Source organism: Halomonas sp. WWR20 (genome assembly GCF_054602495.1).
Genome location: NZ_JBTRHR010000001.1, coordinates 230,687 through 692,059 on the forward strand (window position 1 = coordinate 230,687; position 461,373 = coordinate 692,059).

Sequence of the window (461,373 nt, forward strand, 5' to 3'; positions counted from 1 at the left end):
GGAATCAACGGCACCGGCATCGCCAACGATGCCGCCGGTCGCGGTCTGTCGGTGATGCTATGCGAGCAGTCGGATCTAGCCAGCGCAACTTCCTCGGCCAGCAGCAAGCTGATTCACGGCGGGCTTCGCTACCTTGAGCATTACGAGTTCCGCCTGGTACGCGAGGCGCTCCACGAGCGCGAGGTACTGCTCGAGAAGGCGCCCCACATCGTCTGGCCATTGCGCTTTATTCTGCCGCACCGCCCCCATCTGCGCCCGACCTGGATGCTGCGCGCCGGGCTGTTTCTCTACGACCACCTCAGCCGCCGCGACAGTCTGCCCGGTGCCAAGGGGCTCCGGTTCGATAATGCCAGTCCGCTGCAACCAGCGATCAAGAAGGGCTTCGAATACTCTGACTGCTGGGTAGACGACGCGCGACTCGTCGTTCTAAACGCTCTGCAAGCCCGGAACGCCGGTGCCGAGATCATGGTGCGCACGCGCTGCACCGCCGCGGCCGAGGAAAATGGCGTCTGGAGGATCACCTTGGAGAACACCCTGACCGGCGAGACTTTCACCCGTCGGGCACGGGCGCTGGTCAACGCCACAGGTCCCTGGGTGGCGTCATTCATCCGCGGCAGGACGGAGCGCAAGTCGCGCTACGGCATCAACATGATCAAGGGCAGCCACATCATCACCAAGCGCATCAATGGCGACGACCGCGCCTACATCCTGCAGAACAAGGACAACCGCATTGTCTTCGTGCTGCCCTATCAGCGCGACTATAGCCTGATCGGGACCACCGACGTCAGCTACACCGGCGATCCCTCGTCGCAGATCAAGATCAGCGACGAGGAGATCGACTACCTGCTCGATGTGATCAACGCTCACTTCCGCGAGCCGCTCAGCCGCGACGATATCGTCACCAGCTACTCCGGGGTACGACCGCTGTGCGACGACGAATCGACGCTACCCTCGGCGATGACACGTGACTACACGTTGGAACTGGACGATCTCGGCGCCCCTTTGCTGTCCATCTTCGGCGGCAAGATCACCACCTTCCGCAAGCTGGCCGAGGCGGCCATGGCGCAGCTCGCGCCCTTCTTTCCCAACATGGGCAACCCCTGGACCCACGATGCCAAGCTACCGGGCGGCGACATCGAGTCTCGCGAGGCCTTTACGTTCCAACTGCTTCGGGATTACCCCTTCCTCGGCGAATATCGGGCCCAGCGCTTCGCCTCGAGCTACGGCAGCTTGTGCCGGCATTTTCTCGACGGCGCCCGACATGTCGAGGATCTGGGCGAGGAGTTCGGCGCCGGCCTCACCCGCGCGGAAGTGGATTACCTGATGAATCACGAATGGGCCCAACATGAAGATGACATTCTCTGGCGGCGCACCAAGCTCGGCTTGCGTTTCACGCCTGCGCAACGTGAGCGCCTGAGCGCTTACCTGGCCAATCGGTTGACCTTGTGCGTGGCCTAAAGGAGCTCCCGGCGCATGCTTCTGTTGCGGTTGATCCATGTCCCGTTATGATGAAGATGCCGCAACGACCGAGCAGGTAAACTGTCTCGATACTCGCTCGGCATACTCCGTCAGGCCATGGGAGCCAGAACATGCTGCAAATGGGACTCGCTGGATTTGCGGGCCTGCAACTGATTGCAACGCTGATTCCCCAGTTGCGAATTCGCCACTGGTGGGTGCGCGGCTTCGATTTTCCGCGTATGCAAATCGCCGTGCTCGCCCTTATCACCGCAGCTGCACTGCTGCTGACCCGGCCATTGTCCCCCATCGGCGCTTGGGGGTTGGCATTCAGCCTGCTGGCTTTCGTACTCCAGGGCTGGCGCATCATGGCCTGGACTTGGGCCTGGCCCCGCCAGGTCGTGGACGCGAGCGATGACCCTCCGGAACGCTGCTTCTCGTTGCTGGTCTCCAACGTGCTGACGCCCAACCGCAACGCCAAGGGACTGACCGATCAGATCCTGCGCCAGGACCCCGACATGATCCTGACATTGGAGTCGGATAAATGGTGGGAAGAGCGCCTCGATGAAGCGCTGTCAGATGGCTGGCCTTATGCCGTGCGCATCCCTCTGGATAACCTGTACGGCATGCACCTCTACTCTCGCCTGCCGCTGGAGGAAACCGAGATAAAGTGGCTGATTCAGGAAGACATTCCCTCGATACATACCTGGGTGCGTCTCAGAAACGGCCAACGGGTGCGCTTCTATGCCGTACATCCGCGCCCGCCAGCGCCTTCGGAAAGCGATGAGTCGTTGTGGCGCGATGCCGAACTGTTACTGGTCGGCAAGGCCATTCATCAAGCCTACGTGCCGACTCTGGTTGCGGGAGATCTCAACGATGTCGCCTGGTCGCGAACCACCAAGCTATTCTGCCGTATCAGCGGTATGCTCGACCCGCGCCGTGGACGTGGCCTGTTCAATACGTTTCACGCCAACCACCGCTGGCTGCGCTGGCCGCTGGATCACATCTTTGTCAGCGACCATTTCACACTGGCGGGGATGCGCCGTCTGGAGAACTTCGGCTCCGACCACTTTCCCATCTATATCTCGCTGTGCTATCGCCCGTCACGCGCCGATGAAAATACCGTCATCGAGGCAGACCGGGAAGAGCGCCTCGACGCCACCGAAACCATCGCCGAAGCACGCTCACAACCGAGCAGCCTGAATCGCCCGCGTAAAGGCGGATAGCCCCTGGTATATCAAGTGTTTGTTAGTACCTAGCAGCAGCGCCCCGGTAATGCGGGGCGCTGTTGTTTTGGTTTAACGGAGATACAGAGCTTATTCAGGAATTCCGCCCTGGGTCAGCTGAGCGGGGTCGAGCAGGCGCTGCAGCTCGTCTCGACTCAGGTCGGTTTCCTCCTCGGCGACATCCAGAATGGGACGTCCCGCCTGGTAGGCCTTCTTGGCAATGGCCGCCGCCGCGTTATAGCCGATGACCGAGTTCAGCGCGGTGACCAGAATAGGGTTCTTGGCCAACGGTGAACCGATATTATCGCGACGTACCGTAAAGGTGGTGATGGCGCGGTCCGCCAACAGGCGACTGACATTGCTCATCAGGCGAATCGACGTCAGCACATTGCTCGCCACCAGCGGCAGCATGACGTTGAGCTGAAAGTTACCACTCTGCCCGGCCACCGTGACCGCCGTATCCAGCCCCATCACCTGCGCCGCCGCCTGGGTCGCCGACTCGGGTATCACCGGATTGACCTTGCCCGGCATGATGGAACTGCCCGGCTGCAACGCTTCTAGCTCGATCTCACCCAAGCCGGCAAGCGGGCCGGAGTTCATCCAGCGCAAGTCGTTGCTGATCTTCATCACCGCGCAGGCGAAAGTGCGCAGATGTCCCGATAACTCTACCGCGGCATCCTGCGAAGCCAGACTGGCGAAGAAGCTATCGTTGGGCTGGAAATCGAGGCCGGTCTGCTCGCTGAGTGCCTGGGCCATGCGGACGGCGAACTCGGGATGGGCGTTGATTCCGGTGCCCACCGCCGTGCCGCCCTGCGCCAACCGGGTCAGGCGTGTCTGGCCGCTTTCGAAACGCTCGATGGCCTGAGCGACCTGGCTGGCCCAGCCGCCAAGTTCCTGGCTCATGCGGATCGGCATGGCATCCATCAAGTGGGTGCGGCCGGTCTTGACCACATCGTCCACCTCGGCGGCCTTCTGCTCGATGGCCTGCTGAAGATGACGCAGAGCCGGCAACAGCTGTTGATTGACTTCCACCGCAGCGGCCAAATGAATAGCGGTGGGAATCACGTCGTTACTGGATTGGCCCATGTTGACGTGATCGTTGGGGCCGACTTTCTCCCCGCCACGCGAGGCCAGATGCGCGATGACCTCGTTGACGTTCATGTTGGTCGACGTCCCGGAGCCGGTCTGAAAGATATCGATGGGGAACTGATCGGCATGCTCGCCGTCGATCAGCTGTTGAGCCGCATCGATGATCGCCTTGGCATAACCTTCGTCCAGCAGGCCCAGCTCACGGTTAACCTCGGCCGCGGCACGCTTGATGCGCGCCACCGCCTGTATGAACTCACCCGGTAGCGGCTGGCCGCTGACCGGAAAGTTGTTGATGGCCCGCTGAGTCTGGGCGCCGTACAAGGCGCTCGCGGGGACTTCCAGTTCCCCCATGCTATCGCGTTCGATGCGCGTCTCGCTCATGTCATTCTCCTGTCCGGTTGAGCCTGGGGCGTATCTGAAAAGTAGCCGAGCGCAGCCGGATATGAACACGCGCAGACACCTTTCAGACAAACCGTAAAGCCTCTGGCCCATCAAGGCCAATGGGGCGTGTCGATGAACATGATAGGCTATGGAAAAAGACGTTTTCCGTTTTTTCCTGTCTCAGGCCTGCATGCTCGGCATGCTGTTTCCCAACCTTGCGGTGCAGCTAACATCTTTCAAGAAGATTGTCTCATGTGGCAGCGTGCCCGAGTGAAATAAGCGTCGGCTTTTAGCCAATGAGCCTTGGGATCGGGCCGGGATATCTCTGCTGGAGTCCGGCATCAGTCAGCAGGTAGACCTCCCGCTGCCCATGATTCACTTGAAGCTGCTCGGCCGCTGGGTTGATCTTGGCCAGGTGGTTCGCAAGGTTTGAGAGTCCTCGTCATCAACCAAGTCAACCTTGGTGATCAACAAGCGATCGGCGGCAGCGACCTGCCGCTGCGACTCCCGGTACGTCGCAGCGTCGAGAATCCGTTTACCGCATCCACCAGACAGATGACGCTATTCAGGCGGAACCTATGCGTCAGCCAGTGATCTGTCATCAGGGTGTGCAGTGTCGCACCTCAACCAACAGATCCTCGCGCAGAGTGCAGCAGATGCAGCCATTGCTCATCTCGACGAGACGTTCCTCGGAACGGTTGAGGGCGATCTCGCCCTCAACCGTCGGTGCGCTCTCGCCGGCAGAGGCGCCGCGTATCAGCGACGCGTCAATGTTGACTTCGCTCATATCGTTGACGATCACCGCTGTGCCGCCCAAGGTAATGTTTGTTTCTTCTCGGTCACTGGGCGATTGCCATAACCCCAGGGAAGCCAGTACGGGTCTTGGCCTTGGTCCCTATCCTCATGAAGCCGCTCCGCAGCGAACCACCCCGTCGGCCAGCTGGCGCAGCAGTTGCGGATAGAGTTCGTCTCCAAGCGGCAGGTCCGTTCCCAGCGGATCGACTACGATGGATGTATCGACGCCTGTATCGCCGAAGACGCTCTCCATCAGCGCCGGGTTGAACTGAGGTTCACTGAACACACAATCGATGTTCAACTCATCGACCAGATTGCGTAGCTCCTCGATTCGCGCGGGGCTGGGTTTGCGCGCATCGCCCAAAGAGATCGCACCGGCTGCCGAGATGCCAAAGCGGTTCTCGAAATACTGGTAGGCATCGTGGAAAACGATGAAGCGGGTATCGCGCGCCTCAGCCAGCTGTGTTTCCAAGGTGTCGGTCAACGCCTCGAGATCGGCCTTGCCGAGACGCGCATTTTCCCGATAGCGGGCCGCATGCTGCGGATCGAGCTTCGCTAACGATTCGGCAATGGCGCCGAGCCAGGTCTGGGCGTTCACCGGATCGAGCCAACCATGGGGATTCATGCCCTCGTCGACATGGTCATGACCGTTGGCGGCACCGTGGTCGTGGTCGTCATGACCATGATTGTGTTGCTCGAATGTCGCCCCCTGACGGTATTCGAGTTGTCGTGTGCCGGGCACCTCCATCAACTGCACACTGACAGCATTATCACCCAAGGTTTCTATCGAATGCGTCAGCCAGGGGGTCAGATCTTCACTGATCCAGAACACCGCATCAGCACGATCGAGCGCACCGGCTTCCGAAGGGCGCATGGAATAGTGGTGGGGCGAGGCACCCTGCTGGATCAGCAGGTCAGGCGATCCCAGTTCTCCCATCACGCGATCGACCAGCGAGTAGACCGGCGGGATATCCACCGCAACGGATGGCACGGCAGCAGCGGCGGCCGCAGGCGACATCACTAGCGCCACCAGATATTTGCTGAAACGGAACGTCATGAACACCTCCATATTGCGATAAGCGGAAATTGAACGGTAGAATGTTATGTTATAACATAACATTTATACAACGCTACAGACACCTCATCGGCCCCACTTTCCTATTTATCCGGTAAATGTCATGAGATTGCTGTCGATCGAAAACCTGGATGTCGCCCTCGGCGGCCATCGCGTGCTGGAAGACATCCACCTGACCCTCGAGCAGGGCGAGATCGTCACCATCGTAGGCCCCAACGGCTCGGGAAAAACGACACTGCTGAGGAGCATCATCGGCTCGCTGGCACCGACTCGCGGCCATATCGACAAGGCCCCGGGGCTGACTATCGGCTATGTTCCCCAGCGCCTACATCTCGATGCCACATTGCCGATGACGGTAGCAAGATTGATGAGTCTGCCTCGCAGACGCTCTTCTCATGAGATTGGCCAAGCGCTTGAGCGAGCGGGTGTCACCGACCAAGCCAACTGTCAGATCAGTGCACTGTCGGGCGGTCAGTTTCAGCGTGCTCTGCTGGCTCGCGCCTTGCTGGAGTCCCCCGATCTGTTGCTTCTCGATGAGGCCACCCAGGGGCTCGATCACCGCGGTACTGCCGATTTCTATCGCCAACTCGAGCGGGTGCGTCACGACTTGGGTTGTGGCGTGCTGATGATCAGCCACGAGCTGCACGTGGTGATGCGGGCCTCGGACCGCGTCGTTTGCCTGAATCGCTCGGTCTGCTGCGCGGGAACACCCGCTCGAGTTGCCGCCTCCCCGGAATATCGAGCCATGTTCGGTCACGCAAGCCAGGATGCCTTCGCCCTGTACCACCATGATCATCGCCGTTCCAATGCCCCGTCGGAGCTTTCCTCATGATCCTCGATGACTTCCTGGTTCGTGCCACCCTGGCTGGGGTCGGCGTCGCTCTGGCTGCCGCACCGCTCGGCTGCTTCGTCGTGTGGCGGCGTATGGCGTTCTTTGGCGATGCCACCGCACATGCCGCCATTCTCGGTGTGGCGCTTTCCCTGGTGCTGTCCACCTCGATCTTTGCCGGCGTGTTGGTCGTCTCGCTACTCATGGCCATGATCGTTTCCCTGCTGAGCGGCAAGGGCTATGCCATGGATACGCTGCTGGGTGTCATGGCTCACTCGGCGCTCGCTTTCGGATTGGTCGCGGTCTCCTTCTTGTCCGGCGTGCGCATCGACCTGATGGCGTACCTGTTCGGCGACATTCTCGCCGTCGGCAAGGTCGATCTCGCCGTCATCTGGGGAGGCGCCGTCCTCGTCATGGGACTGATGGGATGGCGCTGGTCGCGCCTGCTGACCGCCACGCTCAATACGGACCTTGCCTATGCCAGCGATATCGACCCGAAGCGCGAACGACTGATCCTGACCTTGTCCCTCGCCGTGGTCGTTGCGGTAGCGCTCAAGGTCGTGGGCGTGCTGCTGATCGCCGCCCTGCTGATCATTCCCGCCGCCGCGGCGCGGCCCCTTAGCCGTACACCGGAAACTATGGCACTGCTCGCTGCGGCAATCGGTGTCACCGCCGCTACTGGCGGACTGAAGGCGGCCTACTGGTTCGATACCCCGACGGGGCCCACCATCGTCAGCCTCGCGGCCATTCTGTTCGCCGTTTCAAGCTTGGCCGGAGCCGTGAGGCTCAACGCCTCACGTGCCACGTCGTCTTATGACGAGCATCCTTGAGTACAATGCCCTGAGCCGCCAGCTCATCGCGAATCTCGTCGGCTCGCGCAAACTCACCAGCCTGCTTGGCGGCGGCACGCTCGGCTAACTACTTCTCTGCCCAGTTCCACTCACTACGCGCGACCGCATCATGGGCATGCAGACTTTCGGCATGGACTACACGTAATTGGAACCCACGGATCCCCGCCTGCTCGCGCAGGGCCTGGTGCAGGCGGCGTGCCGCGTCCTCACAGAACATCAAGTTCTGGCCATTGGCCAAGGCAAAGGCCTGCTCGTCGATTCGCTTGACCGCCGTCTGCAAGGCGGTGCCAAGCGCGCTCTCGATGCGATCCACCAACGCCATCAGCGGCAGGTCGTCGAGGTCGTCGGCCAAACGTATCGATAGGTGGGCCTGGCTGCGCTGGCTGTGTGGCGTGGCCAGAATGCCATGCTCGCTACCCAGCCACGCCCGGACCCCGTCGCGAGTCACTGGCATACCGGTGAAGTCCTCGTCGAACGCTTGCTGGATCAATTGGCGCGCCAGGGCAGCCGAACAGGGACAGGTCGAGGAGTACCCTACGGTCAGATCGAGGATTGCCTGCAGACCCTGGTCATCACGTCGACAACGCAACGTGAAGGGGTAGGCTTTCCATCCAGAGAGAGGACTGATCAGTGCCGGTCGCTTGAGCAGCGCTTCACCGCTCAGGTCGAGAAAGGCGATATCGGACAATCCCTGGTGGCTATCCAGAAAAGTCTCCAGCACCGCCGTCACACGCGAGAGCGACAGTTCCTGGTTTTCCAGTTCGGCCAATGCCAAGTAGAGGCGCGACATGTGAATCCCGCGCGCCATGGCATCCGCCAGGTTGACCCCTGCGGAGGCTCGCCCAGCAATACTTTGCCCAGCTACACGGAGCGGTAGTGCGATCTGCTCCATGCCGACCCAGTGCAAGGCGCCCTGGCAGGGATCCGAGACAGCGGCAATGTCGACTAGGGTTTGCTGATCCATGGCCGGTCACTCCAGCAGCTGATTGGGTTTGAGGGGACTAGCGGCATTTCGCCAAATTCGTTGATGATCACCAAGGCATCGCCATTTCGGACTGGCGTACAAGGTGATTGGGTAACGTCGTCTTGCCACTGCCCAGAAAGCCGGTCAGCAAAGTGACCGGGAGCAGATCGGGTTTGTCGGGTCGAGTAGCGTGTACGCACTGAGCGGTCCTGGTGGCTGGCGCAACGTATCGAGCACTCGCTGCTGCTTGGCATTCAATGGCACGTTGGTCTGCATAGCGACCTCAGAGGTGCTCCGGCCTCTGCTCCTTGATAAAATAATACGTTATAACATAACAAATCAGGTTTGCGTTATCCATACCCGACGCGAGCACCATGTCCAGAGGCGGAGCATCACACTCATACCTGCAATATCCTATGGTCGATCACCGCATCATCACCGACTCAAGGAATGGCAACATAGTCACGTTTCGCTCTAACCTCTCCTCGGCGGACGCCAGCCTTGAAATGGAGAGATGCGCCAAGACAACTGTCATGAGCTTTACCAACGAGCAATGAACTGAGAAGTGATGCTCATGGAGAGACTGGCTTAGTTGGAGAAGAGCGCAAGAAGCTTAAAAGTCATTCCGTTCACTAAGTAGGATTTAGTTATGTGGATGCAAAAGGAGGTCAGCTTGAAGCCCCGCTCGCGCGGATTTCATCTGATCACTGAGGAAGTCGAGCGCGCCATAGGCGAGCTAGACCAGATCCAGACCGGCCTGCTGAGTGTCTTTATCAAGCACACCTCGGCCTCACTGACGATCAATGAAAATGCCGATCCGACAGTGCGGGCGGATTTCGAGAGTTTCTTCAACCATGCGGTGCCTGAAAATGAGCCGTACTACCAGCACGTTTTCGAGGGCAGTGACGACCTACCCGCACATTTAAAAAGCAGCATCCTGGGCCCAAGCGTACAGATCCCCATCACCAACGGGCATCTCAATCTGGGGACTTGGCAAGGAATCTATCTTTGCGAACACCGAAACCATGGCGGCAGCAGGAGCGTAGTCATTACCGTACATGGAGAGTGACAGAGATATGGACAGTACCTGGAGAGCGATGTCCATGACCGAAGAGAGCGACATGAAGCGCCTGCAACATCGCGACCATGGCGGTGCACGCAAGCTCATCGCCACACTAAACGGTGAATAGTGACTCGCTACCAGCCCAGCGCCTGTTTGACGAAGGGAATGGTCAGCTTGCGTTGGGCGGTGAGCGAGGCGCGGTCCAGTTGCGCCAATGCCTCGAACAGTTCGGAGAGCCGACGGGGGCCGCGATGCAGAATATAGCGGGCCACCTCGTCGGGCAGCTGCATGCCGCGTACGCGCGCGCGCAGCTTCAACGCCTCGAAGCGCCCGTCATCGTCGAGATGATGCACATGGAAGGTCACGCCCCAGGTGAGACGCGAGGCGAGATCGGGCAGATGAACATTGAGCTGCCTAGGCGCGGCATCGGCGGCAATGACCAAACGCTTGCCGGCATCGCGCATGCGGTTGAAGAAGTGGAATAGCCCCTCCTCCCAGCGCTTGCGTCCTAGTACCACCTCGAGATCATCGATAGCCACGATATCGAGCCGTTCGAGATCCTCCAGCACATGCGGCGGGAAATGCCCCAGATCCAGCAATGGTAGGTATAACGCCCGTCGGTCACGGTCGCTCGCGGCATGACATGCCGCCTGCAATAGATGGCTACGCCCGGCGCCCTCACTGCCCCATAGAAACAGGAAGGGTTCGCCGTTTTCATCCAACTGGGTTCGCAGCCTTTCGACCAGCGTCGCGTTCTCGCCTGCCTGGAAGTTGGCGAAGGTTGCATCATCACGCAACCCTAGCCCAAGAGGCAACTGCCCGGACCCTGATGTCATGGCGCTTCCTCGTCGCTGCCGATATCCCGACCGTAGCGGGAGCCATATAAGTCGCTGTTTTTATAGCGGTCGAGCATAAAACGCAATAGTACCATGATGACGGCCGCTACCGGCAGTGCCAGCAGGATGCCGGTAAAACCGAACAGCTGCCCGCCCGCCAGTACGGCAAACACTACCGCCACGGGGTGCAAACCGATCTTGTCGCCCAACAGCAGCGGCTGCAGCAGAGTACTCTCGGCGATCTGACCCACGGCGAATACCACGCCCACGCCCAGCAGAGGCAACCATTCGCCGAACTGGAAAAACGCCACCACGGCGGCGATGGTGATCCCCACGATAACTCCCAGGTAGGGCACGATACTGGCAAGCCCGGCCAGCATGCCGATCAACAGTCCGAAGCGAACCCCGAGCAAGCTCAGGCCCACGGCGTAGATCACCCCCAGGCTCAGCATGACCAACAGCTGGCCACGCAAGAACGCTGAAAGCACTTCGTCGCACTCCTTGGCAAGCCGCGTCGCCGAAGGTTCGATGCGTCGCGGCAGCAATTCCTGAAGACGTGCCTTGAGACGATCCCAGTCAAGCAGCAAATAGAACGTCACCACGGGAATCAGCGCCAGGTTACCTATCCATATGGCAAGGGCCAGACCCGAGCGAGAAACCTGTGCCAGCAGCGCGGCGGCGAAGGTTCCCGTTTCCTTCCAGTTGTCCATCAATGTACCGCGCATCTGATCGAAATCCGCCGTGAAATCGAGCCCCGTCAAGGATTGGACCTCCGGCAATACTCGTGTCTGTACCCAGGTAAAGATCAAGGGCAATGATTCGATCAACTGCCCCAGCTGACGCCCCAACATGGGAATCAATACCAGGCTGGCCAGGACCAAGGCGCCGATGAGAATCAAAAACACCACACTGACCGACAGACGTCGCGACAGCCCCTTCGCCTCCAGCCGGTCCGTCAGGGGATCGCCCAGGTAAGCCAGGATCATGCTGACAAAAAACGGCATGAGAATCGGTTCCAGCAGGACCAGCAGCCAAATGACTGCAGCGGCTCCCAGCAGAGCCCACCATTGCAGGCGCGTCATCGTGTTGTCTCTTCCTTATCCACATGAAGTCATTTTACGCACACCTCGCCATGGTGCACCGGTCGGTCGATGCATCCCGCTTCAGGCCGATGCACCGCCCTGGGGGCAGTGATACAATATGCCCCCTCACTCTCGTCAGGCTCACTTTTTCACAGGCATGCCCATGACCCGCAGCTCGTCTGATACTCCACAGTCCTCCCCGGCCACGTCAGTCTCGCTCAGCTACAAGGATGCCGGCGTGGATATCGACGCTGGCAATGCCCTCGTCGAACGCATCAAGGGCGTTGCCAAACGCACCAGTCGTCCCGAGGTGATGGGCGGACTGGGCGGATTCGGCGCACTCTGCCAGTTGCCCAGTGGCTATCGCGAGCCAGTACTCGTGTCGGGCACCGACGGCGTCGGCACCAAGCTGCGCCTGGCCATGGATCTCAACCGCCACGACAGCATCGGTATCGATCTAGTCGCCATGTGCGTCAACGATCTGGTCGTCGCCGGCGCCGAGCCGCTGTTCTTTCTCGACTACTATGCCACGGGCAAGCTCGATGTTGATATCGCTGCGGATGTCGTGACCGGCATCGGTGAGGGCTGCGCCCAGGCCGGCTGCGCCCTGGTAGGCGGCGAAACCGCGGAAATGCCGGGCATGTACGCAGGCAGCGACTATGATCTGGCCGGTTTCTGTGTCGGCGTGGTGGAAAAATCCGAGATCCTCGACGGCAGCAAGGTGGCCGAAGGTGATGTCCTGCTGGGCCTGGCCTCTTCAGGGCCACACTCCAATGGCTATTCGCTGATTCGCAAGATACTTGAGGTCAGCCAAGCCAGCCTGGATCAAGAACTCGATGGCCAGCCACTGCGCGATGCACTGCTCGCGCCGACGCGCATCTACGTCAAACCGCTGCTATCGTTGATCAAGGACAGTGATGTCGAGGTGCATGCTCTGTCACACATCACCGGTGGCGGCCTGCTCGAGAACGTTCCGCGCGTCTTGCCCGAGCATCTCATGGCCAGTATCGACGTCGATGCCTGGCAGCGTCCCGCCATCTTCGACTGGCTGAAGCAGCAAGGCAATGTCGCCGAGCGCGAGATGTACAGGGTGCTAAACTGCGGCATCGGCATGGTACTGGCGGTCGCACAACAACAGGCCGATCAGGCCATTGATCATCTGCAGGCAGCGGGCGAGACCGTGTACCGGCTGGGCACGATCACCGCTCGTGATGGCGAAGAAGAGCAGGTTCGGCTGGAGAATCTACCGACATGAGCAACACGACCGACACCATCACCGATTTCCAGTCCGAGAGTGTCGATACCCGCCGGATCGTGGTGCTGATTTCGGGCAATGGCAGCAACTTGCAGGCGTTGCTCGATGCCCAGGAACATGACGAACTGGGGGGCGAAATCGTCGCCGTCGTTTCCAACAAGGCCGACGCCTACGGACTGGTACGTGCCAAGGAAGCCGGCGTGCCGGCAGTGGTACTGCCCCATCGCGAATACGACAGCCGCGACGCCTTTGACGGCGCCCTGATCAAGGTCATCGAGCGCCACGACCCCGATCTGATCGTCCTGGCCGGTTTCATGCGAATCCTGACGCCGGTTTTCGTCAAGCGATTCTACGGGCGTATGCTCAACATCCATCCCTCGTTGTTACCTTCCTATCAGGGCCTGGACACGCATAACCGGGCCTTGGCCGACAAGGTGGAGGAGCATGGCGTCAGCGTACATTTCGTCACCGACGAGCTGGACGGTGGGCCCGTGGTCATACAAGCCGCCGTGCGTGTCTCGCCGGGCGACACGGTCGAGACGTTGACCGAGAAGATTCACGCCCGTGAGCATCTCATCTACCCCATCGCCGTACGTTGGTTCATGACCGGACGCTTGCAGCTCGGGGAAGAGGGCGCCGTGCTCGACAGCACACTGCTGCCCCCTCAGGGATTGCGCTTATCGCATGAAGATGCCGCCGAGGAGCTCGACGAGAACGAGTGAGCCGCCCCTCTCGGTTTCCAAGCGCTGCAGGATAGACCTGCAGCGCTTTTTTAATGGCGACAACGCGCCCTCCTACGCCGCTGGAGCCACTGCTGCCTGCCAGCGCACGGCAGGCAGATCTCGGGCTGGCAGCGCCTGGTGAGATTAGAAGGTCAGGCTCGCTCCCAGACGGAAGTGAGCGGTCATGTCGTCCCAACCCTCGGCTCCCACGCCGGCCTCTAGCATGGCCGAACGCCCCAGTGCCATACGCCAGCCGGTATCGACACGCAGGTAATGATCATCCTCCCGGGACTGGCGCTCCCCGGACCAGTGATTGGTGGGCAATGAGGTCAGCATGACACTGGCGCCATCCCGGGAATCCTCAAGGTATTCGCCCCAGGCGAACTCGCCGAACACCCCATAGCCATTCTGCAGGGCCCGATCCATCATCAGCCCCAGCTCGAGGCGCCGATCTTTATGCTGCTGCTTGGATACCGTCAAGGCATTGGCGGAAGAGCCGGATTCCTGGTAAGCGCCGATATCCGCTTGTGCATGGCGATAGCCGACGAAAGGCGCCGTGTACCAGGGCGAATCAGCCGAGGTCAGGCGATAATCGAGACGAGCCTCGGCCGCCCAGCCATCGGCATCGGTTGCTCCGCTTAGCACACGCTCCGCCGTCCCCAGCGTGACATGCCGATGCAGATCGAGATCGAAATCACCGTAGCTGGCGACCAGTTGCAATCCCACGCGCCCAATATGCTGGCGGGCAAACAGGCTGAAAGCCTGCCCATCGAGTTCAATGTCCCCCGGCTCGTCGATTTCGGCATAGCGCTGGCCGACGGCGATACCGGCCCAGCCGAGCCCCAAAGGCAGCACGGCGCCGACACTGCCACCGCGCTGGGTCATGTCCGAGGCTCCTTGCCCATAGAACTCGTCGGTATCGGTGTGACGATAGTCGCCATGCACGAAGATTCGCAGGGCGTCGCGCTGTACCCCGGGACGCAGCTCATCGCTCACCACCTGCTGCTGGGCATTCAGCGCCCCGGTGGCCAACTCCCCCGCCAAAGACACTATCCGCGGCGCTTCGATCAAGGCCTGTGCGTAGTCGGCGAATATCTGCTGAGCCGCCGTGGTGGGATGCACCGTATCGTTATAGAACAGCTTGGCGGGATCAGGGCTGCCCGATGCCAAGCCATAGGCGCTGGTATCGCAAAGCGCATCGCTGAAGCAGACATCGGTCAACGCCACATCGGTGGCAAACCCGAAATCGGCGGGCGCCGTCAGTACTTCGGATACCAGCCCGCCGACATCCAGCCGGATAATATCGACATCACCATCGTAACGCGCCAGTCGGGTGCCCAGCGCCTGGTTGAAAACATCATCCAGCGCGGAGAAGCCCGCACGCTGACCGCTGAGCAACCCGGCGGGCGTCAGCCCCACATCGGGCAGGTTGGAAACGACCAATGTCCTGGCACCCGCCGCGACCAAGGCATCCACAGCACTCGCCAGCGTATAAGCCGAATTCACCGCCGAGGCGGGCCCCGTCACCAGCCCCTGCAGGAAATCGTTGCCGCCACCGTTGAGGTAATACAACGCCTCAGGATCTGCCGAGTCGTTGGCAACCAAATAACCGTCACGCGTGCGCGATACGCCAGCGGCCGAGACCACCGAGCCCTGAGGCTGGGTGATCGAGGCCAGTATTTGCGCCGTGGTATAGCCGCCCGTGGCATAGTTGGTGCCGTCGGGTAGACCGATCTGATCACGGATGATCGACGTCGACGGCAATAACGGCCCCAGTCCTAGCGCTTGGGCGAGACGCTGGGTCATCACCTCTCCGTAGGGCGACGGCGCTTGATAACGGGGTCCGAGCCGGTTGGTAAAGCGCAGGCCAGCGACCTCGCCCAGAAGCAAACTCTGCGGATCGGGGAATTGGCCGGAGTCGCTGAGGCTGTCGCCAAACACCACCAACTGGGAATAGGCGGATGCGGGAGCCGAAGCGACAAACACCCCCAGCGCCACCAGCCGGGAGAGGCAACGGACAGGCTGGCCGAACCAGTGCTGGACAGTGCGAACGGAGTGCTTCATGGCGGTATCGTCCTTGTTATTATCGAGTACGGGACGGCATGCCGGTATCGTTGACGGCCATCCCCGTTATGGCCTATCAAACGTTTATTTGAACGCCAAGGTAATACGACTTCAGTCGGGTATGGCTGATAGCAACAGAAACACCTCCGGCCCGTTTACAGGCCGAAGAGAGAAAGCATTCAATCCAACCGCAGGAATATCGATACCGGAATAACGAGACTGATGGTCAGGCCCTGGGAAGCGTCACCCCACGCTGGCCCATATACTTGCCGCCGCGATCCTTGTAGGACACGTCACAGATTTCGTCGGACTCGAGAAACAGCATCTGCGCGACTCCTTCGTTGGCGTAGATCCTCGCCGGCAGGTTGGTGGTGTTGGAAAACTCCAGGGTCACGTGCCCCTCCCACTCCGGCTCCAGCGGTGTGACATTCACGATAATGCCGCAGCGCGCATAGGTGGACTTGCCCAGGCAGATCGTCAGAACGCTGCGCGGAATGCGAAAATACTCCACCGTGCGCGCCAGCGCGAAAGAGTTGGGAGGAATAACGCAGGCATCGCCTTTGACATCGACGAAACTCTTTTCATCGAATGCCTTGGGGTCGACGATGGCCGAGTGGATATTGGTAAATACCTTGAACTCATCGGCGCAGCGTACATCGTAACCATAGCTGGACGTCCCGTAGGAGATGACTCGCTGACCGTTCACATGACGGACCTGATCGGCCTCGAAGGGTTCGATCATGCCCTCGCTTTCCGCCATGCGGCGAATCCACTTGTCGGATTTGATACTCATTGGGCGTCCTTGAATCTGCGTGGAATTGCGGATATGCCAAAGAAATAAGAAAGGGCCGTTATGATAACGGCCCGATGCAGGTTACAAAAGCGTCTTCCCTCGGTGCGAGGCGAATGGCGCCTGTCAGTCGCTGAACGAAATGGTGGGTCCGTCCTGCTCCTGCTGACTCTCGACCCCTTCGACCACCGCACGCGCCACGCCACGAAAAATTGCCGCCACCTCCCCTTCCGGTTCGGCAACCACGCTCGGTCTGCCACCGTCGGCCTGCTCGCGAATCGACAGTTGCAGCGGCAACTGGCCCAGCAGTTGGGTCTGGTACTGCTCGGCGATGCGCTCGCCACCACCGCTGCCGAAGAGAGGTTCGGTGTGGCCGCAGTTAGTGCAGATGTGCAGGCTCATGTTCTCGACTACGCCCAGCACCGGCACGTTGACCTTGCGGAACATCTCGACGCCACGCTTGGCATCCAGCGTGGCAATGTCCTGGGGCGTCGTCACGATGACGGCTCCCGATACCGGCACCTTCTGGGCCAGCGTCAACTGGATGTCTCCGGTGCCCGGCGGCATATCGATGAACAGATAGTCGACATCCTCCCATGTCGTCTGGGTCAGCAACTGCTGGAAGGCGCTGGAGACCATCGGCCCACGCCATACCATGGCTTCATTGATATCGACCATGAACGCCATGGACATGGCCTGGATACCATGTGCCCTGATCGGCTTGAATCGATTTTCGCCCGCTTTTTCGGGACGCACACCCGGCATGATGCCCAGCATCTGCGCTTGACTGGGGCCATAAATATCGGCGTCCAGCAAGCCGACACGATAACCTTCCGCCGCCATGGCCAACGCCAGGTTGGCGGTCACGGTGGATTTGCCCACGCCCCCTTTCCCGGACGCCACAGCCACAATGTGCTTCACTCCTTCGATCACTGCAGGACTCCTTCAAGCTCACTTCGTAAACGTTCAGCTTATCATTCTTTCTTGGGTTGTCATGCTTGACCGAGTATTTTAGTCAACTTTGTTGAAACGTACATCGAGCGCCATAAAAAGCCCGGATGTCATGACATCCGGGCCAGGGGCCTTTTCGTCTTGTTGCAGCGTTGCCCGTCGACTTTTCAGACAACCTGAACCGACTACGCTGTCATCTCATCGGCACGGTATCACTTCATCGATTCCATGTTCTTCTCGGCAGTCATGCCCGCCTTGTCGTCCAACGTACCGTTGAGCACGTCTTCGGCCTTCGCCTGGCGATTTACCACCGAACTGGTCCACTGCCCCCATACGCTCGGATCGATCTGGTCGCCATTGTTGCCGAGCTTCTGCAGACGCTGCTTGTCCTCGTCGGTCAGCACCTGCTTGGGCAGCGGCTCGAGATGGCGCACATCATCGGCACTCATGCCGATCATCTGGCCGACACGCTTGCCGTAGTCGTCGTGAACCAGGAACAGATGCCACATCATGCGCTCCTGTACGTCACGCTCACACTGCTGCAGCATCCCACCCAGCACGTTGACAAGCTCATCACGCTCCCAGTCCATCATGGTGTTGTAGCGGGCGCGAGCCTGGATGTAATCGTTACGGCGCTCGATCACGCTGCGCGTCAGCCGGCCTTTGAGCTCAGGCGGATTGTTGGGCCGGTCCATCTCCGCTTCGTGCAGCCCGTTGTGGATCGACGGTTCGAAGTTGATGTGCGGATTCTGACCCGGCGCGCGATCGACATAATATTCCATCTGGCCGCCACGCTGATTGGTCGCCACATTGGCGTTCTTGGCCTGGTTGACCGGCAGCTGCAGGTAGTTGGGACCGACGCGATAGCGTTGAGTGTCGGAATAGGAGAAAGTCCGGCCGATCAGCATCTTGTCGTCGGAGAAGTCGAGGCCATCGACGAGCACGCCGGTACCCATGGCGATCTGCTCGTTCTCGTTGAAATGGTCCTGGACGTTGCGGTTGAGGGTCATGACGCCGATCTTGCGCAGCGGAAAGTCGTTTTCCGGCCAGATCTTGGTGTCGTCGAGCGGGTCCCATTCCAGTTCCGGGTGATCATGGTCTTCCATGATCTGGACATAAACGTCCCACTGAGGATAGTTGCCCTGCTCGATGGCCTCGTAGAGATCCTTGGAGGCGGAGCCGAGATCCTGTCCCTGTACCTTGGCCGCTTCTTCCTCCGTCAGGCTGGCAACGCCACAGCGCGGATGGAAGTGATACTTGACCAGTACCGTATCGCCCTGCTCGTTGACCATCTTGTAGGTGTTGACGCCAAAGCCTTCCATATGCCGGTAGGACGCCGGAATACCGCGCGGGCTGAACAGGTGCGTCAGCATGTGCATCGATTCCGGCGTCTGGCTCATGAAATCCAGTATGCGGTTCGGTTCCTGACGGAAGGTGACCGGATCGGGCTTCAGCGAGTGAATGACGTCCGGAAACTTGATGGCGTCGCGGATGAAGAAGATCGCCAGGTTGTTGCCAACCAGGTCCCAGTTGCCTTCCTCGGTATAGAACTTGACTGCGAAGCCGCGCGGATCGCGAGCCGCTTCGGAGGAGTCGCGGCCACCGATGACGGTCGAAAAACGAATCGCCAGATCGGTTTTCTTGCCCGCCTCTTGAAACAGCTTGGCGCGTGTGTACTTGGAGGCCGGCTCGTCGCCGATCTGGCCGGTCGCCTCGAACTCGCCGTACGCGACGAAGCCGCGCGCATGAACGACACGCTCAGGAATACGCTCACGGTCGAAGTGACTGATTTTCTCGAGGAATTGATAGTTTTCCAACGTCGCAGGGCCACGGCTGCCGACCGTGCGCTGAGACTGGTTATTACTGACAGGATGACCTTGACGGTTCGTCAGGACCCGATCAGACGAGCGCTGCTTATCGTCCGATTGCATAGTGAACTCCTCTTTATATTGGCTTCGCGTCTTCCATACACGGTTCAAGACGTATACTGGCAGCTTCAGAGTAGCAGGAGCTCACAATAATTATTGATGGGGACTTTTGATGGCGCTCATTAGTTTAGGCAATCAGTTACGCCACGCATCGCCAGCCTCACCGTGCAGGCCGGCATGGGACGGGACTTACCGCAGAAAACAGGCTTTGTCCGTCTTCATCAATAGTTGACCTTGCCGCGCAAGGCCTTGTGCTGCCCTTTCTTGGTTTTGCTATCAACCCGCCGCTTCTTCGAACCCTTGGTGGGCTTGGTCGCGATACGTTTCTTGGGGGCATACATCACGCTCTTGACCAACGCCTTTAGACGACTCAGTGCTTCGGCTCGGTTTTTTTCCTGAGTACGGTGCTGCTGGGCCTTGATGATGACGACCCCGTCCTTGGTGATGCGCTGATCGTTCAGGTTCAACAGCTTTTCCTTGAAGCCCTCGGGCAAGGAGGAGGCGCGAATATCGAAACGCAGGTGCACTGCGGAGGAAACCTTGTTGACGTTCTGGCCCCCGGCTCCCTGGGCACGTACGGCTTGGATATCGATTTCATTGTCGGCAATAGCGACTTGCTGGGATAATTGCAGCATGTATTTCCCTAGTGAGCACGCCGGTTAACGTTTCTCGGCTTTTCGCTTAACCGACACGATATGCGTGTATCGATGTGTCGGAGTTGCTGTATGGATTAATTTTTAAGATAACGGTATAAAAAACCAGCATGATTCTACCATGCCTCATTAGAGGCTCCGGGAAAACCAGTCGGGCAAGGCTGCCGTTAAAGTATCCCGCATACGCCAAGTATGCGAGCCGGGCCAGTAGATTCGTTGGCATCCGGGACAGCGCCTCACTGGCCCGGGAAGTGCCAAGGCCGCCTCAGGCACGAACATGGCGATCTCACGGTCGTTCGCCTCGCGCAGGCAGGCATTGCAGACCAAACAGCGCGTGAATAGCTGGTCTGGCGGCGAAAGCCGACAGGACTCGATGACCTCACGCAGTTGCGCAAGCGGTGCATCATGAGTCACTAGTTGTGATTGCGCCGGACGCAAATACGTCACGAGATGGCGATCGCGTGTCAGCAGGACGCGTGATTCCTCGTCCGCAATCCGAACCAGGGCGTGATCGTTAAGGGAACAAGCGTAAAAGGTGTCAAAGCCCAGCACGCGTAGCCAGCGTGCCAAGCGGCCCAACATTTCGTCGGCCAGAAAGCGCGTTTGGCTATGAGGAGGCGTCATTACCGGGCTCCGCAGTTTAATTCGTATCGGGGTTCATTGACTTATCGTAGCCGTTACCCTCTCTCCCCTGTCGGGTCAATCGTTGGCATCGTCCGAGTTTTCGCTCTGCACCTGCAGCTTGCAGCGGATGAAATCGCTATGGCTGACAAAGAGCAGATCCGCCAGCTTGCGAATTCGATGCTCCTCGTAGGCATCCAGTTCCTGATCGGCATATGCCAACCGCCACATTAGCTCTACCAGCGCGACCTTGTCAGCGTAGTCGTAACGTTCGTTGATAAGATGCACGAACTGAAAGTGGTCTACCGCCTGGTCGGCTTCCTGCTCGGCCAGCGTCATCAATTCATCAACCTCATCCTGACCCAACGCGAATCGCGTCTGCAGCATGCTGCGCAGTGCCGCCAGCTCGCTAGGGTCGGTGTGATAGTCGGCGCGCACGATCTCGCAGAGTAATGCCGCTGTTGCCAGCTCCAGGGTCAGGGAACGATTTTCTGCCATTCCCGGTCCAGCCAGCCGGCGACTGAAGAACTGCTGTATGGCTTCAAGCATGATCCATCCTCATAATATTCACGGTTGTTTAGGACACGAGAATAGTGAAAGGTTCGCACTTGTCAGGAAAACGTAATGCTGCGAACACAATATGGGTTTCATACCGCCGGGGATATCCCGCGCACGGGCAATAAAAAACGCCACGGCACTACTTAAATTAAAGCGTTAGTAGGCCGTGGCGTTTGTGAATTGCTCAGCGAGGGGGGTTGTCTGAAAAGTCAGCGAATGATGGCCAGGCAAGGCAAAAACTGATGGGAAAATGGAGTTTACGTGAAGTAAACAAGCATCTCGACTCAGTTTTTAACCCTGCCTGGGCGAGCACGGGCACTTTTCAGGCAGGTTCTAGAATTCCGCCCACTCATCTTCAGTCTGCTCAGTGGTTGCCAAGCGGCGGGAGCCGGTCGAAGAGGCATTCGTCGACGCGGCGGATTGTGTCCTGGCAAGCCGAAGGTCAGCGGCCGGGGGGGCGTCGTGTGAGGCTTGCACTGCCGATAGACGGAAGATGGCGACGGCCTCTTCGAGGCGTTGCGCTTGCTCTTCGAGCGATGCTGCTGCCGTGGACGCTTCCTGTACCAGTGAGGCGTTCTGCTGAGTGACCTGATCCATTTGCGAAACGGCTTGGTGGACCTGCTCGATACCTTCGCTTTGCTCCTGCGAGGCAGCGGAGATTTCATCGATGATGTCCGTGACCCGCTTTACCGAAGCCACGACGTCACGCATGGTGGTCCCGGCATCCTCGACCAGCGTTGCGCCCTGCTTAATCTGGGTCGTGGAGGCACCGATCAACGTCTTGATCTCCTTGGCGGCTTCGGCGCTGCGACTTGCCAGGGTGCGCACCTCGCCCGCCACGACCGCAAATCCCCGTCCCTGCTCGCCAGCACGAGCCGCTTCGACCGAGGCGTTGAGTGCCAGGATGTTGGTCTGGAAGGCAATCGAGTCGATCATGCCGATGATATCGGCGATTTTCTTTGAGCTATCCGAGATGCCATGCATGGTAGTGATGACTTGGCCGACGACTTCACCACCACGTCCGGCGGTAGTCGAGGCCTCATTGGCCATGGCGCTGGCCTGACGGGCATTATCGGCGTTCTGCTTCACGGTGGCAGTCAGCTGCTCCATGCTGGCGGCGGTTTGTTCAAGCGAGGCGGCTTGCTGCTCGGTCCGTGAGGAGAGGTCCGCGTTGCCGCTAGCGATTTCACGAGTGCCGGCATGAATCGAACCGCTGCTGTTACGCACTGTAGCGACCGTTTTGGCCAGCCCGCCCTGCATCTGCTGCATGGCGGCGAACAGTTTACCCATTTCATTCCGGCCATGATCGGCGATATTCCGGGACAGGTCGCCCTGGGCCATATGTTCGAAGTGCTCGACGGCCTCGTTGAGCGGACGGATCATCACCCGAATCATCGCGACACGTACCAGGATCACGATTGCCGCCGCCGCGATGATGGCCATGAGCCCAACGACTTCAAAGATATCCATATCCCGCTCAAAGTTTGCCATCAGCGTACTACCGCGTGCATCGGCATAATCGATGAAGTCTTGCGTCACGCGCTTGAACTCCGCCTTGCTGGCCTCGACTTGAGGCTGAAGGTCATGGAATACGTCGATATCGTTGCGCGATAACGCCTGTCGCTGCAGGCCTATGCCTTGGGTGAGTTGCTGATAGGCAGTTTGAATAGCCTGCGCGAAAGGCTTGCCCTGCTCCGTCTTGGGTGCGGCGATATACTGGTCGTAACGCTCTTGGGCCCGCTGCATGGCGACATCCGACTCGGAGAGGTAGGCTTGGGCCTGCTGATGCTGCCCCCTCGCGTGATAATCCACGAAGCGCTCAAGATTCAATTGGGTGTCGGTAATGTGTGCCCGGGTCAGGTTGACGGCATTTAACTGATCAACGTTGACCTTATCGAGCATGACAAGCGATCGGCTTCCCAGGCTACTGGCGGCGTAGCCCAGCCCTCCCACCACAAGGATGATTATCGTAAACAGCACCAGCACCCCAGTCAGACTGGTGCTGATGGACAGATTGCGTAGTGCACGGTTCATAGCTTATCCCCACAATTCATGACGGCTTGCCACGCCGATTCTTTTAAGGCTGTCGAGCCGGTTTGCCGCTCCAGCGCGGTGACTTCTCAAGAGCCAAGCACTGCGTAAAACCGACGAAACCGAAGGTACTGGTGCATGAGCACGGTCAGTTCGCGGGGCGGTTGTTGTTACCTACAATGTACCGTCGAGCATACCCAGTTTTCACGGATGGCCGCGCCACAGGCGCTGCCTCCGTCGTTAGGGTTATCGGCGCAAGGATGGGAGACTTAAATATTAAAAACAAACTCGTAAACGATTTTTAAACGAAATGAGTAACCAAAATCCCGTGGCTCCGGTTTTCAGGCAATTTATCTTTGTCATTCAGTGGATAAGGGACAGGCCATTGCGCTGTCGCCGGGCTTGTGGTGTTCCTGATAGGCTAGTTCGGGCGTTGCGGAGCATAATCGGACTATCGGAACAGATCATTCAAAGACACAGATAATTTTCAGGCAGGGCCACACCGTTGCGAACGGTGCCATTTGGACAGGAGTCGCATGAGCGAAGAGAGACAAGGCTGGCCACGGCTTAGCATCACGGCACCTCGCATTTTACGTTTCGCCCTGCGTGTGTTGGGGGCTTTTCTCAAGAATCGAGGCGTACTTCTGGCCGGGGGCGTCGGTTATAACGTGCTGCTCTCGGTCGTCCCTCTGCTGGCCATCATCTGCGTGATGCTCACCCATGTGGTAGATGAGCAACGATTATTGGCCATCCTTGCGATACAAGCGCAACATCTTGCCCCGGCCCATGCCGACCTGGTGTTGGACGCCGTGCATGCATTGGTCGATTCCCGAGATGTCATAAGCATCGTCGGGATCCTGGCGCTGCTATTCTTTAGCTCGTTTGCGTTTCGCATGCTGGAAGATTCCATTGCCATCATCTTCCATCAAGTCGATACGCCTTCACCACGCAGCTTTTGGATTTCCGCGCTTCTGCCTTACGCCTTCATGTTGGTGCTGGGCGCAGCCCTATTACTCCTCACCCTGCTGGTAGCCGTTGCCAATGCCTTCAACGAGACCCTGGTCGCCCTGTTCGGCGAGCAGTTGTCGCTGGCGGGGGTTTCCAAGGCAGTTCTCAATCTGATCAGTTTCATCGGTATGTTCGGGCTGTTCAGTGCCATCTACAAGGTACTGCCCGTGGCGCGCATCAACCTGACACGCGCTCTGGTCGGCGGTTTTGTCGCCGCCATGCTATGGGAGGGGGTGCGGCTGATACTGGTGTACTACTTCGCCAACATCTCTCTGGTCAATGCCGTCTATGGTTCACTGGCTACCATTATCGTATTGCTGCTCAGCCTGGAGATCGGTGCGATGATTTTACTGCTGGGCGCCCAGGTCATCGCCGAGCTGGAATACAGCGCCAGAATGGGACTGCCCTGGCACTGCAATCCCCGTCAGAAAGCGCGCCGTCGATGATCCGTCTATCGATATTATCCAAGCGCTTCGATAATACTCTTGGTCACCCTGGCGGTGGCGATGAGCTTGCCCGCCGAGGTCGCCGTGACATCGATAAAACACAGGCTTCTGCCCTGTTTGACGATACGGGACTCCACTACCACGCTTTCACCGTGCTTCGCGGCCCGCATCACCGAAACGTGAATATCATGCGTGACCGCTTCCTGCGCCGACGTGAGCTCACTCAGCAGCCCCGCGTAGGCACAGACATCGCATAGCGTATACACCACGCCACCATGTAAGACGCCGGCAGGGTTAATGGCGTTTTCATTGACGTCGAATACCAAGCGTCCCTGCCCTTGGTTGGACTCGAGCGTTTTGATACCCAGGTATCGATGCAAAGGATGCTCGAGTACAGCTTTGAGTCTTGAATGCATGAATGCTCCCGAGCAGTCAGATCGACAGGCCGCAATCCCAGGGAAGCTCGTAAAGCGGCCCCTGTCAGTGACTCAGACCAACATATAAATCACGAACCCGAATGTTAATAACGTAGACAGTATGGCGAGCAGCGCCATCAGACCATCGTGGGCAATCAGCGCGAGACCGAAGACCGTCAGCGCAACCCCCGCGCCATTGGCACTGAACGGGACCAACTCCATCAAGGGCATTCCCAAGGCAATGATTACACAAATACCGGCGGTCACGTAGGTTCCGGCATGCTGAGTGAAGAATGTCAGGCGTGGGCGTAGGAAACGATCGATGAAGCGTGCCGGTGGCAGCATCCACTCCAATGCCTTATCGAGCTTATCGTGGGCCACGGAGCGCTTGAGCATCCATTGAGGCAACCAGAAGTGACTGCGACGAAGCAGCAGCTGCACCGAGATCAACAACACCAATACGGCCATGAGGGTGGGCACCCCCGGTATGCCACTGATAATGGGCATCAGCGTGACCACACCCGCCAACAACAACAATGGCCCAAACGATCGCTGACCGATCGTGGCCACGATATCGCCCATGGTGACTTGGTTGCCTCCCTGACCGGCTTCACCAATCCGTTTCAGTAGCTTTTCCAGACTGTCGATCTGCTGCGCTTCGCCTTCGTTCTCCTGCTCCTGCGGCTTCTCCATAAGCCCAATGTCTCCCCCTTTGCTCTGCCAAGAGCTTTGTCTCAAAAACAGCCACAGTATAGCCAACCGTGGAATCCCGGTCCGTGCGTGAGTTAGAGCAAGAGATTGGCTTATATGAGACTTCATTTGCATTGACTCTTCTCGTCAAGAACGTAATCTCTTGCTTACGTAAAATAAAAGTAACGAAAGGTTGCGGAATGAAGCCTAAAAAATGGGATCTCTGGATTATTCTGGTCTGGGTACTGGCCAGCATTTCCGCATTGTGCGCAACGTTCATCATCCTACGCTATGGCACGCTTAAATTGCCCAGCGGCACAGGAGGAGCCTATGCGCGTAACGGCTACAACTATTTCATCATTATTGGTCTGGCTGGACTGGCGGTCACCATTGTCCTGCTAGCCATTATCAGCTCGATGATCAATGACGATTTCAAAAGTGCCATTAGCCTCTATCACAAGCTGAAGCGGGATAGTGAAAGCTCCCGCACCGCGGCAGATAGGTCAGCCGATACTCAAAAGGCCGACACCAAGTTAGCCCTTAGAGTGCTGCGCATGAGTTACAACAGTCCGTTGCGAGGGCATATTTCCGAAAAAGCCGTGATTTACAATATCAACCATCAGCATGTCACCACCGCCGCCGAAGCCAATCGCGCCTTGGTGAAAGGCCCCAACGAAATACTCTGGAAAAACTCCCAGGGCAAGTTGCAAACATCGACAATCGAAATCAACGACAATGATTTGAGAGCCCACTTCGAACAGCGCTATCGGCCTGACTAGCACCGCTCCTGCTTCGTGCCGAATGGCTTAGTGGCTTAGACAGAAAAAGCCGCGACACAGCTGGGCTGCGCGCGGCTCTGACTATGGGGGCGACCGTTATGAGCGGCTGGTCACTTCGAGCAGATGATAACCGAACTGCGTCTTCACAGGTCCCTGAACGGTATTCACATCGGCGCTGAACACCACCTTATCGAACTCGGGGACCATCTGGCCCGGACCAAACGTGCCCAGATCGCCGCCACTGCGACCTGACGGGCAGGTCGAGTGCTGCTTGGCCACTTCCGCAAAATCGCGCCCACCTTCAATCTCGGTCTTCAGGGCCTCACACTTCTCTTGGCTATCCACCAGGATATGTCGCGCTGTTGCCTGTGCCATCGTCGTTCTCCTTGAGTTCGTGGCCAAAATGGCCAGTCACGCATCCTGACGGCAGGACGGCAGACTGACAAGTCTTACCATGGGTCATGAGGGGCGCGAAAGGCCGCTTTTGGCTGATTCAGTCTACCTGACAAGACCCCGCGCCCCTGCTCTGGCAACATGTCAGTCACGGAAGCCCGACTCAGCGGAGATCTGACATGATGAACCTCACCCAGACACCTATCACCCTACTGCTGTTGATCGCCAACGTGGTCATCAGTCTGTACGCCCTGAAGCGCGGGTCCCGCCTGATCAGCCGCCTGGCTCTCAGTCCCGAACGGGTCCTGCGCCATGGCGAGATCTATCGCCTGGTCACCGCCGGATTCGTGCATGCCGATGGCGCCCATCTGCTGGTCAACATGATCACGCTCTACTTCTTCGGGCCCTGGATGGAAATCCTGCTGGGGCCGGTCGGTTTCCTGGTTCTCTATTTCGGCTCCGAACTGGCCGCCCACGGGCTGTCATTGATCATCCAGCGCGGCAACCCCCGCTACTCGGCGGTCGGCGCCTCGGGCGCCATCAGCGGCGTGCTGTTCGCGTTCTGTCTCTACCAACCCTTTCAGCTTCTCTACCTCTTCTTCATGATCCCCATTCCCGCCATCGTCTTTGCGATCGGCTTCGTGGCGATTTCCATGTATGCGATGAAAAATCGCGGCTCGACTCAGACCGGCGGTCTGGCGCACGAGGCTCACCTGGGAGGCGCCTTGGGCGGCGTGGTGATCGCTATCCTGCTCGACCCGGCGGCCCTGACAGTGTTCCTGCGACAAGTGGGGGGGTGAGTACCGAACCAGCATGGCATGGCATTGCATGACATATTCGTCTCGACGGCACTTATCGTGGCGCGCGCCGTTTATCCTGAAGTTCAGTGCACAGCAGGCCATAGATGGCGTGCGAAAAGAGGTTTTCCCCTACCCTCTCAACGTTGCGTAGCGTGCCTTCATGATGGAATCCGAGCCGCTCTGGGATAGCCCGGCTCCGGACATTTTGCGTGGCGCAGCGAATCTCCACGCGCTGAAGGCCCAGGTCCTGAAACCCCAGGCGAATCAGGTCGGCTACCGCCGACGTCATCAATCCCCGTCCGGTGAAAGCCGCGCCAAGCCAGTAGCCGATATGTCCGATGCCGCTGGCCTTATCGATCCGGTTAAAGCCAAGAACGCCGGCGATGCCGCCCTGGTAGAGCAACACTTCATGAAGCGCGGTGCCCTTCGCGAAGCTTTCCAGGTTCGACTCGATAAATCGCTTTGTGTCGCTGACGTCTTTCACGGCATCAAGCCAAGGGAGCCATACTTGCAAATATTCCCGGTTCTGGACGGTTAAGGCGAACAACTCCTGGGCATGCCGAGGCACGGTGAGGGCCACCTGGCTCTTTGCATCGATAGTGCGGAAAAACATAGCCACCCGCCTCCCGGTCGATTAAATTTTGGTTATATACGACATTGAAATTAACAGAACGGCCCGAGCTCGGGAATAAAGATGGACAATCCAGAGGAACTGCTAGCCCAGTATCAAATCCGGCAATTCTTAGCCGACGCAACGGCAAGTTGACCAAGGGCATCGACGAAGCAAGCCAGCGCAGGTGACCACGTCGCTTGAGGCAGTGTCACCAGATAAGTATCAACGTTCGCCAGTACCCTCGGTATCGCCACGCTATGCACGCCAAAGCGTTGTCGATGCGCCTCCACCGTGGCTTGGGGCAACAGGGCATACCCCATGTCTGCCGCAACGCAGCCCAGCATGGCATCTAGCGAGCCGAACTCGAAGATCCGCCCGGCCGAGACCCCACTGGATGCCAGTAGCAGCTCGATCCGCTGGCGATAACTGCATCCTTGGCGAAAGGCGAGAAACGGCACTGATCGCAGGCTCTCCGCTGAGGGTAAGGTATCCATGGGCTGCGCAGATACCAGAACCAACGTCTCGGAGAAAGTCTTCAGGGCATGCAGTCGCCCATGTTCGACAGGACCGGCGACGAATGCTCCCTCGAGCCGTCCCTCCAGCAGGCTCGCCACAAGTTCTGCGCTAGACCCGGTCTGGAGCTGGATATCGACTTCGGCATGCTGGGTATGGAACATCGACAGAATCGGAGGTAGCCGCAAAGCCATCGTGGTTTCCATGGCCCCGAGACGAAGACAGCCGCGAGGGGGCACATTTCCCTGAAACAGACCAAGCGCCTCATCGTGTGCTTCCAGGATCCGTTGGGCATACGGCACCAGGCTCTGGCCAGCAGAGGTCAGCCTGGCCCGGCCGTTACGGTCGATCAACTGGGCTTCCAGCTCTTCTTCCAGTTTCTTGATATGGGCCGTGACATTGGACTGCACCGTGTTGAGGCGCTCGGCAGCAGCGACGAAGCTTCCCGTTTCGACCACAGCCATGAACAGGCGCAAGGATTTGAGCTGCATGGCAACCTCCAGCCGATTATCACGAAACGGGATGATGAGTATCTCTACAAATCATTTCTAATGAAACCTCGCTCACTCTACGCTTCAAGCCAAGGAGGAGCGACCATGCTTGTCAGATACGATTATCCCGCCCTACTCACCGGGCTCATGGCCACCCTGGTCGGCATTGGCATGGCTCGTTTTGCCTACACGCCACTATTACCGGCCTTGGTCGCTCACGGCTGGTTCTCCGCCAGTCAGGCCGCCTATCTCGGGGCCGCAAACCTGCTTGGCTATCTCATCGGCGCGTTATCGGCTCACGCCTTGTCGGAGCGGTTCTCGACCCGATGGGTGATGGCGGGCGCCTTTGGCAGTACGGCGCTGAGCTTCCTGTTATGCGCCGGGCCTGGGGCTTTCGCATGGTTTTTCCTTTGGCGGCTTGTCTCAGGCATCGCCGGGGCCATTCTAATGGTCGTTGGTCCCTCGCTGGCCTTGTCTGCGACACCGGCAAGTCGTCGACCACTCATCGGCGCCCTAGCGTTTACCGGGATCGGCTTGGGAGCGCTGCTTTCCGCCACTGTCGTGCCGTCATTACTGCACTTCAGCCTGCCGGCTGCCTGGCTGGCTCTCGGCATGCTCACCGCTCTGGCCGGGCTAGCCGGCTACGGGGGCCTGAGCTGTCTGCCCCAAACCTCTGAACAGACCACGGCCGCAGGCGGCACACGCCGAGCCACGGGGTTTACCCTCGTCGTCATACTGGTAACCGCCGCCTATGCCCTGGATGCAGCAGGCTTCGTACCGCATACCGTGTTCTGGGTCGATTACCTTGGCCGGGAAGCCTCCTTGGGCACGCGAGCAGCTTCCCTGCAGTGGGCTATATTCGGCGTCGGCGCGGTCCTGGGGCCACTGTTGGCTGGCATGGCGGCACGTCATCTGGGATGGCATATCAGCCTGGCCCTGGCGTTTCTGGCCAAGGCGCTCGCAGTCGCCCTTCCGTTGATCTCGGTAGCCGTCATCAGCCGATCGGCATCCTCACTGGTCGTGGGGGCCATGGTCCCCGGCATCGTGGCCCTGACGTCGGGGCGCCTGGCCGAATTGGTCGGCCCCGCGAACCACAAGCGTCTATGGGGACGGGCGACCGCCGCTTTCGCCGCGGCACAAGCACTCTCCGGCTATGGCATGTCTGCCCTTTATGACACGCTGGGCACTTATGCGCCCCTGTTCGCCATTGGCAGTGCCCTGCTGGGCGGTGGTTTTGTTCTCGTTCTGCTGAGCCGGGCCGCCGAAGGGCGGAGTCGGACTCTCCCTTCCCTTTGATCTTGAATGTGAAAACGGTACCTGAACGTGGCCTCGCCTTATGCCGTGTGCTCCGCATCGTCGCCCACGAGAAGAGATAGAGCGGGATATTGGGAACGACACGCTTTCCAGACAGCAGATAGCGTTAATATCTGTCTACCATATCGGTGAGCGACGCCCTAGCAAGGCAATCGGGTTACGCTTGGCTAGCTGTCAGGAAGAACGGCGGTAGTGTCAAACTTGCAGCGTTTGCGGGATAGCAGCGTACGAAACTTGCGCACATTGTCATCGGCATACAGTACCGTATCGCAGAAACGGTCGTAGGCGTCCATATCAGGCACCGTCACGATCAGCACGAAATCACATTCGCCGGTAACCTGGTAGCACTGTTTGACCTCGGATGCCGCAAGAGCACGATCCAGAAAGCGTTTGTAAAGGCTCTTCCTGTCCCGCTCCATGGTGATCTCGACCACTATGTGAAGGCAGCGCCCCATGGCTTCGGGGCTCAACAGGACAACCTCGCGCTCGATAATGCCCGCTTCACGCAGCCGTCTGACACGCTTCAAGCAAGCGGATGGCGACAGGCCAACTTCGTCGGCAAGGGCCTGATTGGTCACACCAGCATCCCGTTGAAGTCGCTCGAGAATACGACGGTCTAGGTTATCCATGTCAATAATATTGCGTTAGTGAGGGCTCTTTCGATACAAGATAAGCGCTTGGATAGGACTTGGAAAGAATATTCTTCGCAGCCTCCATTATGATATGCGCTTGCGAATTATTCAGTCTGGAGCTTTCCCGCCAATGCCCCGCTACCTTACCGCTGTCTACGCTCTGGTGATCGATACCACGCGTGTGTACTTCACCCTGCTCAAGGTGCTTATTCCAGCGATGTTGGTGGTGAAGGGGCTAGAGATGATCGGCGCAATCGCCTGGTTAGGCGCTGCACTCTCACCTCTCATGAGTTGGCTCGGGTTACCTGATGCTCTGGGCATCGTATGGGCAACAACGCTAGTGACCAACATGTTCACCGGTCTTGTGGTGTTCTACGAAGTTGCAGGCGACCTTTCCCTCAACGTGGCCCAGGTCAGCGTGCTAGGCACGTTGATGCTCGTTGGCCATGCACTCCCCGTCGAGGGGGCCGTCGCCCGCCGTGCCGGCGTGCCCTGGTGGGCGACACTCGTATTACGTGTTGGCGGTGCATTGATCCTGGGCGCACTATTGCATTACACCTATGCCTCAATCGGCCTCCTCCAGGAGCCCGTCGAGTTAGTTTGGCGGCCCGACCCGGTGCCAGACACGTTAGAGGCCTGGTGCCTTGCTCAGATTCAGACACTCGCCATGATCTTTATATTCATTTTGGGTCTCATGGCGCTTTTGCGAATGCTGCGCCAGTTGGGGTTAGAGCGATGGATCCACCTCGGCTTATCGCCCTTACTGCGTCTGCTGGGCATTGGTAAATCAGCAGCTAATGTCACTGTCATCGGCTTTACCTTGGGGCTGAGCTATGGCGCAGGTTTACTGATTCGTGATGTTGAGACCGGAGTAATGACAAAACGAGACAGTATTCTCGCGCTATGCTTCCTCGGGCTCTGCCACAGCATCATCGAGGATACACTCCTGATTCTTCTAATCGGTGCAGACTTATCAGGGATATTTTGGGCGCGAATCGCATTTGCTTTTAGCGTGATTGCCTTACTTTCGCGGATTCGCTGGCCAGGTGGGCGCTTAGCCATTGAGTAGCGTTGAGTGAGACAGTCTTGATAAACGATGAGAACAGGTCGTGGCCAACCTCGGTGGCATTGCCTTTCGAACAGCCACCCGCAAGGGCCTGAAACCATCGTACGATTGATCTCGGATAAATATATAAATACAGCGCGACCCACATCAAGCTAATCTTCGGCAGGGCAAATTAGTGCTCTTGTTCCATCTTTGCGCGTGCTTCGTAAAGAAAAGGTCGGATCGAAGCGACCAGCCGTTCTGCGGCGCTGTAGTTCACGTTGTGCCCCCAGCCGGGAATCACGGTGATTCTATCCGTCCGCAGCAGTCGAGCCATCTTGTCGAGCCAGCGCTGCGATGCGATCAGGTCTCTCCCGCCGCGCACCAGCATGACCGGTTGCGTCAGGTCCGACAGCTTGGCCTCGACCGGGTCTTCCATCATCGCGCGAGCCTCAGGCAGCAACCGTGACCCCATGCGGGCATAATCCCGAATGAAATGGCGAATCAACGTCGGCCGCTCGAAGGAGCACGCCACCACGGCGCGCAGGAACTGGACCGGCAGCCCATGTACCGCGGGATCCCGCGTCGGCCCGATCAGGACCAGCCGCTCGATACGCGCAGGCTGACGAAGCGCGGCCTCCACCACAGTCTGACAGCCCAGCGAATGCCCCACCAGCATCGCCCGTTCGATCCCCATGGCCTCCAGCCAGCCAATCAGCGCCTTGGCAAGCCCCGCGATATCCAAGGGATGTGAAGGCGTACCGCTTCTGCCATGACCCGGCAGATCGGGAGCGTAGACATCGAACTCTCTTCCCAGACGCTCGAGGGTCGGCCCGAAATAGGCGCCCGACACTCCCAGGCCATGAACCAGGACAACGGGCAGTGCCCTGCGCTCCGCTGAGGTGATATAGCGCGCGTAGAGAGAACAGCCATCAACGCTGACCATGCACTCTCCCGAGCGACCCCGACCAGGCCGGCGAGCACCCCCGAGCGACTCATTCCGACGCTTCATCAGGCCCGAGGCGCTCCAGTTTCGGTCAGCGACCTGGACAACAGCCAGCGATAGATGCGCTCATCGGCGTAGGCCCGCCGGGCCGAGCCGACATGATCCTCTCCCTCATCCAGGTAGAGGCGTTCGCCTTCCTCCGATATGGAACCCACTGCCTGCAGGCCGAGCGAGTGGATGAATCCCGCCTTGCTCCTGCGTGCCGCCTGACCGAAGGAGAGCCAGACCGGGCATCGCGGGTCCTCACGAGGTACTCGCGTGGGGTCCACCGGCCATGACGCCGCCCATATTTCGGACTGCGCGACAGCCAAATCGAACACACCGTTGCCCCCGAAGCTGAAGCCGCTCAGGTACGTCTGACGGGGATTACCGCCATGTTGCTTCCGTACGCTTTGCACCAGGCTCTGCACCTCGGCAGCGTGGCGATGCCAATGATCGCCCGCGACAGGCAACTGCGGCGCTATCAGGATGAACGCCTCGCGTGCCAGCGACGCGCTCGCTGGCGATAGAGGACCATGCCGGGTTAGAGCGGCTTGGATATCCAACGGCGCGGCTTCGTCGTAGCCGTGAAGAAAGCACAGCACCGGCCATCCCGGTGCAGGTGCCAGCGCCGAAGGCACCGAAAAGAGTGTCCTCAAGGATTGCCCCTCGATGAGGCGCAGGCCCGAATCGTCCATATCTCACCTCTTGTTGGTCGGCAAACCGGCGCCTGATGCCCCAGGCGACACGACTTCCCAGTCTTCGACGCTTCCTTCCACCTCATCGAAAAGCGGGTGCAGTTCGATCGTCTTCACATCGCTCCACTGTAGGTACGACGCGGGACTTCTCGCTTCCAGCTTGTTCAGCAGATGCTGGAATTCGTATGCCAACTGTCCGCGGGTCACCATCAGCCGCCCCGGAGGGTCCTCCTTGACGATCTTGCTTCTGTCGAAGTTGTAGCCTCTGCGATCGGCTTCATCGACGACACCATTCAAGTAACCGGCAATCGCGCCAACGGGATGCGCCGCAGACCTGAATCTGATCAGTTGAGGATGGTTGCGGTAGCCTCGGGTCTGGCCCAGCAGCACCTTCTGGGCCAGAAGGCCTTCTCTCCAGAGGGCCAGCAAGCCCTTGGTATCCAGATAATGCGGATGTATCGACCAGAGCCTCATGTTTATCCTTACGTACGCTCATGTAGACAGACGTCAGTCGGTGAGTAGCTCAGCCCGGTTCGATATCACGCGGCCCGGGCGTCTTGACGCCTTCGAGGCTCGACCTGCCCTTGCCGGCAAGCTGCGGGACTACGCTGAACGAGCCATCGGTCTCCAGCACAACGGCTTGTACGTCATCCATTGCCGCGAATCCTGACGCCCGCATCGCCGAGCGGACTTCATCCTCGGTCACTCGCGCCTGCTTCAAGGCGGCCGGCAAGTAGCTGCCCTGGTAAAACAGCAACGCCGGCTCTCCCGTCACTACTTGGCGTACCCAAGGGACACGCACGCTGGTCCAGGTCACGGCGTACTGCATGCCGATCAACAGAGCAAAGGCCAAGACCCCCTGCGAAAGCGTCACGTTCTTGCTGAGGATGACCGAGGCCAGTGTCGAGCCCAAGGCCACGGTCACCACCAGATCGAAGGCGTTCATCTTGGAGAGCGTACGTCGTCCCGAGAGGCGCAGTAGCGCTACCAGGCTGGCATAGGCCAGCACGGCAAGCACCCCGGTACGCACCACCGCCTGCCAGCTATCGAAGAAAATCAGATCCAAGCTTATCTCCTGCTTTTCGGTTGGGTATCAAGTATTACACGTCAGTAAGAGTAGCTTAGGGTGTGAACTAGAAGGCGTTGGACCCTCAAACGATGCAAACAGATACCAGAGCCCGGCCCGCTCGGCATTCGATACGCCGCCGGGTCTGCTGGCTACTCGGCCAGAACTGCCTGGCAGGCCGGCGGCAAGTTACGCCTCGGGCTCGGGTAGGTCTTTGTGCGCGGCGTCGACGGAATCCCCTGACAACCGTCGCCGGGGGGTGGCTCAGCCTGTCCGACGCACTCGGTTTCCCCCGGCGGACAGTGCAACCGCACATGCAGATGATCGTCGTGGAAGGGCCACGGGCGCACCCGGCGCAGCCAGGCGCGATCGTCCCATTCGCGCTGACAGAGGTCGCGCTTCACCGCGCCATCGACGAAGATCCGTGCCACCCGCGGATCGTCGGCCGCGAGGTGTACGAGTTCGGCGTGTCTTTCGCTCCAGCGGACATCGAGGCGATGGGTTTGCGGGTCGACCAGAATCGGCTGCTCGAGCCCTTCGCGCTCGCTGCGGTCGAGTGCAGGGAAATCGAGGCGGTACCAGATGTCCACGTCCAGTCCGCTCTGGTGGCTGACATGACCGTAGGACATCGGGCCGCCGCGCGGCTGGGCCATGTCGCCTATCAGGATCGGGCCGAACCCGGCGTCATCGACGCGGCGGCCGAGATCCTGAATGTAGTCGATCAGGGTGGGATGACCATAATGCCGGTTGCGTTTGAGGTCCACCGCCTGATAGCCGACCCCTTCGCCGGGGAGCTGCTCGGCGCCGATCAGGCAAGCCGCGCCGTATTGGCCGATGATACGCGGCTCCCCGGGCAACGGGCCAGGCACTTGCGACCAATCATCCGCGGCGATCACGGGCAAGCTCCAGAGCCCACTGGCCGCAGTCACGATAAATCCACTCAAGACGAATCCAAGCACGGCAGATAACGTGAACCTCGTGCAGCGCGGAGGTTGTGGAAAAGGCAAACAATGCATGGGCCAAGCGTCCTTGATGTGTTCTCAACTCAGCGTGTTTGACGGGCCAGCCACTCGAGCCCCGGGCGATAGAGCATATCGTGCCCACCTTCGAACAGCACCAGCTCGGCGGGGCCTGATTGCAGGTACAGCACTACCGGCGCATCGGCCTCGGCGAAGCGTGGAAATTCACGCCCCTGATGCATCGAACGCTCACGCAGTGCCTCGGGCACTTGCCGGGTCTCCATGAGCTGATCGATCAACTCTTGCGACACACGGTCTTCATCCTCGGCCAGATCGTTGAAGGCGTGAATCGCCTGGGCGGGAGGTACGGTCTGGTCATCGATACCATGGGCAATAAGCACACGGAGTTCACCGGCCACTTCGGGCAGGTGCGCCCGCGGGCTGCGCTCGACGCACTCCTCACGGGCCACGGTTCCCTCACGTGGCGCGCCACCGCATGCCCCGGCAATCTCGTCCGCGTAGGGCTTGTCATGCTCAGCATTCCATTGATACCAGGGGATCAGATCGTAGACCGGGACCCACGCCGAGACGCCCGCAAACACCTCAGGGTTCCGACTGGCCAGATGCAGGGCATTCATTGCCCCGCCGGAATAACCCAGAAGATAAATGCGCGACGCATCGACATTGGCATTTTCACGGGCATATTCCAGGGCATCTTCCATATCGGAGATGGCAAGATCGGAAGCCGTCGACTCGGGGCGACCATCATTCTCGCCACGGAAATCCGGATGCATGAACACCCAATCGTTGGCTACGGCAAACTCGGCGACAGGAATGTCGATATTCTGCAGGTAATTGATGCTCCAACTGTGCAATACCAGCAGCAGTGGTTTTTCCTCACCCGATCCAGAGTGGTAGAACAAAGCCGGCTGGTTGCTCCCATCGGCGGATGACGGAATCTCGATCTGCTCGATGTCAGGGACCCGCTCGCGCCAGGAGGTCAGATCGGCAGCGACAAGAGAGCCCGGAAACCCCGTGGCACTCAGATAATCGCTGGGATGCTCCACTTCAGGCTCGGCGGCATATGCCTTACCCATGCCGATGCTGGCGACGGCAAGGCCCAACGCCAGCAGCAAGGCCAGGCTACGATGACCGAAGCGACGTTGGAGACCACCGCCAAATTGGAGTGCCGCATCCGTCCATGGTGAATAAGAGCAGTGGCGTAAAGTCTCCATCGCAGCGTCTCCTGGTGGCGGGCTTATCCTTGCCCTGTTGGCCTCCAGTCTAGTTGCCACTGCCGGGGTTGCCAGCGTGCCGGGAGCGAAGGAGCCGGCTAGAAGAGCCCCAACTGACGATCGATCAGCGCCTCGAAAGTGTCGCCGACGAACGGCAGGATCGCATCGGCCACCGGCTGCAACTGGCGGGTCAGGTAATGGTGGTAGTCGATTGCAGAACGCTGCGTTTCCAGCGGCTCCGGCCCCGCCAGCGTCATCACATAGCTGATCCAGCCGCCGTTCTGATACTGGCGTGGACGGCCTAGTTGGGCGTTGTATTCGTCGGCGAGCCGTGCCGCACGTACATGGGGCGGCACGTTGCGCTGGTAGTCGTCGAGCTTGCGACGCAACCGCTTGCGGTAGATCAGCCGCTCATCGAACTCGCCATCCAGCGTGCGACTGACATAGTCGCGCACGAAGTCGCAGTAAGGCTCGTTCACGAAGATGCGCCGGTAGAGCTCCTGCTGGAACAGCTTGGCCAGCGGCGACCAGTCGGCGCGTACCGTCTCCAACCCCTTGAACAGCAGCCTCTCGCCGCCTTCGCCATCGCTCACCAGCCCGGCGTAACGCTTCTTGCTACCCGCCTCGGCACCGCGAATGGTCGGCATCAGAAAGCGCCGGAAATGGGTCTCCAACTGCAGCTCCAGTGCACTCTCCAGAGCGTATTCTTTCTGCAAATGTTCACGCCACCAACGGTTGACGCGCGCCACCAGTTGCTGCCCGATCCGTGCAGCCTCGTCGTCTTCATGGGCACGTCCCAACCACACGAACGTCGAATCGGTATCTCCATAGATAACGGTATATCCCTCGGCCTCGATCAGCTCGCGGGTGCGGTGCATGATCTCATGGCCGCGCAGCGTAATCGACGACGAGAGCCGCGGATCGAAGAAGCGACAGCCCCAGGCGCCCAGCACACCGTAGAAGGAATTCATGATGATCTTCAACGCCTGGGAAAGCGGTGCGTTGCCATCGCGCTTGGCAGCCTCGCGCCCCTGCCACACCCGCGCCACCATCTCGGGTAGCGCATGGCGCGTGCGTGAAAACCGCGCGCCGCGAAAGCCGGGCACCATCTCGTCCTGGGGCTCGCGCAGGCCCTGCACCAGTCCCACCGGGTCAATCAGGAAGGTGCGGATGATCGAGGGATAGAGACTCTTGAAGTCGAGCACCAGCACCGAGTCGTAGAGACCGGGGCGTGAGTCCATCACGAAACCGCCGGGGCTGTTCTCGCCGCGCGGGTCACCCAGGTTGGGGGCCACGAAACCGAGCCGATGCATGCGCGGCAAATACAGATGCGAAAAGGCCGCCACCGAGCCGCCGCTACGATCGACAGGCAGGCCAGTGATCGTGGCCCGCTCGAGCAGGAAGTCGACCAGCTCGGTCTTCTCGAATATCCGGGTGACCAGTTCGCAGTCCTTGAGGTTGTAGCGGGCCAATGCCGGTTTGTCCTCGGCGAACATGCGGTTGATGTCGTCCATGCGCTGGTAGGGATTGTCGATGGCCTTGCCCTCCCCCAGCAGCGTTTGGGCGACGTGCTCGAGGCTGAACGACGCAAAGCTCCAGGTCGCCGAGCGCAGCGCCTCGATGCCGTCGATGATCGACCGCCCGGGTGCAGAGGCGAAGAAATGGTGGGCATTGCTGCCGTGAGCGCGCCACTCCATCGGTTCACCACCACGCCCCAGCAACAACGGTACGCCCAGCGCCTCGGCATGGCGCTGCAAGATGCGCAAATCGAATTGCACCAGATTCCAGCCGATGATGGCATCCGGGTCATGCTGCGCCATCCATTCGTTGAGACACGTCAGTAGCGCCTTGCGGCTGTCGCAATACTGAAGGGAAAAGCCAAGGGAAGGATGGATCTCATGGTCCTGCCCGAGCATGAACACCTGACGCTGTCCGCAACCCTCCAATGCTATTGAGTACAGCTCACCGCGCTCACTGGTTTCGATATCCAGCGAGACCCACTTCAAACGCGGACGATAGTTGGGCGCGGGTTTCAGGTGCGTAGCGGCCAACGTGCCGTCCGCCACTTCCTGTCCGGCAAAAGCTACCGGCGCAGTGATGAAGCGCTCCATCAGGTAGCGCTCCGGCGGACGGATGTCGGCCTCGTACACCTCGACACCCGCCTCACGCAGGCGCCGCTCCAGATTCATCAATTGACGATGCTGGCGGCAGTACAATCCCCATACCGGGCGGTGCTGAAAATCGCAGAGATCCAGTGGCCGTAGCTCGATGCCGCGCTCGCCATGCAACAGCGCCTCGACGTGGCGACGCTGCTCGGCGGGAATGAACGCCACCGAGGTCTGCACCGGCAGGCACACGTATCGCGGCCCGGCATCCGTCGCCAGCCAGAACGATACTTCGATGCCTTGCGGGGTATCCCGCCAATGGCGGGTGAGAACGAAGCCTTGTAGATGCACGGTCAACTTCAACTAGGATGCCAGGGTGGAAATTTTACCGGGTATCACAAGGGCTGTCCCGGCCAGGATGCCAAGCGCGGGTATCGGGCGAAAATCCGCAACCGGAACGGACAAGAAAGATTGGCATCGCGTGAAGGCACCCTCTACTATGCGTCACATCCCGGCTGGCGGCGTCACGCCATCGCGTCTCAATGAAAGAAGATTATCTAGACTGCGAAAAAAACTTGAGCCTTGTTTCCGAGTTGGCCATTATCGGCGCCCTCTCGCCGGGCTCATCGGGGCTGGGTGAGACCATGACCAAGGTGACATCGGACCGGGTAGGTTGCGTGACCGACTTCCGACTAGCCTCGAACACTATTGAATTTCCGATCTGGAGGCGAACGCATGAGCAAAGCCTTGATTATTGGCGCCGGCGGCGTCGGTGGTGTCGTGACTCACAAGTGCGCGCAGCACCCCGAGGTGTTCCACGAAATCTGTCTGGCCAGTCGCAACGAAGCGAAGTGCAAGGCGATTGCCGACCAACTGGACCGTCCCATCCAGACCGCGCAGGTCGACGCCGATGACGTCGAGGCGCTGGTGGCGCTGATCGAGTCTTTCAAACCGGACGTACTGATCCATGTGGCGCTGCCCTACCAGGACCTGACCATCATGGAAGCCTGCCTGCGGACCGGCGTGCCCTATCTGGACACCGCCAACTACGAGCATCCGGACGAAGCCAAGTTCGAGTACAAGGAACAGTGGGCATTCCAGGAGCGCTTCGCCAAGGCCGGCAACATGGCCACGCTGGGTTGCGGCTTCGACCCCGGCATGACCAATATCTACTGCGCCTACGGCCAGAAGAACCTGTTCGACGAGATCCACCGCATCGACATCCTGGATGCCAACGGCGGCGACCATGGCTATCCGTTCGCCACCAACTTCAACCCGGAAATCAACATTCGCGAGATCACCGCGAACGGTCGCTACTGGGAAAAAGGCGAGTGGAAGGAGACCGCGCCGCTGGCCGAGAAGCGCAAGTTCGATTTCGACGGCATCGGCGAGAAGGATATCTACCTGCTCTATCACGAAGAGCTGGAATCGCTGGCCCAGAACATCAAGGGGCTCGAGCGCATCCGCTTCTGGATGACCTTCTCCGAGAAGTACATCACGCATCTCAAGGTGCTGGAAAACGTCGGCATGACCCGTATCGAACCGATCGAGGTCAACGGTTGCAAGATTTCACCGCTGCAGTTCCTCAAGTCGGTGCTGCCCGACCCGGCCTCGCTCGGCCCGCGTACCAAGGGCAAGACCAACATCGGCGTAATCCTCGACGGCATCAAGGACGGCAAGCGCCGCAAGGTGTACATCTACAATATCAGCGACCATGAGGCGAGCTATCAGGAGGTCAAGTCCCAGGCGATCTCCTACACCACCGGCGTTCCCGCCGTGACCGGCGCGATGCTGATGCTTCAGGGTATCTGGAAAGGCGACGGCGTGTTCAACGTCGAGCAGCTCGATCCGGACCCGTTCATGGAGCGCATCGGCGACATGGGTCTGCCGTGGCAGATGGTCGAGCTCGACCCCAACGACGACCCGCTGGGCTGATTCGTGATGGCGGAGACGACGACCTACCCGTTCGACATTCATTCCTGCCCGTCGCCGGCTTATGTGGTCGACGACGCCCTGCTACGCCGTAACCTGGAGCGCCTGAAGGCGGTCCAGGAGCGCAGCGGGGCGAAGATCCTGCTCGCCCTGAAAGGCTTCGCCATGTGGGATACCTTCCCCTTGGTGAGCCAGTACTTGGTGGGCACGACTTCCAGTGGGCAGGATGAGGCACGCCTCGGCTTTGATCACTTCGGCGGCGAGGTCCACGTCTATTCTCCCGCGTTCACCGAGCCGGAGATGGACGTGGTGCTGCACTATGCCGATCACTTGAGCTTCAACTCACCGGGCCAGTGGCGCCACTTTCGCGACAAGGTCGCGGCGGCGCCACGCCAGATCTCCTGTGGGCTGCGGGTCAATCCCGAGCACTCGACCGGTGAAGTCGCTCTCTACGACCCCTGCGCACGCGGCTCACGACTCGGCACGCGGGCCGTGGACGTCACCCCGGACGTAGTAGAGGGTCTCGACGGGCTGCACTTCCATACGCTTTGCGAGCAGAATAGCGACGCGCTGGAAGCCACGCTCGAGGTCTTCGAAGCCAGGTTCGGCGAGTATTTGCCCGACCTGCGCTGGGTGAATTTCGGTGGCGGCCATCACATCACCCGTGCCGACTACGACGTGGAACGGCTGGTGCGGATCATCCGTGACTTCAAGGCGCGCTATCCGCACCTTGAGGTCTATCTGGAACCGGGTGAAGCCATTGCCCTGAATACCGGCTTTCTGGTGTGCAGCGTGCTGGATATCGTCGACAATGACGGCCCCATCGCCATTCTCGATACCTCCGCCACCGCACACATGCCGGACGTGCTGGAGATGCCCTATCGCCCCGAGATCATCGGTGGTGATCTACCGGGAGCGAAGGCGCATACCTACCGCCTGGGCGGCACCACCTGCCTGGCCGGCGATGTGATCGGCGACTACTCGTTCGACGCGCCGCTCGCCATCGGCGACCGGCTGGTGTTCACCGACATGGCCCACTACACCATGGTCAAGACCACCACCTTCAACGGCATCCGCCTCCCGGCAATCTGCCGAGTCGACGAGACCAGCCGCGAGATACGCACGGTCAAGACCTTCGGCTACGTGGATTACATGCAGCGCTTGAGTTGAACCATAACGGGGAGCGGTCGCTGTCGGAATGATGGCGGTCGCTACCGGAATGGTGGCGTCGCTGCTTGGTGGTCGATCTCGTGGTACGGGTCTTTTCAGTGGCAGGAAAGCCCCAAAGATTTTTATGATATCCCTAACCACTTCTTTGCGGGACCAAGCATCTACTCTCCTCGCCACATTAGCTAACCTACCTTGACTTTATGGTGGAGAAGTCGTAACAAGGTGTTGGTCCCTTAGCAGCAGCGTTATGTTATAAATTTTTTATACCTTATTATTTCCTTCGTTTATCTTCTTGCCCCCAGACTAAAGGTTGAGGGGGCAGGCCTGTTAGGCTAGCTACAAATATTTATTTTGTAAGCCATTCTCTAGCCTGCTCATGGGATTTCAATGGAGCGCCAGGGAGATTTTTAGAACAACATATATTTTACCAACCTTATATAGATATAATTTATCTTTAGCTTAGTGTTTTATTTGAAAAAACGGTTATTCTTTCTCATTTGTGTTCCGCCTAGAGCAACTTTTTCAATCCAAATGAGTCAGCCCTGTTGCCAAGCCGAAGTCGATACCAAACTGTAATGCTACAACCATACCATCGTCATTGAGGCGTCTAGCTCCAGGATTGAAGAAATTACTGGGATTGACAATGTATTGCACTGATGGCTCAAGGAACATATAGTGAGGCAAGCCAAGATGGTAGTTCATTTCGAAGCGATGCACTCCGCTTGATTCGGCAGTATCCACGCCTCCTTGTGCAACACGCGCCTCACGTTGAGCTTGACGCTGACGGTCGCCGAGGCGTGCGTAGCTCACCTTTACGCTTGCCATGTCTGATAGACGGTCGAAAGGATTAAGATAGGTTACACCGGCCTCGGCAAATGCCTGATAAGGCTGGTTCTTACCGGGTGCCGCTTCAAGCGATCCAAATAACATAAGCGCTTGCGGATCTTCAAGCAGGTTTCTCCCGCCATCAGGTCTCCAGATAGCTTGCCGGAACTTGAGCATAACCCCCCCATTACCGTCTTGGTCCAATTCACCGGTTCGCGGGTCGTATTGATCACTCGTATTATAAAAGCCGATAAGTTCATACTGTCCTGGGTATGCTGTATTCATAAAGGTAGTTTTTCGGCCGACTGCGGCGAGGAGGCTGGCTCCTGCCGAGTCTGAGGAGCCCCAATCAAAGCCGTGCCCCTTATCTAGATACTGGTTAGGGTCGGACTCGAAGGCACCCAGCTTGATGTAGCCGCCACCATCTAGGACGAGTTGACTGAACGCCCCCCAAGAGCCATAGGGAGGAGGTAGTATTCCTGTAGAATTATCCCAGATAGGGTCGTTGCAGGTGATAACATTGGAGCAGTTGCTTTTAAAAAAATAGCGCCCTGCGTTGGTTCTTCCAATCACGGTCTTTAGCCGATTATTAAAATAATCCTGCTCGTAAGAGAACTGAGACAGATAGCCGCTAGAGATATCATTGCGCGCCGGCGAGCCCCCAAAATAACTACTAGCGGCTCCCGCATAAACGGCTCCAGTAGGCTGGCCAACATTGTAGTTATCAGGAAAAAAATGTATTCGAAGTGGAATGTGGCGTTGCTAATCCCTAGGAGCTTTTCCAGGTTGAGATCGGCACCCGCAAATATATTGTTAGTAATTGCATATTCGTTCTCCCGCGGCCCTGTTGAAGGGTTACTGACCCATAGTGACCAAAGTGAAAGATGGGGTGTGATGCCGATGGTGCCGAGCTTTTTTCCTAATCCATTGAATATGGGTTTACCTTGAGTTAGCTGAGGCGAGTCTCGATTATTATCGAGTCGTTCCGATAGCTCGGAGGGCTCTGAGGATTGTGCCCATGATCCCATCGGAAATAATAGCAATGCCACTAATAGCAATTTAGCCTTTGTTAAAATTGATGTAGTACTTTTTCCTATATTTTCATTGGACAAGATACCTTGTCTTTCGGGTGCTTGGCGGGAGCAGGGTAAATTATTCATTTTTGTCCTTATTAGATTTTTAGAATTAATAAATTCTTAACTCATGCTACGCTATGTGGTTATGATTTGTCATACCAGCCTTGTAATAAGGCGCTGCAATCATGTGTGGCCGGTAGAGACTGTGTTATCTGCAAGCATCTTTCCTTGAAGTCTTTGTGTAGCTTTTAACTCTTGGATTATAGATACCAAACTATTCTAAAAAGGCAATTCAATTTTACGGTAATTTTCAATTATAAAAAAATAATCATTATACTTATTCCTCTGGTTGTTTTGGCCTGAGTCGTTAATTAATATTAAGTGTAATTAATGTATGGCACGACCACATTAACTAACTAATCACTTGACTACTCGCGCGCCTGTCTAGATATTTTCTAATTATAGAGAACAAAGGATATTTACATATTTCTAGAACGTACACTTCTTGTTCAAGAGAGAACGTTTTTCATGAACGCGGGCGTTTCTTTAAACCCTGAAAAGCATTAATTTTTTCCAGCACTGCTCGCTGATCCTTCAGAAAATATCTGGGGAGACACTTTAAAAAACAGTATAACTATCTATGGAGATGGCACCATAATAGTACAGAATATTTATTTGTGGAGCCAAGCAGGTAGCGTCAAGTAATAGGGGTAGGAGGCTATCCGCCACGTAGCTGGGGCTTCGGTGGCGGAAGAAGAGCTTAAGGGGTTCAGAGTTCGTTGGTTACGAGTCTGCTTAGTATACCTTCCCAGCAAGGAGTGGGTGAAAAAATACACAAAGCTTTAAAAGCATTTAATTACCCTTGTGCAATTACTTTCTATGTTAATCAACTAAATCGGATAATGGCGAGGGCCGAGTTGTACTGTCATCCAGCGCAGCTCGGTGAACTCCTCGATCCCCGCCTTGCCGCCGAAGCGTCCGTAACCGCTCGACTTGACGCCGCCGAAGGGCATCTGCGGTTCGTCGTGCACGGTCGGCGCGTTAATGTGACAGATGCCCGACTCGATCTGGCCGGCCACCCGCAGGCCGCGTGCCGTGTCGCGGGTAAACACCGCCGCCGAGAGTCCATACTCGCTATCGTTGGCCAGGCGAATCGCCTGTTCTTCATTGGCAACCCGCATCATCGCCACCACCGGCCCGAACGACTCCTCACGGTACAGACGCATCTTGTCGGTAACGCCGTCGATCAGGGTCGGCTGCATGACCACACCCTCCGCCTTGCCGCCCGAGACCAGACGTGCCCCCTGGCTGATGGCGTCGTCGACCAGGCCATTGAGTTTCTCGCCCGACTCGCGGTTGATTAGCGTGCCCAGCGCATTGCTCTCGTCACGGGGATCGCCGGCTCGCAGGTTGACGGCCTTGGCTGCCAATTTCTCTGCAAAGGCATCGGCCACCACGTCGACTACGATCAACCGCTCGGTGGACATGCATATCTGCCCCTGATTGAAGAATGCGCCAAAGGCGGCCGCCTCGGCGGCGGCATCCAGGTCGGCATCGTCGAGCACGATGAAGGGCGCCTTGCCGCCCAGTTCCAGCAACGCCGGCTTGAGTTGGCGCGCGGCCTTCTCGGCGATGATCCGCCCGACCTGGGTCGAGCCGGTGAAATTTATTCGCACCACCGCCGGGTGTTCGATCAGCGCCGAGACCACGGCGGCGGCCTGCTCCGGGGCGTTGGTGATGACATTGACGATCCCTTCGCCGAACCCCGCCTCGATAAGGACCTCGCCGATTAGGTGATGGGTCGCCGGACACTGCTCAGAGGCCTTAAGGATTACCGTATTACCGCAGGCCAGCGGGGTTGCGATGGCACGAGTGCCGAGGATGATCGGCGCATTCCAAGGGGCTATGCCGAGGACCACCCCGCACGGCACGCGAATGCCCATAGCCAGATTGTCGGGGATATTGGAGGGAATGATATCGCCAGTGACCTGCGTGGTCAGCGCAGCGGCCTCGCGCAGGATGCTGGCGGCGACCATCACATTGAAACCGGCCCAACCGGGTGTGGCGCCGGTCTCGTCGACCATGCGCTCGATGAAATCGCTCTGACGTGCTTCCATTAGTTCGGCAGCCTTGAGCAACTTGGCGCGGCGTTCACCGGGCCCGGTCTTCGACCAGGCCATGAAAGCCTGACCCGCGGCCTCGGCGGCCTGGCGGGCATCGTCGGCCGAGGCTGCAGCGGCCTGAGTGACGGGCTCGCCGCTTAGTGGGTTAACACAAGCAAACCGGGCTCCAAATGCGGCCTCTTGCAATCTCCCAGCAACTAGTAAATCAACCATTTCCATAATTTCCTCATTTTTATAATATAGTCAATGAGACCATAGGGGTGGACGATAAGATAATAAAGTTCAACTTTCGACTGCCATGATAGTAGATGAAGCTGGAGCGGTTTCTTCGAAACCGAGACAGAACATGCCGCCGATGAGTGCAGCCCCGGCAGCGATCCAAAGCGTAAGTTCAAGGCCCCAAATATCTGCTAAGATTCCGGTGATCGATACGACTACGAAACCGCCAATAATCTCGCCGTTTCCTAACACTAGCGAGATGGCACGACCGGAAAAGCGTGACGGCACTGTTTCGGAGGGAATAACACCTGATAGCATAGGATAGCATCCAACCACCGGCAGGAAGCCCAGGAATATCAGGCTTGTTAAGGCAAAGAAGGAGTCCTCAACATAAAGGCATGCCAAGGGAGCGATAATTCCGCCTAAGCACCCTAAGCAAGTAGCATAACGGCGCCCGATGAAGTTGGAAATCCACGGTAGAGCGAATGCCGAAAGAAAGCCAGCCACACCAAACATGCTCATTACCACGCTCATGTTAGACGCGGAAATGCCTTTTACCTGTATTAAATAAAGTGGGATAAAGGTTAGGAGTAGGTACATCCAGGAGGCGATCAGACTCGAAACCAAAAGGCTGACACGTATGTTCCGATAACGTAATAGAGAGACTAATTCAGAAGTAAATGCAGAAATTCCTCCAGTAGGGCTCTCTTTAGGCGGCTTATCCTCTTTCGGCTCACGTACATAGCGGTAACATAGAGCTGCAAGTAGTAGTCCAGGAAGCCCAGCAATGAAGAATGTTATACGCCAGCCTACACTTTCGGCGAGGGCCACCAAGATCAGAGGTGCACAAATAATAAAAAAACCATTGATAAAATTTTGCAATATAGTCATGTTCATTGCCCGCCGTTTCGGCGACGAGGCCTGCGCCATCAGGGATTGAGCTAATGGTAAGATGGGACCTTCTGCAAAACCCATGAGAATACGCATCATTAACAAAGAAAGAAAACCACCGGCGAGCCCAGAACCAAAAGAACATAAACCGAACAGAGCGATTAGCGGAATAAGGAATATTTTACGTCGCCCTAACGCGTCAGATACTGCACTGAGAATAAAGCCTGAGACCGACCAAGTCAGTGCCAAGCCCGATGTCAAAAGACCGATCTGGGAGTTGCTTAGGGACAGATCTTTTTGAATAAATGGTGCAATATAATTCAGTGAAAGCCGATCAAAATAGACAAAGGCGAAAGTAAAGCCCATCAACGCAAGAAGCTGGTTTTCGTAGCTTGCTAGCTTTGCGGTTCTCATAAAATAAACCTTTTTATATATTATATAATCAAACTGTTTGTTCCCGCACTGTTACTCTTTCGCTCCTCGACTGTATCCTTCGCCAGCCCCGTCAAAAAAGCATAAGCACGAAAAGGAAACTGTAGAAAGAAGCGGGCAAGATATTGCCCTCTCTTCCATTTATTTCGCTGATAAAAAGTGTTCTTCAGCTATCCAGCAACCATGAATACCATTGCGTAACGCTAAAGGCATCAGTAAGCGAGCGATAGGCCCCTTCTTAAGGTCATGAGCATCGAAGATCGCCAGCTCGCTTCGTTGAGTTCGGTAATTATTAAGTACGCTTAATAAGTACCCTTCCGCTTCTTTCGTTGCGCCAGGTAATGGTACAAAGGTTGGCTCTTGTGCTGCATACCCCTCTCCTACAAAGTAAGAGTCAGTTTCCCCTGTCTCGACATCTATTCTCATAATCGTATTAAACACAAACCCCATCTCGGCCTCGTTATTAGAAATATGCCGACTGAAATCATTAACACCCAGAAAGCCTTGAGTATAAAAATGTAGAGCAAAACGATCATCGATCACGGGAACTTCGCAAAACTGGGAAAAAATCATATGCTCAGAGAAGGCTTCTTCATCGCTAGCTAAATCTAGGGTCCAGCGCAATAACTGGGGAGTGGCTTTTTCCTTGTCTCGTGGCGAGCCGTCAATGTTAGGAAAATAAGGAAATGGCTGTTCTCTCGCTGCACAGAGATCAATGTAAATAAAAGACCCTTTATTATAGGCGTTCATTACATGAAAGGCCCAACGTGCGGGGCCTCGGAACCAGCGTACGCTTTCGGATTGCGTCTTGCGGGAAAGCACGGCGAGATAAGTATCTTGACTTTCGTCCCATACGAAAATAGGACCGCCACGTTTTAGTCGCTCATCATTACTGGTAGTCGGCATGACAAGAAGAATAATGTAGTCTTCCGTTACGGCAAAATCGTGCATCATGCTAGCATACGGTGGCATTAACCATTCTTCACGCGTCACTTGGCCATCTGCGTTGATCCAGTACAAGGCGATGTCGGGACTCGCCTCACCTTTAGCCGCCGAGCCGTAGATAAGTAATTCTCCAGTCACTGGATCTACTTTAGGGTGTGCCGTCATCGTACGGCTGGTTAGCGCCCCTTCGAAGTCCCATTCTCCGAGAGTAGCTAACGTAATTGGATCGATTTCAACCGGACGGCTGTCCTCCTTGAGGGCGAATAATCTTCCCCCATGCCAGAGTAAGCTCGTGTTCGCAGTGCCCCGGCTAAGGCCGGCTACGCTTGGATCATCAGTATAAGGATTTCGGTAATCGCCGAACAGTCGGCCTCCAGCATCGTATTCGCGCTGAAAGCGCTCGGTTCTTACGAAACGGTTGCGAAAACTAACTTTTCCATTTTTAAAATGGAATACGCTAACCATACCGTCGCCGTTTATAAAAGGATCATCCTCACCATTTCTGCGAGGATACTGCGGATCAGGACCAACGCGAAAAAACATACCTTCAAGTGCTGCCGGAAGCTGGCCTATTACAGGCAAGTCGTGGATTTCGCACTCGACACGCGAAGGGGTTAAAAAGTCTTGATTAGCTGGAGTCGCTGGAAAAGGTTGGCTCATGACTGTTCTCCTCGTTGGCGATAAGGCTTAAGCCTTAACGATGCTAAAGACACTGCACACACACCGCTTCTCTGCCAGCGAACCGAACGTGTCCGTTAAGGAACCATTATCACTTTTTTATTATTCGCTATAACAACGATTTGGTGCACTAATAGCCAAGCTTGGCGAGGCGATACCAGTATAGTATCTGTTGGCTGTCTCTGTAGTGAATGAGATAAAAAATGCAAGGAGTTATGACAATGAGAGTCGACAGATTTGAAAACAAAGTAGTTCTAGTGACCGGCGGCAATAGCGGCATAGGCTTGGCAAGTGCTAAAGCATTCCATCAGGAAGGGGCCAAGGTAATCATCACAGGAAGAAACCCTGATACCTTGGAGAAAGCTTCCTTAGAAATTGGCGAAGGTACTTTAGCACTGCGTTCTGATATTGCAGATCTAAATGCGTTGGACACAGTAATGGAAACCATCCGGCAAGAGCACGGACGCCTGGACGTCCTTTTCGCTAATGCTGCCCTCGGCAAACTCTGCCCCTTCGATCATGTAACTGAGTCGTTCTACGATGAAGTCATGAACACGAATCTGAAAGGCACTTTCTTCACTGTTCAGAAAGCTGTTCCACTCATGCCTTTCGGTTCCGCCATTGTGCTCAATTCGTCGATAGGGGCGCGTGAGGGCAAAGCTCACAGTAGCGTTTATAGTGCTAGTAAGGCAGGCGTGCAGTCGCTTGGTCGAACGCTAGCAACAGAACTTATTCAGTCTGGTATACGGGTCAATGTATGTAGCCCTGGCCCCATCGATACTCCACTGCCTCACCGTATGACAGAGTTTAGCCATGAAGAAATCCTACGTATCAAAGAGGACATGAAAGAGTGGACATTGTTAAAACGCTTAGGCACAGCAGAAGAGGCTGCGGCCCCGGTGCTGTTCTTAGCCTCCGATGAAGCTTCCAATATTGTTGCAATTGATCTCGTAGTCGATGGCGGTGCCACTAATCTCTAACAACACGGCCGGGCGTTGGCCGCCCGGCTACTCATCGAAGGATGATGCCTTTTTAATCAAAGGGCTTTTGAGTCACAGGATGAGGGTAATGAAAAGGAATAACCCGAGTGTCCGGCCATAACACTACATCCTCTGAATTGCGCAGGGCATCAGGGCCTTGCGGATCATCAGGGTAGAGGGTGTTTAGCATGGGTTCGGCGTAGGCAGTACGAGTGTTCCTCCAGCCCTCACTGAATGAGGCATTAAAAAAGGCATTATAGTTAAGAATTTGGATTTTCCAGACTCCATTTTCTTTAACATAAGTATTTTCGTAAATCCCACCTTCCCAGAATTGCGGCACTTCCTCCACGGGACTCTGTTCGTGAGTACCGCCTTGCATAAAACAGCGGAACCGCCCTCTTGCTGTTTTTCCATCTGGAGCGACCGTAACAATATCTTGAGCAATCATATGTTCTAGGAGGCTGCCATAGCTAGGCCCATTAGTACCTTCTGCAAATTTATCACGGAACCATCCACAGTAAAGCCGGCGCGCACCTTCTTTACCCTTATAGATCCCATTGAGAAAATATACTTCGCTATCTTTTGACAATAGATCAATCACCTCATCATAAAGACATTTGTCTAAGTAGTAGCCATACTTATGATGGAGACGGCGAATTTCGTTATGATCTTCCAACAACCGGACCTGTTGAGACAGGTTATCAATCTGGCTTGCCATTGCTTGGAGCTGTTTTTGGATAGATGCGTTTGTTTGCTGGTTATTATCCATTTTGTTTAGTCCTTGTTTATTATTTGTTTGTCGATGAAATAAAATACATCAAGATTGGCAGCAATTTTTAATATTCTATGACATATCGAGCACCTCATCCATGTACGCCCAATAAGTAACCGATAGTTAGCCCACTGTCACTCCCCCATCGACGGGCAAGGCCTGGCCAACAATATATGATGCATCAGAGGAGGCTAGGAAAAGTACGGCTCGGGCAATCTCCCCCGTATCGGCTGTGCGACCAATAGGAATATCTGACATTAGCTTCTCTTGCATACCCGGTGCCGAGAATGTTTGGCGTAGCATATCGGTTTGGGTTGCTCCAGGGCATATGGCGTTGACTCTCACCCCGCAGGCGATAGCATCAAGTGCTGCCGCGCGGGTCAGCCCGATTACACCATGTTTACTGGCACAGTACGCAGCAGAACCCTGCGCACCTAAGAGCCCTCCCACAGAGGCGATATTAATTATCGCCCCTGTGCCATTTGCTCGCATAGACTCCAACTCACTTTGCAAAGAGTAGAAGGTGCTGGATAGATTCACCTGTAACACGCGCTGCCAATCGGATGAGGTTATTTGGGCAACATCAGTGCCCACAGGGCCAGCAATGCCCGCATTGTTGCAAGCGATATCGAGACGTCCGTAACACTCTAATGCAATCTTCACCATTCGCTGGCATTCATCAGCATTGCTAAGGTCTGCATGCACAGCAATCGCTTCTCCGCCAGCATGACGTATCTCCTCGGCCACCTCAAAAATAGCCTTATCGATATCGACTAGGACAAGAATTGCCGATTCAGCGGCAAAGGCCAGTGCAACGGCCTTTCCTATGCCCCGAAGCGCACCACTAACTAACGCGACCTGGCCATGAAAGCGATATGAGTTATTAGAAGGGGTCATTGATGGCATCCACCGGGATTGCTTGGAACACATCCCAATGTTCCACTACTTTGTCTTTTTCAACGCGGAAGATATCAATCATTGATAGCCCTGGTGTGCCGGGCTCCTCAATAACATGTAAGTGCATGATGACAAAATTACCATCAACCCAGACTCGTTTGGTTTGTGTCCAACGCTCAGGATATTTTTCATAAAGTTCGCGTGTAAATTGCTTTATTGCCTCACGGCCCTGAGGGATAAGGGCGTCATGCTGTATATAATGGTCGTCCCAGTATTTTTCAGCGCCTTCAAAGTCGGGCGTTTCTCGATACATCATAAGATCGTAGTAATCCATAACTATGTCTTTGTTACGCTGCTCGGCGTCGCTAAGCTCACGCTCAGAATGTTGAGCTGCACTGTACATATCACCAACCACTTTGCCATTCATTGGGCCACCCCACTCGTAGATTAAGAAAGAAATACCGAGGCGATCATGACTCGGTTAAATGTTGGGCATGTGTTTAGCCAACCTACGAGTCCGCTACGCACTGCTCTACTCGGTCTCCTGCCCATGACATGTCTCGGTGCCACGAGCTGCAGTAACTATAGGGCTCGCAGCTTTAGCTTCCTGTTTTCGGAACGTACAGAACTTGTCTGGAAGGGAATATGCACGATTAATTGTGGAGGGGAGCTAGACAACCGTCTGTTGAAACTCAGTCAACTTATGCGAGGATGGCCAATAGACTATAGTAGCAACCTCATTGACAACCTATCGAACTATACTGAATCTGTGTCATTTATCTCTGATATTGGTTGCATTAGGAGCATCACAAGAAGAGCCAAGTGAGAGAAAACCTAGTTTATCGATGACCCTGCGAAGGGGTTCCAGAGGAACAATAACAATGAACGCACATAAATTATTCTCCACTGATCTCATTCAGCCTCAGGAAAGAATAAACCATTGGACGCGTTTTTTTTATGAGTTCATATGCACTAACGGCCTTCAGCGTACACATTGGCAGTCGCTGAAATTGTTACAAGGTATCAATAGCAAACAACCCAATTTCCAAGCGCGGGCAGAGTACGTTAATATAGGAGATTTGCGCATCTGTAAAATCAATGCGAACCAACAACATTTTCGCCGCGATAGCAAGCCTACCATGGAGCCAGCCTCCCCAACTCCATACCAACTTATTATTGTTCAAACATATGGTAAGAGCGAGTTCCTACATAACGGAAAAACATCAACCCTCTCTGCGGGTCAATGGGCAATTTATGATACCCGAGGGCCTTTTGCGACCCGCAACAACGGTGAAGTAGAGCAGTTTCTGCTGCTTATCCCTGAAAATGAGATAGGCGTGCGCAAGTCTGGCAACAGCTCGCTGATCGCAAACGCTTTTTCTGCTAATGAGGGGATTGGCTTAATCGCAGCACAATTTTTACAGTCGGTTTTTTGGGAGTCGACAGCTTGTAGTGAACGAGCTGCCCAAGCAATAGCCTTGTCTACCGCGAGATTGTTTAGAGAAGCCGTAAGCGAGAAAGAAGACACACAACCTTTGCTGTCTAAAAAGGCATCCTTACGCACGCAAATCATTTCTTTTATTGAAAATAATCTTAGCGATCCCGATCTATCTATAGATATTATGGCAAATGCCTTCAATTGCAGCAAGCGCAATTTACATAAAGTCTTCTCAGATAACGGCCATACGATACATGCTTATATACTTCGTCGCCGCCTGGAATGTTGCCGTGATGAGATAGTCGATTTGAGCTCGGGGACCTCATGCTATATAACCGAAATTGCCTATAAATGGGGTTTCAACAATCCATCTCATTTCAGCAAATCTTTTAAAAATGAATACGGCCTTTCACCTCGAGAATACCGATTAGGTTACGGCAATATGTCCCCGCCGATAGATTAGCTGCTAGACAGTTCCGCTCACCACGTCAGGCCTCGCTAAAGACTGAAACCGTTTCGAGTTTTTACATCAGGATCTGAAGTGGCATTGTTTAAGCTTGACCGATCAGTGCGCTACTAACTGTTTGGTCCCGCAAAGAAGTGTTCCGGATCGCCATAAAGTCTCTGGGACTCTTCCTGCCACTGATCAAGGATAAATCCTATAAGCATCTTACCTTTTAGCGCTCTGAGTGGCCAAGTGCTGTTATAGGCCCATAGATGCTTGTAGGCCTCTATCCCGGCCTTCTTCGAAACTGCACGTCATTGTCCTTCAGTACCATGCAGACGCGGCAAGGCAGGGCTCTCAGCGTGTTTAAAGTCGGCAGCGATCTGCCGCGTCACCTGCCTATATAACGGTGCGTGAACGAACTTGGATGCCTGGTCCACCGCCACAAGTAGATAAACCTTGCCTTCATCAATGCATATTTCACTGATGTTGATATGCAAGTAACCGGTCGGATAAAGATTGAATGGCTGCTTTTCGCGCTTCTGTCCGGCAACGGCAACGGCAACTGGCTTTGCTAGTTTGAACCATAACGGGGAGCGGTCACTGTCGGGAACGGCAAGCGGCCGCTTCTTGGTTCCACCATGTTCACTATCCGACACTCAACCCCAACAGGCCTGGCTATAACTGGCCTGCTCGGCGGCTTTTCAGACAAGGCCTAGCGACTCGTTAGAATCCTCTAACGACTGGCCTAACATCACGCAGCCAGTCATTTTCATTAACTTTAATGAAACTCCATTCGGCATGAATAGCATTTCTTGAGGCTTTTCGCATACGCCTAGCCGAGTATAGAAGCGTCCTGAGCGATCAAGCCTGGACGAAAGCTGGACTACGGCTGGTGGACGGATGCACCCGACCGCCAAGCGGGCTACAATCGCCCTTTCGTCCTAGCTCATGCCCGAGTCCTAGTGGCGCCCGAATTCTTCGTTTCTACCAGTCACAGAGCCGCCATGCCCACTACCGCCAATGCCCAGCGCAAGATCCTGGTTACCAGTGCCCTGCCCTATGCCAACGGCTCGATTCATCTAGGCCATCTGCTCGAGTACATCCAGACCGATATCTGGGTGCGTTTCCAGAAGAGCCGCGGTCACGAGTGCCATTATGTATGCGCCGACGATGCCCACGGCACGGCGATCATGTTGCGTGCCGAACAGGAAGGCATCACCTCGGAGCAGCTGATCGAGCGTGTCTCACAGGAGCATCAGGCGGATTTTTCGCGCTTCGGTGTGGCCTTCGACAACTATCACTCCACGCATTCGCAAGAGAACCGCGTCCACAGCGAGCGCATCTACACTGCGTTGCGTGATGCCGGTCACATCTCGACCCGCGACATCGAGCAGATGTATGACCCGGTCAAGGGACTGTTCCTGGCCGACCGCTTCATCAAGGGCACCTGTCCCAAGTGCAAGACGCCGGATCAGTACGGCGACAACTGCGAGGCCTGCGGCACGACCTACACCCCGGCGGAGCTGATCGATCCGGTTTCGGCGATCAGCGGCGCCACACCGGAAGTGCGCAGCTCGACGCACTACTTCTTCAAGCTGCCCGACTTCGAGGAGTTCCTGAAGCGTTGGACGCGCTCCGGCCGCGTGCAGCCGCAGATCGCCAACAAGCTGCAGGAGTGGTTCGAGACGGGTCTCAATGAGTGGGACATCTCCCGCGACGCGCCCTACTTCGGCTTCGAGATTCCCGGCGCACCGGGCAAGTACTTCTACGTGTGGCTGGATGCGCCGATCGGTTACCTGGCGAGCTTCCAGAACCTGTGCGATCGCGAGGGTCTCGACTTCGACAGCTACTGGAAGAAGGACTCCGATGCCGAGGTGTATCACTTCATCGGCAAGGACATCGTCTACTTCCACGCGCTGTTCTGGCCGGCGATGCTCGAAGGCGCGGGCATGCGCACCCCGACCGGCATCAACTGCCACGGCTTCGTCACCGTCAACGGTGCCAAGATGTCCAAGTCGCGTGGCACCTTCATCAAGGCCCAGACCTACGCCGAGTACCTGAATCCGGAGTATCTGCGTTACTACTTCGCCGCCAAACTGACCTCGCGGGTCGATGACCTTGATCTCAACCTGGAGGATTTTGCCTTCCGCGTGAACGCGGATCTGGTGGGCAAGGTGGTCAACATCGCCAGCCGCTGTGCCGGGTTCATCAAGAAGCTCGGCGGCGGCCAGCTCGCCGCGACCTGCGCCGAACCGGAAATGGTGGCGCGCTTCATCGCCGCCGGCGATGAGATCGCCGAGGACTTCGAGGTGCGCGAGTTTGGTCGGGCGATGCGCAAGATCATGGAACTGGCCGACGAGGCCAACACCTACATCGCCGACAAGGAGCCATGGGTGCTGGCCAAGCAGGAAGGCCGCGAGCAGGAGGTCCTCGACATCTGCTCGGTGGGCATCAACCTGTTCCGTCAGTTGATGATCTATCTCGCCCCGGTGGTACCGGCCATGGCCGACGAGGCGCGCGCCTTTCTCAATCTCGACAGCCTGGACTGGTATACCCGCCATGACGTGCTGGAAGGGTATATGATCAACAAGTTCAAGCCGCTGATGACCCGCGTCGAGCGTGACCGGATCGATGCGATGATCGAGGCTTCCAAGGAGGATCTGGCGGAGGAGAAGAAGTTGAAAGAACAAGCCAAGGGCCCGCTGGTCGACAATCCCATTGCCGACGAAATCGGCTTCGACGACTTCATCAAGGTCGACCTGCGCGTCGCGCGCATCGCCGCTGCCGAATATGTCGAAGGCGCCGACAAGCTGCTCAAGCTGACCCTCGACCTGGGCGGCGAGACACGCACCGTGTTCTCCGGTATCCGTTCCGCGTATGCGCCGGAAGCATTGGAAGGTCGCCTGACGGTGATGGTCGCCAACCTGGCGCCGCGCAAGATGCGCTTCGGCGTCTCCGAGGGCATGGTGCTGGCCGCCGGTGACGACAACGGAATCTACCTGCTGCAGCCGGATTCCGGCGCCGAGCCCGGTATTCGCGTTACCTGATACGACTCTTTGACACCCGCCAGCGAGCGCATCATGCGCTCGCTGCTTTTTTCCGCTACGCTCCGATTCTTCCGCGCTCCGCCCGGCCCTGCTGTTCCCCATCCAAGCCATGTGGCTGCAGCGCATTCGACGAATGGATGGCAAACCCCGCTCAAGATTGCCTCTCTGCTGCCGATAAGTCCTTGGCTATATCACGACTCACCTCAACGTGAGACGCCCCCCGGGACGCCCAACCCAGCGATCGAGATTCTATGAATCGAGCCCTGTCCTCTCTGCGCAACCGCTTCTTCCTGGCGTTGGGCGTCGTATTACTGCTGGCCCTGACGACACTGGGGGTAATGACACGCCTGTTCGTGATTCCCGAAATGCTGGCCGAAGAGGAGCGATACGCCAGTCTAGAGCTCGACAAGGCCCAGCGAGTGATCGATAGCGAACTGGCCCACCTCAGCCTGCTGACCAAAGATTGGGCGACCTGGGACGATAGCCATGCCTTTCTGCAGGGCTTGATGCCCGGCTATCTTACGTCCAACCTCAGGGATGCGATGGTCTTCGAGGACGCCAACCTGCGCCTGATCGCCTATTTCCGACCCGATGGCTCGCCCTACCGAATCGCCGGCCTCACTCCCAGCGACGGTGCCTATACCTCCTGCCCTGCCGATAGCGGTGAATGCGCTTGGTCTGCACCTATCGTCGAAGTATTACGTGATCAGATCGACAGTGGCGCCGCCAGCCAGGCAAATACCTGGCTGCTGGCCAAGCCGGAACAGGCACTGATCAGCCTGTGGCCGATCGTCAAGAGCGATGGCAGCGGCCCCGTTGCCGGCTGGCTGGGCATGGTACGGATCATGAACAGCCAGTGGTTCAAGCAGCTCAGGAATGAAACCGGGCACAATATCTCCGTTAAGGTCGTCAAGGGATCCGAGGCCAACCCCAGGACGATGCTGGCACGCAGAAGCGCTCAGCATATGGTCGCCACGCGTTCGCTCAAGTCCCTGCCCAGCCATTATCGTCTCAACATGCAAATGATCCTGCCCCGTCAACGCTTTCAGAACAGCATGGGCGCATTTCGCTTTACCCTGTACTGGACCGTCGGTCTGCTGATACTGGTGGTGATGGTCGTGCTGATGCTGCTCGAGCGCATGATTCTGACTCCCTTGCGTCAATTTGCTGTTTTCACCCGAGCCCTGCGGCGCCACAACCTCAATGCTTCTCCCCCTGCCTTGCTGCTGAAGCGACGCGACGAAATCGGTACCTTGGTCCGCCAGTTTCACCGCTTACTCAAGCACCAACAGCGTCAGACCTCAGTACTCGTCGAGCTGTCGCAACAGGACCCGTTGACCGGGCTTGCCAACCGGCGCCTGTTCGATAGCTTCCTGCAAACCTCGCTGAACCGCGCTCAACGTGAACGGCAGTCGCTCGCCCTGCTCATGATCGACGCCGACCATTTCAAAGCCTACAACGATCATTACGGTCATCAGGCTGGCGATGCCTGCCTGATAGCGCTTGCCAAGGTGATGACGCAACACTTCACCCTTCGCCAGCAGCTGGTTGCACGCACCGGGGGCGAGGAGTTCATCGTCATCCTGCCGGTAGCGGCACCCGATGAGGCCCTGCAACAGGCAGAAGCGCTGCGTCAGGAAATCGAGCAGCTCGCCATGCCCCATACCGCCTCTCCCACCGCATCGGTCGTTACCGTCAGTATCGGCGTCGGCGTATCGGCTCCGGACACACCCTATACTTGCGAGTGCCTGCTGCGGATTTCCGATTCGGCGCTATATGTCGCCAAGCAGGCCGGGCGCAACCGCGTCAGCCACGAGCACACCGAAGCCGTCACTTGCCCCTAGGCTGAAGCCGGCCGGTATACGCTGGTCGGAGGGGGGCGTATAATCTCGAGCCTGATATCACGCTGTTGGCGCTACGGCTTGGAGTTTGGGCTTGGCGACCCGGCGAATAGCCGTCTCGACATGACTCGCGGGTTCCATGACCGATTATTTCCTGATTCTGATCGGCACCGTCCTGGTCAATAATTTCGTCCTCGTACAGTTTCTCGGGTTATGCCCCTTCATGGGCGTTTCCAACAAGCTGGAATCGGCGATAGGGATGTCGTTGGCGACGACCTTCGTCCTCACCCTGTCGTCGATTGCCAGCTACCTGACCTACCATTACCTGCTGGCCCCTCTGGGGCTCGCGTACCTGCGCACGCTCGCCTTCATCATGGTGATTGCGGTGGTGGTGCAGTTCACCGAGATGATGGTACGCAAGACCAGCCCTCTGCTGTATCAGGTGCTGGGCATCTTCCTGCCCCTGATCACCACCAACTGCGCCGTGCTCGGCGTGGCGCTGCTCAGCTTGAACCGGCAATCGAGTTTCATGGAAGCGACGCTCTACGGTTTTGGCGCAGCGGTGGGATTTTCGCTGGTGCTGGTACTGTTTGCCGCCATGCGTGAACGCCTGGCCACCGCCGACGTCCCTCGCCCGTTTCAGGGCGCCGCCATCGCCATGATTACCGCCAGCCTGATGTCGCTGGCCTTCATGGGCTTTACCGGCCTGGTGCAGCTTTAAGAGTACGGCTTTAAGAGTACAGTTTTGAAGAGTCAGGCTTACAGAGCTCGGATTTAAAGGGCTCTGGTTTGGAAAACGCGACTTTAAAGCGCAGGGGCAGTGTTTCCTGCCCGTGGCTTATGCGAACGAGGAGTGAACATCGCTCATGCTGGAATGGCTCACCGAGCACGGCGTACTAGCCGCGATAGTGGCCCTGTCGGGATTGGCCATGACCTTGGGGGCGCTGCTCGGCTACGCCGGGCAGCGCTTCAAGGTCGAAGGCAATCCGATCGCTGCCAACATCGATACCCTGCTGCCGCAGACGCAATGCGGCCAGTGTGGCTATCCCGGCTGCCGGCCCTACGCCGAGGCTATCGCAAAGGGTGACGCCATCAACAAGTGCCCGCCGGGTGGCGAGGACACCATCGTGGCATTGGCCGACCTGCTTGGCCGTGAGGTGCTGCCGCTGGATGGCCCGGATGGCGAAACGACCGACAGCCAGCCCAAGGTCGCCTATATCCGCGAGGACGAATGCATCGGCTGCACCAAGTGCATCCAGGCCTGCCCGGTGGATGCGATTCTCGGTGCCGCCAAACACATGCATACCGTGATCATCGATGAATGTACCGGCTGCGACCTGTGCGTCGAGCCCTGCCCGGTGGATTGCATCGATATGCTGCCTCGCACGCAAGGCCTGGACGACTGGCGCTGGGATGCCCCCGCCGTGGGCGGCGGGATCATCGCTTCCGACCGGGAGGTGGCACATGGCTAGCCATTTTACCTTCCATGGCGGCGTACTGCCGCCGACACGCAAAACACTTTCCAACCGGGCCCCGCTGCGCCAGGCCTCGCTACCCAGTCGAGTCATCCTGCCATTGGGCCAGCATATCGGCGCCGCTGCGCAACCGGTGGTTCGTGTCGGCCAGCGTGTTCGCACCGGCGAGCTGATAGCCCGCGCCCAGGGCATGATCTCGGCCCCGGTGCACGCCAGTATCAGCGGTACGATCAGCGCCATCCAGACGTACCCGGTTCCGCATCCCGCCGGCGGCGAAGCACGTTGCATCGAGATCGAAGGCGACGACCGTGACGAACGCCTCACTATGACGCCCCTGAACTGGCGCGTTTGCCGGGACGATGAAGTGATCGCGCGACTGCAGGAGGCGGGCATCGTAGGCCTGGGGGGCGCCGGTTTCCCGAGTGCGGTCAAGGCGCGGGTACGCGAACGCCATGCCATCGACACCTTGATCGTCAACGCCGCAGAATGCGAACCCTACATCACCGCCGATGACCTCACCCTGCGCCACTATGCCGCCGATGTCCTTGACGGGGCTCGGCTGCTTGCTCAGGTGTCGGGGGCCCAACGCGTTCTCGTCGGCATCGAGGACGACAAGCCTGAAGCCGCCGCAGCACTGCAAGCGGTTCTTGACGCATCGTCCGACGAGACGCTTCCCATCACGCTGCACCGCGTTCCCACCCGCTACCCCAGCGGCGGCGAAAAACAGCTGATCAAGCTACTAACCGACCGTGAAGTTCCCAGCCGGGGACTGCCCGCCGATATCGGCGTACTGTGCCACAACCCCGGCACGTTGCTGGCCGCCATCCGCGCGGTACGCGACGGCGAGCCGTTGATTTCGCGCGTCGTGACCTTGACCGGCGAGGCGCTGGAGCGCCCCGGCAACGTCGAGGCACGGCTGGGCACCCCGATCAAGGACTTGCTGACAGGTGCAGGACTGCATACGCACCGACTCGCACGGTTGGTCATGGGCGGTCCGATGATGGGCTTCGCCCTGGAAAGCCTAGCATTGCCGATACTCAAGACCAGCAACTGCCTGATCGCCGGCAGCATCGAGGAGTTTCCCCCGGCACCCGCCGAACAGCCCTGTATCCGCTGCGGGGCCTGCGAAGCCGTATGTCCGGCCAGCCTGCTGCCGCAGCAGTTGTACTGGTTCGCCAAGGGACGCGAGCACGACAAGGCCGAACTGTTCAATCTCTTCGACTGCATCGAATGCGCTGCCTGCGATTATGTCTGTCCCAGCCATATTCCGCTGGTGGAGCACTACCGCAAGAGCAAGGACGAGATTCGCGTGCGTCGACAGGAGGCGCGCCGCGCCGAACATGCGCGTCACCGCTTCGAGTTCCGCCAGGCGCGGCTAGCACGCGAGGAGGCGGAAAAGGATGCCAAGCGCCTGCAGCGCGCCCAGGCGCTCAAGCGTCCGCGAGATGCATCGGCGCTGTCATTAGCGACGCCCCCTGCGCCGACTTCCGAGCGTACCCAGAGCGCGTCTGTCGCACCGGCCTCTCGGCCCCCGTCGCAACCCCAGATCAGGAATCTGAAGATCGCCCAGGCCGCGGCCCGTGCCGCAGTGAAGAAAGCCGAAAAGGCCCTGGCGCGGTGCGAATCCGGCGAAAGCGATGCCGGTCAGCTCGCCGATCTGGAAACCCAACTCGCCACGGCCAGAGAGCATCTGCAGACCGTCGAGACCCGTCTGACAAGTGCCCAGGCCGACGACGCTCCAGCGGGTGATTCCCCTACGCCCGCGACCCGGAACACGCGGGTTAGCGCGTCCGGCGATTCAGCGGAATCGCGCTCCGCCGCGGAACAGACCGCCCACGACAAGGCGCTGAAACAGCGCAGGATCGCCGTCGCTGCCGCGCAGGCGGCGCAACGCAAGGCGCAGAAGACTTGGGAGACGCTCGACGCTAACAGTGATCCGCAGGTACGCGATGCGGCACGCCAGAAGCTTGAACGCACCACGGCCAACCTTGAGCGCGCCCAGGCCGCCATCGGCGAGCGGCAAACCGGCCCGCAAAACGGCGATGCAAGTGACAGTCGCGAAAGCTTCGCCCCCTGCGACAGCCGCCATCAGGAGACGGAGACATGAGCCTGATCCACGCGGGATCCTCATCCGCCGCCCGCCCACCGATACCCACGTCCACGGCACGCATCATGGCCTGGGTCCTGCTCGCCACGCTACCGGGTATCGCCACACTCACCTGGCACTTCGGCTGGGGCGTGCTGATCAATGTGCTGTTTGCCGCGCTGACCGGCGTGCTGCTGGAGGCCACCATGCTGGCCCTGCGCGGGCGCCCGGTAAAGGTTACCCTGCGCGACAACAGTGCACTCGTGACCGGGGTGCTGCTCGGGGTTGCGTTACCGCCGCTGGTGCCCTGGTGGCTGATCGTGGTCGGCATGGCGGCGGCTATCGTCGTCGCCAAGCACCTCTATGGCGGGCTGGGTCAGAATCTGTTCAATCCCGCCATGGTCGGTTATGCCCTGTTGCTGCTGGCCTTTCCGCTGGCCATGACCCAATGGGCGCCGCCGCATGGGCTGCTGGGTGCCGACGCCATCTCTCTGGGTCAAGCGCTGGGCCACGTAACGGGGCTGAGTGCCCCGGCCGACGCCATGACTGGCGCCACGCCACTCGATGCCTTCAAGCATAAACCGGCGACCCAGATGGCCAGCGAATTCTGGGCCGGCGCTCCGCTACCCGACGGCACCCTGTCCGCCTGGCAGCATGCCGCGCTGGCCTGGCTGGTCGGGGGTGGCCTGCTGCTCTATAAGCGGGTGATCGATTGGCGCATTCCCGTGGCCATGCTGGGCACTCTCACCCTGGTGGCTTCGCTACTCTACGCCGGCGAGCCCAGCCATCACGCCAGCCCCTTGTTTCATCTGCTGGGCGGAGCGTCAATGTTCGGCGCCTTCTTCATCGCCACCGACCCGGTCAGCGCCGCCACCAGCCGCAAGGGCAAGTGGATCTACGGCATCGGCATCGGTCTGCTGGTGATGCTGATTCGGGTCTATGGCGCTTACCCGGACGCCGTTGCCTTCGCCGTGTTGCTGATGAACTTCGCCGTGCCCTTCATCGATTACTACACGCAGCCCCGGGTCTACGGCCACGCGCGCCCCAGGCGCGGCATCAAGGTGCCCCCCCTCGATGACGACAGGGACACGCCATGAGCGAACTTATGCGCAGCATCATTCGCAATGCCGTGGGGCTGGGGCTGTTCGCGCTGGTCACCGTCGGTGTGATTGCCGTCACCCAGGCCTTTACCGCCGAGCGTATCGCTGACAATCGCTTGGCAAGCGAGTATCAAGCGCTGGGACAGGTGATTCCCGACACGCTTCACGATAATAACCTGCTCGACAGCGTCATGCTGTTGCCTGCAGCTGACGCGTTGGGCCAGCCCGCTCCCTTTACCGCCTGGCAGGCCCGACGCCAGGGCGAGGTCAGCGCCGTGATCCTGCCGGTCGTGGCGCCCGACGGTTACAGCGGGGCCATTCAATTGCTGGTGGGCATCGACACGACAGGCCGGTTGACCGGTGTCAGAGTGTTGCATCACCAGGAAACGCCGGGGCTGGGCGACAAGATTGAAGTGCGCAAGTCCGACTGGATTACCCAATTCACCGGCTTGTCGCTGGACAACCCGCCGCCACCGCAGTGGGCCGTGGAAAAGGACGGTGGTCGCTTCGACGCCTTTACCGGCGCGACCATCACGCCGCGCGCAGTCATCGGTGCCGTACGCCGCAGCCTGGAATACTTCGCCACTCACCGCGAGAGGCTATTGAGCGAGCCCCGGGGAGACGCCACATGAGCCAATTCAATACCCTGATGCGCAACGGACTGTGGGCGAACAATCCCGCACTGGTGCAGTTGCTGGGGTTATGCCCGCTACTGGCCGTGACGACCAGCGTGGTAAATGCCCTGGGGCTGGGATTGGCGACGCTGCTGGTCATGGTCGGCGCCAACGTTTCGGTGTCGCTGATTCGCCACCACGTGCCGGAAAACGTGCGTTTGCCGGCCTTCGTGATGATCATCGCCGCGTTCGTCACCTGCGCCGAACTATTGATGCAGGCCTACACCTTCCGGTTATATCAGGTACTCGGCATATTCATTCCGTTGATCGTCACCAACTGCGCAATTCTTGGTCGTGTGGACGCCTTCGCCTCGAAAAACGCGCTGCTGCCCGCGGCGACGGATGGCTTGATGATGGGGCTCGGCTTCGGTGGCGTTCTACTGCTGCTCGGCGCTCTGCGCGAGCTGTTTGGCCGGGGGACGTTGTTCGCCGACATGGATCTGCTGCTCGGGCCGATCGCCTCGGACTGGCAACTGAACGTATTTCCCGACTACGATTTCCTGTTTCTGGTGCTCCCGCCGGGGGCCTTTTTCGCCACCGGATTGCTGATTGCGCTCAAGAACGCCATCGATGACCACGCGACGCGCCGTCGCAAAATACCGCACGCCGCCAGCCCCCGCGAGAGTCGCCGGGTCAGGGTCACCGGTATCATCAAATAATTCCGGACGAGTCATGAACGCCGAAAAACGCTACGAAATCTTCGCCCGGCTGCGTGAGCACAATCCCGCGCCGACCACCGAACTGAACTGGGCGACGCCCTTCGAATTGCTCACCGCCGTGCTGCTTTCCGCCCAGGCGACGGATGTCGGCGTCAACAAGGCCACCGCCCGCCTGTTTCCCGCCGCCAACACGCCACAGGCGATCCTCGATCTGGGTCTCGAGGGGCTCAAAGAACATATCAAGACCATCGGTCTGTACAACACCAAGGCCGCCAACCTGATGAAGACCTGCCGCATACTCGTCGATCAGTACCAGGGCGAGGTGCCGCAGACCCGGGCGGCACTGGAGTCGCTGCCCGGCGTGGGGCGCAAGACCGCCAACGTGATTCTCAACACCGCTTTCGGCCATCCCACCATCGCCGTGGATACGCATATCTTCCGGGTTTCCAACCGCACCCGCATCGCTCCGGGCAAGGATGTGGTCGAGGTCGAGAAGAAACTGCTGCGCTGCGTACCCAAGGAATTCAAGCAGGACATCCATCACTGGCTGATTCTGCATGGCCGTTATACCTGCGTGGCGCGCAAGCCGCGTTGTGGCAGTTGCGTCATCGAGGATCTCTGCGAGTATCCTCATAAGGTCGAGATTGCCTAGCGCCTGACGCCAGCGTGTGCCAGACAAAGCATAATCTGTACGCCGCTGTGAACACTCGGGTATCCTTGGCGGCCCGCCTCCACCCGGTCCGAGTTCTACTGGATGACGCTGAATCTGTTCAAATTCGCCCTGTTGCCACCGCTGGTCAATATACTGCTCATCGTGACGGGTATCCTGCTATGGCGGCGAATGCCCTGGTTGAGCGGCGGACTGATTGCATTGGGCGTGGTCAGCCTGATCCTGTTGGCCACACCGGTGATCAGTCATGCTCTTCGTCATGGATTGGAGAATTACCCATCGCCAACGGCGCAACGCTTGGATGAAGCCGAAGCGATCGTGATCCTCGGCGGTGGACGCGATTACGCTTCGCCGGAATTCGGCTGGGGCGATGCACCCAATAATGCCAGTTGGCGGCGTCTGGCCTACGGCGCCAAACTCGCACGTGATACGAAGTTGCCGATTCTCGTCAGTGGAGGCAAAGGGTTCGATGAGCCCATGGCCGAAGCGACCCTGATGGCCAAGGCGCTTGAAGAAGTCTTTGACATACCGGTGCGCTGGCGCGAAACGGCCAGTCGTACGACTGCCGAGAATGCCCGCTTTACCGCGCAGCAACTCGACACGGCGGGAATCAAGCGCATTGTGCTGGTCAGCCAGGCCTGGCATTTGCCGCGTGCCGTTTCCGCTTTCGAGGCGGAGGGTTTCGAGGTGATTCCCGCCCCCACCGAATTCGCCAGTGCCCCGCCTCCGGGCATCATGGCCTGGATACCGCGCGCTTACCATCTACGCCAGAGTACCCAGGCCCTGCACGAATGGTTGGGACGTGCGGTGTATCACTTGCGGCGCTGATCTGACCGCCGCTCACTGGCGCCGATAGATGATCCGCTTGGTGCCACTGTCGCAGCTGCCCACGACTTCCCCTTGCGGGTCGGCTTCACTCGGCCCGACATCGTTGGCCAGGCGCGCCTGAGGCACGATGTCCAGCGTATAGTTCTCGGCACCCGAGGCCTGGATTTTAGCGTCGATTTCGGCACGCAACTCCTTGCAGGGCCGTATCTCCCGTTCTGCCGTTGCCTTATCGATTCCGACGGTGGCGGGTTTTTCCTGGTTGGTCGCCTCATTCTGGGCCTTCTCCAGCGTGGTCTGCGCCAGTGCCGGCAATGCCAGGCCGCTTATCAAGATCATCATGACCAATCGCGACATCCTATGTCTCCTCTCTTCCTGATGGGTAACATGCCCTTGGAACACTCCAAGCTAAGAACAACTTGCGTCCCAGGTAAAGCTTCCCGCCTCGTAGCAGCCTCCCTCATGAGCGAGATCAACTCGACATACGAAATTCGCCCCCCTTGTGCATGGCGCGCTGGTAGGCGGGCCGTTCGCGCATGCGCGCCAGGCATGCCGTAACGTTGGGGTGCTGGTCGAAACCGCCGCGCGCTTCGAGTGCCAGCAACGGGAAGCTCATCTGAATATCCGCCGCGGTGAACTGATCGCCGGCGAACCAGGTCGAGCGCCCCAGTTCGCTTTCCCAGAAAGCCAGATGCTGACGGATCTGTGGCTCGAGGAACTTATCCCTGACCCCGTTGGCCAGCACGCGTCCGATGGGCCGGATCAATGCCGGCACCGGCGGCTTGTCGAGCCGTGAAAAGACCAGCTTCATGACCAGCGGCGGCATTGCCGAGCCTTCGGCATAATGCAGCCAGTAACGATAACGGCGGTAATCGGCGCTACCGTACGGCGGAATCAGGCGGTGTTGGGGGTCATAGGTGTCGATCAGGTAATCGATGATCGCGCCGGATTCAGCAACGGTAATATCCGCATCGGTAATCACCGGTGACTTGCCCAGCGGATGGACCTTCTTGAGTTCCGGCGGCGCCAACAGCGTTTGAGGATCGCGACGGTACTCGACGAGCTGGTAATCGAGCCCCAGCTCTTCAAGCAGCCACAGTACGCGCTGGGAACGAGAGTTCTCCAGATGGTGGACCTGGATCATGCGAGCATCCTTATACGAGACGAAAAGAGACCGACATCATGGCGTACCCGCACTCGACATACCATGATGGCCCTCCGCTTAGCTTCCATCCTCCGATGCCGGTAAGACTTGATTAGCGAACAGCATAAAAAACGGCACTTCCCAGGAAGTGCCGTATGTCATGCGCCGATCAGTGCTTTCAATCGTTGAACAGTTCTTCACCACGATCGTCGATCAAGCGTTTGGCCTTGTCGAGGGTCAGTTCGATACACTCCAGACGGTCGGAGACGATATCCGAACGCTCGAAACGATACTCGCGAGGTTCGCCGTCGTCGACGGGCTGACGAATCCAGCCACTGACGCGATACTGACCTCCGGCATCCTGCGGGTCCGGGACGATTTCGAATCCCTTGTAGTCCGTCGCAGGCACTTCCTCGGCGTTGACGTTACCGCTGCGAAACAGGCCATCAATGAGATTTTTGAGCATGCTCTCTCCTCCTTGATGATGCACGAATGGCTTAGCTGGCACTGCGCCCCTTGCCGGCGGCAATGCGCAAGCGAAGCGCATTAAGTTTGATGAAGCCTTCGGCATCCTTCTGATTATAGGCCCCGGCGTCATCTTCAAAGGTAGCAATCGACTCGTCGAACAGCGATTGTTCGGATTTGCGGCCCACCACACTGGCGCTGCCCTTGTAGAGTTTCATCCGCACCACGCCGTTGACGAAGGCCTGCGTCTCGTCGATCGCCGCCTGTAACATCTTGCGCTCGGGGCTCCACCAGTAGCCGTTGTAGATGACCTCGGCATACTTGGGCATCAATTCATCCTTGAGGTGGGCCGCTTCGCGATCGAGGGTGATGGACTCGATGCCGCGGTGAGCACGCAGCATGATGGTGCCCCCCGGGGTTTCGTAGCAACCGCGGGATTTCATGCCCACATAACGGTTTTCGACGATGTCCAGGCGACCGATGCCGTTATCCCCGCCCAGCTTGTTGAGTCTGCTCAGTACCTCGTGCGGTTTGAGACGTTCGCCGTCGATGGCCACGATATCGCCGCGCTCAAATGTCAGCTCGACATAGGTGGGCTCATCGGGCGCGGCTTCCGGCGAGACGCTCCAGCGCCACATATCCTCTTCGGCCTCGGCCCAGGGGTCCTCGAGAATGCCCCCCTCATAGGAAATGTGCAGCAGGTTGGCATCCATGGAATACGGCGACTTCTTCTTGCTCTTGGAGAAGTCGACGGGAATTTCATGCCGCTCGCAGTAGTTCATCAGCTTTTCGCGCGACGTCAGGTCCCACTCGCGCCACGGCGCAATGACCTTGACGCCCGGCTTGAGCGCGTATGCGCCCAGTTCGAAGCGCACCTGGTCGTTACCCTTGCCGGTGGCCCCGTGGGAGATCGCATCGGCGCCGGTTTCATTGGCGATTTCGATCAGCCGCTTGGCGATCAGCGGCCGGGCAATCGAGGTACCCAGCAGATACTCGCCTTCGTAAATCGTATTGGCGCGAAACATGGGATAGACGTAGTCTCGCACGAACTCTTCACGCAGGTCCTCGATGTAGATTTCCTGGACGCCCAGCGCCTTGGCCTTGGCACGTGCCGGTTCGACTTCCTCGCCCTGGCCAATATCAGCGGTAAATGTCACCACCTCGCAACCATAGGTTTCCTGCAACCATTTGACGATGACGGAAGTGTCTAGGCCGCCAGAATAGGCAAGGACGACCTTTTTCACATCGGACATGCTGGGCTCCTTAGTTCAGTGTCAGGCACGCACAGTGCCACAATCGCCTGATTATAGCGCTGCGAGCGGCACACGAATACCGACGACCGGGACGTAGAATAGCCAAAATGCTACAATCCCCGACACTTCACGGGGGAGCCGGAGTCTCCCCTGCCAAGCGGCGATTCGCCGGGCAGTCACACGGGATGGAGCAAGGGCATGACCGACGCCAGCACACGCGATTTGATGGCTCAACGATTTCGCAGTTATCTACCCGTCGTGGTCGACCTGGAAACTGGCGGTTTCAACGCCCAGCAAGACGCCCTGCTCGAAATTGCAGCAGTCACGCTGACCATGGATGATCAGGGCAATCTACTACCCGACGCCACTTACGCCTTCCATATCGAGCCCTTTGAGGGCGCCAATGTTGAACAGTCGGCATTGGACTTTACCGGCATCGACCTGGAGAGCCCCTTCCGCAAACAGGTTGCGCTTAGCGAAGCCCAGGCATTGGGCGAAATCTTCAAGCCCATTCGCAAATCGGTAAAAGCTCACAACTGCACACGAGCGATTCTGGTAGGCCATAACGCCGCCTTCGATCACACTTTTCTCAATGCCGCTATTGCACGCTGCGGCATCAAGCGCAATCCGTTCCACCCCTTTTCCAGTTTCGATACCGCCACGCTTTCCGGCCTGGCGTACGGACAGACGGTACTGGCGAGGGCCTGTCGTGCGGCCGGCATCGAATTCGATAACAGTTCCGCCCATTCCGCACGCTACGATACCGAGCGCACCGCCGAGCTGTTCTGTGCGATCGTCAATCGATTCAAGGATCTTGGCGGTTGGGGCCTGGCGCAGCGCGAACAGGGAATGGAAGAGAGTTGATCTATCGGTGCTGGCAGAACCTGCCTGCCAGCACCACGGTCAGTTGCGTGAGTTGCGCAAAAACCTGCTACGTATCGACTCGGCCGCTTAGCGCGATTCCCAACCGGCCGGCATGTCGAGTCCCTCTCCATCGGGGCCCGAGTCGCCTACACCCGGCTTATCGAGAATTTGCACGGTACTGGCCTGCGGCCCTTTCTCCCCTTCCTCGGGTTCAAAACGCACCTGAGTCCCGGCCGTCAGCCGATCGAAGTCATTGTGCAACACTGCATGACGGTGAAAATAGATCTCCTCGCCATCGAGGCTCTTGAGAAAGCCGTAGTCATCTTCAGGAAAGAGTCTGGCTACAATGGCCACGGGCGGATTGGTGACATCGTTGTGATGCTTGACGTCGCCATTGCGCTTGGATACCTGCTTTTTCAACTGCTTTTCCATCGCCTCGAAGGCATGGCGAATGATGGGGCGCAGTTGCACTTGAGGATCCGTAACCCGATCCGTCTTTTCGGCCACCAGCTCCCCTTTGGCGGGTAGCGTCACCTCGATCAGGGTACGATAGGGGTTGCCGGTCCGGTTGTTGTTCTGAGTCTGCTCGATCACCACACGGCAGCCGATGATGTCATCGCTGAAGTGCTCGAGCTTATCGACACGGGTCTTGATATATTCGTCGATCCAATCGGAACGGGAAACACCGTTATAGTTGATCTCAAGTGGAATCTGCATGCGTAACCTCCCTGGTCATGCGCGAGTAGTAAATCAATCGGACTTGTCGAATGACTCCTCAGCACAGCGTGGTAGCGTCAGCATGGGTTTTCAACGTCAAATTGCGTGCGGACTCAGCCACTTCAAAGAAAAGGCCCGCAAGCGGGAAAGCTCGCGGGCCCTAATCAGCGCATGACCGCTAAACGCGCCTCGATCTCAGGCATCGCCCTTTTCAGCGGTTTCGCTAGCCACACTCTTGACCAACGGCTCGAGCTCGCCGTTCTGATACATCTCGACCACGATATCGCATCCTCCCACCAGCTCGCCGTTCACCCATAGCTGGGGAAACGTCGGCCAGTTGGCATGCTTGGGCAATTCGGCACGAATATCGGGATTATCGAGAACGTTGACAAAGGCGAAGCGCTCGCCACAGGCCATCAAGGCCTGAACCGTTTGTGCGGAAAAACCACATTGCGGCAGCTGCGGCGTGCCCTTCATGTAGATCAGGATAGGATTTTCACTGATCTGCTGCTTGATGGTTTCGATAGTATTGCTCATGGGAACTCCTCAACAGGGGACTGCGATCCACGAATGGCAGTCCCGCGTGGCTTCACGTCTAGGACAGCGTAGACCCATTTTACTGATGCAGTGCCCCGAATACACCCTCTGCGGCTTATGCATTGCGTACCAAGCTCCGTCTAGCTAGGATGATTCTTTTCGCACGGCCCGTGTCAAGACGACGGGATGCATCGGGTCCGGGCGCCGCAAGTGCATTTGTATCGATACGAAGTCGATGTAGACGCACTTACGGCGCCTTTTTCGTTGCGGTCCCTGCCCCATCAATAATGACAGCGCAGGCCGCAGGCCGATACCGAGCATTCCGGCGCACCCTGCCAGGCAGCGGTGCCGTTGCGCTCCGTTTATTTCTTGAGGATCCTTTGTCATGGCGACACGCCACTTTCTGACCTTGTTGGACCTGAGCCCCGATGAGCTGGCCTATCTCATTCAGCGGGCAATCACTATCAAGAATCGCCTGAAAACACATGGCCCCACTTATACGCCTTTTACGAACCGCACCCTGGCGATGATTTTCGAGAAGTCCTCGACCCGCACCCGCGTGTCGTTCGAAACCGCCATGGTCCAATTCGGCGGTCATGCGCTGTTTCTATCGCCGCGCGATACGCAGCTGGGGCGCGGCGAGCCCATCGGCGATACCGCTCGGGTGCTCTCCGAGATGGTAGATGCCGTCATGATCCGCACCTTTTCGCATGCCGGTCTCGAAGAGTTTGCCCGCGCCAGCAGTGTGCCGGTCATCAATGCCTTGACGGACGACTTTCACCCCTGCCAGTTACTGGCCGATGTCATGACCTGGGCGGAGCGCCGCGGCCCCGTACGGGGCAAGACCGCCGTCTGGATTGGCGATGGCAACAACATGTGCCACTCCTGGATCAATGCCGCACGTCAGTTCGATTTCAAGTTGCGCGTATGCTGCCCCGAGGGCTACGACCCCGATTCGGCCATCCTTGAAGCCGCTGGTGAGCGCGTGACGCTGATGCGTGATCCGCGAGCGGCCGTGGAAAATGCCGATCTGGTCACTACCGATGTCTGGGCATCGATGGGCCAGGAGGAAGAACAGGCCGCACGCGAACGCGCCTTCGGCGGATTCCAGGTCACGGAAGCGCTGCTGGACTCCGCCGCCGCCGACGTCCTTTTCCTGCATTGCCTGCCCGCCCATCGCGGCGAAGAGATTAGTGCCACATTGCTCGAGGATCCGCGCGCCGTCGTCTGGCAGGAAGCGGGTAACCGCCTGCATGCTCAGAAGGCATTGCTGGAGTTTCTCATGCTCGGTCGCGTCGAGTAGCGGAAATGCTTGCCGAAAGCTCGACAGGAAACGACCACAAGCCACTATTGCAGGTCGAGAACCTCGAGTGCCGCTACGGGACCAGCGTCGTGGTTCAGGAGACGAGTTTTGCCTTGGCCCAGGGGGAGATCGGCTGCTTGCTAGGCCCTTCGGGAAGCGGCAAGACCACGCTTCTGCGCGCCATCGCCGGCTTCGAACCCCTGTGCCGCGGGGCGATTCGCCTCGCGGGACAGACGCTGTCATCCTCAGCCATACAGGTGCCGCCCGAAAAGCGCCATGTGGGTATGGTCTTTCAGGATTACGCACTTTTCCCGCATTTAAGCGTTGCCGATAACATCGCCTTTGGCCTTCAACGTCACACTGCGTCCACGCGCCACTCCCAGATCGCCGAACTGGTAGGCTTGATGGGACTCGATCAGTTCGTCGGGCGGTACCCTCATGAGCTCTCCGGCGGCCAGCAGCAGCGTGTCGCCCTGGCGCGCGCTCTGGCGCCACAGCCACGCCTGCTCCTGCTTGATGAACCCTTCTCCAATCTGGATGCAGAACTTCGTCGTCAGCTCAGCCAGGAAGTGCGGCAGCTACTGAAACGGCTAGGCATCACGGCGATCATGGTCACTCATGACCAGCAGGAAGCATTTACCATGAGCGACCGGATCGGAATACTTCATGCAGGCCGCCTCGCCCAATGGGCCAAGCCCCAACATCTTTATCAAACCCCTGCGACACGCTTTGTGGCACGCTTCATCGGCCAGGGATTCTTCTTACCGGGCGTCATGGCGACTCATGACTCCGTCATCACCGAGTTCGGCATCATTGCAGTTCAGCATACTCAGGCTTGTGCCCCGCAGTCGCCTGTCGATGTCCTTCTACGTCCCGAAAATATCGTTCAAGACAGCAATAGCGCTATCTTGGCGACGGTTGAACAGAGCACCTTCGCCGGCGCCACGACGTACTACCGGCTTCGCCTCCCCTCCTCCTGTCTCATCGAGGCTTCCTTCGATAATCGCGAGGTATTCGCTTGCGGCGAAAGAATCCCGATCCGCCTTGAGAAAGCCCATAAGCCCGTCGTGTTCAAGCGCTGATGCCTCCCGATCAGGCCGCGCCATACGCCCCGCAAACATACTTATTAAGCCTAAAGTCTAACCAGTTAAGGGTTCACTTTTCGGTGAGCCAAGCATATACACATAGCATCACTCAAATAACATATGCACGATAAAAAGAGTTACTCACTGGATAAGCACCGCCAGGCTTTATTCGAACCAACCCTATATTCAGTCACTGTAGAGGGGGCTACCCGAGAAGAAAGCACCGACAATAAAAAATAAGAGAGCAGGCTCATGTTATCTCGCAAGCAGCGCAATATCACCCTAATGTCCGCATGGTTGCTGGCTCTCGCAGCAGCCCCATACGCAACGATACTGGTGGTTACCTTCAACCACGAGCATCCTGGAGAGGTGTTTTCCGGGCTGGGATTTCTAGCATATGGGATCGTGTTGTTTACGAGTGCCTTCTTCATGCTGACCCTACTGGCATGCAAACTCAGCAATGATCTTGATGAGACGGTAGAATGTCTCAACAGTGAGCGAGAGAAGCTCGCTGAGATGAAAAAGCACTATTCGGAAGACCTCACGCCAGAGAGCCAAGAACACGGGCTCAAGATCTTGCGTATGTCCGAAGACAGTCCAATTCGCGGCAAGGTCACCGAGAAGGCGGTTATTCATACCATCAATGGACAGCACCCCACGTCAGCCGCCGAAGCGAACAGCGCTCTCGTCTTGGGGACCAACCAGATCGAATGGGCGGATACGCGAGGCAAGGTTCATCACAGCAATTTTCTCTGTCGAAAAGCGGACTTGAAAGCCCAGTTTGAACAGACAACGGCTATCAGATTGCAGGACATTGCCTGACGAGCAGCAACACTGTCTTCCTTGCAAGGACCAGCCATGAAAAAAAGCCGCTTGAGCGGGTGCTCTAAGCGGCTGATTTCAAGATTTTTTTTGGTGGAGCCTATCGGGATCGAACCGATGACCTCAACGCTGCCAGCCTTAGCGTTTTAATATAAAGGGAAGCGCACCTTTCGAGACGTGGCAGATTCGTCACATGCAACAACGCTATTACTGGCGTTACGCTCGGTGATCACCTGTGGGTCCATTCAACATCGGCCACCCCTCGGCACTCCATGATGAGCCACGATACGGCGACCTGTCCGGGCCCGCCGAACAGCTCGAATGGAACGCAGCGCACTTATTCATTCACGTTCGAAGAAGTCTCTTCTCGCTTGAGTTGCTTTAGCCAGCGCTGCTTGGCATATCGCCTCAGATTCTGGACGTTGTCAGTCTCGTCGACAATGTCCTGGCCCAGGATGGTCTCGATTACATCCTCTAGCGTAATCAGGCCGACCCAAGTGCCATGATCATCGTAAACCACCCGGATATGGCTGCGGTCCGCGAGCATGGAGGTAAACACGTACTCGATACTGTCCGTTTCCTGAGCCGAAGCGATGGGGTGCATCAGCTCCTCCATGGTCATGGCATCATCGGCATGATAGGTATCCGCCTTGTGAACATATCCGAAGGCCTGTTCGCCAGCATCCATGACCGGGAAGCGTGTGAACGGAGTTCGCCCGTAGCGGGTATCGAACTCAGCGACAGTCGTCAGCGGTGCAACTGTCTGACATACGGTACGAGGCGTCATTGCGCTTTTGACGCGAATCTCATGCAGATTGAGGATATTGGCAATGGTCCGTGCTTCGCCGCTGTCCAAGGCCCGCTCTTCCAGACCGATCCGGGCGAGTGCCTTGATTTCACTGCGCATATCCACGTCGTGCTCTGATTTACCGATACGGTTGGTAATCCGCTCGGAAAGCCAAATAAAGGGGTACAGCGTCAATATCATGAAACGCAGCATTGGCGGCAAAAGGGGTGCCAGGCCTCGCCAATAGGTGGCGCCGATGGTTTTCGGAATGATTTCCGATAGCACCAGAATCAATAGCGTCATGACAGCGGACGCCACTGCGATGTAGGTTTCCCCATAGAGCACCGAGACCTGAGCACCAACACCGGTAGCGCCGACTGTATGGGCAATGGTGTTCAACGTCAGGATCGCGGCCAGTGGCCGGTCGATATTCGACTTCAGCTTGGCAAGCGCATCGTGCAGCTTGGGACGGTCGTCCTTGAGCTGAGCAATGTAGCTAGGGGTCAGTGATAGTAGTGCCGCTTCGAGGATCGAGCAAAGGAAGGAGAATCCAATAGATAGGATAGCAAAGGCCGCTAAAAGGACCATGTGTACTCACGGTTAGGGGTGAGGCACCATTTATCCAAGCCCATACATATATGTCAATAGTAAAAGTTCCACAATCAACCCCCGCACTGCCAGCCTTCGTCGTCCCTGCTTTATGAAGCAGGCGAAACAACCTCGGCTCGCCTTCTGACTCGTTGATCCCCATGGCCTCAATATCCCCCATGGCATCCCTTCTCTCTTATCCGTAATGTCATGGCATCATTAACTCATGTTAAGCCGAGTTTCGTTCGGTAACAGTTCTCTGCTCGCTACTGTTCCGGTGTCCCTGTACGGTGTGAACCACGGTAAGCAGCGGCCAAGGACAGGTCGCCAGTTCAAGGACAGAGCGCGGTCAGGAAGACCGATTGCTTGGGAAAGAAGGCATCAGAGGCAGGACGCCACCGAAGCCAAGGATCCCAGAAAGACTTACCCCTTCAGCAGCGCTAGTCCCTGCTTCGAGCCCGGCCACATTGGCCGGGCTTTATTACGTTGCCCTTCGCCATTCGGTATCTTTTCCCCTGCTGCTCGCTGGCGATCTCGGTCATCGACCAACTTGCATATTCTCGTAACACCGCCTGGGCCTGCTCCACTAGTTCTGGGTCCTTGAGCGCCCCCGATGCGGGCACATGATGACCCCAGGGCCATGCCACCCCAAGGATATGAACTCTCGAGAATTTGCCAAGCTACGCCCCAAGATTCCGAGCATCAAAGTCATGCCGAAAGGCACGCAACCGACTTTCCACGAAGTCCGCTCGGGGCTCGAAACTGCTAGAAGACAGCGGCGTTGCGGTTGGAGGTACTCAAGTTTCGACGGGCCACGCTGACGAGGATATGACTCAACATTACTCGACGGGCATGACATCAGATGGCAGGGAGCGAAGCGCGCAGCATGGAGGCGCTGCCAGGGGCGGGATAAGAGCGTCCCACGCGTGATAGTTTTACCTGTATTTCCCTTGTTTTTTTACCTGCCATGAAAAAAGCCGCTTGAGCGAGTGCTCTAAGCGGCTGATCTCGAGAATCTTTTGGTGGAGCCTATCGGGATCGAACCGATGACCTCAACGCTGCCAGCGTTGCGCTCTCCCAGCTGAGCTAAGGCCCCGCATTTCATCCACATGAGGATGAAACGTCTGCCTACGGCCAAGAGCACTTTTCCTGCCTCATCCGAAGACGAGGCGTATCTTAGGGACCCGCCCTTTCGCTGTCAACCGTTTTTCAATCCGAACGAGGCTTGAGGCCTATTAGCATTATCCGCTATAGCATCGTCGGCTAAATTCAGCGTATGCTCGAAGATTAATTGAGCAATGATTTGTTAAGAAAGTCCTTAATGCAAAGCAATGACGAACATCACTGCTACGATGCTGCCAGTCTTGCCAAACGGCGGCCAGCTCTTGCATATGACTTAAGGAGCCGCCTTGATCAAGGTTCTAGTCGCAGGCGACCATCATCTGGTGCGCACCAGCATCGCCAAGGTAATCGACTCACATGTAGACATACAGGTCATCGGCGAATCGGCCAGTAGCGAAAACACCCTCCCCCTGGTCCGCAAACTGTGCCCTGATATCGTTCTGATGGATCTGCGCATGCCCAGCATCGGCGGGCTTAGTATCACACGCAAGGTCATACGCAGCATGCCCCATGTCCAGATCATCGCCTTGACGCTTTCCCCCCAACCGGCCTTTACTCAGCGCTTGATGGATGTCGGGGCGGCAGGCTGCATCAGCAGCGTGACGGAAGTCAGCGAGCTGATTCGTGCCATTCGTAGCGTCTCGGCAGGCCAACGCTACCTTAGTCCCGATGTAGCGCAGCAGATCGCCCTGGCTAAGGTGGTCCGGCACACAAACCCCTTCGATCATTTAACGCAGCGCGAATTGGAAGTTGCCGTCATGATCATCAATTGCCATAAGGTAAAAGAAATTGCCGAGTGCCTTTTCGTGAGCCCCAAGACAGTCAATACCTACCGCTATCGCGCCTTTGAGAAACTGGATGTGCATACGGATGTTGAGCTTACCCACTTGGGGTTACGCTACGGATGGGTAGAAGGTTACAGCGCCACGGTGCCCTTTGGCTGCACCTAGGAATACTGCGTCTCAGGCAGCTTTGGTACACTAGTCACCATGACTAACGAACACGTGAAAAAGGGTACGGAATTCGATGCCCGGCACTTCCTGAAGACGGTAACCGAATCGCCCGGCGTCTACCGCATGCTCGATGAAGAGAACAACGTTCTTTATGTCGGCAAGGCCAAGCGGCTCAAGGCCCGCTTGGCAAGTTACTTTCGCGGCACGCTTAACGTCAAAACCCAGGCGCTGGTGGCCCGGATTCGCGACATTCAGGTCACCATTACCCGCAGCGAAACCGAGGCTCTACTGCTTGAGCAGACGCTGATCAAACAGCTACGTCCTCCCTACAACATCTTACTGCGTGACGATAAGTCTTATCCATTCGTCTTCGTCTCGGACCGCCACCCCTATCCTGCGCTCGAGTTCAAGCGCGCCAGACAAAAACGCAACGACGGACGTTACTTAGGCCCTTACCCCAGCTCCAATGCGGTTCGGGAAAGCCTCTCGTTGATGCAAAAGGTTTTCCGCATCCGTAACTGTGAGGACAGTGTTTTTGCTCACCGCACGCGCCCGTGTCTTCAATACCAGATTCAACGCTGTAGCGCTCCATGCGTCGATTATATCCTTGAAGAGGATTACCGACGCGATGTCGAGCACGCCATCATGTGTCTTGAGGGGCGTAGCGAACAGGTCACCGAACAACTGACCCTGAGGATGGAAGCGGCAAGCCAGGCACTCGAATTCGAAGAAGCGGCACGTCTACGCGATCAAATTCAACAGCTGCGCCGCTTGCAGGAGCGTCAGTTCGTCAATACCGAAGCCAACGACGCCGATATTTTCGCGCTCGCCGAGCGCCCCGGCGCTTTGTGCGTCAGCGTATTGACGGTGCGCCAAGGACAGATGCTCGGCGCTCGTCACCATTGTCCCGAAAACGGCCTCGACCTCACCGCTGAAGAACTGCTCAGCGAGTTCGTCAGTCAATACTACCTGGGGCAGGAGCACGAACCTCCCGGTGAAATCATTACCAACCACCCGCTGGCGGATAGCGACATCCTGCAGACGGCGCTTTCGGAACATGCCGGCAAGCGGATCAGGTTGGCGTACCAGGTCCGCGGATACCGCGCACAGTGGCAACAGTTGGCGCATACCAATGCCGAACAGCATCTGGCGACACAGTTAGCCAACCGCGCCCAGCTTTCGCGACGCTTCGAGGCACTACGTGAAGCGTTGAGACTGGAAGTCACTCCGGCCCGCCTTGAATGCTTCGATATCAGTCACAGCCATGGCGAAGCGACAGTCGCCTCGTGTGTCGTGTTCGACCAGGACGGCCCCGTGAAATCCGACTATCGACGCTTCAATATCGAAGGAGTGGCGGCAGGTGACGACTATGCGGCCATGCGTCAAGCGTTGACCCGACGCTTCAAAAGGCTCCAGCAAGGCCAGGGCAAACGGCCTGATATTCTGCTGGTCGATGGCGGCAAGGGACAGTTGAACATGGCCCGCGAGGTTTTTGATGAACTTGATGTCAGCGATATTTTCCTGCTCGGCGTCGCGAAGGGCACGACCCGTAAACCAGGCCTGGAGACACTCTTCATCGAAACGCCAGAACGAACCCTGAGTCTGGATAGTGGCTCGCCTGCTCTACATCTGATTCAGCATATCCGTGACGAGGCTCACCGCTTCGCCATTACCGGACATCGTCAGCGTCGCGACAAGCAGCGGCGCACCTCGACATTGCAGGATATTCCCGGCGTCGGGCCCAAACGCCGACGAGAGTTGTTGCGGTTTTTCGGTGGGCTGCAGGGGGTACGCCAAGCCACGCGCGATGACCTGGCGCGGGTGCCGGGCATAAGTGAGCGTATGGCGTCAGCCATTCATCAGGCACTGCATGGATGAGAAGCGCATGGCCATATAGAATAGACACTTCTCTTACCGGCAAGGACTCATGGCGCACCGATGAACATTCCTAACATTCTGACCTTGGCCCGAATCGTGTTCATCCCGTTGCTGGTGATCGCCTTCTATTTGCCGTATTCCTGGAGCCTGCTGGGCACTGCCGGGCTGTTTGGCCTAGCGGCCCTTACCGACTGGCTGGACGGCTATTTGGCCAGACGCTTGAACCAGAGCACTCCATTCGGCGCCTTCCTGGATCCGGTGGCGGATAAGCTGATGGTTGTCGTCGCTCTCGCCTTGCTGGTCGAGCGCTATGAAGCCATCTGGCTCACGTTGCCGGCACTGGTGATCATTGGCAGGGAAATTGTCATTTCAGCGCTGCGTGAGTGGATGGCAGAAATCGGCAAACGCGGCCGGGTTGCCGTATCCTGGATAGGAAAGCTCAAGACCACGCTGCAGATGGTTTCATTACTGCTACTACTCGGATTCACGCCCGGCACCTTGATTGCCTATATCGGAGTCGCAACGTTATATGTCGCCGCGGCCCTGACATTATGGTCGATGGGACAGTATCTCCGCGCCGCCTGGCCGGAGCTCTCGCGCTCCATGTGACGCGAGGGCAAAAAACGTTTGACATACACAGGCTTATCCGTAGAATACGCCCTCAAGTCAAGCGGGAATAGCTCAGTGGTAGAGCACAACCTTGCCAAGGTTGGGGTCGCGAGTTCGAATCTCGTTTCCCGCTCCAAGACGTAAAGGCTGGATGGCAGAGTGGTTATGCAGCGGACTGCAACTCCGTGTACGCCGGTTCGATTCCGACTCCAGCCTCCATATGCTGCATCAGAAATCCTTCCGCAGCCGCGCCCGGATGGCGAAATTGGTAGACGCAAGGGACTTAAAATCCCTCGGAGGTTACTCCGTGCCGGTTCGACCCCGGCTCCGGGCACCAAAATCAATAGGTTAGCCCGACCTCATCTTCTCCTCTTATAAAGTTGTCCATGTTTTGTCCGCCTATGTGGGGTAATTTACCTGCGATTTCGGCCCAACATTCGGATCCGCATGAGCATATCGGCTCATGACGACCAGCGGCGAATACCCCAACAGACTCTGAATACTTGCATCGACACCCCTGCTTGAGCCAATAGGCTCGCATATGTATGGCGCAAGTCGGAAAGCGTAGCCCCGGTCTCTTGATTACCTCGCGTGCAGCCTCGGATGCTTTGCGTAACCAGTGCGGCGTTGTGTTAAACGGCAGCATCGTTACCAGACATTCTCCGTCGAGCGGCGGCAGAATTGTCCGCGTTCGTACTCCTTGGAAAGACTGATGCCAAGGCGTTCAGCTAATGGTGGCTGCCAGTAGCTTCTCCACGGCGTACCTCTCAGGCGTTAAAAACCGTCTCTAGAAGACCCGGGGCGATTCAGTTCTCGACTTGTGGGTCTTCTTCGCTGAGGTCTTTGGCGCAGTCGCTTAGAAGCGTAGCCTTTCCTCTCGACTTGTTGGGGGCCGGCTGTTCATACCACCTCCCACTTCAGCACTTGCCGTCTTGCCCATGCCCAGGCATACGCCACGCCTTGCTCTGTCTCGAGAAACGCCGCCATTGCCTCGCCTGATGCGTACTCATTGAAGCGCTCCGCTGCCCAGCCGTCACCGCCGATGATGCTCTCCATCATCTGCTCGACTTTATCCGGCGCGCCGTGCATGTCTTCCGGCAGCACATGGTTGTAGCGCTGCTGCGCGATGCTCATTGCCTGACTCATCCCGGCCTCCTTTGCTCGCTCTCGATCACCCGCAGCGTGCGGGCTAACGCCCGGCTCTCACCCCGGCAGTACCCGCCGCGGTCCATGAAGCCGAGAAGCTCGACCGCCTCTTGCCTCAGCTCTGGCGATGTTCGATCAATCATTCCGATCAGATCTCGCTTCCCGAGCAGCGCTATGTCCTGTTCAAGCTGCACTTGTGCGTTCATCTTGCTCTCCTCTTGCTCCACCTGCGCCAATGCAGGTCCATGCTTCCCTCATCCGGCCAGTGTTTCGCCGCCTTATAGCCCGCCTCAAACGCCGCCTGAAGGTCGTCTTCAAGCGCCTCTAGCGCGCTCCTCACGGTCCGTTTGTCGATGTAGCCGTGCGTCACGTCCTTATCGTTTGTCTCGACCAGTTCCCGTAGCCGAGCGATGACGCTTACGGGACGAATTCCGGGGGTTAGCCAGTGATGTCAAGTCGTCACACAGCAGCATCAGCAGTGACCCTGTCATCGGGACGCATTCCTGACGATTCCGGCTTTCACAGAGACGCCATGGGTGACCTAGGCAAGACATTTTTGGCCCCCTCTTCGGCTCTTAATCTCTGGCTCAGGTCAGCGACTTGATTGAGAGTAGAGCTATGTGCGTAATAACCAATTGAGCAGACGCTTTCCGCCGCCTCTAGCCGGCCGAGTAGTTCAATCACGTAGCACGGCGCCCATCTGCCGTCGCTGTCCCGAAATTCGCATTCAACTCCTGCGAGCGGCAAACCTTCCCACTCCACTCGCTCGTGCTCCCCTCCAACGTATACTCCCTGCCGATACGCTTGCCTTCCTGTTGCAGCCGGCGCCAAATCTTGAAGCGATGCCAAAGATTCAGATGCAAAAAAGCCCGCTCAGTAGCGGGCCTCTTTGCCTTACGGTCTATCAGGCGAACATGGTTTCCACGATGGTCCGGGTCAGTCCGCCCTGGCGGATGGGATTGGTTGGAGTAGCGCCGGTGTAAGCCAGCTTCTCAAATGCGCACTCTTGGCTGTTGTAGATGTAGAACGGCACCGTGTCTGCCGTATTGCAGTTGACGGTGCACTTGCCCACACTTGCGTGATAAATCCCGTTCGGCCGCGTGACGTGCAGCCCGTGCCCGCCTGGAGACTGATTGAAAATTGAAACCTGATTGAAGTGAGTGCCAAAAACCGCTTCATCAATGATCAGGCCATGGCCATGCGAGCGCCGGACGTTCAGGTTTCCAACATTGATGATGCCCCCGGTGGCTACCTTCACGCCGTAAATAAGGCCCTTTGTCTCGTCCTGGTTCTCGGAATTGAACCGGAAGGCCGGATTGCCAGAACTAACGGACGTGTACCGGGTGTCGAGCGCCGTAGTTACGATAGTGTCGATCACGATGTCTGTACCGTCCTCGAACAGCACACCGCGCGGCGACAGATCCTGCTCGAATACCGAGATGTACACGTTTTGGCACGGCGACCCGCCTAAGCGAGAGAACATCATCCCAGTACCGGCACCAATAGCGGAGAGACGACCGCACTTCTCGCCGTCAGTAGCGCCAAACTCAAAGCCGATAGCATCATATTCGGCGCGGATGTTCACCCGCATCGAGTTTCCACTAAAGCCGTGGCCCTGACTCCAGAAGGGATAAACAAGCACGTTATCCATAGTGGACACGTCCGTACTCTCGCCGATCCGGACACCGGCCTTGATAGGCGTGATGTTTAGGCGCTCCAGGCGGTGGCGCTCATGGTTCATGAACTCGACGCCAATGTACGAATTGATCAACATGCAGTCCGTCACCACTAGACCTCGTGGTTTCTCGTCGGGATCCGCCTCGGCAAACGTAGGTGCGTAGACTTTCGGATCGTACATGGTCCGGTTGCTGACGAACGGGTTTGGCCATTCATCGGCGGATACCGGCCAGGTATTGAAATCCTGCCCGCGATAGAAGACGTTGACACCTTGGATGGCGGTGTTATTGCGCATCCCGAACAGGGGGCGATCAGTAGGGAACGACTCGTCTACGATAATCCAGACGCCGCCCTGCGTGTTCTCGCCTCCGGCTAAATAGCGATCAATCTTATTTGAGTCACCGATAAACTGCGTGCCATCTGATAACGCAATGGGTTCGCTGATGATGTAGCGGGTCGGTGCGTGCAGACGTACCGGCTTGCCGGATTGTGCCGCCGCTTGAAATGCTGCCGTCCAGTCGTCGCCGCTGGCTTCGTCAGCCTGGCGAAAGTCGTTAATGCTGAGCGTGTAGCTAGCCATGGAAGGCTCCAGTGTTGGGGTTGGGTCGGTAGGCTCCGGCTCTGCCGCATCTGGCGTCACCGAGATTGTGAACAATGCTGTATAGCTGTTGCCGTCCGGGTCCACCGCCGTGATGGTCAGCGGCACCGTAGGCTCCGTGGCAACATCCAGGGATACGCCGGTTTTAAGTTTTAGGTCATGCCCGCCATCGGGAAATGATTTCATCTCAAAGCGATCATCGCTAAGCGTGAACGTCCATTCCGTGCTGTCGCTGTCGGCCACGGTGAGGTCGGCTACACCCGCGCCATCGCGGTGTTCGTCTACGTCAGTGGTGGATAGCGATATGGCGGTAGGCGGATTGGTGGCGGGTACATCGGGAGCCAGGCTGTCCAGGATTGCAGTGGACTCCGCAAGGTGTTGGCGCAAAGCGTCGACTTGCGCCTGCGTAATCATTGGCATGAATACTCCGGTTGTGATGCAGCGAAATGCACCCTGAATAGAACTCGTGCATTTTTGAGACATTTCAAATCAAGGCGCGGGATTCGTTTCACCACGCCGCAGCATCGCTCGCTTTTGCCCACGCCAACGGGCATGAAATGCCGCCGCTCTCTGGGCGTTGCGGGCGCCCTCTGCTGTCTTGACCGCTGCCGGGTTGTAGGGGCGAGATGCGATCACCGCCTGATGGTTTTCTTTTTCTTCTGCTTGCTTTGCAGCACGCCTGCTCTCTCCTGTGCTGCCTGCTCACGCTTCAAAGCTTGCTCTTGCGCCGCGATCAGCTCGGCATCGGCTGGTGCTGTCGGTCGTGTCATGACTGCCTCCTGGACACAAAAACCGCACTAGGCGGCGTAAGCGGTCTTGCAAACCATGCGATTGGCCCAGCATCTTCGGTATCGCCAATCGCTATCAGGAACCAGCCCTCGCCATCCGGCCTGGTTGGCTCCCAGTCGGAGCGATCGGGGTCGTCGTCAATCATTCGCTCCATGCGCTCATCGCTGAATCGTTCTCCATCATGCATCATGGGTGACGGCTCCCCTTGCGGTACAGCTAGGCACTCCCAACCTTCTCAACCGCCACCCTGATAGCCAAATATTCTCCGACTTTAGTCAGGGCGCTAGACCGCCTTCGCAGCGGGTCGCGCCAAATCTTGGAGCGATACCCAAGATTCAGATGCAAAAAAGCCCGCCAGTGGCGGGCCTCTTTGCCTGGCTGGATCACATCATGCGTGTGGCGCTTGCCTTGAGCGTGCGATTCCCGCTTCCGGTGTAGCTGACAGCGATGTCATTGCCGTCATTGATGATCACGGATACGTCAGCGATGGCGGCTGTCATCGGGATAATGTAGTCCGTATCAGCGGATCGGGTGACAAAGTAGACCGCTTGCTTCTGGCTCCCCGGGTAGGACGCCAGTCCAACCGTCACCATGTAGCCGGATAGTTCGCCGGACAGGTTGGCATCCAATGTCACGGATGGGGCGGCCATGTATCCCGTCTTGGCTTCTAGCCGTTCCGCGCTATCGCCGCCTGCCATCTGCGTGGTCAAGGATCCGGATAGCTTGGATTGGTCACCCGATGTGCCCTGCAGTAGATTGGTGCCGACGTGGATCTCGCCCTCAAACGTGCCACCGTCAGTGTTGCGGATCAACAGCGGGACATCCCGGATGATGTTGCCGTCTACCAGTAACGACTTTGACCAGAACGTCCGCAGGAAGCCCTTGATGCCGCAGATAGTGTTATTGGTCAGCGTAATGTCATTGCAGAGGAAGCAATAGATAAAATCGCATCCCTGCTCATCATTGTAGTCGTCCGTGGTATACACGGTATTGCCGCTGATAGTGGCGGCATGGAAGGCCCGGTTACCATCTACGTTGCCATCGCCGCCCAGGTTGATAACGGCGTAATGCGTCGGGTTGACCATAGTATTACCGGTGATCGTCAGTGAGTGAGGGCCGATCAGGTTGCCCGGGTAATTACCATTGTTCAGATCACCGTGGCCATGAAAAAGCAGTCCGCCGCCGTAGACCGTATTGCCCGTGTATGACACGTTCATGCAGTTGAAAAGGTCAAAGAAATTGTGTGGCCGGTCGCCTTCGGTGGCATCCGCCGTGTTGTCGGCAATGACGATATTGGTCGTCTTCGCAATCTGACAGTACTCCCTGCCAGCTTGCTGCGTCTTCACGTAGTTGCCGGTAAATCGAGCATTGCAAGATCCGCGCCCAGGCACCGGGATGACATCATAGCCGCCGCCGTTCACGCGGTATACGTAGCCTTCGCCATTGCCGAGGAGCGAATTGCCTTGCACCAAGCTGCTGGTTGCGTGATGGATGTGAAACGCCTTCGGGCACTGGCCAGTGGTGCGCGTGTCGGACTCGACGCGATTACCATAAAGGATGGCGGCAGCGATGGACGTCTGCGCGTCGGATCCTGGATGCACGCCTTCCGTGGTGATGCTGCGGCCAAAGGCGCCGGCAGCGGTGAAGCCTTCAAAGGTGCAATAAGACACGACGCACTGGCGCATGCAGCCATAGCCATGCAGGCAGCGGGTAGGTTGAGATGTGTCCAGGTTCTTGAAGTGAATTCCCGAAATGTAAAGGGTCAGATCCAGAGAGGAATAATCATCTTCCTGCATCATCAGCATGAATGGAGTCTTGGCACTCAAGCCTTGGTCGCCACCGGAACTCTTGGCGCTGTTGTTGCTGCACTGCACGACGCAAAGGCCTGGCGTGCCGACAATCACGACGTCCTTGCCCGCGATAGACATGATGGAGTCACTGGCCAACGTGTAAACGCCCGAACCAAGGTTTAAACCCTTGCCAGCGTTCTGCGCATCGTGCAGCGCCTGGCGGAATTGCACGGTGCAATCGTCAGGATCTGGGTTGTATGTGGAAAAGTCGATATAGCCGATTGATGGTGCCATTGTGGGTCACTCCCGATTGTTGGTTCGTAGGGGTCAAGTGGAATCGGTTGGCGTTGGCATGGATGCCACCGGTTGTGATACAGCGAAATGCACCCTGAATAGGGCTCTTGCATTTTTGAGACATTTCAAATCAAGGCGCAGAATTCGTTTCACCACATCGCGGCATCGCTTTCTGCCAGCTCTCAGCGGGCTCTACCCGCCTCTTGAGCCTGCGCCAGGGGCTAGCCTCTCGGCATGTCCTGGCGTTCCCGCTAGGGCTCGATGTGCTCGCCTACTCGGCACTTGCCGGTAGTCGCCTCTATGTCCCGAGGAAGGAATCCAAATTGGTAAAGAGCGGCGGCCTTCCTTGGCCGTACTGCGTGCTTCCATGCAGATGATTATGCGTATACTCATAGAGTCAGTCAATTCGAATACTCATATATTTCTCCTAAAAACTACCCGATTTCTCATATCTCGCTGAGAGGAAAAGAAAATTTAGGGACAAAAAACCCGCCTCGATGGGCGGGTTCTTGGAATTAGTAAGAGATTACTGCGTGTTAAGCGAGGTCAGGATGGGTGAAAGGTACTGCTGAACGATCCACCAACCAGCTCCAAGTATGCCCAGCACACATAACAGGGCATAGACAGCCAGCTGGCCTTTTGTGAGGCAATTATTCAGCTTGTCATCGATCTTTTCCAAGCGCCCTTCAATCTTGGCCAGGGACACTTTGATGTCGCTCATGTCGGACTCAAGCTTAAGGATGCGCGGCTCCAAGTATTGCATTGGCGGCTCTCCCCCATCTCCGGTACCACCTCCGGGTGGCTGGCGATCAGGGCCAGTGAAGTGAACTACATTATCCTTCATTGTTGCCTGCCCGCGCCCGTTGTTCAAGCGTCCAGTTATGGATGCGGTTCGCCCAGAATTGCCAACCGTAGCCGCATGACTCGCAAAAGGCCATGCATACCGCATGGGCGGAGCTCTTCCTAGGGGCCAACATGGGATGCCCAACAAGGTGCGCCGCGCCTTCTCCAGAGTCAGCCCCTACCAAGGGAAACTCCGTGCTGCCGCACGCGGGGCAGGATAGGTTGGGGCACTTCTCGCGTATGTACGCTGCCAGCTCATAGCCCGTGACATCAAAGATGTCCGGAGAGGGGTTTCTTCCATCGGGAATCATTTGGCGCAGCCCCCAAAGGAAGGCCGTTCCAGCGAGGGAATGTATCTTGCCATCAGTCAAACACCTCCCACCAGAACACGCGCCCGATGATGTGCGGGCTGTCTTCGTGGCCTAGCGCATGGACCTCTTCGGGGTACTCGGCGGCATTGTCACTAACAAGGCGTATCCGATTGAGCGGCAGGCGATAGACGCGCTTTACGCGCAGCATGCCACCGTGATCAATGGCGTAGATCTTCCCATCGATGATGTTCTTGCAGCCCTTATCGATAGCAATTGGCGAGCCATCGCGGATTGTAGGCTCCATCGAGGTGCCGGCTATTGTGGCACAAGCGCCTTGATCGGGCTGAACGCCGGCCCTGGATAATCGAGAGAGGCTAAACCGCATGCTATGGCCATAATTTTCAATGACTTGAGTCCGCCCATCACCGGCCGCGAACTCGACTTCACGAAAACATGGTAACTCAATTTCATCAGGAGCCAGCGGAGTATGGCCTTCGACTAACTCCGTTTTATGAAATATCAGCTCATCACCCTGGGATGCCCCGCTTCCTTCAAACATCTCACCCTGCCCTGTAGCCAGCCAACGAGGGTTCACACCGAGCGCTGCGGCGATAGCAATGGCATGGCTCGTCCCCCGGTGCTTGCCGCGCTCCAGGTTAGAAATAGTAGTTTGATCTACGCCCGCGCGCTTGGCCAGTTCTACTTGGCTGAGCTTGGCATGCTTCCTGGCGCTCTTGAAGCGGTCTTTGAATTCCATGCGCTCATTATTATGCGTTGACTCATAATCTTGCAAAGGAGTTTTCTCATAATATATTATATGAGAATGCGCATACAGGACATCATCATGGCAACGTTTCCGAGCACCTTGTCTCGTATTTCGGCGCTCAAGCCAAGGCTGCCGAAGCGCTGCAGATCAATCAAAGTGCGGTTTCCAACTGGGTTCGCGGCAAACATGGGATGTCTCCTGTCATCGCTATGCGAGCCGAGGTCCTTACAGCCGGGAAATTCAAAGCCTCCGATCTGTACCGCCGTCTCGACGACAACGACGCCATGCCTCTGCGTTACGTGGACATGGTCAGCATCTTCTGGGGCGTAGATCGCGCTAGCCAGGAACGGATAATCCAGCCCTTTCTCGATCACCTGGGGATGGTTGCGGTAGATCGCGTGAAAGCCGAAACGGTAGAGCGCGAAGACATTTTCGGTGCAGTGCTGGACAAGCAAGCGGAAGGCGGACGCCTAGCAACCCTGATTCATCAGGCCATTGCTGACGACGAGATCGACGAAGAAGAAGCGGCACAACTGGGACGAGCAGTTCCGCCACATCGAAGCGGCAACGGCTCAGCTAAAAGGCGCAGCTCGAAGCTAAGCGTAAGCCTCGTCTGCAAGCGGTAGGTAAGCAGGCATGAAAAAGCCCGCAGGTTTGGCGACCAGGAGCGGGGCTTCAACAACACAACGAATGGTGAAGATTATGGATTACCTCTCCTCGCAAATGCCACCTCGTTTATTCGACCACGCAATACCGTTGCTCAGTGCGGCGTTGGAGTCTTGAGATGAGCATGCTTCTTATGGCCAAGGCATTCAGCCTTCAGGTAGGCAACGCCAGCCGTAAGCTGGTTTTGCTCAAGCTGGCCGACAACGCCAACGATCAGGGCGAATGCTTCCCTTCTTACCAGCATATCGCTGACCAGTGCGAAATGGGTCGCAGCACCGTAAAGGGCCACATCAAGGCTCTGGCAGATGCGGGCTACCTAGTAATCCAGGAGCGTAAGCGCCCCGGATACCAGAGCAGCAATGCCTATAAATTAACACTTGATGAAGGCCAAAAGCTGGGGCGCAGCAAGCCCAAGCGCCCCGGCAAGTCTAAGGGGTCAGCCGCTGATCGGGGTCAACCGCTGTCATCTGATGTATCAGCCGCTGACCGTGGTGTATCAGCCGCTGACCTACCCTCCCGGTCAACCGCTGACCCCATAACCTGTCACTCTTTTGAATCTGTCAGTGAACCTGTCAATGAACCGTTGGCAGCTGGCGCTGACGCGCAGGCCGCACCGTCAAATGTGGTTGCTTTTCGCCCTGCTGAACAGCCGCGTTGCCATATCCCTGACGACCTGCCTGGGCCGAAGAATCCGAGCAAGAAGACTTACAAGGCTTGGGTCAACTACGCCGTGACCTATGAGCGTCGCTACGGCGCATACCCGCTTTGGAATGCCAAGGTTGCCGGTCAATTCTCCCAACTGGTCGACCGGGTTGGCGCTGATAACGCACCCGGCGTCGCCTCGTACTACCTGAGCCTAAACACGCAGTTCTACGTCACCAAGGGGCACTGCGTCGGCACCCTCCTAGCCGACTGCGAATCGATCTACACGCAATGGGTCACTGGCCGCCAGATGACCGCAACACGCGCCCGTCAGCTGGACGGCACGCAAGCCAACATGAGCGCTGCTGACGAAGCCAAGGCGCTGCTGAACACAACCTGGAAGGATTGATCCATGCCGCTTACAAAACAAGACGCCGAGCAGTTGCTGGAACAGCTCTACGCCACTGCTGAGTTGCTGGGTAGCGAGATCAAACCGGGTGCTGCAAGCCTGATGATCCGCGACCTGCGCAACCACTCTGCGCAGGAGGTCAAGAAGGCGCTTGCCCGCTGCCGTTCTGAGCTCACTGATCGCCTGACGCTGGCCGCGATCCTTGAGCGTATCCCTAGCGCCAATGCATTCCTCTCGCCTAACGAAGCTTGGGCGCTGGCCCTGACCTCTCTGGACGAATACGAGACGGTCGTATGGACCAAAGAGACCGCCGAGGCGATGGGTATCGCCCAACCGATCCTCGACCTGGGCGACAAGGTCGGAGCCCGCATGGCATTCATCTCTGCCTACGAGCGCAAGGTTGAAGAAGTCAAGACTGAGCAGCGCCAGCCGGAATGGCAGGTATCCCTGGGCTACAGCCCCGAGCGCCGCCAAGAAGCCATCCAGCAGGCCGTTAGCAAGGGGCTACTCCCGGCACCCAAGGTTGAGCACCTGCTGCCCGCGCCAGTCGGTTTCGATGAAGACACTGCCGATACACCCGAGGAAACGAAGAAGCGCCAGAAGAACATCCGCTACTTGCGCGACTTGCTGAACGGTATGGATGAGGGAAAGCGTAGTGCTGAGGAAGAGCATGCGCACCAGATCGAGGAGCGCCGCAAGGAACTCCTGGCTCAAGCCGAAGAGCAAGAGCGCCAGCGGAGGTCCGCATGATCCGCAACGTACTGGCCCGCGTGTCTATCACGATCTTTGCCGTGCTGATGCTGGCTACGGCGCTGAGGGGATTGGCATGAATACTTCATCTGCAGCACTCAAGACAGCATGCAGCTCGGGCATTGCTGCCGTTCAGCAGCGAAAGAGCCTCGCGATCATCGCCGCTATCGGATGGGTCACTCGCCAGCGCCTGGTTGATCTCACTCCGTACACGATCAACGTCATCTGCCCTCGTGTACTGGAGCTGATCAGTCGCGGGCTAGTCGAGCGCGTTGGCGAACCAACGAGAAGTACAGCAAGCAGGTTCTGGCGATCACGGATAATGGCCGAGAATGGCTGGGGAGGAAGGCATGAAACCTATCGAGTCTGGATGTTTGGCAATCGTGGCAGGAGACGCGGCCGATCCGCAAAACATCGGCGTGACCGTTTCCGTCGAGTGCTACCTGGGAAGTGCTTCTTCAGCAATAAGTTCCACTACCGGGGATGAAGTTGACATATTTGGAGACGACAAGGTCTGGCTGGTCACTGGGAATCTCGTAAATCAGCAATGTCCAGATGAGTGCGGCTGTGATTGCTATACGGCAGATTGCCTCCTCCGCATCGATAGCGACGAACTGATCGAGCAGAAGCATGCTGAGAGATGTCGGCTGAACCCTTCCGCAGTCATCAAGTATAACCCCATCGCCGGCAGCGAAGCGTCTCAGTGACATGGCTACGGCCGTCGTCTGCACGGATTATCAGCGGAAGGAATCGAAGCGATGATCGTAGGAATCGACCCGGGCCAGTCTGGTGGTATTGCAGGTACCGCTCCGACAGGGCAAACAGATGCGCGCCTCATGCCTCTCACCGGCAAGGAAGTTGACGGCCACGAGCTGACAAACATGCTGCGCGGTCTATGTCCTTCCCTCGTGATCCTCGAAAAGATCCATGCAATGCCCAAGCAAGGCGCCTCCAGTACGTTCAAGTTCGCCATGGGCTTTGGGTTGGGCCTGGGGAATGAACAGAGCTACTTCAAGAGCAAGGCCGCAGCGCAGAAAGCAGCGGAACAGCACGCAGAAGAGGTGAAAGCATGATTGCATCAAATCCGAAAATCGCTTGGGCCATGGCCACTGACTCCTCTGTCCGCTGCGCCCCTGGCCCTTGGGATGAAGAGATGGCAGGCGGTGGATATGGCGCCATGACGTCTCTGGAGCGTAAAGCGGAGTACGCCCGCATATTTACCCGCATTCAGCTTATGGAGCGTGAGGAGCCCGCTGCTGCGGCTGTCGGGCATGTGATCTGCAATGCAGATACCGAGCATAGTAACGTATGGATCGATAACGCTGTTGATGCACTGATGGATCGCGTCGTGATCTTGATCCCTAACTGGGAGGATGGCCGGGCGTGGCGCGAGCGCAAGAAAATGCGCGTTCCTTATCTGATCCGTATTGCCTTACTCGAACGTCGGGAGAACCTGAGCGGCGAGCGTCCAGCGTGGCAGCCTGAGCGTATCGGAGCGGTGATGGCGAACCGGTATGGCATGAGCATTACCACTCGCAAGTGGCATCAGGATTGGCAGCCAGTATGGAGCGTTATCCAGGCGTGCATCGATGCCATGGAAGCGGATGCGCTCGAGCCTATTAGTGACGTTATTAGAAGCATGATCCGTCGCCAGCGTATAGCTGTTTGAGCGCATAATTGCGGGATATAGATTTATCGAGCAACAAGTGTTGTTTTCTAAGCCCCGATGCGCTATATTATTTCTAAGTTGTCCGGTTTTTACGCTAAACAGCCACGATACATTAAAGGCTCGCCACATCGGCGGGCCTTTTCGCGTTTGGGCCACCTATTCCTCGCGTCACCTGGCGCTTGTCGCTATCCCTTGTGACCTTTTATTTCCCCGAGGTAGCCCATGCAATTTCTCTCTGAGGTTCCTCAGCAGGGGCCGGCTGCGTATACGCCGCAACCTGTACGGCTGGCATGGGCTGCCCGTGTCAATGATCAGTTCGCTAAGCGAGTCGTGGAGATGTGCGACCACTTCGGTTGGTCGCTCGATCATGCCGGCTACTTGATGGCGTGCATCGCGTTCGAGTCAGGGCGCACGTTCAGCCCATCGGTACGCAATACCGCGGGCAGCGGAGCAACAGGCCTGATTCAGTTCATGCCTACTACCGCTCGTGGCCTGGGCACTACCACTGATGACCTGGCCGGCATGACCGCTATTCGCCAGCTCGACTACGTGCAGGACTACTTCACGCCCTACTACTGCCGCATCTTCACGCTCAGCGATATGTACATGGCGATCCTCTTGCCCAAGTACGTTGGCGAGCCCCGTGGAAGCATCTTGTTCTCGGGTGGCATCGCTTATCGACAGAACGCCGGGCTTGACGTCAACGATGACGGACGGGTCACCAAAGACGAAGCCAGCACCAAGGTGCAGGCAATGCTTATCGAGGGCCAGCGAGCGGAGAACTCGCGGCTCATTCTTCCCGATTAGGTACGCAGCGCACATAGAGGTGCGTATGACCCCACAAACGAGACTTCTTATGCCATCACGTGACCCGAGCAACTGGCAGGCGCTGATAGGCGTATTGGCTAGCATCTGGCCTCATGTTTACGCAGCTACCCTAGCGTTCGTGGTCGCGCTAGTCAGGTCGCTGCACTCAGGTGGCAAGCCATTAAAATCATTCCTCGAGGCGCTGCTCTGCGGTTGTCTCACTCTGGCGCTAAAGCCAGTCCTCGATTACGCGGGCATAAGTCCGGACCTGGCCGTTGCCATTGGAGCGGGCATTGCTTTCCTGGGCGTGGAGTGGCTGCGCGAACGGGCCGAAGGGCTCATGGATAAGGTGTTTGGCAAATGGTTTGGCAAATAATCAAACGCATATTTGGCAACGTTCTGCCCTGGCTATTGGCTGCTCTGCTCGCCTTCGGCGTATATCAGCACACAGTCGCCAAGCGCTACAAGGCAGAGCGCGATACCGCTACGCAGCGGGCCGATACCTTGCAAAGCGCACTGGCATGGCAGCAGGCGCAAGCCTCAGCACTCAGCCGCGCCCTAACAGAACGTGATGCCCAGCTAACCCGCAGCCAGCAGACCATCATCAATAAGCTGGATAGCCTCGACACACTGGAGCGAGACGATGAGCCGACACGCGACTGGAGTGCTGAGCCTGTTCCTAGCGCTGTTCATGACTGGGTGCGCAAGCTCTCCGAAGACGATGATCCTGACGCCTGACGTGCCGGGCTATCTGCTCTCCCCCTTGCCCGCGCCCCAGGCCGACATCGACACGAACCGCGATGTCCTCGACCTGCTCGCTGACTATGAGGCGTTAAGGCGTAGGGCCAATGCAGACCGGGTAGGAATAGCCGAGATCCTGCGTCAGATGGATGACGAGGATAAGTGAAACCCAGCGGTAGCCAGGAGGTGAATCCAGTTGGCTATCTATCAAGGCCCGCCGTCGAGAGACGCCAAGCAGTGACCAACCGCACGAGAAAGGTCGTGCGGCCCCTTTTCCAAGCCCCGCCATTCGATGGGGCTTTTTCGTGAGCGGCATGCACCGCCGCTAGATGCACAGAGCCTTCCGGTATGAGTCATGGGGCAAGCGGTGGTGCTTACTCTGTGGCCGCTTTAACCCGATGGACATGGTCCAGCACCAGAAGGGAAGCACCATGAGTAACATCTTCCCTTTCGACTACCAAGGCAGAGCGGTCCAATTCAGCACTAATGGCTAGATCAATGCCACTGATATTTCCAGACGCTTTGGTAAGCGCCCTGCTAAGTGGCTCGAACTGCCCAGCACCAAAAAACACATTGCTACTCTAGCTAGAGCGCTCGGCAAGAGCAATGTCCGAAATCGGACTTTGGGTTAGCGCGAACCATGAGGGGTGGCGACAGTCCTGGAACACGGCTTCATTCAAAACTCGCTGTTGCCTTTGCTCGTTGGCTGGATGATGACTTTGCGATCTGGTGCGACCTACACATTGATGCATTTATACATAGGGAGCTTAACGCTCAGCAACAGTTCGATGCAGCGTGCAAGGCGCTTGATGATCAGAATGAGCGCGGCAGCATGGCGGTGCGTGAACTGGCCAATCATCGCTGGACCAAGCTGCCTTTGGAGGCGCACATGGAGCATTGGGGTGATCAGCTACGGATGACGCTTGCACTGGACGCGGCCTGAATCGTCCACCGGCTACGATCGGGCCATCTGGGTGCGCATTCATGAGTGCGAGCGGATTGATGTGACTTCGAAGGAAACGAAAGGGAGGCGACTGACATCAGGGTTGCTGCACTGATGTCAGTCACCAACCAGCAGCCTATGCCTGCCAGCCAAAGTCTCCCACTCTCACGAGAGCCGGGGAAGCCTAGCGTATCTGACAAGGACAGACAATGCACGACATCCGCTGCAGTAACTGCAACAAGCTTCTTCTGCGAGTCGATGAGTACACCTTGCTGAAAGTGAAATGCTCACGTTGCAAAACAGTAATTCTTTCAAAGTCGAGAGATTACCCTTCCTTAGCGCCAAGAGTGCCAAAACCAATCTGGAGTCAGAAAATGGCGCTCACAGTTGAAGAACATAATGACTATCATGAAATCATCCAGGCAATATTCGGCGGTACCGTTGGATCCACGCCTGATCAAGTCAACGAAGAAGTAGCCGACATCGTAGATCAGGTCATTGACGAGATCTACGAATGCTCGCAAGGTATGGTGGTGGCAGATGCATTGCTGAACTTCTGGTTCCCGCAAGCTAGCTTTCGAGCATTGGCAAGCACGACAAAGACGGCGATCCAAGACCTTATGAAAGTTAACCAAGGCTTCCGTTACACTCTATGTGCTAACGCAACCCGGCTGAACTGGAAGTCTGCACTGACAATCGCGCTGATGGGACCCGGCTGAACTGGAAGTCTGCACTGACAATCGCGCTGATGGGACCCTAGTGGACACTGCAGGGGGATAGATATGCGAGAGATTTGGTCGCTGGTCATGTACCTAATCGATAGGTTACTGACTATTGTATACTCTTTTCCGCGGAGCAATGGCCGGTTCACTGGGCTTCTCGAAATCGTCTCGCTGGTACTGTTCATTGTTATCATCGCATCTTACTTCTTGTTGTAATTTGAATGGCGCCCTGCCTTGGCGGGGCGCCGCCTTTAGAGGCAGATACTTATGTCATGCGCTGGATGTCGACGCCGTTGAGAGTTCGCGAAGAAGTACTTGGAGGACCTAAGGGTCTTTTACTTCGTAAACAAGCTGAATACGCCCCCTATCTACTACGCAACAACATTCAAATAAAAACTAGTTAGCAGCTTGAGTTATTTCTGTCTATAAAGACCATGGTTCTACATCTTCCGACGCTGTGGTGATCTTAGCTTTGAAGCACCATATTCGAAAGGCTCGGGCCCTTCTGGGTCCTCCTCGATTAAAGTTAGGTTGCCAACCCTAGAGGCTGTGGGTTGGTTAGCTCAGAGAGCGCGGCGAAGAATCGAAGCGGTCCAGCTCCATAACTGTGAGCCATGGCCTCAATGAGCAACAAGCGATATTCGTGCTGAGTATCTGATTGGTCTAAACGGCACCCAAGCGGCCGTACGAGCGGGATACAGTGAGAAGAATGCCAGCAGCAGCATCACACAACAGGTGCGCCAGAAAACCCCAGTTCAGGAAGCGATACAGGAGCAGGTCGCCTTCAACTCGACCTTGGAGAAGTACGGAAATGACATTCAGAGATCAGACAGCCGCACACGCGTCGACGAGTGGTGGCTTGGGATGGGCCGCCTGTCGCCTACAATAAAATACCGGAAGCCAGCGAGGTTTTAAGCGCTCAGAATACCGGCGCCCCATGGGTTCACTCTACCATCGTTCCAGGCAGCTTATTCACTGCATCCACTGGCGCCGCGCCCACAGCATACTAACTTGCTCTTGATGCAGGCCTTCGTCAAACCGCCATCAGTCATAACCGCAGAAATCCTTCCGTCGAGTATTGAGGCGTACCGCATAGCCTCTTCGCTCGCCGAGCATTTGAACTATTACCAAGATACCCAAGCAGCCTCGATGACTCACATCGGGCCGTCCAGCGGCTACTGCCAAGTCAACGTCAGCGTGCCTTAAGTGGCTGACTGACAAGCCAATCCGTAGGCCATGATTTTCCTAGCCCAGCCAAGCGCTGGGTTTCTTCGTTGTGACGCAGTTTGCATTTCATATTCCTCAGTCACGGCTACGGATCAGAAAGTAATATATTAGAAACTCTAAGTGGCATCAGAGCCGGCACTCACGCCGGACCAACTATCGGAGCATAAAATGGCAACTTTAGGCAGCGTTAACGTAACGGAATTTCACAATGGCGGTGACGATTGGGCAGCCGCTTTTCAGGCAGCTATTGATACTGGCAAGGCGGTGGTAGTACCTCGCGGTTATTATACCATCACACCACCACTGGTTATTCCTGGCGGCTGGTGCGGAATCATTCGAGGTGAAAACCAGATCGAATGCATTATCCGCAATTCCGGAGCTAATCAGGATCCAGACACTTATATGTTCGAATACAACCGGGACGGCGGCTTTTCCTGGGGAATCATTGTCGAAAATATCCACCTTCAAGGAATGGGATTCGAGAATGGTGCCTTCTTCCTCAAGGAGTGCGCATACCCTCTGTTCCGTAACGTTAACATCGAGGGCTTCAACGGCAGCGCGCTCGCAATTGATAAATGCCAGGATGGCAATTTCCAAGAGTGCAATATACAGAGCAGTGGCCGGAATGTTGGTGATTCCAGCCAGAACAGCGAGACAACACATCCGGCGATTAACCTATTCACCACTGTGGCGGGCGATGCATGCAACATGCTTCGCTTCACTGCCTGCCAAATAGAAAGTAACCGATGCTCCCCTTATGTCAGAGTCGACAAAGGTATAGGGATAATGTTTGTCGACGTGCATGGAGAAATTCGCCGCTCGGAAGAATGGGAAACGCGGGACTTCCTGGAGAACAACGGCGCCGACGTCACATTCACAAACTGTGCCTTGGACAGGTTCCGTAATGCACTGGTTCAAAACGGCTATGGCCGCGTAACGGTAACTGGTGGTCGCAAGTTTGGGAGCATTGACGCCACAGGGGCGGACGGAAAAACAGGACGCCTAGTCGTTAGCGATACGCAAGTTGGCGACATAAAGCTCACCTCATGGAAGGGTGTTCATTCTGTGCGCGGCGTAGAAATGGGCGCCCTATCGGTTAGATATGGATCCGGATCGTTCAATGTGTCCGATTCAAAGTTATCCAGTGTGGATGTTCAACTTGTCGGCGCGGGAGCCAGGGGCGTCAAACTGCGCGACTGCTTTGTACAAGGTAACGTTAATTTTTCGTCGTCTTCCCGCCTAGGGGCTATGATTGACTGTTCTGTCGAGGGGGACTGCACTTTCAAGTCAAATAACGGTGACTATGTCCGTAATCGTGTCACCGGGACCGAAACACTAGCCTAATCGCTGCTGGATAAATCGGCCGCCGCAATGGCGGCTTTTCTATTCATCCCAAGCTAGGGAAGTAATCCAGCGCTACCGTCATCAAACCGCCAATCACTATTGTCAACTGCCAACGCAAGCGCCATCTGCCTGGCTTGGATTAAGGCTAATCACTATTAACCCGCCATTGTGCGGGTTTTTTTATGTCTAAACCCACACGAGGTAGTAACCATGGCTGAGGCGAATCGCGTTCGCATCGCTTATCGCGCAAGCGGCTCCACTGATTCCTGGAACACCATCAACCGCACCAACGATGCGCTGGATGCCGGCAGAGGGCGCCGCCAAAGAAGCTGCCGCAGTAATGTCCGATGACTTGCAAGGGCTTTAAATCTCTTGGTTCGGCCATCGCAGAGATGCCTTCAGGGTGGCGACGCCGGGCTTCTTGGTGGGCTGAGAACGGCCACCGACTATACCACCGCGTCATTACCGTGTGGAACGGAATGGGGATACGTTCGACACTACCGAGCAAGGTAAGGAGTTCGCCGTCACAGTAGACAATGGCTGACGGCCTCAGTGCTCTTAGAGACGTTGCGATTGGCGTTGCGGCGATCCTTGGTGCTCGTCTTGTAGGCTCCCTCGCCGAGTCCACCGCCTCCACTATCAAGAAAATCGCTGCCAACATTGCGGATGCAAAGGCCGAAGCTACAGCTGCCCAAGCGGTAACACGTCGCACAGGAGCTGAACTGGGCGCATCAAAGGCATTGCTCAGCACTGCTCGCCTAGAAGCTCAGGCTACGGTGGGCACCAATGCTCACACATTCACCTTACAGCAATTTAAAATCCCTCGGAGGTTGACTCCGTGCCGGTTCAAGTCCGACTCCGGGCACCACACGCCTTCTTGCCTCCCCCATTCATCTTCGCCCTCATCCCTCGTGTTGTTAAGATTTGTAGAATGAATATCGCTCGGTCCACATCTGCGCTTTCGCCCCCTTCCCCACTGGCGCTATGCTTACACCAAGTACAATTACTAACAAATCGACACCATATATTAAGTATATAGTCTCCCGTTGACACGGAAATACTACTATTCTTAGCGTTGATCTGATGATGGAACATCAAGGGAGCCGGCCACACATGTCAGCACTGAAACAGAAAAAGGGACTTCACCGCTGTCGCGTGTGTGGCACAGAAGTATTCATCGAAACTCCACCGCCCAATCGTCCTCCCTGCCCCGTATGCGCTGTAAAAGACTACGAACCGCTAAAAGTCCCACGCCAAGAACAGGCGGCGAAAGCATTAGGCCATATGCTCGACCAGCGGGATTCGGAAAGAGTCTAGACTCATCCATACCATGCCAAGAACGGAATAAGGTACTCGCTTAGTCCGGCAAACTCGCTGTTTCACTAATTTTTTGCCGCACCCAACCAACGCTTGCCGACTTTTCAGACAAGCCATAATTTCCTTTCAGCGATGTTTTCTGGTATTAGCATTTTTACTTTATCAGCATTTCTTGAATTAAATTATATCTTAGCCACGCAACAGACTTACAGCACCGGCCGGTCCGCTGGCCTCCAAAAGAATTAGAACCAAAGCATTACTTTTTGGAAAATAAAACCATTTTTCTAAAAAATCATTGTAACTCATACAGTTAATCAGACGCTCAATAGGGCGAGGTGTTTTTCTCTTCCAGAACAAGTTGACCACTGCCTACCTATCTCACGTATCCTTACTTGCTGGGGAAATGCAAAGCAATAACAAGGCTATAAAATGATTAGACATGATATTTTAGGCAGAGGGATTTACCTTTACAACGAAGGTGAGCTCATAAAGCGACATGAGGAACTTGACGATCTTGTTGAGTTTGACATTAATTCTTTTAGTGAAGAAGAGGCACTAAAAAAGGTCGGTTACAAGCTTATTGATTCTATAATGGATGTCTATAGCGTATATGGCACCACCGAACACTCCACTATCGATGCCGAAATCAAAACCAGCCTCAAAGGAATACGCTATATTATTGACGTCAACATCGACGAAGATGCTTGTTATTATATTCTTGTAAAAGATAATCTTCGGGATTATCTGGCGATACTCGCAATGCTGCAGCCTCTCGCCATACACAAGAAGATGGTACAGGAAAACGCCTCTCATCATTCTTGAATGTCTTTTTACTCTGTCGGATAGAATGCCCGGCGCCAAGGGGCAGCTGGGCAATTAAAAAGTATATGCGGTGCAAATAAAACTTATCAAGCGTTGGCACGATACGGACAGGCACGACGCTCAGAACCGCCCAACACTTGCTCAATGACCTTGCCAATCTCCGAGGCCAGATGGCATCATTTAGGTTTTCTTCCGCTTCCCATTAGCGGGAGCCCTAGGTCTCGACAGGCTATCATTCTTGCTCATTTTTCTTCTTCGCCATATTGAAGTGCAGTGTGTTTATCGGCCCCTACACACAGTGTGTGCCGCAAGCATGCAGCATGAGGACCGCCGGTGATGAGGCTTCGCTTACGCGACCCTTACTACATTTATTATCATCGGCATCGCATGCATCTGGTGCGCTCCACACTCGCGCTGATCATCACCTACACAATAATTCGTGCTTTCGACATCCCTCATGGAAGTTGGGCCTTGGTCAGCACGTTGATGGTGATGGGCAATCTCCCGCATATCGGAGGCGTGCTCGACAAGGGCGGGCAGCGTTTGCTCGGAACCGTCCTCGGCGCTGCCTGCGGTTTACTGCTTATCGTTGCCCCCCTTCCCTATCCCAGCATGGTACCGGCATTGACTCTTGTCGGCATTGCGTTAGCCACCCATGCCACCTTTGCAACACGCTATTCCTACAGCGCACTGATATTCGGTATCACCCTGCTCATGGTCGTCGGCGATGGGCAGCACGAGTTATCCATAGCGCTCTGGCGCGCTTTCGACGTACTTATCGGCACATCGGTTGGCATGCTAGTGACGGTGCTTGTACTACCGCAGAAAGCCACCGACGTGATGCGTTTCCTGCTGGCAGACAACCTCGACAAGCTTGCACGGCTTTATCATATCCATACCAGCGCTCGAACGCGTGATGATATCGATACTCGGCAACTGCTTAAGATCATGACCACCCAACTGGTCAAGCAGCGCAGTATGGTGGACGCTATTCATAGCGAGAGACGTCTGCACCGAGACGAGCTCGAGGATATTCTCTCGTTGGAGCGGCGGATGCTTTCCACTATCGAGCTACTGCTGGAAACGCACTGGACAACCCGGGCGGGTCATGACCTGATCATGGGACTCGAGGGGTTACGTGAAGAGCAGCATTGCCTCGCACGAGCGCTGGGCAGCTTGGCGTTCCAGGTACGCACCGGTCAGCAGATTGAGGTAACAGTGGTCGCCTTCGACCTGCAGCGTCATGCCGAAAAGGCGCGCAATGTCTATTCCGACAAGGGCCGGGCCTTGTACAGCCCAAGCGGATATCTATGGCTCAATCGCGAACTCGCTCGCCTGACATGGGAAATGGCAGACATCCTGGGTAGCCTGAGACACCTGCCTAGCGCCCGGCTGCGCCGTCGCGCCAAGCAGCACACCTTGATTAGCGATGCAAAGCGGATCGTATCCTCCGAAGCCGCGCACCCACCAGGAATCCGCAATGATGAATCGACTCGATCATGACGTCCTGATCATCGGTGGCGGCATCGCAGGCCTGACGTTGGCCTTGTCGCTGGCTGACTCACGCCCCGTGACGCTACTCTTCGCATCATCCGGGTTGAGCGGAGCAAGTCCCTGGGCTCAAGGAGGCATCGCAGCCGTACTTTCGCCGTTGGACAGCATTGACGCTCATATCCGCGATACGCTCGTGGCGGGAGACGGACTTTGCGACGAGCCGGCCGTACGCATGACCGTGGAGCACGGTCCGAAAGCCATTGAATGGCTGATTGCCCTGGGTGTGCCTTTTACCCCGGCGCCTGACCCCGATGCCGCTTTCCCCTTCCACCTGACACGTGAAGGCGGACATAGCCAGCGACGTATCATTCATGCCGCGGATGCCACGGGAAGAGCCGTCATGGATACCTTGATGATGCATGCGCATCAGCATTCCGCCATTCGCATCATCAACAATCAAACCGCTTTTACCTTGCTACAGGATGAAGCCGGCCATTGCCGAGGCGCGTTATGTCTAGGCCCGGACGGTGGTGTAACCCAGCATTTTGCCCGCGAAACGGTTCTTGCCACCGGCGGAGCCAGCGGGCTGTTTCCACATGCAACGGTCTCATCGCCGGGATTGGGCGTCGGCATGTCCATGGCAGCCGAGGCGGGAGCCACACTCAAACATCTGGAATTTCAGCAATTTCACCCCACCTGCCTGTACGATGTGCAGGGAGAGCCGTTCTTGATCAGCGAAGCGGTACGCGGCGAAGGCGGACTGCTACGCACCCCGGACGGTCAGCGCTTCATGCCGGATCATGATGCCCGAGCGGAACTGGCCCCACGTGACATCGTCGCAAGAGCCATCGATGCGCAGATGCAACACCGTGGCTTCGAATACGTCCTGCTCGATGTTACACATCTGCCAAGCGATAAAATCGTCGCGCTTTTCCCGACCATTCATGCCCACTGTCTGGCTCGGGGGCTGGACATGACTCGACATCCCATTCCGGTGGTACCGGCGGCTCACTACAGCTGTGGCGGCGTCGCCACCCTGCTAGAGGCCAGCACCGACGTCCCCCGTTTGTCTGCCATCGGCGAAGTGGCCTGCACGGGGTTACATGGCGCCAATCGCATGGCCAGCAACTCGTTACTGGAATGCCTGGTGTTCGCACGCTCGGCGGCGGATCGATTGCGTACCAGGCGTCCCCGCTCTAATGCTGCGGTGATGACGCCGGTATTGGGAAAATCTCCCGACGCTCCCGATCGGGAAATCGAAGGAATACTACAAGCCATACGCAGAATAATGGGCAGCCGCGTAGGAATCGTGCGTTGCGATGCGGGATTGAAAGACGCCCAGCGTCGGCTGGAAGAACATGGCGAACGCCTGGACGCGTGGTGGAGAGTCTATTCCCCCTCACACATACTCGCCGCCGCAAGACACGCCGCCAGGCTAGCCAGTCTAACGGTAGACGCCGCGCTGGCGCGGCGCGAATCATGCGGATTGCATTTCAACCGAGACTGCGCCAGGCAGACCGCCGATCGGCCCTTGCCCTCAGAACGGCAAAGTACCCTCATCCGCCCCTGAGGGGGGCCAATTCAGCGTTTGGCGTAGCTGGCGCATAGCGGTACGCGAGCTGCTGTCAGGCCATAGCCAATATCGACGCCCGCCAATATCCAGGCCAACCAATGCAGGGCCAAGGCGAACGACTCTTAACGACACTCGACGCCAGGTACCTTCACGCAGTTGCTGCTCCCAATGCCACGCCGTGCCACTACAAACTTGGCGTAGCCGCCAGCGCCGCGGCCGCCCGCCCCAAGCCGCAAGACATAACCCCGTCAAGCATGACGAAAGCAATAACCACCACGGTCCCAGCCAAGCGAGCAGACTCAGGACGCCTGCCGCGACGGCGCCCTGCAGAGCCATTCCCACCCTAGAGGGTACGATACTGATCGTTGGAAGTGGTTTCGGCATATTCGACGATCATCTTTACCATCCTGCGCAGCTCATTGTCCTCGGGCCATTCCCGACGCATCAGCCAGACGAAGAGATCCTGGTCTTCGTTATCGATCAAGACTCGATAAAGTTCCTGATCGGCTTTTGAAAGATCCCGGTAGCGATGCTCCAGAAAGGGGACCAGCAACAGGTCCAGCTCCCACATGCCCCGCCGTGAATGCCAATAGAGCCGCTTGATATTGACGTCTTCGGTCACGAACGCCTCGCAGTACTGCGTGATGAATGGACCACGAGTATACCCGAGCCATTAAGTCAACGACATGCAACCTCACTATCGCCACTGCAGCTTTATGAACAGTTTGGCTAATGCGTTGTTTTATCTGAACTTGAGCAGTATGCTGAAGAAAATAACAACGCACGGGAACGGCGCTTAAGTCATATGTGACGCGCGCAGCCGCGCATGGAGAAAATCGATGACCAAATCCGAACTGATCGAACAAATAGCGATGCGGCAGCCCGAGCTGTCAATCAAGGAAGTCGAAGCGGCGGTTCGTATCATGCTCGATGATATTACCGATGCCTTGGCTGATGGCGGGCGAGTCGAGATTCGAGGCTTCGGCAGCTTTTCCCTGCACTTTCGCGAACCCCGTGTCGGTCGTAACCCAAAGACGGGCGACCCAGTCGAGCTTGACGGCAAATACGTGCCGCACTTCAAACCGGGCAAAGAGCTTCGCGAACAGGTCAACGCCAGCCGTGCTCTAGGCTATTGAACCCTGCCGGCGATTATCCGGCGGTGATAGCCCTAGCCCAACACCGACCTAGGTCGTATGCTTCGCCATGGGTCGATGGAGCTTAGGATGGTAATATCAGACAATATGCGCGATTGATCTGGCGGGGGACATCAACGGAGCCGACGACGACGCTCAGGGAAGGAAATCGCCTCTATAAGTTTCGCCGCGAGTATACGACCGCTATGCTCTGTAACTCAAAGTAGGAAAGGAAGCTGCTATGCGTTGGCTCAAAGGCGTCTTGCTAGCCATTATTCTCATCGTTGTCTTATTGTTCGGCATCTTGTTTGCGGTCAACAACCAACAAGCGTTGCCATTGAATCTGATATGGGTGGAACTGCCGCCGGCCTCGCTTTCGCTCTGGCTACTCGTCGCGCTGGCCTGCGGCGTGCTGTTGGGCATGCTGGCCATGACCGGCCTGTATCTTCGCCTGCGCACTCTGCTCACGCGTGCCCAGCGGCATAATCAACAGCAGCGCAAGGAGCTCGATCGCCTGCGTATCCAGGAGTACAAGGAAGTTTCCTAAATGCTTGACCCTCTGCTGCTAGCCCTGCTGGTGGCAGCGATCGCCATCGGATGGTGGCTAGGCCGCGTTGAACATGGAAGCCAGCGAAAACGCTCCCGGGATGACCGTGCCCTGTCCCGAGATTACTTCGTGGGTCTCAATCACCTGCTGAACGAACAGCCCGATCGTGCCATTGAGACCTTTGTTCAAGCCTTGGAGGTCAACAGCGATACCATCGAGACGCATATTGCCCTTGGCAACCTGTTCCGTTCACGCGGAGAGGCGGATCGCGCCGTCAAGATTCATCAGAACCTGCTTGCACGTCCCACCCTGACGTCTCAGCAAAGCGGGCTCGTCCAGCTTGAGCTATCAAGAGACTTCCTCAATCTCGGCCTGTTGGATCGGGCCGAGCGCCTCCTGCACGCCATGATCAAGGAAACCAGCGATAACGATTTATCGCTGGCAGCCAAACGCTTGCTGATCGATCTATTGGAACGCGAACGCGAATGGCAGGACGCGCTCAATATCGCGCAGCCACAACTGGTTCGACAGGACCCCGATATCCGACGGGCGGCAGCTCACTGGCTATGTGAAATGGCCCAGCAGGATCGGCACAGCGCTAGCCCGGCCTTGGCTCGAAAACATTTGCAGCAAGCGTTGAATATCGACGCTCAGTGCGTAAGGGCCAACTGCCTACTCGCCGAGCTAGAAGAGGAAAATGGTCACTATAAGGCCATGATACGTATCCTGCAGCGCGTTCCCGGTCAGGATCGAGATTTTCTACCGGTCATTCTCGATCCAATCCGCCAAGCCTTTCTCATGCTCGAAGATGAGAAAGGCTTGCAGACGTTTCTGGAACAACAGATCCAGGAGGCGCCCTTCACCAGTGTCATCATCATGCTGGCCGAGACGCTATACCATCATGAAGGGCCGGAGGCCGCCACCCTGTTTGTCAGCGACCAGCTCCAGCGTCAACCGAGCTTGCGTGGCCTCGATTACTTGATGGACCTCTATCTCACCGAGACCGATGCCAAAGAACGTAAGCGGATTCTGCTACTCAAGCAACATACCCACAAACTGCTTGAGACGCGTCCGCGCTACCGCTGCCATCGCTGCGGATTAGGCGTCGCTCAACTTCACTGGCAATGCCCGAGCTGTCGCAAGTGGGGAACCAGCAAACCGATCACCGGATTGGAAGGCGAGTAGTCATGCCTTTCGCAGCAGACCGGCGCCAGCCGATGGCCTCTAGGCGCGCTTAATAGCCGATTTCCCGTTCGATCGCCGCCAGGGCCGCCATGGGGTCGTGCGCCTGAGTAACCGGACGGCCGATAACCAGATGCGTACTTCCTGCCTGAATGGCCTGCGCCGGTGTCAAGGTCCGCCGCTGATCGCCGGCCTGAGCGGACGCTGGCCGTATGCCTGGCGTCACCTTGAGAAAGGCCTCGCCACATATTGCCCGCAACCGCTGTGATTCTTGCGCCGAACATACCACTCCTGCCATCCCGCTTTCCTGGGCCAGACAAGCCAAGCGCTCTACCTGACTCAACGGCTCCAGGTCCAGTCCTATTTCCGCAAGATCGACACGCTCAAGGCTGGTCAGCACTGTAACGGCAATCAGATGAGTGGTCAGATTACGCTGCGCCAAGCGCTCTCTGGCCGCCTCCATCATCCGGCGTCCGCCACTGGCATGCACATTGACCATCCACACGCCCCGTTCCGCCGCGGCCTCTACGGCACCGGCCACCGTATTCGGAATGTCATGGAATTTAAGGTCGAGAAACACGTCGAATTGGCGTTCATGCAGGGCATCTAAGGCTTGAGGGCCTTCTCGCGTGAACAACTCCTTGCCTACCTTGACGCGGCATCGCTTCGGGTCAAGCGCATCAGCCATTTGCAATGCAGAGGTTAGATTCGGGTAATCAAGGGCAATGATCAGGGGGGATTCGGGGGAAGGCATGACCGCTCCGGGCAACTCAGATAAAGGCGCATTGTACCCGAAGCCACCGCAGGGTTCCGAGACGCAGGACTTCTTAAACAGACCGCGCAGGTACGCTTCAGTTTCTTTTTGTCACATATTTCTTACATAAAACCCGGACAAATGCCGATGCAGCACAAGATGCTAGCTCGCTACGGTAGAAGACCCTTCAACCGCCGCTCACTCAGGATCATCCGCAGGGAACCCTCAATGAAAAAACAATTCAGTGCACTTCTGTTAGCATGCTTGCTCGGCACAACGGCACTCGCAAGTGCCGAGGAAACGGTACAAAGCGTGAACCTCAACCAGGCCGATATCGAGACCCTGGCGCATCTACCCGGCATCGGCGAAGTCAAGGCACAAGCGATCGTGAAAGATCGCGAGGAAAACGGCCCCTACCAAAGCGCTGAAGATCTGGCGCGCGTCGATGGCATCGGCCCTGCGACAGTCAAACAGATCGAAGATTACGTCAGTTTCTGAGCCTCAGCCTTGGCGCATGATTCCCGCGCCTAACGCTTCCTGGCGGAATTTCCGTCAGGAGCCATCACCGCTTTGCTGAAGGGCTAACGCCAGGAAGGCCTCAGGGCGACTTTAGTCAGCATTCGCCGTTCTAGAGTGACAGCGCTGCATTACCGGTACATCTGCTGATTCGCTGCTGCCTATTGGATCGACGCCGTCCCGATACCCCCATCTTGTAATCGTTACGGATGCCACCATTTAATGGAGATCACGCGTCTTCAGGAATGGTCATGCCTTTATTGTTTCTCATTACTCTCTTTGCGCTATTAGATTTTGTCGTTCTATTCGCTATTGGCGGCCAGATTGGCCTGCTAGCGACATTATTGCTGGTGCTGCTGACCGGAGGCATCGGCCTCCATCTGATACGCCGCGAAGGGGTTTCAACATTGCAGCGGGCTCAATTACGTTTTGCTCGAGGGGAAATCCCCTCCGATGAACTCATTACCGGAGCGGCATTGATCTTTGGCGGAGCCTTACTCATGGCGCCTGGATTCCTCTCCGACACGCTGGGGCTACTTTGCTTGATACCTCGTTCTCGACAACTGCTTGGGCGCGGTCTCGCGCGGGCTACTGCCAAGCTGGGCATTTTCCAGCAACAGTCCTTTCGTTATACGCAAGATGACTGGGCGAATGGCGCCCGCACTTCCCAGACCCAGTCCCATCGTGACCCTCAGGACGACGCAGACAAGACGCCACTGGAAGGGGATTTCATATCCAAAGACGAGCCGAGACATTAAAAAAAATCATTGCCGCCCCCTTGAAAGCGGCCTAGCCGACCCAATCAAGGGCACAGCACACAAGTTCGGCCGCAAGGCCATATAACCGAGAAGGCTCTGCCTTCACCCTGAGCCATGCTCAACAGGGATATGCATTCAACACATGCAAACATCAGGAGAACGTGAGCAATGAACATCCGTCCCTTGCACGATCGCGTCATCGTCCGTCGCGTGGAAGAAGAACAGAAGACCGCTGGCGGCATCGTGCTTCCGGGTAACGCCCAGGAAAAACCGACCCGAGGCGAAATCCTCGCCGTCGGCAACGGCCGGATTCTCGATAACGGTGAAATCCGTCCGCTGGATGTCAAGGTCGGCAATACCGTGATTTTCAAGGAAGGCTTTGGCGTCGAGAAGCAGAAAATCGATGGCGAAGAAGTTCTGATCATGAGTGAGTCGGACATTCTGGCCGTTGTTGAAGGCTGAGCCCGGCTTAGCATTCGGTGATTGCATTACGTTTCAAGCACATCTGATTTAGGAAGATCGAAAAATGGCAGCGAAACAGGTCAAGTTTTCTGATGACGCTCGTAAGCGTATGGCTCGTGGTGTCAACGTCCTCGCCGATGCCGTCAAGGCAACGCTAGGACCGAAGGGCCGCAACGTGGTTCTGGAGAAATCCTTTGGTTCACCGACCGTGACCAAGGATGGCGTTTCCGTCGCCAAGGAGATCGAACTCAAGGATCGGTTCGAGAACATGGGCGCCCAGATGGTCAAGGAAGTCGCTTCCAAGACCTCCGATGTAGCGGGTGACGGTACCACTACCGCAACCGTTCTGGCACAGGCCATCGTCAACGAAGGTCTGAAAGGCGTCACTGCCGGCATGAACCCGATGGATCTCAAGCGTGGTATCGACAAGGCCGTAATTGCCGCCGTCGAAGAGATTCGTCAGCTGTCCGTGCCCTGCACCGACTCCAAGGCCATTGCCCAGGTTGGTACCATTTCCGCCAATGGCGATTCCCGCATCGGTGAGATCATCGCCGAAGCCATGGAAAAAGTTGGCAAGGAAGGCGTCATCACCGTGGACGAAGGTCGCGGCTTCGAAGACGAGCTGGAAGTCGTTGAAGGTATGCAGTTCGATCGTGGCTACCTGTCTCCGTACTTCGTGACCAACCAGGACACCATGGCGGTGGAACTGGAAGATCCGTATCTCCTGCTGGTCGACAAGAAGATTTCCAACATCCGCGAGTTGTTGCCGGTGCTGGAAGCTGTCGCCAAGGCAGGCAAGCCGCTGGTCATCATCTCCGAAGATATCGAAGGTGAAGCGCTGGCTACCTTGGTGGTCAACACCATGCGTGGCATCGTCAAGGTTGCCGCAGCCAAGGCACCGGGTTTTGGCGACCGTCGCAAGGCCATGCTGCAGGATATCGCCATCCTGACTGGCGGTACCGTCATCTCCGAGGAAGTCGGTCTGACGCTTGAGCAGGCCAACCTGGATCACCTGGGTAACGCCAAGCGCGTCACCATGTCCAAGGAAAACACCACCATCATCGATGGTGCCGGTGTCGAGGGTGATATCGAAGCTCGCGTCAGCCAGATCCGCGCGCAGATCGAAGATACTTCCTCCGATTATGACCGCGAGAAGCTCCAGGAGCGTGTCGCCAAGCTGGCAGGTGGTGTAGCGGTTATCCGCGTCGGTGCCGCCACCGAAGTCGAGATGAAGGAGAAGAAGGCGCGTGTCGAAGACGCCCTGCACTCCACTCGTGCTGCCGTCGAAGAAGGCGTCGTGCCTGGGGGCGGTACCGCTCTGATCCGTGTTCTGACCAAGATCAAGGATCTCAAGGGCGACAACGCCGATCAGACGCACGGTATCGCCATCGCGCTACGCGCCATGGAGTCTCCGCTGCGCCAGATCGTCACCAATGCCGGTGAAGAAGCCTCCGTCATCATCAATCGCATCAAGGATGGTGAAGGTAACTTCGGCTACAATGCGCAGACGGGCGAGTACGGCGACCTGTTCGAAATGGGCGTATTGGATCCGGCCAAGGTGACTCGTAGCGCCCTGCAGTCCGCAGGTTCCGTTGCAGGCCTGATGATCACCACCGAGGCGATGATCGCTGAGGATCCGGAAGAGAAGCCAGCCGGTGGCGCTCCGGACATGGGTGGAATGGGTGGAATGGGCGGCATGATGTAAGTTAGGCCCAGCCTGCCGAATCATCAGCAGTCATAAGCTGCTGCTGTAAAAAGCCCCGCTTCGGCGGGGCTTTTGCGTGTTAAGTCAGTGCAGAAAGCAAACCCAGATTGAGTGGGTTTAGGGTAGTTTTTTACCGCAGGGGCCGCTAGGCTTTTGCCACTCTCGAATTTGGCTGACTCATATGCTCGACAATCTCCGCATCGTCCTCGTCCAAACCTATCATCCCGGTAATATCGGGGCCGCAGCACGCGCCATGAAAACCATGGGACTGCGTCATCTGACACTGGTCAATCCGCGTTGCTTTCCGGACGATGAGGCCTTCCGGCTCGCGGCGGGTGCCACCGACATTCTGGAACAGGCCCGTATCGTCGATTCCCTGCCCGAGGCAGTCGCGGACTGCGTCCAGGTGGTAGGCGCCAGTGCCAGGTTACGCAGCCTGCCGCTACCCCACTTCGATGAACCCGATAGCATGGCCCAGCAGTTGATTGAGACAGCACAGCTCGCCCCGGCAGCCATGGTCTTTGGCCGTGAGCGGTTTGGGTTGACCAATGATGAAATCCGCCATTGCACGCATCAGGTGAGCATACCCGCCAATCCTGACTATGGGGTATTGAACCTCTCGCAAGCGGTTCAGGTGCTTTGCTACGAGGTATTCCGTGCCTGGCGCCGCCGGCCGGATAGCGAGTCTTTACCGCCCCCTGCCAGTGCCTCCTTGCCGACTCAGGCGCAGATGACGCATTTTTATGCCCACCTACATCGTGCCCTGCACAGTTCGGGATTTCTGACCCAGCCTCATGCTCGAACCGAAGATCATCTGCATGCGCTCTTTGCCCGCGCACAGCCGACTCGCAAGGAGCTCTCCATACTGCGCGGTGTACTCGCCACGCTGGAAGGCAACCCGCCGGATAAGTCCTAGCGATAGGCACGTGTCACATCACTTTTCTGACATAAAAAAACCGCTGCCCGAGGCAGCGGTTTTTATAGCTTGATGCTTCGATCAGGTGGCTATCTCAACGGAAACAACCATAGAGACAGCAAGAGATCGCTTCACCGACAGACAGAATCAGTCCTGACCCATCTGCTGCTTGATCAGATCACCAATGGTGGTCGGACCCGAGGTGTCGGATTCCTGATCGCGCGGCTTGCTGATATTGCTGCGACGCGGCTCAGTCTGATCCTTCGCCTTGATCGACAGGCTGATCCCACGGCTCTTGCGATCGACACTGACGATTCGCGCTTCGACGCTGTCGCCCACGTTCAGTACGTTGCGAGCATCTTCGACACGGTCTGCGCTGATCTCGGAGGCCTTCAGGATGGCGACGACATCGGTAGCCAGCTCGACCTGAGCTTCCTTGGCATCGACTTCAACGACACGCCCGGTGACGATGGAGCCCTTGTCATTGACAGCCAGGAACTCGGAAACCGGATCGGTTTCAAGCTGCTTGATGCCCAGCGAGATACGCTCACGCTCCGGATCGATGGACAGAATGACCGCTTCCGCTTCATCACCCTTCTTGAACTGACGTACCGCTTCTTCGCCAGTCTCGCTCCAGGAGATGTCGGAAAGGTGGACCAAGCCGTCGATGCCGCCTTCCAGACCGATGAAGATACCGAAGTCGGTGATCGACTTGATGGTACCGGAGACACGGTCGCCCTTGTTGTACTGGCTGCTGAAATCTTCCCACGGGTTGGTGGTGCACTGCTTGATACCCAGGGAGATACGACGACGCTCCTCGTCGATATCCAACACCATGACTTCCACTTCGTCACCGACCTGAACGACCTTGGACGGGTGGATGTTCTTGTTGGTCCAGTCCATTTCGGAGACGTGAACCAGACCCTCGACACCCTCTTCCAGTTCGGCGAAGCAGCCGTAATCGGTGAGGTTGGTAACGCGGGCGTTGACCTTGGTGCCTTCCGGGTAGCGCGCCTTGATGTTGACCCAGGGATCTTCGCCGAGCTGCTTGAGACCCAGGGAAACACGATTGCGCTCGCGGTCGAACTTGAGCACCTTGACGTTGATTTCGTCGCCTACGGCCACGATCTCGCTCGGATGCTTGATACGCTTCCAGGCCATGTCGGTGATGTGCAGCAGGCCGTCGACGCCACCGAGATCGACGAATGCGCCGTAGTCGGTGAGGTTCTTGACGATACCCATGACCTGCTGACCTTCCTGAAGCGTTGCCAGCAGAGCTTCACGCTCGGCGCTGTTTTCGGCTTCGAGTACGGCGCGACGCGAAACGACGACGTTGTTACGCTTCGGATCAAGCTTGATGACCTTGAAGTCCAGCTCTTTGTGCTCGAGGTGCGCAGTATCGCGAACCGGACGTACATCGACCAGCGACCCCGGCAGGAAGGCGCGAATGGAGGCTACATCGACCGTAAAGCCACCCTTGACCTTGCCATTGATCACGCCCTTGACGACTTCGTCCTTCTCGAAGGCTGCTTCCAGCTCGATCCAGGCTTCGGCGCGCTTGGCCTTTTCGCGGGACAGGCGGGTTTCACCGAAACCGTCCTCGACAGCTTCCAGAGCAACCTTGACTTCATCACCGATGCCGATGGACAGTTCGCCGTTATCGTTACGGAACTGCGCTGCGGGAATCTGACCTTCGGACTTCAGGCCAGCGTTGACGGTGATCCAGTCACCATCAATGTCAACCACGGTCGCCATGACAATGGCACCGGGTTCCATGTTGATGTCTTGGAGAGACTGTTCAAACAGTTCAGCAAAGCTTTCGCTCATGATATTCCTACGTGATCAACGTTTTGAGTGGCGGTCGCGCCGCCTTCCTCCGCGCCACCAGCGAGCACGGGCCTTATTCACACATCCCCGGGGATGTTAACGCTGGTTCGACCTGCGCAGGCTTTCAGGGGTTGCCCGCACACGCCATGACATCTGACCGGGGTCTCCGGAAGGGCACTGTCGTCATGCCCGAACCTCTATGCCGCAGGATGATAGCCCCGCTCGGCAAGAAGTCCCTCGATGCGATCCACCACGTCCGGTATCGCAAGCCTCGTGGTATCCAGCTCAAGAGCATCGTCGGCCGGCTTGAGTGGCGCCACTGCGCGCTGCATATCGCGCGCATCACGAGCCTGTATTTCTTTCAAAAGACTCGAAAGAATAGCAGTTTGACCCGCCTGTTGCAACTGCAAGAAGCGCCGCCGGGCCCGTTCCTCGGCGGATGCCGTCAGGTAAATCTTGAGCTGTGCCTGAGGAAAAACCACGGTGCCCATGTCGCGGCCATCGGCCACCAGACCCGGCATTTGGCGAAAGTGGCGCTGACGCGCCAACAGTGCCTGTCGCACCGCCGGCAGCGCAGCAACCTGCGAAGCACTGTCGCCGACCTGCTCGGTACGGATCGTCGCGGAAACATCCTGCCCCTCGAGTACGACCCGCGTCACATCTCCATCGGCAAGAAACGCCACGTCCAGGGCCCCGGCACGGTTCGCCAAGGCGGCTTCGTCATCCAGTGCCACGTTATGCTTCAATGCTGCCAACGCCGTCAGACGATACAGTGCGCCGGAATCGAGCAGGTGCCAGCCGAGCCGCTCGGCGATCAGCCGGCTGATCGTCCCCTTCCCGGCACCTCCGGGCCCGTCGATGGCGAGAACCGGCACGCTCTGGTGTTCCTGGGCCTGACTCATGCGCCCTCCCGTTCTTCCACCTGCAGCCCCACCCGGCCGGCCAAGGCGACAAACCCCGGAAAGGACGTCGCCACGTTGGCGCAATCGTCGATGATAATGGCTTCCCGGGCGCGTAGCGTCGCGACGGCAAACGCCATGGCGATGCGATGGTCGCCCAGGCTGTCGACACGCCCGCCCGCATAATTGGGGCCATCGTTGCCGGTGCCGTCATGGCCGACAATGTCGATACCGTCAGGATAGACCGTATTGGTCACCCCCAGCACACTGAGGCCGTCAGCCATGGCCTGGATGCGATCGGACTCCTTGACACGCAATTCCTCGGCGCCCCGCAGCCGAGTGGTGCCTTCGGCATTGGCGGCCGCCACGAACAGCGCGGGAAACTCGTCGATGGCCAGCGGCACCTGATCCACGGGAATGTCGATACCCTTGAGCGGCGCATAGCGGATACGGATATCGGCGACCGGCTCGCCGCCCACTTCGCGCTGATGGCTGAGTTCGAGATCGGCACCCATCAGGCGCAGGACATTGATCACACCGATACGCGTCGGATTGATGCCGACATGTTCGAGCACCAGATCGGAACCGGGTGTAATCGCCGCGGCCGCCAGAAAGAATGTCGCCGAGGAAATGTCGGAGGGCACATCGATAGGCCCGGCACTCAGTCTGCCGCCCCCCGAGAGGATGGCCAGATCACTTTCGCGCCGCACCGGATAACCAAAACCGTTGAGCATACGTTCGGTGTGATCGCGGGTCGGCGCCGGCTCGCGCACGCGGGTCTCGCCCTGGGCATACAGACCCGCGAGCAACAGGCAGGATTTCACTTGGGCGCTGGCCATGGGCATGTCGTAGCTGATGCCCTTGAGCGATTGCCCCCCCTTGATCTTGAGCGGCGGCCGTCCGCCATCGGCAGTCTCGATCACCGCGCCCATGGCACGCAGCGGATCGGCGACGCGCCCCATCGGACGCTTGGTGAGCGATGCATCGCCGGTCAGCTCCGTATCGAAGGCCTGCCCTGCCAGCAACCCCGCGAACAGACGCATGGCAGTCCCCGAGTTCCCCACGTACAGCGGCCCCGCCGGCGCCTTCAGCCCCTGCAGTCCCACGCCATGGATCGTGACGCGGCCCTGGTGCGGCCCCTCGATGACCACGCCCATTTCGCGAAAGGCCTGCAGTGTGGCCAGGCTATCCTCGCCTTCGAGGAAGCCCTGGACTTCCGTCACGCCCTCGGCAAGCGCGCCCAGCATGATCGAGCGATGCGAGATCGATTTGTCGCCGGGTACCCGGATACGACCTTGCACCTGCCCGCCGGGCATGACTCGATAGTGGATATTGCGTTGTTCCATCGCCTGATAACTCGTCTGGTTCAAAAGCGTATCGAAATAGTGTCGTGCATGGCTGGCACGGTCGAATATGCCCAGCATGGTATCGCCGTCGCCGCTGGCCACGGCCTGTCGCAGCCGCGTTACGCCGGCCTCGAAATCGTCCAGCGCCGCCAGTACCGCATCGCGGTTGGCAGTAAAGATGTCGCGCCACATCACCGGGTCGCTGCCGGCGATGCGCGTGAAGTCGCGAAATCCACCCGCGGCATAGCGAAAGATATCCAGACGCTGATCCTGCCGCGCCAGCGTATCGACCAGTGAGAAGGCCAGCAGGTGAGGCAGATGACTGGTACGCGCCAAGACTTGATCGTGTCGCTCCACCTCCATCTCCAGCAGTTCCGCATCGCATGCGGCCCACATGGCGCGTACCTGCGCCAATGCCCGAGGGTCGGTGTCCATCTGCGGCGTCAGGATGACCTTGTGATGACGGTAGAGGCTAGGATTGGAAGCGGCCACGCCACTCTTCTCCGAGCCGGCGATGGGATGGCCGAGCACGAACCGCACGGGAAGTGCGCCAAATACCCGTATCGCGGCATCACGGATCGCCGCCTTGGTGCTGCCCACATCGGTCACTACCTGATCGGCAAGGCACGGCGCGAGCTCGCTCATCACCGCTTCCATGACCATCACCGGCACTGCAAGTACAATCAGCGAGCTGCCGGGCACCAGCGCCTTGAGCTCGCTCCCTCCGGCATCGATCACACCCATTTCCACGCCCCGGGCGATCTCGCCGGGATCGCGATCGCAGGCGACGATCTCGCCGCGATAGCCGGCGGCCTTGAGTCCTGCAGCCAGCGAGCCGCCGATCAACCCCAAGCCAACGATGAGAATACGCGGCATGTCCGGAAGCGGCGGCGTCGACATTCGCCCCATCCTAGAGCACACCCGCCGGGTAGGAGCCGAGAATCTTCACCTCGGCGGCACGCAGACGCACCTCCTCAAGCATCGCCATGATCTGCGGCTGCTCGCCATGCCCCTTGAAATCGATGAAGAACACATAGTTCCACACCCCCGAGCGCGAAGGACGCGTCTCGACGCGGGTCAGATCGACCTTGTGGCGGTGGAAAGGCTCGAGCAGGTCGTGTAGCGCGCCGGGCTGGTTGCGCATGGCCACGACGATGGAAGTCTTGTCTTCGCCGGACATCGGCACATCCTGGTTGCCGATGATCAAGAACCGCGTGGAGTTGTCGGGACGATCCTCGATCTTCTCGGCGATCCTCTCGAGTTCATACAGCTTGGCGGCCATGTCGCCGGCGATGGCCGCGCTGTGCCATTCGCTCTTGATCAGCTTGGCGGCCTCGCCATTGGACGACACCGGCACCCGTTCGGCATGCGGATAGTGCGCGTCGAGCCATTTGCGGCACTGGGCGAAGGATTGCGCATGTGCGTAAATACGCGAAATCTTGTCCTGCCGCGTGTTGCTGGACATCAGCAAGTGGTGATGAATGCGCAGCACCACCTCACCGCAGATACGCATGGACGAGTCCATGAACGAATCCAGGGTATGATTGATGACCCCCTCGGTGGAGTTTTCCACCGGGACCACGCCATAGTTCACCGCGCCGGCCTCGACCTCGCGGAACACTTCGTCGATGGCCGCCATGGGCAGGCTGATCGCACTTTCGCCAAAGTGCTTCAGCGCCGCCTGCTGGGTAAAGGTCCCTTCCGGCCCGAGGTAAGCGACCTTGACCGGCTGCTCCAGCGCCAGGCACGCCGACATGATCTCGCGGAATAGCCGGCCCATCTCCTCGGCATCCAGCGGGCCGCTATTGAGCGCCATGATGCGCCTGAGCACTTGTGCTTCGCGCTCGGGGCGGTAGAACGTGGCATCAGGATCGGCCGCCGTCTTGATCTTGGCGACCTGCTGGGCGCAACTGGCCCGCTCGCTGATCAGCTTGAGAATCTCGTTGTCGAGACTGTCGATGCGCTGGCGCAGAGAGTCGATATCCGGCAGGTTGTCACTCATGATTGTCTCCTGACTCAGGCGCGGCGCTGTTCGAAATCGGCCATGAACGTGACCAGCGCGTCCACCGACGCCTCCGGCACGGCATTGTAAAGGCTGGCACGCATGCCACCCACGCTACGATGTCCCTTGAGATTCAGCAGCCCACTGGCCTCTGCCTCGGCGAGAAATGGCGCATTGAGGCGCTCGTCGGCAAGCACGAAGGGCACGTTCATGCGCGAACGATTGGCCTCGGCGATGGGGTTGGAGTAGAAATCGCTGCTCTCGATGGCCGCATACAGCTTGCGCGCCTTGCGTGCGTTGATCTCGTCCATGGCTGCCAGCCCCCCGATGTCGTCCTTCAGCCACTCGAATACCAGCCCCGCCAAGTACCAGGCATAGGTCGGCGGCGTGTTATACATCGAGGCGTGCTCGGCCATGACCCGATAGTTGAACATGGTAGGCGTGTCGGGCCGGGCGCGCTCGAGCAGGTCGTCACGCACGATGACCAACGTCAGCCCCGCCGGGCCGATGTTCTTCTGCGCCCCGGCATAAATGACCCCGAACTTCGACACATCCAGCGGACCGGACAGGATCGACGACGACATGTCGCAGGCCAGCGGCACCGACACCTCGGGCACATAATCGAAGGCCAGGCCGCCGATGGTTTCATTATCGGTGTAGTGCAGGTAGGCGGCATCGACAGACAACTGAATCTCTTCGGGACGCGGCACCGCAGTCAACCCATTGGTCTCACTGGACGCGGCCACATGGGCGCCACCGAGGTGCTTGGCCTCGGTGATCGCCTTCTTGCCCCAGATTCCCGTATACAGATAGTTGGGAGTACCGCCCTGCCCCAGCAGGTTGTAAGGCAGCATCGCGAACTGAGTCGAGGCGCCTCCCTGCAAAAACAGCACCTTGTAGTCTTCCGGCACGCTCAGCAGGTGGCGTAGATCGGCCTCGGCCTTTTCGGCGATAGCCACGAACGCATCGCTGCGGTGGCTCATCTCCATGACCGACAGGCCGCGCCCATGGTAATCGAGCATTTCATCACGGGCACGCTCGAGCACGGCGGTCGGCAATGCGGCGGGGCCGGCACAGAAATTATGATGGCGTATCATCGGCGTGGTATCTCTATGGAAAACGACCGCAGATAACTGCGGTCGTGGTGGATCATTCCTCGGTATCCGGCGTATCACCGGTCGGCGCGCCAGCCTCATCGTCGATAGGCGTCATGACACCCTGGTTGGTCACGTCCCGGGCCTCGCCGGGCACGCCGACGTCCAGCGTCGCATCGTCGTCCGGCACCTCTTCACCCGGTTCATCGACGCGCACGGTGGAGACCAGATGCTCGCCCTCGCCGGTGCGAATCAAGGTCACGCCCTGGGTGTTGCGCGAACTGATCGAGACTTCGCTGACCCGGGTGCGTACCAGCGTGCCCTTGTCGGTGATCAGCATCATCTCGTCGCTGTCGCGAACCTGCATGGCCGCTACCAGCGCCCCGTTGCGCTCACTGGCCTGCATGGCGATCACGCCCTGCCCGCCGCGCCCGCGCAGCGGGAACTCCGCGAGCCGCGTGCGCTTGCCATAGCCGTTCTCCGAAGCCGTCAGGATATAGATCTGCTCGTCATCCCCCGGCGCCGCGCCGCCTGCGTCAAGCGTCTCGCCGTCGCTGTCGAGATCGGCGTTCTCGTCGATCACCGTGGTCTGCGGAATGATAAGGCTGATCACTTCGGCGTCGCCGAGCAGGCGCATGCCACGCACCCCGCGCGCGGTGCGGCCCATGGAGCGCACATTGCGCTCCTCGAAGCGAATGGCCTTGCCGTTGGACGAGAGCATCATGACATGATCGTCGCCGCTGGTAATCGCCGCGCCCACCAGGCGGTCGCCCTCCTCCAGATCCAGCGCGATCAACCCCACGCTGCGCGGCCGCGAGAACTGATCCAGCGAGGTGCGCTTGACGGTGCCCTTGGCGGTGGCAAAGAAGATGTAGCTGTCCTCGCGGTACTCACGCACCGGCAGGATCGTGCTGATCGCCTCGCCGTCGTCCAGCGGCAGCAGATTGACCAGCGGCTTGCCCCGCGAGCCGCGGCTGGCATTGGGCATTTCGTAGACTTTCAGCCAGTACACCTTGCCGCGGTTGGAAAACAGCAGCACGGTATCGTGGGTCGAGGCGACCAGCAGGTGCTCGATGACATCCTCGTCCTTCATGCTGGTCGCCGACTTGCCACGTCCGCCACGCCGCTGGGCCTGGTAGTCGGATAGCGGCTGTGTCTTGGCATAGCCGCTGCGCGACACGGTGACCACCATGTCCTCCTCGTTGATGAGGTCCTCGATGGTCAGATCGAGCCGGCTGGTCTGAATCACCGACCGGCGCTCGTCGCCGTACTGGTCGCGAATCGCGATCAGCTCTTCGCGGATGACCTCGAGCAGCCGATCCGGCGAGGCGAGGATATGCGACAGCTCGGCGATACGCCCCAGGATGCCCAGATACTCGTCGAGCAGCTTCTCGGTTTCCAGCCCGGTCAGGCGATGCAGACGCAACTCGAGAATCGACTGCGCCTGCGCCGGAGACAATCGGTACTCGCGTTGATCGTCGGACAGCCCGAAGCCCTCTTCGAGATCCTCAGGCTTGCAGGACGTGGTCCCGGCGCGCTCGAGCATGCCGGTCACCTGCCCCGGCTGCCAGGCCTGGGCGATCAGCTTCTCCTTGGCCTCGGCGGCGGAGGGCGAGGCCTTGATCAGCGCGATCACCTCGTCGATGTTGGAAATGGCCACCGCCAGGCCTTCCAGAATATGCCCGCGCTCGCGCGCCTTGCGCAGTTCGTACAGAGTGCGCCGGGTCACCACTTCGCGGCGGTGGCGCACGAAAGCTTCGAGCATCTCCTTGAGGTTGAGCGTCTTCGGCTGACCGTTGTCCAGCGCCACCATGTTGATGCCGAATACGTTTTCCAGCTGGGTCTGGGCGAACAGGTTGTTGACCACCACCTCGCCACTCTCGCCGCGCTTGACCTCGATGACCACCCGCAAGCCATCCTTGTCGGACTCGTCACGCAGCTCGGCGATGCCCTCGACGCGCTTTTCCTTGACCAGCTCGGCGATCTTCTCGATCAGCCGCGCCTTGTTCACCTGATACGGCAGCTCGGTAACGATGATGTGGTCGCGACCGGTCTTGTCGTCGTGCTCGATGGTATGGCGCGCGCGCACGTAAATACGCCCGCGTCCGGTGCGATAGGCATCGAGGATGCCGGCGCGACCGTTGATGATGCCCGCCGTGGGGAAATCCGGCCCGGGGATGTGTTCCATCAACTCATCGATGCTCAGCGTGTAATCGCCCAGCAGCGCCAGACAGCCGTTAATGACTTCGCGCATGTTGTGCGGCGGGATATTGGTCGCCATGCCCACCGCGATACCCGAGGAACCGTTGACCAGCAGATTGGGCACCTTGGTCGGCAGCACGTCGGGGATACGTTCCGTGCCATCGTAGTTGTCGACCCAATCGACGGTATCCTTCTCGAGGTCCGCCAGTAGCTCATGCGAGAGCCGGGCCATACGAATCTCGGTATAACGCATCGCCGCGGCACTATCGCCATCGATCGAGCCGAAGTTGCCCTGCCCATCGACCAGCACGTAACGCATGGAAAAGTTCTGGGCCATGCGCACGATGGTGTCGTATACCGCGCTGTCGCCGTGCGGGTGATACTTACCGATCACATCGCCAACCACACGCGCCGATTTCTTGTAGGGCTTGTTCCAGTCGTTGCTCAACTCGTGCATGGCGTAAAGTACACGCCGGTGCACCGGCTTAAGCCCGTCACGTACATCCGGCAGCGCACGGCCGATAATTACGCTCATGGCATAATCGAGATACGACTGTTTGAGTTCGTCCTCGATGTTGACTGGCAGAATCTCTCTGGCGATCTCACCCATGGGTCGTCAAATCCTTAGCACCGCGCATCCCATCTGGCGATGGTCATCACAGCATTTAATGAAGCTTCGTGAACGGAGCCGCGTAGGGCGGCTCCGGATCACGTCATGATACCATTTTGCAGGCCAATGCGGCAGGCGCAGAGCGCGACTCTCACATCATTGCGTCATGGCTTTCAAAGGCTGGGGCGAGGCCTCGACCACCAGTGGCCGCAGCTTGTCGAGCAGGTCATTTTCGATGGCCATGGCACGCCCCGTATGCGTATCGACCAGCAAGAAGGTGAAATCGGCATCGGCGATACGCTTGCCGGTAACGGCATGACGGATGTCCTGATGCATCACCGCGCTGCGGTGCTTGAGCTGCGACAGCGAGGTGAAGATCTCCAACTCGTCGTTCATCACCGCCGCCCGGCGGTAATTGATATTGAGATTGGTGGCCACCACCGCCAGTCCCTCGTTGAACAAGGCAGCCAGATCGAACATGTCCTCGAAATAGGCCCAGCGCCCCTCCTCGAGAAATTCCAGATACCGCGCGTTGTTGACATGAGCGTAGCCGTCGAGATGAAAGCCACGCACCCGGATGACGGAGCGACTGATGCGGTGATCCATACCCTTCCTTGTCGTATCGTTGTTCGTTATGAATGGCCATGCAGATATTTGCGTACACCGCTTGATTCTAGCGCCGCCGCCGACCCAACAGAAAGCGCTAAAGTAGCTATTTCTCGGATCACATACCACGTGAGATTCCACGACAGTGGCATGGTGATCCCCGTTTCGCCATAATGTGCCTCCTTTCGGACGGGACGGGACCATGTGGTTCAAGCATTTACATCTGTATCGATTACACGACGCCGCGACCCTCGACCTTGACGTCCTGGAGGATGCCCTGGCCGAGTACGCCTTTCGGCCCGTCGGCCCGACGGAAGCCAAACGCCTCGGCTGGCATGCCCCCGCCGGACGCGGCAGCCAGCAGCGCGCCCATGAAATCCAGGGCCAGCGCCTGCTTTCCGCGCTGCGCCAGGAGCGCCTGCTGCCCGGTTCGGTGGTCAACGAGGAAGTCGAGGAGCGCGCCGCCGAACGCGAGACCGCCGAAGGCCGTCCGCTACGCCGCCGCGAGCGCCAGGCCCTCAAGGAGCAGGTCATCGAGGAGTTTCTGCCGCGCGCCTTCACCCGCACCCAGCGCGTCGACGTATGGTGGGACACGCGGCGCCAGCTGATCGCCGTCAATGCCTCGAGCCGCAAGCGCGCCGAGGATATTCTCGATCTGCTGCGCCAGACGTTGGGTAGCCTCAAGGTCACACCGCTGGCCAGCAAGACGCTGCCCACCCGCGCCATGACCGAATGGTTGCGTGACCCCGGCAAACGCCCGCCCGCCATGACGCTGGGGGATCAGGTCGAACTCAAGGCGCCCGCCGGCGACGAGGGCGTGCTGCGCGCCCGCCAGGTCGACCTCGACAGCGACGAGATCCAGACCGTGCTCGAAGGCGGGCGTCAGGCCAGCCGACTGGCGCTGGAGATCGAAGGTCAGCTCAGTCTGGTGCTGCACGACGATCTGGCCCTCAAGTCGCTGCGCTTTGCCGATGCCGTGCTCGACGAAGCCAGTCAGAGCGATGACGGCGACGACCCCGCGCTACGCCTGGAAACCGACTTCGCGCTCATGACCCATGTTCTCGCGGAGTTCATCGAACAACTCATCGACTGGCTGGGCGGTGAAGCCGACTCGGCCCTGCCGACATCATGACACAACCACAGACATCAGCGCCGCCTCAGGACCCGTTTGCCAGTATCCGCCCCTACCACGACGACGAAGTCGCCGCGGTACTCTCGCGTCTTGCGCATGATGACGAGCTGCTCGACGCGATTACCCGCTTTCGCCTGCCGCGACTGGCGCGCTTCGCGCCGCCCGTGGCACGTGCGCTGGCCAGTTTCGGCCTGCAGCGCGAAATGCGCGGCGTCGACAGCGTGCAGACCTTCCAGCAGCGTATCGCCAAGTACATGGTGAGGATGATCAACACGACCACCGACACCTTCGAGGTCGAGGGGCTGGACAAGCTCGATCCCGGCCAGGCCTATCTGTTCATCGGCAATCATCGCGACATCGCGCTCGACCCGGCCTTCGTCAATTACGCGCTGTATCAACAGGGGCGCGACACCGTGCGCATCGCCATCGGCGATAACCTGCTGCAGAAACCCTTCGTCACCGACCTGATGCGGCTCAACAAGAGCTTCATCGTACCGCGCTCGGCCAAGGGCAAGCGCGCCATGCTCGCCGCCTACCAGGCGCTGTCGGGCTATATCCGCCACTCCATCGTCGAGGACAACCACTCGGTGTGGCTGGCCCAGCGCGAGGGCCGCGCCAAGAACGGCATCGATCACTCCGATCCGGCGATCATCAAGATGCTGACCATGGCGCGGCGCATGGCGGACAAGAATACCGACTTCGGCCATGCCATCGCCGAGCTCAAGCTGGTCCCGGTGTCGATCAGCTACGAATACGATCCCTGCGACCTGTACAAGGCGCAGGAGTTGCATGCCATACACGCCGAAGGCCGCTACGAGAAAGTGGAATTCGAGGACATCCGCTCCATCGTCGCCGGCATCACCGGACAAAAGGGCCGCGTCAAGCTGGTGTTCGGCTCCCCGCTGGGCGTCGACTGCGATACCCCCGAGGCCGCCGCCCGGGAGATCGACCGCCAGGTGCTAGAGCACTACCACCAGTTCCCCAGTCACCACCTGGCATTGCAGGCCAGCGGCCTGGCGCCGGATCTCGTCGATCTCAGTCAGGTGCGCGAGGCCGATCGCACACGCTTCAATGCGCGTCTGGCGAGCGTCCCCGAGCACTTGCGCGACTGGTGGCTGGCACAATATGCCAACCCCGTGCTCAACCGCGCGGGTCGCCTAAAGGAATGACCGGAACGGGGGCCGTGCCGATGGGCCTCCGTCGGCATGGCCCCTCGATTCACGCCTTTGCACCACGCCGAACGCCACCCCCGATAGCCGTGGTCGCTGCGGGGCGTGACGCAAAAACGCCGAATGGTCTGCCGCACAAGCGTTACGGCGCTCTTGAATCAGCGGTAACGCGAGCACATCCTTATCATGTACGGCAAACGATGTGGTTCTCTTTCCGCTCCGACGAGATTTAACATGGCGCGACCCCCCGATTCCTCTTCACCGGCCAGCGTCGGCAGCGATAACGATGCGCAGATGACTCGCGAGGCGCACCGCGTCACGCTGATCGGCGCAGCGCTGGATACGCTGCTGGGCGTGTCCAAGATGGTAGTGGGAGGCGTGGTCGGTTCAAGCGCCTTGATCGCCGACGGCGTGCACTCCTTTTCCGACCTGGTCACCGACGGCTTCGTGCTGGCCGCCATGCATTATGGCCGCCAGGCCCCCGACTCCAACCACCCCTACGGTCACGGCCGCATCGAGACGCTGGCCACACTGTTGCTGGGCAGCGTGCTGATATTCGTCGCCGGCGCCATCGCCTGGGACAGCGTGTCGCGACTGATCGAGGGCGTGCCGATTTCGCAACCCGGCCTGTGGGCCATCGCCCTCGCCGGGGTGGCGCTACTCGCCAAGGAGTGGATATTTCGCTTCACGCTGCGCGTCGCCCAGCGGGTCGGCTCGAAGCTGCTCGAAGCCAATGCCTGGCACTCGCGCAGCGATGCGTTGTCCACCGCGGTGGTGCTGGTCGGGCTTATCGGTGCCCAGTTCGGCCTGGGCTGGCTGGATGCCGTCGCCGCGCTGACGGTCGGCGTGATGGTCGGCAAGATCGGCTGGGACCTGCTATGGGAAGCCAGCCAGGAGCTGGTCGATACCGCCCTGCCCGAACAGCGCCTGCAGGAGATGCGCGAGACCGTGCTCGGCGCGCCGGGGGTGTGCGGGCTGCACAGCTTGCGCACGCGCACCGTGGCCGGCAACGTCATGCTCGATCTCCACTTGCTGGTCGCCCCCCGACTGACAGTCTCCGAAGGCCACGAAATCGGCAACGAGGTGTCTCGGCAGCTGCGGTTAAGCTATGCCGACTTAAGCGATATCATCGTGCATATCGACCCGCAGGACGACTCGCATCTGGGCGACGCCACCACCTTGCCCGCCCTGCCGCTGCGTGCCGATGTCGAGGCGGCACTCGATCAGCGCTGGCATGTCCTGCCCGCCTGGCAGCACCGCCTGGCGGTCGATCTGCACTACCTCGACGACCTTGTCGAAGTCGTGCTGTACGTTCCCGAGCACGTCAATCATGCCCCCCTCGAGGTCCTCGCCAAGGAGCTACGCCAGCGCGCCCGCGACCTCGACTGGCTGGGCGAGTTGCATGTCTGGAAAGGCCCGGCCGGCCAACGACGCTGACAGACACGCCAACCGCGCGTTCTTGCGCGACGCGACTGCCGCCAAGCCTAAAATCGTAGTGGACGACAAAACCCACAACAGGCTGTGCGCAGTGTGTCGCGCGCCGCCAGCTGTGCTAACTTCCGCTTCAAAGCGCTTTCAGTCACAAGAGAGGTCTTGGCTGAAAGTCGACGAGCGAAGCTGAGACAAGATGAAAAAAGCTGAAAGAGCGGAGTTTACATGGGGTAAATGAGCACCTTGAAGCTTTTTTCAACGCCGTATCAGCAAGCGCAGACACTTTTCAGTCAGACCGTAGGGAGATACCCATGAGTTCCGCCTCTGAAATGCAGAAAAGCCGTGCTATCAGCGAACTACGCGGCTTCATCAAGAAACTCTTGCAGGACCCGCAGATTCTCGAACAGTCGCTCACCGTGGCGCGACGCCACTATGGCGAGCATGGGGAGAGCACGGGCAATAGCCAGGAGATCATGGCGCGGATCGCCAACGAGATTTCCGACACCACCAGCGTGCACATTCCCGAATCGCCGGAAGAGCACTCCGATGCCGATCGGCTGTTTCTGGAAGTGTTGAAGGAAGTGGTGGATGAGGAGAAGGCGCTTTATTGAAAAATTTGAGCGCGGCGAGATGCCGCGCTCAAGATTGAGTTAGATATTAAGAGCAGGTACCTTCGCCAGTATTACCCTGAAAAGCAGTGGACAAGTACTGTTGCGGTATCGTTGTACCGTTAGCACCAGCGGCCCACCGACCAGCTCCATTTCTATACATGGTCAGAACTTTGCTTTCCAGGCCAGATGAAACCTCAGTTGCATTCATGGTAGCCATGATACAACCGGCGCCTCCTGTTCCTGAGAAGAATTTTATTTCTTTCACATATTGGCCTAGTGCAGACCCTGCACCTGCAGAACTCGTGTTGCCGCCTAAATCAATTGCGCGCTGTCCAGTTGTAGACCCATCTGGGAATGCACCTGTTTGGGCGACGTACTCCTCAACGCCTGTCTTAATCCCCCCCATTAAATTTATTGCTTCGGTAACTTGTGAACGCGCCACATAATTCTGATATTGCGGAATCGCGATGGCAGCGAGAATACCGATAATCGCCACCACGATCATGAGTTCAATCAGCGTAAAACCGCTCTGTCTACGTGCCATGTTACCTTCCCTTGAAATGCCTGCCGTGTCGTTCATTGCCTGCCGGCATTTGCCGGCCCACTGTTAAGCCCTGTCCGAAAAATGGCTGCGCTCACTCATACGGTGTTAAAAATCAGCTCAAAATACTCATTTACGTCAGTAAGCTCCGCTTTCTCGCTGATTTTTGCCTTGTCTGAGCATCGCTCGCCGGTTTTTCAGCCAGAGCTTCGGTGCCAAAAAACTACCACCTTCGCGTTGCGCCAATTCGTCGGTTAGCCCATCGCAACCCCGCCTATTTCACCCTGACGCCCGGTTTTGCCTGTTTTTCAGGCCAACAGCCTGTCGGTTCAGGTCTGCCCGCCCCGGTGGCCTACCCGCGCCTGCCGTACTGCCACGTCTGTCAACGGCGTAGCGCAGCGGCCCCAACAGATCGTATCAATAGCACTCACAAAATTACACAACATAACGCAACAATACCTCGTAATAATGCATTACAGTTTGCTTAGGCTGCGTCGATAATCGTTAGAGAGAGGCTCATCCTCCCGCGGGAGGCGCCTCATGCGCTAAGATAGCCGGCGCGCCATTCGCCGCCGCGCAGTACAGGCACCGACAGGCCTTTTTCAATCTCCCCGATAGCGGGCCAGACACACCCCAGGAGTCCCATGTCCGATTCGCTTTCCGAAGCTACCGTTTCCGCCAACGACACGCTACGCGGGTTGGCGGCGCGCCTGGTGGGCGAAGGCCTGTTGGATGCGGCGGCGGCGAAGCAGGCCCAGCACGAGGCGCAACTGGCGGAAATTTCCCTGCTCGAGCATGTCATCACCAATGGCTTGGCGCCGACTCGTGAAGCCACTGTGGCCGCAGCCTACGAATATGGCCTGCCGTTCGTCGATCTCGATGCCCTGCGTCTGGATGCGCTGCCCGCCTCGGAGGAGATGTCGGAGAAGCTGCTGCGCAAGCTCGGCGTACTGCCGCTGGCGATCAACACCCACCGCCTGACCGTCGCCGTGCCCTACCCCTCGACGCTTAACCGGCTCGACGAGTTGCAGTTCTCCACCGATCTTATCGTCGAGGGGGTGCTGGCCAGCGTCGAGCAGTTGACGCCGATGCTCGAGCGCTATCTGTCCCATAACGAAGGCAACGGCCTGCTCGATGAGCTCGGCGATGTCAGCGAGGCGCTCGATGCGCTGGAATCCGCCAGCGACGAAGAAATCGAACTCGAAGATCAGGACCTCGGCGCAGGCAATCAGGATGCCCCGGTGGTGCGCTTCGTACAGAAGATCCTGCTCGACGCCATCAAGCGCGGCGCCTCGGATATCCATTTCGAGCCGTACGAGTCGACGTATCGCGTGCGTCTGCGCATCGACGGCATGCTGGTCGAGGTCGCCCGCCCGCCATTCAATCTGCGTACGCGCATCGCCGCGCGTCTCAAGGTCATGGCGCGCCTGGATATCTCCGAGCGGCGCCTGCCGCAGGACGGCGCTATCAAGCTGCGCCTGACACAGAGCCGCTCGATCGATTTCCGTGTCAACTCGCTGCCCACCGTGTTCGGCGAGAAGATCGTGCTGCGTCTGCTCGACCCCGCCTCGGCACGCCTGGGCATCGACGCATTGGGCTTTTCATCGGCACAGAAGGCACTGTTTCTGAAGGTCCTCGCCGAGCCCCAGGGCATGATCCTGGTCACCGGCCCTACCGGCAGCGGCAAGACGGTCACCCTTTACACCGGCCTGAACATTCTCAACACCTCAGAGCGCAACATTTCCACCGCCGAAGATCCGGTGGAAATCAAGGTCGAGGGCGTCAATCAGGTCAATGTACAGCCCAAGGTGGGCCTGGATTTTGCCAGCGCCTTGCGTGCCTTCCTGCGCCAGGATCCGGATGTGGTGATGGTCGGCGAGATTCGCGACCTGGAAACCGCCGAGATTGCCGTCAAGGCCTCGCAGACCGGCCACCTGGTGCTGTCGACGCTGCATACCAACTCGGCGGCGGAAACCCTGACCCGTCTGCGCAACATGGGTGTGGCGCCGTTCAATATCGCCAGTTCGGTGTCGCTGATCATCGCCCAGCGCCTGGCGCGCAAGCTGTGTCCACAGTGCAAGGCTCCCGCCGACATTCCTCAGGAGGCGCTGCTCAAGGAAGGCTTCAGCGAGGTGGAGCTGGCCAGCGCCACACTGTTCAGCGCCGTGGGCTGCAGCCACTGCACGCTGGGTTACAAGGGCCGCGTGGGCATCTACGAAGTGGTGCCGATCAGCGAAGCGATGAGCCGCCTGATCATGACCGAGGGCGGCGCGCTGGAACTCGCCGAGGCCGCCCGTCGCGAGGGCCACCCCGACCTGCGCCGCAGCGGTCTGCAGAAAGTGCTTCAGGGCATGACCAGCCTTGAGGAAATCAATCGGATTACCATCGACTGAGTAACGTCTCGCTAGAACTCCAAGGAACGCCATGGCCACGCGTAGCGCACGCCGAAAGGCCCCCAAGCGGGTCACGATTCATCGTTGGAAATGGAAAGGCAAGAACCCCCGCGGCGAGCTGGTCAGCGGCGAACTGGTCGCCGCCACCAAGCTGGAGGTGCGCCAGACCTTGGCCCGTCAGCAGATCGTCGTCAAGCGCATCCAGCGCAAGAGCGGGCTGTTCGGGCTGGGCAAGATCAAGCCTCGCGACATCACGCTGTTCGCCCGCCAGATGGCGACGATGATCCGCGCCGGGGTGCCGGTGCTGCAGGCCTTCGGCGTGGTCTCCGAGAGCCTCAAGAATCCGGCGATGCGCAATATGGTGGAGACGCTGATGAACGAAGTCGCCGCCGGCTCGAGTTTTTCCGAAGCCCTCGCGCAGCATCCCGCGCACTTCGATCGCATGTTCGTCAACATGGTCGCCGCCGGCGAGCAATCGGGCACGCTGGACCGCATGCTCGAGCGGGTCGCCTCCTACAAGGAGAAGATCGACTCGCTCAAGGCGCGGGTACGCAAGGCACTCTATTATCCGGTGGCGGTGGTCTTGGTGGGCATCGGCGTGACCGCCCTGCTGCTGATCAAGGTGGTCCCGCAATTCGAGAGCCTGTTTCAGGGCTTCGGCGCCGAGCTGCCGGCCTTCACGCGCATGACCATTGCGCTCTCCGAGCTGGCCCAGCAGTACTGGCTGTACGCTTTAGGCGCGCTGGCCGCCGTGATATTGGGGATCCGCCTGGGGATCAAGCGTTCGCCGGGCTTTGCCTATCGTATCGATCAGTTGTTGCTGCGCCTGCCGGTGATCGGCGATATCCTCGACAAGTCCTCGGTGGCACGCTTTTCACGCACGCTGGCGACGACATTCAACGCCGGGGTACCGTTGGTGGAGGCGCTGGACACCGCCGCCGGCGCTACCGGCAATCGGCTCTATCAGCGCGCCATCACGCGTATCCGTGAGGATGTCTCCAGCGGCCAGCAGTTGCACTTTGCCATGCGCAACGCGGGTCAGTTTCCGGTCATGGCGATCCAGATGGTCAGCATCGGCGAGGAAGCCGGCTCGCTGGATGCGATGCTCAACAAGGTGGCGGACTTCTACGAGGAGGACGTCGATAACAAGGTCGACGCCCTGACATCGCTGCTCGAACCGTTCATCATCGTCGTGCTGGGTGTGCTGGTGGGCGGGCTGGTGATCTCGATGTATCTGCCGATATTCGAAATGGGTTCCGCCATTTAGGCTTATCCAAGCCCACTGCAGCTTCCGACCATTCAAGGTGTTATTTTGCTAGCCGATCTTCCTCCGCTTCTGATGTGGCCACTGGTCTTCTTGCTGGGCCTGGTGCTGGGCAGTTTTCTCAACGTGGTCATCGCGCGCCTGCCGATAATGCTGATGCGCCAGTGGCGGGCCGAAGCCCGCGAGGCGCTGGAAATGACCGCCGAGGAGTCGCCGCGCTTCAATCTGCTGTTGCCCGCCTCGCAATGTCCCGCCTGCGCCACCCCCATCGCCTGGCACGACAACGTTCCCCTGCTGGGCTGGCTCAAGCGCCGCGGGCGCTGCGCACGCTGCATGACCCGCATCAGTCCGCAATATCCACTGGTGGAGCTGGCCGGCGGCATTCTTGCCGTCGCGGTGGTCGCCCTGCACGGCCCGACACTGGCCAGCCTGGCACTGTTCGGCGCCTGCCTGACACTCCTCGCCCTGGCCGTCATCGATTTTCGTCTGCAGCTGCTGCCCGATCTGTTGACGCTGCCGCTGCTGTGGGCCGGACTGCTCTATCAATGGCTCTTCCAGCCGCTGCTGCTCGAAAGTGCCGTGCTGGGCGCGATGGCCGGGTATCTGGTGCTATGGAGCTTCTACTGGCTGTTCAAGCTGATCACCGGCAAGGAGGGCATGGGCTACGGCGATTTCAAGCTGCTCGCGGCCCTCGGGGCCTGGCTGGGCTGGCAGTCGCTGCCGCTGCTGCTGATTCTCTCCGCCGGGCTGGGCGCGGTGGTGGGTATCGCACTGCAGCTCGCCATGCCTCGACTGCGTGGCGCGCCAATGCCGTTCGGCCCGTATCTGGCCTTCGCCGGCTGGATCACGCTACTCTGCGGCGAGCCGCTGATTGCGGCCTACCAGAGCTGGCTGCTAGGAGGAATTGGATGACCGTACCGCTAATCATCGGCGTGACAGGCGGCATCGCATCGGGCAAGACCACCGTCGCCGAGGCTTTCGCCAAGCGGGGGATTCCTTGGGTGGATGCAGACCATGTCGCCCGAGAAGTCGTCGAGCCCGGCGAGCCGGCGCTCGAGGAAATCGCTGAGCGCTATGGTCGCGAAGTTCTGGATGAGCAGGGGCGCCTCAACCGGCGCCGGCTGCGCGAGATCGTGTTCGGCGATCCCGCCGAACGATCCTGGCTGGAATCGGTCACACATCCACGCATCCGACAGCGCCTGCAGGCACATCTCGACACCCTTCGCGCTTCCAGCGCGCCTTATGGCCTGCTGGTGTCGCCGCTGCTGTTCGAGTCGGGCCAGGCGGCGCTAGTGGATCGGCGGCTGGTCATCGATGTTCCCGAGGTCCTGCAGATTGCGCGTACCGCCGCACGCGATGACGTGGATGAAGCCCAGGCGCGGGCCATCGTGGCCGCTCAGATGTCGCGTCAGGAACGCCTTGCCCGGGCTGACGATGTCATCGACAATCAAGGCGATCCCCAGCGACTGCATGAACAGGTTGCCGAACTCGACCGCTTCTACCGTCAACTTATCGACCCTTCGCAGACAGGACATCTCTGACCACGACATGACCGACACGACCCGCAACTCCCAACGTCCGCTTGAAGTGGCCTGTCCACAATGCCGCACCAAGGTCGTGTGGACGACCGATAACCCCTACCGGCCCTTCTGCTCCAAACGCTGCCGCCTGCTCGATCTCGGCGCCTGGGCCGACGAGTCCCACCGTATCGCCGGGGAACCGGCCATGGACGAGGCCGACCTGGATATGCTGATCGACCGCCTGGAGCGCGGTCCGCGAGAATAGACGCAAGCCTCTCTTCCCCGGATCAGCCGTTGCTCCGCAGCTGTGCCAGATGCATGCAAAAAGCCCGCATCAGTGATGCGGGCTTTGCGTTTTATCAATGGCCGCGTTTCGCGCCCGGCTACTTCCAGAAATCGCGGATCGAGGCAATGCCCTGCGCGCCCACAGCGCGGGCGTGGTCGGCATCGTGACGCGTCATGCCCCCCAGGGCGAAGACCGGCATGCCGGCCGTTTCCACCAGCTGCTGGAAATCATGCCAGCCCAGCGGCGCGGCATTGGGGTGCGTCGGCGTGACCCGGAGCGGTGACAGCGTCACGAAATCACACCCGATCATCGCCGCCTGATTGAGCTGAGAGCGGTCATGAGTCGAGGCGGACAGCCACTTGCTTTCCTCGATGGGGCGGCGCTCGAGCTGCATCAGCCGTTCACTGGTCAGATGGATACCGTCGGCATCGACCCGCTCCAGCAATGTCGGCTCGCCGTTGAGCATCAGCCGCGCGCCATGCTGGTGACACAGCGCCAAGACCCGCTCGGCACGTGACAGGTAAGCCGTCTCGTCGAGTGACTTGGCCCGCAGCTGCACCAGACGCACGCCGTCTTCGACCAGGGCACGCTCCAGGCGAGACAGAAACTCTGCATCCTCGGCCTCTTCGCCGCTGATCAGGTACTCCTGGGGAAGCGCCACCGCCCGCAGAATGGGCAGGTTGGCCGCCGGGAAGGGATAGTTGACCAGGTCCTTGATCTTGACCCAGCGCACCGCCTGACCTTCGCGCCCGAAAGGCTCACCCGTGAAGTCGTGCACTTGCCACACGTCCAGCAGGATATGCTTGTCGGGATATTCATGATGCACGCGGATCAAAGGCTGGGCACGCTGGATCTGGATGCCCAGTTCCTCGTACAGTTCGCGCTTGAGCGCCTCGAATCCCGTCTCGTAGGGGGCTAACTTGCCCCCCGGAAACTCCCATAGCCCGCCCTGATCGACGGTCGAGGGACGGCGCGCGATCAGTACCTGACCATCGCTGCGGACGATAGCGGCTGCCGCGACGTGTACCCTTCTCTTCACCATGCCTGTCTTCACCTTGATAACTCTTTTAACGGTCTGCCTGAAAAGGGCTACGCTCGCCGTCTTTCAGCCAAGCGCCAGCAAGCTGCGATCGACCAGCCACGTCATCCTCGAATCAACTCCGATAATCGGCATTGATCGAGACGTAGTCGTGCGAAAGATCGGATGTCCAGACGGTCGCCTGGGCGTCGCCGCGCCCCAGGTCGATACGGATGATAATTTCCTCACCCGCCATGACGGCACTGCCCGCCTCTTCCGTATAGCTTGAAGCGCGTCCGCCATGTTCGACCAGACGCACGTCACCCAGGTCGATCACGATTCGCGAGACGTCCAGCGCCGTGACCGGCGCACGCCCGACGGCGGCCAGAATGCGCCCCCAGTTGGCGTCCGAGGCGTACAGCGCCGTCTTGACCAGCGGCGAGTGCGCCACGGTAAAGGCGACATCCAGCGCTTCCTGCTGGCTACCGGCGCCCTTGACGTCAAGCGTGACGAACTTGGTGGCACCTTCGCCATCGCGAATGATGGCCTGCGCCAATTCTACCAACACTTGCGTGAGTGCTGCGAGAAAACGCGCCTCGTCGGCGTCGCCGCGGACCTTTACCCCTCGGCCGGTGGCGATCAGTGTACAGGCGTCGTTGGTCGAGGTATCGGAATCCACGGTGATGCGGTTGAAGGAAACCTCCACCGCCTCGCGCAGCAAGTCCTCAAGCCGGGACTGCTCGATATCCGCATCGGTGGCCACAAAGCCCAGCATGGTCGCCATGTTGGGCTTGATCATGCCCGAGCCCTTGCTGATGCCGTTGATGGTTACCGTTGCGCCGGCGATCTCGCAGGTCACGCTGGCGCCTTTGATCCGCGTGTCGGTGGTCAGTATGCCCTCGGCGGCATCGCGCCAACCCTCGGCATCGAGACTCTCCAGCGCCGAAGGCAGCGTCGCCGCGATACGCTCGACCGGTAGCGGTTCACCGATCACGCCGGTGGAATAGGGCAACACCGTCTCGGCAGCGACGTGTCTCAACGCCGCCAGCGCCTGACAGCAGGCCTCGGCATCACGCATGCCCTGCTCGCCGGTACCGGCATTGGCATTGCCCGTATTGATCAGCAGATAACGTGGCGCCGCCTGGCCCAGATGGCGCCGCGCCACGTGTACCGGCGCGGCGCAGAAGGCATTGCGCGTGAAGGTTGCCGCCGCACGCGCGCCCTCGGGTATTTCGATGACGACGACATCGCGTCGTCCGGGCTTCTTGATGCCCGCCTTCGCGGTTCCCAGCCGAATACCTTCGATGGCTGGCATCGTCGGAAAGAACGCCTCACCCACCGCCATAACCCATTCTCCTTGGGGCGCACTGCGCCACGTTCAGTTCAAGCTCAGTTCAGTTTGCCGTGGCACTGCTTGTACTTCTTGCCCGAGCCGCACGGGCAGGGGTCGTTGCGCCCCACCTTGGGCCCTTCGCGGCGCGTCGGCTTGGCAGCAGCAGCGGGAGTCTCGCCGGTGTCCGCCGTACCTTCGGCGGCTTCACGTGCCGTGGCCACCGTATCCTCGTGCAGCGTCTGGCTGGCAGCCTGCTCGCGCGCCAGCGTCTCGCGCCGCTGACGCTCCAGGTCGTCGACTTCCTCCTGGCGACGCACCTGAACATGACTGAGAATACGCGTCACGTCGTGCTTGATGTTGGTCAGCAGCGACTGGAAAAGCTCGAAGGCCTCGCGCTTATACTCCTGCTTGGGATTTTTCTGGGCGTAACCGCGCAGGTGGATCCCGCGCCGCAGGTGGTCCATGGCCTGCAGATGCTCTTTCCAGCGGGTGTCGAGCACCTGCAGCATGACCTGCTTCTCGAAGCGGCGCATCAAATCGGGACCGACAGCCTCGAACTTGGCGGCATAGAGTTCGCGATGCCGCTCCTGAAGCCGGTTACGCAGGGTTTCTTCGTGGAAGTGCTCATCCTCTTCGGCCCACTGGACCAGCGGCACCTCCAGGTTGAACTCCTGCTTGAGATATTGCTCGAGTCCCGCCAGATCCCATTGCTCCGCCAGGCTCTGCGGCGGCACGTACTCGCTGATCGCCTGATCGAGCATCTCTTCGCGAATGCCGGAGACATTGTCCGAGACGTCATCGGCGGCCAGGATGTCATCGCGCTGTTCATAAATGACACGACGCTGGTCGTTGGCTACGTCGTCGTATTCCAGGAGCTGCTTGCGGATGTCGAAGTTGCGGCCTTCGACCTTCTTCTGGGCGCGTTCGACGGCGTTGGATACCATCTTGTGTTCGATCGCCTCGCCACGCTCGAGCCCCAGCGCCTGCATCAGTCGCTGCACCCGATCGGAGCCGAACAGGCGCATCAGATTGTCTTCCAGCGACAGGAAGAAACGGGTGGAACCAGGATCGCCCTGGCGTCCGGCACGCCCACGTAGCTGATTGTCGATACGCCGCGACTCGTGGCGCTCGGAGCCGATCACATGCAGCCCGCCGGCTTTCAGAACCGCATCGTGATTCTGCTGCCATTCGGCCTTGATGGCCTCGACTTGAGCCTCGCTGGGCTCGTCGAGCTTGGCGACTTCCGCCTCCCAGTTACCGCCCAGCATGATGTCGGTACCACGGCCGGCCATGTTGGTGGCGATGGTCACCGCGCCGGGGCGCCCCGCCTGGGCGATGATCTCGGCTTCGCTCTGGTGTTGCTTGGCGTTGAGGACGCTATGCGGTATCTGCTGCTCGCGCATCAGTCGCGCCAGGTATTCGGAGGTTTCGATCGATGCGGTGCCCACCAGAATCGGCCGCCCGGCTTCGCGCTGGACTTTGACGTCCTCGATGATCGCTTCGAATTTCTCTTCGGCGGAGAGATATACCAGATCGTTCTGGTCCTGACGCGCCAGCGGCCGGTTGGTGGGGATGACCACCACGTCCAAGCCATAGATCTGCCGGAACTCGAAGGCCTCGGTATCGGCGGTCCCGGTCATGCCGGAGAGCTTTTCATACAGCCGGAAGTAGTTCTGGAAGGTCGTCGAGGCCAGGGTCTGGCTCTCTTTCTGGATGGCTACGCCTTCCTTGGCCTCCACCGCCTGGTGCAGTCCTTCGGACCAGCGCCGCCCCGGCATGGAGCGACCGGTGTGTTCGTCGACGATGACCACTTCGCCATTGTTGACGATATAGTCGACATCACGATGGTAGAGGTAACGGGCGCGCAGCGCAGAGTGGATATGCTGCAACAGCCCCAGGTTCTGGGCCGCATAGAGCGAGTCCTCGGCATCGAGCTGCCCTTCGCGGCGCATCAGCTCTTCGACCTTGAGGTGTCCCTCCTCGGTCAATTCGACCTGCTTCTGCTTTTCGTCGAGGGTGAAATCGCCGCTGGAAGGATCTTCGTCATCGGTGCACTGCTGCAACTCGCCCGCCAGGCGATCGATCACCTTGTACAGGTTGACGTTTTCCTCTACCGGCCCGGAAATGATCAGTGGCGTGCGCGCCTCGTCGATGAGAATCGAGTCGACCTCGTCGACAATCGCGAAGTGCAACGCGCGCTGCACCTTCTCCTCCATCGAGAAGGCCATGTTATCGCGCAGATAATCGAAGCCGTACTCATTGTTGGTGCCGTAGGTGATATCGCAGCGATAGGCCTCACGTTTTTCGGATGGCGTCTGCCCGGAGTAAATCACTCCTACCGTCAGCCCCAGGAACTCATACAGAGGACGCATCCATTCGGCATCGCGGCGGGCTAGATAGTCATTGACCGTGACGACATGCACGCCCTTGCCGGGCAGCGCATTGAGATAGACCGCCAGCGTCGCCACCAGCGTCTTGCCCTCGCCGGTCTTCATCTCGGCGATACGCCCCTTGTGCAGGCTCATGCCGCCGATCATCTGTACATCGAAATGGCGCATGCCCATCACGCGCTTGCTGGCCTCGCGCACCATGGCAAAGGCCTCGGACAGGAGCTTGTCCAGTTCCTCCCCGGCCGCGAGACGCTCGCGGAATTCTACGGTCTTGGCCTGCAGCGCGGCATCGTCAAGCGCCTCGAACTGGCCTTCGAGCGCATTGATGTCCTTGACGAGCTTCCCCATGCGCTTGACTTCCCGGTCGTTCTTGGAGCCGACCAGTTTACGTACAATGGTATTTAACATGTGTTGTCCTGAAACGCTGAATACTGAGCCGCTGGACCTCCGGGTCCGGAACGCCTCGAAAGCTTGGTTATGACAAGCGAAGTTTCACAACAACCGGGGGGCCACGCCGGGACAGGACATCATGATCGGCACTCGGCACATGCCAGGGAGCAGGGCTCAGCGCGATGATTCGGGGAATGGGAAGACGGCTTGCGAACGAGGGACAGACACGCCGCTCGGCAACCCGGCGCGACTCGGCACGGATCGCTTCTGGCGCCATTAAGCATATCTGCGTCAAGCGCTCCGCGATGCGCATCGCCTCTGCCTGCACCAATCCGGCAGGCAGCAGGCAGCTGACCAGCAGGCTGGCCAACCACCATTGGGTGCGACGCCGCCCCGTACCGCGTGGCGCGCTATTGTGCGAGTCTTGGTTGCCGCTCGTCATGCTGATCCGCTCATGATAGATTGCGCAGACATTCCGCTTCCTTCGCGCGTGCAAGCCCATGAGTATAAAGGCTAAGCGTTTCCGAGCCCAGTCCATGTCCGCCCTGCTTAACAAGCCCGGCGAACTGGGCAACCTGATGCGGGTCGCCCAACTGCTGGATCGCGCCCAGAATCACCTCCGAACGCATCTTCCCGAAGAAGTTCGGGAACACATCTTTATCGGCGGATATCGTGACGGTCGCCTGACGATCATTACCGACCGCGCCGTGTGGTTGACATGGCTACGCTACGAGCAGAGCCGGCTGTTGACCCTGTTGCGCCAGCTTCCCGAACTCGAAGCGGTGATGGCCATTACGCTCAAGGTGCGTCCGGTACGCCCGCCCAAGATCATGCCGCGGCAAGTGCGTACTCTCTCTAGCGAAGCCGCCAGCCAGCTCGAAGCGTGCGCCGCCGACACCGAAGACCCCCGCCTGAAACGTTCCCTGTCGCGCCTGGCCGCGCATGGCCGTACACCCTCTCAGGATTGATCCGCAGTGGCGAGTCATTTGACAAAAAAGCGCCGACCCTAGGGTCGGCGCTGCAAGCCTGTCATACGTACGTGCAACCATTGCGCGGCTTCCCTTCACTCAGGGCATGGCGGGTGCCGCGTAGGAAATCGGCGCGAGCTGGGCCTCGTCTTCGTAGGTGACAACCTCCCAGGCATCGGGCTGTTCAATCAATGCGCGACACAGCAGGTTATTGAGACCATGACCCGACTTGAAGCCCCGGAACTCGCCAATCAGGCTATAACCCAGCTGGTAAAGGTCGCCAATCGCATCCAGCACCTTATGCTTGACGAATTCGTCTTCGTAACGCAAGCCGTCGTGGTTCACGATACGGTAGTCGTCGACGACGATAGCGTTATCCAGGCTACCGCCCAGTGCTAGATTTTGTGACCGCAGGAATTCGAGATCACGCATGAAACCGAAGGTGCGTGCCCGGGAGACTTCCTTGACGAAGGAAGTCGTGGAAAAATCCACGCTGGCGGTCTGTTTCTGCTGCGCAAACACGGGATGGTCGAAATCGATGGCGATGCTGACCTTGAAGCCATTGTGCGGCAAGAAGGATGCTTCCTTCTCGTTGTCCTTGACCGTAATCTCACGCTTGATACGAATGAATTTTTTCGGCGCGGCCTGCTCGGCAATGCCGGCAGATTGAATCAGGAATACGAAAGGCCCAGCACTGCCATCCATGATCGGGACTTCCGCGGCGCTAAGCTCGACGAAAACGTTATCGATTCCCAAGCCCGCAAAGGCGGACATGAGATGCTCGACGGTAGCGACTTTCACCCCATCGCGTGACAGCGCGGTACATAGCGTCGTGTCGGTAACGCTCTCCGCGTTGGCCGGGATGCGCACCTCGGGATCCAGATCGGTGCGCACGAAAACGATACCGGTATTCACCGGCGCGGGACGCAAGGTCAGATAGACCTTCTCTCCCGAGTGAAGGCCGACACCGGTGGCACGTATGGTGTTCTGTAGGGTTCTTTGTTTGATCATGGGCGTAGGGCCAGGCTGCAGATTAATTATGAAACGCTGTTCACTATATCACCGAACGGAAGTTTCAACAAAAAATATCGCTCGGCCCACACTCCCTGTGCGCAATAGTCCTTGAGACTGATTTCGGGCTCAGTCCGCCTGTCGACGCAAGAAGGCCGGAATATCCAGATAATCATCGAGTTCCTGAGATTTACGCCGGTCCTGCTTGGCCTTGCTGGCCGCTTCCTGCTCGGCTTTCGCGGCTTGCTGGCGCATCACCGTCGGCTGCTGCAGCTTGCGGTAGTCGGATTCGGGGCGCGCCATCTGTGCCGACTCGCGCGGCACGGCCTTGTCCTTGCGTCCGTCGAGTCCTGCGGCCACCACGGTGACACGCAGCTCATCGGACATTTCCATGTCAATGGCCGTCCCGACCACGATAGTGGCATCTTGAGAGGCGAACTCCTGCACCGTGGCCCCGACATCGTTGAACTCGCCAATGGACAAATCGGGCCCGGCGGTGATGTTGACCAGAATGCCGCGCGCGCCGTGCAGGTCGATGTCTTCGAGCAGCGGGCTGCGAATCGCTTTTTCGGCCGCTTCGCGAGCGCGATTCTCGCCGGTGGCGGCGCCGGTGCCCATCATCGCCATGCCCATTTCCGACATGACCGTGCGCACGTCGGCGAAATCGACGTTGATGATGCCCGGACTGGTGATCAGTTCGGCAATCCCCTGCACTGCCCCCAGCAGGACATCGTTGGCGGCACTGAACGCCGTCAGCAGGCTGGCGTTCTTACCCAACACGGAGAGCAACTTTTCATTGGGAATGGTGATCAGCGAATCGACATGCTCGGACAACGCCCGCATGCCCTCTTCTGCGGCCCGCATTCGCTTGGGGCCTTCGAAGGGGAACGGCCGCGTGACGACAGCCACGGTGAGAATACCCAGCTCTTTCGCCACTTCGGCGACGACCGGTGCTCCACCGGTGCCCGTTCCGCCCCCCATGCCGGCGGTGATGAATACCATGTCGGCACCCTGCAGCAGCTCGGCAATGCGCTCGCGGTCCTCCATGGCGGCCTGACGACCGACTTCAGGGTTGGCGCCCGCCCCCAGCCCCTTGGTAATTTCACTGCCGAGCTGTAGAACGGTCTTGGCGGCGACACGCTTGAGTGCCTGAGCATCAGTATTGGCGCAGATGAACTCGACGCCTTCAATGTTGCTTTCCACCATGTGGTTGACGGCATTACCTCCACCGCCCCCCACACCGACTACTTTTATGACTGCGCTGCTGGAAGGTGCGTTATCTACCAGTTCGAACATAGCCCCGTCTCCTGTGGCCGCCAGATTGCGACCCCTAATCAGAAATTTCCTTTGAACCAGCCTCTGATACGTTCCAATGCCGATATATCATCCTTGACACCATGCCGGGAATAGCCTTCTTCGCTCTCCCTACGGGGCTGGGTCGATACCGCACGCGCATGCTTGGTACTTTTCATTCCGTAGAGTAGCAAACCTACGCCTGTGGAATAAATTGGATTACGCACAACATCGGCCAGCCCCTTCACGTTATGGGGACAGGCAATGCGTACCGGCATATGAAATATCTCTTCAGCCAGCTCGACGACACCCTCCATCCGCGACGTACCGCCGGTCAGAACCACTCCGGCCGCCACTAAATCTTCATAGCCGCTGCGTCGCAGCTCTTCTCGCACCAGCGTGAAAAGCTCTTCGTAGCGCGGTTCAACGACTTCCGCCAGTGCCTGGCGCGACAGGTCCCGCGCCGGTCGTTCACCGACACTTGGCACCTTGATCATTTCGTCGCTGCTGGCCAACTGCGTCAAGGCGCAGGCGTACTTGACCTTGATATCTTCTGCGTACTGCGTCGGCGTGCGCAATGCCATGGCGATATCGTTGGTCACCTGATCTCCGGCGATCGGAATGACCGCGGTATGACGAATGGCACCCTCGGTAAACACCGCGATGTCGGTCGTCCCTCCGCCGATATCTACCATGCAAACGCCCAGCTCACGTTCATCTTCCGTCAATACGGCATGACTTGAGGCCAACTGCTCGAGGATGATGTCGTCGACTTCGAGTCCGCAGCGGCGTACGCATTTTTCTATATTCTGTACTGCATTGAGCGCAGCCGTGACCAGGTGGACCCGCGCTTCCAGGCGCACTCCCGACATTCCCAGCGGCTCGCGAATGCCTTCCTGGGTATCGATGGCGAACTCCTGTGGCAGGACATGCAGGATGCGCTGACCTTCGGAGATAGCCCGGGCGCGCGCCGAATCAATAACCCGCTCGATATCGGATTGAGCGACTTCACGTTCCTTGATCGCCACCACCCCATCGGAGTTCATCGAACTGATGTGACTGCCGGCAATGCCCACATATACCGAGTGAATATCACATCCCGCCATCAGCTCGGCTTCTTCGATAGCGCGCTGAATCGACTGGACAGTCGACTCGATATTGATGACCACGCCCTTCTTCATCCCACGAGAAGGATGAGAGCCGATGCCGGCGATCTCAAGCCCGCCATCATCCGTGGGTTGGCCGACGATCGCCACGACCTTGGATGTTCCAATATCCAGCCCGACCACCATATTGGAAGCGTTGGATTGTCCTGCCATAGGTCGGGATCACTCCTCAATCTCTGCTGGGTTGGAAAAGCGTTTTTTACGAAAACAGGTACTCAGCCGATTATATGAACTACCCGGCTAATTGCACCAGCCTAACAAGAAAACATCAGCGAGAATACGATGATTTTTCTCGAATAGGAAACCGTCAGGCCGCGAATCATGGGCATTGGCGTTAAAAAAGGCTGAAGCCGATCATTCTTCAGAGACTGACGCCTCTGTCTCGCCATGCCAGGCGACAGCTACACCATTTGGATAGCGAAGATCAATGTAGCGAATCTGCGACGCCTGATTTCCCAGCTGACGCTGCCAGGCAACATTGAAACGTGCAAGGCGTGCATCGCGGTCATTGCGGCCGAGCATGACCCAGACGCCATCATTGACCTGAAAACGCCACGCGCCACGCGCCTCAAGCCGCAACTGGGTCACCGATAGGCCCAATTCATCCAGACGATTGCGCAACGTGTCCAGATAGGCCAGAACCTCCGGACCACTGCCCTCGGGACCGGAAAGATCGGCCATGCGCTGGTCGAGGCGGGTGACCGGCCCGGCGAGAAATGCTTCACCACGCGGATTCAGCAATGCATCGTCATTCCAGCGCGCCACGGGCACTTGCTCGAAGAGTTCGAAGCGCAAGGTATTGGGCCATTCGCGCGAGACCCGCACTTCGGACAGCCACTCGATGTCGCGTGCCCGCCGGCGCACTTCCCCCAGGTTCACCGACAACCAGCTCTCCCCACTGACCAGGGGCGCGAGATGCTGCTGGAGATAGGCCGCGCTGACATAATGCAGCTCGCCACTGATCGAGACACGTTCAATGGGCCGGTCCAGCCAGAGCCAGAGCGCACGGCCTCCGGCCCCCAGCAGAACAGCGATCAGAATCAGCCCCAGCAGGGTGCTCCGCAGCCCCGAATCGGTCATCGAGCGTCAATCCTCGAAGGCGGTGTCGAGAATACGCAACACCAGTTCGTCAAAGTCGATCCCGGCATGCGCAGCCGCCTGGGGAACCAGGCTGTGATCCGTCATCCCCGGCACGGTGTTGACCTCGAGCAGCCAGAAGCTCCCCTGAGCGTCGCGCATCACGTCGACCCGTCCCCAGCCCGCGCCCCCTACCGCCTCGAAGGCGTCACGGCTCAACTGCCCAAGCTGCGTTTCCTCGCGCTCACTCAGCCCGCACGGCAGCAGATAACGCGTCTCATCGGAATGGTATTTGGCCTGGTAGTCGTAAAAACCGCTGGGCACTTCCACGCGTATTGCCGGCAAGATGCTGTCGCCCAACAGCGACACGGTATATTCCGGCCCGGAAATGAACCGTTCCGCCATGACCGCGGCATCGAAACGCGCTGCCTCGCGATAGGCACTCTCCAGGGCGTCCTGACTGTCGACGATGCTGATCCCGAGCGTCGAGCCCTCATGCACAGGCTTGACCACCATGGGTAGCCCCAACGTTTCTACCACCCGTGACCATTCGGTGGTTTCGCTCAGTGTCAGGCTCTCGGGCGTGGGCAGGCCATGCGCTTGCCACATCCGCTTGGTGCGCTGCTTGTCCATGCCCAGCGCCGAGGCCAGCACGCCGCTGCCGGTATACGGGATATGCAGCAGTTCAAGCGCGCCCTGTAAGGTACCGTCCTCACCGCCACGCCCGTGCAGGGCGATAAAAACCCGGTCCGGTTCCAGCGCTTCCAGCCCGGTCAGACCGCCAGCCGCGAGGTCGAAGCTACGGGCATCCACACCACTGCGTAACAAGGACTTGAGTATCGCGCTGCCGCTGACCAGCGACACCTCGCGCTCGGCGGAGTCACCCCCGAACAGCACTACCACGCGACCATAATCTCGACGTGTCGGGGCACTGACCGCCGGAGAGGACGGGGTCTGGGATGCTGCGCTCATAGCGTTACCTCATTCAGCTTCAATCCGCTTCCGGCCAGTTTCAAGGCGATGCCGCCCACATCGCCGGCTCCCTGAGTGATCAGGATGTCACCGGGGCGCAGGACGTTACGCAAAAGTTCAGGCAGTTCCGCCTTGTCCTCGACGAACAGGGGATCGACTTGGCCACGATGGCGCACGGAACCGGCCAGGGTACGCCCTTCGGCCCCCGGAATGGGCGCCTCGCCAGCACTGTAGATGTCCAGCAGCAACAGCGTGTCGACGCCCGACAGCACACGCACGAAATCCTCATAGAGATCGCGGGTGCGTGTGTAGCGGTGAGGCTGGTACATCATGACCAGGCGACGCTGCGGCCAGCCGGCACGCACCGCACGGATAACCATCTCCACCTCGCGCGGATGGTGGCCATAGTCGTCGACCAGCATGACCTCGCCTTCCCCGCCAGGCGCCGGGAAATGGCCATGCACCTGAAAACGACGCCCTACGCCGGCGAACCCTGCCAGCCCTCTGACAATCGCTTCATCCGCGAGCCCCGCATCGGTCGCCACGGCAATCGCCGCCAGCGCGTTCAGCGCGTTGTGCTCGCCGGGCATATTCAGGCGCACCTCGAGCGGCGCATGCCCCTCCGGGCGCAACGCGGTAAAGCGGATCTCACCGCTTTCCTGCACGAAGTCATCAATACGGTAATCGGCATCCGTGCTGAAGCCGTAAGTGGCGAACTGGCGCTGAACCTGTGGCAGCAGGGAGCGCACATTGTCATCATCGATACACAGGATGGCCATGCCATAAAAAGGCAGGTTGTGCAGGAACTCGATGAACGTATCCTTTAAGCGCCCGAAATCCCCCCCATAGGTCGCCATGTGATCGGCATCGATGTTGGTGATGACCGTGGTCATGGGCTGCAGGTGAAGAAACGACGCATCGGACTCATCGGCTTCGGCGACCAGATACTCCCCTTCGCCGAGCCGTGCATTGGTTCCGGCACTGGTCAACTTGCCACCGATCACGAAAGTCGGATCGAGTCCGCCCTCTGCCAGCAGCGTCGAGGTCAGGCTGGTGGTCGTGGTCTTGCCGTGCGTGCCGGCAATCGCGATACCATGGCGAAAACGCATCAACTCGGCGAGCATCTCGGCGCGCCGAACGATCGGGATCCGATGTTCCCGCGCCCAGGCGGTTTCGGGATTGTCACTATCGACTGCCGTGGAAACCACGACCACATCGCAGCCGTAGGCATTTTCCGCCGCGTGGCCAATGGCGATGCGTATGCCGCAGTCCCGCAGATGAGCGGTGACCGAAGACCTCCTGAGGTCGCTGCCGCTGACCTCGTACCCCTGATTGCACAACACTTCGGCGATGCCACACATGCCGGCACCACCGATCCCCACGAAATGGATACGGCGAATGCGGCGCATGCCCAGCTTCGACATTTGCGGGCGCGCTACGTTGCTATCGGTCAAAAGCTATCTCCATGCATCCGGACACCATCTGGACGACTGCGTCGAGCCGCGCGCAGGCGCGGGCCGAAGCCGCCATGCTGGCGAGAGTATCGGGTTCGAGAAGCGCGGCGAGCGCTTCGGCCAAAGTAACGGGATTCATCGACGACTGCGGCATCAGATGCGCCGCCCCGGCGCTGACCAACTGCTGAGCATTGACGGTCTGATGGTCGTCCACCGCATGGGGAAACGGTACCAGCAAGGCGGGCTTGGCGGCGGCGGCCAGCTCGGCAATGGTCAATGCGCCCGCCCGACAGACGATCAAGTCGGCCCAGGCATAGGCGTCGGCCATGTCGTCGATGAAAGCACTGACGTCGGCCTCTACGCCGGCCCGACGGTAAGCGTCTCGCGTGGCATCATCCTTGTCGCGCCCCGCCTGGTGGCGAACCACCGGCCGCGCCGCGACAGGCAAGCGAGCCAGCGCTTCGGGCAGGGTCTCGTTGAGCGACTGCGCCCCCAGCGAGCCCCCCATGACCAGCAGCCGCAGCGGACGTGTCCGCATCTGTTCAGCCTGACGCGGCACCTCCCCCAGGGCGGCGATCTCGTCGCGCACCGGATTGCCGATGACCACGGCATCACGTGCCTTGAAGGCACCGGGAAAGGCGGCGTAAGCGCGCCGAGCCAAGCGTGCCAGCCACTGATTGGTCATGCCGGCGACGGCATTCTGTTCATGGATGATCAGCGGACGGCGCATCAGCCAGGCCGCCAAGCCGCCGGGACCGCTGGCAAAACCGCCCAGTCCGACCACCAGTTGGGGATCGAAGTCGCGAATGACCCGGCGCGCCTGCATGACGGCACGTCCCAGACGATAAGGCGCCTTGAGCCAACCCGCCGCACCATTGCCACGCAAGCCGGCGATATCGACACGATGCAGGAGAATCCCCGCCGCCGGTACCAGGCGGTTCTCGATGCCCCTCGGACTGCCCAGCCACTGCACCTCCACCCCCTGCGCCATCAAGCCTCGCGCCAGCGACAGGGCGGGAATGACATGCCCCCCGGTACCGCCGGCCATGATCAGGGCCCGGCGCTGTGTGTGTTCGCTCACTGAGGCTCTCCCTGGGGATGTTTGGGCTTGACCGGCGTTCGGCCGCGCACCCGTTGTCGCGTTTCGGCATCGACACGCAACAGCAGCGCCACCATGATGCCGCTGACGACCAGGCTCGAGCCGCCATAGCTCAGTAGCGGCAATGTCAGCCCCTTGGTCGGCAGCATACCGGTGCTCACGGCGATATTGATAAAGGCCTGGGCCCCGAATACCAGCGCGATACCGTAACTGAGATACGCGGCGAACGGCAAACCGGCGAGTTCGGCCTTGCGCCCGATCCGAAAGCCGCGAAACACTAAAATCGCGAACAGCATGACCACGCCGACAGCACCGATCAGCCCCAACTCCTCGGCAAGCACGGCAAAGACGAAATCGGTGTGCGCTTCGGGCAGGTAAAACAGTTTCTGAACGCTATTGCCCAGGCCCAGACCCAGCCAGTGCCCGCGGCCAAAGGCGATCAGCGCCTGAGTCAGCTGGTAGCCGGTGTCGAACTGATCCGCCCAAGGATTGGCGAAGCTGGTAATCCGTTGCATGCGGTAGGGTTCTGAAATCGCCAGGAATACGGCGCCGGCCACGACAACGATCAGCAGCAGTCCGAAACGCCACAGCGGCGCCCCCGCCAGTAACAGCATGCCCATCATGCAGCCGGTCATGACCACGACGGCGCCATAGTCGGGCTCGAGAATCAATAACACGCCGAACACCGCCATGATCAGTAACGGCCGCAGGAAAGCGCCCCAGGCACGCCGAACCTGAGGCAGATAGCGCTCGAGATACCCCGCCAGATACACGATCAGACACAGCTTGGCCACCTCGGAGGCCTGCAGGTTAGCGATGCCCAGCGGAATCCAGCGCTTACTACCGTTCACCTCGCGCCCCACCAGCAGCACAGCGATCAGCAGCGCGACCCCCAGCAGCAGTAGCGCAGGACCATTATCGCGCCAGCGAGCCAGGGGCACGCGCAGCATGACCAGCGCCGCCCCCAATGCAAGCAGCACGAAGACGCCATGCCGGAAGCTGAAGTAGAACGGATTGCCGGTGAGTCCGGTGGCAATCTCGGTAGACGCAGAAGTCACCATGACCCAGCCGATCAGCAGCAGCGAAAGCGCCGACAACACCAACCAGCCATCGGTGGGCTGATGTCGGGTGGAGAGTCGCGCGCTCCAGGTATTCAGCATGCCGGCACTCCCTGATCCCAACCTTGAGCGTCGAGCCAACGGCGAAACGCCTCACCGCGGGCCATGTAATTCGGAAACTGGTCGAGACTGGCGCAAGCCGGCGACAACAGCACGCAGTCGCCGGGACGCGCAATCTGCTCGGCACGCGCCATGGCAGCGGGTAGATCGGCGACATGGGTAATAGCGACAGAGTCCTTAAGCGTCTTGGCCATGCGCGGCGCATCGGCTCCGAACAGCACCGCTTCACGAGCATAGCGGGCCAGAACGGGCGCCAGCGGCGCGAAATCCGCGCCCTTGCCCATCCCCCCCGCGAGCAAGACCAGCTTGCCTTGCAGCGTTGGGCCCAAGCCGGTAAGCGCCGCCAGGGTGGCAGCGACGTTGGTGCCCTTGGAATCGTTGATCCAGCGCACGCCCCCATGCTCGACGATCAGTTCGCCCCGATGCGGCAAGCCTGCGAAACGTTCGAGCACGCCGCGCATCGCCGCAAGCGGCAACCCCAGATGCGTCCCCATCGCCAGGGCCGCCAATGCGTTGGCCTGATTGTGGCGTCCAGGCAGACGTACCGCGTGCGCCGGCATCAGGGGACGTTCGCCATGCATCAGCCAAGGTTCGCGCTCCGGCCTTGCCAGATGGCCGTCAGGCTCGCCAATGCCCCACTCCCCGGCCCGGGGCGGTTGTGTGGTAAAAGCGTCCACCGGTATCTGGGTATCCTCGGGCCAGGTCAAGCGATCCTCGGCGTTGACCACGGCGTGCCGCGCCCCATTGAAAATGCGCTGCTTGGCACGCCGATACCCCGCCATGTCGCCATGTCGGTCCAGATGATCCTCGGACAGATTGAGAAACGCGACCGTCTCGGCGCCTAGCCAGGGCGTGGTTTCGAGCTGGAAGGAAGAGAGCTCGAGCACGAACAGTTCGGCATCGGGATGCTCGGCCAGCAGATCCAGTGCCGGCGTGCCCAGGTTACCGCCCACCGCAACACGCAGCCCCGCTTCACGGGCCATCTCTCCCAGCAGCGTGGTGACGGTGGACTTGGCGTTGGCGCCGGTGATAGCCGCGACCGGAGCCTGACACTCACGCCGGAACAGAGCGATTTCGCCGACGATACCCGGGCCGGCTGAATCCACCTCTTTCACGCTCAGTTGTTCCAGGCCCGGCGTGAGGGGATCCACCCCCGGACTCAGCACAACCTCATGCACCTGGTGGAGATCGAGTGAGGTGAGCGGACCGCAATGGATCTCGATTTGCGGATGCTCGGCACGAAACGCCTCCAGCCCCGGGGGTTGGGGGCGAGTATCGGCCATCATGAAGGGCGTCCCCTGGCGCTGCAGGTGCCGGGCAATGGCCCGTCCCGAGACACCCAGCCCGACTACCAGCGTATATCCGCGCGGCACTCGCATGTCACCTCCCTCAAGCATCGTCGCGGCCGGCCTGCGCCACGCCGCCATTGTCTTTGGCGCAGATAGCCTCAGCGGATTTTGAGTGTTGCCAGCCCCATCAGCACCAGCACCACCGTAACGATCCAGAAGCGCACGATGACGCGCGGCTCCGGCCACCCCTTGAGCTCGAAGTGATGATGCAGCGGGGCCATGCGGAAGATACGCCGTCCGGTCAGCTTGTACGATCCGACCTGAAGAATGACCGACACGGTTTCCATGACGAACACGCCGCCCATGATGAACAGCACGATTTCCTGGCGCACGATGACTGCCACCACACCCAGGGCCGCGCCCAGCGCCAGCGCCCCGACATCGCCCATGAACACCTGCGCCGGGTAGGTGTTGAACCACAAAAAGCCCAGCCCGGCGCCGGCGATGGTACCGCAGAATACCGCCAGCTCGCCCGCGCCCGGCACCATGGGTATATGCAGATACTCGGCGAACACCACATTGCCACTGGCATAAGCGAACACCGCCAGGCCCAGCGCCACCATCACGGTAGGCATGATCGCCAGACCATCGAGCCCATCGGTGAGATTCACCGCGTTGGAACTGCCGACGATGACCAGGTAGGTCAGCACGATATAAAACAGCCCCAGTTGCACGACGACTTCCTTGAACAGCGGCACGATCAGGCTGGTTTCGACCGGGCTGGCCGCCGTGAAATAAAGGACGATCGCCGCCCCGAGCCCGAACACCGATTGCCAGAAATATTTCCAGCGCGCCGGTAACCCGCGCGGATTCTTCTCGACGACCTTGCGATAGTCATCCACCCAGCCGATGGCGCCAAAGCCCATGGTCACGGCCAGCACCAGCCACACATAGTGATTGGTCAAGTCCCCCCAGAGCAGTGTGCTGACGCCGATCGCCATGAGAATCATCGCGCCGCCCATGGTGGGTGTGCCGGCCTTGGAGAGATGCGATTGCGGTCCATCGTCGCGTACCGCCTGGCCGATCTGGCGCTCGACCAGGCGCCGGATCATGAGCGGTCCCAACCACAGGCATAACAGCAAGGCGGTCAGTGTGCCGAGAATGATGCGCAGGGTCAGGTAATTGAAAACGTTAAAGGCGCTCTGGTACTGCGCCAGCAGTTCAGCCAAAAAAAGCAGCATGTGTCGCGTTCACCTTGAAGTCTCTGCACGCAGTTCGGCTACCAGACGTTCCATGCCGGCACTGCGCGACCCCTTGACCAGCACGCTGGCTCCCGGGGGCAGAGAGTCGCGGGCATAGCGCGTCAGCGCCGCCCAATCATCGAAATGACACCCGCCTTCGCCGAAGGCTTCGGCCGCCGCTCGTGCCGGCGCACCAAAGGTGCCGAGAAAGTCGATCCCCAGTTCCCGTGCGGCACGCCCCACCTCGGCGTGCAATTGTTCGCTTTCCGCGCCCAGTTCCCCCATCGCGCCCAGGAAACACCAGCGCGGCTCCGGCATGTCGGCGAGCGCCTGCATGGCGGCCCGCATGGCGCCGGGGTTGGCATTATAAGTATCGTCCAGCACCCATGAGCCCCGGAGTCCCTGCAGCCGCGAGAGACGCCCCTGCAATGACCGGCAGGACTCGAGCCCGTCAACCACATCCTGTTGCGAAACGCCCAGTGCCAGCGTCGCCGCCGCTGCCGCCAGGGCATTGAGAACGTTATGACGCCCCAGCACCGCAAGGCGTATCCGCTGAGCTTCACTGCCCTCAACGACAAGCGTGAAAGCATAACGCCCCTGCGCGTCGCAGGCCAGATTACAGCCCCGCACGCGCGCCGCCGCCGAGAATCCGAAATCGACAACCTCACGCTGGCCGGCCAGCGCCCGCCATAGTGGATAGAAACGATCATCGCGGTTGAGCACCGCGATGCCGTCATCATTCAATCCCGCCAGGATTTCCGCCTTGGCCTGGGCAATCTGTCCCATGCCGCCGAACTCCCCGACATGGGCGCCGGTAACGTTGGTAATGACCGCTACACGCGGGCGCGCCAGCATGGCGGTCCAGGCGATCTCACCCAGATGGTTGGCGCCCAATTCGATCACCGCGTGCCGGTGTTCCTCGCCCAGCCCCAGCAACGTCAGCGGTGCGCCAATGTCATTGTTGAGATTGCCCTGCGTGGACAGCACCGACGATGACCGGCGCAGGATGGCCGCGATCATCTCCTTGACGGTCGTCTTGCCGCTGTTGCCGGTCACCGCGATCAGTTCTCCCGCCCATTCCAGGCGCTGCGCACGGGCCAGCAGACCCAGCGCCAGACGGGTATCGGGCACCACTATTTGCGCCAGAGCATCCGCAACCGGACGCGACACCACCGCGGCCACCGCCCCGGCATCGCGCGCCTGAGCGAGAAAGTCGTGGGCATCGAAACGCTCGCCGACCAGCGCGACAAAGACGTCTCCCGGCCCCACCTTGCGAGTATCCGTAACGACACGCGCGACTTGGGCATTACCGGGCGAGACTGCTCCCAGAGCGGCGGCCACCGCATCCACACTATTCAGACGTCGCCGACTCATGCGTTCGTCTCCCGGCTCGCAAGCGCGAGCGCAACGACCTGCTGATCGGAAAACGCATGGCGAATGCCGGCGATCTCTTGATAATCCTCATGGCCCTTGCCGGCCACGAGCACGATATCGTCCGCCCCGGCCTCGTGCAGGACCCGTTGCAATGCCGCTTCCCGCCCCTCTACGCACCACGCCGCGTCTCTTGCTTCGGGTGACAGCCCCGCAAGAATCTGTTCGCGAATCGCTGCCGGCGTCTCGCTGCGCGGATTGTCGTCGGTGATCACCAGTTGATCGGCCAGCGTCGCAGCCGCCTGCGCCATCAACGGGCGCTTGCCGGCGTCACGGTCCCCTCCGCAGCCGAACACACACCACAAGCGTGCGCCCGCGTGGCGCGGCAAATGCTCGCGCAATGCTTCCAGCGCGTTACGCAAGGCATCCGGCGTATGCGCATAATCGATCACCACCGTGGGGGCGTCGGCATGGCTCAGGCTCTGCATGCGCCCCGGCACCGGCGCGAGGTGGGATGCCGCGTCGAACACTGCATCGAGCGACTCCCCCATGCCGTAGAGAATAGCCATGGCCAGCAGGGCATTGTCGAGATTGAAGCGCCCCAGCAATGCCAGCGTGAGTTCCCGCTCGCCTTCCGGCGTGGCGATCAACGCCTGCTGCCCCGCGGCATGCGGCCACCAGTCGATGACCCGCAGCGTCGTCGCCTCCGCTTGTCCGGTCGCCAGCACACGCACCCCGGGCTTGAGACCGGCGAGCATCAGACGCGACAGGGGATCGTCACCATTGACCACCGCCAGCGTCAGCTCCTCGCGCCGAAAGAGACGAGCCTTGGCCGCCGCATAAGCGGCCATGCTGGCATGGTAGTCGAGATGATCGCGGCTCAGATTGGTAAACGCCGCCACCTGTAACCGGCAGCCTTCGATACGCTCCTGGTCAAGGGCGTGAGATGACACCTCCATCGCCACGCGCGTCACCCCCTGTGCGGCCATGCTGCCCAGCATGGCTTGCAGTTCGAGCGGCCCCGGCGTGGTCTGCTTGCCCGGCGTCAGCCGGCCAGGGCGGCCATACCCCAGGGTTCCCACCACACCGGCCGGCGCTCCCAAGGCTTCGGAAAGCGCCGCGATATAGTGGGTGACCGAGCTTTTGCCATTGGTCCCCGTCACGCCGATTAACGCCAGCGTCTCCGGCACGGCAAACAGGTGGCGCCCCAACTCGCCCAGCGAGGCCCGCAGCCCTGGCAATGCCAGTATGCGGGGCTCGCTGCCATCTCCGGTTTCACCGTCACACAGCACGCCGGTCGCACCGGCGGCCAGCGCCGTAGCGGCATACTCGCGTCCATCGCGATGAATTCCGGGCACGGCGATGAAGACGTCGCCCGCCTGTACCTCGCGACTGTCCACGACCAGGCGCACGCTGGCCGTTTCTGCCAGCCATGTCGGGATCTCCGCGTCCGGCCATAGGCGGCGAATCGCGTCAGCGAGAGCGTGTGCGCTCGTATTCATGAAGAGGTCTCCCTTGAATCCGGCGGCACATCCAGCAGACGCAGCGCCTTGCCCACCACGCGAGCGAAGACCGGAGCCGCCACCAAGCCACCGTAGTATTCCTGCCCCTTGGGGTTATCGACCATTACCACGGTGACGATGCGCGGATCGGAGGCCGGCGCAATGCCGGCAAACAGCGAACGGTACGCCGTTGTCTGGTATCCGGCCTTCGTGACCTTGCGCACGGTGCCGGTTTTGCCCGCAATACGGTAACCGGGCACCATGGCGTGCGAGCCGCCGGCACCGGGCTGTACGATCTTCTCCAGCATGCCCAGCAGGTTATGGGCGATCTGCGCGGACATGACCGGCTCTCCTGCAGGGGGCGAAGAGAGCTTGAACAGAGAGGGCGGCAGACGCTTGCCATCATTGGCGATGGCGGTATAGGCACTGGCCAGCTGCAGCGGCGACACCGCCAACCCATAGCCGTACGACATCGAGGCGCGCTTACTGTTCGACCAGTTATAGGGCGTCGGCAAGCTGCCGGTGGTTTCGCCGGGAAAGCCGGTTCCCGGGGCCTGCCCCAGCCCGAGGGCATGATATTGGTTCCAGATGGCGTCCTCGGGGAGTTGCAGCGCCACCCGCGACATGCCGATATTGGAGGAATGCAGCAGGATACCCCCCATATCGAGCTTGCCGTAGTTGCGGAAGTCGCGAATGGTAAACCCATCGACACGCATGTAGCCGGGAGAGGTATCGACAACGGTTTCGGGCGAGAACTTGTCGGTGGCCAGCGCCGCCGACATCGCCAGCGGCTTCATGACCGAACCGGGTTCGATGCCGTCGGTAATCGCCTGGTTGCGCAACCCACGCACATCCAGCCCGGTCCGATTGTTGGGGTTGTAGGACGGCAGGTTGGCCATCGCCAGCACTTCGCCGGTATGCGCGTCCATCATCACCAGCGTGCCGCCGTCGGCGTCATGTTCGGAAACCGCCGCCTTGAGCTCACGATACGCCATGTACTGCAGGCGCAAGTCGATCGCCAAGCTGAGATCCTTGCCCGGGCGGGCCTCCTTGATCAGGTGCAGGTCCCGCACTAGCCGCCCCTTGCGATCCTTGAGCACGCGGCGCTTGCCGGGCTGGCCGGCGAGGAAATCGTTATAAGCCAGCTCGATCCCCTCCTGGCCACGATCATCCACGTTGGTCACACCGACCAGTTGGGCGGTTACCTCGCCCGAGGGGTAATATCGCTTGTACTCATTCTGGGCATAGACGCCCGGCAGCTGTAGATCGAGTACCGGCTGCGCGGCAGCGGGCGTCAGCTGACGGCGCAGGAACATGAACTCATGATCGGCATAACGTGCGATGCGGGCGTTGAGTTCATCGGGGTCCACTTGCAGCGCACGTGCCAGCACCATGCGCTGGATGGGATCTTCGGGCAGTTCCTGAGGATTGGCCCATAGCGTCACCACCGGCGTGGAAATGGCCAGGGGGTCACCATTGCGATCGGTCACCATGCCGCGGTGGGCGCCGATGGTCTCGACACGCAGCGTGCGGGCATCGCCCTGGCCCTGCAGGAAGCTGCGATCGATGACGTGCAGGTCGACGATGCGTCCCACGAGAACCGCGAGAGCGGCCAGAATCACGATCAGCATGAACACATAGCGCCCACGCCCCAAGGGCGCGTCAGGCGCCGCGGATCTGGCGGTCGCCGCACGCCGCGCGTCGCTAGTCATGGACGAATCACCTCGACTTGCGTGACATCGGGTACATACATCTCGAGGCGCTCGGTGGCGAGACGCTCGACACGCGACGGGGACGACCAGGTACTCTCTTCCAGCAGCAACCGCCCCCACTCGGTCTGCAACTGGTCCTGTTCATGCTCGAGGCCCTGCAGGCGGGCATACTGGACCCGCGTCAGATGGGAACTGGTAATCACCGCCACCGCACTGGCCAAGGCCACCACAATCAGCAGCAACAAGGCGATATGTCGCCAGTTCGGGCGTACGGCAAACGGCCAGTTACCCATCCATGAGTGCGAATGTCCTGTCTGGGCAGCCATGGGATTCCTCAGGCGATCTTCTGGGCGATACGCATCACGGCACTGCGCGCCCGTGGATTCTCGTCGACTTCGACGGGCCCCGGACGCTGCGCCTTACCTACCGCGACCAGGCGCTTGTTGAGCTGGTCCTCGCGAATCGGCATGCCCCGCGGCAGGTGCGTATCACCGCGAGCCTGATCACGGATGAACCGCTTGACTCGACGGTCTTCCAGCGAATGGAAGCTGATCACCACCAGCCGTCCCCCCGGCATCAACGCCTCGAGCGCCGCGTTCAACGCCGCATCCAGTTGCTCGAGCTCGCCATTGAGATGGATGCGGATTGCCTGGAAGACGCGGGTTGCGGGGTGTTTGCCCTTCTCCCAGGCCGGATGCGCCGCCTTGACCAGCTCGGCGAACTCCACGGTCCGCAGCAGCGGCGCCTGGCGACGCCGCTCAACGATGACCCGTGCAATACGCCTGGCGTAGCGCTCTTCGCCATAGGTCTTGAAGACATCGGCCATCTCGCGCTCATCGACACGGGCCAGCCACTCGGCGGCACTTTCGCCCTGACTGGGGTCCATGCGCATGTCCAGCGGTCCATCGCGCAGGAAGCTGAACCCGCGCTGCGGATCATCGAGCTGCGGCGACGACACGCCGATATCCAACAGCACGCCCGCGAGCTGGCCATGCACGCCCTGTTCGCGTGCCAGATCGCTCAGCGCAGCGAAAGCGGCGTGATGAATGGAGAAGCGCGGATCGACAATCGATTGCGCCTCGGCCAGCGCCGCGGGGTCGCGATCGATAGCCAGCAGGCGCCCCTCGGGCGCCAGACGCTCGAGAATTGTCCGCGAGTGGCCGCCGCGCCCGAAGGTGCCGTCGAGATAACATCCCCTCGGATCCTGAACCAGCGCCTCGACTGCGCCCTCGAGCAGCACGCTGGCATGACGATAGGCGGGGGCACTCGAAGCATTGGAACGGTGCGACATGAATCACTCAGACAAAGGAAAATAGAAATGGATGGGAGCCGGCCGGTAAGCCGGGTTCTGTCGTGGACAGTCATTCCTCTAGGAGCCGCGTCACCACGGCCCTCAAGCAACCTACCCGAACCCAGTGCGGGCCACACCGATGGGTTCCTATTTGGTCTTGCTCCAGGTGGGGTTTACCTTGCCACGCACTGTTACCAGGCGCGCGGTGCGCTCTTACCGCACCCTTTCACCCTTACCGGCAGCTTGCGCTGCTTAGGCGGTCTACTCTCTGCTGCACTTTCCGTCGGCTCGCGCCGCCCAGGCGTTACCTGGCACCCTGCCCTATGGAGCCCGGACTTTCCTCCCCCGCAGTCGAAACTGCAGCGGCGACTGTCTGGCCTGCTCCCAAGCGCGCAAGAATAACAGTCGCCCGCCGACCTCTCAAGCGCCATTCTTGAGCGACAGCGCCCGCTGGTACCAAAGGTTCTTGCGCCCTCCCAGCACCTGGGTGGCGATGGCCGCCGCCGGCTTGACGCCGACACCCTCGGCAAGCAGTGCCGCCAGCAATACGTCGGCCTGCACCGTCTGGGCCGCCTCCTGCGATTTTGCTGGCGCCCCGGCCACCATGACCACAAACTCGCCCCGCGCCTGATCGGGATCCTCCTGCATGCGCTCGAGCAACTGCGCGGCGTTGCCGTCGAGAAAGGTTTCGAAGGTTTTGGTCAGCTCGCGCCCCAGGACGACGCGTCGCTCCCCGAAGACCTCGGCGAGGTCCCCCAGGGTATCCTTGATCCGATGCGGCGATTCATAGAAAACCAGGGTTTCCTCGCGCTCGACGCGAGCCGCCAGTGCATGGCGCCGCGTCCCGCGCTTGGCGGGCAGAAAGCCCTCGAAAGTGAATCGATCAGTTGGCAACCCCGCCGCCGACAATGCCGCGATCAAGGCACAGGGGCCGGGAATCGGCACGATACGATGCCCGGCCTCACGCAGGGCGCGCACGACGACGAAGCCGGGGTCGGAAATCAAAGGGGTCCCGGCGTCGCTGACCAGCGCCACCCGCTGCCCGGCCTCGAGATGCTGTTTCAGGCGCTCGACACGCGAGGCTTCGTTATGCTCATGCAGGGACAGCATGGCGCATTCGACGCCCAGATGGCGCAGCAGCCGGGCGGTATGCCGGGTATCCTCGGCGGCCACCAGATCGACTTCAGCCAGCACCCGAGCAGCACGCGGGCTGAGATCCTCGAGATTCCCAATCGGTGTGGCAACCACGTACAATACGCCTTCAAACGACTCGGTCATGGGATAACATCCGGATAATCAGATTCGAGGGAACCGCCAGGCTTAGCAGTGACTGGGCGAGCCTTGGTCTGACGAACAGCGCCCGCGTGTGGAGGAACGGTTTGCAACATAGCCTAAAACGACACCAAACAGTGCATCAGCGATAGCGTGACAGCCCATAACGATGAAACAGGAACCGGCGCCAAATCGTCGAAGTCAGGCGCCGGCGTTCTCGGTCGCCCCGCGAATCAGGCGCAGCGAACTCGAACTCCGCCAAACATAGGAAATGACATTATGCGCAAATCGCTGCGAAGCCTGGCCGGAATGTTCATGGCCGCCCTGCTCTTGGGCGGCTGTGCCAGCCAGCCGGGGCTCCTCGAACCGTTCAAAGGCCCCGGCGCGGAAGAACTGCTCGCTCAAGCGGAGAATCAAACCGGACAGCAAGCCGCCCAGACCCGCCTGCAGGCGGCGGACATCCTAGCACGTCAGGGGAACGACGCGCAGGCGCTAGAAGTCGCGACACACCTCGATGCTCGTCAGCTGAGCGAGGCGGACCAATTACGGTGGGCGCTACTGCTTTCCGATGTCGGCCTCCGCCAGGACGACGCCCGGAGCGTTATTCAGGCAACGCAAATCCTTGAAAGCGATCTCGAGATTCCCTTACGCGACGCACAGACCCTACGATATCGCCGTGGGGTGGCGCTGAGCATGGTCAATGAGCTGCAGGCCTCGCTACAAACGCTGGTGGCCTTACAGCGCGATAACGCACCTTTCGAACTTAACGATGCCATCTGGAAAGGGCTGTCACGTTTGAATACCGACCGCCTTGCGTCACTGGAGCTAGGCTCGGACTCGTTGGCCCAGGGCTGGATCGAGCTGGCGCAGATTTATCGGCGCAACGATAGCGACCTCAGCCGTCTCTTTCGCGCTATCGACGAGTGGCGCAGCCGTTATCCCAACCACCCAGCGGCACGGCGTCTGCCAGCCGATCTGGCGGCCCTGCGCGATCTGCGGGGCAGTGAAGTCAGGCACATTGCCGTGTTTCTCCCTGAGTCGGGCCCCTTGGCCAACGTGGCCAGCGCCATCCGCAACGGCATCCAAACGCGCCATATGAACGCCTTGAATCAAGGCGAACAGACACCGCAGATTACCTACTACGACACCCGCCAAAACGCGCTGGATGCGCTTTATGCGCAGGCCGTCATGGACAGCGCCCAGGTCGTCATCGGCCCTCTCGACAAGACTGAGGTCACCCAATTGGAGACCCGGTCGCATGTACCGCTGCCTACGCTGGCACTCAATTACGGCGAAACCCCGCACAACCAGGCCAGCCAACTTTACCAATACGGTCTGTCCGCCGAAGACGAAGCTCGCCAGGTCGCTCAGCGGGCACGTCTGGACGGTCACCAGCGTGCCGCCATCCTGGTGCCCGACAACGACTGGGGCGCTCGCGTGCAGGATGCCTTCCGTCACGCCTGGGAGACCCAGGGTGGGCAGATCGCCTCGGCCGTCAGCTATGACCCCAAGGCGTCGGTGGCCAGTGCGGTGCAGTCCCTGCTCGGTGGCAAGGGCAACCAGAGAGGGATCGACATGCTGTTTCTGCTCGCCTTGCCCAGCTACGCCCGCCAGGTTCCTCCCACGCTGGATTACTACTACGCCAGCGATTTACCGATTTATGCTACCTCACATCTGTATGAAGGTCGCCCTCAGCCGCGCGTGGATAGCGATCTTGACCAGGTACTCTTCGTCGAGATTCCCTGGCTGATTCCGGATGCTGCAGCCGGCGGCGAAGATACGCTGCCTTACGCCACCAGCTATCGCGAACTGCAGGATGACGTCGAGCCAGGCATACTCAAACTCAACGCGATGGGTGTGGACGCCTATGAGCTGGCCCGTCGACTGCCGCTGCTCGAATCGATGCCCAACAGCGAAGTCTTCGGCGCCACCGGCCGCCTCGAGGTAAGCGCTGACGGACGCATCCGCCGGACCCTGCCCTGGGCCCAGTTTCAAAATGGTATCCCGCAGCCGCCGCTTATCGAGATCCAGCAATTGAACACCGCTGATGCCCCGTCACGCTAACCCACGCGCTTTCGGCGAAGCCGTCGAAAGCGCCACCGCCGATTGGTTGCAGCAACGGCATGGCCTGGTGCCAATCAGCCGCAATCAACATGCGCGAGGCGGGGAGCTGGATCTGATCATGCGCGATGGCGAACAACTGGTGTTCATCGAGGTTCGCCATCGCACCAGCACGCGTTACGGACATCCGCTGGAAACCGTCACCGCGGCCAAACAGCGCCGGATCATTCTAGCTGCACGTTTTTATCTGCAGCGCAACGGGCTATCATGCTCCTGCCGATTCGATGTCGTTGGCGTCACCGGTACGCCTCCCGAACTGACATTCGACTGGATACGCGCCGCCTTTGATGCTTTTTGACCGCCACCTGAACAAGGCCCGCCATGGATTTTCAAGAACGTATTCTTGACCATTTCAATGCCAGCGTTGATACCAAGACCTATGCCAGCGAAGTGCTGCCACCTTTCATTGAGGTCGCCAGCCAGATGATGGTTCAATGCTTGGTCAGTGAAGGCAAAATTCTCGCTTGCGGCAACGGCGGCAGTGCCGGTGACAGCCAGCATTTCTCCTCGGAGCTGCTCAACCGCTTCGAACGTGAGCGCCCCAGCCTCCCGGCGATGGCGCTTACCACGGACACCTCGACGCTGACTTCCATCGCCAACGATTACAGTTACAACGAGATTTTTTCCAAGCAGATCAGGGCGCTGGGCCAACCGGGGGACATTTTGCTGGCCATTTCCACCAGTGGAAACTCCGCCAATGTCATCCAAGCCATTCAGGCCGCCCATGATCGCGACATGAGCGTGGTGGCCCTGACGGGAAGGGATGGAGGCAACATGGCCTCCCTGCTCGGCCAGGAGGACTGCGAAATCCGCGTTCCCGCCACGTCTACGGCCCGCATCCAGGAAGTTCACTTGCTGGTGATTCACTGCCTGTGCGACCTGATCGATCAACAGCTTTTCGGCAGTATCGAGTGATGATTATGAAAAAAGCCTTATCTGTTTCCGCCACCCTGAGTCTGTTGCTAGTGCTGGGTGGCTGCGCCAACACCCCATCGGCGCACGAAGACTATGGTACGCGTACCTTGGGTATGCAGGTCGAAGATGAAAGCATCGAAAGCAAGGTGTACAACAACCTCATTCAGACCGACGCCCGCTTTCGCGACGCGCGCATCAGCGTCGACAGTTATAATGGACGGGTGTTGCTGACCGGACAGGTGGCCAGTGAGGAATTGAAGACACAAGCGGGCCAGATCGCTGAACAGGTTCGCATGGTGCGGCAGGTCTACAACGAACTGGCTGTTGCCGCCAATGCACCGGTCGGCCAGCGCATGACGGACACCTGGCTGACCACCAAGGTAAAAACCCAGTTGGCCAGCGATGAAAGTATCGATTCGGGACGCATCAAGGTGGTAACCGAAAACAGTACCGTTTATCTGATGGGGCTGGTCAACCACCAGGAAGCTGAGCGGGTCGTGAATGCCGCCTCCCAGGTGGGCGGCATTCAACGTATCGTCAAGGTCTTCGAATATCTCGACTGACTATTTTACGACCCGCAGCGACGGGCGCCCCTTCTTCTCCGGGGCGCTCTCGCCATCCTCTTCCACGTTATCCGGCGATGTATCGTCGGCACTCTCGCCACTCCCGTTACGCTCTTGAGTCTCGACACCCTCGAGGTTGGGCCGCTCGTTATCGTGCTCAGAGGACGCATCATGGCCCGGCATGACCGGTTCGTGACCGAACACCATACCCACCCCGTTCTCACGCGCATACAGCGCGATCAATGCTTCCATGGGCACTACCACCTGCATGGGCTGACCACCGAAACGTGCGCCAAACATCACCGCGCTGTTCTCGATGGCAAAATCACGCACCGCACTGGGCGCCACGTTGAGTACTATCTGACCATTCTGTACAAAACGTCGAGGCACCTGAACTCCTTCACGTTCCGCATCCACCACGATGTACGGGGTGTGGTCGTTATCCAGCAGCCATTCATACAGGGCCCTTGCCAGATAGGGACGACTGGAAAGCATATCGTATCCTCCTTGTCCACCAGCATGACAGTATAGGCGTCATGCCTGGCTCAGGAACGCATTTCCCGCTCAGCTTCCAAGAGCGAGGCCTTGAAAGACTCGCGACTGAAGAGGCGCTCCATGTAACTCATCAGCGGCTTGATCTGTTTCTCGGGCAGCTCGATGCCCAGCGCGGGTAGACGCCACAAGATTGGCGCGAGACAGCAATCGACCAGAGAGAACTCCTCGCTCATGAAGTAAGGCATATCCTCGAAGATAGGCGAGATACCCGCCAGGCTTTCGCGCAGCTCCTTGCGTGCCTTTTCGGCGTCCTTCTTGGCCCCCTGCTGGATGACCTCGATCATCGGCGACCATTCGCGCTCGATGCGGTGCATCCAGAGGCGGCTCTGCGCACGAGCCACCGGATAGACCGGCAACAGCGGCGGATGCGGGAATCGCTCATCGAGATACTCCATCATCACCTTGGACTCATAGAGCACTAGCTCACGATCCAGCAGCGTCGGCACGCTGTTATACGGATTGAGGTCCGCAAGCTCTTCAGGGCGGTTCGACTCGGATATCTCGATGATATCAACGGCTACCCCCTTTTCCGCCAGCACGATACGCACGCGATGGCTGTAATGATCATCGCTGCCGGAATAGAAGGTCATCGACGACCGCTTGGCCACTACACCCATGAAATCTTTCCTCGCATTGGTTCAAGCCATGATGATAACACGACACACTTGGCGCATTGCGCTCTTGTCGTCTGAGTGAGCGATACACAAACGCTGCCCCCAAAGCGCCACACAGTAAACACACAAAGGCGTACGGCCCGAACAGCCGTACGCCTTTTACCTTCCGACTACGCCGTCAGTGAACGTCGCGCCAGTACTCACGCTTGAGCAGATAGGCGATTACACCAAAGATGACCAAAAAAATCAGCACTTTAGGCCCTAAAGACTCTGCTTTCAATCTAGAGGGCTCGCCAACATACGCCAAGAAATTGGTCAGATCATATGCCGTCCGCTCAAACTCTTCCGGCTCCATCTGCCCCGGCTCGGTCACCTGCAAGACGTTACACGACTTGTAAAGCCCCGATAGCGGGTCCAGCTCTGCCTCAGGCATCGCCTTTGTGGTGCTGGCACAGACGATCTCCTGGACCCCCTGCAACGGTTCCAGCACGTTGGGCATTCCGACATCGGGGAATACGGCGTTATTGACGCCCCATGGACGGTCGGGATCGCGATAGAAGCTCTGTAGATAAGTATAAATCCAGTCCGTGCCGCGCAGACGCGCCTCCAGAGTCAGGTCCGGCGGCGGCGCACCGAACCAGTTGGCGGCGTCTTCGGCATGCATGGCGTTGCGCATCTGGTCGTTAAAGGCCAGATCCTCGGAGAAAATCAGGTTTTCCGTCACCAATTCCTGAGGGATATCCAGATCCTCCGCAGCACGCGCGAAACGCTGATACTGCAGGGAGTGGCATCCCATGCAGTAATTGACGAACATCTTCATCCCACGCTGCAGAGAGGCCTGATCATGCAGATCGGGGGTCATGCTTTCCAGATGGGCATGACCACCTTCCGCGGCCAGCGCAGAAAAGGGCACCAGTGCGAACAACAGTGCAAATAGTCGCTTTTTCATTAGCCAGTCACCCTTTTCGGAACGATTTTGGTCTTCTCGAACCTGGTGTAGAACGGCATCAATACGAAAAAGGCGAAATACACCAGTGTGGCGATCTGGGCAATCAGCGTCCGGGTTCCGGTCGCCGGCAACGTGCCTAATACTCCCAGCACCACGAAACTGACTGCGAACAGCAGCAGCATCAGCTTTGAAATCCAGCCCTTGTAGCGCATGGAGTTGACCGGAGAACGATCCAGCCACGGCAGCACGAACAGGATCGCAATAGCGGCCCCCATCACCACCACGCCCCAGAACTTGGAATCGAGGCCGAGGAAGTCGAAGGTCACCGCACGCAACATGGCGTAGAAGGGCGTGAAGTACCATACCGGTGCGATATGTTCAGGCGTCTTCAGCGGATTGGACGGCTCGAAGTTGGGCTGCTCGATAAAGTAACCGCCCCCCTCGGGGAAGTAGAAAATCACTACGCAGAAGACGAACAGGAAGACGGCGACCCCGACGATATCCTTGACGGTGTAGTAAGGATGGAACGGAATGCCATCAAGCGGCTTGCCGGCTTCATCCTTCATGGCCTTGATGTCGATACCGTCGGGGTTGTTGGACCCCACCTCGTGCAGCGCAATCAAGTGAAGCACCACCAGGCCGAGAATCACGATAGGCAATGCCACGACATGCAGCGCGAAGAAGCGGTTCAGGGTAATTCCGGAAATCAGGAAGTCGCCACGCACCCATTGGGAGAGGTCGTCTCCGATGACGGGAATCGCGGAAAACAGCGAGATGATGACCTGCGCGCCCCAGTAGGACATCTGCCCCCAGGGCAACAGGTAGCCCATGAAGGCTTCGGCCATCAGCGCCAGATAGATACACATGCCGAAGATCCACACCAGCTCGCGCGGCGCCTTGTAGGAACCGTAGAGCATGGCCCGGAACATGTGCAGATAGACCACCACGAAGAAGGCCGATGCTCCGGTGGAATGCATGTAACGGATCAGCCAGCCGTACTCCACATCACGCATGATGTATTCGACGGAGGCAAAGGCCCCTTCGGCGCTGGGATTGAAGCTCATGGTGAGCCATACCCCGGTCAATAACTGATTGACCAGCACCAGCATGGCCAACGAGCCGAAGAAGTACCAGACATTGAAATTCTTCGGGGCGTAGTATTCGGCCAGGTGTTCCTTCCACATCTGGGTGGCGGGGAAGCGATCATCGACCCAGCGCATGAAGCCTTTTTCCGCCTTAGCGCGATTCGGATTACCCATCAGGCCGCCTCCTCGTCTTCACCGACAACAATGATGTTGTCGCTATCGTATCTGTGTGGCGGAACTTCCAGATTCAGCGGAGCAGGTACGCCGGTGAATACGCGCCCAGCCAGATCGTAGCGCGAGCCATGGCAGGGGCAGAAATAGCCGCCCGGCCAGTCGCCGCCGAGATCGGCAGCTCCCGGTTCGGGGCGGTACGTCGGTACGCAGCCAAGGTGGGTGCAGATACCGATAAACACCCCGACTTCGGGCTTGATCGAGCGTAGCGGCCCGCCGGCATAGGCCGGTTGTTGCGCGGCCTCGGAGTCAGGATCACGTAGCTGGTCGGGGTCGATACTCTGAGTCTGCTCAATCATTTCCGGGCTGCGCTTGAGCACCCAGATTGGACGTCCACGCCATTCGACGGTCACCTGCTGCCCATCGTCCAGCTTGGAAATATCCGCCCTTACCGGAGCGCCAGCGGCCAATGCCCTGGCACTTGGCTGCCAGGAAGCCACAAAGGGGACCGCCGCCCCGACAGCGCCCACCGCACCGACTACGGTAGTGGCACCAACGAGGAAACGGCGTCGCCCTTTGTTTACGCCGTTGTTTGTCATTCTTTGGTTTCTCCAGTCAACTTACCGGATGCGCAAGCCGACGCACGCCCGGATACAAAATGCTGCTCATGGTAAGGAAATTATGGTAAGAAAACGCGCCTATCAAAACAAGACGAAGCCGCCGTTCCTGCAGCGGCAAGCTTGACACAAGTCATTGAACGCTCATAAAAAAAAGCGCCCAGACTCTGTCGAGTCTGGGCGCGCTGTCGCATGCTTGAAGCGGCTGTCTTAACGCTTGGAGAACTGCGGACGCCGACGAGCTTTGCGAAGACCCACTTTCTTACGCTCAACTTCACGAGCGTCACGCGTGACATAACCGGCGGCACGTAAAGGCTTACGCAACTCTTCGTTGTAATCCATCAACGCCCGGGTGATGCCGTGACGAATCGCACCGGCTTGAGCAGAGCCGCCGCCACCCTTGACAGTAATGTAAACATCAAACTGACCGGTAGTTTCCGTCAACTCCAGTGGCTGACGAACAACCATCTGCGCAGTGACGCGACCGAAATACTCGCCCAGCTCGCGGCTGTTAATGGAAATCTTGCCGGTGCCCGGCTTCAGGAACACACGGGCGGTAGACGTCTTGCGGCGTCCGGTACCGTAATACTGTTGTGCCATGGTGGAGAAACCCCTCAGATGTTCAATTCTTGCGGCTGTTGCGCGGCGTGCGGATGTTCGGTGCCGGCGTAAACCTTGAGCTTGGAATACATGGCACGACCCAGCGGTCCCTTCGGCAGCATACCCTTCACGGCAGACTCGATAACGCGCTGCGGCGCATGATCGATCATCTTTTCGAAGGACATGGTGCGCAACCCACCCGGGTAGCCGGTGTGACGATAGTAATTCTTGGCCTGCGCCTTATTGCCGGTCACATGCACTTTTTCCGCATTGACGACCACGATGTAATCGCCGGTATCGACATGCGGAGTGTATTCCGGCTTATGCTTGCCGCGCAGACGGCGAGCAATCTCGGTAGCCAGACGACCGAGCGTCTTGTCAGTCGCGTCGACGACATACCAGTCGCGCTGGACGGACTGCGGCTTAGCACTGAACGTCTTCATGAGTTAATCACCAAATAAAAAATCGATTGGGTCGTACACCTTGCGGCGTCGGACCAGTCCCTATTTTTCTTGGTTGCCTTGGCCTGTAGGCCAGGCAACGGTCGAGCGAGGGCGCATTATACATGCCCATCCCAATAACGTTAAGGGGTAATTCACTCTGGCACGCCTACCGTCAGGCGACGCCGCTCAAGGTTTATGCGGCAATGCCAAGTACTCCTTGGACTGCATCTCCTGCAGACGCGACAGGGTTCGCTTGAACTCGAACGTCAGATTGCCCTGAGTGTACAGCGACTCGGCAGGCACCTCGGCCGACATCAGCAACTTGACACCGCGATCGTAGAACTCATCGACGAGATTGAGAAAGCGCCGAGCCTGATCTTCCTTTTGTATGCCCATCTGCGGGACATTCGACAGCAATACCGTGTGAAATTCCCGGGCCAGCTCGATATAGTCGTTCTGGCTACGCGGCCCATCGCACAGTTCGCGAAATTCGAACCACACCACGTCTTCATACAGCCGCCGCGCCCGCAGCACCCGATGATTGATGGGAATCTCGGCATCTCCTTCGCCCCAATTGCCGGCAATGGCACAAAAGCTCTGTTTCAGTTCCGCTTCGGCCGTGGCGTCGAGGGGATAGTGAAATATCTGAGCGTGCTCGAGGGCTCGCAATCGGTAGTCGATGCCCGAATCGACATTGACCACTTCGCAGTGACGCTTGAGCAGGTCGATCGCCGGCAAGAAACGCGCCCGCTGCAGGCCGTCCTTGTACAGTTCATCCGGCACGATATTGGATGTCGCCACCAGTACGACGCCCTGGGCGAACAGCGCCTCGAGCAGGTTGGCGAGAATCATCGCATCGGTAATGTCCTTGACGAAGAACTCGTCGAAGCAGATCACCCGCGCTTCCGCCGCAAACTTGGCAGCGATCAGTGTCAGTGGATTCTTTTCTCCCTTGTAATGCGTCAGCTCGTTGTGTACCCGCTGCATGAAGCGGTGAAAATGCGTACGCATCTTGTCGGGAAATGGCAGCGACTCATAAAACGTGTCGACCAAGTACGTCTTGCCCCGTCCCACGCCGCCCCAGAAATACAGCCCCATGACGGCCGGCGGCGCGTCGAACGGCTCCGGCCCCTTCTTCTTGCCGAACAGCCCCGCCACCTTCGACTTGAGGCCATTGCTTGAAGTGCCACTCGGCGTCGGCTTCGGAGTGCGCAGCAGCGCCTCATACAGCCGCTGCAGATGCTTGACGGCGTTCTCCTGCGCGGCGTCATACTGGAAATCGTCCCGCTGCAGATCCTGCCGGTATTTTTCCAACGGTGTCGGGGCTTGGGCTGTACTGGGTGGCGTAGTGGCACTCATGGAAACTAGACGATCCTCGGGCTGCAATCACATGTTGGCTCATTATACGCATCACCTGGCATCATGGCAGCGTGACATCCGCACACGTCGACACCACTCATGTTTGACCCAGGACACAACGGAACCGATATAATGGGCCTCAACGCCCGGTCGCATGCAGGAGCACGCGATGCTCCCGTGCTTGACCCGTGACCACAAGGAGAGCGCAGTGAACGAGAGCAACATCGACTGGATCCTGGCCATTGCCTGCTTTCTTGCAGGTATCGGTATCGGTGCACTCGGATACCATCTATTGAATGCCAACGTGGCACGCAATCAGAAAGTCCGCCAACGGCTGGCCGAAACCGAGCTTGAGCTCAGCCAGGTCAAGGATGCACTGAACGATCATTTTGCCAAGGCAGCCGATCTGGTCACCAGTATCCAGCGCCAGAGCCAGGAGCTCGAGCAGCAATTGTCCCTGGGGGCCGACCGCCTGTGTGACGACCTGCAACTCAAGCGTCGCCTGCACCAGCAGAACCAGCCGGACAGCGAAACGACAGATGCCGCCACTACCCCCCAAGTGCCACGCGACTATGCGGATGGCAACCAGGGCACGCTATCGGAAGACTATGGTCTCAGGCGCCAACTGGAAACCGAGCCGGATATCCCGCCGCGCTACTGAGACTTTGCCTATCCTCCTGCTCACCTGACATGAGCCTGTAAAAATCAAAAGAGGCCACTCCAAAGTGGCCTCTTGCGTAATTGGCGTGCTTATCAAGCGGGGTTGTCGATATCGACGAACCGATGCTCGATGGCGAAACGTTCTGCCAGCCACTCCCCCAGTGCCTTGACGCCATAACGCTCGGTAGCGTGATGGCCGGCCGCCACGTACGTTATTCCCATCTCACGGGCCATGTGAGTGGTGCGCTCGGAAATCTCTCCCGAAATAAACGCATCGGCACCGGCCTGCCAGGCGGCGCTCAACATGTCCTGAGCTCCCCCCGTACACCACGCTACGCGCCGAATCGCCCGCTCATGCCCGGCGATAACCAACGGCTCACGTTGCAAGCGCTCATGAATACGTCGGCCCAAAGCGGTACTGTCCATCTCGCTATCCGGGGCACCCAACCACACCAACCCTTGCCCCAGCTCGCCATCGGCGCAACCTTCAACCGTAAAGCCCAGCTGACGCCCCAGGCAGGCGTTATTGCCCAGGCCGACGTGGACATCCAGCGGCAAGTGATAGGCCAGCAGATTGATATCGTGTGCCAGCAAGGTTGCCAGACGCCGGCGCTTCATGCCGATCACTTCGACGGGTTCGTTCTTCCAGAAGTAACCGTGATGCACGAGTACCGTATCGGCCTGCCAGGCGACGGCTTCGTCCAGCAATGCCTGGCAGGCGGTCACACCGCTGAGGACCCGTCCGATCCGTTCGCGCCCCTCGACCTGCAAACCGTTGATCGTATAGTCCTTGATGCGCGACGGCTGCAGCTCCGTGTCAATAGCCTCAAGCAGGGTGTTGCGTGCAATCATCGGGGTTCTCCAGGCGCAAAGTGACAGGGGATGTTACACTCGGCCTCATTGTAACGGCTGTGTCGGCAGCCATCGACCCGCCCGCCGTCGACAAGGAATCCTTTATGCATCGTCCCTGGGCGCCGTTTGTCTGGCCCATCATCAGCGGTGTTCTGCTGGCTATCGTGTTGCTCGAGTTGTTCCCCGGATTGCTGGGAAACGCCCCTTCCCCGCAGCCAGCGACATCGGCGCCGCAGGGCGCCTACTCGACAACACCTCCCCCCGCCGCATCTCAAGAGGCACCCGATATTGTCGAGGCCCCCGTGCTGGGAAGGCAGCAGGGGCCTGCCAGCTATGCCTCGGCCGTCGAACAGGCGGCTCCTGCGGTGGTCAACATCTACTCGTCGCGGATGGTCGAACGCGAGCAGCACCCGCTGATGTCGGATCCGTTTTTCAATCAATTCTTCGATGATGACATGCCCCGCCGTCAGCGCATGCTGTCCAGTCTGGGCTCTGGGGTCATCGTCAGCCGCGAAGGCTACGTGCTGACCAATCATCATGTCATTCGCGGCGCCGACGAAATCCAGGTGGCCCTGCGCGACGGGCGGGAAACCCTCGCCAAACTGGTGGGAAGCGATCCCGAGAGCGATCTGGCCGTGCTCAAGATCGATCTTCCCAAGCTACCGGTCATTGCCCTGGGCGACTCGGAACAGGCCGCCGTGGGAGATGTGGCCCTGGCCATCGGCAACCCCTTCGGCTTCGGACAGACGGTGACGATGGGCATCATCAGCGCTCTGGGGCGCAACCATCTGGGCCTGAACGCCTACGAGGACTTCATCCAGACCGACGCCGCCATCAATCCCGGTAACTCGGGAGGCGCGCTGGTCAACAGCGAAGGCGCACTGGTCGGCATCAACACGGCCATCTTCTCACGCTCGGGCGGCTCGCAAGGGATCGGCTTTGCCATACCCGCCAATCTGGCCCGGGAAATCCTCGACGCCATCGTCACCCGGGGGCGCGTGATCCGCGGCTGGCTGGGAATCCAGGCCCAGGAAATGACCCCCGACCTGGCGGCATCGTTCGGACTCAATGCACTACGCGGCGTGGTGATCACCAGCGTACAAAGCGAGGGTCCGGCGGCGCAGGCCGGCTTGCAGACGGGAGACGTGCTGCTCGAGATCGGCCAACAGCCGATCGTGGATGCTCGCGAGGCGATGAACGACATTGCAGAGATCGAGCCCGGCACCTCGTTGCCGCTGAAGGTGATGCGCAATGGCGAAATTGACAGTTTCACCGTCACGGTCGGTGAACGCCCCGCGCTCTCTACTACCCCCTAGAAATCGTGGGATGTGCAACGTTTCGGCCCCGCAGGCGATACTGCCTGCGGGGCCGAAACGTCGATTCATAGAAAGCTTGGGAAATCAGGACTCGCGAATGCGATTCTCTGCCGAGCGCGCGTGAGCCGTCAGCGACTCGCCCCGGGCGAGTACCGAAGCGATTTTCCCCAGACGCGAAGCGCCTTCCGGCGAGCAGTGAATCAGTGACGAGCGCTTCTGGAAATCGTAGACCCCCAGCGGCGAAGAAAAGCGTGCCGTTCCCGAGGTCGGCAATACGTGATTGGGTCCCGCGCAATAGTCGCCCAGCGCTTCGGCCGTGTAGCGCCCCATGAAGATAGCCCCGGAATGCCGGACGTTATCCGCCATCGCCTCAGGATCGGCCACCGACAGTTCAAGATGTTCCGGCGCGATGCGGTTGATTATCTCGATCGCTTCATCGCGGTCACGGCACAACACCAGCGCACCGCGGCGCTCAAGCGATGTGCGAACGATCGCCTCGCGTTCCAGCGTCGGCAACAAGCGAGCGATGGCGTCCCTCACCGCTTCGAGGTGATTCGCGTCCCAGGTCACGAAGATCGCCTGGGCATCTTCATCGTGCTCGGCCTGGGAAAACAGATCCATGGCCAGCCACTCGGGATCCGTTTCTCCATCGGAGACCACGAGAATCTCCGAAGGACCGGCAATCATGTCGATCCCTACCTGGCCGAAGACCGCCCGCTTGGCCGTGGCCACGAAGATGTTGCCGGGACCGACGATCTTGTCCACCCGCGGCACGCTCTGGGTGCCATAGGCCAGCGCCGCGATGGCCTGGGCGCCCCCCACGGTAAAGACATGATCGACCCCAGCCAGATAGGCGGCGGCCAGCACCAGCTCGTTGAGCACGCCATCCGGGGTCGGCACCACCATGACGATTTCCTTGACGCCAGCCACGTGGGCGGGAATGGCATTCATCAGCACCGATGACGGATAGGCCGCCTTGCCGCCCGGCACATAGATCCCGGCCCGGTCCAGCGGGGTGACTTTCTGCCCCAGCACGCTGCCATCCGCCTCGGTGTACTGCCACGATTCGGGTTTCTGCCGCTGATGATAATCGCGGATACGCTCGGCAGCCTGCGACAAAGCCTCGCGCTGTTCACTCGGCAACCCCACGTACGCCTCTTCCAGGCTTGCGGCGCTCAAGGTCAGCTCGGCCATGCTCGACACCTCGAGCCGGTCGAAACGATTGGAATACTCGATCAGCGCCGCATCGCCGCGTTGCCTGACGGCCGCCAGGATTTCCTGTACCCGCTGCTGCACTTCCGCGTCGGAGACCCCCTCCCACGACAGCAGGGAGTCGAGGCGAGCATCGAAATCGTCATCGCGCGTGGAAAGGCGCGTGATACGGGGAGAATTGTGGGTCATGGCATTCACCTGAGCATTGTTGGCGTCACGCCTCGTCACGCCTCGAGCGACGCGCCTGCACGGCGTCGCTCAGGCGAGCGAGCAAGGGTTTGAGGCGATCATGTTTCATCGTCATGGATGCCTTGTTGACCACCAGACGAGTACTGATGTCGGCGATCAGCTCGCGCGGCTCCATGCCGTTGGCACGCAGGGTATTCCCCGTATCGACAATATCGACGATCTCATCGGCGAGATTCATCAAGGGCGCCAGCTCCATCGCACCGTAAAGCTTGATGACTTCAGCCTGAATCCCCTGCTCGGCGTAGTAGCGGCGCGCCACATTGACGAACTTCGTCGCTACACGCCGTCGTGCCCGTGCCGGCTGGGCGCCCTGAATACCGGCCGTCATCAGGCGACAGTGGGAAATGTCCAGGTCGAGCGGCTCGTAGAGCCCCTCGGCGCCATGCTCAAGCAGCACGTCCTTGCCCGCCACCCCCAAGTCCGCGGCTCCCAGCTGAACATAGGTCGGCACGTCCGTGGCACGGATCACCACCAGCTTGACGTCCGGCAAGTTGGTATCGAACAGCAGCTTGCGGCTCTTGCCGAAATCATCGGCCGGTGTGATGCCGGCAGCCGCCAGCAGCGGCAGGGTTTCCTGCAGAATACGGCCCTTGGACAGGGCAAGAATCAGTTGCTTACTCATGGATCACAATCGCAGTTCGGCGGCATGTTGGTGACTTACGGCCCATCGTGGAAACTCCCTATCCGGACTCGCCGGTGGCTTCAGTCACGCCGATGCCCTCGGGCAGGCGTGTTGGTTAGCCAGGCACACGACGAATTTTAGCGCCCAGTAACTGTAGTTTCTCTTCAATACACTCATACCCGCGGTCGATATGGTAGATACGATCGACCAGCGTTTCCCCCTCGGCCATCATCGCCGCCACGACCAGGCTTGCCGAGGCGCGCAGATCGGTGGCCATGACCGGCGCGCCGGACAAGTGCGCCACACCGGTGACGATCGCCGTGTTGCCTTCAAGCGCGATCCTCGCACCCATTCGGCCAAGCTCCTGAACATGCATGAAGCGATTTTCGAATATGGTTTCCACCACCGTGCCCGTTCCCTCGGCGACAGCGTTCAGCGCCACGAACTGCGCCTGCATGTCGGTGGGAAAGGCCGGGTATGGCGCGGTGCGAATATTGACGGCCTTGGGACGCCGTCCGTGCATGTCCAGCTCGATCCAATCGTCGCCACTGGTAACCGAGGCCCCGGCCTCCTCCAGCTTGACCAGCACCGCCTCGAGAATATCGGCGCGCGTCTTGCGCACCCGAACCCGGCCTCTGGTCGCCGCCGCTGCCACCAGAAACGTACCGGTCTCGATGCGGTCGGGCATCACATCGTAATGACAGCCATGCAGGCGCTTGACTCCCTCGATGACGATAGTCGCGCTGCCATGCCCCCGAATATTGGCACCCATCGCGATCAAGCACTCCGCCAGGTCCACCACCTCGGGCTCGCGCGCCGCATTCTCAAGAATCGTGGTGCCCTCGGCCAGGGTGGCCGCCATCAATAGATTCTCGGTTCCGGTGACGGTGACGGTATCCAGGACGATATGCGCGCCCTTGAGCCGACCCTCGACGCGCGCCCGAATATAGCCGCCTTCGACAAGAATCTCGGCTCCCATCGCCTCGAGACCGCGAATGTGCAGGTCCACGGGGCGGGTACCGATAGCACATCCGCCCGGAAGCGAGACATCGGCGGAACCGAAGTGAGCGAGCAGCGGCCCCAACACCAGGATCGAGGCACGCATCTTCTTGACCAGCTCATAAGGCGCGTGGCAATCCCGCACCTGAGAGCCATCGAGCTGGATACTCATTCTCTCGCCCATCACGGGCTCGACCCCCATCCGGCCCAACAGCTCGAGGGTAGTCGTAATATCCTGCAGGTGGGGCAGGTTACCGATAATAACCGGCTCGTCCGCCAGCAGCGTGGCAGCCAGAATCGGCAATGCGGAATTCTTGGCCCCGCTTGCCCAAACCTCACCATCGAGAGGCCCGTTGCCGGTGATGATCAACTTGTCCATGACGTTCCGCTTTAGGTGCTGGCGTTTTCGGGCGCCTTTTCCCACTGTTCCGGGGTATAGGTCTTGATGCTTACGGCATGTAGCTCACCACTGGCAATCTCTTCGGAAAGCGCACCGTAAATCAGCTGCTGACGCTTCACCGGGGTCAGGCCAGAGAACACCTCGCCCACCGCGATGACTTGGAAATTGCAGCCCTCCCCCTGGATATGGAACTGACAATCATCGATACGAGACTCTAGCAGCGTCTTGACATCATTAGGTTGCATGGATCGTGATGACTCCTGTAAACGACACGAATGCACCGCAACACATCCGCGCACTAAACTAAAAAAGGATGCCTATAGTAAAGGAAAACGGGCGCCTCTGGCGACGCCCGTCTCGACGACATGAAAATTCACCCGGATCAGGCAGGCTCAGCATCCGTAGGCGTCTTGTTGCCTGGCAGCAGGCATTCGAGTTCGGCAATGGCGGCCAGCCTCGCCAAGGGGGCCGATAACGAGACCGAGGCGATGGTCACCCCGTGCGTCTTGGCGGTACGTATCCACTCCAATAACACACTGAGCACCGCGCTACTGGCTCTCTCAACTCCGGTGAGGTCGAGCGTCACATGCGTTGAGGCCGATTGCTTTCTGAGCCACTCGTTACCGGCAGCGGCCAGCGGTGCCGCGGTCTCGAAATCCGCCTCGCCGCTGACCGTCAGCCGGCAGTCGTCACACACCTCCAGACGACCGTCCTCACGATCCAGCAGCACACTCATTGCTGACCGCCCTGCTCCAGCTCCTCGGTAGCCACTTCCGGCGACCAGTTGGCGATCACCGCATCGATATCCCGGTTGTTGTCACGCATTGCCTGGTCGAACTGGTTGCGGAAGGTCAGTCCCAGATTGATACCGTTGACGATGACATTGACGACCCGCCACTCGCCATCCTGCTGGCGCAAGGTGTAACTGACCGGGTAAACCTCCCCGCTGGTGGAGACCACTTCCATCGCCACGCTGGCCTGATCCTCGTACCGGCTGCCCTGCTCGTTATCCAGCACACGCAAGGTGTCGTAGTCGAACGTCACCAGCCCCTTGGCGTACGTATTAATCAAGGTCTGACGAAAGGTGTCGACGAAGCGTGAGCGCTGCTCGGGGGTGGCATTGCGGAAATAGCGTCCCATGACGCTGGCGCCGATGTAGCGAAAGTCGGCAACGTCTCTAAGACTTTCGTCGACCAGGGCCCGGAGCTCATCCTCATGCTCGACATAATAATTCTGGCGCCCTTCAAGCTTTGCCATCAAGGCATCGACGTTCTCGCGAATCAGCTGCTCGGGGGATTGCTGAGCATGGGCTGTCAGAGACGTCAACGTCAGACAGGCGATCAGCGCCAGCAGTACGCGACGCCATGCAACCGATGGAAACTGGGTCATGTTGCCTCCTTGAGATGTCATTCCTGAACCATTCCGGACACGAATTGCTGGATGAGTTCCTCCAGGACAAGCGCCTTCTGAGTATCGCGCACAGTGTCTCCATCCTCGAGGGTTTCCGGGTCTCCGCCCACGCTCAAGCCGATATACTGCTCGCCCAGTAGCCCGGCGGTCAGAATCGCAGCCGTGGTGTCGCGCGACAGCTTGTTTTCCAGATCGCCATCCAGTTCCATCGTGACGCGGGCATCGTACCATTCCGGATCAAGCTCGATCGACGTCACGCGCCCTACCGTCACACCCGACATGGTCACTCGGGAGCGTGCCTTCAAGCCACCGATATTGGCGAAGTTGGCGTGCAGGGTAAACGTTTCCTCGGGCAGGCCTAGTCCCAGGCCGCTGACACGCAAGCCGAGAAACACCAGCCCCAGGATCCCCGCCAGCATGAATACGCCGACCCCAAACTCCATCATCTTGCTGCGCTTCATCCAAGTTCTCCAAACATCAGCGCGGTCAGCACGAAATCCAGTCCGAGCACCGCCAGCGAGGCATAGACCACAGTACGCGTCGTGGCCCGGGATATACCCTCCGATGTCGGGATCAGGTCATAACCCTGGAATACTGCAATCCAGGTCACCACCAGCCCGAACACCAGGCTCTTTGCCATACCGTTCATTACATCATCGAAGAAATCGACGCTGTCCTGCATGTTGCTCCAGTAGGAGCCTTCGAAGACGCCCAGCCATTGCACGCCCACCAGATAGCCGCCCCAGATACCGACAACGCTGAACCCCACGGTCAGCAGGGGCAATGACACGAAACCCGCCCATAGGCGTGGCGCCACGATACGCCGCAACGGGTCGACACCGATCATTTCCATGCTGCTCAACTGCTCGGTGGCTTTCATCAAGCCGATTTCGGCGGTTAGCGCCGAACCCGCTCGCCCGGCAAACAACAGCGCCGCAACGACCGGCCCCAGTTCACGCAGCAGCGACAGGGCAACCATTTGCCCCAGTGCGTCTTCGGCCCCGAACCCCTCCAGAATCGTGAACCCCTGCAGGGCCAGAACCATGCCGATGAACAGCCCCGAGACCAGAACGATTGCCAGCGACATGACGCCGACGAAGTGCATCTGGCGCAGCCAGAGATGCCACCCCTCGCGCGAGGGAATCGAGAGGGCAGCCTGGGCCAGAAACATTCCTGCCCGCCCCAGGGCATACAAGAACTCCAGGGTACCGCGCCCCAGCGAGGCGACACGCCGCATCATGGCCGTCTACTCCCTGTCGACAGGATATCGGAATAGAAATCGGGCGCCGGATAGTGGAACGGCACCGGCCCGTCAGGCTCGCCATGCACAAACTGCTTGACGCGTGCATCTGCATTCACATTGAGCGTTTCGGGCGTGCCATGGGCCATGACCTGCCCATCGGCGATTATGTAGACGTAATCGGCAATCGTCAGGGTCTCCTTGATATCATGAGACACTACGATGGCGGTCAGCCCCAGCGCCTGATTGACACGTTTGATCAGCTGCACCAGCACCCCCATGGAAATCGGGTCCTGTCCCACGAAGGGCTCATCGTAGAGAATCAACTCCGGGTCAAGCGCCACTGCGCGCGCCAGCGCCACCCTGCGAGCCATGCCGCCGGACAGCTCGGACGGCATCAGATCGCGCGCCCCGCGTAATCCCACCGCCTGCAGCTTCATCAGTACGATGTCACGAATCATGGCTTCCGACAGGTCGGTATGCACCCTGATCGGAAAGGCCACGTTCTCGAACACGCTGAGATCCGAGAAGAGCGCCCCGCTTTGAAACAGCATGCCCATGCGCCGGCGTAAGCGAAATAGCGCTCGCCGCGACAGCCGGTGGACATCATGCCCATCGATACGCACACTTCCCGCATCGGGCACCAGCTGACCGCCGATAAGCTTGAGCAACGTGGTCTTGCCCGTCCCGCTGGGCCCCATGATGGCGGTAATCTTGCCCAATGGTATGCGCAGATCGACGCCGCGGAAGATCTCGTTCTCGCCGCGGGCATAGTGCAATCCCTCGATCTCGACCAGTACCGGGTCGTCCATACGGCTCCTGCTCTCAATCAAAAATTATCGAACATCGTATCCTAACCCCATCTTGCTCGCCAGCATTTACCTTGCATCCCCATCGCTCGATGCGTTTAATGAACGCCCATTCGCCTATTGATGGACTTGCATGCTGCTTTCACTGGTTGCGATCATCGTCGGCCTGCTGGGCCTGATCTGGAGTGCGGATCGCTTCGTGGAAGGCGCCGCAGCTACTGCGCATCGTGCCGGCATGAGTAAATTGCTGGTGGGATTGACGGTGGTGTCCATCGGCACGTCCGCTCCGGAAATTCTGGTGTCGCTGATGGCTGCGCTGTCCGATAAGCCCAACCTGGCGACCGGCAACGCTCTGGGCTCCAACATTGCCAACCTCGGGCTGGTGCTTGGCGCCACCGCGCTGGTGGCGCCGATTCCCGTTCACGTCTCACTCGTACGGCGAGAGCTGCCCCTGCTGATGGTGGCAACCCTACTGGCGGGCATCGTCCTCCTGAATGGGAGACTGGGCATTGTCGATGGCATCGCATTACTGGCGATGCTGGGTATCAGCCTATGGTGGCTGATCCGCACCGACAGCGCTGCCGGGACTGAGGAGCATGTGCCGGACATGGGGCCGGGACGCGCCCTGACATGGCTGATCGTCGGCCTGGTGCTGCTGTCGCTCAGCTCGCGCCTGCTGGTCTGGGGCGCCTCCAACGTCGCCTCGGCCTTTGGCGTCAGCGATCTGGTGATCGGGCTTACCGTGGTCGCCATCGGCACCAGCCTTCCGGAACTCGCCGCCAGCGTGGCCAGCGCCCTCAAGCGACAGCACGACATTGCGATCGGCAACATCATAGGTTCCAACCTGTTCAATATGCTTATCGTGCTTCCCGTGCCAGCCCTGCTGGCTCCGGGGCCCACCGATTCCCAGGCGCTTACGCGCGACTATCCGATGATGCTCGGACTGACGCTGCTGCTTGCCGTCGTCCTGATCATGCGCCGGCATGCCTCGCTGGGCAGGCCCACCGGTAGCATATTGCTGCTGGCTTACCTGGGCTACACGACCCTTCTTGTGCTAGGCGCCATCCCGCAAGACCAGGGCACTTGAGCCAGCCATCGCAAGAGGCAACAATCACCCCATGAGCATAATGACCGATTACGACTTTCGCGCCAGCGCACGGCGCACGCTGACGCTCGAACAGCAGGCCATCGCCGCGCTGATTGCCAAGCTGTCCGAGGATTTCGATCGCGCCTGCCACCTGGCGCTAGCCTGCCAGGGGCGGGTCGTGGTTACCGGCATGGGAAAGTCCGGCCATGTCGCGCGCAAGATCGCCGCCACGCTGGCCAGCACCGGCACCCCGGCCTTTTTCGTTCACCCCGGGGAGGCCAGCCATGGCGACCTGGGCATGATCACGCCCAAGGATGTGGTACTGGCGCTGTCCAATTCCGGCGAGACCGGCGAAGTGACGGCGCTGTTACCGCTGCTCAAACGCATGGGCGCGCCACTGATCAGCATGACCGGCCGCCCCGGATCGACACTGGCTCGGCATGCCGATGCCCACCTCGATGCCGGCGTCGAGCGTGAAGCCTGTCCGCTGGATCTGGCGCCGACGTCATCGACAACCGCCGCGCTGGCACTCGGCGATGCTCTCGCAGTGGCCCTGCTCGAGGCCCGCGGCTTTACCGCCGAGGACTTCGCCCTTTCCCACCCCGGCGGCTCGCTGGGACGTCGCCTGCTGCTCAAAGTGGAAGATCTCATGCATACCGGCGAGCGCCTGCCGAGCGTGGCATTGGGCAGTCCACTACGTGACGCCCTGCTGGAAATCACCCGCAAGGGGTTGGGGTTCACCTGCGTGGTGGATGATCAGGGCCATCTGGCCGGCGTCTATACCGATGGCGACTTGCGGCGTACGCTGGATCAGCATGCCGACTTGCGCACCCTGAGGGTGGACGAGGTCATGACGCGTGGCGGCAGAACCATCCGCCCCGAACTACTGGCCGCCGAAGCGGTGCGTATAATGGAAGATCACCGAATCACTGCCCTGGCGGTCGTCGATGATCAGGAGCGCCCCGTCGGCGCCCTGCATATGCACGACCTGCTGACCCACGGCGTCATCTAAGGAGAAGGAATTCATGGCTCAGGACACCCGCTTACTCGACAAAGCCCGCCAGATCCGCCTACTGGTACTGGATGTGGACGGCGTCATGACGGATGGCACCCTGTATTTCCAAGCCGACGGGCAGGAGCTCAAGGCATTCAACATCCTCGATGGCCAAGGCCTCAAGCTGCTGCGCCAGAGCGGTATGCATGTCGCTCTGATTACCGGCCGCGAATCCTCCATGGTGAGCCGTCGCGCCGATGAACTGGGTATCGAGCATGTCGTGCAGAGTCGTTCCGACAAGCTTGCCGCCCTGACGGAGCTACGCCACACGCTGGGCCTGGAAATGCCCCAGATCGCCTATTGCGGTGACGACCTTCCCGACCTCGCCGCCATCTGCCGTGTCGGCCTGGGTATCAGTGTGCCCAATGCGCCGCAGTACGTTCGCCAGAACGCCGCCTGGGTCACCGAACGGCATGGCGGCCATGGCGCGGTCCGCGAGATTTGCGACCTGCTGCTCGAAGCGCAGGGTCATTGGGCCTCGGTGCTCGATACCTACCTCCACGGCCAGCTTCGAGGCTGATCGTGAAGATGCGGTTCTCCCCCCGCCTGCGTTCCCGCGTGTGGCTGGCCTTGATACTGGTCGCGCTCGGCGCCGTGCTCGCCGTGTTCGAACAGCGCGACGCCATGCGCCCAGGGCCGGTCCCCAGCGACGAAGCCGGTGAGCCCGACTACTTTCTCGAAGGGGTCACGCTGACGCGCTTCGATAACCAGGGCCAGCCTTATCAGCGCCTCGAGACTCCCCGGCTCGTGCATACCCCCATCGACGACGTGATCCGCACCGTCAGTCCCCAAGCGCGCCTGCTCGACGCCCAGTCACGTGTCTGGGTCGCCAGCGGCGAACATGGACGACTCGGCCCTGATGGCCGACATCTCACCCTCGAAGGCCAGGCTCGCCTGCAGCAACCCGAAGAGGGCTGGCGGCTCGACACGCAGACCCTGCACTACGACAGCGTCGAGGCGCATGCCTGGAGCGATAGCGAAGCCACGCTACATCAGCACGACCAGCGCGTGAGCGGCGAACGCTTCGATGCCTGGATCAATGAAGAGCGCATGCGCCTGACAGGCAACGTGCGCGGTCATCATCCACCGCTTGCCGAGGATCCCTCATGATTCGAACTTTCATCGCCGTCTTGACGTTTGCCCTGCTGGGCTTCATCTCGGCCCCCGCTTTTGCTCTCGAGGGAGATGCCAGCGCGCCCATCGAGATCGCCGCGGACCGCCTGGAACTCAACGACATTCAAGGTACGGCCGTCTACAGCGGTAATGTCGATATGCAACAGGGCAGCATGAAGCTGCGCGCCGAACGCGTCGAGATCCAGCGCAACGATAGCGGCGAAGTCACCCAGGTCACCGCCACCGATAGCGCCGATCGCGCTTATCTCGAACAGCAGCCGGCGCCTCAGGAGCCTGTCGTCAAGGGCTGGGGCAAGACCATTATCTATCATGCCGGCGAGCGTCGGGTGGAACTCGTCAACCAGGCCGAACTCCACCAGGGCGGCGACACCTTCAACGGCGCCTACGTGGAATACTTTCTCGACCAGCGTCAGGTTGAGGCCCGCTCTGATGCCCAGGGAACCGACCGTCAACGCGTACGCATGACGCTTACGCCTCAGCAGCAATAGTCCGACGCTGCCTGTCGCCCCCTATCGGCATGGCAGCCTCACGAGCCTCTGACAAGGAACCTCTCATGAAGACCCTGAGCGCCGCCAATCTGGCCAAGAGCTACAAGGGCCGCCGGGTGGTCCACGACATCAGCCTGACCATCCGCCAAGGCAGTATTGTCGGCTTGCTGGGTCCCAACGGCGCCGGCAAGACCACCTCCTTCTATATGATTGTCGGCCTGGTCCGCGCCGATGCCGGCGACGTGCGTATCGATGACCAGGACCTCTCGCGAGCCGCCATGCATAAGCGCGCCCGGGCCGGTATCGGCTACCTGCCCCAGGAAGCCTCGATTTTCCGCAAGCTGTCGGTGGCGGACAATATCATGGCCATCCTCGAGACCCGCTCCGATCTCGGCAAAAGCGACCGCAAGGCACGCCTCGAAGAGCTGCTCGAGGAGTTTCATATCGGTCATATTCGCAACAACCTAGGCATGAGCCTGTCAGGAGGCGAGCGGCGACGGGTGGAGATTGCCCGGGCGCTTGCCACCGAGCCGGCATTCATCCTGCTCGATGAACCCTTTGCCGGCGTCGACCCCATTTCGGTGGGCGAGATCAAGAGCATCATTCGCCAGTTGAGGGATCGCGATATCGGCGTGTTGATTACCGATCATAACGTTCGCGAAACGCTGGATATTTGCGATAACGCCTACATCGTAGGCGATGGGCGCATTATTGCCGAAGGCCGCACCGAGGCGATCCTTGCCAATCAGCGCGTACGCGATGTCTACCTGGGTCACGAATTCCGGCTCTAATGCGCTCTCCAAGCGTCGCCAGCTTGACGCCTATACGCTAGCGGTCAACGACATGCAACAACTCCGACGATCATGGCATGATTGTTGCTTACCCACTTGCAAGTCATGCTCCGCGCAGATAACGTAGGTTATTCATTAGCGGCAAGTGACCCTTCATCACCATGGCCATGAAACCTACGCTGCAGCTTCGTGTCGGCACTCAGCTGACCATGACCCCTCAGCTCCAGCAGGCGATTCAGCTCCTTCAGCTTTCGACATTGGACCTGCGCCAGGAAATTCAGCAGGCCCTGGAATCCAACCCCATGCTGGAGCTCGACGAGGCGTTTGGCGAACAGGAAACCCTCGAAACTCCGGAAGACGACTGGGCAAGCGACATTCCCGAGGAGCTTGCCCTGGACAGCGAATGGTCGGACACCTATCAGGACGTAGCTCCTGCAAGCGGATCTTCGGGCAGCAGCGAGGACGGGCCGGACTTCGAACGTAACGCCACCAGCATGAGCCTGCGGGATCACCTGAACTGGCAACTGGCGATGACCGACTTTTCGGACCGGGATCGACTGATTGCCGAGAGCCTGATCGATGCCGTGGGCAACGATGGCTATCTCAACGCGCCCTTGGACGAGTTGACGGAAGGCTTGCGGGATCAAGGGCTCAGCGGCCTCAGACTCAGCGATGTCGAGCATGTGCTGATGCACATACAACAGTTCGACCCTACCGGCATCTGCGCCCGGGATCTTCGTGAATGCCTGTTGCTGCAGCTTGGCAACCTGCCCGAGAACACGCCATTGCTGCCCCAGGCCAAGCGCCTGGTGCGACAGTTCCTCGACGTGCTGGCCAGCAATGACCGCAAGCAGCTCAAGCGACGGCTACGCCTGGAGGATGACGAACTCGACGCGGTCATCGCCATGATCCGCACGCTGGACCCGCGTCCGGGACAGGGCTTTGACGATAGTGGCAGCGCCTATGTCATCCCCGACCTGGTGGCCCGTCATAGCCGGGAGGGCTGGCGCATCGAGCTCAACCCCGAAGCGCTGCCCAGGGTGCGCATCCAGCCCGATTATGCCGCCCTGATCAAACGCGCCGACAAAAGCGACGACAATACTTTCATGAAGCAGCATCTCCAGGAAGCCCGCTGGCTGCTCAAGAGCCTGTCCAGTCGCAACGACACCCTGCTCAAGGTGGGACGCGAGATCATGACCCGCCAGTTCGACTTCCTGACCCTCGGCGAAGAGGCCATGAAACCGCTGGTGCTCGCCGATATCGCCCAGACGGTGGACATGCACGAATCGACGATTTCCCGGGTGACCACGCAGAAATTCATCCATACCCCACGCGGCGTCTTCGAGCTCAAATATTTCTTTTCCAGTCATGTGGGCGGCGTGGGAGGAGAAGGCGACGCCCATTCCAGCACCGCGATTCGCGCGCGTCTGAAAAAGCTGATCGGGGACGAGCCGCCACGCAAGCCCCTCTCCGATAGCAAACTCGTCGACTTGCTGGCGGAGGATGGCATCCAGGTTGCACGTCGTACAATCGCCAAGTACCGCGAAGCGATGGGCATCCCCCCTTCCAGCGAACGCAAGCGTCTCGCCTGACGTGGCTCAACCCGAGCGCAGGGGTATGCAGCAGCATAAAAAGGATTACAATCAAATCGCACCCGTTGGAAAAGGAGCGTGCCATGCAAGTCAATATCACCGGCCATCATGTTGAAGTGAGTGACGCCCTGCGTAACTATATGAACGAAAAGCTCGCCCGAATGGAACGTCACTATGACAACATCACTCTCGCTCATGTGATGCTTTCCGTTGAAAAGGAACGCCAGCAAGCCGCTTGCACGCTCCATGTAGCCGGTGCAGATCTGCATGCCGACGCGCAGGACAATGACATGTACGCCGCCATCGACGCCCTGGCCGACAAGCTCGATCGCCAATTGGTCAAACACAAGGAAAAAGCTCAGGCCCGTGCCCAAGGCACCGACGCCCGCTAGCTCCCTACCATGACATTGGAAAACATCCTGCCCCCCGAGCGCACGCTGTTCGATGTGACCGGGGGAAGCAAAAAAAGGGTGCTGGAATTCTTCAGCACCTTTATCGCTCAGAACACGCCCAGCCTCGACAGTCAGGAAGTCTTCAGCCGCCTGATCGGCCGAGAGCGTCTGGGCAGTACCGGCATCGGTAACGGTGTCGCCATCCCCCATGCGCGCAACCCGCACTGCAAAAACCCGATTGCCGGTTTTCTGCGCCTGCAGCAGCCTATCGATTTCGACGCCATCGACGGCGAACCCGTGGATCTTCTCTTCGTTCTGCTGGTACCCGAGCAGGCCGATGATACGCATCTGTCGCTATTGGCCCAGGTTGCCGGAATCATGAACGATGCCTCGACCCGGACGAGGCTGCGCAAGGCACAGAGCCAGCGCGAACTGTATGACATCCTGATCCATGCGATCCGGCAACCCGAACCCGGCAGTTAAGGATCGCGCATGCAGCTAGTCATCATCAGCGGCCGTTCCGGTTCAGGAAAATCCGTAGCGCTGCAGGCACTTGAAGATCTCGGCTATTACGCGATCGACAACCTGCCTGCAAACCTTCTGGTCTCCTTGATCAATGAGCTGCAAACGGCTCCCGCCACGCGCAACAATATTGCCGTGAGCATCGATGCACGTAATCTTCCCGAGTCGCTGGAACGCTTTCCCGCACTCCTCGAGGGGGTTCGTGAACGCGGCATCGACAGCCAGGTCGTCTACCTGACCGCCGATTCCAAGATTCTGCTGGAGCGTTATTCGGCGACCCGCCGCCGCCATCCGTTGACCCGCGGCAGCGAAATGAGCCTGGCGGAAGCCATCGAGCACGAACAGCACTACCTGACGCCGATCCGCCTCATGGCGGATCTGGTCATCGACACTTCCAGTCTCTCGGTGCACGACCTGCGCGGGCGTATTGCCGAGCAGGTCGCACGTCACACCGGACGCAACCTGACACTGACGTTCGAGTCGTTCGGCTACAAGAAAGGCGTGCCGCTCGATGCGGACATGGTGTTTGACGTGCGCTGCCTGCCCAACCCCTACTGGGACCCGCGGCTACGGGCCTTCAATGGGCGTGATGTCGAAATCATCCGGTTTCTGGAGGGCTATCCCGATGTCCTCGCCATGGGTGATGATATCCGCGACTGGCTGGAACGCTGGATGCCGGCCTACCTGGCCAGCAACCGCAGCTATTTGACCGTGGCGGTGGGCTGCACCGGCGGTCAGCATCGCTCCGTCTACCTGGTCGAACGCTTAGCCACGCACTTCGCCCAGCAAATGTCCGGCGTCCGGCTACGCCACCGTGAACTGGGCGTTCAGAGCGCACTGCAGGCCCCCTAACATGCCCCGACGTGAAATGACCCTGATCAATCGACGCGGCCTGCACGCCCGCGCAGCCACCAAACTGGTTCAGTGCTGTCAGCCCTACCAGGCAAAGGTCAACGTCGCCCACGGTTCGCGTATCGCCGACGCCGCCAATATCATGTCACTGCTGATGTTGGCCGCCCCCTACGGCAGCGTATTGGAAGTCAGCGCCGAAGGTGAAGATGCCGACGCCGTGCTGGAAGCGCTGACGACCCTGTTCGAGTCCCGCTTCGAGGAAGACGCCTGAGCCTGAGCCTAGACGCTACACTCCACCTCACTCGTCTTGGCGGCCGCAAGCGTATTTTACGAACAATGTTTCTTTTCGCTCATCTCGCGTCTCGACGATGGTAGAATCGACCTCACCTACGTGCCGTTATAAACGTGCGCGCCCCGCGAGAATCGACAGAAGGTACCGCTGCCGATGAGCACCGATCCCGAGAAGCTACAGCCCCGCCTGGCCAGGCTCAATGAAGCGCTGGAGAGTGGCGCCTTGGACCAGGCGCGCCGCATGCTCAATCGTGGCCTGGCTCCTGTGGATGTCGCCCACCTTCTCGAATCGACGCCGCCTCGCGAGCGCAACCTGCTCTGGGAATTGATTGATCCCGAGTTGCAGGGCGAAGTGCTGCAGTATCTCAACGAAGACATCCAGACCGAATTCCTCAATCGCATGGACGCGGAACAATTGCTTTCCGCTACCGAGGGGCTGGATATCGACGATCTCGCCGACATCCTGCAGCGTCTGCCCAACACCGTCATCCTCGAAGTGCTCCAGTCGATGGAGACCCAGGAACGCCAGCGTATCGAAACGGTGCTCTCCTATCCCGAGGACACGGCCGGCGGGCTGATGAACACGGACACCATCACGATCCGTCCCGACATTACGCTGGATGTGGTGCTGCGTTATATCCGCCGTCACGAACGATTGCCCGACTCCACCGATACGCTGCTGGTCGTGACCCGCCGGGATGAACTGATCGGCGCTCTGCCGATCAATCGCCTGCTGGTGTCGGATCCTTCGATGTCGGTACGCGAAGTCATGGAAACCGATACCGTGGCCATCCAGGCGACGACGGCGGAAACCGACGTCGCCAACCTGTTCGAGAAGCTCGATCTCATTTCCGCCCCGGTCGTCAGCACCGACGGCAGGCTGCTCGGGCGTATCACTATCGACGATGTCGTCGATGTCATTCGTGGCAATGCCGAACATCGGGTCATGAGCATGGCGGGGCTCGACGAGGACGAAGACACCTTCGCCCCGGCGCTGCGCACCAGCCGTCGCCGCGCCGTGTGGCTGGGCATCAATCTAGCGACCGCCTTCATGGCCTCGGCCGTTATCGGCTTGTTCGAAACCACTATCCAGCAGGTGACGGCACTCGCCGTGCTCATGCCAATCGTCGCCAGCATGGGCGGAATCGCCGGCTCCCAGGCCCTGACCGTGCTGATTCGCGGCATTGCCCTGGGCCACGTCTCGGGCAGCAATGTCCGCTGGCTGCTCAACCGTGAGCTCATCGTCGGGCTGATCAATGGCATCCTGTGGGCGCTTGTCGTCGCCGTCATTGCCGTCGTCTGGTTTCGAGATGTGACATTGGGCTGGATCATCGGCACGGCAGTGATCATCAACCTGCTCACCGCGGCGCTGGTCGGCACGCTCCTGCCGGTACTGCTCAAGAAAATCAGGATTGACCCGGCGCTCTCGGGCAGTGTCATTCTGACCACCGTCACCGATGTCATCGGCTTCATGGCCTTCCTGGGTCTGGCTACCCTGTTCTATCTATGACGCCGCGGCATCTTCCGCAGCAGCATTTTCCTTCTAAAAAAACTACGCCCTGCAATCGCAGGGCGTGTTAATAGGCTTCGTGGGGTTTGTCCTCACTCACCCGCAACCGTCATTTCTCGGATCAGCCAGCTCCCGGTGTGGATACTACCCCGGGTATCGATATCCTCGCCTACGGCGCTCAGGTTAGCGAACATGTCGCGTAAATTTCCGGCAATGGTAAATTCCTCCACAGGATACTGAATCTTGCCGTTCTCGACCCAGAATCCCGCCGCGCCGCGGGAATAGTCGCCACTGACGCTGTTGACTCCCTGCCCCATCAGTTCGGTTACCAGGACCCCGCGATCCATGCGCGCCAACAGCTCTTCATGCGAGGACAGCGGTGCCTCGAGGCGAACGTTACGCGCGCCACCGGCATTGCCGGTCGTGGTCATGCCAAGCCGCCGCGCGCTATAGGCGGAGAGCATATAGCTGGCGAGCCGGCCCTCGTCGACGTACACGTTATCGCGCGTGGCCACGCCATCGTTATCGAAGGCCGCACTCGCCATCGCGCCAAGCTCACGCGGCTTTTCCATCAGGCTGAACCATTCGGGAAAGACATTTTCCCCCAACTGGTCGCACAAAAAAGATGCCTGACGATACAACGCCCCGCCGGCAATAGCGCTCAGAAAATGCCCGATCAGTCCACTGGCCAGATCCGGCGCGAACAGTACCGGCAAGCGCCCCGTCGCCGGGCGCGATGCGCCTAGGCGCTTGAGCGTCTTTTCCGCGGCGCTGCGCCCTATCTCTTCGGCACTGCGCAACTTGTTCGGGTCGCGTTCGCTGGAGTATTCGTAGTCACGTTGCATGCCTTTATCGTCACCCGCAATCAGCATGCACGACAGCGAATGGCGGCTACCACGCTGGCTACCCAGAAAACCGTGACTGTTGCCATATACCCGGACCCCTTCGCCACTGGAGAGGCTGGCACCGTCGGAGTTGGTGATGCCCGGTATCTCGCGCCCCGCCGCCTCGCACGCCAAGGCGCGCTCGATGGCGTCCTCGGTCGTCAGAGACCAGGGGTAGTGCACCTGCAGATCCGGTAACTCCCGAGCCATCAATTCCGCCTCGGCCAGCCCCGAGGCCGGGTCTTCGCCGGTATAGCGGGCGATATCCAGCGCCTTTTCCACCGCGGCGCGAATCGACATCTCGGAGGCGTCGGACGACGACGCACTGCCTTTGCGCTTGCCGACGTAAACCGTCACCGCTATGCCCTGATCGCGCGACAGCTCGACGGTTTCCACTTCGCCCAGACGCACGCTGACACCGATGCCCTGGTCGACGCTAGCACCAACCTCGCAGGCATCGGCGCCTAGCTGTTTGGCCAGCTCAAGGGCCTGCGTGACGCGCGCTTCCAGACGCGACTGCTGCTCGAAAGCATCGAAAGCCTGGCTCATGGTGTGCTCCTGTATTCTTGCCCTGATGGGAAAGGGGGCGGGCTGGTATACTGTCCCGCTCTCCCCAACGATATTGGTAGTAAAATGGCATTCGACCACTCCGCCGACCAGGACGGCCGACCGAGCAAGACCCAGCGCAAGCATGAGATGCACGCCCTGCAGGCACTGGGCGAAAAGATTATCGCGCTGACCGACGCCGAGCGCGCCCGTCTACCGCTGTCCGACGACATGCTCGCCGCCGTGGAGGAAACGTCGCGGATTCGCTCCCATGAAGGCCGCCGGCGCCATATGCAATACGTCGGCAAAGTCATGCGCGGCGAAGATCTGGACGCCATCCGTAACGCATTCGAGGCCTTCGACCAGGAAAGTGCGCGCCGCGACCTGGCGTTCCACCGAATCGAGAAGTGGCGCGACCGGCTGATTGCCGAAGACGCCGAAACCGTCGAGGCTTTCATCGCCGAGTACCCGAGTGTCGATCGTCAAGCGCTGCGCCAGTTGATCCGCAACGCCAAGCACGAGCGCGAACTCGACAAGCCGCCGACCAACGCCCGCAAGCTGTTCCGGCTTCTGCGCGACACCGCCGGCCTGTAGTCCAGGCCGGTCCGCAGAACGAATCCATCACCTCAGGCGCTGGTGCCGCCAACCGTCAGCTCGTCAAGTTTCAGCGTTGGCTGGCCGACCCCCACCGGCACGCCCTGCCCTTCCTTACCGCACACTCCGATCCCGGTATCCAGTTCGAGGTCGTGGCCGATCATCGAGACACGGGCCATGGCCTCGGGGCCGTTACCGATCAACGTGGCGCCCTTCACCGGGGCGGTAATCCGGCCGTCCTCGATCAGGTAGGCCTCACTGGCCGAGAACACGAACTTGCCGGAGGTGATATCGACCTGTCCGCCACCGAAGCTGACCGCGTAAATGCCTCGCTTGACGCTCTTGATGATCTCCTCGGGGTCATGCTTACCGGCCAACATATAGGTATTGGTCATACGCGGCATCGGCAGGTGCGCATACGACTCGCGTCGCGCATTCCCGGTAGGCGCCATGCCCATCAAGCGTGCGTTCAACTTGTCCTGCATATAACCGGTGAGGATGCCGTCCTCGATCAATGGGGTATAGGCGCCTGGCGTGCCTTCGTCATCGATACTCATCGATCCGCGCCGATCGGGCAGCGTCGCATCGTCGACCACGGTGACGCCGGGTGCCGCCACGCGCTGCCCCATGCGTCCGGCAAAGGCCGAGCTGCCCTTACGATTGAAGTCTCCTTCCAGGCCGTGCCCTACCGCCTCGTGCAGCAGAATCCCCGGCCAGCCGCTGCCCAGCACCACCGGCAGTTGACCGGCCGGCGCATCGACGGCTTCGAGATTGACCAGCGCCTGACGAACGGCTTCTTTGGCGTAGCGCTCGGCGACGGCCTCATCGCGCAGACGCGACATGGCGTAGCGTCCGCCTCCCCCGGCACTGCCGCGCTCGCGACGCCCGTTGCGCACCGCGATGACGCTGACATTGAAACGCACCAATGGCCGGATGTCTGCGCCCAGCGTACCGTCACTGGCCCTGACCAGCATCACCTCGTATTCTCCGGTCAATGAGGCACTCACCTGGGAGACGGCGGGGTCGGCTGCGCGAGCGGCGCGGTCCGCTTCCTTGAGCATGGCGATCTTATCCTCGGCGGACAGGCCGGTCAGTGGATCGACCCCCGCGTAGCGCGCGACGGCCATGGGCGAACTTACCGCCTGGATCCGCTGCGTGGCACCGCTTCTCGCGATGCCCGAGGCGGTACGCCCCGTTTCCGCCAGCGCCTCGCGGGTAATCTGATTGGAATAGGCGAAACCGGTCTTCTCCTGCGCCAGCGCGCGAACGCCAACACCGCCATCGATACTGTAGCTGGCATCCTTGACCTCACCATCCTCCAGCACCCAGCTCTCATGCCAGCTGCGCTGAAAATAAAGATCGGCATAGTCGATGCCAGGGCCCATGGCGTGATCCAGAGCAGGCTCCAGCGCGGCGATATCGAGGCCACCGGGAACCAGCAGAGTGGAAACCGCCTCGTTGAGGACGTTGTCGGACTGTGGCGTCATTGGATACTTTCCTGGGTAATCTGCGGGGACGACCAAGGGCCGTGCACGCGATAGTGAATCTGAGTGGCCTGATCGAGCCAGTGCCCGAAGACCTTGTGCGCGATGAACAACCCGGCCCCTACCTGCGGCGCTCCAATCAGCAGAGCCGCCAGCGGCAGGTTCTGGCTAACCGGTACGGTAATGCCCAGCCGCATGTCCAAGAGCTGCTTGAGCAGGTCCACCTCACCTTGAACAGAGAAATGGGTTGCGACGCCGTCGATTTCAACGGCGTCCCGCGTTTCCAGACGTCCCTCATAGAGCGTCGCCTGGCCCTCGACACTGTTAAAGGCGGTGCCTTGGCGAGTCACGTCGGAGAAATCCAGGGCCAGACGTCGCAGAATATTGTCGAAGTTGAGCAGCCCGAGCAGCTTGGCGGAAGCAGAATCGATGTTACGGAAACGCCCGTTTTCCAGCGTCACCCCCAAGCTGCCGCGCGAGCGCTCGAAGGCGAACTGCCATGGCGCGCCAGGCCAGGCCAGTTGAGCCTCGAAAGTGGCGCTTTCGCTGCTCACGACTGGTGGCTGTCCCAATGCCTTCAGCGTACGCTCGACCTCGCTCCCTGTCATGTCCATACGTGCCCGGGTCAGGCTGGAGGTATTGCCCGACGCTTCCCAGGTCAACTCGCCACGCGCCGTCATTCCGCCGATGACCAGCGTCAGGGGCGCGACGTTCAAGCGCGTCTCGGATGCCTGCCACTGCGCGTCAAGCGGCCCGAAGATTTCACCATCATGCTGTAGTGCCGCAATGTGCAAGCGTCCGGCCGGCAGCGCCCCGGCCGCTTCGGCAAACGGCGCTGGCGCGGGGGCGACTGCGACCTGTTCGGTCAGGGTGATCGGTGCCGAATCCACCGGCTCTGACGTCTCCGGCCACAAGGCATCCAGATTCAGGCGAGTCAGATCGATATCAATTGGCGTGGCGTCACGCGGGGCCCATATGGCCTGCCCCTGAGCGATATCTCCCTTGAGGCGCACTCTCCATCCCGTCTCGCGCGGCTGTGCATCGACCGCCATCTCGCCCAGGCAGCGCTGCTCGACATACACACAAGGTGTCGACACACTGAGACTCTGCAGTATGACCGGCTCGGCGGCCAGTTCCTCGGGCAACGCCTCCTGCGGCTGCAGCAAGGACGAGAAGTCCACCTCGGCGAGCGCCTCGACCCATTGCCGAGGCGCGACTCTTTGCGGCTGCCAGGCCACCTGCCAGCCGATGGCTTGCGGCCAGCGGGGAGACTGCGGCCACTGCTCGAGCCACACTTGCCCCTGCCGGCTTGTCCCCACTTGGCGCCAGCGCGCATTTGCTCGATCGGCCACATGGACATGCCCACTGCCTGCGGCGATATTCGCCTCGACGCCGAGCGCCACTTTATCCTCGGAGCGCTTGCCGAAGGGCGCCGGAAGTGCAATGGCCAGCCCCTGGAGATCACTGTCGAGATCGAACGTGGCATCGTTCTCCTCATCGAAGACGATACGCGCCTGGTAGGGAAAATATCCCGAAAGCAGCTGTTCCGCCCCGCCAAGCCCGGCCCAATCCAACAGACCGCGAGCGAGCGCGCGCCCCTCGATACGGATACCTTCACCGCCAATATCGAATTGCGCCTGCAAAGGCCCTTCGAACGCCCGGGCCCCCAACGTTCCGGTCAAGACATCATCATCGCCCTGATGGCGATAGCGTAAGGCGCCATTGATGCCATCAAGCACCAGGTCCATATCCTGCAGGTCCAGATGCCCCTCGGCGACCCGGCCTTCCACGTCGACCGCCACCGCCTCGGGATCCTCGATAGGCAACGAGACATGCAGCCCGGCGTCCAGTTGTCCAGTACTCTGCCATTGCGCGAAGGTTTCACTTAACGCCTCCAGCGGCGCCGCGGCCAGAAAATCGAACAGTGCGCCACTGCTGCCCGTGACATCGCTCTCGATCGTCAATTGCTCGTCGACTATGGAGACCCGGCCATTGCGCGCATGCAATCCCATCATGCTGGCCTGTTCGATCTGCGCCCGCAGCGTCTGGTTGTTCAGCGTCAATGTACCCTTCACGTTTTCGAGTAACGGCCAGTCAGGCGCATACTGCAGTCTGCCATCCTCGATATTCAGCACCAATGACAAGTGATCGTCGGGGTTGGCGAACATCTCGCCCTCCGGAGCCTCGCGCTGGGTCAAGGTCTGCGACAAAGAGAGTTTCGCTTGCGTCACGAGCCCCCCCAGGTCGCCGGACAGCCACTCTTGCAGCTCGGGCTCCAACACTTCGTCGGGGAGCCAATCGATAATGGGTATCCGGCGCGCATCCGCGTGAGTGAAGCTCAGATCGAGATCCAGATGTCCAGGCCCGGTCTCGCGCAACGCGGCCTTGAAAGTGCCTTCGGCATCGGCCCCGCGCCAGCCAGCATGCAACTCCTTGCCCTGAATATCGGCACCGCCCTCGACGAGTGTCCAGCTCACTTCCCCCCGCCCGTAATCCAGATCCAGCGGTGCCGAGAATACCTTTGGAAACGCCAGGTGCAGGTCGTCTCCGCCGCGAAAGCGTACCTGGCCGTCGCGGCCCTGAAACTCCACCCAGGCATCCAATGGCCCCGCACCCGGCACGCCGTCCCAGGCGGTGGCCTGCGCCCCTACCAAGGCCAGTTGGCCCCGCCAGGTTCCCTGACGGCGTCCCAGTTCGGCGCCTTCGACATGTCCTTGTGGGGCCAACTGGGTCAGCGCCCGATCAATTTCGGCAGGCAGCGGCAACAGCCGCCGCCAGGGGGCCAATGGCTGCAACTCGAAGGCGGAACTGCGCAGCCACCATTGGGTAGCGTCCCAGTGCGCATTCAGACGCGCCGGCCAGGGTGACTCGGCATCTTCTTCACGGCGCAAAGACACCCCATTGGCCCAGGCATCCCACCCCCCATCCTCGGCACGCATGGCCTGGGCACGTAAGCCGAGATCACGCAGTATCAGATCGGCATCACCCTTCGTGTCGGAGAGCGTCACTTCGGGCATGTCCAGGCGCAGGCGCATATCCTGCGCCTGGCCTTTTTGCCAGCGCGCCCATAGCGTGGCATCACCCTTCACCTGTTGCAGCGTGAAGCGCTCCTGAGCCGTCAGTACCCGGCCCAGCGCCAGCAAGCTATCGGCATTCATGTCCACCTGCAACGCAGCGTTGAAATGCGCCAGCCCCGACCGACCGGACGACACCTCGAGCACGGCGGCAAGCGCCGTCTGCGGCTGTCCTTCGACCTGCAATCTCCCCTCGAGATGGGCGCGCCCGGCATCGCCTGTCAGTAACAACTGCGGCGCAACCAGCGTCACCGTTTCATCCAGGCCATGCATCAATACGCGCACCTGCTCGACCTGCATCCGTTGGCGCAACAACGCCCCGACCCAGGAATCGATCCGCGCCATGTCGACAGGCATGCTCGAAGTGTCGGCATCAGGAGTCTCGGCCAGGCCCGGCCAATGCCAGGCGTGGTCGGACGATTGGTAGAAATGCAGCGTGACGCGTTGCGCATGCGCCTGGGCAACGACGGGGTAACCCGCCCATAACGAGGCTAGAGTGTCCAGCCGAGCCTGCGCACTATCGATATCGAGCAACGGTTTACCGGCCGGCGAGGTCATGCTGAGGCCGTGAAGGTCCAGTGTCGGGTCAAGCCTCTCGAAACGCCCCTGCAGCGATTGCAGCGCCACCTCAGCGGAAAACTGGCGGGACAGCAGCGCCTCGATCTCCCCCCGAGAGTCTTCTATCTGCGCCATGCCCAGGCGCATCATCACCACGACGATGGCAACGCCGGCCAGCCCCAGGGCCAGCAGCGTAATGGCCCAGCGCTGCAGGACACGATAGGGGCTCATACGCTCACATCAGCACGATATCGTACTGCTCCTGTGAATAGCGCCCCTCGACCTGAAAGCGGATGGTCTTGCCGATAAAGGCCTCGAGATCGGCCACCGCAGCCGACTCCTCGTCGAGCAGGCGATCGACGATCGGCTGCGACGCCAGCACCATGTAGGTATCGGGACTGTAGGCGCGCTCCTCGCGCATGATCTCGCGGAATATCTCGTAGCACACGGTTTCCGGCGTCTTGAGCATCCCGCGGCCATGACAGGTCGGACAAGGCTCGCAGAGGGTCTGCTCCAGGCTCTCGCGGGTACGCTTGCGCGTCAGTTGTACCAGCCCCAACTCCGTCACACCGGTCAGCTTGTTCTTGGCGTGGTCCCGCTCCAGGGACTTCTCGAGGACGCGCAGCACCTGGCGCTGATGTTCGGGGTCTTCCATGTCGATGAAATCGATGATGATGATGCCCCCCAGGTTACGCAATCGCAGCTGGCGTGCGATGGCCGTGGCCGCCTCGAGATTGGTCTTGAAGATGGTTTCCTCGAGGTTTCGATGGCCGACATAACCGCCGGTATTGACATCGATGGTGGTCATCGCTTCGGTCTGGTCGATGACGAGATAGCCGCCCGACTTGAGCTGCACCTTGCGCCCCAGGGATTTCTGGATTTCATCCTCGACGCTGTAGAGATCGAAGATCGGCCGCTCCCCCGGGTAATACTCGATGCGATCCTCCACACCGGGCATGAACTCGCTGGCAAACTCCTTGAGCTTGACGAAGTTCTCCCGCGAATCGATGCGCACCTTCTCGATTTCGTCACGCATGACGTCACGCAGCGTCCGGATGAACAGCGGCAGGTCGTCATAGATGGGACTGGGAGCCGCAGCGGTGATCTTGCGCTCGCCGACCTTGCGCCACAGGCGCAGCAGAAAATGCATGTCGGCGCAGAGTTCCTCCTTGCCGGCGCCCTCGGCGGCCGTGCGAATGATGAACCCCCCCGGCACCTCACCCGCCTGCTCGGCATGGCACTCCTCGACGAGCGTCCGCAGCCGTTCGCGCTCGCGTTCATCCTCGATGCGCTGCGACACACCGGTATGCGGCGAATCGGGCATATAGACCAGATAGCGCGACGGCACCGAAAGATGCGTGGTCAGGCGCGCGCCCTTGGTGCCGATCGGGTCCTTCGTGACCTGAACGACCAGCGGCTGACCTTCATTGAGCAGTTGGTTGATGGAAACCTGCTCGGCGGGCGGCGTATTGGGCGGCAGCACTTCGTGAACATGAATGAAGGCGGCACGTTCCAGGCCGATATCCACGAAGGCGGCCTGCATGCCCGGCAGCACTCGTACCACCTTGCCTTTGTAGATATTGCCGACGATGCCCCGGCGCCAGCTGCGTTCGATGAAGGCTTCCTGCAATACGCCATTTTCAACGACTGCAACCCGGGTCTCCATTGGCGTTAGATTGATTAGAACCTCACCGCTCATGCAGGAATCCTTATGCTGGCTGTCATGATGCTATGTCAGGATTATGACATAGCTCGCCGCCCCGCCCACAGCGGTACTCCCTGCGCCTCGAGCAGCCGAGCAGTTTCAAACAGCGGCAAGCCGACCACCGCAGAGTGACTGCCCTCGACACGCGAGATGAATATCGATGCCAGCCCCTGGATCGCATACGCCCCCGCCTTGTCGGCCGGCTCGCCGGTGGCCCAGTAGGCGTCGATTTCGGCACGCGATAGCGGCCGCATGGTGACCCGCGTGGTCACGCAGACGTCGAGCATTCCCTGGGGGCCGTAAACCGCAACGCCGGTCAGCACGTCATGCGCGCGCCCCGCGAGTTGCATGAGCATTTCACCGGCATCCGCCGCATCGCGCGGCTTGCCCAGAATCTGGCCGTTCAGAACCACCGCCGTATCCGACCCCAGCACGGGCAGCTGCGATTGCCGCGCGCCCGCCTGCGCCTTTCGGCGCGCCAGGCGCACTACATAATCACCAGGTGCTTCCTTGGAATGCGGGGTTTCATCGATATCGGCAGGGGCGACTTCTACTGCCACACCTATCGAGGCCAGCAACTCACGCCGGCGTGGCGAAGCCGAAGCCAGGCACAGCACCGGCTGCGTGAAATCCTCCATGGTAAACTCCTGCAGCGAATCCCTTGAATCAGTGAGTCAGCCAGACGTGCCGCTCAGGCGATATTAAAGCGCCGACGCAGTGCCTGCAGCATCGTGAACAACCATGGCCACAGCATGGCACCGATGAGTGCCGGCAGCAGGAAAGCCAACTGGATCGATACCGGCCCGAAAATCGTACGCAACCACTGCTCGATGAGCTGCACGATCCCCAGCAGCACGAAAATCATGACCGCTTGCTGCCATATGCTGTAGGCCCGCAGACGCTGATAAAGCAGCAGACACATATACGCCAGCAACGACAGGGTCAGGGCATTCTGACCCAGCGGGGCACCTTCGATCAGATCGAGCAGGATTCCCAGGATGAAACCATGGAAGACGCCCACCCGTTGTGGCGTGGCGACGCACCAATAGGCCAGCATCAAGCCCAGCCAGTCCGGGCGCCACATCAGCCAGGCATCCGGCAAGGGCATGACCTGCAGACACAGCCCCAGCAACAGCGTCAGCCAGATCGTCACCACACCGGACAGGCGCTTGGCCATCAAGGTTCCTCCTCGGTCTCGACCGGCTGCTCGGCATCAGCCATCTGCACCTCGTCAGTCGCTGCCGCCTTATCGTCATCGGCAGCTAGCGAGGCGCCGTCCTGTGGTGCATCCTCGGGAGCGTCGGGCATGGGCGGGGGGAAAAGCAGCAGGAAGTGACGCGAACGCTCAGGCTGGGCCAGCGGTGCAGCATCCACCTGGGCGAACGGTTCATGGGGCTGCTGCGTCACGCGGGTAACCTCGGCCACCGGGTAGCCTTCCGGAAAACGCCCACCGAGACCGGACGTCACCAGCAGATCGCCTTCGCGAATATCCGCCGTCGCCGGCACGTGCAGCACGCTCAGGGTATCGAACTTGCCGGTGCCTTGAACGATGAAGCGCAGCCCATTGCGGTTGATCTGTACCGGGACGGCGTGACTGGCATCTGCCAGCATCAAGACGCGGCTGGTGTAGGCAGAGACAGCGGTAATCTGGCCGATCAATCCCGAGGCATCCATGACCGGCTGCCCCGCATAGGCGCCATCGCGACGCCCTCGGTCGATGACCATCTGTTGAGTAAACGGGTCGGAATCCAGCGCCAGCAGCGAGGCGGTGATGTAAGGTACGTCGTTTCGGCTAGCGGCATGCAGCAGTTCGCGCAGGCGTACGTTTTCCGCCGTCAGGTTGGCCATGCGCTGGGCGCGATGAGACAGCGTCAGCAATTGCTCGCGCAGGCGCTGGTTCTCCTCGACCAGATCACTCTGTTCCGAAAAGACCAGCGCCCCCCAGGACAACATGTCACTCGGTTGACTGACGGCCCATTGGACCGGCGCCACCACCGTCGTCAACTGGGAGCGGAGATCTTCAAGGATGGGAAAGCGATGCTCGGCAAACATCAACGCAAAAGCCGTTACCGCACATAGCAGCATGCGATAACTGGGCACAGGGCCTTGCGTGAACAGAGGTTTAATAGGCCTTCCCCCCGCAGGCCGACGGCCACCGGTACACTTAAGCTACCCATGGCCGCGGTCAGATTCAGTCGCTGGATAGCAGCTCGAAAGTATGCTGATCGATCATTTCCAGTGCCTTGCCACCGCCGCGTGCCACACAGGTCAAGGGATCCTCGGCCACGATGACCGGCAGACCGGTTTCCTCGGCGATCAGCTTGTCGATATCGCGCAGCAATGCTCCACCACCGGTCAGCACCAGACCACGCTCGGCAATATCGGAGGCAAGTTCCGGCGGGGATTGCTCAAGCGCACTCTTCACCGCGGCCACAATGGATGACAGTGGATCTTGCAGCGCATCGAGAATCTCATGGGAATTGAGCGTAAAGCTGCGCGGCACGCCTTCGGCCAGATTACGGCCACGCACGTCGATCTCGCGCAGCTCACCGCCGGGGTAGGCGCAACCGATCTCTTCTTTGATACGCTCGGCCGTGGCCTCGCCGATCAGGCTGCCATAATGGCGGCGGACGTAAGCGGTGATCGATTCGTCAAAACGATCGCCGCCGATGCGAATCGACTCGGAGTAGACCACACCGTTGAGAGAGATAATCGCAATCTCGGAGGTGCCACCGCCGATGTCGACCACCATCGAACCCTGCGCTTCCTCCACCGGCAGCCCTGCGCCGATGGCAGCGGCCATGGGTTCTTCGATCAGAAACACCTCGCGGGCGCCCGCCCCTTCGGCAGACTCCTTGATCGCCCGCCGCTCGACCTGGGTCGACATGCAGGGCACACAGACCAGCACGCGCGGGCTTGGTGTGAGAAAAGTGCTCTGATGGACCTTGCGGATGAAGTGCTGAAGCATCTGTTCGGTCACGGTGAAGTCGGCAATCACGCCATCCTTCATCGGACGGATAGCCGTGATGTTGCCCGGGGTACGCCCGAGCATACGCTTAGCGTCCACGCCCACCGCTGCGACGCTGCGCATATTGCCCGATTGGCGGATGGCGACCACGGAAGGCTCATCGAGCACAATGCCGCGACCGCGCACGTAAATCAGTGTGTTGGCGGTTCCCAGGTCGATCGACAGATCGCTCGAGAACAGCCCCCGTAAACGTTTAAACATGGAAGTCTTTCACCTAGTGCAGACCGGAACCCTGTGCGGACGCAAACGGTATCATTGCGGGGGGAAGGCAGCAAGCGAGAGAGCCTGTCAGCAAAGGGCAAATATGGTAACTTCTATGGCTCTTTTCAAGAGAAACCCCTGCCAGCCCGTTTCTCGCCTGACTCCAGCAACCTTAATCATTACAGTTTTCATGCAGAACGTTTTCATGCAAAACAAGGGACAACCAATTTATGGCGCTTGAACATGCAGACGTGACCCGCGCGGCGCACCTCGCCCGTATGGGTCTTGGCGATGACGAAGCCGCCGGCTACGTGGATGACCTAACCCGCATTCTGGAAATGGTCGACCGTCTGCAGGCGGTCGACACACAGGGCGTTGCTCCGCTGGCGCACCCCCTCGATATGACACAACGGCTGCGTGCCGACGAAGTCACCGAGGTCAATCGGCGAGAGCACTATCAGGCCCATGCCCCGGCAGTCTCGGATGGCTTGTATCTGGTGCCTCGCGTCGTCGAGTGACGGCAGTTGAACGTCGACTCACACCGAGGCCCTCCTCCGCGGAAGCCGTATTATGAAACACGACTCAGGGAGCGTTATCCCCCATGCATGATAAGACTCTCACGGAACTCGCCGCGGGACTCGCCGCCGGCGATTTTACCAGCCGTGAGCTGACCGAGACGTTGCTTACGCGTATCGAGCGTCTTGATGGCCAACTCAACAGTTTCATCACCGTCACTGCCGAGCAGGCCCTGAACGCCGCCGACGCCGCCGATGCCGCACGCGCCGCGGGACAGGCCGGCCCTTTGACCGGCTTACCGTTGGCATTGAAGGACATCTTCTGTACCCAGGGCGTGCGCACCAGTTGCGGCTCGAAGATGCTCGACAACTTCATCTCGCCCTACGATGCCACGGTAGTAGAAAAACTCGCTGCAGCGGGCACCGTGAGCCTGGGCAAGACCAATATGGACGAGTTCGCCATGGGCTCCTCCAACGAGAACAGCTATTACGGCCCGGTGAAAAACCCCTGGGATCTATCCGCCGTTCCCGGAGGCTCCTCGGGAGGCAGTGCCGCAGCCGTAGCGGCAGGCCTCGTGCCGGCCGCGCTGGGCACCGATACCGGCGGCTCGATCCGCCAGCCGGCGGCCTTCTGCGGGATTACCGGCCTGAAGCCCACCTATGGCCGTGTGTCTCGCTACGGGATGGTGGCCTATGCCTCCAGCCTCGATCAGGGCGGCCCCATGGCCCGCACTGCGCAGGACTGCGCCCTGCTGCTGAACAGCATCGCCGGACATGATCTGCGCGACTCCACCAGCGTCGCCCGCGTGGTCCCCGACTACCAGGCCGAGCTCGGCGCTTCCCTATCGGGGCTCAAGATCGGCCTGCCCAAGGAGTACTTCGGCGACGGCCTGGACCCCGCCGTGGAAACCGCCATCCGCGAGGCCATCGACGTCTACCAGTCGCTAGGGGCCACGGTATGCGAGGTCAGCCTGCCGCACACCCACCTGGCGATTCCAGCCTACTATGTCATCGCCCCGGCGGAAGCCTCCTCCAACCTGTCGCGCTATGACGGCGTGCGCTTCGGGTATCGCTGCGAGAACCCCACGGACCTCGAGGATCTCTACAAGCGCACCCGCGGGGAAGGCTTCGGCGAAGAGGTCAAGCGACGCATCCTGATCGGCACCCATACCCTTTCGGAGGGCTTCTACGACGCCTACTATCGCAAGGCCCAGCAAGTACGCCGCCTAATTCGCCAAGATTTCCTGGATGCCTTCGAGCAGTGTGACGTGCTGATGGGCCCGGCCGCACCGACGCCCGCCTTCGACCTGGGCGCCAACAAGGACCCGGTGCAGATGTACCTGCAGGATATCTATACCATCGCCATCAACCTGGCCGGCATTCCCGGTATCAGCGTCCCCGCCGGCTTCGTCGGCAGCCGACCGGTCGGCCTGCAGATTCTCGGCCCGCACTTCGCCGAGAGCCGCCTGCTCAACGTCGCGCATCAGTTCCAGCAGACCACTGACTGGCACCGCCAGCGGCCGGCGTTCGTCAAGGAGACCGCATGATGCAATGGGAAACCGTTATCGGACTTGAAGTCCACGTCCAGCTTGCCACCCAGTCGAAAATATTCTCCGGCGCCTCTACGGCTTTCGGTGCCGAGCCCAACACTCAGGCCTGCGCCGTCGATCTCGGTCTGCCCGGCGTACTGCCGGTGCTCAACGAGGGTGCCGTGGCCATGGCGGTGAAGTTCGGCCTGGCCATCGATGCCGAGATTCCCGAAACCAGCCTTTTCGAGCGCAAGAATTACTTCTACCCCGACCTGCCCAAGGGCTACCAGACCAGCCAGATGGCGCAGCCCATCATCGGCCGGGGCAACGTCGAGATCACTCTCGATGACGGCACCACCAAGGTCGTGCGCATCCACCACGCGCATCTCGAGGAGGATGCCGGCAAGTCCCTGCACGAGGACTATCACGGCATGACCGGCATCGACCTCAACCGCGCCGGCACTCCGCTGCTGGAGATCGTCTCCGAGCCGGACATGCGCTCCGCCAAGGAGGCCGTGGCGTACATCCGCGCCCTGCATGCCATCGTCACCTACCTGGGCATCTCGGATGGCAACATGGCCGAAGGCTCGATGCGCTGCGACGTCAACGTTTCGGTGCGCCCCAAGGGCCAGGAGGCGCTGGGCACCCGCGCCGAAGTCAAGAACGTCAACTCCTTCCGCTTCGTCGAAAAGGCCATCGCCTTCGAAACCGAGCGTCAGATCGAGCTGATCGAGGACGGCGGCCAAGTGCTGCAGGAGACGCGCCTGTACGACCCGGAGTTCGACGAGACGCGCAGCATGCGCACCAAGGAGGAAGCCAACGATTATCGCTACTTCCCTTGTCCCGACCTGCTCCCGGTGCTGCTCGATCAGGCCTATGTCGATCATCAGCGCGGCAGCCTGCCGGAGCTACCCACCGAAAAGCGGCGACGCTTCGAGGCGCAACTGGGCCTGTCGGCCTATGACGCCAGCGTGCTCTCCTCCAGCCGCGCCATGGCTGAGTATTTCGAAGCCGTGAAAGAGGTGTGTGGCGACGCCAAACTGGCCGCCAACTGGGTACAGGGCGAGCTTGCCGCTCACTTGAACCGTGAAAACCTCGACATCGACGACAGCCCCGTCACCGCGCGACAGCTCGGCGAGCTTGTCGCCCGGGTCATCGATAACACCATCAACGGCAAGGCAGCCAAGCAGGTCTTCGCCGCACTATGGGCAGGCGAAGGCAAGTCCGCCGACGCGATCATCGAGGCTCGGGGTCTCAAGCAGGTAACCGACACCGGCGCCATCGAAGCGATGATCGATCAGGTGATTGCCGATAGTCCGGTGCAGGTGGCGCAATATCGTGAAGCGGAGCCGGAAAAGCGCGGCAAGATGATCGGCTACTTTGTCGGTCAGATCATGAAAGCCTCACGCGGCACCGCCAACCCGCAACAGGTCAACCAGTTGCTCAAGGAGAAGCTCGACCGTCTATAAATGACCGATGCCCCGGACGCCGTCAGGCGCCGGGGCGTTGTGGCATACGCCGTGTATCGCGCCTTACTTGAGCAGCCACGACAGCACCAGCAGCAGCAGCAGGATCCCTGCAATTCCCTGCCAGAAATTCGCCGGTTCTCGCAGCACCGAGCGCGAAGAGGCTTGCGGCTCTCCTCCACGTGGTTTGTACGGTCGCAGCGCATAGGCAAACTCCGACAGACGCCTGAAGCGCAAGGCGCGCTGCGGGTCGAGCGCGCGACGCAGTGCGTCATCCAGCTCGGGACTTATCTCGGGGTTGTACAGGCGCGCCCGACGATAGGTCATGCGCTCGAGGTCCGTATGGCTACGCAACTGGTCCGGAGGCAGCTCATACGGTAAATGATCGGTCAACAGCCAGTAGATCGTGGAGGCCAGTGAATATTGGTCGCTGCGCCGACTGACGCTGGTATCCAACGCATATTCCGGTGCACTATGCTCAGTCAGTCCGACTTGCCGGGCGAGCTCACGGGCCGCCGCATGGCTCTCCCCCTCACGCAGGTGACAGGCGCCGAAATCGATCAACACCAGTTGCCCGTGTCGGTCGATCAGCATGTTGCGCGGATGAATACTCTGGTGCAGCACATCGCGGCGATGCAGCGCCTGCACGGCCTTGCTCAGCTGTCTAGCGATATCCAGACGCTGCTCGAGGCTGGCCTGAGGATGACGGCGTAGCCAGTCGGTCAGCGTTTCGCCTTCGACATACGCCATCAGATAGTATTGATGGCGCCGCGACCGGGAAGGCTCGACCACCCGGGCCACGAACGGCGAATTGACCCGCGCCACAACCCATTGCTGCAACGCGAAATGCTCCAGATAGGTATTGCGCAACGACAACTCGGGACTCGGCGCCTTCATCACCATCTCGCGTCCGCTCTTGGTATCGCGCACGCAGTAAACGCGGGCCTTGGCGGTCCGGGAAAGGACCGTCAGGACTTCCAGCCCATCGAGCCGATCACCGGGCGCCAGCTCCGCCGGCACCGGCAGGTCGCTGTACAAGCGCCCCGGCCGGTCGGGCTCCTCCTCGGGCAACCGGTCGACGCGCACCAGTTGAAAGCAGAACTGGTCGGCGCCATAACCGCGCTCCACTGCACGCGCCCTGGCGGCCTGCGCCAACCGCTCACAGGCGGCATCCAGATCGCTGACGTCACTCCGAATCAGTTGCACGTAGTCCGAAGGCATCAAGGTGCCGCGCACCGCCTGGGTCGTGAACAGGAACAGATCGCCCTGCTTGAGCGGCTGCTTGACGTAATCGATATCGAGACTGCCATCCATGCCCAATGCCCGCGAGGGGTAGCGATAGCCGCCCAGGTCGGTCACGTGCTCCCGCGAGAGCTGCTCGAACTCTGCGCCGCGCAGCCGAAACACCAGAGTGTCGCCCATATGGAAGAGATGCGCCTCGCGGCCACGAAACACTATCGCCGACAACGAGCAAATATAACTCCCGCCCTCGATATAGCTGCTCTGACTGTAACACCAGCCGTTGAGCGCCAGCAGCACCCGCGTCGCTGATGTCTTGACGTCCCAGTGATCGGGCGTGGAATAATAATCCGCCAGGAAGCCGCGCACGCTCAGGTCGCCGGCCTGCTTGGCAATGGAATTGCGCCAGGTGGAGTCACTGATCAGCGCACAGCCGCCTTTGCTGGAGAGCTGAGTGTCCTGGGGTATCTGTACCGACATGGAACTGCGATGACGCCGCCTTTCCGGTGCCACGAAGGCCTGACCGTAACTCAGAGATAACGCACTTCCTGCCAATGAATCTTCTCCTTTGCCGCCCACCGGCGACCGTTTCGCTTGCCGCGCCCCAGGATATACCCGCAACACCTTGCGGTTATGCGTCTATCCTACCCAGCAGCCAGGGTTTACGACACGCGCCCTTCGCCGGATTGGTAATCATCGGGCGCTGTTCGTATAATTCGGCAGATTTTCTCTCGCTGGCCATCAACCCGCAAACATCAAGGACTCGAACATGAGTTTCGACAAGATCCCCGCCGGAAAGGAACTCCCCAACGACGTGTACGTGGTGATCGAAATCCCCGCCAATCACGCGCCGATCAAGTATGAGATCGACAAGGACATGGATACGCTGGTGGTGGACCGCTTCATGGCCACACCGATGTTCTATCCCGCCAATTACGGTTTCATTAACCATACGCTGGCCGATGACGGTGATCCGCTCGACGCGCTGGTCGTTACGCCGTATCCGGTACAGGCTGGCAGCGTCATCCGCGCGCGCCCCGTCGGCGTGCTCAACATGACCGACGAAGCGGGAGGCGACGCCAAACTCGTCTGCGTACCGCATCCCAAGCTTTCGGCGCTCTATGACGATGTGCAGGAAGTGACCGACCTGCCGGAACTGCTGCGCCAGCAGATCGCCCACTTTTTCGAGAACTACAAGGACCTCGAAAAGGGCAAATGGGTCAAGGTCGAATCCTGGGAAGATGCCGATGCCGCCCGTAAGGCGATCGAGAAAGCCGTCGCCGCCTATGCAAAGCAGTAACCGCTGAACGGGCTCAGTATCGAGCCCTACATTGAATGCCCAGGCCGCCGGCAGTGATAGTGTCGGCGGCCTGACATTTTACCGTCCACGTCCTGGCGTGACGCGTCACCTCCCGCACGCGACTCTGCCATACCTTTCTTGTCCGCCCTGTCGCCATTCGCTCAAGTAGAGGTCAGCTGCTGGCGCAACTGCTGAACCAAGGATGTGGCGCGCAGCGTATAGTTGGCCATCATCAGCGAATGATTGGCAAAGAAGCCGAACCCCGACCCGTTCAGCACGACCGGACTCCACAGACGCGCCTGCGAGGCTTCCAGCACCGCGAGCAACTGCGTCACGGTACTCTGGGCTTGCGAAGACAGCTCATCGGAAAAGTCGCGACGCATGGCCTTCATCAGTTGCTTGAGTGCCCAGGCATTACCGCGTGCCTGGTAAAAGACATTGTCGATCTCGAACCAGGAGTTGTGCGACTGCGCCATGCCCTGCAGCTCGGCATCGCGGACGAGCCCATCGCCGACGCTGGCCGCCAGCTGCCGGGTCTGGGTTTCAAGCAGCGCTTCGACCTTGGACAGCCAGGCGTCCAGTGCCTGCACATCCGTGTTGAAGGTGGCCTGGGTACCACCGTCTCGCAGCTGCTGCAAATAAGCGGTTATAGCGTCGCCAGCCTGCGCGTAGCGCTCTTCTGCCGAAGGAAACAGCCACCGGTTACTACTGGTGTCGAGCGCCTCGCGGGCCTCACCCAGCGCGAAATACCCATTGGACAAGCTATCGTCGAGCGTTGCCGTCATGGTCCGCACCTGGGTCAGCACCCCGAGCTCCCAACTGGGCATGTTATCGAGCCATACCCCCGGCGGCATGACATCGTTGCGCAAGAAGCCGCCGGGCTTGTCGAGAAGTGTGGAAATCAGTGTCACTGTCGTGGCGACCGTGACTTCTCCCGGCGCGATTGGCACGCTTTGCTGCTCCGCTAGAGCCTTGGCGGGATTCAATGTCTCGCTGGCGATCTCCTGCTGCAAGTCGGTGGCCCCTTCGGGGCGTACATGCGCAGTGCCAGCCCCCTGCGCCACGCGCTGCACCGCCAGTGCCGCGGTAGGATCGACACTGTTCTCGGTATTCGCGCCAGGCATCGCCAGGCTCTGGGCAGGACTGCTCGCGGATGGCTCGCCCGGCGTCGGTGCACTGCTGAGCCTATCGTTGGCGGGATCCTGCACGGCCAGTGCCGGCGCGGGATTAACCGCCTCGAGCGGCATGCCGCGCTGCTCGGCCACCGCCCTGTCGACATCGAACTCCTCGGGCGTGCGACTCCACCACAGCCCTAGCACCAGACATACCAGCAGGTAAACGATCACCAGCGTCAACAGCGGTTTCCATATCCAGCCATACTGCGGCGTTTCCAACACTTGCGTATTCCGGCTGCGATCCCCTTTGCGAAAAAGCGCCATATGTCGACATCCTTGACTTGTGAGGGTTGGGCTAACGGTTTGCTTATCCTATCATGCGTCATCGTCAAAGCTCCCGGGTTGCACGTCGATTGCCTGAAAGCATCGCACTCAGCCGGAAAGCCAACGTTCTCAGCGATATGCCTTGTGGCAATTCCCGACAGGAACTTAGCGCCTGCGTTGCGGTCGCATTTCGGGCTTGCCGCGTTGCCAAGGATACTGCCGCACCATGTTCCGCCTTATCGTCTTGCTGCTGATCTGCCTGGCACCGCTCCCTGGCCAGTCATTCGCCAGCGACTTGTTTGCCAACAGCCCCAACCGCAATCTCTTCAGCGACAGTTCCCGCGAACAGTTCCTGCCTGTCGACCAAGCCTTTCAAGCCAGCACCTGGCATGACAACGAACGGGTTTACGTCGGCTTTCGCAACGCCGAAGGCTACTATCTCTATCGCCACCAGTTCGCATTGGAAAGCCGTGACGCCAACGTGGTGCTGGGCGATATTTCGCTACCGCCGGGCGAGTTCAAACAAGACCAGTTTCTCGGTGAGGTCCATGTCTTTTATCACCAGGTCGTGATCAGCGCACCTATCGAATCCTCGCCGCCGCCGTCCGCCATCGCCGATGGCCCGGTGCCCATTCGCGTCACGTTTCAGGGCTGCGCCGATGCCGGGCTCTGCTATCCTCCCGAGCATCTACAACTCACCGCATTGCCGGGATCCCCGCCCGCCGAGTTTTCTGCGCCGCCCACCCCCCCGGCCAACAGCTTGACGGCGTCATCTGCAAGCCTCCCCCCTCCGCTGAGCGAAGATTCGCAGTTTCGCAGCTTGCTCGGCAATGCCAATCTTCCCGCGATGCTGGGGCTATTCTTCCTGGCCGGCCTGGGATTGACCTTTACACCCTGCGTTCTGCCGATGATCCCTATCCTGTCATCCATTATCGTCGGCCAGCGCGCTTCGCGCCTACGCGCCTTGACGTTATCGGTCAGCTACGTTGTCGGCATGGCCGTGACCTATGCTCTGGTGGGCACCCTGATGGGACTTTTCGGCGCCGGACTCAACTTACAGGCACGCCTGCAGTCCCCCTGGGTGTTGATACCGTTCGCCCTGCTGTTCGTGGGGTTTGCGCTGGCCATGTTCGGCGCATTCAACCTGCGCCTGCCCGGCCGGCTGGCAACGCAGCTCGACAATTGGCAGGCCCGGCTTCAGCGTAGCGGCCCGGTGGGGCTGGCGGCGGCCGGCGCCCTGTCGGTACTGGTGGTATCTCCCTGTGTCTCGGCGCCTCTGGCCGGCGCACTGATGTTCATCTCCACGACCGGCCAGGCCAGTGTCGGTGCCAGCGCCCTGATCGCTCTAGCTCTGGGCATGGGCGTGCCGCTGATATTGGTCGGCACCCTGGGCCCCACCCTGCTGCCGCGCGCAGGTGCCTGGATGAATGGCGTCAAGTACGCCTTCGGCGTGCTACTGCTGGCGGTCGCACTCTGGCTTATCGAGCGGCTGCTGCCGGGACCATTGTCGCTGCTGCTGTGGGGCGCGCTCGCCATCGGTACGGCGCTGGCACTTGGCGCCCTGACGCTCCATCAACCCAATGGTTGGCCCAGGGTTCGTCAGGGCGCTGGCATCACGCTGCTGGTGTGGGGCATTGCCCTGGTCTGGGGGGCGGCCGCTGGCGCCCATGATCCACTGCGTCCGCTGGCCGGCTCCGGCCAACGAGCCACCAGCACTCCCGACCTCGCATTTACCACGGTCACCACCCTCAAGGCATTGGATGCCCAACTGGCCCAAGCCGGGGAACGTCCGGTATTCGTCGACGTAAGCGCCGATTGGTGCATCTCGTGCAAGCTCATGGAGCGCGATGTATTTCCCGCACCGCACGTCGCCGAACGTCTCCAGCCTTTTGTCCTGATTCGTGCCGATGTCACCGACAATACTTCAGCTTCACAGGCGCTGTTGTCACGCTTTGGCCTGTTCGGCCCGCCAAGTCTGTTGTTCTTCCGCCAGGGTCAAGAGCTCGAAACGGCACGCATCCAGGGAGAAATTCAGCGGGACGCATTGGCAAAACACCTTGAACAAGTGCTGAACACGTTCGACACTTGAAAACGATGTTTTTAAAACCAAACGTCGTCGAACGGTCGTTTAAATAGCCTTTCTTTGTTCATGATCCTCGGCAAACTGGACAGTCCTGAGATTTTTCGGCACACTCCGGCAACATTGCCCGAACGCCCCTGAATAAGCGTCTCGTGAGGCTAACACGCAGGATCATGTAGCGAATCAGGCAACATCCGGACAGGTTGACAGCATCATCACAGGGATATCTATGGCTCGGCTGCTCGTACTCAACGGCCCCAATCTGAATCTGCTCGGCACGCGCGAGCCCGACATCTATGGCGCCACCACGCTTGAGGACATTCGGCTGCGCCTAGCCCAGCGTGCACTCGAAGCCGGGCATCAGCTCGACTGGTTGCAGTCCAATGCCGAACATCTCCTGATCGAACGTATCCACGCCGCACGCAGCGATGGTACCGACTTCATCCTGTTCAACCCGGCCGCCTTCACCCATACCAGCGTCGCGCTGCGCGATGCCCTGACTGGAGTGGCCATTCCGTTCATCGAGCTGCACCTTTCCAACGTGCATGCTCGCGAGCCTTTCCGGCAACACTCGTATTTTTCCGATGTGGCCAAGGGCGTCATTGCCGGCTTCGGTGCCGACAGTTACGAACTTGCCCTGGAGGCGGCGCTGCGTCAGCTGGCCTAGCGCCAGCCGCCGCGTCTGCCGTTTCACATACTCACACACCCGATCGAGACAGTCTCATGGATATCCGCAAGGTCAAGAAGCTGATTGAACTGTTGGAAGAGTCCAACATTAGCGAAATCGAAATTCAGGAAGGCGAGGAATCGGTTCGCATCAGTCGTCATCCGCAAGGCTTTGCCGGGCAACAACAACCCATGATGCAGATGATGCCGCAGTCCATGCCCCAGGCACCGACCAGCACCCCGGCGCCCATGCCCGCTGAAGCGGAGCCGGCCCAACCGACCGGGCATGCCGTCACCTCGCCGATGGTGGGGACTTTCTATCGTGCCCCGGCTCCGGGTGCCAAGTCTTTCGTCGAGCTGGGTCAAAGCGTCAAGAAAGGCGATACCGTATGTATCGTCGAGGCCATGAAGATGATGAACCAGATCGAAGCCGACAAGGACGGTGTCATCGAAGCCATCCTGGTCGAGGATGGAGAACCGGTCGAGTTCGATCAGCCGATGCTCATCATCTCCTGAAAACCTCAGACACTGGCGGACATCCATCATGTTGGACAAGGTACTTATCGCCAACCGCGGCGAGATTGCATTGCGTATCCTGCGCGCCTGCAAAGAGCTGGGCATCAAGACCGTGGCGGTGCACTCCAAGGCCGACCGCGAGCTGATGCACGTGCGTCTGGCGGACGAAGCGGTGTGCATCGGCCCGGCATCCTCCGCGCAATCCTATCTCAACATCCCGGCGCTGATCAGCGCCGCCGAAGTCACCGACTCGACTGCCATTCACCCCGGCTACGGCTTTCTCTCCGAGAACGCCAATTTCGCCGAGCAGGTGGAGCGTTCGGGATTCGTGTTCATCGGCCCACGCCCGGAGACCATCCGTCTGATGGGCGACAAGGTCAGCGCCATCGAGGCCATGAAAGCGGCAGGTGTGCCTACCGTGCCGGGTTCCGACGGTCCGCTGTCCGATGACGAGGCGGAGGTTCTGAGCACTGCCAGGCGCATCGGTTATCCGGTGATCATCAAGGCCGCCGCTGGCGGTGGTGGACGCGGCATGCGCGTGGTGCATAGCGAGTCCCACCTGCTGTCATCGGTCAGCGTGACCAAGACCGAAGCCAATGCGGCCTTCGGCGATGGCACGGTGTACATGGAAAAATTCCTCGAGAATCCACGCCACGTCGAGGTCCAAGTACTCGCCGATGGACAGGGTAACGCCATCCATCTTTACGATCGCGACTGCTCGCTGCAACGCCGCCACCAGAAGGTTCTGGAAGAAGCGCCGGCGCCGCACCTCGATCAGCAGGCCCGCGCCCGGGTTCTCAAGGCATGTACCGATGCCTGTATCGAAATCAACTACCGCGGCGCCGGCACCTTCGAGTTCCTCTACGAGAACGGCGAATTCTTCTTTATCGAGATGAACACCCGCGTACAGGTCGAGCATCCGGTCACGGAAATGGTCACCGGCGTGGATATCGTCAGGGAACAGCTGCGTGTCGCCTCGGGGCTGCCGCTGTCCGTCTCGCAGGAAGACATACAGCTCAATGGCCATGCCTTCGAGTGCCGCATCAACGCCGAGGACGCGCGCACCTTCATGCCCTCCCCCGGCAAGATCAGCCTCTACCACGCTCCCGGCGGGCTGGGGGTACGCATGGACTCGCATCTTTACACCGGCTACACCGTGCCGCCGCACTACGACTCGCTGATCGGCAAGCTAATCGCCTGGGGCGCCGACCGCGATACGGCACTGACGCGCATGCGCAATGCCCTTGACGAGCTTCTCGTGGAAGGTATCAAGACCAACATCGATCTGCAGAAGGATCTGGTACGCGATACAGCTTTTCAGCATGGCGGCGTCAATATCCATTATCTGGAAAACAAGCTCAGCCTCTAGGATGCATGCCCGCCATTCTTCGCACTCACGGGGCGGCAAACGCCGCCCCGCCTGCTTTTCGAGGTAACCCATGACCTGGCTGCAACTCAAGGCGCGCATCGCGCCGGAATATGCCGATACGCTCGAGGAGCTGTTGCTGGCCGAGGGCGCCAGCGCCATCACCCTTCAGGACGCTCATGACGAACCGGTATTCGAGCCCGAACGCGGCACCACGCCGTTATGGCCGGAAACCGTGCTCACCGGGCTGTACGACGATCTCGAAGGGATCGAAGCCATGCTCGAGCGTGTTCGCCTGGCCTGGTCCGCCACCCTGCCGGATGAGCCCTGCCCCGAAATCGAATACGAACTGCTGGCCGACCGCGACTGGGAGCGCGAATGGATGGACGGCTTTGCACCGCTGAAGATGGGCGAGAGGCTGTGGATCGTTCCCAGTTGGCACGCGGCGCCGGAGCCCGACGCGGTCAACCTGCTGCTCGATCCCGGTCTGGCGTTCGGCACCGGCACTCACCCGACCACGGCATTATGCCTGCAATGGCTCGATGGTCTCGAACTCACGGACTGCCGAGTCCTCGATTTCGGCTGCGGCTCGGGCATCCTGGCGATCGCTGCGCTCAAGCTCGGTGCATCACACGCCATCGGCACGGATATCGATCCTCAGGCACTTCAGGCCAGCCGGGACAACGCCGAGCGCAATGCCATCGATGAGCCGGACTTGGCGTTGTGCTATCCGGAGCAGCTGCCCAAGGCGACATATGACGTGGTCATCGCCAACATCCTTGCCGGCCCGCTGGTCGAGCTTGCGCCGACCATCGCCACGCAGGTGGCGCCGGGGGCAAAGCTCGCGCTGTCGGGCATCCTTGAGCATCAGGCCGATGAGGTGCTCGAGGCCTATCGCCAGCAGGGCCTGCATATGCACGACCCGGTCGTTCAGGATGGCTGGGTGCGCTTGACCGGCTATCGCCCCGATACGACCGATTGAGCCTTCAAGAAAAGCGTCGCGGCCGGTATCATATGCCCCCCTTGGAGCCAGAGCCGCCGCTGCGATGCTCATGACCACGACACCAGACGACTTTCCGCCATCGCGCTTCACCCCACCCCTGCCTCGCATCGGGTCCTACGAGTTGCCCAACCGGGTCATCCTCGCCCCCATGGCCGGCGTGACGGATCGACCCTTCCGGCAGCTGTGCCGCGAACTGGGCGCAGGTCTGGTGGTCTCGGAAATGGTCACCGCCGACAGCCGGCTCTGGCATACGCGCAAGTCGCGCTCGCGCCTGGATCATCGCGGAGAGCCCGGCCCCCGCGCCGTGCAGATCGCCGGAGGCGACCCGCAGATGCTCGCCGAGGCGGCCCGGCTCAATGCCGAACACGGCGCCGAGATCATCGACATCAATATGGGCTGTCCCGCCAAGAAGGTCTGCAACAAGGCCGCCGGTTCGGCATTGCTGCGTGACGAGCGGCTGGTGGGCGAGATTCTCGAGGCCGTCGTCCAGGCCGTCGACATTCCGGTAACGCTGAAGATTCGCACCGGCTGGTGCGACAACAGCCGTAACGGCATACGCATCGCGCAGCTGGCCGAAACCAACGGTATCCAGGCGCTGGCCGTCCACGGACGCACGCGTGAGCAGCGCTATAACGGCGTCGCCGAGTACGACACCATTGCCGCCATCAAGCAAGCCGTGGCAATACCGGTATTTGCCAACGGTGACATCACGGATGCGCCCAAAGCGGCGGCCGTCCTCAGCTATACTGGTGCGGATGCCGTGATGGTTGGCCGTGGCGCGCAGGGTAACCCATGGATTTTTCGCGAAATCGATCACTATTTGCGAACGGGCGTCATCTTGTCACGCCCCACCGATGCCGAAACGGCCGATATAATGCATCGTCATCTCGAGGCGTTGCATACGTTTTACGGCATTCACATGGGCGTACGTATCGCTCGCAAGCATATTGGCTGGTACCTGGCCACCCGCAAGGATGACCGGGCTCTCAAAGCGCACTTCAATGCTTTGGAGGCACCTGCCGCTCAACATCATTTCGTGGACGAACTGTTTCGCCGCCCCCCGGGGTTGGCAGCAGACGGAATCAGTGCAGCATGACTAGCAGGCAACCCCTTAACATCGACCAGGACCCGCTCGACGTCGCATCGCATGCATTGCCTCCCCGGCAGCAGACGCTACGCGAGTCGGTTGAGCAGGCCATGCAGCGCTATTTCGCCCACCTCGATGGCGAAATCGCGACCGACCTTTACGCCATGGTGCTTGCCGAAGTCGAGGCTCCCTTGTTGGCCGAGGTCATGCGCTACGCCGACGGCAACCAGACCCGTGCCGCCGAGATACTGGGGCTCAACCGCGGCACACTGCGCAAGAAGCTCAAGCAGTACGCACTCATCTGAACCGATGTTCACGCGGGGGAGCCCTATCCGGTTCCCCCGCCGTGTTATACAAGCGCGTACCGGGCCACTGCCCGGTGCTATCGATGTTATCGAGCAAGAAGCCCATACGGCGACGAGTGGAGAACCATGGCTGAACAACCTCAAGGGGTGCGCCGCGCCCTGATCAGTGTGTCGGACAAGACGGGCATCGTGGAATTTGCACGCGACCTGACCGCGCAGGGCGTGGAATTACTGTCCACCGGCGGCACCTTTCGCCTGCTCAGGGACAACGCGATTGCTGTCACCGAAGTCTCCGAGCACACCGGTTTTCCCGAAATCATGGATGGCCGGGTCAAGACGCTGCACCCCAAGATCCATGGCGGCATTCTCGGCCGGCGTGGCCAAGATGATGCAGTGATGGCCGAGCACGGTATCGATGCCATCGATCTGGTCGTGGTCAACCTCTACCCCTTCGAACAGACTGTCGCCAACCCCGACTGCGACCTCGAAGAGGCGATCGAAAACATCGATATCGGTGGCCCCACCATGGTGCGCGCCTGCGCCAAGAATCACGCGCATACCACCATCGTGGTCGACGCGGCCGACTATCCGCGCATTCTCAAGGATATGGCGGCCCACGACGGCGTGGTCAGCCATGGCACACGCTTCGATCTGGCGGTCAAGGCCTTCGAGCATACCGCCCGCTATGACGCCGCCATCGCCCACTATCTGGGGGGCCGCGTCGCGGGCGGTGAGGACGAGTTCCCACGCACCTACAACGTGCAGTATCACAAGAAGCAAGGCATGCGTTACGGTGAGAATCCGCATCAGCAGGCCGCCTTCTACGTCGAATCCCATGCCAGCGAAGCCAGCGTCTCCACCGCCGAGCAACGCCAGGGCAAGGCGCTCTCCTTCAACAACGTGGCCGACACCGACGCCGCGTTCGAGTGCGTCAAAGCGTTCACCGACACGGCCTGCGTGATCGTCAAGCATGCCAACCCCTGCGGCGTCGCCACCGGCAAGAGCGCCCTGGAAGCTTATGACAAGGCCTTCAAGACCGACCCCACCAGTGCTTTCGGCGGCATCATCGCCTTCAACGTCCCGCTGGACTCCGATACCGCCCAAGCCATTATCGAGCGCCAGTTCGTCGAGGTGATTATCGCCCCCGGCATTTCCGAACAAGCCGCCACGATCATCTCCGCCAAGCCCAACGTGCGGCTGCTGGATGTCGGCGCGCAGTGGCCGGGCACGCGGGTCCGCGCGCATGATTTCAAGCGTGTCACGGGGGGGCTGCTGGTTCAGGATCGCGACCTGGGCATGGTCGGACGCGATGAGTTGAGAACCGTGACCGAACGGGCCCCCTCGGAGCAGGAGTTGCTCGACCTGGCATTTGCCTGGAAAGTCGCCAAATACGTCAAGTCCAACGCCATCGTCTATGCCAAGCACGGCCAGACCATCGGCGTCGGAGCAGGCCAGATGAGCCGCGTCTATTCCGCCCGCATCGCCGGCATCAAGGCGGCAGATGAGCATCTGGAAGTTGCCGGCTCGGTAATGGCCTCGGATGCCTTCTTCCCGTTCCGTGACGGAATCGATGCCGCGGCAGCCGCCGGTATCACCGCCGTGATCCAACCCGGCGGCTCGATGCGCGACCAGGAAATCATCAACGCCGCCAACGAGGCCGGTATCGCCATGGTCTTCACCGGCATGCGTCATTTCCGGCACTGATCGACACGGATACGGCGCCCAACCCGCCAATCAAAAACCGCCTGCGAGAAACTCGCAGGCGGTTTTTCATGGTCAACCGTCAGCCCCCGACCCACACCTCGACAGCGGTCAGGGGCCGGCGTCCGATGTGATCAACCGAGATCCAGACATAGATATTTCGTTTCCAGATACTCCTCGAGCCCATACTTGGAACCCTCACGCCCGAGTCCCGAAGCCTTCATGCCGCCAAAGGGTGCACTGGCATTGGAAATCAGGCCGGTATTGATACCGACCATACCGTACTCCAACGCCTCGGCAACACGCCATACCCGGCTCAAGTCGCGCGCATAGAAATACGCCGCCAGGCCAAACTGCGTATCGTTAGCCATGTCCACGGCGTCTTCTTCGTCATCAAAGGCAAACACTGCCGCCAAGGGGCCGAAGGTTTCTTCGTGGGCGACCTTCATCTCGCTGGTGGCATTGCTGACCAGCGTCGGCGCGAAAAAGCGCCCGCCCAGCGGATGGGCATACCCCCCCAGCAACAACTCGGCCCCCTTGTCCAGAGCGTCTTGTATGTGGTCGCTGACCTTGGCGACAACATTGTCATCGACCAGCGGCCCGATATTCACGCCCTCTTGCGTTCCGACACCGACATGCAACTCGGCATTCATCGCCGCCGCCAGTTTCTCGCTGAAGGCATTGACGACGCTCGACTGCACCAGGAAGCGGTTGGTACACACGCAGGTCTGCCCTGCATTGCGGAACTTGGAGGCCATGGCGCCTTCCACGGCAGCATCGAGATCCGCGTCCTCGAAAACCAGAAACGGAGCATTGCCGCCGAGCTCCAGCGAAATTTTCTGGATATGCTGCGCCGCACCCTGCATCAGCTTGCTACCGACCTCGGTGGAGCCGGTAAAGGTGATCTTGCGCACCAGTTCGGATTCGGTGAGCGTCGCGGCGATTTCGCTGGCACGCCCCGGCACCACGTTGAACACGCCGCGCGGAACCCCGGCGCGCTCAGCCAGCGCCGCCAGCGCCGTCGCCGAGAAAGGCGTCTGGCTGGCCGGTTTGATGACCATGGTACAGCCAGCCGCCAGCGCGGCTGCCGCCTTGCGGGTAATCATCGAGCACGGAAAGTTCCAGGGCGTAATGGCGCCGACCACACCCACCGGCTGCTTGGTCACCAGAATGCGCTGGTTGCCCTTGGCCGCTGGAATGATATCGCCGTACACGCGCCGAGCTTCTTCCGCGAACCAGCGCATGAAGCTTGCCGCATAGACGATTTCTCCTGCCGCCTCCTTGAGCGGCTTGCCCTGTTCGGCCGTCATGATGGCCGCCAGTTCATCCTGATGCTCGAGCATCAGCTCATACCAGCGCATCAATATGTCGGCTCGCTCAAGCGCCGTCATGGAGCGCCACGCCGGCAATGCGGCATCCGCCGCGGCGATCGCACGCTGCGTCTCGGTGCGCCCCATTTTGGGCATACGCCCGATAATTTCGCCATCGGCCGGGTTGTCGACCTCGATCTGTTCGCCACTGTCCGCTGCCACCCAGTTACCATCGATATAGGCGAAGGGACGAAACAGTGGGCTATCTTGCAGAGGAACCATGGCGGTCTCCTTCTTGAGGACGCCACGCAGTAGATGTCCGGTGACGTCGCGAATGAATATTCCTGGCGGACGCCCTGAAGCCGGCGTTATCCGCATCACACGACTTGCTACAGAATGACGGCTGTTGCCGATGCACGCCAGTTTAGATGCCGTGTCTTCTGTAATCGCCGTCTAGGGAGACGCGATCAGCGCTGTCAGAAGGCTGATGACCAGAGCCAGGCCAATGGCGGCCCAGCAAAAGAGCCGACCCTTATAATGTTGAGGCGCGCGATGAATCTGGCGCAGCCCGACCAACGCGAGAACCGCGGCGACGATTTCGACAACCGCCGCCAGGCGATCGAAGAACAGCCCGACGATCGCCACCACGATCGCCGCGACCGCCCAGAGGGAATAAGTCTTGGCGAGGGTTTGCCCCGTGGCGCTGCGGACATGCTGCGCCTCGCGCTGCGCCACCGGCGCGTTGAACACGTGCACAGCCTGATCGTCGCGCACATCGAAACGCACGGCGATCCCCGGCGCCGGCAGACCACGTCCCCGCCAATGGCCGAGCGTAAACGAATAGCGGCTGCCGTCAGCCGTGCCGACGATGCCCGTGTGGGTTTCGTCATCAAAGGAAACCAGTTCACCGTCCAAATCTGCGCCTCTCCCGTCGGTGTTCGCTCATGGTCATGCTACGCGTTGTCAAAAAGGCGGACAAACCCTGTCGCATCCGTCCTTGATCATTCTCGAACCCGCGTCTTGTGCAGCGTCTTTTGCCCAGGCAAGCCCGGACATCACATCCAACGCCGCTCGGACAGGGAAATGGAAACCGAATCGGCGAAGCGCAACGCATAGGGTTTGTCGATCTCCACCCGCGCCGTCAATACCCTCTCGTAGGACATGATGATATCCAGCACTTCACGTGTCATACGCTCGAGAAGCTGGAAGCGGTGAGCCTCGACGTGAGCGATGACATGCTTGGTGATGGTGCGATAGTTCAACGCCTGATCGATATGATTGAACTTCACGGCCTCGCCCGCACGATAGCCGATGGTGGCGTTGATAATCACGTCCTGACGATTCTGTATTTCTTCATCCTTGATGCCGATAAAGGTCCGAAGGCGCAGGTTCTTGATCCTGATCGTTGCCAGATCCTGCTCAAGCGGGGGATCGTTGGGGGCATTCGCCGGCATGGCGTTCTCCAGGCGGCTCAGCTGTTGATTAACGTCAGAAACTCCTGACGTGTCGGCTGATTGTCACGAAATCCGCCCAGCATCACCGATGTCGTCATGCTGGAATTCTGCTTCTCCACCCCGCGCATCATCATGCACATATGCTTGGCCTCGATCACCACCGCGACACCGTGCGCGCCGGTCACCTGAATGACCGCCTCGGCGATTTCGCGGGTCAGGTTTTCCTGTATCTGCATACGGCGCGCATACATGTCGACGATGCGTGCAAACTTGGAGAGGCCCAGCACCTTGCCGCGAGGCAGATAACCGATATGACATTTGCCGATAAAGGGCAACAGATGATGCTCACACATCGAGTACAGCTCGATATCCTTGATCAGTACCATCTCGTCGGTCTCGGAGGCAAACACCGCGCCATTGACCAGTTCTTCAAGCGATTGCGCATAGCCGCGAGTGAGGAACTGCATGGCTTTTGCGGCACGCTTTGGCGTATCGCGCAACCCTTCCCGGTCGGGATTCTCCCCAAGCCCTGCAATGATGTCGCGATAATGGTTGGCCAGTTCTTCCGTCATTATTCCGCCTATGTCTCTTCAGCACCCGAGGGATTCATGTGGGTCCAGCGACTTGCCGCCCAACCTGCGTGGAAAGGCCGCCCCATGCCAGAGGCACATTCTACCCTAGACAAGCTTCAACGCGGACCCCGCAGCGGCATCCCGTCGAGAGGCCCTCACGGCTATGGTAAAATGCAATTGGAAGCCGCTTGTGCTTTAGCCGTGCATGACCGCCGGGGCAATAGACGGCATCATCGGCTGCCGTTCAGGCCGATCTCCATGGGAGGGTGCAGTTGCCTGAGGTCATCTCACCCTATGTGACAGGACAAGACGTCGAGATAATGCCGATATGATGAAGAGATTTGTTTGTGCCTTGCTGGCTGGCCTTTCCATGCCCGCCGTCGCTGCAGATGCGACCATGTCCTTACCCGCCGATGCACGTATCGAGGTACAGGCCATCGATAACGTGACACTGACTGCCGATGAGCCCCAAAAGACCAATGTCCTGCTGCGCCCGGCGAGCCGCGAGGGAGCCGCGCATTCGCTGCCCGAATATTGCCTGATCATGGCCAACGCCAGCATCGACGGCGCCCGGATGCGAGTTGTAGCTCATGCCGTGACCTGTATCGACGCCGAGCAGGACGAGCCCGATATCTTCAGCGGCCACCTGACGGCTTCCGCGCAGGAACGTGACGGCAGCTACGGCCTCGATGTCTGCGAAAACCAGCGCGAAGAGAGTTGTCAGCGAGCCGTTTTGCAGCCCGCCCATCACTTCCAGCTAGTGGTCAGCGAGGATACCCAGATCCCTGCGCTTGAGAATCCCTCCAAGCAACTCAACGAGCGACGCCGCCACGCAGAGGCTGAGGGCACGGCCAATCCACTACCCGCCGAACGCCCCGAACCTGCCGAGGCGCCAAACGCCGACTGACCGCGGATCCGATCGGCATGCCCTTCGCATCGACTCTCCCTGTGAAGGGCAACGCGCCTCCCCCTTCTTGAAAACATCTATCTCACACACCGGAATCCGCCAGCCAGCGTGGCTCCTCAAGCGCTGAGCGTTGCTGTTCCAGTGTGCGGATATGCTGATCCCAGTAGTCCTCGCTGGCCACCCACGGAAAAGCCCGGGGAAAGGCGGGATCTTCCCAACGGTGGATCAGCCAGGCGCTATGGCGCATCAGCCGCAACGTGCGCAGCGCTTCGATCCACTGTAGTTGGCGGCGATCGAAATCGCAGTATTGTTCATACCCTTCGATAACTTCCGACAGCTGCATCTGCGCCTCCTGAGCATCCTGGGCCGTCAGCAGCATCCATAGATCCTGCACGGCGGGTGCCGTACAGCAATCGTCGAAGTCCACCAGGGTAAAACTGTCCTCACGCCCCAACATGTTGCCCAGATGGCAGTCACCGTGCACGCGCTGCAAGGCCGTTTCCGGCCAGGTGTGGTGCATCAGTAATGTCTGCAGCGATCCACTGATGCGTTCGTAGGCCTGCCGCTGTCGACGGTTGAGCCACGAGCCCGCCAGTATCCGCTCCCGGCTCTGCTCGGCCAGCGTCCGCGGGTCCAACACGATGCGGTGGGAGAAAGCGCGTTGCTGGGCGACGGCGTGCATCCTGCCGATGACCTCCCCGAGCGCAAAGAGATGCGCCGGATTTTCGAGTTCGGGAGCCTGGCCGCTGACATGGGGAAACAGCGCAAAACGAAACCCGAAAGCCTGGTGCAGGCTTTCGCCTTGAGCATCGCGCCAGGGCGACGAAACCGGCACGCCGGCGCCGTCCAGCTCCGCCAGAAAGGAATGCTCCTCACGAATCTGCATGTCACTCCAGCGCTCTGGGCGATAAAACTTGGCCACCCAGCGCCGCTGCTCATCGTCATGCAGATAAAAGACTCGGTTTTCGTAACTGTTCAGGGCGAAAGGTTCGCCCGGTAGCCAGAACCCCAGAGACTCGATTGCCGCCACGATACGGGCCGGCGACAGATCTTCGAATGGATGCGGTGTCAATGCCATGAGTGTCCTGTTGATGTTCTACGGTCTGCTAGCGACCCGCAGAGTTTACGCTAGCCGGATGCGATACGCGGCCTGCCTGACGGATTCTTTGCGCTTTATCGGTGCAATGCCGGTGTCCGCGCAATCGCCCAGGCTTCGATATGCCCTGCCCCGGCACTGCGGCAAGCCTTGGCCAATGCCCCTAATGTCGCGCCAGTGGTCATGACGTCATCCAGCAGTACCACATGCGCCGGCAGCGGCGACCTCAACACGAAGGCATCACGCAAATTACGCTGTCGCTCACGACGGCTTAACCCCCGCTGGGGGTCGGTCAGACGCATGCGTTGCGCGGCGATAAGCGGAACATTCAGTGCCGCGCCTATCCGCTGTGCCAACCAGCGGGTCTGATCGAAGCCCCGTTCGCGAGCTCGCCCTGTATGCAGCGGCACTGCAATCAGCGCCTCGGGGAGCGCCTCGAGGCCCCGCTCCCGCCAGGCCTGCGTAAACAGTCGCGCCATGATCTCGCCGGCACGCGGCTGGGCGGCGAACTTGAAGCGATGCGTCAATGCCGCAACGTGCCCCTCGTAGCGCAGGGGCGCAAAAGTGGTATCGAACGGCGGCGGCTGTCTCAAGCATCTACCGCATAACGCCCCGGCCGCCGCCGGCAGTGGCTCGGCACAGCGTGTGCAGGGATGTCGATTCCATGGCAATTCGTCGAAGCATGCCTCGCACCAGGGTAGGCTGTCCTGCGTCTCGCCGAGACAGAAACAGCAGTGCCCCGGAAGCGCGATCTGCAGTGCCCGATTGAGCTGTCCCAGCGCCCCCCTGGGGGGCCACTTCAATTGCCCCATCGTCCCCCAGATATCCAGCATAGGTTTTCTCCGCCATGGAACCGCCACGGCCATCCGATACGAAATCACAACAGGTACTACTTACTCTACCAGAGAGTCGCCTCGCCGCTCTCATGCGTTGCCTGCATCTGCCTGTGGCCTCATGCCGCACGGCAATGCCATTGACTTCACTGAGGGCATGGGTAGAATATGCGCGTCGCAACACGACTGCGGATGTGGTGGAATTGGTAGACACGCTAGATTTAGGTTCTAGTGCCTCACGGCGTGGGAGTTCGAGTCTCCCCATCCGCACCATAAAAGCCTTTATAGACAACTGCTTATAAATGGCGAATGACCGAAAGCCCGCCCTATATCGTCTGTTTTCGGCTCACATGGCCAGCTTTTTCCGACTGAATTCTCGCTACGCCTCGCGACTCAGCGGGGCGTTTCTCGGTCAGGCACGTCCCCTCGAGGCGTTCGAGACAGCCGAAGAGTTAACGATGATTTCGCATGAGGACGGCAGCGTGATCCTGCGTTGGAATCCTGCAAAAGCCAGAACATAGCCGCCCCCAGAAATAAAAAAGCCCGGCCGCTGGGGCCGGGCTTTGATCGCTACTTCCTTGCTGCTTACCATGAGCATCCTGCCCGCGCATCCTTGATTCTTGAGCCGTCCGTGTGCTCGTTCTTCCTTGCTCAGGCTTCCTGCCGATGAGGCTCATAGTGCCCGTAAAAGAACTGCAGTGCGCTAACCCAGGTAGTTGCAATGTAACTAAATCGCGAGCATCTTTTTAGCTAATCAACAAATAGATAGCCAATCAACAAATAGATGATTCTGTTCACCCGTCGCCAAGCACAAAAAAACCGCTCAAGACGGCTATTTGTTTGGCGATTAGCACATGATGGCCTAATCTCGAAGTGAAGCAACGCCGCCTAGGGAAGGTTGGCTATGCCATACAGCCTCGCATGATGCGTGCAGGGCAGGCAAACCCGCCCACGTTGACTCACGTGCCGATAGCCCCCATGTTTAGAGGGTATCGCCAGTGACAAGGAGGTAAGTATGAAACGTGCTATTGGAATGGCAGTGGCCAATTGGCTAAGAAAGCCTGAAAACCGGCAGAAGGCCAAGCGTACCGCGCAAAAGTTCTGGAACAAACGCAAAGGCCCCGGAGATAACAATAATCCCGGCAATCATAATCCCTGAATCATGACCAGACCCCGTCGACTCCGACCTTAGGCAGTATATGGTTGTATGAGGCTTGGCCTGCGATGGCCGGGCCTCATCCGTTTTTGTCTCGTCTAGAGCCTCTTGGCATCACTCGTCTCAATGGGCCGTGGTCAGCTTTCAGATATTTACGGTGCTCAGGTCAACGGGCATCAGCGGCAGCCTCTCATGGCGAAGAGAAGATGAGGGTAATGCACATACCATCTCCTCGCTCAATCAATAGCTTAGTCGGCTTAAACAGGGCCTTATTCAGCGATTGAACATTCAGGAAAGCGTTAAGATGCGCCTCGTAACACACGGTTTCATTACCAATCCCTTGCCCGCCTTAATGCGGGCTTTTTTATGCTTATCATCACTGTCGCTTCGTTCGCCCATGAGATACCTGCGCTAGAGGAATCTGTCGACCCTGGCTGACGGTAAATGCTTCTCGCCTGCCATCGACCCTGCTCAAGGTACTCATTTACACCGCGTAAACGCGCGTGCGAGCCCAGTCCGTTCTTTCGCCGATTTTTGTCTTGTCTGGGCTTCGCTCGTCGATTTTTCAGACAAGACCTAATGAACGGTGTCCTACAAGGGATTGATCAACGTCTCATCGCCCTCTCCGCTCGGGCGGTTCACCTGCGTACTGACCGGCCAGTGGGTGATCAGCTCGGCATCGAGATGATGCACTACGTTACGCAACGTTTCGCGGTCGGTAAGGCCGGTGTCAAGCCATAACGCCAGGCTTTCATCGTCCAGAATCAACGGCATGCGATCGTGTATGTCGCGAGCCGTCCCTCGCGCCGGCTCGGTGAGAATCGCGCACCCGACACCACCGTCCTCACGTTCGGCCCAGATACCGGCCAGGAAAATCGGCTCGCGATCCATACGGCATAGAAAATGCGGCTGCTTGGGTGTCGTACTCTTGTCCCATTCGTACCAGCCATCAGCGGGAATCAGGCAACGGTGTTTCTGGAATGCCGACTTGAAATAGCCAGACGAGGCGACCGTCTCGGCACGGGCATTGATTGGCTGACTCGCCTTACCTTTCGCCCATTTCGGCCGGTATCCCCACCACATCTCATCGAGTGTCGCCGGTTCATCATCCGAATCTCGGCGTATGACGCTAATCCAAGTTCCCGGCGGCACGTTGTAGCGCCGTGTCAGCTTGCGCTCGACCATGGGAATACCCAGCTTGGCGGCAAGCTGGGAGTCGCTGCTGTAAAGCGCGAACCGGCCGCACATGAAGGTCTCTCCCCGAAAAAACACTTCAAGCGTGGGGGGTATTGGGTTGCTCGGCAAGCAGGATTCACTGACATCTATCACAACGCGCTATCACAAGCATGGAGGGAAAAAACGGAACAGCGGATGAGGCGCGAAGGGATGGAGTGGGTGCACTAGTGGCCAAAGTGCTTGTTAATTTCCTATCCTGACGCGAAGCCCTTTTTCAGCGTTTTGTTGATCTTCCCGGCAGCAACTACAGTCTGAGAAAGCAACGTTGCAGGAAGCAGCATGATTCAGGAGCGGTACAATGATCACAAAGGAAGCCATCGACCTCGCCCGCAAGGCTACCCGGCGCTCTTCAATGCATCAGGGCAATGCCGAGGCGGAAAACGGCGCGCTTCATGCCATAGGCGCGGAAATCGCCCGGCTTGCTCAGTTCGGCACTGAGACAGATGCGGATGAAGCAATCGATCAGGCTGTGGCTCGCTACAGCGGCGTCGGGCTGGATCGTGAGCTCGCCGAACATGCCTATCACTGCGTAATTCGCCAAGAGATGCTGCGGCGGGATAGCTGAACGCGACTGCCACCGCGTCTTGCTGTTGCGAATGCTTAATGTTCGCTACCTTTTTGTGAAGATTCCTTATGCCTTGCCCCTTGTCGCCAATACAGGAGCGCACCATGTCAGCAGAGAGCGTCAGCCAGGAAAGAATGACCGAACTGTTGAAAGGCTGCCGCGGAGGTGAGCGCGTCACCGTTGACTACGACGGCGCCACTTACACCGGCCACGTCGCTGGCACCTCCGGCGTCGGTATCATCTTCAAGGCAGCGGATGTGTCTGACGAAGACGACAGCCATCAGCCAGATGTGCCCTATGACATCAACGGCGTCGAGATACAGTTCATCTACGTCAGGGAACTGGAAAAGGATGGCGTCACCTACACGCCCCTCTTCTAACCTGTCCATGCTTCACAATGGGACATCATACTTGGAGAACATCATGACAGTGCAGCCACCGGCACACGGCACTCCGCCGCTACGTGAATCTCCCCAACTTCAGGAGGCTCCACCGCCCGGCCCGCCGGGTGAGGTGCCTCCGCCTCGGGACCCGCCGCCTCAGGAACCCCCCATCGAAGAGCCGCCACCGATTGAGGAGCCTCCCGACGAGGAACCGCCTCTGGAAGAGCCGCCACCGCCTCAGGAGCCCCCCGATCAGGAACCGCCCGTAGAAGAGCCCCCTGCCGAGGAACCGCCATTGGGCAATCCTCCGCCCGGGTAAACCGAATATTGTCAGCCGCAGAGCGCCACGCGGGCTGAATTCTCGCGAATGTCAGCCCTGCGTGTAATGGTTACACTTCGGCAACCGAGCGCATCGAGCCGTGCTGCTGTGCAGCTTGGTGCCAGGAGAAGGCCTTCTCGAGACAGTGAGGTGTTTGGCCACCGCGCTGACAGGCGGCTTCGAAATACGCACGCAAGGCAGGACGATAGAAGGGATCGGCACAATTATCGATGATGGCAACGGCTCGCTCCCGCGGCGCCAGGCCACGCAGATCTGCCAATCCATGCTCGGATACCAGAATATCCACGTCATGTTCGTTGTGGTCGACGTGGCTGACGAACGGTACGAAGCTCGACAGCTCGCCATCCTTTGCCGTCGATTTGGTAATGAACACCGACAGCTGACCGTTACGGGCAAAATCCCCCGAGCCACCAATGCCATTCATCATGTGAGTGCCATTGACGTGGGTGGAATTGACATTGCCGTAGATATCCACCTCCAGCGCCGTATTGACGGCGATGATGCCTAGACGACGGACGATGCCGGGGTGATTCGAAAGCTCCTGGGGACGCAACACGATACGGTCACGATAATGTTCGAGGTTGCTCCACACACGTTTGCCGCACTCCTCGGAAAGGGTGATCGAACTCCCCGAGGCAAATACCATCTTGCCGCTGTCGAGCAGATTGAAGGTACTGTCCTGAAGGACCTCGGAGTACATGGTCAGGTTCTCGAAAGGCCCCTCGATCAACCCATTCATGACCGCGTTGGCCATGGTGCCGATGCCCGCCTGCAACGGTAGCAGCGAAGGCGTCAAGCGTCCGACCTCGACTTCGTGCTCGAAGAAGCGGATCAGATGGCGTGCTATCTGCTGGGTATCCTCATTGGGCTGCTGCACGTTCGACGGGCTGTCCTCCCCTTCGGTCAGTACGATCGCCGCGATCTTGCTCGGATCGATGGGAATGTAATGCGTGCCGATACGAGTGTCGGGTGCGGTGACCGGAATGGGCTGGCGGCTGGGACGCATCTGCGGAATGTAGATGTCGTGCAGTCCGATCAGGGCCTCGGATGCCGAAAGGTTCAGCTCGATGATGACCTTGTCTGCCAGAATGGCGAAGCTTGCCGAGTTGCCGACGGAGGCGGTGGGCACGATGCCGCCATCTTCGGTGATCGCGCATGCCTCGATGATGGCGAGGTCCAGCTTGCCGAGCTGCTTGTTGCGCAGCAGTTCCACCGTTTCGGAGAGATGCTGGTCGATGAACATGACCTCGCCATTGTTGATGGCACGGCGCAGGGTCGCGTCGACCTGAAACGGCATGCGTCGTGCCAGGACATGCGCTTCGGTCAGATGCTTGTCGATGTCGTTGCCCAGCGAGGCGCCTGTCATCAGCGATATCTTCAGCGGATCCTGCCTGGCCCGGTGCGCCAGTGCCAGCGGTACGTCCTTGGCTTCGCCGGCGCGAGTGAAGCCACTCATGCCGATGGTCATGCCATCCTCAATCAATGCCGCCGCCTCTTCAGCCGACATCACACGATCGCGCCAGCCGGCCAGGCGGCAGCGCTGTTCAGCCAATTCCTTCATACCCACCCCTTTGTGATTACGACCTTAGTCGCCTATGGCATGACTGCCGGCATAGTGACAATTTCATGAACATTGCCCCATAGAACTTTAGTCTCTCATAGACAACGATAATCGCATTCGCAGCAGCAGCCAACATCGGTTCTGTCCTGTCGCGTCGTGCGCTGCGCTTGTCTGATCGCTCGAAGAGTTCCTACAGTAGGAAAGATGCTTTCGATCTCAGGGAGGAAATGGCATGCAACGTCGATCCAAGATCATGGGCGCCGTGGCGCTGGTGACGTTACTTACCGGCATGACGGGCGCCTATGCGCAGCAGGGCAATTCCAACGACGACTTTGGCTTCTGGGATACCGATGACTCCGGCGACATCAGCCGCGAGGAGTGGGACGGCGGTATCGCCGAGACGAACACCGACGTTCAGGACGGCCAAGTCGGCGATACCGGCGGACAAGGCGAAAACGCTCTCTACAACACTTACAAGGATTACAACAGCATTGATGAGAATAAAGACAGCATGATTGATCCACAGGAGTTCGAGCGCTTTCGCAACAATATGCGCGAAGAGTGATCGATCCATATCAATGGGCGGCCCAGCCGCCCATTGATATATCGGGTTAAGTGTAAGAAATCCTGACGCCCTTCTGCACGCACTCTTTCATGATGCCGCGCGTACTGGCGGCAATATCGTTGGCCACGAACAGTTTCTTGCGTTCGTCCTCAAGGAAATCAGGGCCGAAATTCTGAGTCAGATGCAGCGAGGCATAATGGTTAGCGTCGAAGCTCTCTTGGCTGAAATACCAGTCACCCGCGACATAGCCGCTGACTTGCGTATAGCGTGAGAAAGCCCATGCCAGCTTATGCTGGATAATGTCTTTCTCCTGCTCATTTTTGGCCGGGATATAGTAGCTGATCACCACTTCGCCAATGTTCACCTGGATCCTTATCACCATTTTGGTCGCGAAAGCGGCAATCTCGTAATACGCATCGATCTCACCGGGATTGTGCATGATGCGAATCTGCGTATTCGAGCGCCGGGGGACGGACTTGAGGGAGGCGTCATTGACAGACTTCTCCTTCCATGGCTCGAAATCGGCGCGAGGATAGTCGATCAGGGAACAGGCGCGGGGAAAGGTCTTGTAGAAGAAGGCCTCCGAGCGTTTCTGTAGCCCCGTGGAGTTCACGTCCTTTTCCGAGAAGAACACCACTAATGAAATCACGATGCCCGAGGCGGCAATTTGCCCTAATGATAACCCCGCCAGGATCCAGTCCTCCTTGTTCCCTCTGCCGATGTATTGATAGCTGACCAGCAGCGAGATGAACAGCGCCAGAACCAGTACCAACAGCGCAATGGTCTTGACCCAGCGGGGAACGTAGACAAAGTTTCTCGAATCCATGATTAGACATGCCTGAAGAACGTGCGAAATGAAGCGATGCCGCTTGGCGAACCAGGCGGCGGATGGCGCTCGACGCGTACCGTTTCGATGGTAACCCATGCCATGGGACAAATGACACGAACAAAAAAATGCCCAGCAGGGGATGCTGGGCCTTGGAGCTTGGCGCTCCGCAATGGGTAAGATGTAAAAGGATCCTGGCTATCGTGGCATCCTGCCTTGCATGCCTCCTTCCCTATACTCGATCTTCCTGATCGCGCACTTCCTATACTGGCGGCCCTGCCTGGCCGCTGCTTACCGCACGTCTCCAACCTTAGTAGCCCCTGCCTGATGTTGCAAACGCATCGAGACGCAAAAACCTTCATCGAGGGGCAGCACGTCGTCAAGACTCAACTCAGCGTGAAGACCCCGCCAAGGACGGCGATAGCGGCACCCAGCAGGCGACTCCAGCGCGCTTCACGGTTCATCAGCCAGCCTCCCAGCGCCTTGCCGCCCCAGGTGATGGCCAGCGTCGACAGCGAAAAGCCCAGCAGATAGGTCACGAGCGACGCGCTATGCGGCAACTCGCTGCCATGCGCATAGCCGTGGAACAGCATGAAGCCCACGACCAGGATGCCCCCCAAGCCATTAGGCAGCCGGGTCAACGTGGCGATGAGCACCCCGGCCAGCAACACGGACATGGCAATCCCGGTCTCGACACCCGGCAGTGCCAGCCCGCCCCAGGCCAGTGCGGCACCCAGCCACATTCCGCTCAGTACCAGCAATGGCATGAAACGCCGCTGCACGCCGGCTTGACGCGCGCTCCACAAGCCGACGGCCAGCATGGCGAGCAAGTGATCCACCCCCAGCAACGGATGCGACAGACCGGCCATGAAGCCACCGTGACCGGCACCATCGTGGCCGGGGTGGCCGAAGGCGGTCGCGGCCGTCAGCACCAGTACGGGCGCCAGGGCGAGAGCGTAACGAGTGGCGTTACCTGACATGAAGTTCTCCTCAGGGCAGTGAAAGTAAAGTATCGGTTCAGGAAGCGGCCAGCGCCTCGGGGCGCCGTTCGGGCAGCATGCCGCGATCGAGAATGAAGCGGATAATGGTCTCCAGCCCCACCCCGTCATGCAGATTGGTGAACACGAACGGTCGTTCGCCGCGCATCTTGCGCGCATCGCGGTCCATGACCTCCAGCGAGGCGTGCACGTACTCGGCGATGTCGATCTTGTTGATGATCAGCAGATCCGACTTGGTGATGCCCGGTCCGCCCTTGCGCGGGATCTTGTCCCCGGCGGACACATCGATGACATACAGGGTCAGGTCGGACAGCTCGGGGCTGAAGGTCGCCGACAGATTGTCGCCGCCGGATTCCACCAGGACCAGTTCCAGATTGGGGTGCCGGCTATGCAAGTCGTCGATGGCGGCCAGGTTCATCGAGGCGTCCTCGCGAATCGCCGTATGCGGGCAACCACCGGTCTCGACGCCCAGGATACGATCAGCGGCCAACGCATCATGCTTGAGCAGGAAATCGGCATCCTCGCGGGTATAGATATCATTGGTGACCACGGCGATATCGTAGTGATCGCGTAGGGCCAGGCAGAGCTGCTTGAGCAATGCCGTCTTGCCGGAGCCGACAGGGCCACCGACCCCGATGCGCAGACAATGATTCATGGTGTTTACTCCTTTGTTTAATGACCGCTCAGCTACGAAATAGACGCGAATATTGGGTTTCATGATGTGCGCTGGCCAAGGCCAGCCCCGGCAGTGCCGGACCGAGCTCATCGTCATCCAGCGCCAGGGCCGTATCGACAGCCGTCACCAATTGCGGCCGCAAGCGCTCGATCAGGCGCTGGGCCGCCGTCTGCCCCAGCGGCAGCGCCTTGCAGGCCACCGCCAGTTGGTTTTCCAGCCAGGCCCAGGCAAACCCGAGCAGGCTGTCACGGACCGGGATACCACGCTGCTGACTGGCAAGCGCGAACATCACGGCGTAGGTTGGCTGGGACGGCAGCGCCGGCGAGGTCGGCAACTGATCCAGCGAACGCAACAGGCGCACCATGGCCTCGCCGAGGCGGAAGTCCTCGGCGGCCAGCTCGGCGGTTTCGCGATTGGCCTGCAACCAGTCGTTCCACTCCATGAGAGCCGCGTCGTCGCTGGCCTGCCAGGCTGAGTACAGACGCGACAGCACCGGCAGGTCGCAGCGGGTCAGGCCATCCTCGAGCACGCCTTCCAGCCACTCGCCGAGGGTGACCTCGTCGCTCACCCAGCCCAGCTCGAAGGCACTTTCCAGCCCCTGCGACCAGGCAAAGGCACCGATCGGCAATGCCGGGCTGACCAGTTGCAGCAGCCCCAGCAGGGCCAAGTCGTCGCTGCCGGCCTGGCCCTGCGGCGTAGGTTCAGTGGGCATGGCCATGCTCGTGGTCATGGCGGTGGTGGCCATGTGAATGGCCGTGTCCGTGAGCATGCCCGTGGCTGTGGCCTTCGCCCTGGGAGTAAGCGCCCGGCTCGGGATCGAACGGTGCCTGGTGATGCTCGAGCGTCGCCCCCAGGCGTTCGGCCAGTTCCTCCAATACGTGATCCGGCGGAAAACGCACCCAGCCCTGCCCTGGTGAAGAGTGTTCGTCACCGCCAATGGCCAGCGAGACATGCCGGTTACCGAGGTGATAGCACAGCCGCGCCAGCGCCAGTGCGCCTTCGATGCGCGCGGTGACCACCGGCTCGTCGGCCGCCTTGACCCGGATCACCTCACCGCTCTCGGCACGCAGCCCCTCGCCATCGCGTAGCACCGGGCCCCGGTCGAGAAACAGGCCCAGCTCATGCCCGGCGTCGCTCACCGCCTTGAGGCGGCCGCGGCAACGCAGCTCGAACGGCAGCGTCACGCTATCGCCGGCCTGTTCCGCCGCGACCGGCCCCAGGCGTTCAATCAATCTCAGCATAACGGTTCCTTCATTCTTCACGGCGAGGCGCGAGGCGCCGCCCCAGGATGGCAAGAGAGGTCGGCTGACCGTCGAGGTCCGCCACCTCCGGCAGCAGCCCCCAACGCTCGAATCCGCAACGCTGGAACAGGGCCAGGCTCGGAGTATTGTGTGCGAAGATGAATGCCAGCAGTGTCTGGCGCTCGAGTTCGGTGGCAGCGACGATCAGTTGCTCGAGAAGATACTTGCCGTATCCCCGTCCCTGTTGGCCCTCGGCGATGTAGATACTCGCCTCGTTGGTCGCGGCATAGGCGGCCCTGCCATAGAAAGGACGCAGGCTCGCCCACCCGGCAATCTGCCCCTCCACCTCAAGCACCCATAGCGGGTGCGCGTCATCATGGGCGTCGAACCACGCCTGACGCGCCTCGACCGTGACCGGGACCAGATCGGCCGTGGCCAGTCGCCCCGGTATGGACTGGTTGTAGATTTCCACGATGCGTGCCAGCTCGTGGGATTGTGCACGCCGAAACATAGTGAACTCACTCAAAACAGGTGATAACGCTGGGACAACGGCAATTCCGTCGCCGGCTCGCAGGTTAACAGTTCGCCGTCACAACGCACCTCGTAGGTCTGAGGGTCGACCTCGAGCTGCGGACAGGCGTCATTGAGCTTCATGTCGCCCTTGCGCACGCCGCGCACGTTCTTGCACGCCGCAAGCCGGCTGGCCAGCCCCAGGCGCTCCTTGATGCCGGCATCGATCGCCGCCTGACTGACGAAGCTCAGCCGGGTGGCACTGGCCGCCTTGCCGAAAGCGCCGAACATCGGTCGATAATGCACTGGCTGCGGCGTAGGTATCGAGGCGTTGGGATCGCCCATGGGCGCGGCGGCGATCATGCCGCCCTTGAGGATCAGCGCCGGCTTGACACCGAAGAACGCCGGGCTCCACAGCGTCAGGTCAGCCAGCTTGCCGGCCTCCACCGAGCCGACCTCGTGGGCGATGCCGTGGGTGATCGCCGGGTTGATGGTGTACTTGGCGATATAGCGCCGGGCGCGGAAATTGTCGGCGCCGCGCTCGGCGTCTTCCGGCAACAGCCCGCGCTGCACCTTCATCTTGTGGGCGGTCTGCCACGTGCGGCAGATCACTTCACCGACGCGCCCCATGGCCTGGGAGTCGGAGGCGATCATCGAGATCACGCCCAGGTCGTGAAGAATGTCTTCGGCGGCGATGGTCTCGCGGCGGATGCGCGAGTCGGCGAAGGCCACGTCCTCGGGAATGTTGGGATCAAGGTGGTGGCAGACCATCAGCATGTCGAGATGCTCGTCGATGGTGTTCACCGTGTAGGGCCGCGTGGGGTTGGTCGACGACGGCAGCACGTAGTCCCTGGAACAGGCGGTGATGATGTCCGGCGCGTGGCCGCCGCCTGCACCCTCGGTGTGGTAGGTATGGATGCCGCGCTCCTTGAACGCCGCCAGGGTGTCCTCGACAAAGCCCGACTCATTGAGCGTGTCGGTGTGGATGGCGATCTGTACGTCGAATTTCTCGGCCACGCTCAGGCAGTTGTCGATGGATGCCGGAGTGGTGCCCCAGTCCTCGTGCAGCTTGAGTCCCATGGCGCCGGCCTCGATTTGCGCTTCCAGCGCCTCGGGCAGGCTGGCATTGCCCTTGCCGAGCAGACCGATGTTCATCGGTAGCGCGTCCACCGCCTGGAGCATCTTGCCGATGTGCCACGCGCCCGGCGTGCAGGTAGTGGCGTTGGACCCGGTAGCTGGACCAGTGCCACCGCCGAGCATGGTGGTCACGCCGCTCATCAGCGCCTCTTCTACTTGCTGCGGGCAGATGAAATGAATATGCGCGTCGATACCGCCGGCGGTGAGGATCTTGCCTTCGCCGGCAATGATCTCGGTGCCGGGCCCGATGACGATGTCGACGTCCGGCTGGGTGTCGGGGTTGCCGGCCTTGCCGATGGCTTTGATCCGCCCGCCCTGGAGACCCACGTCGGCCTTGACGATGCCCCACCAGTCGAGGATCAGGGCATTGGTGATCACGGTGTCCATCACCGTGTCGTCGTGACGCTGGCTCTGGCCCATGCCGTCACGGATAACCTTGCCGCCGCCGAACTTCACTTCGTCGCCGTAGTGGGTGTGGTCCTTCTCGACCTCGATCCACAGTTCGGTGTCGCCCAGCCGCACGCGATCGCCCACTGTCGGGCCGTACATGTCGGCATAGGCCTGGCGCGTGATCTTCATGGCTGACCTCCTTGGTCCGCTGAGTCGAGGCTGCCCATGACGTCGCCACGAAAGCCATAGATATACCGCTTGCCGACAAAGGGAATCAGCGTGACCTCACGGCTCTGGCCAGGCTCGAAGCGAATTGCCGTGCCTGCCGCCACGTCGAGGCGATAGCCGCGCGCCTTGTCGCGGTCGAAGATCAGCGCCGGGTTGGCCTCGGCAAAATGATAGTGCGAGCCGATCTGGATCGGCCGGTCGCCGGTGTTGGCAACCTCAACGGCGATACGCTCGCGCCCCGCACAGAGCTCGATCTCGCCATCCTTCAATTGGTATTCACCGGGAATCATTGGAACCTTCCCTCTACGTTATGGCTGTTTCAGCAGCTAAAACTGAGCGAACGAAGGCCAGGCAAGGCGGCGAGCGGCAAAAAAGCGGAGTTTACTCTAGTAAATGAGCATTTTTTGTCGCGAAGCCAACACAGCATGGCCGAGTGCAGCCTGTTTTAGACTATTGGGCTATGTACCGTGACCAGCTTGGTGCCATCTGGGAACGTCGCTTCGACCTGAACTTCGTCGACCATTTCCGGGACGCCTTCCATCACCTCGTCACGCGTGAGGATTTCGCGCCCGTAGCCCATCAACTCGGCCACGCTCCTGCCGTCGCGGGCGCCCTCCATGATCTCGGCACTGATCAGCGCCACGGCCTCGGGGTAGTTGAGCTTGAGGCCGCGAGCCTTGCGGCGTTCGGCAAGCAGCGCGGCGGTGAATAGCAGCAGCTTGTCCTTGTCTCTGGGGGTCAATTCCATGGCGGTTGTCCCTTCTTCTATGTTCCGTTGAAAACTAGCGTTGTCGGTAGACTCAAAAACCCAAGGGCTCAGGTAAGCCAGATACGCGGCACGCAGGCATCACGCCCGCAGAGTGAAGGGCGCAGCACGCCCCAGGCACGTTGGCAAAGGTCCCAGGCCTCGTTGCGGGAATCGCCGAGGTAGCGCAACAGCAGCACGTCGTGGCGCAGCGTCACCGCCCAACGCGGCGAGGCTGGCAAGGCCTCTCTCAGCGCTTCGATGCATGCAGAAGGTGACTCGAGCCCCACACCCCACAACGTGGCCTGTACCGTCGCCCCGCCCTGTCCCCAGCGTCCACGAAAGCGCGGGTGCGCAGGATCCAACGGCTGACGCTCCAGCCACAACGGTCGGCCATCGCGGCTCAGGCAAAAGCGCTGTTCGATCCGTCCGCTTTCGAACGGCAAGCGGCTGGCAGGCCGACCCAGCGCGAGAACTTCCCAGCCCAGGCAGCGGGCATCGTCGTCCAGCGCGATCTCGGTGGTCTGCACCCCACGCGAGCCGTCGAAGCACAGGGTTTCCTGGGGTAGCCATTCGAGGCAGCCACCACTGGCCACATTGAGCCGTACATGCTGCCCCCAGGCCACACCCTGGCTATCGGCCCGGTAGAGCTTGGCCGCGGCCGGCGTGGTCAGCAGCGCATGCGCCCCGGTTTCTACCGCAGCGTCGATGCGCAACTCGTCGCCGCTGACCAGCCCGCCGGGAGGATGCAGCAGATAGACGTGGCAAACCCCGCCTTCGGGATAGAACGGCCGTTGCACGCGCAACGGTCCGCGATGCCGTGCGCGTACCAGCCGGGTGCGATCGCTGTCGCCGCGCATGTCCCGGCGAAAGCCCAGCTCGAGCTTGGCCGCCCAGCGCCGCGTGGCATCGAAGCGATGACCGTGGTCGGCATCACGCACGGCACCTTCCCAGGCTGTTTCGTAGCAACTCATACCGTCAGATGCTGTTTGATCAGTGCGTCGGAAAGCTCTGCGACCGTACCCTGCGCCACCGGCCGTCCACGATCGAGAATCACGAAGCTATCGGCGAACTTGCGCACGAAGGGCAGCTTCTGCTCGGCCAGCAGCACCGTCATGCCATCCTCGCGGTTGAGCTTGCGAATCACCTCGCCGATCTCGCTGACGATGTTGGGTTGAATGCCTTCTCCCGGCTCGTCGAGAATCAACAGCCGCGGCTCGATCACCAATGCGCGGCCGATGGCGAGCTGCTGCTGTTGGCCGCCGGAGAGATCGCCGCCGCGGCGTTGACGCATCTCCTTCAACACCGGAAACAGCTCGTAGATGCGCTCGGGGATGCTGCGCCGTTTGTCGCGGCGCGCCGCCAGCCCGGTGCGCAGGTTCTCCTCCACGGTGAGCATGGGAAATATCTGGCGCCCCTGCGGCACGTAGCCGATGCCCAGCCGCGAGCGGTCCTCGAGGCGCTTGCGGGTCAGCTCCGTCTCGCCAGCGTAATGAATCGAGCCGCTCTCGATCGGCACTTCTCCCATCACGCTCTTGAGCAGCGTGGTCTTGCCCACGCCATTGCGCCCCATCACGCAGGTACATTCGCCCCGGGCCACGTCGAGGGACAGGTCCCACAGCGTATGGCTTTCGCCGTAAAACTGGTTGAGCTTGTCGATCTGCAGCATCAGGCCTCCCCTCCCTCGTCCGAGCCCAGATAGACCTCCACCACGCGGGGATCGCTTGCGACCTGATCCATGCTGCCCTCGGCGAGCACGCTACCCTGATGCAGCACCGTGACCTTGCGGGCAATGGAGCGCACGAAGCCCATGTCGTGCTCGACCACTACCACCGATTGCTTGCCGGCCAGACCGGTCAGCAATTCCCCGGTACGCTCCATTTCCTGCTCGGTCATGCCCGCTACCGGCTCGTCGACCAACAGCAGTCGGGGCCGCTGCATCAGCAGCATGCCGATCTCCAGCCATTGCTTCTGACCGTGCGACAGAATCCCCGCGGGACGCTGGCGGGCCGCCTCGAGTCCGATCAGTGTCATCACCTCTTCGATACGCTCGCGCGCCTCCCCGGAAAGCCGCGCAATCAGTGTCGGTAGGACGCGCTTGTCGGCGCTCATCGCCAACTCGAGATTCTCGAATATGGATAATGCCTCGAACACCGTGGGCTTCTGGAACTTGCGCCCGATTCCCAGCGTGGCGATCTGCGGCTCGCTCATGCGCAGCAAATTGTGACGGCTGCCGAACCAGACCTGGCCGCGATCGGGACGGGTCTTGCCGGTAATGATATCCATCATGGTGGTCTTGCCGGCTCCGTTGGGCCCGATGATGCAACGCAGCTCACCATCATCGATGGTCAGATTGAGGTTGTTGATGGCCTTGAAGCCGTCGAAGCTGACGCTGACGTCCTCCAGATACAGGATCGGCCCGTGGCGGACATCCACCGGCGATTCGCTGGGCACCAGGAAATCGAAGACCCGGTCGCGCTGGGCCAGGGATTGCAGAATACTCATGCCGTGGCCTCCTGGCGCGTTTCAGACGTGGACTCGGGAAGCGTCTCGCCGGGCTTGCGCCGGCGCCCTTTCATCAACCCGGCCAGCCCTTGGGGCAGCAGTACGGTCACCACCACGAACAGCCCGCCGAGCGCGAACAGCCAGGCATCGGGCATGACGCCGGTGAATACCGTCTTGGCGTAGTTGATCAATATCGCGCCGATAACCGCGCCATACAGCGTGGCACGCCCGCCCAGCGCGACCCAGACGACGATCTCGATGGACAATAGCGGCGAGAATTCACCGGGATTGATGATGCCCACCTGGGGCACGTAGAGCGCACCGGCGACACCGGCAAGCATCGCCGAGATCACGAAGACGAACAGCTGGACACGCTCGACGCGATAGCCTAGAAAGCGCGTCCGCGCCTCGGCATCGCGTGAGGCCACGCAGACTCGCCCCAGCTTACTGGCGACGATGGCCCGGCACAGCCAGTAGCCGATCATCAGCGCGATACCCGAGGCCACGAACAGCCCCAGGCGCGTCGAATCGCGACTCAGACTGAACCCCAGCAGTTCCTTGAAGTCGGTCAGGCCGTTGTTGCCGCCGAACCCCATCTCGTTGCGAAAGAACGCCAGCATCAATGCAAAGGTCAGCGCCTGGGTAATGATCGACAGGTAGACCCCGGTGACCCGCGAACGAAAGGCCAGGAAGCCGAACACCAGCGCCAGCAGGCCCGGCACCAGCAATACCATTAAAAAGGCGAACCAGGCCATGTCGAAGCCATGCCAGTACCAGGGCAGCGAATCCCAGTTGAGAAAGACCATGAAATCGGGCAAAAGCGGATCGCCATACACGCCGCGATCGCCGATCTGACGCATCAGGTACATGCCCATGGCATACCCGCCCAATGCAAAGAAGGCGCCGTGGCCCAGACTCAGGATGCCCAGGAAGCCCCACACCAGATCCAGCGCCACGGCCAGCAGCGCGTAGCAGAGATACTTGCCCAGCAGCGTCACCGTATAGGTGGAGACGTGCAGTGGATGCCCGGTGGGAAGCAGCAGGTTACAGGCGCAGACGACGATCAACGCCGCGATCAGCACCCCGATAAAGATCTGCGTGGAACGCTCCAGTGCGGGCTGTTTCAACCAATGCATGTCTTAGCCCTCCGCCGCACGGCCCTTTTGCGGAAACAGTCCGCGCGGGCGTTTTTGAATGAACAGGATGATGAAGACCAGCACGATGACCTTGGCGAGCACAGCTCCCGCCCAGGGTTCGATGACTTGATTGATCAGGCCCAACGACATGCCGGCGACCAGCGTGCCCCACAGATTGCCCACGCCGCCGAACACCACCACCATGAAGGAGTCGATGATGTAGTTCTGGCCCAGATTGGGCCCGACATTGGTGAGCTGCGACAGCGCCACCCCGGCCAGCCCGGCGACGCCTGAGCCCAGTGCGAAGGTCAGGATATCCACGCGGGTAGCGCGGATACCCATGGCACGGGCCATGGTGCGATTCTGCGTCACGGCGCGCACTTCCAGGCCCAGGCGGGTCTTGCGCATCACCAGCATCAGCCCGGCAAACACCACTAGGGCGAAGCCCAGTACATAGAGACGATTGAGGGTCAGCGACAGCGCCTCGTTGATCACCAGCGAGCCGCTCATCCACTCCGGCGTCACGACCATGCGGTTCAGTGGCGAGATCAGCGTGCGCACCAATTGCTGCAAGATCAGGCTGACACCGAAGGTGGCCAGCAGCGTTTCCAGCGGCCGCCCCTTGAGGAAGCGGATCACGCTGCGCTCGATGATCACCCCGGCCAGCGCCGCGACCAGAAAGCCGGCGGGAATCGACAGGATCAGTGCCAGCCCCGGCTGACCCGGCAGCAGTTGCTGCAGCATCCAGGTGGTATAGGCGCCGAGCATGATCAGCTCGCCATGCGCCATGTTGATCACCCCCATCACGCCGAAGGTGATCGCCAGACCGATCGCCGCCAGCACCAGTACCGAGCCCAGGCTGAGGCCGAAGTAGAGCGTCTCGGCCACACGGTTGAGCTTGAGCTTCTGTTCGATGCTCGCCAGCGCCTGCTGAGCCGCCTCGGCCGCCGGCCCCTCGCCGTTGGCCACCTGGCTCAGGGAGGCGCGCACCTTGGGATTGAGGCTGCCCGAGAGCGTCGCGATGGCGGCATCGATCGCCGCGCTGTCGCCATGCTGGAGACGATAAAGCGCCAGGGCCTGCGCCAGTTTGGTGCGCACTTGTGCATCCTGCTCGGTCTCGAGGCGTGCAGCGAGCGGCTCGGCCAGGTCGGTATCGACCTCACCGAGCAGGCGATCGGCACTCGCCAGTCGTTCCTCTGCGCTGGAGGCATCAAGATCGAGAATCGCCATGGCACTGCGCAGCTGGTTGCGCAGTGCATTGTTGATGGTGATGCGGTCGATGTTGCGCCGCGAGACTTCGCCCAGGGGCGCGTCGTCGATAGCGTCGATCACCGTCCAGTCACGGCCGCGATTGTCAGTGACAATGACGAAACGCCCGCTGTCCTCGAGGCGCTGCAGCTTGCCGTCGAGCAGGGCGGTCAGCCAGATCCGCGTACGCGGATGGCCGCTGGCGATCAGGTTCTGTATCGCCTGCGCCTTGTCGGCATAGGAGTCGGCCGCCAGCGCCGCAAGCTCTGGAGGCGTCTCCTGTTGGCGTGTCTGCCCGGCCGCGTCGTTCTGCTGAGCCAGGGCGGGTGTACCCAGCATCAGCAAGCCGTACCCGAGCAGCGCTAGCGTTGTGATGATCCGCAGAAGCATCATGCGGGTGTCCTTTGAGTGGCGTGGAATGTCATGAGGTGGCGAAGGCCAGCTGCACGAGAAGCAATCACATGCAGCCGGCCGATCCAGTCTTGTAACGTCTTATGCGTTACTGGCTGGCGCTCTGCGCTTCGCCACCGCCACAGGTCTTGTCGACGACGTTGTAATTGCCGCACTCCATCGGCTTGCGCCAGTCGCTGATCAGATCGCGCGAGCCCGGCAGGTAGTCGGACCAGGCATCGCCGGCCACGGTGGAGGGCGTCTGCCAGACAATGGAGAACTGGCCGTTGTCCTGAATCTCGCCAATCAATACCGGTTTGGTGATGTGGTGGTTGGGCATCATCGCCGCATAGCCGCCTGAGAGGTTGGGCACGCTCACGCCGATGATGGCGTCCTTGACCGCATCGACATCGGTGGTGCCGGCCTTGCGTACCGCTTCCAGCCACATGTTGAAACCGATGTAGTGCGCTTCCATCGGATCGTTGGTCACGGCATTGTCGTCGCCGGTGTAGGCGATCCAGTTATCGATGAAGTCGTAGTTGGCATCGGTATCGACGCTCATGAAGTAGTTCCAGGCGGCCAGGTGACCGACCAGCGGCGCCGTGTCGATGCCCGAGAGTTCCTGCTCGCCCACCGAGAAGGCGATGACCGGAATGTCGGCGGCGTCGATCCCTTGGTTGCCCAGCTCGCGATAGAACGGCACGTTGGCATCGCCGTTGATGGTCGAGACCACGGCAGTCTTCTTGCCGGCACTGCCGAAACGCTTGATCTCGGAGACGATGTTCTGCCAGTCGGAGTGCCCGAACGGCGTGTAGTTGATCATGATGTCTTCCTGCGCCACGCCGTGATCCTTGAGGTAGGCCTCGAGAATCTTGTTGGTGGTACGCGGGTAGACGTAATCGGTCCCGGCCAGCACCCAGCGTTCGACGCCGACATTGTTCATCAGATAGTCGACGGCGGGAATCGCCTGCTGGTTGGGTGCAGCGCCGGTGTAGAAGACATTCTCGGAAGACTCCTCGCCCTCGTACTGGACGGGATAGAACAACAGGCCGTTCAACTCCTCGACGACCGGCAATACCGACTTGCGCGATACCGAGGTCCAATTGCCGAAGATCACGTCGACCTGGTTCTGCTCAAGCAGTTGACGCGCTTTTTCCGCAAACAGTGGCCAGTTGGAAGCGGGATCGACCACTACCGGCTCGAGCTGCTTGCCCAGCAAGCCGCCCTGCTCGTTCTGCTGCTCGATAAGCATCAGCATTTCGTCCTTCAGCGTCGATTCGCTGATGGCCATGGTGCCGGAAAGAGAGTGCAGGATACCGACCTTGATGGTGTCCTCCTGAGCGAAGGCCTGGCCGGGCAGCGCCACGCTCAGGCTCAGCAGCGAGGCAGCAGCCAGCCAGCGAGGGGAAACGTTCACCTTTTTCACAGCAATCTCCTTGCGCAATGATTGTTATGGCGGGGTATCCAGCGATGATGACGCCATCCGAGATAACCTCTTTCATTGCTTCGCAAGGCGTGTGCCAATTTAGTGCATTTCTATATTAAATCCTTTATTTACAATAAGTTGTTAATCTCCTGATGAATCTCTAACGTCACCGGATGCACCAACAGAGCGCAGCGCACCTCTTTTGTGCACCACATCAGATGCCGCGCATCGACATGCACCAGCACCACGCATAAACGACAACACCGGCCCAGGGCCGGTGTTGTGTTCGGGCGTCGTAACGTTGCCTCACTCGGGATAGAAGGCCTCTTCGGGCAGACGCATCAATTCTTCGGCCCCGGCCATGATCTGGCGCTCCAGGGACTCCGTGCGCGTCAGCAGTCGCGTCAGGAAATGCCGGCCCACGGTCAGCTTGGCCTGATAGAAGGGCCGCCCCGATGGGCCGTCTTCGGCCAGACCCGTCTGCGCGGCGCGGGCCGATTTCCACCACATCCAGGCGTAGGCGACACAGCCGAACAGATGCAGGTAATCCGCCGCCGCCGCGCCAAGCTCCTCGGGGCGCCCCTTGGCCTGGCCGAGCAACCAGTCGGTCACACTTTCCAGCCGCGCCAGCTCACGCTCGCAGGCCTGATGGAAGGGCTTTAACGTATCCGAGGGCTGCGTGCCGATATCCTCACGCACCAATGCGGCGAAACGCTCGATATAGGCGCCCTGGTTGCGGAACAGCTTGCGCCCTACCAGATCCATGGCCTGGATACCGTTGGTGCCCTCGTAGATCATGGCGATGCGTGCATCGCGCACGAACTGCTCCGCGCCCCACTCGACACAGTAGCCATTTCCCCCGTAAAGCTGCTGCGCTTCCACCGTGGCCTCGAAGCCGCGATCGGTCAGGAACGCCTTGGCCACCGGGGTGAGCAGAGCGACCAGATCGCTCGCCTCGGCCCGTACCGCAGCGTCGGGATGGAACTTGACGCGGTCGAGCTGCATGCCGACGAAGGCGGCGAACATCCGCCCCCCTTCGTTCCAGGCGCGTACGTCGAGTGCCATGCGTCGCACGTCCGGATGCACCAGAATGGGATCCGCGGGCTTCTCGGGTGCCGCCGGGCCGTTGGGCGCGCGGCTCTGCAGACGCTCGCGGGCGAAATCCATGGCGCTCTGGTAGGCCACCTCGCCCAGCCCCAGCCCCTGAATGCCGATCGACAGGCGCTCGTAGTTCATCATGGTGAACATCGTCGCCAGCCCCTGATGGGGCTCGCCGATCAACACGCCCTCGGCACCGTCGAAGTTCATCACGCAGGTGGCGCTGCCCTTGATGCCCATCTTGTGCTCGATGGAGCCGCAGCTCACCGCGTTGCGCTCGCCCAGGCGGCCTTCACTGTCGACCTTGAACTTGGGCACCAGGAACAGCGAGATGCCGCGCGAGCCTTCCGGCGCGTCCGGCAACTTGGCCAGCACCAGATGCACGATGTTCTCCGCCATGTCGTGCTCGCCGCCGGTGATCCAGATCTTGCTGCCGGTAACGGTATAAGTATCGCCACCGGCTGGCACGGCGCGGGTCTTGATCAGGCCGAGGTCGGTGCCGCAATGCGGTTCGGTCAGGCACATGGTGCCCATCCACTCACCCGAGTACATCCTGGGCAGGAAACGCTGCTTGATCGCTTCGGGAGCGTGGCTGTCGAGCAGCAGCGTGGCGCCATTGTTGAGCGCCGGATACAACGCAAAGCTGGTATTGGTGGCGTAGAGCATCTCCTCGAAGGCCACGGTCAGCATCTTGGGCATGCCCTGACCGTCATAGTCGGGATTGCCGCCCAGGCCGAACCAGCCGCCCTCGGCCAGGGTGCGGAAGGCCTCCTTGAACCCGCTGGGAGTGAATACCTGGCCATTATCGAAACGACAGCCCTCGGCATCGCCGCTCATGTTGAGAGGAAACAGCTCGGCCGACGTGACCCGCGCGCCCTCCTCGAGGATGGCATCGGCCAGCTCTGGCCCCAGCTCGGCCGTGGCCGGCATTTGCGCCCATAGTGCTCCAGCCTGGAACACTTCGTTCAATACGAACCGCATGTCGCGCAGCGGTGCCTGATACTTGGCCATGACAGCTCCTCGGCGGGATTCAAACGAACGATTGAATCCTAGCCGAAGGGATAAGGCACGTCACGCCGACCTTTGGCGTAGAGAGAAGAAAAGAGACAGAAGCACCGTCCCGCCGAGTCCAGCGACTCGACGCCTTCAAGGCGAGGGGTGCTTGCCCTCCTCCCACCCCAGGCTGGCGCCCTGCGCGGGCGTGAACCAGGCAAGACGATGATGCAGGGTGACGACATGGCCGACGATGACCAGCGTCGGTGGCTTGACGCTGTCACGCTCAAGTCCCGGTGGCAGCGCGGCCAGACTGCCCACATGAATACGCTGACGTGCCGTGGAGCCCTGTTCGACCAGGGCCAGGGGAGTCTCTCCCGGCAAGCCATGGGCCTGAAGTCGTTCGCGAATCACATCGAGCGCGCCGAGCCCCATGTAGAACACCAAGGTCTGCTCGGGACGCGCCAGCGATGCCCAGTCGAGATCGCAGCTGCCATCCTTGAGATGGCCGGTGACGAAGCGTACCGACTGGGCATGATCGCGGTGGGTCAATGGAATGCCGGCATAAGCGGCGCATCCCGAAGCGGCCGTGATGCCGGGCACTACGTCGAAGCCGATGCCCGCTGCCGCCAGGGTTTCCAGCTCCTCGCCTCCGCGGCCGAAGATGAAAGGATCACCGCCCTTCAGACGCACCACGTCGTACCCCGCCTGAGCCCAGTCGACCAGCGCCTGGTTGATGCCGTCCTGAGGCACGCTATGCTGCGAGCGGGCCTTGCCGACATAGAGTCGCCGAGCCCGCGGGTTGGCCAGCGCCAGAACTTCGTGACTGACCAGGCGGTCATGAATGATCACATCGGCCTGCTGAATGCGCCGGAGCGCCTTGAGCGTGAGCAGTTCCGGATCCCCCGGCCCGGCTCCCACCAGCGACACATGTCCGAGACGCCCCGAAACGTGCTCATCAGCGCGCGCCGCAAAGCCACCGATCCGCGGGGGCAGGCGCACGCTCGAACGCGCGGGCAACGCCGGCGCATGCACCATGACGCCTGTCTGCCGCGCCGTCTCGACCCAGCGCGTATCCAGCGCCTCCTGTCCGGTGGCCACCAGCCATAACTGGCCAGGTGCCGGGGTCGGCTCCTCCGCGCCTGCCAGTTGCCATCCCTGAGCCTCGGCCAAAGCCTCCAGCTCCGGCAGGCAATGGTGAGCATGTACCCGCAGACGCGGCACCAACCCCGCCAGCGGCGTCGCCAGCAGCAACGCTTCGCGTCCGCCGCCAATCAAGCGAATGTCGAGTTGCCGGGGGTCACACTGCAGGGAAAGGAGTTCCATATCGCATCGCTTATATCCAGGAGCGGGCAATAATGGCGTTTTTTATAGCCAAAAGTAAGTCTTGGCCCATCCGACGAAGGAAACATTTGGTTGGAAGGATATAACCGGGGCGGGCACTGCAGGCGGACCGGATGTCGGCCGCATGGGCGGCCGACAGTCAGAGCTTACGTATTGAGCGTTTCCATCCCACCCATGTAGGGGCGCAGCGCCTCCGGCACGGTGATCGAGCCGTCGGCGTTCTGGTAGTTCTCGAGCACCGCCAGCAGGCAGCGCCCCACGGCCAGCCCGGAGCCGTTTAAGGTATGCAGCAGTTGCGGCTTCTTCTGCGCGGGGCTGCGGAAGCGCGCCTGCATGCGCCGGGCCTGGAAGTCCTCGCAGTTGGACACCGAGGAGATCTCGCGATAGGTCGTCTGACTGGGCAGCCACACTTCGAGGTCGTAGGTCTTGGCGGCGCCGAACCCCATGTCGCCGGTGCACAGCGTGACTACCCGATAAGGCAGGCCCAGCGCCTGAAGCAGTGCCTCGGCATGGCCGCGCATCTCTTCCAAAGCATCGTAGCTGGTCTCGGGATCGACCATCTGCACCATCTCGACCTTGTCGAACTGGTGCTGGCGGATCATGCCGCGGGTATCCTTGCCATAGGCACCCGCCTCGCTACGAAAACACGGGGTATGCGCGGTCAGCTTCACCGGCAGCTGGCCGGCCTCGAAGATGTGATCGCGGGCGAAATTGGTCAGCGGCACTTCGGCGGTGGGAATCAGATAATACTCGTTGTCGCCTTCCAGCCGGAACAGATCCTCGCCGAACTTGGGCAACTGGCCGGTGCCCATCAGCGAATCGCGATTGACCATGTACGGCACATAGCACTCTTCGTAGCCATGCTCGAGGGTCTGCTTGTCGAGCATGAACTGGGCGAGTGCGCGATGCAGCCGCGCGATCGGCCCGCGCATCACGGCGAAGCGCGAACCGGTCAGCTTGGAAGCCATCTCGAAATCGAGATACCCCAGCTTGGCGCCCAGATCGACGTGATCCTTGACCTCGAAATCGAATTCGCGCGGCGTGCCCCAGCGATGCAGCTCGACGTTGTCGGCCTCGTCCTGGCCCTGCGGGACGCTGTCGTGCGGCAAGTTGGGCAGACTGGCGGCAATCGCCTCGAGCCCCTCCTGCACCTCGGCGAGCTGACGCTTGGCGGCATCGAGGCGCTCGCCCATGTCGCTGACCTCGGCGAGCAGTGGCTCGATGTCCTGACCGGCCGCCTTGGCCTTGCCGATGGCCTTGGAACGCACGTTGCGCTCGTTCTGCAGCTGTTCGGTCTGGGTCTGCAACTCGCGACGCTGCGATTCCAGCGCCTCGAGTTTCTCGGTATCGAGCGTAAAACCACGTTTGGCCAAGCGTTGCGCCACGTGTTCAAGATCGCTGCGAAGCAGTTTGGGGTCGAGCATGGAAGCCTGTCCGTCGAGTCGCGTGAAAGAATGCGGGAAATGAAATCAGTCCATTATTGTAGGGAAAACCACCGCTCACGGCCACGCTCGCTGACGCTGTGGTGCCGGGTCGGGTACACTAATGCGAGCAATGATTCTTCCAAGCTGGCTGCGCGGCGCCTGACACCGCTGTCGACGGTCACCTGCAACGCTTGATGTCGAGATTATGATCGCACGCCTAGACTCTCTCTCGCGGATCGACACCCGCACCCTGCGCTTTCTCGAGGCGCTGCGCGCCGCAGGCTTCAGCGGCGACATTGCCCCGGATTACGCCAACCGTACGGTGCTGGCCACCGATAACTCGATCTATCAGCGCCTGCCTCAGGCGGTGCTCTATCCACGCGACGCTGACGATCTGCAGCGCATCGCCCGGCTGGCGGCGCGCGACGAGTTCCGCGAGATCAGCCTGGCCCCGCGCGGCGGCGGTACCGGGACCAACGGTCAGTCGCTGACCGAAGGCGTGATGGTCGACGTGTCCCGCTATATGAACCGTATCCTCGAGATCGATGTCGAGAACCGCCGTGTGCGGGTCCAGGCCGGTGTGGTCAAGGATCAGCTCAATGCCGCGCTCAAGCCCCACGGGCTGTTCTTCGCCCCCGAGCTCTCCACCTCCAACCGCGCCACCCTCGGCGGCATGATCAGCACCGATGCCAGCGGCCAGGGCAGCCGCGAATACGGCAAGACGCGCCACCACGTGCTGGAACTCGATACCGTGCTGCTCGGCGGCGAGCGCTGGACCAGCCGACCGCTCGAAGGCGCCGAACTCGAGGATATCTGTCAGCGCGACGACACAGTGGGCGACATTCATCGCACCGCTCGCGAGATCATCGACACCCAGCAGGCACTGATCGAGGCCAAGTTCCCCAAGCTCAACCGTTGCCTGACCGGTTACGACCTCGCACATCTCAGGGATGCGGAAGGTCGCTTCGATCTCAACAGCGTATTGTGCGGCTCCGAAGGTTCGCTGGGCTTTCTCTGCGAGGCGACGCTCAATGTGCTGCCGATCCCTAAGCATTCGACGCTGGTCAACGTGCGCTATGCGAGCTTCATGGACGCCCTGCGCGACGCCAAGGCGCTGATGGGACTTGAGGAGAGCCGGTCGCAGACGACCCAACCCCGCCCCACTTCCATCGAGACCGTCGACGACAAGGTCCTCGCCTTGGCGATGGAGGACTTCGTGTGGGACAGCGTTGCCGAGTTCTTTCCTAGTGGCGAGGCCCGCGCCACCGCCGAGCAGGAAGCCGATACCGACGATGTGGCCGTCGCCGCGATCGCGACACGCGCCGAGGCCCGTACGGCGCCGGTGATTCGCGGCGTCAATCTGGTCGAATTCAATGCCGACGATCCCGACGCGCTGGAAGCCAAGATCCAGGCGTTTACCCAGCATCTCGAAACCGACAGCAGCGTCGAGCGCCTGGGCTATACCCTGGCGCAGGGGCGCGAGCAGATCGGCCGCGTCTACGCCATGCGCAAGCGCGCCGTGGGCCTGCTGGGCAACGCCAAGGGCGAGAAGCGCCCGATTCCCTTCGTCGAGGATACCGCGGTTCCCCCCGAGCATCTGGCCGATTACATCGCCGAGTTCCGCGCCGCGCTCGATGCCCGTGGGCTGGAGTACGGCATGTTCGGTCATGTCGATGCCGGCGTGCTACACGTACGCCCGGCCATCGACATGAAGGATCCCGCGCAGGAGACGCTGATCCGCGAAATTTCCGACGAGGTCGCCGCGCTCACTCACAAGTATCACGGGCTGTTGTGGGGCGAGCACGGCAAGGGCGTGCGCTCCGAGTACACGCCGAAGTTCTTCGGCGAACTCTACCCCAGCCTGCAGCGCCTCAAGGCCGCCTTCGATCCGCACAACCAGTTGAATCCGGGCAAGATCGCCACGCCGCTTTCTATCCGGCCCGATGCCGCCGGTACGGCCGATAGCACTGCCGAAGAAACGGTCAAGTGGATCGATCCGGGGCTGCTGACCATAGACGGCGTGACCACGCGCGGCCAGCTCGACCGTCAGATCGACGAGCGCGTGTGGCAGGCACATGCCAGTGCGGTCTATTGCAACGGCAACGGCGCCTGCTACAACTACGATCCGGCCGATGCCATGTGCCCGTCGTGGAAGGGTACGCGAGCGCGCATCCACTCGCCCAAGGGGCGCGCCAGTCTGATGCGCGAATGGCTGCGCCTGCAGGGCAACGCCGGCACCGACGTCGTCGAGGAGTCGCGCAGGAAAAAGGCCGAGGGCGCTTGGGGCTTCGTGCGCGACCTGCCGCTGCGGCTGCGTAATTCCTGGCGCCAGGGACGCGGCGAGGAGGATTTCTCCCATGAGGTCTACGACGCCATGGCCGGTTGCCTGGCGTGTAAATCCTGCGCCGGACAGTGCCCGATCAAGGTCAACGTGCCAGAGTTCCGCTCGCAGTTTCTTGAAGTCTATCACGGACGCTACCAGCGTCCGCTGCGCGACTACCTGATCGGCGGGTTGGAATTCATGATGCCCACGCTGTTGCGGGTCGCACCGCTTTACAATGCCCTGCTCCAGCACCGGCTGGTCGATCGCCTGATGGCCGAGCGGATCGGCATGGTCGACAGCCCCTCGATTTCGCGCGCGAGTCTCGCCAAGCAGCTCAAGGCCTGGGGGATCAGCGAAGCCACGCCCACGGCGCTGGGACTGTTGACCGAACGCCAGAAGGCGCGCAGCGTGATCCTCGTTCAGGACGCCTTCACCAGCTATTTCGAGTCGAAGCTGGTGATGGATATCGTCGAGTTGCTGTCGCGTCTCGACATCCGCGTATTCGTCATGCCATTCAATGCCAACGGCAAGCCGCTGCAGGTTCAGGGCTTTCTGGGCAAGTTCGAGCGCACCGCCGCCAAGCAGGCCGAGCACCTGCGTACCCTGGCGCGCTTCGGCGTGCCCATGGTAGGCGTCGACCCCGCCATGACGCTGACCTACCGTCAAGAGTACGTGAAGGCTTTGGGGCCGGACGCCACGCCCGAGGTGCTGCTGCTTCAGGAGTGGCTGGTGTCGCTGGGCCGGCGGTGGGTGCCCAATGGTGTGGTCCTGGAGGATCCCAAGTTCCGCCTGCTCTCGCACTGTACCGAGAAGACCACCGCCCCAGGCTCGCCCAAGGCCTGGCAGCAGGTGTTCGCCGCCTTCGGACTGGAGCTGGAACTGGTCGCCACCGGCTGCTGCGGCATGTCCGGCACCTACGGCCACGAGGCGCGCAACCGCGACACCTCCGAGCGGATCTACGACCTCTCCTGGCGAGAGGTGACGGAGAACCCGGCCAATGCCGGACGCCTGCTCGCCACGGGCTATTCCTGCCGCAGCCAGGCCCAGCGTCTGTCGGGCGAGACGCTGCGGCATCCACTACAAGGGTTGCTTGCAGCACTCAAGCGCGCCAGTTGAAGCATGCGGGGCGGGTAACCTCCGTCCCGCCACTTTCCCACCGGCAAGGAGGCCCATCCATGTCCCGAACGCTCATCGTCATCGGCGTGCTCATCGTGATGGTCGGGCTGCTGTGGCCGTGGCTTTCGAAACTGCCTTTCGGTCATCTGCCCGGCGATATCGCCATCAAGCGTGAAAATTTCGCCTTCTACTTTCCCATCACGACCATGATTCTCCTCAGTGCGCTGATTTCCGCCGTGTTGTGGCTGTTCAACCGCTGATTGTGCGGGGTGTCAGCGCTTCCTCACGTTCCTAGGACCGCTGACGTTTGTCCTATTCAAGACCTGCGCAACTTGGACATTGCGGGAGCCATTTTCTAGCTTGAGTAACAGATCAAACGGAATTCACCGGTGAGGCATGCCCTAAGGAGAGCACCGGAACGACAAGGAGACGGAGTTTCATGGAAACCCCAATGGAGCCTTACCGTTGCCTGACCGCTGCAGAGCTGTTGAAACGCCTGCAGCGCTCGGAGGTAACCGCGGTGGAGCTCGCCGAGACAGCACTCGAACGCATCGCGGCGCTGGATGACGAGGTGAATGCTTTTCGTCAGGTGGATCGGGACAAGACCCTGGAAATGGCCCGGGCCGCCGATGAACGTTACCGCTCGTGGCAGACCATGGGGCTGCTCGATGGCCTGCCGGTGGCGGTGAAGGATGCGTTCGACCAGATCTCCTGGGCCACCCGCGATGGCTCCCGCCTCACCGACGACAGCCCCAGCAAGCTGGATGCCCCGACAGTGGCCGCCTGCCGGCGTAACGGTTTCGTCCCGGTAGGCAAGACCAACATGTCGGAGTTCGGCTGGAAGGCGGTCACCGACTCACCGCTTACCGGCGTGACCCGCAACCCCTGGAACCTGGACAAGACGCCGGGAGGGTCTAGCGGTGGCAGTGCCGCCGCCGTGGCGATGGGGATCGTGCCGTTGGCGTTGGCGGCGGACTCCGGCGGTTCGACCCGCATTCCGGCAAGCTTCTGCGGCGTGGTCGGCTTCAAGCCGACCCATGGCCGCGCGCCCATGCATCCGGGCAGCCACTACGGCAAGCTCTCCCAGCCGGGTCCCATGGCTCGCACGGTACGCGATGCAGCGCTACTGCTGGATGTCATGACCGAATCCGACCCCAGCGACCCCCGCCTTCAGCCCATGCCGCGCTGCTACCGGGACGAACTGAGCGGTGATGTCGGTGGGCTGCGCATCGCCTACAGTCCGAGCCTGGGCCTGGATCTCGAGGTCGATCCCGAGGTCGCCGCCGCGGTAGAACACGTCGCCGACAAGCTTGCGGAACTCGGGGCGCGAGTGGTCCGAGCCGATCCAGATATCGGTGAGCTGCGAGAGCATTATCAGCGGCTGTTCTTCACCACCTCATCACTGATGATCCGCGACTGGGACGAGGCGGCGCGGGCACAGATGGACCCGCAGCACCGCGAGGTCGCCGAGCAGTGTGCCCGGCTCAGCGCCCTGGACTATCTGGAAGCCGACCAGGCGCGGGTCGAACTCATGCACCGTACAAGCTTCTTCCACCGGGATTACGACCTGATTCTCTGCCCCACCGCTCCGGTACGACCGTTTACCGCTGGCCGCGAGGTCCCCGAGGGCTGGCCCCACCTGCGCTGGACCAGTTGGGCGGCGTTCACCTGGCCTTGGAACATGACCGGTCAGCCGGCGATCAGCGTACCTTGCGGCTTCACCCGTGACGGGCTGCCGATCGGTGCACAGCTCATCGGCGCCCGGCACAGCGATCATCTGGTACTTCGTGCCGCGCATACCTTTCAACAGGTGCATCCGCTGACCGACCGGCTGCCGCCGATGGCCAAGGTTGACACCGCTTCGGCCTGAGTGAGCGCTGTTAGCGGGCCTTGCCGGGCGTAGAAAGAGGATGGATTCGCAGCAGATTCTCGGCAATACGGTTGTCGGCGCCAAAAAGCTCGGGGCGATAATACGCGGGATGGATCTCGCAGTGCGCACCTTCGACCCTGGCCACCGCCTCGAACAGAGCGCGCGAGACAGTGTTGGTAGAACTGACGGTGACTTCCAGGGTCGTGACGTGGTGGCAAGCGGCACGCGCCAGGATGTGCTGAATCATACGCAGGGGGAGGCGTTGGCCACGGCCATGCTCGTGCACGCCGATCTGCCATAGAAAGTAGGTGTCAGGCTGCTTGGGATGAATGTAGCCCGTGACGAAAGCCACCAGTTCGCCATTCTGTTCGGCGATGGCGCTGGTTTCGGAAAAATGATTGCACTGCAGCAGGTTGCAATAGACCGAGTTCTCGGCAAGTGGCGGCACCCGGCGCACCAGATCATGCAAGCGTGTCCCGTCTTCGACTACGGGTTCGCGTACGATTACCTCGGCACTCGAATCTCGTGGCGTGTGCATCGGTCTCCTCCCTAGACGTCTGCCAAGCGATACAGGAGTGACAGTAGCAAGGCCGGTCCATTTCCAACAACTGTTGAATTCGCCGCGGCAGACCTGGCAGAAGGCTCGCAGCCGATCACTCCCCCATAGGCTGGCCGCTCGCTTCGCGGCCGCCGACACACCAGACAGGCGTTATAGCGCAATACCAAGCGGCGGGAGAGGGAGAGACTGGGGGATCGGCGCAGATTAAGGGCCACCCTTACCCGGTGGCCCCAAGCGATACACCATGTTCGTTAAAACTCGCTCCACTCTTCGCGGTCCGTCTTGGGGCGAGGGCTCGCTGACGTCGTTGAAGCCTCCGGTAGCGCCAGAGCGCGGCTCGGCGCATTGGCCGTCTTCGCCGCAACTGCGTTCAAGGGGGCCGCCTGAGAATTGATCCGGAACGTGGCAATCAGCTCCGCCAGCTGCTTGGCTTGCTCTTCCAAGGAAGCTGCGGCGGCACTCGTCTGTTCGACCAGAGAAGCATTTTGCTGAGTCACGGAATCCATCTGCGTCACCGCAACATTGATCTGCTCAATGCCACTGTCCTGCTCACGTGTGGCCGAAGAAATCTCGTTCATCAGCCCTGACACTTGACGAATGGCATCCACGGTGTCGTTGATCGTCTGTCCGCTACGTTCTGCCTGTTCGGCGCCGCTGACGATGCGTGACGTGGTTTCCTCAATCAAGGCACGAATCTCCTTGGCGGAACTCGCGCTACGGCTTGCCAGCGTCCGAACCTCACTGGCGACGACGGCAAAGCCCCGCCCCTGCTCTCCGGCACGCGCCGCCTCGACCGAGGCATTCAAGGCGAGGATGTTGGTCTGAAAGGCAATCGAGTCGATGGCCGCAATGATGTCCTGAATCTTGCGTGAGCTATCGGCGATCTCGCGCATTAGCTGAACGGTCCGCTGAACTTCTTCTCCACCCGCTTCGGCGGCCCGAGAGGCATGGGTCGAGAGCCGATCGGCTTCAGCGGCCGTCTCGGTATTCTGACGCACGGTGGACGCCATCTGCTCCATGCTGGAGGCGGTCTCCTGCAAGGCAGAGGCCTGCTCTTCGGTGCGGGACGATAAATCCTGGCTTCCGGTCGCGATTTCGCCTGCGCCCGTAAAAACGTTCTCACTGTTACGCCGCAAAGACAGCACGAGATCGCTGAGCTTGTCCTGCATGTTCTTCAGCGCACTGAAAAGCCTGCCGATTTCATTGGTGCCTCGGTCTTCGATATTCGCTGTCAGATCACCCTGCGCGATACGGTCGAAATGCCCGATCGCCTCCTGAAGCGGGTTCACAATGGTGCGAATCATCCCGATACGTACGGCCAACGCAGCGAGTATCGCCAATGCAAGCAGAGCGATCGCGATAACTTCAACGAGAAGGCTCGAACGGGCATCCTCGGCAATAAGCTCCTCGCCACGCGCCTCGACATATAAAATAAAGTCACGTGCCGCCGTATCGAAGCTGGCAAAAAGCTCATCGACGCGCGTCTCTTGAGCCTGTATCTCGTCGGGATTGGCGTTTTCCAGCAACACCATCAACGTATCCGAGACAAGAGCGGTATACGCCGAGTTGATAGCATCGACGTAGGGATCACGGCGGCTATCATTGCCTACTGGCACGCTCTGGAACGCCTCAAAGCGCTGCTGAGCTCGCTCAAGTGCCGTCGCGGCACGCTGCTTCATTTCCCTGGCGCTGTCATAATTGGCTTGAAGGCTGAATCTGGCGTACTTGTCCAGCATTTGTCGTGCACGTAGCAGATTCACCTGGGTTCGATTAAGCGTGTTGGTCTGCGTTACGTTGATCTCCGCCAGCTCGTTTATTGCCTTCGCACTGATGCTGTTTGAGTAAAATCCCAAGGCACTGATCGCCCCGATTATCACCACCAACACCATCAGAACTATTGTCAGGCTTTTTCTGACTGATAGATTTTTCATGCGTTACCTGCATCACTCTATTGTTGCGTTATAAATGCCTGGTTTGGCATACCCGAGCTGTGCATATCGGCTGCTACGCTAAAAAGCTAAGGATTCTTGGTCGGCCGCCCCGGCCTCGTCTACGATTTCGTCGCCGCCTGGATCACCCTCGAGGTCCACTCCGCGCCCGAGGCCGTGGGGCTGACGGCAGCTTTCGCCCAGGCGCTGAGCGAAGAGCAGATCCGTTATCACATCATCGCCGGGTTCTATCACGATCACCTGTTCGTGGCTCACCCGGATGCCGAGAAAGCGATGGCGACATTGCGCGCACTGTCGCATCGCTCAGGCCGTTAAGTTCCGATCAATTACCCGCCCGACGCTGCAGTGTCTTGCAAGCCCCCCCACACGACGCTAGGCTGCGCGCTCTTTTTTCGCCCTGGAGCGCGACGATGCAGCATTCCGCCCTTGCCCTGACGGCGATTGGACTGCTGGCGCTGATTTGCCAGTGGGCCGCCTGGCGTCTGCGCCTGCCGTCCATTCTGTTGTTGTTGCTTGCCGGGATCCTCTCGGGGCCGGTTACCGGGCTGCTGGACCCCGACGCCCTGCTCGGCGAACTGCTGTTCCCGCTGGTGTCGCTGGCGGTAGCGGTGATTCTCTTCGAGGGCAGCCTGACGCTGGATTTCAAGGACCTGCGCGGCCACGGCCATACGGTGCGCCGCCTGGTGACCTGGGGCGCGCTGGTGACCGCGCTGATCGCCACCGGTGCGGCACATTTCCTGCTCGGCCTGTCCTGGGAAATGGCCAGCGTACTGGGGACGTTGCTGGTGGTCACTGGCCCTACCGTGGTCCTGCCATTGGTACAGACATTGCGCGCGCGTGCCCACCTGACCCAGATCCTGCGCTGGGAAGGCATCCTCATCGATCCGGTGGGCGCCATCGGCGCAGTATTGGTCTACGAGTTCGTCGCGCTGGGCCAGACGAACGGCGCCGCCACCCACACCTTGCAGTTGTTCGCCCAGACCGCCGCTATCGGCTTCGGCCTGGGAATGGGCGGCGGTTATCTATGGGGACAGGTGTTACGCCATCACTGGCTGCCCCAGCACTTGCACAATTTCGGCACGCTGATGGTGGTGCTCACCCTGTTCACCGCCTCCAACACTCTGTTCCACGAATCCGGACTACTGACCGTGACCGTCATGGGCGTATGGCTGGCCAACATGCGCGGCGTGCCGACCCAGCAGATCATCGAGTTCAAGGAGACGCTCTCGGTGCTGCTGATTTCGGGGCTCTTCATTCTTCTCGCCGCTCGGCTGACGGCCGAGCAGCTCGCCCTGCTGTCGTGGCCGGCCTGGGCGTTTCTGGTAATACTGGTATGGGTGGCACGCCCCTTGTCGGTGTGGCTATGCACGCTGGGCAGCGGCCTGCAATGGCGCGAGAAGGCATTGCTGGCCTGGCTGTCGCCACGGGGTATCGTCGCCGCCGCCGTGGCCTCGCTGTTTGCCATAAAGCTCGAAGAGATCGGTGTCCCCGGCGCCGAGATGCTGGTTCCCGTCACTTTTCTGGTCATCATCAGCACGGTGGTGATCCAGAGTCTGCTGTCGCGCTCCATCGCCCGCCTGCTGGATGTCAGCCAAGCGCCGCCTTCGGGATTTCTGATTATCGGTGCCAACCCGACGGCGCGCGCCATCGGCAAGGCACTGGTCGACGCCGGCTTCACCGTGCGTCTGACCGACAACAACTGGGATGCGGTGCAAGAGGCGCGCATGGCGGGCCTGCCGGTGTACTACGGCAATCCGCTCTCCGAGCATGCCGCCCAGCACCTGGAGCTGACCGGTATCGGGCACTTGCTGCCTCTCTCCCCCTACCGGGAGTTGAACAATCTCGCCGCCCTGCACTTCGAGCACCTGCTCGGGCATGGCAAGGTCTTTCGTCTGGCGGTGGATGTCGGCAAGAACGCACGCCGCCATCAGGAGCAGGCGCTGGGCCATCTGCCGCGCCTGTTCGACGAGGACACCACCTATGCCCGCCTGTCGAGCTTGGTGGCTCAAGGCGCCAGGTTGCGTAGCACCAAGATCACCGAAAGCTTCGCTCTCGAAGACTATCTGGCCCTTCATCAACGTCGGCTAGTGGCATTGTTCAGCATCAGCCGCAGCGGCCGGATCCGGGTCGCCACGGCCGAAACGCCTCTCGCGCCGAAACCGGGCGAGACATTGATCAGTCTGATCTTTCCTGACTCGCCGGAGAACCTTGTGACGGGATAACGGCCTCGGCCACGTATCGTTATCGTAGCAGCTCGGTCCCGTCGCGGACCGCTGCATGTTATGGTCGGGAAAATTGCCGGCCGGAGAAAAGACCGTGAAAAGGAATGTGTTCCGTCATCTGACAATGTTGAGCTGTCTGTCGGCAGGGGCGGCTTGGGGCCAGGACACCGCCGAAACGTTGACGACGGTCGAGGTCAGCGCCCCCCGCCTGGAACGTGAACTCTACGCGACACCCGCCGCCGTCTCGATCCTCGACGAGCAAGCGATTCAGCGCGGCCAGCAGCGCGTACGCCTCGACGAATCGTTGCGCATGGTGCCCGGCGTGTTCCTGCAGAACCGCAACAATTTTGCCCAGGGCCAGCGCATCGCGATTCGCGGCTTCGGTGCACGAGCGCCCTTCGGCGTGCGCGGAATCACCGTGATGGTCGACGGGATTCCCTATACGCTGCCCGACGGCCAGGCCCAGCTCGACGCCATCGACCTCGACAGCGCCGAGCGCATCGAGGTGATCCGCGGTCCGGCCTCGGTGCTTTACGGCAATGCCGCCGGCGGGGTGATCTCGGTCACCACCGCCGACGGGCGCGGCAGCGAGACAAGCCCCACGCTGCGCGTGGAAGGCGGGAGTAACGGTTATCGCAAGCTGGCCGTCCAGGCCGGGGGACAACAGGGCGAGTGGTCTCATCATGTCAGTCTTTCGGCACTGAATTTCGATGGCTATCGCGACCAGAGCCAGGTGGAGAAGTACCTGCTCAACGCCAAGCTGCGTCGCGAATTGGGCAGTGACCGCGCCCTGACGGCCATCGTCAACCTGCTCGACAATCCGCGCTCCGAGGATCCCGGGGGACTGAATGCCGGCGAGGTGGCCGAGGATCGCCAGCAGGCCGCACCCAACTCGCTGGCCCTGGACGCCGGGCAGAGTGTCGATCAGCAGCTGCTGGGGCTGCAATATGAAGATCTTTCGATGGGGCCTGGCGAAGTGTATGTCAGAGGATTCGTCTCTCAGCGCGATTTCGAGCAGCAGTTGCCCTATGTCGGCGACAGTCTGATCGATTATCAGCGCAACTATTACGGGGGCAGCGCCGAATACCATCATTCGCTAACGCTTGGCGACATGCCGCTACGCTATGTGACCGGTGTCGACGTGGCACGCCAGGAGGATGACCGTGGACGCCACGATGTCGATGACACGGGGCAGACTCTCGACGAGGTGGCGGACGAGACGCAGACGGCCACCTCGGCCGGGGTCTTTCTGCAAGGCGATCTCGAGCTGACCGACCAAGTCACACTGTCATTGGGGGGACGCTATGATCGTGTCGCACTCGATATCGATGATGATTTTCTCAGCGACGGCGACAACAGCGGCGAGCGGACATTTCGTGAGTGGAGCGGCTCGGCCGGGCTCAGCTATCGTTATCTACCCACGCACCAAGTCTATGTGAACACCGGCACCGCCTACGAGACTCCGACTTTCTCGGAGTTCGCCAACCCCTACGGTGGAGGCGGCTTCAACCCGAACATCGATCCGCAAAAAGCCTGGAACCGTGAAATTGGCCTGCGTGGCAACTTCGCCAATGGGCTCGATTACGACGTGGCGCTGTTCTCGGTACGGGTGCGCGACGAACTGGTGCCCTACGAGATCAACGGACGCACATTTTACCGCAATGCCGGCGACACGAATCGTGACGGTATCGAAATGGCCTTGGGCTGGCAGTTGACGCCCCGCTGGCGCCTCGATAGCGCATTGACGTTGGCGCGCTACGAATTCGACAGCTTTGCTGCCGACGATGAGGAGTATGACGGTAATCGTCTTCCCGGTCTGCCGGAGAAGACCTGGGTCAACCAACTCACCTGGCAGGGACTCGAGCAACGTTTCGCCACGCTGGAAACCGAGTACATCGGCGACCTTTACGCCGACAACGCCAACCAGGTCGACGTCGACAGCTACTGGCTGGTCAACCTGCGCGCCGGTGACGGCTGGCGTCTGGGGGGCAGTGATACACGACTGTCATTGTATGGCGGGGTGCGCAACCTGTTCGACGAGGAACACTTCGCCAACGTACGCATCAATGCCAACTACGGGCGTTACTACGAGCCAGTACCGGGCCGGACCTTTTACGCCGGGGTGGAGGTCGGTTTCTAGAGACATTTCCCCATAACATGGGCCGCTCGGCAATCGCGAGCGGCCCCCTCAGCGACTTAGAAAAACAGCCTGCGCAGGGCATCGCCGGGATCGGCCTCACGCATGAACGCCTCGCCGACCAGGAAACCGTTCACGTTATACTCGCGCATATGCTCCACATCGCCGCGAGAATAGATTCCCGACTCGGTCACCACGACGACATCCGGCGGGATCCTGCCCAGCAGCTCGAAGGTCGTATCGAGCGAGGTTTCGAAGGTGCGCAGGTCGCGATTGTTGATGCCTACCAGCGGCAGGCTCAGCGCCATGGCGCGCTCGAGTTCCAGCGCATCGTGCACTTCCACCAGTACGTCCATGCCGAGCTCTCCGGCCTGCTGGTAGAGGTCCTTGAGACGCGCATCGTCGAGTGCCGCGACAATCAGCAGGATACAGTCGGCCCCAATCGCCCGGGCTTCCGTTACCTGATAGCCGTGAGTGATGAAGTCCTTGCGGATCACCGGCAGCTCACAGGCCTCGCGGGCCGCCACCAGATAATCCTCGTGTCCCTGAAAGAAATCCGCATCGGTGAGTACCGACAGGCAACTCGCCCCGGCATTGGCATAGGCGCGGGCAATCGCGGCGGGCTGGAAATCCTCTCGGATCACGCCCTTGGAGGGCGAAGCCTTCTTGATCTCGGCGATGACCGCCGGATCTCCCGCCTGAATGCATTCGGTTAACGCCTTGACGAATCCGCGCGGAGCACTCTGCTGGCGGGCACGCGCGAGCAGTTCCGACTCCGGAACCCGGACTCGACGCTCGGCAACCTCCTGCTCCTTGCGCGCCAGAATCTTGGCCAGAATAGTGGGCAGTGCCGGATCGTTATCGTAATGCATGTTGTGTCCTTGGGCCTGGGCCTGTCGCTATTCGGAGAAAACGCGCGAAAATAGCGCCAGCTCCTTCATTTTTTCCAAAGGTAGCTTGGATGCCTGGGCGTCCTGCGCCATCAACACCCCCTCCTTGATGCTATCCGCGACTCCCGACACGTACAATGCCGCCCCGGCATTGAGCGCCACGATATCCGCGGCGGGTCCCTCCCCGGTCAGCGCCTCCTTGACCAGCCTCAGGCTGTCCTCGGCGGTCACGACCTTGAGCGGTGCCAGTGCCTGACGTTCGATGCCGAAATCCTCGGGTGCAATACGATATTCCCGAATCTCGCCGTCACGCAGCTCGGCCACCCGGGTGGGAGCTGCCAGCGAGATTTCATCCAGGCCATCATCGGCGTGTACCACCAGGACATGCCGACTCCCCAAGCGTTTTAGCGCTTCGGCCATCAGCGGCACCAGGGTCGCCTCATAGACACCCAGCACCTGATTGGGCGCACTTGCCGGGTTGGTCAACGGTCCCAGGATGTTGAAGACAGTACGCACGCCCATTTCACGACGCGGCCCGATCGCATGGCGCATGGCCTGGTGATGCATCGGTGCAAACATGAAACCGACGCCGACTTCCTCGATACAGCGGGCGACCTGACGGGCATCGAGGTCCAGCTTGATGCCGGCCACGTCGAACAGGTCGGCACTGCCCGAAGACGACGACACGCTGCGGTTGCCATGCTTGGCGACGCGCCCCCCCGCGGCTGCGACGACGAAACTGGACGCCGTGGAGACGTTGAACAGGTTGGCACCATCGCCTCCGGTACCGACAATGTCCACGAGATTCCCGGTATCGACCTTGACCGGCAGCATCAGTTCGCGCATGACCTCTGCGGCGGCGGTGATCTCTTCGGCAGTCTCGCCCTTGATCGATAGACCGATCAGAAAACCGCCGATTTGAGCGTCGGTCGCCTCTCCCGTCATGATGGTGCGCATCACCGCATGGGTGTCTTCAAAGCTCAGGTTCTGGCGGCGCATTACCGCACCGATGGCATCCCGCATCTGCATGGCGACGTGTCCTCTCTCTTAGGCGCGGCGTTTCAGAAAATTGGCGAGCAGCTCATGCCCTTGCTGCGTCAGGATCGACTCCGGATGGAACTGCACGCCTTCGATGTCCAGTGTCTTGTGACGCAGGCCCATGATCAGCCCCGGCGTGACATCATCCTCCCCCGCCCAGGCGGTCACCTCGAGACAGTCCGGCAGGTCCTGGGAATCGACTACCAGCGAATGGTAGCGCGTCACCTCCATCGGGTCGGGAAGCCCTTCGAAAACCCCCTGATGGCCATGATGGATCGTCGAGGTCTTGCCATGCATGACCTGAGATGCCCGGATCACCCTGCCGCCATAGACCTGACCGATCGCCTGATGCCCCAGACAGATGCCCAGGATCGGCAGCTTGCCGGCAAAATGACGGATCGCCTCCAGGGAAATGCCGGCTTCGTTGGGCGTACAGGGGCCGGGAGAGATCACCAGGTGGCTCGGCGCCATGCGCTCGATGTCCTCCAGCGTCAAGGTGTCGTTGCGTACCGTCTCGACATCGGCGCCCAGTTCCGAAAGGTACTGCACCACGTTGTAGGTGAAGCTGTCGTAATTATCGATCATTAGCACGGACATAGCGATAAATCCTTGAATGTATTGAATGTATCTTTCTCGATGAGCTATCCGGCACGCCACCCAGATCGTTCAAGTCGTCATCGCCAACCGTGAAGGACACCAGACACAAAAATGCCGCCTCACGGCGGCATTTTCCTTCAAGACGAGTGAAAGCGCCGCGCTAGATTAAGCGCGCCACCACTGCAGGCTTGAAATCGGGTGTACGAATGTTTGCATGCCCTAATAGTGCGGATTGGAGAATACCGTGTCAAGGAGAGAGACCTGGCTCAGCCTGCTGGCCGGCAGTCCGGAAGGGCTTGTGCCACCCGTTTGAGTGCCCGCTCGCCGTGTGCTCCCCGCGTCACTTGCTGCCACCATAGTTCATGCACTGCACGAACCCGCACCACAATCTCGTCCAGGCCCAGCACTTGGGCCATGGCCAGACGATGAAGGCCGCGGTTGACCTTGAGAATCTCGCCGTGGCGGTCGATCACCACGCCCAGCGGATCCTTCCCCAGCCCCTTGTCGAATCCCTGGCCCGCCATATCTTCCATATAGCCGATATAGACCTGCAGATACTCCAGTATCTTGTCCGGAGTGTTGAGCAGTATACCTTTCTGGTGCGAGCGAAACGGTTTATCCGCCTCCAGGCGCTGCAGGAGCTGTCGATAAGAAGCACTCCGGGCCAGATCTTCGCGATGCTGCCAGATATCCTGGATAAAGACGTAGCGGGAACCCTCACGGAAATCGTAGCGAGTCAGGTCCCAATCGCCCTTCCAGATAAAGGCGCTGGCCGCCCGGCTTCGATCCCGCCCGTTGGGAAACGACGCCTTCATCGAAAGCGATCGCTTCAACCCACATGGGTTGACATGCAGCTCCAGCACAGGGCCAAGATAGGCGCTAACGCTTCGATAGGGGAGTCCCATGGCTTCGACCTGACGGCCGGGTGGGCCCTGTTTCAACCAACGTTCGAACAGACGGTCTTCTACCGGCCGCACAAGCCGGGCCGTGAACGACTCGCGCGCAGCATAAGCCCAGCGCGTGCGCAGCATGCTCCAGCGTAGACGGGGGTCGTACAGCGCAGGCTGGACCTCCTCGCCAGAAGGTGTTCTAACAGGCATTTCGTTGCTCTGCTCCCTCCCCCACCAGGTCACTTCGATTCCACATTCGACAGGCACTCGAACGTATTTCAAGTGATGCCGCATCAGAGGACAGGGTATGAATGCTATTAAGAGTATCTTAAGATATCACATCCCCTACGCATGATGCTGTGCCCATCCCCTTGCCTTAGAGGATGGAGATACCTTTAATACATACAAACGAAAAAACCTAAGCCGACCTTGAAAAAATCGAATCAGCAACCGCTGGCGGCCATCGCCATTCGCCAAGTCGAAAAGAGCACCGGCGCCAGTCGTAATGCTTTCGAGCAAGCAGCTGCCCTTCAAGAACTGGGGTATCGTACGGTGATCCTTGCCGAGCGAGGCAAGCCGGAACTTGCCGCACGTTTTGGCACACAGCTCGTACGCTTGCCACGCTGGCCATTCAAGGGTCCCTTTCGCCGCTTCTGGTTCAACCGAAGGGTCAAGTCCTGGTGTCAACGCCACCCTCCCGACCTGCTGATCAGCCATGGTGACGTCGAAAGTCCCGATGTCGTATACATGCACAACTGCGTGCACCTGGCCAGCCAGCGCATTCATGGCCAGGCACTGCCCTCGAATCATGAAGTCGCGGCCATTCACGATCATGTCTTGACACGCGGTCAGTTCAAGCGAGTGGCGGTCAACTCGCAGATGATGGCCGACGACTTCAAGGCGCGTTATGGTCTTGACGATCGCCAGCTCGAAATCAGCTACCCCGGTTACGATCCCGAGCAGTTCAATCCCGACAGCGCGCGTCGCGATCGGCAGGCCACGCGCGCTTCGCTCGGCGTTGCCGAAGACGAGTACCTGCTCGGGCTGATCACTTCAGGCAATTTCAAGAAGCGCAACGTGGCGGGATTCATCGATATTGCCGCTCGGCTGGACAAACAACTTCCAGCGCGCTGCCGTTTTCTCGTCGTCGGCAAGGACGACGCCTCTGCCTATCAGCGTCAAGCGGAATCGCAGGGCCTGGGCCAGCGTTTCATCTGGCGATCCACCGAGCCCCAGGTGGAGCGTCTGTATGGCGCACTCGACGTTTTCGTCCTCCCGGCCCATATCGAGGAATTCGGCCGGGTCGCACTCGAGGCCATGGCCTGCGGCACGCCTGTCATGTTGTCCGCCTGGGTTGGCGCCGCCGAGCTGATTCGGGATGCCTTTCCCGAGCTGGTACTGGGTGACGACAATGGTGTCTGGGCGACACGTCTCGAGACGCTGCTGCGGGACGCCGAATATCGCGAGCGGCTCGGGCAGCGCCTCGCTGCTCTGGCAACGGAGTACTCGCATCTGCGCCAATACGAAAAGCTCAAGGGCTCGTTTCGTCGCCTGATCGCCGAATCGCAGACAGCGATATGATTTACTTGGAAAAGAGTCAGCTGATCGGTCGCGGAACGGAGCGCGAATGCTATCGTCATCCGCAAAACTCCAGCCTTTGCATAAAGGTCACGCATAACCATGAGAATGACAAGCAGCAGAACGCCAAGGATTACGCCTACTTCAAACGGCTGGAACGTAGACGTGTCGATTGGTCCCATCTGCCGCGCTGTCACGGCTGGGTCGAAACCGACCGTGGCCCAGGCCTCGCGTTCGACCTAGTCCAGGACAGCCACGCTCAGCCGCTGCCCAGCCTGAAACAATTGCTGGCCAGTAAGCGTCTCGATCTCAAGGAACTGCATCCCGCTCTGGACCGACTACATCGCTACCTGCGAGACAACCGGATCTTCATCAGCGACCTGCGCGACAGCAACATCGTCGCGGATATCGCCCAACCGGGCACGCCGAACCTCTACATCATCGATGGCGTCGGCGATCGCGACTTCATCAAGCTCGCCGCCCACGTAGCACCGCTCGGGCGCAGGAAGGTCGATCGGCAGTGGGCGCATTTCATGCATCGCATGGCGCGCTGGCAACGATCAGCCCCCTAGCGTCCCCGCCGGGCGATGTCGTCCATGAAGTCCACCAGTTCCGCCCCATAGTGAGCGATATTGAAGTCACGGGCGATGCGTGTCCGCGCCTGCCGTCCCATCCGGCGCCGCAACTCGGGCGATTCGGCCCACTCGGCCAGCACTTGTGCCACTTCGCTAGGCTCGAGGATTCCCGCCTGGACAATGGCGTCCCGATCCGGTGCGTAGACCTCGTCCGGCCCCTGCAGGCATTCGCGACCGTAGCGGCCGAGTTCGTGACGCGCGCGACGAGGCAATAACACCGCACCGTTCTCCTCGTGGACCACCTGTTCGGCCAGGCCATCCACGCATCCCACCAATGTCGGCACGCCGTGAGCCAGCGCTTCCTGCGCCACGTTGCCGAAGGGCTCACGCCAGGAAGGGCAGATAAAGGCGTCGAGACCGCAGTAGAAGCTCGCCATATCGTCAACCAGCCCGCAAAAGCGCACGCTCGCCTCAAGCCCCCAGCGCCGGGCCTGCTCGCGCAGCAACGACTCCAGCGGCCCTTCGCCGGCAATCCAGAGCTCTGCATGGGGGCAACGCACCTTCAATTCGGCGAACGCTTCCAAGGCCACCATCGGCGCCTTGAGCGCCACCAGACGACCGGCAAAACCCAGGCGGAAGCGGTCTGGCGAATGGGCCGCCTGACGCTCCGGCAGTTCAATGGTGTTGTACAATACGCGCGAAGGAAGTTGTGTATCCAGTCCCCATTTAAGCTGCAGCATGCGCAATGCGGCATGCGAGTTGCCCAAGACGCCATCCAGACGAGCCAAGTATCGACGCAAGGAGGGTTGGTCATCGGCGAGCCAGGCGCTTCCTCTCTCGAAATGCACCACAGGAATCGTGTCGGGGAAGAACAACGGATGGTTCATGATCTTGCCCCATACCAGGATCGCCTCGATCTCCAGATTCTGGAGCATGCGTTGCTGATACACGCCTCGCAGTTGCGTGAAAGGCCGAGGAATCTTGATGCCCCGCGGCCCCTTGAGACTATGCAGGCGGTGCGCCTCGAGGCCTGCGTAGGCGGGCCTGAGCAATGGATGCAACGCATCGGTCTGCTTCAGTACATGATGATCGTACTGCGCGGCGTAATGCGTAAAGAAGCGGGTAAAGTAACGCTCGATTCCGCCCAGATTCCTCAGGCTTACGAGGTGACCGATACGCGGCCCCTGCAGGGCGGATACGATAGTGCCAGCGGTTTCACTCATCCCCACCTCCTTGATCAGAGCGACTCGCGCGGCCGGTGGCCATCGACGGCTCGGTCATGTCGAGAAAGCGCTCGGCGACCCGGGACGGCAGAAAATCCTGAAGCCAGGCGTCATTCACGACGGGCTTCGGGCCTTTCAGGCTCGCCTGGATCTTCTCTGCCAGTGAAGCCTCATCGTGGGCCGCGATAGCCTCTTCCAGCTCTCCCTTGAGCACCTCGCGAATGCCCCCAGGGCAATCAACGGAAACAACGGGAGTTCCGCATGCCAAGGCTTCAGTCAGCACGATGCCCATTCCCTCCACACGCGAACTCAGCACGAAGAGACGAGCATGCCGCATCCAGGGATAGGGGTTGTCCCGATGCCCGACGAAACGCACTTTTTGCGCAATTCCCAAAGAGGTTGCCAGTTCTTCCAGTGAAGCCCTTTGCACTCCATCCCCGACGATCACCAGCAGTTCGGCAGGATTGACCCTTGCGTAGGCCCGCAATAGCAAGGCGTGATCCTTCTGCGGCACCAGGCGTGCCACGTTGACGATGTACGGCTCGTCAGGCATATCAGGCTCGTTTGCAAGCATATGCTGACGGATGCGGCCTACCGGGCAGGGATTGACGATCACCGCCAGTGAGGCAGGCTGAAATTTCCAGCGTTTCTGCCCTTCGCGGACAGTTTCCGCTACACCGTGGGAGACCGCGACGAGATGTTTGCTTGAAAACAGGCACTTGGAAAATAGCTTCTGTTTCCAGGGCATGCCCTTCAAGGGCAGATTGTTTTCCAGCACGAATCGGGCTCGGTCGTCGCGATAGCTCCATACCAGCTCGAAGGTTCCCACACCGCGGAAAATGATCCGATCCAGACGACCGTAACGCTGTTCGAAACGCCATAGCCACAAACGAAACAGGTAGCCGCCCAAGAAGCCCGTCCAGACGAAATACGAGCGACGTATCAGCGGATTAAGCAACAGCCGCGTCACGATTTCTATAAGAAAGCCGACTCCGGTCAGGCGCTGCCACCAGCGCAGGGCAAAAACGTGCATCTTGACGTTGGGATTTTCAGGTGCCAAGCCATCGCTTCGCTTGCGATACACCATCAGATGGCTTTCATGTCCCGCCTCTGCAAAGGCGTCGGCCAAGTGACAGGCAACCCGCTCCATCCCTCCCATTTTCAAGCTTCTGACGACGACCAAGGTACGCAATCAGCTTTCCTCGCTTCCACAATGTTGCATTCGCCTGGGTTCGGGGGTTCCGCTGCCTGCGGTCAGTTGCCATCGCCAGTAATGCGTCACCAAACCACCCAGAACCAGGTTGTGCATATAGACCCCTGTCCAGAAGGAGTTGTAGGACTCGAACTGGTTGACGATCACCCAGTAGACAAAGAAGGCAGCCCCGAACAATGCCATGTCGCCCGGCATGACGCCGCCCCGCCATGCCAGCCAGGTCGCACGCCCGACCCATACGGCCAAGACGGTGAACACGGCAAGCCCCAGCGCCCCGTAGGCCACCCAGACTTCGAGAAAATAGTTGTGCAAATGGCCGTATTGCTGCTTGATTGCCTCGGGCAGCCACGCCGTCTGGTCAATGGCCAGACTGCGTCCGTCACTCCCCCAGCCTACGAGGGGACGCTCGGCAATCCACTCGCTGGCGGCCCGCCAGGTCTGGACACGGATACCGATACTGGAATAGGGCACCTCGGCAATATCGCCAGACGCCAACATCGCAATGACCGCACGCTCCTGTTCGAGACGCGCCTCGATCGTATCGTAGGCTAAATCACCGACCCCCACCCCCAGGACGACAAGTATCGCCGTCCCCATCAGTAAATTCCTTTGGGTAAGTTTCGTATCTTGCCTACGCCGGGATGCCCATAGCCACAGCCCCCCCATCACGGGCAAGGCGATCACCAGGGCCAGCCACACGGCACGGGTCTGAGTGATGACGATCCCTGCCAGGCAGATCGTGACAACCACGCTCCAGACGATTAAGCGCCACAATACGAGCCGTTGGTAATAAATGCAGCGATGCGAGAAAGCGACCAGCCCCAGCAGTCCCGAGCCGAAAAACATCGAGGTATGCTGGGCGTTGCGGATATTGAAATCGACACGCACCCCTTGCAGCCCCAGCCACCATTCGGAGAGACCATTGCCTTGAACGAACAGCGCTGCGAGAAACGCCATCAATGCCAACGCCCAGATCAACAACGTATTGCGAGTACTGCCGCCCAGCCACCACGCTAACGCAATGAAGATGAACAACTTGGCGAGGCGGTCGATCTGCGGATTGTCAGCAATCCACTGAGGATGGTGATAGTAGCCCAGCAGCCAGGACAGCGCCTGAACCGCAATGGCCGCGAGCAGCAGCCAAATTGCCGCACTCCCGCGTAGACCACGCCCCCAGATCAGCAAGGCGGCCAGGCCCAACACGGCCATAATCGTTTCCGCGGGACTCCCCAACGGGGGCCACATCACCCGGCCGAGGGCATACAGTACCGTGCAGAACACGCCCACCGCCCACAACACTTGCGGGCAATGCCATGCGACCGCCGGCCGCCATGGGTTAAAGTCACCCAGCTTCATCCGCGTTTCTCGAATCCTTCCCGTAAAGGAGCGCTACCTTAGCAGAAGGCCGAACCCCAGCTAAAGCGTTTCTTGCCGGCGTTCGAAACGGGAATGAGACAGCCATCAAGCACTGCACATCGCTTTCTTTCGGACACGCCGGAGATGCAAGACGCGCACGAAAATAGCCCGCCGACCAGCGACGGGCTAACGAGACAGCTACACGAGAATCACATAATGCGCAGGCTCGGCAACTAAGTCGAAACCGATGACATTCATGGCCGTCTGGCGGTTCCCAGGTTGAGCTTCAAGGCAATGCCCGTTTCCTTGTCCAGACCACAGACGTTACGCGCATGGGTCGTCATGTCGGCTTCCAGATGATCGAACGCCGAAGGGTCGTTTTCCTGCATCGCGCGCAAGTCGTTTTCGGTGAGGTCCTTGCCGCCAATATAATCGTTGCCAGCCTTTCTCAGCGCCGTGCCGGTTTCACCGGTAGTCAGCGCACGAAAGGTATCCTCACCCATTCCAGCATTGTGAATCGTAATATCCATGTACGATCCTCCTTGTATCTCGAGTGCTTACGCCTAGAGCCTAGCAATCACCCACTTGATCGCAACCGCAGAGAGGCCAGGCTTCAGCGAGATCAGCGAGGGTCATTTCAGGCGTTGAAAAGCAAAACAGGCTCGGCTAGCGCTGGGACAGCCACCGCAATGGAAAGTCTATGCATTATGCGAGTCAGGAGGAGACAGGCTAAAAAGTGGACAGCGGGCTCGCAGGCCCGCGTCGGCTTACGTCAGGTTATCCAGGCCGTGTTCGGCCATGGCTACGGCGCGGAACAGGGCACGGCCCTTGTTGAGGGTTTCCTGCCATTCGAGCTCGGGCACCGAGTCGGCGACGATTCCCGCGCCCGCCTGGATATGCAGTTGGCCATCCTTGATCACCGCAGTGCGAATGGCGATCGCGGTATCCAGGTTACCGTGCCAGGAGAGATAGCCCACCGCCCCGGAATAGACACCCCGCTTGACCGGTTCGAGCTCGTCGATGATCTCCAGTGCCCGTATCTTGGGAGCGCCGGAAACGGTACCCGCCGGGAAGGTGGCACGCAGCACGTCCATCGCCGACAGCCCCGGCTTGAGACGCCCGGTGACGTTGGAAACGATATGCATGACGTGGGAGTAACGCTCCACCACCATCTGATCGGTTACCTTGACCGTGCCGGTCTGACTGATACGCCCCACATCGTTGCGCCCCAGGTCGATGAGCATCAGGTGCTCGGCAATCTCCTTGGGGTCCGCCAGCAGGTCGGCTTCAAGCGCCTGATCCTCTGCCTCGTTGTGGCCGCGCTTGCGGGTCCCGGCGATGGGGCGCACCGTGACCTCGCCATTCTCCAACCGGGTCAGAATCTCCGGCGACGACCCCACCACATGATGATCGTCGAGATTGAAGAAGAACATGTAGGGCGACGGGTTGAGGCTACGCAGGGCGCGATACAGGTCCAGCGGCGGCGCCTGGTAGGGAATCGACATGCGCTGCGAGGGCACGCATTGCATGACGTCACCGGCCAGCACATATTCCTTGATGCGCTCGACCGCGGCCTTGAAGCCTTCTTCGGTGAAGCCCGAGGTGAAGTGGCCCTCCTCCACTGCACTACGCCCGGTCCCGTGACTGCGGGTATTGAGGTTGGCACCGCGCAGTTGGCCTTCCAATCCCTCGAGACGCGCCAATGCATGCACATAGGCGTCGGGCAGATCCGGATCGGCATGCGTCCACAAGGTTAAGCGCCCGGACAGGTTATCGAACACCACCAGCTCATCACAAACCATCAGCAGGATGTCGGGCACGCCGATGGGATCGGGCTTCTCCACGCCGCTCAGGCGGGGCTCGATATAGCGGATGGTGTCGTAACCGAAATAACCGACCAGGCCGCCGTCGAAGCGTGGCTGACCGTCTAGCGACGGAACCTTGAAACGGGCCTGGAACTGTTCGATCCACTTTAGAGGATCTTCGACCTCGGTGACACCGATCTGCTCGCCGCGCAAAATATGCCGTATCACCTGGCCGCGTACTTCGATGCGTTCACGGCAAGGCAGCCCGATGATCGAATAGCGCCCCCACTTCTCGCCGCCCTGCACGGACTCGAGCAAAAAGGTCCAAGGCGCGTCGGCCAATTTGAGATAAGTGGACAGGGGGGTATCGAGATCGGCCAGCACCTCACGGGTGACCGGGATTCGGTTATAGCCGGCATCGGCCAGCTCGGCAAAGCGCTCAGGGGTCATCATGGCCCGGGGTTCCTCGGTTAGGTTCGGTCAGATCAACGTACGGCGGCAATGGACAGCGTCACCATCGCCAACGCTTCACTTCACGCATCAGAGCGCAAGCCCTCTGAGAGATCCGGGAATCCAACGTCATGAACGCCTTCCGTGAGAGTTCGGGTACCAGCCGGCAACCCTAAAACAGTTCTTGCAGCGATTCAACTATCGCATCGGGATGGCTCGCAGCCACCGGCTCGCCATGATTATAGCCATAAGGCAGCGCAAGGGTGCGAAAGCCGGCTCGCTTGCCGGCCTCCACGTCATGTCGCGAATCGCCCACCATCAGACAGGCCCGTGGCGCAATATCAAAGTGTGCCGCGACGTGCAGCAGCGGCGCAGGATCGGGCTTCTTTTGCGCCAGTGCGTCACCGCCCAGCGTCAGCGAGAAATACCGGGCCAGGGAGAAGCTTGCCAGTATCGGCGCGATGAAGGCCTGGGGCTTGTTGGTGACCAAAGCCAGAACGACCCCTTGGTGACTCAGCGCTTCCAGCCCCTCGCGAACCCCGGGATACAAGGTCGACAGCCTGCTCGGCGCCTGATGGTAATGATAAAGAAACCGCTCGTGTGCGGCATCCAGCCGATCGTTGTCGGGCGTGTCGCCGAGACGGTGACGCAAGGCCCGCTCGACCAGCTTGCGCGAGCCGTTGCCTACCCAATCGCGTACCGCCGCCTCCCCCGCCATTGGCAACCCAAGGTCGGCCAGCGAGGCATCGACGGCCACCGTCAAATCCGGCACGGAGTCGACCAGGGTTCCGTCGAGGTCGAACGTCACCAGGCGAATGCCGTCGAGGATGGAATGCATATGGATCTCCCGTAGCGAGCTGATCGGATGAATAACGAATGTAATTTTACAAGATCCTTACGCCATTGCGTGTAGCGCCGTGTTTTTTCGATGTTAGCGGCGTTATCCTATGTCCCATTATCGCCGACTCCAGGCGTCACGACTGCGGCCGAACGAGAGCCAAGGAAACGTCTGCCTGACCCTGGCGAGTTACGTTTATTCTTTTCAATATTATCAGGAGTCATGCATGTCCACCCCACGCATCGTGGTGGTCGGCGGCGGCGCTGGCGGGCTTGAGCTGGTCACCCGGCTGGGTCGCAAGCTCGGCAAGCGCAAGCAGGCCGATATTTTGCTGGTCGATCGCAACCCTACCCATATCTGGAAACCCCTGCTCCACGAAGTCGCCACCGGCGTTCTCGACTCCGGCCTCGACGAAGTGTCCTACCAGGGGCACTCCAAGGCCCACGGCTATCGTTTCCAGCGCGGCGTATTGAGCAATCTGGACCGCGAGGCCCGCACCATCACCCTGGCACCGATCATCGATCACGACGACACCGTTATCCTGCCCGCCCGCACCCTGGAATACGATTATCTGGTGCTGGCACTGGGCAGTGTCTCCAACGATTTCGGCACGCCCGGCGTCGCCAAGCATTGTCATTTTCTCGACAGCCCGCAGCAGGCCGAGGTATTTCATCATGACATGCTCAATACCTTCCTGCGCTACAGCGACCCGGAACGCCGTGTGCATCCCAAGCTCGCGGTGGGTATCGTAGGCGCCGGGGCGACCGGTGTGGAATTGGCCGCCGAACTGTTCGGCGCCTCCAAGATGCTACACAGCTATGGCTTCACCGCACTCGACAGCGGCCAGCTGGAAGTTCATCTGATCGAGGCGGCACCGCGTATTCTTCCGGCACTGCCGGAACGCATCGGCAATGCCGTGCATACTGAGCTGGAGCGGCTTGGAGTCAAGATTCACACCGACACTCGGGTCAACTGTGCCGAAGAAAGCGGCTTCATGACCGCCGACGGCACGCATATCGAGACCGACCTCAGCGTATGGGCGGCGGGGATTCGCGCGCCATCGTTCCTGTCGGAACTGGGGCTGTCCACCGAGCGCAACCACCAAGTCAAGGTCCATCCGACCCTGCAGAGCATCGACGACGAGCGCATCTTCGCCATGGGCGACTGCGCCTCCTGTCCCCAGCCGGGCGACAAGCGTGTTCCCCCCCGCGCCCAGGCGGCTCATCAGCAGGCCAATCATCTGTATCGCAACCTTCAGGCGGCGCTGGGCGCCAAGCCATTGCAGGATTTCGTCTTTCACGATCGCGGCTCGCTGATCTCGCTGGCCCACTTCGAAGCCGTGGGCAGCCTGATGCGCGGCGCCTCGGCGCGCAGTCTGTTCATCGAGGGCCGCCTGGCGAAGTTCTTCTATGCCTCGCTGTATCGCATGCACCAGTTCGCCATTCACGGTGCGGTCAAGACCGGCATGACCGTAGTCGTCGATGGCCTGAACCGTTATCTACGCCCACGGATGAAGTTGCATTAACCCAAGGGTGGCGACCATGATCGGAACACTTTCCGGTCATGGAGTCCGCCATGCAGCACTTCTTCAATCAATCCGCCCACGTGGTCGATGACGTACTCTTCGCCGCCAGCCACGTGGCGCCTTTACGTATCGCGACGCCCGAGAGCGGGGTCAGAATCCTGATCCGCGCCGATTGGTCGCGTGACCGCCAAGGTCAACAACAGGTCGCGGTGCTCTCCGGGGGTGGCGCCGGGCACGAACCCTCCCACGCCGGATTCATCGGCCACGGCATGTTGACCGGTGTCGTCTCGGGAAGCCTGTTTGCCTCTCCCAGCGTTGACGCGGTTCTAGCCGCGATACGGGAAACCTGTGGCAGCGCGGGCTGCCTGCTCGTCGTCAAGAACTATACGGGAGACCGCCTCAACTTCGGCCTTGCCGCGGAGCAGGCCCGGCGCGAAGGGCTAAGCGTTGCCATGATCATCGTCGGCGATGACATTGCCCTCCCCGGCTCGCCGCAACCCCGGGGCATTGCCGGAACCGTACTGGTCCACAAGGTGGCGGGCCATTACGCTCAGCAGCAAGCCTCGCTAGAAGAAGTCCATGCGCAAGCCAACCGGCTATGTGAGCGTATGGCGTCCCTCGGCATGGCATTGGCACACGCGGCGCTACCGGGCCAGCCGGCCAGTGAATCGGGCCCGGAACTCGGCCTGGGAATCCATAACGAATCCGGCACCCGGCAGGTGGATCCCCAGAGCGCCCAGGCCGCAATGGAAATGGTGCTAACCCCATTGATGGCCCACTTGGAAGCAGCGGGACATCAGCAGCGCTGGATAGCCCTTCTCAACAATCTAGGTAGCTGCTCCACTCAGGAGATGGGGGTGCTCGCCCACGATCTGATCACCCAACTGGGCATGCAGCGCTTGAGCCACCTGATCGGCCCGGCTCCGCTGATGACCTCGCTGGACATGCACGGCTTCTCCATCACTCTACTGGCCTCGGACGATGCACTGCTGGAAGCTCTCTGCGCCTCAACCGAAGCTCCTGCATGGCCCGGCCTCTCCCGCGTACGCACACCCGAAACGTTTACGCCGGCTCTGACCAACGCGGACGCCGGCCTGCAAGACAACGCACCGCAGGACGCGTCCGTCACGCAGGCGCTGCATCAGATCATTGCGACACTGCACCAGGCACAACAGCCCCTGGATGCGCTGGATGCCAAGAGCGGTGATGGCGATGCGGGCAGCAGCATGGTGGAGGGAGCCAACGCCATTCAGCGCGCCCTCGACGCAGGTCAGTTGAACACGGCACAGCCGGACAAGCTTTTTGCCGGTATTGGCCAGTGCCTCTCTCTGGGCATGGGAGGCTCGAGCGGCGTACTGCTCTCCATTCTATTCACTGCCGCCGCCGCTGAAACGGCGCAACACTCGCTCGTCGATGCCTTGCAGAAAGGCGTGGCGCGCATGCAAACCTATGGAGGCGCCCGCCTCGGCGATCGCACCATGCTGGATGCGCTGATTCCCGCCCTTGAGGCATTACAGACGGGGCAATCCCTGCAGGAAGCCGCAACAGCAGCCCGCCGGGGTGCTGATCGTACGGCAGCGATGGGCCACGCCCAGGCGGGCCGCTCCGCTTACGTGCCGGAAAGCGCACTCAAAGGGGTCGTCGATCCCGGCGCAGAAGCCGTGGCTCGTGTCTTTGCCACACTGGCAGAGGCGCTATAAGGCACGCAAAACACGGCCTCGCAAATGACGATGCCCCACCTCCAAGGCGGGGCATTGGACGCAAGCCGTTCAGCGTTGCTGCTCGACGATCCAGGCTCGTTTGGCCGCCGGGTCCAGCGTCTTGATATAGGCCTCCAGGCGCAGCGCATCACTGCGACTCCCCACTGGCTGCCAGTGCCGCAACGTCAACGGGCCTTTACCGCGCAAGGCCCGTGCGCCGCGTTTTCCATTGCAGTGCTCTCGAAAGCGACGCTCGACATCGGTCGTGATGCCGGTATACAGCGCGCCTGCCGCGGTCTTGATCATATACAGATACCACACGGCTTGCGGTGCCCGCGCCTCCTCGGCCGTCACGCCCTCCGCCGGCTCCCGGGAGGCCTCGCTCACGACGCTGCCTTGCCCAGTTCGTCGCGTAGCGCCTGGATGATGCTGTCGTAGTGATGCGGGTCCTCTTCCCGGCGCGCCTTGAAGATGGCCGACCCGGCCACGAAAGTGTCGGCCCCCGCCCGGGCGATTTCGGCGATATTGTCGACCTTCACGCCCCCATCGACTTCCAGGCGAATCTCACGGCCGCTGGCATCGATACGCGCCCGCACTTCGCGCAGCTTGTCGAGCGTGGCGGGAATGAACGACTGTCCGCCAAACCCGGGATTGACACTCATCAGCAGAATCATGTCGACCTTGTCCATGACGTAGTCGAGATACGACAGCGGTGTGGCCGGATTGAACACCAGACCGGACTTGCCGCCCCCATCGCGGATCAGTTGCAGCGAACGGTCGATATGCTCGGACGCTTCCGGATGGAAGGTGACGTAGGTCGCGCCGGCATCGAGGAAATCGCCGATCAGCCGATCCACCGGCTTGACCATCAGGTGCGCGTCGATCGGCGCCGTGATGCCGTACTTGCGCAGCGCCTCGCAGACCATCGGCCCGATGGTCAGGTTGGGGACGTAATGATTGTCCATCACATCGAAGTGAACGATGTCCGCGCCGGCGGCGAGGACGTGGTCGACTTCCTGCCCCAGGCGAGCGAAGTCGGCGGAGAGTATCGAAGGGGCGATCTTGAAATCGGGCATGGTGTGTTCCGCAAATCGGGGGCCAAGAGATAACGCAGAGGGGCATTCTAAAGGAACGCGACGCCGACTGCATGACGCCATCCGTCGCCACACTTGCCGTGGGGCATGAAGCGCCCTCACTCAAACCAGGCAAGCCTGTCGAAGCGGCTATACTCCATCGAGGCACAAGGCACACAACGAGGAAAGACCATGCGTATCGGGTTTCCAGGCTGGCAACGCTTTTTCGCCGCGATAGTCATCTTCAGCACCTTTTCCATTCCGGCGTTCGCCCAGCAGGCGATTCTCGAAGGTGAACGCTTCCACCCCGAAGAGGGACAGCATGGCATGGTGGTGACCAGCCACTACCTGGCCAGCCAGATCGCTCGCGACGTCATGGCCCAGGGCGGCAATGCGGTGGATGGTGCGGTGGTGGCCGGCTTCGTGCTGGCCGTGGTGCAGCCGCGTTCGGGCAATATCGGCGGCGGCGGGTTCATGCTGATTTCCGATGAAAAGAGCGACAAGGTCATCGCCATCGATTATCGCGAGAAGGCCCCCGCAGGCGCCTACGAAACCATGTTTCAGGACGAACAGGGCAATGCGGTCTCCGAGCTGTCACGCTATACGCATAACGCCTCCGGCGTGCCGGGCACGGTGGCCGGCCTGGCACTGGCCCTGGAGAAATACGGCACTCTGACGCTGTCCGAGGCACTGGCACCGGCGATTCGTCTCGCCGAGGAGGGCTTCATCGTACCGCCGCGCTTTGCCGAGGGACTCCGTGCGGCGCATGAGCGCCTGGCCAGGTGGGACTCGACGCGCAACGTATTCTTCAAGCAAGACGGCAGCACCTATGCCGTCGGCGATGTCTTTCGTCAACCGGATCTGGCCGCGACGCTCAGACGCATCGCCGAACACGGCCCGCGCGAATTCTACGAAGGCGAGACGGCAAAGCTGATCGCCGCGGAAATGCAACGCCACGGGGGGCTCATGACCCGCGAGGACCTGGCCAACTATCAGCCGACGATACGTGAGCCCAGCCATGGCAACTATCGCGGCTACGACGTCTACGCCATGAGCCCGCCTTCCTCCGGCGGCGTACATATCGTGCAGATCCTCAACATCCTTGAGGGTTATGACATTTCCGCGATGGGCTTCAACTCGGCGCGCACTATCCACGTCATGGCCGAGGCCATGAAACGCGCCTACGCCGACCGCTCGCAATATCTGGGTGACAGCGATTTTGTCGACGTTCCCCTACAGGGCCTCACGTCCAAAGCCTACGCCGATGAGCTACGTGCACAGATCGACCTCGGCCAGGCCACGCCCAGCGCCGAGATCGCTCCCGATAACCCGTTACCCTATGAGTCCAACGAAACCACACATTATTCCGTCGCCGATGACAATGGCCTGGCGGTATCCAATACCTATACCATCAACTTCAGTTATGGCTCGGGTATTGTCGTCGACGGCGCGGGCTTCCTGCTCAATAACGAGATGGACGATTTCTCGGCCAAGCCGGGCGTGCCCAATGCCTACGGGCTGATCGGCGGTGACGCCAACAAGATCGAACCCGGAAAGCGCATGCTCTCCTCCATGACCCCGACCATCGTCAAGCAGAACGGCAAGAACTTCCTGGTCACCGGGAGCCCGGGCGGCTCGCGCATCATCACCACCACCTTGCAGGTAGTGATGAACGCCATCGATCACGACATGAATATCCAGACGGCGGTCAGCGTGCCGCGCATTCATCATCAGTGGCTACCCGACGAAATCCGTGTGGAGCAGGGCATCAGCCCCGATACCGTGGGCCTGCTCGAGGCCATGGGTCACAACGTCAGCCGCCAGGATGCCATGGGCGCCGCGCAGTCGATCATGATCCGTGATGGCATGTTCTATGGTGGCGGAGACCCGCGCCGCGCCACCTCCTCCGCGCTCGGATTGTAAACTCGCCGCTTCCCCGGGGCCTGGATGTTTTCAGGGTCCCGGGGATTTTCTTATCCGGCTCACGACCTTGGTGTCATCGACACTCCATCCGCGACATGGCACAACCAAGATTTCCCCTGCCGGATACCTCTCATGCCGATTGTGGTTATCGCTGTTGCCGAGCTGCTCGGTACCGCCTTGTGGTTCACTCCCAATGCGGTAATGGCTGATTTGGCGTCACTTTGGCAACTGGCCCCGGCAGACCTGGGCTGGTTGACCGGTGCCGTGCAGATCGGTTTTCTCTGCGGCACTCTGGGAATAGGGCTGAGCGGCCTGGCGGATCGGCACGATGCCAGCCGTATCTTTGCCGTCAGCTGTCTGCTCGGCGCCCTGAGCAACGTCGCCCTGCCCTGGGCCGGCGGACTGTGGCCGGCCATGGGCCTGCGTCTGATCACCGGAATGGCATTGGCCGGCATCTATCCGATCGGCATGAAGCTGATGGTCGGCTGGGCACCGGGGCGCACCGGGCTGGGGCTAGCCTGGCTGGTGGGCATGCTGGTCATCGGCACCGCCATGCCGCATGCCCTGGCGGGTTTGTCACTGGACTGGGACTGGCGCCTGAGCGTGGCGGGCGCCTCGTTACTGGCGCTGCTGGGGGGGGCGCTGATCTGGCGTCTCGGCGAAGCCCCCGGCTTACGCAAGGCGGGCCTGGGCAATACTTCCCGCCTGGCGGGGCTTGGTGCCTTCCGTATTGCCGGGTTCCGTCGCGCGGCAGGGGCGTACTTCGGTCACATGTGGGAGTTGTATACGCTCTGGACGCTGATTCCGCTACTGCTGCTATATCGGCTGCCGCAGCTCTCGATCCAGGCGTCGGCTCTCGGGGCCTTTGCGCTGATCGCTGTTGGCGGGCCTGCCTGCTGGCTGGGCGGATGGCTCAGCCTGCGCCTGGGTAGCCGACGCGTCGCGCAGTGTGGCCTGACGGGATCCGCCATTTGCTGCCTGCTCTATCCTTGGCTAGCCAGCGGCCCGGCACTTCTGGTCATTGGCGTCCTCGCCCTGTGGAGCCTACTGGCGGTGATCGACTCGCCGCACTTTTCCGCGCTCTCCGCCATGGCCTGTCCACCCTCTCTGGTAGGCAGCGCCCTGACGTTGCAGAATGCGATCGGCTACGCCATCACCGCGGCGTCCCTGGCACTGCTGTTGCCTTGGTGGCCAAGCTTGGGCCCTCAACTCGCCTGGGCATTATTGCCCGGCCCGTTGCTGGGGCTCTGGGCCCTGCGTCACCCCGTGACGAGCTCCTCCTCTTCCCCCTGAAATGTCCGGCAGAGAAACGCCGGGAAGACAGCAATATGGAAAGCGGCCACTCTTATATTCAAATTAAGAATAAGAAATGGGATTGTAATTCCTTTGCGCAGTAATTAGCCTTATCCGCATTCTTCTATTCTTTGCAGGAGCAGGCGTTCTATGTCTTGGTTTCCCACTGCACGACACTTCATCGCGTCTACCGTTATCGGCACGGGCCTGATTGCCGGTGTCGCTGCGCCAGCCAGCGCCGCCGAGCGAGAACTGCTCAACTCCTCCTACGATATCGCGCGCGAACTGTTCGCCACGATCAATCCGCATTTCGTCGAGTGGTGGCAAGCCGAACATGGCGATGAAGTGACCGTCAAACAGTCCCACGGCGGCTCCTCGACCCAGGCCCGCGCCATCATGCAGGGGCTGAAAGCGGATGTGGTGACCTATAATCAGGTCACCGATGTCAACGTACTGGCCGAGGCCGGTCTGGTGGCCGAGGACTGGCAGCAGCAGTTACCCAACAATGCCTCGCCCTACTATTCCACCACCGCGTTCCTGGTCCGCGAGGGCAATCCCAAAGGCGTCGAAAGCTGGGACGATCTGGTCAAGGAAGGCGTGGAAATCGTGTTCCCCAACCCCAAGACATCGGGTAACGGCCGCTACACCTACCTGGCAGCCTGGGCCTATGCCGATCAGGCGTTCGACGGCGACGAAGACAAGATTCACGAGTTCATGAGCAAGTTTCTTCGTAACGTCAAGGTCTTCGATACCGGCGGCCGCGGGGCCACCACCACCTTCGTCGAGCGCGGCATCGGCGATGTACTGATCAGCTTCGAATCGGAAGTCAACAACATCAGCAAGGAGTATGGCGAGGACGGATACGATGTCGTCGTTCCGCCAATCAGCATCCTCGCGGAATTCCCGGTGGCGGTGGTCGAGGAGTATGCCGAGCGTAACGGCAATACCGACCTGGCCCACGGCTATCTCGATTATCTGTATACCGAGGAAGCCCAACGCCTGCTGGCGGGCTTCAACTACCGTGTCAACAGCGACACCGTCAGCGAAGAGTTTGCCGAACAGTTCCCCGAGACCGAGCTGCTGCGCGTCGAGGATGTTTTCGGCGGCTGGCCGCAGGCCATGGAGACGCACTTCGCTTCCGGCGGTGAGCTGGATCAACTACAGCGCCGATGATCGCGTCTACTTTCATGACCCCCTCCCGGTCGAAACGGGTACTGCCGGGCTTTGGCCTGTCGCTCGGCATCACCCTGACATTCGTTTCGCTGGTGCTGTTGCTACCGTTGACCAGTCTGGTGGGTCAGCTCTCCGAGCTGACCCTGGCGCAATATTGGGCGGTGATTACCGAGCCGCGGATCGTCGCCAGCTACAGCGTGACGATCTTCGCCGCCGCTGTGGCGGCAATGGTCAATGCGCTGTTCGGCCTGCTGATGGCCTGGGTGCTGGTACGCTACGAATTTCCCGGCAAGCGCCTGGTCGATGCGTTGATGGATCTGCCCTTTGCGCTACCCACGGCCGTCGCCGGGATCACCCTGGCCACGCTGTATTCGAGCAGCGGCTGGGTCGGCGGCCTGCTTGAGCCGCTGGGCCTGGAAGTCGCCTACACCTGGGTGGGCATCGCTCTGGCGATGGCGTTTACCAGCATTCCGTTCGTGGTACGCACCGTGCAGCCGGTCCTCGAGGACCTACCCGGCGAGATCGACGAAGCCGCTCTCACGCTGGGGGCCAGCGATGGGCTGGCCTTTCGCCGTGTGATCCTCCCGCATCTGTGGCCGGCGCTGGTCACCGGCACCGGTCTGGCCTTCGTACGCTCACTGGGGGAGTTCGGCGCGGTGATCTTCATTGCCGGCAACATGCCTTATGAGACCGAAATCACCTCGCTGATGATCTTCGTGCGTCTGCAGGAGTACGACTATGCCGGCGCCTCGGCGATCGCCTCGGTGGTACTGGCGGTATCGTTGCTGTTGCTGCTGGTGCTGAATCTCTGGCAGGGGCGTTTCATCAAGCGCCTGCATGGAGGGAAAGGCTGATGTATCGCATCGGTGACGCGCCACGCATCAGGCGCATCCTGGTCGGACTGGCACTGCTACTGACCGCGCTGTTCCTATTGCTGCCGCTGGTGGCGATCTTCGCCCAGGCCTTCGTCGGCGGCTTCGACGTGTTCTGGTCGAATCTGACCGACACCTATACCTTGGCGGCGATCTGGTTGACGCTGTTCGTCACGCTGCTGACGGTCCCCGTCAATCTGGTCTTCGGTGTTTTCCTGGCTTGGCTGATTACCCGTTTCAGTTTTCCCGGTCGACGCGCCCTGCAGACATTGATCGATATTCCGTTCGCGGTATCCCCGGTGGTCGCCGGTCTGGTCTATCTGCTGCTCTACGGACGCAACGGCTGGATCGGCGGTTGGTTGGACAGTCACGATATCCAGCTGATGTTCGCCTGGCCGGGCATCGTGCTGGTGACCATCTTCGTCACCTGCCCGTTCGTGGCCCGTGAGCTGATCCCGCTGATGCAGGCTCAGGGGTCGCGCGAGGAAGAGGCGGCGGTCACCTTGGGCGCCTCGGGCTGGACCATCTTTCGCCGCGTGACGTTTCCCAACATTCGCGGTGCGTTGCTCTACGGCGTGGTACTGACCAATGCGCGTGCCGTCGGCGAATTCGGAGCCGTGTCGGTGGTCTCGGGCGCCATCCGCGGGGAAACCAACACCCTGCCCTTGCATGTCGAATTGCTCTATCAGGACTACAACACCGTGGGAGCCTTTACCGCCGCTTCACTGTTGGCCCTGATCGCTCTGCTCACGCTGGCCGCCAAGGCCGGCCTGGAATGGCGCGCTGCGCGCCGGGAGAATGCCGCATGAGCATCCGTCTGACGAATATCGCCAAGACTTTCGGGCGCAATGTTGCACTCGAACCGCTGGATCTGGACATTCACGATGGCGAACTGGTCGGCCTGCTGGGGCCTTCCGGCTCCGGCAAGACCACGTTGTTGCGGATCATCGCCGGCCTGGAGCAGGCCGACAGCGGCACCATCCGCTTCGGCGAGCGCGACGTCACGCATGTTCACGTCCGTGATCGGCGTATCGGCTTCGTCTTCCAGCACTATGCATTGTTCCGTCACATGAGCGTATTCGATAACGTCGCCTTCGGCCTCACTGCGCTACCCAAGCGGGAGCGTCCGTCCAGCGGCGAGATCCGCCAGCGTGTTCAGCGCCTGCTGGAAATGGTCAAACTCGAGGAGTTCGCCAAACGCTATCCGGCCCAGCTCTCCGGCGGCCAGCAGCAACGCGTCTCGCTGGCCCGCGCCCTGGCCTTGAAGCCCGACGTGCTGCTGCTGGACGAGCCGTTCGGCGCTCTGGATGCCAAGGTGCGTCAGGAGCTGCGCCGCTGGTTGCGCCATCTGCACGACGAGCTGAACTTCACCAGCGTGTTCGTGACCCACGACCAGGAAGAGGCGCTGGAGCTTTCGGACCGCGTGGTGGTCATGAGCAACGGCCGTATCGAGCAGATCGATGCGCCGGACACTCTCTACCGTAGTCCCGCCAACCGCTTCGTGTTCGAGTTTCTTGGCGACGTCAACCGACTCGAAGGCGATGTGCGCGAAGGCGTGCTGACCTGTGGCGATGCCCGGCTGCGTGTCGAGGGTATGCAGGATGGCCGTCAGGAGCTGTTGCTGCGTCCCCATGAAGTCGCGCTTGCCGACAAGCCGCTGTCGCATATCCATCTTCCGCTCAGCGTCACCTCGATCTCACCGGTCGGCGCCGAGGTGCGCGTGGAACTGGAAGCCAACTGGCTGGGCGAGCCGTGGCTGGCGACCATCAGCCACGCCGACTTCGACCGCCTCGCCGTCAAGCGAGGGCAGCGCCTGTTTGCCCAGCCGCGTCGCTGGCACCGTTTCGAGGACGAGCGGACCGCCCCGCTCGAGTCCCTTGCCGTGACCTGAGGTGCCTATCCCCAACCCGCGGACATCCGGCTATACTCGAACGCCTCACGCCTACATGCGTGGGGCGTCGTCAATTCGCAAGGGAGTATAGGAATGCAATTACGTTGGCGTTCGGCATTTAGCGTGCTGACCCTCGCAATGTTCATCCTGGCAGGCTGCGCCCAAAGTCCCCAGGTACTGCGGGTCAATCCCAAGGTCAGTGGCGATTTCCTGCAGATGGGCCGCGGTCAGGAAGTGTCCGTCACGGTAGTGGATGGACGCGAATCGGATGTCCTGGGTACTCGCTCCGGCTCGGCTGCCTCGACAGCGACCATCAGCGTTTCGCCGCATGACGTGGTCCCCAAGCTGCAGGCCCAGGCAGAAGCCGCCCTGCGCAGCATGGGCTTCGCTCCCACCCAGCAGGACAATGGCCAACCCAGTCTGACCCTGACATTGCAGGAGCTGAAGTACATGCAGGGCAACGCCGATAAGCCGCTACTCGAGGCGGCCCATCTGCGCGCGGTTATCCAGGCCAAGGCCGTCAATGGCCGTGACACTTATGCCGCCACCTATACCGCCAAGCGCGAACAGAGCTATGCCATCAAGCCGGACTGGGAAACCAACAACCGCATGGTCAGCGATCTGCTCAGCGATGCTCTGAGCCGCGTGTTCCGCGACCCGCAGATCGGCCGCACCCTGGAGCGTTGAGCGGATCTCATCGTCTCACGCGCACGGCTCTTCTTCACGTAGTCTATCGCTCATCCTCCCGGCCCAGGCCGGGAGGCGCACTCTTGTCAGCCAGGCATGACCTTGCGACACCGGCCGGGTTCTCGCTATGGTGAAGACGGTAGAATTCTTATTGCCCACACGGAAGAGGCAACAGCATGCAGTTGGATATCATCGATCCCCCCATCGAGCGTGCCAAGGATCTGCAGCCTGGCGATCAGGCCTTGGCACGAAGTGCCAACCAGGCGCTGACATTGGAAATCGTCACCCGACATCCCGATGGTAGTTACACTACCAAGCTCCTCGCCGGAAACCCGCCGGGCGAGCCCACCGCGGACGATGCCACCCTGACGGCCCAGTGGTTCAACTTCGTCAAGATCAGGCAACAGGGCCACGACGATTGGGACGAGGGCCTGACCTTTCCCGATGAGAAGCCCGAGAGTTATTGATTGCACCCCGGTGCAAGGCTTCGTACATGGATAAAAAAAGCCCAGCGTCACTAGCACGCTGGGCTGAACAAGTTAAGGATATCGCCGTCTATCATAAGCCCGCCTCATCCGCTCGAAACGGTGAGTAAGCGCTATCTTCATAGCCAATTACCTCACTCATTGCTTATCCGCACCTGATGCCGGTGCCTCTTAGGCGTGAATCTAGTTACTGGGCAATATCGGTACCACTGCCCATGGTGCCCCGCATTTTAGTGGCCAGCTCGTTGAGTCGCTGAGAATCGCTATACAGGCCTTCGCTGATCGGCCGGTCGATGTACACTGCGCCACTTTGCTTATCCATGACTTTCAAGCGTAGAAAGCCGCCCGAACCCTCCTCCTTGACGACCACCTGATAATCGTTGAAAGCATCCATCAGCAGCCGTGACGCCTCTTCGGGGGTTAACGTTTCCTTATCCATATGAAACGCCTCTTCTCGGTGGAAAATAGTTGTTATTGCCTGAGTATAGGCACCTTCCTCGTTTCGCGTGCGCCGTCACTCGATCCCGCTCGTACCCCGCCTACAGCCGAGCACCGCCTAGCATGGCATGGACGCTCTCCTTCACCTTTGGCATGAGACTTCCCGCACGATAGGCAAAATTCGTTAATCTAGCCTCTCTCGACACGCTGGATACGACGACAGGCGACAAGGCCATGAAATATATGAATACTCGCTTACTCACCCGGGCCCTTGCCCTCGGAGCTGCGCTGTTTGCCGCGACGCCCTCGATTGCGGTGGCGGCACCTCAAGGCAAGACGGATTGCATCGCCCCCGCCCAGCCCGGCGGTGGCTGGGACTTCACCTGCCGTTCAGTGGCCCGCACCCTGCAGGAGCTGGAGTTGATACCCACCGGCATGCAGACCACCAATATTCCCGGTGCCAGTGGTGGCGTAGCCTTTAGCCACGTTCTGGCCAAACGTCAGGGCGATGAGAACGTGATTATCGCCGCCTCGACGGCTACCACTACACGCCTCGCACAACGCCGCTATGCCGAAGGCGAACCTGACCAGGTACGCTGGGCCGCGGCCCTGGGCGCCGATTACGGCATCATTGCCGTCCCGACGAATTCGCGCTTCAAGGACTTGCCCTCTCTGCTCGAGGCCCTGCGTGACGACCCGCGTAGCGTCAGCTTCGCGGGTGGCGACGTGGCGGGCGGCTTCGACCATCTCAAGGTATTGATGGCCGCCCGTAAGGCGGGCGTCGAGGGCCTGCGCCGCATCAAGTATCTGGCCTTCGATTCCGGCTCGGTAGCGATCACCCAGTTGCTCGGGGGACATATGGATGCGTTTACCGGCGACCTGTCGGAAGCCTTGAGCTTCGTCGAAAGCGGCGATCTGCGCCTGTTGGGGGTATTTTCCGAGGAACGCCTACCCGGGGAGTGGCGCGACATTCCCACCGCCCGGGAGCAGGGTATCGACGTGGTAGCTCCCAACTGGCGCGGGTTCTATCTGCCGGGAGGCGTCTCTGATGAAGACTACCAATGGTGGGTGAAGACCTTCGATACGCTGTATGACTCCGAGCAATGGCAGGCGGTGATGCAAGCCAACGGCTTGTTGCCCTTTCATAAATCCGGCGAGGAGATGCAGCGCTTCGTCAACCAGCAGGTAGACGATATTCGCACACTCTCCGACACCTTGGGGCTGGTGCAGTAACCGCCGATACAGGTAGAGGCGTCACTCGGTGCGACCTATCGATCATGCTAGACTCACGACATGACGCTCCTACAATCTGGCCCCTGACATGGCGCTTTATCTCCTGGTCTTCGCCGTCTGCCTGCTGGTTACGGTAGCCACCGTGACATTGCTGATGCTGTCACGCACGCCGCGCTATCGCACCGAGGCCGAGGACCTGATCGATCTCTTTGATCAGGTCCTCGGCAATCGTGTCAGCGAGGCACAATGGCACACGGTCATCGGCTATCCCATCCGCCACGATGATTATCTGGAGGGGGTACGCCGACGCGCTCAACACCTGATGGAACAATACGGCCGCCCTTGGCAGGTGGCGCAGGGCGGTTCGCTTTTTTCACGCACCGGTCGTGAAGAAATCAGGGCGCTGCGGGACCATCTGGCGGCCCATACCGCTCTCGGTGAAGCCCGTTACCGGGCGTGATATCCTTGTTGCGCGGGCCTTAAGACAATGAATGTAGGCCCCTTCCGTTCGCAGGAGGGTTGAGATATGTCCAGTGTCATTCGCCTGACGCCTCTCGACAACACCATCAAGCACCACGATCATGACTACCACCAACTCGTTATCGGAGTTGCGGGCCATGCAGAATTCGAGATCGAGGGACTCGGCGGCACGATCGCCCCGCTCTCCGGCTGTATCGTGCCCGCCAATCACGTGCATTATTACGAAGGCATCGGTGAAAACCGCCAGTTGATTTTCGATCTTCCCGACGATGCCCCCTGCCTGAGCGGCGCACAACGCAAGCTGGCCCAGCTGTTCGATGCCCCACGCTACTTTGCCTTGGATGACCCTCTGCGCGCCTACTGCAATTTTCTGGTACAGGAGCTTTCTCAACCGCATCATGTTCCGGGTGACTCGCTGGCCATGACCTTTCTCAGTTGCCTCCACGCCCGGCTGCATCCGGCGCTCCCCTTAGGGAGTGGACGCCTTTTGGACATTGCCGCCCTGGAGCGCTTTGTCCAGCAGCATCTCGCCGAGCGTCTGAGCGTAGCCGACCTCGCGCAGCAGGCCTGCCTCAGCGAGGCGCACTTTCGCGACCGTTTTCGTACCCAGACGGGACTCTCGCCCTACCAGTACGTGTTGCGTCAACGCCTCGAAGCGGCCCGCCAGCTATTGCTCAATACCCGACTACCATTGAATGAAATTGCCGCACAGACCGGATTTACCCATCAGAGCGCGCTTTCCCATGCATTTCGGCGCGTCCATGGTCACCCCCCCACCACCCTTCGCCAGCCTTCTCGCTCAACGATGCCCCTGCAGGCCCGGGCACAATGACACCTCCCTTCGTTGCGTGAGGCCAAGCAACGGTATTCCCCGGTTTTAACAAATCCTTCCGCGAAATTGGCAAGACTTACCCCCTCTTCCACTCTACAGTCGAGAACAGACTGCCTATAGCAAATGTTTCGGGCGTAATGCCGCGGTGTTACCACACACCCGTCTACGGCGGCGTTATTTCAGCGGCGAGAATGGACGGGCTCGCTATTTATGGCGAGCGTGACAACGACAATACGCAGCAGCTCTTCACGGGGACCCAATCATGTTGGATGCCAACACTATGCTGGATGCCGCCACCTGGCGGGATGAGATGGACACGCTTTTCCGTCGTGTCAGCGAACACTACATCGTTGATGAAGACGCCTATGTCGGCGAGATGGTCAAGCTGCTCTCGGTCGATGAAGAGGATTTCCGGCGTGTCGCCACCAAGACGGCCGAGCTGATCCGTGAAGTCCGCGAGATGGATACCGCCGTCGACTCCATCGATGAGCTGCTCCAGCAGTACAGTCTCGACACTCAGGAGGGTGTGCTGCTGATGTGCCTGGCCGAAGCCCTGCTGCGCATTCCCGACAAGGATACCGCCGATGCGCTGATCGAGGACAAGCTGGGCGTGGCGGAGTGGAAGAACCACCTCGGCCAGAGCGAGTCGTGGTTCGTCAACGCCTCGACCTGGGGCCTGCTGATGACAGGACGGGTGATCAAGCTGGACCAGCCTCGAGACGGCAAGCCCGCCAGTTTCATCAACCGGCTGACCAACCGCATGGGTGAGCCGGTCATTCGCAGTGCGATGTATCAGGCCATGAAAATCATGGGGCGGCAATTCGTGCTTGGACGCACCGTTGACGAGGCACTGAAACGCTCCAGACCGTTATTCAACAAAGGCTATACCTACTCCTACGATATGCTGGGAGAGGCCGCACGTACTCGAGACGATGCGCGCCGCTATTTCGAGGATTACGCCAGCGCCATCAAGCGCGTCGGGGAAACCAGCAAAACCCTTTCCGCCAAGACGCCTGCCCCGTCGATTTCCATCAAGCTTTCCGCTCTGCATCCCCGCTACGAGTTCGGCCGTCGCGAGCAAGTGCTTGAGGAGCTGGTGGCCACGGTCAAGGAACTGGCCGCCATGGCCCGCGAACGCGACGTGGCCATTACCATCGATGCCGAGGAGGTCGACCGCCTCGAGCTGTCGTTGGAAGTCTTCCGCGCCGTTTATGAAAGCGATGCGTGCAAAGGCTGGGGCCACTTCGGCCTGGTGGTACAGGCCTACTCGAAGCGCGCATTGGCCGTACTGCACTATCTCAACCGCCTCGCCGACCGGCAAGGCGATGAAATTCCGCTACGCCTGGTGAAGGGTGCCTACTGGGATACCGAGATCAAGGAATCCCAGCAGCATGGCGTGGACGGCTATCCGGTGTTCACCCGCAAGGCCAACACCGATGTCGCCTACCTGGCCTGCGCGCACTTTCTGCTTTCGGAGAATACCCGCGGACGGATCTTCCCGCAGTTCGCCACACATAACGCCCATACCATCAGCGCGATTCTCGAAGTCGCCAACCCGGTCAACCGCGCTTTCGAATTCCAGCGCCTACACGGCATGGGCGAGGCGCTCTACGATGCCGCACTAAGGCGCGCGCCCCAGGGCACCTATTGCCGTATCTACGCCCCGGTCGGTGCGCACAAGGACCTGCTGCCCTACCTCGTGCGTCGGCTGCTTGAAAACGGTGCCAACTCCTCTTTCGTCCATCAGCTGGTCGACCCCCGTGTCCCGGTGGAAACGCTTTGCGTACATCCCGTGCAGTCGCTCAAGCAATACTCGCGCTATGCCAACCCACGCATACCGCTGCCGCGCGACCTCTACGGTGAGAAGCGTCGCAATTCGTGGGGCGTGAATCTCAACATCAACAGCCAGTACCAGCCGCTGATGGATGAGATGGCCACGTTCATGGATAAGGAGCACCACGTCAAACCGCTGGTAGCCTTCGATATCGCCGATGACCCGGCCCAGCGTCACGAAGTGCTCTGCCCCTTCGATACCCGCCAGCGCATCGGCAGCGTCCAGTGGACCACCCAGGCGCAGGCGCAACAGGCGCTGGATGTCGCCTGGGCCGCTTACCCGCGCTGGGAGATCACCCCGGTGGAGGAGCGTGCAGCGATCATCGAACGTCTGGGCGACCTCATGGAGAGCCACATGGCGGAGCTGATGACGCTATGCTCGCGCGAAGGCGGCAAACTGCTGACCGATGGCGTCGACGAGATCCGCGAGGCAGTGGATTTCTGCCGCTACTATGCCGTCCGCGCCCGGGAGCTGCTCGGCGAGGCGACACCGCTGCCCGGTCCGACCGGCGAGTCCAACGAGCTGGTGCTCTCCGGCAAGGGGGTGTTCGCCGCCATCAGCCCGTGGAACTTTCCGGTCGCGATCTTCTGCGGCCAGATCGTCGCCACCGCCGTGGCCGGCAATACCGTGCTCGCCAAGCCGGCGGAACAGACCTCACTGGTGGCCCACCGTGTCATCGAGCTGCTCTACGAAGCCGGCATGCCGCGTGACGTGGTACAGCTGCTGCCCGGCGATGGACCCACCGTGGGCAGCGTGTTGTCCTCCGACCCGCGTATCACCGGAGTGGTGTTCACCGGCGGCACCGATACCGCGCAGATCATCAATCGCGCCTTGGCCGCCCGGGAGAGAGCCGCGCTACCCACGCTGGTGGCCGAGACCGGCGGGCTGAACGCGATGATCGTCGACTCCACGGCACTGCCCGAACAGGTAGTCGCCGATGTCGTCGCCTCCGCGTTCCAGAGTGCCGGCCAGCGCTGCTCGGCGTTGCGGGTACTGTATCTGCAGGACGACGTCGCCGAGCGGGTCATCGAAGTACTCAAGGGTGCCATGGCCGAATTGCATGTCGGTGATCCACGGCAGCTAGGAACCGATGTCGGTCCGGTCATCGATGAGGACGCGCGCCGAGGCCTCGTGCAGCATATCGAGACCTTGAAGAGCGAAGGTCGCCTGATCGCCGAGACACCGATGAAGCCCGAGCATACCGCGCACGGCACCTTCGTGGCCCCCGTGGCGTTCGCCATCGACGGCATCGAGGCGCTCGAGCGCGAGCAGTTCGGCCCGATCCTGCATATCGTCCGCTACAAGGCGAGTGATATCGACAAGGTCATCGCCACCATCAATGCCACCGGTTACGGGCTGACGTTTGGTATTCATAGCCGCAACGAGTCTGCTGCGTATGCCATCAGTCAGAAAATCCGTGCGGGAAATGTGTATATCAACCGTAATATCATCGGCGCAGTAGTCGGTGTACAACCTTTCGGTGGGCAGGGACTTTCGGGTACCGGTCCCAAGGCCGGCGGACCGCATTATCTGTTAAGCTTTGTTACCGAGAAGACCCGCACTATCAACACCGCCGCTCTAGGTGGCAACGCGTCTCTGCTGGCACTGGGCGATGAATGAGTCTGCCAGCACGGCCGTCGGACGAAGCATCAGGTCGCTTCGCTCAACAACAGGCAGTATCTGCCAACCCAGGCTATTTAGCCGCGATGCCTTTCGCGGTTGATGATGCATTGGCATGGTCTGGTACTGTCTGCAGGACGGGAACCTGGAAACGCCGCGATGACAGCAGCGTTTCCAGGTTCGACAACAATAATCTAACAGGAACAACTGACGATGGTTGAAAACAACATTTCCATAGGCATCACGTTCGCCGTATATCTGCTCGTGATGCTCGGCATCGGCATCATTGCCTACAAGCGCACCACGAACCTCTCCGACTATATCCTCGGGGGTCGTTCGCTGGGTCCCTGGACATCGGCCATTTCCGCTGGCGCCTCCGACATGTCCGGCTGGCTGCTGCTCGGTTTGCCAGGAGCGGCCTACGTTAGCGGCGTCTCGGCAGGCTGGATTGCAGTTGGCCTCTTGGCGGGGACCTGGCTCAACTGGCTGATCGTCGCCCGTCGGCTACGCGTCTACAGCTTCGTCGCCAGCGACTCCCTGACACTGCCGGATTTCTTCGCCAAGCGCTTTCGCGATAATTCTCACCTGCTGCAGGTGATATCGGCACTCTTTATCCTGCTGTTCTTCCTCTTCTATACCAGCTCTGGTCTGGTGGCGGGGGGTAAGCTGTTCGAAACCGTCTTCGGTCTCGATTACACCTTGGCAGTGACCATCGGGACCATTGCGATTATTTCCTACACCTTCTTCGGCGGCTTCCTCGCGGTATCCTGGACCGACCTGATCCAGGGGCTGATGATGGCCGTGGCCCTGCTGATCGTGCCGGTGATCGCGCTGACCGATATGGGAGGTTTTTCCGAGGCGGCGTCGCGTATCACCGCCGAGAATCCCCAGTTGCTCGAATGGTTCCGTGACGCATCCAGCGGAGAAGCCCTATCCATCATCGGCGTCGTCAGCTCGCTGGCATGGGGGCTGGGTTACTTCGGTCAACCGCATATCCTGGCACGCTTCGCGGCCATCCGCAGCGAAAAGGATATTCCCGCCGCCCGTCGCATCGCAGTCATCTGGTCGGCCCTCGGCCTGATCTGTGCCGTGGGCATCGGCCTGCTGGGGCTGGTCTATGTCCCGCGCGATCTGGCCGATGGCGAGCGTATCTTCATGATCATGGTCAACTTCATCTTCCATCCGCTAGTTGCCGGGGTCCTGCTCGCCGCCATTCTGGCCGCCGTGATGTCGACCGCCGACTCCCAGTTGCTGGTGTCCTCTTCCGCGCTGACCGATGACTTCTACAAGACGATCTTCCGTAAGAATGCTTCGCAGAGAGAACTGGTATGGGTCGGTCGCCTGTCGGTCGTGGGCATCGCCGTCGCCGCCTATCTACTCGCCCTGGATCCGGATTCCAGTGTGCTTAACCTGGTGTCCTATGCCTGGGCCGGATTTGGCGCGGCCTTCGGCCCGGCATTGATCATGGCCCTGTTCTGGCGCCGCATGAACCGCTGGGGAGCGTTGGCCGGCATCGTCGTCGGCGGTGTCACCGTGGTGGTCTGGAGCAAGCTCACCGGAGGTCTCTTCGATCTCTACGAGATCGTCCCGGGTGTCGTGTTCGCCTATCTCGCCATTGTGGTGGCCAGTCTCGCCACCGAGCCCCCCGCTGATGTCATCACCGCTGAGTTCGATAGCGTCAACCAGACCTAATCGAAATCAGCCGACCCTCAGCAGGCCGCCGCAAGGCGGCCTGTTGCATTGCGTCATTCGAAGCCGTGTGGGCAGAGCCGTTAGAGCCGCTGTTTCTGGGGCGAAAAGAATGTTCCATTAACGGTGTACGCAAGTTATCAAACGCTGTTTCAAAATTTTACTCGACAAGGAAACAGTGTTTCCTATACTTTAGGGGTATTCGCTTCATTGCTGAGACTCAAGGAGAGACTCATGACCAAGACACAACTGTTTTCCGCTGCGGTACTCGCCGGCGCTTGCGTGTTCGCCACCCAGACGGCGATGGCTTATGGCCAGGGCGATATCTTCGTACGTGCGGGTGTTGCCAAGTCCAGCGCAGATGACGCTGAGATCCGCAACCAAGATTTGGACCTCAACGACGAAACCGGTTTCGTGGGCGGAGTCGGCTACATGTTTCATGACAAGCTGGGCCTGGAACTGAGCAGCTCCGAAAAATTCGAGCACGAATTCTCTGGCGGCTCTTTCGAACAGCGGCCAATCAACCTCATGGTGCAGTACTACCCGTTAGGCGGGATGGACGCACGCATTCAGCCGTATGTCGGAGCAGGCGTCAACTATACGCGCTTTTCCGATGAAAGCCTGGACGGTGGTAGCCTCAACATGGACCACTCCTGGGGCGCGGTCGGCCAGCTGGGTGTCGATCTGACGATCATGGAAAATGTAGCCTTGAACGGCTTCGCCACGTACACCGATGTGGATTCCGACGTCAATGCGAACTATGGCGGCAACTCCGCCTCGGGTAAAGCCGAGCTGGATCCGGTCACCATCGGCGGTGGCATCACTTTCCGCTTCTAACCCTAAGCTAAGCGGTTCAGTCTTATCCATCGCCGGGCCTTGCGCCCGGCGATGGCGTTTATGCTCTCTTGATATCGACGATGCTCTCTCGATACCGACGCAAGCCTTGCGCTGGATCAAAATGCCTTCCCGCAACAGTAATAGACTTCTACCACGTTGGTAGTACCTCTTCCGAGTAAGGCATTCATAAGGAACAGCACCATGCGCAAATCCCTTCTCACCTCTACGCTAGCCACCGGCCTCATGATTGGCGGCCTCGTCATCAGTAGCCAGGCTCTCGCCTACGGTGCCGGTGACATCTTCACCCGCGTCGGTGTGGCCAAGGTTTCGCCGAAAAGCGACAACGGCACTCTGAATGGAGGGATCGATGTTGATGTACAGGATGATCGGGGTTTTGCCATCACTTTCGGTTATCGCTTCCTCGACAAGCTGGGTGTCGAGCTGCTGGCCGCCGACCGTTTCGAACATGACATCGAACTCAACGGTGATACTCTCGCCTCGACCAAGCATCTGCCACCGACACTGACCCTGCAGTACTATCCGCTGGGCGGCACGCAGTCTCGTGTGCAGCCCTATGTGGGTGCCGGCATCAACTACACGCATTTTTCGGATGACAAGAGCGCGCTGGGCAACCTCGAGCTGGACGACTCCTGGGGCGCAGCCGGTCAGGTGGGTGTGGATCTGCTGATCAACGAGCACTGGGCACTCAACGCAGCGGCCTGGTATCTGGACATCGATACCGATGCCAGCCTCGATGGCAACGACCTCGGCACCGTGGATATCGATCCGGTCGTGGTCATGGGCGCCCTCAGCTTCCGCTTCTAACGCACCTGTCTTCATTCAGACGCCAGGGCTGGGACCTTGGCGTCGTGCAAAGCAACGCCCAACGTCCTCAACGGGGCGTGTGACTCGCTAATCCGAGCATGGCCAACGTGTCTTCACACAGGCCTTCCACCGTCTCTACCCGCGTTAACCGCGCATGGTACTCGCTAGAGAGGAAGGGCTGCCCTGCCAATAGATGTGTCAGGTATTCCTAGGCAGGTTTCAAAGCCGGCAGGGTCAGGGCCGGCAGGGCGATATAAACCCAGGCCGGTATATCGCCTTCCACCGAATGTACCGTCAACAGCTCGCGTGCGTAAGCGTGCGGATGCCCCTCGAAAGGATCCATGCGCCTAATCTGTGAGTCTTCCCTCAACTCATAAAGCACGCCCTCTACCCGCGAGCCGGCCTGCGGCATGATATTGGCGTGAGCAATGCCCGGAACGCGAGAAGCCCGCAATGTCTTCGATGGACTGCGTTCACCGCGCAAAGACCTGCTCGGGCAACTGCTGGCTTGCTGTACTAGCGTCAAAACCATGCGCCTCTTCCTGACCTGGGCGCGCGAGACCGGTATCGTCGACGTCGATGCGCTGTTGGAACAGTACCCCGCCCGCACCGGCGGCAGAAGGCGCTGGATGAGCCGGCTCAATGACGGCACCTTATTGAGCCTGAGCCCCCGGATAAACGCTATGCCGACACCGTCCGTCTGTTGCTGAATATCGCCCCGGTGTGTTCGATTACGATATCTTCGCCATGAAGGGTGGCACGGCCATCAACCTATTCGTGCACGACATGCTTCTGCGCCGCCTCGGAATTGGGCCACCCTCAACGGGTAGCTCCCGGCCCGCGCAGACGTATAACTCCCCAGAAACCTTCAAACGGCTCGCAGCGGTTTCACCGGGAATGATACGAAAGGCTTGATTTCCTTGAGCACGAACATACTCTGCATTTCCTTGATGCCGGGCAGCTGCCGAACAATGGACATCGCAAATTCGGCGAACGAGTCCAGATCAGGCGCTACCACCTGCAAGAGGAAGTCGGCATCGCCACCGATGCTATAGCACGCAACGACGTCCTCCAACCGCATGACTTCCCGCTCGAACTTCTTGGCCTCGGCCTCGCTGTGACGATCGATTTTGATCCGTATGAACACCATGACTCCCAGCCCGATCTTGCGTCGATCCAAGACCGCCCGGTAACCCTGAATGTAGTGCCCCTCCTCCAACTGTTTCACCCGACGCCAGCATGGGGAGGCAGACATGCCAACCTGCTCGGCCAGCATCTGGTTGGTTACCCTGCCATCTTGCTGCAGGGCAGTAAGAATTTTGACATCTATCAGACTCAATGCTTGATCGGTCATAAATTTCATTTGATGGCTGTATGTAGGTAAATCCTACCTATTCTTGCATGAAGTGCAATAAGAATAGAAAGCTCTTTCCAGCTCAAATGACATAGAATTTCTTATATCAGGTCGTTAGGCGCAATAGCTGTTGAGCTGCACTCTTTATTGAATGCAGGGTACGTTGTTGAGCCGATCAACCAAGTAGATAGCGCCTTTTCGAGGCGCGATGTGAGGATGAAAGATGATTCTTCATCTAGTGGTTTTCAAGCTAAACAGCCCTTTTCAATGGTGCGATGACGAGGTTGCCGATGCTGAAGCGTCAACACGCGAGCATCCAAACCACATTAACGAAATACGTGGCTGGTTTTGTGCTCGGAATATCAGCCCCCGCGAACAAGCCATGGACTTCGTCGTGATGGGGCTATTTGAAAGCCTAGAAGACCTTTCGGCATATCTGAGCCATTCCGACCATCAACAGGGCGTTCGGAAGTGGAAGAAAATTGCCAACTGGAAAGTAGTTGACATTGATCTCGGCAGCGACATGACAAGGTGCTTCGGGTTACTGAATGGGCTGGCTGACATCAGTACAGCACTCGCATACAGCTGAATATTTTTTGAAAACAAAGGAGAGATCAATGGATTTCGATGCGGCCATTCATAAGTGCGTAATTTTGGTCGACAAAGCGCTAGGATTGGGGCATGCCGCCAATGCCGTCAGCGTCATTGGCGTCAGCATGGGACGCTCAGTAGAAGGTCTGGTTGGGCCAGACATGCAAAGCAGGGACAACGTAAATTACCCCGGCGTCATCTATGCCCCCTTGCCGATATTATTCTCTAGCAACGAACTACTGCATGAGATCCTAGAGAAAGCGCTGGTGGATGATGAAATTCACAGCATCCCGTTTAGTGCCTTGGCGCAATCCTGCAAAACCTATCAAGAGTACGAAAAGCGTATTTCAGAAGCGGACAGCTCTTCCATTGAATTGGTTGCCGTTGGATTGATCGGACCAAAGAAAAAAATCAGCAAGTTCACTGGCAGTCTTCCACTGTTCAAGTGACAAGGGGGTTATGGTGTACGCCTTATTCAAACCTAATCTTTTGGAACTGGCTCGTGCGGTTCATGAACAACATGAGCTATTCGAAGGTGGCGGAATTTATGCCGAAGAGCTGGATAACATCCAGCTTGAGCGACTTAAAAGCACACTTCGCCATGTCTGGGAGAATACGCCTTTTTACCGGAGCACCCTGTCTGCTCTGTCTGATGCAAACATAGACAGGTTGGATTGGAACGCGTTTCGGAAACTGCCGTTCACTACCAAGAATGATTTGCGCGCAGCAGGGCATGACATAGCTGCTGCGCCGCTGACTGGAGCCTGGATCTACTACGAGACCACGGGTACCACTGGCGCGGCAACTCCCTGTCCGCGCAACGAGCAAGATTCCATATTCAACAACACACCGCTGATACTTCGTTATGGCGAGATTTTCCGTGCCCACGGCCAGCAGCATATTGTCGGCGTGATGGGGCCTACGGAATTACATTCGACTGGTGATACTTTCGAGGATGTATGCCGCAGTTTGGGCCACACCGTCGTGAAAATGTGGCCGCGTTCGCCCGTTGTAGGACTGGACCGCGCAGTGGCACTGATCAAGGAGTTGAAGGTCACCGCTCTGGTCTGTACGCCAGCCATCGCCATCAGTCTGGCCAAACATCTAGTCCAAAGAGATCGCGCGCCCTCCGCTCTTGGAGTGAAGCTGATTTTCACCTTGGGCGAACTGACCACACCTGCCTTGCTGCGCAATATTGGCGAGGTTTGGGGCAGTGCCGTCTACAACTGCATGTATGCCTCACAGGAGTCGTCGATCCTGGCCGCGAGCGACAAGGATGGAAACCTTTGCACGATCCCCTTGAACGTCGTCTATGAGGTGATCGATCCACTGACGGGGCAAGTCTTGGAGCCTGAGAACGGCAGAATGACCGGCGAACTGGTTATCACCCACCTGTACCAGGGGCAAAAGCCCCTGATCCGCTATCGCACCGGCGATATGGTCAGAGCCCAGGTAATGGACAAAGGCCGATGGCACATCATCCCCGTCGGCCGGATCAGAGACACCTTGGCGATCAACGGCCGCAACCATTGCGCCTACGACATCGAAGCCGCACTACTCGAAGACCTTAAGGGTTGCCTGGACTATCACATTCAGGTGGAAACCGTTGCAGGTGCCGATCAGCTGAGCGTTACGTTGGAGCTGGACAACAACAGCGCAGCCCAGAACGACCTAGAGTCGATCGCCAGTTCCATGGCGGACAAGCTCCACGCCCGTGTTCGCATCACGGTCGGCTCGACCGATGCCGTCACGGGTACCGCGGCGATGGTCAGTTGGAAGGCCGCCAGACTCCATGACAAGCGCCAGGACAGTGACAACCAGGAGCGCGAAACCGCATTGAAGATTGCTGCACAGAGGGCCTGACCATGGCTGACTTGTTAGGAGGTGCCTTGTCCGTCCCGCGCAAGCCCCACCCCTGCGTGTACCTGGATGGAGAGGTCGTCGCGGCGGCAGAAGCTCTGCTGCCGATAACGACCCAAGCGTTCAATTACGGCACCGCCGTTTTCGAGGGCATTCGCGCTTATGTCACCGGCAATGGCGAACTGAATGTCTTCAGACTGGATGATCACCTGAAACGGCTGGAGAGTTCAGCCACGCTCCTGCAATTGGACCTGCCGCGACGCCCGGCGATAAAGGCAATCATTCTCGATCTGCTGCGGCGTAACCAAGCTTCGACCGACAGCTACATTAGACCGATGGCCTACAAGAAGGCGTTGATGCCCGGCTTCGGTTTTGGCGTCAAACTAACCGGCGTCAGCACTGGTCTAGCAATCAATACCCTAGCCATGGGGACCTACATGCCTGCAGACGGCATTCGTTGTGCCGTTTCGAGTTGGCGGCGTATTCCCGATTTCTCACTCCCTGCACGGGCAAAAATCACCGGCAGCTATGCAAATTCGGCATTGGCCATGGAGTCGGCGCAGCGCATTGGGTGTGATGACGCATTGATGCTGAATGTGCATGGCAACCTGGCTGAATCGACAACTTCCAACGTCTTTGTCGTAAAAGATGGCCACCTTATCACTCCACCATTGAGTGCCCACATTCTCGAAGGAATTACACGCGATACGGTCATTACCCTAGCCAGAGACGACCTGGGGCTGAAGGTCATCGAGCGGGATATCTCGTTTTCCGAACTATTTTCGGTCGACGAATGTTTCCTGTCCGGTACGGGCGTTGAGGTCGTGCCAGTCACACAAATCGACCACTTCCAACTACAAGAAAGTGGCGTGGGGGAAATAAGTACTGCAATCAGGACGCTCTACTTGGAGACCGTAAAAGGTCTGAATACTAAATATGCACATTGGCTGACCCCGGTATCCAATTAATCACACTGGAGGCTCGTGACTATGGACAGCAGATTCCTGAATTTGGGTATTGGCGATTGGCGCGATGTCATCATTCACACATTGGGGCCCAGCGGAACCAGCAGTGAAGCCGCCGCCGGATTCTTCGCCGAATGGTTCGAGCAACGATATCCCGGCTCACGTGTGCAGCTCAAACTCAGTGATTCCTACGAGCATGCCCGTTCCAGCATGGAAGAAGACACCCCAGCGGGGTTGCTCGTAGCCAATGCCTATCCAGAAATTCACAACTTCTACATGGCACCGCAACTAAGCCTGGTCGCAACCTTCGTATTCGACACGCCTTTGTACGGGTTGGTGAGCAAGGGACCATTGACTACCAGCAAGCTAACCGTCGCAACCCATCCAGCGCCGAGGCTCTTGATCGAGGAGTTATTGCCCCAGTGGTTGGAAGTCGATTCCGTGACCCTCACGCTTTCCACCAGTGCCGCCGCAGCCGCGGTCGCCAGGGGCGAGGTGGATGTGGCACTGACCACGGAAGTGGCGGCCAACATCCATGGTTTGCATTTCATCTCCAACACCCGTCCGATCAGAATGCTCTGGTCTGTCTTCGCGCGCGCCCGCTGGAGCACGCGGCTGGCCGAGGCCAGTCCGTGCAGGTCAAGCACGGAGCCGGCCCTGATCAGACTGCTATTGGACTAGCCTTGGAGGTCATGATGCCCAACTTGAAACTACACACAATCGACTCGGCACCGGAAAAAAGTAAAGCGCTACTCCAGAGTTCGATCGACAACTTTGGCTGGATTCCCAACCAGAGTGCCTATATGTCGGAGTCACCGTCATTATTAGCGGCCTATCAGCGAGCGCATGATTTGTTCATTGACAGCTCGTTGAACGAAGAAGAAAAAGCCGTTGTATGGATAACCTGCGGTGTCGAAAACAACTGCGCTTATACGGTTCAGGCTCATGCCTTCATTGCCCTAGCCAAAGGCGTGGGAGCGCGCGTGGTCGACGCCATTGCTCATAACCCAGCCAGTCTCGACGCTCGGCTGCGGGCGCTGCACAATTTCACTCTGCAAGTGATTCACTGCCGCGGTCGCGTGGAAAAGCAGGCAATTGATGCCGTCCTGCAGGCTGGTTTCAGCAAACAGAATATGTTGGACGTGATTCTAGGAGTTTCACAGAAGAACATGTCGACCATCTTAAACAGTATCGCCGGCACGGAAATCGATGATCGCTTTAAGTGGGATGCCTTTCGAGGAATCAAGCAGAGGGGCGAGGCTTGAATGATGCTTCACGTGGATGGCGATTCGGTCAGGAAACTCTTGGATTTCAAACTAGGTCTCTGGCTTAGCGAGGAAGCGTTCAGGCTGCACTCCTCGAATCAGGTAGAGCAGCCGCTGCGTACAATCGTCAGAGGAGGCGAAAACGAGCTGATGGGAGTCATGCCTGCCTACATCAAATCCGGCCCCTACCAGGGATTCGGTGTGAAATCGGTGGTAGTTAGGCTGGGGACCGAGATTCGTGGCCCGTCTCATATGGGAAGCGTCCTGATCTATGACGAACCCGGAGCATCTCCGGTGGTTGCAGTAGATGCCGGGGCGATCACTGAAATCCGTACAGCGGCAGCTTCGGCATACGCGACGAGCATTCTTGCGGCGCCCAGCACCAGCCGCCTAGCCATTCTGGGCACGGGCTTACAGGCCCGCGCCCATCTCCTGGCAATGCAGGCCGTCAGGCCGATCAAACAACTTTCTGTATGGGGACGCACCGAAGCCGCCCGCCAAGAATTTGCCGCTTGGAGCAAGCGCTACTGCGATTTTCCGATCTCGACTCACGCCACGGTGGCCAAGGCCGTGCACGACAGCGATGTCATCTGCACAACCACAGCGGCCCGCTCGCCCATCCTGACCCGTGCTGATCTGCCCGCATGTTGTCACATCAACGCAATTGGCTCTTCAGCTCTCGGCTTTCAAGAACTACACGAAGATATATATGAGCACAGCGCCTTGTTCACAGATTGCAACCTTTCGGTACTTGCCTCATCCGAATGCGTGATCAAGGCCGTTCAGAAAGGTCTGTTGCCTGCGCAAGAGGTCGGGATAGAAATCGGCATTCTCCATGCCAATCGCGCGCTGATTAGTGAACGAAGCGTGAGCATCTTCAAGTCGGTCGGATTGGCAGTCCAAGATTTGGTCTTCTCCCGTGAGGCCATAAGGCGATGCCTCTCCACATACCGCTGACACCTATAACCATTTTCATTAGGACCGTGACATGCTCGATCTAACACAGGTGTTTTCCTATTCGGTGGCGCTGGGCATCGCTGCTGCCGTTCCCGGTCCGGGTTTGGCCGCTCTGATCGCTCGTAGCGTCGGTGGTGGTACCTTGTCGGGCTTTTGCCTGCTGCTCGGCTTGATCCTTGGCGATCTGATCTATCTGTCTTTTGCAGTCTTTGGCCTGGCGATGGTCGCCGAGCACTTCAACGCACTGTTTGAGGTAGTGCGCTGGGGAGCAGCGCTGTATCTCTGCTATCTGGCTTGGCAGTTCTGGTTCGCTAATCATCAAACGGTAGAAGTGGGTAAGTCGACGAAAAAGAGGGAGCTCCTATCGGCTGCACTATCTGGGCTGACCATTACGTTGGGCAACCCGAAGACCATCGCTTTCTACCTAGCGATCTTGCCGCTGGTCATTGACCTACGGGCGGTTTCGTTACAAACCTGGGCGGTGGTGCTAGTGCCCCTTACCGTCCTGGTGTTATTGAGCGTTGGCGCGCTGTTCATTGTCGCTGCAGTGCGTGTCCGGCATCTGCTGTCCAGCCCGCGAGCTCAACAGCACTTGTTCCGTGGCGCGGCGATGATCATGGTGGCTGCGGCAGCTTCCATGCTGCGTCGCTGAGGTGGATAACTGAAGTGGTCCAATTGGAGCGGATATCCCGACAAGCCTCATATAAGGGCGGTAGAGGTGTTCATAACCAAGAAGACGCGACGTCGGTTTTCCGAAGAATTCAAGGCGGATGCGGTGAGCCTGGTGACTGACCAGGGGTATTCCATATCCGAAGCCGCCCGGCGCCTGGGGGTGGAACGCAGCGTGCTGGATCGTTGGTGCCGTAAGTATCGTCAGCGGGTATCCGATGCCCCGAGCCAGTAAGAAGAGGATCGTGACGCCGAGATCAAGAGGCTCCGCGAAGAAGTCCATAAGCTTCAGGTTAAAAATGATATTTAAAAAAAGGCGACGGTCAGAATGCCGCATCACTTTTTCGCCAAAGAGTCGAGCTGAGGTTCCAGTTCGTCGAGTCGGAGAAGGCCGCCTATCCCGTGGCCGTGCTGTGTCGGGTCATGCAGGTCAGCCGGAGTGGGTTCTATGCCTGGCGACGGCGTGGCCCTGATGACCATCGTCAGGCCCTGCATCGTGAGGTCAAAAGGATTCATTGCCAGAAGCGTAGCAGCTACGGCAGTCGACGCATGGCCAGAGAGCTATGCCGCCGCAGATACGACATCGGTCGCTACGCCTGTGTAGGAAGCGGCATAGAGGCACAGCAACGACGCATTGGCGTAATACGACCGACAGTCAGCACACCTTGCCGGTGGCACCCAACCTGCTGAACCGCCAGTTCATTGTGGCAGTACCAAACCAGGCCTGGGTGGCCAATATCACATCGATCTGGACACTGGAAGGCTGGCTCTATCTAGCGGCGATCCTCGACCTTCATGACCGGCAACTCGTAGGCTGGGCAATGGCGGACCACCTGCGCACGCAGCTGGTGCTTGATACTTTAGAAATGACCATGGGTCGCCGGAAGCCCTAGAGAGGGCTGCTACATCATAGTGACCGCGGCAGTCAGTACGCGTCGTATGAATACAGATCCATGCTGGTTCGGCAAGGGTTCCAGGTCTCGATGAGTCGCAAGGGGAACTGTTGGGTAACGCCGTCATGGAGCGCCTCTTCGGCTCACTGAAAAGCGAGTGACTGGCCAGCGATACGGGAGCCGTCAGGTAGCACGGCGAGACGTGATCGAATACATCGAGATGGAGTACAACAGTTGCCGACTTCACTCGACCCGGGGCTACTAGACGCCGAGGGAACTCGAAATGGCAAATGCGGCTTGAGAACATGTCCTCTCTGACTTGACTAAAACATTTCTCCGTCGTCGGGCCTTGCGCCCGGCGGTGTTTCGTCTCCCCCCGCCACGCCAACCGAAGCTTGCGCTTGGATCAAAATGCCTTCCCGCAACAGAAATAGACTTCTACCACGTTGGTAGTACCTCTTCTGAGTAAGGCATTCATAAGGATCAGTAACATGCGCAAATCCCTCCTCGCCTCTACGTTAACCTTGTCATCAGTAGCCAAGCTCTCGCCTACGGTGCCGGTGATATCTTCACCCGCGTCGGTGTTGCCAAGGTTTCGCCGAAAAGCGACAACGGCACTCTGAATGGAGGGATCGATGTCGACGTACAGGATGATCGGGGTTTGCCATCACTTTCATGGGCGCCCTCAGCTTCCGCTTCTAACGCACCGGCCTTCATTCAGACGCCAAGGCTGGGACCTTGGCGTCGTGCAAAGCAACGCCCAACGTCCTCAACGGGGCGTATGACACGATAATCCGAGCATGGCCAACGTGTCTTCGCATAGGCCTTCCACCGTCTCTACCCGCATTAATCGTGCATGGTACTCGCTTGAAAGGAAGGGCTGCCCTGCCAATAGATGTGTCAGGTATTCCTGGGCAGGTTTCAAAGCCGGCAGGGTCAGGGCCGGCAGGGCGATATAAACCCAGGCCGGTATATCGCCTTCCACCGACTGTACCGGCAACAGCTCGCGTGCGTAATCGCGCGGATGCCCCTCGAAAGGATCCATGCGCCGAATCTGTGCGTCCTCCATCAACTCATAAAGCACGCCCTCTACCCGCGAGCCGGCCTGCGGCATGATATTGGCGTGAGCAATGCCCGGAACGCGAGAGGCCTTGTTAAAGCTCAACCGATAACCTTCGAGCGTACCTTTCATCGCACGGTAGGTCGCCCCGATACGGGCCGCGACACGTTCGGGATTCATGTTGCTGCCGTAAGCGAAGTAATAGGTCATTCAGGCCTCGGTGATTACGCGATCGATCTCGGCAATGGCGCTGACTACGGTCACCCGTGCGCTGGGCGAGGCCCCCTGTAGCCAGGCTTCAGCAGCGGGGGCGACATCGCATTTCGCCGGTAACGGCGCGTTAGCGTCGATCAACGCCTCCAACCTGGGAATAAAGACATACCTTAGCCACTGAGGCAGCTCCATGGTATCCACACAAAACGGCTCGCGGCTGTCGAAGGCGGCGGCCGTCGGTGAGGGGAAGCGCCAGAGATCCGCGCTCTTCAGCGTGGCCTCCAACCGTTCCAATGCCTGGGAAAGTTCGGTATGTGCGCTCATGAAAGTCTCCTCTATCTCATCATTTGTTAATCATTATCCCGTGCAACTCAAGGCCTGGCCACCGACTCGCGTTACTCGTGTCCCTTCATCCCCGTTGCACCACGCCACATGGCAATTCACAGAAACCTTGCAAGAGCGTGTGGATAACCTATGGAAAAGCCTCACAAGCCTCGATAGCCCGGCGGCTTCAGATGATTGCTTATTTTTTAACCACAACTTCACCGAGGAAACTAGGCTCATATTCAAGCTTAGAAGACCAGAAAAATCCCGGGGCAGGCGCTGGAATGCCTACCCGCGTCAGGTTACAGTGCGCGGCCCGATACGGAGAGAGTCTATGCAACCGATCCTCACGCTGACTGATTTTTTCACACGTACCGGGGCCGAGGTACGTTTTTACGACATGGGGCGACGCGTGGCCCCTTTTGACGCCACGCGACTGGCCGAGTTCGAGCGCGGCGAACTACCGTGGCCCCTACCCTGGCAAGGACAAGCCCGCTTCGCCTGCGTGTTTCGCCTTGGTCATGACGAGATGGAGCCACTGATCTGGTTTCTGGCTCTGCCACTCGACGAGGAAGGACGGCTCAGCCCGGCGTCACGCGATGCGTTTGTCAGTCGCCTGATCGAGACGCTGGGCCATACGGCAGAGCGTGTAGATCAGCAGCAAAACGGCGTCATGGATAACTTGATGAAGGATAATCCGCTGGCCTTCACTCCTGAGCTGACGCAGCAGGCTATGCTCCATGCACGGGCCTCTCTTGATCTGGCACGTCCCGCTAGCCAGCATTACGAGATGGCCGAGGCCTACCTGACGGGAGCCCAGCAGGTGGATTGGCAGTTTCTCGGCCTGCAGGGGATCGCCGACTTCGTGGTGCGCCATGATGCCGAGCACGCCGACATTCTGGCCCAGCGTTTGGCGGAACTGCCAGTCGAGGTATTACGCCCGCTCTGCTACTGTATGGAGCATACCGGGCCCTCGGAAATGCTGGGCAGCGCACTACGCAAGCGCGGCGAGCACGCTTGCCGGGAAGGCGACATGGAAACCTTTCATGCCATCGTGCGTACATTGGGGGCCTGTCAGGCGCCCCTGGCGGGGCAATGGTATGATCGGCTACTGGAAGAGGAACGCAGTGTGAGCGCAGACCTGCTTATCGCCATTGCCGCACGCGGCTGGGAACACCTGGAGCATCCCCAGCGTCTGCCGCGCTTCTTGTCACGACTTGCCGAGTGCTCGCAAATCAATTTTGCGGTACTGGTGCGTGACCTGGCGCTCATCCCGCGCCTGCGTCTGCCCGTATTGATGATACTGCGCCACGCCGAACCAGCGTCCCCCATAGGACAACGTCTGACCGAACTGAGTCGATAAACGATGAAAGCATTGCCCTATCAGGCCAAAGCCGTGATCGGTCGCCGCGAGATGGTCACACTCCCCGAGCTGAACCTGACGCTATGCTGCAAGGTGGATACCGGTGCAAGAACCTCAGCGCTGCACGCCGAACATATCGAACCTTTCGAACAGGAGGGCTACCTGTGGGTCAGCTTCGTTACCCACATCGGCGGTACCGATACCCCGGCGCATGAAGTCCGCCTGCCACTGCATGACAGGCGCAAGGTCAGAAGCTCCAATGGCCATGAGCAGTGGCGCTATGTGATTCGCACCCGCATGCTACTCGGCGGACTCGATTATCCCGTGGAACTCACCCTGACCGACCGGCGTAGCATGCGTCACCCCATGCTGCTGGGCCGGCGCGCCATGCGCCGCTTGCTGGTCGCACCGGGAGCCGCTTTCCTGCATGGCGAGCCGTAATGCTTCGCTTGGCGATGAGGAGGAGGCAGGTTGTCGAACCTCGCCCTCCACATTCGGCCCACCTGCCTGTGCTAATCCAAAGTTGCCTTACAGCCCAAGAAGCGATCTAGGACGCGCCACATGGCATCGACTAGCGCCTCACTTTGACACGTCTATCGCACCTTTTTCGAATCATGGGAGAGCTACATGCAAATCGGCATCCTGTCGCGCAACCGTAATCTTTACTCCACCCGACGGCTGGTCGAAGCCGCGGAACAGCGCGGCCATAGTGCTCGCGTCATCGATACGCTGCGCTGTTACATGAACATTGCCTCGCATCGTCCCTCGATCCATTACAAGGGCCAGGAGATAGAGCCTTTCGATGCGATCGTGCCGCGTATCGGCGCCTCGGTCACTTTCTATGGATGCGCGGTCCTGCGCCAGTTCGAGATGATGGGCACCTACGTGCTGAACGATTCGGTAGGCATCACTCGCTCGCGCGACAAGCTTCGCTCGCTTCAACTGCTATCACGCAAGGGGCTGGGGCTGCCCATCACCGGTTTTGCCCATTCGCCCGACGACATTCCCGATCTGATCAAGATGGTCCGGGGCGCACCGCTTGTCATCAAGCTGCTCGAGGGCACCCAGGGCATCGGCGTGGTGCTGGCCGAAACCAATCAGGCCGCGGAATCGGTCATCCAGGCCTTCATGGGCATGAAAGCCAACATCATGGTTCAGGAATACATCAAGGAAGCCAAAGGCGCCGATATTCGCTGCTTCGTGATCGGCGATAAGGTCGTCGCCTCGATGAAGCGTCAGGCGGCGGAAGGCGAGTTCCGCTCCAACCTGCACCGAGGTGGCAGTGCCAGTGTTATCCGCATTACGCCGGAAGAGCGCTCTACGGCCATACGTGCCGCCAAGGCCATGGGACTTCTCGTCGCAGGCGTCGACCTGCTACGTTCCAACCATGGCCCCGTCATCATGGAGGTCAACTCGTCTCCGGGTCTGCAGGGTATCGAAACGGCCACCGGTAAGGACATTGCGGGGCTTATCGTCGAACATCTGGAAAAGAACGCCCATACGCCACGCAAATCGCCACCCCCTAAGCCCAAGGGATAAAGATCTGCGATGCAAAATGCAGGAGGATAATAACTCTGGAAAAATATCTTGCCGCCGGGGTAGCAAAACAGCGTTTCCACACGCACAATTTGTGTCACCGGAGGAGGTGACCGCCCATGTTTCTCGATAATCGCCAGGTGGCGATGGATAGCGTTCTGGAAGCGCTAGCCGATAGCCTCGACTACTTTCAGGATAATCTCGAACGCCTGCGCCCTGCCCTGCGTGATACGTTGAAGCCGTATTATGACGAGCGCGAGAGAACCCTGCGTGAAATCCAGGCCCTGGCCAAAGAACATCTCGATCTACTGCCGCGGGATGCGGATGTCGAACGTGACGATTACTTATGGCTCTGGAGTCGCATCAAGAGCTTCGTGGGCGATGACAGTCAGGTGTTGATCGGCGAACTGCTCGAACAGGAGCGTGTTTTGATGCAGGCGCTTGGCACGGCCTTCACCCATCCGTTACCCGACCCTATCGAACCGGCTCTTGAACAGTGCTGGAAGAATTGCCGTGGCCTGATTCGTGAGCTCAACCGCTTTCAGAGCCATAAGCAGCGGCGCTAAGCTAACGCTGGTCCGAAACGTCCGCTGCCGACGCAGGCAGTTGCACTGGCTCGAAAGGCCCCAGGAAGTGGGGTTCGCGCCCCCAAAGGTAAAGATCCCCCACCGTCGCGGCACGTGCCAGCCATTCCCGCAACCAGAGCTGCCAAGCCCCAGTCGCGGGTTTACCGGGTACCGCACATCCTTGTGCCTCGATGCCTACAGCGTCGGCAATGAACAATGCTCGAGGTAGATGCCACGCCTGCGAGATCAATAACACACGCCGCACCCCAAATACCTCCCGGGCCCTGACGATGCTGTCGAACGTGCTGAACCCCGCATAATCGAGCGTCATGGCGTCGTTGGGCACGTTGTATGTCCGCAGGTCGCGCCACATGGTGATCGGCTCGTTATAAAAGCGCGTACGATTGTCGCCGGATAACAGCAGGTGCTGTACACGCTGCAACCGCAACAACTGAGCCGCCGCGGCAATGCGCGCCGAAAAATAGGGATTGCGTCCACCGCCACGCAGCCCTCTGGCAGTACCGAAGACCAGCCCCACAGGCTCGGCGGCACACAGCGGCAAGTCCTGCTCGATACGGGTATGGGTCTTGGCGACGACCCAGAGGTTAATCGCCACTATGGCCAGGCCAACCACGAGCAATCCGCCGAACAGCATTTGTAATAGGCGCTTCATGACACGCCATATGCGAATCTTCACCCGTCGGGCCACTCCCAGCCATTTGCCCTGCCTCAGGGCTATTCACGACGCCACGAACGAAAGCAAGGACTAGGCTCGTATCCGGCATGCCAATGCGTTCAGCCCATTAGGCCATAAAGCAGAACTCACCGACACCGCGTGAAACGCCGTTATGCCGCAGGCAAACCTTCTGCACCGCGGCCCGACAAGTAACGCCGTGTATAGTGTCTTATGGTGTAGTGCTTCAGCCTAGCTTGGAGAAGGTCCTAGAACATTCCCAGCTCAAGACGGGCTTCCTCACTCATCATCTCCCGGCTCCAAGGTGGATCGAAGACCGTTTCGACATGCACCTTGGAAATCTGCGGGGCCCCCAGGATCTTGCGCCGAGCATCTTCGGCGATGACATCGCCCATGCCACAACCTGGCGCCGTCAGGGTCATGCGGATCGTCACGATCTTCTCACCGGACAGCAGGTGTTCGATACGGCACCCATACACCAGCCCCAGCTCGACGATATTGACTGGAATCTCGGGATCGTAGCATGTTCGCAACTGGTCCCAGATGAACTGCTCCAGCGCCTCTTCGCTGGCATTTTCGGGCAGGCTGGGCCGTGGCAGGGCCTCGAGCCCCAACGCGTCCAAGTTGTTTCCCTCAATCAGAAACAGACGGCCCTCGAACGCCACGCTGACCGTACTACCCTTGGCCTGCATGACGCTGACCGTGCTGTCTTCAACAAGCGTCACCACCTTGCCGAAGGGAATCGAAATCGCTTCAACATCGCGTTGCAGGGGCATCTGCTGCCCCTTGTGAAGACTTTCCAGTTGATCCATGCCGTCTCCGTTAACGCACCATCCCGATGACGCGGTTAAGCGCCTCGACAAATTGATCGATCTCTTCCGGGGTATTGTAGGCGGCAAACGATGCGCGGCAGGTCGCATCGACACCGAAATGCGCCAGCACCGGCTGTGCACAGTGATGCCCGGTGCGGATCGCCACGCCGAGCTGATCGATCAGCAAGCCGATATCCTGAGCGTGTGCCCCATCCACCACAAAGGACACCACGCCGGCCTTGTCGGGGGCGGTACCCAGAATCCGCAAACCGTCTATAGCGGACAGCTGCTCGGTGGCATGGGTCAGCAGGCGCTGCTCCCAGGCACTGATCAGATCGATGCCGATACCTTTGACCCAATCCAGCGCGACGCCCATGGCAATGACTTCGGCGATGGCCGGGGTGCCAGCCTCGAACTTGTGCGGGATAGTGTTGTAGAGCGTACCGCTGTCAAACGACACCGTACGGATCATTTCGCCACCGCCCTGCCAAGGCGGCATCGCCTCGAGCAATGCCGACTTGGCATAGAGCGCGCCCACCCCTGTCGGCCCATAGACCTTATGGCCCGAAAAAGCATAGAAGTCCGCGTCGATAGCCTGCACATCCACGCGCTGGTGGGGAACCGCCTGAGCCCCATCCACCAGGATCAACGCCCCGTTGGCATGCGCGACTTCCGCCATTTCGCCCACTGGATTCATTGTCCCCAAGGCATTGGAGACATGATTGACGCATACCAGCCGTGTTCGCTCGCTGAACAGATCCCCATAGGCCGTCTGATCGAGAACCCCACGTTCATCGACAGGGATAACCTTGATCACGATCCCCAACTGATCGGCCAGCAACTGCCAGGGCACGATATTGGAGTGATGTTCCATCAAGGAAATCAGCACTTCATCGCCGGCCTTCAGATTAGCCCGCCCCCAGCTGTTGGCGACCAGATTGATCGCCTCGGTCGTGCCCCGCGTGAATACGATTTCGCGGGTTTCCTCTGCGCCCAGTACGCCACGTACCTTTTCGCGAGTCCCTTCATAGGCCGCTGTCGCCTCGTCGGCGAGAGTATGCAACCCGCGATGGATATTGGCGTTGTAACGGCTATAGTAATCGCTGATCGACTCGATGACCGCCCGCGGCGTCTGACTGGTAGCCGCATTGTCGAGGTAGATCAGGGGTTTGCCATGCACTTGGCGCTCCAGGATAGGAAATTCCCGGCGTACCTGCGCCACGTCCAGCGTCAGATCGCTAAAGGCGGTCATGTTCAAGCCTCCTCTGCAACGTCGGCAGCTTCGACCAGTCCCGCCAGATTAAAGCGCTCGGGCAACTTGCCGGCCACGGCTCGTTCGACACGCTCAACGATCTCCGGCAGCGTTACCTGCTCCATGACTTCACCGGCAAATGCCAACGTCAGCAGTCCGCGGGCCATTTGCTTGCTGATACCGCGGGTACGCAGCGCATAGATCGCCTCTTCGTCGAGCTGACCCGTGGTGGTGCCGTGAGAGCACTTGACGTCATCGGCATAGATCTCGAGCTCTGGCTTGGTGTCGACCTCGGCGCGGTCGGACAGCAGCAGATTGGCATTGCTCTGGTACGCTTCGATCTGCTGACTGCCGCGTTTGACGATAACCTTGCCGTTGAAAACCCCGCGCGCACGGTCGCCGAGAATGCCCTTGTAGTTCTCATTGGAGAAGGTGCGCGGAGCATTGTGATTCACCAGCGTGTGGTTATCGATATGCTGCCGCCCCTGGCCGAAAAACAGGCCATTGTAGTTGGCTTCGGCGCCTTCGGCATTGAGATCCGCCACCAGATCGTTGCGCACTAACGCTCCGCCCAGGTTCAGGTTGAACGAGGCAAAGCGGCTGTCACGACTCTGATCGACATGGATGCTGGCCACATGCAGATCGTCGGTCGACGCCTCCTGCAGCTTGTAGTGCTTGAGTATCGCCCCGCGTTCCAGCAGCACTTCGGTAACCACGTTAGTGAAGTTGGCCGCCTCCGGCTCGCCGGCGTAGTGCTCGATCACTGTCGCCTCGCTACGCGCACCACCCACGATCAATACGCGGGGATGGCTCATTACCGGCACGCTATTCTTGCGCGACACGAAACACACATAGATCGGTGTCTCGATCACGGTTCCGGGCGCAAGACGCACCACGACACCTTCATTAGCGAAAGCAGTGTTGAGCGCGGTAAATGTGGAGAACTCAACACCTGCCAGCCGCCCCAACGCCCCGCCGACGGCCTCATGATTGGCTTGCATGGCGACCGAGAGCGGCTCGACACTGGCCCCCGCCGGTAAGCTGCCCAGGTCAGAAAGCTCTGCCGAGAAGATACCGTCGACAAACACCAGCCGATGCGCATGACTGGAAAGCTTCAGCTTCTCGAAGCTTTCCCGCTCAAGCTGTGCATCCTGGGCCAGAACGAAATCGTTCTGTGCGATACGGCGCACATCGGTGTACTTCCACGCCTCATCGCGCTGAGTGGGGAACCCCAACGCCTCGAAACGAGCAGCCCCGGCCTGACGGCGAGCCGCGACCCACGTCGGGTCGGAGGATCCGGGACGTTCGGCAAGGCGCTGCAGAAACATTTCCGGTGCACTCATGCCGCAGATTCCTCCAGTAGCCATTCATAACCACGAGCCTCGAGCTCGTGCGCCAGGTTTTTATCGCCCGTTTTGACGATGCGGCCATCGACCAACACATGCACCACGTCGGGCACGATATAGTCGAGCAGGCGCTGGTAGTGCGTCACCATCAGGATCGCGCGGTTGGCGTCACGCAGCGAGTTGACGCCCTCGGCCACGATTTTCATGGCGTCGATATCGAGTCCGGAATCGATCTCGTCGAGCATCGCCAGCTTAGGTTGCAGAACCAGCATCTGCAGGATCTCGTTGCGCTTTTTCTCACCGCCGGAAAACCCCTCGTTGACTGCGCGCTGCAGAAAGCTCGGGTCCATTTTCATGAAGGCCAGCTTTTCCTTGACCAGCTTCATGAAGGCCGGCGCCGGCATCTCACCTTCGCCACGCGCTTCGCGCTGGGCATTGAGTGCGGCTTTCAGCAGATAGATGTTCTTCACGCCCGGGATCTCGACAGGATACTGAAACCCCATCAGTAGACCGGCCTGGGCGCGTTCCTCGATTTCCATCTCGAGCACGTCGCGGCCTTCGAAAGTAATCGAGCCACTGACCACCTCGTAGCCCTCCTTGCCGGCAATGACTGCAGACAAGGTGGATTTGCCCGCCCCGTTGGGCCCCATGATGGCGTGAACCTCGCCCGACTTGATGGTCAGGCTCAATCCCTTGAGGATTTCCTTGCCTTCCACCGTAACGTGCAGATCTTTGACTTCGAGCATGTTAGTACCTTTGATCCGACGGGCCGCCTCCCAGGCGACCTCAATATTGAATTCCCGGCATATCCGGAGAAACGCACCGCGACAGCCGAACAGGCGCAACCTTAGCGCGCTTTCGCTGCTGGCTTACCCGACGGCGCCTTCCAGAGTGACGTTCAGCAACGCTTCCGCCTCTACCGCGAACTCCATCGGCAGCTCCTGGAAGACGTCCTTGCAGAAGCCATTGACGATCATGTTGACGGAGTCCTCCTCCGAAATGCCGCGCTGACGGCAGTAGAAGAGCTGGTCTTCCCCGATTTTCGACGTCGTCGCCTCATGTTCGAGCGTCGCGGTGCTATTGCCGATTTCCTGATACGGGAAAGTGTGCGCCCCACAACGATCACCGATGAGCAACGAATCACACTGGGTGAAATTACGCGCGCCCTTGGCTCGCGGCCCGATCTTGACCAGCCCGCGATAGGCCTGGTCGCTGTTGCCGGCCGCGATTCCCTTGGAGACGATGGTGGAGCGGGTACCTTCACCGATATGGATCATCTTGGTACCGGTATCCGCCTGCTGACGTCCATTGGTCACCGCGACAGAATAGAACTCGCCGACACTGTCCTTGCCGCGCAGCACGCAGGAAGGATACTTCCAGGTGATAGCGGAGCCGGTCTCGACCTGGGTCCAGCTGATCTTGGCGCGATCCCCACGGCAGTCGCCTCGCTTGGTGACGAAGTTGTAAATGCCACCCTTGCCATTCTCGTCACCGGGATACCAGTTCTGCACCGTGGAATACTTGATGTAGGCGTCTTCCAGCGCCACCAGCTCGACGACTGCCGCATGCAACTGGTTCTCGTCACGCATCGGTGCCGTGCAGCCTTCGAGATACGAGACCTGAGCCTGCTTCTCGCAGACGATCAAGGTCCGCTCGAACTGTCCGGTGTTGGCGGCATTGATCCGGAAGTAGGTAGATAGCTCCATCGGACAGGTCACGCCCTCCGGCACGTAGACGAAGGAGCCGTCTGTAAATACCGCCGAATTGAGCGCCGCGAAGAAATTGTCCGCCTTGGGCACTACCGTTCCCAGATACCGCCGTACCAGCTCGGGATATTCGCGAATCGCCTCGGAGATCGAGCAGAAGATAACCCCGGCTTCACCCAGCTTTTCCTTGAACGTCGTGGTGACCGAGACGGAATCGAACACGGCATCCACCGCCACACCCGCCAAAGCGGCCCGTTCGTGAAGGGGAATCCCCAGCTTTTCGTAGGTTTCAAGCAACTTGGGATCGACCTCGTCAAGGCTTTGCGGCTGATCCTCTTTCTTCTTGGGCGCGCTGTAATAGGAAATGCCCTGATAATCGATGGCAGGATAATTGAGATGCGCCCAGGAGGGCTCTTTCATCTTCAGCCATTGATGATAGGCATCCAGCCGCCATTCCAGCATCCATTCGGGCTCGCCCTTCTTCTCTGAAATAAACGCGATGACGCTTTCATCAAGGCCGGGCGGTACCGTATCGCTTTCGATGTCGGTCACGAATCCCTGCGTGTATTCGCGACGAACGAGCTGTTCCATTTCCTGACTTGCCATGGTTTTCCCCTCCCGGGCGGTATGCTGTCGAACAGGATACGCGGTCGATTCTCGGGCGCTTAGACCTTGGCCGAAGTGGCCAGCGTCACGCTCTGTATAGGTAGTTGCACGGGTAATTTGATCGGTGAGGCCTGGGCCAGATGGGCTAATGTCACGCTATCCAGCAGGGCGCGAATCGCTAACGACACACGCTGCCAATTGTCCGCCACACCGCAAGTCGCGACCAGGTCACATCCCCCGTCGGCGTGACTGCATTCAGTCACCGCAACAGGCCCCTCGATGGCGGCGATGATGTCGCTGGCGGTAATACGGCTGGCCGGGCGCGCCAAGCGGTAGCCGCCCAGCGAGCCGCGACGTGACTCCAGCAAACCTGCCCGAACCAGCATTTTGAGCGTCTTGCTTACCGTTGGGTAAGGTAGCTGCACTGCCTCGGAGAGTTCCGCGGCGGCATGCGCCTGCTCCGGATGACGTGCAATCTGGGCCATCACCACAGCGGCGTAATCGGTCAGCTTGGACAGCTTCAACATGCCTGCTCCACCATGTTGGATTCGGGACCATTTTAGTCCTATATGAGGCCCATGTGAAGCCTCGCGGCCTTGCAGCGCCATGGTCGGCACACCAGACAGCGATGAAGCACCACCAGGTTAAATAAAATTATTAAATATTAACAAAAAATAACCTTAATTAACTTTATTACTTGGGTCTATCGCTAACCCCTCACCACACTTAAGGAAAGAAAATATGTGAGCTTTTTACTCACTTACCGATGCAACTTATGCAAACTATTTCAGGCACGCGATGATGATAATGCCTCCTCGATGGATGTCATCCTTGCGTAGCCAACCCTCCCCTTCATAGAAAGCTTTTTACGCCCTTGGAGGAGCCTTCCATCGCACTTACACGCGTATGCACATTGCTCAACGGCACAATGACCCGCCATGGTTGCCAGCAGAATAAATGCGCCTATACTGCGGCTTTCAGCGTAGCCAAGCGGCTCAAGGTTCTTCGCCCCCAGGTGCAGGCAAAACCGAGCCAAGCAACTTCTGGCATGTGTAGTGACTTGTGCTAGCTTGATAGGCGCAGCCTCGTATCGCTTCCTCCTGAAGCAAATAGCCCATTTAAATGAGGAAAACGATCTAGGCATCATGTGATTATTGGCTAGCCAAGCGCAGTGTTTACCCCTGCACGTCAGCGGCACGACGCAAGCTGTTTTTAAGCAAATATCTACAGAAAGCGTATTAGGTTTTGTAATACAGGGTTCTCGACTTGAAGCTTACGTATGAATTCAGTAAGGTGAGGTTATACTTTCGACCAAGTCGATCACGCTTAGCCTTAAATAGGGAATAAAGGTTAACCAACAGGGAGGTTAGAGATGAGAATCACGATTTTTGGTACGGGTTATGTCGGGTTGGTGACCGGTACATGCCTGGCGGACGCGGGCCATGAAATCATGTGCGTGGATGTCGATGCCGACAAGGTGGCCCGTATCAAAGCGGGAGACATCCCCATCTATGAGCCGGGCCTGGAGCCGTTAGTAAAACGTAACGTCGAAGAAGGACGCCTGTTTTTCACTACCGATGCCGCAGAGGCGGTGGCATTCGGCACCTTACAGTTCATTGCTGTCGGCACGCCTCCCGATGAAGATGGAAGTGCTGACCTCAAATACGTGCTGTCCGTAGCGCGCACGATCGCCGAAAACATGCAGGACTACAAGCTGGTCATCGACAAGTCCACTGTGCCTGTCGGCACGGCAGACAAGGTCAGCGATGAAATACGCCAAAGCCTCAAGGCACGTGGCAGCGACCTCGAATTCGACGTCTGCTCAAACCCCGAGTTCCTGAAGGAAGGCTCCGCCGTCAAGGACTTCTCCCAGGGTGCGCGGATCATCGTTGGCACGGATTCAGACCGGGTCAAGCTACTGATGCGCGAATGCTACGCGCCTTACAACCGCCGTCAAGAAAAGCTGATGTTCATGGACGTGCGCAGCGCGGAGCTGACCAAGTACGCAGCCAACGCCATGCTCGCCACCAAGATCAGCTTCATGAACGAAGTCTCCAACCTTGCCGAGCGCCTGGGAGCAGATGTCGATCAGGTCCGTCGCGGTATCGGCAGCGACCCGCGTATCGGCTACGAATTCATCTACCCCGGCTGTGGCTATGGCGGTTCCTGCTTTCCCAAGGATGTCCAGGCTCTGTCGCGCACGGCCGGCCAGATCGGCTATGATGCCGAACTGCTCAATGCCGTGGAAGCCGTCAATCATCGCCAAAAAGCCACACTCTTCGGCAAACTTGCTCAAGCCTTTGACGGTGATCTGAAAGGCAAGACGATTGCCGTTTGGGGGCTGGCCTTCAAACCCAACACCGATGACATGCGCGAAGCTCCCAGCCGCACTCTCATGGAGGCGCTTTGGGCAGCCGGTGCCAAGGTCAAAGCCTACGACCCGGAAGCCATGGACGAATGTCGTCGCATCTATGGCGAGCGCGACGATCTGGACCTGGTCGAAAGCCGCAACGCCACCATCGAGGGCGCCGATGCGCTGGCAATCTGTACCGAGTGGAAGGCCTTTCGCACCGTGGATTTCGCTTGGCTCAAGAGCCAGCTTACCCTGCCGGTGATCGTGGATGGTCGTAACCTCTTCGAACCGCACAGTGTCAAAGCCGCTGGCCTGCTCTATTATGGAGTGGGGCGAGGCGACTCTCTAAACATGTCGCATGACAAGAGTCATAAGGCATCGACAGAGACAGCCTCGAGCGCTACGCAGCAAGCTGCTGGGGCCTGAGCGGCGGAGTGACACCGCCAGTCAGGAGGTGGAAGGCTTGAGGTCATCAGGCCTTCCATTCTCGAGGCAACGAATACGAAAGCGTTTAAGCCAGGTTTTCACGACACAAGGATGCGGTACTGAGCTGTTGTTTAGCTTCGTTACCGATATCGGACTCTGGTTTATATCCATGCACCGTTATGCAAATGACAGGATGTTATATGCACACACGGCATCTCTCCCATAAGCCATGCACGGGGAGACCAGTTCGGTTATCCCGCTTCGACCCTATAAACCGTAGGCCGCACGTTTCGGTGCCGTACATAGCGCTACCGGCTTGCCACTCAAGATAGTTATTAATGCAGAAACTGCAGCGTTAAAGTTAATTGCATCAATGAAAATACTTTAAATCGCACAACCAAGCTTGGCCGACATGACCATAGGCTAAAGCGCAGTTATGTATTTCGTCGTTACTGCTACAGCACTTCGATAGAGTTCTCGATTCGAGAGTGCCCATGTATCGCAGCGGTAATATGTCGCCATACTCTGGCCGAATTGAGGGGCAGAATACATGTCCGAACCACCCAACACACAAGCTCAGCCGACAAAGGCATCATGGGTGACAGAACTTGCGACTCTGTTATTCATGGCGGCACTGCTCATATTGTTGGTTTCCGGCCTCCCCCCGGAAGTCTTTTCTCCGCATTCCAAGAGCTTCATTCTGGCGATCGGTCTGATCGGAGCTTGGCGCTATTCATGGTGGCTGGTGCAGGCGGTCCGCTCCGTGTGGTACAACCGCCACGTATTTCCCAAGCTGCGCGCTCAGGCCAATGCGGCAGGCGCTACGCAAAAACCCGACGCTCTCTATATCTTGTGCACGTCCTACCGTATCGAATCCGAAGTCACTTTCGCCGCATATGATGCCTTGGTGAAAGATGCGGCGCATTATGCGGTGCCTACCACGATTTTTGCGGCCATTGCCGATCGCAGCGATGTCGATATCATCGATCATGTCATGTCGGAAAATCACTGGCCGAGCAATGTTGAAGTCCGTTACATGTTCCAGAAGGGCGACGGCAAGCGTTCGGCCATGGCTGAGGTGCTGCGTGCGATTTCACGCCGCATGCCCACACACCGTACGCTCGTGATCACCATGGATGGCGACATTCGTATCGAACCCGGTACGCTGTCGCGCTCGCTGTCCTTCTTTATGATGAAAGATGATCTCGGTGCCTTGACGACCAATAACAACTCCGTTGTCACCGGCAATGACGTCACCAAGGAGTGGTACGACCTACGCTACGCTCAACGCCATCTGGTGATGAGCTCCATGTCGCTCTCCGAGCGCTTGCTGGTACTGACGGGGCGCTACAGCGCCTTCCGCGCCGAGCTGGCGACGGACCCCGGCTTCATCGATCTGGTCGAGAACGATCACGTCGAGCACTGGCGCTTCGGTAACTTCAAATTCCTGTCCGGTGACGACAAGTCAACCTGGTTCTGGCTGCTCAAGAATGGCTGGAAAATGCTCTACATTCCCGATGTCTATGTGACCGGGTTTGAGGAGCTCCCCGAACGCAAGCGCTTCTTCAAGTCTTCCATGGACCTCATGCGGCGCTGGTTCGGCAACATGCTGCGCACCAGTGACCGGGCCATACAGCTGGGACCACGTTCCATGGGAATGTTCACATGGTGGAGCCTGGTCGATCAGCGTCTTTCCATGTGGACGACGCTGATCGGGCCTTCGGTCGCCATCATGCTCACCCTGTTCGTACGCCCGTCGTTCATTTTCGCCTACATGCTGTGGATCCTGTTTACGCGGAGTATGGCGACGATGGTCCTTGCCGCGCAACGTGGCCGTGTCAGCCTGCTATGGGTGCCATTGCTCTACTACAACCAGATCCTGGGCGCGGCGCTGAAAACCTACGTCAGCTTCCGGTTCAACCGCCAAAAGTGGTCACGTCAGGGCATCTCGGCCGGCGAGCCCGATGATCTCAAGGCAGCGCGTCGTCAGCGCCGCATGGGCCATCTGATGCATGGACTGTTCATGGGCACTTTACTGCTGATCCTGGCACTTTCCGTGGGCGTACTCGCACCGCCCGACAGGATATCCCTCGCCGCGATGCAGAAAGATGAAAGCCCGCTCGGCAACGAAGGAAGACAGGCGCATACCGACAGCTACTGGGTCGCTTTGGCCCTGAAAGATGCACCGAGAGGTGGCGAGGTACGCCTGCCGGCCGACACCATCACGCTCGATGCCGAGCTCACCGAGCATTTGGCTACGACCGATCAGGTACGGGCTGCCTGGTTGCGTGGCGCCGGCGCGACGCAGCTCACCGTCCTCGAGGTTACCCCCGAAATCGCCGAGACGATCACCGATGCGCGGGGTCGCTCTCTGGGTGATGGCGGCTCGCTCCGTTGCGAACGGCAAGCCGCCTGCAACATGCACGTCAAGCAGAGCCTCGTAAGGCTATCTGACATGGAAGTAAGGCTGCGTCACGAACCTTCTTTGTGACGCCCCCAGAACGAATTGGATTCAAGAGATAACGCGAGGAGATGAACGATCATGGCTGATCACACCCCCCCAAACGGTAGTCATCGTCAGGACGGACGCGATAACGACGACACTTCACACCTGGATGGATCCCATGAACACCAGCTAGGTCATGAGCGTCGCGACGAGCGGCACTTCATTCGTGTCCAGGTTCCCTTTAGCGTCAAGTTCGAGGACGGCCGCTCCTTTTCCGGACAGGATCTTTCGCTGGGCGGGTTCTCCCTCGTCAGCCAAGAGCCGTTTGAAACCGGCCAGGTAGCCTCGGTCTCCTTGCTGATCACCGCCGGTACCGCCGAGCTTATCGTGCCTGCGACAGCACGTGTCATTCGTGATGAAAACCAGGGCAAGCATGAGACGGTCGCTTTCGAACTCACGCAAATCGACAAACGCCATCGTGAACTGCTGCGTCGCGTCATCCGCGCGCATCTCAGTGGACGCTACGCCAGTGTCGAGGCTCTGCTTGACGAAGAGGACCCGCAGACGCCTCACAAGCGCAATAAGGCGAACGCCAACGCGAATCCTCAACGCCAATCCAAGCCCTGGGGGCGCTATGTCGCCTTGATTCTGGCGGCTCTGGTGCTATTTGCCGTTGCCGCGGCTACCGCGTATCGCAATTTCATGCTGATCGAACCCGACTTTGCTGCCGTCACCGCTCCGCGCATCGATATCCTCTCGCCTGGTGCAGGACAGCTGAGCGAGCACGATCTGCAACCCGGCGACCGGGTCCAGCGCGACCAGCCACTCGCCCGAGTCAAGGATAGCGATCTGGAGACCGACCTCATCCTGGCGCGCGCGGCGCATAGCTACAATGCCCAGTTGATCGATAACATGCGCGAACGCTTTGACGATCCTAGCGTTCAGCAGGTCAGCATGGCTCAATCCACGACGCCGTCCGATGGCCGCCCCCCCAGCTTCGAAACGGTCTCGCCCGAAATCGCCAAGGTACGAATCGAGCAGTTCGAGACTGCCAGAGATTATGAGAACGCACGTATTGACGCTCTGGAAGCACGCATGGCCTCCAATACGATTTACAGTCCCTGCGATTGTCTCGTCGCCTGGGCGCTGAGCAGTGGCGGTGGAACTTATATCAACGAGAGTGATCGCATCATGACACTCATCCGGACCGGCCCCGATGAAGTGATGGTCGAAGCACTGGTGCACATGGACAAGATTGGCGATATCGAGCCGCATCAGCTCGCCTATATTGCCCTGCCCAACGCCTCGGAGCCTATTGCCGCACGTGTACGCTCGGTCGCCCTGGACGTGGAACGACAGCCACGCGCCGGTTTTCCGGAGTGGGTCCGTCAGCAGCAGAACGTAGCCAGCGTGCTGCTGGTTCCCGAAGAGCCCTTGCCTGCCAGTGCTGTCGGCGTCCCGGTGGATGTCAGGTTCTCCGAGGCTCCCGTGCTTGATGAGACGGTCGAATGGGTCTGGCAAGGTGGCCGAGCAGTCGCTCAGCAGACGGCACACCTGTTCAGCACCGCCAAGGCCAAGATATATGACGCGGTCCAGTAGAGACTGATGTCCGGGGCCGGCTTCGCGGCAACAGCCACGACTACTGACGCCGGCCCCAAACCGTCACTGCCACGCGCTTTATGGCCACATGGTAATGACAACCGCACGCAGGCCAGCCAACGTGCTGTCCCTTATGCCAGCCAGCAGCTAAAGGAGTCTGCAATGCCACGCATGCGCCCAGACCTTCCCCGTCGGCAGGATGCGCCAACGCGGCAGGTTACCCGAAAACGCCAAGTACCTGTCATGGTACTGGCCATGATCGGGATGCTGGGAGGCCTGACCTCTCATGCTAACGCCGATAGCGATCAGCAAAAGGGCAACGCGTTGTCCCAGCCTAATGTCGCCGCGTGTTCGGCACGCTATCCTCTGGTAGCCGCCCTCACCCCTGCGGCTGGTGTCACCCCCCCCGAGCGCGCTATCGAAGCCGGTTACCAGGCCGAGAAGCACTGGGGCCTCGATCACAATGTCACGCTGCTCTCCCCTGCCGAAACCGGATTGACCGAAGCCGGGTTACGCGTCCTCTACCCGGCCGGTACTTCGGCACCCAGCGATCAGGGCAAAGGTGGCGCAGGATTCTACGCCCGTGTCGGACAACTCCAAGGAGCCGAGCATGCCTGCCTGCGCTACAAAGTCCGTTTCCAACCTGGCTTCGATTTCGTCAAAGGCGGAAAGCTACCCGGGCTTTATGGCGGACAAGCTCCCAGTGGCGGTGACGAAGTCACCGGCAGCAATGGCTTTTCCATGCGCTTCATGTGGCGTAAGGAAGGCCAAGGTGAGCTTTATGAATATATCGTCAACAAGGACGGAAAATACGGCAAGTCGGTGGGGCGCGGTAAATGGATTTTTCCCACCGGGCGCTGGGTCAGCATCGAACAGGAAATCATCCTTAACGATCCCGGCCAGGATAATGGCATCGCTCGCGTATGGATCGATGGCGAACCGCAGTTCGAGCAGCACGGTATTATTTATCGCACGACCCAGGACGTTACCATCGATGGTTTGATGTTTTCGACTTTCTTCGGAGGCAACGGCAAAGGATGGCGTACACCTCGCGACCAGATCGCCGACTTCAGCGATTTCGAGATATTCGCACCACGTCGCTAGAGCGATTTCGCCGGGAGCGATGACGATCATTGACCTGCCGTAATGCAAAGGAATGCGGCTGCCCCGTGTCTGGCAGTAGCCGTCATGATTCATAGGATGATCTCTGTTATGCGTTTACTATCCGCTTTATTTCACGGTTCGGCACGCTTGTGGCTCTGGCGCATGGTCGCGCTGTTCAGTGCATTCAGCCTTGCCGTACCGGCCTACGCCTTGACCTACGAAGCGCGGCAAAAGCTCGACCTTTCACAATACGAGGTCAAGGATACCGATGCCTCTTATTTTAACGTCGATGCCCGCCTCGAAACACTGGCCAATACGCAAAATCCCCTGCTGCTCGGGCAGATGGATAAGCTACATATTGGCGCTAGCTGTCAGCAGTTATTGGATATTCCTCCGCTCGACAAGCGTATCCGTATGCCGGGCTTTTATCCCAGTCCCGAGGCTTGGCGCTTGGCATCGGAACCCATGTTTCAGTTCGAGGATACTGTCAGCGGGCTGGCCGGCTCGTTCATGTCCACCGGGGATATCTATTATGGCGAATGCCTGATCCGGTTTCTGGACCACTGGGCACAAAACAATGCTCTAATGGATTTTTATTATGCCAGCGATGACCGCCAGGCCTGGTACGCGACGGAGTCGATGATGTTTGCTGCCGCCATGGCCTACTCCATCGTGCGTCCTCGCGTAGACGGCATGACGGAGGAGAAGTCGCGTATAAACGACTGGTTGAATCGGCTGGCGCATAAGCACTCCAAGATCGTGGGCGGCCTGAACGGCAGTTGCTGTAACAACCACTTCTATCGGCGTTCGATTTATTCCTCGATGATCGGCGTACTGACCAATGACAACGAGCTGTTTCGCTTCGGTGTAAGCTCCGTCTACTCCGCACTCAACGACCTGACCGAGGAGGGTGCATTACCTCTGGAAATGCACCGAGGCCGTAGGGCCAGCCACTATCAGAATTATGCGCTGCTTTATTTAATCACCAATATGCAGATTATTTCCCGTCAGGGCTACGATATTTTCAATCTGGAAGTGGCGGGTCACACCATTAAGGATGCCGTCGATTTCGATATGGCAGTCATCGCCGACCCCAGCCAGCTCAAGGATTATGCGCCCCATGAGCAATACCGTGGCTTTCTCGAGGACGGCCAGTACTTTGCCTGGATGGAGTTCTATTTAACCCACTTCGACGATCCGCGCATCGAAGAGTTCATTCGAAAGTACCGCCCGATAGACAACCGCGGCGCAGGGGGTTATGTCACTTTGTATTTCATGGATCCCGAAGCTCAACAGCAGGTCATCATCACCGATACGGTCAAGGAAAAGGCCGACATCCTCCTGCCTGACGCACAGTAACGCCTCAGCATGCCGGGCGGAGCCAAGAGCATAAGTCCGGCTTGCTCATGATAGGAAAGGTTTCATTATTCTCTGAACAGTTCAGAGACAAAAAAATAGAGTCCAACGCCATGTAGAGAACTTTTTCTATAGCCAAAGGACTCGGCTCTGGGACTTAAATCAACAGTCTCTCGGGCACGCAGGGAACGCATCGGCCGTGCGGTTAAGTCAACCGTTTCGATCTATCGATCACAGGATGATCATTCGCTATGCGTTCCAGACTCGGTTTTATAGGTAACATTGCAGGTTGTGGGAGATATATTCTGCTCGCATTCAGTATATTTGGCGGCGCCGATCAGGCCTATGCGCTCAGTTATGAAGAGCGCCAGCGGTTGGATCTTTCTCAATACACCGTCACGGACACCAATGCTTCTTATTTTGATGTCGATGCGCGCCTTGCCACACTGGCCACGACACAAAACTCGATGCTGCTGGGACAAATGGACCAGTTGGAGATAGGGGCCAGTTGCCGGCAACTGTTAGAGATCCCGCCACTGGATAAGCGCATCCGCATTCCAGGCTTCTATCCCAGCCCCGAAGCCTGGAGGCTGGCATCGGAGCCTTTGTTCCAGTTCGAGGAGAATGTCAGTGGTCTTGCCGGCTCGTACGTTTCGACGGGTGATACCTATTATGGCGAGTGTTTGATCCGCTTTCTGGATCACTGGGCACAATCCGATGCCTTGATGGATTTCTATCACGATCCCAGCGATCGTCAGGCGTGGTATGCGACAGAATCGATGATGTTCGCCGCTGCCATGGCCTATTCCATCGTTCGCCCACGGGTGGAGGGGATGGATGAAGAAAAGGCTCGCATCAACGATTGGCTGAATCGCCTGGCACATAAACACTCGAAGATTGTCGGCGGCGAGGCGAGCTGTTGTAACAATCACTTCTATCGTCGTGCCCTTTATGCTTCGATGATCGGTGTGCTGACCAATGACGATGAGCTTTTCCGCTTCGGCGTCAGCGCGGCCTATTCCGTTCTAAGCGACATGACGGAGGAAGGCGGTATCCCCTTGGAGTTATCTCGCGGGCGCCGGGCCACCCACTATCAGAATTACGCCCTGCTCTATTTGGTAACCAATTTTCAGGTCATTTCCCGCCAGGGTTACGATATTTTCAATCTGGAAATCAATGGCCATACCCTCCATGACGCTATTGACTACGCAATGACCATCATCGAAGACCCTAGCGCGTTAAAGGATTATGCTCCTCATGAGCAGTACCGTGGTTTTCTTGAAGATGGACAGTATTTCTCATGGGTAGAGATATATTTATCTCATTTCAATGATGCACGACTCGAGGAGTTCATAAGAAAGTATCGTCCCATCGATAATCGCGGTGCAGGGGGCTATGTGACGCTTTATTTCATGGATCCTGACGCTCAACAACAGGCTGTCGTAAACGACACGTTGAGAAACAAAGCCGATATCATCGTGCCTGATGAGCAATGATGCGGCTAGAAACCGCAGCAAAGTGATGCAAGGAGAGCACGCTTATGTCTGAGGAAGGCGCTGACACCCCTTATCGCGCTGTACGCGTGATGGGGATCATCATGGCGACGTTCTGGCTGAGCGGCTGCGCAAGCCAAGGCGGTCACCGTATGGAGGAGGTCACGGCTCGAGTCGATCCGCAATATTATGACTGGTTCGACGGTGGGACGCCTGTCGAGATGAGCTCTTTCGACTGGAACCATATCGAGTTTGCCCACCAGGCCCTTGCTGCCGGGAATCCAACGGAAGCGGTTGGAATCCTGCAATCAATGATGGAAAAGGGATTTGCTCCCGGGTACTACGAATTGGGCCAAATGTATGAACAGGGTAACGGTGTCAGTCGTGACCCGGCCATGGCTGCCCAATTGTATGGCGAAGCCATTCGTCGTCCCTCCTCCATTCTCGACAATGCCTCGCTGCGCCTGGCCCGGCTCTATCGAGAAGGCTTGGGCGTCGAGCGTAACGAGACGCTGGCCTACCTGCTGACGCGCCAGGCCGTGGAAGAAGGCGATACCGCCAGTGCCCGGCTGGATTTGGCTGACATGCTGGTTTCTGGAGAAGGCACCGTCGTCAATCTCCAGGAAGCTCGGCTGCTGTATCAAGCCGTCGCGGAGGCGGGGCATCCCCGCGGATTTTATGCCTTGGCCCAGGCCCATTCTCCAGGCGGCTGGCTAGAAGAGGACCGGGATGCAGCAGATGCCTATGTTCAGCGCTATGTAGACACCCTGCAACCTCGCGCTGAAGCCGGTGAAACCCGAGCCATGATCAAGCTTGCCCGGCTTTATGCCGACGATGGCTTGCGCCCTCAACCCGATACACAGCGCTATTGGTGGCTTCAGGCGGCCCAGGCCGGGGATACCGATGCCCTGGGAGAAGCCGGTGAGCTGCTGCTCGGTGAAGGGCAGTCGAGCAAGGGCTTGAACATGCTGCAGCGTGCAGCCGAAAGCGGTGATGTCGAAGCGATGGCACACCTGGGCAGGGCCTACCAGGGCCGCTATGGTGTGACGCCGAATCCCGCACAGGCCGAGCATTGGCTGGCCATGGCGGCTGAACGAGGCTCGGCCAGCTCCGCTGCGGCCCTGGGCCGTATGTACCTGCATGGTCGGGGTATCAGGCGCGATCCCGCCAAGGGGGTCCGCTACCTCGAGCAGGCCGTTGCCCAGGGACATACAAGTGCCCGAGCCGACCTCGGTGAAGCGCTGCTCGGTGGCAAGGGTGTCAGGGCGAATCCCAAGCGAGGCATTGCCCTGCTACGCCAGGTAGCCGACGGCAACGCTTCCGTCCAGTTGACGCTGGGTCAGGCCTATCTTGAGGGTAGCGGCGTGCCACAGGATCCCGAGCAGGCCCGGCATTACCTCACCCGATCGGCCAAGAACGGCGACGCTTACGCCGCGCAGTTGCTCGGAGAAGCCTACCTGACGGGCCAAGGCATGCCGCAGGATTCTCGCCAGGCCGAGGAATGGCTTTCGCGTGCCAGTCAGGCAGGCCGCCTGTCGGCACGCGCCCTGCTCGGGCAATCGCTGCTGCGCGGCGAAAACGGCCTGCCCCAAGACGTCGAGCGTGGCCGGCAATTGCTGCTCAGTGCGGCGATACGTGGACATGCCGGCGCCCAGGCCACCCTAGGGCGTGAGCTGCTGACCGGAGAGCATCTTCAGGTGAATCGCCGCCAGGGCGTGGAATATCTGATCAAGGCCGCGCAACAGGGCCACCCTACAGCGCGTCTCGCGTTGGCCAAGGCCTATCTATGGGCTAACGGACTGGAGAATGCCAATCAACAGCAGGCACTGCTGTGGCTGGACAAGGTCATCGATGGCGATAGTCAGATGGCACTGGAAACCATGCGGCAGTTGCTGACCGGGGATAACGCAGTGGCCATTACGGTCTTGTGATTTACGTCTAACGGCTCCATCGCCAATCAAACACGCAGGCCAACGCAACGCAACGGTCTTCTCATAGACTGCAAGAACAGCCATCATGAGTCATATCGTCGTAGGCCAAGGAAGGAATACACCATGAAAGACCCGATACTCGCAAATCTTCGCCAACCGCGCGCCAGCGCCGTCTCCACGCTGCTGCTGATCACCGGCATGGCATGGCTGGGAGGATGTGCCACCGGCGGCGGCACACAAATGGACGAAGTGCAGGCGCGTCTCGACCCCCAATATTACGACTGGTTCGATGGCGGAACGCCGGTGGAGATGAGTTCCTTCGACTGGAACCATATCGATTTCGCCCATCAGGCGCTGGAAGCCGGCAACACCGAGGAAGCCATCGGTATCCTGCAAGCCATGCAAGCCAAAGGTTTCTCTCCCGGCTATTATGAGCTGGCGCGCATGTACGATGATGGCATCGGCGTGGCACGCAATCCCGCCAAGGCGGCGGAACTCTATGGTGAGTCGATCCGTCAGCCCTCTTCCATCCTCGATAATGCCTCGTTACGCTTGGCGCGCCTCTACCGCGACGGCGATGGCGTCGAACGTAACGATACCCTGGCCTATTTCCTGATGCGCCAGGCCGTCGAGAATGGCGATACCGCCAGTGCCCGGCTGGATCTGGCCGAGATGCTGGTGGCCGGACGAGGCGCTTCCGCCGATCCTCAACGGGCCGCAGAACTCTATCAGGAAGCCGCCGAACTGGGCGGTACCCGAGGGCTATATGAACTGGCCGAAGCCCACGCACCCGGCGGATGGCTTGAAGAGGATCCAAAGCTTGCCCAACAGTATGCGCAACGCTATGCGGAGACTCTGCAGAAACCGGCCCAGGCCGGCGATACCCAAGCCATGGTCAATCTCGCCAGACTCTATGCCGACGATGGCCTGCTCGGGCCACAACCGGAGCTGCAGCGAAAATGGCTGATGCAGGCGGCCGAATCGGGAGACCCCGACGCATTGGGCGAAGCCGGAGAGCTGCTCCTGGCCAGCGGCGATCCACAGCGCGGCCTGTCCATGCTCCAGCAAGCGGCCGAAGCCGGTGACATAGAGTCCATGACGCACCTGGGTAAAGCCTACCTGGGACAGGAAGGCGTACCCGCGGAGCCTGCGCAGGCGGAACGCTGGTTGAAGGCTGCAGCCGATCAGGGCTCGACCAATGCCGCCATCGCACTCGGCCGCGCCTACCTGGCCGGTGACGTTCTCATGCATAAGCCCGAACGGGGCATCGAACTGCTGGAGCGCGGTGCCGAACAGGGCGATGCGCTGGCCTATGCCGTACTCGGCAACGCCTACATGGAGGGTAACGGCGTTCCCGCTCAGCCATCCCGTGCCATCGACTATCTGCGTCGGGGCCATGAAGCGGGACATCCCTACGCCACCGCTCAACTCGGTGCAGCCTATCTGTCTGGCCTCGGCGTCGCACCAGACCCGGCACGTGCCGAAGCACTGCTGCGCGAAGCCGCCAACCAGGGACAGACAACCGCCGCGCGCCAGCTGGGCGAAGGATACCTGGAAGGCAACACTTTACCGTTTCAGCCAAGCGAGGCTGAACGCTGGTTGCGTCAAGCCGCCGACGAGGGAGACATCACCGCCGCCACCAAGCTGGCCGATGCTTACTTAAGCGGCAAACTTACCGACGGACGACCAGACCAAGCCATCGCCATGCTGGAAGAATCAGCCCACCAGGGCGATGGTTACGCCATGGTGGTATTGGGCCGTGCCTACCGTGAAGGGACCGGGGTACCACGTGATTTCGCCAAGGCCGAGGAGTGGTTGAACAAGGCTCGCCAAGCCGGTCATCCCTCTGCTCAGGAAGCTTTGGCACGCACCTACCGTGAACAGGGGAGACGCGGCAATATCAATGCCCTGCGCCAGGCCGCCGAAATGGGCGATGCCCCCGCCATGGCTGACCTGGGTCGAGCCTACCTGAACGGCGCCGGCGTGGCCCGCAACCCACGTCAGGCGCGCCAGTGGCTGACGCGAGCGGCGGATACCGGTCATGCCGGCGCGATCGCCACGTTGGGGCGTATGTACCTGGACGGCGATGGCGTCGCACGCGATCCCGCCAAGGGCATCAACTACCTAGAGCGGGCGATTGCCCGTGGACACAGTGGCGCGCGCGCCGACCTGGGCGAGCTACTGCTGACCGGTGAAGGTGTACCGGCCGATCCTGAGCGGGGGCTTTCCCTGTTGCGCAGTGCCGCGTCAGCGGGCAACGCCTCGGCCAGAATGGTGCTGGGTCATGCGTACTTGACCGGTGAAGGGGTCGCCCAGGATACCCAGCAAGGCGTAAAGCTGCTCAAGCAGGCCATCGCCTCGGGCGATCTCACCTCGCAATATTACCTGGGCCGCGCCTATCTGTATGGCGATTACGGCGTTGTTCAGGATATCGATCAAGGTCTCGAAATGCTGACCCAGGCTGCCGACCAGGGGCATGTGGCGTCCATGGCCACACTGGGCAGAGAGTACTTGCGCGGCGATATTCTTGCTCAGGATCGCGACCGTGGCGCGGAATACCTTTTCCAGGCCGCTCAGAGTGGACATCCGACGGCACGTCTGGCCCTGGCCAAAGCCTATCTCTGGGCCAATGGCCTGGAAAATGCCAGCCAGGAACAGGCGCTGCTCTGGCTGGACAAGGTGATCGACGGCAACAGCCAGACGGCACTGGAGATCATGCGCGAACTGCTCACCAACGATAAAGCCATCGCTGCCGCCACCGAGCAGGCCAACCGCATCTGACCAATGTTACTGCCAGTACTCGCTCAAGGAGCGTGCTGCAAAAAGCCGGCGAATAGATCGCCGGCTTTTTTGTCTCTAACGGATAACCCGGTCACTCGGTTCTGCTCGGTTATTCTTCGGCAAAGGGATTGCGCAACACGATGGTCTCGTTACGGTCCGGGCCAGTGGAAATGATATCGATGGGTGTGCCGACTTGCTGCTCGAGATAGCTGATATAGGAGCGCGCATTTCTGGGCAGCTCCTCGACACGCTTGATGCCCAGAGTCGACTCGCTCCAGCCCGGCAAATCTTCATACACAGGCTCGATGGCTTCGTAGCCCTCGGAATCGACCGGCGTATCGAGCATGTCACCATCCTTGCTGCGATAGCCGACACATACGCGGATATTCTCCAATCCGTCGAGCACATCCAGCTTGGTCAAGCAGATCCCCGAGACTGAATTGATCTGCACGGCATGGCGCAGCGCCACGGCATCGAACCAGCCACAGCGCCGGGCACGCCCCGTGGTAGCCCCGAATTCATGGCCTTTTTCGGCCAGATGACGACCAAACTCATCGAACAGCTCGGTCGGGAACGGACCGGAACCCACCCGGGTGGTATAGGCCTTGGTGATCCCCAGCACATAATCGAGATACAGCGGCCCAACGCCGGACCCCGTGGCAGTGCCCCCCGCCGTCGTGTTGGAGCTGGTGACGTAGGGATAGGTGCCATGGTCGATATCGAGCAGCGACCCCTGGGCTCCTTCAAAGAGAATGTTCTTGTTCTCTTTGCGCAGGTTATGCACCAGGCTCACGGTATCGCATACCATCGGACGCAGCTCTTCGGCCATTTCCATGGCCTCGTCCAGCACCTGCTGGAAATCGACCGGCGCCTCGCCATGATAGTGCTGCAGTACGAAATTATGGTAATCCAGCACCTCGCCCAGTTTGGAAGCGAAACGCTCACGATGCAGCATGTCCCCCAAGCGCAAACCGCGCCGCGCCACCTTGTCCTCATAAGCCGGTCCGATGCCGCGCCCGGTGGTACCGATCTTGGCCACGCCACGCGCCTTTTCACGCGCCTGGTCCAGGCGAACATGATAGGACAGGATCAGTGGACAGGCCGGCGACAGACGTAGCCGCTCCCGCACCGGTACGTCCTTTTCCTCGAGCTCGCGGATCTCCTTGATCAACGCCTCGGGAGACAGCACCACGCCATTGCCGATGACGCAGATCTTGTCATTGCGCAAGACACCGGAAGGAATCAGGTGCAGAACGGTCTTTTCACCGTCGATTACCAGCGTATGGCCTGCGTTGTGTCCGCCCTGGAAGCGCACGACCGCCGAGGCCGACTCTGTCAGCAGGTCAACGACCTTGCCCTTGCCCTCATCGCCCCATTGGGTGCCGAGTACGACTACGTTCTTGCCCATTGCTCTCGTCTCTTGAACTAAACCGTCAAACGAAGACTCAGGAATCGGCAGTCACCTCTCCGGCGCTACCGGCTCCGACTCATTCCAGAGGTGAAACCTGCCAGTCCGTGCCCACCTGCACCAGGCGGCGACTGCAGCGGTGCGCCTCGGGTCCGGCCTGCTGTCCCGGCAAACTCTGGACGACCCGCTCTCCCGCGCTGCGTAACCGTGTGATGGTGGCACGCAGCTCGACGGCATCGACAGCCGGAGCCCAGATCCCTTCATGAGGCGGCTCACGCTCGGCCAGCGATGCCAGCAGCTTGAGATCCATGGAGAATCCGGTGGCTGGCCGCGCCCGACCGAAGGCGCGGCCCGTATCATCATAGCGCCCGCCCTTGGCCAGCGCCTGCCCGTATCCCGGCACGTAAGCGGCAAAGACCATGCCGGTGTGGTACTGGTAACCGCGCATCTCGGCCAGATCGAAATACATGGCCACCCCGGGATGTTCGTCAGCCACCCCCTGATATAGGGTATCGAGTTGATCCAGCGCTGTGGCCACCGCGGCAGGCGCTCCGGCAAAGACGTCGCGTGCTTGCGCCAGGACTTCGAGCCCGCCGTGCAGTCTCGGCAATTCAGCAAGCATGCTCGCCAGTGCCGGATCGCTCACCGCCTCGCTCACCCGCCGCTCGACCTCGGTATAGGCCTTGCGCTCAATGGCTTCGAACAGCGCACGTTCACGTTCGGCATCGATGGCCGCGGACTCGATCAAGGCCCGGTAGATACCGATATGACTAAGAGCCAGATGCACTTCCTGCGCCCCGGCGGCGGACAGACTCGACAGCGCCAGACGCAAGATTTCGAGATCGGCTTCCAGGCCGGCATGCCCGAACAGCTCGACCCCCACCTGCACCGGGCTACGCCCGCCCTGATGCTTGTCCGCCTTGGCGCGCAACACGTTGGCGCAATAGCACAGTCTCACTGGCCCCTGACGCCGAAGAGAGTGTGCATCCATGCGCGCCACTTGCGGCGTCACATCGGCACTGGCCCCCATCATGCGACCAGTCAGTTGATCGGTCAGCTTGAACGTTTGCAAGTCCAAATCGGTCCCGGTTCCGGTCAGCAGCGATTCGAGAAACTCTACCGGCGGCGGCATGACGAGGTCATAGCCCCAGCAGTGGTAGAGATCGAGCAGCGCCCGGCGCAGCTCCTCCATGCGGGTCGCCTGCGGCGGAAGCACCTCGTCCATGCCGTCGGGAAGCAGCCAGCGGTCAGCGATGGTCATTTGCCTGTCCTGCCAGAAATGGATGGCCTGTCAAAAAGCCTGTCAAAAGAAAGCAATGCGGGATACCGGAGCCAGTCCGGAAACACGCGAAACCGGCAAGGCCGCATCTGCCTCGGACATGCTGCATATCCTTCGGCGGCGGTCTGCGCGGCACAAAAAAACCGGGCCACGCCCGGTATTGAAAGTCTATCACGTTTGGCCTCCGAGTGTACCCCGCACGGGGCACCCGGAGGTCAACACGCCGGCTTAGTTGCCTTCGCTCGTATTGCCGGGCATGGGGCTTTTCAAGTAGCGGAAGAAGTCGCTGCTCGGCTCCAGCACCAGCACGTCATCCTTGCTGTCGAAGCTCTCACGGTAAGCGCTGAGGCTGCGATAGAAGCGGAAGAACTCGGCATCCTGCTGATAGGCATCGGCATAGATGGATGCCGCCTGGGCATCGCCTTCACCGCGTAGCGTCTGCGCCTTGGATTGCGCTTCGGCGATCAATACCTGGCGACGACGGTCGGCATTGGCCCGAATCTTCTCGGCCTCCTCCTCCCCTTGTGCCCGGTATTCGCGCGCTTCGCGATGACGCTCGGTCTGCATGCGCGCATACACCGCCTGCGACACCTCTTCGGGCAGATCGATCCGCTTGATACGGATATCCAGGATGGCGATCCCCAGCTCCTCGCGCAGCAGCTCGTTCAGCGCCTGGGTCGGCCCCTGCATCAGGTCGTCACGTTTCTCGGAAATGATCTCGGAGAGTTCGTAACGACCGAACTGGTTACGCAGACTTTCGTCAACGCGCGGTTCGATCAACCGTTCGGCGACCTGTTCGCTACCCGATGTCGCCTCGTAGTACCGTACCGGATCGACAATCTTCCACTTCACGAAAGAATCGACGATCACCGCCTTCTTCTCGCGGGTCAGATAGCGGCTGGCATTGGCATCCAGGGTCAGCACACGGCTGTCGAACATGCGGATGGTGTTGTAGACCGGCAGCTTCGCATGCAGACCAGGCTTGATGTTACCTTCCACGACTTCGCCAAAGCGCAGCTTGATGGCCCGCTCCGTCTCGTCGACGATATACAAACTGCTGCTACCCACCCAGGCGACAACGGCCACACCGGCAATGATAAGCAGGGCTTTGTTGTTAATCATTAACGGCCCTCCCGCTGGATCGTGTCGTTACGCTGATTGCCTAGCCGCTGGATCACGCCAGGCTGGGCCGCATCGTTCTGCGTCCCGCTAGCATCGGTGCTGTCATTGGCATTTTTCCCACGCGCCTGGCTGGCCGCACCGGTCAGCTGGTCGAGAGGCAGTACCATCAACGGGCTACTTTGGTCGACATCAATCAGCACCTTACTGGTATTGCTCATCACGTCACTTATGGTGTCGATGTATAAACGATCACGCATGATCTGCGGCGCGGTGCGATATTCTGTCAGCAGCGAGTTGAAACGGTTGGTTTCCCCCTGCGCTTCGGCAACCACCGCCTCGCGATACCCCTCGGCCTGCTCGATCAAGCGCTGAGCGTGCCCCTGGGCCTGCGGGATGATCGCATTGGCATAGCCTACGGCATCGTTGATGGTCCGCTGGCGATCCTCGCGCGCCTTGATCACGTCGTCAAAGGCATCCTGCACCGGGTCGGGAGCGGATGTCGACTCGACGTTGACCGCCTGAATCTCCATGCCCAGCCCGTAGCTATTGAGATAGGTCTGCAAACGGCTGGAGACGGTATCGGCCAGCAGTTCACGTCCCGAGGTCAGGATAGCGTTCATATCGGTGCTGCCCACTACGTGGCGCAACGCCGAGTCGGCAGCGTTTTCCAGGCTGGTCTCGGGCGTGCGAACGTTGAGCAGATAGTCGCGCGGCTCGGCGACCTGATACTGCACGGACATTTCCACTTCGACGATGTTTTCATCCTGGGTCAGCATCGACTTGTTCAATGCCAACGAGCGCACCTGCGTCACGTTGACCTCGCGAACGTCATCGATCAACGGCGGATTCCAGTGCAGCCCTGGTCCCACCGTATCGAGATACTTGCCGAAGCGCAGCACGACGCCCCGCTCGGCCTGATCGACGAGATAGAACCCCGATGCGGCCCAGATGGCGAGCGCCACCACGGCCAATAACCCCGGCAAGGCAAAGGTGTTGCGACGGCCATTGTCACCGCCGCCACTGCTGCCGCCACCGCCACGCTTGCCGCGGCCCCCGAGCATGCGATTGAGCTTGTCCTGGAACTTCTTCAACGCTTCGTCGAGATCCGGCGGCCCTTGATTGTTGCCGCCGTTGCCGCCGCCTCCCGGGCGACGCCCCCCACCACTCCAGGGGTCCTGCTTGTTCCCACCACCACCACCAGGCTCATTCCAAGCCATACGTTGTCTCCACTATGCGTTGATTGCGATGCTAAGAGTCACCGCCACGTCCAGAGCGCTCCGTCAGGTGCGTTCCCACTCCGGTACGTCATCATCCTTGAGCGGTAAATAATCGAGCGCATTTTCTCCGAGTCGAGCCAACAGCTGGAGAAAGTCTCGCTTCGGCAGACGGATATCCAGCAATATTTGGCCCCGCTCGTCAAACTGTTCTTCACGGACGGCATTCAAATCATGCAGCCCGGCACGCAAGCGCCCCTGTTCAGGCGCTAGCGTGAGTCGTGTTTCCAGCACATCGTCCGCCAGCAGCTCGCTGAGTGCCTGCCCCAGCAACGCCAGCCCCCGGCCCTCCTGAGCCGAGAGCCACACGACCCGGGGCAAGCCATCGCTGCCATGTTCGATACGAGGCGCCATGTCGAGCAGGTCGATCTTGTTCATGACCAGAAGGCGTGGAACCTCGTCGGCACCGATCTCCTTGAGCACCTGATCGACCTGAGCCACGTTGATGTCCCGATCGGGATCGGCGGCATCGATGACATGCACCAGCAGCGATGCTTCGGCAGCTTCCTGCAACGTGGCCTGAAACGCCTCGACCAGCTTGTGCGGCAAGTGACGAATGAAGCCGACCGTATCGGCCATGACCACCGGCCCTACATCCGGCACCTCGAGACGGCGCAAGGTCGGATCTAGAGTAGCGAACAGCTGATCCGCGGCATAGACCTCGGCGCTGGTCACGGCATTGAACAGCGTCGACTTGCCGGCGTTGGTGTAGCCGACCAGCGAAACACTGGGAATTTCGGCCCGTTCACGGGCACGGCGGTTCTGGTCGCGTTGCTTGCGGACCTTGTCGAGGCGCTTGTGAATCGACTTGATCCTTGCCCGCAGCAGGCGCCGGTCGGTCTCGAGCTGGGTTTCGCCCGGTCCGCGCAGCCCGATACCGCCTTTCTGACGTTCGAGGTGCGTCCAGCCGCGTACCAGACGTGTAGACATGTATTCCAGCTGCGCCAGCTCGACCTGCAGCTTACCCTCGTGCGTCCTGGCCCGCTGGGCAAAGATATCCAGGATCAGCCCGGTGCGGTCGAGAACCCGGCACTTTAGCGAGCGCTCGAGGTTACGTTCCTGGGAGGGGGAAAGGGAATGATTGAAAATGACCAGTTCGGCCTGGTGCAGCTCGCGCAATTCGCGCAGCTCCTCCAGCTTGCCGCTGCCAATAAAGGTTCTGGGGTCGGGCCGATGCCGGCTTCCCTGCAACAGGGTTGCCGGCTCGGCCCCCGCGGAACGCACCAGCTCCAGGAATTCACCCGAATCTTCGCGCTCCTGCTCGTCATGAAAATCCACATGGACGAGAACTGCCGTTTCACCGGCATCGGGACGTTCGAAAAACAATCAGTGCCTCACGATCAAATTTCTTGATCCGCCGGTGCATTGGGGTCTTGAACCGGCAGTCGCACGTTACGCGACGGCACAACCGTCGAGATCGCATGCTTGTAAACCATCTGGCTCACGGTATTGCGCAGCAGAATCACGAACTGATCGAAGGATTCTATCTGACCCTGCAGTTTAATACCGTTGACCAGGAAGATGGATACCGGAATGCGCTCCTTGCGCAGAATATTCAGGTATGGATCTTGAAGGGACTGCCCTTTGGACATTTTGCTCTCCCTAACTCTGTCTCTAGTTTATGGTTCGTTTTTAAGTCGTCTGCCGTCTCCGGGGATTCCGGCAGTCTCATCGCTACGCCGGGCCAAGCCCTCGACATTTTACGTGACCGGGCATCTTACGCTAAGTACCGCTTTCGCGCACGATTTTCAGGACATCACCGACAGGATCCGCCCCCAGCGAGTCGACCCAATGCACGTCTTTCCAGCTCCGCAACCAGGTAATCTGGCGTTTGGCCAACTGTCGGGTCGCCACTATCCCCTTGTCGCGCAGGCTCGGGTAATCATGAATGCCATCAAGATACTCCCACACCTGACGATAGCCTACACTCTTCATCGAAGGGAGCCCCAGATGTAGCTCCGGGCGACGCTTCAGCTCCGCCACTTCCTCAACGAACCCCTGCTCCAGCATACAATCGAAGCGAGCCGCAATACGCGCGTGCAATACACTCCGTTCGGCTGGTACGAGTGCTATGGACAGCGTTCTCCACGGAAAGTTTTCCGCTCGCTGCTCCTGCCACAGCACACTCATGGGCCGGCCGCTGACACGATACACCTCCAGTGCACGCATCAGCCGCTGCGGATCGTTGGGGTGAATACGTGTCGCCGCCGCGGGATCGACCCGCGATAACTCGGCATGTAACGCCTGCAGGCCGTCGCGTGCCGCCCAGTCAGCCAGCTCGGCCCGCACCACGGCATCGGCGCCGGGCAGATTGGCCACCCCCTCCAGCAAGCGCTTGTAGTACATCATGGTACCACCCACGAGCAGCGGAATGCGGCCCTTGGCGCCGATATCCTGCATTTCGCGCCAGGCATCCAGACGGAACTCCGCGGCACAATAGGCATGTTCGGGATCACGGATATCGATCAGGCGATGCGGCGCACGTTCCCGCTCGGCGACACTCGGCTTGGCGGAGCCGATATCCATGCCCCGATAGACCATCGCCGAATCGACACTGATCAGTTCGCAGCCCAGTCGCTCGTGCAACGCCATGGCCAGATCGGTCTTGCCGGAGGCCGTCGGCCCCATCAGCAGAATGGCCAGCGGTCGGGTGTCCATCCTCATTGTCCGCGCAGAAACAGCTTGTCGAGTTGGCTCATCGACATTTCGGTCCAGGTCGGCCGGCCGTGATTGCATTGGCCGCTGCGCTCGGTGCGTTCCATATCCCGCAACAAGGCATTCATCTCCGGAAGCGTCAACTTGCGGTTGGCGCGCACGCTGCCATGACACGCCATGCTCGCCAAGAGCTCATTGATATGCACTTCGACTCGGTCGGAGCGTCCGAAGCGTTCCAGATCGCTGAGCATGTCGCGCACCAGTGCCTCGACGTCCGCCTGTGCCAGCAGCACGGGAACCTGGCGAACCAGCAGCGTTTCCGGCCCCGCCACATCGAGCTCGACGCCGAGGCGCACGAAGGCGTCGCGCTCGCGCTCCGCCGTTTCCACTTCACCGGCACTCACGGCCAGGGACACCGGGACCAGCAACGGCTGAGCCTGCAGCGCCCCGCCGTGGACCTGAGTCTTCATGCGCTCATAGGTAATCCGCTCATGCGCCGCATGCATATCGACCACCACCAATCCGCGCGCCGTCTGCGCCAGGATATACACCCCATGCAACTGGGCAATGGCATAGCCCAGCGGAGGCGCCTGAGCGGCATCGGGCTCGGAGAAAGAGGAGGCATCGGGCTCGGGGAAAGAGGAGGCATCGGGCTCGGGGAAAGAAGAGGCATCGGGCTCGGCTAGGGAGCGCGCCGTCTCCGACTCGGGCCGTGACGGTGGCGATGATGCATGCGCTGCCTCACCCAACACCGCCGTATCGGTCTCGCGTATCTCGCGAGGCGCGACCTGCGGCGTCAACAGATGCGCCTCATGTTCCGGATGCAGCGCGTGGTAGCTCGCCATGAACTCTCTGACGCGCTCGGCGCCTGGACGAGAGGCACGATGCTCGTTATCGCGGGAATACAGCGCCATAGGCTGCTGTTGCCAACGCGGCTCGGGTGACGCCCGGTCGTCTGACACTCCGGTGGCCGGCACTCCGGTGGTCGTCGAAGCCCCCGGCGCTTCTGGCGCCCTTGCAGCACCCTGCTGCCCCCCGGCCTCGAGCGCCTCAGGCGAGTCCGGTCGTGGTGCGTTGGGCCGCACTTCGGCCAATGCGCGATGCAAGCTGGAAAACAGAAAATCGTGTACCAGACGCCCGTCGCGAAAGCGCACCTCATGCTTGGTCGGGTGCACATTGACATCGACCACCCGTGTGTCGAGTTCGAGGTACAGCACGAACACCGGATGCCGCCCATGAAACATGACGTCGCGATATGCCTGGCGCACCGCATGCGCCACCAGCCGATCGCGCACGACGCGTCCGTTGACGAAAAAGTACTGCTGGTCGGCCTGGGCGCGCGAATGCGTAGGCAACCCGACCCAGCCCCACAGGCGTAGACCCGAAGCCTCGAGATCCAGATGCAGGGCATTGTCGAGGAACTTGCTGCCGAGCAGTGCCGCCACGCGGCGCTCCATGGCGTGCTGGTCGTCGCCGGCACGCAGCTGGTGCACGGTTTTTTGATTGTGACGCAGTACCCAAGCGATATCGTAGCGCGACAGTGCCAGGCGCCGGAACGCCTCCTCCACATGCCCGAACTCGGTCTTCTCGGTGCGCATGAACTTGCGCCGCGCCGGGGTATTGAAAAACAAGTCGCGCACCAGCACCGACGTGCCACGAGGATGCGGCGCGGGCGAGACGCGCGGTTCCATTTGCCGACCCTCGGCGACCACGCGCCAACCGCCTTGAGGGTCTGCTTCGGCGTTAGACACCAGTTCCAACCGGGAGACCGAGCTGATCGAGGCCAAGGCCTCGCCACGAAACCCCAAGCTGGCGACTTCCTCCAATTCCTCCAGCGAGAGGATCTTGCTCGTGGCATGACGTGACAGCGCCAGCGGCAGATCCTCCTGGGCGATCCCCGAACCGTCGTCACGCACCCGTATCAGACGCGCGCCTCCGGACTCGAGCTCGATCTCGATGCGCTGGCTACGCGCATCGATGGCATTCTCGACCAACTCCTTGACCACCGAAGCGGGGCGCTCGACGACCTCACCCGCGGCGATCTGGTTGGCCAGGCGCGGATTCAGTATCTGAATGCGCCGGGCCTGAGGTATACGGTCGTCTGTGCTGCTCGGGGAATTTGTCATGTCTGCGGAATTCTCAATACCTGCCCCACCCGTACCACGTCGCTCTTGAGTTCATTGCTCTGCTTCAACGCCTGCAACGATACCTGATGGCGCGCGGCCACTTCGGAGAGCGTGTCGCCCGGCTGAACGCGATATTCGTTGGCACCGCCTCCCCGCCCCTGATCACGCTGCCAGGCCAGCAGGCTGCTGGGCGGCGGGTGCTGCTGAAAGTGGGCGCGAATGCCTCCCAGAATGGCCTGTGCCAGCTGTATCTGATGCTTTGCGGAGCGCAGCTTGCGCTCTTCGCCGGGGTTGGAAATGAACCCCGTTTCGACCAGCACCGAGGGGATATCCGGCGACTTGAGCACCACGAAGCCGGCCTGCTCCACCCGCGAACGGTGCAGGCGGTTGATCCGCCCCAATTGATCGAGCACCTGGGAGCCGACCGCCAGCGAATCGTTCATGGTTGCCGTCATGGTCAGATCCAGCAATACCCCGCGCAGCACCTCGTCCTTGTCGGTCAGGCTCAGGTTACCCTCGACCCCTCCGATCAGGTCCGAGCGGTTTTCGGTCGCCGCCAGCCACTTGGCCGTCTCCGAAGTGGCGCCACGCTGGGACAGCGCGTAAACCGAGCTGCCGCTGGGTTGACGGCTCTTGACGGCGTCGGCGTGGATCGAAACGAAGAAGTCGGCCTTCTGCTCGCGTGCCAGCAGCGTACGTTGGCGCAACCCGACGTAGTAGTCACCGTCGCGGGTCAGAAACGCCTTGAATCCCGGCGTCTGATCGAACAACGTCTTGAGCTTGCGCGCGATATCCAGCACGACATCCTTCTCACGTGTGCCGCTGGGGCCGATCGCCCCGGGATCCTCCCCGCCATGCCCGGCATCGACGGCGATGATGATATCGCGCTTGGGATGCGGCTGGGCCTGGGTCTTGGCATTCACGCTGGGCTCGGTGGGCGCCACGCCGGAAACCTGGGACTGGGCCAGAGCCCGCCCAGCGGCGATTTCCTGCTCGCGAATCTTGGCCTCGATGGGATCGATGGGGTTCTCGATAGCGCTTTCACCGGGATATTCCAGATCCACGACCAAGCGATGGCCATACTGCGCGTTGGGGGCCAGCGTGAAATGTCGCGGTACGACCTTGCGCTTGAGGTCCAGCACGACACGCAGTCCGCTCCCGTTGCGCACGCCGGTACGTATCGCCTCGATGGCGCTGTCCTGTAAATCGATCTGAGCCGGGTCGATCTGCAGATGACTGTCGTCGAGATCGATGACCAGCCGCCGGGGGTTGTCCAGGGCAAAGATATTCGCCTTGGCCGGTTCGGACAGGTCGAAGACCAGACGCGAATGATCCGGAGCCGCCCACAAGCGAACGTTATTGACATCGTTGGCCTGCGCCGTTGCGGCGAACAGCAGCACTACAAGCCCCAGCAGGGTCAAAAAAAGCCTCGCTCGCCTCCATTGCGGCAAGCATGCCCGCCAGCGTGGCCATCGGCAATTGTTCAGCATCATGTTTCCTTGTCGCCGATATTACGCGCGTCAGCGTGCTGTTCCAGCTGCGCGATCAACGCTGCACCATACTCGCTCCCCGCCTCGAGCCACGCCTCACGCCCAGTGCCGACCACCACCAGACGCACCGTCAGATCCGGCGTCGGCAGCCAGCCGGCACCACGGCTGGGCCACTCGATCAGGCTCAGACTGTCATCGCCGAGCATGTCGCGAGCGCCCATGAATTCCAGTTCCTCGGGGTCGCCCAGGCGATAGAGATCGAAATGCTGGACATGCTTCCCGTCAAGCTCGTAGGGCTCCACCAGGGTATAGGTGGGACTCTTGACCGCGCCCCGATGGCCATAGGCGCGCAGAACACCACGCGTCAACGTGGTCTTGCCGGCCCCCAGCTCGCCTTCCAGGTACACACGGCCGCGGCCCCCCAGAGCATTGCCCAGGGCCTCGCCAAAAGCGACCTGGGCTGTTTCGTCAGGCAATGTGATGCGCATACGGTATCTTTGATTACGGGTTGGCCAATTTTCGGACATAGCATGCCAGATCACTGGCAAGCAGACCACGCTCCCCGGCATCTCGAGCCGCGTTATCGGCCGCCATGGCATGCAAGACAACCCCGACACGGGCAGCATCGCCGGGCGCCAGCCCCTGACCGAGCAACGCCCCCAGCACCCCGGACAGGACATCGCCCATTCCGCCACTGGCCATCCCCGGATTCCCGAAAGGGCATACCGTCACGCCCTCGGCGTCGGCCACCAGCGTACCGGTCCCCTTGAGAACGATGGCACCGCCATAGCGACGCTGCAACTCGGTGGCCGCCGCGTGACGGTCATGCTGGATATCACCGGCCGAACACGCCAGCAGACGCGCCGCCTCGCCGGGGTGAGGGGTCAGGATCCAATCCTCGCGCCGCGCCGTGGCGGAACCGGAAGACGCGCAGGTATCATCGCGTGCCAACAGGTTGAGCCCGTCGGCATCCACGACCAACGGCTTGCTCGCATTGAGGGCCGCCTGCCACAGCCCCTGGCCCCAGGCGTCCTGGCCCAACCCCGGCCCCAACACGAGCACGTCCGCCATTTCCAGCAACGCCGCCAGGTCCGGCGCCCCGCGCACGCTGCGCACCATGACCTCAGGCAAGCGTACCAGAGCCGCCGCCACGTGCGCGGCATCGGTCGCCAGGCTGATCTTGCCGGCGCCAGTGCGCGCCGCGGCCTCACTGGCCATCAGTGCCGCGCCACCGAAGCCGGCAGCGCCGCCGACAACCAGCACATGGCCGTTATGTCCTTTATGACTGCCGCGCGGGCGTGGCGGCAGGAAGTCCGTCAGCAGGTGATCATCGAGCAGTTCGGCGGCGGGCACGAGATCGTCATGAGTTCGCGGCTCAACGCCCAGTGGTGCCAGGCGCAACTCGCCGACATGATCCGCCGCCGCCCCGGTGTGCAGGCCGAACTTGTCGGCAATAAAGGTCACCGTCAGGGTCGCCCGTACGGCAACGCCCAGTACGCCTCCGCTGTCCACCGACAGTCCCGAGGGGGTATCCACCGCCAACACGGGAATGCTACTAGCATTGATCGCCGCGATGGCACTGTGAAAAGGCTCGCGAACCTCGCCGGACAGCCCGGTTCCCAGCAGGGCATCGACGATGACGTCACCCTCAAGACTCATCCCCGCCTGCCAGGGCAGCGTCTCGAGCCCGGCGGCACGGGCCATGGCGTAGGCATGTGCGGCGTCGCCTGTCAGCTCGGCAGGGTCCTTGATTGCCACCAGTTGCACCTGGAACCCGGCGCTGGCCGCCAATGCCGCAACGATATAACCGTCGCCGGCATTGTTACCCGTCCCGCAGGCCACACTGAGGCGATGCGCCTGTGGCCAGCGTTCGCGCAGCATGTCGAAGGCCGCCATCGCCGCGCGCTGCATCAGGGCAAGGCCGGACACGCCGCCGGCGATGGCGCGTCGGTCGAGTTCACGGGTCTGGTGGGAGAAATACAGCGGTTTCAGGGTCGAAGTCGGCATCCTGTCCTCCACGGTAACGTCGCCTCGATGTGACGCCACCATAAGCTTGATGTAGGGTGAGCGCCCGCATCGGCGAGAGTACACTCTATTCCATGTCCGAGAGTATCGATTACCCCCGTCTGGCCAGCACCATCAAACAATGGGGCCGAGAGCTGGGCTTTCAGCAGGTCGGCATTGCCGACACCGATCTCGAGATGCACGAGCGCTATCTCGAGCGCTGGCTGGCGGCGGGCCATCACGGCGAAATGGGCTTCATGGACAAGCATGGCACCAAGCGCACCCGGCCCGACCAACTTGTCCCCGGCACCCTGCGGGTCATCAGTGTACGCATGGATTATCTGCCGCCCGAAGTGGAGACCACCCGCGTGCTCGGCCAGGGCGAGCGCGCCTATGTGTCGCGCTATGCCCTGGGCCGTGATTATCACAAGCTGATCCGCAAGCGTCTGGCCGAACTCGCCAGAAAGATCGAAACCGAGGTCGGCGCCTTCGGCTATCGGGCTTTCGTCGACTCTGCACCCGTCATGGAGCGCGCCCTGGCACAGAAGGCCGGACTGGGCTGGTTCGGCAAGAACTCGATGCTGCTCAATCCTCAGGCAGGCTCGCTGTTCTTTCTCGGCGAGTTGTACACCGACTTGCCGCTGCCCGTCGACGAACCCTTCGACAGCGAGCACTGCGGCAAGTGCTCGCGCTGTCGCAGCGCCTGCCCCACCGGTGCCATCGTCGACGACAAGGTCGTCGACTCGCGGCGCTGCATCTCCTATCTCACCATCGAACTGCACGGCGCGATTCCCGAAGAGTATCGCGAGGCGATGGGCAACCGGGTCTACGGCTGCGACGACTGTCAACTGGTGTGTCCCTTCACCCGTTTCACCCGCGCCAGCCATGAAGAGGATTTCGCCCCCCGTCATGATCTCGACCGCGCCTCGCTGGTCAAGCTGTTCGCCTGGAGCGAGGAGGAATTCCTGAGCCGCACTGCCGGCAGCGCCATCCGCCGTATCGGTTACGAACGCTGGTTGCGCAACCTCGCCGTGGGCCTGGGCAACGCGCCCTGGAGCGAGAGCGTCGAAAGCGCGTTGCGCGCCCGGTTGTCCTACCCTTCCGACCTGGTCCGCGAGCATGTCCGCTGGGCGCTGGCGCGCCAGCGGGACAGACGCCGCGCACTCATCGCGCACAGCTAAGTACTATTTTACTTGGCACTTAGCGGAAAAACCTTTCATGAGCTGGCGAGCAAAGGCCAGACAAGGCGAACCCGTGCGAAGAAGCGGAGTTTACTGGAGTAAATGAGCATTCTGATCACGGGTTCAACGCCGTATGGCCAACGCGCAGCAGATCATGAACGGGTTTTGAGGAAAGTCTTGCGATAGTGGGCGAGTTCCGCCAGCGATTCGCGAATATCATCCAGCGCCTGATGCGTGTTGCGCTTGGTGAAGCCTTCCAATGCCTTGGGGTTCCAGCGTTTGGCCAGTTCCTTGAGCGTCGACACGTCCAGATGGCGGTAATGGAAAAAAGCCTCCAGCCCTGGCATTTCGCGCTCCAGGAAACGTCGATCCTGATGCACGCTGTTACCGCACAAGGGCGAGCTGCCCGGCGTGACGAAGGCGCGCAGGAATTCCAGCGTCTGGCGTTCAGCCTCGGCGGTGTCCGCGGCGCTGTTCTTGACCCGCTCGATCAGCCCCGACTCGCCGTGGGTGCGGGTGTTCCAGTCATCCATCGCCGCGATCAAGCTGTCGGGCTGATGGACGGCAACGACCGGACCTTCGGCGATCAGGTTGAGATCGGCATCGGTGATCAGTGTCGCCACCTCGATGATCCGCTCCTTGTTGGGGTCGAGTCCGGTCATTTCGAGATCGATCCACACCAGCAGATCGGAACGCGGCTCTTGGGGCTGAATGTCGCTCATGCAGGCACTCCTTGACGAATGGGTTATCGGTGCAAGCGGACAATAAACGTTGTGACCGCTACAATGCCGGGCATTGTACGCTCTCCCGAGGTCGCATGAGCAAACGCAAGCTGTCCCGCCAGCAACGCTGGCGCATCGAGAAGGTCCAGGCCGAACGCGCCGCCCGGGCCGAGAAGAAGTCCTCCGTGGATGATCTGAAACTGGATGCCGGCGAATATGGTCCGGAACGCCCCGGACGGGTGATCGCCCACTTCGGCCGCACCCTGGACGTCGAAGCCACCGACACCCAGGAAGTGTCGTCGCTGCATCGCTGCCATCTGCGTGCCAACCTGGACGCCCTGGTTACCGGCGACTGGGTCGTCTGGCGCGAGGCCAGCGACACCAGCGGCGTGGTGGTCGCCAAGGGCGAGCGCGACAACGTGCTCGAGCGCCCCGACTCCCGTGGCCTGCTCAAGCCGGTGGCCGCCAATATCGACCAGATCCTGATCGTCTTCGCCGTGGAGCCAGCCCCCTACGCCAACCTCATCGACCGCTATCTGATCGCCGCCGAGGCCACCGGCATCGCACCGGTACTGGTCCTCAATAAAATCGACCTGTTACCGGCGGAAGGCGGTGCGCTGCGTGAACTGCTCGACCGCTACTCAGCGTTGGGGTACCCGGTGGTCAGCGCCACCACTCAACACCCCCAGGGGCTCGATGCCCTGCACGCCCGGCTTACCGAGCGCACCTCGGTATTCGTGGGCCAGAGCGGGGTCGGCAAGTCTTCACTGATCGGCCGGCTGCTGCCCGATGAGGAACTGCGCGTCGGCGCGCTATCGGTCGACTCGCGCAAGGGAACGCACACCACCACCACCGCGCGGCTCTATCACCTGCCTGCCGGAGGCGATCTGATCGACTCGCCTGGCATTCGTGAGTTTGGCCTCACTCACCTTGACGAACACCAGGTCACCGAGGGCTTCATCGAGTTTCATGAGTTTCTCGGTCATTGCCGCTTTCGTGACTGCCGCCATATCAACGAGCCCGGCTGCGCCCTGCTCGAAGCCGTCGAGCGAGGCGATATTCTCCCCGAGCGCTTTGCCAGCTATCGTCAGATTCTGGCCTCGTTGACGCCCCAGTAATTCAATAACAACCCTTAAGGACGACCCAGCATGCCTGAGCTGTTCGATGTTTATCGCGGAAGTGTCCAGACCTGGGAATGCGACCAGATGGGCCATCTGAACGTGCAATTCTATGTCGAGAAAGCCACCCTCGCCCTGGCAGTGTTCGCCGAGCGCCTCGGGCTGGGCCCGGCGTTCATTCGCCAGCAGAGCGCCAAGCTGGTCGCCTTCGATCAGCACATCCGCTTTCTTCGCGAGCAGCATCCCGGTGCAGCATTGAATATTCGCGCCGGGGTGCTCGAGGCCGGCCCTCAAGAGATCCGCATCTATCTGGAAATGACCAGCCGCTCGAGTGGCGAGGTCGCCGCCACCTTCGTCACTCGAGCGCATCTGGCCGACACCGAGAGCCGTGAGGTCCGGCCGATTCCGGCCCATGCTCTGGAGATGGCCGCCGCCCTGCGCTGCGAGTTGCCCGAGCACGGCCAGCCGCGCGGCCTGGAACTCAATCCGCCACGCTCAGCCCCCACACGGCAGGAAGCCCAGCGACTGAACATGCCCGTGACCTACCTCAATACTGTCAGTCCCGCCCAGTGCGACCGCCAGGGCTTCATGGCCACCCGCCATTACATGGGCATCGTCGCCGAAGCCGTCCCCAACCTGCTGGTGGAAGCGGGCGGCGACGATCGTTCGCGCGGCCGGATCGGGGGCGCCGCACTGGAATATCGCTTCGTGTACCACCAGGCACCCCGCGAGGGCGATGTGATCACTCTGCACAGTGCGGTAAAAGAGGTCGGCCCCAAGGCCTACAAACTCGGTCACTGGCTACTGGATGCCAGCACCGGCGCTGCCCTGGCGACATCCGAGGCGGTAGTGGTGCTTTTCGACCTCGACGCACGCAAGGCCGTCACTATCCCCGACGATCGTCGTGCCGCACTCGAACGACTTATCGTGCCGGGATTGAGCGTTTGAAGCACTCGCCTTCGCGATAGCCTCCGGCAGAACACCGGAGGCGCTTTTCCTGCCAGCGACTCACGCCTCGAACAGCATCCGCTTCAACCTTCGAACAGCAGCAACAACGACAGCACGAACAATACCCACATGGTGGGCTTGATCTCGTGACGCTTGCCCACGCCCAGCTTGATCAATACGAAGGACAGAAACCCGAACACGATACCGTGGGTAATCGAATAGGTCAGCGGAATCAGGACCATGGCCAGAAAGGCCGGAATGGCATCATCGAAGCTGTGCCAGTGAATCTTGCGGATCGGCTCCATCATGAACACGCCCACCAGAATCAGTGCCGGGGCCGTGGCGATCCCCGGCACCAGCGACAGCAGCGGTGACAGAAACAGAAACGGCAGGAACAGCAGCGCCGCAACCACCGCCACCAAGCCTGTCCGCCCGCCCTGGCTGATACCGGCAGCGGATTCCACGTAGGCGTTGGCCGGGCTGGTCCCCAGTGGGCCGGAGAGCAACGCGGCACCGGCATCGACGATCATCGACTGACGGATGTTGCGCGGGTTGCCGTCCGCGTCCTTCAGGTTCCCGGCCTCGGATACCCCCATGAAGGTCGACAGCGCATCGAAGAAGGTGGTGAACAGCAGCACGAAAATGAATGGCGCATAGGCTATCTGCAGCGCGCCCCAGATATCCAGCGCCAGCAGGCCGCTGAAATCCGGCATGGCGAAGATGCCGTTGAAGTTGACCAGGGTCGGCGAAGCGATATCCTCGGGAAAGTAACGGCTGCCATTGCCCCATAACCGGCCTATCGGTATCGCGGCCAGCGTAGTGAAAGCAATGCCCAGGATCAGTGCGCCCTGCAGCTTGCGCACGACCAGCACCGCCGTGACCGCCAAGCCGACCAGGAAGGTCACCAGCACCGGGTCGAGTGATGCCATGCCCACCACCGTGACCGGGTTGGGCACCAGAAACTTGGCATTGACCAGGCCGATCACGCTGATGAACAGTCCGATGCCGCTGGCAATCGCATAGCGCAACTGCTCGGGAATCGCGTCGATGACCTTTTGGCGCACGTTGAACACCGCCAGCAGCGCGAACAGCACACCGGCCCAGAACACGCAGCCCAGCGCCGTTTCCCAGGCGACGCCGCCGCCCAGCACCATGGTGTAGGCGAACAACGCGTTGACACCCATGCCCGGCGCCACCAGCACTGGGTTACGTGCGTAGAACCCCATCATCACGCTGCCGAAGAAGCTGACCAGCACGGTGGCGGTGAGGGCGCTGGAAAACGGCACGCCAGCGGCGTTGAGAATCGAGGGGTTGACCACGATGATGTACATCGAGGCCAGGAAGGTGGCGATCCCCGCAAGGATCTCGATGCGCGGGGTGCTGCCCTGGGCGCGAATGCCAAAGAGTCGTTCGAGCACGACGAAGTCTCCACGATGTGAGTATGGGAATGACGGGACGCCACGGAGTATACCTATCGTCGCCCTCCCCCTCACCTCTATGTCCGGTACGCTCCTCGTCCTCTCCCGCTGGTTTATGCCATTATCAGTCCCATGCGTCTCCGCTCGCGCAACATTTCATGCTTACCATCGCCAGGAGTCCCTCATGAGTTCCGAAGCCCCCCCGCTAGCGCTGATTGTCGAACCTGATCAGCTCGCCGAGCATCTGGACGACCCGCAGCTGCTGATCATCGACGTACCGCTCAAGGCCGAGAGTTACGCCGAGGGGCACGTGCCCGGCGCGGTATTCCTCGATTATCGCAAGCTGCTGGCCTGCACCGGCAAGGTGCCCAACGAGGTACCCGATGAAGCCGCTCTGTCTCAGCTGTTCTCGTCGCTGGGCCTGACCCGCGATACCCACGTGGTGGCCTACGACGACGAGGGCGGCGGCTGGGCCGGGCGCCTGCTGTGGACGCTCGAGCTGATCGGCCACACGCGTTATTCCTATCTCAACGGCGGCATTCATGCCTGGCGCGGCGAGGGCCAGCCCGTCGCCACTGAGCCGTCCGCACCGACGCCGAGCGACTATCAGGCGCAGTATCTGCGCCCCGAGGTCATGATCCGCCGCGAGGAAATCGTCGAGCGTCTGGGCGAGAGGAATCTGGCGGTGTGGGACGCCCGCTCCCCGGAGGAGTACCGTGGCGAGAAGGGCCAGAACGCGCATCTGGGACATATTCCCGGCGCGGTCAATATCGAATGGACCCGCGCCATGGACCCGGAGCGTCAGCTGCGCATCCGTGACTATGCCGAGCTGACCACCGAACTCGAGGCCAGCGGCCTGACCGCCGACATGGAGATCGCCACCCACTGCCAGAGCCACCACCGCAGCGGCTTCACCTGGCTGGTGGGCAAGGCACTGGGCTTTACCAACATCCGCGCCTATCCCGGCTCATGGCAGGAGTGGGGCAACCGCGACGATACGCCGGTCGAAAAGTAGCGAACAGCGCTCCCTCCCGATCTCTTGCCCCTCACTACACGCTCACCGCCCGAACATACGCCATAGGTTGGTCACGCTCGGGCGGTGAGGTAGGGGCCCAGCACCCGCTCCACCAGCGCAGCGACGAAGCGCTGATCGATGTCGCTGAACGACACCGTCACATGGTAGTAAACCGCGCCGTAGATGAGATCCAAGGCCAGTTCCGGCTCGACTTCCGGTCGTAGTTCGCCTCGTTCGACCGCCGCCTCGATGGCTTCGAGCCCCAGACGGCGCCTGGGTGCTATCCACCGCTCCAAGAACGCCTCGCGCAGGTCGGGTTCTGCTTGTGCAGCCCCCAGCAACTCCCGCAATAGTTGCCCACGCGATCCCTTTAATGCCTCCACCAATGCCCCGACGCTTTGGCAAAATTTCTCGACGATGGGCAGTTGCTCGTCATAGGCAATCGTCGGCCCCACCTCCTCGAAGAAGGCGTCCATGACGATCGCCGCGGCATTCGGCCAGCGCCGGTAGAGCGTCGACTTGGCCACCCCCGACTCGGCGGAAACGCGCTCGACGGTGGCGTGCTGGATACCCCCTTCGAGCGCCAGGTCCAATGCGGCCCGCATGGCCTTGGGGGCCGCCGAGGCACTGCGCGGCCGACCCGGTCTTGGAAAGGAAATTGAAGACATTGATGACACCCTTGCCGAAAGCCACTCGAGAGGATTAGGATATTTCTTTATACGAAACGATTCGTATCGGACTTCATCTTTAGCGGCTCAAAGATACCACGACACGCTTCGCAGCGGCTATTTCGCGCCTTGCGGGACTTGTAACGTCAATCAGCTAGCCGAGATTGCCGACTATGCAGCGCTACGATGTTGCCATCATCGGTGCCGGCCCCGCGGGCTTGGCCGCCGCACAAAGACTCTCTCGCCGGGGGCGCCGGGTCATTCTCATCGACCAGGGTCACGAAATCGCCGGGCGGGACAAGATGGTGGAAGCCGAATTGACGCAAGGCCATGGTGGCGCCGGTCTATACTCGGACGGGAAATTTTCGTTCTTCCCTTCCGCAACGCACCTGTGGCGCTTGCCCAGGCGTGAAGCGCTGCATGACGCCTATGCCTGGACCTGTGATTTACTCAACGCCTATGGCCTGGATACCCCACCCTTCCCGGCCGATGCCAGTGCCTATACCCCAGGTGTCGGCGACTGGGTGCTCAAGGACTATCCTTCCGACTATCTTTCACTACAGGCGCGCCTGGAACTGGTGTTCGATCTGGTGAACAGTCTCGACGCCGAAATTGCCCCTCGGACTCGCGTGACGAGCTTTCATTATGATGAGCCGGCAAGACAACACTATCTAGGACTGCAAGGCACCCGGCGGTACTACGAAATCGCCACACGAACATTGATCTGGGCGACCGGCCGTTTTGGCGCTTTCGAGCTCGGTGACAAGTTCACGAAAACCTTCCACCGACTGGAGGTGGGGTTTCGCATCGAGCAACCCAGCGACCTAGCCTTCTTTCAGCCTCTCTCCAATCTGGATCCCAAACTGACACTGCGTTCCGCATCCAATGCCACCGAATGGCGAACCTTCTGTGCCTGCCGCAACGGCCGAACCGTTTTCACCCAGACCCAGGGGTTGTGGACGGTCTCCGGACATTCCGATGGCCCGCCCTCGCAGCGATCCAACGTCGGCTTCAATACGCGCATCCTTGATGAAACCCTGGCAAGGCGAACCATCGAAACAATCAGAACCGCAATGCGCGAGCCCAGCGCCTATTACGAGATCCCGCTCAAGGCATGGCTCGAAGGGCAAGAAGACGCCGTTTCGACGATGGACACCGTTTACGGTAAAGAGGTGGCCACGGCCATGCTCCAGGGCTTGAGGCAACTCATTCACCGTTTCCCAGCCATCGAGCATGACGAGACGAGGCTGATCGGCCCGACCCTGGAAGGGGTCGGCTGGTACCCGCAGGTCGATGGCACGTTACGCATCCCGAATCGCCCCACCTGGGTCGTCGGCGACGCCTGCGGCTTGTTCCGTGGTATCGTGGCGGCATTCATCAGCGGCCACTACGCGGCCAGTTCCGTTCTGAAAACCTTGGAGCGCCCTTCCTGATGGCTCAGCCTCGTTCCCGCGTCGGTGTCGGCGTTATCGCCACTCGCGCCAATGGCGACATCCTGCTCGGCTACCGCATCAAGGCCGGCGAAACGCCCACCTGGTGCCTACCCGGCGGGCACGTCGAGCCTGGAGAAACCTTCGAGGCAGCGGCACTGCGGGAGCTTCAGGAAGAGACGGGCATCACTACCCGACAACCGGTCGAGATCTTCGCCTTCCTGCAACAACTGGATAGCGACTGCACGGCGATCACCGGCGCGGCGCAGGTATCGCTTGGCGACGAAATCGCCGAGCCTCGCGTGACCGAGCCGGAAGTCTTCTCCCAATGGCGATGGTTCCACCGCGATGACCTGCCACAACCGCTCTTTCCCGCTAGCGAAACGATGCTAAAGGTGTGGGCCAAAGCTCCCTGCCCTAGTGGCTGGTGGATTTATTCCTTGTGCTCTGCCGATTGATTGGCAGTCAAAGCAGACCTATCGACGACGACTCCCAAGCCCGAATGAACCGTTCAATTTATAGAATCACCTCAGTCGCTACTAATCCCTTCATCCTGATCCCTCTCGTACATGGACACTGCTCTCAGGCGGCTACAAGGGCAAGGTAACCGGTTGCAACGGTGGAGTTTCTAGGGGGGACAGTACAGACTCTTGCCTTGACTCCCGTACTGGGAAGCGATACATTTCTCCCGTATTGGGAGAATACAATGAGAGTTATCTCAAAAAGCACTCTGCGGGCGTTCTGGGAGCAGGGATACGACGACGCAAAGACACCGCTCACCGAGTGGTACAACATGATGTCGAAAGCAACTTGGGCCACCCCCCAGGAACTCAAAGCCGAGATCCGTACCGCTAGCATCCTTAAATCGGGAAGAGCCGTATTCAACATCGGCGGTAACAAGTACCGGGTAATCGTATCGATCAGGTATGCGCAACAGATCGCATGGGTACGTTTCGTTGGTACCCACGCCCAGTATGATCGAGTAGATGCGGAGACAGTATGATGAATATTCAGCCTATCCATAACGACGCCGACCTTCAGGCCGCTTTTGCCCGCCTCGATGAGCTTTGGGACGCAGCCGATGGCACGCCCGAGGCCGATGAAATCGAGGTGCTGTCCATTCTCATCGAAAAGTACGAGAACGAGCATTATCCGATCGGGCCATCTGATCCCATAGAGGCCATCAAATTCCGGATGGAGCAGCAAGGGCTCACCCAGCGCGACTTGGAAGCTTACATCGGTCCAAGCGGGCGAGTGTCCGAGGTGCTGAATCGTAAGCGTCAACTCAGCCTCAACATGATCAGGCGCCTCCACGATGGGCTAAACATTCCGTACGAGAGCCTGATCGGTGAGGTTGCGGCTTGACCCTATCAACCTCCTGATGGCTCAGGCTCATCCTTCCCGAGTGGGCGTTGGCGTCATCGTCACTCGCGCCAATGGCAACATCCTGCTCGGCCACCGCATTAAGACCGGTGAAACACCCAGCTGGTGTTTGCCGGGAGGCCACGTCGAACCCGGCGAGACATTCGAGACCGCCGCCCTGCGCGAACTTCACGAAGAAACCGGCATTATCACGCAACGACCGGTCGCCATTTTCGCGATCCTGCAACAACTGACCGCTCGTCACACGGCGATCACCGGCGCGGCGCAAGCATCCCTCGATGACAACCTCGCCGAACCACAAGTGACCGAGCCGGATGTCTTCGCCCGCTGGGCGTGGTTTCCACCCTCAGACCTTCCCACTCCTCTATTTCCTGCAAGCGAAGCAATGATCAGCTTATGGAAGGGCAATCAATGCCCAGATGGATGGTGCGCTTACAGCGTCCAATGAACTCAGCGTAGTCTTCCGGCAGAGTTCGCCACTTTAGAATCTTGCGCGGCCGCCAGCCAGGCCCGTATCTACTGTACCGAACATGACCAAGGCCTTAGTACATGGCATTGAGCATCGCCCGATTAAGCCCCGACGCTTACAGTTCAACGGCACGATCGAACGCCTCAACGGCCACATCAGTAACGTACTGGCCACGCGGAATTATCGAGTCAGCCGATGATCTTGACCGCCTGCTAGCGTGGCACTGGAAAGAGTCCTTATCGATTTAACGGCGTGGGCGGTAGGTGTAGTTGTTGGACTGCTTACGAATATGTAATACTCAATACCCTCACGGAAACATGGCCAATCGCTCTAAACCGGTTCGGGGAGAGAATCCGAAAAGAAGATTTATATTCTCAACTGCGACGTGCGCGCCCCCCTTTCCTAAACTATCTAAAACAGACACTGTGACAGCTCGACCCCTTTCGCGATCAACATTGACACCAATAAAACAATGATTAGTGCCAGAGACAGCCTTCACCCAAGGATAAGCAGTATAGTCCCATTCATCACCAATGTTTATGTCGCTATCGACAACATGCACAAAAGAATTGTCGGAATATTTTTTCATATATGCATCGATTAGCTCATTCCGCCCTATCGCAGGATCGATCCGAAAACTAGAGATACATACTATACCTCTAGTGATAGGTATGTATACAGGTGTAAAATGAATAGAAATATTGTTCTTTGACGTAACGGCATTTAGCTCCTGCTCTACCTCGTAAGTATGCCTGTGATCTACAGCGTTATAAACTACAGCATTATCACCAAGGACAGGATGATGCCCAGACCTCGTTAGGGCCGCTCCCATGCCCGCTGATCCTGAAAGGCCTGTGACGAAAACTTCATCAGCGAGCAGAAAGCCGCTTTCTAGTGCTGGTAATATTCCAATGATCATCGCTGAGGAAAAGCAACCCGGATTAGCGATTAATGAAGCAGATTTAATCTGTACGGAGTGCAATTCGGTAAGTCCGTACACCGCCTCAGTGACCAGTTCTGATGCATTATGCTTCTGACCGTAAACCTTCTCCCAAATATCGACATCTTTTAGGCGAAAGGTTGCACCTAAATCTATAAATTTTATTTTTTTGGAAATGAATACTTTAGCCCACTTTGCAGTCTCTTCAGGTGGGAGGGCAGAGACCACCACGTCCACGTCAAAGTTTAAAGCATCATAGGAAGATGCAACTTTAATATTTGGCAAAAAATTTGGATGGACGTCAGAAAACAGAAAGCTTTCTCTACTGACACACCATGATATAGAAATATGGGGATGTTCGATCAGAACGCGAACAAGTTCACCACTCATATACCCACTGGAACCAAGAACGCCAACTCTAATTTTAGACATTTTCCCCTCTAATCAGCAGGTAGCTTATAAACTGAATGCAGCGAGACCGGCTTTCCGCAGGGATTATAATTGTCTTGCGTGAGCCTTTGGATGCTTATTCCACCAAGTTCAGCACTAATAACTCTCATAATCCAACCATGGTATCAGGCTTAATTTGATATTGATCAGAACCTAACAAGCGCGGTTCCACATTGACAGACACCGGGACGTGCGGGCTTTCAGTCAAAGGCGTTGAGATTCCCAACCTTTACCCACGCTACCGCCGAGAAGAGATTGGACATTTCTCCTTCTCGCCACGCTGTTTTCCATCTAAGCGAAAATGTCTCTAAAAAAATATACGATACGCATCGATTCATTTTATTTCAACTACGATTTCAAGAAATTTTTTCATCAATGACGTCAGGAGACTCTTCGATGTCGTTTCGCTGAAAGACCGACAGAGCCCGCCGGGGCCGGATACGAAGCATCGAGAGATTATGATGAGTTGTCTCGGTAGCGGTCAGGCTCAAGGGCAAACGCCCTTTGCCGTAGAGCCTTTTACGAAAGAGTATTGCCGGGCTTGTCATGTCGCTAGGCCAGTGCATCGAAACTCAAGGCTGCATTGATCAGGTTACTCGGCGGGCCATGGTGATTTCTGGTATGAGGTGATGAGGAGGTAGGAAGAGTGGCTGGCGACCAATATCTCGATAAACAGGATATGCCATGATCGCTTCTTCCCCACAGGCCCTGCCGCAGCCAAAACCTGAAACCTCCGGCCCGCTGCACAGGTTGCTGCGCCAAGGGTCCCAAGATTTAATTACCAAGATCGCGTCGTGATCTTACTCACTAATCGTGAGCACATATCTATGCGACCTTTCTGGCCTCGAAGGCCTCGGGACTGAACATCTCATTGCATTGTACTGGCGCTACCTCGCCCACTGCGCGTAGTTTCCGCAGACAGCGCCTCCCTGTTTCCGGCAAGCGATGCCGTGATCAGCCTATCACAGAGCCCCCTTGTCCCGAGGGATGGCAAGCTTACAGCGTGTTGCAACTCGGCGTAGTCTTACAAATGTGTCGCTCACCTGGAACTCATTCTCAGACGCTTTTCGATTTCGGAGAGCGTACATGAATGCCGCAAAAACTCCAGGTGAGTCACTTCGAAGTTCGTTCTTCAGTGGTCATGAGAACAAAGGAGCCAGTGACTCCCAGACCAGTACAATCGACATGACAATAATGAGCACCCCGCCAATCCTGTTGATCGCCCGCAAGTTCATCCTTTTCATGATCACATTTCGGCTGAGGATATGTGCTGTCATGACCCAGACCAAATCGATCATGATACCCAATAGAATAGGTATGGACGAATAAAGGAGCAGCACAGAAGCGGGGTTTCTTGCGCCTCCTGCCAAGAAACTTGGCACCACGACGCCGAACATAATCAAGGCCTTGGGATTTGTAAAACCTACTATGATCCCGGAGACAAGGGAGCGGGGGTTAGCGGCTTGATCATTGCCTTCCGCCTTATTAGGTAGATCCCGCATGCGGAGGTATTGTAAACCAATTATGATCAGGATCAGTGCGCCAATCAGGCGAATCACCAAGAGTGTATAGTCACTCCGGGTGATCAGCTCGCCAAGCCCAAATGATAGAATGATTGCGACCAGTGACATTCCCAGGGCATTGCCGAATACGCTACGTGCAGCATGAGCGCGCCCCGCAGCAATGACCTGCCCAATGAGGAACATGACGCTGGGACCGGGGGTGGCGATGAGTACTGCGCTGGTGAGAATCAATCCCGGCATACCACTCAAAAGGTGTCCGTCCATCATCTATATCCATTACATCATCCATACCCATTGCAACCACGCCATCTCTTTCACGGGCGTTTGTGCTTTTATTCTTGCAATGGCTGCCGGACCAACGATTGCGTAGCCAAGACGCACAATAGCGATGCCACAGTTTTTCGACAGGCTCCTGTAGCGCCCGGCAATACATCAGTTGGATTTACCCTTGAGAAACGGCAAACGGATACCTGGAACTTCCTGGCGTCGAACCATTTGTTTGCCATGCAGAAGGATTCAGCGTATGGAAATATCGTACCCAATCCTGAGCTTGCCTTTCTTCCTCTTGATTCCTTTTATTTCAATATCACCAAGCTCCGACGTTGAACTGACGTGCGTGCCGCCACATGGAATGGAGCGGTAGGTCTCGATGGAACAGACACGATTGGTATAAGGGTCATCCCTGATGGCTACTTTCAGGTCGGCCTCGATTGCCTCACGCACCAAAAGTTCCACCTCGGCCTGGGTAATGTCGGTTTGAGTTTCTTCCCGAAACTCGACGCGCCCCTCCCCTGGCCAGTGATGGCCAGAAACCGCGACCAGACCAGGGAAGCGGACTTCGACGACACCCGCAATGAGATGGCCAGCACTATGCATGCGCATGTTGATCATGCGCTGCTCTTCGTCGATGACAAAGGGGAGTTTCATGCCAGGCTGGATCTGACCCGCATCGCTGACGATATGATCGATCTGCCCATCCGGTGAGAAACGGGTATCGAGCACCTCTACATCTCCAATCCTCCCTCGATCCCCTTTTTGGCCTCCTCCTTGGGGATGGAACCAAGTTTCGGCCACTCTAATAATTGGCTTTTCGCTGGTTACGACCGAGGTGACCGTGACTTCACCGGTCAGAGCTGGATCTTCAAGATAACGCCGTACAGTCATGACACTCCTCTCAAGGCTTTACTCGTTACACAGAATGGAAATTCGCTTTATCGAACATTTATCAACCTAAAAATAGCGCACCCCATATCGTTATTAATAGATTCGACCAAAGCGCTGACAACCAGCTAACTTCTACTAATGGATATTCACTTCAAACACAACCCCACTATGCCGAGAATCAAAATATTTTAGCCAATACTTAGGAAAAGTTTAATTATTGTTTACTGCCTGCCCGCATAAAAGCAACCGATCTAAATCCAGCGACCAACATCAAATACAACCCAAGCGCTAGCTCAGGTTACCTTAAAAGCAGAACCGTCAAATAATACCCTCCGATAAAAACAAAAACAACGCCAGGAGCAATATTAAAAAACCTCTTATGAGATATTTTATTTGAAGAAAAAAAGCTGAACATAACAGCCATGGCATTAAAGACCAAAAAGCTAATAAAAATCAGCATTGAGAAAGCAAGCATTTTATTTACTATGCCGCTATAGTCAGCCATCATTGGAGTAAAAATTGCTGTAAAGAAAACGAGAGCCTTAGGATTCGAAATATTAGTAAGCAATCCATATCTAAATGCATTAGGCAGGCTATATGAATAGCCCTGAGAGCCCTCGTCTTTATCGTTCGCACGATTGCCTATAGGAAAACATTTCAAAAGATTGAACACTCCCAGACCAATAAGAACTAAAGCACCTATAACAGGCAGCATATTCCTCAGGACAGGAACAGTGTTTAAGATTGCCGTAATTCCAATCAATGAAAGCAAGGACCAGATTGCTACTCCAAGCGTAACACCAGTGGCAGTTCTAAAACCGGCACTACGACCATATCTAATCGTACTTGAGGCGATGGCTACAATGTCGGGCCCCGGAAGCGCCATAACCAAGGCCCAATTGATCATATCAGCGATCATTATGAGAACTCATTTTTCAAAAAAACTATCCGCTCATGTAGCCGCTTTATTTAAGACCATATCATTAAATTTCCGTTGGCGTTAATTCCTATGAAGAACGATAGTGTTATTCTCCTCCCTTCACTCCTGTTAGATTCAACTCTATGGTAGTTTCTTGGATCAAAGAAAATGGCATCTCCTATTTCAGGTCGAATGGAGATGGCAGGCTCATTTTCTACTAAGCATTCTGAATAACCATATCCATCACGATGCTTTTCATCGCTCGGGAGCCATTTACGGCGAAAATCTGTTACCTCACCACCCTCTCGGGGCATGTCTATAAAACAGTTAAAAGCCATTTGAACCACTGGGGAACAGTCTAGACTGCCTGGCAGCTCTCTTTCAATTTCATCAAAATGAATACGTGCGCTGCTATTTATCTCACGAATCATACCAGCAAAAAGTTTTTCTCCTCCGATCGTTGCCTTTTCTATCGGAGAGCCCCAAGCCCTAGATAAAACTCTGACCGCAACATCTAGTGGATCGCCGGCTGCTAAGAGGCGGGCTCGATGATCATTAGATTGGTCTCGATGCTGCCAATAATCTTCACCAAGCTTAGCATCTAAATAGTAGTCATAGACAGCTGGGCCTAACTTAGCTATGCGCGGCGTTACCACTTGTTCATCATAAGCACCAAGTTCAGCATTTTTTAGATTGATACTAATTGCGCTACACAAGTCATAGCTAAAGAAATTTCTTACCCTCAATACTGATGCCGTCCCAGTTACCACCCTGATTAAGTCTTCTTTCTCTAACTGTTCACTGCATATCGGTTCAAAGAGAGTATGTACAGGAGTAGGCGTGCCAGAATTAATTACCATTCTTCATCTCCTAAAACCTGATAGTCAAAAGCCAAATAGATAACGTTAATTTTGCTATCTTGTTGCTAGTGCGTGACGCACACGTCTAAAAGACAACATGGGGTAAACCCAAACCACGTTACCGCTGAGCAATGCACAGTACTCATCCAGAGCCTTGCCGGTACCGCTTCACCTTCACCAGCCAAAAGCATTACTTCTTTTTAGATACGAAACGTCTCGTTTCTTTAGACATTAATACCTGAATACTCGCAGATCAACCTCAATTTACAAGATCTGCTTAAATTCTTTTAACTTATTGAATTAAAATTAATTTAATCAGTCGACGTATCCAGTCATGGCGTCACTGTATGTTCGCCAAGGACATGCATCAGCGGGTAGCGCCCACCGGAGGGTGGATATGAAGCATCGGTAAGATACGGTGAGTTTCTTGGCATTCAGTGAGGCCTAGGGTCGAGCGCCCTGGGCCGTGGAGCCTTTTGCTGAAGGGGCTCGGGTGGGCTGGCTTACGTCAGCTCGCTCATCCGCTGCTGGTGCCATCGTCTCAGCACGCGGGTGCGAGGTGAATGGCGACGTGGAAATGGCAGGCTAATAGGGCAGAGCCAAGACAAAAACGCCGAAAAGATTGTCCCGCCAAGTACATTACCTTCACGCAGCGAGACGTATTCATGCGCTGACAGTACGAACCTCCAGGTTGACCTTCAGTGTCTTGCGCAAAGCCCCGGTGATCGCGGACAGATTATCCATGCCGGGATTGCCCTCCGAGGACAGCATGCGATGCAGGCTCTTGCTGGGCTTGCCGGTTTCGTCGGCCAACGCCTCGAAGCCCAGGGTTGCATTGATCAGATCGCGCAGCATCAAGCGAGCGGTGTCGGGCTCGCCATTGAGAAACAGTGTGACGGCCTCATCCAGCATGGCTTTCGCAAACGCTGGATCGTGCCCGACGCGAGCCCCGATTTTGTCTTGAAATCGCGGGCCAGTACCATCTCACTTCCCTCCTTCTTCGCCTGACGTTTACGCCGTTTGTATTCGTCGCGCAGTGCCTTGACATGATCGATATCGGTCTGCTGGCGTTTCTTCATTTAGTCGCCTGGGTTCTCGACGATCACCATAGCCACTCTATTGCACCATCGCGTCGCTGCGACTATCGTGGCGGGCTCATCCGTGCCAGGAATCTGCAACGTGGATCGCGATCAGCTGTTTTCCCTCATTCAGTATCCCCTGCCCCACCATCTGATATCGCGTCTGGTAGGGCGGATCGCCGAGAGTCGCTCCACCTGGCTGAAGGACACGTTTATCAAGCGCTTCATCCGCGCCTACAACGTCGACATGAGCCAGGCGCTGGAGCCCGATCCCGCAGCCTATGCCTGCTTCAACGACTTCTTCACCCGCGCGCTGAAGCCAGATGCCCGCCCTGTCGGGCCGGGGCTGATCTCGCCTACCGACGGCACCCTGGCCCAGTTTGGCCGTATCGATGATGGCACGCTGCTACAGGCCAAAGGGCACACCTATTCCCTGAACGCCCTGCTCGGCGGCGATGATCGGCGCGCCGAGCCCTTCCGCCACGGCAGCTTCGCCACCGTCTATCTCGCCCCGCGCGACTACCACCGCGTCCACATGCCGGTTGGCGGCACGCTGCGCGAAATGGCCTACGTACCGGGCCGGATCTTTTCGGTCAACCAGGCCTCGGTCAGTCATATCCCCGACCTGTTCGCCCGTAACGAGCGCCTGGTCTGCATCTTCGATACCGAGTATGGTCCCATGGCCATGGTGCTGGTGGGCGCGATGATCGTGGCGGCCATCGAGACCGTGTGGGCGGGGCAGGTCACGCCCAAGACGGGGCAGGTGCAGACGACTCGCTACAACGAGCCGATCACGCTCGCCAAGGGCGACGAGATGGGCCGCTTCAAGCTGGGTTCCACCGTGGTGATGTGCTTCGCCGACCAGATCGATTTCTCAAGCGAGCTCAGCGACGACTTCATCGTACGCATGGGCCAGTCTCTGGGAGATTGGCCGACAGCAGCCGAGGGCACACCCGCCGACTGATCCGGTAGGTCGTCGTCGCGACAGCGGCATGCCCCACTCGCCATCGTCGTACCAAGGCACTCTCGCCTCAGCGAATGCGTGCCTCACTTTCCGGATCGAACGCCACCATCCGCGCCACGTCGAAGGCAAAGGGAGTACGCGCGCCTATTTCGATCGGCGTGCCCGCGCGCATTCGTGCATTGACTTCACGCCCGCCGAGCTGCGTTACCGCATAGAGATCGGCGCCGGTCGGCTCGAGGATATCAACGCTCAACTCCGCTTCATGAATGATGCCGTCCTGATGATTGGCGCTGCGCGGGTCGGTGATCGCCTCGGGGCGCAGACCGAGAATCACCTTACGCCCCGTATAGGCCGTCAGCGCCTCGCGATCACGTACTATTGGCAACCTGAGCGGGGGGCCGTCTGCGGTCTCGATCGCGGCCACCAGTGCTTCCTCGCCCTGCTCGACACTCGCCTCGATCAGATTCATCGACGGTGAGCCCATGAAGCTGGCGACGAATAGATTATTGGGGTCGTCATAGACCTCATGCGGCGAGCCCAACTGCTGAACTTCTCCGCCACGCATCACCGCGATGCGCGTCGCCAGCGTCATCGCCTCGATCTGATCGTGTGTCACATAAACGATGGTGGCCTTGAGACGCTGGTGCAATTGCTTGATCTCGGTACGCATGTCGAGACGCAATTTGGCATCCAGGTTGGAAAGTGGCTCGTCGAACAGGAACAGCTGCGGTTCGCGAACCAGTGCGCGCCCCATCGCCACGCGCTGACGCTGCCCCCCGGAGAGCTGGGCCGGTTTGCGATCAAGCAATGCCTCGATCTGCAGCAACTGCGCCACGCGCTGGATCGCCTTCTTGCGCTCAGCCTTGGGCACCTTGCGCATTTCCAGTCCGAAGCCGATGTTCTGCGCTACCGTCATGCTGGGATAGAGCGCGTAGGACTGAAACACCATCGCGATGTTGCGCTGCGATGGATGCACATGACTGATGACTTCACCGTTGAGGCGCAACTCACCCTCGCTGATCGAATCGAGCCCGGCGATCATGTTGAGCAAGGTCGACTTACCGCAGCCCGACGGGCCGACCAGGACGAGGAAATCGCCTTTCTCGATCGTGATGTCGATCCCCTTTAGGACGGTCGTGTCACCGAAGCGCTTCTTGACGTTGTCGATATGCAGAAAACTCATTTTCATCAGCCCTTGACCGACCCGGACATGAGCCCGCGCACGAAATATTTACCCGCCAGTATGTAGACGATCAGTGTCGGCACGGCCGCGAACATTGCCGCCGCCATGTTGACGTTGTAGGCCTTGACCCCGGTGGAGCTGTTGACCAGGTTGTTGAGCGCCACCGTGATCGGGGCATTATCGCCGGAGGTGAAGGAGACGCCGAACAGGAAATCGTTCCATACGTTGGTGAATTGCCAGATTACGGTGACGACGATGATCGGCCCCGAAGCGGGCAGCAGAATGCGGAAGAAGATGGTGAAGAAACCGGCGCCGTCGAGCATCGCGGCACGGATCAACTCGTTGGGGAAGGTCTCGTAGTAGTTGCGAAAGAACAACGTGGTAAAGCCGATGCCGTAGACGACATGCACCAATACCAGTCCGGGCGTGGTGTTGGCCAGGTGCAAAATGCCCAGCACACGGGCCATGGGCAACAGAATGATCTGAAATGGAATGAAGCATCCAAACAGGATCAGGCCAAACACGATCTGATGGCCGCGAAAGCGCCACTTGGTCAACACGTAGCCATTGAAGGCGCCGAACAGGGCGGAAATGATGACCGCCGGTATGACGATCTTGAGACTGTTGAAGAAATAGCCGTTGATGCCGTTGCAATCGAGGCCGATACAGGCACTGCCCCACGCCTCGCGCCATGGCCGGAGCGTCCACTGCTCGGGCAGGGCCAACATATTGCCCTGGTGGATTTCGGCCAGCGTCTTGAATGAAGTCGTCAGCATCACGTAGAGCGGCATCAAGAACAGCACCGCAAACACGATCAGCACCATATAGAGAAAAGCGCGCTGCCACATCCCGGCACGCGACGTCGGAGCGGGCGTCATCATGAACGCGATCCTCGCAGCTCGGAATACAGATACGGCACGATCAGCGCGGCGATGACCGCGAGCATGAACACTGCGCTGGCCGCGGCGATGCCCATCTCGTTACGCGAGAAGGCGTAGGAGTACATGAACGTCGCCGGTACCGTAGTGGCATTGCCCGGTCCACCGCCGGTCATGGCCACGACCAGGTCGAAGCTTTTGATCGCCAGATGCGCCAGCACTACCACCGCGCTGAGAAATACCGGACGCAGCTGCGGAATGATGATGCGCAGGTAGATTTTCCAGGCCGGTGCGCCGTCGATCTGCGCGGCCTTGATTATCTCGCCATCGATGCCGCGCAATCCGGCAAGAAACATCGCCATCACGAAGCCGGTCGCCTGCCATACCGCGGCGATCACTATCGTGTAGATCGCCATATCGGCATTGATCAGCCAGTTGAAGCTGAAGCTGGTCCAGCCTAACTCATGCATGGTCTTCTCGAGCCCCAGTCCGGGATTCAGGAACCACTGCCAGGCGGTGCCGGTGACGATGAACGACAGGGCCATCGGATAGAGATAGAGGGTACGCAGCACGCCTTCGGCACGAATGCGTTGATCAAGCAGAATCGCCAGCAACAGTCCCAGCACCGTACAGCTGACGATGTAAAGCAAGCTGAAGATCCAGATATTGTGCAGCGCGATACCCCAGGTCCACGAACTCCACAGCCGCGACCATTGATGCCAGCCAACCCAGGTATAGTCGGGTAGCATGTCCGAGGCGCTGAACGAGATATAGGTCGTCCATAGAATGAAGCCATAGACGAAAAACAGTACGAGAAAGAGTGAGGGTGACAGCACAAGCTTCGGCAACCAGGCCTGCCAGCGCGCACGCGCTCCTATCTCGCGTTTCGAAGATGAACGAGGCATGACAGCGTTCCTAACGTAAGAGAAGAAAGCCCGAAGAAAAAGCCCCGCGTGGCGGGGCTCTTTTGCCGTTAGGCGCTGGCGCTCTTCACTGCACGGGCGAGTTCCTCGGCAGCGGTCTGGCTGTCCATATTGCTGTTCACGAAGGACGAGACGATATCGAACACGGCGTTCTTGACCGAGGCGGGAGCCCCATAGCCATGGGCGAGGCTACCCATCAGCGTATCCTCGTCGGCGGCTTCCTTGACCTCCTCGTAACCCTTCTGGGCACAGGCATCGAGTTGGTCGCCGGACAGATCCATACGTGCCGGGACCGAGCCCTTGATCTGGCTGAACGCGATCTGGAAGTCGGGCGACATGATGGTCTTGGCCATGGTCTGCTGAAGTTCGTGCTGCTGCTGATCCTCGGTCTTGAACATGATCAGCTGATCGCTGTTGAAGGTCACCGCGCCCTGCGTGCCCGGCGTGCGGAAGCAGACGAAATCCTGCTCGGGCTCAAGCCCTGCATTGTCGAACTCGCCCTTGGCCCAATCGCCCATGATCTGAAAAAGTGCCTTGTCGTTGATGATCATGGCGGTGGCCAGATTCCAGTCACGTCCCGATGAATTGCTGTCCTTGTAGGCCAGCAGCTCACGCAAGCGATCGAAGGATGCGACCATGGTGTCGGAATTCAGGGCATCCTCGTCGAGATCGATTAACGCCTGGCGATAGAAGTCCGCCCCACCGGTGGCCAGCACGACGTTTTCGAAGACCGTCGCGTCCTGCCACGGCTGCCCGCCGTAAGCCAGGCCGGTATAGCCGGCCTCCTTGGCTTTCTCGAGCGAGGCGATGAAGTCTTCCCAGGTCTTGGGCTGCTCGATGCCCAACTCATCCATCAACGCCTTGTTGCCCCACACCCAGTTGGTGGAGTGAATCTCGAACGGCGCACCGACCCAGTGGCCCTCATATCGGACGAAATCCTGCAGCGCCTGGGGCAGCACCTCGCTCCAGTTCTGCTCCTCGGCGACCTGGTCGAGATGGGCCAATGCATCACGCTGGGCCCAGTCGCGAGCGTCGAAACCTAGAATCTGCGCCGCCGTCGGCGGATTGCCCGAGGCCACGCGCGAGCGCAGCACCGCCATGGCATTGGTGCCTGCCCCCCCGGCGACCGGCATGTTCTTCCAGCCGATGCCCTCTTCGGCAAGCTCGTCCTTGAGCACCCCGAGGGCCTTGGCTTCACCACCCGAGGTCCACCAGTTGAGCACCTCCACCTCGGCGGCATGAGCCGTTGGCGCGGCCAGCACGAGCGGAAAAAGTACGCAACCGAGTCCTTTCATCGCGTTGGAGATTGTTTTCATGCACCACGCTCCATTTTGTTTTTATTACCAAACCGATAATAGCCCGGGTCTAGACTGTTGTGTTTCAGCGCCGATATTCATTAGGTTTGCCGGAAATACTATTGCGAGTTAATCGCTGGACGACAATTCAACTAACGTCTTTAATTAAAGTATTCCTTACCCCGCAAACGATAGATTCCAAACCTCCTGTATGCGAAGGAGCCTTGATGCACTCCCCCTCCTCTTCGGCTACAAGTTGGCTGAGCGCTCCGGGCCATCAACGCTGGCTGGCTCAGCAGGGCGATGCCCTGATCGCCTTCGGCAAGGCCGCACGCCGTGACGAAGGCGGTTTCGGCTGGCTGGACGACGCTGGCTGTCAGGACCCCACCATGCCCCCGCAGGCGCTGGTCACCGCACGCATGACCCATACCTTCGCGCTGGCGACTCTGCAGGGCATTCCCGGCGCCGGTACGCTGGTGGACCATGGCGTGAAGGCCCTGCGCGAGCTGTTCATCGACCAGGAATATGGCGGCTGGTTTCCCGAGCTCTCCGGGGATGACGCCCGTGCCGCCACCCGCAAGGAAGCCTATCTGCATGCCTTCGTCGCTCTGGCGGCCGCATCCGCGACCGCCGCCGGCCGACCCGGTGCCCGCGAGTTGCTCGACCAGGCCGTGGAAGTGATCGAGGCGCACTTCTGGTCCGACGCCGAAGGGCGGGTCATGGAGGGCTATACCCGCGACTGGTCGCAGAGCGAAGCCTATCGCGGCGCCAACAGCAACATGCACTGCGTCGAAGCCTTCCTGGCGCTGGCCGATGTATTGCAGGTCCCGCTGTGGCGTGAACGCGCGCTCAGCATCGCCCAGCATCTGATCCATGCAGACGCGGCCGGCGCCGGTTATAGGGTCGTCGAGCATTTCGATAGCCAGTGGCAGCAGCAGCGCGATTACAACCAGGACAATCCGTCCGATCCGTTTCGCCCCTACGGATTCACCCCAGGCCATGCGCTGGAGTGGTCACGCCTGCTGCTCAACCTGGAAGCCGGCCTGCTGCGTGCCGGACAACCCGCCCCGGCCTGGCTGATCGAGGATGCCCAGGCATTGTTCGATACCGCCGTTGCGAGCGGCTGGCATGTCGATGGCGCGCCGGGGTTCGTCTATACGCTGGGCTGGGAAGGCAAGCCGGTGGTCGCGAATCGCATGCACTGGGTCGCCGGCGAAGCCGTTGTGGCGGCCGCGGCCTTTATCGTGCGCACCGGCAACCCACGCTATGAGCAGCTCTACCGCAGCTGGTGGGACTATATCGACACCTATCTGATCGATCATGCCCGCGGCAGCTGGTTTCACGAACTGGACGCGCGCAACGTGCCCTCGTCCAGCGTATGGACAGGCAAGCCCGATATCTATCATGCCTATCAGGCGACGCTGTTCCCGATGCTACCGCTGGCCCCCACGGCGGCGACCGCACTGGCCGGGCTATACTAAATACACGCAAAGCGAGCTTCAGCAATCCTGCCAGGCAAAGGCCATCACTTCACTGACCTGAGCCTTGCCCAAAGCCAGCTGGAGAAGTCTGTCCACCCCGAGAGCCACACCGCTGCCCGCCGGCATACCCGCGCGCAGCGCTGCCACCAGACGCCGGTCGACGTCGATCTCGGGCTTGCCCAATCGGCGCCGCATGGCGTTATCTTCTGCAAAGCGACGGGCCTGCTCCTCGCCGTCCGTCAGTTCATCGTAACCATTGGCGAGTTCCAGCCCCAGCCGGTAGACCTCGAAACGCGACGCCACCCAGGCGCCATCCTCTGGGTCACGATGTCGTCGGGCCAGCGCGGCCTGGCTGGCCGGATAATCGATGACCACGTCGAGCCCCTCGCGACCCAGCATCGGCTCGATGACCACGCTCATCAGCAGATCGAGACATTCGTCACGCTCGGCCGCAGTCATGTCGAGGTCGCCGCGTGTCTGCGCCAAGTGGCGTAATGCATCGAGCGGGGTGGTGAAAGGGTCGACGCCCAGCTGCTCGCGAAACAGCACACGATAACGGCGCAGCCGCTGCGGCCCGGGATCAAGCGGTAACACGCTGCGGATCAGGGCGTCGGTCTCATCGATCAGCGCCGCCAGGGAGACGCCTGGGCGATACCATTCCAGCATGGTGAACTCGAGATTGTGGCGCCGCCCGACCTCGCCATCGCGGAAGCTGCGCGAGAGCTGAAAAATCGGCCCGCTACCCGCCGCCAGCAGGCGCTTCATGTGGAATTCCGGCGAGGTCTGCAGCCACAACCGTTCGCGTCCCTTCGGCGTCAGTGCATGCAACGACAACGCATCCAGGTGCGGATCGGTCGTCCCTCCATGTCCCAATATCGGCGTCTCGACCTCCCAGACGTCGCGCGCCTGAAAAAAATTGCGGATGACACTCAGCAAACGCGCTCGCTCGCGCAGCGTTTCGACCGTCGCGCTCGGCCGCCAGCCGTCGGTTTCGTTCATGACTTGGTTCCATCGAAAACGCCGAGCACATGGCTCGGCGTCGATCATCGGCAACACAGGGTGCTTCTTAGGCGCGGCTGACGTACTCGCCGCTACGTGTATCGATTTTCAAGACTTCGCCTTGATTGATGAACAGCGGCACGCGCACCACCGCGCCGGAAGACAGCGTGGCGGGCTTGGAGCCCCCTTGCGCGGTATCCCCCTTCAGGCCGGGATCGGTCTCGACGACTTCTAGCTCGATGAAGTTGGGCGGAGATACGGCAATCGCGTTGTCGTTCCACAAGGTAACGGTATACGGAACCTGTTCCTTGAGCCACTTTTCGGTATCGCCCAGCGCGCGCTTTTCCACCGCGTACTGCTCGAAGGAACCATCGGTCTTCATGAAGTACCACATGTCGCCATCGTTATAGAGATACTCCATCTCGATATCCATGACATCGGCGCCTTCCAACGACTCCCCCGACTTGAAGGTACGCTCCCACACCCGGCCGGTGTTCAAGTTGCGCAACTTGACCCGGTTGAAGGCCTGTCCCTTGCCCGGCTTGACGAATTCATTCTCGAGAATGTTGCAGGGGTCGCCATCGAGCATGACTTTCAGACCGCCCTTGAATTCGTTGGTAGAATAGTTCGCCATGAGTCCTCGCTATTGAGTACGTCGCGGGCCGGACCCGCAACCATCCATCCGTTGCGCGAAACGCCCGTGGCGCTTCGCATACAATGACCAAGTGGGCCGCATGATAACCCGAACCTTCCTTCCTGTGCAGACCATTGCCCGCGCCGATGACTGGCGTGCCCAGTTGCGCAACGCCATTCGCGATCCGCAGGAGTTGTGCCGCCGCCTGGGCCTTGATCCCGCCTGGCTGCCAGGCGCGCGTCAAGGCCACGAGCTGTTTCCGGTACGCGTACCGGAGGCTTATCTGGCCCGCATCCGCCCGCATGATCCTCACGACCCACTGCTGCGTCAGGTTCTGCCCCTGGAGGAAGAGCGCGACGTCGTGGCCGGCTTCGTCAGCGACCCGCTCGAGGAGGCCGAGCATACGCCGCGGCGGGGATTGATCCATAAATATCACGGCCGGGTGCTGCTGATCGGCAGTCCGACCTGCGCCATCAACTGCCGCTACTGTTTTCGCCGCCACTTCCCCTATGCCGAGAATTCGCCCTCGCGGGCCGAGTGGCAGCCTACGCTGGATTACCTGCGCGAGGACAGCTCGCTTAACGAAGCGATCCTGTCGGGCGGCGACCCGCTGGCCGCCAAGGATGAGCGCCTGGCGTGGTTAGTCGAACAGTTGGCCGAGATTCCCCACCTCAAGCGGCTACGCATACATACTCGCCTGCCGGTCGTCATTCCCGACCGAGTCGATGACGCCCTGCTCGGCTGGCTTTCGAAAACGCGGCTGCAGAAAGTCATGGTGCTGCATATCAACCATCCCCAGGAGATCGACGCCGCGGTCATCGAGGCTCTCGCCCGGCTGCGCGATGTCGGTGTCACGCTGCTCAACCAGAGCGTGCTGCTGCGGGGCGTCAACGATGACGTCGACACCCTCGCCCAGCTCTCCGAGGCACTGTTCACCGCCGGGGTAATGCCCTACTACCTGCACGTGCTCGACCCGGTGACCGGAGCGGCCCACTTCGATGTCTCCGATGCCGAGGCACAAGCGCTGATGGCAACATTGCGTCTGCGCCTCGCCGGGTTCCTGCTCCCACGCCTGGTCAGGGAAGTGCCCGGAGAGGGGTCGAAAACGCCGCTCTGATCGATACAGCGGATCGTCTACCCATTTCAGCGCCTGTCCTCGGTCATATCACGCCAGGACGCCTCGAACGGCGAAGTGGACCAAGCGGGCTGAGCAGCCGGTTCAGGCAGTACCGAGCGCTTTCTTGACGTAGCCCTGCTCGCGTTCTGGCAGCGCGATGGTGGCGGCAAGCTCATGCCCGTGCGGTGACATCTTGCGCCAAGTCTTCTGTACGATGCGCACGATCTTCTCCTCGTCATGGCCATTGGCGAACTCGGCGAAGTAGTACTGCAGAAAGACCAGGCAGGCGGTGTCTTCCAATGCCTGGGCATCGGCATCCTGGCGCAGGTTCTCCTTGCGAATCAGACTCGCCACGCGCCCGCAGGTCGCTTCGTCGTAGCCCACCTCGCGCAGGATCTGTGCGGCCTCTTCCGCCTGGGTACGCCCGAGCTCGCGACGCCAAGTCAGATACCCGGGCCGTCCCTCGGGATAATCTTCCCGCGGGCTCTGCCAGCGCCTTAGATGCTGCGCCCGCACCGCCAGACGCAACGTTTCCGAAGCGTCAGGCGCCACACGCGCCAGCCAGTCGCTCATGCGCCGTGCGTACAGCAGCTCGTAGGGATAGGCCTTCCCCTCCACCATTTCCTCACGAGCATCTTCGCCGTGGGCGGCATCGAGGCGTTCGATGGCCCTATTAAAACGATCGGATGACATGCGCATTCCCGTTGGTCAGTGTGGAGTCACTATGCTGACACGGCATTGGCATCCCGCCAACGCCAGCAGTTCCGCATGAAACATTTACTTGGCATCGCCGTCGGTGCCGCGGCCGCTAGTGATAGAGCGTCGCGTCATGCCGCAACCAGCCATCGACATGGCGCCCTTGCGGGTCACGATGCGTCCAATGCACCACGCCCCCTTGCGCGTTCCACTCGTACTCGCCGTAAAACTCGACCTTGTCGCCGAGCTTCAGTCCGGGGATGCGCGGCGCCAGGTCGATATTATGCGCGACGAGCAGCGTCTGGCCACTGGCCAGGCGCAGGATGAAGCGCTGATGACGACTGCCCCGATTATCCTCCGCGAGGATAGTGCTGACCTTTCCATGCCCTTGCACCTGAACATCGCTACGCCGGTCTTCGAAGGACTGCCGCGGCGTAAGCGCAGCCTCCGAAACGATCTGATGAAGCGACGCCGTCGGTGTACCGACATGCTCGGCAAGGTATCCGCCGCTCACCAGCGCCAGGATCACCACGAGCCAGTATTTTTTCATACATCCTTTCTCACGACAGCGTGTTCAGGCAAGTGCTTGCATACGAGCAGAACCTATCCAGACAGACGGGGCCGGTACATCCCGCCTGTCGGGCGGCTGGTCGTTACGCCGGATCAGCTCAGCGTTGCCGTCGTAACATTGGGTGCCGGGACTTGGCCCGCGGCATGGTGACGATTGAGCGCCGCCAGGACGGCCTTCATCGAGGCACTGGTGATGCTCTCGTCGATCCCCACCCCGAATACCGGTTGCCCCTCGATGCGCACTTCGACATAGGCGATGGCCTCGGCATCCGCCCCCTGGCCACGCGAGTGCTCGTGGTAATCGATTATCTCGACATCGAGGCCGTGGCCGCCCAGTGCCTTGACGAAGGCTGCCAGCGGCCCGTTGGCCTCACCCGAGACCGACTTGCGCTCGCCCTTCTCGGTGATGACCGCGTCCAGCCGAATACGCGCGCTGTCGGGCTCCGAGGACAACTGGTGGCTGACCAGCGCATAGGGCCCGGATGCCGTCAGGTATTCATCCTCGAAGGCCTGATAGATCATTTTCGAGGTGATTTCGCGCCCGGTGCGATCGGCCACCTCCTGCACGACATGGCTGAACTCGATGGAGAGCCGGCGCGGCAGCTCGATGCCGTGCTCCTGTTCCAGCAGATAGGACACGCCCCCCTTGCCGGACTGGCTGTTGACGCGAATCACCGCCTCGTAACTGCGGCCGACGTCCATCGGGTCAATGGGCAGGTAAGGCACCTCCCACACGCCGTCGCCCTGTTGGCGCCGTGCCGTCAGTCCCTTTTTAATGGCGTCCTGATGCGAACCCGAGAACGCCGTAAAGACCAGATCGCCTACATAGGGATGGCGCGGATGCACGGGCAACTGATTGCAATACTCCACCTCACGCATGAGCGGGGTGATGTTGGAGAAATCCAATTGCGGGTGCACCCCCTGGGTATACAGGTTCATCGCCAGGGTCACGATATCCACGTTACCGGTACGCTCGCCGTTGCCAAACAGGGTTCCCTCGACCCGATCGGCGCCGGCCATCATGGCCATTTCCGCCGCCGCCACGCCCGTGCCCCGATCGTTATGCGGATGCACGCTGACGATCAGGCTGTCACGCTGCTTGACCTGACGGCAGAACCACTCGATTTGATCGGCATAGTGGTTGGGGGTGGCGACCTCCACGGTGGCCGGAAGATTGACGATCATCGGCCTTGCAGGTGTCGGTGCATAAACGCCCATGACCGCCTCGACGATCTCTACCGCAAAATCCAGCTCGGTGGAGGTAAACACTTCCGGCGAGTATTCGAACTGCCACTCGGTTTGCGGATGCTCGGCCATGCGCTGCTTGATCAGTGCCGTGGCCTCGGTGGCGATCTGCTGACACTCGGCCTTGTCGACATTGAACACCACCCGACGAAAGACCGGCGCAGTGGCATTGTAGACGTGCACGATGGCACGTTTGGCGCCCTTGAGCGCCTCGAAGGTGCGGTCGATAAGGTGCGGGCGGGCCTGGGTCAACACCTGGATGGTGACATCGTCAGGCACCAGATCGTTGTCGATCAGTTCACGCACATAGTCGAAGTCGACCTGCGATGCCGACGGGAACCCGACCTCGATCTCCTTGAAGCCGACCTTGACCAGCATGTCGAAAAAGCGCCGCTTGCGCTCGAGATCCATGGGATCGATCAGCGCCTGATTGCCATCGCGCATGTCCACGCTGCACCACTGCGGCGCACGGGTGATTCGCTTTGACGGCCAGCGGCGGTCGGGCAGGTCGACGGCCTCGAAGGGACGATATTTTACGGAAGGATCTTGCAACATCATGGCCTGGCTCCTCGGCACAGCGGTTGAGTGATCGACGATACATGACAATATCCTGCCCCGCGGCAGGAACGGCATTGATCAGAGGATACCGCAGACTGTCCGGCACGGCTTCTCGCTGATCGGTCTCGCCGATCCGACATCACATGCCTCCCCGTTTCCATAGCGCCACCAGCTCGCCAGGCGTTTTTTCTTCGTCGATCACGACCGTCCAGCGTGGCTGAGCATCCTCCTCCACGGCCAGGCGAAAGGCCCGGCGGTCGGCCCCACATGCCGGCTCGTCATGCTCACCACGCTGTGCCGCCTGGCTGAGCAATTCATGCAAGCGTCGGCGCTGGTCATCGCTGCACTGCGCGCAGGGAATACGCCGCGGCGCGGCCAACCCCGGAAAATGCGCGAGGCCGCCTTCGCGGCTGACGGCAATTACGCTGGAAGCGGTTAACGGCGGAGGCAACGAGGCACTCATTTCAACACACCCACCTCGCGCCAGGCGGAATCGACGGCATCGACCTCTCGGCTGAGGCGGCCGAAACGGCGATCCGCATTGTCCCGCGTCAGTTCAGCGAAGGAGGCAAAGTCGATCTCTCGCGTCAGACGCGAATCGCGCAGCGTGTCGTACCAGATACGCCCGGCACTTTCCCAGGCATACCCGTCAAGCGCCATGGCGGCCAGGTAGAAGGCATGATTGGGGATGCCCGAATTGATGTGCACTCCACCATTGTCGGCCTGGGTGTCGACATAATCGTTCATATGTCCCGGCTGGGGATCACGCCCCAGCACCGGATCGTCGTAGGCCGTACCGGGGGCGGCCATGGAGCGCAGCGCCCGGCCGTTAACCCGTTCCGTCAGCAGCCCGTCGCCGATTAGCCAGTCGGCTCGGGTGGCGCTATGCCCCAGGTGGTACTGCTTGACCAAACTGCCGAAAACATCCGACAACGACTCGTTGAGTGCCCCGGACTGGTAGGCGTAGATCAACCCGGCGTCACGCTCCGTCACGCCATGCGTGAGTTCATGCGCGACCACGTCCAGGGCCAGGGTAAAGCGATTGAACAGTTCGCCATCGCCATCGCCGAAGACCATCTGTGCACCGTTCCAGAACGCATTTTCATATTCCTGACCGAAATGCACGCTGCCGATCAGCGGCATGCCGTGCGCGTCGATGGAGTCGCGTTGGAACACTTCCCAGAAGAAGCGGTAGGTTGCCCCCAGGCCGCGATAGGCCTCATCCACCGCTGGATCGCCGCTTTCCGCCTGGCCCTCTTCACGCACCAGCGTGCCGGGTAGCGTTTGAAGATGATTGGCGGAGTAAATGTAGCGCGCCGGCTGACCCGGCCGGGAACTGGCATCGGGCCTCGGTGCGGCAGTGGCCGCCATCCTCGGCCGCAATTGCTGGTCCGCCTGCAGGGTATGCTGAGCACGTTGCTGCAGACGCGGACTGCCATGAATGACGATACGTTCGAGTACGTAAGGCGGAATGAACCCCTGCACAGCAGGAAGAAAGGCACGTGCCATGAATGACCTCCTGTCAGCTGAAGACCGGAAAGATTCCCGGAATCGCCCCTGTCAGTGTGGCTCAAGATGGATCGCGCGTGGATACCTTCCGGACATTTCCTGATCTTCCCGCACCGAGAAACTCCGGTTCGGTGTCATGGAGCCAGGGCGAAGCGCAGCGCACGCTGAATAGCGATCATCAATACCGAGGCATGATCTTCTTCCGGGAAATTATGAAAAGTCACCTGCTCCTCTCCCAAGACGCCGCTGAGTTCCCGCGCCATCGCCTGCGCCTTGGGTATCATCTGACGCTCCCGGCGTCGCTGCATGAGCTGCTCGTAACCGGGGGCAAGACGCTGCCAGGGAGCCGCCTCGCCCTCCCACTCCCCGACCGCGACGAATACGCGAGCCTCATGACCCGACAACGCGGCTACCCGAGCGCACAAGCTGGCCTCATCCCACCATATCGAGGGGCTGATCGCGGCATGGGTCTGGAAAGCGCCGGGCCGGGACATCAGTGCATGCAGCACGAAGTAGCCGGCCAGTGAATGGCCAAACAGAATCTGCCGCGACGCATTCAGGACGAATTCCTCGCGCAGCCCGATGGCCAGCTGATCGACGATGAACGACAGGAACGCCTCACCGCCGCCGACACGCGTCTTCGCAATCATAGTCGACGGGCCGAACGTGTAGTCGCGGTAGCGACTTTCGGTCGCGTAGAGATCGCCATCCGCGTGCGCGATACCGACCACGGCCGCCGCTCCGATGCCCGTGGCGTCCGGACGGCGGCTGCCACGCTGAATCGCTTCGACGAAGGTCGCGAACAGGGCATTGGCATCGAGAACGTAGATCACCGGCCAGCCGTCCGCCGGTGGCTGGCCAGGAGGAATCCATAGGCTAATCTGGTAGCTGGCCCCATTGGCCTCGGCATACAGCGTGCGCGTCTGCGTATTCGCGAGCCTCACCGGCTGAAGATCGGTCATCTCGTTTCTCCCGGCTCCAGCACGTCATCGATCGTAATCTGCAGCGCGCCTTGGAAGCTGCGGTCGACACTGGCACGCACCCCATAGACACGGGCCAGCGTCTCCGGCGTGATGGCCTCGACCGGCGTGCCGGTCGCCGCCACCCCCCCGCGTGACAGCATCACGATGCCGTCCGACCAACGCGCCGCGATGCCCAGGTCGTGCAATACCATCAGCACGATCATGCTGCGCTCGCGGGCCAGCTCGTGCACGAGTCGCATGACCCGGAGCTGATAGTGCAGATCCAGCGCACTGATCGGCTCGTCGAGCAGGAGCACACGCGGTTTACGTGCCAGAACCTGGGCCAACGAGACGAGTTGGCGCTGGCCACCGGACAGGTGATTCAGGCTTTCCATTGCCAGCTCGACAATCCCGACACGTTCAAGCACCTCGACGGCACGCCGTTCCAGCGTGCCGCGCTGCAGGATCATGTCGTCCGTGGGCGAGGCGCGCAGTGCACTGATCACGCTTTCCAACACGCTCAGCGCTACGCCTTGAGGCAGACTCTGCGGCATATAGGTCACGCGACGCGACCACTCGACCAGCGGCCGCCCGATCAACTCGTGTCCTTGCAGCCGCACCGACCCCGTCGCCGGCTGCAGCCCGGCCAGCGCACGCATCAAGGTACTCTTGCCGGCGGCATTGGGCCCCACCAACGAATACACCTCGCCAGCCCTGATCGCCGGCAGGCTGATGTCCTGCAATATCTTGCGCCTACGATACCCCGTGGATAGCCGGCTGACCTGCAAGCTGTCGTCGCTAGCGTTCACGCGGTTCTCCCCGGACGCCAGAATATGAGAAACAGAAACACCGGCACACCGACGATGGCGGTGACGATGCCAACCGGCAGCAACACGCCGGGCACCAGCACCTTGCTCGCCGCCGACGCCAGCGACATGATCAAGGCGCCGGTGAAAAGACTGGCAGGCAACAGAAAGCGATGATCCTCGCCCAGCAGCAGCCGGGCGATGTGTGGCCCGACGAGACCAATGAAGCCGATCGTGCCGACGAAGGCAACGGAGGTCGCCGCCAGCACACTGACACGTAACAAGGACATGAAGCGCAGCCGCGCGACATTGATACCGAAGCTTCTCGCACGATCCTCGCCCAACCGTAGAGAGGTCAGTCGACCCGCCGCATGTATTGAAAACGGAGTGACGAGCAGTAGCGCCACGCCCAGCACGCCGACATTCGCCCAGGTCGCGCGGGACAAGGAGCCCATGCTCCAGAAAACCAGTTGCTGAAGTGCCGCCTGGGAGGAGACGAACTGGACGAATGCCACCAGCGCGTTGAAAACGAACACCAGGGCGATCCCCAGCAGTACCACGGTCTCGACGCCGGCATCGCGCAAGCGCGACATCAGCTGCAACAACAATACCGAGCCTAGTGCGCACAAAAACGCATTGAGTGACACCATCCAGTCCATGGGCACGAACGGCAGGCTGATCCCCAGCACGATGGCCAGCGCCGCACCGAAGGATGCCGCCGAAGAGACCCCCAGCGTGAACGGGCTGGCCAGCGGATTGTTGAGGACCGTCTGCATCTCCACGCCTGCCAGGGACAATGCGGCGCCCACCAGCAAGGCCATGAGGGCATAGGGGATACGCACCTGCCAGATGATTGCCAACTGGGGCGCCGACAAGTCATCCGGCGAAATCAAGCCGGCCAGGAGCTGATCGGGCGTCAGCGCTGACGGCCCGGTCGTCAGATCCAGCACGAAAGCGGCGACGCACAGCACCGCCAGCCCCGCCAGGATCGCTATCCGGAACACCACCGTACGGCGGTAGGAGACCAGCACCGAGGCCGAGTTGCCGGATACATCTTTCACAGTGGTCCCATCCAATTGAGCTGCCTCTTCCTATCAGTCACACCCGGCAAGGACGCCAGGCCAAGAATGCCGACTCGCCAACCTACTTCAGATCGATCCAGCCCACGCCTTCATAGGGTACCGCCAGGAAGCGACGGTTGATCGTTTCCAGCGTGTGGCTGGGGTCTATGTCCTGAAACAACTCGGGGTGTACCCACTTGGCAAACGCTTCGACGGCGACGATATCGATCGGTGAATTGAGCAACTGGTGGGCCAGGCCGTGCACATTGCCTTTTTTCACCGCCGACAACTGAGCGATGCCTCGACGCTGGGTGATGGCTTGTAATGAAGCCTGGGCATTGTGCCTGTCGATGCCTCCGCCCAGCACCAGCCCGCCCGTTTTCTGCAGATCCGGTCCGCCGGTGGCGATGTAGACCTGCGGATCGCTGGCGATGATGTACTCCAGATTCAGCTTGCCGGCGGCCTTGTCCAGTACGTCAGCGCCGATATTGTGCCCGCCGACGAAATCGATGTAGTCGCCCATGCCGCCGTTGCCCGGCGAAAAGCAACAATCGTTGGTAATGCCGGCATGCGCTTCCACGAATACGCTCGGCCACTGCGCTGGAGGAATTTCCGCAACGCGTCGGGAAATTCGCTGCAGATGCCGGTTCCGAAATTCTATGTAAGCCTCGGCCTGGGCTTCGTTTCCGGTCAGGCGCCCCAGGATACGCAAACTGCGGCTCTGGTTCTTGAACGGATCATTGAAGAAATCGATGAACACCACCGGAATACCGGCCGCCTCCAGCTGCGCCACCTGCGCGTCGCTAGGGCCACGGCCGAGCGATATCAACGCCACGTCAGGGGCCGCCGCCAGCACCGACTCCATATCGAAGTTTTCCGCCGAGCTCGCGACTCTCGGCAGGGTGTCCAATACCGGAAACGCCTCGCGATAGCGTTCATAGGACGCCTGGCCGAGGCGGTTGATATCTTGCGGCCACGCGGCCAGCAGGCTCACAGGATCCGTATCGATCAGGGATAGTGCGACAAGATAACGCCCGTCATCGATGGACAGCGTATCGACCTGATCGGGGACTTCGACCGTTCTGCCTCGCAGGTCGACGATCTCTTTTGCCTGCGACGGCACGGGCATCAGGCCCGCCAGCACTATCAGCAGGTAAGCGCAAATCGCGGCGGGATGGCGCGCGCGTATCATCATGAAACCTCCCATAGGGGAAAAAGCTGGCGTCAACCAATACCTGTCTGGCGCGATGCCTTGTAGGACATCTCGTCAGGCACGCAGCGTGGCCCCGCCATCGACGTAAAGATCGCCCATGGCGATATGTCCGGCCTGATCCGACAACAGGAACATCACCGCATGAGCCACATCGTCGGGCATGGCCAGCTTGCCGAGTGGAATCCCCGCCTTGTAGGCCTGCGGCACTCCTTCGATGACCCGCTGTGCGCCGTCATCATCGTCCCACATGCCGGTCTGCATCGGGGTCAGCGTCGAGCCAGGAGCCACGATATTGCAGCGAATGCCCAGCGGGGCCAGTTCCAGCCCCAGACAGCGGGTGAACATCGTCGCGGCGGCCTTTGACGCCGCGTAGGCGGCCATGGCGTGGCGCGGCACCCCAGCGGCATTGGAGCCCACGGTGACGATGGCGCCGCTCCGGCGCGGCGCCATCATGCGCGCCAACGCCCGCGAGACATGGAATACCCCATCGGCATTGACCGAGAAGACGCGCCGCCACTCTTGATCGTCGATCGTGTCGACGGTACCGGACTGCAACACGCCGGCGACATTCACGCCAAAGCCGATCGGGCCGATATCGCGCTCGATCCTGGCGACCAGCGCATCGACCGCGGCCGAGTCGGTGACATCCAGCGCCTCGGCATGGATAGCAGGCTCGCCTGCCATTCCCTCCAACGCCGGCGCGACCAGGTCAGTGGCGACCACCACGCTGCCACTGGCCTGCAACAACCGAACCAACGCCGCCCCGATGCCCCCGCCAGCGCCGGTCACCAGCGCCACCTTACCCTCGAATCCACTCAGTTTCATGGCGTTTCTCCTGTCGACGCATCCCATTGCCGCAACCTTGCCGAGAGCAAGGGCGCGATTCGCGCGGCGGCGTCGCGGCCGGTCATCTCGGCATGCAGGAACGGCAACTCGATCGCTTCCACCGTCGAGGCATAGGGTTCCCAGAGTTGCGCTTGCAGTTGCGGCCGTTCGGCGTGATCACGCCCGGCCCGCAGGTGCAGCAATGGACCGTCGTATAGTACATGATGATGTCCGCATACCAACCGATTGGTGCCCGTGACTGCGCGCACCACACCGTCGAGCGTCGGCTCGGGCAGGTTGCCGAGCGTACTCTCGCCTCGGCGCAGGAAAGCGACCACCTTCTCGCGGGTATCCAGCTCCGGATGGGCTTGCGGGTCGTAGCCGGCGATCGCCAGCAGGGCGCGCAATGCGGCGACCGGATCGGGCTCGGGTTCGGCGCGCCAGCATTCGGCGGGATAGGCGTCCAAAAGTGCCACCAGCCCGACCTCGCGCCCCTGGGCTTGCAGCCTTACCGCCATGGCCTGGGCAATGATGCCACCCACCGACCAGCCGAGCAGATGCACCGGGCCATGCGGATGAATCTCGCCAAGATGCCGGACGTAGTCCTCGGCCAGCGCATCGACGCTCGACGGCAGCGCTCGCGCCGGGTCCAGTGCCGGTGACTGCAATCCGAACACCGGACGCGACGGCTCCAGGGCACGTGCCAGCTCCCGGTAGTTCCAGGCGATCCCACCGGCCGGATGTATTGCAAACACCGGGGCCAGGTCGGACGTTTCCGGCGTCAGCCGGACCGAGGGGCCGAGCCCATGATCGGCGGCGGCGGTCGCCGGCGTGTCGATCAATGCCGCCAGCCCCGCCACGGTCGGCGAGGAGAACACCGCGCCCAGGCCAGGATCACGGTTCCAGCGTTGCTGGATCGCCAACAACAGGTGGACTGCCGACAGCGAATCGCCCCCCAACGCGAAGAAATCGGCATCGGCGCCGATCGCCGTATCTGCGCCAAGCACCTGCGCGAACAACGCCGCCATCTCACGCTGCGTTTCGGTACGCGGCGTGTCGCCCTGGGTCGACGCCAACTGCGGGGCCGGCAGCGCGTTGCGGTCGAGCTTGCCGTTCGCGGTCAGTGGCCACTCGCTCAGGGCAACGAACGCCGCAGGCACCATGTAGTCCGGCACGCGTGCGGCAACCTGGGAACGCAGCACATGCGGATCGCATTCGTCATTCATCTGTACGTAGGCAACCAGGCGCGGTTCACCGGGAAGGTCCTTGCGCAGCATGACTTCCGTGCGAGTCACACCCGGCGCCGAGCTCAGCGCCGTTTCGATCTCGCCCAGTTCGATGCGCAGGCCACGCAGCTTGACCTGGTGATCGCTGCGACCGAGAAATTCGACCGCGCCGTCCATCCGCCAGCGTGCCACATCCCCGCTGCGATACAGGCGCGCACCGGCGACGAACGGATCGTCGATGAAGCGCTCTGCGGTCAGTTCGGCGCGTCCGAGATAGCCACGCGCCAGTTGAACACCGCCGAGATAGAGATCGCCGGTCACGCCCGGCGGCAATGGCCGCATCTGCCCATCGAGTACGTATAGTCGGGTATTCCATACCGGAAAGCCGATCGGCACCGGGCGCGAATCGTCGTCGCGTCCCGCCGGCCACCAGCTCACATCGACGGCGGCCTCGGTCGGGCCGTAGAGATTGAACAATTCGGCATCGATGAGCGCATGAAAGCGGTCGCGCAACTCGGCATCCAGCGCCTCTCCACTGACGAATACCTGGCGCAGCGGCAAACCGTGCGCTTCGGGTGCGGCCAGGAATGCCGCCAACATCGACGGCACGAAATGCAGCGTGGTGATGTCGTGCTCGCGAATCAGCCGCGCAATCGCCTGCGGATCGCGATGCGCCTCCGGTGGTGCCACCACCAGCGTCGCCCCGGCGACCAGCGGCAGGAAGAATTCCCAGACCGAGACGTCGAAGGTGGCCGGGGTCTTTTGCAGGATGCGCGCGTCGGCCCCGATACCGAACTGTTCGCGCATCCATTCGATACGGTTGACGATGGCGCGGTGCTCGATCACCACCCCCTTGGGCTCGCCGGTCGAACCCGAGGTGTAGATGACATAGGCGGCATCTTGCGGACGCACGCCGGCATCGAGTGAGGCGTCGGGTTCCTGGCGCCATTGCGCCGGGGGCAACACCGGCCAGCCGCCGAAGCGCTCGGCGGCATCGGTCTCGGCCAGTAGGCAGACCGGGCGCGCCGAGTCGAGGATACGCCCCAACCGCTCGTCGGGATGCGCCAGATCCAGCGGCAGATAGGCGGCGCCGGCACGCTGAATGGCCACCAGCGCGATCACCAGTGCCAGCGAACGTGGCAACGCCACGGCCACCAGCGCTTCACGGCCCACGCCTTTCTCACGCAGTTGTAGCGCCAACGCCCGCGTGCGCCGTTCGAGTTGCGCATAACTCAGCGTCTGCCCCGGGAACTCCAGCGCGGTGGCCTGCGGTGTCGATGCCATTGTCGCCTCGTACAGCGCGACCAGCGTGGTATCCGCGACCGGGTGCGCGGTGGCATTCACGTCATGGAGATAACGCTGGGCTTCTTCCGGGGTTGCCAGCGGGATGTCGGCCAGCGTGCCGCCACTCTCGTGCGCCTCGCACGCGCCGGCCAGAAACGCCGGCAGCCGTGCCGCGTGCGCCTCGACCTGCGCCGGCGTATACAACGCGGGATTGGCCTCGATCTCCAGATCCAGTACCGCCTGGGCATCGCCCCGGAAACCGAGCGTCACGTCGTCGACCGGGCCGGTGCACAGGATTTCCAGCCGGGTCCGCACGTCCGGCAGGCACAGCGGTCGGTAGAACGGCTGCACGTTGATCAATGGCCCGTATAAACGCCGCTGGCCGCCGATCAGGCCAAGATCGCGGCGTAACTGCTCGCTGCGATAGCGACCATGACGGCGGCCTTTCAGCAGGGCGCCGGCCGTTGCCTTGACGAAGTCACCGAGCGAGGCGGCGGGTTCGGCGACGCGCAACGGCAATACATTCATCACCATCGCCGGAACCCGCGCCGAGGCGCTGCCCAGACGCCCCATGTACGGGACGCCGACCACCGTCTCGGCGGCATCGGCATGGCGGCGACAATATTCGGCCGTCAGCGCGGTCAGCAGGTCCGGCCAGGGCTGGCCAAGCTCTCTAGACAGCGCCAACAGACGACGACGCAGCTCGGCATCGAGCGGGCATACCAGGCGCAGGCAGTCGCTCGCTGGCGAAGCCAAGCCGGGCCCCAACCCCGCAGGCGGTGGCGAATCCGCCATCGCCTCATACCAGTAAGCCGCATCGCGCAAGCGACGTTCGGATTCGCGATAGGCCTGATCCTCGTCTAGGACCGGCGTCAAGGGCGCCAGCGATGCTCTCTCACCCCCCGCCCCGCCGCCTGTCGCATATAACTCGGCGACACGCTCGCCGAACAGCGCCATGCCGTAGCCGTCGGTGGCCAGGTGATGCACCCGCAGGTACCAGACAAAGCGACGCGGGCCGAGCACGAACAAGCGTTGCTGGGCCAGCCGGTCACGCGTGGGATCGACCGGTGTCAGGCGATCTGCCCGCATCATCTCGCCTACGACAACGTCGGGATCGGCGCGGGCGGACAGGTCGACGACCTCGAGATCCGGCCGGCAGGCGTCATCCACCCATTGCCGAGGCCCGTCCTCGCCGTCGCCCATCCGCAACGCCAATGCATCGGCCTCGGCCACGGCACGGTTGGCAGCCTCCGCGAACGCATCGACATCGAGTTCACCCTCGATCCACAGTGCGTGTGCGGTATTGAACGCCGGATTGTCCGGCGCCAGCCGCTGCGCGTACCAGAGGCCGGACTGCGCTTCGGTCAATAGGCGCGAATGCAGCGCTCCGTCAGAGCTGCCCATCGTCACACCGTATCCTGCCCCTGCTTTCGCTGTACCGTCTGCCACCATTCGCGCAGGGTCAGAGATTCGGCCAAATCGGCGAATTCCAGCGCCACGCCGGTGTCGCTCCACGCCATGGACAGGTTGAGCATGCGCATCGAGTCCAGGCCAAGATCCAGCAAGTTGTCGTCGTCGCCAATCGTTTCGGCCGGCTCATCGATCATCCGCGCCACGTCCTCACGCATGCGCTCCAGGGTCAGCGGCCCCTTATCACTCGTCATTGCAATGTCTCCAGCAACTGTTCTGTCATCATCGGTACACCGCAGGTACGGGCAATCCAGCGCAACGCGCTGTCATGGTCGGCACGCGAGAAGTCGGCCAGCGCATCAGCGGCGATGAACGGCTCGATGTCACGCTGGAATGCCTCGGCCACGGTGACGGCACAACCGATGTGGGCGTAGACACCGGTCACCAGCAGTTGGTCACGTTCGCGCACGCGTAGCATCGTCTCCAGATTGCTGCGCTGGAAGGCGCTGTAACGGTGCTTGACCAGCACATGATCGTCGGGGGTCGGCGCCAGCGCATCGACGATCGCTTCATGCTCTGGCACCGCACGCATTCCCGGCCCCCACAGGTCGGCCTGCAGCCCGCGATCGCGCCGATCCTGGTCACCGCGCTGTGCGGTGTAGAAAATGGGGACTTCAAGCGCGCGACAGCGTGAAATCAGACGCGCCATGTTGGCGACCGCCGGCGCCAGCGGGGCGGCGTTCGCCTCGTATGCCGCGAGGAAGTAGCGCTGCATGTCATGCACCAACAGCGCCATGCGCTGCGTCTCCGGGCGCCACGGCGCACGTGGCTCCGGCAATTCGTCCGGTGTCGGCAATGCATAGCCGGCAATCGTCGGCAGTCCCATCAATCCCTCTCCTCGTCCTGGTTGAGCCCGCTCTGATCGAGAAAATGCTGGCGTAGCTGGGCGCGCAGCTCACGACGGCTGACTTTGCCTACTGCGGTGGTGCCGAAGGCATCGACGAACACGATCTGATCCGGCACCTTGAACGCCGCCAGCCCAAGCTCGCGCGCCCAGGCCTTCAATGCAGCCGCACGAGGCCGCTCGCCGCGCGCGATGACGAAGGCACAACTGCGCTCCCCCAGGTAGTCGTCGGGAATCGAGACCACGGCGGCGTCGAACACCGCCGGATGCGTCAGCAGGTGATCCTCGATCTCCTCCGCCGATATCTTCTCGCCGGCGCGGTTGATGTGGTCGGTTGCCCGGCCCTGGACAATCAGATAGCCACCGGGCAGTCGCTGCACCATGTCACCGGTCCGGTAGTAGCCATCCGCGGTGAAGCTGCGCGCGTTGGCGGCAGCGTCGTTGTGATAGGCGCGAATGGTATACGGTCCGCGCACCAGCAGATGTCCTGCCGTCCCCTCGGGTACCGGCTCTCCCTGATCGTCGACGACCAATATTTCGTCGCCCGGACTGATCGGCCGCCCCTGGGTGTTGAGCACGATATCGTCGGGATCGTCCAGGCGGGTGTAGTTGACCAGCCCCTCGGCCATGCCGAAGACCTGCTGCAGCTTGCAGCCCAGCCCTGCCACCACCCGACGCGCCGCCTCGGTTACCAGCTTGGCACCGCCCACCTGCACCACTTGCAGGCTCGACAGGTCGTGCGCAGCTCTGGCCGCGGCATCGGCCCACAACAGTGCCAGCGGCGGCACCAGGCCGACGCAAGTCACCCGCTCGCGGGCAATCAGCGGGAACGCCGCATCCGGCCCGGGACCGGGGCTGAGCACCACGCGCGCGCCCGCGTACAATGCGCCCAGCCAGCCCGGAGAACTCATCGGAAAGTTATGGGCGGCCGGCAGCGCCACCATATAGACGCTGTCGCGATCGATGGCGCAGATCTCGTTGCTGGCGCGAAACGAATAGATATAGTCGTCGTGAGTGCGCGGAATCAGCTTGGACAATCCCGTGCTGCCACCCGATATCTGCAGGAAGGCGACCGACTGCGGGTCCGGGTCGCCAGGCAACTTGTCAAGGTCACCGTTGAGCGCGGCCAGCGACACGAACTCCTCGGCCTCGCCGGCGATCACCACGTGACGTATAGCGGGCACCTCGTCACGCAGCTTGCGAGCCAGGGTACGGTAGTCGAAACCCTCGTAACGCTCTGCCGCTACATACGCGCTGGCATCGGCCTTATTTGCGAAGTGCGCGATCTCGGTGATCCGATGCGCCGGCAGCGCGTATACCGGCACCAGACCGGCACGGAACAGACCGCAGACCAGCGTGATGAACTCGGTGACATTGCCCAACTGCACCACGACCCGATCCCCCGGACGCAGGCCGAGCTCGATCAGCCCGGACCCGATGCGTCCGGCCTCGTGCCAGAGCTGTGCATAGGTGTAACGCGCATCGCCTGCCACTACCGCCACGTCATCCGCGAAGCGTTCGGCACGCTCGCGCAGAAATCCGGGGAACGTCTCGCCCCGCCAGTATCCCGCGGCGCGATAGCGTTCGGCGAATGCCTCAGGCCAGACCTGCCGCAATGGCAGACGTGTATTCGTGGTATCGCTCATCGAATCCTCGGTTTCGTTAGACTGCCTGCGTTTCGTCGATGCCGAGCGCATGCAACAACGCCATGAACTTGGCCGACGTCTCCTCCACCTCGAGTGCGGGCTGCGAATCGGCGACGATCCCCGCCCCGGCGAACAGGCGCAGGGTCCGGTCCTGCACGCGAGCGCAGCGAATCGAAACGTACCAGTCTCCGTCGCCTTGCGCGTCGACCCACCCCACCGCACCGGCATAGAAGCCACGCTCGACCAGCTCCAGGGACCTGATCGCTTCCAGCGCAGACTGACGTGGCGTACCACAGACCGCTGGCGTGGGGTGTAGCAGTCCGGCCAGCGCGGCACACGACATGGCAGGCGCCTTCAGCGTGCCGACGATGCGCGTCCCCAGGTGCCACATGGTTTCGGTGGAGTGAAGAGACGGCAGCGACGGCGCCTCCAACTCACTGCACAGCGGCGCCAGGGTTTCCACAATGGCCTCGACGACGTAACGATGCTCGTCGAGATCCTTGGACGACGCCTGCAGTGTTTCCGCTACGCGGGCATCCTCGCTGGCATCCGTGCAACGCCGTGCGGAACCCGCCAACGGGTGGGAAACCACGGTCCGCCCGCGCCGGGAAATCAGCAGCTCCGGCGAGGCCCCGACCAGCCAGGCCGGTGCCTCGCCATCGGCCACCGGCAGCGGGACCACGTAGGTGGCCACGCTGGGGTCACGCCCAAGGAGCGAGGCCAGCGCAAGCGGATCGACCGTTTCCGAGGCCTGCACCCGCAGACTACGGGCCAGTACCGCCTTGCGGAGTTCTTCTTCACCGCACTGCAGTCGCGCGACGCAACGTGCGACCATCGCGGCATAAGCATCGGCCGTCGGCTCCGCGATGACGTTGCCGGAAAACGCCGGGAGCGCCTCCCTGGCAGGCATGGCGGGCAGTGACAACCGCTTCGGTTGATATAACGCATCGTCGGCATGCGGATCGAACGGCAAGGCACCGACCAGCAACGACGGCCCGGGACGAGACACCGAGAAGAACGCCTGCACGCGCTCTTCCAACGTGGCGGCCGCCCCGCCGGGCAACCGCTCACAACAACCGGACGCCTCCAACGAGTGCCGCGGCGCACGCAACATGAATCGCGCCGGATCCTCGTCATCTCGCTGGCTGATGTCATGACGAAATGGTGCGACAGTCATTGAACCTCTCCAATGCGATCAGGGCCATGCAGGACGACGGCTAACGCAAGCGCCATCAATAAAATTCCCACCAGCAGGTAGGGAGCGCTCGGCCACCACTGGTATAACAACGTTCCCGCCAGCGGCCCGCCGACCATTCCCAATCCTTGTACCGATGCCACCAGCCCCGCCGCCGTCCCCTGCTCGTGAGCCTCAACCGAGTCCGCTGTCATGGCCTGTAACGCAGGACGAACGAAACCCATGCCCAGCCCGGCCAGACCATACACAGCCAATAACTGCCATTGCGTTTCCACCAGGGAGACGCAAGCGAATCCGATGCTCGACAGCAGCGCCCCTGTCACCATCCAGCGAGTCGGTGCCAGCTCGAGGCGCGTCATCGTCCACTGAGAAAGGATTAGACCCACCCCGACAGCCGTCAGGGCGAGACCAGCGACTCGAGCCCCCTGGTCAGGGGACAGCTGCAGACGATCGATCGCGAAAAAACCCACGGTAACCTGAGCCACAGTCACCGACATCATCGCAACGAATGCGGCATATATCGGCAACCGAAGGCGCTTATCGAACCACCCTACCTTCGGTTTTTCCTGGAAATAAGCAGTGGACTCAGGAACAGAACCCGGCAGCTTCCACCAGACCAGAATCAGCGAAAAAAGCGGCAGAAGTGCAGCGCCATAAAGCACCCAGGAAAGATCGTATAGAGCGCCCCAGCCTGCGATGACCGGGCCGGCAACCATGCCAACAGCATTGGCGGCCCCCAGCTTAGCCATGACCCCAGCACGCTTCCCTGGTGGCATATGATCGGCCACATGGGCCGCAGCAGCAGGCGGAACAGCGGCGTAAAACACCCCCACCAAGGCACGGGCCCCAACGAGTATGGCAATGGAAAAGACAACGGCGGGTGGGTTCTGCAGCGCAACGTCGACAAAGATCGCCAGCGCAGCATAAATCACGGCATAGGCCGCCAATGCGACCAGTAACACCCGCTTTCGTCCTACGCGGTCACTCAACCCGCCCCAATAGCGCGCTGCCAGCATCCACAGCACACCTGCCGCCGTCATAGAAAGCCCCGCGTGCCACTCTTCGAGCCCGAGCAGACGGACAACAGGGCCGACGACTGCCACAAACGCCATCATCGCCATCGTTCCCGATAATGCGATGAAAACGAGCACATTCAACCCAGGGGTATATTGACGCGTTACCATTTGGAAATTCACTTAATATCAGGATAAAGCCGGCCTCAAGATTCCAGAAACCTTCGATAGGACAGATAAAAAGCACGCATTAAAGCGGCGCTGTCGAATCATCCATCAAGGGCAAGACACGCCCCAAACCCGCCGATCGAAATCCTTATTCAATGCACAGTTGCCATCAATATCCGGACAATAATGACTGACACACCCCTGAGGATTCAGCAGAACCCTACACATGCTATGTTGAACAATAAAATAAAAGCAAACGATTTTTATTTGTAAACGCAATCGTATCAAGCCAGTAGCCGGCGTCTACTGGAGCAGCCTATCCACTGCCTCATGTGTCGCTGAGGCTTGGCAACAGCAACGTGGCTTGCGCGATATTTTCGGCTAAAGCACGCCTTCAGCATCGATTGCACGCCGCTCGCACCGCCCACCTCGCCACAACCAACTTCCCGCCAAACGACATGCCGCCGCTGAAGCGAAATACTTTGCGAAAGCTAATGATAACAAATATCATTCACAATATGAATCGGTGCGAACTTAGCCTCTCATCGCCAATTTATGCCCATGTGCTGACCGGCCCCGGGACGGTCCGGCCGCCTCAAGCAACGCCGGCTCAAACGTTCCGTTTCATGGCGAGGGGATCTCGCCCCCTCTTTGTGACTCAACCCAGGAGACTCATTGAATGTCACGCTACCCATCACGACTCCAGTCGTTACAGCATTTTCTCAATAAGCTATTGATTCTTGCATTGTTTGTCGCCCCGCTCTGGGCGGCGCAGCAGGCCTTTGCCGCTCCGCCCAGCGTGGAGCGATCGGTCAAGGTCGGCGGGAACGTCTATCAGATCGTATTCAACCCCGAAGACCAGCGTGTCTACGCGGCGGTGACCGGAGGCGATGTCATCAACGACGAAGGCGAAGTCGAACAGGTGAGCCCCGGCATCGTCGCACTCGATGGCGAGACGCTCGATATCGTGAACAAGATTGACACAGGCAAAACCCTGCCCTTCGGACTTGCCCTGAACCCAAAAACGCAGAAGCTGTACACCACGGATACCCGCAACGGTACAGTCGGCGTCTACGATGTCGATACGGGCAAGGAAGTCGCGCTCATCTCGAACCCCGATGACGAGTCCGCGCACTTACGTGAGGCGGTGGTGGACGAAGCCACCAACACGATCTACGTCACCGTCGTCGGTGGCTTCACTCGTGGTGATGGCCCTGCGCCCCAGAGCGCTGTCTGGGTGATCGATGGCGAAACAGATACGTTGACGGATGTCATCAGCGATCCCGTGCAAACCGCCACTGGTCTCGCCATCGACTCGAAAAACGAACGTCTGTACGTTTCCGACCTGGCCAACAATCAGGTCGCCGAGATCGACCTGAAGACGCACGAGGTGCTACGTAAGTTCGCTTCCGTCGCGAAGCGCGAAGGTCCCGCCAAGCCCGGCGCCGAGCAAAAAGCGCCATCAGACACGGTCAACCTTGAAATCGATACGGACAACGGGCTGCTGTATGCCATCAACCAGGAGTCCGGCGGCGTCGCGGTGATCGACCTCGCCGATGGCAAGTTAGTCGACAGCGTCAAGACGGGCGACGGCGCCTTGAGCGCAGCGCTCAACCCCCAGACGGGTGACCTGTATGTCGCCAACCGCGGTGACGGAACCGTCTCCGTTGTCGACGGCGGAACTCATTACGTGACCGCCCATCTACCCAGCGGCACTTATCCGCAAACCGTGGCCGTCGATCCGGAAAGCGGTCGGGTATATGTCAGCAACAAGGCCAAGGGAAAAGGCCGGCACGGTCCCGAAGACGCTCCCGTACCCTACGAGCCAGGCGGAAATACTATTATCCTGATCCAGCCCTGAGCGTCGGCCTTACACCCGTAAGCATTGCTCCAAGGATCCCCGGGCTTCCGGGGATTCTTGCATAGGCTCTCCCTTTTTCCTTCGACGGCGCCAGGCCTACCCTTCGTGTGTCAGCCTTTACCCAACACACGACAGATAGCTCTCGGGAAGTTTGGGAAAAAGACCTGACAGTCCATCCATCAGGCAACTACCACCCTCCCGTTCCGCGCCAAGTTGCCAATACCCTCACTTATCGTACGCAACTCGGGGAGATTTGTAGCGACCGCAGTATGCTAGCGCTCGATATATGGGTCACTTGTCGCTCAGGCTTTCCACGCTCCGGGCAGCGACTGTCGCGAGAGAGGTGATGCAAAAAAAGCCACAAGGAGCATGGTGCCCCTTGTGGCTCGCGAGATGACTGGCATGCTTACCACTAAGTAGAGCCAGCGACTCTACGCAGTCGGCTCAACCGTCCGTCAAAAGTCGTAACGCAGCGATGCGACGACATTGGAAGGCGCACCTACCATGTTGAAAGTGTTCACCCCCCCGACGCGATTGTAATATTCACGGTCGAAGATGTTGTTGAAGTTCAACTGGCCACTGATATGGGAGGTGAAATCATAGCCGAGCATCGCATCGACCACGGCGTAACCCGGTGCTTCGACATCGTTGCTCGAGCTGAAATCGCTCATCGCGGTGACTCCACCACCAACATGCAGCCCATCGAGCATGCCACCGCTGAAGCCGTACTGCGTCCAGAGATTGACGATGTTGTTGGGCATCAGCAGGAAGATGCCATCATCACGCGACGTGGAAGCTTCCTCGACTTCGGTATCGAGGTAGGTGTAGCCGGCGATGACGTCCCACTGCGGCGTCAGCGCTCCGGTCAGCTCCAGCTCGGCGCCCTGGATGCGCATCTTGCCCACCGCCACGACATAGTCGGCGCCGGTGTCGTCGGGAGTCGCCGCGCGATTCTCGTCGTAGAGGCGGAAGGCACTGAGCCGAGCATTCAGGTCGCCACCGAAGTAGCTGCCCTTGAGCCCCACTTCGTACTGGTCACCCTCGCGCGGTTCGAGCAAATCGCCGCCGGCATCGTATTCGGTCTGGGGTTTGAAGACCTGCGAATAGCTGGCATAGAGCGAGTGATGGGGGCCAAGGTCGTAGACCAGGCCGGCATAGGGAGTGAACTCGGTGTTGCTACGGCTCTGACTGTCGTCGGCCACGCGGTCCGCATAGTCGATGTCGTAACGGCTCAGCCGCCCGCCGGCAATTAGCGCCAGCGACTGCACGGGGCGCAAGGTCAGCTTGGAATAGACGCCGGTCTCCTCGAGCGTGGTTTCGCTGTGGCTGTATCCCCGGCCGCTGACCCGCGCCGCGCCGAGGATGTCGACATAGGCGAGATCGTTGAGCTCATCGAGGGTCACGGGATTGGGGGTCAGGCTGCGCGAGCGCCCCGACTCGGTGTCGGTCTCATAGCGCTTGTAGTCGCTGCCGACGACGAACTCACTGACATTGCCAAAGGCTGAGAACGGCTGGCTGTAACTGGCATCCAGCGACAGCGCCTGCTGATCAACGCGCGCAGCGGTCCCGGCCACCGATAGGGTCCCGTCGTCATTCAGCGCACTGCCGCCGAAGGCATAATTGTAGTCGGCGTTGCGGTCGGAGTAGCGCGCCGCGATACGCCCGTAACCGCCATTGGTGAACCGGTGCGTCAATTCGGCGATCCAGTCGTTGGACTGGCTTTCGAAATCGTTCCAGTCGGCGCCATAAAAAGCCGAGCGGCGTCCGTAGAGCAAGTCACCGTCACTATCCACCGGCTGGCCGTTGTTGACCACGATATCCTTGGTGTTGCGGATGAAGGCCAGGCCCAGGGTGGTCGCCTCGTCGAGATCGACGTCCACGGCGGCGTAGATGTCGTTCTGCTCGTTATCATTATGGTCGACGAACTGTGCGTGCTCGGTGTGATCGATCACAAGCCGGCCGCGAATCCGCCCCTCGGCGTCGATCGGCCCCGACAGGTCGGCCTGCGTTGCGCGTTGGTCGATACTGCCCACGCTGCCGCTGACGTGACCCTGGAACGTATCGGTGGGACGCTTGCGAACGAGGTTGACGATACCGCCCATCTCGCTGGTACTGTTGAACAGACCCGACGGCCCGCGCATGATCTCCACGCGATCGAAGGCGGCCAGCGACGGCACCGAGCCATTGATGCTGGTCATCGGCGCCGGCAGGCCGTCGATATTGAATTCGTCGTATTCATAGCCGCGGGCGTAGATCGACGAGCGGCCGTTATCGTTGCTCAACACGCGCATGCCGGGCGTGCGCCGGCCCAGCTCATCGAGTGTCGTGAGGTTTTGATCCTCGATGGCATCGCGCGTCACCACGCTTATCGACTGGGGAATGTCGCGCAACGCCGCCGGCGTCTTGGTCCCCACGGTCGCGGCATCCACGCTATATCCCTGAGTCACTTCCGAGGGCAGCATCTCGTAGAGCCGGTTACCCTCGACGGTAATGGTGTCGAGACGAGTGTTGGGGTTTTCCGCCGGCTCCTGCGCCCAGACACCAGGAGGCGTTCCCAGCCACAAGGTCCCGCCAATCGCCAGGGACAAGGCCGTTTTTCTGTTCGTATCACTCAATTTGTTCGTTCCCATTTGCACCTGCCTATCCAAGTGACAATGATAATCCATTGCAACAAACGCCGAAGCCGAGCATTATTTCAACTACAAGATCGCCTCGCCTTTGCGAAACTGGCGAATTGCTTTGTGAACTGGGCGAAATGCCCACCCTCTCGGAACCCTTCTCCGCCCGGTTTCCAGTGACACAAGAGTCCGCCCATGTCTGCCACCCCCTCGCCGACAATCGACCAGCAACGGCTTCGCGCCATGGCATCACCGCTCGTGACACATCACCAACTGCATGCGCCGCACTGGGACCATCACGCGCCCCTGCTCGAGGGCAGCATGCGCATGATCCAGCCCCAGTCCGGCATGTATATCAGGCTAGCGGATGTCAGGGATCGCTATGACCTGCTCAGCGAGGCCGAGCTATCACCGGGCATCCAACTGGCCCTGGTCCTGTCCGGACAGGCCCGAGTCAGGTTCGGCCATCACCGGCTCACGCTGGGGCCGGAAAACGCCGGGAGTCCCGCGTCGCAAGCCATGCTGGTTTCGTTGAACGAAGCGGAGACCTTCCGGCGGGAGGGGCGCGCCGGTGGATACGAACGGACCCTGACGATCACCCTCACGCCCGAATGGCTGCAGCGTCATCTGACCTCCGAAATGGATAGAGAACTCCGCAAGCGCCTCGAGCTGCACCTGACGCTGGCGAACTGGCTGCCGTCACCGACGCTGCAGGCGCTGGCCCGGGAGCTGTTCGAACCCTCGCCGGCATCTCCGGGCAGTCTCGCGCAGCGGCTGCAAGTCGAGGGGTGCGCCCTGTCGCTCGTCAGTGAAGCGCTGACCGCGGTACACGCGGCTGATGGACCCGCCTGCGCCCGGCCAAGCGCCTACGAGAGCCGACGCTTGAAGCGTCTGCGCGAGATGATTGACAGTGGTGAAGCCGAGCGTTTGACGCAGGGAGAACTGGCGGAGCGCCTCAGCATGAGCCACAGCAGCCTGCAGCGACAATTTCGCGCCCACTTCGGCATCAGCCTGGGACGCTATCTGCGCCAGCACCGGCTGAACGCGGCACGCTACGCGCTATGTCACGACAGGATCAGCGTGGAGACCGCCGCGGCACTCGCCGGCTATACCAGCGCGGCCAATTTCGCCACGGCCTTCAAGCGCCAATTCGGGGAAAACCCCAGCGCCTGCCGCAGAGCGGGTTAATACCAGGCGCAGAGCGGCTTTAAACCGGTGCCAGGCCGAATTCATGCGCGTCGACCACGCCCTCCAGGCGCCCCAACTGACCGATCTGCCCTTCGTCGAGGCGCTGATCGAAGCGCCGCGCGCGATTGTTCACATTCATCACCGCGCGTACCTGGGCGGGCTGCCCGCGAATATCCAGACGCTGCACCCAGGCCAGCGTGCCGCTGGAATACTTGGCCAGCGAGCCGATGGGCGCCGTACCGAAACGCTTGATGTAACGTTGCACCCAGGCATTATCGAACTGTCCCGGGGCTCCCAGCAGATGACGATAGATATCCATCAGCGACCAGGCAGACCGGTCGGCACGCTTGCGGGCCATGGCGTCCGCCACGTCGACGACGGCCATCATCCGCGCCAGTTCGGAGAGTTGCTCTCCTTGGGCCGCCCGCGGGTAGCCACTACCGTCGAGACGCTCGTTGCCCATGCCGATGACTGCCGTGACCACTTCCGGGGCCAGCCAGCGACATGTTTCAAGACGCGCCAGCAGCAATGCCACGTGTTTCTGCAACTCTGCACGCTGCTCCGCGGAGAACGGCGTAGGACTGGCGACAAGCGCCTCGGGCAACAACGCCTTGCCCAGATCATGCACCAGGGCGCAGGCGATGAGCGCCTTGAGAACATCCGGCGCCAGGCGTCGGGCCTGCCCTAGGTCGGCCAGGCGTACCGCGACCGCCAACGAATGTTGGATCAGGACCGGCTGATGAGGCAGGCACACCGTGGCATACAGCAGGGCTTCACGATCCTGCTGGAGCAACGCCAATAACGCATCGCTCTGGCGCGACAGCAATGCCGGTTCGATCGCCGCACCTGCCTGTAACTGCAACAGCTGCGCATTGAGGTAGGCGGCCACTTTGGCCAACCGTTTGGTCATTGCGCCCCCGGCAAGCGGCGCAGCCGACCCGGAAGCTTCCGCAGCCGTCTTGGACGAGGCATCGTTGGCCGACTGAAACAACGCGGACGGCGACAATGCCTTGCTCCCCGCCAGTGCGTTGCGTGCACTTTCCCGCTCGATCTCCTTGACGAAATACCACACCAGGCGCTCGACGCTGGGCGTGGCGCCGACGAACTCACACCCGGCCAACGCCGTCGTCCATTCATTATTGGTCCGCACATGCCGAATGTGCGCCTGCGCCTCGAGAGACTGGCCATTCGGGAAGTGTGCCGTCAGACGCGCCGGATGACGGGCGTTCTTCAGCAGGACGGCATGCGCCAAGGAGACCTCCAGCATGCAGCCGCCCAGCGACAGATTCTTCAATTCTCCGCGTATCGCCTCGGCCTGGGTAGGCAGGAACAGGTCGGCGCGGACTTGCATGCCGGGTTTGAGCTCGGCGCGAAACGCATTGCGGCGATGCACGACATTGGCCGACTGGGGATAGGCGCAACGAAACTGTACCCGGGACGGCGCATCGATACGCTCACCGGCGACCAGCGTCGCCGTTCGCACCATGGCGCCGTGCGCCTGTCCGATCAGACTGAATTCCGCCCCCGCCTTGAGGCGCTGGGCGATTTCCGGCGTCGCCGTGATATCGATGATCAGCCGCTCGCCCGGCGAGATGTCCATCAGCAGTGCCGGCCACAGCACGCCCGACTCCTCCTCGAAGCACAGGCTGGCGCCTCCCGGCTGGCACAAGGCTTCCAGCAGCGACAGCAGTTCGCCGGGGTGTTTGACTTCAGTGGGAGACATGCTTGGCTCCGGCATACTGGCCTCTCGATGCGATGAAGAAAGAAGCGGATACGGTCGTGGGATAGCGATACTCATAGGGGTTATCGGCAGAAAACACGCCGACTGAAGTCGTAATTAACTGCCCGTTCAGCGGTTTACCAGCGGCGGGCATCGCGCAGACCATAAAAAAACCCCGGCGCTGCCGGGGTGGAAAAGAGATCCAGACGAAGCCGGTTCTGCCAACCTCACGGCATGTGCGCCGCTTCGAGATCGCCCTCGCGATAGCCGATCAAGTAGAGCACGGCATCCAGGCCCAGCGTGGAAATCGACTGGCGTGCCTGTTGGCGCACCAGCGGCTTGGCGCGAAAGGCGATGCCCAGTCCGGCAGCGGCGAGCATCTTGAGGTCGTTGGCTCCGTCACCCACGGCGATGGTCTGCTCCAGACGCAACCCTTCGCGTCCCGCGATCTCCCGGAGCAGCGCGGCCTTGCGGTCGGCATCAAGAATCGGCTCCTGCACTTCTCCAGTGACCTTGCCATCGCGGATGATCAGCTCGTTGGCATGCACCTCGTCGAACCCCAGCCTTTCCTGCAGATAACGTGCGAAATAGGTAAAACCGCCGGAGAGAATCGCCGTGCGATACCCCAGCCGCTTGAGATGCGCCATCAGGCGTTCGGCCCCGTCCATCAGTGGCAGGCTCTCGGCAATCTCGACCAGCACCGACTCGTCCAGCCCCTTGAGCTTGCTCATGCGCTCGCGAAAGCTCTGCTGGAAATCCAGTTCGCCGCGCATGGCTCGCTCGGTGACTTCCGCCACCTCCTGACCCACGCCATGGCGACGCGCCAGCTCGTCGATGACTTCGGCCTGAATCAAGGTGGAATCCATATCGAAGCAGATCAGTCGCCGGTGGCGGCGCCAGATGGAGTCTTCCTGCAGAGCGATGTCGACGCCATGCACCGCTCCCAACGCCAGCGCTTTCTCGCGCAGGCGCTCGAGATCGATCTCCTCGCCGCGCAGCCAGCATTCGACGCAGGCGCCACGTGGCGTGACTTCGCCGTCCAGCGGCTCGCGTCCCGACAGCCGATGGATCAGTTCCACCGTCAGGCCGTGCTCGGCGGTCAAGGCGCCGACCTCGGCCAGGATGCCGGCCGGCAGGCGTGGCGCCAGTAGCGTCAGGATCAGCCGCGGACGGCCGGCCTGCGTGCTCCAACGCTGATACTCCTCAGCGCTGACCTGCAACGCCTGAATATCCAGGCCCAGACGCTCCCCGGCCTCGCTCAGCGCCGCTTCGAGATCGGCCTCGCGCTCGAGCCCCACCAGCGCTTCGAGCGACACGATACCAAAAGTCACGCTCTGATTGATATCGAGCAGGCGCGCGCCGCTCTGGGCCAGGGCGCGTCCCAGTCCGGCCAGTTGGCCGGGACGCGCATTGCCGGTGGCGCGAATAAGAATGCGTCGGGTCATGAAGGTATCCCAGCGTCGTCAGTCGTCATTGAACTATCCCCCGGTCGATTCGGCCTCGAGCCGGTCGACCTTCTGAAAGCCGCGCGGCAACTTGCTGCCACGCCGGCCACGTTCACCCACATAGTATTCGAGGTCGGCCGCCTTGAGCGCCAACTTGCGCTTACCCGCATACACGGTCAAGGTGTCACCCGGTGCCAACAGGACCACGTCGCGCACGAACTCCTCGCGGTTCGCGGCCCGTGCTCCGGGGATATCAAGCATCTTGTTGCCCTTGCCCTTGGCCATCGCCGGCAACTGCTCGAGCCCGAAGATCAATAGGCGCCCCTCGTTGGAAACGCTGGCGACCCGCAGCGTCGTATCCTCCTGATCGGGATAGGGAATCACCACCGGCGGCAGCACATTGCAACCCTTGGGTACCGACAACACCGCCTTGCCCGACTTGTTCTTGCCGATCAGCTCCTCCAGCCGGACCACGAAACCGTAACCACCATCGGAGGCCAGCAGGAAGCGAGTGTCCGGCGAGGCCAGCATCAAGCCCATCATGTGCGCCCCGGCGGCGGGATTGATGCGTCCGGTGATCGGCTCCCCCTGGCTACGCGCGCTGGGCAGGTTGTGCGCCGCCAGCGTGTAGGTGCGGCCACTGTCGTCGAGCAGTACCAGCGGCTGATTGGTCTTGCCGCGCGCGGCCAGATGGAAGCGGTCGCCCGCCTTGTAGGACAGGCCGGCCGGATCGATCTCATGACCTTTGGCGCTACGAATCCAGCCCTTTTCGGAGAGCACCACGGTGACCGGGTCGGCCCCCATCAATTCGACTTCGGAGAGCGCCTTGGCCTCTTCGCGTGCGATGATCTGAGAGCGCCGCGCATCGCCATGCTCACGTCCCGCCTCGCGCAGCTCCTCCTCGATCAGGTCGGTCAATGCGGCTTCGTTGCCCAGCAGCTCCTGGAGTCGCTCGCGTTCGGCCATGAGTTCGTCCTGCTCGCCGCGGATCTTGAACTCTTCGAGCTTGGCCAGGTGGCGCAGACGCAACTCGAGAATCGCCTCGGCCTGGCGTTCGGAGAGCCCGAAAGCCTCCACCAGCGCTGCCTTGGGCGCGTCCTCCTCGCGGATGACGCGAATCACTTCATCGATATTGAGATAGGCGGTGAGCAGGCCTTCGAGGAGGTGCAGCCGGTCTTCGACCTTGCCCAGACGATGCTCGAGACGCCGGCGCACCGTGGCACGGCGGAATGCCAGCCATTCACCGAGCATGTCGGGCAGTGACATCACCCGCGGACGGCCATCGAGCCCGATGATGTTGATATTGACGCGGATGTTCTTCTCGAGATCGGTGGTGGCGAACAGATGCGCCATCAGCGCCTCGACATCGACGCGGTTGGAGCGCGGCTCGATCACCAGCCGGGTCGGCGTCTCATGGGTCGACTCGTCACGTAGATCGGAGACCATGGGCAGTTTCTTGGCCTGCATCTGAGCGGCGATCTGCTCGAGCACCTTGGAACCGCTGACCTGATAGGGCAGCGCGGTGACCACGATGCTGCCGTCTTCGAGACCGTAACGTGCGCGCAGCTTCACCGAACCGCGTCCACTCTCGTAGAGCTTTCTCAGGTCGGCGCGCGGCGTGATGATTTCCGCTTCGGTGGGAAAATCAGGCGCCGGCACATGCTTGATCAGGTCGCTTACCGTGGCATCGGGATGACGCAGCAGGTGACAGGTCGCCTCGACCACCTCGTTGACGTTATGCGGGGGAATGTCGGTGGCCATGCCCACCGCGATACCGGTGGCCCCGTTGAGCAGCACATGTGGCAGCCGTGCCGGCAATACCGCCGGTTCGTTCATGGTGCCATCGAAGTTGGGCATCCAGTCGACGGTGCCCTGTCCCAGCTCGGCCAGCAGCGCCTCGGAAAACTTCGACAACCGCGCCTCGGTGTAGCGCATCGCCGCAAACGACTTGGGGTCGTCGGGACTGCCCCAGTTGCCCTGTCCATCGACCAGCGGATAACGATAGCTGAACGGCTGCGCCATCAACACCATCGCCTCGTAGCAGGCGCTGTCACCATGCGGGTGAAACTTGCCCAGCACGTCGCCGACGGTACGCGCCGACTTCTTGTACTTGGCATTGGCGTTCAGCGCCAGTTCGCGCATGGCATAGATGATGCGCCGCTGCACCGGCTTCATGCCATCGCCGATATGCGGTAAGGCACGGTCGAGGATGACGTACATCGAATAATCGAGGTACGCCTTCTCGGTATATTCGCGGAGCGACAGACGTTCGACGTCGCCCTCTGCGACATGGATATCCATGGTCATTAATGCACCTTAAGAAAGTGGCTGCGCTCACTCATGCGTTATCGAAAATCGCCTCAAAGGACGCATTTACGCGATGTAAACGCCGTTCTCGGCGATTTCTGCCTGGGCATCGCTCACCCACTCTCAGCTTGGCGGGAGTCCGTTAATCGCAACGCCGCGCCGAGCGAAGGCCAGGGCAGGCAGTCGCTGTGCGGCAGACGGATTGGACTCGCACACGGGTTTACTGTTCGCAATGAGTATTCGGCCCGAGTTTGCGTCCGAGCGCAGCGGTTAATGCCGCCTGGCCGAGCGTAGAAAGACGCATTCACTCAAACCTCGATATCGGCAAGGTTTCCATAGTCTTCGAGCCAGGTCTTACGGTCGGCGGAGCGCTTCTTGGCCAGCAGCATATCCATCAATTCCAGCGTGCCGTCGCCTTCCTCGCGCGTCAGCTGCACCAGACGCCGCGTATCGCGGGCCATGGTGGTTTCACGCAGTTGCAGCGGGCTCATCTCCCCCAACCCCTTGAAACGCTGGACGTTGGGAGTGCCACGCTTGCCCTCCAGACGCTTGAGCGTCGCGGCCTTCTCGCTCTCGTCGAGCGCATAGTAGACCTCCTTGCCGAGATCGATGCGATACAGCGGCGGCATGGCGACAAATACGTGGCCGGCATCGACCAGCGCCGGGAAATGCCGCACGAACAGTGCGCACAGCAAGGTGGCGATATGCAGCCCGTCGGAGTCGGCATCGGCGAGAATGCACAGCTTGTGATAGCGCAGCTTGGAGAAATCGTCGCTGCCCGGGTCCATGCCGATGGCCACGGCGATGTCATGCACTTCCTGGGAACCGAAGATATCGTGGGAGTCGACTTCCCAAGTATTGAGGATCTTGCCGCGCAGCGGCAGGATCGCCTGGGTCTCGCGATCGCGGGCCTGCTTGGCACTGCCGCCGGCGCTGTCCCCTTCGACCAGAAACAGCTCGCTGGCCACCGGATCCTGCCCCGAGCAGTCGGCCAACTTGCCGGGCAGGGCCGGGCCTGCCGTCACCTTCTTGCGCACCACCTTCTTGGCACTCTTCTGGCGGCGCTGGGCGGCGTTGATCACCATCTCGGCCAAGGCTTCGGCTTGGTCGACATGATGATTCAGCCACAGCGAGAAGGCGTCCTTGACCACGCCGGAAACGAATCCCGCCACGGTACGCGACGACAGGCGCTCCTTGGTCTGACCGGCGAATTGCGGGTCGAGCATCTTCACCGAGAGGACGAAGGAGACCCGCTCCCATAGATCGTCGGGGGTCAACTTGACGCCGCGCGGCAGCAGGCTGCGAAACTCGCAGAACTCGCGCAGCGCTTCCAGCAGGCCGGAACGCAGGCCATTGACATGCGTGCCTCCCAGCGTCGTGGGAATCAGGTTGACGTAGGATTCCGTCACCGGTTCACCGCCTTCCGGTAGCCACTGGATGGCCCAATCCACTCCCTGTTCCTCATCCTCGAAGTGGCCGGTAAACGGCGATGCCGGCAGCACTTCGAAGCCATCGGTGGCCTGGGCCAGATAGTCGCGCAGTCCCGCCTCGTATTGCCATTCGCTCTCTGCACCGTCGGTCTCGGTGAGCACGACTTTAAGTCCAGGACACAGCACCGCCTTGGCGCGCAGCAGATGTTTCAGGCGCAGCAAGGAGAGCTTGGGACTGTCGAAATAGTGTTCCTCGGGCCAGAAGCGCACCATCGTTCCCGTGGTCCGCTTGGGGCAGCTGCCGATAACCGACAGCTCCTCGACCTTGTCGCCTTTCTCGAAGGCGATGGCGTAGCGCTGCCCCTCACGGCATACCTCGACCTCGAGCCGGCGCGACAGGGCGTTGACGACCGACACGCCCACACCGTGCAGCCCGCCCGAGAAGCGGTAACTCGTCTGGGAAAACTTGCCGCCGGCGTGCAGCCGGGTCAGGATCAGCTCGATCCCCGACACCCCGTGCTCGGGATGAATGTCGATGGGCATACCGCGCCCATCGTCGCTGACCTCGATGCCGCCATCGTCAAGCAGCCGCACGCGAATTTCGCGCGCATGACCGGCCAGCGCTTCATCGACACTGTTGTCGATAACCTCTTGGGCCAGGTGATTGGGTCGCGTGGTATCGGTGTACATGCCGGGGCGCTTGCGCACCGGCTCGAGGCCGGAGAGGACCTCGATGGAGCTGGCACTGTATTGCGTCATGCGTCATCCAGAGTGGTAACTGTCATTCGATGCGGCATTCGATGCGGCGTCCCGAGTGGATACATCCTCCGACGCACTCGGGCGACGAAGGATCCTGATCCTTGCATGCTCGCAGCTTATCCCGGCATATGCCGCTCAACCATGGTACGCAGTAGCATCTTCGCCGCCGGGGACGCGCGCTACCGGCAGATAATGGCCGCCATGGGCCAGAACCGCCGGCAGGTAGCGCGCGAGAGCACTGAATCCGTGATCGCCGCCGGGGTGGATGATGGTCCGACAACCTGCGTAGGCCTGCAGGGCATCGCGACTGTCGAGGGTTTCGTCCGCGCTGCCCAACAGTACCAGATAACGCTCAGGCTGGGTGATACCGTGGGGCGTGAGCGCTTCCAGTTCCTCGGCATGCTCCGTGCCAATCACGAAACGCTCGCCGGTATAGTCGTTCACCATGCAGGCCCCCAGCCACTCGCTGACCAATCGCGCCGGGCGTACCGCCGGGTTGATCAACACGCCACGCAATCCATGCCGCTCGACCAGACAGGTGGCGAGAAAACCGCCCATGGAGCTACCGATGACTAGCGTGTCCCGCCCCAGCGTTGCCAATGCCGTTTCTATGGCGTTCATGGCCGCCTGGGGACGGTGAGGCAACTGCAGTGCCGTAACGTCTGGCGAGTCGCCGGCATACGCTGACAGCGCCCGGCATGCCCGCTGCACCAGCTGCGCCTTGAGTGACGTCGCTCCGCTGTTGAACCCATGCAGGTAAAGCACATGCGATACCGGCGTCACCGGCTGCGAGTCGGCCCTCAGCATAACGCAAAACCTGTATCAATAACCAGTATTCAAGGACGTTCCTGGGCTTCCCACACCGACTCGATCAGCCCACGGCTGGAGTCGTCGAGGGTTTCGAGTCCGCGATGCGAAGCGAGTATCTGCTCCGTCTCGGTGGCGATCTTCTTGCCCAGTTCCACGCCCCACTGGTCGAACGGGTTAATGTCCCAGATAGTCGCCTGCACGAAGACCTTGTGTTCGTAAAGCGCAATCAGCGCCCCCAACGTGGTCGGCGTCAGACGGTCGAGCAGCAATGTGGTGGAAGGCTGATTGCCCCGGTATCGCTTGTGGCTGGGGCGCGGCCCCTCTTCATTGATCGCCTCGTCTCCCAACATCAGCACCCGCGACTGTGCGAAGCAGTTGGCCAGGGTCAGGCGATGCTGCGCCTTGAGGTGCCCTCGCGTGGCGTCATCCTCGACCCGGTCGTAGCGGCGCATCGGCGCGATGAAGTCGCACTCCACCGGCTGGGTTCCCTGATGCAGCAGCTGGTAGAAGGCGTGCTGGGCATTGGGGCCCAGTTGTCCCCACAGCACCGGACACGTCGAGTAGGGGGTATCCTCACCTGAATTAGTGGTCGATTTACCGTTGGACTCCATCTCCAGCTGTTCGAGATAACTGGCGAAGTACTCGAGCCGACCATCGTAAGGCAGGATGGAATGAGCACGGATATCCAGGAAGTTATTGTTCCAGATGCCCGCCAGCGCCAGCAGCACCGGCAGGTTTTCCTCCAGCGCCGCTTCGCGAAAATGGCGGTCCATGGCGTGTGCCCCGGCCAGCAGCGCACGGAAGTTCGCCATGCCCACGGCCAGGGCGATCGGCAAACCAATCGCCCCCCATAGCGAATAGCGTCCACCGACCCATTCCCAGAACTCCAGCTGATTGACCTCGCTGATGCCCCATTCGCTCATCTTCTCGGGGCTGGCCGAGACACCGATGAAATGCTGACGCATGACCAGCGCCTGATCGTACTCGGCGGGCTCGTCGGGGTCATGGACCAGCCGCGTCATCAACCAGTCCCGTGCCGTACCGGCATTGGAAAGCGTATCGATGGTCGTGAAGGACTTGGAGGACAGAATGAACAACGTCGTTTCAGGATTGAGACGCGCCAGACAATCGACGAGCTGAGAGCCATCCATGGTCGAGGCAAAGTGAACCTCGATGGGATGAATATCGCGTGGGCGATAATCGGCCAACGCATGAGTCACCATGAGCGGCCCGAGATCCGACCCCCCGACGCCGAGGTTGACCACGTCGGTAATCGCCTTGCCGGTGGCGCCGCGCCACTGGCCGGCATGCATCTTCTCGACCATGGTTTCCATATGTGCAAGCGTGGCATGCACAGCGGGAACGACATCTTCGCCCTCGACCTCGAGGCGGGCATCCTCGGGCAAGCGCAAGGCGGTATGCAGCGCCGGACGATTCTCGGAGAGGTTGACCCGCTCGCCGCCGAGTAAACGCTTTATCGCTCCGGGCACGTCCGCGGCCCGGGCCACCTCGAGCAGCAACTCCAGCGTACGCGGCCGCCAGCGGTGCTTGGAAAGGTCGATGCTCAGGCCCGCGGCACGATGGGAAAAGTGCGCGTGGCGCCCGTCTCCTTCGGCGAACAGGTCCGCCAGGTGTACATCGCGCATTTCCCCGGCATGAGCCTCCAATGCCTGCCAGGCCGGATGCTGGTTAATTAACGAAGGACGGTTCATCAACTCTCTCCTTGATTGGCTCGAAAAGTCATCCCTGAATTCTTACCATGCCACGTACGCTTCGGTTCGTCATCTACGTTCGTAGCCGTAGTGTCCCGGTGAGATACATTTCCGAGACGATACCCGCGAGCAGATGCAAGCCTGCGCCTGGGTGCGTAGAATAGCGGCCTCTTTCGCAGTCAGGCAGCCCCCGGCCCTGCCACGGCTGCCCCACCGATACGAAACCGGCTTCCATGAGTAACGCATCTTACCGTGACGCGCTCTTTTCGACACCCCTGGATCGAGTCGCGAGCTTCTCCTTCGACGAGCAGGTCGTAGCCTGCTTCCCCGACATGATTCGTCGCTCGGTACCGGGCTACGGCCAGATTCTCGGCATGCTCGGCGTCATAGCCTCGCGTCATCTCCGGCATGGCGCCCATGTCTACGATCTGGGCTGTTCGCTCGGCGCCGTGGGCCTGGCCCTGGCCCAGCGGCTCTCTCCCGAGGCCTTTACCCTGACGGGCGTGGACCTTTCCCCCGCCATGGTCGAGCGTGCCCGAGCGGTCCTGGCCGAGGAATATCCCGAGCACGCCATGACCATCGAACAGGGCGACATCCGCCAACTGGCATACCGCCCCTCGGGCATGATCGTTCTCAACTTCACGTTACAGTTTCTCGCCCCTGCGGATCGCGACACCGTCATCCAGCAACTTTACGATGCCCTGGAACCCGGCGGTGTACTGGTGCTCTCCGAAAAGATCGTCGCGGCTGACGAGCAGGAAAATGCCTGGTTGGTGGAACGCTACCACGACTTCAAGCGCGCCAATGGCTACAGCGATCTGGAAATCAGCCAGAAACGCGATGCCCTGGAGAACGTGCTGGTCCCCGATACGCTCGAGAACCATCATGCTCGCTTGGCTCGCGCCGGCTTCTCGCGCAGCACCACCTGGTTCCAGTATCTCAACTTCGCCTCGATGATCGCATTCAAGGACGCCCGGTCCAGGGACGCCCAGTCTAGGGACGCCCGGTCTCGCGGGATTTCACCGGATGAGGTATGCGTCGATGACTGACGATGCCCAGCGCCGTCTCTATCACGCCTTCGTCGATCAGGGCCTGGACAGATGGCTGGCGCAGTTGCCCGAGCAGCTCGCGCGCGGGCTCGACCGTAAACGCCACGGCGACCTGCCGGCGTGGGAGAAGGCGGTAGCCAAGCTGCCCCACCTGCCCGAGGCGCGCCGTGTGCATCTGGATCGCGACACTGTCACCGTCGATGTCGCCTTGACGGCCGCCGAACATCGGCGCAGCGAGAATCTGCTGCGCGCGTTGATGCCCTGGCGCAAGGGCCCCTACCGGCTTGGCGGCATCGACATCGATACCGAGTGGCGCTCCGACTGGAAATGGCAGCGGGTCGCCCCGCACCTGTCCGAGCTGCGCGGGCGTCGCGTGCTCGATGTCGGCGGTGGCAGCGGTTATCACGCCTGGCGCATGGCCGGCGCCGGCGCGGCATTCGTCCTGGTGATCGACCCCTCGCCACGTTTTTACTACCAGTTTCAGGCGCTGCGCCATTTCATCGGCGACGCCGATGGATACCGCACCCATTTCCTGCCGGTCGGCATCGAAAACGTCCCCGAGAAGCTCGCCGCCTTCGACACGGTATTCTCCATGGGCGTGCTCTATCATCGCCCTTCGCCGCTGGATCATCTGTTGCAGCTAAAAGACGCGCTACGTCCGGGAGGCGAACTGGTACTGGAAACGCTGGTGGTGGAAGGCGACGCAACGACCGTGTTCATGCCCGGCGAGCGCTACGCGGCCATGCCCAACGTCTACTTCCTGCCCTCCTCGGGCGCCCTCAGTCATTGGCTTGCGCGCTGCGGTTTCGAAGACGTTCGTGTGGTGGATGAGGGGCCGACCTCGCTGGAGGAGCAGCGTACCACGCAGTGGATGACCTTCCAGTCGCTGGCCGACTTTCTCGATCCACAGGATCGCTCATTGACCTGCGAAGGCTACCCCGCCCCACGGCGTGCCGTGCTCGTCGCCAAAAAACCCTGACTCCGCCAAGCGCTCACCTCTACTTCACGCTTCAGCGTATTCCACGGTAGCGACGTTTTCGTCGCTACCGTTACCGCCTGCCTCGTCTCACTATCGCGTTCTCGCGTGGCGCATACTGGATCGTATGGGTCGTCGCTTGACGTGCCACATAAAATAAATAAAAATTATTATTGTTTGATACAAAGAATCATTTGAGGCCATTGTCATGGATATGCATCCCCCGCCTCGCCAGCGCCCAGCGAGGCTCTCCAACGCACCCTCGCAGTGCGCAACAACCGTGTCGACAGCCGTGCGCTGCTCGACGCACGGGGGGAGCTGATCATCGAGCATCACGGCAAACGCTATCAGCTGCGTGAAACCCGTAACGGCAAATTGATCCTGACGTCTTAAAGCGATGCCAAGGCCCGCCAGGTAGCCTTCGACACCCAGCCAGCCGCCATCTCCTGGGTAACACGCATGATAAGGGAACTTCAGGAACATGAAGCGAGCACTGAGTTGCACCGACACCCTGATGCTGGGCCAGGACACCCGCGACGACACTCCGCAGGAAACGCTGATGCCCTTGCGGACCACCGGCACCTGCGCACCGGCAGATCCCTTGCGCAAACCATTGATCGGCGATGTCAGTTACGCCCCTTCGCCGGCAAGGCTTGGTACCGCCACGACAGCATCTCGGCAACGGCGCAATCTGCTCGCCCGTCTCAGCATGCAATGGTGATTTCATCACCGAGGAGCCAGCCGATGCACTCTCTCCCCCAGACCCAACAGGCCATTCTCGAGGCCTTCGACGCCACCCGCGACAGCCACCCCCGGCTCCCCGCCATCGACGTCGCCAAGCGCCTGGCGGTCAGCGAAGGTGAGCTTCAGGCATCGCGTCTGGGACGCGATGCCGTCACTCTTCCTCTGGCATTTCACGCGCTCGCCGCGCGCTTTCAACAACTGGGGCGCGTCAAGGCGCTGACCCGCTCGGGCCACGCGGTGCTGGAACAGGAGGGACACTATCCTAGCTTGGAGGGCTCGTCACAGACCGGCCTGATGTTCGCCCCGGGCGGCCTGGATCTGCGCCTACACTTTTCGCATTGGCACTGGGCCTGCCTGATTCGCGACCGTTTGACTAACGGCAGCGGCGAGCGGCTCAGCATCCAGATCTTCGACCGCCATGGCCATGCCGTGCACAAGCTTTTCTCGCGGGAGCCCTGGCCACTCAAGGCGTGGCAATCGCTGGAGGCATCGGGCAATGAGCGCAGACCCGCCTTCACTCAACTGGCCAAGCCGGTGACGCGCCCTCTGCCCAGTTCCCCCGGCCTCGCCAGCGACTGGATGGCGATGAGTGATGTGCATCAATTCTTCGCGCTGCTCAAACGTCACGGTCTGCGCCGCAACGAAGCCAACGCGCTAATGAACGGCCGCTACACGCGCGGCCTCGTCATCACGGCACTCGAGCGCGCGCTGACCCAAGCCGCGGAGCGCGCGATTCCGCTGATGCTGTTCGTTGCCAGCTCCGGCTGTGTACAGATACGCAGTGGTTGCGTGCCCACGCCCCAACGTGAGCGAGACGGGCTCAGCTTGTTCGGCGAGGCGTTCACCCTGCACCTCGAGGATGCGGCGATCGCCGAAGTATGGCAGGTACACAAGCCTAACCGCGAGGGTGGTGTGACCAGCCTGGAGGCCTTCGACGCCGAGGGCGAATTGATCCTGCAGGTCTACGCCGAACGGCGCGAAGGTCAAGCCGAGCGCTCCGAATGGCGTGAGCTGCTGCGTCAACTCGATGAACGCGAGGCGGCGGCGTGAGGGGCACGCTGATCAGGGTGACGGTGAGCTGTTGGCTGCCATTAGCGGCATTTGCATTTGCCAATGTCGATGCGGCGCTCTTGACGCTGGCGCCGTAGAGGCTCTTGTCGAGCCACGGCCCCTTTCGGGACTCCACTGCCGGACACAACGACGCCCCGGCAACGCGTGTTGGCCGGGGCGTCGAAACAGGCATTGTCGTGTCGGCTAGCGCTTGAGCAGTTCGCGCACGTCCTTGGCCTCCCAATGCGGGAAATGCTTACGGATCAAGGCGTTGAGCTCCAGCTCGAAGGCTTGCCAGTCCACTTCGCCGCGGCCGCGGTACTGCCCGCCCTCACCTTCGGCGACGCCGCGCACCATTCCCGCCCCTACGGTGACGTTACTCAGCCGGTCGATGATGATGAAGCTGCCGGTACCCGGGCTGGTGCGATAATTATCCACCGGCACCTCGGCGGTCAGCTCCAGACGGCAACGGCCGATAGCATTGAGCGTGAGCCGCTCGGCCGGATTGTGCTCCAGCGTGTTGACGTCGAACTGATAGTCGATAGCGAACACCTGACCGGACAGATCGCGAGTCGCCAGCTTGATGTCGTAGAGCTTGCCGGGCTCGAGCGCGTTCTCGTGCATCCACACGATATCGGCTTCCAGAGTATGCGCCAGCGCCACGTCATCGCCCGCCGCGACCAGCCAGTCGCCGCGCGAGATATCGATTTCGTCTTCGAGGGTCACGGTCACCGCCTGGCCGGGCGCTGCCGTCTGCAGGTCGCCATCGAAGGTGACGATGCGCTCGATCTTGCTGGTCTTGCCGGAGGGCAGCGCCTTGACGGCCTGCCCAGGGCGCAGGAGCCCCGCCTCGAGCGTGCCGCAGTAGCCGCGGAAATCGAGATTGGGACGGTTGACGTACTGCACCGGAAAACGCAGATCGGAGAAGTTCTTGTCGCGCTCGATCTCGACGCTCTCGAGCAATTCAAGCAGTGCCGGCCCCGGCTCCCCCTCTACCTGATACCAGGGGGTGTGAACGCTGCGGTTGACGACGTTGTCGCCCTCCAACGCCGACATCGGCACGAAGCGGATATCGCGCGCATCGAGCTTCTCGGCAAACTGGCGATACTCGGCGACAATCTCGTCGTAGCGCTGCTCGGAAAACTCGACCAGGTCCATCTTGTTGACCGCGATTACCAGGTGCTGGATCCCCAACAGATCGGCGATGAAGCTGTGCCGGCGCGTCTGGGTCTGCACGCCGTAGCGCGCATCGATCAGAATCACCGCCAGACTCGCGGTGGACGCCCCGGTGGCCATGTTGCGGGTGTACTGCTCGTGCCCCGGCGTATCGGCGATGATGAATTTACGCTTGTCGGTGGAGAAGAAGCGATACGCCACGTCAATGGTGATGCCCTGCTCGCGCTCGGACTGCAGGCCGTCGACCAGCAGCGCCAGGTCGACCTTGTCACCGGTGGTCCCGCTTTTGCGCGAGTCTCTGGTCAGGGCGGCCAGCTGATCCTCGTAGATCATCTTGGAGTCGTGCAGCAGCCGACCGATCAAGGTCGACTTGCCGTCATCGACACTGCCGCAGGTAATGAAGCGCAGCAGGTCCTTGTTCTCATGTTCCTTCAGGTACTGCTCGATATTTTCGGCGATCAGGTTCGATTGGTGCGCCATTAGAAATACCCCTCGCGCTTCTTGCGCTCCATGCTGCCGGCCTGGTCGTGATCGATGGCACGGCCCGAACGTTCGCTGGTACGCGTCAGTAGCATCTCCTGGATGATCTCGGGCAGTGTGGCGGCCTCCGACTCCACCGCGCCGGTGAGCGGGTAGCAGCCCAGCGTGCGAAAGCGTACCGATTTCTCCTGCGGGACTTCGCCCTCTTCGAGCGGCAGGCGCTCGTCATCGACCATGATCTGCATGCCGTCACGCTCGACCACCGGGCGCTTGGCGGCGTAATACAGCGGGACGATGGGAATCGACTCGAGATAGATGTATTGCCAGATATCCAGCTCGGTCCAGTTGGAGAGCGGGAAGACGCGGATCGATTCGCCCTTGTTGACCTTGCCGTTATACAGGCTCCACAGCTCGGGGCGCTGATTCTTGGGGTCCCAGCGGTGATAGCGGTCGCGGAACGAGTAGACGCGCTCCTTGGCCCGCGAGGCCTCCTCGTCGCGGCGCGCCCCGCCGAAGGCGGCATCGAAACCGTACTTGTCCAGCGCCTGCTTGAGCGCCGTGGTCTTCATGATATCGGTGTACTTGGAACTGCCGTGCTCGAAGGGATTGATGTTGGCCGCACGGCCTTCCTCGTTGATGTGCTCGATGAGTTCCATGCCGACTTCCGCCGCCATGCGGTTGCGGAATTCGATCATCTCGCGGAATTTCCAGGTGGTGTTGACGTGCATCAGCGGAAACGGCGGCGTGCCCGGGTAGAACGCCTTGCGCGCCAGGTGCAGCATGACCGAGGAATCCTTGCCGATGGAATACAACATCACCGGATTACGAAACTCGGCAGCCACCTCGCGAATGATATGAATCGATTCCGCTTCGAGCTGCTTGAGGTGAGTCTGTCGTTCGGGAGAAAGCATCGCGGTCGGACAACCTCTCATGAAAATGCGTCCCGGCCGAGTCTTGTCAGGACTGCAGGGACGGACGTGGATACGCAATGATGCGCGTCGATGAATGCCTTGATGAACAGAGACGCAACAATAATGAGGGACACGTTACCGAGGGAGAGGTGATAACGTCAAAGAATTAACAACTATCTTTTTAGTCCTTCAGGATATAAGTCATTGCCGCGTCTATAGATCGACCCGCTCCACCCAGGTCTCCAGCGTTTCACCGCTCAGATCCACGACGCGAAACCCCACGCGCGACGCCTCATCCACCGCGAACTCGGCGGAACCGCTCAGAAACTGATCGGAAGTCGACGGACAGCCATAGACCGCCACCGTGCCTTGGCGAGCGGCAAATGCCTGATGAATATGCCCACACAGGATGGCCTTGACCTGCCCATACGCCGCCAGCGTCTGCCACAAGGCATCGCGGTCGGCGAGTCCGATGCTATCCATCCAACGCGACCCGATCTCCACAGGAGGATGATGCATGGCCAGCAGCACAGGGCGCTCGTCCTCCTCCAGCCGCCAGGCCAGATCCTGCAGCTGGGTCTGCCCCAGCTCGCCGCCATCCTGTCCGGCGATCCGCGAATCAAGGATCAGCAGCCGCCACTCGCCCAGGTCGAGCTCGTCGTGGAAAGGCTGCAATTCCTGCATGCACTCGGGATGGTCGTGATTGCCGGCAAACCAGAACCAGGGACACTCCAGATGCGTCAACGCTTGGCTGGCATGCCGATAGGAGGCCGGCGTCTCATCCTGGCTGACATCACCACTCACCAGCACCATGTCGGGACGCAGTTGCCGAGCCCGCTCGATCACGGCGTCGAGTTGGCGCAGGGGAAACCCCTTGCGCGACTGCGCCTCGGGATCGGCATGGAGATGGCAGTCGGTAATCTGGATCAGGCGCATCAGGCGATGACTCCCGATACGGCCTGCACGAAGGCATGGCGGTGTTGAACGATGCGGAGGCGCCAGCCTGGTCTAAACTCGCCTAACAGCATGTTATGTCTCGTTTTCTGTGTCGTACGTCTTGCCTGCATGCCGTTGGCACTTCCGACGCGGCGGATCAAGGCAGTTCCGGCACATCCAGCGCATGGCCATGCGCCAAGCCGTGCTCCAGCCACTCGCCGAGAAAACGGTTGAGCTGGAGCTTTTCGTCCGGCTGATGCATACGCGGGTTGGGATAGCGATAGCGTCCGTTGAAATGACGCTGACGCTGAAAATCGGTGACTTCCGCCATGCGCACATCGTGATAAAGATGCACCTTCATGCGGGGCGTCTCGATGATGCCATCAAGCACGCCACTCTGGGAAACACGCACCATAGTGGTATAGGGGGCACGTTCGGTCACTTCCAGGCACAGCGTACCGAAACGCGACCGACTGCCGGACAACGGTACTTCACGCACCTCGCCAGCTTTCAGGTCGCCAAGCAGCTGGTTCAGCCGCAGGTAGTTGATCGCGCACTCCGCCTGCAGGCTCTTTAAATCGGTGACATAGGCTGTTTTCGCCATAGAGTTATCTCCTTGCACGCAGTGATGCCCGTTCTCGGGCCAGCCACAAGAACCCGATCAGGGCCATGGCATTGTCGAGTCTTCCGGCTTCCAGAAGCTCCCAGGCGGCTTGATACGGCATGACGTGCACTAGAATATCTTCCTGCTCCTCTTCGAGTCCGTACACACCTCCCATGCCTGCACTATCGATCAGCCCGCAGAACAGCGTGACTTGTTCATCGCAGGCACCGGGGCTGGGATAGTAACGGTGCAGTTCGATCAGCTCGCGAATGCGACAGCCCGCCTCTTCCATAGCTTCCCGATGCGCCACCTCTGCAGGCGATTCACCCTGCTCGACCAGCCCGGCCACCAACTCCAGCTTCCAAGGGCCGCGAGGGTCGTCGAGCGCACCGGCGCGAATCTGTTCGATCAGTACCACCGCGTCACGCTCGGGGTCATAGAGCAGTACCCCCACGGCATCATGGCGGACATGCACCTCGCGCTCCAGCGGCTCGCTCCATCCGCCATTGAACAGGCGATGGCGCAGATGGCGCTTTTCCAGACGAAAAAACCCCGTATAAAGCGTCTCGGTCTCGAGACGCTCGACATCCTGCGCCCCAAAGCGAGGCTGATGAGGCGCGACAACATCCTGATCCATGGGGCCTCCTGACCGTCCGGTTCGACAACACAAAGTAGTCTATTATCCCGGCCCGGGCAGGCAATTCCAACCATCAGGCTGCATTAGGCCAGCGTCGAACGGCCAGCCCAGGCGCCACGTGCATTGGCGTCGTCAGCGGCGTTACTGCAGCTCGTTGAGCAGGGCGCGCGCCTGCTCACGCAGCGCTTCATCGGAGCGACGTCCAGGGCGTGCTTCGCCATCCACTGCCTGCCGGGCATGCTCTCGCGCCTCGTTGGAACGCCCTTCGGATTCCAGGTAAGTGGCATAATAGTAGTTGGTATCGATACCGTTGGGGCGAATCTCCATGGCGCGCTGGAACAGTTCGCCGGCCTTGTCGTCATCCCCGAACGCCACCGGCCAGCCCGGAGCGCGGTCATACAGCGCCGCCAGCGTCACATAGGCGGAACCGTTGTCGCCCTGGGGATCGATCTCGATGGCGCGCTCAAGCGCGGCGCGGGCCTGCTTGGCGAGATCGAGCGCCCCCAGTCCGCCCTTGGCCTTGGCCAGGGACGCCAGCACGACGCCTTCGGCGGTCAGCACCTGGGCATTGTCGGGATAGGCTGCGGCCAACTGCTTGGCCTCTTCGCTCAGGCTGGCTAATGCCTTCTCCTGGGCATCACCTTGCATCTGGTATTCGACATTGCCCCAGCGCTGCATCAACGGATAGACCGCGTCCTGGGCCGACTGGGCCAGCACGGAACCGTTCAATGCCAGACTGAGTCCGGCCACGAGCAGGGTACGGCGGATCATCATGGTGACTCTCCTTCGAGAATTGTTATTTGCCTCCGCGGCGATACCGCGTCCACCCAGAATGTAACGAACGTTTGAATCATTCTCCATGTGGCTTTCGGCGAAGACCGGATACGACAGCGCGGAAAGGACCAAAGCGCTTGGCCTAGCCCCCCGCCTTGCGTAGGGTAACGGCTTTGCCACGCGCGACAGGAACACCCCATGAAAGGCCGCAACATGACCCGCTGGCGCGACCCGGCCAAGGATCCGCGCCAGGAAAAGAAGAGCGATCTGATTACCCCCGAGGGTTACGCACGACTCCGGGGGATTCACGACCATCTGGCCCGCGTGCGCCGTCCAGAGCTCTCGGCCAAGGTCGGTGAAGCCGCCGCGCTCGGGGATCGCAGCGAGAACGCCGATTACACCTACAACAAGAAAGAACTCAATCGGGTCATCGCCCGGATTCGTTACCTGGGCAAGCGCCTCGACGAGCTGCAGGTCGTCGATCGTCTGCCGGCGGATCAGGGCCGGGTCTACTTCGGCGCCTTCGTCACTCTGGAGGACGAGGACGGTGAGGAGATGGCGATTCGCATCGTTGGCCACGACGAAACCGACACCTCTAAACGCTGGATCAGTGTCGACGCGCCCTTGGCGAAAGCCCTGCTTGGCAAGACGCTGGATGACGAAGTGACGGTGACGGCTCCCGGCGGGGAGACTACCTACATCATCACCGCGATCGTCTATCGCGAGTGAACCGGTCAGCGCCTGATGGCGTGGTACACCCGAAAACGGCGGTTGTCGGCGAGAATGCGGAATTCGCCGAAACTTGCCTCGAGCAGGTCCGGATACGGCAGAAAGGCGTTGGCGACCAGCGTCAGGCTGCCGCCGGGCCTGAGATGCGCCGGCGCCTCGCGAATCAGGCGTCCCGCCGGCGCGTAATCGATGGCCCGCTCCTGATGAAACGGCGGATTGCTGACGATGGCATCGAAAACACCCGGTGTCGCAGAGTAGACATCGCCCTGACAGACCGACCCTGTCACTCCATTGAGCCCTAGACTGCGCTGCGTGGCTTCGCAGGCAAAGGCACTGACGTCGGTGGCCGTCATTTGATGGCCGCGCCGCGCCAGGTTCACGCTGATGACACCGTCGCCGCAGCCTACGTCAAGCACCGACTCCGTGCCTTTCAGCGTCCCTGCCAGTTGCTCGAGCAACAGTTGGGTACCTTCGTCGAGCTTGCCGTGCCCGAACACGCCGGGATGGCTGGCCAGCACCACACCGGCCGCTTCGAAACGGGTCCAGAGCGATTCGGGGCTCTGCGTCACCGGCTGCGTCCGGGTCTCGAATAATGTGCACCGGCGTGCGCTGTCGAGTTTGCGACAGGCAAGGCCCAGCGCCGCCAGGGTTTTCGACGCACGCTTGATGCCGCCCTGATTCTCGCCTACCACCTGCAGCCGAGTCCCCTCGGGAAGGTAAGCGCACAGCGCCAGTAGCCACCACTCGCCCAAGGCATGACTCTTGGGCCAGAACAGCACCGCTCCCGGTGGCGAGCCCAGAGCCGGCGTCAGCGAATCATGCACAACATGCCCCCCGGCACGCCAGATGTCGCAGATGCCATAGTCGGCACTCCACAAGCGTCCGGTCCCGGATTCCAGCCAGGCGTCACGCGGCGGTGCGACCCACAGCCAATCGCAATATTCCTCGCTCTGGCGTTCGAGCAGCTGACAGGGGGGCGTTACAGCATTCATGGCGAGACTCGCAAGCTATATGTTCCGCACGGATGATACAGGCCCGGCCGTAAAAGCCCACCTTGAGCGGCATCACCTATCCTCTTTGATCAGCCGCTTCGACTTGCGTCCAAAACATCGCCAGAACGCGATGTGCCTACCATCAAGCGGGCTTATGGATGCTGTACAGCAGATAGCGTCCCAATCGCCAGTAAGGCTCGGTGTCGCAATAACGACGTTCAAGCTCGAAGAGCTGCTTCAAGGTCGCAGCGTCCGGCTCACGTTCGCGTAGATAATCGTGGAATACGCGAATGCCGGCGACATGCTCGATCTGCAATCCTTCTTCACGCAACCAGCCGCTGATCTGCTCGTGAGTCAGCGGCGAGATCGGCGTCAGCCGCTGGCGCTTGCCGGTCCCTTCGAGGCGGTCGTCGAGCGCCTTGTTCAGATTGCCCTTGACGATGTTGGAAAAGCGCAGCGCATCGCGATTGAACACCATCAGCGAAAGGTGCCCGCCGGGAGCGAGCAGCGCCGCCAACGCAGCGATGGCCGCACGCGGATCACCCAGCCATTCGAGTACTGCATGGCAGAAGATCAATGGCCAAGGGCCGGGAGCGTCAACGGACAGTGCCTGCAGCGGAGCTTGCAGCAGGCGTACGCTGCCGTCGGCGTCATGCCTATCCCCGGCCAGCACGACACGAGCCCGTTCCAGCATGTCGGAAGAGGGTTCGGCGAGCGTCACCGCGTGGCCGCGCCGCGACAACCAGACGCTCATCTGGCCCAGACCGCCGCCGACATCCAGTACCGGCTGTCCGGTGAGCGGCAACGTACGGGGCAGCAGATGGTCCAGCAGTACCAAACGCAACTCGCCGCGGGCAGCGCCATACAGGCTGGCTGCGAATTTCTCGGCCAGACCATCGAAGACGCGATCACTATGACTCAAGGCACCGCTCCCAGTTGAAAGCCTGCCAGTCTAGCGCCCTCCACCCCGCCGCTCCAGCCTCGCAGGCCGACGCCAGCCACACGCCATTGCCCGTGGACACGGGACGGTACTCCACGCACAATGCGCCATACCCTACGGGTTTATCTTGATCCATCAGCGCTTTATACTGTCCGCCATCCGCTACAGGCCCCCATAGCTCAGCTGGATAGAGCGGCCCCCTCCTAAGGGGCAGGTCTCAGGTTCGAATCCTGATGGGGGCACCAGATGAAGCTACCGTTAAGCGGCTCCCTCTCTTCCTTTCCTATTTACCGCTTCCTTTCATTGTCCTTCGGACACTAGATGTAAATCGCCCTCCAAGTCTTCTAAATACCCGGATACCCCCCTTCCTTACTTACCCTTCCCTTCATACCCTTTGGATTGGTCCTTTTCCCTTTCCCTCGAGGGATAGCCAGGCGGGCGTTAGCTACCCAGCATGATAAGTTGCGTAATCCGGACCCTCCATTGACGGAGGTATCACTGAGACAGGTAGGTAAACACACGCAGGAGCATCGCTTGGCTATCAGTAATGATCCTGATGTGGTTGGGGCCTACCGGAGAAAACACCTTGAGGGGGCGAGTCACTGGTTCACCATCAAGCTGCAAGGAGATCTTTTTCCCCACTTGGCCATGAATCCAGCTATCGAACTTGCCGAAGCACTCAGGGGTTTCGACCATATCGAAAATTACATACGGCTTCCCGTTGATATCTGGGCGCAGTTCTACATTTTCAGCACACTCGGACCTCAGTGCAAAGCGACTATCGTGTCCCTCGAAAGAGAAACCGGAATCGGGCTCATCCAAGGGTGCTGACTGGCAGGCAGTTAAAAGTGGCAGCCAGAGCGCTGCCACTATGTACCAACGAGAAATAGACATTGATGTACTCGTAGTGATCAGTAGGTGTAGCGAATCATCTGGCCGAGGCCGTGGCTTTTGAATCTTATTCGATCCGTTCCCACGCCGCCTCCTGATGTCAGTAGCCGATCCAGGGTCGTTTACCTGCTTATATTGAGTAAAAGTAATATGGGAGGAGTACACGTGAAATTATCCGATCTTTTGACTCCCAAAGGCCGTCGTGCTACCGGCAGGTTATCCCTCGATCTACTGAAGATCACAGGGAAGGTGGCAGGTACTGCTGGTTTGGCTGGAGCGGTGGCCAGCGCGGCTGCGAACTTTGGCCAGGAGTCTAATGCTGAGGAACCAGCTCAAATATATGATTCTTGGGTCATCGAAGATGGGGCTCATGCTGCGGGACCAGATAGACCCGGTACTATGAAAGAGGCTTAAATTGGGGGACTAGCCCCCAATTTGATTTCAGGACTTCCCTTTCGTAGCAGCGCTTGGAGCCCGAAGGTCGCTGTGCCAGCCACCTTGATCGAGTAGCCGGAAACCGTCATGACGAACGGCAGACAGATCACCACGGCCATGATCAGGATGTACTGCACCATCGGCAGGGCCCGTTTGAACATGTCCATACCAGCCTTGCCCATCCGCCAACGCCGCCCCGCCATCGACAGCGTATCGCCCACATCGCTGATGACACCGCCGTCCAGGTTGCCGTTGGCTGAGCCCGCGCGCTGGCTGGATGAACCGTCCAACGATTGGGGGCCAGTTCACAGTCGGCGAATGGTCTTTTTACCCGCCGCGCGAAGAGCTTCAGGGGGCTATGCTCAATCGAGTCAGATCACGAAAAGCGATGGGGAAGCTATGTTCGATGGGTTCCAGTTGGAGATGATCGAGCTGTCCGAGGCGACGTTGAGGGTGAGGCACGGAGGATCCGGCCCGCCGGTACTCCTGCTGCATGGTCATCCTCGAACGCATGCCACCTGGCATCGGGTCGCGCCGCTTCTGGCGCCCCATCACACCGTTGTGTGCCCTGACCTCAGGGGTTTCGGTGAGTCTTCCAAGCCCCAGGACACCGTTGATCATGCAGGATCATCCAAACGCGCCAAGGCGCGCGATTGTGTCGAGTTAATGTGTCATCTCGGGTTCGACCGCTTCATCATCGTCGGCCACGACAGAGGTAGCTATACAGCTTTCCGCACCGCAATGGACCATCCCGAAGTAATCGAGCGGGTCGTAATGCTCGATGGCGTACCTATTCTCGAGGCATTGGAACGCTGTGACTCACATTTCGCGAAGGAATGGTGGCACTGGTTCTTTTTCGCCCAACCGGAGAAACCCGAGCGTGCCATCCTCGCCGATCCCGAGGCATGGTACGGCGGCTCTGCGCAAGCGATGGGCGAAGAGGCCCACGCAGATTTTATGAAAGCCATCCACGATCCAGCGACCATCCACGGAATGATCGAGGACTATCGGGCTGGCCTGAGCCTCGACCAGCAGCATGACAGGGAGGATCGCGAGCAGAGCCGGCGAGTTCAGTGCCCCGCCATGGTCTTATGGTCGCAACGCGACGATCTAGAGCGCCTGTATGGCGACATCCTTAAAGTGTGGGGCCCCTGGACAACATCCGTTGTAGGTCACGGCATCGACTGCGGCCATCATATGGCTGAGGAAGCGCCGGAGATGCTGGCTAGCGCGCTCCTCGATTTCTTCAGAAGTTGAACGTGTCACCTTGGCCAAGCCAGGCCACCGCCCTCCCCTCGTTTCCCAATACGTGGAGCAGATACCGGCTTGTCGGCTTACATCCCCGGCGCGCTATCGAGTTAAGCGGCACTTTCTCCCTCCGCCGACTCCTTGTCTTGCACGTTGCCAGTACGCGTACGCAAGTGGGTGGGCGGAGTATACGTTGGAGAATATCTGACCTCACTCTTGCTGTTATTGACGCGATTATCCACGTAGCCAAGCAACGCGAGTTGAGCCACTAGAAAAAACACACAGAACAGGAGGCCTTTGATCATGGCATTTCTCCAGGAGCCGAGTGGGCCGGCAATGAACGCATCAGAGCATGCCGTTTAAAGCTTGGCAACGGATTTCCAAGTGCCTTGCAACACTTTCGAAGCGGTCAGCGATCGGGCTCTTGCGGCATCCGGCACCGCGTTGCCCGCCGCGAGCGAGTTACTGACGAAAAACGCTAAAAATGGTTGGCATGCCATGACGAAAAACTGCCCATCAGGAACCTGATGGGCAGCGTGTCAGCCGGAGCGTGGGATACAGCCTGAACCGGATCACGATGATGGTGTACTCGGCAGATCAGACGTCGCGTACGCTCACCCCATCGCGATGGCATCCTCGTCCCGTTGCGTCGTACTTACCGGCACGGCGGGCTCGTCGACGGCGAACAGACCGCCAGAGAGCCGGCGTACGCGCTTCATGAATAGCGCAATGCATACCAGCGTTGCCAGCACGGCGACGGCATAGCTCACCTGTAGCGACAAACCGAAGCCGATCGGCGCGTAAGCCAGATAAGTGAAAGTCGCCAGGGTCATGAACACCGCCGGGATCGAGGTGATCCAGTACGGCTTGCGTGCCAGTACCAGATACATGGTGGCGACCCACAGCGCGATTACTGCGGTGGTCTGGTTGGCCCAGGAAAAATAGCGCCACAGCAGGGTGAAGTCGATCTTGGTCAGGGCGAACGAGGCCACGAACAGCGGCGCGGCGATGAGCAGACGCTTGATGATCGGGCGCTGGTCGACCTTCAGATAGTCGGCGATGATCATACGCGCGCTGCGAAAAGCGGTATCACCGGAAGTGATCGGCAATACAATGACTCCGAGTATCGCCAGCGTGCCGCCGATGGCGCCAAGCATCTGCGTGGAAACGGCGCTGACCACTGCCGCCGGGCCACCCTGGGCGAGCACGGCAGACAGGCTGTTGTCGCCATGGAACAAACTCATGGCCGCAGCCGCCCAGACCATTGCAATGACTCCTTCGGCGATCATCATGCCGTAGAAGATCTGGCGTCCGTTGGTTTCGTTCTCGGTGGTACGCGAGATGATCGGCGTCTGGGTGGCGTGGAAGCCCGACAGCGCGCCGCAGGAAATGGTCAAGAACAGCAGCGGGAAGATCGGCGCCCCCTGGGGATGCATGTTCTCGAGTGACAGCTCGGGAATCGGCGCACCGGTCACCACCAGGCCGATGCCGATACCCGCCGCGCTGAACAGCAGCAATGCACCGAAATAGGGATAGATGCGTCCGATGACCTTGTCGATCGGCAACAGGGTCGCCAGCAGGTAATAGGCGAAGATCGCCACAATGATTAGCGTCAGCGAAAACGGCGAGATATTGGCCAGCAGCGTTGCCGGCGACGTCACGAACACCGTGCCGACCAGCAGCAACAGCAGGATCGCGAAGCCGTTGACCACATGCTTCATGGTCTTGCCCAGGAACTTGCCTGCCAGTTGCGGCAAGTGGGCGCCATGGTTACGGATCGAGATCATGCCGGTGAGATAGTCATGCACGGCACCGGCGAAGATGCAGCCGATCACGATCCACAAGAAGGCCACCGGCCCGTAAAGGGCACCGAGAATCGGCCCGAAGATCGGCCCGACGCCGGCAATGTTGAGCAATTGGATCAGGGAATTGCGACGCGTATTCATCGGCAGGTAATCGATGTCGTCGCGCATCGCGAACGCCGGCGTACGCCGCTTGCGATCGGTGACGAACACGCGTTCCACGAACTTGCCGTAGGTGAAGTACCCCACCACCAACAGCGCGATAGCAGCAAGAAAGGTAAACATCGAAGCCCTCTGGAGTCGTTTTGCAGCTACGACCGGCATCGGATCAGCGCAACCTCGCGCCTATATGCGACCGGTAAGGGAAAGCCAACCACAAAAACCCGCCACGCAGGGCGGGATGAGGGCGCCCATTCTAAGAACCGAAGCGCGTTACGCCTGTAAGACTTTAGTGGTAAGCACATGAATTGTCGTACCGGCGCCACAAGAGAAGATGACTATTCACGACTTACTCTGTTTACCTAAACCGGGCCAAACAGAGCTTGGGCTGATATCGACATTATCAGGCCCGCCGGGCCATAGATTGGCGATATCTACGCATCGATTCAGGCGACGCTTCATGTGTCGTCGTTCAATAATTCCCTGAATTCAATCCGCCCTGTTGGCTATGCTCTGGTAGGACCACGCCAGGACGATACCGAATATGATATGTGAAAAAATGTTTACCCAAGCATGGGCTTTGGCAAACCAAGGCCAGATAACGATAAAGCCGTAAAAATTAACCAGGTAAATCACCAGCCCCATCACTGCACCCACAATGATGATCGCCATGCTTCGCTTGAGCCCTCCGAAGACCCAACCGTAGATCAGCGCATAAACCCACGAGAGCATGAAGTGAATGGCCATGGCGAGCATCATGATGCCGATAGCAAAGGTCGCTGGCGGAGGAAGTACGTCACGTCCCATAACGATTGCGGCAACCATTCGCGGTGGTCCCCAGGGACTATTTCCGAGAAAGCCCCAGGCCATGATCGTTTGCAGTATCATGAAGACGATACCTGCAATCAGACCGCTCCAGATAACTCCTTTTCCACTGACGCGTTGATGCTCGATCAAGCTGTTCATATATGCCTCCTGCGTTTCTCACGTTTCCTCACAAGAATCGTTTTTAAGGCTCCACGGTCATTCCGCCTTCCTAGGCTAGTTCAGCCAACAGCTTAAGCTCCTCGTTGAGGGGCATATCGGCAATAGGGCTAGTGTAGTGGGACAGAGCTTCAGTCTCGCGGCAATGATCAGCTCAAGTCGCGATTGTTCCTCGAACCTCGCCACTGCATTCAGCTCGGGGTCGCCCGGGTTTTTAATATCTCGCGACGTCTCGATGCTCCCTTCGTCAACCTTTGCCGCTTTTGGCGACGTGGTGTGGGCCGCCACATAAAATTGCAACCATTGAGCGAACTTGTCGTCAGGCCAGGCCCTGCCGAGCGGGCAGCCCCGGCAGCTTGAGAACTGCGTAATCTGGACTCCTACCGCGAGCTGGCCAAAACAGGCACTCGCTTCTAATAAACATGCTAATTATTGATTATAGTTATAAGACGGATTGCGCTTATGCATTTCTCTATACCTGAGTGAAAAAGTAAACTCCTTATCCTGGCTCAGGTGAGCCTGCATGTATTGGAGGGTCTCCATGACTGACATGACACTAACCTCGCGCCGCCCCGTGCCTATGGCGCTGCTGGGTGCCGGCGTGTTGCTGGTGGGTATTGTGGGAGTAGCGGCCGCCTTCGGCCTACGACTGGCTGCGCTTATGTTGATCGGTGGGGCATTCGGCATGGCGCTCTATCACGCGGCGTTCGGTTTCACCGGTGCCTGGCGTGTGTTTATCAGTGAACGCCGCGGACGTGGGCTTCGCGCCCAGATGGTCATGCTGGCTATCGCCGTAGTGCTGTTCTTCCCTGCCCTGGCGGCAGGCACGCTGTTGGGGACGCCGGTTTCGGGCTACGTGGCGCCCGTCGGTGTTTCAGTGCTGGTGGGAGCCTTTCTGTTCGGACTGGGAATGCAGCTCGGCGGTGGATGTGCGTCGGGAACACTGTTCACGGTCGGCGGAGGCAATGCCCGCATGCTCATTACACTGGCATTTTTTATCGTCGGGTCGTTGATCGGCACGGCACATTTTATGTGGTGGCAAAGCCTGCCGGCATTTCAACCGACGTCACTGGTCGATGTATTCGGCGCCGGGGGAGGAATCGCCGTCAGCCTGTTGCTGTTCGCCGCCATCGCAGTCGTTACCGTGATCATGGAACGGCGGCGTCATGGTCAGCTTGAACAGTCGCCCAAGGTCGAAGATACCCGTTCACGCTGGCTACGCGGCCCCTGGCCGCTGCTGTTCGGAGCGGTGGCTCTGGCGTTGCTTAACTTCATGACCCTGGCGCTGGCGGGTCGTCCTTGGGGAATTACCTCAGCCTTTGCCCTGTGGGGCGCCAAGGTTTTCGAAGCACTCGGAGGCGATGTCAGCAGTTGGGGATATTGGCAAACACCGAGTAACGCCGCGGCTCTCAACGCGAGCGTCTGGTCTGACATTACCACGGTGATGAACGTCGGTATTATTTTGGGGGCGCTGATTGCCGCTTCTCTGGCGGGTAAGTTCGCACCCAAATTCGCCATTCCACTGCGCTCGGTCATTGCGGCCGTAATCGGAGGGCTCCTGCTCGGCTACGGTGCCCGCTTGGCGTTCGGCTGTAATATCGGGGCCTACTTTGGCGGTATTGCCTCGGGTAGCCTGCATGGCTGGCTGTGGCTGGTCGCCGCCTTCGCCGGCAACATGCTAGGCGTCAAACTGCGGCCGTGGTTCTTCAGCAGCCCTGCCCGGCCGTTGGCACGCAGCAACTCACTGTAAACCCGACATGTCCTTGGCGTCCCGGCTTCGGCCGGGACGTTCTTGTTCCAGTGTCAAACCCATCAACCTTCTTTCCTGCCTGCTCCGTCGGCCACCTTTCACTCGCCTTTGTGGGTCAGGCTCATCAGGTAGATCGCCACTGCCAGCGCCAGTACCGACAAGGCCAGATAGATCGCATCCAGAGGTGTCTGGAAGCGGATGTCGACCACCGCGCGAAAGAATTCGATGATGACCGCCAGTATCACCACCCGCGCGATCTTGTCCTTGAGTTGATCGAAAGACTCGACATTGAAGGGGTGCCTCGGCGCGTAATCCTCCGCCTGCTCGATGGGCGATACAAAAAGCCGATAGACCCCCAACCCAAACACCAGAAGTACGATTGCGATGAGGTAAATATCCACGGCCATGACGATGCTGGGTACCACCGTTTCGTGAATGTCCTGACCGCTGCCCATGATATAATACGCTGCGGCATCGAACACGATGCCGATGATATCGAGCGTGCCGATGATGAACAGTACCAATGCCCCTAGCAGGCTGGGAATCACCGCCGCCATGACCAGGAAACGGGAGTTCCACAGGAAGCGTTCGAAGCGCCGTTCTAACTTGCCTTGTGTCGGCGTGTGGGGTAATTCTTTCCTGTCCAGCTCTGGCATGGTCTCTCCCTGCGGTTAAATGATAACGGTCGTTATCTGCCACTTCAGCATATCCCGTCACCGCTGCCTATCGCACGGCTCCCGATTCGCGACAAAACGCTGCCATGACGGGGCGTTATCGCATGCTCACTGAGGCTTGCTTTTCCCCTGGGGTCACTTGAGATCAGCGTTGTTTAACGCCCCGTTCGCTACAGTCGCCATGCTTTACCCCGTTATTCCGGCATTCGGGTTTCTCTGGGCTGGATAAAATAGCGCTTTTCTCAACCTCGGCCGCGACCATGAAACAGCTGAACCTGTCGTCATCCATGCTCAAGTGTATGGCAGAGATGCGCTTAATCTCCACCGATGGCCGAGGCGTCGAAACCCTCGTGGGCCTGACGCATGGGGAGTCCTTTCAGTATCTGGAATACAGCCGCCGGCTCTTAACGGAGGGCCCCCTTCCTGAAAATGAGCATGACGCTTATCTCCATCTCTACGCCAAGCATTCACGAGCGAGACAAGCCGCCGCCTTCGCCGAAGTGGAGTCGCGACAGACCCCCAGCAGACATTGACACGCATGCATCGGCTTGTGCATGCGACGATACATTCCGGGCGTGGAGTCTATGCTGTAAATTCATGCCGTTCATCGGGAAATATCATGAAGACTCTTCTTTGTGTGATCGCCGCAGCAGCTCTCGCCGTGAGCGGATGCTCGACTCAATCCGACACTCATAAGGTCAGCACGGTAAGCCAAGCGTGCCGGCCTGAGCCAACCGATTTGGGCATGACCGGAAGCCGGGGAAGCCACCATGCAGCGCATCGGGCGGCAATGAGCGCCGCTCAGCGCGATCTCGGCATGCGCGCTTCCCCTGATGCAGAGACGAACTTGCAGGATTTGCACGACTCATTGTCTCCACGGGAATGCCCCGAATAACCAAGTGCCGGGCGGCCGGATGCCGCATCCGCCAGTCGTTCATGCGGCATACCCCTTAACCAGTCACGAAGCGTTATATTTAACTCAGATTAATAGAAGTTTCTTTTCGTAACAGTTTCCTGTTTGTCAGCTCGCCGGGGGACCTATACTCTGTTGAGTACGGTAAGCAGCGGCCAAGGACAGGTCGCCAGTTCAAGGAAGAGCGCGATCAGGAAGATCGATGCTTGGGAATGAAGGCAACAGCGGCAGGAAGCCACCGACGCCAAGGATCCCAGAACGCCTTACCCTTTAAGCAGTGCTAGTCTCTGCTTCGAGCCCGGTCACTATTGGCCGGGCTTAATTTATGTTGGCTTCGCCACTGCGTTCCGGCCCTCTCCCAATGGGCGTTACCCTCACGCCACGATACTGCCGCCGATGCCCGCCAGACACGCCGACATCAGCGATCTCCTCGGCATATCCAAATGGATGCAACGCACAGGACAAGTCAGGGTCATCCGTTACCCCAGCGTCGATGCCTTGCTCTGATGAACACAGCGTTCAATGTCCCGCGTAGCAGGCACGAACTCCTCCCGCACCATCAGGATCAAGGCTTTGGCGTTGAACCGATGATGATGGGCCGGATGGCAGATCACTTGATCATCTTCCGTCACATAAGCCATGAGCGTGCCCATGCCTTCTTCCATAAGTCGACAGGTCACGTCCGACCACACGGCATCCTCCAGCCGCACGGGGTAGCGCATGGCATGATCGTCATGGTGGGTGAACAGATTCTCCAGAATCTTTTCCGCCCCCGGCGCCACCAAGGAGCGGACCAGCATTTCAGGATAGGCGCGGATCGGTCGTAGCGTGGTGCTGGCACCTGCCCGCTCGGTCCGCTGTCGATTGTCCTCGTGCACGCATTCAGCGACGGTGTAAGGCATGGCCTCCTGACACAGGCCCTGTAATTGCATCAGCACATCCAGCGTAATGCTGTCTGACACGCGGCTGTACTCATCGTGAGCCAGCACAATGATCGCCTTGGCTTGCGCTGGAGTCACAGCCTTCAGTGCCTGAGGATCGGAGGGCTCTGCATGGTGATGCACAACGCCCATCTCACGCAGGCTTTGAGGCAACCCATCGGGAAAGGTATCGGTGAGAATCTGCACCGGCGTATCTTCGAGTTGCTCGGTCGCCCGTAGCTGTGCCACCAACCGTTCAAAGTAGATAGCGGCGTTGTGGTCGGGACTGTTGATGATCAGTACGTGATCCTGCATATTCCACCTCCAGCGGCCCTTAATCATGGATTCTTTGCGTTTGAGGCGATAATCGATGTAGTCGCTGGCCACCTGGGCCAGCAGAGTGATACCCGCCACGTAGAGCAAGGCTACGGTGGCGGCACGCCCCAATGGCGTAGCGGCCGATAGATCACCATAACCGACCGTCGTCATGGTGGTGAGCGTCAGCCAGAGTGCATCGCTCCAGCCCATGGCCTCGAAGGCCATCATCGCGAGGGTATGCAGGCCGGTGAGCGCCATTAGCCAGTAAAACGCACGACGTAGGCGCGAGCGTATATTGACATCAAGCCGCTGGGTAATCTGATTGCAGGTTTGGCGGCGGCGCAGTACGCGAAGAAGTAACATCACGAACGCACCCAACAGGGTGCTGACCTCCATCATCAATAAGCCATACCACGGGCGACTCAGGGCGTTCCCCCTGCGTCGAGTGAGGTAGGATGCTACGTTACCCGCCTGATTAACGCCAATCGGCGCGATGAATCAACGCCTGTTCGAAGCGCTTCGAGCCCCAGCGGCTGCATGGCGGCTGGATATTAACCGACGCTTCCGATCCAATCTTTTGCGCTGCCACCCGGGCCAGGCATCATGGTCACCTCTCTCTTTAATAACGCTCGACAACGCAAAGGCAGCTCATGGCAACCGACTCCTCAAGCGCTATTCATTCTACGCTCCAGCGTGTGTTCGGTTATGACCGGCTGCGCACCGGCCAGGAAAAGGCGATCTCGGCGGTGGTCGCGGGCCGCTCGACGGCGGCGATCTTCCCCACCGGCTCGGGCAAGTCGCTGTGCTATCAGCTGCCGGCCCTGCTGCTGCCGCATCTCACCCTGGTGATCTCACCGCTTTTGGCGCTGATGCAAGATCAGCTGGCGTTTCTCAAGCGCCGCGGCATCGCCGCCGCCAGCATCGACTCGGCGCAGAGCCGCGAGCACGCCAGCGCAGTGATGTCAGGGGTGCGGCGCGGTGAGATCAAGATCTTGATGATCTCGGTCGAGCGGATCAAGAATGAGCGCTTTCGCCAGTTCATCGCCCAGGTGCCGATCTCGCTGATAGTGGTCGATGAGGCGCACTGCATCTCGGAGTGGGGTCACAACTTCCGTCCCGACTACCTCAAGCTGCCGGACTATCAGCGCCAGTTTTCAATTCCCCAGGTACTGCTGCTGACCGCCACCGCCACGCCGCAGGTGATCAAGGACATGCAGGCCCGCTTCGCCATCGCCGCCGACGACGTGATCACCACCGGCTTCTACCGCCCTAACCTCAACCTGATCGTCGAACCGGTGGCGAGCGGCGACAAGCAGCGCCGCCTGGTCGACTGGCTCACGCCTCGCCTGCAGACGGGCCGCGAACAGCCGAGCATCGTCTATGTCACCCAGCAACAGAGCGCCGAGCAGCTCGCCGCCGTGCTCAGCCGCCACGGGCTCAACGCGTGTGCCTATCACGCCGGACTGCCTGCCGAGCGCCGTGACGAAATCCAGCGCCGCTTCATGGCCGGCGAAGTGGCCTGTATCGTCGCCACCATCGCCTTCGGCATGGGTATCGACAAGGCCGACATCCGCAACGTGGTGCACTTCGATCTGCCCAAGTCGGTCGAGAACTATAGCCAGGAGATCGGCCGCGCCGGGCGCGACGGTCAACCCTCCGACTGCCTGGTGCTGGCCAACCGCGACGCGTTGAACGTGCTGGAGAACTTCGTCTACGGTGACACGCCCGAGCGCGACGGTATCCGGCGCGTGCTCGCGGAGATCGCCGCGGTGCAGGCCGAAGGCGGTGAGCGGCGCTGGGAGTTGATGCTCAATGCGCTGTCCCAGCACAGCAACATCCGTGCGCTGCCGCTCAAGACGCTGCTGGTCCAGCTCGAGCTGCGCGGCGTGATCGCCCCGCGCTTCAGCTACTTCGCCGAATACCGTTTCAAGTACCTGCGCGAGCCCGAGGTTCTGATCGCCACCTTCGAGGGCGAACGCCAGCGCTTCGTGCAACTGATCGTCGAGTGTGCCAATCGCGCCAGAACCTGGTGCTCGCTCGACTTCGACGCCCTCTATCGGCGCGGCGGAGAGCTGGGCATCAACGCCGAGCGCGCCCGCGTGGTCAGCGCGCTGGAGTACTTCAACGATCAGAGCTGGATCGTGCTCGAGAGCAAGCAGATGACCGAGGTCTATGCGGTCACCGATTCACCGCTCGATGTCGCGGCGCTCGGCGACGAATTGTACGGCTATTTCAAGGCAAAGGAAGAGAGCGAGATCGCACGGCTCAACGCCATGCTGGCGCTGTTCGAGAGCGACAGTTGCCTGAGCCGGCGTCTGGCGTGCTATTTCGGTGACACTCGCGCCCCCGAACGCTGCGGGCACTGCTCGGTATGCCTGGGGCATGTCGCCCGCCTGCCGCCGCCCGCATCATTGCCGCCAATCGAGAGCCAGTCATTCGCCGCGCTGTGCGGCGAAGTGATCGAGCGCTATCAGGCAACATTCGAGGGTCAGCCGCCCGGCATTGAACTCTTGACGCGCTTTCTATGCGGCATCACCACGCCGCTGTTTACCCGGCTCAAGGCGCGTCAGTTCGCAGGCTTTGGCCAGCTCGAAGCCTACCCCTACGCCGAGGTGCGACAGTGGGTCACGGCTCACCTGACGGGCCAGCGCTAAAGGATGCGCCTGCCACTCGTTCATCATCCCGGCTACACCATCGGCAGTTGCCGTGCAGCGGCATACCAACCGTCTGCGTGATCGGTGGCGGCTACGACCGCGACCTCGCCACGCTGGCGGATCGGCATGCCCAACTGCACCGGGCGGCGCTACATTCGGCCTGAAGTTTATGGAGTGATGCCGAAACACGCAGGCAAGGCTGTCTACCACGGCAACGGCATGCCATGCTGAGCCTGGATACCGGAGCTTGTGAGGGTCGAACATGGACAGTGGAAAGCAAGACAACGAGCCGGGCGATACCGGTCTGGGCAGCGACGAGATACGCGTGCTCGGCTGGCCAATCAAGCGAAAGCACGTCGCCGGCACAGTGACCCTGAGCTTCATGCTACTGGGCGTCATATTGCTCTTTACGGGATACATGGAGGGCGGCGCCTTAGTCAGCATGTGGACGCTTGCCCTGGGCACCGGCGCGATCGTGCTAGTCTGGAACCGCATCGAACAGTTCACGCTATTCGGCAGCGAGATCAGGCTACGTCGCTTGACGCGAGATGCTGAAAGCCTGATGGCAGGGCTTGACGAGAGCCGGGCCGATCTATATCGCACTGCGCTGGGCCTCGCTCAGCGCATGCCCGACGACTCCGATAACGCTCGGCAGTTGTTTGACAGCCGCACGCGCGAAGTATTGCCGCTACTGCGAAGGATCGAAAACGCGGGACTGCTCGAGCGCTTGACTGACGAGGCCCTCTCGGCCACCGAGACGCTTATCGAGAGCACTCGGCAAAAACTGCTTTCCCCGAAAAGCCCGTTACGCGAAGCCATCAACGGTGCCGACTCACAAAGCCCCGAGGCTATCCCGGCGATTTATGCCGAATGGCTGAGCGAAGCCGGACCGGCAAATGAACATCAGGCCATGGCGCAGCACGCCACGCTATCCCATGCCATCGATGAACTAAGCGAGCTGCTGCGCTATCGGCATGCTATCGCGGAAACCTCCCCCCGTAGCCGCTAGAGTCTCGTCAGCCCTGCGGTCCATGCAAAGCGCGCTTTCCTACTCGCAAGCCTGTCCAGGCTAAAAATGCATAGGCGACGACTGACAGAGGACCGGGGCCGCCAGCTCAAGCGTTTCGACCCGGCGCAGCCCGGGCTCAACCGTCACTCGCCATCACCTGCCCTCGCCCTGCGCGCTTGCCCTGGTACAAGGCCCGGTCCGCAGCTTCCAGCAGGGACTCCGCCGTCGTTATCTCGGCTCCGGTAGTGGCGACACCGATAGTGACCGAGGGCCTCCTTGGATCGCTGCGCGCAGCCTGGTTGACACTGTCGCATAGCCGTTGTGCAATCCGGCCCGCTTCGGCATGCAGCGTGCCCGGCAGCACCGCCAGAAACTCATCCCCCGCATAACGTCCCAGAATGTCCTCGCCTCGCAGCATGTGACGCATACTGTTGGCCAGCCATAGCAGTGCCTGGTCACCCGCCGCATGGCCAAACTGATCGTTTATCTGCTTGAAGCGGTCCACATCGATCATCAACACGCTGACCGCCAAGCTCTGCTGCTGAATGGCCAATGCCGAGTCGAGAGCGGCTAGCACTGCACGACGGTTGGGGAGTAGAGTCAGGGCATCCTGGTGAGCTTCGTTTTCCAGCATGCTTTTCCAGAGCGCAAAACGTCCGACCATCTCGTTCAGATAGGTTGCCACCGCACCGATCTCGTCATTGGCACGGCTATCCGCGCGCACGGCAAGGTCGCCATTGGTCAACTGCTGAACGACACGCCCCAGATCCCGGGTCGGCTTGACGATGGTATAAACGATGGCCGTAACCACCACAAAAGCGGTGACAAGCGTCGCCACCCAAGCCCAGAGCAGCCACCGCAGCTGGCGTTGTTGAGACGCGGTAGCCTCGGCCGCTTGACGCCTGACCGCGGTGGCCAGATGCACATGGACCTCTTCGAGATTCTGTATCGCTGCGGTAAGCCGCTCGCGTGCCACTCCGGCGGAAGGCGCGTAACCGTTTAAATGCAAGGGCCGGGTTTGGGTCAACAGCTCTTCGATAGACGGTCTTGCCGTACGCCATGCCTGCTGGGCCAGGGTGATTCTTTCGGCATCCACGTTCGGATCCGCAGTCGCGGAAAGCAACTCCGTGAACAACCGGTCGATGGATGTCGTCAAGCCACCATAGTCAGACACCGGCTGTCCCGCTTCGGCAGACAGCGACTCGGTCAATGCGCGCTGAAGGTCGTACTCCAGGGTAGCCAGTGGCACCAGCAGCGTTACTGCCTGTTCGATGGTGCGGTGCAATTCGCTTTCCTGGCGTTGCAGCACCGTGACGCTCACCGCAATGAGCAGAGTCATCGGCAAGGCCAGCGACAGCGCCGCCAACGTCATCCGCTTGCCTACCGACAGGCGGCGTAAAACATGTTCAAGCCACATAACGACTCTTGACCAAGATTTCTGCTCGGGTGGATACATTCGGCCACCGATGCGCCAGGCAGCGCTCGTATCGTGAATCACGCCATCGCTACGTCGAGAGGGTGTGCGTTCACCGGCGAACTGGCTCCGGCGCGACCGTGCATGAAACGTCAACAGACCCTAGAGTCGGGCCAGCAATTCGGCCTTCTTCGTCGCGAACTCCTTATCGGTCAGAATGCCCTTCGCCTTGAGGTCCCCAAGGCGTTCGATAGCGCTGAAGATATCCGCTTCCTGACGGGTACTGTCGGCAAGGGGGCTTGCCGATACCCTTGCACAAGACGAATTCTGCGCCGGCTGGCCATCGTGGGAAACTCTTGGCAGGCGGGACAGATCCACGACACCGTGTTGACTGGTGAAGGTTATCGTATCCTCCGTGCCCTGCTGCTGGGCAAAACCGCCAATGCGATGATCCTGGGTGTCGTAGATGCCGATAGTGCCGCCCGTCTGTACGGCGAGCCGCCGGGCATCGCCGAAGTATGCGTAGCGTACATTGTTCTGGCGCCCCGTGGCATTGGGTACTCCCAACTCGGCGGGCCACCATGGGCCACTGGAGACGCAGACAAACAGCTCGTCCTGTCCGCAGGGCTCGCCGTCGGTCGGCTGCCGACCATCATCTGGATCCTGTGATTGGACACTCCCCCCGCGCAGTCGCTCCGGCGAATGGGCAAGGGTTTCGGCGATGTCTTCGCAAAGGGAAACGACGCGGCCCTGCAGAACATGATTGAACATATCCTCCAGCATCACCATGCCCCCGCGCATCCACTGGCCGGAACCGCCGAATTCGGAGTGGGAGAACTGTGCCATACCGCCGTTGCCGTTCTGTATGGCGAGCACCATGTGCGTAACGGCGCCGACGCTGAAACCGTGACGCCGAGCAAGCTCTTCGGCGATGGACTGCGCCTCGGGGGAGAGTGGCTGCATGACAATATAGACTCCGGATTTGATTCCCCCAGTCTACCCGTGAATGCTGGGCGCATGACCGAACATTTTCGTTGCGGGATGCCAGATCCCATGAGGGCGTCTAGTAAACGGATTCCCCCATGCTGATTTTTTCAGCATGTCCTGTTCATGCTCAGATCATTGTCATGTTCACAGCACTACGCCCCCGGCATGGCCGGGGGCGTAGGGTAATATACCTCAAGCTACCACCACCTGATCAATGTTTGGCAGTGACACCCTCAGCTTCGGCTCGCTTGAGATAGAGATGGACAGTTTCCGGAAGGTGCTGCTCAAGCCATGCGGCCATCGCCTCTTCTTCCTTGAGAATCTCTTCGCAAATCCGCTTGGTCTCGCCATCGCCCGCCTCTTCGGCAGTCGCAATCAGCGCCTTGTAAGACGCCATCTCGAAATGCTCGAAGGCATAGCTGGCAATCCCACCTTTTACGATTTCATCCGAGGTGAACATACCGCTCATCGCCTGCCCCATGGCGGTCATCTTACCGCCCATATCCTTCATACCCGAGGGGCTGCTGTCATGACGAGCGATACAGCTTTCGATCAATTCAGCCTGATGAACTGTCTCCTGAATATGCTGCTCGATGCGCTGCTTGAGATCAGGATAGTGCTCGATACGACTGGCTTGGCCTTTCAGCATCTGTTCCGCTTGCTGTTCCATAGCATGTGCATCACGCAGCCATTCCACCAGTCTTTTTTCAGCAACTGTCGCCATTATTCACTCCTTAGCTATTGCCTCGATGGCTTCTGGACGGCCACGCGAAACTTGCGTACCTCGCTCCGCGATGGCTGAGCCTGGATTCGATTAGGCTCAAGCGCCCAAAGTGCCTTTGAAAGAAATACTGCCTAAACAGAGTGGGCAATAACCCTGATCGACGATGCGCCGATAACAGGCACCTTAGCGTAGGGAGGCGTATCCATACGCCTAAGTCCCTCCTCTGGTATAGATCAGTTCAGACAATAGCCGTTTTTTTAGCAAGTAAACCTGTGTACTGAAATGTTACTCGACAGGTCTTTGAGCCACTCCGCGATGGCGCACCTTCTATCACATAAATAGCAAAATATGATTGTAACGACAATTTTAATAGTAATAACCTAACCAACGTAAGCGGAACGCACCGCGGGAACATCATTGGAGCATGAACATGACCGATCGCAGGACACTGACAACTTCAGCAGGCGCACCAATCGCCGACAATCAGAACAGCCTCAGCGCAGGGCCCCGCGGACCGCTGCTGCTGGAAGATTATCAACTGATCGAAAAGCTGACGCATCAGAACCGTGAGCGTATTCCCGAGCGTGCCGTACATGCCAAGGGCTGGGGGGCACACGGCATCTTTACCGTTACCCAGGACGTGACCCGATACACGCGAGCCAAGCTTTTCGCCGAAGTCGGCAAGCAGACCCCGGTGTTGGCGCGCTTTTCCACCGTAGCCGGGGAAGCCGGTGCCGCCGATGCCGAGCGTGACGTCCGCGGCTTCTCGCTAAAGTTCTATACCGAGGAAGGTAACTGGGACATCGTGGGTAACAATACCCCGGTATTCTTCGTTCGGGATCCGTATAAATTTCCCGACTTCATCCATACCCAAAAGCGCCACCCGCGTACCAACCTGCGTTCGCCCACGGCAATGTGGGACTTCTGGTCGCTGTCACCGGAGTCGCTGCATCAGGTCACCATCCTGATGTCGGACCGCGGCCTGCCTCAGACCGTTCGTCACATGAACGGTTATGGCTCGCATACCTATTCGCTGATTAACGATGCCGGTGAGCGAGTCTGGGTCAAGTTCCACTTCAAGTCGTTGCAGAGCCATCGTCATTGGACCAACGAGGAAGCCGCCGAGGTCGTCGGCCAGACTCGCGAGTCCACTCAGGAAGACCTCTACTCGAGCATCGAGAACGGTGACTACCCCAAGTGGCGCTTCTGCATCCAGGTCATGAGCGAAGAGCAGTCACGCCAGGTTTCCTACAACCCGTTCGACCTGACCAAGGTCTGGCCGCATGCCGATTTTCCGCTGATCGAAGTCGGTATCCTGGAATTGAACCGCAATCCGGACAATTACTTCGCCGAAATCGAACAGGCCGCCTTCAGCCCGTCGAACAAGATTCCCGGTGTAGGCTTCTCGCCTGACAAGATGCTCCAGGCCCGCGTCTTCTCCTATGCCGATGCGCACCGCTATCGCTTGGGAACGCACTACGAAGCTCTGCCGGTCAACCGGCCGAAATGTCCGGTGCATCACTATCACCGCGATGGACCGATGCGCTTTTTCACCAACGCCCCGATCCCCGACGCCTATTACGAGCCGAACTCCTTCGGTGGCCCGGTAGAGCGTCCCGATGTCGCCGAGCCCCCGCTGCCGCTGGAAGGGGATGCGGATCGCTACAATCATCGCGAAGGTAACGACGACTACAGCCAACCACGCGCTCTGTTTGAGATGTTCGACGAAGGTCAGCGTCAGCGGCTGTTCGGCAACATCGCGGCGGCCATGGGCGGCGTCCCAGAATTCATCATCGAACGCCAACTGGCTCACTTCGACAAGGTCCACCCCGACTATGCCAACGGCATACGCGCCGCATTGAAACTCAACGTCGAGGAAACCCTGCAGGAAGGCCTCGCCTAGCCCAGCACGATATCGTCAGCGTTAGCGCCCGCCCCAATCGGCGGCGGGCGTTTTCGTCGTGGCTATAGACGCAAGAGACCCGACGAAGCTATCGGAGCCCAGGCGATTTCCCGAATACCGGACTTCCCGCTTCCGGCGATCAATCCCTTATGGCAGATAGTGCCTGGTCACGCTTGCAAAGCGTTTTTTTGAATGCCCGTTCCATAACCCATATAAATACATATACCCGCTTCAACCAAACCCTAAATAATAATTAGGCTCATTAAGGGTTGCGCTAATCAATTTTCAATGCCATTGTTACTACCGAGCGCAACGGTTACATGCGCTCTTGCCAGCGCCTCAGGATGAGCGCGCACGGGAACGGCCAGGATGGCCTACGCGACCGGTACTCTCCCAAGGACGGGAATTGTCATACAGGATGTGTGCAGTACCGGTCGCGGCGTTCTCAAGGAAGAAAAGACCGGCATGGATCTGCTGGTTCGTCTTCTCCCCAGGGAAAGGGGAATGTCTCTCGGGTTTGGGAGACTTGCGCTGAGGAGCAGCATGGAGACGACGCCCGACGACACAACCCCAGGTTGGGGCATTTTAGCCCGCTAATGGGCTTGTTCAGGGATGAAGCGCGAAGGCACCCGCGCACTGGCCATGGAAGGCCTACGCTTTATTGAAGGGCAGGAAGCACTTCAGCAAAGCCTGTACATAGACCATGCCGTAACATGACTCGCCATCGCCACCGGGCATGGCCCCAAGGAAGGGACAACGGCACTCATGATGACACTTCCCCTCGGATTGCAATGCGATGTCTGTCGGAGCCATCTCTTTAGAGTTCCCGACCAAGCTACATCGCAACAGGATGTCTACTGTGCCGATTGCGGCGCGTTCACTTGCAAGGCATCCGCACTGGAAACCCGCATGGCGGCATACTCCAAGTCTCGCCGAACGCAGCACTCCACGCGGCTGATACAGACACACGACATCGCTCGCCAGCCAATAGCCATCACGCTAACGCCGGACATGCTTCATTCAGGCCAACCGGAATACGACGCTGCTGCAAGTCATAATTTATCGCGTGGAGAGACTCGCCACCGTTTCCTCAAGGCCAGACGACCTGAGGCGAATGGTTTCAGCGTCAAGACATGAAATAGAACATCGCGGAAGTTTTTCTAGCCTGCTCGATCCGTTTTAACGAGCTCTGCGTTGGCCCGTCATATACTGATGGGCTTTTTTACGTCTGGATGGGCCATTCAACGCGCTTGCTCACTCAGAGACGATCCCTGCCAGCAGTGCGTTAAGTAAGAAGGGCGAGAGACCACTGAAGTAAAAGCGAAGAAATGAAAAGCCGGCCCCAACAGGGGCCGGCTTCTATTTTTGCATGGCGATCAACTGATGATCGCTTGGGGCATCAGACGCTTAGAAAGCGTAGACGGCACCCACGGCAACACCGTCACCAACGTCGCTATCCTGATCATACCAGGCACCTTCGATGAAGGTGTACATCGCCGGAGAGATGTTGTAGGTCGCGCCGAGGACGATCTCGTTGTTGGAGTCGTCATTGTCGCCGATGCTGTCAGTACCTTCACGGATGGTGTCGCCGAAGCTGCTGCCACCTACGTCAACGTACTGGTAGGCACCATAGACATCACCGTAGCCGTAGCCATAACGAGCGCCCAGAGCATAGCGGTTCTCGTCAGCATAAGCGGAGTCGGACTCATAACGCTCGTACTTCAGAGCAACACGCAGCGTGTTCATGGTGTACTGGAAAGTCACACCGTACTGATCGCCAGCGTCGAAATCTTCACCAGTCGCATCAACCGTATTACCGGTGATTTCACCATCGTAATTATCGAGGTTGTCATAAACTGCGGCAACAGAGAAAGCGCCTACAGCATATTTAGCACCGCCGTAGAAGGAAGCATTGCCAGAGCTGTCGACATTCTCTTCTTCAGCATCGCCCTTGTACTGAGTACCCACGGCGAACTGCAAACCATTGAAGGAAGGTGACAGGTACTGCAGCTTGTCGCCTTCACGGTCAACACTGTTCTGTGTATTGATGCCATCGTCACTACGCAACGGGCTATCGGACACATCGAAGTATTCGTTGTTGGAGATCGGATCTTCGACCCAGTCGTCGATCAGCGCGTCCCAGGAACCCAGGCGGACGTCACCGAAGTTGCCCTGCAGGCCCAGGTAAGACTGGTCGCCACGGTTGATGCCACCGCTGGTCTTCTCTTCGTCGGCGTTGTGTTCCCACTCGGCCTTGAAGTAGCCGGTCAGGCCCGGGTTGATGATGTGCTGACCGGAAACACCGATGGTGGAACCGTTGTCGAAGACATCGTCTGCGGACTCTACAGACCCATCATCTTGTGCAGTCTCAACGCTGCGGTAAGCAATCTGGATGTTGCCGTAGATGTCGAGCTGAGTGCCGTCCTGGTTGTAGACAGTCGCAGCCTGAGCAGCGGCGGAAGCGCCCAGGGCACCAGCAATAGCAGTCGCTAATAACGTCTTTTTCATCGCGATATGTTCCTTAACTAGCTTACTGTTCTGTTCGATCGTGTCTGCAGATGCAGTCGGCTCTCGACTCGCATGACGGCCTGTATTGCAACACTACAACCGACTGCCTAGTACAAAAGCCTTGTTATTATCCAATGCTCGCCCAGCAACCTTATACCGGTCCCAGCGGGAACGCAACAAGAAAAAAACACTGTTTTCGTATTCCGTTCCAGGCAGCTTTCGCCCTAGTTTATCACGGCGGAGCAGAGACCGATGATGCCGGGTGCCGACAATAGTTCACCGATATGACAGAAGGATGAACCACGCCGCGCCTAATCCTGGCCATCTCGAGAGTGGAGCGCAAGGCGAGGTTTTCAACGCCAGCGAACGTGGGCGGCGGGAATGCGACGCAGCGCGCAAAGTGCGGATCACAAGCAGGCCCCGGCAAGAGTGCCCATCACCACGGGCCGTCTCTCCGGGTCAGCCAATAAAACGGCAGGGAGTCATCTACACCACGCAGGGCTCATCAATGACCATGCCGGGAGAGCAACTCGCCGAGTTTACGGTCGAGGCGCTGCTCCGACTTCTTGCGGTCACGCTCCTGCTGCTGCTGTTGCAGGGACTCTAGCTGCTTGCGGGCATGCAGGGCTTCATCCTCGTTGACGATACCGGCCTCTTCACCGTTCAAGCCAACCCGTGCAGCTCCGGCGCGTACCGCCTTGAGATAGCGTGGAAGGTGGACATAACAGGCCAGGGCTCGGCGCACCAGTTTCTCCGACCACGGTTCGCACTCGGCAAGCTCAAGATGGATTCCCGTCTTGAGCGGTCGCGTGTGCCCTTTGAAAAAGGTCTTGGGGTAACGCCGATACCATTGTGCCAAAAGCGCCTGAGGAGTGGGCGCGTCATGCGGGGAGGCATCGCTCTGGAGTGCCGGACCGGAAGGGGACATTGAGGCGACATCTGCAGACTCGGGGGCGGGCTGGGTCGCAACGCCAGAACTCTCTGGCCGGCGATCCGGCTCCAGCGCAGTTTCCGCCTGCTCGGCCAATGCCGGCGGCACTGGCTCGGCAGTGCCCAATCTCATCTGCGCGGAGAGGGACTCGAGCTCCTTGCGTAGGGCGAGATTCTCCGCCTCCAGGGCCCGCAACCTGGCGCGGGTCGCTTCCAGTTGGGCCAGGCTGGCATCTGCCTGTTTCTCCAGTGCGTCCAGCAGTATTCCGGCACGTTCCGACATCAAGGCTCGATCTCCATGAGCTTCACTACAGCCGATGTGGCGTTGACAGCTATCAGTCTGTGTCAGCTTCGCCGCGCTGACAACTCTCGGCAACGTCATTTCGACGCTCGTAACGCACAAAATGGTAAACGGGACGGCCTTCACCGCCCTGCCCCGCCACCCGCTGGGACTCAAGCCACTGCTCATGCGAAATCTCGGGAAAATAGGCATCGCCCGGGATTTCGACGTCGACTTCGGTGAGATAAAGTCGCATTGCGCTGGGCATGGCCTGGGCGAATATCTCTCCGCCGCCGATGACACTGATCTCCTCGGCGCCATCGATAATCGCCTGCCGGTCGGCCAGCTCCAGCGCGCTGGCCAGATCGTGGCAGACACGAACACCCTCATGCGCAAATGTCGTGTCCCGCGTCACCACGATATTCAATCGTCCCGGCAGGGGCTTGCCGATGGAGGCAAAGGTCTTGCGTCCCATGATCAGCGGCTTGCCCATCGTCACCGATTTGAAGAACCTGAGATCCTCAGGAAGATACCAGGGCAATTGATTATCGACGCCGATGACACGATTGCGCGACAAGGCCGCCACCATCGCGACCGGCACCAACGTTTCGATACGAACCTCACTCATACGGCAACCTCCGCCTTGATATGCGGATGCGGGTCATATCCTTCGATCGCGATATCCTCGAAGCGAAACGCGAACAGGTCGTGAATATCGGGGTTGAGCACCAGCCGCGGTCTGTCCCGAGGCGTACGCGACAATTGCAGCTTTGCCTGGTCGAGATGATTGAGATACAGGTGCGCATCGCCCAGGGTGTGCACGAATTCACCGGGCGCCAGATCGCAGACCTGAGCGATCATGTGCGTCAGCAGTGCATAGCTGGCGACATTGAACGGCACCCCGAGAAAGATATCGGCGCTGCGCTGATAAAGCTGACACGACAGACGCCCCTCGGCGACATAGAACTGAAACAGCGCATGACAGGGCGGGAGCGCCATTTCATCTACCAGCGCCGGGTTCCAGGCCGAGACGATCAACCGGCGCGAATCCGGATTACGCCTGATCTGCTCGACCACATTGGATATCTGATCGACGTGCCCGCCATCGGGGCGTGGCCAGCTACGCCATTGATAACCGTAAACCGGCCCCAGCTCGCCGTTCTCATCGGCCCACTCGTCCCAGATACGCACGCCATGCTCCTTGAGATAAGCGATATTGGTATCGCCGCGCAAGAACCACAGCAGTTCATGAATGATCGAGCGTAGGTGAAGCTTCTTGGTCGTGACCAGGGGAAACCCTTCGGCCAGGTCGAAACGCATCTGGTGCCCGAAGACGCTGCGGGTCCCGACGCCGGTTCTATCCGATTTTTCGGTGCCGGACTCAAGCACCCGGCGCATCAGGTCAAGATAGGGCTGCATGGCAAAGCCTGTCGCAATAAATGAAACATCAGAATCTGTTCAGCTCGCTGACGCGGTACGGGCATCGTCGATCGGCTGACGACGCGACCAGGCTATCAGCGCGAGCCCGGCCAGCAGCATGGGCAGGCTCAGCAACTGGCCCATGGTCAGCCAGCCGAAGGCGATGAAGCCGAGCTGTGGGTCGGGCAGACGCACGAACTCCACGCAGAACCGGAAAAGCCCGTAAAGCACCAGAAAAAGACCCGAAATCATACCACGCCGCCGGGGCTGGCTCGAGAACCACCATAGGATGGCGAACATGACCACGCCCTCCAGAGCGAACTCGTACAGTGACGAAGGATGCCGAGCTTGCGGCCCCATACCGGGATACACCATGGCCCAGGGCACATCGCTGACGCGCCCCGGCAATTCCTGATTGATGAAATTGCCGATACGCCCCGCCCCCAAACCGACGGGCACTAGCGGCGCGATGAAATCGGTCAGCTGGAGGAATGCCAGCCCGTGCTTGCGGGCAAACAGCAAGGCGGCGATCAGCACCCCCGCCAAGCCACCATGAAAGCTCATGCCACCATCCCAGACCTGAAACAGCCAGAGCGGATTGTCCAGAAAGCGATCGAACCCGTAAAACAGCACATAGCCGAGCCGCCCGCCCAGCACCACCCCCAACGCGCCATAGAACAGCATGTCACCGATATCGTCACGCGACAGTCCGACCCTGTCGGCGCGCTGACGTCCCAGCCACCAGGCTCCGATGAATCCGACCACGTACATCAGGCCATACCAGTGGACCTTGAGCGGCCCAAGCGCCACGGCAACCGGGTCGAACTGAGGGTACTCCAGCATGCGTTCTCCTTACCTTCTTGCGTTTGCTGAACCGGTGCTCCCAGCCAGACCTCGCGGGACCGCCTGAGAAAGCGACCGCTGATGGCGCGCATGGGTGCGATAGGCTTCAGGGAAATGCCTGGCGTTACCAAGCCTGACGTGATGCTGCGCTGAGTTTACGCGCTCGTCCCGAGGCTGTCATGAGGCGCTGGCTGCTTCAGGGTCCAAGCGTTAGGCTGTCCGTTCACGTCGCACGCGTAAACCCGACTACCAGGCTGATATCCATGTGTCTGATCGTATTTGACTGGCGCCCTCAGGACGATACGCGCCTTCGACTCGCCGCCAACCGTGACGAGATGCATACTCGCCCCAGCCAGGCCTTGGGCTATTGGGAGGACGTACCGCATATCTTTGGCGGACGCGACCTGCGAGCCGGCGGCACTTGGCTAGCCGGTTCGCTCTACGGACGCCTCGTCGCAGTGACCAATGTCCGCGCACCGCATCATGGCGTTCCCGAGGCGAGCCCCAGCCGGGGCGCCCTGGCGCACGAGGCGCTTGAGTGTGCCTCACTGGAGGCATGGCTGCATGCCCTGGTTCAAGGCGAAGCCCGCGCCTATGCCTGGTTCAATCTCCTGGCCGGCGATGGCTCGCGCCTGTGGCATCTGCATCATGGTCCGGCCGGCACTACGCTCAGTGAGGTAACTCCCGGCGTACATGGCTTGTCCAATGCCACGCTGGATACGCCTTGGCCAAAGCTGACGCGGGCAAGCCATGGTTTCCGGCAGGCTCTTCGCACGCAGGACTGGCAACGCCAGAGTTGGGAACTGATGCGCGATACCCACATCCCCGCCGATGAGCCGTTGCCGGACACCGGTGTGTCTCAGGAAATGGAGCGCTTTCTGGCGCCCATTTTCATTACCGGCGAGACCTATGGCACCCGTGCCACCACACTGGTGGAGTGGCAGGCCGACGGCCCCCTCACCCTGCAGGAGCGCCGCTTTGGTCCTCATGGCCAACGGCTCGGGGACGACATGCGCGTTCAGTCATGAAAAGCACTTTGCTTCGGATTAATCCCGAGGCGGCAGCAGATGGGCCAGCTGCCACTCTTCGAGGCGCTGACGCAGGTGACTGCGTATTGCCGCGGTGGTCGGCAAGGCCAAGGTTTCGCTGACCAGGGCCTGAGCACTGGGCAAGGTGACGCGGCGAATGGCGGCGCGCACGCGAGGCAGGCTTGGCGCATTCATCGACAGCGCGTCGAACCCCATGCCCATCAGCAGCAACGCCCCGGCCGGATCCCCGGCCAGCTCACCGCAGACCGAAGCGGAAATCTTCAGCCGCGCCGACTCTTCGGCCAGCCGAGCCAATGCCGTCAGTACCGCCGGGTGACAGGCATCGTAGAGACTCGCCACCCGTGGATTATTGCGATCCACCGCCAGCAGGTACTGGGTCAGGTCGTTGCTGCCGACTGAAAAGAAATCGACCCGTGACGCGAGCAGCTCCAACTGGTACAGCACCCCCGGCACCTCGATCATGACCCCGACTTTGGGCCGCACCAGCTCGAGACCGTCATCGCTCAGCTCTTTCTGGGCACGATCCATCAACCGTAAGGCGGTATCGACCTCCTCGACGCCGGAGATCATCGGCAGCAGGACACATAGGTTGTCGAGGCCCTGGGAGGCACGCAGCATGGCGCGCAGCTGAACCATCAGCACTTCGGGATGATCCAGCGTGACACGAATGCCTCTCCAGCCCAGGAAAGGGTTGGCCTCATTGATGGGAAAATAGGGCAAATCCTTGTCCCCACCGATATCCAGAGTACGCATGACCACCGGCAACGGCGCGAAACCGGCCAGTTGGTCGCGATATATGCGTATCTGTTCCTGCTCACTGGGAAAGCGTTCGTTCATCATGAACGGCACTTCCGTACGATACAGCCCGACGCCGCTGACCCGCGACTTGAGCAAGGCGACGGCATCCACCGCCAACCCTGTGTTGACCATCAGCGGCATGACGTAACCATCAGGCGTCTCGCTGGGCAGATGCTGCTCATGCTCGAGGACCTCCGCCAGCGCCTGCTCCTCGGCAATCAGGCTGCGATAGCGGTTCTCCAGTTCAATACTGGGGCGCACGAACAGGCGGCCGCGATGGCCGTCCAGCACTACCCGCGTGCCATTGAGACGTGGCAGCGGCAGATCGACCATACCCAGAATGGTGGGTATACCCATCGCCCGCGCCAGTATCGCCACGTGCGAAGTACTGGAGCCGCGCACCGATACCAGCCCTGCCAGCTTTTCGCGAGGCACTTCGCCGAGCATCGCAGCACTGATTTCGTCACCCACGAGAATCGTATGATCGGGAAAGGCTTCAGGGCTCTGCGGGCTGTCCTCCTGCAGGTGGGAAAGTACGCGCCGCCCCAGGTCGCGGATATCCGCGGCACGTTCGCGCAGATAATTGTCATCGACCCGTTCGAGATACTGCACGTGGCGACGTACCACGTCGGCCAGTGCACCGGGCGCCCACTGACCTTCACGAATGCGCTTCTCGACCTCCTGCCCCAGAGCGGCGTCGCCCAACATCTGCTGATAGACATCGAACAACGCCACTTCCTGAACCGAGATACGGCTCGCCAACCGCGCCCCGGCCTTTTGGATCTGGTCGCGTACCCGTTCGATCGCCTCGCGCAGGCGTGCGATCTCGAAATCGATATCAGTGGGAATCAGGTCGGGGACGCTATCCAGGTCGGCGGGCGGCGCAATCACTACAGCCTCGCCGATGACCATGCCCGGCGAGGCGGGAACGCCGGCAAATATCGCCTGCCCGTCGGGCTGGGCGCGACGCGTCAACGCGCCGGTGGCCAGCGCATGGGCGAGCACTCCGGCCAGCTGCGCCGCCATGGTCACCAGAAACGCTTCATCGCCTTCATCGAAGCGCCGCTTGTCCTGCTGTTGCACGACCAGCACACCGAGCATGCGCCGCTGATGGATGATCGGCACACCCAAAAAGCTGGAGAAGCGCTCCTCACCGGTTTCGGCAAAATAGCGGAACTGCGGATGCGCCGGGGCATCCTCGAGATTGAGTGGCTCCTCACGCTCGCCAACGAGGCCCACCAGGCCCTCGCCCAGGCCCAGCGTGACAAGTCCCACGGCCTGCGTATGCAGGCCGATGGTATCCATCAGTACCAGCCGCTCACGCTCGGCGTCGAACAGATAGATAGAGCAGACATCGGTGCGCATCGCCTTGCGGATGCGACGCACCATGGTGGCCAAGGCGGCCTCCAAGCTACGTGCTCCGTTAACCTCCTGGACAATGCGGCGGAGGGTATCGAGCATGGGCATTCTTCTTGTTGTCGTGACAAAACGTCATACGACAGGTGAACGGGCAATCAGCCAATGCGCCTTCGCCAGCCCATAGGGCTAACGAAAGCTGTCATCAGCCAACCGATGCACACGAGGCGCCAACTCACGCAGCGCGCGGCGATAGACCTCGCGTTTAAAAGGCACAACCTGTCCCAAGGGATACCAGTAACTCACCCAACGCCAGCCATCGAACTCCGGCTTGGGGGTGGTATCCACACATATCCGGCTGTCCTGACAGCGGATCTTGAGTAAAAACCACTTCTGCTTCTGACCAATGCATACCGGCCAGGAATGTGTTCTAACCATGCGTCGCGGGAGACGATAGCGCAGCCATCCACGAGTACAGGCAAGGACTTCGACGTCCTCCGCACAGAGCCCGATTTCCTCCTGGAGCTCTCGGTAAAGGGCCTGTTGCGGTGTTTCGTGCGCCTTGATCCCGCCTTGTGGAAATTGCCATGCATTCTGTCCCACCCGACGCGCCCAGAGCAGTTGGCCGTGAGGGTTGGCAATGATAATGCCAACGTTGGGCCGAAAGCCGTCAGCGTCGATCACGGACGTCACCTTATAGAACCATGTTGCGTCCATTCTTCCACAAAGCCCGAAAGCGCTTCAATACGCGAAAAGGCGGGTCCTCTTCCCTAGCAAGCGGTGGGCATCGCGCGACGACTCTGCAATAATTTCACGCAGCTTCAGAGACATGCTCGCTCGCGTCTGCCGGTATCGACAAACGTCACCCACGAGTGGCGATCCGCGATGCTTTCAGCCATGCATCGACACCGCGCCATCACCACACCATACGCAAGGGGAACTTACTTGAGCCTGGCCATCTTCGATCTCGACAATACGTTGCTCTCCTGTGACAGCGATCACGCCTGGGGTGAATTCCTCGTCGAGCAGGGCGCAGTCGATCCGATAGCGTATCGCGAAGCCAACGAAAGATTTCTGCGCGATTACCAGCAGGGTACCCTGGACATTCACGCCTACCTGGCCCTGGCGCTCAAGCCACTCGTCGACAATACTCCGGAACAGTTGGCTGCCTGGCATCAACAGTTCATGGCCAGCAAGATCGAGCCGCATATTCTGATCAAGGCCGAGGAACTCCTGGCCCGCCATCGCGGCCGGGGTGACACGTTGCTGATCATTACCGCCACCAATCGCTTCATTACCGGCCCCATCGCCGAGCGCCTGGGCGTCGAACACCTGCTTGCCGTGGAGCCGGAAATGGTGGAAGGCCGCTATACGGGCCGCGTTCAGGGCACACCGAGCTATCGTGAAGGCAAGGTGACACGGCTGAACGAATGGCTGGCCTCGCAGGATGTCACACTGGATGGCGCTTGGTTCTACAGTGACTCCCATAACGACATTGCGCTGTTGGAACATGTGGATAATCCGGTCGCGGTCGACCCCGACGATACCTTGCGCGAAACCGCCCAGGCTCGAGGCTGGCGGATCATCAGCCTGCGCGAACAGGCCAGGGAAAGCGTCGGGCGCTAGCGCTGCTGCCAGTGCGCTCGCGGCTTCAACGAGGGCCAGACAGCCTTAACAGAACGGACATCGGTGACAGGCAGGCCTTGCGGGAGGAGCGACCTTAAGCTCCTCCATAGGGATAACGGCTAATGTCAGCAAACGCGATATAATGACGCCATACGTTTGCCCTGCCCTGCGCAAAGGTTATTATCATGGCCTAGCACAAGGACACGAACAGGGACACACATGCCCCAGGCGTACTGAAACCCTGCGGTACGCAGAGCGCCGCCTCGTCGCACATCGGCATCTGCCAAGACGCCATAGATAGACAATGAGTACAAGGAACCACTCCATCCGCGCTTCAATACCGATCGTCTATGGGACCTGCCAGTCTCCTTTGCAGCAAACATCGATTTTGTCGGCTCGCGATGCGTTTCGCCGGATGACCGACACACATTCTTTGATGATTACGTTAATGGTTGATACACATTATGGATGAGGCAGTAGACATCGTACTCGTAGGGGCGGGAGTCATGAGCGCAACGCTTGCGACACTCCTGCACGAGCTTGAACCGGATGCACGCATCGAGATCGTCGAGCGTCTCGACTTCACCGCCAGCGAAAGTTCATTTGCCTGGAACAATGCCGGTACCGGCCATGCCGGCCTGTGCGAACTGAACTACACGCCTCAGGCAGCCGATGGCTCGATCGATCTCGACAAGGCCATCCAGACCAACACCAAGTTCGAGGAATCCAAGCAGCTGTGGAGCTACCTGGTGGAACACGGCGACCTCGGCGATCCCTCCCGCTTCGTCCATCCGGTACCGCACATGAGCTTCGTGCGTGGCGAAAAGGATGTTGATTTCCTGCGTGCGCGCTTTGATGCCATGCATCGTCATCCCTGTTTCGAGGCGATGCGCTACACCGAAGATCCCGATGTCATCGCCCAGTGGGCACCGCTGTTGATGGAAGGCCGCAAGCCCGGCGAGAAATTTGCAGCGACCCGCGTCGAAGCCGGCACCGATGTCGATTTCGGCGCCCTGACGCGGCAAATGCTCGAGCGCCTCGAAGCCCTGCCGAACGAGCTGGTCCGCGTCAACACCGGCCAGACCATTACTGATCTCGAGCGCAACAAAGACGGTAGCTGGACCGTCAAGATCGATATCCGTGACGGCAAACGCCGTGTGCTGCGCTCACGCTTTGTATTTCTCGGTGCCGGTGGCGCTTCGCTACATCTGTTGCAGAAAAGCGGTATCCCCGAAGCCAAGGGCTACGCCGGCTTTCCGGTTAGCGGACAGTGGCTGCGCTGCGACAAGCCCGAGATCGTGTCCCAGCATAACGCCAAGGTATACAGCAAGGCGGCTATCGGCGCGCCGCCCATGTCGATTCCTCACCTGGACACCCGTAATGTCGACGGCACGCCTTCGCTGTTGTTCGGGCCTTTCGCCGGCTTTACCACCAAGTTCATGAAGGCCGGTTCCGCTTTCGACCTGGTCAAGTCGGTCCGCTCATCCAATCTTGGACCAATGCTGGCGGTGGCGCGCGACAACTTCAGCCTGGTCAAGTACCTGCTCGAACAGGTCCGCCTGTCGCACAAGCAGCGCGTCGAGGAACTTCAGGTCTTCTATCCGGCAGCCGACCCGGACGACTGGCGCCTCGAAGTGGCCGGCCAGCGGGTTCAGATCATCAAGAAGGACCCGCATAAGGTCGGTATGCTGCAGTTCGGCACCGAGCTGGTGGCTTCGAGCGACGGTTCCCTAGCCGCACTGTTGGGTGCATCACCCGGCGCCTCGACCGCCGCTTCGATCATGCTCGACCTGATCGCACGCTGTTTTCCCGAGAAGTTTGCCTCCGCCGCCTGGCAGGAGCGCCTGCAGCAGGTCGTTCCTGCCCGTGCCGAGGCACTTGCGCAGGATGGCGATCTGCTCAGGGACGTACAGCGCCGTACCCATCACACGCTCAAACTGGCCGACCCTGCCGCCTGATCAACCCCACCACGCCTTTTCCATGCCCGGTAATCGTATTATCTGCCGGGCATGGCCAAGCTCGGCTCGCAGAGGCCTCAGGCCGGTGGACCCATGGGTTGATTCATGCAGCGCCCCAGCCAACGGCCAGACACTTCCAGAACCTTCGCTTACGTTGAGCGCCACGCTATAGCAAACTCGGCTCCGCTGTTATTCTCTTGCCTCTCTGCGTAACTGGAGTACCCAATGCGCCCCCCGTTCAAATACGGATCCCTACTGCTGGCCGCCTTGCTCGCCGTCGCTCTGGTGGTATGGATGACACTCGGCGACACCTACGTCGCCCGTGACCAAGCCCCAGCCGATAACGCCCCCTCTAGCCTCAGCCACTCGGCGTTTCGCGTCGAAACACGCGTGTCGCAGAGTGAGCCGTATACGCCGCACGTCTTGATCCAGGGCCAGCTCCTACCCAGTCGTCAGGTCGCACTGCGTGCCCAGATAGGGGGCGAAGTGACAGAGCTGCCAGTGGAGCAGGGCGAGTCGGTCGAGGCCGATCAACCGCTGTTGGCTATTTCTCCCGAGGACCTGCCCGCCAGATTGGCACGGGCCGAAGCCGAGGTGGCTCTGCAGGAATCCGAATTGCGCGGCGCCCAGCAGTTGCGTCGCAAGAACCTCACCTCGGGGAACGAGCTTCTGCGCCTGAAAAGCGAGGTGGCGCAAGCCAGGGCCGAACGTGAAGCGTTGCAGGTCGCCCTGGCCCATACCCGCCCTTCGGCCCCCTTCGCCGGCACGCTCGATCAGCGCAATGTGGAGCTTGGCGACACGCTGCAGGTCGGTGAAACCTTCGGCACGCTGGTCGACATGAGCCAGCTCAAGGGAACCGGCCAAGTGCCCCAGCGCGAAGCCTTTGGTCTGTCGCCCGGCTTGCCGGTCACCGCGACCCTGCTTGACGGACGCCACCTAAACGGCACTCTCAGTTACATCGCCAGCGTGGCCGATGAAGCCACACGCAGCTATGCCGTGGAAGTGATGCTCGACAATCCCGATCGGCTACGTATCGCCGGCGCCAGCGCCAGGCTCGATATCACCCTGCCCCAGCGCCAGGCGCATCGCCTGTCGCCGGCACTGTTGGCACTGAGTCCGCAGGGCCAACTCGGCGTCAAGCATGTCGACGAGCATGACCGGGTCCAGTTCACGACCATCGAGCTGCTCAGTGCCGATTCGCACAATGCCTGGGTCGATGGCCTGCCACAGCAGTTACGCCTGATTACCCTGGGCGGAGGATTCGTCACCTCGGGCCAACAGGTCGAACCCGTCGAGCAGGCACCGGAGACCGTTGGCGAAGAGCCCGCCGCCGAAACCGTCGACATCAGCAATGACGCCACCGGGGAGCTGTCCTCCTGATGCGCGCCCTGATCCAAGCGGCGCAGGATCGCGCACGTACGACACTGCTGCTCTTGCTGTTCCTGCTGGTCGCGGGAATTACCGCCTACCAGGCGATTCCCAAGGAGTCCAATCCCGACGTCGCCATTCCCATGATCTACGTGATGATGTCGCTCGAAGGCATCAGTCCGGAAGATGCAGAGCGCCTGTTGGCACGTCCCATGGAACAGGAGCTGCGCGCTATCGAGGGGGTCAAGAAAATGACCTCCCAGGCCACCGAAGGGCACGCCTCGATCATTCTGGAATTCGATGCCGGGTTCGATCCGCGCCGCGCGCTGGCCGATGTCCGTGAGAAGGTCGATATCGCCCGCGCCGAGCTGCCCACGGAGGCCGAAGAACCGCAGGTCATGGAAGTCAACGTGGCGCTGTTTCCCGTGCTGACGATCGGACTGTCGGGACAGGTCGATTCCAGCACTCTGATGGGGGTGGCTCGGGAACTGCAGCAGCAGATCGAGGGAATTCCCGAGGTATTGGAGGTCGACATCGGCGGCGAGCGCGAAGATCTGCTGGAAATCGTCGTCGATCCGCTGGTGCTGAATAGCTACGGCCTGGATTTCGATACTCTGTTCAGCCTAGTCTCGCGCAACAACCGGCTGGTCGCGGCAGGCAGCCTGGACACCGGCGCCGGACGCCTGAGCATGAAGGTGCCCGGCATCATCGAGAATCTCGAAGACGTTCTGTCCATGCCGGTCAAGGTAGAGGGCGATACGGTCGTCACCTTCGGCGACGTGGCGCAGATCCGCCGCACCTTCAAGGACCCCACCGGGTTTGCCCGCATCAATGGCCAACCGGCCGTGGTCCTCGAAGTCTCCAAGCGGGCCGGGGCCAATATCATCGCCACCATCGATCAGGTCAAGGCGCTGCTCGTAGAAGCCGCGCCGCTGCTCCCCGCAGGGCTCGATACCAGCATCATCATGGATCAGTCCACCCAAGTGCAGAGCATGCTCTCGGAGCTGCTCAATAACGTGCTGACGGCGGTAGTCCTGGTACTGATCGTGATCGTGGCAACCATGGGGCTACGCTCCGCTCTGCTGGTGGGACTGACGATTCCCGGCGCCTTCCTGACCGGTATCCTGCTGATCTGGTCGATAGGCTTCACCATGAACATCGTGGTGCTGTTCGCGCTGATTCTGGTCGCCGGCATGCTGGTCGACGGCGCCATCGTGGTCAGCGAACTCGCCGATCGCCACCTCAGCGAGGGCCAATCGCCCCGCGACGCCTGGCTCAACGCCGCCAGCCGCATGGCCTGGCCGGTAATCGCTTCGACGGCCACTACTCTGGCGGTCTTCCTACCGCTGCTGTTCTGGCCCGGCGTGGTGGGGGAATTCATGAAATACCTGCCCGCCACGGTCATCCTGTGCCTGTTGGCGTCGCTGGCCATGGCATTGATCTTTCTGCCCACCCTCGGCGGTCTGGTGGGCGGCGGACGCACCCGCATCCAGACGTCGCTGAGTGCCAGTGGCCGCGCGTATCGGCGTCTGCTGGCGTTGCTGCTGCGCTTTCCCGGCCTGACCCTGACCGTCTCCCTACTGCTGATCGTCGCGACCTTCGTCGGTTATGCACGCTTTAATCATGGCGTTGAGTTCTTCCCCAGCGTCGAGCCGGACTCCGCCCAGGTGTGGGTCCGTGCACGCGGCGATCTGTCGGTCGAAGAGAAGGACGCCGTAGTGCAGCGTGTCGAACAGCGTCTGGCTGGCATGGCAGAAATCGAAGCGCTCTATGCACGCTCGTTCGCCGCGCCGCCTCAACAACAGCAACAAGCCGCCGACGTGATCGGCGTGCTGCAGTTCCAGCTCATCGACTGGGAGCAGCGCCGCCCGGCGTCGAAGATTCTGGCCGACATGCAGCAGCGTACAGCCGACCTACCCGGCGTCATTCTCGAATTCCGCGAAGAAGAAAACGGCCCCAACTCCGGCAAGCCCATACAACTTGAAATCAGCGCGCGTGATCCCGCCCAGGCGGAGATAGCTACAGCGACCCTGCGCGACGCCATGGCTCAGCTGGGCGGATTTCGTGACGTCGAGGATAATCGCAACCTGCCAGGGGTGGAATGGCGATTTGAAGTCGACCGCGAGGCCGCGGCGCGCTTTGGCGCGGATGTTACCAGCGTGGGCAGCGCCATACAGCTGGTGACTACCGGCGTACAGGTCGCCGAGTATCGTCCCCAGGATGTCACCGACGAGGTCGACATTCGGGTGCGCCTGCCCCATGCCTGGCGCACCCTTGACGAACTCGAGCGCATCACGCTGCGAACCTCGCGCGGCCAGGTGCCGCTCTCGCAGTTCGTGCGCCTGGTGCCCGCCGACCGCGTCGACACATTGCACCGGGTCGATGGTCGCCGCACATTGACGCTGCAGGCCGATGTCGCACCCGGCTATCAGGTTACCGAGCGTCTCGGCGCACTGCAGGCAGCGCTGGGGAACCTGCCCGAGGGAATCAGCGTGAATTCTGCCGGAGAGCAGGCCGACCAGCAGGAGACCAGCCAGTTCCTGGGGGGCGCCGCGCTGATCGCGATATTCCTGATGACGCTGATTCTGGTGACGCAGTTCAACAGTCTCTATCAGGCCGGACTGGTGCTCTCTGCCGTCGTGCTCTCGACTGCCGGCGTTCTGCTCGGGCTGTTGATCACCGCGCAACCCTTCGGGGTCGTCATGGTCGGGATGGGCATCATCGCCCTGGCGGGCATCGTGGTGAACAACAATATCGTGCTGATCGACGCCTACAATCAGCTGCGCGCCGATGGGCTAGCGCCCCTGTCCGCCGCCCTCGAAGCCGGCACCTTGCGTCTGCGTCCGGTATTGCTGACAGCTATCACCACCGTGCTGGGCCTGATGCCCATGGTGCTTGGCATCAACGTCAACCTGCTGGCGCCCAGCCTGGGTATCGGCGCGCCCTCCACGCAGTGGTGGACTCAGCTCTCCAGCGCCATCGCCGGTGGCTTGACCTTCGCCACGGGGCTGACACTGCTTCTGACGCCCTGCATGCTGGTTCTCGGCGCCAATGTCGGCAAGCGTTGGGCGGGGCGTCGCCATTCGGTGTGAGCCGCCCGCGGCGCCGCTATCACGCCATTGACTCCCAACAGCGATAAACAAACAAGCCGTCCCCAGGGACGGCTTGTTTGTTCAGCTCCCGCGGGCGGTTAAACCTGCGGGGGATGCACCTGCGCGGCTGACGATGCAGCCGGCGGCGGCTCATGTGCAGCATGCAGACGGCTGATCAACTGATCCTCGAGTGCAAACCGCTCGGTCAATCCTTTTGTCAGCCGATCCAGCCAGGCCGGCAGGCGTGAAAGGTTATGCTGACAGCGAATCGGGCTGGCATAATCCTCATCGAACTGAAGCACCAATTGCGTGGAGACATCGAGTCGCTGCAGCAGGTTATCCGCCAGCGCCAGCGCCTCGACATCGTTGAAGGTGTTGGCCTCCTCGCGCAATTGCGGGTAAATCTCGAAATGACCGGCACTGATATAGTCCATCAGCAGTTCGCTGAATCGATCGATACGCGCCTTGGGCACCGCTTCCAGCTCTGCATCGCAGGCTTCGCGCAGTTCCATGAACGCCACGAGCATCTCACGACGCTCCTCCAACCAGCGATCGATCAACTCGTGAACGCCACCCCAGCGCTCCAGAGCGGTTTTACAGTGTTCGAGCATAAGCACCTCCAATGTTGCCTTGGCCCACCCCGGCAGGCCGATTCATCCATGATTCATTGACGCACTCTCGCCCTTTGGCGGTGACGTCAGGCTCGTGAACATTTCATCCGCGGCCCTGCATCAATCGACTCAGCATCAGTCCCAGCGGAATCAGGGCCAGCATGGCGAAACCGATCAGGGTCCATTGAGGGATGGTCATCCCCAGCAGCCGGCCGGCGATCTCGGCACACTCTCCCGAGCCGGACAATACCCGCGCCAGGACGTCCCACAATGGCAGCATTTCCAGCATATAGTCCAGCCCTGGGCCACAACTGGGCACATTTTCAGGCGGCAGCGACTGCAGCCAGACATGCCGTCCGGCAATCACCATTCCGCCGATCACCGCCAACAACGCCAGTGCGCCGTACACGACCCCTCCCCCGCGCCTGGGGTTATGTAGTGCACCGACTATAAACACCAGCGCCGCCGCGAGGACTGCCACACGCTGGAAAATGCATAGCGGACAGGGCGCGAGCGCATAAACGTATTGCAGGATCAGCGCCACGCCCATCATCAGCAGACACATCAATAGCCCCACCAAGCACCATTGACGGGTACTTACTCGGACAAGCCTTGTCATCATCGACGCCAACTCCACTGGAAACGAGTGGGCCTGCGCATCGCAGGCCATTTCTTGGCTCAGGCGGCGGGGCGAGGCTCGCGCGCACGCTTGAAATAGGCCTCGAGGAACTCGGCGAACCCTTCCCGATCGGCTTCCTCGATATCGTTCTGCTGCTGATGCGAGGTCTCGTTCAGCTGGGTGAACAGCGCCTCCCGGGCGGGATCCATCGGCTCCTGGCGTAACTGTTCGGCTTGACCACGCGCCAACTGCAACATGTAATCGGCGAACTCGCTCCCGTCACGCTCCAGTGCCGTCAGCAGCCTCCCCGACGGCGTCAGTCCAGCATCGTCGAGACTCGGCGCCAGTGCATCCAGAGCCTCGGCATGCCCACTTCCGCCCTCGACCAGATCCAGCAGTTCGGCCACCTGGCTGAGCTCGGCGAAGATCTCGTGGGCGCGATCACGCAGATAACGCTGGCTGCCCTGCACATCGAGGCGCAACTCCGGATCACGCCCGCGCTCCACAACCAGCCGCCGGTTATCGTCAAGACGATCGCATTCGTCATCGGATATCCAGGGGCTTTCCGACAGCAGACACCACACCAGGAAAGTATCCAGGAAGCGCATCTGCGTCTCATCGACGCCCAGCGCCAGAAACGGATTCAGGTCCAGGCAGCGAACTTCGATATATTCGACCCCGCGCGCCTCCAGGGCCTGGGTCGGCGTCTCGTGATGGCGGGCTACCCGCTTGGGCCGGATATCGCTGTAATACTCGTTCTCGATCTGCAGGATATTGGCATTGAGCTGCTGCCAATCGCCATCCGTATTGACGCCCAACGCCTCGTAAGCCGGCCAGGGCGCCGAGATGGCATGGCGCAAGGTGCTAACGTAATTCGATAGCGAGTTGAAGCAGATACGCAACTGCGCCTGCACCTTGTTCTGGTACCCCAGGTCCGACATGCGCAAACTGGTGGCATAAGGCGAAATGAGCGTTTCACGACCGTGGGCCTGCAGCTTGTCGGGCACGCTGCCGGTCAGGAAGCTGCGATCCAACGCCGGTGACGCGCCGAACAGATAAAGCAGCAGCCAGCTGTTGCGCCGGAAATTGCGAATCAGGTCGAAATAGCGGCTCGAGCGGTAGGTATCGAGGGATTCGTCATCGCGTCCGTCCAGCTCGCGCAACAACGGCCAGAAGGCTTCCGGCAGCGAGACGTTATAGTGTATCCCGGCAATCGCCTGCATGATGCGCCCATAGCGCACGTCCAGTCCCTTGCGATAGACATGCTTCATGGTGCCGATATTGGACGTACCGTAATCGGCAATCGGTACGCTATCGTTACCCGATAATCGGCTGGGCATGCTGGCCGGCCAGATCAACTCATCGTTCAGGTGGTGATAGGTGTAACGATGCAGGTCGGCGAGAAACGCCAGTGCGTCATGGGGACGGCAATAAACCGGCGTGATGAATTCCAGCAATGCCTCGGAGTAATCCGTGGTGATATGCGGATGGGTCAGCTTCGAGCCCAAGGTGTAGGGATGACGAGTCTGGGCGATACGGCCCTGGTCATCGACACGTAACCCCTCCTTTTCGATACCGCGACGCAGGCGGCCGATCATTCCCTGACGGGCGGGCCCCTTTAGCCGTTCGATGACAGTGGCGAGTTGCTCTGACAAGGTGAACACCCTATTCGTGGGAGAAGCGAATCTTCTCCATTACGTTGCGCCGGCACCAATCCGGCGATCGTGCCATGAAGCGGATGACAACGCCGGCTCTGATGGCTGTCAAACCTCCAGAACCGGCATAGCCGTCACATTATGATGATCGTATCCAGGCTTGCAAGATGAGTCTGTCCAGATTCGCGCCGAAGGCAGGCAAGGTCACTTGCCTTGGCGCGCCTTGAGCAGGGCTTCGCCCAGAGCCCCCATCGGCGAGGCGGCTTCTGAATTGCGCGAGCCACCGCCTCGACCACCTTTAGCCTTTTGCGCCTGGCGCGTGCCTGAAGCATCGCGGCTCTGTCGCCCGTTCCCTGACGTCCGTCGAGAGCCGCCCTGTTCGTCGGGCTCGTCGCTCAGCCGCATCGATAGCCCCACCCGAGCCCGCTCGAGATCGACCGCCATAACCTTGACCTTGACGATATCGCCGGCCTTGACCACCTGGCGAGGGTCTTCGATGAACTTGTCGGAGAGCGCGGAGATGTGTACCAAACCATCCTGGTGGACGCCGATATCGACGAAGGCGCCGAAATGGGTCACGTTGGTTACCGTGCCCTCGAGGATCATCCCCGGCTCGAGGTCCTTGAGCGTTTCCACGCCTTCGCGGAACTCGGCGGCCTTGAATTCGGGACGTGGATCGCGTCCCGGCTTTTCGAGCTCACTGAGAATATCCGTCACCGTGGGCACGCCGAAGGTGTCATCCACGTAATCGGCGGGCTTGAGCGATTTCAGGAATCGACTGTCGCCGATCAGGCTGGCCAGGTCACGCCTGTTGCGTTCGGCAATGCGGGACACCACGGGATACGCCTCGGGATGAACCGCGCTGGCATCGAGCGGATTGGTTCCGGTCATGATACGCAGAAAGCCCGCGCACTGTTCAAAGGTCTTGGGGCCCAGACGGCTGACCTTGAGCAGCTCGCGACGGTCCTGAAAACGCCCCAGGCTGTTGCGGTGCGTGACGATATTTTCCGCCAGCGCGGGGTTGAGCCCCGAGACCCGGGACAGCAAGGCTCCCGAGGCGGTATTGAGGTCGACACCCACGGCGTTGACGCAGTCCTCGATCACGGTTTCCAGACTGCGCGAAAGTTGTATCTGGGAGACATCGTGTTGGTACTGCCCCACCCCGATCGACTTGGGTTCGATCTTGACCAGTTCGGCCAGCGGATCCTGCAGACGCCGGGCGATGGAAATCGCGCCACGGATGGTGACGTCGAGATCCGGAAATTCGCGCGCGGCAAGCTCGGAGGCCGAATAGACCGAGGCACCGGCTTCGCTGACCATGACCTTAGCCAGCTTGCGCGGAGCCACTTTCGGCGCCATGCGCTTGACTAGCTCACCGGCCAACTTGTCGGATTCCCGGCTGGCGGTGCCATTGCCGATGGCGATCAGCTCGACGGCATGCTTTTCGACCAGACGCGACAGCACCGCCAGCGATTCATCCCAGCGGTTCTGCGGCGCATGCGGATAGATGACCGCCTGCTCGAGATACTGCCCGGTGGCGTCGACCACGGCGACCTTGCATCCGGTACGCAAGCCGGGGTCCAGCGCCAGCGTGGTGCGCGGGCCGGCGGGTGCCGCCAGCAGCAGATCGCCAAGATTGGCGGCAAAGACCTCGATGGCCTCCAGCTCGGCGCGTTCGCGCAGGCGACCCATCAGTTCGGTCTCGAGATGGGTATACAGCTTGACCCGCCAGGTCCAGCGCACCACCTCGCGCAGCCAGCGATCGGCCGCCCTGTCGCGGTCCTCTATCGAAAAGTGTCGGGCAATGGTCACTTCGGCCGGATGGATCGGCGCCTCGTCCTCTTCCGGCAACTTGACGGACAGCCCCAGCACGCCCTCATTGCGTCCGCGGAACATCGCCAGCGCGCGGTGTGACGGCACCTTGGCCAGGCGCTCGTCATGCTCGAAGTAATCGGAGAACTTCGCGCCCTCCTGCTGCTTGCCCGCGATGACCCGCGCGCACAGCTGGCCTTCGTCCCACAAGCAATCACGCAGGCGACCGACCAGTTCGGCGTCCTCGGCGAAGCGCTCCATGAGAATCTGCTTGGCGCCGTCCAGCGCCGCCTTGGTATCTTCCACACCTTTGTCGGCATCCACGAAGCCAGCCGCCGCGGCTTCCGGTTCCAGCGTAGGGTCGCCCAACAATGCATCGGCCAGCGGCTCGAGCCCGGCTTCGCGGGCGATCTGCGCCTTGGTGCGACGCTTCTTCTTATATGGCAGGTAGAGATCTTCCAAGCGCTGCTTGGTGTCGGCGTCGCGCACCTGGGCGGCCAATGTGTCGGTCAGCTTGCCCTGCTCGTCGATGCTGGCAAGCACCGCGGCACGGCGCTCCTCGAGTTCGCGCAGGTAGCGCAGGCGCTCCTCGAGCTCACGCAGCTGGCCGTCGTCGAGGCCACCGGTGGCCTCCTTGCGATAGCGCGAGATAAAGGGGACGGTCGCTCCGCCATCCAGGAGTTCCACCGCAGCAGTCACCTGTGGGGAGCGAACGGCGAGTTCCTCGGCGAGACGTTGGGTAATCTTGAGTTTGGCGTCCATGTGAACCTTGCAGTACTGACGATCCCGTGGCGCTGACATGGCGCTTGAAACAGCGTGCGACACACGGCGAAACAAGGAAGCCCGCAACGACGGGCTCCCCTACGAAATTGCCGACAAGGTATCACAAACCCCGTCGCGAGCGCACAGCGGCAGAGGCTATCGTCTCAACCGCCGGTATCCCAGAATGACCGGCGGGCTGCCCGCGCCACTCGCTGTACAGCGCCTCGATCGTGCGACTACGCTGGGACGAAGCTCAGCGCCACGCCATTGTTGCACCAGCGCAGGCCGGTGGGTTCGGGGCCGTCCTCGAATACGTGGCCCTGATGGCCGCCGCAGCGAGCGCAATGGTATTCAGTGCGTGGAATCAGCAGCACGAAATCGAGTTCGGTCAGCAGATGGCCCTCAATGTGATCATAGAAGCTTGGCCAGCCGGTCCCCGACTCGTATTTCGCTTCACTGGTGAACAGTGGCAGATCACACCCCGCACAGCGATATTCTCCCCGTCGTTTTTCCGCATTCAGAGCACTGCTGCCGGCCGGTTCGGTGTCGGCTTCGCGCAGGACGCGAAACGCTTCGTCGGGCAACCGTTCACGCCACTGTGCCTCGCTGAGCTCCAGCGGCTCGATGTCAGGTGCCGCCGTCAGTTCCAACTTGGGCCGGGCGGAGACCAATCCCGGCAATAGCCCCCCCAGCCCTACGGCCCCCAACATCCCCAGGAAATGACGTCGTTGCATAATACCTCCAAGAGGTTTCGCCAGTGCACCTGCCCAACACGTGGTACTGCCCAACTTAGTACTACCCAACGTTAGCACTACTGCCCGACTTGGCATTACTGCCGTTGTCATCAACCTGACACAGCCAGGCGGTTAAATCGTCCCATGACGTAACAGGGGAGGCCTTGAAGGCCTCCCCTGCTTGGACTGCTCTGACAGTGCTTGGTTCGATGACGGCCCCGGATGAAGGGGACGTCAATCCTGACGCGGGCCCGCCGCGACAATGGCCTCGTCGACCCCTTCGAACTTCTTGAAGTTGTCGATGAATTTTGCCGTCAGCTCGCGCATATGGCTCTCATAGGCCTCGGTATCGCTCCATGCCTGACGAGGATCGAGCAAATGCGGCTCAACGCCTTCAACCGCGACCGGCACATCCAGATTGAGCCCTTCGACGTGGCGGGTCTCGACATCCTTCAACGCACCGGACTGAATGGCGCGGATGACGGCGCGCGTGGTGGGAATGCTGAAACGGCTGCCTCCTTCACCATAAGCACCACCGGTCCAGCCAGTATTGACCAGGTAGACTCGCGAACCGAATGCCTCTACACGCTTGATCAGCAGGTCGGCGTATTCGCGCGCCGGCCGCGGAAAGAACGGAGCACCGAAACAGGTCGAGAAGGTCGCTTCCATCCCGCTCGAGGCCCCCATCTCGGTGGAGCCGACCTTAGCCGTATAACCGGAGAGGAAATGATAAGCCGCGGCTTCCTTGGAAAGCAGCGAGACCGGCGGCAGCACACCGCTCATGTCGCAGGTCAGGAAGATGATCGCATTAGGCTCGCCGGCACGGTTTTCCTCGACCCGCTTTTCGACATACTCGAGCGGATAGGCGGCTCGACCGTTCTGAGTCAGGCTGTCGTCGGTATAGTCCGGCTCACGTCTATCGAGCAGTACAACGTTCTCAAGCACCGTACCGAAGCGAATGGCCCGATAGATAATCGGTTCGTTCTTCTCGGTCAGGTCGATGGTCTTGGCGTAGCAACCGCCCTCGAAGTTGAAGACCGTGCCTTCGCCCCAGCCATGCTCGTCGTCACCGATCAAGTAGCGCGACGGATCAGCGGACAGCGTGGTCTTGCCGGTGCCGGACAAGCCAAAGAACAGCGTGGTCTCGCCATCTTCGCCGACGTTGGCGCTGCAGTGCATCGGCAGCACATCCTTCTCCGGCAGCAGGAAGTTCTGTACCGAGAACATGGCCTTTTTCATCTCGCCGGCATAACGCATACCGGCAATCAGCACCTTGCGCTTGGCGAAGTTGATGATCACGGTGCCTTCGGAGTGGGTACCGTCGCGGGAAGGCTCGCAGGTGAAATGCGGGGCGTTGAGAATTTCCCACTCCCGCTTGTCGCGCGAATTGAACTGCTCGGGACGCACGAACAGGGTCTGCCCGAAAAGATTGTGCCACGCGGTTTCGGTCACGACACGAATCGGCAGGTAGTGTTCGGGATCGGCACCGACATGGAGTTCCGAAACGAAAGATTCGCCCTCGGCCAAATAGTCCTCGACACGTTCCCACAAGGCATCGAACTTGCCGGCATCGAACGGCTGGTTGATGCTGCCCCAGTCGATCAGCTCATCAGTGGATGGCTCCCTGACGATGAAGCGATCCTTGGGGGAACGGCCGGTACGCTCACCGGTGTTCACCACCAAGGCGCCATTGGCGGCGAGCTGACCTTCGCCCCGTGTGATGGCGCGCTCGACCAACTCTGCAGTGCTCAGGTTGGTGTTGATTCTTGCAGAACTCTTCCTTGAAAGGACCTGGGGTGAAGCTTGGCTCATGGTCATTATCGTGTCCTGGGGCCCGAAGGCCGTTCTCTCTCGTTTGCCTACGCGTTGTCATGTCTCGGCACCGGCGTCGTGGGCATGCATTGCCTCTTTTACCAACCGGACGAACCTAGAACTTACATTATGGCAAAAAAGCCCGCGACCGGAAAACGTCGCCGTCTCCCTACCACGAGCCGTGCCCTCCCCGAGGATCAGTGCAACGTCGGCGACGGCGCATCGGGAGATTCGATCAACGTCTCGATATCCGCCGCACTAAAATGGTAGCGGGTATGGCAAAAATGGCACTGCGTATCCACGGCACGCTGCTCTTCGAGAATGCTGCGCAGCTCTTCCGGCCCCAGAGAATACAGCGCTTGGGCAATACGTTCACGGGAGCAGGTGCACCCGAAACGTAGCGCCTTGGGATCGAACACCCGCGCCGTCTCCTCATGATAAAGCCGGAACAGCAGGTCGCGCTGTTCGAGGCCGAGCAACTCTTCGTCGGTCAGGGTGCTGGCCAGATGTACCACCCGGTCCCAGGCATCGGGGTCCTGATTGGACGCGTCGTCGGGCAGCTGTTGAAGCAGCATGCCAGCGGCGCGCTGACCGTCCGCCGCCAGCCACAGCCGGGTCGCCAACTGCTCGGAGCGGGCAAAATAATCCTCCAGACAGCCGGCCAGTGTCGCCTCCTCGACGGCAACGATACCCTGATAGCGGTTGCCCTGGCGGGGGTCCAGTGTGATCACGATCTGTGCATCGCCGACCAGGGCCAATAACGTGGCATCGTCACCCGGCAAGGCCGCCTTTTCATCGAAACGGGCGATAGCCCGCAGCTCTCCGCCCGGGTTGGACTCGGCCATCAGCAGCCGCACCGGCCCCTTGCCTCGCACCTCGATACTGACGGTGCCATCGAGCTTGACGGTTTCGGTCAACAACGCCACCGCACTGAGCAGCTCGCCGAGCTGACGCGTTACCGCCAAGGGATAGGCGTGCTTGTCGAGAATTTCGCTGTAGGCCGCTTGCAGGCCGACGATTTCGCCACGCACGTTGGTGTTTTCAAAAAGAAAGCGTTGGATCTGATCTGTCATCAACGTAGAAGGCCTCTATCCAAAGTTTCCGTGGTTAATCGTCCAGCGTCTGGCGCTGGAATCGATGAAGGTCACGGCGCTGTTTCTTGTCCGGGCGGCCCGCAGGCGCCTGCATGGCCTGATTGGCGAGACGCCGGCTCTCAGCCTCGCGCTCACGCCGGGCCTGGCTGGCTGGCGTCTCCTGATAGAGCTCGCGCGCCTCGGGGGCGCCGCGCCGCTGGCTGGAAAGTGCCAACACCTCCACTTCGAGCGTGTCCCAGCCCTGCGGAACCTTGACCAGAGCGCCGACTTCGACGGCCTTGCTGGTCTTCACCCGAGCGCCGTTGTACTGCACCTTGCCGCCTTCGATGGCTTTCTTGGCCAATTGGCGGGTCTTGAAGAACCGCGCCGCCCATAACCATTTATCAATACGAATGCTATCGCTCATAGATCTCCTGTCATAATGCTCGCCTCCGGTCGGACGCTCTCGTCATGCAGAAGGCTTCAGGTACCGGACCGCAGTTCGGGCATGAGCGCCGCGAAGCGATCAAGGGCGATAAACTCCTCGAGCTCGCGCTCGGGGCGCCGACTGTCGGGCTGCTTGATGCCCAGCAGATGGCGTATGCCATATTCTCGCGCACTTTCCAGCACCGCAGGGTTGTCATCGATGAAGAGAGTTCGGGTAGGGTCGAAGGGTTCGATATCCTGCAGGGCGAACCAGAACTCCGGAGCTTCCTTGGGAATGCCTACGTCAGCGGAAGAGACGATGGCGTCCAGGTACTCCTCTAGACCCGTCAGAGGCAGCTTTAGTTCCAGGCTCAGGCGATCGGCATTGGTCGCCAGAACCACACGCGGATGCTGGCGATGCAACCACTTGAGAAAGTCGAGTGCATCGGAGCGCAATCCGATGAGATGCTGCACCTCTCGCTTCAGGGCGACGATATCGACGCCCAGCTCACGACTCCAGTAAGCTAGGCTATACCAGTTGAGCGTCCCCTGTTCACGAATGATGCGTGAGCGGATCTCGTCCTGCGTGGATTCATCGAGACGATGCAGCTCCACGTAGCGGCGCGGTAGATGCTCAAGCCAGAAGTGACTGTCGAAGTGCAGATCCAATAGCGTCCCATCCATATCGAGCAGGACGGTATCGATGGCTTGCCAGTCAATCATGGTCTTGGGCTCCGCAACGGTGGAAATCGAATATCAGGGTCCCGTATTGTACTCGGGAGCCCCCCCATGCGCACGGAGACCCTATGCCGCCCCCTTCTTCCTCCACTCCCACCCACCCCAAACCCAGCGTATTGTCGCGTCGCGAGGTGGCCCGCAGCCGCCTGTTCGCCGTAGAGGAGATGGAGCTACGCTTCTCCAACGGTGCCGAGCGCACCTTTGAATGCCTCAGGGGCAGCGGGCATGGCGCGGTGAT

General features: G+C 60.0%; 425 protein-coding genes, 6 tRNA genes, 1 other RNA gene and 2 pseudogenes (2 of these 434 only partly in view). 189 read left to right on the top strand and 245 right to left on the bottom strand.

Features of this window, described 5'->3' with window-relative positions:
* Both glpD and ACW4DH_RS01025 read left to right on the top strand, forming a co-directional pair.
* A protein-coding gene (gene glpD, locus ACW4DH_RS01020; RefSeq protein WP_459634490.1) for a glycerol-3-phosphate dehydrogenase crosses the window boundary here: on the top strand, positions 1-1,458 show its 3' portion. The gene continues 66 nt to the left of window position 1, outside the view; the window shows 1,458 of its 1,524 coding nt (coding positions 67-1,524); its start codon lies beyond the left edge, outside the window; it ends in the stop codon at positions 1,456-1,458.
* A gap of 131 nt (positions 1,459-1,589) precedes the next feature.
* On the top strand, positions 1,590-2,681 hold the full coding sequence (locus ACW4DH_RS01025) for an endonuclease/exonuclease/phosphatase family protein (RefSeq protein ID WP_459634491.1): 1,092 nt from the start codon (positions 1,590-1,592) through the stop codon (positions 2,679-2,681).
* 90 nt (positions 2,682-2,771) lie between these two features.
* On the opposite strand, the gene ACW4DH_RS01030 is transcribed toward ACW4DH_RS01025, so the two are convergent.
* From ACW4DH_RS01030 to ACW4DH_RS01040, 3 genes and pseudogenes are all read right to left on the bottom strand, one after another.
* Positions 2,772-4,151 (bottom strand): class II fumarate hydratase, encoded by a 1,380-nt coding sequence (locus ACW4DH_RS01030; RefSeq protein WP_459634492.1) that lies wholly within the window; start codon positions 4,149-4,151, stop codon positions 2,772-2,774.
* Between the two features lie 619 nt (positions 4,152-4,770).
* A pseudogene (locus ACW4DH_RS01035) lies at positions 4,771-4,956 on the bottom strand (GTP-binding protein); the annotation flags it as partial.
* A gap of 96 nt (positions 4,957-5,052) precedes the next feature.
* Positions 5,053-6,003, bottom strand: coding sequence for a zinc ABC transporter substrate-binding protein (locus ACW4DH_RS01040; protein WP_459634493.1), 951 nt, complete (start codon positions 6,001-6,003; stop codon positions 5,053-5,055).
* Between the two features lie 121 nt (positions 6,004-6,124).
* On the opposite strand from ACW4DH_RS01040, the gene ACW4DH_RS01045 reads away from it, so the two are divergent.
* Entirely contained in the window at positions 6,125-6,853 is a 729-nt protein-coding gene (locus tag ACW4DH_RS01045; RefSeq protein ID WP_459634494.1) for an ATP-binding cassette domain-containing protein, read from the top strand.
* Positions 6,850-7,680, top strand: coding sequence for a metal ABC transporter permease (locus ACW4DH_RS01050; protein ID WP_459634495.1), 831 nt, complete (start codon positions 6,850-6,852; stop codon positions 7,678-7,680). Before ACW4DH_RS01045 ends, ACW4DH_RS01050 begins: the two co-directional genes overlap by 4 nt.
* A gap of 88 nt (positions 7,681-7,768) precedes the next feature.
* Here the strand turns inward: ACW4DH_RS01050 and folE2 are convergent, their stop codons facing one another.
* Together folE2 and ACW4DH_RS01060 are read right to left on the bottom strand one after the other, a co-directional pair.
* A complete protein-coding gene (gene folE2, locus ACW4DH_RS01055) occupies positions 7,769-8,665 on the bottom strand; it encodes a GTP cyclohydrolase FolE2 (protein WP_459634496.1) in 897 nt (298 codons plus the stop codon).
* A gap of 67 nt (positions 8,666-8,732) precedes the next feature.
* Entirely contained in the window at positions 8,733-8,816 is an 84-nt protein-coding gene (locus ACW4DH_RS01060) for a GTP-binding protein (RefSeq protein ID WP_459634918.1), read from the bottom strand.
* Positions 8,817-9,314: 498 nt separating this feature from the next.
* Here ACW4DH_RS01060 and ACW4DH_RS01065 point away from each other — a divergent pair, with 498 nt between their 5' ends.
* Complete coding sequence (locus ACW4DH_RS01065) at positions 9,315-9,734, top strand: secondary thiamine-phosphate synthase enzyme YjbQ (RefSeq protein WP_459634497.1); 420 nt, start codon at positions 9,315-9,317, stop codon at positions 9,732-9,734.
* A gap of 128 nt (positions 9,735-9,862) precedes the next feature.
* On the opposite strand, the gene hda is transcribed toward ACW4DH_RS01065, so the two are convergent.
* Both hda and ACW4DH_RS01075 read right to left on the bottom strand, forming a co-directional pair.
* The gene (hda, locus tag ACW4DH_RS01070; protein WP_459634498.1) at positions 9,863-10,564 is read right to left on the bottom strand and encodes a DnaA regulatory inactivator Hda; all 702 of its coding nucleotides are present in this window, start codon (positions 10,562-10,564) and stop codon (positions 9,863-9,865) included.
* On the bottom strand, positions 10,561-11,646 hold the full coding sequence (locus ACW4DH_RS01075; protein ID WP_459634499.1) for an AI-2E family transporter: 1,086 nt from the start codon (positions 11,644-11,646) through the stop codon (positions 10,561-10,563). The genes hda and ACW4DH_RS01075 overlap by 4 nt, the downstream gene beginning before the upstream one ends.
* Before the next feature lie 163 nt (positions 11,647-11,809).
* Between ACW4DH_RS01075 and purM the strand changes: the two genes are divergently transcribed.
* The gene (gene purM / locus ACW4DH_RS01080; protein ID WP_459634500.1) at positions 11,810-12,901 is read left to right on the top strand and encodes a phosphoribosylformylglycinamidine cyclo-ligase; all 1,092 of its coding nucleotides are present in this window, start codon (positions 11,810-11,812) and stop codon (positions 12,899-12,901) included.
* Positions 12,898-13,623 (top strand): phosphoribosylglycinamide formyltransferase, encoded by a 726-nt coding sequence (purN, locus tag ACW4DH_RS01085; RefSeq protein ID WP_459634501.1) that lies wholly within the window; start codon positions 12,898-12,900, stop codon positions 13,621-13,623. The genes purM and purN overlap by 4 nt, the downstream gene beginning before the upstream one ends.
* A gap of 144 nt (positions 13,624-13,767) precedes the next feature.
* Here the strand turns inward: purN and ACW4DH_RS01090 are convergent, their stop codons facing one another.
* The 8 genes from ACW4DH_RS01090 to ACW4DH_RS01125 all read right to left on the bottom strand — a co-directional run bounded on the left by ACW4DH_RS01090 (position 13,768) and on the right by ACW4DH_RS01125 (position 23,222).
* Positions 13,768-15,687, bottom strand: coding sequence for an autotransporter domain-containing protein (locus tag ACW4DH_RS01090; protein WP_459634502.1), 1,920 nt, complete (start codon positions 15,685-15,687; stop codon positions 13,768-13,770).
* A 226-nt stretch (positions 15,688-15,913) separates the two neighbouring features.
* Complete coding sequence (dcd, locus tag ACW4DH_RS01095) at positions 15,914-16,480, bottom strand: dCTP deaminase (protein ID WP_459634503.1); 567 nt, start codon at positions 16,478-16,480, stop codon at positions 15,914-15,916.
* Between the two features lie 123 nt (positions 16,481-16,603).
* The gene (gene apbC / locus ACW4DH_RS01100; protein ID WP_459634919.1) at positions 16,604-17,407 is read right to left on the bottom strand and encodes an iron-sulfur cluster carrier protein ApbC; all 804 of its coding nucleotides are present in this window, start codon (positions 17,405-17,407) and stop codon (positions 16,604-16,606) included.
* 233 nt (positions 17,408-17,640) lie between these two features.
* Complete coding sequence (locus ACW4DH_RS01105; protein WP_459634504.1) at positions 17,641-19,359, bottom strand: catalase; 1,719 nt, start codon at positions 19,357-19,359, stop codon at positions 17,641-17,643.
* Between the two features lie 218 nt (positions 19,360-19,577).
* Positions 19,578-19,991: an alternative ribosome rescue aminoacyl-tRNA hydrolase ArfB gene (arfB, locus tag ACW4DH_RS01110; RefSeq protein WP_459634505.1), complete on the bottom strand. Its 414-nt coding sequence runs from the start codon at positions 19,989-19,991 to the stop codon at positions 19,578-19,580.
* Positions 19,992-20,138: 147 nt separating this feature from the next.
* Complete coding sequence (locus ACW4DH_RS01115; RefSeq protein WP_459634506.1) at positions 20,139-20,633, bottom strand: Mut7-C RNAse domain-containing protein; 495 nt, start codon at positions 20,631-20,633, stop codon at positions 20,139-20,141.
* A gap of 75 nt (positions 20,634-20,708) precedes the next feature.
* On the bottom strand, positions 20,709-21,179 hold the full coding sequence (locus ACW4DH_RS01120; RefSeq protein WP_459634507.1) for a tellurite resistance TerB family protein: 471 nt from the start codon (positions 21,177-21,179) through the stop codon (positions 20,709-20,711).
* Between the two features lie 342 nt (positions 21,180-21,521).
* A complete protein-coding gene (locus tag ACW4DH_RS01125) occupies positions 21,522-23,222 on the bottom strand; it encodes a methyl-accepting chemotaxis protein (protein ID WP_459634508.1) in 1,701 nt (566 codons plus the stop codon).
* Between the two features lie 533 nt (positions 23,223-23,755).
* Here ACW4DH_RS01125 and ACW4DH_RS01130 point away from each other — a divergent pair.
* Positions 23,756-24,673 (top strand): YihY/virulence factor BrkB family protein, encoded by a 918-nt coding sequence (locus ACW4DH_RS01130; protein ID WP_459634509.1) that lies wholly within the window; start codon positions 23,756-23,758, stop codon positions 24,671-24,673.
* 14 nt (positions 24,674-24,687) lie between these two features.
* On the opposite strand, the gene ACW4DH_RS01135 is transcribed toward ACW4DH_RS01130, so the two are convergent.
* A complete protein-coding gene (locus ACW4DH_RS01135; RefSeq protein WP_459634510.1) occupies positions 24,688-25,089 on the bottom strand; it encodes a PaaI family thioesterase in 402 nt (133 codons plus the stop codon).
* A gap of 72 nt (positions 25,090-25,161) precedes the next feature.
* The gene (locus ACW4DH_RS01140) at positions 25,162-25,782 is read right to left on the bottom strand and encodes an exopolysaccharide biosynthesis protein (RefSeq protein WP_459634511.1); all 621 of its coding nucleotides are present in this window, start codon (positions 25,780-25,782) and stop codon (positions 25,162-25,164) included.
* Between the two features lie 197 nt (positions 25,783-25,979).
* Between ACW4DH_RS01140 and ACW4DH_RS01145 the strand changes: the two genes are divergently transcribed.
* Positions 25,980-26,558, top strand: coding sequence for a hypothetical protein (locus ACW4DH_RS01145; protein ID WP_459634512.1), 579 nt, complete (start codon positions 25,980-25,982; stop codon positions 26,556-26,558).
* 96 nt (positions 26,559-26,654) lie between these two features.
* Here ACW4DH_RS01145 and ACW4DH_RS01150 read toward each other — a convergent pair whose 3' ends face one another.
* Entirely contained in the window at positions 26,655-26,933 is a 279-nt protein-coding gene (locus ACW4DH_RS01150) for a peptidylprolyl isomerase (RefSeq protein WP_459634513.1), read from the bottom strand.
* Positions 26,934-27,130: 197 nt separating this feature from the next.
* Here ACW4DH_RS01150 and ACW4DH_RS01155 point away from each other — a divergent pair, with 197 nt between their 5' ends.
* Entirely contained in the window at positions 27,131-27,751 is a 621-nt protein-coding gene (locus tag ACW4DH_RS01155; RefSeq protein WP_459634514.1) for a rhomboid family intramembrane serine protease, read from the top strand.
* A gap of 52 nt (positions 27,752-27,803) precedes the next feature.
* Here the strand turns inward: ACW4DH_RS01155 and ACW4DH_RS01160 are convergent, their stop codons facing one another.
* Both ACW4DH_RS01160 and ACW4DH_RS01165 read right to left on the bottom strand, forming a co-directional pair.
* Positions 27,804-28,364: a GNAT family N-acetyltransferase gene (locus ACW4DH_RS01160; protein WP_459634515.1), complete on the bottom strand. Its 561-nt coding sequence runs from the start codon at positions 28,362-28,364 to the stop codon at positions 27,804-27,806.
* Between the two features lie 113 nt (positions 28,365-28,477).
* Positions 28,478-29,368, bottom strand: a complete 891-nt coding sequence (locus ACW4DH_RS01165; protein ID WP_459634516.1) for a LysR family transcriptional regulator — start codon at positions 29,366-29,368, stop codon at positions 28,478-28,480.
* 105 nt (positions 29,369-29,473) lie between these two features.
* On the opposite strand from ACW4DH_RS01165, the gene ACW4DH_RS01170 reads away from it, so the two are divergent.
* Entirely contained in the window at positions 29,474-30,664 is a 1,191-nt protein-coding gene (locus tag ACW4DH_RS01170) for a YbfB/YjiJ family MFS transporter (protein ID WP_459634517.1), read from the top strand.
* 185 nt (positions 30,665-30,849) lie between these two features.
* Here ACW4DH_RS01170 and ACW4DH_RS01175 read toward each other — a convergent pair whose 3' ends face one another.
* Positions 30,850-31,311 carry an Lrp/AsnC family transcriptional regulator gene (locus ACW4DH_RS01175; protein ID WP_459634518.1) on the bottom strand — a complete coding sequence of 154 codons (462 nt, stop codon included), beginning with the start codon at positions 31,309-31,311 and terminating at the stop codon, positions 30,850-30,852.
* Between the two features lie 133 nt (positions 31,312-31,444).
* Here ACW4DH_RS01175 and ACW4DH_RS01180 point away from each other — a divergent pair, with 133 nt between their 5' ends.
* Positions 31,445-32,383 carry a nucleoside recognition domain-containing protein gene (locus ACW4DH_RS01180; protein WP_459634519.1) on the top strand — a complete coding sequence of 313 codons (939 nt, stop codon included), beginning with the start codon at positions 31,445-31,447 and terminating at the stop codon, positions 32,381-32,383.
* Positions 32,384-32,552: 169 nt separating this feature from the next.
* On the opposite strand, the gene ACW4DH_RS01185 is transcribed toward ACW4DH_RS01180, so the two are convergent.
* The 7 genes from ACW4DH_RS01185 to ACW4DH_RS01215 all read right to left on the bottom strand — a co-directional run bounded on the left by ACW4DH_RS01185 (position 32,553) and on the right by ACW4DH_RS01215 (position 39,758).
* Positions 32,553-33,305: an alpha/beta fold hydrolase gene (locus ACW4DH_RS01185; protein ID WP_459634520.1), complete on the bottom strand. Its 753-nt coding sequence runs from the start codon at positions 33,303-33,305 to the stop codon at positions 32,553-32,555.
* Positions 33,306-33,370: 65 nt separating this feature from the next.
* Positions 33,371-34,042 (bottom strand): hypothetical protein, encoded by a 672-nt coding sequence (locus ACW4DH_RS01190; protein ID WP_459634521.1) that lies wholly within the window; start codon positions 34,040-34,042, stop codon positions 33,371-33,373.
* 3 nt (positions 34,043-34,045) lie between these two features.
* Complete coding sequence (locus tag ACW4DH_RS01195) at positions 34,046-34,516, bottom strand: pyrimidine dimer DNA glycosylase/endonuclease V (RefSeq protein ID WP_459634522.1); 471 nt, start codon at positions 34,514-34,516, stop codon at positions 34,046-34,048.
* A gap of 49 nt (positions 34,517-34,565) precedes the next feature.
* Positions 34,566-35,108, bottom strand: coding sequence for a DUF421 domain-containing protein (locus ACW4DH_RS01200; RefSeq protein WP_459634523.1), 543 nt, complete (start codon positions 35,106-35,108; stop codon positions 34,566-34,568).
* Positions 35,109-35,260: 152 nt separating this feature from the next.
* Positions 35,261-36,052 carry a penicillin-insensitive murein endopeptidase gene (gene mepA, locus ACW4DH_RS01205; protein ID WP_459634524.1) on the bottom strand — a complete coding sequence of 264 codons (792 nt, stop codon included), beginning with the start codon at positions 36,050-36,052 and terminating at the stop codon, positions 35,261-35,263.
* Between the two features lie 101 nt (positions 36,053-36,153).
* Complete coding sequence (locus ACW4DH_RS01210) at positions 36,154-37,302, bottom strand: alpha/beta hydrolase family protein (protein WP_459634525.1); 1,149 nt, start codon at positions 37,300-37,302, stop codon at positions 36,154-36,156.
* A gap of 98 nt (positions 37,303-37,400) precedes the next feature.
* Complete coding sequence (locus ACW4DH_RS01215; protein WP_459634526.1) at positions 37,401-39,758, bottom strand: DNA polymerase II; 2,358 nt, start codon at positions 39,756-39,758, stop codon at positions 37,401-37,403.
* 384 nt (positions 39,759-40,142) lie between these two features.
* Here ACW4DH_RS01215 and ACW4DH_RS01220 point away from each other — a divergent pair, with 384 nt between their 5' ends.
* The gene (locus ACW4DH_RS01220; protein ID WP_459634527.1) at positions 40,143-41,342 is read left to right on the top strand and encodes a saccharopine dehydrogenase family protein; all 1,200 of its coding nucleotides are present in this window, start codon (positions 40,143-40,145) and stop codon (positions 41,340-41,342) included.
* Between the two features lie 6 nt (positions 41,343-41,348).
* Positions 41,349-42,509 carry a carboxynorspermidine decarboxylase gene (gene nspC / locus ACW4DH_RS01225; RefSeq protein ID WP_459634528.1) on the top strand — a complete coding sequence of 387 codons (1,161 nt, stop codon included), beginning with the start codon at positions 41,349-41,351 and terminating at the stop codon, positions 42,507-42,509.
* A 522-nt stretch (positions 42,510-43,031) separates the two neighbouring features.
* On the opposite strand, the gene ACW4DH_RS01230 is transcribed toward nspC, so the two are convergent.
* From ACW4DH_RS01230 to ACW4DH_RS01250, 5 genes are all read right to left on the bottom strand, one after another.
* On the bottom strand, positions 43,032-43,907 hold the full coding sequence (locus ACW4DH_RS01230; protein ID WP_459634529.1) for a carbohydrate porin: 876 nt from the start codon (positions 43,905-43,907) through the stop codon (positions 43,032-43,034).
* Positions 43,908-43,912: 5 nt separating this feature from the next.
* Entirely contained in the window at positions 43,913-44,494 is a 582-nt protein-coding gene (locus ACW4DH_RS01235) for a hypothetical protein (protein ID WP_459634530.1), read from the bottom strand.
* 806 nt (positions 44,495-45,300) lie between these two features.
* Positions 45,301-46,746, bottom strand: coding sequence for an aldehyde dehydrogenase (locus tag ACW4DH_RS01240; protein ID WP_459634531.1), 1,446 nt, complete (start codon positions 46,744-46,746; stop codon positions 45,301-45,303).
* 69 nt (positions 46,747-46,815) lie between these two features.
* Positions 46,816-48,057: an MFS transporter gene (locus ACW4DH_RS01245; RefSeq protein WP_459634532.1), complete on the bottom strand. Its 1,242-nt coding sequence runs from the start codon at positions 48,055-48,057 to the stop codon at positions 46,816-46,818.
* Positions 48,058-48,216: 159 nt separating this feature from the next.
* Complete coding sequence (locus ACW4DH_RS01250; RefSeq protein WP_459634533.1) at positions 48,217-49,680, bottom strand: carotenoid oxygenase family protein; 1,464 nt, start codon at positions 49,678-49,680, stop codon at positions 48,217-48,219.
* 239 nt (positions 49,681-49,919) lie between these two features.
* Between ACW4DH_RS01250 and ACW4DH_RS01255 the strand changes: the two genes are divergently transcribed.
* Positions 49,920-50,678, top strand: a complete 759-nt coding sequence (locus tag ACW4DH_RS01255; protein ID WP_459634534.1) for an SDR family oxidoreductase — start codon at positions 49,920-49,922, stop codon at positions 50,676-50,678.
* A 52-nt stretch (positions 50,679-50,730) separates the two neighbouring features.
* Here the strand turns inward: ACW4DH_RS01255 and ACW4DH_RS01260 are convergent, their stop codons facing one another.
* From ACW4DH_RS01260 to ACW4DH_RS01270, 3 genes are all read right to left on the bottom strand, one after another.
* Complete coding sequence (locus ACW4DH_RS01260; RefSeq protein WP_459634535.1) at positions 50,731-51,447, bottom strand: nuclear transport factor 2 family protein; 717 nt, start codon at positions 51,445-51,447, stop codon at positions 50,731-50,733.
* 126 nt (positions 51,448-51,573) lie between these two features.
* Positions 51,574-52,347, bottom strand: a complete 774-nt coding sequence (locus tag ACW4DH_RS01265) for an SDR family NAD(P)-dependent oxidoreductase (protein ID WP_459634536.1) — start codon at positions 52,345-52,347, stop codon at positions 51,574-51,576.
* Positions 52,334-52,774: a nuclear transport factor 2 family protein gene (locus ACW4DH_RS01270; RefSeq protein WP_459634537.1), complete on the bottom strand. Its 441-nt coding sequence runs from the start codon at positions 52,772-52,774 to the stop codon at positions 52,334-52,336. Before ACW4DH_RS01270 ends, ACW4DH_RS01265 begins: the two co-directional genes overlap by 14 nt.
* 454 nt (positions 52,775-53,228) lie before the next feature.
* Between ACW4DH_RS01270 and ACW4DH_RS01275 the strand changes: the two genes are divergently transcribed.
* A complete protein-coding gene (locus ACW4DH_RS01275; RefSeq protein WP_459634538.1) occupies positions 53,229-54,248 on the top strand; it encodes a helix-turn-helix domain-containing protein in 1,020 nt (339 codons plus the stop codon).
* Positions 54,249-54,544: 296 nt separating this feature from the next.
* Here the strand turns inward: ACW4DH_RS01275 and ACW4DH_RS01280 are convergent, their stop codons facing one another.
* Positions 54,545-54,889 (bottom strand): hypothetical protein, encoded by a 345-nt coding sequence (locus ACW4DH_RS01280; RefSeq protein ID WP_459634539.1) that lies wholly within the window; start codon positions 54,887-54,889, stop codon positions 54,545-54,547.
* A gap of 348 nt (positions 54,890-55,237) precedes the next feature.
* On the opposite strand from ACW4DH_RS01280, the gene metG reads away from it, so the two are divergent.
* The 10 genes from metG to ACW4DH_RS01330 all read left to right on the top strand — a co-directional run bounded on the left by metG (position 55,238) and on the right by ACW4DH_RS01330 (position 66,613).
* On the top strand, positions 55,238-57,280 hold the full coding sequence (metG, locus tag ACW4DH_RS01285; RefSeq protein ID WP_459634540.1) for a methionine--tRNA ligase: 2,043 nt from the start codon (positions 55,238-55,240) through the stop codon (positions 57,278-57,280).
* Positions 57,281-57,531: 251 nt separating this feature from the next.
* Positions 57,532-59,124 carry a diguanylate cyclase domain-containing protein gene (locus ACW4DH_RS01290; RefSeq protein ID WP_459634541.1) on the top strand — a complete coding sequence of 531 codons (1,593 nt, stop codon included), beginning with the start codon at positions 57,532-57,534 and terminating at the stop codon, positions 59,122-59,124.
* A 136-nt stretch (positions 59,125-59,260) separates the two neighbouring features.
* Positions 59,261-59,842: an electron transport complex subunit RsxA gene (gene rsxA / locus ACW4DH_RS01295; protein WP_459634542.1), complete on the top strand. Its 582-nt coding sequence runs from the start codon at positions 59,261-59,263 to the stop codon at positions 59,840-59,842.
* A gap of 145 nt (positions 59,843-59,987) precedes the next feature.
* Positions 59,988-60,593 carry an electron transport complex subunit RsxB gene (gene rsxB, locus ACW4DH_RS01300; protein WP_459634543.1) on the top strand — a complete coding sequence of 202 codons (606 nt, stop codon included), beginning with the start codon at positions 59,988-59,990 and terminating at the stop codon, positions 60,591-60,593.
* Positions 60,586-62,703, top strand: a complete 2,118-nt coding sequence (rsxC, locus tag ACW4DH_RS01305) for an electron transport complex subunit RsxC (RefSeq protein WP_459634544.1) — start codon at positions 60,586-60,588, stop codon at positions 62,701-62,703. The genes rsxB and rsxC overlap by 8 nt, the downstream gene beginning before the upstream one ends.
* Positions 62,700-63,779, top strand: a complete 1,080-nt coding sequence (locus ACW4DH_RS01310; protein ID WP_459634545.1) for an RnfABCDGE type electron transport complex subunit D — start codon at positions 62,700-62,702, stop codon at positions 63,777-63,779. The genes rsxC and ACW4DH_RS01310 overlap by 4 nt, the downstream gene beginning before the upstream one ends.
* The gene (rsxG, locus tag ACW4DH_RS01315) at positions 63,776-64,414 is read left to right on the top strand and encodes an electron transport complex subunit RsxG (protein ID WP_459634546.1); all 639 of its coding nucleotides are present in this window, start codon (positions 63,776-63,778) and stop codon (positions 64,412-64,414) included. Before ACW4DH_RS01310 ends, rsxG begins: the two co-directional genes overlap by 4 nt.
* Positions 64,411-65,115 (top strand): electron transport complex subunit E, encoded by a 705-nt coding sequence (locus ACW4DH_RS01320; RefSeq protein WP_459634547.1) that lies wholly within the window; start codon positions 64,411-64,413, stop codon positions 65,113-65,115. The genes rsxG and ACW4DH_RS01320 overlap by 4 nt, the downstream gene beginning before the upstream one ends.
* Before the next feature lie 13 nt (positions 65,116-65,128).
* The gene (gene nth, locus ACW4DH_RS01325; RefSeq protein ID WP_459634548.1) at positions 65,129-65,767 is read left to right on the top strand and encodes an endonuclease III; all 639 of its coding nucleotides are present in this window, start codon (positions 65,129-65,131) and stop codon (positions 65,765-65,767) included.
* A gap of 102 nt (positions 65,768-65,869) precedes the next feature.
* Positions 65,870-66,613: a YdcF family protein gene (locus ACW4DH_RS01330; RefSeq protein ID WP_459634549.1), complete on the top strand. Its 744-nt coding sequence runs from the start codon at positions 65,870-65,872 to the stop codon at positions 66,611-66,613.
* A 12-nt stretch (positions 66,614-66,625) separates the two neighbouring features.
* Here ACW4DH_RS01330 and ACW4DH_RS01335 read toward each other — a convergent pair whose 3' ends face one another.
* The 4 genes from ACW4DH_RS01335 to ACW4DH_RS01350 form a co-directional block, all read right to left on the bottom strand.
* Positions 66,626-66,967 carry a DUF1161 domain-containing protein gene (locus ACW4DH_RS01335; RefSeq protein WP_459634550.1) on the bottom strand — a complete coding sequence of 114 codons (342 nt, stop codon included), beginning with the start codon at positions 66,965-66,967 and terminating at the stop codon, positions 66,626-66,628.
* Between the two features lie 115 nt (positions 66,968-67,082).
* Positions 67,083-67,754: a glutathione S-transferase family protein gene (locus ACW4DH_RS01340; RefSeq protein ID WP_459634551.1), complete on the bottom strand. Its 672-nt coding sequence runs from the start codon at positions 67,752-67,754 to the stop codon at positions 67,083-67,085.
* 178 nt (positions 67,755-67,932) lie between these two features.
* Entirely contained in the window at positions 67,933-68,220 is a 288-nt protein-coding gene (locus ACW4DH_RS01345) for an HlyU family transcriptional regulator (RefSeq protein ID WP_459634552.1), read from the bottom strand.
* Positions 68,221-68,251: 31 nt separating this feature from the next.
* Positions 68,252-69,472, bottom strand: a complete 1,221-nt coding sequence (locus ACW4DH_RS01350; protein ID WP_459634553.1) for an argininosuccinate synthase — start codon at positions 69,470-69,472, stop codon at positions 68,252-68,254.
* A 198-nt stretch (positions 69,473-69,670) separates the two neighbouring features.
* Between ACW4DH_RS01350 and rnt the strand changes: the two genes are divergently transcribed.
* Complete coding sequence (rnt, locus tag ACW4DH_RS01355) at positions 69,671-70,336, top strand: ribonuclease T (protein WP_459634554.1); 666 nt, start codon at positions 69,671-69,673, stop codon at positions 70,334-70,336.
* Positions 70,337-70,423: 87 nt separating this feature from the next.
* Here rnt and ACW4DH_RS01360 read toward each other — a convergent pair whose 3' ends face one another.
* Positions 70,424-71,053 carry an HPF/RaiA family ribosome-associated protein gene (locus ACW4DH_RS01360; RefSeq protein ID WP_459634555.1) on the bottom strand — a complete coding sequence of 210 codons (630 nt, stop codon included), beginning with the start codon at positions 71,051-71,053 and terminating at the stop codon, positions 70,424-70,426.
* A gap of 195 nt (positions 71,054-71,248) precedes the next feature.
* The gene (gene grxD, locus ACW4DH_RS01365) at positions 71,249-71,590 is read right to left on the bottom strand and encodes a Grx4 family monothiol glutaredoxin (protein ID WP_459634556.1); all 342 of its coding nucleotides are present in this window, start codon (positions 71,588-71,590) and stop codon (positions 71,249-71,251) included.
* Positions 71,591-71,975: 385 nt separating this feature from the next.
* Between grxD and argF the strand changes: the two genes are divergently transcribed.
* From argF to ACW4DH_RS01380, 3 genes are all read left to right on the top strand, one after another.
* A complete protein-coding gene (argF, locus tag ACW4DH_RS01370; RefSeq protein ID WP_459634557.1) occupies positions 71,976-72,893 on the top strand; it encodes an ornithine carbamoyltransferase in 918 nt (305 codons plus the stop codon).
* A gap of 5 nt (positions 72,894-72,898) precedes the next feature.
* The gene (locus ACW4DH_RS01375; protein WP_459634558.1) at positions 72,899-73,975 is read left to right on the top strand and encodes an ABC transporter ATP-binding protein; all 1,077 of its coding nucleotides are present in this window, start codon (positions 72,899-72,901) and stop codon (positions 73,973-73,975) included.
* A gap of 255 nt (positions 73,976-74,230) precedes the next feature.
* Positions 74,231-74,800 (top strand): hypothetical protein, encoded by a 570-nt coding sequence (locus ACW4DH_RS01380; protein ID WP_459634559.1) that lies wholly within the window; start codon positions 74,231-74,233, stop codon positions 74,798-74,800.
* 337 nt (positions 74,801-75,137) lie between these two features.
* On the opposite strand, the gene ACW4DH_RS01385 is transcribed toward ACW4DH_RS01380, so the two are convergent.
* Both ACW4DH_RS01385 and ACW4DH_RS01390 read right to left on the bottom strand, forming a co-directional pair.
* Positions 75,138-76,175, bottom strand: coding sequence for a CNNM domain-containing protein (locus ACW4DH_RS01385; protein ID WP_459634560.1), 1,038 nt, complete (start codon positions 76,173-76,175; stop codon positions 75,138-75,140).
* A 1,020-nt stretch (positions 76,176-77,195) separates the two neighbouring features.
* Positions 77,196-77,271: transfer RNA gene (locus ACW4DH_RS01390), tRNA-Ala, on the bottom strand.
* Between the two features lie 313 nt (positions 77,272-77,584).
* Between ACW4DH_RS01390 and ACW4DH_RS01395 the strand changes: the two genes are divergently transcribed.
* The 6 genes from ACW4DH_RS01395 (at position 77,585) to ACW4DH_RS01420 (ending at position 81,074) form a co-directional block, all read left to right on the top strand.
* Positions 77,585-78,247, top strand: a complete 663-nt coding sequence (locus ACW4DH_RS01395; RefSeq protein ID WP_459634561.1) for a response regulator — start codon at positions 77,585-77,587, stop codon at positions 78,245-78,247.
* Between the two features lie 39 nt (positions 78,248-78,286).
* Positions 78,287-80,128, top strand: coding sequence for an excinuclease ABC subunit UvrC (gene uvrC, locus ACW4DH_RS01400; protein ID WP_459634562.1), 1,842 nt, complete (start codon positions 78,287-78,289; stop codon positions 80,126-80,128).
* A gap of 60 nt (positions 80,129-80,188) precedes the next feature.
* Entirely contained in the window at positions 80,189-80,737 is a 549-nt protein-coding gene (pgsA, locus tag ACW4DH_RS01405) for a CDP-diacylglycerol--glycerol-3-phosphate 3-phosphatidyltransferase (RefSeq protein WP_459634563.1), read from the top strand.
* A gap of 61 nt (positions 80,738-80,798) precedes the next feature.
* Positions 80,799-80,873, top strand: a tRNA-Gly gene (locus tag ACW4DH_RS01410).
* Between the two features lie 9 nt (positions 80,874-80,882).
* Positions 80,883-80,956, top strand: a tRNA-Cys gene (locus ACW4DH_RS01415).
* A 31-nt stretch (positions 80,957-80,987) separates the two neighbouring features.
* Positions 80,988-81,074, top strand: a tRNA-Leu gene (locus ACW4DH_RS01420).
* Between the two features lie 563 nt (positions 81,075-81,637).
* Here the strand turns inward: ACW4DH_RS01420 and ACW4DH_RS01425 are convergent.
* The 7 genes from ACW4DH_RS01425 to ACW4DH_RS01455 form a co-directional block, all read right to left on the bottom strand.
* Positions 81,638-81,883: a hypothetical protein gene (locus ACW4DH_RS01425; protein ID WP_459634564.1), complete on the bottom strand. Its 246-nt coding sequence runs from the start codon at positions 81,881-81,883 to the stop codon at positions 81,638-81,640.
* Positions 81,880-82,089, bottom strand: coding sequence for a hypothetical protein (locus tag ACW4DH_RS01430; protein WP_459634565.1), 210 nt, complete (start codon positions 82,087-82,089; stop codon positions 81,880-81,882). Before ACW4DH_RS01430 ends, ACW4DH_RS01425 begins: the two co-directional genes overlap by 4 nt.
* A gap of 698 nt (positions 82,090-82,787) precedes the next feature.
* Positions 82,788-84,578 (bottom strand): hypothetical protein, encoded by a 1,791-nt coding sequence (locus ACW4DH_RS01435; protein WP_459634566.1) that lies wholly within the window; start codon positions 84,576-84,578, stop codon positions 82,788-82,790.
* Positions 84,579-84,790: 212 nt separating this feature from the next.
* The gene (locus tag ACW4DH_RS01440; RefSeq protein WP_459634567.1) at positions 84,791-84,928 is read right to left on the bottom strand and encodes a hypothetical protein; all 138 of its coding nucleotides are present in this window, start codon (positions 84,926-84,928) and stop codon (positions 84,791-84,793) included.
* 402 nt (positions 84,929-85,330) lie between these two features.
* Positions 85,331-87,031 carry a hypothetical protein gene (locus ACW4DH_RS01445; protein ID WP_459634568.1) on the bottom strand — a complete coding sequence of 567 codons (1,701 nt, stop codon included), beginning with the start codon at positions 87,029-87,031 and terminating at the stop codon, positions 85,331-85,333.
* 526 nt (positions 87,032-87,557) lie between these two features.
* A complete protein-coding gene (locus ACW4DH_RS01450; RefSeq protein ID WP_459634569.1) occupies positions 87,558-87,794 on the bottom strand; it encodes a hypothetical protein in 237 nt (78 codons plus the stop codon).
* 443 nt (positions 87,795-88,237) lie between these two features.
* Positions 88,238-88,978: an XRE family transcriptional regulator gene (locus tag ACW4DH_RS01455; RefSeq protein WP_459634570.1), complete on the bottom strand. Its 741-nt coding sequence runs from the start codon at positions 88,976-88,978 to the stop codon at positions 88,238-88,240.
* On the opposite strand from ACW4DH_RS01455, the gene ACW4DH_RS01460 reads away from it, so the two are divergent.
* From ACW4DH_RS01460 to nadB, 18 genes are all read left to right on the top strand, one after another.
* On the top strand, positions 88,960-89,577 hold the full coding sequence (locus ACW4DH_RS01460; RefSeq protein WP_459634571.1) for a Cro/CI family transcriptional regulator: 618 nt from the start codon (positions 88,960-88,962) through the stop codon (positions 89,575-89,577). The two genes, ACW4DH_RS01455 and ACW4DH_RS01460, sit on opposite strands and share 19 nt — an antisense overlap.
* Before the next feature lie 158 nt (positions 89,578-89,735).
* The gene (locus ACW4DH_RS01465) at positions 89,736-90,668 is read left to right on the top strand and encodes a helix-turn-helix domain-containing protein (protein WP_459634572.1); all 933 of its coding nucleotides are present in this window, start codon (positions 89,736-89,738) and stop codon (positions 90,666-90,668) included.
* 3 nt (positions 90,669-90,671) lie between these two features.
* Entirely contained in the window at positions 90,672-91,418 is a 747-nt protein-coding gene (locus tag ACW4DH_RS01470; RefSeq protein WP_459634573.1) for a hypothetical protein, read from the top strand.
* Between the two features lie 350 nt (positions 91,419-91,768).
* Positions 91,769-92,125, top strand: coding sequence for a hypothetical protein (locus ACW4DH_RS01475; RefSeq protein WP_459634574.1), 357 nt, complete (start codon positions 91,769-91,771; stop codon positions 92,123-92,125).
* A gap of 51 nt (positions 92,126-92,176) precedes the next feature.
* The gene (locus ACW4DH_RS01480; protein WP_459634575.1) at positions 92,177-92,491 is read left to right on the top strand and encodes a RuvC family protein; all 315 of its coding nucleotides are present in this window, start codon (positions 92,177-92,179) and stop codon (positions 92,489-92,491) included.
* Positions 92,488-93,087 (top strand): hypothetical protein, encoded by a 600-nt coding sequence (locus tag ACW4DH_RS01485; RefSeq protein ID WP_459634576.1) that lies wholly within the window; start codon positions 92,488-92,490, stop codon positions 93,085-93,087. The genes ACW4DH_RS01480 and ACW4DH_RS01485 overlap by 4 nt, the downstream gene beginning before the upstream one ends.
* A 222-nt stretch (positions 93,088-93,309) precedes the next feature.
* Positions 93,310-93,894, top strand: coding sequence for a hypothetical protein (locus ACW4DH_RS01490; RefSeq protein ID WP_459634577.1), 585 nt, complete (start codon positions 93,310-93,312; stop codon positions 93,892-93,894).
* A gap of 49 nt (positions 93,895-93,943) precedes the next feature.
* Positions 93,944-94,270, top strand: a complete 327-nt coding sequence (locus ACW4DH_RS01495) for a phage holin, lambda family (RefSeq protein ID WP_459634578.1) — start codon at positions 93,944-93,946, stop codon at positions 94,268-94,270.
* On the top strand, positions 94,255-94,632 hold the full coding sequence (locus tag ACW4DH_RS01500) for a hypothetical protein (RefSeq protein WP_459634579.1): 378 nt from the start codon (positions 94,255-94,257) through the stop codon (positions 94,630-94,632). The genes ACW4DH_RS01495 and ACW4DH_RS01500 overlap by 16 nt, the downstream gene beginning before the upstream one ends.
* Positions 94,616-94,801: a hypothetical protein gene (locus tag ACW4DH_RS01505; RefSeq protein WP_459634580.1), complete on the top strand. Its 186-nt coding sequence runs from the start codon at positions 94,616-94,618 to the stop codon at positions 94,799-94,801. Before ACW4DH_RS01500 ends, ACW4DH_RS01505 begins: the two co-directional genes overlap by 17 nt.
* Before the next feature lie 343 nt (positions 94,802-95,144).
* Positions 95,145-95,267: a hypothetical protein gene (locus ACW4DH_RS01510; RefSeq protein WP_459634920.1), complete on the top strand. Its 123-nt coding sequence runs from the start codon at positions 95,145-95,147 to the stop codon at positions 95,265-95,267.
* An 8-nt stretch (positions 95,268-95,275) separates the two neighbouring features.
* A complete protein-coding gene (locus ACW4DH_RS01515) occupies positions 95,276-95,578 on the top strand; it encodes a hypothetical protein (protein ID WP_459634581.1) in 303 nt (100 codons plus the stop codon).
* A 209-nt stretch (positions 95,579-95,787) separates the two neighbouring features.
* Positions 95,788-96,297 (top strand): hypothetical protein, encoded by a 510-nt coding sequence (locus ACW4DH_RS01520; protein WP_459634582.1) that lies wholly within the window; start codon positions 95,788-95,790, stop codon positions 96,295-96,297.
* Between the two features lie 660 nt (positions 96,298-96,957).
* Positions 96,958-97,215, top strand: a complete 258-nt coding sequence (locus tag ACW4DH_RS01525; RefSeq protein WP_459634921.1) for a terminase small subunit — start codon at positions 96,958-96,960, stop codon at positions 97,213-97,215.
* A gap of 480 nt (positions 97,216-97,695) precedes the next feature.
* Positions 97,696-98,871 (top strand): hypothetical protein, encoded by a 1,176-nt coding sequence (locus tag ACW4DH_RS01530; RefSeq protein ID WP_459634583.1) that lies wholly within the window; start codon positions 97,696-97,698, stop codon positions 98,869-98,871.
* 1,746 nt (positions 98,872-100,617) lie between these two features.
* On the top strand, positions 100,618-101,010 hold the full coding sequence (locus ACW4DH_RS01535; protein WP_459634584.1) for a hypothetical protein: 393 nt from the start codon (positions 100,618-100,620) through the stop codon (positions 101,008-101,010).
* A gap of 336 nt (positions 101,011-101,346) precedes the next feature.
* Entirely contained in the window at positions 101,347-102,513 is a 1,167-nt protein-coding gene (locus ACW4DH_RS01540; RefSeq protein WP_459634585.1) for an FUSC family protein, read from the top strand.
* Entirely contained in the window at positions 102,494-104,074 is a 1,581-nt protein-coding gene (nadB, locus tag ACW4DH_RS01545; protein WP_459634922.1) for an L-aspartate oxidase, read from the top strand. Before ACW4DH_RS01540 ends, nadB begins: the two co-directional genes overlap by 20 nt.
* Before the next feature lie 346 nt (positions 104,075-104,420).
* Here nadB and ACW4DH_RS01550 read toward each other — a convergent pair whose 3' ends face one another.
* Complete coding sequence (locus ACW4DH_RS01550; protein WP_459634586.1) at positions 104,421-104,699, bottom strand: FAD assembly factor SdhE; 279 nt, start codon at positions 104,697-104,699, stop codon at positions 104,421-104,423.
* Positions 104,700-104,916: 217 nt separating this feature from the next.
* Between ACW4DH_RS01550 and ACW4DH_RS01555 the strand changes: the two genes are divergently transcribed.
* The 3 genes from ACW4DH_RS01555 to lapB all read left to right on the top strand — a co-directional run bounded on the left by ACW4DH_RS01555 (position 104,917) and on the right by lapB (position 106,942).
* On the top strand, positions 104,917-105,213 hold the full coding sequence (locus tag ACW4DH_RS01555) for an integration host factor subunit beta (protein ID WP_459634587.1): 297 nt from the start codon (positions 104,917-104,919) through the stop codon (positions 105,211-105,213).
* 238 nt (positions 105,214-105,451) lie between these two features.
* Positions 105,452-105,757: a lipopolysaccharide assembly protein LapA domain-containing protein gene (locus ACW4DH_RS01560; RefSeq protein WP_459634588.1), complete on the top strand. Its 306-nt coding sequence runs from the start codon at positions 105,452-105,454 to the stop codon at positions 105,755-105,757.
* Positions 105,758-106,942, top strand: coding sequence for a lipopolysaccharide assembly protein LapB (gene lapB, locus ACW4DH_RS01565; protein WP_459634589.1), 1,185 nt, complete (start codon positions 105,758-105,760; stop codon positions 106,940-106,942).
* Positions 106,943-106,991: 49 nt separating this feature from the next.
* Here lapB and pyrF read toward each other — a convergent pair whose 3' ends face one another.
* Positions 106,992-107,693 carry an orotidine-5'-phosphate decarboxylase gene (gene pyrF / locus ACW4DH_RS01570; RefSeq protein WP_459634590.1) on the bottom strand — a complete coding sequence of 234 codons (702 nt, stop codon included), beginning with the start codon at positions 107,691-107,693 and terminating at the stop codon, positions 106,992-106,994.
* Between the two features lie 228 nt (positions 107,694-107,921).
* On the opposite strand from pyrF, the gene ACW4DH_RS01575 reads away from it, so the two are divergent.
* The 5 genes from ACW4DH_RS01575 to ACW4DH_RS01595 all read left to right on the top strand — a co-directional run bounded on the left by ACW4DH_RS01575 (position 107,922) and on the right by ACW4DH_RS01595 (position 112,050).
* The gene (locus ACW4DH_RS01575) at positions 107,922-108,191 is read left to right on the top strand and encodes a ComEA family DNA-binding protein (RefSeq protein WP_459634591.1); all 270 of its coding nucleotides are present in this window, start codon (positions 107,922-107,924) and stop codon (positions 108,189-108,191) included.
* A gap of 269 nt (positions 108,192-108,460) precedes the next feature.
* The gene (locus tag ACW4DH_RS01580; protein ID WP_459634592.1) at positions 108,461-108,967 is read left to right on the top strand and encodes an FxsA family protein; all 507 of its coding nucleotides are present in this window, start codon (positions 108,461-108,463) and stop codon (positions 108,965-108,967) included.
* A gap of 168 nt (positions 108,968-109,135) precedes the next feature.
* The gene (locus tag ACW4DH_RS01585; protein ID WP_459634593.1) at positions 109,136-109,429 is read left to right on the top strand and encodes a co-chaperone GroES; all 294 of its coding nucleotides are present in this window, start codon (positions 109,136-109,138) and stop codon (positions 109,427-109,429) included.
* A gap of 64 nt (positions 109,430-109,493) precedes the next feature.
* Positions 109,494-111,134, top strand: a complete 1,641-nt coding sequence (groL, locus tag ACW4DH_RS01590) for a chaperonin GroEL (protein ID WP_459634594.1) — start codon at positions 109,494-109,496, stop codon at positions 111,132-111,134.
* Between the two features lie 181 nt (positions 111,135-111,315).
* On the top strand, positions 111,316-112,050 hold the full coding sequence (locus ACW4DH_RS01595) for an RNA methyltransferase (protein ID WP_459634595.1): 735 nt from the start codon (positions 111,316-111,318) through the stop codon (positions 112,048-112,050).
* Between the two features lie 147 nt (positions 112,051-112,197).
* Here ACW4DH_RS01595 and rpsA read toward each other — a convergent pair whose 3' ends face one another.
* From rpsA to ACW4DH_RS01630, 7 genes are all read right to left on the bottom strand, one after another.
* Positions 112,198-113,877 carry a 30S ribosomal protein S1 gene (gene rpsA, locus ACW4DH_RS01600; protein WP_459634596.1) on the bottom strand — a complete coding sequence of 560 codons (1,680 nt, stop codon included), beginning with the start codon at positions 113,875-113,877 and terminating at the stop codon, positions 112,198-112,200.
* Positions 113,878-114,074: 197 nt separating this feature from the next.
* Positions 114,075-114,779: a (d)CMP kinase gene (cmk, locus tag ACW4DH_RS01605; protein WP_459634597.1), complete on the bottom strand. Its 705-nt coding sequence runs from the start codon at positions 114,777-114,779 to the stop codon at positions 114,075-114,077.
* Positions 114,776-117,022 carry a bifunctional prephenate dehydrogenase/3-phosphoshikimate 1-carboxyvinyltransferase gene (locus ACW4DH_RS01610; protein WP_459634598.1) on the bottom strand — a complete coding sequence of 749 codons (2,247 nt, stop codon included), beginning with the start codon at positions 117,020-117,022 and terminating at the stop codon, positions 114,776-114,778. Before ACW4DH_RS01610 ends, cmk begins: the two co-directional genes overlap by 4 nt.
* A 10-nt stretch (positions 117,023-117,032) precedes the next feature.
* Positions 117,033-118,124: a prephenate dehydratase gene (gene pheA / locus ACW4DH_RS01615; RefSeq protein WP_459634599.1), complete on the bottom strand. Its 1,092-nt coding sequence runs from the start codon at positions 118,122-118,124 to the stop codon at positions 117,033-117,035.
* Positions 118,125-118,138: 14 nt separating this feature from the next.
* On the bottom strand, positions 118,139-119,221 hold the full coding sequence (gene serC, locus ACW4DH_RS01620; RefSeq protein ID WP_459634600.1) for a 3-phosphoserine/phosphohydroxythreonine transaminase: 1,083 nt from the start codon (positions 119,219-119,221) through the stop codon (positions 118,139-118,141).
* A gap of 52 nt (positions 119,222-119,273) precedes the next feature.
* On the bottom strand, positions 119,274-122,030 hold the full coding sequence (gyrA, locus tag ACW4DH_RS01625) for a DNA gyrase subunit A (RefSeq protein ID WP_459634601.1): 2,757 nt from the start codon (positions 122,028-122,030) through the stop codon (positions 119,274-119,276).
* Between the two features lie 156 nt (positions 122,031-122,186).
* On the bottom strand, positions 122,187-122,636 hold the full coding sequence (locus ACW4DH_RS01630; RefSeq protein ID WP_459634602.1) for an acyl-CoA thioesterase: 450 nt from the start codon (positions 122,634-122,636) through the stop codon (positions 122,187-122,189).
* 202 nt (positions 122,637-122,838) lie between these two features.
* Between ACW4DH_RS01630 and ACW4DH_RS01635 the strand changes: the two genes are divergently transcribed.
* From ACW4DH_RS01635 to ACW4DH_RS01650, 4 genes are all read left to right on the top strand, one after another.
* The gene (locus ACW4DH_RS01635) at positions 122,839-123,768 is read left to right on the top strand and encodes a recombination-associated protein RdgC (protein WP_459634603.1); all 930 of its coding nucleotides are present in this window, start codon (positions 122,839-122,841) and stop codon (positions 123,766-123,768) included.
* Positions 123,765-124,937 (top strand): 1-acyl-sn-glycerol-3-phosphate acyltransferase, encoded by a 1,173-nt coding sequence (locus ACW4DH_RS01640; protein ID WP_459634604.1) that lies wholly within the window; start codon positions 123,765-123,767, stop codon positions 124,935-124,937. Before ACW4DH_RS01635 ends, ACW4DH_RS01640 begins: the two co-directional genes overlap by 4 nt.
* Before the next feature lie 234 nt (positions 124,938-125,171).
* Positions 125,172-126,374, top strand: coding sequence for a cation diffusion facilitator family transporter (locus ACW4DH_RS01645; protein WP_459634605.1), 1,203 nt, complete (start codon positions 125,172-125,174; stop codon positions 126,372-126,374).
* A gap of 305 nt (positions 126,375-126,679) precedes the next feature.
* Positions 126,680-126,979 (top strand): hypothetical protein, encoded by a 300-nt coding sequence (locus ACW4DH_RS01650; protein WP_459634606.1) that lies wholly within the window; start codon positions 126,680-126,682, stop codon positions 126,977-126,979.
* 46 nt (positions 126,980-127,025) lie between these two features.
* Here ACW4DH_RS01650 and ACW4DH_RS01655 read toward each other — a convergent pair whose 3' ends face one another.
* Positions 127,026-127,523, bottom strand: coding sequence for a pilin (locus ACW4DH_RS01655; protein WP_459634607.1), 498 nt, complete (start codon positions 127,521-127,523; stop codon positions 127,026-127,028).
* 641 nt (positions 127,524-128,164) lie between these two features.
* Here ACW4DH_RS01655 and pilB point away from each other — a divergent pair.
* The 5 genes from pilB (at position 128,165) to yacG (ending at position 132,962) form a co-directional block, all read left to right on the top strand.
* A complete protein-coding gene (gene pilB, locus ACW4DH_RS01660; protein ID WP_459634608.1) occupies positions 128,165-129,913 on the top strand; it encodes a type IV-A pilus assembly ATPase PilB in 1,749 nt (582 codons plus the stop codon).
* A gap of 31 nt (positions 129,914-129,944) precedes the next feature.
* Positions 129,945-131,180 carry a type II secretion system F family protein gene (locus tag ACW4DH_RS01665; protein ID WP_459634609.1) on the top strand — a complete coding sequence of 412 codons (1,236 nt, stop codon included), beginning with the start codon at positions 129,945-129,947 and terminating at the stop codon, positions 131,178-131,180.
* A gap of 72 nt (positions 131,181-131,252) precedes the next feature.
* The gene (locus ACW4DH_RS01670; RefSeq protein ID WP_459634923.1) at positions 131,253-132,089 is read left to right on the top strand and encodes a prepilin peptidase; all 837 of its coding nucleotides are present in this window, start codon (positions 131,253-131,255) and stop codon (positions 132,087-132,089) included.
* Positions 132,086-132,718: a dephospho-CoA kinase gene (gene coaE, locus ACW4DH_RS01675; RefSeq protein ID WP_459634610.1), complete on the top strand. Its 633-nt coding sequence runs from the start codon at positions 132,086-132,088 to the stop codon at positions 132,716-132,718. The genes ACW4DH_RS01670 and coaE overlap by 4 nt, the downstream gene beginning before the upstream one ends.
* 7 nt (positions 132,719-132,725) lie before the next feature.
* Positions 132,726-132,962: a DNA gyrase inhibitor YacG gene (gene yacG, locus ACW4DH_RS01680; protein ID WP_459634611.1), complete on the top strand. Its 237-nt coding sequence runs from the start codon at positions 132,726-132,728 to the stop codon at positions 132,960-132,962.
* Positions 132,963-133,080: 118 nt separating this feature from the next.
* Here the strand turns inward: yacG and ACW4DH_RS01685 are convergent, their stop codons facing one another.
* The 4 genes from ACW4DH_RS01685 to ACW4DH_RS01700 all read right to left on the bottom strand — a co-directional run bounded on the left by ACW4DH_RS01685 (position 133,081) and on the right by ACW4DH_RS01700 (position 138,556).
* On the bottom strand, positions 133,081-134,025 hold the full coding sequence (locus ACW4DH_RS01685; protein WP_459634612.1) for a Nudix family hydrolase: 945 nt from the start codon (positions 134,023-134,025) through the stop codon (positions 133,081-133,083).
* 112 nt (positions 134,026-134,137) lie between these two features.
* Positions 134,138-135,346, bottom strand: a complete 1,209-nt coding sequence (argJ, locus tag ACW4DH_RS01690) for a bifunctional glutamate N-acetyltransferase/amino-acid acetyltransferase ArgJ (RefSeq protein ID WP_459634613.1) — start codon at positions 135,344-135,346, stop codon at positions 134,138-134,140.
* Between the two features lie 44 nt (positions 135,347-135,390).
* Positions 135,391-138,132 (bottom strand): preprotein translocase subunit SecA, encoded by a 2,742-nt coding sequence (secA, locus tag ACW4DH_RS01695; RefSeq protein WP_459634614.1) that lies wholly within the window; start codon positions 138,130-138,132, stop codon positions 135,391-135,393.
* Between the two features lie 67 nt (positions 138,133-138,199).
* A complete protein-coding gene (locus ACW4DH_RS01700; protein ID WP_459634615.1) occupies positions 138,200-138,556 on the bottom strand; it encodes a hypothetical protein in 357 nt (118 codons plus the stop codon).
* 94 nt (positions 138,557-138,650) lie between these two features.
* On the opposite strand from ACW4DH_RS01700, the gene ACW4DH_RS01705 reads away from it, so the two are divergent.
* A complete protein-coding gene (locus ACW4DH_RS01705; protein ID WP_459634616.1) occupies positions 138,651-139,082 on the top strand; it encodes a DUF721 domain-containing protein in 432 nt (143 codons plus the stop codon).
* A 99-nt stretch (positions 139,083-139,181) separates the two neighbouring features.
* Here ACW4DH_RS01705 and lpxC read toward each other — a convergent pair whose 3' ends face one another.
* From lpxC to rsmI, 17 genes are all read right to left on the bottom strand, one after another.
* Positions 139,182-140,093 carry a UDP-3-O-acyl-N-acetylglucosamine deacetylase gene (lpxC, locus tag ACW4DH_RS01710; RefSeq protein WP_459634617.1) on the bottom strand — a complete coding sequence of 304 codons (912 nt, stop codon included), beginning with the start codon at positions 140,091-140,093 and terminating at the stop codon, positions 139,182-139,184.
* Positions 140,094-140,222: 129 nt separating this feature from the next.
* A complete protein-coding gene (ftsZ, locus tag ACW4DH_RS01715) occupies positions 140,223-141,389 on the bottom strand; it encodes a cell division protein FtsZ (protein WP_459634618.1) in 1,167 nt (388 codons plus the stop codon).
* Between the two features lie 38 nt (positions 141,390-141,427).
* Complete coding sequence (gene ftsA / locus ACW4DH_RS01720; protein WP_459634619.1) at positions 141,428-142,705, bottom strand: cell division protein FtsA; 1,278 nt, start codon at positions 142,703-142,705, stop codon at positions 141,428-141,430.
* A 201-nt stretch (positions 142,706-142,906) separates the two neighbouring features.
* Complete coding sequence (locus ACW4DH_RS01725) at positions 142,907-143,632, bottom strand: cell division protein FtsQ/DivIB (protein WP_459634620.1); 726 nt, start codon at positions 143,630-143,632, stop codon at positions 142,907-142,909.
* 6 nt (positions 143,633-143,638) lie between these two features.
* Positions 143,639-144,601: a D-alanine--D-alanine ligase gene (locus ACW4DH_RS01730; RefSeq protein ID WP_459634621.1), complete on the bottom strand. Its 963-nt coding sequence runs from the start codon at positions 144,599-144,601 to the stop codon at positions 143,639-143,641.
* Positions 144,598-146,025: a UDP-N-acetylmuramate--L-alanine ligase gene (gene murC, locus ACW4DH_RS01735; protein ID WP_459634924.1), complete on the bottom strand. Its 1,428-nt coding sequence runs from the start codon at positions 146,023-146,025 to the stop codon at positions 144,598-144,600. Before murC ends, ACW4DH_RS01730 begins: the two co-directional genes overlap by 4 nt.
* A gap of 19 nt (positions 146,026-146,044) precedes the next feature.
* Positions 146,045-147,136 carry an undecaprenyldiphospho-muramoylpentapeptide beta-N-acetylglucosaminyltransferase gene (murG, locus tag ACW4DH_RS01740; protein WP_459634622.1) on the bottom strand — a complete coding sequence of 364 codons (1,092 nt, stop codon included), beginning with the start codon at positions 147,134-147,136 and terminating at the stop codon, positions 146,045-146,047.
* Entirely contained in the window at positions 147,133-148,314 is a 1,182-nt protein-coding gene (gene ftsW / locus ACW4DH_RS01745; RefSeq protein ID WP_459634623.1) for a putative lipid II flippase FtsW, read from the bottom strand. The genes murG and ftsW overlap by 4 nt, the downstream gene beginning before the upstream one ends.
* On the bottom strand, positions 148,308-149,711 hold the full coding sequence (murD, locus tag ACW4DH_RS01750) for a UDP-N-acetylmuramoyl-L-alanine--D-glutamate ligase (RefSeq protein ID WP_459634624.1): 1,404 nt from the start codon (positions 149,709-149,711) through the stop codon (positions 148,308-148,310). Before murD ends, ftsW begins: the two co-directional genes overlap by 7 nt.
* 68 nt (positions 149,712-149,779) lie before the next feature.
* On the bottom strand, positions 149,780-150,862 hold the full coding sequence (mraY, locus tag ACW4DH_RS01755) for a phospho-N-acetylmuramoyl-pentapeptide-transferase (RefSeq protein ID WP_459634625.1): 1,083 nt from the start codon (positions 150,860-150,862) through the stop codon (positions 149,780-149,782).
* A gap of 9 nt (positions 150,863-150,871) precedes the next feature.
* On the bottom strand, positions 150,872-152,236 hold the full coding sequence (locus ACW4DH_RS01760; RefSeq protein ID WP_459634626.1) for a UDP-N-acetylmuramoyl-tripeptide--D-alanyl-D-alanine ligase: 1,365 nt from the start codon (positions 152,234-152,236) through the stop codon (positions 150,872-150,874).
* A complete protein-coding gene (locus tag ACW4DH_RS01765) occupies positions 152,233-153,735 on the bottom strand; it encodes a UDP-N-acetylmuramoyl-L-alanyl-D-glutamate--2,6-diaminopimelate ligase (RefSeq protein ID WP_459634627.1) in 1,503 nt (500 codons plus the stop codon). Before ACW4DH_RS01765 ends, ACW4DH_RS01760 begins: the two co-directional genes overlap by 4 nt.
* The gene (locus ACW4DH_RS01770) at positions 153,732-155,447 is read right to left on the bottom strand and encodes a peptidoglycan D,D-transpeptidase FtsI family protein (protein WP_459634628.1); all 1,716 of its coding nucleotides are present in this window, start codon (positions 155,445-155,447) and stop codon (positions 153,732-153,734) included. Before ACW4DH_RS01770 ends, ACW4DH_RS01765 begins: the two co-directional genes overlap by 4 nt.
* The gene (gene ftsL / locus ACW4DH_RS01775; protein WP_459634629.1) at positions 155,444-155,773 is read right to left on the bottom strand and encodes a cell division protein FtsL; all 330 of its coding nucleotides are present in this window, start codon (positions 155,771-155,773) and stop codon (positions 155,444-155,446) included. The genes ACW4DH_RS01770 and ftsL overlap by 4 nt, the downstream gene beginning before the upstream one ends.
* 8 nt (positions 155,774-155,781) lie before the next feature.
* Positions 155,782-156,738, bottom strand: coding sequence for a 16S rRNA (cytosine(1402)-N(4))-methyltransferase RsmH (gene rsmH / locus ACW4DH_RS01780; protein WP_459634630.1), 957 nt, complete (start codon positions 156,736-156,738; stop codon positions 155,782-155,784).
* 30 nt (positions 156,739-156,768) lie between these two features.
* Positions 156,769-157,123, bottom strand: an RNA gene (rnpB, locus tag ACW4DH_RS01785) — RNase P RNA component class A.
* Between the two features lie 35 nt (positions 157,124-157,158).
* Positions 157,159-158,016, bottom strand: a complete 858-nt coding sequence (gene rsmI, locus ACW4DH_RS01790) for a 16S rRNA (cytidine(1402)-2'-O)-methyltransferase (protein WP_459634631.1) — start codon at positions 158,014-158,016, stop codon at positions 157,159-157,161.
* A gap of 273 nt (positions 158,017-158,289) precedes the next feature.
* On the opposite strand from rsmI, the gene ACW4DH_RS01795 reads away from it, so the two are divergent.
* Genes ACW4DH_RS01795 through ACW4DH_RS01810 form a run of 4 tightly spaced genes read left to right on the top strand, consistent with a single transcriptional unit; the run spans position 158,290 to position 161,609 of the window.
* Positions 158,290-160,074 (top strand): penicillin-binding protein activator, encoded by a 1,785-nt coding sequence (locus tag ACW4DH_RS01795; protein ID WP_459634632.1) that lies wholly within the window; start codon positions 158,290-158,292, stop codon positions 160,072-160,074.
* The gene (locus ACW4DH_RS01800) at positions 160,058-160,429 is read left to right on the top strand and encodes a YraN family protein (protein WP_459634633.1); all 372 of its coding nucleotides are present in this window, start codon (positions 160,058-160,060) and stop codon (positions 160,427-160,429) included. Before ACW4DH_RS01795 ends, ACW4DH_RS01800 begins: the two co-directional genes overlap by 17 nt.
* Before the next feature lie 23 nt (positions 160,430-160,452).
* Positions 160,453-161,046 (top strand): phosphoheptose isomerase, encoded by a 594-nt coding sequence (locus tag ACW4DH_RS01805; protein WP_459634634.1) that lies wholly within the window; start codon positions 160,453-160,455, stop codon positions 161,044-161,046.
* 5 nt (positions 161,047-161,051) lie between these two features.
* A complete protein-coding gene (locus ACW4DH_RS01810; protein ID WP_459634635.1) occupies positions 161,052-161,609 on the top strand; it encodes a BON domain-containing protein in 558 nt (185 codons plus the stop codon).
* On the opposite strand, the gene ACW4DH_RS01815 is transcribed toward ACW4DH_RS01810, so the two are convergent.
* From ACW4DH_RS01815 to zapE, 8 genes are all read right to left on the bottom strand, one after another.
* A complete protein-coding gene (locus tag ACW4DH_RS01815) occupies positions 161,610-162,104 on the bottom strand; it encodes a ClpXP protease specificity-enhancing factor (protein ID WP_459634636.1) in 495 nt (164 codons plus the stop codon).
* Between the two features lie 50 nt (positions 162,105-162,154).
* Positions 162,155-162,781, bottom strand: a complete 627-nt coding sequence (sspA, locus tag ACW4DH_RS01820; RefSeq protein ID WP_459634637.1) for a stringent starvation protein SspA — start codon at positions 162,779-162,781, stop codon at positions 162,155-162,157.
* A 175-nt stretch (positions 162,782-162,956) separates the two neighbouring features.
* On the bottom strand, positions 162,957-163,727 hold the full coding sequence (locus ACW4DH_RS01825; protein ID WP_459634638.1) for a cytochrome c1: 771 nt from the start codon (positions 163,725-163,727) through the stop codon (positions 162,957-162,959).
* Positions 163,727-164,986, bottom strand: coding sequence for a cytochrome b (locus ACW4DH_RS01830; protein WP_459634639.1), 1,260 nt, complete (start codon positions 164,984-164,986; stop codon positions 163,727-163,729). Before ACW4DH_RS01830 ends, ACW4DH_RS01825 begins: the two co-directional genes overlap by 1 nt.
* Positions 164,986-165,582 (bottom strand): ubiquinol-cytochrome c reductase iron-sulfur subunit, encoded by a 597-nt coding sequence (petA, locus tag ACW4DH_RS01835; protein WP_459634640.1) that lies wholly within the window; start codon positions 165,580-165,582, stop codon positions 164,986-164,988. Before petA ends, ACW4DH_RS01830 begins: the two co-directional genes overlap by 1 nt.
* Positions 165,583-165,810: 228 nt before the next feature.
* A complete protein-coding gene (gene rpsI, locus ACW4DH_RS01840; RefSeq protein ID WP_459634641.1) occupies positions 165,811-166,200 on the bottom strand; it encodes a 30S ribosomal protein S9 in 390 nt (129 codons plus the stop codon).
* 14 nt (positions 166,201-166,214) lie between these two features.
* A complete protein-coding gene (gene rplM / locus ACW4DH_RS01845) occupies positions 166,215-166,643 on the bottom strand; it encodes a 50S ribosomal protein L13 (RefSeq protein ID WP_459634642.1) in 429 nt (142 codons plus the stop codon).
* 186 nt (positions 166,644-166,829) lie between these two features.
* On the bottom strand, positions 166,830-168,002 hold the full coding sequence (zapE, locus tag ACW4DH_RS01850) for a cell division protein ZapE (protein WP_459634643.1): 1,173 nt from the start codon (positions 168,000-168,002) through the stop codon (positions 166,830-166,832).
* Positions 168,003-168,210: 208 nt separating this feature from the next.
* Between zapE and ACW4DH_RS01855 the strand changes: the two genes are divergently transcribed.
* Positions 168,211-168,663, top strand: coding sequence for a Z-ring associated ZapG family protein (locus ACW4DH_RS01855; protein ID WP_459634644.1), 453 nt, complete (start codon positions 168,211-168,213; stop codon positions 168,661-168,663).
* 92 nt (positions 168,664-168,755) lie between these two features.
* Here ACW4DH_RS01855 and ACW4DH_RS01860 read toward each other — a convergent pair whose 3' ends face one another.
* A complete protein-coding gene (locus tag ACW4DH_RS01860; protein ID WP_459634645.1) occupies positions 168,756-169,514 on the bottom strand; it encodes a Nif3-like dinuclear metal center hexameric protein in 759 nt (252 codons plus the stop codon).
* A 104-nt stretch (positions 169,515-169,618) separates the two neighbouring features.
* Here ACW4DH_RS01860 and ACW4DH_RS01865 point away from each other — a divergent pair, with 104 nt between their 5' ends.
* A complete protein-coding gene (locus tag ACW4DH_RS01865; RefSeq protein WP_459634646.1) occupies positions 169,619-170,830 on the top strand; it encodes a Do family serine endopeptidase in 1,212 nt (403 codons plus the stop codon).
* Positions 170,831-170,914: 84 nt separating this feature from the next.
* Here the strand turns inward: ACW4DH_RS01865 and hisD are convergent, their stop codons facing one another.
* The 9 genes from hisD to ACW4DH_RS01910 form a co-directional block, all read right to left on the bottom strand.
* Entirely contained in the window at positions 170,915-172,231 is a 1,317-nt protein-coding gene (gene hisD / locus ACW4DH_RS01870; RefSeq protein WP_459634647.1) for a histidinol dehydrogenase, read from the bottom strand.
* 25 nt (positions 172,232-172,256) lie between these two features.
* Entirely contained in the window at positions 172,257-172,913 is a 657-nt protein-coding gene (gene hisG, locus ACW4DH_RS01875) for an ATP phosphoribosyltransferase (RefSeq protein WP_459634648.1), read from the bottom strand.
* 115 nt (positions 172,914-173,028) lie between these two features.
* Positions 173,029-174,291 (bottom strand): UDP-N-acetylglucosamine 1-carboxyvinyltransferase, encoded by a 1,263-nt coding sequence (gene murA / locus ACW4DH_RS01880; RefSeq protein ID WP_459634649.1) that lies wholly within the window; start codon positions 174,289-174,291, stop codon positions 173,029-173,031.
* Between the two features lie 11 nt (positions 174,292-174,302).
* Positions 174,303-174,557 (bottom strand): BolA family protein, encoded by a 255-nt coding sequence (locus ACW4DH_RS01885; RefSeq protein ID WP_459634650.1) that lies wholly within the window; start codon positions 174,555-174,557, stop codon positions 174,303-174,305.
* A 137-nt stretch (positions 174,558-174,694) separates the two neighbouring features.
* Positions 174,695-175,048 (bottom strand): STAS domain-containing protein, encoded by a 354-nt coding sequence (locus ACW4DH_RS01890; RefSeq protein ID WP_459634651.1) that lies wholly within the window; start codon positions 175,046-175,048, stop codon positions 174,695-174,697.
* Entirely contained in the window at positions 175,045-175,701 is a 657-nt protein-coding gene (locus ACW4DH_RS01895; RefSeq protein ID WP_459634652.1) for an MlaC/ttg2D family ABC transporter substrate-binding protein, read from the bottom strand. The genes ACW4DH_RS01890 and ACW4DH_RS01895 overlap by 4 nt, the downstream gene beginning before the upstream one ends.
* 17 nt (positions 175,702-175,718) lie before the next feature.
* Positions 175,719-176,183, bottom strand: coding sequence for an outer membrane lipid asymmetry maintenance protein MlaD (gene mlaD, locus ACW4DH_RS01900; protein ID WP_459634653.1), 465 nt, complete (start codon positions 176,181-176,183; stop codon positions 175,719-175,721).
* Positions 176,180-176,962 carry a lipid asymmetry maintenance ABC transporter permease subunit MlaE gene (mlaE, locus tag ACW4DH_RS01905; RefSeq protein WP_459634654.1) on the bottom strand — a complete coding sequence of 261 codons (783 nt, stop codon included), beginning with the start codon at positions 176,960-176,962 and terminating at the stop codon, positions 176,180-176,182. The genes mlaD and mlaE overlap by 4 nt, the downstream gene beginning before the upstream one ends.
* Positions 176,959-177,774, bottom strand: coding sequence for an ABC transporter ATP-binding protein (locus ACW4DH_RS01910; protein ID WP_459634655.1), 816 nt, complete (start codon positions 177,772-177,774; stop codon positions 176,959-176,961). The genes mlaE and ACW4DH_RS01910 overlap by 4 nt, the downstream gene beginning before the upstream one ends.
* A gap of 130 nt (positions 177,775-177,904) precedes the next feature.
* On the opposite strand from ACW4DH_RS01910, the gene ACW4DH_RS01915 reads away from it, so the two are divergent.
* From ACW4DH_RS01915 to mgtE, 12 genes are all read left to right on the top strand, one after another.
* Positions 177,905-178,858, top strand: coding sequence for a calcium/sodium antiporter (locus ACW4DH_RS01915; RefSeq protein ID WP_459634656.1), 954 nt, complete (start codon positions 177,905-177,907; stop codon positions 178,856-178,858).
* A gap of 31 nt (positions 178,859-178,889) precedes the next feature.
* Complete coding sequence (locus ACW4DH_RS01920) at positions 178,890-179,870, top strand: KpsF/GutQ family sugar-phosphate isomerase (RefSeq protein ID WP_459634657.1); 981 nt, start codon at positions 178,890-178,892, stop codon at positions 179,868-179,870.
* 13 nt (positions 179,871-179,883) lie between these two features.
* Positions 179,884-180,432, top strand: a complete 549-nt coding sequence (locus ACW4DH_RS01925) for a KdsC family phosphatase (protein WP_459634658.1) — start codon at positions 179,884-179,886, stop codon at positions 180,430-180,432.
* Between the two features lie 8 nt (positions 180,433-180,440).
* The gene (gene lptC, locus ACW4DH_RS01930) at positions 180,441-181,022 is read left to right on the top strand and encodes an LPS export ABC transporter periplasmic protein LptC (protein WP_459634925.1); all 582 of its coding nucleotides are present in this window, start codon (positions 180,441-180,443) and stop codon (positions 181,020-181,022) included.
* Positions 181,019-181,534 carry a lipopolysaccharide transport periplasmic protein LptA gene (gene lptA, locus ACW4DH_RS01935; RefSeq protein WP_459634659.1) on the top strand — a complete coding sequence of 172 codons (516 nt, stop codon included), beginning with the start codon at positions 181,019-181,021 and terminating at the stop codon, positions 181,532-181,534. Before lptC ends, lptA begins: the two co-directional genes overlap by 4 nt.
* Before the next feature lie 65 nt (positions 181,535-181,599).
* Positions 181,600-182,325: an LPS export ABC transporter ATP-binding protein gene (gene lptB / locus ACW4DH_RS01940; RefSeq protein ID WP_459634660.1), complete on the top strand. Its 726-nt coding sequence runs from the start codon at positions 181,600-181,602 to the stop codon at positions 182,323-182,325.
* 161 nt (positions 182,326-182,486) lie between these two features.
* Positions 182,487-183,917, top strand: a complete 1,431-nt coding sequence (locus ACW4DH_RS01945; protein ID WP_459634661.1) for an RNA polymerase factor sigma-54 — start codon at positions 182,487-182,489, stop codon at positions 183,915-183,917.
* Positions 183,918-184,000: 83 nt separating this feature from the next.
* Positions 184,001-184,309: a ribosome hibernation-promoting factor, HPF/YfiA family gene (gene hpf / locus ACW4DH_RS01950; RefSeq protein ID WP_459634662.1), complete on the top strand. Its 309-nt coding sequence runs from the start codon at positions 184,001-184,003 to the stop codon at positions 184,307-184,309.
* 9 nt (positions 184,310-184,318) lie between these two features.
* The gene (gene ptsN / locus ACW4DH_RS01955) at positions 184,319-184,792 is read left to right on the top strand and encodes a PTS IIA-like nitrogen regulatory protein PtsN (RefSeq protein WP_459634663.1); all 474 of its coding nucleotides are present in this window, start codon (positions 184,319-184,321) and stop codon (positions 184,790-184,792) included.
* Positions 184,793-184,801: 9 nt separating this feature from the next.
* A complete protein-coding gene (rapZ, locus tag ACW4DH_RS01960; protein WP_459634664.1) occupies positions 184,802-185,683 on the top strand; it encodes an RNase adapter RapZ in 882 nt (293 codons plus the stop codon).
* Between the two features lies 1 nt (position 185,684).
* On the top strand, positions 185,685-185,954 hold the full coding sequence (locus tag ACW4DH_RS01965) for an HPr family phosphocarrier protein (protein WP_459634665.1): 270 nt from the start codon (positions 185,685-185,687) through the stop codon (positions 185,952-185,954).
* A gap of 174 nt (positions 185,955-186,128) precedes the next feature.
* Positions 186,129-187,484, top strand: a complete 1,356-nt coding sequence (mgtE, locus tag ACW4DH_RS01970; RefSeq protein WP_459634666.1) for a magnesium transporter — start codon at positions 186,129-186,131, stop codon at positions 187,482-187,484.
* A gap of 92 nt (positions 187,485-187,576) precedes the next feature.
* On the opposite strand, the gene pmbA is transcribed toward mgtE, so the two are convergent.
* Positions 187,577-188,917 (bottom strand): metalloprotease PmbA, encoded by a 1,341-nt coding sequence (gene pmbA / locus ACW4DH_RS01975; RefSeq protein WP_459634667.1) that lies wholly within the window; start codon positions 188,915-188,917, stop codon positions 187,577-187,579.
* 84 nt (positions 188,918-189,001) lie between these two features.
* Between pmbA and yjgA the strand changes: the two genes are divergently transcribed.
* Positions 189,002-189,508, top strand: coding sequence for a ribosome biogenesis factor YjgA (yjgA, locus tag ACW4DH_RS01980; protein WP_459634668.1), 507 nt, complete (start codon positions 189,002-189,004; stop codon positions 189,506-189,508).
* A 32-nt stretch (positions 189,509-189,540) separates the two neighbouring features.
* Here the strand turns inward: yjgA and tldD are convergent, their stop codons facing one another.
* The 7 genes from tldD to ACW4DH_RS02015 all read right to left on the bottom strand — a co-directional run bounded on the left by tldD (position 189,541) and on the right by ACW4DH_RS02015 (position 199,558).
* Positions 189,541-190,995 carry a metalloprotease TldD gene (tldD, locus tag ACW4DH_RS01985; RefSeq protein WP_459634669.1) on the bottom strand — a complete coding sequence of 485 codons (1,455 nt, stop codon included), beginning with the start codon at positions 190,993-190,995 and terminating at the stop codon, positions 189,541-189,543.
* The gene (locus ACW4DH_RS01990; RefSeq protein ID WP_459634670.1) at positions 190,992-194,855 is read right to left on the bottom strand and encodes a YhdP family protein; all 3,864 of its coding nucleotides are present in this window, start codon (positions 194,853-194,855) and stop codon (positions 190,992-190,994) included. The genes tldD and ACW4DH_RS01990 overlap by 4 nt, the downstream gene beginning before the upstream one ends.
* 4 nt (positions 194,856-194,859) lie before the next feature.
* Positions 194,860-196,323: a ribonuclease G gene (gene rng / locus ACW4DH_RS01995; RefSeq protein ID WP_459634671.1), complete on the bottom strand. Its 1,464-nt coding sequence runs from the start codon at positions 196,321-196,323 to the stop codon at positions 194,860-194,862.
* Between the two features lie 41 nt (positions 196,324-196,364).
* Positions 196,365-196,967 (bottom strand): Maf family protein, encoded by a 603-nt coding sequence (locus tag ACW4DH_RS02000; protein ID WP_459634672.1) that lies wholly within the window; start codon positions 196,965-196,967, stop codon positions 196,365-196,367.
* A gap of 53 nt (positions 196,968-197,020) precedes the next feature.
* The gene (gene mreD / locus ACW4DH_RS02005) at positions 197,021-197,506 is read right to left on the bottom strand and encodes a rod shape-determining protein MreD (RefSeq protein WP_459634673.1); all 486 of its coding nucleotides are present in this window, start codon (positions 197,504-197,506) and stop codon (positions 197,021-197,023) included.
* Positions 197,506-198,414 (bottom strand): rod shape-determining protein MreC, encoded by a 909-nt coding sequence (mreC, locus tag ACW4DH_RS02010; RefSeq protein WP_459634926.1) that lies wholly within the window; start codon positions 198,412-198,414, stop codon positions 197,506-197,508. The genes mreD and mreC overlap by 1 nt, the downstream gene beginning before the upstream one ends.
* A gap of 106 nt (positions 198,415-198,520) precedes the next feature.
* Entirely contained in the window at positions 198,521-199,558 is a 1,038-nt protein-coding gene (locus tag ACW4DH_RS02015; protein ID WP_459634674.1) for a rod shape-determining protein, read from the bottom strand.
* 230 nt (positions 199,559-199,788) lie between these two features.
* Between ACW4DH_RS02015 and gatC the strand changes: the two genes are divergently transcribed.
* The 3 genes from gatC (at position 199,789) to gatB (ending at position 203,071) form a co-directional block, all read left to right on the top strand.
* A complete protein-coding gene (gene gatC, locus ACW4DH_RS02020) occupies positions 199,789-200,076 on the top strand; it encodes an Asp-tRNA(Asn)/Glu-tRNA(Gln) amidotransferase subunit GatC (RefSeq protein ID WP_459634675.1) in 288 nt (95 codons plus the stop codon).
* A gap of 83 nt (positions 200,077-200,159) precedes the next feature.
* Positions 200,160-201,620: an Asp-tRNA(Asn)/Glu-tRNA(Gln) amidotransferase subunit GatA gene (gene gatA / locus ACW4DH_RS02025; RefSeq protein ID WP_459634676.1), complete on the top strand. Its 1,461-nt coding sequence runs from the start codon at positions 200,160-200,162 to the stop codon at positions 201,618-201,620.
* Positions 201,620-203,071 (top strand): Asp-tRNA(Asn)/Glu-tRNA(Gln) amidotransferase subunit GatB, encoded by a 1,452-nt coding sequence (gene gatB / locus ACW4DH_RS02030; protein WP_459634927.1) that lies wholly within the window; start codon positions 201,620-201,622, stop codon positions 203,069-203,071. Before gatA ends, gatB begins: the two co-directional genes overlap by 1 nt.
* Positions 203,072-203,134: 63 nt before the next feature.
* Here gatB and ACW4DH_RS02035 read toward each other — a convergent pair whose 3' ends face one another.
* Positions 203,135-204,787 (bottom strand): serine/threonine protein kinase, encoded by a 1,653-nt coding sequence (locus tag ACW4DH_RS02035; protein ID WP_459634928.1) that lies wholly within the window; start codon positions 204,785-204,787, stop codon positions 203,135-203,137.
* Between the two features lie 289 nt (positions 204,788-205,076).
* Here ACW4DH_RS02035 and ppa point away from each other — a divergent pair, with 289 nt between their 5' ends.
* Positions 205,077-205,607: an inorganic diphosphatase gene (ppa, locus tag ACW4DH_RS02040; RefSeq protein WP_459634677.1), complete on the top strand. Its 531-nt coding sequence runs from the start codon at positions 205,077-205,079 to the stop codon at positions 205,605-205,607.
* Between the two features lie 161 nt (positions 205,608-205,768).
* On the opposite strand, the gene ACW4DH_RS02045 is transcribed toward ppa, so the two are convergent.
* Entirely contained in the window at positions 205,769-207,046 is a 1,278-nt protein-coding gene (locus ACW4DH_RS02045) for a DUF2333 family protein (protein WP_459634678.1), read from the bottom strand.
* Positions 207,047-207,272: 226 nt separating this feature from the next.
* Between ACW4DH_RS02045 and dsbD the strand changes: the two genes are divergently transcribed.
* The 8 genes from dsbD to purH all read left to right on the top strand — a co-directional run bounded on the left by dsbD (position 207,273) and on the right by purH (position 215,773).
* Positions 207,273-209,135, top strand: a complete 1,863-nt coding sequence (gene dsbD / locus ACW4DH_RS02050) for a protein-disulfide reductase DsbD (RefSeq protein ID WP_459634679.1) — start codon at positions 207,273-207,275, stop codon at positions 209,133-209,135.
* Between the two features lie 220 nt (positions 209,136-209,355).
* Positions 209,356-209,793: a type II 3-dehydroquinate dehydratase gene (gene aroQ, locus ACW4DH_RS02055; RefSeq protein WP_459634680.1), complete on the top strand. Its 438-nt coding sequence runs from the start codon at positions 209,356-209,358 to the stop codon at positions 209,791-209,793.
* Between the two features lie 56 nt (positions 209,794-209,849).
* Positions 209,850-210,308 (top strand): acetyl-CoA carboxylase biotin carboxyl carrier protein, encoded by a 459-nt coding sequence (accB, locus tag ACW4DH_RS02060; RefSeq protein ID WP_459634681.1) that lies wholly within the window; start codon positions 209,850-209,852, stop codon positions 210,306-210,308.
* A gap of 28 nt (positions 210,309-210,336) precedes the next feature.
* Complete coding sequence (accC, locus tag ACW4DH_RS02065; RefSeq protein ID WP_459634682.1) at positions 210,337-211,677, top strand: acetyl-CoA carboxylase biotin carboxylase subunit; 1,341 nt, start codon at positions 210,337-210,339, stop codon at positions 211,675-211,677.
* Positions 211,678-211,747: 70 nt separating this feature from the next.
* Positions 211,748-212,656: a 50S ribosomal protein L11 methyltransferase gene (prmA, locus tag ACW4DH_RS02070; RefSeq protein WP_459634683.1), complete on the top strand. Its 909-nt coding sequence runs from the start codon at positions 211,748-211,750 to the stop codon at positions 212,654-212,656.
* Between the two features lie 70 nt (positions 212,657-212,726).
* The gene (gene dusB, locus ACW4DH_RS02075) at positions 212,727-213,773 is read left to right on the top strand and encodes a tRNA dihydrouridine synthase DusB (protein ID WP_459634684.1); all 1,047 of its coding nucleotides are present in this window, start codon (positions 212,727-212,729) and stop codon (positions 213,771-213,773) included.
* Positions 213,770-214,069 carry a DNA-binding transcriptional regulator Fis gene (gene fis, locus ACW4DH_RS02080; RefSeq protein WP_459634685.1) on the top strand — a complete coding sequence of 100 codons (300 nt, stop codon included), beginning with the start codon at positions 213,770-213,772 and terminating at the stop codon, positions 214,067-214,069. Before dusB ends, fis begins: the two co-directional genes overlap by 4 nt.
* A 126-nt stretch (positions 214,070-214,195) precedes the next feature.
* Positions 214,196-215,773, top strand: a complete 1,578-nt coding sequence (gene purH / locus ACW4DH_RS02085; protein ID WP_459634686.1) for a bifunctional phosphoribosylaminoimidazolecarboxamide formyltransferase/IMP cyclohydrolase — start codon at positions 214,196-214,198, stop codon at positions 215,771-215,773.
* Positions 215,774-215,904: 131 nt separating this feature from the next.
* Here the strand turns inward: purH and ACW4DH_RS02090 are convergent, their stop codons facing one another.
* From ACW4DH_RS02090 to folE, 4 genes are all read right to left on the bottom strand, one after another.
* Positions 215,905-217,362, bottom strand: a complete 1,458-nt coding sequence (locus ACW4DH_RS02090; RefSeq protein WP_459634687.1) for an NAD-dependent succinate-semialdehyde dehydrogenase — start codon at positions 217,360-217,362, stop codon at positions 215,905-215,907.
* Positions 217,363-217,533: 171 nt separating this feature from the next.
* Complete coding sequence (locus tag ACW4DH_RS02095; RefSeq protein WP_459634688.1) at positions 217,534-217,995, bottom strand: hypothetical protein; 462 nt, start codon at positions 217,993-217,995, stop codon at positions 217,534-217,536.
* A 140-nt stretch (positions 217,996-218,135) separates the two neighbouring features.
* A complete protein-coding gene (gene folX / locus ACW4DH_RS02100) occupies positions 218,136-218,534 on the bottom strand; it encodes a dihydroneopterin triphosphate 2'-epimerase (RefSeq protein WP_459634689.1) in 399 nt (132 codons plus the stop codon).
* Positions 218,535-218,551: 17 nt separating this feature from the next.
* Positions 218,552-219,106, bottom strand: a complete 555-nt coding sequence (gene folE, locus ACW4DH_RS02105; RefSeq protein WP_459634690.1) for a GTP cyclohydrolase I FolE — start codon at positions 219,104-219,106, stop codon at positions 218,552-218,554.
* A 397-nt stretch (positions 219,107-219,503) separates the two neighbouring features.
* Between folE and ACW4DH_RS02110 the strand changes: the two genes are divergently transcribed.
* On the top strand, positions 219,504-220,013 hold the full coding sequence (locus ACW4DH_RS02110; protein ID WP_459634691.1) for a hypothetical protein: 510 nt from the start codon (positions 219,504-219,506) through the stop codon (positions 220,011-220,013).
* An 82-nt stretch (positions 220,014-220,095) separates the two neighbouring features.
* Here the strand turns inward: ACW4DH_RS02110 and ACW4DH_RS02115 are convergent, their stop codons facing one another.
* Complete coding sequence (locus ACW4DH_RS02115; RefSeq protein ID WP_459634692.1) at positions 220,096-221,091, bottom strand: serine/threonine protein kinase; 996 nt, start codon at positions 221,089-221,091, stop codon at positions 220,096-220,098.
* A 95-nt stretch (positions 221,092-221,186) separates the two neighbouring features.
* Entirely contained in the window at positions 221,187-221,942 is a 756-nt protein-coding gene (locus ACW4DH_RS02120) for a double zinc ribbon domain-containing protein (protein WP_459634693.1), read from the bottom strand.
* A gap of 188 nt (positions 221,943-222,130) precedes the next feature.
* On the opposite strand from ACW4DH_RS02120, the gene ACW4DH_RS02125 reads away from it, so the two are divergent.
* Positions 222,131-222,215 (top strand) — tRNA-Leu (locus ACW4DH_RS02125).
* 742 nt (positions 222,216-222,957) lie between these two features.
* Complete coding sequence (locus tag ACW4DH_RS02130; protein ID WP_459634694.1) at positions 222,958-223,101, top strand: hypothetical protein; 144 nt, start codon at positions 222,958-222,960, stop codon at positions 223,099-223,101.
* Positions 223,102-223,689: 588 nt separating this feature from the next.
* On the opposite strand, the gene ACW4DH_RS02135 is transcribed toward ACW4DH_RS02130, so the two are convergent.
* Positions 223,690-224,346: an SOS response-associated peptidase gene (locus ACW4DH_RS02135; protein WP_459634695.1), complete on the bottom strand. Its 657-nt coding sequence runs from the start codon at positions 224,344-224,346 to the stop codon at positions 223,690-223,692.
* Positions 224,347-224,632: 286 nt separating this feature from the next.
* Here ACW4DH_RS02135 and ACW4DH_RS02140 point away from each other — a divergent pair, with 286 nt between their 5' ends.
* From ACW4DH_RS02140 to ACW4DH_RS02150, 3 genes are all read left to right on the top strand, one after another.
* Complete coding sequence (locus ACW4DH_RS02140; RefSeq protein ID WP_459634696.1) at positions 224,633-224,899, top strand: hypothetical protein; 267 nt, start codon at positions 224,633-224,635, stop codon at positions 224,897-224,899.
* 104 nt (positions 224,900-225,003) lie between these two features.
* On the top strand, positions 225,004-225,279 hold the full coding sequence (locus tag ACW4DH_RS02145; RefSeq protein WP_459634697.1) for a hypothetical protein: 276 nt from the start codon (positions 225,004-225,006) through the stop codon (positions 225,277-225,279).
* A gap of 43 nt (positions 225,280-225,322) precedes the next feature.
* Positions 225,323-225,601, top strand: coding sequence for a hypothetical protein (locus ACW4DH_RS02150; RefSeq protein ID WP_459634698.1), 279 nt, complete (start codon positions 225,323-225,325; stop codon positions 225,599-225,601).
* Positions 225,602-225,671: 70 nt separating this feature from the next.
* On the opposite strand, the gene ACW4DH_RS02155 is transcribed toward ACW4DH_RS02150, so the two are convergent.
* Positions 225,672-227,183, bottom strand: a complete 1,512-nt coding sequence (locus ACW4DH_RS02155; RefSeq protein WP_459634699.1) for an acetyl-CoA hydrolase/transferase family protein — start codon at positions 227,181-227,183, stop codon at positions 225,672-225,674.
* 232 nt (positions 227,184-227,415) lie between these two features.
* On the opposite strand from ACW4DH_RS02155, the gene ACW4DH_RS02160 reads away from it, so the two are divergent.
* Positions 227,416-227,748: a hypothetical protein gene (locus ACW4DH_RS02160; RefSeq protein ID WP_459634700.1), complete on the top strand. Its 333-nt coding sequence runs from the start codon at positions 227,416-227,418 to the stop codon at positions 227,746-227,748.
* A 46-nt stretch (positions 227,749-227,794) separates the two neighbouring features.
* Here the strand turns inward: ACW4DH_RS02160 and ACW4DH_RS02165 are convergent, their stop codons facing one another.
* The 18 genes from ACW4DH_RS02165 to serS all read right to left on the bottom strand — a co-directional run bounded on the left by ACW4DH_RS02165 (position 227,795) and on the right by serS (position 246,063).
* Positions 227,795-228,574 (bottom strand): hypothetical protein, encoded by a 780-nt coding sequence (locus ACW4DH_RS02165; RefSeq protein WP_459634701.1) that lies wholly within the window; start codon positions 228,572-228,574, stop codon positions 227,795-227,797.
* Between the two features lie 386 nt (positions 228,575-228,960).
* Positions 228,961-229,554: a HupE/UreJ family protein gene (locus tag ACW4DH_RS02170; protein WP_459634702.1), complete on the bottom strand. Its 594-nt coding sequence runs from the start codon at positions 229,552-229,554 to the stop codon at positions 228,961-228,963.
* A gap of 37 nt (positions 229,555-229,591) precedes the next feature.
* Positions 229,592-230,227: an urease accessory protein UreG gene (gene ureG, locus ACW4DH_RS02175; protein WP_459634703.1), complete on the bottom strand. Its 636-nt coding sequence runs from the start codon at positions 230,225-230,227 to the stop codon at positions 229,592-229,594.
* Positions 230,228-230,255: 28 nt separating this feature from the next.
* A complete protein-coding gene (locus tag ACW4DH_RS02180) occupies positions 230,256-230,960 on the bottom strand; it encodes an urease accessory protein UreF (RefSeq protein ID WP_459634704.1) in 705 nt (234 codons plus the stop codon).
* Complete coding sequence (gene ureE, locus ACW4DH_RS02185) at positions 230,950-231,489, bottom strand: urease accessory protein UreE (protein WP_459634705.1); 540 nt, start codon at positions 231,487-231,489, stop codon at positions 230,950-230,952. Before ureE ends, ACW4DH_RS02180 begins: the two co-directional genes overlap by 11 nt.
* 10 nt (positions 231,490-231,499) lie before the next feature.
* Positions 231,500-232,000 carry an N-acetyltransferase family protein gene (locus ACW4DH_RS02190; RefSeq protein WP_459634706.1) on the bottom strand — a complete coding sequence of 167 codons (501 nt, stop codon included), beginning with the start codon at positions 231,998-232,000 and terminating at the stop codon, positions 231,500-231,502.
* Positions 232,001-232,011: 11 nt separating this feature from the next.
* On the bottom strand, positions 232,012-233,715 hold the full coding sequence (gene ureC / locus ACW4DH_RS02195; protein WP_459634707.1) for an urease subunit alpha: 1,704 nt from the start codon (positions 233,713-233,715) through the stop codon (positions 232,012-232,014).
* Entirely contained in the window at positions 233,712-234,044 is a 333-nt protein-coding gene (locus ACW4DH_RS02200; protein WP_459634708.1) for an urease subunit beta, read from the bottom strand. Before ACW4DH_RS02200 ends, ureC begins: the two co-directional genes overlap by 4 nt.
* 155 nt (positions 234,045-234,199) lie before the next feature.
* Positions 234,200-234,502: an urease subunit gamma gene (ureA, locus tag ACW4DH_RS02205; RefSeq protein ID WP_459634709.1), complete on the bottom strand. Its 303-nt coding sequence runs from the start codon at positions 234,500-234,502 to the stop codon at positions 234,200-234,202.
* 68 nt (positions 234,503-234,570) lie between these two features.
* Positions 234,571-235,473, bottom strand: coding sequence for an urease accessory protein UreD (locus ACW4DH_RS02210; RefSeq protein WP_459634710.1), 903 nt, complete (start codon positions 235,471-235,473; stop codon positions 234,571-234,573).
* Positions 235,470-236,168, bottom strand: coding sequence for an urea ABC transporter ATP-binding subunit UrtE (urtE, locus tag ACW4DH_RS02215; protein WP_459634711.1), 699 nt, complete (start codon positions 236,166-236,168; stop codon positions 235,470-235,472). Before urtE ends, ACW4DH_RS02210 begins: the two co-directional genes overlap by 4 nt.
* The gene (gene urtD, locus ACW4DH_RS02220) at positions 236,168-237,004 is read right to left on the bottom strand and encodes an urea ABC transporter ATP-binding protein UrtD (RefSeq protein WP_459634712.1); all 837 of its coding nucleotides are present in this window, start codon (positions 237,002-237,004) and stop codon (positions 236,168-236,170) included. The genes urtE and urtD overlap by 1 nt, the downstream gene beginning before the upstream one ends.
* Positions 237,001-238,140 (bottom strand): urea ABC transporter permease subunit UrtC, encoded by a 1,140-nt coding sequence (urtC, locus tag ACW4DH_RS02225; protein ID WP_459634713.1) that lies wholly within the window; start codon positions 238,138-238,140, stop codon positions 237,001-237,003. The genes urtD and urtC overlap by 4 nt, the downstream gene beginning before the upstream one ends.
* A 3-nt stretch (positions 238,141-238,143) precedes the next feature.
* Positions 238,144-239,781, bottom strand: a complete 1,638-nt coding sequence (gene urtB / locus ACW4DH_RS02230) for an urea ABC transporter permease subunit UrtB (protein ID WP_459634714.1) — start codon at positions 239,779-239,781, stop codon at positions 238,144-238,146.
* A 106-nt stretch (positions 239,782-239,887) separates the two neighbouring features.
* Positions 239,888-241,174 carry an urea ABC transporter substrate-binding protein gene (gene urtA / locus ACW4DH_RS02235; protein WP_459634929.1) on the bottom strand — a complete coding sequence of 429 codons (1,287 nt, stop codon included), beginning with the start codon at positions 241,172-241,174 and terminating at the stop codon, positions 239,888-239,890.
* Positions 241,175-241,510: 336 nt separating this feature from the next.
* A complete protein-coding gene (locus ACW4DH_RS02240; protein WP_459634715.1) occupies positions 241,511-243,313 on the bottom strand; it encodes an acyl-CoA dehydrogenase C-terminal domain-containing protein in 1,803 nt (600 codons plus the stop codon).
* A 135-nt stretch (positions 243,314-243,448) separates the two neighbouring features.
* A complete protein-coding gene (cobA, locus tag ACW4DH_RS02245; protein WP_459634930.1) occupies positions 243,449-244,225 on the bottom strand; it encodes a uroporphyrinogen-III C-methyltransferase in 777 nt (258 codons plus the stop codon).
* A gap of 560 nt (positions 244,226-244,785) precedes the next feature.
* Entirely contained in the window at positions 244,786-246,063 is a 1,278-nt protein-coding gene (gene serS / locus ACW4DH_RS02250; RefSeq protein ID WP_459634716.1) for a serine--tRNA ligase, read from the bottom strand.
* A 205-nt stretch (positions 246,064-246,268) separates the two neighbouring features.
* Between serS and ydiJ the strand changes: the two genes are divergently transcribed.
* The 3 genes from ydiJ (at position 246,269) to ACW4DH_RS02265 (ending at position 251,372) form a co-directional block, all read left to right on the top strand.
* Positions 246,269-249,502, top strand: a complete 3,234-nt coding sequence (ydiJ, locus tag ACW4DH_RS02255; protein WP_459634717.1) for a D-2-hydroxyglutarate dehydrogenase YdiJ — start codon at positions 246,269-246,271, stop codon at positions 249,500-249,502.
* Between the two features lie 59 nt (positions 249,503-249,561).
* Positions 249,562-249,762 carry a DUF2905 domain-containing protein gene (locus ACW4DH_RS02260; RefSeq protein WP_459634718.1) on the top strand — a complete coding sequence of 67 codons (201 nt, stop codon included), beginning with the start codon at positions 249,562-249,564 and terminating at the stop codon, positions 249,760-249,762.
* A 179-nt stretch (positions 249,763-249,941) separates the two neighbouring features.
* The gene (locus ACW4DH_RS02265) at positions 249,942-251,372 is read left to right on the top strand and encodes an amidase (protein WP_459634719.1); all 1,431 of its coding nucleotides are present in this window, start codon (positions 249,942-249,944) and stop codon (positions 251,370-251,372) included.
* A 10-nt stretch (positions 251,373-251,382) separates the two neighbouring features.
* Here the strand turns inward: ACW4DH_RS02265 and ectA are convergent, their stop codons facing one another.
* Together ectA and ACW4DH_RS02275 are read right to left on the bottom strand one after the other, a co-directional pair.
* The gene (ectA, locus tag ACW4DH_RS02270; RefSeq protein ID WP_459634720.1) at positions 251,383-251,910 is read right to left on the bottom strand and encodes a diaminobutyrate acetyltransferase; all 528 of its coding nucleotides are present in this window, start codon (positions 251,908-251,910) and stop codon (positions 251,383-251,385) included.
* A gap of 272 nt (positions 251,911-252,182) precedes the next feature.
* Positions 252,183-253,862: a methyl-accepting chemotaxis protein gene (locus ACW4DH_RS02275; RefSeq protein WP_459634721.1), complete on the bottom strand. Its 1,680-nt coding sequence runs from the start codon at positions 253,860-253,862 to the stop codon at positions 252,183-252,185.
* A 96-nt stretch (positions 253,863-253,958) separates the two neighbouring features.
* Between ACW4DH_RS02275 and ACW4DH_RS02280 the strand changes: the two genes are divergently transcribed.
* The 3 genes from ACW4DH_RS02280 to ACW4DH_RS02290 all read left to right on the top strand — a co-directional run bounded on the left by ACW4DH_RS02280 (position 253,959) and on the right by ACW4DH_RS02290 (position 258,242).
* Positions 253,959-254,195: an ACT domain-containing protein gene (locus ACW4DH_RS02280; protein ID WP_459634722.1), complete on the top strand. Its 237-nt coding sequence runs from the start codon at positions 253,959-253,961 to the stop codon at positions 254,193-254,195.
* Positions 254,196-254,290: 95 nt separating this feature from the next.
* On the top strand, positions 254,291-256,102 hold the full coding sequence (locus tag ACW4DH_RS02285) for a cation:proton antiporter (RefSeq protein WP_459634723.1): 1,812 nt from the start codon (positions 254,291-254,293) through the stop codon (positions 256,100-256,102).
* Between the two features lie 124 nt (positions 256,103-256,226).
* Positions 256,227-258,242: a TonB-dependent receptor family protein gene (locus ACW4DH_RS02290; RefSeq protein WP_459634931.1), complete on the top strand. Its 2,016-nt coding sequence runs from the start codon at positions 256,227-256,229 to the stop codon at positions 258,240-258,242.
* A 56-nt stretch (positions 258,243-258,298) separates the two neighbouring features.
* On the opposite strand, the gene trpC is transcribed toward ACW4DH_RS02290, so the two are convergent.
* The 4 genes from trpC to ACW4DH_RS02310 all read right to left on the bottom strand — a co-directional run bounded on the left by trpC (position 258,299) and on the right by ACW4DH_RS02310 (position 261,864).
* Positions 258,299-259,111: an indole-3-glycerol phosphate synthase TrpC gene (gene trpC, locus ACW4DH_RS02295; protein ID WP_459634724.1), complete on the bottom strand. Its 813-nt coding sequence runs from the start codon at positions 259,109-259,111 to the stop codon at positions 258,299-258,301.
* A 27-nt stretch (positions 259,112-259,138) separates the two neighbouring features.
* A complete protein-coding gene (trpD, locus tag ACW4DH_RS02300; protein WP_459634725.1) occupies positions 259,139-260,158 on the bottom strand; it encodes an anthranilate phosphoribosyltransferase in 1,020 nt (339 codons plus the stop codon).
* Between the two features lie 18 nt (positions 260,159-260,176).
* Positions 260,177-260,764, bottom strand: coding sequence for an anthranilate synthase component II (locus tag ACW4DH_RS02305; protein ID WP_459634726.1), 588 nt, complete (start codon positions 260,762-260,764; stop codon positions 260,177-260,179).
* Between the two features lie 266 nt (positions 260,765-261,030).
* Positions 261,031-261,864 carry a hypothetical protein gene (locus ACW4DH_RS02310; protein WP_459634727.1) on the bottom strand — a complete coding sequence of 278 codons (834 nt, stop codon included), beginning with the start codon at positions 261,862-261,864 and terminating at the stop codon, positions 261,031-261,033.
* Positions 261,865-262,083: 219 nt separating this feature from the next.
* Between ACW4DH_RS02310 and ACW4DH_RS02315 the strand changes: the two genes are divergently transcribed.
* Together ACW4DH_RS02315 and ACW4DH_RS02320 are read left to right on the top strand one after the other, a co-directional pair.
* The gene (locus tag ACW4DH_RS02315; protein WP_459634728.1) at positions 262,084-263,235 is read left to right on the top strand and encodes a glycosyltransferase family 4 protein; all 1,152 of its coding nucleotides are present in this window, start codon (positions 262,084-262,086) and stop codon (positions 263,233-263,235) included.
* Positions 263,232-263,804 carry a YrbL family protein gene (locus tag ACW4DH_RS02320; protein WP_459634729.1) on the top strand — a complete coding sequence of 191 codons (573 nt, stop codon included), beginning with the start codon at positions 263,232-263,234 and terminating at the stop codon, positions 263,802-263,804. Before ACW4DH_RS02315 ends, ACW4DH_RS02320 begins: the two co-directional genes overlap by 4 nt.
* On the opposite strand, the gene ACW4DH_RS02325 is transcribed toward ACW4DH_RS02320, so the two are convergent.
* The 6 genes from ACW4DH_RS02325 to ACW4DH_RS02350 form a co-directional block, all read right to left on the bottom strand.
* The gene (locus ACW4DH_RS02325) at positions 263,801-265,030 is read right to left on the bottom strand and encodes a glycosyltransferase family 4 protein (RefSeq protein ID WP_459634730.1); all 1,230 of its coding nucleotides are present in this window, start codon (positions 265,028-265,030) and stop codon (positions 263,801-263,803) included. The two genes, ACW4DH_RS02320 and ACW4DH_RS02325, sit on opposite strands and share 4 nt — an antisense overlap.
* The gene (locus tag ACW4DH_RS02330; RefSeq protein ID WP_459634731.1) at positions 265,023-266,222 is read right to left on the bottom strand and encodes a glycosyltransferase; all 1,200 of its coding nucleotides are present in this window, start codon (positions 266,220-266,222) and stop codon (positions 265,023-265,025) included. The genes ACW4DH_RS02325 and ACW4DH_RS02330 overlap by 8 nt, the downstream gene beginning before the upstream one ends.
* Positions 266,223-267,599: an O-antigen ligase family protein gene (locus ACW4DH_RS02335; protein ID WP_459634732.1), complete on the bottom strand. Its 1,377-nt coding sequence runs from the start codon at positions 267,597-267,599 to the stop codon at positions 266,223-266,225.
* 254 nt (positions 267,600-267,853) lie between these two features.
* Positions 267,854-268,129, bottom strand: a complete 276-nt coding sequence (locus ACW4DH_RS02340) for a hypothetical protein (RefSeq protein WP_459634733.1) — start codon at positions 268,127-268,129, stop codon at positions 267,854-267,856.
* Positions 268,130-268,366: 237 nt separating this feature from the next.
* Positions 268,367-269,854 (bottom strand): anthranilate synthase component I, encoded by a 1,488-nt coding sequence (gene trpE, locus ACW4DH_RS02345; RefSeq protein WP_459634932.1) that lies wholly within the window; start codon positions 269,852-269,854, stop codon positions 268,367-268,369.
* 172 nt (positions 269,855-270,026) lie between these two features.
* Positions 270,027-270,692, bottom strand: coding sequence for a phosphoglycolate phosphatase (locus ACW4DH_RS02350; protein WP_459634734.1), 666 nt, complete (start codon positions 270,690-270,692; stop codon positions 270,027-270,029).
* 226 nt (positions 270,693-270,918) lie between these two features.
* Here ACW4DH_RS02350 and ACW4DH_RS02355 point away from each other — a divergent pair, with 226 nt between their 5' ends.
* Together ACW4DH_RS02355 and ACW4DH_RS02360 are read left to right on the top strand one after the other, a co-directional pair.
* Positions 270,919-272,217, top strand: coding sequence for an NAD(P)/FAD-dependent oxidoreductase (locus ACW4DH_RS02355; RefSeq protein WP_459634735.1), 1,299 nt, complete (start codon positions 270,919-270,921; stop codon positions 272,215-272,217).
* A 50-nt stretch (positions 272,218-272,267) separates the two neighbouring features.
* Positions 272,268-273,917 carry a dihydroxyacetone kinase subunit DhaK gene (locus ACW4DH_RS02360; RefSeq protein WP_459634736.1) on the top strand — a complete coding sequence of 550 codons (1,650 nt, stop codon included), beginning with the start codon at positions 272,268-272,270 and terminating at the stop codon, positions 273,915-273,917.
* A 69-nt stretch (positions 273,918-273,986) separates the two neighbouring features.
* Here the strand turns inward: ACW4DH_RS02360 and ACW4DH_RS02365 are convergent, their stop codons facing one another.
* Positions 273,987-274,304 (bottom strand): GIY-YIG nuclease family protein, encoded by a 318-nt coding sequence (locus ACW4DH_RS02365; protein ID WP_459634737.1) that lies wholly within the window; start codon positions 274,302-274,304, stop codon positions 273,987-273,989.
* Entirely contained in the window at positions 274,301-274,993 is a 693-nt protein-coding gene (gene rpe, locus ACW4DH_RS02370) for a ribulose-phosphate 3-epimerase (protein ID WP_459634738.1), read from the bottom strand. Before rpe ends, ACW4DH_RS02365 begins: the two co-directional genes overlap by 4 nt.
* 189 nt (positions 274,994-275,182) lie before the next feature.
* Here rpe and ggt point away from each other — a divergent pair, with 189 nt between their 5' ends.
* The 8 genes from ggt (at position 275,183) to ACW4DH_RS02410 (ending at position 283,296) form a co-directional block, all read left to right on the top strand.
* Positions 275,183-276,913, top strand: a complete 1,731-nt coding sequence (gene ggt / locus ACW4DH_RS02375; RefSeq protein ID WP_459634739.1) for a gamma-glutamyltransferase — start codon at positions 275,183-275,185, stop codon at positions 276,911-276,913.
* Between the two features lie 132 nt (positions 276,914-277,045).
* A complete protein-coding gene (locus tag ACW4DH_RS02380) occupies positions 277,046-278,206 on the top strand; it encodes an MFS transporter (RefSeq protein ID WP_459634740.1) in 1,161 nt (386 codons plus the stop codon).
* 150 nt (positions 278,207-278,356) lie between these two features.
* Complete coding sequence (gene cysP / locus ACW4DH_RS02385) at positions 278,357-279,379, top strand: thiosulfate ABC transporter substrate-binding protein CysP (protein ID WP_459634741.1); 1,023 nt, start codon at positions 278,357-278,359, stop codon at positions 279,377-279,379.
* Positions 279,380-279,393: 14 nt separating this feature from the next.
* Positions 279,394-280,233, top strand: a complete 840-nt coding sequence (gene cysT, locus ACW4DH_RS02390; protein ID WP_459634742.1) for a sulfate/thiosulfate ABC transporter permease CysT — start codon at positions 279,394-279,396, stop codon at positions 280,231-280,233.
* On the top strand, positions 280,233-281,060 hold the full coding sequence (gene cysW / locus ACW4DH_RS02395; protein ID WP_459634743.1) for a sulfate ABC transporter permease subunit CysW: 828 nt from the start codon (positions 280,233-280,235) through the stop codon (positions 281,058-281,060). Before cysT ends, cysW begins: the two co-directional genes overlap by 1 nt.
* Entirely contained in the window at positions 281,057-282,142 is a 1,086-nt protein-coding gene (locus ACW4DH_RS02400; protein ID WP_459634744.1) for a sulfate/molybdate ABC transporter ATP-binding protein, read from the top strand. The genes cysW and ACW4DH_RS02400 overlap by 4 nt, the downstream gene beginning before the upstream one ends.
* A 93-nt stretch (positions 282,143-282,235) precedes the next feature.
* Complete coding sequence (locus ACW4DH_RS02405; protein ID WP_459634745.1) at positions 282,236-282,829, top strand: YajG family lipoprotein; 594 nt, start codon at positions 282,236-282,238, stop codon at positions 282,827-282,829.
* Between the two features lie 176 nt (positions 282,830-283,005).
* The gene (locus ACW4DH_RS02410) at positions 283,006-283,296 is read left to right on the top strand and encodes a hypothetical protein (RefSeq protein WP_459634746.1); all 291 of its coding nucleotides are present in this window, start codon (positions 283,006-283,008) and stop codon (positions 283,294-283,296) included.
* Between the two features lie 205 nt (positions 283,297-283,501).
* On the opposite strand, the gene ACW4DH_RS02415 is transcribed toward ACW4DH_RS02410, so the two are convergent.
* The gene (locus ACW4DH_RS02415; protein ID WP_459634747.1) at positions 283,502-283,753 is read right to left on the bottom strand and encodes a hypothetical protein; all 252 of its coding nucleotides are present in this window, start codon (positions 283,751-283,753) and stop codon (positions 283,502-283,504) included.
* A 233-nt stretch (positions 283,754-283,986) separates the two neighbouring features.
* Here ACW4DH_RS02415 and ACW4DH_RS02420 point away from each other — a divergent pair, with 233 nt between their 5' ends.
* The 7 genes from ACW4DH_RS02420 (at position 283,987) to ACW4DH_RS02450 (ending at position 293,102) form a co-directional block, all read left to right on the top strand.
* Complete coding sequence (locus tag ACW4DH_RS02420; RefSeq protein WP_459634748.1) at positions 283,987-284,985, top strand: Bug family tripartite tricarboxylate transporter substrate binding protein; 999 nt, start codon at positions 283,987-283,989, stop codon at positions 284,983-284,985.
* A gap of 88 nt (positions 284,986-285,073) precedes the next feature.
* Positions 285,074-285,445, top strand: a complete 372-nt coding sequence (locus tag ACW4DH_RS02425) for a hypothetical protein (RefSeq protein ID WP_459634749.1) — start codon at positions 285,074-285,076, stop codon at positions 285,443-285,445.
* A 66-nt stretch (positions 285,446-285,511) separates the two neighbouring features.
* Positions 285,512-286,297: a helix-turn-helix domain-containing protein gene (locus ACW4DH_RS02430; protein ID WP_459634750.1), complete on the top strand. Its 786-nt coding sequence runs from the start codon at positions 285,512-285,514 to the stop codon at positions 286,295-286,297.
* Positions 286,298-286,559: 262 nt separating this feature from the next.
* Positions 286,560-289,751, top strand: coding sequence for a bifunctional proline dehydrogenase/L-glutamate gamma-semialdehyde dehydrogenase PutA (gene putA / locus ACW4DH_RS02435; RefSeq protein ID WP_459634751.1), 3,192 nt, complete (start codon positions 286,560-286,562; stop codon positions 289,749-289,751).
* 213 nt (positions 289,752-289,964) lie between these two features.
* Positions 289,965-291,443, top strand: coding sequence for a sodium/proline symporter PutP (gene putP / locus ACW4DH_RS02440; protein ID WP_459634752.1), 1,479 nt, complete (start codon positions 289,965-289,967; stop codon positions 291,441-291,443).
* A gap of 231 nt (positions 291,444-291,674) precedes the next feature.
* Complete coding sequence (locus tag ACW4DH_RS02445; protein ID WP_459634753.1) at positions 291,675-292,277, top strand: OmpW/AlkL family protein; 603 nt, start codon at positions 291,675-291,677, stop codon at positions 292,275-292,277.
* Between the two features lie 201 nt (positions 292,278-292,478).
* Positions 292,479-293,102 (top strand): OmpW/AlkL family protein, encoded by a 624-nt coding sequence (locus ACW4DH_RS02450; protein ID WP_459634754.1) that lies wholly within the window; start codon positions 292,479-292,481, stop codon positions 293,100-293,102.
* A gap of 208 nt (positions 293,103-293,310) precedes the next feature.
* On the opposite strand, the gene ACW4DH_RS02455 is transcribed toward ACW4DH_RS02450, so the two are convergent.
* Entirely contained in the window at positions 293,311-293,634 is a 324-nt protein-coding gene (locus ACW4DH_RS02455; protein WP_459634755.1) for a gamma-glutamylcyclotransferase family protein, read from the bottom strand.
* Here ACW4DH_RS02455 and ACW4DH_RS02460 point away from each other — a divergent pair.
* Positions 293,531-293,812 carry a type IV toxin-antitoxin system AbiEi family antitoxin domain-containing protein gene (locus ACW4DH_RS02460; protein WP_459634756.1) on the top strand — a complete coding sequence of 94 codons (282 nt, stop codon included), beginning with the start codon at positions 293,531-293,533 and terminating at the stop codon, positions 293,810-293,812. The genes ACW4DH_RS02455 and ACW4DH_RS02460 overlap by 104 nt on opposite strands.
* Before the next feature lie 158 nt (positions 293,813-293,970).
* Here the strand turns inward: ACW4DH_RS02460 and ACW4DH_RS02465 are convergent, their stop codons facing one another.
* Positions 293,971-294,456 (bottom strand): Lrp/AsnC family transcriptional regulator, encoded by a 486-nt coding sequence (locus tag ACW4DH_RS02465; protein WP_459634757.1) that lies wholly within the window; start codon positions 294,454-294,456, stop codon positions 293,971-293,973.
* Between the two features lie 223 nt (positions 294,457-294,679).
* Here ACW4DH_RS02465 and ACW4DH_RS02470 point away from each other — a divergent pair, with 223 nt between their 5' ends.
* The 9 genes and pseudogenes from ACW4DH_RS02470 to ACW4DH_RS02510 all read left to right on the top strand — a co-directional run bounded on the left by ACW4DH_RS02470 (position 294,680) and on the right by ACW4DH_RS02510 (position 301,921).
* Positions 294,680-295,045: a Dabb family protein gene (locus tag ACW4DH_RS02470; protein ID WP_459634758.1), complete on the top strand. Its 366-nt coding sequence runs from the start codon at positions 294,680-294,682 to the stop codon at positions 295,043-295,045.
* 28 nt (positions 295,046-295,073) lie between these two features.
* Positions 295,074-295,496 carry a DUF2000 domain-containing protein gene (locus tag ACW4DH_RS02475; RefSeq protein ID WP_459634759.1) on the top strand — a complete coding sequence of 141 codons (423 nt, stop codon included), beginning with the start codon at positions 295,074-295,076 and terminating at the stop codon, positions 295,494-295,496.
* A 10-nt stretch (positions 295,497-295,506) separates the two neighbouring features.
* The gene (locus ACW4DH_RS02480; protein WP_459634760.1) at positions 295,507-296,910 is read left to right on the top strand and encodes a phenylacetate--CoA ligase family protein; all 1,404 of its coding nucleotides are present in this window, start codon (positions 295,507-295,509) and stop codon (positions 296,908-296,910) included.
* 26 nt (positions 296,911-296,936) lie between these two features.
* The gene (locus ACW4DH_RS02485; protein ID WP_459634761.1) at positions 296,937-297,875 is read left to right on the top strand and encodes a branched-chain amino acid transaminase; all 939 of its coding nucleotides are present in this window, start codon (positions 296,937-296,939) and stop codon (positions 297,873-297,875) included.
* Positions 297,876-297,896: 21 nt separating this feature from the next.
* Positions 297,897-298,553 (top strand): bacilysin biosynthesis protein BacA, encoded by a 657-nt coding sequence (locus ACW4DH_RS02490; RefSeq protein ID WP_459634762.1) that lies wholly within the window; start codon positions 297,897-297,899, stop codon positions 298,551-298,553.
* A gap of 14 nt (positions 298,554-298,567) precedes the next feature.
* Positions 298,568-299,137, top strand: a complete 570-nt coding sequence (locus tag ACW4DH_RS02495) for a carboxymuconolactone decarboxylase family protein (RefSeq protein WP_459634763.1) — start codon at positions 298,568-298,570, stop codon at positions 299,135-299,137.
* Positions 299,138-300,094 (top strand): ornithine cyclodeaminase family protein, encoded by a 957-nt coding sequence (locus tag ACW4DH_RS02500; protein WP_459634764.1) that lies wholly within the window; start codon positions 299,138-299,140, stop codon positions 300,092-300,094.
* A 31-nt stretch (positions 300,095-300,125) separates the two neighbouring features.
* Complete coding sequence (locus tag ACW4DH_RS02505) at positions 300,126-300,746, top strand: LysE family translocator (RefSeq protein WP_459634765.1); 621 nt, start codon at positions 300,126-300,128, stop codon at positions 300,744-300,746.
* Positions 300,747-300,818: 72 nt separating this feature from the next.
* Positions 300,819-301,921 (top strand): annotated as a pseudogene (locus tag ACW4DH_RS02510) (IS3 family transposase).
* 504 nt (positions 301,922-302,425) lie between these two features.
* Here ACW4DH_RS02510 and ACW4DH_RS02515 read toward each other — a convergent pair.
* Together ACW4DH_RS02515 and ACW4DH_RS02520 are read right to left on the bottom strand one after the other, a co-directional pair.
* On the bottom strand, positions 302,426-302,926 hold the full coding sequence (locus ACW4DH_RS02515) for a gamma-glutamylcyclotransferase family protein (protein ID WP_459634766.1): 501 nt from the start codon (positions 302,924-302,926) through the stop codon (positions 302,426-302,428).
* Positions 302,927-303,253, bottom strand: a complete 327-nt coding sequence (locus ACW4DH_RS02520) for a YqcC family protein (protein ID WP_459634767.1) — start codon at positions 303,251-303,253, stop codon at positions 302,927-302,929.
* A 334-nt stretch (positions 303,254-303,587) separates the two neighbouring features.
* Here ACW4DH_RS02520 and ACW4DH_RS02525 point away from each other — a divergent pair, with 334 nt between their 5' ends.
* From ACW4DH_RS02525 to ACW4DH_RS02540, 4 genes are all read left to right on the top strand, one after another.
* Positions 303,588-304,616: a DUF3549 family protein gene (locus ACW4DH_RS02525; protein WP_459634768.1), complete on the top strand. Its 1,029-nt coding sequence runs from the start codon at positions 303,588-303,590 to the stop codon at positions 304,614-304,616.
* A gap of 3 nt (positions 304,617-304,619) precedes the next feature.
* Positions 304,620-305,057, top strand: a complete 438-nt coding sequence (locus ACW4DH_RS02530; protein WP_459634769.1) for an ATP-dependent zinc protease family protein — start codon at positions 304,620-304,622, stop codon at positions 305,055-305,057.
* A 186-nt stretch (positions 305,058-305,243) separates the two neighbouring features.
* Positions 305,244-306,155, top strand: coding sequence for a 30S ribosomal protein S6--L-glutamate ligase (gene rimK / locus ACW4DH_RS02535; RefSeq protein WP_459634770.1), 912 nt, complete (start codon positions 305,244-305,246; stop codon positions 306,153-306,155).
* 116 nt (positions 306,156-306,271) lie between these two features.
* Positions 306,272-306,718: a hypothetical protein gene (locus ACW4DH_RS02540; RefSeq protein WP_459634771.1), complete on the top strand. Its 447-nt coding sequence runs from the start codon at positions 306,272-306,274 to the stop codon at positions 306,716-306,718.
* A gap of 1 nt (position 306,719) precedes the next feature.
* Here the strand turns inward: ACW4DH_RS02540 and ACW4DH_RS02545 are convergent, their stop codons facing one another.
* The 7 genes from ACW4DH_RS02545 to ACW4DH_RS02575 all read right to left on the bottom strand — a co-directional run bounded on the left by ACW4DH_RS02545 (position 306,720) and on the right by ACW4DH_RS02575 (position 313,661).
* Complete coding sequence (locus ACW4DH_RS02545) at positions 306,720-307,391, bottom strand: SanA/YdcF family protein (RefSeq protein ID WP_459634772.1); 672 nt, start codon at positions 307,389-307,391, stop codon at positions 306,720-306,722.
* Positions 307,392-307,660: 269 nt separating this feature from the next.
* Positions 307,661-308,224, bottom strand: a complete 564-nt coding sequence (gene sufT, locus ACW4DH_RS02550) for a putative Fe-S cluster assembly protein SufT (protein WP_459634773.1) — start codon at positions 308,222-308,224, stop codon at positions 307,661-307,663.
* 10 nt (positions 308,225-308,234) lie between these two features.
* Complete coding sequence (locus ACW4DH_RS02555) at positions 308,235-309,476, bottom strand: cysteine desulfurase (protein ID WP_459634774.1); 1,242 nt, start codon at positions 309,474-309,476, stop codon at positions 308,235-308,237.
* 2 nt (positions 309,477-309,478) lie between these two features.
* Positions 309,479-310,819, bottom strand: coding sequence for a Fe-S cluster assembly protein SufD (gene sufD / locus ACW4DH_RS02560; RefSeq protein ID WP_459634775.1), 1,341 nt, complete (start codon positions 310,817-310,819; stop codon positions 309,479-309,481).
* Positions 310,816-311,568, bottom strand: a complete 753-nt coding sequence (gene sufC / locus ACW4DH_RS02565; RefSeq protein ID WP_459634776.1) for a Fe-S cluster assembly ATPase SufC — start codon at positions 311,566-311,568, stop codon at positions 310,816-310,818. The genes sufD and sufC overlap by 4 nt, the downstream gene beginning before the upstream one ends.
* A gap of 123 nt (positions 311,569-311,691) precedes the next feature.
* Positions 311,692-313,134, bottom strand: a complete 1,443-nt coding sequence (gene sufB, locus ACW4DH_RS02570) for a Fe-S cluster assembly protein SufB (RefSeq protein ID WP_459634777.1) — start codon at positions 313,132-313,134, stop codon at positions 311,692-311,694.
* A 59-nt stretch (positions 313,135-313,193) separates the two neighbouring features.
* Positions 313,194-313,661: an SUF system Fe-S cluster assembly regulator gene (locus tag ACW4DH_RS02575; protein ID WP_459634778.1), complete on the bottom strand. Its 468-nt coding sequence runs from the start codon at positions 313,659-313,661 to the stop codon at positions 313,194-313,196.
* A gap of 845 nt (positions 313,662-314,506) precedes the next feature.
* Here ACW4DH_RS02575 and ACW4DH_RS02580 point away from each other — a divergent pair.
* From ACW4DH_RS02580 to ACW4DH_RS02615, 8 genes are all read left to right on the top strand, one after another.
* Positions 314,507-315,913: a UDP-glucose dehydrogenase family protein gene (locus tag ACW4DH_RS02580; protein ID WP_459634779.1), complete on the top strand. Its 1,407-nt coding sequence runs from the start codon at positions 314,507-314,509 to the stop codon at positions 315,911-315,913.
* A gap of 598 nt (positions 315,914-316,511) precedes the next feature.
* Entirely contained in the window at positions 316,512-318,404 is a 1,893-nt protein-coding gene (locus tag ACW4DH_RS02585) for a glycosyltransferase (protein ID WP_459634780.1), read from the top strand.
* Between the two features lie 51 nt (positions 318,405-318,455).
* A complete protein-coding gene (locus ACW4DH_RS02590) occupies positions 318,456-319,958 on the top strand; it encodes an HlyD family efflux transporter periplasmic adaptor subunit (protein WP_459634781.1) in 1,503 nt (500 codons plus the stop codon).
* 162 nt (positions 319,959-320,120) lie between these two features.
* Entirely contained in the window at positions 320,121-321,062 is a 942-nt protein-coding gene (locus tag ACW4DH_RS02595) for a polysaccharide lyase (protein WP_459634782.1), read from the top strand.
* Positions 321,063-321,170: 108 nt separating this feature from the next.
* Positions 321,171-322,421, top strand: coding sequence for an alginate lyase family protein (locus ACW4DH_RS02600; RefSeq protein ID WP_459634783.1), 1,251 nt, complete (start codon positions 321,171-321,173; stop codon positions 322,419-322,421).
* Positions 322,422-322,669: 248 nt separating this feature from the next.
* Positions 322,670-323,914, top strand: a complete 1,245-nt coding sequence (locus tag ACW4DH_RS02605) for an alginate lyase family protein (protein ID WP_459634784.1) — start codon at positions 322,670-322,672, stop codon at positions 323,912-323,914.
* Between the two features lie 44 nt (positions 323,915-323,958).
* Positions 323,959-325,842 (top strand): tetratricopeptide repeat protein, encoded by a 1,884-nt coding sequence (locus tag ACW4DH_RS02610; protein WP_459634785.1) that lies wholly within the window; start codon positions 323,959-323,961, stop codon positions 325,840-325,842.
* 123 nt (positions 325,843-325,965) lie between these two features.
* Complete coding sequence (locus ACW4DH_RS02615) at positions 325,966-328,623, top strand: tetratricopeptide repeat protein (protein ID WP_459634786.1); 2,658 nt, start codon at positions 325,966-325,968, stop codon at positions 328,621-328,623.
* A gap of 109 nt (positions 328,624-328,732) precedes the next feature.
* Here the strand turns inward: ACW4DH_RS02615 and ACW4DH_RS02620 are convergent, their stop codons facing one another.
* From ACW4DH_RS02620 to ACW4DH_RS02670, 11 genes are all read right to left on the bottom strand, one after another.
* Positions 328,733-330,031 carry an adenylosuccinate synthase gene (locus ACW4DH_RS02620; protein ID WP_459634787.1) on the bottom strand — a complete coding sequence of 433 codons (1,299 nt, stop codon included), beginning with the start codon at positions 330,029-330,031 and terminating at the stop codon, positions 328,733-328,735.
* A 79-nt stretch (positions 330,032-330,110) separates the two neighbouring features.
* The gene (locus ACW4DH_RS02625) at positions 330,111-331,292 is read right to left on the bottom strand and encodes an ATP phosphoribosyltransferase regulatory subunit (RefSeq protein WP_459634788.1); all 1,182 of its coding nucleotides are present in this window, start codon (positions 331,290-331,292) and stop codon (positions 330,111-330,113) included.
* A 246-nt stretch (positions 331,293-331,538) separates the two neighbouring features.
* Entirely contained in the window at positions 331,539-332,432 is an 894-nt protein-coding gene (hflC, locus tag ACW4DH_RS02630; protein ID WP_459634789.1) for a protease modulator HflC, read from the bottom strand.
* Positions 332,432-333,649: an FtsH protease activity modulator HflK gene (gene hflK / locus ACW4DH_RS02635; protein ID WP_459634790.1), complete on the bottom strand. Its 1,218-nt coding sequence runs from the start codon at positions 333,647-333,649 to the stop codon at positions 332,432-332,434. Before hflK ends, hflC begins: the two co-directional genes overlap by 1 nt.
* Positions 333,650-333,712: 63 nt before the next feature.
* Positions 333,713-335,032 carry a ribosome rescue GTPase HflX gene (hflX, locus tag ACW4DH_RS02640; protein WP_459634791.1) on the bottom strand — a complete coding sequence of 440 codons (1,320 nt, stop codon included), beginning with the start codon at positions 335,030-335,032 and terminating at the stop codon, positions 333,713-333,715.
* A gap of 14 nt (positions 335,033-335,046) precedes the next feature.
* Entirely contained in the window at positions 335,047-335,298 is a 252-nt protein-coding gene (gene hfq / locus ACW4DH_RS02645) for an RNA chaperone Hfq (RefSeq protein ID WP_459634792.1), read from the bottom strand.
* Between the two features lie 130 nt (positions 335,299-335,428).
* Positions 335,429-336,364, bottom strand: a complete 936-nt coding sequence (miaA, locus tag ACW4DH_RS02650; protein WP_459634793.1) for a tRNA (adenosine(37)-N6)-dimethylallyltransferase MiaA — start codon at positions 336,362-336,364, stop codon at positions 335,429-335,431.
* Positions 336,365-336,366: 2 nt separating this feature from the next.
* On the bottom strand, positions 336,367-338,487 hold the full coding sequence (mutL, locus tag ACW4DH_RS02655) for a DNA mismatch repair endonuclease MutL (protein WP_459634794.1): 2,121 nt from the start codon (positions 338,485-338,487) through the stop codon (positions 336,367-336,369).
* Complete coding sequence (locus ACW4DH_RS02660; protein ID WP_459634933.1) at positions 338,484-339,977, bottom strand: N-acetylmuramoyl-L-alanine amidase; 1,494 nt, start codon at positions 339,975-339,977, stop codon at positions 338,484-338,486. Before ACW4DH_RS02660 ends, mutL begins: the two co-directional genes overlap by 4 nt.
* Complete coding sequence (gene tsaE / locus ACW4DH_RS02665) at positions 339,977-340,465, bottom strand: tRNA (adenosine(37)-N6)-threonylcarbamoyltransferase complex ATPase subunit type 1 TsaE (RefSeq protein WP_459634795.1); 489 nt, start codon at positions 340,463-340,465, stop codon at positions 339,977-339,979. The genes ACW4DH_RS02660 and tsaE overlap by 1 nt, the downstream gene beginning before the upstream one ends.
* A gap of 13 nt (positions 340,466-340,478) precedes the next feature.
* Entirely contained in the window at positions 340,479-341,984 is a 1,506-nt protein-coding gene (locus tag ACW4DH_RS02670) for an NAD(P)H-hydrate dehydratase (protein WP_459634796.1), read from the bottom strand.
* Positions 341,985-342,076: 92 nt separating this feature from the next.
* Here ACW4DH_RS02670 and queG point away from each other — a divergent pair, with 92 nt between their 5' ends.
* Positions 342,077-343,162, top strand: a complete 1,086-nt coding sequence (queG, locus tag ACW4DH_RS02675) for a tRNA epoxyqueuosine(34) reductase QueG (protein WP_459634934.1) — start codon at positions 342,077-342,079, stop codon at positions 343,160-343,162.
* Between the two features lie 152 nt (positions 343,163-343,314).
* Here queG and orn read toward each other — a convergent pair whose 3' ends face one another.
* Complete coding sequence (orn, locus tag ACW4DH_RS02680; RefSeq protein WP_459634797.1) at positions 343,315-343,884, bottom strand: oligoribonuclease; 570 nt, start codon at positions 343,882-343,884, stop codon at positions 343,315-343,317.
* A 95-nt stretch (positions 343,885-343,979) separates the two neighbouring features.
* On the opposite strand from orn, the gene rsgA reads away from it, so the two are divergent.
* Complete coding sequence (rsgA, locus tag ACW4DH_RS02685; protein ID WP_459634798.1) at positions 343,980-345,002, top strand: small ribosomal subunit biogenesis GTPase RsgA; 1,023 nt, start codon at positions 343,980-343,982, stop codon at positions 345,000-345,002.
* 30 nt (positions 345,003-345,032) lie between these two features.
* Positions 345,033-345,950 (top strand): thioesterase family protein, encoded by a 918-nt coding sequence (locus tag ACW4DH_RS02690; protein ID WP_459634799.1) that lies wholly within the window; start codon positions 345,033-345,035, stop codon positions 345,948-345,950.
* Positions 345,951-346,033: 83 nt separating this feature from the next.
* Here the strand turns inward: ACW4DH_RS02690 and ACW4DH_RS02695 are convergent, their stop codons facing one another.
* A complete protein-coding gene (locus ACW4DH_RS02695; RefSeq protein WP_459634800.1) occupies positions 346,034-347,368 on the bottom strand; it encodes an NCS2 family permease in 1,335 nt (444 codons plus the stop codon).
* 184 nt (positions 347,369-347,552) lie between these two features.
* Between ACW4DH_RS02695 and ACW4DH_RS02700 the strand changes: the two genes are divergently transcribed.
* Complete coding sequence (locus ACW4DH_RS02700; protein WP_459634801.1) at positions 347,553-348,383, top strand: sulfurtransferase; 831 nt, start codon at positions 347,553-347,555, stop codon at positions 348,381-348,383.
* A gap of 71 nt (positions 348,384-348,454) precedes the next feature.
* On the opposite strand, the gene ACW4DH_RS02705 is transcribed toward ACW4DH_RS02700, so the two are convergent.
* Complete coding sequence (locus tag ACW4DH_RS02705; RefSeq protein WP_459634802.1) at positions 348,455-349,051, bottom strand: TetR/AcrR family transcriptional regulator; 597 nt, start codon at positions 349,049-349,051, stop codon at positions 348,455-348,457.
* 173 nt (positions 349,052-349,224) lie between these two features.
* On the opposite strand from ACW4DH_RS02705, the gene ACW4DH_RS02710 reads away from it, so the two are divergent.
* The 5 genes from ACW4DH_RS02710 to ACW4DH_RS02730 all read left to right on the top strand — a co-directional run bounded on the left by ACW4DH_RS02710 (position 349,225) and on the right by ACW4DH_RS02730 (position 352,312).
* Complete coding sequence (locus tag ACW4DH_RS02710) at positions 349,225-350,484, top strand: FAD-dependent oxidoreductase (RefSeq protein ID WP_459634803.1); 1,260 nt, start codon at positions 349,225-349,227, stop codon at positions 350,482-350,484.
* Positions 350,484-350,939, top strand: coding sequence for a nucleotide triphosphate diphosphatase NUDT15 (locus tag ACW4DH_RS02715; protein ID WP_459634804.1), 456 nt, complete (start codon positions 350,484-350,486; stop codon positions 350,937-350,939). Before ACW4DH_RS02710 ends, ACW4DH_RS02715 begins: the two co-directional genes overlap by 1 nt.
* A 248-nt stretch (positions 350,940-351,187) precedes the next feature.
* Positions 351,188-351,484, top strand: coding sequence for a type II toxin-antitoxin system HigB family toxin (locus tag ACW4DH_RS02720; RefSeq protein WP_459634805.1), 297 nt, complete (start codon positions 351,188-351,190; stop codon positions 351,482-351,484).
* Positions 351,481-351,846, top strand: coding sequence for a helix-turn-helix domain-containing protein (locus ACW4DH_RS02725; RefSeq protein WP_459634806.1), 366 nt, complete (start codon positions 351,481-351,483; stop codon positions 351,844-351,846). The genes ACW4DH_RS02720 and ACW4DH_RS02725 overlap by 4 nt, the downstream gene beginning before the upstream one ends.
* Before the next feature lie 16 nt (positions 351,847-351,862).
* Positions 351,863-352,312 (top strand): nucleotide triphosphate diphosphatase NUDT15, encoded by a 450-nt coding sequence (locus ACW4DH_RS02730; RefSeq protein ID WP_459634807.1) that lies wholly within the window; start codon positions 351,863-351,865, stop codon positions 352,310-352,312.
* Positions 352,313-352,640: 328 nt separating this feature from the next.
* Here ACW4DH_RS02730 and argC read toward each other — a convergent pair whose 3' ends face one another.
* From argC to ACW4DH_RS02760, 6 genes are all read right to left on the bottom strand, one after another.
* Entirely contained in the window at positions 352,641-353,705 is a 1,065-nt protein-coding gene (argC, locus tag ACW4DH_RS02735) for an N-acetyl-gamma-glutamyl-phosphate reductase (protein ID WP_459634808.1), read from the bottom strand.
* A 1,157-nt stretch (positions 353,706-354,862) separates the two neighbouring features.
* Positions 354,863-355,513, bottom strand: a complete 651-nt coding sequence (locus ACW4DH_RS02740; RefSeq protein WP_459634809.1) for a LysE family translocator — start codon at positions 355,511-355,513, stop codon at positions 354,863-354,865.
* A gap of 249 nt (positions 355,514-355,762) precedes the next feature.
* A complete protein-coding gene (locus ACW4DH_RS02745) occupies positions 355,763-356,410 on the bottom strand; it encodes an alanyl-tRNA editing protein (protein ID WP_459634810.1) in 648 nt (215 codons plus the stop codon).
* Positions 356,411-356,708: 298 nt separating this feature from the next.
* Positions 356,709-357,329, bottom strand: a complete 621-nt coding sequence (locus tag ACW4DH_RS02750) for a LysE family translocator (protein WP_459634811.1) — start codon at positions 357,327-357,329, stop codon at positions 356,709-356,711.
* Between the two features lie 50 nt (positions 357,330-357,379).
* Positions 357,380-358,189 (bottom strand): 2OG-Fe(II)-dependent halogenase WelO5 family protein, encoded by an 810-nt coding sequence (locus ACW4DH_RS02755; RefSeq protein ID WP_459634812.1) that lies wholly within the window; start codon positions 358,187-358,189, stop codon positions 357,380-357,382.
* A 663-nt stretch (positions 358,190-358,852) separates the two neighbouring features.
* Positions 358,853-359,101 (bottom strand): helix-turn-helix domain-containing transcriptional regulator, encoded by a 249-nt coding sequence (locus ACW4DH_RS02760; protein WP_459634813.1) that lies wholly within the window; start codon positions 359,099-359,101, stop codon positions 358,853-358,855.
* A 267-nt stretch (positions 359,102-359,368) separates the two neighbouring features.
* Here ACW4DH_RS02760 and asd point away from each other — a divergent pair, with 267 nt between their 5' ends.
* Positions 359,369-360,232, top strand: a complete 864-nt coding sequence (gene asd, locus ACW4DH_RS02765) for an archaetidylserine decarboxylase (RefSeq protein ID WP_459634814.1) — start codon at positions 359,369-359,371, stop codon at positions 360,230-360,232.
* A 67-nt stretch (positions 360,233-360,299) separates the two neighbouring features.
* Here asd and ACW4DH_RS02770 read toward each other — a convergent pair whose 3' ends face one another.
* The 4 genes from ACW4DH_RS02770 to ACW4DH_RS02785 all read right to left on the bottom strand — a co-directional run bounded on the left by ACW4DH_RS02770 (position 360,300) and on the right by ACW4DH_RS02785 (position 364,532).
* Positions 360,300-361,415: an ABC transporter ATP-binding protein gene (locus tag ACW4DH_RS02770; RefSeq protein WP_459634815.1), complete on the bottom strand. Its 1,116-nt coding sequence runs from the start codon at positions 361,413-361,415 to the stop codon at positions 360,300-360,302.
* A gap of 5 nt (positions 361,416-361,420) precedes the next feature.
* The gene (locus tag ACW4DH_RS02775) at positions 361,421-362,293 is read right to left on the bottom strand and encodes a carbohydrate ABC transporter permease (protein WP_459634935.1); all 873 of its coding nucleotides are present in this window, start codon (positions 362,291-362,293) and stop codon (positions 361,421-361,423) included.
* Positions 362,293-363,198: a carbohydrate ABC transporter permease gene (locus tag ACW4DH_RS02780; RefSeq protein ID WP_459634816.1), complete on the bottom strand. Its 906-nt coding sequence runs from the start codon at positions 363,196-363,198 to the stop codon at positions 362,293-362,295. The genes ACW4DH_RS02775 and ACW4DH_RS02780 overlap by 1 nt, the downstream gene beginning before the upstream one ends.
* 68 nt (positions 363,199-363,266) lie before the next feature.
* Positions 363,267-364,532, bottom strand: a complete 1,266-nt coding sequence (locus ACW4DH_RS02785; RefSeq protein WP_459634817.1) for an ABC transporter substrate-binding protein — start codon at positions 364,530-364,532, stop codon at positions 363,267-363,269.
* A gap of 206 nt (positions 364,533-364,738) precedes the next feature.
* Here ACW4DH_RS02785 and ACW4DH_RS02790 point away from each other — a divergent pair, with 206 nt between their 5' ends.
* The gene (locus tag ACW4DH_RS02790) at positions 364,739-365,992 is read left to right on the top strand and encodes a D-mannose isomerase (protein WP_459634818.1); all 1,254 of its coding nucleotides are present in this window, start codon (positions 364,739-364,741) and stop codon (positions 365,990-365,992) included.
* Positions 365,993-366,010: 18 nt separating this feature from the next.
* Here the strand turns inward: ACW4DH_RS02790 and epmA are convergent, their stop codons facing one another.
* Both epmA and efp read right to left on the bottom strand, forming a co-directional pair.
* Positions 366,011-366,991: an EF-P lysine aminoacylase EpmA gene (gene epmA, locus ACW4DH_RS02795; protein ID WP_459634819.1), complete on the bottom strand. Its 981-nt coding sequence runs from the start codon at positions 366,989-366,991 to the stop codon at positions 366,011-366,013.
* A 67-nt stretch (positions 366,992-367,058) separates the two neighbouring features.
* Positions 367,059-367,625, bottom strand: a complete 567-nt coding sequence (gene efp, locus ACW4DH_RS02800) for an elongation factor P (RefSeq protein WP_459634820.1) — start codon at positions 367,623-367,625, stop codon at positions 367,059-367,061.
* Positions 367,626-367,725: 100 nt separating this feature from the next.
* Between efp and epmB the strand changes: the two genes are divergently transcribed.
* On the top strand, positions 367,726-368,742 hold the full coding sequence (gene epmB, locus ACW4DH_RS02805) for an EF-P beta-lysylation protein EpmB (RefSeq protein WP_459634821.1): 1,017 nt from the start codon (positions 367,726-367,728) through the stop codon (positions 368,740-368,742).
* A 102-nt stretch (positions 368,743-368,844) separates the two neighbouring features.
* Here epmB and ACW4DH_RS02810 read toward each other — a convergent pair whose 3' ends face one another.
* From ACW4DH_RS02810 to ACW4DH_RS02885, 16 genes are all read right to left on the bottom strand, one after another.
* Complete coding sequence (locus tag ACW4DH_RS02810) at positions 368,845-369,435, bottom strand: DUF4202 domain-containing protein (protein ID WP_459634822.1); 591 nt, start codon at positions 369,433-369,435, stop codon at positions 368,845-368,847.
* Positions 369,436-369,550: 115 nt separating this feature from the next.
* Positions 369,551-369,988, bottom strand: a complete 438-nt coding sequence (locus tag ACW4DH_RS02815) for a DUF3465 domain-containing protein (protein ID WP_459634823.1) — start codon at positions 369,986-369,988, stop codon at positions 369,551-369,553.
* A gap of 113 nt (positions 369,989-370,101) precedes the next feature.
* On the bottom strand, positions 370,102-371,811 hold the full coding sequence (leuA, locus tag ACW4DH_RS02820) for a 2-isopropylmalate synthase (RefSeq protein ID WP_459634824.1): 1,710 nt from the start codon (positions 371,809-371,811) through the stop codon (positions 370,102-370,104).
* A gap of 139 nt (positions 371,812-371,950) precedes the next feature.
* Positions 371,951-372,274: a protealysin inhibitor emfourin gene (locus ACW4DH_RS02825; protein WP_459634825.1), complete on the bottom strand. Its 324-nt coding sequence runs from the start codon at positions 372,272-372,274 to the stop codon at positions 371,951-371,953.
* Positions 372,271-373,320, bottom strand: coding sequence for a M4 family metallopeptidase (locus ACW4DH_RS02830; RefSeq protein WP_459634826.1), 1,050 nt, complete (start codon positions 373,318-373,320; stop codon positions 372,271-372,273). Before ACW4DH_RS02830 ends, ACW4DH_RS02825 begins: the two co-directional genes overlap by 4 nt.
* 134 nt (positions 373,321-373,454) lie before the next feature.
* The gene (locus ACW4DH_RS02835; protein ID WP_459634827.1) at positions 373,455-374,282 is read right to left on the bottom strand and encodes an alpha/beta hydrolase; all 828 of its coding nucleotides are present in this window, start codon (positions 374,280-374,282) and stop codon (positions 373,455-373,457) included.
* Entirely contained in the window at positions 374,279-375,091 is an 813-nt protein-coding gene (locus ACW4DH_RS02840) for an ABC transporter ATP-binding protein (RefSeq protein ID WP_459634828.1), read from the bottom strand. The genes ACW4DH_RS02835 and ACW4DH_RS02840 overlap by 4 nt, the downstream gene beginning before the upstream one ends.
* Positions 375,088-376,149 (bottom strand): FecCD family ABC transporter permease, encoded by a 1,062-nt coding sequence (locus ACW4DH_RS02845; RefSeq protein WP_459634829.1) that lies wholly within the window; start codon positions 376,147-376,149, stop codon positions 375,088-375,090. The genes ACW4DH_RS02840 and ACW4DH_RS02845 overlap by 4 nt, the downstream gene beginning before the upstream one ends.
* Before the next feature lie 82 nt (positions 376,150-376,231).
* The gene (locus ACW4DH_RS02850) at positions 376,232-377,344 is read right to left on the bottom strand and encodes an ABC transporter substrate-binding protein (protein WP_459634830.1); all 1,113 of its coding nucleotides are present in this window, start codon (positions 377,342-377,344) and stop codon (positions 376,232-376,234) included.
* Positions 377,345-377,416: 72 nt separating this feature from the next.
* Complete coding sequence (locus tag ACW4DH_RS02855) at positions 377,417-378,187, bottom strand: 2,3-dihydro-2,3-dihydroxybenzoate dehydrogenase (RefSeq protein ID WP_459634831.1); 771 nt, start codon at positions 378,185-378,187, stop codon at positions 377,417-377,419.
* A complete protein-coding gene (locus ACW4DH_RS02860) occupies positions 378,184-382,101 on the bottom strand; it encodes an amino acid adenylation domain-containing protein (protein ID WP_459634832.1) in 3,918 nt (1,305 codons plus the stop codon). The genes ACW4DH_RS02855 and ACW4DH_RS02860 overlap by 4 nt, the downstream gene beginning before the upstream one ends.
* 2 nt (positions 382,102-382,103) lie before the next feature.
* Positions 382,104-382,361 carry a phosphopantetheine-binding protein gene (locus ACW4DH_RS02865; RefSeq protein ID WP_459634833.1) on the bottom strand — a complete coding sequence of 86 codons (258 nt, stop codon included), beginning with the start codon at positions 382,359-382,361 and terminating at the stop codon, positions 382,104-382,106.
* The gene (locus ACW4DH_RS02870) at positions 382,358-382,993 is read right to left on the bottom strand and encodes an isochorismatase family protein (RefSeq protein WP_459634834.1); all 636 of its coding nucleotides are present in this window, start codon (positions 382,991-382,993) and stop codon (positions 382,358-382,360) included. The genes ACW4DH_RS02865 and ACW4DH_RS02870 overlap by 4 nt, the downstream gene beginning before the upstream one ends.
* The gene (locus ACW4DH_RS02875; protein WP_459634835.1) at positions 382,993-384,657 is read right to left on the bottom strand and encodes a (2,3-dihydroxybenzoyl)adenylate synthase; all 1,665 of its coding nucleotides are present in this window, start codon (positions 384,655-384,657) and stop codon (positions 382,993-382,995) included. Before ACW4DH_RS02875 ends, ACW4DH_RS02870 begins: the two co-directional genes overlap by 1 nt.
* Before the next feature lie 16 nt (positions 384,658-384,673).
* On the bottom strand, positions 384,674-385,834 hold the full coding sequence (locus ACW4DH_RS02880; protein WP_459634836.1) for an isochorismate synthase: 1,161 nt from the start codon (positions 385,832-385,834) through the stop codon (positions 384,674-384,676).
* Complete coding sequence (locus ACW4DH_RS02885; RefSeq protein WP_459634837.1) at positions 385,831-387,036, bottom strand: MFS transporter; 1,206 nt, start codon at positions 387,034-387,036, stop codon at positions 385,831-385,833. Before ACW4DH_RS02885 ends, ACW4DH_RS02880 begins: the two co-directional genes overlap by 4 nt.
* A gap of 676 nt (positions 387,037-387,712) precedes the next feature.
* Between ACW4DH_RS02885 and ACW4DH_RS02890 the strand changes: the two genes are divergently transcribed.
* Entirely contained in the window at positions 387,713-388,894 is a 1,182-nt protein-coding gene (locus ACW4DH_RS02890; RefSeq protein ID WP_459634838.1) for a YncE family protein, read from the top strand.
* A 455-nt stretch (positions 388,895-389,349) separates the two neighbouring features.
* Here the strand turns inward: ACW4DH_RS02890 and ACW4DH_RS02895 are convergent, their stop codons facing one another.
* On the bottom strand, positions 389,350-391,509 hold the full coding sequence (locus ACW4DH_RS02895; RefSeq protein WP_459634839.1) for a TonB-dependent siderophore receptor: 2,160 nt from the start codon (positions 391,507-391,509) through the stop codon (positions 389,350-389,352).
* 198 nt (positions 391,510-391,707) lie between these two features.
* Between ACW4DH_RS02895 and ACW4DH_RS02900 the strand changes: the two genes are divergently transcribed.
* Positions 391,708-392,700, top strand: a complete 993-nt coding sequence (locus ACW4DH_RS02900) for a helix-turn-helix transcriptional regulator (RefSeq protein WP_459634840.1) — start codon at positions 391,708-391,710, stop codon at positions 392,698-392,700.
* Between the two features lie 19 nt (positions 392,701-392,719).
* Here the strand turns inward: ACW4DH_RS02900 and ACW4DH_RS02905 are convergent, their stop codons facing one another.
* The 6 genes from ACW4DH_RS02905 to pgi all read right to left on the bottom strand — a co-directional run bounded on the left by ACW4DH_RS02905 (position 392,720) and on the right by pgi (position 402,883).
* Positions 392,720-394,423 carry an HD domain-containing phosphohydrolase gene (locus ACW4DH_RS02905; protein ID WP_459634841.1) on the bottom strand — a complete coding sequence of 568 codons (1,704 nt, stop codon included), beginning with the start codon at positions 394,421-394,423 and terminating at the stop codon, positions 392,720-392,722.
* Positions 394,424-394,647: 224 nt separating this feature from the next.
* Positions 394,648-395,865 carry a phosphoserine phosphatase SerB gene (gene serB, locus ACW4DH_RS02910; RefSeq protein ID WP_459634842.1) on the bottom strand — a complete coding sequence of 406 codons (1,218 nt, stop codon included), beginning with the start codon at positions 395,863-395,865 and terminating at the stop codon, positions 394,648-394,650.
* Between the two features lie 33 nt (positions 395,866-395,898).
* Complete coding sequence (gene parC / locus ACW4DH_RS02915; protein ID WP_459634843.1) at positions 395,899-398,172, bottom strand: DNA topoisomerase IV subunit A; 2,274 nt, start codon at positions 398,170-398,172, stop codon at positions 395,899-395,901.
* Between the two features lie 308 nt (positions 398,173-398,480).
* Positions 398,481-400,361: a DNA topoisomerase IV subunit B gene (gene parE, locus ACW4DH_RS02920; protein ID WP_459634844.1), complete on the bottom strand. Its 1,881-nt coding sequence runs from the start codon at positions 400,359-400,361 to the stop codon at positions 398,481-398,483.
* 135 nt (positions 400,362-400,496) lie between these two features.
* Positions 400,497-401,168 (bottom strand): YqiA/YcfP family alpha/beta fold hydrolase, encoded by a 672-nt coding sequence (locus ACW4DH_RS02925; protein ID WP_459634845.1) that lies wholly within the window; start codon positions 401,166-401,168, stop codon positions 400,497-400,499.
* A 29-nt stretch (positions 401,169-401,197) separates the two neighbouring features.
* Entirely contained in the window at positions 401,198-402,883 is a 1,686-nt protein-coding gene (pgi, locus tag ACW4DH_RS02930) for a glucose-6-phosphate isomerase (protein WP_459634846.1), read from the bottom strand.
* Positions 402,884-403,116: 233 nt separating this feature from the next.
* Here pgi and cmoA point away from each other — a divergent pair, with 233 nt between their 5' ends.
* The 5 genes from cmoA (at position 403,117) to ACW4DH_RS02955 (ending at position 406,702) form a co-directional block, all read left to right on the top strand.
* Positions 403,117-403,932 carry a carboxy-S-adenosyl-L-methionine synthase CmoA gene (gene cmoA, locus ACW4DH_RS02935; RefSeq protein WP_459634847.1) on the top strand — a complete coding sequence of 272 codons (816 nt, stop codon included), beginning with the start codon at positions 403,117-403,119 and terminating at the stop codon, positions 403,930-403,932.
* Positions 403,925-404,911, top strand: coding sequence for a tRNA 5-methoxyuridine(34)/uridine 5-oxyacetic acid(34) synthase CmoB (gene cmoB, locus ACW4DH_RS02940; RefSeq protein WP_459634848.1), 987 nt, complete (start codon positions 403,925-403,927; stop codon positions 404,909-404,911). Before cmoA ends, cmoB begins: the two co-directional genes overlap by 8 nt.
* Before the next feature lie 264 nt (positions 404,912-405,175).
* The gene (hemP, locus tag ACW4DH_RS02945) at positions 405,176-405,301 is read left to right on the top strand and encodes a hemin uptake protein HemP (RefSeq protein WP_459634849.1); all 126 of its coding nucleotides are present in this window, start codon (positions 405,176-405,178) and stop codon (positions 405,299-405,301) included.
* A gap of 88 nt (positions 405,302-405,389) precedes the next feature.
* Positions 405,390-405,629, top strand: coding sequence for a hypothetical protein (locus ACW4DH_RS02950; protein ID WP_459634850.1), 240 nt, complete (start codon positions 405,390-405,392; stop codon positions 405,627-405,629).
* A gap of 23 nt (positions 405,630-405,652) precedes the next feature.
* On the top strand, positions 405,653-406,702 hold the full coding sequence (locus ACW4DH_RS02955) for a ChuX/HutX family heme-like substrate-binding protein (RefSeq protein ID WP_459634851.1): 1,050 nt from the start codon (positions 405,653-405,655) through the stop codon (positions 406,700-406,702).
* Between the two features lie 204 nt (positions 406,703-406,906).
* Here ACW4DH_RS02955 and cysN read toward each other — a convergent pair whose 3' ends face one another.
* The 6 genes from cysN to ACW4DH_RS02985 form a co-directional block, all read right to left on the bottom strand.
* Positions 406,907-408,358, bottom strand: coding sequence for a sulfate adenylyltransferase subunit CysN (gene cysN / locus ACW4DH_RS02960; RefSeq protein ID WP_459634852.1), 1,452 nt, complete (start codon positions 408,356-408,358; stop codon positions 406,907-406,909).
* A complete protein-coding gene (gene cysD / locus ACW4DH_RS02965; RefSeq protein WP_459634936.1) occupies positions 408,358-409,269 on the bottom strand; it encodes a sulfate adenylyltransferase subunit CysD in 912 nt (303 codons plus the stop codon). Before cysD ends, cysN begins: the two co-directional genes overlap by 1 nt.
* A 213-nt stretch (positions 409,270-409,482) precedes the next feature.
* Entirely contained in the window at positions 409,483-410,205 is a 723-nt protein-coding gene (locus ACW4DH_RS02970) for a metallophosphoesterase (RefSeq protein ID WP_459634853.1), read from the bottom strand.
* Positions 410,206-410,362: 157 nt separating this feature from the next.
* Positions 410,363-410,809, bottom strand: a complete 447-nt coding sequence (locus tag ACW4DH_RS02975; RefSeq protein ID WP_459634854.1) for a DUF1249 domain-containing protein — start codon at positions 410,807-410,809, stop codon at positions 410,363-410,365.
* 4 nt (positions 410,810-410,813) lie between these two features.
* Positions 410,814-411,446 carry an NUDIX domain-containing protein gene (locus ACW4DH_RS02980; protein ID WP_459634855.1) on the bottom strand — a complete coding sequence of 211 codons (633 nt, stop codon included), beginning with the start codon at positions 411,444-411,446 and terminating at the stop codon, positions 410,814-410,816.
* A gap of 141 nt (positions 411,447-411,587) precedes the next feature.
* Positions 411,588-412,220, bottom strand: coding sequence for a hypothetical protein (locus ACW4DH_RS02985; protein WP_459634856.1), 633 nt, complete (start codon positions 412,218-412,220; stop codon positions 411,588-411,590).
* 198 nt (positions 412,221-412,418) lie between these two features.
* On the opposite strand from ACW4DH_RS02985, the gene greB reads away from it, so the two are divergent.
* The gene (gene greB / locus ACW4DH_RS02990) at positions 412,419-412,949 is read left to right on the top strand and encodes a transcription elongation factor GreB (RefSeq protein WP_459634857.1); all 531 of its coding nucleotides are present in this window, start codon (positions 412,419-412,421) and stop codon (positions 412,947-412,949) included.
* Between the two features lie 5 nt (positions 412,950-412,954).
* Here greB and ACW4DH_RS02995 read toward each other — a convergent pair whose 3' ends face one another.
* Together ACW4DH_RS02995 and ACW4DH_RS03000 are read right to left on the bottom strand one after the other, a co-directional pair.
* Positions 412,955-413,941, bottom strand: coding sequence for a methyltransferase (locus ACW4DH_RS02995; protein ID WP_459634858.1), 987 nt, complete (start codon positions 413,939-413,941; stop codon positions 412,955-412,957).
* A 142-nt stretch (positions 413,942-414,083) separates the two neighbouring features.
* The gene (locus tag ACW4DH_RS03000; protein WP_459634859.1) at positions 414,084-414,863 is read right to left on the bottom strand and encodes a methyltransferase domain-containing protein; all 780 of its coding nucleotides are present in this window, start codon (positions 414,861-414,863) and stop codon (positions 414,084-414,086) included.
* A 186-nt stretch (positions 414,864-415,049) separates the two neighbouring features.
* Between ACW4DH_RS03000 and ACW4DH_RS03005 the strand changes: the two genes are divergently transcribed.
* Positions 415,050-415,126, top strand: a tRNA-Arg gene (locus ACW4DH_RS03005).
* 250 nt (positions 415,127-415,376) lie between these two features.
* Here ACW4DH_RS03005 and ACW4DH_RS03010 read toward each other — a convergent pair.
* Together ACW4DH_RS03010 and ACW4DH_RS03015 are read right to left on the bottom strand one after the other, a co-directional pair.
* On the bottom strand, positions 415,377-415,775 hold the full coding sequence (locus tag ACW4DH_RS03010; RefSeq protein ID WP_459634860.1) for a hypothetical protein: 399 nt from the start codon (positions 415,773-415,775) through the stop codon (positions 415,377-415,379).
* 407 nt (positions 415,776-416,182) lie between these two features.
* A complete protein-coding gene (locus ACW4DH_RS03015; RefSeq protein WP_459634861.1) occupies positions 416,183-416,497 on the bottom strand; it encodes a hypothetical protein in 315 nt (104 codons plus the stop codon).
* 109 nt (positions 416,498-416,606) lie between these two features.
* On the opposite strand from ACW4DH_RS03015, the gene ACW4DH_RS03020 reads away from it, so the two are divergent.
* On the top strand, positions 416,607-417,464 hold the full coding sequence (locus tag ACW4DH_RS03020) for an alpha/beta fold hydrolase (RefSeq protein ID WP_459634862.1): 858 nt from the start codon (positions 416,607-416,609) through the stop codon (positions 417,462-417,464).
* Positions 417,465-418,069: 605 nt separating this feature from the next.
* On the opposite strand, the gene ACW4DH_RS03025 is transcribed toward ACW4DH_RS03020, so the two are convergent.
* Positions 418,070-419,542, bottom strand: coding sequence for a carbon starvation CstA family protein (locus ACW4DH_RS03025; protein ID WP_459634863.1), 1,473 nt, complete (start codon positions 419,540-419,542; stop codon positions 418,070-418,072).
* 363 nt (positions 419,543-419,905) lie between these two features.
* Entirely contained in the window at positions 419,906-420,382 is a 477-nt protein-coding gene (locus ACW4DH_RS03030) for a hypothetical protein (protein WP_459634864.1), read from the bottom strand.
* Positions 420,383-420,941: 559 nt separating this feature from the next.
* Between ACW4DH_RS03030 and ACW4DH_RS03035 the strand changes: the two genes are divergently transcribed.
* Complete coding sequence (locus tag ACW4DH_RS03035) at positions 420,942-422,150, top strand: YeeE/YedE family protein (RefSeq protein ID WP_459634865.1); 1,209 nt, start codon at positions 420,942-420,944, stop codon at positions 422,148-422,150.
* 98 nt (positions 422,151-422,248) lie between these two features.
* On the opposite strand, the gene ACW4DH_RS03040 is transcribed toward ACW4DH_RS03035, so the two are convergent.
* The gene (locus tag ACW4DH_RS03040) at positions 422,249-422,806 is read right to left on the bottom strand and encodes a YqhA family protein (protein WP_459634866.1); all 558 of its coding nucleotides are present in this window, start codon (positions 422,804-422,806) and stop codon (positions 422,249-422,251) included.
* Positions 422,807-424,216: 1,410 nt separating this feature from the next.
* Positions 424,217-425,338, bottom strand: a complete 1,122-nt coding sequence (locus ACW4DH_RS03045) for an ion channel (RefSeq protein WP_459634937.1) — start codon at positions 425,336-425,338, stop codon at positions 424,217-424,219.
* A gap of 287 nt (positions 425,339-425,625) precedes the next feature.
* Here ACW4DH_RS03045 and ACW4DH_RS03050 point away from each other — a divergent pair, with 287 nt between their 5' ends.
* Complete coding sequence (locus ACW4DH_RS03050) at positions 425,626-427,629, top strand: RecQ family ATP-dependent DNA helicase (protein WP_459634867.1); 2,004 nt, start codon at positions 425,626-425,628, stop codon at positions 427,627-427,629.
* A gap of 262 nt (positions 427,630-427,891) precedes the next feature.
* Positions 427,892-428,638 (top strand): hypothetical protein, encoded by a 747-nt coding sequence (locus tag ACW4DH_RS03055; protein WP_459634868.1) that lies wholly within the window; start codon positions 427,892-427,894, stop codon positions 428,636-428,638.
* Positions 428,639-428,774: 136 nt separating this feature from the next.
* Here ACW4DH_RS03055 and ACW4DH_RS03060 read toward each other — a convergent pair whose 3' ends face one another.
* The 3 genes from ACW4DH_RS03060 to ACW4DH_RS03070 form a co-directional block, all read right to left on the bottom strand.
* On the bottom strand, positions 428,775-430,055 hold the full coding sequence (locus tag ACW4DH_RS03060) for a GGDEF domain-containing protein (protein ID WP_459634869.1): 1,281 nt from the start codon (positions 430,053-430,055) through the stop codon (positions 428,775-428,777).
* Positions 430,056-430,214: 159 nt separating this feature from the next.
* Complete coding sequence (locus ACW4DH_RS03065; protein ID WP_459634870.1) at positions 430,215-431,015, bottom strand: SHOCT domain-containing protein; 801 nt, start codon at positions 431,013-431,015, stop codon at positions 430,215-430,217.
* 235 nt (positions 431,016-431,250) lie between these two features.
* Entirely contained in the window at positions 431,251-431,763 is a 513-nt protein-coding gene (locus ACW4DH_RS03070) for a ferritin-like domain-containing protein (protein WP_459634871.1), read from the bottom strand.
* A 430-nt stretch (positions 431,764-432,193) separates the two neighbouring features.
* Here ACW4DH_RS03070 and ACW4DH_RS03075 point away from each other — a divergent pair, with 430 nt between their 5' ends.
* On the top strand, positions 432,194-433,666 hold the full coding sequence (locus tag ACW4DH_RS03075; protein ID WP_459634872.1) for a catalase: 1,473 nt from the start codon (positions 432,194-432,196) through the stop codon (positions 433,664-433,666).
* A gap of 1,407 nt (positions 433,667-435,073) precedes the next feature.
* On the opposite strand, the gene ACW4DH_RS03080 is transcribed toward ACW4DH_RS03075, so the two are convergent.
* The 5 genes from ACW4DH_RS03080 to lgt form a co-directional block, all read right to left on the bottom strand.
* Positions 435,074-436,174, bottom strand: a complete 1,101-nt coding sequence (locus ACW4DH_RS03080) for a porin (RefSeq protein WP_459634873.1) — start codon at positions 436,172-436,174, stop codon at positions 435,074-435,076.
* 505 nt (positions 436,175-436,679) lie between these two features.
* Positions 436,680-437,387 carry a ProQ/FINO family protein gene (locus tag ACW4DH_RS03085; RefSeq protein ID WP_459634874.1) on the bottom strand — a complete coding sequence of 236 codons (708 nt, stop codon included), beginning with the start codon at positions 437,385-437,387 and terminating at the stop codon, positions 436,680-436,682.
* Between the two features lie 52 nt (positions 437,388-437,439).
* Positions 437,440-438,012 carry a dihydrofolate reductase gene (locus tag ACW4DH_RS03090; protein WP_459634875.1) on the bottom strand — a complete coding sequence of 191 codons (573 nt, stop codon included), beginning with the start codon at positions 438,010-438,012 and terminating at the stop codon, positions 437,440-437,442.
* The gene (locus tag ACW4DH_RS03095; RefSeq protein WP_459634876.1) at positions 438,009-438,803 is read right to left on the bottom strand and encodes a thymidylate synthase; all 795 of its coding nucleotides are present in this window, start codon (positions 438,801-438,803) and stop codon (positions 438,009-438,011) included. The genes ACW4DH_RS03090 and ACW4DH_RS03095 overlap by 4 nt, the downstream gene beginning before the upstream one ends.
* Before the next feature lie 39 nt (positions 438,804-438,842).
* Positions 438,843-439,646 (bottom strand): prolipoprotein diacylglyceryl transferase, encoded by an 804-nt coding sequence (gene lgt / locus ACW4DH_RS03100; RefSeq protein WP_459634877.1) that lies wholly within the window; start codon positions 439,644-439,646, stop codon positions 438,843-438,845.
* Positions 439,647-439,909: 263 nt separating this feature from the next.
* Here lgt and ACW4DH_RS03105 point away from each other — a divergent pair, with 263 nt between their 5' ends.
* Positions 439,910-440,674: an NRDE family protein gene (locus ACW4DH_RS03105; protein ID WP_459634878.1), complete on the top strand. Its 765-nt coding sequence runs from the start codon at positions 439,910-439,912 to the stop codon at positions 440,672-440,674.
* An 18-nt stretch (positions 440,675-440,692) separates the two neighbouring features.
* On the opposite strand, the gene ptsP is transcribed toward ACW4DH_RS03105, so the two are convergent.
* Both ptsP and ACW4DH_RS03115 read right to left on the bottom strand, forming a co-directional pair.
* Entirely contained in the window at positions 440,693-442,954 is a 2,262-nt protein-coding gene (gene ptsP / locus ACW4DH_RS03110; RefSeq protein ID WP_459634879.1) for a phosphoenolpyruvate--protein phosphotransferase, read from the bottom strand.
* Positions 442,955-443,038: 84 nt separating this feature from the next.
* The gene (locus ACW4DH_RS03115; protein ID WP_459634880.1) at positions 443,039-443,533 is read right to left on the bottom strand and encodes an RNA pyrophosphohydrolase; all 495 of its coding nucleotides are present in this window, start codon (positions 443,531-443,533) and stop codon (positions 443,039-443,041) included.
* Positions 443,534-443,794: 261 nt separating this feature from the next.
* On the opposite strand from ACW4DH_RS03115, the gene ACW4DH_RS03120 reads away from it, so the two are divergent.
* From ACW4DH_RS03120 to ACW4DH_RS03135, 4 genes are all read left to right on the top strand, one after another.
* The gene (locus ACW4DH_RS03120; RefSeq protein WP_459634881.1) at positions 443,795-444,475 is read left to right on the top strand and encodes a histidinol-phosphatase; all 681 of its coding nucleotides are present in this window, start codon (positions 443,795-443,797) and stop codon (positions 444,473-444,475) included.
* A 506-nt stretch (positions 444,476-444,981) separates the two neighbouring features.
* Entirely contained in the window at positions 444,982-446,433 is a 1,452-nt protein-coding gene (gene mqo, locus ACW4DH_RS03125; RefSeq protein ID WP_459634882.1) for a malate dehydrogenase (quinone), read from the top strand.
* 225 nt (positions 446,434-446,658) lie between these two features.
* Entirely contained in the window at positions 446,659-447,813 is a 1,155-nt protein-coding gene (locus tag ACW4DH_RS03130; RefSeq protein ID WP_459634883.1) for an efflux RND transporter periplasmic adaptor subunit, read from the top strand.
* On the top strand, positions 447,813-450,893 hold the full coding sequence (locus ACW4DH_RS03135) for an efflux RND transporter permease subunit (RefSeq protein ID WP_459634884.1): 3,081 nt from the start codon (positions 447,813-447,815) through the stop codon (positions 450,891-450,893). The genes ACW4DH_RS03130 and ACW4DH_RS03135 overlap by 1 nt, the downstream gene beginning before the upstream one ends.
* Before the next feature lie 98 nt (positions 450,894-450,991).
* Here the strand turns inward: ACW4DH_RS03135 and rsd are convergent, their stop codons facing one another.
* The 9 genes from rsd to yrfG all read right to left on the bottom strand — a co-directional run bounded on the left by rsd (position 450,992) and on the right by yrfG (position 461,120).
* Positions 450,992-451,504 carry a sigma D regulator gene (gene rsd / locus ACW4DH_RS03140; RefSeq protein ID WP_459634885.1) on the bottom strand — a complete coding sequence of 171 codons (513 nt, stop codon included), beginning with the start codon at positions 451,502-451,504 and terminating at the stop codon, positions 450,992-450,994.
* Positions 451,505-451,607: 103 nt separating this feature from the next.
* A complete protein-coding gene (locus tag ACW4DH_RS03145) occupies positions 451,608-452,126 on the bottom strand; it encodes a disulfide bond formation protein B (protein ID WP_459634886.1) in 519 nt (172 codons plus the stop codon).
* Positions 452,127-452,182: 56 nt separating this feature from the next.
* The gene (gene gshA, locus ACW4DH_RS03150) at positions 452,183-453,778 is read right to left on the bottom strand and encodes a glutamate--cysteine ligase (RefSeq protein WP_459634887.1); all 1,596 of its coding nucleotides are present in this window, start codon (positions 453,776-453,778) and stop codon (positions 452,183-452,185) included.
* 204 nt (positions 453,779-453,982) lie between these two features.
* A complete protein-coding gene (locus ACW4DH_RS03155) occupies positions 453,983-456,352 on the bottom strand; it encodes a Tex family protein (protein ID WP_459634888.1) in 2,370 nt (789 codons plus the stop codon).
* Between the two features lie 236 nt (positions 456,353-456,588).
* Positions 456,589-457,086, bottom strand: coding sequence for a peptide-methionine (R)-S-oxide reductase MsrB (gene msrB, locus ACW4DH_RS03160; protein ID WP_459634889.1), 498 nt, complete (start codon positions 457,084-457,086; stop codon positions 456,589-456,591).
* 234 nt (positions 457,087-457,320) lie between these two features.
* Positions 457,321-458,904, bottom strand: coding sequence for a phosphoenolpyruvate carboxykinase (locus ACW4DH_RS03165; protein WP_459634890.1), 1,584 nt, complete (start codon positions 458,902-458,904; stop codon positions 457,321-457,323).
* A 191-nt stretch (positions 458,905-459,095) separates the two neighbouring features.
* On the bottom strand, positions 459,096-459,971 hold the full coding sequence (gene hslO / locus ACW4DH_RS03170) for an Hsp33 family molecular chaperone HslO (RefSeq protein ID WP_459634891.1): 876 nt from the start codon (positions 459,969-459,971) through the stop codon (positions 459,096-459,098).
* Between the two features lie 34 nt (positions 459,972-460,005).
* Positions 460,006-460,398 carry an RNA-binding S4 domain-containing protein gene (locus ACW4DH_RS03175; protein ID WP_459634892.1) on the bottom strand — a complete coding sequence of 131 codons (393 nt, stop codon included), beginning with the start codon at positions 460,396-460,398 and terminating at the stop codon, positions 460,006-460,008.
* A gap of 56 nt (positions 460,399-460,454) precedes the next feature.
* Positions 460,455-461,120 (bottom strand): GMP/IMP nucleotidase, encoded by a 666-nt coding sequence (gene yrfG / locus ACW4DH_RS03180; protein WP_459634893.1) that lies wholly within the window; start codon positions 461,118-461,120, stop codon positions 460,455-460,457.
* An 83-nt stretch (positions 461,121-461,203) separates the two neighbouring features.
* Between yrfG and nudE the strand changes: the two genes are divergently transcribed.
* Positions 461,204-461,373: the 5' portion of an ADP compounds hydrolase NudE gene (gene nudE / locus ACW4DH_RS03185; protein WP_459634894.1), read on the top strand. The gene runs 424 nt beyond the window's last position; 170 of the gene's 594 nt are visible here — the first part of the coding sequence; it begins with the start codon at positions 461,204-461,206; the stop codon falls past the right edge of the window.

Bases quoted from the DNA above. Each gene is read 5' to 3' on its own strand.
- ACW4DH_RS01025 (WP_459634491.1), top strand. From the start codon at position 1,590: ATGCTGCAAATGGGACTCGCTGGATTTGCGGGCCTGCAACTGATTGCA.
- ACW4DH_RS01030 (WP_459634492.1), bottom strand. From the start codon at position 4,151: ATGAGCGAGACGCGCATCGAACGCGATAGCATGGGGGAACTGGAAGTC.
- ACW4DH_RS01040 (WP_459634493.1), bottom strand. From the start codon at position 6,003: ATGACGTTCCGTTTCAGCAAATATCTGGTGGCGCTAGTGATGTCGCCT.
- ACW4DH_RS01045 (WP_459634494.1), top strand. From the start codon at position 6,125: ATGAGATTGCTGTCGATCGAAAACCTGGATGTCGCCCTCGGCGGCCAT.
- ACW4DH_RS01050 (WP_459634495.1), top strand. From the start codon at position 6,850: ATGATCCTCGATGACTTCCTGGTTCGTGCCACCCTGGCTGGGGTCGGC.
- folE2 (WP_459634496.1), bottom strand. From the start codon at position 8,665: ATGGATCAGCAAACCCTAGTCGACATTGCCGCTGTCTCGGATCCCTGC.
- ACW4DH_RS01065 (WP_459634497.1), top strand. From the start codon at position 9,315: ATGTGGATGCAAAAGGAGGTCAGCTTGAAGCCCCGCTCGCGCGGATTT.
- hda (WP_459634498.1), bottom strand. From the start codon at position 10,564: ATGACATCAGGGTCCGGGCAGTTGCCTCTTGGGCTAGGGTTGCGTGAT.
- ACW4DH_RS01075 (WP_459634499.1), bottom strand. From the start codon at position 11,646: ATGACGCGCCTGCAATGGTGGGCTCTGCTGGGAGCCGCTGCAGTCATT.
- purM (WP_459634500.1), top strand. From the start codon at position 11,810: ATGACCCGCAGCTCGTCTGATACTCCACAGTCCTCCCCGGCCACGTCA.
- purN (WP_459634501.1), top strand. From the start codon at position 12,898: ATGAGCAACACGACCGACACCATCACCGATTTCCAGTCCGAGAGTGTC.
- ACW4DH_RS01090 (WP_459634502.1), bottom strand. From the start codon at position 15,687: ATGAAGCACTCCGTTCGCACTGTCCAGCACTGGTTCGGCCAGCCTGTC.
- dcd (WP_459634503.1), bottom strand. From the start codon at position 16,480: ATGAGTATCAAATCCGACAAGTGGATTCGCCGCATGGCGGAAAGCGAG.
- ACW4DH_RS01105 (WP_459634504.1), bottom strand. From the start codon at position 19,359: ATGCAATCGGACGATAAGCAGCGCTCGTCTGATCGGGTCCTGACGAAC.
- arfB (WP_459634505.1), bottom strand. From the start codon at position 19,991: ATGCTGCAATTATCCCAGCAAGTCGCTATTGCCGACAATGAAATCGAT.
- ACW4DH_RS01115 (WP_459634506.1), bottom strand. From the start codon at position 20,633: ATGACGCCTCCTCATAGCCAAACGCGCTTTCTGGCCGACGAAATGTTG.
- ACW4DH_RS01120 (WP_459634507.1), bottom strand. From the start codon at position 21,179: ATGCTTGAAGCCATACAGCAGTTCTTCAGTCGCCGGCTGGCTGGACCG.
- ACW4DH_RS01125 (WP_459634508.1), bottom strand. From the start codon at position 23,222: ATGAACCGTGCACTACGCAATCTGTCCATCAGCACCAGTCTGACTGGG.
- ACW4DH_RS01130 (WP_459634509.1), top strand. From the start codon at position 23,756: ATGAGCGAAGAGAGACAAGGCTGGCCACGGCTTAGCATCACGGCACCT.
- ACW4DH_RS01135 (WP_459634510.1), bottom strand. From the start codon at position 25,089: ATGCATTCAAGACTCAAAGCTGTACTCGAGCATCCTTTGCATCGATAC.
- ACW4DH_RS01140 (WP_459634511.1), bottom strand. From the start codon at position 25,782: ATGGAGAAGCCGCAGGAGCAGGAGAACGAAGGCGAAGCGCAGCAGATC.
- ACW4DH_RS01145 (WP_459634512.1), top strand. From the start codon at position 25,980: ATGAAGCCTAAAAAATGGGATCTCTGGATTATTCTGGTCTGGGTACTG.
- ACW4DH_RS01150 (WP_459634513.1), bottom strand. From the start codon at position 26,933: ATGGCACAGGCAACAGCGCGACATATCCTGGTGGATAGCCAAGAGAAG.
- ACW4DH_RS01155 (WP_459634514.1), top strand. From the start codon at position 27,131: ATGATGAACCTCACCCAGACACCTATCACCCTACTGCTGTTGATCGCC.
- ACW4DH_RS01160 (WP_459634515.1), bottom strand. From the start codon at position 28,364: ATGTTTTTCCGCACTATCGATGCAAAGAGCCAGGTGGCCCTCACCGTG.
- ACW4DH_RS01165 (WP_459634516.1), bottom strand. From the start codon at position 29,368: ATGCAGCTCAAATCCTTGCGCCTGTTCATGGCTGTGGTCGAAACGGGA.
- ACW4DH_RS01170 (WP_459634517.1), top strand. From the start codon at position 29,474: ATGCTTGTCAGATACGATTATCCCGCCCTACTCACCGGGCTCATGGCC.
- ACW4DH_RS01175 (WP_459634518.1), bottom strand. From the start codon at position 31,311: ATGGATAACCTAGACCGTCGTATTCTCGAGCGACTTCAACGGGATGCT.
- ACW4DH_RS01180 (WP_459634519.1), top strand. From the start codon at position 31,445: ATGCCCCGCTACCTTACCGCTGTCTACGCTCTGGTGATCGATACCACG.
- ACW4DH_RS01185 (WP_459634520.1), bottom strand. From the start codon at position 33,305: ATGGTCAGCGTTGATGGCTGTTCTCTCTACGCGCGCTATATCACCTCA.
- ACW4DH_RS01190 (WP_459634521.1), bottom strand. From the start codon at position 34,042: ATGGACGATTCGGGCCTGCGCCTCATCGAGGGGCAATCCTTGAGGACA.
- ACW4DH_RS01195 (WP_459634522.1), bottom strand. From the start codon at position 34,516: ATGAGGCTCTGGTCGATACATCCGCATTATCTGGATACCAAGGGCTTG.
- ACW4DH_RS01210 (WP_459634525.1), bottom strand. From the start codon at position 37,302: ATGGAGACTTTACGCCACTGCTCTTATTCACCATGGACGGATGCGGCA.
- ACW4DH_RS01220 (WP_459634527.1), top strand. From the start codon at position 40,143: ATGAGCAAAGCCTTGATTATTGGCGCCGGCGGCGTCGGTGGTGTCGTG.
- nspC (WP_459634528.1), top strand. From the start codon at position 41,349: ATGGCGGAGACGACGACCTACCCGTTCGACATTCATTCCTGCCCGTCG.
- ACW4DH_RS01235 (WP_459634530.1), bottom strand. From the start codon at position 44,494: ATGAATAATTTACCCTGCTCCCGCCAAGCACCCGAAAGACAAGGTATC.
- ACW4DH_RS01240 (WP_459634531.1), bottom strand. From the start codon at position 46,746: ATGGTTGATTTACTAGTTGCTGGGAGATTGCAAGAGGCCGCATTTGGA.
- ACW4DH_RS01245 (WP_459634532.1), bottom strand. From the start codon at position 48,057: ATGAGAACCGCAAAGCTAGCAAGCTACGAAAACCAGCTTCTTGCGTTG.
- ACW4DH_RS01250 (WP_459634533.1), bottom strand. From the start codon at position 49,680: ATGAGCCAACCTTTTCCAGCGACTCCAGCTAATCAAGACTTTTTAACC.
- ACW4DH_RS01255 (WP_459634534.1), top strand. From the start codon at position 49,920: ATGAGAGTCGACAGATTTGAAAACAAAGTAGTTCTAGTGACCGGCGGC.
- ACW4DH_RS01260 (WP_459634535.1), bottom strand. From the start codon at position 51,447: ATGGATAATAACCAGCAAACAAACGCATCTATCCAAAAACAGCTCCAA.
- ACW4DH_RS01265 (WP_459634536.1), bottom strand. From the start codon at position 52,347: ATGACCCCTTCTAATAACTCATATCGCTTTCATGGCCAGGTCGCGTTA.
- ACW4DH_RS01270 (WP_459634537.1), bottom strand. From the start codon at position 52,774: ATGAATGGCAAAGTGGTTGGTGATATGTACAGTGCAGCTCAACATTCT.
- ACW4DH_RS01275 (WP_459634538.1), top strand. From the start codon at position 53,229: ATGAACGCACATAAATTATTCTCCACTGATCTCATTCAGCCTCAGGAA.
- metG (WP_459634540.1), top strand. From the start codon at position 55,238: ATGCCCACTACCGCCAATGCCCAGCGCAAGATCCTGGTTACCAGTGCC.
- ACW4DH_RS01290 (WP_459634541.1), top strand. From the start codon at position 57,532: ATGAATCGAGCCCTGTCCTCTCTGCGCAACCGCTTCTTCCTGGCGTTG.
- rsxA (WP_459634542.1), top strand. From the start codon at position 59,261: ATGACCGATTATTTCCTGATTCTGATCGGCACCGTCCTGGTCAATAAT.
- rsxB (WP_459634543.1), top strand. From the start codon at position 59,988: ATGCTGGAATGGCTCACCGAGCACGGCGTACTAGCCGCGATAGTGGCC.
- rsxC (WP_459634544.1), top strand. From the start codon at position 60,586: ATGGCTAGCCATTTTACCTTCCATGGCGGCGTACTGCCGCCGACACGC.
- ACW4DH_RS01310 (WP_459634545.1), top strand. From the start codon at position 62,700: ATGAGCCTGATCCACGCGGGATCCTCATCCGCCGCCCGCCCACCGATA.
- rsxG (WP_459634546.1), top strand. From the start codon at position 63,776: ATGAGCGAACTTATGCGCAGCATCATTCGCAATGCCGTGGGGCTGGGG.
- ACW4DH_RS01320 (WP_459634547.1), top strand. From the start codon at position 64,411: ATGAGCCAATTCAATACCCTGATGCGCAACGGACTGTGGGCGAACAAT.
- nth (WP_459634548.1), top strand. From the start codon at position 65,129: ATGAACGCCGAAAAACGCTACGAAATCTTCGCCCGGCTGCGTGAGCAC.
- ACW4DH_RS01330 (WP_459634549.1), top strand. From the start codon at position 65,870: ATGACGCTGAATCTGTTCAAATTCGCCCTGTTGCCACCGCTGGTCAAT.
- ACW4DH_RS01335 (WP_459634550.1), bottom strand. From the start codon at position 66,967: ATGTCGCGATTGGTCATGATGATCTTGATAAGCGGCCTGGCATTGCCG.
- ACW4DH_RS01340 (WP_459634551.1), bottom strand. From the start codon at position 67,754: ATGATCCAGGTCCACCATCTGGAGAACTCTCGTTCCCAGCGCGTACTG.
- ACW4DH_RS01345 (WP_459634552.1), bottom strand. From the start codon at position 68,220: ATGCTCAAAAATCTCATTGATGGCCTGTTTCGCAGCGGTAACGTCAAC.
- ACW4DH_RS01350 (WP_459634553.1), bottom strand. From the start codon at position 69,472: ATGTCCGATGTGAAAAAGGTCGTCCTTGCCTATTCTGGCGGCCTAGAC.
- rnt (WP_459634554.1), top strand. From the start codon at position 69,671: ATGACCGACGCCAGCACACGCGATTTGATGGCTCAACGATTTCGCAGT.
- ACW4DH_RS01360 (WP_459634555.1), bottom strand. From the start codon at position 71,053: ATGCAGATTCCACTTGAGATCAACTATAACGGTGTTTCCCGTTCCGAT.
- grxD (WP_459634556.1), bottom strand. From the start codon at position 71,590: ATGAGCAATACTATCGAAACCATCAAGCAGCAGATCAGTGAAAATCCT.
- argF (WP_459634557.1), top strand. From the start codon at position 71,976: ATGGCGACACGCCACTTTCTGACCTTGTTGGACCTGAGCCCCGATGAG.
- ACW4DH_RS01375 (WP_459634558.1), top strand. From the start codon at position 72,899: ATGCTTGCCGAAAGCTCGACAGGAAACGACCACAAGCCACTATTGCAG.
- ACW4DH_RS01380 (WP_459634559.1), top strand. From the start codon at position 74,231: ATGTTATCTCGCAAGCAGCGCAATATCACCCTAATGTCCGCATGGTTG.
- ACW4DH_RS01385 (WP_459634560.1), bottom strand. From the start codon at position 76,175: ATGGTCCTTTTAGCGGCCTTTGCTATCCTATCTATTGGATTCTCCTTC.
- uvrC (WP_459634562.1), top strand. From the start codon at position 78,287: ATGACTAACGAACACGTGAAAAAGGGTACGGAATTCGATGCCCGGCAC.
- pgsA (WP_459634563.1), top strand. From the start codon at position 80,189: ATGAACATTCCTAACATTCTGACCTTGGCCCGAATCGTGTTCATCCCG.
- ACW4DH_RS01425 (WP_459634564.1), bottom strand. From the start codon at position 81,883: ATGAGTCAGGCAATGAGCATCGCGCAGCAGCGCTACAACCATGTGCTG.
- ACW4DH_RS01430 (WP_459634565.1), bottom strand. From the start codon at position 82,089: ATGAACGCACAAGTGCAGCTTGAACAGGACATAGCGCTGCTCGGGAAG.
- ACW4DH_RS01435 (WP_459634566.1), bottom strand. From the start codon at position 84,578: ATGCCAATGATTACGCAGGCGCAAGTCGACGCTTTGCGCCAACACCTT.
- ACW4DH_RS01440 (WP_459634567.1), bottom strand. From the start codon at position 84,928: ATGACACGACCGACAGCACCAGCCGATGCCGAGCTGATCGCGGCGCAA.
- ACW4DH_RS01445 (WP_459634568.1), bottom strand. From the start codon at position 87,031: ATGGCACCATCAATCGGCTATATCGACTTTTCCACATACAACCCAGAT.
- ACW4DH_RS01450 (WP_459634569.1), bottom strand. From the start codon at position 87,794: ATGCAATACTTGGAGCCGCGCATCCTTAAGCTTGAGTCCGACATGAGC.
- ACW4DH_RS01465 (WP_459634572.1), top strand. From the start codon at position 89,736: ATGAGCATGCTTCTTATGGCCAAGGCATTCAGCCTTCAGGTAGGCAAC.
- ACW4DH_RS01470 (WP_459634573.1), top strand. From the start codon at position 90,672: ATGCCGCTTACAAAACAAGACGCCGAGCAGTTGCTGGAACAGCTCTAC.
- ACW4DH_RS01475 (WP_459634574.1), top strand. From the start codon at position 91,769: ATGAAACCTATCGAGTCTGGATGTTTGGCAATCGTGGCAGGAGACGCG.
- ACW4DH_RS01480 (WP_459634575.1), top strand. From the start codon at position 92,177: ATGATCGTAGGAATCGACCCGGGCCAGTCTGGTGGTATTGCAGGTACC.
- ACW4DH_RS01485 (WP_459634576.1), top strand. From the start codon at position 92,488: ATGATTGCATCAAATCCGAAAATCGCTTGGGCCATGGCCACTGACTCC.
- ACW4DH_RS01490 (WP_459634577.1), top strand. From the start codon at position 93,310: ATGCAATTTCTCTCTGAGGTTCCTCAGCAGGGGCCGGCTGCGTATACG.
- ACW4DH_RS01495 (WP_459634578.1), top strand. From the start codon at position 93,944: ATGCCATCACGTGACCCGAGCAACTGGCAGGCGCTGATAGGCGTATTG.
- ACW4DH_RS01500 (WP_459634579.1), top strand. From the start codon at position 94,255: ATGGTTTGGCAAATAATCAAACGCATATTTGGCAACGTTCTGCCCTGG.
- ACW4DH_RS01505 (WP_459634580.1), top strand. From the start codon at position 94,616: ATGATCCTGACGCCTGACGTGCCGGGCTATCTGCTCTCCCCCTTGCCC.
- ACW4DH_RS01515 (WP_459634581.1), top strand. From the start codon at position 95,276: ATGAGGGGTGGCGACAGTCCTGGAACACGGCTTCATTCAAAACTCGCT.
- ACW4DH_RS01520 (WP_459634582.1), top strand. From the start codon at position 95,788: ATGCACGACATCCGCTGCAGTAACTGCAACAAGCTTCTTCTGCGAGTC.
- ACW4DH_RS01530 (WP_459634583.1), top strand. From the start codon at position 97,696: ATGGCAACTTTAGGCAGCGTTAACGTAACGGAATTTCACAATGGCGGT.
- ACW4DH_RS01535 (WP_459634584.1), top strand. From the start codon at position 100,618: ATGATTAGACATGATATTTTAGGCAGAGGGATTTACCTTTACAACGAA.
- ACW4DH_RS01540 (WP_459634585.1), top strand. From the start codon at position 101,347: ATGAGGCTTCGCTTACGCGACCCTTACTACATTTATTATCATCGGCAT.
- nadB (WP_459634922.1), top strand. From the start codon at position 102,494: ATGAATCGACTCGATCATGACGTCCTGATCATCGGTGGCGGCATCGCA.
- ACW4DH_RS01555 (WP_459634587.1), top strand. From the start codon at position 104,917: ATGACCAAATCCGAACTGATCGAACAAATAGCGATGCGGCAGCCCGAG.
- ACW4DH_RS01560 (WP_459634588.1), top strand. From the start codon at position 105,452: ATGCGTTGGCTCAAAGGCGTCTTGCTAGCCATTATTCTCATCGTTGTC.
- lapB (WP_459634589.1), top strand. From the start codon at position 105,758: ATGCTTGACCCTCTGCTGCTAGCCCTGCTGGTGGCAGCGATCGCCATC.
- pyrF (WP_459634590.1), bottom strand. From the start codon at position 107,693: ATGCCTTCCCCCGAATCCCCCCTGATCATTGCCCTTGATTACCCGAAT.
- ACW4DH_RS01575 (WP_459634591.1), top strand. From the start codon at position 107,922: ATGAAAAAACAATTCAGTGCACTTCTGTTAGCATGCTTGCTCGGCACA.
- ACW4DH_RS01580 (WP_459634592.1), top strand. From the start codon at position 108,461: ATGCCTTTATTGTTTCTCATTACTCTCTTTGCGCTATTAGATTTTGTC.
- ACW4DH_RS01585 (WP_459634593.1), top strand. From the start codon at position 109,136: ATGAACATCCGTCCCTTGCACGATCGCGTCATCGTCCGTCGCGTGGAA.
- groL (WP_459634594.1), top strand. From the start codon at position 109,494: ATGGCAGCGAAACAGGTCAAGTTTTCTGATGACGCTCGTAAGCGTATG.
- ACW4DH_RS01595 (WP_459634595.1), top strand. From the start codon at position 111,316: ATGCTCGACAATCTCCGCATCGTCCTCGTCCAAACCTATCATCCCGGT.
- rpsA (WP_459634596.1), bottom strand. From the start codon at position 113,877: ATGAGCGAAAGCTTTGCTGAACTGTTTGAACAGTCTCTCCAAGACATC.
- cmk (WP_459634597.1), bottom strand. From the start codon at position 114,779: ATGAGTCAGGCCCAGGAACACCAGAGCGTGCCGGTTCTCGCCATCGAC.
- ACW4DH_RS01610 (WP_459634598.1), bottom strand. From the start codon at position 117,022: ATGTCGACGCCGCCGCTTCCGGACATGCCGCGTATTCTCATCGTTGGC.
- pheA (WP_459634599.1), bottom strand. From the start codon at position 118,124: ATGAGTGACAACCTGCCGGATATCGACTCTCTGCGCCAGCGCATCGAC.
- serC (WP_459634600.1), bottom strand. From the start codon at position 119,221: ATGATACGCCATCATAATTTCTGTGCCGGCCCCGCCGCATTGCCGACC.
- gyrA (WP_459634601.1), bottom strand. From the start codon at position 122,030: ATGGGTGAGATCGCCAGAGAGATTCTGCCAGTCAACATCGAGGACGAA.
- ACW4DH_RS01630 (WP_459634602.1), bottom strand. From the start codon at position 122,636: ATGGATCACCGCATCAGTCGCTCCGTCATCCGGGTGCGTGGCTTTCAT.
- ACW4DH_RS01635 (WP_459634603.1), top strand. From the start codon at position 122,839: ATGTGGTTCAAGCATTTACATCTGTATCGATTACACGACGCCGCGACC.
- ACW4DH_RS01640 (WP_459634604.1), top strand. From the start codon at position 123,765: ATGACACAACCACAGACATCAGCGCCGCCTCAGGACCCGTTTGCCAGT.
- ACW4DH_RS01645 (WP_459634605.1), top strand. From the start codon at position 125,172: ATGGCGCGACCCCCCGATTCCTCTTCACCGGCCAGCGTCGGCAGCGAT.
- ACW4DH_RS01650 (WP_459634606.1), top strand. From the start codon at position 126,680: ATGAGTTCCGCCTCTGAAATGCAGAAAAGCCGTGCTATCAGCGAACTA.
- ACW4DH_RS01655 (WP_459634607.1), bottom strand. From the start codon at position 127,523: ATGGCACGTAGACAGAGCGGTTTTACGCTGATTGAACTCATGATCGTG.
- pilB (WP_459634608.1), top strand. From the start codon at position 128,165: ATGTCCGATTCGCTTTCCGAAGCTACCGTTTCCGCCAACGACACGCTA.
- ACW4DH_RS01665 (WP_459634609.1), top strand. From the start codon at position 129,945: ATGGCCACGCGTAGCGCACGCCGAAAGGCCCCCAAGCGGGTCACGATT.
- ACW4DH_RS01670 (WP_459634923.1), top strand. From the start codon at position 131,253: ATGTGGCCACTGGTCTTCTTGCTGGGCCTGGTGCTGGGCAGTTTTCTC.
- coaE (WP_459634610.1), top strand. From the start codon at position 132,086: ATGACCGTACCGCTAATCATCGGCGTGACAGGCGGCATCGCATCGGGC.
- yacG (WP_459634611.1), top strand. From the start codon at position 132,726: ATGACCGACACGACCCGCAACTCCCAACGTCCGCTTGAAGTGGCCTGT.
- ACW4DH_RS01685 (WP_459634612.1), bottom strand. From the start codon at position 134,025: ATGGTGAAGAGAAGGGTACACGTCGCGGCAGCCGCTATCGTCCGCAGC.
- argJ (WP_459634613.1), bottom strand. From the start codon at position 135,346: ATGGCGGTGGGTGAGGCGTTCTTTCCGACGATGCCAGCCATCGAAGGT.
- secA (WP_459634614.1), bottom strand. From the start codon at position 138,132: ATGTTAAATACCATTGTACGTAAACTGGTCGGCTCCAAGAACGACCGG.
- ACW4DH_RS01700 (WP_459634615.1), bottom strand. From the start codon at position 138,556: ATGACGAGCGGCAACCAAGACTCGCACAATAGCGCGCCACGCGGTACG.
- ACW4DH_RS01705 (WP_459634616.1), top strand. From the start codon at position 138,651: ATGTCCGCCCTGCTTAACAAGCCCGGCGAACTGGGCAACCTGATGCGG.
- lpxC (WP_459634617.1), bottom strand. From the start codon at position 140,093: ATGATCAAACAAAGAACCCTACAGAACACCATACGTGCCACCGGTGTC.
- ftsZ (WP_459634618.1), bottom strand. From the start codon at position 141,389: ATGTTCGAACTGGTAGATAACGCACCTTCCAGCAGCGCAGTCATAAAA.
- ftsA (WP_459634619.1), bottom strand. From the start codon at position 142,705: ATGGCAGGACAATCCAACGCTTCCAATATGGTGGTCGGGCTGGATATT.
- ACW4DH_RS01725 (WP_459634620.1), bottom strand. From the start codon at position 143,632: ATGACCGATTCGGGGCTGCGGAGCACCCTGCTGGGGCTGATTCTGATC.
- ACW4DH_RS01730 (WP_459634621.1), bottom strand. From the start codon at position 144,601: ATGAGCGCAGCATCCCAGACCCCGTCCTCTCCGGCGGTCAGTGCCCCG.
- murC (WP_459634924.1), bottom strand. From the start codon at position 146,025: ATGTCGAAGCTGGGCATGCGCCGCATTCGCCGTATCCATTTCGTGGGG.
- ftsW (WP_459634623.1), bottom strand. From the start codon at position 148,314: ATGCTGAATACCTGGAGCGCGCGACTCTCCACCCGACATCAGCCCACC.
- murD (WP_459634624.1), bottom strand. From the start codon at position 149,711: ATGCGAGTGCCGCGCGGATATACGCTGGTAGTCGGGCTGGGTGTCTCG.
- mraY (WP_459634625.1), bottom strand. From the start codon at position 150,862: ATGCTGCTTTTTTTGGCTGAACTGCTGGCGCAGTACCAGAGCGCCTTT.
- ACW4DH_RS01760 (WP_459634626.1), bottom strand. From the start codon at position 152,236: ATGAGTCGGCGACGTCTGAATAGTGTGGATGCGGTGGCCGCCGCTCTG.
- ACW4DH_RS01765 (WP_459634627.1), bottom strand. From the start codon at position 153,735: ATGAATACGAGCGCACACGCTCTCGCTGACGCGATTCGCCGCCTATGG.
- ACW4DH_RS01770 (WP_459634628.1), bottom strand. From the start codon at position 155,447: ATGACTAGCGACGCGCGGCGTGCGGCGACCGCCAGATCCGCGGCGCCT.
- ftsL (WP_459634629.1), bottom strand. From the start codon at position 155,773: ATGGCTGCCCAGACAGGACATTCGCACTCATGGATGGGTAACTGGCCG.
- rsmH (WP_459634630.1), bottom strand. From the start codon at position 156,738: ATGTCGCACCGTTCCAATGCTTCGAGTGCCCCCGCCTATCGTCATGCC.
- rsmI (WP_459634631.1), bottom strand. From the start codon at position 158,016: ATGACCGAGTCGTTTGAAGGCGTATTGTACGTGGTTGCCACACCGATT.
- ACW4DH_RS01795 (WP_459634632.1), top strand. From the start codon at position 158,290: ATGCGCAAATCGCTGCGAAGCCTGGCCGGAATGTTCATGGCCGCCCTG.
- ACW4DH_RS01800 (WP_459634633.1), top strand. From the start codon at position 160,058: ATGCCCCGTCACGCTAACCCACGCGCTTTCGGCGAAGCCGTCGAAAGC.
- ACW4DH_RS01805 (WP_459634634.1), top strand. From the start codon at position 160,453: ATGGATTTTCAAGAACGTATTCTTGACCATTTCAATGCCAGCGTTGAT.
- ACW4DH_RS01810 (WP_459634635.1), top strand. From the start codon at position 161,052: ATGAAAAAAGCCTTATCTGTTTCCGCCACCCTGAGTCTGTTGCTAGTG.
- ACW4DH_RS01815 (WP_459634636.1), bottom strand. From the start codon at position 162,104: ATGCTTTCCAGTCGTCCCTATCTGGCAAGGGCCCTGTATGAATGGCTG.
- sspA (WP_459634637.1), bottom strand. From the start codon at position 162,781: ATGGGTGTAGTGGCCAAGCGGTCGTCGATGACCTTCTATTCCGGCAGC.
- ACW4DH_RS01825 (WP_459634638.1), bottom strand. From the start codon at position 163,727: ATGAAAAAGCGACTATTTGCACTGTTGTTCGCACTGGTGCCCTTTTCT.
- ACW4DH_RS01830 (WP_459634639.1), bottom strand. From the start codon at position 164,986: ATGGGTAATCCGAATCGCGCTAAGGCGGAAAAAGGCTTCATGCGCTGG.
- petA (WP_459634640.1), bottom strand. From the start codon at position 165,582: ATGACAAACAACGGCGTAAACAAAGGGCGACGCCGTTTCCTCGTTGGT.
- rpsI (WP_459634641.1), bottom strand. From the start codon at position 166,200: ATGGCACAACAGTATTACGGTACCGGACGCCGCAAGACGTCTACCGCC.
- rplM (WP_459634642.1), bottom strand. From the start codon at position 166,643: ATGAAGACGTTCAGTGCTAAGCCGCAGTCCGTCCAGCGCGACTGGTAT.
- zapE (WP_459634643.1), bottom strand. From the start codon at position 168,002: ATGAGTGCCACTACGCCACCCAGTACAGCCCAAGCCCCGACACCGTTG.
- ACW4DH_RS01860 (WP_459634645.1), bottom strand. From the start codon at position 169,514: ATGATTGCACGCAACACCCTGCTTGAGGCTATTGACACGGAGCTGCAG.
- ACW4DH_RS01865 (WP_459634646.1), top strand. From the start codon at position 169,619: ATGCATCGTCCCTGGGCGCCGTTTGTCTGGCCCATCATCAGCGGTGTT.
- hisD (WP_459634647.1), bottom strand. From the start codon at position 172,231: ATGACCCACAATTCTCCCCGTATCACGCGCCTTTCCACGCGCGATGAC.
- hisG (WP_459634648.1), bottom strand. From the start codon at position 172,913: ATGAGTAAGCAACTGATTCTTGCCCTGTCCAAGGGCCGTATTCTGCAG.
- murA (WP_459634649.1), bottom strand. From the start codon at position 174,291: ATGGACAAGTTGATCATCACCGGCAACGGGCCTCTCGATGGTGAGGTT.
- ACW4DH_RS01885 (WP_459634650.1), bottom strand. From the start codon at position 174,557: ATGCAACCTAATGATGTCAAGACGCTGCTAGAGTCTCGTATCGATGAT.
- ACW4DH_RS01890 (WP_459634651.1), bottom strand. From the start codon at position 175,048: ATGAGTGTGCTGCTGGATCGTGAGGACGGTCGTCTGGAGGTGTGTGAC.
- ACW4DH_RS01895 (WP_459634652.1), bottom strand. From the start codon at position 175,701: ATGACCCAGTTTCCATCGGTTGCATGGCGTCGCGTACTGCTGGCGCTG.
- mlaD (WP_459634653.1), bottom strand. From the start codon at position 176,183: ATGAAGCGCAGCAAGATGATGGAGTTTGGGGTCGGCGTATTCATGCTG.
- mlaE (WP_459634654.1), bottom strand. From the start codon at position 176,962: ATGATGCGGCGTGTCGCCTCGCTGGGGCGCGGTACCCTGGAGTTCTTG.
- ACW4DH_RS01910 (WP_459634655.1), bottom strand. From the start codon at position 177,774: ATGGACGACCCGGTACTGGTCGAGATCGAGGGATTGCACTATGCCCGC.
- ACW4DH_RS01915 (WP_459634656.1), top strand. From the start codon at position 177,905: ATGCTGCTTTCACTGGTTGCGATCATCGTCGGCCTGCTGGGCCTGATC.
- ACW4DH_RS01920 (WP_459634657.1), top strand. From the start codon at position 178,890: ATGAGCATAATGACCGATTACGACTTTCGCGCCAGCGCACGGCGCACG.
- ACW4DH_RS01925 (WP_459634658.1), top strand. From the start codon at position 179,884: ATGGCTCAGGACACCCGCTTACTCGACAAAGCCCGCCAGATCCGCCTA.
- lptC (WP_459634925.1), top strand. From the start codon at position 180,441: ATGCGGTTCTCCCCCCGCCTGCGTTCCCGCGTGTGGCTGGCCTTGATA.
- lptA (WP_459634659.1), top strand. From the start codon at position 181,019: ATGATTCGAACTTTCATCGCCGTCTTGACGTTTGCCCTGCTGGGCTTC.
- lptB (WP_459634660.1), top strand. From the start codon at position 181,600: ATGAAGACCCTGAGCGCCGCCAATCTGGCCAAGAGCTACAAGGGCCGC.
- ACW4DH_RS01945 (WP_459634661.1), top strand. From the start codon at position 182,487: ATGGCCATGAAACCTACGCTGCAGCTTCGTGTCGGCACTCAGCTGACC.
- hpf (WP_459634662.1), top strand. From the start codon at position 184,001: ATGCAAGTCAATATCACCGGCCATCATGTTGAAGTGAGTGACGCCCTG.
- ptsN (WP_459634663.1), top strand. From the start codon at position 184,319: ATGACATTGGAAAACATCCTGCCCCCCGAGCGCACGCTGTTCGATGTG.
- rapZ (WP_459634664.1), top strand. From the start codon at position 184,802: ATGCAGCTAGTCATCATCAGCGGCCGTTCCGGTTCAGGAAAATCCGTA.
- ACW4DH_RS01965 (WP_459634665.1), top strand. From the start codon at position 185,685: ATGCCCCGACGTGAAATGACCCTGATCAATCGACGCGGCCTGCACGCC.
- mgtE (WP_459634666.1), top strand. From the start codon at position 186,129: ATGAGCACCGATCCCGAGAAGCTACAGCCCCGCCTGGCCAGGCTCAAT.
- pmbA (WP_459634667.1), bottom strand. From the start codon at position 188,917: ATGAGCCAGGCTTTCGATGCTTTCGAGCAGCAGTCGCGTCTGGAAGCG.
- yjgA (WP_459634668.1), top strand. From the start codon at position 189,002: ATGGCATTCGACCACTCCGCCGACCAGGACGGCCGACCGAGCAAGACC.
- tldD (WP_459634669.1), bottom strand. From the start codon at position 190,995: ATGACGCCACAGTCCGACAACGTCCTCAACGAGGCGGTTTCCACTCTG.
- ACW4DH_RS01990 (WP_459634670.1), bottom strand. From the start codon at position 194,855: ATGAGCCCCTATCGTGTCCTGCAGCGCTGGGCCATTACGCTGCTGGCC.
- rng (WP_459634671.1), bottom strand. From the start codon at position 196,323: ATGAGCGGTGAGGTTCTAATCAATCTAACGCCAATGGAGACCCGGGTT.
- ACW4DH_RS02000 (WP_459634672.1), bottom strand. From the start codon at position 196,967: ATGGAGGATTTCACGCAGCCGGTGCTGTGCCTGGCTTCGGCTTCGCCA.
- mreD (WP_459634673.1), bottom strand. From the start codon at position 197,506: ATGGCCAAGCGCCTGTCCGGTGTGGTGACGATCTGGCTGACGCTGTTG.
- mreC (WP_459634926.1), bottom strand. From the start codon at position 198,414: ATGCTGCTATGTGCGGTAACGGCTTTTGCGTTGATGTTTGCCGAGCAT.
- ACW4DH_RS02015 (WP_459634674.1), bottom strand. From the start codon at position 199,558: ATGTTTAAACGTTTACGGGGGCTGTTCTCGAGCGATCTGTCGATCGAC.
- gatC (WP_459634675.1), top strand. From the start codon at position 199,789: ATGGCGCTTGAACATGCAGACGTGACCCGCGCGGCGCACCTCGCCCGT.
- gatA (WP_459634676.1), top strand. From the start codon at position 200,160: ATGCATGATAAGACTCTCACGGAACTCGCCGCGGGACTCGCCGCCGGC.
- gatB (WP_459634927.1), top strand. From the start codon at position 201,620: ATGCAATGGGAAACCGTTATCGGACTTGAAGTCCACGTCCAGCTTGCC.
- ACW4DH_RS02035 (WP_459634928.1), bottom strand. From the start codon at position 204,787: ATGTCGGTACAGATACCCCAGGACACTCAGCTCTCCAGCAAAGGCGGC.
- ppa (WP_459634677.1), top strand. From the start codon at position 205,077: ATGAGTTTCGACAAGATCCCCGCCGGAAAGGAACTCCCCAACGACGTG.
- ACW4DH_RS02045 (WP_459634678.1), bottom strand. From the start codon at position 207,046: ATGGCGCTTTTTCGCAAAGGGGATCGCAGCCGGAATACGCAAGTGTTG.
- dsbD (WP_459634679.1), top strand. From the start codon at position 207,273: ATGTTCCGCCTTATCGTCTTGCTGCTGATCTGCCTGGCACCGCTCCCT.
- aroQ (WP_459634680.1), top strand. From the start codon at position 209,356: ATGGCTCGGCTGCTCGTACTCAACGGCCCCAATCTGAATCTGCTCGGC.
- accB (WP_459634681.1), top strand. From the start codon at position 209,850: ATGGATATCCGCAAGGTCAAGAAGCTGATTGAACTGTTGGAAGAGTCC.
- accC (WP_459634682.1), top strand. From the start codon at position 210,337: ATGTTGGACAAGGTACTTATCGCCAACCGCGGCGAGATTGCATTGCGT.
- prmA (WP_459634683.1), top strand. From the start codon at position 211,748: ATGACCTGGCTGCAACTCAAGGCGCGCATCGCGCCGGAATATGCCGAT.
- dusB (WP_459634684.1), top strand. From the start codon at position 212,727: ATGACCACGACACCAGACGACTTTCCGCCATCGCGCTTCACCCCACCC.
- fis (WP_459634685.1), top strand. From the start codon at position 213,770: ATGACTAGCAGGCAACCCCTTAACATCGACCAGGACCCGCTCGACGTC.
- purH (WP_459634686.1), top strand. From the start codon at position 214,196: ATGGCTGAACAACCTCAAGGGGTGCGCCGCGCCCTGATCAGTGTGTCG.
- ACW4DH_RS02090 (WP_459634687.1), bottom strand. From the start codon at position 217,362: ATGGTTCCTCTGCAAGATAGCCCACTGTTTCGTCCCTTCGCCTATATC.
- folX (WP_459634689.1), bottom strand. From the start codon at position 218,534: ATGCCGGCGAATGCCCCCAACGATCCCCCGCTTGAGCAGGATCTGGCA.
- folE (WP_459634690.1), bottom strand. From the start codon at position 219,106: ATGACGGAAGAACTGGCCAACCATTATCGCGACATCATTGCAGGGCTT.
- ACW4DH_RS02110 (WP_459634691.1), top strand. From the start codon at position 219,504: ATGTCCTTACCCGCCGATGCACGTATCGAGGTACAGGCCATCGATAAC.
- ACW4DH_RS02115 (WP_459634692.1), bottom strand. From the start codon at position 221,091: ATGGCATTGACACCGCATCCATTCGAAGATCTGTCGCCGGCCCGTATC.
- ACW4DH_RS02120 (WP_459634693.1), bottom strand. From the start codon at position 221,942: ATGCTGGATATCTGGGGGACGATGGGGCAATTGAAGTGGCCCCCCAGG.
- ACW4DH_RS02130 (WP_459634694.1), top strand. From the start codon at position 222,958: ATGAAACGTGCTATTGGAATGGCAGTGGCCAATTGGCTAAGAAAGCCT.
- ACW4DH_RS02135 (WP_459634695.1), bottom strand. From the start codon at position 224,346: ATGTGCGGCCGGTTCGCGCTTTACAGCAGCGACTCCCAGCTTGCCGCC.
- ACW4DH_RS02140 (WP_459634696.1), top strand. From the start codon at position 224,633: ATGATCACAAAGGAAGCCATCGACCTCGCCCGCAAGGCTACCCGGCGC.
- ACW4DH_RS02145 (WP_459634697.1), top strand. From the start codon at position 225,004: ATGTCAGCAGAGAGCGTCAGCCAGGAAAGAATGACCGAACTGTTGAAA.
- ACW4DH_RS02150 (WP_459634698.1), top strand. From the start codon at position 225,323: ATGACAGTGCAGCCACCGGCACACGGCACTCCGCCGCTACGTGAATCT.
- ACW4DH_RS02155 (WP_459634699.1), bottom strand. From the start codon at position 227,183: ATGAAGGAATTGGCTGAACAGCGCTGCCGCCTGGCCGGCTGGCGCGAT.
- ACW4DH_RS02160 (WP_459634700.1), top strand. From the start codon at position 227,416: ATGCAACGTCGATCCAAGATCATGGGCGCCGTGGCGCTGGTGACGTTA.
- ACW4DH_RS02165 (WP_459634701.1), bottom strand. From the start codon at position 228,574: ATGGATTCGAGAAACTTTGTCTACGTTCCCCGCTGGGTCAAGACCATT.
- ACW4DH_RS02170 (WP_459634702.1), bottom strand. From the start codon at position 229,554: ATGTCAGGTAACGCCACTCGTTACGCTCTCGCCCTGGCGCCCGTACTG.
- ureG (WP_459634703.1), bottom strand. From the start codon at position 230,227: ATGAATCATTGTCTGCGCATCGGGGTCGGTGGCCCTGTCGGCTCCGGC.
- ACW4DH_RS02180 (WP_459634704.1), bottom strand. From the start codon at position 230,960: ATGCCCACTGAACCTACGCCGCAGGGCCAGGCCGGCAGCGACGACTTG.
- ureE (WP_459634705.1), bottom strand. From the start codon at position 231,489: ATGCTGAGATTGATTGAACGCCTGGGGCCGGTCGCGGCGGAACAGGCC.
- ACW4DH_RS02190 (WP_459634706.1), bottom strand. From the start codon at position 232,000: ATGTTTCGGCGTGCACAATCCCACGAGCTGGCACGCATCGTGGAAATC.
- ureC (WP_459634707.1), bottom strand. From the start codon at position 233,715: ATGAAGATCACGCGCCAGGCCTATGCCGACATGTACGGCCCGACAGTG.
- ACW4DH_RS02200 (WP_459634708.1), bottom strand. From the start codon at position 234,044: ATGATTCCCGGTGAATACCAATTGAAGGATGGCGAGATCGAGCTCTGT.
- ureA (WP_459634709.1), bottom strand. From the start codon at position 234,502: ATGGAATTGACCCCCAGAGACAAGGACAAGCTGCTGCTATTCACCGCC.
- ACW4DH_RS02210 (WP_459634710.1), bottom strand. From the start codon at position 235,473: ATGAGTTGCTACGAAACAGCCTGGGAAGGTGCCGTGCGTGATGCCGAC.
- urtE (WP_459634711.1), bottom strand. From the start codon at position 236,168: ATGCTGCAGATCGACAAGCTCAACCAGTTTTACGGCGAAAGCCATACG.
- urtD (WP_459634712.1), bottom strand. From the start codon at position 237,004: ATGAGTATTCTGCAATCCCTGGCCCAGCGCGACCGGGTCTTCGATTTC.
- urtC (WP_459634713.1), bottom strand. From the start codon at position 238,140: ATGCATTGGTTGAAACAGCCCGCACTGGAGCGTTCCACGCAGATCTTT.
- urtB (WP_459634714.1), bottom strand. From the start codon at position 239,781: ATGATGCTTCTGCGGATCATCACAACGCTAGCGCTGCTCGGGTACGGC.
- ACW4DH_RS02240 (WP_459634715.1), bottom strand. From the start codon at position 243,313: ATGGCCAAGTATCAGGCACCGCTGCGCGACATGCGGTTCGTATTGAAC.
- serS (WP_459634716.1), bottom strand. From the start codon at position 246,063: ATGCTCGACCCCAAACTGCTTCGCAGCGATCTTGAACACGTGGCGCAA.
- ydiJ (WP_459634717.1), top strand. From the start codon at position 246,269: ATGATCGCACGCCTAGACTCTCTCTCGCGGATCGACACCCGCACCCTG.
- ACW4DH_RS02260 (WP_459634718.1), top strand. From the start codon at position 249,562: ATGTCCCGAACGCTCATCGTCATCGGCGTGCTCATCGTGATGGTCGGG.
- ACW4DH_RS02265 (WP_459634719.1), top strand. From the start codon at position 249,942: ATGGAAACCCCAATGGAGCCTTACCGTTGCCTGACCGCTGCAGAGCTG.
- ectA (WP_459634720.1), bottom strand. From the start codon at position 251,910: ATGCACACGCCACGAGATTCGAGTGCCGAGGTAATCGTACGCGAACCC.
- ACW4DH_RS02275 (WP_459634721.1), bottom strand. From the start codon at position 253,862: ATGAAAAATCTATCAGTCAGAAAAAGCCTGACAATAGTTCTGATGGTG.
- ACW4DH_RS02285 (WP_459634723.1), top strand. From the start codon at position 254,291: ATGCAGCATTCCGCCCTTGCCCTGACGGCGATTGGACTGCTGGCGCTG.
- ACW4DH_RS02290 (WP_459634931.1), top strand. From the start codon at position 256,227: ATGTTGAGCTGTCTGTCGGCAGGGGCGGCTTGGGGCCAGGACACCGCC.
- trpC (WP_459634724.1), bottom strand. From the start codon at position 259,111: ATGCATTACGATAACGATCCGGCACTGCCCACTATTCTGGCCAAGATT.
- trpD (WP_459634725.1), bottom strand. From the start codon at position 260,158: ATGCAGATGCGGGATGCCATCGGTGCGGTAATGCGCCGCCAGAACCTG.
- ACW4DH_RS02305 (WP_459634726.1), bottom strand. From the start codon at position 260,764: ATGTCCGTGCTAATGATCGATAATTACGACAGCTTCACCTACAACGTG.
- ACW4DH_RS02310 (WP_459634727.1), bottom strand. From the start codon at position 261,864: ATGCCTGTTAGAACACCTTCTGGCGAGGAGGTCCAGCCTGCGCTGTAC.
- ACW4DH_RS02320 (WP_459634729.1), top strand. From the start codon at position 263,232: ATGATTTACTTGGAAAAGAGTCAGCTGATCGGTCGCGGAACGGAGCGC.
- ACW4DH_RS02325 (WP_459634730.1), bottom strand. From the start codon at position 265,030: ATGAGTGAAACCGCTGGCACTATCGTATCCGCCCTGCAGGGGCCGCGT.
- ACW4DH_RS02335 (WP_459634732.1), bottom strand. From the start codon at position 267,599: ATGAAGCTGGGTGACTTTAACCCATGGCGGCCGGCGGTCGCATGGCAT.
- ACW4DH_RS02340 (WP_459634733.1), bottom strand. From the start codon at position 268,129: ATGGATATTACGATTCACAATGCTGGAATGGGTGAGGATACCTTTCGT.
- trpE (WP_459634932.1), bottom strand. From the start codon at position 269,854: ATGACCCCTGAGCGCTTTGCCGAGCTGGCCGATGCCGGCTATAACCGA.
- ACW4DH_RS02350 (WP_459634734.1), bottom strand. From the start codon at position 270,692: ATGCATTCCATCCTCGACGGCATTCGCCTGGTGACGTTCGACCTCGAC.
- ACW4DH_RS02355 (WP_459634735.1), top strand. From the start codon at position 270,919: ATGTCCACCCCACGCATCGTGGTGGTCGGCGGCGGCGCTGGCGGGCTT.
- ACW4DH_RS02360 (WP_459634736.1), top strand. From the start codon at position 272,268: ATGCAGCACTTCTTCAATCAATCCGCCCACGTGGTCGATGACGTACTC.
- rpe (WP_459634738.1), bottom strand. From the start codon at position 274,993: ATGCCCGATTTCAAGATCGCCCCTTCGATACTCTCCGCCGACTTCGCT.
- ggt (WP_459634739.1), top strand. From the start codon at position 275,183: ATGCGTATCGGGTTTCCAGGCTGGCAACGCTTTTTCGCCGCGATAGTC.
- ACW4DH_RS02380 (WP_459634740.1), top strand. From the start codon at position 277,046: ATGCCGATTGTGGTTATCGCTGTTGCCGAGCTGCTCGGTACCGCCTTG.
- cysP (WP_459634741.1), top strand. From the start codon at position 278,357: ATGTCTTGGTTTCCCACTGCACGACACTTCATCGCGTCTACCGTTATC.
- cysT (WP_459634742.1), top strand. From the start codon at position 279,394: ATGACCCCCTCCCGGTCGAAACGGGTACTGCCGGGCTTTGGCCTGTCG.
- cysW (WP_459634743.1), top strand. From the start codon at position 280,233: ATGTATCGCATCGGTGACGCGCCACGCATCAGGCGCATCCTGGTCGGA.
- ACW4DH_RS02400 (WP_459634744.1), top strand. From the start codon at position 281,057: ATGAGCATCCGTCTGACGAATATCGCCAAGACTTTCGGGCGCAATGTT.
- ACW4DH_RS02405 (WP_459634745.1), top strand. From the start codon at position 282,236: ATGCAATTACGTTGGCGTTCGGCATTTAGCGTGCTGACCCTCGCAATG.
- ACW4DH_RS02410 (WP_459634746.1), top strand. From the start codon at position 283,006: ATGCAGTTGGATATCATCGATCCCCCCATCGAGCGTGCCAAGGATCTG.
- ACW4DH_RS02415 (WP_459634747.1), bottom strand. From the start codon at position 283,753: ATGGATAAGGAAACGTTAACCCCCGAAGAGGCGTCACGGCTGCTGATG.
- ACW4DH_RS02420 (WP_459634748.1), top strand. From the start codon at position 283,987: ATGAAATATATGAATACTCGCTTACTCACCCGGGCCCTTGCCCTCGGA.
- ACW4DH_RS02425 (WP_459634749.1), top strand. From the start codon at position 285,074: ATGGCGCTTTATCTCCTGGTCTTCGCCGTCTGCCTGCTGGTTACGGTA.
- ACW4DH_RS02430 (WP_459634750.1), top strand. From the start codon at position 285,512: ATGTCCAGTGTCATTCGCCTGACGCCTCTCGACAACACCATCAAGCAC.
- putA (WP_459634751.1), top strand. From the start codon at position 286,560: ATGTTGGATGCCAACACTATGCTGGATGCCGCCACCTGGCGGGATGAG.
- putP (WP_459634752.1), top strand. From the start codon at position 289,965: ATGGTTGAAAACAACATTTCCATAGGCATCACGTTCGCCGTATATCTG.
- ACW4DH_RS02445 (WP_459634753.1), top strand. From the start codon at position 291,675: ATGACCAAGACACAACTGTTTTCCGCTGCGGTACTCGCCGGCGCTTGC.
- ACW4DH_RS02450 (WP_459634754.1), top strand. From the start codon at position 292,479: ATGCGCAAATCCCTTCTCACCTCTACGCTAGCCACCGGCCTCATGATT.
- ACW4DH_RS02460 (WP_459634756.1), top strand. From the start codon at position 293,531: ATGCCCGGAACGCGAGAAGCCCGCAATGTCTTCGATGGACTGCGTTCA.
- ACW4DH_RS02455 (WP_459634755.1), bottom strand. From the start codon at position 293,634: ATGGTTTTGACGCTAGTACAGCAAGCCAGCAGTTGCCCGAGCAGGTCT.
- ACW4DH_RS02465 (WP_459634757.1), bottom strand. From the start codon at position 294,456: ATGACCGATCAAGCATTGAGTCTGATAGATGTCAAAATTCTTACTGCC.
- ACW4DH_RS02470 (WP_459634758.1), top strand. From the start codon at position 294,680: ATGATTCTTCATCTAGTGGTTTTCAAGCTAAACAGCCCTTTTCAATGG.
- ACW4DH_RS02475 (WP_459634759.1), top strand. From the start codon at position 295,074: ATGGATTTCGATGCGGCCATTCATAAGTGCGTAATTTTGGTCGACAAA.
- ACW4DH_RS02480 (WP_459634760.1), top strand. From the start codon at position 295,507: ATGGTGTACGCCTTATTCAAACCTAATCTTTTGGAACTGGCTCGTGCG.
- ACW4DH_RS02490 (WP_459634762.1), top strand. From the start codon at position 297,897: ATGGACAGCAGATTCCTGAATTTGGGTATTGGCGATTGGCGCGATGTC.
- ACW4DH_RS02495 (WP_459634763.1), top strand. From the start codon at position 298,568: ATGCCCAACTTGAAACTACACACAATCGACTCGGCACCGGAAAAAAGT.
- ACW4DH_RS02500 (WP_459634764.1), top strand. From the start codon at position 299,138: ATGATGCTTCACGTGGATGGCGATTCGGTCAGGAAACTCTTGGATTTC.
- ACW4DH_RS02505 (WP_459634765.1), top strand. From the start codon at position 300,126: ATGCTCGATCTAACACAGGTGTTTTCCTATTCGGTGGCGCTGGGCATC.
- ACW4DH_RS02515 (WP_459634766.1), bottom strand. From the start codon at position 302,926: ATGACCTATTACTTCGCTTACGGCAGCAACATGAATCCCGAACGTGTC.
- ACW4DH_RS02520 (WP_459634767.1), bottom strand. From the start codon at position 303,253: ATGAGCGCACATACCGAACTTTCCCAGGCATTGGAACGGTTGGAGGCC.
- ACW4DH_RS02525 (WP_459634768.1), top strand. From the start codon at position 303,588: ATGCAACCGATCCTCACGCTGACTGATTTTTTCACACGTACCGGGGCC.
- ACW4DH_RS02530 (WP_459634769.1), top strand. From the start codon at position 304,620: ATGAAAGCATTGCCCTATCAGGCCAAAGCCGTGATCGGTCGCCGCGAG.
- rimK (WP_459634770.1), top strand. From the start codon at position 305,244: ATGCAAATCGGCATCCTGTCGCGCAACCGTAATCTTTACTCCACCCGA.
- ACW4DH_RS02540 (WP_459634771.1), top strand. From the start codon at position 306,272: ATGTTTCTCGATAATCGCCAGGTGGCGATGGATAGCGTTCTGGAAGCG.
- ACW4DH_RS02545 (WP_459634772.1), bottom strand. From the start codon at position 307,391: ATGAAGCGCCTATTACAAATGCTGTTCGGCGGATTGCTCGTGGTTGGC.
- sufT (WP_459634773.1), bottom strand. From the start codon at position 308,224: ATGGATCAACTGGAAAGTCTTCACAAGGGGCAGCAGATGCCCCTGCAA.
- ACW4DH_RS02555 (WP_459634774.1), bottom strand. From the start codon at position 309,476: ATGACCGCCTTTAGCGATCTGACGCTGGACGTGGCGCAGGTACGCCGG.
- sufD (WP_459634775.1), bottom strand. From the start codon at position 310,819: ATGAGTGCACCGGAAATGTTTCTGCAGCGCCTTGCCGAACGTCCCGGA.
- sufC (WP_459634776.1), bottom strand. From the start codon at position 311,568: ATGCTCGAAGTCAAAGATCTGCACGTTACGGTGGAAGGCAAGGAAATC.
- sufB (WP_459634777.1), bottom strand. From the start codon at position 313,134: ATGGCAAGTCAGGAAATGGAACAGCTCGTTCGTCGCGAATACACGCAG.
- ACW4DH_RS02575 (WP_459634778.1), bottom strand. From the start codon at position 313,661: ATGTTGAAGCTGTCCAAGCTGACCGATTACGCCGCTGTGGTGATGGCC.
- ACW4DH_RS02580 (WP_459634779.1), top strand. From the start codon at position 314,507: ATGAGAATCACGATTTTTGGTACGGGTTATGTCGGGTTGGTGACCGGT.
- ACW4DH_RS02590 (WP_459634781.1), top strand. From the start codon at position 318,456: ATGGCTGATCACACCCCCCCAAACGGTAGTCATCGTCAGGACGGACGC.
- ACW4DH_RS02595 (WP_459634782.1), top strand. From the start codon at position 320,121: ATGCCACGCATGCGCCCAGACCTTCCCCGTCGGCAGGATGCGCCAACG.
- ACW4DH_RS02600 (WP_459634783.1), top strand. From the start codon at position 321,171: ATGCGTTTACTATCCGCTTTATTTCACGGTTCGGCACGCTTGTGGCTC.
- ACW4DH_RS02605 (WP_459634784.1), top strand. From the start codon at position 322,670: ATGCGTTCCAGACTCGGTTTTATAGGTAACATTGCAGGTTGTGGGAGA.
- ACW4DH_RS02610 (WP_459634785.1), top strand. From the start codon at position 323,959: ATGTCTGAGGAAGGCGCTGACACCCCTTATCGCGCTGTACGCGTGATG.
- ACW4DH_RS02615 (WP_459634786.1), top strand. From the start codon at position 325,966: ATGAAAGACCCGATACTCGCAAATCTTCGCCAACCGCGCGCCAGCGCC.
- ACW4DH_RS02620 (WP_459634787.1), bottom strand. From the start codon at position 330,031: ATGGGCAAGAACGTAGTCGTACTCGGCACCCAATGGGGCGATGAGGGC.
- ACW4DH_RS02625 (WP_459634788.1), bottom strand. From the start codon at position 331,292: ATGACCATCGCTGACCGCTGGCTGCTTCCCGACGGCATGGACGAGGTG.
- hflC (WP_459634789.1), bottom strand. From the start codon at position 332,432: ATGATTAACAACAAAGCCCTGCTTATCATTGCCGGTGTGGCCGTTGTC.
- hflK (WP_459634790.1), bottom strand. From the start codon at position 333,649: ATGGCTTGGAATGAGCCTGGTGGTGGTGGTGGGAACAAGCAGGACCCC.
- hfq (WP_459634792.1), bottom strand. From the start codon at position 335,298: ATGTCCAAAGGGCAGTCCCTTCAAGATCCATACCTGAATATTCTGCGC.
- miaA (WP_459634793.1), bottom strand. From the start codon at position 336,364: ATGGACACCCGACCGCTGGCCATTCTGCTGATGGGGCCGACGGCCTCC.
- mutL (WP_459634794.1), bottom strand. From the start codon at position 338,487: ATGACAAATTCCCCGAGCAGCACAGACGACCGTATACCTCAGGCCCGG.
- ACW4DH_RS02660 (WP_459634933.1), bottom strand. From the start codon at position 339,977: ATGCTGAACAATTGCCGATGGCCACGCTGGCGGGCATGCTTGCCGCAA.
- tsaE (WP_459634795.1), bottom strand. From the start codon at position 340,465: ATGCGCATCACATTGCCTGACGAAACAGCCCAGGTCGCTTTTGGCGAG.
- ACW4DH_RS02670 (WP_459634796.1), bottom strand. From the start codon at position 341,984: ATGCCGACTTCGACCCTGAAACCGCTGTATTTCTCCCACCAGACCCGT.
- queG (WP_459634934.1), top strand. From the start codon at position 342,077: ATGTCCGAGAGTATCGATTACCCCCGTCTGGCCAGCACCATCAAACAA.
- orn (WP_459634797.1), bottom strand. From the start codon at position 343,884: ATGAGCGACATTCAGCCCCAAGAGCCGCGTTCCGATCTGCTGGTGTGG.
- rsgA (WP_459634798.1), top strand. From the start codon at position 343,980: ATGAGCAAACGCAAGCTGTCCCGCCAGCAACGCTGGCGCATCGAGAAG.
- ACW4DH_RS02690 (WP_459634799.1), top strand. From the start codon at position 345,033: ATGCCTGAGCTGTTCGATGTTTATCGCGGAAGTGTCCAGACCTGGGAA.
- ACW4DH_RS02700 (WP_459634801.1), top strand. From the start codon at position 347,553: ATGAGTTCCGAAGCCCCCCCGCTAGCGCTGATTGTCGAACCTGATCAG.
- ACW4DH_RS02705 (WP_459634802.1), bottom strand. From the start codon at position 349,051: ATGTCTTCAATTTCCTTTCCAAGACCGGGTCGGCCGCGCAGTGCCTCG.
- ACW4DH_RS02710 (WP_459634803.1), top strand. From the start codon at position 349,225: ATGCAGCGCTACGATGTTGCCATCATCGGTGCCGGCCCCGCGGGCTTG.
- ACW4DH_RS02715 (WP_459634804.1), top strand. From the start codon at position 350,484: ATGGCTCAGCCTCGTTCCCGCGTCGGTGTCGGCGTTATCGCCACTCGC.
- ACW4DH_RS02720 (WP_459634805.1), top strand. From the start codon at position 351,188: ATGAGAGTTATCTCAAAAAGCACTCTGCGGGCGTTCTGGGAGCAGGGA.
- ACW4DH_RS02725 (WP_459634806.1), top strand. From the start codon at position 351,481: ATGATGAATATTCAGCCTATCCATAACGACGCCGACCTTCAGGCCGCT.
- ACW4DH_RS02730 (WP_459634807.1), top strand. From the start codon at position 351,863: ATGGCTCAGGCTCATCCTTCCCGAGTGGGCGTTGGCGTCATCGTCACT.
- argC (WP_459634808.1), bottom strand. From the start codon at position 353,705: ATGTCTAAAATTAGAGTTGGCGTTCTTGGTTCCAGTGGGTATATGAGT.
- ACW4DH_RS02740 (WP_459634809.1), bottom strand. From the start codon at position 355,513: ATGATGGACGGACACCTTTTGAGTGGTATGCCGGGATTGATTCTCACC.
- ACW4DH_RS02745 (WP_459634810.1), bottom strand. From the start codon at position 356,410: ATGACTGTACGGCGTTATCTTGAAGATCCAGCTCTGACCGGTGAAGTC.
- ACW4DH_RS02750 (WP_459634811.1), bottom strand. From the start codon at position 357,329: ATGATCGCTGATATGATCAATTGGGCCTTGGTTATGGCGCTTCCGGGG.
- ACW4DH_RS02755 (WP_459634812.1), bottom strand. From the start codon at position 358,189: ATGGTAATTAATTCTGGCACGCCTACTCCTGTACATACTCTCTTTGAA.
- ACW4DH_RS02760 (WP_459634813.1), bottom strand. From the start codon at position 359,101: ATGCTGGATGAGGCCGTCACACTGTTTCTCAATGGCGAGCCCGACACC.
- ACW4DH_RS02770 (WP_459634815.1), bottom strand. From the start codon at position 361,415: ATGAGTTTTCTGCATATCGACAACGTCAAGAAGCGCTTCGGTGACACG.
- ACW4DH_RS02775 (WP_459634935.1), bottom strand. From the start codon at position 362,293: ATGACGCCCGCTCCGACGTCGCGTGCCGGGATGTGGCAGCGCGCTTTT.
- ACW4DH_RS02780 (WP_459634816.1), bottom strand. From the start codon at position 363,198: ATGCCTCGTTCATCTTCGAAACGCGAGATAGGAGCGCGTGCGCGCTGG.
- ACW4DH_RS02785 (WP_459634817.1), bottom strand. From the start codon at position 364,532: ATGAAAACAATCTCCAACGCGATGAAAGGACTCGGTTGCGTACTTTTT.
- ACW4DH_RS02790 (WP_459634818.1), top strand. From the start codon at position 364,739: ATGCACTCCCCCTCCTCTTCGGCTACAAGTTGGCTGAGCGCTCCGGGC.
- epmA (WP_459634819.1), bottom strand. From the start codon at position 366,991: ATGAACGAAACCGACGGCTGGCGGCCGAGCGCGACGGTCGAAACGCTG.
- efp (WP_459634820.1), bottom strand. From the start codon at position 367,625: ATGGCGAACTATTCTACCAACGAATTCAAGGGCGGTCTGAAAGTCATG.
- epmB (WP_459634821.1), top strand. From the start codon at position 367,726: ATGATAACCCGAACCTTCCTTCCTGTGCAGACCATTGCCCGCGCCGAT.
- ACW4DH_RS02810 (WP_459634822.1), bottom strand. From the start codon at position 369,435: ATGTCATCCGATCGTTTTAATAGGGCCATCGAACGCCTCGATGCCGCC.
- ACW4DH_RS02815 (WP_459634823.1), bottom strand. From the start codon at position 369,988: ATGAAAAAATACTGGCTCGTGGTGATCCTGGCGCTGGTGAGCGGCGGA.
- leuA (WP_459634824.1), bottom strand. From the start codon at position 371,811: ATGATGTTGCAAGATCCTTCCGTAAAATATCGTCCCTTCGAGGCCGTC.
- ACW4DH_RS02825 (WP_459634825.1), bottom strand. From the start codon at position 372,274: ATGAGTGCCTCGTTGCCTCCGCCGTTAACCGCTTCCAGCGTAATTGCC.
- ACW4DH_RS02830 (WP_459634826.1), bottom strand. From the start codon at position 373,320: ATGGCACGTGCCTTTCTTCCTGCTGTGCAGGGGTTCATTCCGCCTTAC.
- ACW4DH_RS02835 (WP_459634827.1), bottom strand. From the start codon at position 374,282: ATGACCGATCTTCAGCCGGTGAGGCTCGCGAATACGCAGACGCGCACG.
- ACW4DH_RS02850 (WP_459634830.1), bottom strand. From the start codon at position 377,344: ATGATGATACGCGCGCGCCATCCCGCCGCGATTTGCGCTTACCTGCTG.
- ACW4DH_RS02855 (WP_459634831.1), bottom strand. From the start codon at position 378,187: ATGAAACTGAGTGGATTCGAGGGTAAGGTGGCGCTGGTGACCGGCGCT.
- ACW4DH_RS02860 (WP_459634832.1), bottom strand. From the start codon at position 382,101: ATGGGCAGCTCTGACGGAGCGCTGCATTCGCGCCTATTGACCGAAGCG.
- ACW4DH_RS02865 (WP_459634833.1), bottom strand. From the start codon at position 382,361: ATGACGAGTGATAAGGGGCCGCTGACCCTGGAGCGCATGCGTGAGGAC.
- ACW4DH_RS02870 (WP_459634834.1), bottom strand. From the start codon at position 382,993: ATGGGACTGCCGACGATTGCCGGCTATGCATTGCCGACACCGGACGAA.
- ACW4DH_RS02875 (WP_459634835.1), bottom strand. From the start codon at position 384,657: ATGAGCGATACCACGAATACACGTCTGCCATTGCGGCAGGTCTGGCCT.
- ACW4DH_RS02880 (WP_459634836.1), bottom strand. From the start codon at position 385,834: ATGACTGTCGCACCATTTCGTCATGACATCAGCCAGCGAGATGACGAG.
- ACW4DH_RS02885 (WP_459634837.1), bottom strand. From the start codon at position 387,036: ATGGTAACGCGTCAATATACCCCTGGGTTGAATGTGCTCGTTTTCATC.
- ACW4DH_RS02890 (WP_459634838.1), top strand. From the start codon at position 387,713: ATGTCACGCTACCCATCACGACTCCAGTCGTTACAGCATTTTCTCAAT.
- ACW4DH_RS02900 (WP_459634840.1), top strand. From the start codon at position 391,708: ATGTCTGCCACCCCCTCGCCGACAATCGACCAGCAACGGCTTCGCGCC.
- ACW4DH_RS02905 (WP_459634841.1), bottom strand. From the start codon at position 394,423: ATGTCTCCCACTGAAGTCAAACACCCCGGCGAACTGCTGTCGCTGCTG.
- serB (WP_459634842.1), bottom strand. From the start codon at position 395,865: ATGACCCGACGCATTCTTATTCGCGCCACCGGCAATGCGCGTCCCGGC.
- parC (WP_459634843.1), bottom strand. From the start codon at position 398,172: ATGACCATGGATATCCATGTCGCAGAGGGCGACGTCGAACGTCTGTCG.
- parE (WP_459634844.1), bottom strand. From the start codon at position 400,361: ATGACGCAATACAGTGCCAGCTCCATCGAGGTCCTCTCCGGCCTCGAG.
- ACW4DH_RS02925 (WP_459634845.1), bottom strand. From the start codon at position 401,168: ATGCTGAGGGCCGACTCGCAGCCGGTGACGCCGGTATCGCATGTGCTT.
- pgi (WP_459634846.1), bottom strand. From the start codon at position 402,883: ATGAACCGTCCTTCGTTAATTAACCAGCATCCGGCCTGGCAGGCATTG.
- cmoA (WP_459634847.1), top strand. From the start codon at position 403,117: ATGAGTAACGCATCTTACCGTGACGCGCTCTTTTCGACACCCCTGGAT.
- cmoB (WP_459634848.1), top strand. From the start codon at position 403,925: ATGACTGACGATGCCCAGCGCCGTCTCTATCACGCCTTCGTCGATCAG.
- ACW4DH_RS02950 (WP_459634850.1), top strand. From the start codon at position 405,390: ATGAAGCGAGCACTGAGTTGCACCGACACCCTGATGCTGGGCCAGGAC.
- ACW4DH_RS02955 (WP_459634851.1), top strand. From the start codon at position 405,653: ATGCACTCTCTCCCCCAGACCCAACAGGCCATTCTCGAGGCCTTCGAC.
- cysN (WP_459634852.1), bottom strand. From the start codon at position 408,358: ATGGCGCACCAATCGAACCTGATCGCCGAAAATATCGAGCAGTACCTG.
- cysD (WP_459634936.1), bottom strand. From the start codon at position 409,269: ATGCTTTCTCCCGAACGACAGACTCACCTCAAGCAGCTCGAAGCGGAA.
- ACW4DH_RS02970 (WP_459634853.1), bottom strand. From the start codon at position 410,205: ATGCGCCTGATCCAGATTACCGACTGCCATCTCCATGCCGATCCCGAG.
- ACW4DH_RS02975 (WP_459634854.1), bottom strand. From the start codon at position 410,809: ATGGCGAAAACAGCCTATGTCACCGATTTAAAGAGCCTGCAGGCGGAG.
- ACW4DH_RS02980 (WP_459634855.1), bottom strand. From the start codon at position 411,446: ATGGATCAGGATGTTGTCGCGCCTCATCAGCCTCGCTTTGGGGCGCAG.
- ACW4DH_RS02985 (WP_459634856.1), bottom strand. From the start codon at position 412,220: ATGATGATCCGCCGTACCCTGCTCGTGGCCGGACTCAGTCTGGCATTG.
- greB (WP_459634857.1), top strand. From the start codon at position 412,419: ATGAAAGGCCGCAACATGACCCGCTGGCGCGACCCGGCCAAGGATCCG.
- ACW4DH_RS02995 (WP_459634858.1), bottom strand. From the start codon at position 413,941: ATGAATGCTGTAACGCCCCCCTGTCAGCTGCTCGAACGCCAGAGCGAG.
- ACW4DH_RS03010 (WP_459634860.1), bottom strand. From the start codon at position 415,775: ATGTCTATTTCTCGTTGGTACATAGTGGCAGCGCTCTGGCTGCCACTT.
- ACW4DH_RS03020 (WP_459634862.1), top strand. From the start codon at position 416,607: ATGTTCGATGGGTTCCAGTTGGAGATGATCGAGCTGTCCGAGGCGACG.
- ACW4DH_RS03025 (WP_459634863.1), bottom strand. From the start codon at position 419,542: ATGTTTACCTTTCTTGCTGCTATCGCGCTGTTGGTGGTGGGGTACTTC.
- ACW4DH_RS03030 (WP_459634864.1), bottom strand. From the start codon at position 420,382: ATGAACAGCTTGATCGAGCATCAACGCGTCAGTGGAAAAGGAGTTATC.
- ACW4DH_RS03035 (WP_459634865.1), top strand. From the start codon at position 420,942: ATGACTGACATGACACTAACCTCGCGCCGCCCCGTGCCTATGGCGCTG.
- ACW4DH_RS03040 (WP_459634866.1), bottom strand. From the start codon at position 422,806: ATGCCAGAGCTGGACAGGAAAGAATTACCCCACACGCCGACACAAGGC.
- ACW4DH_RS03045 (WP_459634937.1), bottom strand. From the start codon at position 425,338: ATGTTACTTCTTCGCGTACTGCGCCGCCGCCAAACCTGCAATCAGATT.
- ACW4DH_RS03050 (WP_459634867.1), top strand. From the start codon at position 425,626: ATGGCAACCGACTCCTCAAGCGCTATTCATTCTACGCTCCAGCGTGTG.
- ACW4DH_RS03055 (WP_459634868.1), top strand. From the start codon at position 427,892: ATGGACAGTGGAAAGCAAGACAACGAGCCGGGCGATACCGGTCTGGGC.
- ACW4DH_RS03060 (WP_459634869.1), bottom strand. From the start codon at position 430,055: ATGTGGCTTGAACATGTTTTACGCCGCCTGTCGGTAGGCAAGCGGATG.
- ACW4DH_RS03065 (WP_459634870.1), bottom strand. From the start codon at position 431,015: ATGCAGCCACTCTCCCCCGAGGCGCAGTCCATCGCCGAAGAGCTTGCT.
- ACW4DH_RS03070 (WP_459634871.1), bottom strand. From the start codon at position 431,763: ATGGCGACAGTTGCTGAAAAAAGACTGGTGGAATGGCTGCGTGATGCA.
- ACW4DH_RS03075 (WP_459634872.1), top strand. From the start codon at position 432,194: ATGACCGATCGCAGGACACTGACAACTTCAGCAGGCGCACCAATCGCC.
- ACW4DH_RS03080 (WP_459634873.1), bottom strand. From the start codon at position 436,174: ATGAAAAAGACGTTATTAGCGACTGCTATTGCTGGTGCCCTGGGCGCT.
- ACW4DH_RS03085 (WP_459634874.1), bottom strand. From the start codon at position 437,387: ATGTCGGAACGTGCCGGAATACTGCTGGACGCACTGGAGAAACAGGCA.
- ACW4DH_RS03090 (WP_459634875.1), bottom strand. From the start codon at position 438,012: ATGAGTGAGGTTCGTATCGAAACGTTGGTGCCGGTCGCGATGGTGGCG.
- ACW4DH_RS03095 (WP_459634876.1), bottom strand. From the start codon at position 438,803: ATGCAGCCCTATCTTGACCTGATGCGCCGGGTGCTTGAGTCCGGCACC.
- lgt (WP_459634877.1), bottom strand. From the start codon at position 439,646: ATGCTGGAGTACCCTCAGTTCGACCCGGTTGCCGTGGCGCTTGGGCCG.
- ACW4DH_RS03105 (WP_459634878.1), top strand. From the start codon at position 439,910: ATGTGTCTGATCGTATTTGACTGGCGCCCTCAGGACGATACGCGCCTT.
- ptsP (WP_459634879.1), bottom strand. From the start codon at position 442,954: ATGCTCGATACCCTCCGCCGCATTGTCCAGGAGGTTAACGGAGCACGT.
- mqo (WP_459634882.1), top strand. From the start codon at position 444,982: ATGAGCGCAACGCTTGCGACACTCCTGCACGAGCTTGAACCGGATGCA.
- ACW4DH_RS03130 (WP_459634883.1), top strand. From the start codon at position 446,659: ATGCGCCCCCCGTTCAAATACGGATCCCTACTGCTGGCCGCCTTGCTC.
- ACW4DH_RS03135 (WP_459634884.1), top strand. From the start codon at position 447,813: ATGCGCGCCCTGATCCAAGCGGCGCAGGATCGCGCACGTACGACACTG.
- rsd (WP_459634885.1), bottom strand. From the start codon at position 451,504: ATGCTCGAACACTGTAAAACCGCTCTGGAGCGCTGGGGTGGCGTTCAC.
- ACW4DH_RS03145 (WP_459634886.1), bottom strand. From the start codon at position 452,126: ATGATGACAAGGCTTGTCCGAGTAAGTACCCGTCAATGGTGCTTGGTG.
- ACW4DH_RS03155 (WP_459634888.1), bottom strand. From the start codon at position 456,352: ATGGACGCCAAACTCAAGATTACCCAACGTCTCGCCGAGGAACTCGCC.
- msrB (WP_459634889.1), bottom strand. From the start codon at position 457,086: ATGCAACGACGTCATTTCCTGGGGATGTTGGGGGCCGTAGGGCTGGGG.
- ACW4DH_RS03165 (WP_459634890.1), bottom strand. From the start codon at position 458,904: ATGACCATGAGCCAAGCTTCACCCCAGGTCCTTTCAAGGAAGAGTTCT.
- hslO (WP_459634891.1), bottom strand. From the start codon at position 459,971: ATGACAGATCAGATCCAACGCTTTCTTTTTGAAAACACCAACGTGCGT.
- ACW4DH_RS03175 (WP_459634892.1), bottom strand. From the start codon at position 460,398: ATGAGCGATAGCATTCGTATTGATAAATGGTTATGGGCGGCGCGGTTC.
- yrfG (WP_459634893.1), bottom strand. From the start codon at position 461,120: ATGATTGACTGGCAAGCCATCGATACCGTCCTGCTCGATATGGATGGG.